The organism is Bradyrhizobium sp. 604_D8_N2_3, assembly GCF_051810765.1.
Taxonomy (GTDB): Bacteria; Pseudomonadota; Alphaproteobacteria; order Rhizobiales; family Xanthobacteraceae; genus Bradyrhizobium; species Bradyrhizobium barranii.
The window spans coordinates 3,096,021-3,557,393 of sequence record NZ_JBPWPM010000001.1 but is presented as its reverse complement, the minus strand read 5'-3'; the positions used below and the strand labels follow the sequence as shown (position 1 = coordinate 3,557,393).

Annotated in this window: 418 protein-coding genes, 3 pseudogenes and 4 riboswitches (2 of these 425 running past the window's edge); of the genes and pseudogenes, 177 read left to right on the top strand and 244 right to left on the bottom strand. The window is 64.6% G+C overall.

Annotated elements, in window-relative coordinates; all coding sequences use genetic code 11:
* From AB7245_RS16775 to AB7245_RS16715, 13 genes are all read left to right on the top strand, one after another.
* Positions 1–129, top strand: the final stretch of a protein-coding gene (locus AB7245_RS16775) for a class I adenylate-forming enzyme family protein (protein ID WP_439034442.1). 1,434 nt of this gene lie to the left of the window's left edge; 129 of the gene's 1,563 nt are visible here — the last part of the coding sequence; its start codon lies off the left edge, out of view; its stop codon occupies positions 127–129.
* Positions 130–179: 50 nt separating this feature from the next.
* On the top strand, positions 180–458 hold the full coding sequence (locus AB7245_RS16770) for an acyl carrier protein (RefSeq protein ID WP_014496395.1): 279 nt from the start codon (positions 180–182) through the stop codon (positions 456–458).
* A 340-nt stretch (positions 459–798) separates the two neighbouring features.
* The gene (locus tag AB7245_RS16765) at positions 799–1,515 is read left to right on the top strand and encodes a nucleotidyltransferase family protein (RefSeq protein WP_063986521.1); all 717 of its coding nucleotides are present in this window, start codon (positions 799–801) and stop codon (positions 1,513–1,515) included.
* Positions 1,516–1,533: 18 nt separating this feature from the next.
* Positions 1,534–2,700, top strand: a complete 1,167-nt coding sequence (locus AB7245_RS16760; RefSeq protein ID WP_354133548.1) for a DegT/DnrJ/EryC1/StrS family aminotransferase — start codon at positions 1,534–1,536, stop codon at positions 2,698–2,700.
* Complete coding sequence (locus tag AB7245_RS16755) at positions 2,697–3,434, top strand: sugar transferase (RefSeq protein ID WP_063984322.1); 738 nt, start codon at positions 2,697–2,699, stop codon at positions 3,432–3,434. Before AB7245_RS16760 ends, AB7245_RS16755 begins: the two co-directional genes overlap by 4 nt.
* A 12-nt stretch (positions 3,435–3,446) precedes the next feature.
* A complete protein-coding gene (locus AB7245_RS16750; RefSeq protein ID WP_085401008.1) occupies positions 3,447–4,487 on the top strand; it encodes an NAD-dependent epimerase/dehydratase family protein in 1,041 nt (346 codons plus the stop codon).
* A 65-nt stretch (positions 4,488–4,552) separates the two neighbouring features.
* Complete coding sequence (locus tag AB7245_RS16745) at positions 4,553–5,824, top strand: polysaccharide biosynthesis/export family protein (RefSeq protein WP_085401006.1); 1,272 nt, start codon at positions 4,553–4,555, stop codon at positions 5,822–5,824.
* A 289-nt stretch (positions 5,825–6,113) separates the two neighbouring features.
* Positions 6,114–6,776 (top strand): helix-turn-helix transcriptional regulator, encoded by a 663-nt coding sequence (locus AB7245_RS16740; RefSeq protein WP_144030703.1) that lies wholly within the window; start codon positions 6,114–6,116, stop codon positions 6,774–6,776.
* A gap of 239 nt (positions 6,777–7,015) precedes the next feature.
* Positions 7,016–8,239, top strand: coding sequence for a glycosyltransferase (locus tag AB7245_RS16735; protein WP_224517114.1), 1,224 nt, complete (start codon positions 7,016–7,018; stop codon positions 8,237–8,239).
* Positions 8,236–9,492 carry an O-antigen ligase family protein gene (locus AB7245_RS16730; RefSeq protein WP_085401003.1) on the top strand — a complete coding sequence of 419 codons (1,257 nt, stop codon included), beginning with the start codon at positions 8,236–8,238 and terminating at the stop codon, positions 9,490–9,492. Before AB7245_RS16735 ends, AB7245_RS16730 begins: the two co-directional genes overlap by 4 nt.
* 3 nt (positions 9,493–9,495) lie before the next feature.
* Positions 9,496–11,484, top strand: coding sequence for an asparagine synthase (glutamine-hydrolyzing) (gene asnB, locus AB7245_RS16725; protein WP_085401001.1), 1,989 nt, complete (start codon positions 9,496–9,498; stop codon positions 11,482–11,484).
* 11 nt (positions 11,485–11,495) lie between these two features.
* Complete coding sequence (locus tag AB7245_RS16720; RefSeq protein WP_085400999.1) at positions 11,496–13,373, top strand: hypothetical protein; 1,878 nt, start codon at positions 11,496–11,498, stop codon at positions 13,371–13,373.
* A 138-nt stretch (positions 13,374–13,511) separates the two neighbouring features.
* Positions 13,512–16,244 carry a non-ribosomal peptide synthetase gene (locus AB7245_RS16715; protein WP_085400998.1) on the top strand — a complete coding sequence of 911 codons (2,733 nt, stop codon included), beginning with the start codon at positions 13,512–13,514 and terminating at the stop codon, positions 16,242–16,244.
* 131 nt (positions 16,245–16,375) lie between these two features.
* Here the strand turns inward: AB7245_RS16715 and AB7245_RS16710 are convergent, their stop codons facing one another.
* Positions 16,376–16,912: a DsrE family protein gene (locus AB7245_RS16710; RefSeq protein ID WP_085400996.1), complete on the bottom strand. Its 537-nt coding sequence runs from the start codon at positions 16,910–16,912 to the stop codon at positions 16,376–16,378.
* A 372-nt stretch (positions 16,913–17,284) separates the two neighbouring features.
* Between AB7245_RS16710 and AB7245_RS16705 the strand changes: the two genes are divergently transcribed.
* From AB7245_RS16705 to AB7245_RS16690, 4 genes are all read left to right on the top strand, one after another.
* Complete coding sequence (locus AB7245_RS16705; protein ID WP_144030702.1) at positions 17,285–19,402, top strand: hypothetical protein; 2,118 nt, start codon at positions 17,285–17,287, stop codon at positions 19,400–19,402.
* Positions 19,403–19,449: 47 nt separating this feature from the next.
* Entirely contained in the window at positions 19,450–20,472 is a 1,023-nt protein-coding gene (locus tag AB7245_RS16700; protein WP_085400993.1) for a TAXI family TRAP transporter solute-binding subunit, read from the top strand.
* A gap of 119 nt (positions 20,473–20,591) precedes the next feature.
* Positions 20,592–21,089: a hypothetical protein gene (locus tag AB7245_RS16695; RefSeq protein WP_144030701.1), complete on the top strand. Its 498-nt coding sequence runs from the start codon at positions 20,592–20,594 to the stop codon at positions 21,087–21,089.
* A 61-nt stretch (positions 21,090–21,150) separates the two neighbouring features.
* Positions 21,151–21,837 (top strand): N5-glutamine methyltransferase family protein, encoded by a 687-nt coding sequence (locus AB7245_RS16690; protein WP_354074997.1) that lies wholly within the window; start codon positions 21,151–21,153, stop codon positions 21,835–21,837.
* Between the two features lie 89 nt (positions 21,838–21,926).
* Here the strand turns inward: AB7245_RS16690 and AB7245_RS16685 are convergent, their stop codons facing one another.
* The 3 genes from AB7245_RS16685 to AB7245_RS16675 form a co-directional block, all read right to left on the bottom strand.
* Entirely contained in the window at positions 21,927–23,330 is a 1,404-nt protein-coding gene (locus AB7245_RS16685) for an HlyD family type I secretion periplasmic adaptor subunit (RefSeq protein ID WP_231144505.1), read from the bottom strand.
* A gap of 134 nt (positions 23,331–23,464) precedes the next feature.
* Positions 23,465–25,306, bottom strand: coding sequence for a type I secretion system permease/ATPase (locus AB7245_RS16680; protein ID WP_063984335.1), 1,842 nt, complete (start codon positions 25,304–25,306; stop codon positions 23,465–23,467).
* 207 nt (positions 25,307–25,513) lie between these two features.
* Positions 25,514–26,884, bottom strand: a complete 1,371-nt coding sequence (locus AB7245_RS16675; RefSeq protein ID WP_201266170.1) for a calcium-binding protein — start codon at positions 26,882–26,884, stop codon at positions 25,514–25,516.
* A gap of 1,052 nt (positions 26,885–27,936) precedes the next feature.
* Between AB7245_RS16675 and AB7245_RS16670 the strand changes: the two genes are divergently transcribed.
* On the top strand, positions 27,937–28,488 hold the full coding sequence (locus AB7245_RS16670) for a hypothetical protein (RefSeq protein ID WP_063984337.1): 552 nt from the start codon (positions 27,937–27,939) through the stop codon (positions 28,486–28,488).
* Positions 28,489–28,693: 205 nt separating this feature from the next.
* Here AB7245_RS16670 and AB7245_RS16665 read toward each other — a convergent pair whose 3' ends face one another.
* On the bottom strand, positions 28,694–30,964 hold the full coding sequence (locus AB7245_RS16665) for an MHYT domain-containing protein (RefSeq protein WP_354075435.1): 2,271 nt from the start codon (positions 30,962–30,964) through the stop codon (positions 28,694–28,696).
* A 452-nt stretch (positions 30,965–31,416) separates the two neighbouring features.
* Between AB7245_RS16665 and AB7245_RS16660 the strand changes: the two genes are divergently transcribed.
* The 20 genes from AB7245_RS16660 to AB7245_RS16565 all read left to right on the top strand — a co-directional run bounded on the left by AB7245_RS16660 (position 31,417) and on the right by AB7245_RS16565 (position 53,572).
* Positions 31,417–32,667: an ABC transporter substrate-binding protein gene (locus AB7245_RS16660; RefSeq protein ID WP_071915369.1), complete on the top strand. Its 1,251-nt coding sequence runs from the start codon at positions 31,417–31,419 to the stop codon at positions 32,665–32,667.
* A gap of 136 nt (positions 32,668–32,803) precedes the next feature.
* Entirely contained in the window at positions 32,804–33,631 is an 828-nt protein-coding gene (locus tag AB7245_RS16655) for a helix-turn-helix domain-containing protein (protein ID WP_071915370.1), read from the top strand.
* 239 nt (positions 33,632–33,870) lie between these two features.
* A complete protein-coding gene (locus AB7245_RS16650; RefSeq protein WP_071915371.1) occupies positions 33,871–34,881 on the top strand; it encodes a branched-chain amino acid ABC transporter permease in 1,011 nt (336 codons plus the stop codon).
* Position 34,882: 1 nt separating this feature from the next.
* Complete coding sequence (locus AB7245_RS16645; protein ID WP_071915372.1) at positions 34,883–35,992, top strand: branched-chain amino acid ABC transporter permease; 1,110 nt, start codon at positions 34,883–34,885, stop codon at positions 35,990–35,992.
* Positions 35,985–36,767 (top strand): ABC transporter ATP-binding protein, encoded by a 783-nt coding sequence (locus AB7245_RS16640; protein WP_028147232.1) that lies wholly within the window; start codon positions 35,985–35,987, stop codon positions 36,765–36,767. Before AB7245_RS16645 ends, AB7245_RS16640 begins: the two co-directional genes overlap by 8 nt.
* Positions 36,760–38,976, top strand: a complete 2,217-nt coding sequence (locus AB7245_RS16635) for an ABC transporter permease (RefSeq protein WP_085400988.1) — start codon at positions 36,760–36,762, stop codon at positions 38,974–38,976. Before AB7245_RS16640 ends, AB7245_RS16635 begins: the two co-directional genes overlap by 8 nt.
* A 3-nt stretch (positions 38,977–38,979) precedes the next feature.
* Positions 38,980–39,813: a phosphoenolpyruvate hydrolase family protein gene (locus tag AB7245_RS16630; protein ID WP_063984343.1), complete on the top strand. Its 834-nt coding sequence runs from the start codon at positions 38,980–38,982 to the stop codon at positions 39,811–39,813.
* A gap of 25 nt (positions 39,814–39,838) precedes the next feature.
* Positions 39,839–42,751: a flotillin family protein gene (locus AB7245_RS16625; RefSeq protein WP_085400986.1), complete on the top strand. Its 2,913-nt coding sequence runs from the start codon at positions 39,839–39,841 to the stop codon at positions 42,749–42,751.
* Positions 42,752–42,760: 9 nt separating this feature from the next.
* Positions 42,761–43,198 (top strand): SRPBCC family protein, encoded by a 438-nt coding sequence (locus AB7245_RS16620; protein ID WP_014496426.1) that lies wholly within the window; start codon positions 42,761–42,763, stop codon positions 43,196–43,198.
* A gap of 5 nt (positions 43,199–43,203) precedes the next feature.
* Positions 43,204–43,647, top strand: a complete 444-nt coding sequence (locus AB7245_RS16615; RefSeq protein ID WP_063986523.1) for an SRPBCC family protein — start codon at positions 43,204–43,206, stop codon at positions 43,645–43,647.
* Between the two features lie 2 nt (positions 43,648–43,649).
* Positions 43,650–44,468 (top strand): FAD binding domain-containing protein, encoded by an 819-nt coding sequence (locus AB7245_RS16610; protein ID WP_085400985.1) that lies wholly within the window; start codon positions 43,650–43,652, stop codon positions 44,466–44,468.
* A gap of 6 nt (positions 44,469–44,474) precedes the next feature.
* Positions 44,475–44,951: a (2Fe-2S)-binding protein gene (locus tag AB7245_RS16605; protein WP_038941740.1), complete on the top strand. Its 477-nt coding sequence runs from the start codon at positions 44,475–44,477 to the stop codon at positions 44,949–44,951.
* Between the two features lie 11 nt (positions 44,952–44,962).
* Complete coding sequence (locus AB7245_RS16600) at positions 44,963–46,555, top strand: xanthine dehydrogenase family protein molybdopterin-binding subunit (RefSeq protein WP_354075006.1); 1,593 nt, start codon at positions 44,963–44,965, stop codon at positions 46,553–46,555.
* Positions 46,555–47,577 (top strand): xanthine dehydrogenase family protein molybdopterin-binding subunit, encoded by a 1,023-nt coding sequence (locus AB7245_RS16595; protein ID WP_014496431.1) that lies wholly within the window; start codon positions 46,555–46,557, stop codon positions 47,575–47,577. The genes AB7245_RS16600 and AB7245_RS16595 overlap by 1 nt, the downstream gene beginning before the upstream one ends.
* Positions 47,578–47,585: 8 nt before the next feature.
* Positions 47,586–48,467, top strand: a complete 882-nt coding sequence (locus AB7245_RS16590) for an AAA family ATPase (protein ID WP_085403207.1) — start codon at positions 47,586–47,588, stop codon at positions 48,465–48,467.
* Positions 48,464–49,585: a vWA domain-containing protein gene (locus AB7245_RS16585; protein WP_085403206.1), complete on the top strand. Its 1,122-nt coding sequence runs from the start codon at positions 48,464–48,466 to the stop codon at positions 49,583–49,585. The genes AB7245_RS16590 and AB7245_RS16585 overlap by 4 nt, the downstream gene beginning before the upstream one ends.
* Positions 49,582–50,466 (top strand): amidohydrolase family protein, encoded by an 885-nt coding sequence (locus tag AB7245_RS16580; protein ID WP_439034441.1) that lies wholly within the window; start codon positions 49,582–49,584, stop codon positions 50,464–50,466. Before AB7245_RS16585 ends, AB7245_RS16580 begins: the two co-directional genes overlap by 4 nt.
* A 30-nt stretch (positions 50,467–50,496) precedes the next feature.
* Entirely contained in the window at positions 50,497–51,345 is an 849-nt protein-coding gene (locus AB7245_RS16575) for an N-acyl homoserine lactonase family protein (RefSeq protein WP_028147221.1), read from the top strand.
* Positions 51,346–51,367: 22 nt separating this feature from the next.
* The gene (locus AB7245_RS16570; RefSeq protein WP_085403204.1) at positions 51,368–52,942 is read left to right on the top strand and encodes an isochorismatase family protein; all 1,575 of its coding nucleotides are present in this window, start codon (positions 51,368–51,370) and stop codon (positions 52,940–52,942) included.
* Between the two features lie 3 nt (positions 52,943–52,945).
* Positions 52,946–53,572, top strand: coding sequence for an FMN-dependent NADH-azoreductase (locus AB7245_RS16565; RefSeq protein WP_439035731.1), 627 nt, complete (start codon positions 52,946–52,948; stop codon positions 53,570–53,572).
* Positions 53,573–53,643: 71 nt separating this feature from the next.
* Here the strand turns inward: AB7245_RS16565 and AB7245_RS16560 are convergent, their stop codons facing one another.
* The 6 genes from AB7245_RS16560 to AB7245_RS16535 are packed head-to-tail and all read right to left on the bottom strand — an operon-like array spanning position 53,644 to position 59,506.
* Positions 53,644–54,693 carry a LacI family DNA-binding transcriptional regulator gene (locus tag AB7245_RS16560; protein WP_085403217.1) on the bottom strand — a complete coding sequence of 350 codons (1,050 nt, stop codon included), beginning with the start codon at positions 54,691–54,693 and terminating at the stop codon, positions 53,644–53,646.
* Positions 54,690–55,334 (bottom strand): ThuA domain-containing protein, encoded by a 645-nt coding sequence (locus tag AB7245_RS16555; protein ID WP_014496439.1) that lies wholly within the window; start codon positions 55,332–55,334, stop codon positions 54,690–54,692. Before AB7245_RS16555 ends, AB7245_RS16560 begins: the two co-directional genes overlap by 4 nt.
* A 10-nt stretch (positions 55,335–55,344) precedes the next feature.
* Positions 55,345–56,442 (bottom strand): Gfo/Idh/MocA family protein, encoded by a 1,098-nt coding sequence (locus tag AB7245_RS16550; protein WP_439034440.1) that lies wholly within the window; start codon positions 56,440–56,442, stop codon positions 55,345–55,347.
* A 22-nt stretch (positions 56,443–56,464) separates the two neighbouring features.
* Positions 56,465–57,313, bottom strand: a complete 849-nt coding sequence (locus AB7245_RS16545) for a carbohydrate ABC transporter permease (RefSeq protein ID WP_085403202.1) — start codon at positions 57,311–57,313, stop codon at positions 56,465–56,467.
* Positions 57,306–58,244, bottom strand: a complete 939-nt coding sequence (locus tag AB7245_RS16540; RefSeq protein ID WP_085403201.1) for a carbohydrate ABC transporter permease — start codon at positions 58,242–58,244, stop codon at positions 57,306–57,308. The genes AB7245_RS16545 and AB7245_RS16540 overlap by 8 nt, the downstream gene beginning before the upstream one ends.
* A 2-nt stretch (positions 58,245–58,246) precedes the next feature.
* Entirely contained in the window at positions 58,247–59,506 is a 1,260-nt protein-coding gene (locus tag AB7245_RS16535; protein ID WP_028155765.1) for an extracellular solute-binding protein, read from the bottom strand.
* Between the two features lie 167 nt (positions 59,507–59,673).
* Here AB7245_RS16535 and AB7245_RS16530 point away from each other — a divergent pair, with 167 nt between their 5' ends.
* Positions 59,674–60,432, top strand: a complete 759-nt coding sequence (locus AB7245_RS16530) for an SDR family NAD(P)-dependent oxidoreductase (protein ID WP_439034439.1) — start codon at positions 59,674–59,676, stop codon at positions 60,430–60,432.
* 165 nt (positions 60,433–60,597) lie between these two features.
* Here AB7245_RS16530 and AB7245_RS16525 read toward each other — a convergent pair whose 3' ends face one another.
* Positions 60,598–61,461 (bottom strand): alpha/beta fold hydrolase, encoded by an 864-nt coding sequence (locus tag AB7245_RS16525; protein ID WP_085403200.1) that lies wholly within the window; start codon positions 61,459–61,461, stop codon positions 60,598–60,600.
* 294 nt (positions 61,462–61,755) lie between these two features.
* Between AB7245_RS16525 and AB7245_RS16520 the strand changes: the two genes are divergently transcribed.
* The gene (locus AB7245_RS16520; RefSeq protein ID WP_085403199.1) at positions 61,756–62,763 is read left to right on the top strand and encodes an alpha/beta fold hydrolase; all 1,008 of its coding nucleotides are present in this window, start codon (positions 61,756–61,758) and stop codon (positions 62,761–62,763) included.
* Positions 62,764–62,854: 91 nt separating this feature from the next.
* Here the strand turns inward: AB7245_RS16520 and AB7245_RS16515 are convergent, their stop codons facing one another.
* From AB7245_RS16515 to AB7245_RS16465, 11 genes are all read right to left on the bottom strand, one after another.
* Complete coding sequence (locus tag AB7245_RS16515) at positions 62,855–63,898, bottom strand: 5-methyltetrahydropteroyltriglutamate--homocysteine methyltransferase (RefSeq protein WP_201266222.1); 1,044 nt, start codon at positions 63,896–63,898, stop codon at positions 62,855–62,857.
* Between the two features lie 36 nt (positions 63,899–63,934).
* Positions 63,935–64,789 carry a fumarylacetoacetate hydrolase family protein gene (locus tag AB7245_RS16510; protein ID WP_085403198.1) on the bottom strand — a complete coding sequence of 285 codons (855 nt, stop codon included), beginning with the start codon at positions 64,787–64,789 and terminating at the stop codon, positions 63,935–63,937.
* Positions 64,790–64,792: 3 nt separating this feature from the next.
* Complete coding sequence (locus AB7245_RS16505) at positions 64,793–65,452, bottom strand: polysaccharide deacetylase family protein (protein WP_085403197.1); 660 nt, start codon at positions 65,450–65,452, stop codon at positions 64,793–64,795.
* A gap of 9 nt (positions 65,453–65,461) precedes the next feature.
* On the bottom strand, positions 65,462–66,259 hold the full coding sequence (locus AB7245_RS16500) for an ABC transporter permease (RefSeq protein ID WP_085403196.1): 798 nt from the start codon (positions 66,257–66,259) through the stop codon (positions 65,462–65,464).
* Positions 66,260–66,266: 7 nt separating this feature from the next.
* Positions 66,267–67,073 (bottom strand): ABC transporter ATP-binding protein, encoded by an 807-nt coding sequence (locus tag AB7245_RS16495; RefSeq protein ID WP_041956016.1) that lies wholly within the window; start codon positions 67,071–67,073, stop codon positions 66,267–66,269.
* Positions 67,052–67,807 (bottom strand): ABC transporter permease, encoded by a 756-nt coding sequence (locus AB7245_RS16490; protein ID WP_085403195.1) that lies wholly within the window; start codon positions 67,805–67,807, stop codon positions 67,052–67,054. Before AB7245_RS16490 ends, AB7245_RS16495 begins: the two co-directional genes overlap by 22 nt.
* Positions 67,808–67,809: 2 nt before the next feature.
* On the bottom strand, positions 67,810–68,769 hold the full coding sequence (locus tag AB7245_RS16485) for an ABC transporter substrate-binding protein (protein ID WP_085403194.1): 960 nt from the start codon (positions 68,767–68,769) through the stop codon (positions 67,810–67,812).
* A 52-nt stretch (positions 68,770–68,821) separates the two neighbouring features.
* Entirely contained in the window at positions 68,822–69,550 is a 729-nt protein-coding gene (locus AB7245_RS16480) for a GntR family transcriptional regulator (RefSeq protein ID WP_071915391.1), read from the bottom strand.
* Positions 69,551–69,619: 69 nt separating this feature from the next.
* Positions 69,620–70,453: an N-acyl homoserine lactonase family protein gene (locus AB7245_RS16475; RefSeq protein WP_439034438.1), complete on the bottom strand. Its 834-nt coding sequence runs from the start codon at positions 70,451–70,453 to the stop codon at positions 69,620–69,622.
* Positions 70,454–70,474: 21 nt separating this feature from the next.
* A complete protein-coding gene (locus AB7245_RS16470; RefSeq protein WP_027575101.1) occupies positions 70,475–70,861 on the bottom strand; it encodes a carboxymuconolactone decarboxylase family protein in 387 nt (128 codons plus the stop codon).
* A gap of 28 nt (positions 70,862–70,889) precedes the next feature.
* Positions 70,890–72,242, bottom strand: coding sequence for an MmgE/PrpD family protein (locus AB7245_RS16465; protein ID WP_245344194.1), 1,353 nt, complete (start codon positions 72,240–72,242; stop codon positions 70,890–70,892).
* 251 nt (positions 72,243–72,493) lie between these two features.
* Between AB7245_RS16465 and AB7245_RS16460 the strand changes: the two genes are divergently transcribed.
* The 12 genes from AB7245_RS16460 (at position 72,494) to AB7245_RS16405 (ending at position 84,600) form a co-directional block, all read left to right on the top strand.
* Complete coding sequence (locus AB7245_RS16460) at positions 72,494–73,387, top strand: NAD(P)-dependent oxidoreductase (protein WP_085403191.1); 894 nt, start codon at positions 72,494–72,496, stop codon at positions 73,385–73,387.
* 30 nt (positions 73,388–73,417) lie between these two features.
* Positions 73,418–74,812: an MmgE/PrpD family protein gene (locus AB7245_RS16455; protein ID WP_085403190.1), complete on the top strand. Its 1,395-nt coding sequence runs from the start codon at positions 73,418–73,420 to the stop codon at positions 74,810–74,812.
* 112 nt (positions 74,813–74,924) lie between these two features.
* On the top strand, positions 74,925–75,860 hold the full coding sequence (locus AB7245_RS16450; protein ID WP_028147199.1) for a branched-chain amino acid ABC transporter permease: 936 nt from the start codon (positions 74,925–74,927) through the stop codon (positions 75,858–75,860).
* 2 nt (positions 75,861–75,862) lie between these two features.
* Complete coding sequence (locus AB7245_RS16445) at positions 75,863–77,635, top strand: branched-chain amino acid ABC transporter ATP-binding protein/permease (protein WP_201266221.1); 1,773 nt, start codon at positions 75,863–75,865, stop codon at positions 77,633–77,635.
* A complete protein-coding gene (locus AB7245_RS16440; RefSeq protein WP_085403188.1) occupies positions 77,622–78,329 on the top strand; it encodes an ABC transporter ATP-binding protein in 708 nt (235 codons plus the stop codon). The genes AB7245_RS16445 and AB7245_RS16440 overlap by 14 nt, the downstream gene beginning before the upstream one ends.
* A gap of 33 nt (positions 78,330–78,362) precedes the next feature.
* Positions 78,363–79,613 carry an ABC transporter substrate-binding protein gene (locus AB7245_RS16435; RefSeq protein WP_085403187.1) on the top strand — a complete coding sequence of 417 codons (1,251 nt, stop codon included), beginning with the start codon at positions 78,363–78,365 and terminating at the stop codon, positions 79,611–79,613.
* Between the two features lie 33 nt (positions 79,614–79,646).
* Positions 79,647–80,882, top strand: a complete 1,236-nt coding sequence (locus AB7245_RS16430; RefSeq protein ID WP_085403186.1) for an ABC transporter substrate-binding protein — start codon at positions 79,647–79,649, stop codon at positions 80,880–80,882.
* Between the two features lie 53 nt (positions 80,883–80,935).
* A complete protein-coding gene (locus AB7245_RS16425; RefSeq protein ID WP_014496467.1) occupies positions 80,936–81,316 on the top strand; it encodes a carboxymuconolactone decarboxylase family protein in 381 nt (126 codons plus the stop codon).
* 15 nt (positions 81,317–81,331) lie between these two features.
* On the top strand, positions 81,332–82,102 hold the full coding sequence (locus AB7245_RS16420) for an SDR family oxidoreductase (protein WP_085403185.1): 771 nt from the start codon (positions 81,332–81,334) through the stop codon (positions 82,100–82,102).
* A 19-nt stretch (positions 82,103–82,121) separates the two neighbouring features.
* The gene (locus AB7245_RS16415) at positions 82,122–82,862 is read left to right on the top strand and encodes an SDR family oxidoreductase (protein ID WP_085403184.1); all 741 of its coding nucleotides are present in this window, start codon (positions 82,122–82,124) and stop codon (positions 82,860–82,862) included.
* Between the two features lie 23 nt (positions 82,863–82,885).
* Positions 82,886–83,599, top strand: coding sequence for a GntR family transcriptional regulator (locus AB7245_RS16410; RefSeq protein ID WP_085403183.1), 714 nt, complete (start codon positions 82,886–82,888; stop codon positions 83,597–83,599).
* A gap of 26 nt (positions 83,600–83,625) precedes the next feature.
* Positions 83,626–84,600: a tripartite tricarboxylate transporter substrate-binding protein gene (locus AB7245_RS16405; protein ID WP_085403182.1), complete on the top strand. Its 975-nt coding sequence runs from the start codon at positions 83,626–83,628 to the stop codon at positions 84,598–84,600.
* 7 nt (positions 84,601–84,607) lie between these two features.
* Here AB7245_RS16405 and AB7245_RS16400 read toward each other — a convergent pair whose 3' ends face one another.
* Complete coding sequence (locus AB7245_RS16400; protein WP_085403181.1) at positions 84,608–87,712, bottom strand: DEAD/DEAH box helicase; 3,105 nt, start codon at positions 87,710–87,712, stop codon at positions 84,608–84,610.
* 371 nt (positions 87,713–88,083) lie between these two features.
* Complete coding sequence (locus AB7245_RS16395) at positions 88,084–88,344, bottom strand: hypothetical protein (protein WP_071917581.1); 261 nt, start codon at positions 88,342–88,344, stop codon at positions 88,084–88,086.
* A gap of 121 nt (positions 88,345–88,465) precedes the next feature.
* Here AB7245_RS16395 and AB7245_RS16390 point away from each other — a divergent pair, with 121 nt between their 5' ends.
* Positions 88,466–89,197 carry a DUF3750 domain-containing protein gene (locus AB7245_RS16390; RefSeq protein WP_439034437.1) on the top strand — a complete coding sequence of 244 codons (732 nt, stop codon included), beginning with the start codon at positions 88,466–88,468 and terminating at the stop codon, positions 89,195–89,197.
* A 308-nt stretch (positions 89,198–89,505) separates the two neighbouring features.
* Here AB7245_RS16390 and AB7245_RS16385 read toward each other — a convergent pair whose 3' ends face one another.
* Entirely contained in the window at positions 89,506–90,561 is a 1,056-nt protein-coding gene (locus AB7245_RS16385; RefSeq protein WP_071915404.1) for a LacI family DNA-binding transcriptional regulator, read from the bottom strand.
* A 136-nt stretch (positions 90,562–90,697) separates the two neighbouring features.
* On the opposite strand from AB7245_RS16385, the gene AB7245_RS16380 reads away from it, so the two are divergent.
* Genes AB7245_RS16380 through AB7245_RS16360 form a run of 5 tightly spaced genes read left to right on the top strand, consistent with a single transcriptional unit; the run spans position 90,698 to position 96,774 of the window.
* Positions 90,698–91,714: a TRAP transporter substrate-binding protein gene (locus AB7245_RS16380; protein WP_085403215.1), complete on the top strand. Its 1,017-nt coding sequence runs from the start codon at positions 90,698–90,700 to the stop codon at positions 91,712–91,714.
* 5 nt (positions 91,715–91,719) lie between these two features.
* The gene (locus tag AB7245_RS16375; protein WP_094184275.1) at positions 91,720–93,630 is read left to right on the top strand and encodes a TRAP transporter large permease; all 1,911 of its coding nucleotides are present in this window, start codon (positions 91,720–91,722) and stop codon (positions 93,628–93,630) included.
* 19 nt (positions 93,631–93,649) lie between these two features.
* Positions 93,650–94,189, top strand: a complete 540-nt coding sequence (locus AB7245_RS16370) for a VOC family protein (protein WP_014496479.1) — start codon at positions 93,650–93,652, stop codon at positions 94,187–94,189.
* Between the two features lie 15 nt (positions 94,190–94,204).
* Entirely contained in the window at positions 94,205–95,413 is a 1,209-nt protein-coding gene (locus AB7245_RS16365) for a ribulose-bisphosphate carboxylase large subunit family protein (protein WP_085403178.1), read from the top strand.
* The gene (locus AB7245_RS16360) at positions 95,410–96,774 is read left to right on the top strand and encodes a four-carbon acid sugar kinase family protein (RefSeq protein WP_245344193.1); all 1,365 of its coding nucleotides are present in this window, start codon (positions 95,410–95,412) and stop codon (positions 96,772–96,774) included. The genes AB7245_RS16365 and AB7245_RS16360 overlap by 4 nt, the downstream gene beginning before the upstream one ends.
* 53 nt (positions 96,775–96,827) lie before the next feature.
* Here AB7245_RS16360 and AB7245_RS16355 read toward each other — a convergent pair whose 3' ends face one another.
* Together AB7245_RS16355 and AB7245_RS16350 are read right to left on the bottom strand one after the other, a co-directional pair.
* Positions 96,828–97,853 (bottom strand): glycoside hydrolase family 5 protein, encoded by a 1,026-nt coding sequence (locus AB7245_RS16355; protein ID WP_085403176.1) that lies wholly within the window; start codon positions 97,851–97,853, stop codon positions 96,828–96,830.
* A 21-nt stretch (positions 97,854–97,874) separates the two neighbouring features.
* Positions 97,875–99,161 carry an O-antigen ligase family protein gene (locus AB7245_RS16350; RefSeq protein WP_085403175.1) on the bottom strand — a complete coding sequence of 429 codons (1,287 nt, stop codon included), beginning with the start codon at positions 99,159–99,161 and terminating at the stop codon, positions 97,875–97,877.
* Between the two features lie 230 nt (positions 99,162–99,391).
* Between AB7245_RS16350 and AB7245_RS16345 the strand changes: the two genes are divergently transcribed.
* Positions 99,392–100,528 carry a GNAT family N-acetyltransferase gene (locus tag AB7245_RS16345; protein WP_085403174.1) on the top strand — a complete coding sequence of 379 codons (1,137 nt, stop codon included), beginning with the start codon at positions 99,392–99,394 and terminating at the stop codon, positions 100,526–100,528.
* Between the two features lie 28 nt (positions 100,529–100,556).
* On the opposite strand, the gene AB7245_RS16340 is transcribed toward AB7245_RS16345, so the two are convergent.
* A complete protein-coding gene (locus AB7245_RS16340; RefSeq protein WP_085403173.1) occupies positions 100,557–101,780 on the bottom strand; it encodes an FAD-dependent oxidoreductase in 1,224 nt (407 codons plus the stop codon).
* A 472-nt stretch (positions 101,781–102,252) separates the two neighbouring features.
* On the opposite strand from AB7245_RS16340, the gene AB7245_RS16335 reads away from it, so the two are divergent.
* The 3 genes from AB7245_RS16335 to AB7245_RS16325 all read left to right on the top strand — a co-directional run bounded on the left by AB7245_RS16335 (position 102,253) and on the right by AB7245_RS16325 (position 106,567).
* Positions 102,253–103,599 (top strand): lipopolysaccharide biosynthesis protein, encoded by a 1,347-nt coding sequence (locus AB7245_RS16335; protein WP_085403172.1) that lies wholly within the window; start codon positions 102,253–102,255, stop codon positions 103,597–103,599.
* A gap of 227 nt (positions 103,600–103,826) precedes the next feature.
* Entirely contained in the window at positions 103,827–105,002 is a 1,176-nt protein-coding gene (locus AB7245_RS16330; protein ID WP_085403171.1) for a glycosyltransferase family 4 protein, read from the top strand.
* 29 nt (positions 105,003–105,031) lie between these two features.
* Positions 105,032–106,567 carry a glucosamine inositolphosphorylceramide transferase family protein gene (locus tag AB7245_RS16325; protein WP_085403170.1) on the top strand — a complete coding sequence of 512 codons (1,536 nt, stop codon included), beginning with the start codon at positions 105,032–105,034 and terminating at the stop codon, positions 106,565–106,567.
* Between the two features lie 79 nt (positions 106,568–106,646).
* On the opposite strand, the gene AB7245_RS16320 is transcribed toward AB7245_RS16325, so the two are convergent.
* From AB7245_RS16320 to AB7245_RS16300, 5 genes are all read right to left on the bottom strand, one after another.
* Positions 106,647–107,594, bottom strand: a complete 948-nt coding sequence (locus AB7245_RS16320) for an ABC transporter substrate-binding protein (protein ID WP_085403169.1) — start codon at positions 107,592–107,594, stop codon at positions 106,647–106,649.
* A gap of 102 nt (positions 107,595–107,696) precedes the next feature.
* Positions 107,697–108,734 carry an ABC transporter permease subunit gene (locus AB7245_RS16315; protein ID WP_085403168.1) on the bottom strand — a complete coding sequence of 346 codons (1,038 nt, stop codon included), beginning with the start codon at positions 108,732–108,734 and terminating at the stop codon, positions 107,697–107,699.
* On the bottom strand, positions 108,727–110,250 hold the full coding sequence (locus tag AB7245_RS16310) for a sugar ABC transporter ATP-binding protein (protein WP_085403167.1): 1,524 nt from the start codon (positions 110,248–110,250) through the stop codon (positions 108,727–108,729). Before AB7245_RS16310 ends, AB7245_RS16315 begins: the two co-directional genes overlap by 8 nt.
* Positions 110,251–110,380: 130 nt before the next feature.
* Positions 110,381–111,826, bottom strand: coding sequence for a xylulokinase (gene xylB, locus AB7245_RS16305; RefSeq protein WP_085403166.1), 1,446 nt, complete (start codon positions 111,824–111,826; stop codon positions 110,381–110,383).
* A gap of 13 nt (positions 111,827–111,839) precedes the next feature.
* Positions 111,840–112,763, bottom strand: coding sequence for a LysR family transcriptional regulator (locus AB7245_RS16300; RefSeq protein WP_028147172.1), 924 nt, complete (start codon positions 112,761–112,763; stop codon positions 111,840–111,842).
* Between the two features lie 108 nt (positions 112,764–112,871).
* Between AB7245_RS16300 and AB7245_RS16295 the strand changes: the two genes are divergently transcribed.
* The 11 genes from AB7245_RS16295 to AB7245_RS16245 all read left to right on the top strand — a co-directional run bounded on the left by AB7245_RS16295 (position 112,872) and on the right by AB7245_RS16245 (position 123,759).
* Positions 112,872–113,195 (top strand): Dabb family protein, encoded by a 324-nt coding sequence (locus AB7245_RS16295; protein WP_085403165.1) that lies wholly within the window; start codon positions 112,872–112,874, stop codon positions 113,193–113,195.
* The gene (locus AB7245_RS16290) at positions 113,192–114,271 is read left to right on the top strand and encodes a maleylacetate reductase (protein ID WP_085403164.1); all 1,080 of its coding nucleotides are present in this window, start codon (positions 113,192–113,194) and stop codon (positions 114,269–114,271) included. The genes AB7245_RS16295 and AB7245_RS16290 overlap by 4 nt, the downstream gene beginning before the upstream one ends.
* A gap of 4 nt (positions 114,272–114,275) precedes the next feature.
* Positions 114,276–115,649, top strand: a complete 1,374-nt coding sequence (locus AB7245_RS16285) for an amidohydrolase family protein (RefSeq protein WP_085403163.1) — start codon at positions 114,276–114,278, stop codon at positions 115,647–115,649.
* 21 nt (positions 115,650–115,670) lie between these two features.
* On the top strand, positions 115,671–116,573 hold the full coding sequence (locus AB7245_RS16280) for an NAD(P)-dependent oxidoreductase (protein ID WP_085403162.1): 903 nt from the start codon (positions 115,671–115,673) through the stop codon (positions 116,571–116,573).
* A 14-nt stretch (positions 116,574–116,587) separates the two neighbouring features.
* Entirely contained in the window at positions 116,588–117,472 is an 885-nt protein-coding gene (locus AB7245_RS16275) for an intradiol ring-cleavage dioxygenase (protein WP_028155718.1), read from the top strand.
* 59 nt (positions 117,473–117,531) lie between these two features.
* Positions 117,532–118,926: an FAD-linked oxidase C-terminal domain-containing protein gene (locus AB7245_RS16270; protein WP_085403161.1), complete on the top strand. Its 1,395-nt coding sequence runs from the start codon at positions 117,532–117,534 to the stop codon at positions 118,924–118,926.
* A complete protein-coding gene (locus AB7245_RS16265) occupies positions 118,923–120,449 on the top strand; it encodes a sugar ABC transporter ATP-binding protein (RefSeq protein ID WP_085403160.1) in 1,527 nt (508 codons plus the stop codon). The genes AB7245_RS16270 and AB7245_RS16265 overlap by 4 nt, the downstream gene beginning before the upstream one ends.
* A complete protein-coding gene (locus AB7245_RS16260; RefSeq protein WP_071915425.1) occupies positions 120,442–121,392 on the top strand; it encodes an ABC transporter permease in 951 nt (316 codons plus the stop codon). The genes AB7245_RS16265 and AB7245_RS16260 overlap by 8 nt, the downstream gene beginning before the upstream one ends.
* Complete coding sequence (locus tag AB7245_RS16255; protein WP_014496503.1) at positions 121,389–122,366, top strand: ABC transporter permease; 978 nt, start codon at positions 121,389–121,391, stop codon at positions 122,364–122,366. The genes AB7245_RS16260 and AB7245_RS16255 overlap by 4 nt, the downstream gene beginning before the upstream one ends.
* A 42-nt stretch (positions 122,367–122,408) precedes the next feature.
* Complete coding sequence (locus tag AB7245_RS16250) at positions 122,409–123,383, top strand: sugar ABC transporter substrate-binding protein (protein ID WP_071915426.1); 975 nt, start codon at positions 122,409–122,411, stop codon at positions 123,381–123,383.
* 88 nt (positions 123,384–123,471) lie between these two features.
* Positions 123,472–123,759: a YciI family protein gene (locus tag AB7245_RS16245; protein WP_085403158.1), complete on the top strand. Its 288-nt coding sequence runs from the start codon at positions 123,472–123,474 to the stop codon at positions 123,757–123,759.
* 5 nt (positions 123,760–123,764) lie between these two features.
* Here the strand turns inward: AB7245_RS16245 and AB7245_RS16240 are convergent, their stop codons facing one another.
* From AB7245_RS16240 to hydA (AB7245_RS16180), 13 genes are all read right to left on the bottom strand, one after another.
* Positions 123,765–124,742 carry an ABC transporter ATP-binding protein gene (locus tag AB7245_RS16240; protein WP_014496506.1) on the bottom strand — a complete coding sequence of 326 codons (978 nt, stop codon included), beginning with the start codon at positions 124,740–124,742 and terminating at the stop codon, positions 123,765–123,767.
* Positions 124,739–125,728 carry an ABC transporter ATP-binding protein gene (locus tag AB7245_RS16235; RefSeq protein ID WP_085403157.1) on the bottom strand — a complete coding sequence of 330 codons (990 nt, stop codon included), beginning with the start codon at positions 125,726–125,728 and terminating at the stop codon, positions 124,739–124,741. The genes AB7245_RS16240 and AB7245_RS16235 overlap by 4 nt, the downstream gene beginning before the upstream one ends.
* Positions 125,729–125,747: 19 nt before the next feature.
* Positions 125,748–126,671: an ABC transporter permease gene (locus AB7245_RS16230; protein WP_085403156.1), complete on the bottom strand. Its 924-nt coding sequence runs from the start codon at positions 126,669–126,671 to the stop codon at positions 125,748–125,750.
* A complete protein-coding gene (locus AB7245_RS16225) occupies positions 126,668–127,609 on the bottom strand; it encodes an ABC transporter permease (protein WP_063984403.1) in 942 nt (313 codons plus the stop codon). Before AB7245_RS16225 ends, AB7245_RS16230 begins: the two co-directional genes overlap by 4 nt.
* A 17-nt stretch (positions 127,610–127,626) precedes the next feature.
* Positions 127,627–129,228 (bottom strand): ABC transporter substrate-binding protein, encoded by a 1,602-nt coding sequence (locus AB7245_RS16220; RefSeq protein WP_439034436.1) that lies wholly within the window; start codon positions 129,226–129,228, stop codon positions 127,627–127,629.
* Positions 129,229–129,369: 141 nt separating this feature from the next.
* Positions 129,370–131,040, bottom strand: a complete 1,671-nt coding sequence (nikE, locus tag AB7245_RS16215) for a nickel ABC transporter ATP-binding protein NikE (RefSeq protein ID WP_439034435.1) — start codon at positions 131,038–131,040, stop codon at positions 129,370–129,372.
* A complete protein-coding gene (locus tag AB7245_RS16210; RefSeq protein WP_008131147.1) occupies positions 131,037–131,885 on the bottom strand; it encodes an ABC transporter permease in 849 nt (282 codons plus the stop codon). The genes nikE and AB7245_RS16210 overlap by 4 nt, the downstream gene beginning before the upstream one ends.
* Complete coding sequence (locus AB7245_RS16205; protein WP_085403153.1) at positions 131,882–132,916, bottom strand: ABC transporter permease; 1,035 nt, start codon at positions 132,914–132,916, stop codon at positions 131,882–131,884. Before AB7245_RS16205 ends, AB7245_RS16210 begins: the two co-directional genes overlap by 4 nt.
* Positions 132,917–132,944: 28 nt before the next feature.
* Positions 132,945–134,564 (bottom strand): ABC transporter substrate-binding protein, encoded by a 1,620-nt coding sequence (locus AB7245_RS16200; protein ID WP_085403152.1) that lies wholly within the window; start codon positions 134,562–134,564, stop codon positions 132,945–132,947.
* A 107-nt stretch (positions 134,565–134,671) separates the two neighbouring features.
* A complete protein-coding gene (locus tag AB7245_RS16195) occupies positions 134,672–136,108 on the bottom strand; it encodes an NAD(P)-binding domain-containing protein (RefSeq protein WP_085403151.1) in 1,437 nt (478 codons plus the stop codon).
* Complete coding sequence (locus AB7245_RS16190) at positions 136,105–136,854, bottom strand: SDR family oxidoreductase (protein WP_085403150.1); 750 nt, start codon at positions 136,852–136,854, stop codon at positions 136,105–136,107. Before AB7245_RS16190 ends, AB7245_RS16195 begins: the two co-directional genes overlap by 4 nt.
* A gap of 1 nt (position 136,855) precedes the next feature.
* On the bottom strand, positions 136,856–137,830 hold the full coding sequence (locus AB7245_RS16185; RefSeq protein WP_085403149.1) for an NAD-dependent epimerase/dehydratase family protein: 975 nt from the start codon (positions 137,828–137,830) through the stop codon (positions 136,856–136,858).
* Between the two features lie 16 nt (positions 137,831–137,846).
* Positions 137,847–139,316, bottom strand: a complete 1,470-nt coding sequence (gene hydA / locus AB7245_RS16180; protein ID WP_085403213.1) for a dihydropyrimidinase — start codon at positions 139,314–139,316, stop codon at positions 137,847–137,849.
* A 56-nt stretch (positions 139,317–139,372) separates the two neighbouring features.
* Between hydA (AB7245_RS16180) and AB7245_RS16175 the strand changes: the two genes are divergently transcribed.
* Positions 139,373–140,035 (top strand): aspartate/glutamate racemase family protein, encoded by a 663-nt coding sequence (locus tag AB7245_RS16175; RefSeq protein ID WP_085403148.1) that lies wholly within the window; start codon positions 139,373–139,375, stop codon positions 140,033–140,035.
* On the opposite strand, the gene AB7245_RS16170 is transcribed toward AB7245_RS16175, so the two are convergent.
* From AB7245_RS16170 to AB7245_RS16115, 12 genes and pseudogenes are all read right to left on the bottom strand, one after another.
* Entirely contained in the window at positions 140,032–140,700 is a 669-nt protein-coding gene (locus AB7245_RS16170) for a flavin reductase family protein (RefSeq protein WP_201266220.1), read from the bottom strand. The genes AB7245_RS16175 and AB7245_RS16170 overlap by 4 nt on opposite strands.
* A 5-nt stretch (positions 140,701–140,705) precedes the next feature.
* Positions 140,706–141,638 (bottom strand): N-carbamoyl-D-amino-acid hydrolase, encoded by a 933-nt coding sequence (locus AB7245_RS16165; protein ID WP_028148445.1) that lies wholly within the window; start codon positions 141,636–141,638, stop codon positions 140,706–140,708.
* Between the two features lie 106 nt (positions 141,639–141,744).
* Positions 141,745–143,427 carry a long-chain-fatty-acid--CoA ligase gene (locus AB7245_RS16160; protein WP_354075049.1) on the bottom strand — a complete coding sequence of 561 codons (1,683 nt, stop codon included), beginning with the start codon at positions 143,425–143,427 and terminating at the stop codon, positions 141,745–141,747.
* Complete coding sequence (locus AB7245_RS16155; RefSeq protein ID WP_085403212.1) at positions 143,424–144,719, bottom strand: class-III pyridoxal-phosphate-dependent aminotransferase; 1,296 nt, start codon at positions 144,717–144,719, stop codon at positions 143,424–143,426. Before AB7245_RS16155 ends, AB7245_RS16160 begins: the two co-directional genes overlap by 4 nt.
* A gap of 10 nt (positions 144,720–144,729) precedes the next feature.
* Positions 144,730–146,310, bottom strand: a complete 1,581-nt coding sequence (locus AB7245_RS16150; protein WP_085403146.1) for a hydantoinase B/oxoprolinase family protein — start codon at positions 146,308–146,310, stop codon at positions 144,730–144,732.
* On the bottom strand, positions 146,307–148,316 hold the full coding sequence (locus AB7245_RS16145; protein ID WP_085403145.1) for a hydantoinase/oxoprolinase family protein: 2,010 nt from the start codon (positions 148,314–148,316) through the stop codon (positions 146,307–146,309). Before AB7245_RS16145 ends, AB7245_RS16150 begins: the two co-directional genes overlap by 4 nt.
* Positions 148,317–148,741: 425 nt before the next feature.
* Positions 148,742–150,289, bottom strand: coding sequence for a PLP-dependent aminotransferase family protein (locus AB7245_RS16140; RefSeq protein ID WP_085403144.1), 1,548 nt, complete (start codon positions 150,287–150,289; stop codon positions 148,742–148,744).
* Between the two features lie 153 nt (positions 150,290–150,442).
* The gene (locus AB7245_RS16135) at positions 150,443–151,876 is read right to left on the bottom strand and encodes an NAD-dependent succinate-semialdehyde dehydrogenase (protein WP_085403211.1); all 1,434 of its coding nucleotides are present in this window, start codon (positions 151,874–151,876) and stop codon (positions 150,443–150,445) included.
* Between the two features lie 179 nt (positions 151,877–152,055).
* On the bottom strand, positions 152,056–153,465 hold the full coding sequence (gene hydA / locus AB7245_RS16130) for a dihydropyrimidinase (RefSeq protein ID WP_085403210.1): 1,410 nt from the start codon (positions 153,463–153,465) through the stop codon (positions 152,056–152,058).
* 11 nt (positions 153,466–153,476) lie between these two features.
* Entirely contained in the window at positions 153,477–154,217 is a 741-nt protein-coding gene (locus AB7245_RS16125; protein WP_085403143.1) for a maleate cis-trans isomerase family protein, read from the bottom strand.
* 121 nt (positions 154,218–154,338) lie between these two features.
* Positions 154,339–155,760 (bottom strand): PepSY domain-containing protein, encoded by a 1,422-nt coding sequence (locus AB7245_RS16120; protein ID WP_085403142.1) that lies wholly within the window; start codon positions 155,758–155,760, stop codon positions 154,339–154,341.
* Between the two features lie 12 nt (positions 155,761–155,772).
* Positions 155,773–158,144 (bottom strand): annotated as a pseudogene (locus tag AB7245_RS16115) (TonB-dependent receptor).
* 115 nt (positions 158,145–158,259) lie between these two features.
* Positions 158,260–158,461: riboswitch (cobalamin riboswitch) on the bottom strand.
* A 71-nt stretch (positions 158,462–158,532) separates the two neighbouring features.
* On the opposite strand from AB7245_RS16115, the gene AB7245_RS16110 reads away from it, so the two are divergent.
* Positions 158,533–159,105, top strand: a complete 573-nt coding sequence (locus AB7245_RS16110; RefSeq protein ID WP_085403140.1) for a histidine phosphatase family protein — start codon at positions 158,533–158,535, stop codon at positions 159,103–159,105.
* 6 nt (positions 159,106–159,111) lie between these two features.
* Here the strand turns inward: AB7245_RS16110 and cobT are convergent, their stop codons facing one another.
* The 8 genes from cobT to cbiT form a co-directional block, all read right to left on the bottom strand.
* Positions 159,112–160,164 (bottom strand): nicotinate-nucleotide--dimethylbenzimidazole phosphoribosyltransferase, encoded by a 1,053-nt coding sequence (gene cobT / locus AB7245_RS16105; RefSeq protein ID WP_085403139.1) that lies wholly within the window; start codon positions 160,162–160,164, stop codon positions 159,112–159,114.
* 10 nt (positions 160,165–160,174) lie between these two features.
* On the bottom strand, positions 160,175–160,924 hold the full coding sequence (gene cobF / locus AB7245_RS16100; RefSeq protein ID WP_085403138.1) for a precorrin-6A synthase (deacetylating): 750 nt from the start codon (positions 160,922–160,924) through the stop codon (positions 160,175–160,177).
* Between the two features lie 46 nt (positions 160,925–160,970).
* A complete protein-coding gene (locus tag AB7245_RS16095; RefSeq protein WP_439034434.1) occupies positions 160,971–161,648 on the bottom strand; it encodes an energy-coupling factor ABC transporter permease in 678 nt (225 codons plus the stop codon).
* A 37-nt stretch (positions 161,649–161,685) separates the two neighbouring features.
* Positions 161,686–161,903: riboswitch (cobalamin riboswitch) on the bottom strand.
* Positions 161,904–161,921: 18 nt separating this feature from the next.
* On the bottom strand, positions 161,922–162,680 hold the full coding sequence (gene cobA, locus AB7245_RS16090; protein WP_085403137.1) for a uroporphyrinogen-III C-methyltransferase: 759 nt from the start codon (positions 162,678–162,680) through the stop codon (positions 161,922–161,924).
* Positions 162,677–163,987 carry a cobyrinate a,c-diamide synthase gene (locus AB7245_RS16085; protein ID WP_085403136.1) on the bottom strand — a complete coding sequence of 437 codons (1,311 nt, stop codon included), beginning with the start codon at positions 163,985–163,987 and terminating at the stop codon, positions 162,677–162,679. The genes cobA and AB7245_RS16085 overlap by 4 nt, the downstream gene beginning before the upstream one ends.
* Entirely contained in the window at positions 163,987–164,769 is a 783-nt protein-coding gene (gene cobM, locus AB7245_RS16080) for a precorrin-4 C(11)-methyltransferase (protein ID WP_085403135.1), read from the bottom strand. The genes AB7245_RS16085 and cobM overlap by 1 nt, the downstream gene beginning before the upstream one ends.
* Positions 164,766–165,134, bottom strand: a complete 369-nt coding sequence (locus AB7245_RS16075; RefSeq protein ID WP_085403134.1) for a cobalamin biosynthesis protein — start codon at positions 165,132–165,134, stop codon at positions 164,766–164,768. Before AB7245_RS16075 ends, cobM begins: the two co-directional genes overlap by 4 nt.
* Positions 165,131–166,312, bottom strand: coding sequence for a precorrin-6Y C5,15-methyltransferase (decarboxylating) subunit CbiT (gene cbiT / locus AB7245_RS16070; RefSeq protein ID WP_085403133.1), 1,182 nt, complete (start codon positions 166,310–166,312; stop codon positions 165,131–165,133). The genes AB7245_RS16075 and cbiT overlap by 4 nt, the downstream gene beginning before the upstream one ends.
* On the opposite strand from cbiT, the gene AB7245_RS16065 reads away from it, so the two are divergent.
* Positions 166,311–167,057 carry a cobalt-precorrin-6A reductase gene (locus tag AB7245_RS16065; RefSeq protein WP_085403132.1) on the top strand — a complete coding sequence of 249 codons (747 nt, stop codon included), beginning with the start codon at positions 166,311–166,313 and terminating at the stop codon, positions 167,055–167,057. The two genes, cbiT and AB7245_RS16065, sit on opposite strands and share 2 nt — an antisense overlap.
* Here the strand turns inward: AB7245_RS16065 and cobJ are convergent.
* From cobJ to AB7245_RS16030, 7 genes are read right to left on the bottom strand one after another with little or no spacing between them, the layout of a single operon-like run.
* Positions 167,033–167,767, bottom strand: a complete 735-nt coding sequence (cobJ, locus tag AB7245_RS16060; RefSeq protein WP_085403131.1) for a precorrin-3B C(17)-methyltransferase — start codon at positions 167,765–167,767, stop codon at positions 167,033–167,035. The two genes, AB7245_RS16065 and cobJ, sit on opposite strands and share 25 nt — an antisense overlap.
* The gene (locus AB7245_RS16055) at positions 167,764–168,495 is read right to left on the bottom strand and encodes a precorrin-2 C(20)-methyltransferase (protein WP_085403130.1); all 732 of its coding nucleotides are present in this window, start codon (positions 168,493–168,495) and stop codon (positions 167,764–167,766) included. The genes cobJ and AB7245_RS16055 overlap by 4 nt, the downstream gene beginning before the upstream one ends.
* 2 nt (positions 168,496–168,497) lie before the next feature.
* Positions 168,498–169,127, bottom strand: coding sequence for a precorrin-8X methylmutase (locus AB7245_RS16050; protein WP_085403129.1), 630 nt, complete (start codon positions 169,125–169,127; stop codon positions 168,498–168,500).
* A complete protein-coding gene (gene cobG / locus AB7245_RS16045) occupies positions 169,127–170,290 on the bottom strand; it encodes a precorrin-3B synthase (protein ID WP_439034433.1) in 1,164 nt (387 codons plus the stop codon). The genes AB7245_RS16050 and cobG overlap by 1 nt, the downstream gene beginning before the upstream one ends.
* The gene (gene cobN, locus AB7245_RS16040) at positions 170,287–173,535 is read right to left on the bottom strand and encodes a cobaltochelatase subunit CobN (protein ID WP_085403127.1); all 3,249 of its coding nucleotides are present in this window, start codon (positions 173,533–173,535) and stop codon (positions 170,287–170,289) included. The genes cobG and cobN overlap by 4 nt, the downstream gene beginning before the upstream one ends.
* On the bottom strand, positions 173,535–174,584 hold the full coding sequence (gene cobW, locus AB7245_RS16035; RefSeq protein WP_085403126.1) for a cobalamin biosynthesis protein CobW: 1,050 nt from the start codon (positions 174,582–174,584) through the stop codon (positions 173,535–173,537). The genes cobN and cobW overlap by 1 nt, the downstream gene beginning before the upstream one ends.
* Complete coding sequence (locus AB7245_RS16030) at positions 174,581–174,955, bottom strand: DUF1636 family protein (RefSeq protein WP_028148471.1); 375 nt, start codon at positions 174,953–174,955, stop codon at positions 174,581–174,583. The genes cobW and AB7245_RS16030 overlap by 4 nt, the downstream gene beginning before the upstream one ends.
* A 96-nt stretch (positions 174,956–175,051) precedes the next feature.
* Positions 175,052–175,273, bottom strand: a riboswitch (cobalamin riboswitch).
* Between the two features lie 40 nt (positions 175,274–175,313).
* Here AB7245_RS16030 and cobO point away from each other — a divergent pair.
* Together cobO and AB7245_RS16020 are read left to right on the top strand one after the other, a co-directional pair.
* Positions 175,314–175,949: a cob(I)yrinic acid a,c-diamide adenosyltransferase gene (gene cobO / locus AB7245_RS16025; protein ID WP_354075063.1), complete on the top strand. Its 636-nt coding sequence runs from the start codon at positions 175,314–175,316 to the stop codon at positions 175,947–175,949.
* A gap of 23 nt (positions 175,950–175,972) precedes the next feature.
* A complete protein-coding gene (locus AB7245_RS16020) occupies positions 175,973–177,421 on the top strand; it encodes a cobyric acid synthase (protein WP_085403124.1) in 1,449 nt (482 codons plus the stop codon).
* Here the strand turns inward: AB7245_RS16020 and cobD are convergent.
* Positions 177,410–178,375 (bottom strand): threonine-phosphate decarboxylase CobD, encoded by a 966-nt coding sequence (gene cobD, locus AB7245_RS16015; protein WP_085403123.1) that lies wholly within the window; start codon positions 178,373–178,375, stop codon positions 177,410–177,412. The genes AB7245_RS16020 and cobD overlap by 12 nt on opposite strands.
* An 11-nt stretch (positions 178,376–178,386) precedes the next feature.
* Positions 178,387–179,328: an adenosylcobinamide-phosphate synthase CbiB gene (cbiB, locus tag AB7245_RS16010; protein WP_085403122.1), complete on the bottom strand. Its 942-nt coding sequence runs from the start codon at positions 179,326–179,328 to the stop codon at positions 178,387–178,389.
* Positions 179,329–179,449: 121 nt separating this feature from the next.
* On the opposite strand from cbiB, the gene cobU reads away from it, so the two are divergent.
* Genes cobU through bluB form a run of 3 tightly spaced genes read left to right on the top strand, consistent with a single transcriptional unit; the run spans position 179,450 to position 181,372 of the window.
* Positions 179,450–179,956: a bifunctional adenosylcobinamide kinase/adenosylcobinamide-phosphate guanylyltransferase gene (gene cobU / locus AB7245_RS16005; protein ID WP_063984439.1), complete on the top strand. Its 507-nt coding sequence runs from the start codon at positions 179,450–179,452 to the stop codon at positions 179,954–179,956.
* Positions 179,953–180,735, top strand: coding sequence for an adenosylcobinamide-GDP ribazoletransferase (gene cobS, locus AB7245_RS16000; RefSeq protein WP_085403121.1), 783 nt, complete (start codon positions 179,953–179,955; stop codon positions 180,733–180,735). Before cobU ends, cobS begins: the two co-directional genes overlap by 4 nt.
* A gap of 4 nt (positions 180,736–180,739) precedes the next feature.
* Positions 180,740–181,372: a 5,6-dimethylbenzimidazole synthase gene (bluB, locus tag AB7245_RS15995; protein WP_085403120.1), complete on the top strand. Its 633-nt coding sequence runs from the start codon at positions 180,740–180,742 to the stop codon at positions 181,370–181,372.
* Between the two features lie 164 nt (positions 181,373–181,536).
* Here bluB and AB7245_RS15990 read toward each other — a convergent pair whose 3' ends face one another.
* The 3 genes from AB7245_RS15990 to AB7245_RS15980 all read right to left on the bottom strand — a co-directional run bounded on the left by AB7245_RS15990 (position 181,537) and on the right by AB7245_RS15980 (position 201,103).
* Positions 181,537–183,231 carry a ShlB/FhaC/HecB family hemolysin secretion/activation protein gene (locus AB7245_RS15990; protein WP_085403119.1) on the bottom strand — a complete coding sequence of 565 codons (1,695 nt, stop codon included), beginning with the start codon at positions 183,229–183,231 and terminating at the stop codon, positions 181,537–181,539.
* An 11-nt stretch (positions 183,232–183,242) separates the two neighbouring features.
* Positions 183,243–200,276, bottom strand: coding sequence for a leukotoxin LktA family filamentous adhesin (locus tag AB7245_RS15985; protein ID WP_354075068.1), 17,034 nt, complete (start codon positions 200,274–200,276; stop codon positions 183,243–183,245).
* Positions 200,277–200,347: 71 nt separating this feature from the next.
* Entirely contained in the window at positions 200,348–201,103 is a 756-nt protein-coding gene (locus AB7245_RS15980; RefSeq protein WP_085403209.1) for a hypothetical protein, read from the bottom strand.
* A gap of 296 nt (positions 201,104–201,399) precedes the next feature.
* Here AB7245_RS15980 and AB7245_RS15975 point away from each other — a divergent pair, with 296 nt between their 5' ends.
* Both AB7245_RS15975 and AB7245_RS15970 read left to right on the top strand, forming a co-directional pair.
* Complete coding sequence (locus AB7245_RS15975; protein ID WP_085403118.1) at positions 201,400–202,431, top strand: ABC transporter substrate-binding protein; 1,032 nt, start codon at positions 201,400–201,402, stop codon at positions 202,429–202,431.
* Positions 202,428–205,118, top strand: a complete 2,691-nt coding sequence (locus AB7245_RS15970) for a hybrid sensor histidine kinase/response regulator (RefSeq protein WP_085403117.1) — start codon at positions 202,428–202,430, stop codon at positions 205,116–205,118. The genes AB7245_RS15975 and AB7245_RS15970 overlap by 4 nt, the downstream gene beginning before the upstream one ends.
* A 105-nt stretch (positions 205,119–205,223) precedes the next feature.
* Here the strand turns inward: AB7245_RS15970 and AB7245_RS15965 are convergent, their stop codons facing one another.
* Both AB7245_RS15965 and AB7245_RS15960 read right to left on the bottom strand, forming a co-directional pair.
* Positions 205,224–207,371 (bottom strand): adenylate/guanylate cyclase domain-containing protein, encoded by a 2,148-nt coding sequence (locus tag AB7245_RS15965; protein WP_439034432.1) that lies wholly within the window; start codon positions 207,369–207,371, stop codon positions 205,224–205,226.
* Between the two features lie 158 nt (positions 207,372–207,529).
* Positions 207,530–208,441: a LysR family transcriptional regulator gene (locus AB7245_RS15960; protein WP_085403115.1), complete on the bottom strand. Its 912-nt coding sequence runs from the start codon at positions 208,439–208,441 to the stop codon at positions 207,530–207,532.
* 129 nt (positions 208,442–208,570) lie between these two features.
* On the opposite strand from AB7245_RS15960, the gene AB7245_RS15955 reads away from it, so the two are divergent.
* Together AB7245_RS15955 and AB7245_RS15950 are read left to right on the top strand one after the other, a co-directional pair.
* Positions 208,571–209,509 carry a ring-cleaving dioxygenase gene (locus AB7245_RS15955; protein WP_085403113.1) on the top strand — a complete coding sequence of 313 codons (939 nt, stop codon included), beginning with the start codon at positions 208,571–208,573 and terminating at the stop codon, positions 209,507–209,509.
* Positions 209,506–210,132, top strand: coding sequence for an alpha/beta hydrolase (locus tag AB7245_RS15950; protein ID WP_439034431.1), 627 nt, complete (start codon positions 209,506–209,508; stop codon positions 210,130–210,132). The genes AB7245_RS15955 and AB7245_RS15950 overlap by 4 nt, the downstream gene beginning before the upstream one ends.
* Before the next feature lie 57 nt (positions 210,133–210,189).
* On the opposite strand, the gene AB7245_RS15945 is transcribed toward AB7245_RS15950, so the two are convergent.
* Complete coding sequence (locus AB7245_RS15945) at positions 210,190–211,368, bottom strand: glycosyltransferase (protein ID WP_349642910.1); 1,179 nt, start codon at positions 211,366–211,368, stop codon at positions 210,190–210,192.
* A 479-nt stretch (positions 211,369–211,847) separates the two neighbouring features.
* Here AB7245_RS15945 and AB7245_RS15940 point away from each other — a divergent pair, with 479 nt between their 5' ends.
* Positions 211,848–212,816: a glycosyltransferase family 2 protein gene (locus AB7245_RS15940; protein ID WP_085403208.1), complete on the top strand. Its 969-nt coding sequence runs from the start codon at positions 211,848–211,850 to the stop codon at positions 212,814–212,816.
* A 245-nt stretch (positions 212,817–213,061) separates the two neighbouring features.
* On the opposite strand, the gene AB7245_RS15935 is transcribed toward AB7245_RS15940, so the two are convergent.
* On the bottom strand, positions 213,062–214,636 hold the full coding sequence (locus AB7245_RS15935) for a winged helix-turn-helix domain-containing tetratricopeptide repeat protein (protein ID WP_085399438.1): 1,575 nt from the start codon (positions 214,634–214,636) through the stop codon (positions 213,062–213,064).
* Between the two features lie 158 nt (positions 214,637–214,794).
* Here AB7245_RS15935 and AB7245_RS15930 point away from each other — a divergent pair, with 158 nt between their 5' ends.
* Positions 214,795–215,037 (top strand): DUF1127 domain-containing protein, encoded by a 243-nt coding sequence (locus AB7245_RS15930; RefSeq protein WP_085399443.1) that lies wholly within the window; start codon positions 214,795–214,797, stop codon positions 215,035–215,037.
* A gap of 222 nt (positions 215,038–215,259) precedes the next feature.
* On the opposite strand, the gene AB7245_RS15925 is transcribed toward AB7245_RS15930, so the two are convergent.
* A complete protein-coding gene (locus AB7245_RS15925; protein ID WP_063984452.1) occupies positions 215,260–216,687 on the bottom strand; it encodes a DUF1254 domain-containing protein in 1,428 nt (475 codons plus the stop codon).
* 387 nt (positions 216,688–217,074) lie between these two features.
* Positions 217,075–217,776 (bottom strand): alpha/beta fold hydrolase, encoded by a 702-nt coding sequence (locus AB7245_RS15920; RefSeq protein WP_085399436.1) that lies wholly within the window; start codon positions 217,774–217,776, stop codon positions 217,075–217,077.
* A 153-nt stretch (positions 217,777–217,929) separates the two neighbouring features.
* On the opposite strand from AB7245_RS15920, the gene AB7245_RS15915 reads away from it, so the two are divergent.
* Complete coding sequence (locus tag AB7245_RS15915; RefSeq protein ID WP_063984453.1) at positions 217,930–218,832, top strand: LysR family transcriptional regulator; 903 nt, start codon at positions 217,930–217,932, stop codon at positions 218,830–218,832.
* A gap of 74 nt (positions 218,833–218,906) precedes the next feature.
* On the opposite strand, the gene AB7245_RS15910 is transcribed toward AB7245_RS15915, so the two are convergent.
* From AB7245_RS15910 to AB7245_RS15880, 7 genes are all read right to left on the bottom strand, one after another.
* The gene (locus AB7245_RS15910) at positions 218,907–220,547 is read right to left on the bottom strand and encodes an amidase family protein (protein WP_439034430.1); all 1,641 of its coding nucleotides are present in this window, start codon (positions 220,545–220,547) and stop codon (positions 218,907–218,909) included.
* Positions 220,548–220,809: 262 nt separating this feature from the next.
* Entirely contained in the window at positions 220,810–222,306 is a 1,497-nt protein-coding gene (locus AB7245_RS15905) for an ABC transporter substrate-binding protein (RefSeq protein WP_085399435.1), read from the bottom strand.
* Between the two features lie 54 nt (positions 222,307–222,360).
* On the bottom strand, positions 222,361–223,365 hold the full coding sequence (locus AB7245_RS15900) for an ABC transporter ATP-binding protein (protein ID WP_085399434.1): 1,005 nt from the start codon (positions 223,363–223,365) through the stop codon (positions 222,361–222,363).
* Positions 223,362–224,375, bottom strand: coding sequence for an ABC transporter ATP-binding protein (locus AB7245_RS15895; protein WP_167768070.1), 1,014 nt, complete (start codon positions 224,373–224,375; stop codon positions 223,362–223,364). Before AB7245_RS15895 ends, AB7245_RS15900 begins: the two co-directional genes overlap by 4 nt.
* Before the next feature lie 2 nt (positions 224,376–224,377).
* Complete coding sequence (locus AB7245_RS15890) at positions 224,378–225,271, bottom strand: ABC transporter permease (protein ID WP_085399432.1); 894 nt, start codon at positions 225,269–225,271, stop codon at positions 224,378–224,380.
* Positions 225,268–226,218, bottom strand: a complete 951-nt coding sequence (locus AB7245_RS15885) for an ABC transporter permease (RefSeq protein WP_085399431.1) — start codon at positions 226,216–226,218, stop codon at positions 225,268–225,270. The genes AB7245_RS15890 and AB7245_RS15885 overlap by 4 nt, the downstream gene beginning before the upstream one ends.
* A gap of 84 nt (positions 226,219–226,302) precedes the next feature.
* Positions 226,303–227,724 (bottom strand): amidase, encoded by a 1,422-nt coding sequence (locus tag AB7245_RS15880; protein WP_085399430.1) that lies wholly within the window; start codon positions 227,722–227,724, stop codon positions 226,303–226,305.
* Between the two features lie 134 nt (positions 227,725–227,858).
* Here AB7245_RS15880 and AB7245_RS15875 point away from each other — a divergent pair, with 134 nt between their 5' ends.
* Entirely contained in the window at positions 227,859–228,746 is an 888-nt protein-coding gene (locus AB7245_RS15875; RefSeq protein WP_063984460.1) for a LysR family transcriptional regulator, read from the top strand.
* A 12-nt stretch (positions 228,747–228,758) separates the two neighbouring features.
* On the opposite strand, the gene AB7245_RS15870 is transcribed toward AB7245_RS15875, so the two are convergent.
* From AB7245_RS15870 to AB7245_RS15800, 15 genes are all read right to left on the bottom strand, one after another.
* Positions 228,759–229,694, bottom strand: a complete 936-nt coding sequence (locus AB7245_RS15870) for a carbohydrate kinase family protein (RefSeq protein ID WP_085399429.1) — start codon at positions 229,692–229,694, stop codon at positions 228,759–228,761.
* 5 nt (positions 229,695–229,699) lie between these two features.
* Complete coding sequence (locus AB7245_RS15865; RefSeq protein ID WP_135214994.1) at positions 229,700–231,346, bottom strand: FGGY-family carbohydrate kinase; 1,647 nt, start codon at positions 231,344–231,346, stop codon at positions 229,700–229,702.
* Positions 231,347–231,384: 38 nt separating this feature from the next.
* Positions 231,385–232,158, bottom strand: a complete 774-nt coding sequence (locus tag AB7245_RS15860) for an SDR family NAD(P)-dependent oxidoreductase (RefSeq protein WP_085399427.1) — start codon at positions 232,156–232,158, stop codon at positions 231,385–231,387.
* A 40-nt stretch (positions 232,159–232,198) separates the two neighbouring features.
* A complete protein-coding gene (locus tag AB7245_RS15855; protein WP_085399426.1) occupies positions 232,199–233,206 on the bottom strand; it encodes an ABC transporter ATP-binding protein in 1,008 nt (335 codons plus the stop codon).
* Between the two features lie 15 nt (positions 233,207–233,221).
* Positions 233,222–234,052 carry a carbohydrate ABC transporter permease gene (locus tag AB7245_RS15850; protein WP_085399425.1) on the bottom strand — a complete coding sequence of 277 codons (831 nt, stop codon included), beginning with the start codon at positions 234,050–234,052 and terminating at the stop codon, positions 233,222–233,224.
* Positions 234,053–234,055: 3 nt separating this feature from the next.
* A complete protein-coding gene (locus tag AB7245_RS15845) occupies positions 234,056–234,928 on the bottom strand; it encodes a carbohydrate ABC transporter permease (RefSeq protein WP_085399441.1) in 873 nt (290 codons plus the stop codon).
* Between the two features lie 95 nt (positions 234,929–235,023).
* The gene (locus tag AB7245_RS15840) at positions 235,024–236,337 is read right to left on the bottom strand and encodes an ABC transporter substrate-binding protein (protein ID WP_085399424.1); all 1,314 of its coding nucleotides are present in this window, start codon (positions 236,335–236,337) and stop codon (positions 235,024–235,026) included.
* Positions 236,338–236,624: 287 nt separating this feature from the next.
* Entirely contained in the window at positions 236,625–237,575 is a 951-nt protein-coding gene (locus AB7245_RS15835) for a sugar-binding transcriptional regulator (RefSeq protein ID WP_085399423.1), read from the bottom strand.
* A 6-nt stretch (positions 237,576–237,581) separates the two neighbouring features.
* Positions 237,582–238,244 (bottom strand): HAD family hydrolase, encoded by a 663-nt coding sequence (locus AB7245_RS15830; protein ID WP_085399422.1) that lies wholly within the window; start codon positions 238,242–238,244, stop codon positions 237,582–237,584.
* Positions 238,245–238,318: 74 nt separating this feature from the next.
* Positions 238,319–240,238: a nitric oxide reductase activation protein NorD gene (locus tag AB7245_RS15825; RefSeq protein ID WP_354112457.1), complete on the bottom strand. Its 1,920-nt coding sequence runs from the start codon at positions 240,236–240,238 to the stop codon at positions 238,319–238,321.
* Between the two features lie 10 nt (positions 240,239–240,248).
* Positions 240,249–241,061: a CbbQ/NirQ/NorQ/GpvN family protein gene (locus AB7245_RS15820; protein WP_085399420.1), complete on the bottom strand. Its 813-nt coding sequence runs from the start codon at positions 241,059–241,061 to the stop codon at positions 240,249–240,251.
* Positions 241,062–241,120: 59 nt separating this feature from the next.
* The gene (locus AB7245_RS15815; RefSeq protein WP_085399419.1) at positions 241,121–242,467 is read right to left on the bottom strand and encodes a cbb3-type cytochrome c oxidase subunit I; all 1,347 of its coding nucleotides are present in this window, start codon (positions 242,465–242,467) and stop codon (positions 241,121–241,123) included.
* A gap of 67 nt (positions 242,468–242,534) precedes the next feature.
* Positions 242,535–242,987: a c-type cytochrome gene (locus AB7245_RS15810; protein WP_085399418.1), complete on the bottom strand. Its 453-nt coding sequence runs from the start codon at positions 242,985–242,987 to the stop codon at positions 242,535–242,537.
* Between the two features lie 110 nt (positions 242,988–243,097).
* Positions 243,098–243,358 carry a cytochrome C oxidase subunit IV family protein gene (locus AB7245_RS15805; protein ID WP_085399417.1) on the bottom strand — a complete coding sequence of 87 codons (261 nt, stop codon included), beginning with the start codon at positions 243,356–243,358 and terminating at the stop codon, positions 243,098–243,100.
* A 2-nt stretch (positions 243,359–243,360) separates the two neighbouring features.
* Positions 243,361–243,936, bottom strand: coding sequence for a cytochrome c oxidase subunit 3 family protein (locus AB7245_RS15800; RefSeq protein ID WP_135214996.1), 576 nt, complete (start codon positions 243,934–243,936; stop codon positions 243,361–243,363).
* Positions 243,937–244,108: 172 nt separating this feature from the next.
* Here AB7245_RS15800 and AB7245_RS15795 point away from each other — a divergent pair, with 172 nt between their 5' ends.
* Positions 244,109–244,264, top strand: a complete 156-nt coding sequence (locus AB7245_RS15795) for a hypothetical protein (RefSeq protein WP_085965373.1) — start codon at positions 244,109–244,111, stop codon at positions 244,262–244,264.
* Positions 244,265–244,293: 29 nt separating this feature from the next.
* Here AB7245_RS15795 and AB7245_RS15790 read toward each other — a convergent pair whose 3' ends face one another.
* The 17 genes from AB7245_RS15790 to AB7245_RS15710 all read right to left on the bottom strand — a co-directional run bounded on the left by AB7245_RS15790 (position 244,294) and on the right by AB7245_RS15710 (position 263,832).
* Positions 244,294–245,499, bottom strand: a complete 1,206-nt coding sequence (locus AB7245_RS15790) for a sensor histidine kinase (protein WP_085399415.1) — start codon at positions 245,497–245,499, stop codon at positions 244,294–244,296.
* 472 nt (positions 245,500–245,971) lie between these two features.
* Complete coding sequence (gene mmsB / locus AB7245_RS15785; protein WP_085399414.1) at positions 245,972–247,162, bottom strand: multiple monosaccharide ABC transporter permease; 1,191 nt, start codon at positions 247,160–247,162, stop codon at positions 245,972–245,974.
* The gene (mmsA, locus tag AB7245_RS15780) at positions 247,159–248,736 is read right to left on the bottom strand and encodes a multiple monosaccharide ABC transporter ATP-binding protein (protein WP_085399413.1); all 1,578 of its coding nucleotides are present in this window, start codon (positions 248,734–248,736) and stop codon (positions 247,159–247,161) included. Before mmsA ends, mmsB begins: the two co-directional genes overlap by 4 nt.
* 101 nt (positions 248,737–248,837) lie before the next feature.
* Complete coding sequence (gene chvE / locus AB7245_RS15775) at positions 248,838–249,911, bottom strand: multiple monosaccharide ABC transporter substrate-binding protein (protein WP_063984479.1); 1,074 nt, start codon at positions 249,909–249,911, stop codon at positions 248,838–248,840.
* 73 nt (positions 249,912–249,984) lie between these two features.
* Positions 249,985–250,863, bottom strand: coding sequence for an SMP-30/gluconolactonase/LRE family protein (locus tag AB7245_RS15770; RefSeq protein ID WP_085399412.1), 879 nt, complete (start codon positions 250,861–250,863; stop codon positions 249,985–249,987).
* Positions 250,863–251,939, bottom strand: coding sequence for an aldose epimerase family protein (locus AB7245_RS15765; protein WP_085399411.1), 1,077 nt, complete (start codon positions 251,937–251,939; stop codon positions 250,863–250,865). Before AB7245_RS15765 ends, AB7245_RS15770 begins: the two co-directional genes overlap by 1 nt.
* A gap of 2 nt (positions 251,940–251,941) precedes the next feature.
* Positions 251,942–252,868 (bottom strand): Gfo/Idh/MocA family protein, encoded by a 927-nt coding sequence (locus AB7245_RS15760; protein ID WP_085399410.1) that lies wholly within the window; start codon positions 252,866–252,868, stop codon positions 251,942–251,944.
* The gene (locus tag AB7245_RS15755) at positions 252,865–253,617 is read right to left on the bottom strand and encodes a FadR/GntR family transcriptional regulator (RefSeq protein ID WP_028150313.1); all 753 of its coding nucleotides are present in this window, start codon (positions 253,615–253,617) and stop codon (positions 252,865–252,867) included. Before AB7245_RS15755 ends, AB7245_RS15760 begins: the two co-directional genes overlap by 4 nt.
* Complete coding sequence (yjfF, locus tag AB7245_RS15750; protein ID WP_071915510.1) at positions 253,614–254,594, bottom strand: galactofuranose ABC transporter, permease protein YjfF; 981 nt, start codon at positions 254,592–254,594, stop codon at positions 253,614–253,616. Before yjfF ends, AB7245_RS15755 begins: the two co-directional genes overlap by 4 nt.
* Positions 254,591–255,583: an ABC transporter permease gene (locus tag AB7245_RS15745; protein ID WP_439034429.1), complete on the bottom strand. Its 993-nt coding sequence runs from the start codon at positions 255,581–255,583 to the stop codon at positions 254,591–254,593. Before AB7245_RS15745 ends, yjfF begins: the two co-directional genes overlap by 4 nt.
* Positions 255,580–257,124 (bottom strand): sugar ABC transporter ATP-binding protein, encoded by a 1,545-nt coding sequence (locus AB7245_RS15740; RefSeq protein ID WP_439034428.1) that lies wholly within the window; start codon positions 257,122–257,124, stop codon positions 255,580–255,582. The genes AB7245_RS15745 and AB7245_RS15740 overlap by 4 nt, the downstream gene beginning before the upstream one ends.
* Positions 257,125–257,243: 119 nt before the next feature.
* Positions 257,244–258,209 (bottom strand): galactofuranose ABC transporter, galactofuranose-binding protein YtfQ, encoded by a 966-nt coding sequence (gene ytfQ / locus AB7245_RS15735; RefSeq protein WP_063984486.1) that lies wholly within the window; start codon positions 258,207–258,209, stop codon positions 257,244–257,246.
* A gap of 458 nt (positions 258,210–258,667) precedes the next feature.
* A complete protein-coding gene (locus AB7245_RS15730) occupies positions 258,668–259,840 on the bottom strand; it encodes a fumarylacetoacetate hydrolase family protein (RefSeq protein ID WP_085399440.1) in 1,173 nt (390 codons plus the stop codon).
* A gap of 130 nt (positions 259,841–259,970) precedes the next feature.
* Entirely contained in the window at positions 259,971–260,948 is a 978-nt protein-coding gene (locus tag AB7245_RS15725; RefSeq protein WP_071915514.1) for a HEAT repeat domain-containing protein, read from the bottom strand.
* 2 nt (positions 260,949–260,950) lie between these two features.
* Positions 260,951–261,184 carry a 4Fe-4S dicluster domain-containing protein gene (locus AB7245_RS15720; protein ID WP_008141081.1) on the bottom strand — a complete coding sequence of 78 codons (234 nt, stop codon included), beginning with the start codon at positions 261,182–261,184 and terminating at the stop codon, positions 260,951–260,953.
* Between the two features lie 31 nt (positions 261,185–261,215).
* Positions 261,216–262,958 carry a fumarate reductase/succinate dehydrogenase flavoprotein subunit gene (locus AB7245_RS15715; protein ID WP_085399406.1) on the bottom strand — a complete coding sequence of 581 codons (1,743 nt, stop codon included), beginning with the start codon at positions 262,956–262,958 and terminating at the stop codon, positions 261,216–261,218.
* Positions 262,959–263,058: 100 nt separating this feature from the next.
* On the bottom strand, positions 263,059–263,832 hold the full coding sequence (locus tag AB7245_RS15710; RefSeq protein ID WP_085399405.1) for a ferredoxin--NADP reductase: 774 nt from the start codon (positions 263,830–263,832) through the stop codon (positions 263,059–263,061).
* Between the two features lie 207 nt (positions 263,833–264,039).
* Here AB7245_RS15710 and AB7245_RS15705 point away from each other — a divergent pair, with 207 nt between their 5' ends.
* The 5 genes from AB7245_RS15705 to AB7245_RS15685 all read left to right on the top strand — a co-directional run bounded on the left by AB7245_RS15705 (position 264,040) and on the right by AB7245_RS15685 (position 268,697).
* Positions 264,040–264,336: a gamma-butyrobetaine hydroxylase-like domain-containing protein gene (locus AB7245_RS15705; RefSeq protein WP_085399439.1), complete on the top strand. Its 297-nt coding sequence runs from the start codon at positions 264,040–264,042 to the stop codon at positions 264,334–264,336.
* Positions 264,337–264,559: 223 nt separating this feature from the next.
* Positions 264,560–265,333 carry a Crp/Fnr family transcriptional regulator gene (locus AB7245_RS15700; protein ID WP_085399404.1) on the top strand — a complete coding sequence of 258 codons (774 nt, stop codon included), beginning with the start codon at positions 264,560–264,562 and terminating at the stop codon, positions 265,331–265,333.
* A 165-nt stretch (positions 265,334–265,498) separates the two neighbouring features.
* Entirely contained in the window at positions 265,499–266,920 is a 1,422-nt protein-coding gene (locus AB7245_RS15695; protein ID WP_085399403.1) for an ABC transporter substrate-binding protein, read from the top strand.
* Positions 266,917–267,828, top strand: a complete 912-nt coding sequence (locus AB7245_RS15690) for an ABC transporter permease (RefSeq protein WP_187387763.1) — start codon at positions 266,917–266,919, stop codon at positions 267,826–267,828. Before AB7245_RS15695 ends, AB7245_RS15690 begins: the two co-directional genes overlap by 4 nt.
* Positions 267,825–268,697 (top strand): ABC transporter ATP-binding protein, encoded by an 873-nt coding sequence (locus tag AB7245_RS15685; RefSeq protein ID WP_085400672.1) that lies wholly within the window; start codon positions 267,825–267,827, stop codon positions 268,695–268,697. Before AB7245_RS15690 ends, AB7245_RS15685 begins: the two co-directional genes overlap by 4 nt.
* Before the next feature lie 205 nt (positions 268,698–268,902).
* Here AB7245_RS15685 and AB7245_RS15680 read toward each other — a convergent pair whose 3' ends face one another.
* From AB7245_RS15680 to AB7245_RS15650, 7 genes are all read right to left on the bottom strand, one after another.
* A complete protein-coding gene (locus AB7245_RS15680; RefSeq protein WP_038941923.1) occupies positions 268,903–269,961 on the bottom strand; it encodes a YeiH family protein in 1,059 nt (352 codons plus the stop codon).
* Positions 269,962–270,071: 110 nt separating this feature from the next.
* Positions 270,072–270,290, bottom strand: a complete 219-nt coding sequence (locus AB7245_RS15675) for a hypothetical protein (RefSeq protein WP_063984492.1) — start codon at positions 270,288–270,290, stop codon at positions 270,072–270,074.
* Between the two features lie 165 nt (positions 270,291–270,455).
* Entirely contained in the window at positions 270,456–271,169 is a 714-nt protein-coding gene (locus AB7245_RS15670; protein WP_085400670.1) for an ABC transporter ATP-binding protein, read from the bottom strand.
* The gene (locus tag AB7245_RS15665; RefSeq protein ID WP_085400669.1) at positions 271,166–271,921 is read right to left on the bottom strand and encodes an ABC transporter ATP-binding protein; all 756 of its coding nucleotides are present in this window, start codon (positions 271,919–271,921) and stop codon (positions 271,166–271,168) included. Before AB7245_RS15665 ends, AB7245_RS15670 begins: the two co-directional genes overlap by 4 nt.
* A gap of 2 nt (positions 271,922–271,923) precedes the next feature.
* A complete protein-coding gene (locus tag AB7245_RS15660; RefSeq protein ID WP_085400667.1) occupies positions 271,924–272,943 on the bottom strand; it encodes a branched-chain amino acid ABC transporter permease in 1,020 nt (339 codons plus the stop codon).
* On the bottom strand, positions 272,940–273,842 hold the full coding sequence (locus AB7245_RS15655; RefSeq protein WP_085400665.1) for a branched-chain amino acid ABC transporter permease: 903 nt from the start codon (positions 273,840–273,842) through the stop codon (positions 272,940–272,942). The genes AB7245_RS15660 and AB7245_RS15655 overlap by 4 nt, the downstream gene beginning before the upstream one ends.
* Positions 273,843–273,932: 90 nt before the next feature.
* Positions 273,933–275,192 carry an ABC transporter substrate-binding protein gene (locus tag AB7245_RS15650; protein ID WP_085400663.1) on the bottom strand — a complete coding sequence of 420 codons (1,260 nt, stop codon included), beginning with the start codon at positions 275,190–275,192 and terminating at the stop codon, positions 273,933–273,935.
* A 173-nt stretch (positions 275,193–275,365) separates the two neighbouring features.
* Here AB7245_RS15650 and AB7245_RS15645 point away from each other — a divergent pair, with 173 nt between their 5' ends.
* The 4 genes from AB7245_RS15645 to AB7245_RS15630 all read left to right on the top strand — a co-directional run bounded on the left by AB7245_RS15645 (position 275,366) and on the right by AB7245_RS15630 (position 280,191).
* Positions 275,366–276,859 carry an AMP-binding protein gene (locus AB7245_RS15645; RefSeq protein ID WP_085400661.1) on the top strand — a complete coding sequence of 498 codons (1,494 nt, stop codon included), beginning with the start codon at positions 275,366–275,368 and terminating at the stop codon, positions 276,857–276,859.
* Positions 276,856–277,497 (top strand): TetR/AcrR family transcriptional regulator, encoded by a 642-nt coding sequence (locus AB7245_RS15640; RefSeq protein WP_071915527.1) that lies wholly within the window; start codon positions 276,856–276,858, stop codon positions 277,495–277,497. The genes AB7245_RS15645 and AB7245_RS15640 overlap by 4 nt, the downstream gene beginning before the upstream one ends.
* Complete coding sequence (locus AB7245_RS15635) at positions 277,494–279,404, top strand: flavin-containing monooxygenase (protein WP_439034427.1); 1,911 nt, start codon at positions 277,494–277,496, stop codon at positions 279,402–279,404. Before AB7245_RS15640 ends, AB7245_RS15635 begins: the two co-directional genes overlap by 4 nt.
* Positions 279,405–279,555: 151 nt before the next feature.
* Positions 279,556–280,191, top strand: a complete 636-nt coding sequence (locus tag AB7245_RS15630) for a 2-hydroxychromene-2-carboxylate isomerase (RefSeq protein WP_085400657.1) — start codon at positions 279,556–279,558, stop codon at positions 280,189–280,191.
* A 3-nt stretch (positions 280,192–280,194) separates the two neighbouring features.
* On the opposite strand, the gene ald is transcribed toward AB7245_RS15630, so the two are convergent.
* Positions 280,195–281,310: an alanine dehydrogenase gene (gene ald, locus AB7245_RS15625; protein ID WP_085400655.1), complete on the bottom strand. Its 1,116-nt coding sequence runs from the start codon at positions 281,308–281,310 to the stop codon at positions 280,195–280,197.
* Positions 281,311–281,451: 141 nt separating this feature from the next.
* Here ald and AB7245_RS15620 point away from each other — a divergent pair, with 141 nt between their 5' ends.
* The 6 genes from AB7245_RS15620 to AB7245_RS15595 all read left to right on the top strand — a co-directional run bounded on the left by AB7245_RS15620 (position 281,452) and on the right by AB7245_RS15595 (position 288,831).
* Positions 281,452–281,931 (top strand): Lrp/AsnC family transcriptional regulator, encoded by a 480-nt coding sequence (locus AB7245_RS15620; RefSeq protein ID WP_028150288.1) that lies wholly within the window; start codon positions 281,452–281,454, stop codon positions 281,929–281,931.
* A 143-nt stretch (positions 281,932–282,074) separates the two neighbouring features.
* Positions 282,075–282,566: a (2Fe-2S)-binding protein gene (locus tag AB7245_RS15615; protein ID WP_085400654.1), complete on the top strand. Its 492-nt coding sequence runs from the start codon at positions 282,075–282,077 to the stop codon at positions 282,564–282,566.
* Entirely contained in the window at positions 282,563–283,579 is a 1,017-nt protein-coding gene (locus tag AB7245_RS15610) for an FAD binding domain-containing protein (RefSeq protein WP_085400652.1), read from the top strand. The genes AB7245_RS15615 and AB7245_RS15610 overlap by 4 nt, the downstream gene beginning before the upstream one ends.
* Before the next feature lie 7 nt (positions 283,580–283,586).
* The gene (locus AB7245_RS15605) at positions 283,587–285,791 is read left to right on the top strand and encodes a xanthine dehydrogenase family protein molybdopterin-binding subunit (RefSeq protein WP_439034426.1); all 2,205 of its coding nucleotides are present in this window, start codon (positions 283,587–283,589) and stop codon (positions 285,789–285,791) included.
* Positions 285,792–285,888: 97 nt separating this feature from the next.
* Complete coding sequence (locus AB7245_RS15600; RefSeq protein ID WP_085400649.1) at positions 285,889–288,246, top strand: Orn/Lys/Arg decarboxylase N-terminal domain-containing protein; 2,358 nt, start codon at positions 285,889–285,891, stop codon at positions 288,244–288,246.
* A gap of 6 nt (positions 288,247–288,252) precedes the next feature.
* Complete coding sequence (locus tag AB7245_RS15595) at positions 288,253–288,831, top strand: GNAT family N-acetyltransferase (RefSeq protein WP_085400679.1); 579 nt, start codon at positions 288,253–288,255, stop codon at positions 288,829–288,831.
* Positions 288,832–288,834: 3 nt separating this feature from the next.
* Here the strand turns inward: AB7245_RS15595 and AB7245_RS15590 are convergent, their stop codons facing one another.
* From AB7245_RS15590 to AB7245_RS15580, 3 genes are all read right to left on the bottom strand, one after another.
* A complete protein-coding gene (locus AB7245_RS15590) occupies positions 288,835–289,047 on the bottom strand; it encodes a hypothetical protein (RefSeq protein WP_028150282.1) in 213 nt (70 codons plus the stop codon).
* 140 nt (positions 289,048–289,187) lie between these two features.
* On the bottom strand, positions 289,188–289,637 hold the full coding sequence (locus AB7245_RS15585; RefSeq protein ID WP_135215001.1) for a flagellar basal body rod protein FlgC: 450 nt from the start codon (positions 289,635–289,637) through the stop codon (positions 289,188–289,190).
* A 116-nt stretch (positions 289,638–289,753) separates the two neighbouring features.
* Positions 289,754–290,803 carry a hydroxyacid dehydrogenase gene (locus tag AB7245_RS15580; protein WP_063984507.1) on the bottom strand — a complete coding sequence of 350 codons (1,050 nt, stop codon included), beginning with the start codon at positions 290,801–290,803 and terminating at the stop codon, positions 289,754–289,756.
* A gap of 244 nt (positions 290,804–291,047) precedes the next feature.
* Between AB7245_RS15580 and AB7245_RS15575 the strand changes: the two genes are divergently transcribed.
* The 3 genes from AB7245_RS15575 (at position 291,048) to AB7245_RS15565 (ending at position 292,659) form a co-directional block, all read left to right on the top strand.
* A complete protein-coding gene (locus AB7245_RS15575; RefSeq protein WP_085400646.1) occupies positions 291,048–291,614 on the top strand; it encodes a thiamine pyrophosphate-binding protein in 567 nt (188 codons plus the stop codon).
* Positions 291,615–291,622: 8 nt separating this feature from the next.
* Entirely contained in the window at positions 291,623–292,219 is a 597-nt protein-coding gene (locus AB7245_RS15570; RefSeq protein WP_085400644.1) for a thiamine pyrophosphate-dependent enzyme, read from the top strand.
* 77 nt (positions 292,220–292,296) lie between these two features.
* A complete protein-coding gene (locus AB7245_RS15565) occupies positions 292,297–292,659 on the top strand; it encodes a VanZ family protein (RefSeq protein ID WP_085400642.1) in 363 nt (120 codons plus the stop codon).
* 60 nt (positions 292,660–292,719) lie between these two features.
* On the opposite strand, the gene AB7245_RS15560 is transcribed toward AB7245_RS15565, so the two are convergent.
* The 11 genes from AB7245_RS15560 to AB7245_RS15510 all read right to left on the bottom strand — a co-directional run bounded on the left by AB7245_RS15560 (position 292,720) and on the right by AB7245_RS15510 (position 305,851).
* On the bottom strand, positions 292,720–293,103 hold the full coding sequence (locus AB7245_RS15560) for a DUF1236 domain-containing protein (RefSeq protein WP_014496647.1): 384 nt from the start codon (positions 293,101–293,103) through the stop codon (positions 292,720–292,722).
* Positions 293,104–293,215: 112 nt separating this feature from the next.
* Complete coding sequence (locus AB7245_RS15555) at positions 293,216–294,103, bottom strand: 2-hydroxy-3-oxopropionate reductase (protein ID WP_085400641.1); 888 nt, start codon at positions 294,101–294,103, stop codon at positions 293,216–293,218.
* Between the two features lie 12 nt (positions 294,104–294,115).
* Positions 294,116–294,901, bottom strand: a complete 786-nt coding sequence (gene hyi, locus AB7245_RS15550) for a hydroxypyruvate isomerase (protein ID WP_085400639.1) — start codon at positions 294,899–294,901, stop codon at positions 294,116–294,118.
* 13 nt (positions 294,902–294,914) lie between these two features.
* Positions 294,915–296,705 (bottom strand): glyoxylate carboligase, encoded by a 1,791-nt coding sequence (gene gcl, locus AB7245_RS15545; RefSeq protein ID WP_085400638.1) that lies wholly within the window; start codon positions 296,703–296,705, stop codon positions 294,915–294,917.
* Positions 296,706–296,857: 152 nt separating this feature from the next.
* Positions 296,858–298,660, bottom strand: coding sequence for an adenine deaminase C-terminal domain-containing protein (locus AB7245_RS15540; protein ID WP_085400636.1), 1,803 nt, complete (start codon positions 298,658–298,660; stop codon positions 296,858–296,860).
* An 85-nt stretch (positions 298,661–298,745) separates the two neighbouring features.
* Positions 298,746–299,546, bottom strand: coding sequence for an NYN domain-containing protein (locus tag AB7245_RS15535; RefSeq protein ID WP_038931674.1), 801 nt, complete (start codon positions 299,544–299,546; stop codon positions 298,746–298,748).
* A 54-nt stretch (positions 299,547–299,600) separates the two neighbouring features.
* Entirely contained in the window at positions 299,601–301,100 is a 1,500-nt protein-coding gene (locus AB7245_RS15530) for a tripartite tricarboxylate transporter permease (protein ID WP_085400634.1), read from the bottom strand.
* Entirely contained in the window at positions 301,100–301,582 is a 483-nt protein-coding gene (locus AB7245_RS15525) for a tripartite tricarboxylate transporter TctB family protein (protein WP_085400632.1), read from the bottom strand. Before AB7245_RS15525 ends, AB7245_RS15530 begins: the two co-directional genes overlap by 1 nt.
* Positions 301,579–302,547: a Bug family tripartite tricarboxylate transporter substrate binding protein gene (locus tag AB7245_RS15520; RefSeq protein WP_085400631.1), complete on the bottom strand. Its 969-nt coding sequence runs from the start codon at positions 302,545–302,547 to the stop codon at positions 301,579–301,581. Before AB7245_RS15520 ends, AB7245_RS15525 begins: the two co-directional genes overlap by 4 nt.
* A gap of 115 nt (positions 302,548–302,662) precedes the next feature.
* Complete coding sequence (locus AB7245_RS15515; protein ID WP_063984517.1) at positions 302,663–303,505, bottom strand: IclR family transcriptional regulator; 843 nt, start codon at positions 303,503–303,505, stop codon at positions 302,663–302,665.
* Between the two features lie 216 nt (positions 303,506–303,721).
* On the bottom strand, positions 303,722–305,851 hold the full coding sequence (locus AB7245_RS15510) for an acetate--CoA ligase family protein (RefSeq protein WP_028150267.1): 2,130 nt from the start codon (positions 305,849–305,851) through the stop codon (positions 303,722–303,724).
* 347 nt (positions 305,852–306,198) lie between these two features.
* Between AB7245_RS15510 and AB7245_RS15505 the strand changes: the two genes are divergently transcribed.
* The 4 genes from AB7245_RS15505 (at position 306,199) to AB7245_RS15490 (ending at position 311,674) form a co-directional block, all read left to right on the top strand.
* Complete coding sequence (locus AB7245_RS15505) at positions 306,199–306,894, top strand: GntR family transcriptional regulator (protein ID WP_166105920.1); 696 nt, start codon at positions 306,199–306,201, stop codon at positions 306,892–306,894.
* Between the two features lie 74 nt (positions 306,895–306,968).
* The gene (gene oxc / locus AB7245_RS15500) at positions 306,969–308,702 is read left to right on the top strand and encodes an oxalyl-CoA decarboxylase (RefSeq protein ID WP_085400629.1); all 1,734 of its coding nucleotides are present in this window, start codon (positions 306,969–306,971) and stop codon (positions 308,700–308,702) included.
* Between the two features lie 66 nt (positions 308,703–308,768).
* A complete protein-coding gene (gene frc / locus AB7245_RS15495; RefSeq protein WP_439034425.1) occupies positions 308,769–310,046 on the top strand; it encodes a formyl-CoA transferase in 1,278 nt (425 codons plus the stop codon).
* Between the two features lie 350 nt (positions 310,047–310,396).
* On the top strand, positions 310,397–311,674 hold the full coding sequence (locus AB7245_RS15490) for an MFS transporter (protein WP_201266164.1): 1,278 nt from the start codon (positions 310,397–310,399) through the stop codon (positions 311,672–311,674).
* 250 nt (positions 311,675–311,924) lie between these two features.
* Here AB7245_RS15490 and bioB read toward each other — a convergent pair whose 3' ends face one another.
* Positions 311,925–312,911, bottom strand: a complete 987-nt coding sequence (bioB, locus tag AB7245_RS15485; RefSeq protein ID WP_439034424.1) for a biotin synthase BioB — start codon at positions 312,909–312,911, stop codon at positions 311,925–311,927.
* Between the two features lie 304 nt (positions 312,912–313,215).
* Between bioB and AB7245_RS15480 the strand changes: the two genes are divergently transcribed.
* Entirely contained in the window at positions 313,216–313,398 is a 183-nt protein-coding gene (locus AB7245_RS15480; RefSeq protein ID WP_063984522.1) for a hypothetical protein, read from the top strand.
* A 206-nt stretch (positions 313,399–313,604) separates the two neighbouring features.
* Here AB7245_RS15480 and AB7245_RS15475 read toward each other — a convergent pair whose 3' ends face one another.
* The 3 genes from AB7245_RS15475 to AB7245_RS15465 form a co-directional block, all read right to left on the bottom strand.
* Entirely contained in the window at positions 313,605–313,829 is a 225-nt protein-coding gene (locus AB7245_RS15475; RefSeq protein WP_028151477.1) for a hypothetical protein, read from the bottom strand.
* Between the two features lie 54 nt (positions 313,830–313,883).
* On the bottom strand, positions 313,884–314,126 hold the full coding sequence (locus tag AB7245_RS15470) for a hypothetical protein (protein WP_063984523.1): 243 nt from the start codon (positions 314,124–314,126) through the stop codon (positions 313,884–313,886).
* A 97-nt stretch (positions 314,127–314,223) separates the two neighbouring features.
* On the bottom strand, positions 314,224–314,433 hold the full coding sequence (locus AB7245_RS15465) for a cold-shock protein (protein ID WP_028151479.1): 210 nt from the start codon (positions 314,431–314,433) through the stop codon (positions 314,224–314,226).
* 554 nt (positions 314,434–314,987) lie between these two features.
* Between AB7245_RS15465 and AB7245_RS15460 the strand changes: the two genes are divergently transcribed.
* Positions 314,988–315,677, top strand: coding sequence for a hypothetical protein (locus tag AB7245_RS15460; protein WP_085400676.1), 690 nt, complete (start codon positions 314,988–314,990; stop codon positions 315,675–315,677).
* A gap of 152 nt (positions 315,678–315,829) precedes the next feature.
* Here the strand turns inward: AB7245_RS15460 and AB7245_RS15455 are convergent, their stop codons facing one another.
* Both AB7245_RS15455 and AB7245_RS15450 read right to left on the bottom strand, forming a co-directional pair.
* Positions 315,830–316,072, bottom strand: coding sequence for a helix-turn-helix domain-containing protein (locus AB7245_RS15455; RefSeq protein WP_071917595.1), 243 nt, complete (start codon positions 316,070–316,072; stop codon positions 315,830–315,832).
* A gap of 11 nt (positions 316,073–316,083) precedes the next feature.
* Positions 316,084–316,650 carry a DUF2975 domain-containing protein gene (locus AB7245_RS15450; RefSeq protein WP_063984524.1) on the bottom strand — a complete coding sequence of 189 codons (567 nt, stop codon included), beginning with the start codon at positions 316,648–316,650 and terminating at the stop codon, positions 316,084–316,086.
* Positions 316,651–316,787: 137 nt separating this feature from the next.
* Between AB7245_RS15450 and AB7245_RS15445 the strand changes: the two genes are divergently transcribed.
* Positions 316,788–317,225 (top strand): DUF2147 domain-containing protein, encoded by a 438-nt coding sequence (locus AB7245_RS15445; protein ID WP_071915551.1) that lies wholly within the window; start codon positions 316,788–316,790, stop codon positions 317,223–317,225.
* 196 nt (positions 317,226–317,421) lie between these two features.
* Positions 317,422–317,865 carry an SRPBCC family protein gene (locus AB7245_RS15440; protein ID WP_085400624.1) on the top strand — a complete coding sequence of 148 codons (444 nt, stop codon included), beginning with the start codon at positions 317,422–317,424 and terminating at the stop codon, positions 317,863–317,865.
* A 169-nt stretch (positions 317,866–318,034) separates the two neighbouring features.
* Here the strand turns inward: AB7245_RS15440 and AB7245_RS15435 are convergent, their stop codons facing one another.
* Positions 318,035–319,366 (bottom strand): Hsp70 family protein, encoded by a 1,332-nt coding sequence (locus AB7245_RS15435; RefSeq protein ID WP_135215005.1) that lies wholly within the window; start codon positions 319,364–319,366, stop codon positions 318,035–318,037.
* A 347-nt stretch (positions 319,367–319,713) separates the two neighbouring features.
* Here AB7245_RS15435 and AB7245_RS15430 point away from each other — a divergent pair, with 347 nt between their 5' ends.
* From AB7245_RS15430 to AB7245_RS15370, 13 genes are all read left to right on the top strand, one after another.
* Entirely contained in the window at positions 319,714–319,851 is a 138-nt protein-coding gene (locus tag AB7245_RS15430; RefSeq protein WP_166098301.1) for a hypothetical protein, read from the top strand.
* A gap of 245 nt (positions 319,852–320,096) precedes the next feature.
* Positions 320,097–321,389 (top strand): oxalate/formate MFS antiporter, encoded by a 1,293-nt coding sequence (oxlT, locus tag AB7245_RS15425; protein ID WP_071915554.1) that lies wholly within the window; start codon positions 320,097–320,099, stop codon positions 321,387–321,389.
* 260 nt (positions 321,390–321,649) lie between these two features.
* Positions 321,650–322,987, top strand: a complete 1,338-nt coding sequence (gene oxlT / locus AB7245_RS15420; protein WP_085400621.1) for an oxalate/formate MFS antiporter — start codon at positions 321,650–321,652, stop codon at positions 322,985–322,987.
* A 179-nt stretch (positions 322,988–323,166) separates the two neighbouring features.
* A complete protein-coding gene (locus tag AB7245_RS15415; protein ID WP_063984529.1) occupies positions 323,167–323,595 on the top strand; it encodes a CBS domain-containing protein in 429 nt (142 codons plus the stop codon).
* A gap of 98 nt (positions 323,596–323,693) precedes the next feature.
* Positions 323,694–324,713 carry a 2-dehydropantoate 2-reductase gene (locus AB7245_RS15410; protein WP_085400619.1) on the top strand — a complete coding sequence of 340 codons (1,020 nt, stop codon included), beginning with the start codon at positions 323,694–323,696 and terminating at the stop codon, positions 324,711–324,713.
* Positions 324,713–325,498, top strand: a complete 786-nt coding sequence (locus AB7245_RS15405) for a fumarylacetoacetate hydrolase family protein (protein ID WP_085400618.1) — start codon at positions 324,713–324,715, stop codon at positions 325,496–325,498. Before AB7245_RS15410 ends, AB7245_RS15405 begins: the two co-directional genes overlap by 1 nt.
* Before the next feature lie 615 nt (positions 325,499–326,113).
* Entirely contained in the window at positions 326,114–327,520 is a 1,407-nt protein-coding gene (locus AB7245_RS15400; protein ID WP_439034423.1) for a hypothetical protein, read from the top strand.
* 272 nt (positions 327,521–327,792) lie between these two features.
* Positions 327,793–327,996 carry a hypothetical protein gene (locus AB7245_RS15395; protein ID WP_063984531.1) on the top strand — a complete coding sequence of 68 codons (204 nt, stop codon included), beginning with the start codon at positions 327,793–327,795 and terminating at the stop codon, positions 327,994–327,996.
* A 60-nt stretch (positions 327,997–328,056) separates the two neighbouring features.
* Positions 328,057–328,707: a hypothetical protein gene (locus tag AB7245_RS15390; protein ID WP_071915558.1), complete on the top strand. Its 651-nt coding sequence runs from the start codon at positions 328,057–328,059 to the stop codon at positions 328,705–328,707.
* A gap of 287 nt (positions 328,708–328,994) precedes the next feature.
* Complete coding sequence (locus tag AB7245_RS15385; protein ID WP_063984534.1) at positions 328,995–329,990, top strand: NAD(P)H-dependent flavin oxidoreductase; 996 nt, start codon at positions 328,995–328,997, stop codon at positions 329,988–329,990.
* Between the two features lie 25 nt (positions 329,991–330,015).
* Positions 330,016–330,984, top strand: coding sequence for a quinone oxidoreductase family protein (locus AB7245_RS15380; RefSeq protein WP_085400614.1), 969 nt, complete (start codon positions 330,016–330,018; stop codon positions 330,982–330,984).
* Positions 330,985–331,240: 256 nt separating this feature from the next.
* On the top strand, positions 331,241–332,614 hold the full coding sequence (locus tag AB7245_RS15375) for a cation-efflux pump (protein ID WP_085400612.1): 1,374 nt from the start codon (positions 331,241–331,243) through the stop codon (positions 332,612–332,614).
* 219 nt (positions 332,615–332,833) lie between these two features.
* Positions 332,834–335,164, top strand: coding sequence for a PAS domain-containing sensor histidine kinase (locus tag AB7245_RS15370; protein WP_085400611.1), 2,331 nt, complete (start codon positions 332,834–332,836; stop codon positions 335,162–335,164).
* A 215-nt stretch (positions 335,165–335,379) separates the two neighbouring features.
* Here AB7245_RS15370 and AB7245_RS15365 read toward each other — a convergent pair whose 3' ends face one another.
* Entirely contained in the window at positions 335,380–336,273 is an 894-nt protein-coding gene (locus tag AB7245_RS15365) for a LysR family transcriptional regulator (RefSeq protein ID WP_014496684.1), read from the bottom strand.
* 224 nt (positions 336,274–336,497) lie between these two features.
* On the opposite strand from AB7245_RS15365, the gene AB7245_RS15360 reads away from it, so the two are divergent.
* From AB7245_RS15360 to AB7245_RS15340, 5 genes are read left to right on the top strand one after another with little or no spacing between them, the layout of a single operon-like run.
* On the top strand, positions 336,498–336,974 hold the full coding sequence (locus tag AB7245_RS15360) for a formate dehydrogenase subunit gamma (protein ID WP_354112452.1): 477 nt from the start codon (positions 336,498–336,500) through the stop codon (positions 336,972–336,974).
* The gene (locus AB7245_RS15355; RefSeq protein WP_354075125.1) at positions 336,971–338,527 is read left to right on the top strand and encodes a formate dehydrogenase beta subunit; all 1,557 of its coding nucleotides are present in this window, start codon (positions 336,971–336,973) and stop codon (positions 338,525–338,527) included. The genes AB7245_RS15360 and AB7245_RS15355 overlap by 4 nt, the downstream gene beginning before the upstream one ends.
* Before the next feature lie 10 nt (positions 338,528–338,537).
* Positions 338,538–341,411, top strand: coding sequence for a formate dehydrogenase subunit alpha (fdhF, locus tag AB7245_RS15350; RefSeq protein ID WP_028155556.1), 2,874 nt, complete (start codon positions 338,538–338,540; stop codon positions 341,409–341,411).
* 4 nt (positions 341,412–341,415) lie between these two features.
* Complete coding sequence (fdhD, locus tag AB7245_RS15345; RefSeq protein ID WP_085400606.1) at positions 341,416–342,246, top strand: formate dehydrogenase accessory sulfurtransferase FdhD; 831 nt, start codon at positions 341,416–341,418, stop codon at positions 342,244–342,246.
* Positions 342,233–342,469 carry a formate dehydrogenase subunit delta gene (locus AB7245_RS15340; protein ID WP_028151503.1) on the top strand — a complete coding sequence of 79 codons (237 nt, stop codon included), beginning with the start codon at positions 342,233–342,235 and terminating at the stop codon, positions 342,467–342,469. Before fdhD ends, AB7245_RS15340 begins: the two co-directional genes overlap by 14 nt.
* Here the strand turns inward: AB7245_RS15340 and AB7245_RS15335 are convergent.
* Entirely contained in the window at positions 342,426–345,413 is a 2,988-nt protein-coding gene (locus AB7245_RS15335) for a bifunctional [glutamine synthetase] adenylyltransferase/[glutamine synthetase]-adenylyl-L-tyrosine phosphorylase (protein ID WP_439034422.1), read from the bottom strand. The genes AB7245_RS15340 and AB7245_RS15335 overlap by 44 nt on opposite strands.
* Positions 345,410–346,864 (bottom strand): sensor histidine kinase, encoded by a 1,455-nt coding sequence (locus tag AB7245_RS15330; protein WP_085400602.1) that lies wholly within the window; start codon positions 346,862–346,864, stop codon positions 345,410–345,412. Before AB7245_RS15330 ends, AB7245_RS15335 begins: the two co-directional genes overlap by 4 nt.
* A gap of 215 nt (positions 346,865–347,079) precedes the next feature.
* On the opposite strand from AB7245_RS15330, the gene AB7245_RS15325 reads away from it, so the two are divergent.
* Positions 347,080–348,321 (top strand): tyrosine-type recombinase/integrase, encoded by a 1,242-nt coding sequence (locus tag AB7245_RS15325; protein ID WP_439034421.1) that lies wholly within the window; start codon positions 347,080–347,082, stop codon positions 348,319–348,321.
* A gap of 219 nt (positions 348,322–348,540) precedes the next feature.
* Here the strand turns inward: AB7245_RS15325 and AB7245_RS15320 are convergent, their stop codons facing one another.
* Positions 348,541–348,933, bottom strand: coding sequence for a hypothetical protein (locus AB7245_RS15320; protein ID WP_439034420.1), 393 nt, complete (start codon positions 348,931–348,933; stop codon positions 348,541–348,543).
* 585 nt (positions 348,934–349,518) lie between these two features.
* Here AB7245_RS15320 and AB7245_RS15315 point away from each other — a divergent pair.
* The 3 genes from AB7245_RS15315 (at position 349,519) to AB7245_RS15305 (ending at position 350,872) form a co-directional block, all read left to right on the top strand.
* Positions 349,519–349,686, top strand: coding sequence for a hypothetical protein (locus AB7245_RS15315; protein ID WP_439034419.1), 168 nt, complete (start codon positions 349,519–349,521; stop codon positions 349,684–349,686).
* 235 nt (positions 349,687–349,921) lie between these two features.
* Positions 349,922–350,386 (top strand): hypothetical protein, encoded by a 465-nt coding sequence (locus tag AB7245_RS15310; protein ID WP_439034418.1) that lies wholly within the window; start codon positions 349,922–349,924, stop codon positions 350,384–350,386.
* A gap of 108 nt (positions 350,387–350,494) precedes the next feature.
* On the top strand, positions 350,495–350,872 hold the full coding sequence (locus AB7245_RS15305; RefSeq protein ID WP_135217209.1) for an NUDIX hydrolase: 378 nt from the start codon (positions 350,495–350,497) through the stop codon (positions 350,870–350,872).
* A gap of 36 nt (positions 350,873–350,908) precedes the next feature.
* Here the strand turns inward: AB7245_RS15305 and AB7245_RS15300 are convergent, their stop codons facing one another.
* The 7 genes from AB7245_RS15300 to AB7245_RS15270 all read right to left on the bottom strand — a co-directional run bounded on the left by AB7245_RS15300 (position 350,909) and on the right by AB7245_RS15270 (position 354,322).
* Complete coding sequence (locus AB7245_RS15300; protein ID WP_135217200.1) at positions 350,909–351,106, bottom strand: hypothetical protein; 198 nt, start codon at positions 351,104–351,106, stop codon at positions 350,909–350,911.
* A 119-nt stretch (positions 351,107–351,225) separates the two neighbouring features.
* Positions 351,226–351,480: a PepSY domain-containing protein gene (locus AB7245_RS15295; RefSeq protein WP_439034417.1), complete on the bottom strand. Its 255-nt coding sequence runs from the start codon at positions 351,478–351,480 to the stop codon at positions 351,226–351,228.
* A gap of 396 nt (positions 351,481–351,876) precedes the next feature.
* A complete protein-coding gene (locus tag AB7245_RS15290) occupies positions 351,877–352,116 on the bottom strand; it encodes a hypothetical protein (RefSeq protein ID WP_439034416.1) in 240 nt (79 codons plus the stop codon).
* Positions 352,113–352,475: a hypothetical protein gene (locus AB7245_RS15285; protein ID WP_439034415.1), complete on the bottom strand. Its 363-nt coding sequence runs from the start codon at positions 352,473–352,475 to the stop codon at positions 352,113–352,115. The genes AB7245_RS15290 and AB7245_RS15285 overlap by 4 nt, the downstream gene beginning before the upstream one ends.
* The gene (locus AB7245_RS15280) at positions 352,472–352,621 is read right to left on the bottom strand and encodes a hypothetical protein (RefSeq protein WP_439034414.1); all 150 of its coding nucleotides are present in this window, start codon (positions 352,619–352,621) and stop codon (positions 352,472–352,474) included. Before AB7245_RS15280 ends, AB7245_RS15285 begins: the two co-directional genes overlap by 4 nt.
* Entirely contained in the window at positions 352,593–353,102 is a 510-nt protein-coding gene (locus AB7245_RS15275) for a protease IV (RefSeq protein ID WP_439034413.1), read from the bottom strand. Before AB7245_RS15275 ends, AB7245_RS15280 begins: the two co-directional genes overlap by 29 nt.
* Positions 353,099–354,322 (bottom strand): peptidoglycan-binding protein, encoded by a 1,224-nt coding sequence (locus tag AB7245_RS15270; RefSeq protein WP_439034412.1) that lies wholly within the window; start codon positions 354,320–354,322, stop codon positions 353,099–353,101. Before AB7245_RS15270 ends, AB7245_RS15275 begins: the two co-directional genes overlap by 4 nt.
* Positions 354,323–354,476: 154 nt before the next feature.
* Here AB7245_RS15270 and AB7245_RS15265 point away from each other — a divergent pair, with 154 nt between their 5' ends.
* Positions 354,477–355,475: a fatty acid desaturase family protein gene (locus AB7245_RS15265; protein ID WP_439034411.1), complete on the top strand. Its 999-nt coding sequence runs from the start codon at positions 354,477–354,479 to the stop codon at positions 355,473–355,475.
* The gene (locus tag AB7245_RS15260; RefSeq protein WP_439034410.1) at positions 355,472–356,251 is read left to right on the top strand and encodes a class I SAM-dependent methyltransferase; all 780 of its coding nucleotides are present in this window, start codon (positions 355,472–355,474) and stop codon (positions 356,249–356,251) included. Before AB7245_RS15265 ends, AB7245_RS15260 begins: the two co-directional genes overlap by 4 nt.
* Here AB7245_RS15260 and AB7245_RS15255 read toward each other — a convergent pair.
* The 41 genes from AB7245_RS15255 to AB7245_RS15055 all read right to left on the bottom strand — a co-directional run bounded on the left by AB7245_RS15255 (position 356,248) and on the right by AB7245_RS15055 (position 386,255).
* Complete coding sequence (locus AB7245_RS15255) at positions 356,248–358,131, bottom strand: hypothetical protein (RefSeq protein ID WP_439034409.1); 1,884 nt, start codon at positions 358,129–358,131, stop codon at positions 356,248–356,250. The genes AB7245_RS15260 and AB7245_RS15255 overlap by 4 nt on opposite strands.
* Positions 358,132–358,162: 31 nt before the next feature.
* Positions 358,163–358,609 (bottom strand): hypothetical protein, encoded by a 447-nt coding sequence (locus tag AB7245_RS15250; protein ID WP_439034408.1) that lies wholly within the window; start codon positions 358,607–358,609, stop codon positions 358,163–358,165.
* Positions 358,606–362,490 carry a host specificity factor TipJ family phage tail protein gene (locus AB7245_RS15245; RefSeq protein ID WP_439034407.1) on the bottom strand — a complete coding sequence of 1,295 codons (3,885 nt, stop codon included), beginning with the start codon at positions 362,488–362,490 and terminating at the stop codon, positions 358,606–358,608. Before AB7245_RS15245 ends, AB7245_RS15250 begins: the two co-directional genes overlap by 4 nt.
* On the bottom strand, positions 362,490–362,903 hold the full coding sequence (locus AB7245_RS15240; RefSeq protein WP_439034406.1) for a hypothetical protein: 414 nt from the start codon (positions 362,901–362,903) through the stop codon (positions 362,490–362,492). The genes AB7245_RS15245 and AB7245_RS15240 overlap by 1 nt, the downstream gene beginning before the upstream one ends.
* The gene (locus tag AB7245_RS15235) at positions 362,900–363,427 is read right to left on the bottom strand and encodes a DUF1833 family protein (RefSeq protein WP_439034405.1); all 528 of its coding nucleotides are present in this window, start codon (positions 363,425–363,427) and stop codon (positions 362,900–362,902) included. The genes AB7245_RS15240 and AB7245_RS15235 overlap by 4 nt, the downstream gene beginning before the upstream one ends.
* Entirely contained in the window at positions 363,427–363,798 is a 372-nt protein-coding gene (locus AB7245_RS15230) for a hypothetical protein (protein WP_439034404.1), read from the bottom strand. Before AB7245_RS15230 ends, AB7245_RS15235 begins: the two co-directional genes overlap by 1 nt.
* 2 nt (positions 363,799–363,800) lie before the next feature.
* On the bottom strand, positions 363,801–365,903 hold the full coding sequence (locus tag AB7245_RS15225; RefSeq protein WP_439034403.1) for a phage tail tape measure protein: 2,103 nt from the start codon (positions 365,901–365,903) through the stop codon (positions 363,801–363,803).
* Positions 365,903–366,187, bottom strand: coding sequence for a phage tail assembly chaperone (locus tag AB7245_RS15220; RefSeq protein WP_439034402.1), 285 nt, complete (start codon positions 366,185–366,187; stop codon positions 365,903–365,905). The genes AB7245_RS15225 and AB7245_RS15220 overlap by 1 nt, the downstream gene beginning before the upstream one ends.
* Positions 366,188–366,252: 65 nt before the next feature.
* A complete protein-coding gene (locus AB7245_RS15215; RefSeq protein WP_439034401.1) occupies positions 366,253–366,696 on the bottom strand; it encodes a branched-chain amino acid ABC transporter in 444 nt (147 codons plus the stop codon).
* Between the two features lie 33 nt (positions 366,697–366,729).
* A complete protein-coding gene (locus tag AB7245_RS15210; RefSeq protein ID WP_439034400.1) occupies positions 366,730–367,953 on the bottom strand; it encodes a phage tail tube protein in 1,224 nt (407 codons plus the stop codon).
* A 12-nt stretch (positions 367,954–367,965) separates the two neighbouring features.
* The gene (locus AB7245_RS15205; protein WP_439034399.1) at positions 367,966–368,424 is read right to left on the bottom strand and encodes a hypothetical protein; all 459 of its coding nucleotides are present in this window, start codon (positions 368,422–368,424) and stop codon (positions 367,966–367,968) included.
* A gap of 7 nt (positions 368,425–368,431) precedes the next feature.
* Positions 368,432–368,902 carry a hypothetical protein gene (locus AB7245_RS15200; RefSeq protein ID WP_439034398.1) on the bottom strand — a complete coding sequence of 157 codons (471 nt, stop codon included), beginning with the start codon at positions 368,900–368,902 and terminating at the stop codon, positions 368,432–368,434.
* A 6-nt stretch (positions 368,903–368,908) separates the two neighbouring features.
* Positions 368,909–369,211, bottom strand: a complete 303-nt coding sequence (locus AB7245_RS15195) for a hypothetical protein (RefSeq protein ID WP_439034397.1) — start codon at positions 369,209–369,211, stop codon at positions 368,909–368,911.
* The gene (locus AB7245_RS15190) at positions 369,211–369,585 is read right to left on the bottom strand and encodes a hypothetical protein (RefSeq protein ID WP_439034396.1); all 375 of its coding nucleotides are present in this window, start codon (positions 369,583–369,585) and stop codon (positions 369,211–369,213) included. Before AB7245_RS15190 ends, AB7245_RS15195 begins: the two co-directional genes overlap by 1 nt.
* The gene (locus AB7245_RS15185) at positions 369,582–370,019 is read right to left on the bottom strand and encodes a hypothetical protein (RefSeq protein ID WP_439034395.1); all 438 of its coding nucleotides are present in this window, start codon (positions 370,017–370,019) and stop codon (positions 369,582–369,584) included. Before AB7245_RS15185 ends, AB7245_RS15190 begins: the two co-directional genes overlap by 4 nt.
* 1 nt (position 370,020) lies before the next feature.
* Positions 370,021–370,332 carry a phage fiber-tail adaptor protein gene (locus AB7245_RS15180; RefSeq protein ID WP_439034394.1) on the bottom strand — a complete coding sequence of 104 codons (312 nt, stop codon included), beginning with the start codon at positions 370,330–370,332 and terminating at the stop codon, positions 370,021–370,023.
* Positions 370,332–371,036, bottom strand: a complete 705-nt coding sequence (locus AB7245_RS15175; RefSeq protein ID WP_439034393.1) for a head-tail connector protein — start codon at positions 371,034–371,036, stop codon at positions 370,332–370,334. Before AB7245_RS15175 ends, AB7245_RS15180 begins: the two co-directional genes overlap by 1 nt.
* Before the next feature lie 29 nt (positions 371,037–371,065).
* Positions 371,066–371,407 carry a hypothetical protein gene (locus AB7245_RS15170; RefSeq protein WP_439034392.1) on the bottom strand — a complete coding sequence of 114 codons (342 nt, stop codon included), beginning with the start codon at positions 371,405–371,407 and terminating at the stop codon, positions 371,066–371,068.
* 105 nt (positions 371,408–371,512) lie between these two features.
* The gene (locus tag AB7245_RS15165; protein ID WP_439034391.1) at positions 371,513–372,760 is read right to left on the bottom strand and encodes a phage major capsid protein; all 1,248 of its coding nucleotides are present in this window, start codon (positions 372,758–372,760) and stop codon (positions 371,513–371,515) included.
* A gap of 78 nt (positions 372,761–372,838) precedes the next feature.
* Positions 372,839–373,648: a head maturation protease, ClpP-related gene (locus AB7245_RS15160; RefSeq protein ID WP_439034390.1), complete on the bottom strand. Its 810-nt coding sequence runs from the start codon at positions 373,646–373,648 to the stop codon at positions 372,839–372,841.
* Complete coding sequence (locus AB7245_RS15155) at positions 373,645–374,982, bottom strand: phage portal protein (protein WP_439034389.1); 1,338 nt, start codon at positions 374,980–374,982, stop codon at positions 373,645–373,647. The genes AB7245_RS15160 and AB7245_RS15155 overlap by 4 nt, the downstream gene beginning before the upstream one ends.
* A complete protein-coding gene (locus AB7245_RS15150) occupies positions 374,979–376,745 on the bottom strand; it encodes a terminase TerL endonuclease subunit (RefSeq protein ID WP_439034388.1) in 1,767 nt (588 codons plus the stop codon). Before AB7245_RS15150 ends, AB7245_RS15155 begins: the two co-directional genes overlap by 4 nt.
* A gap of 6 nt (positions 376,746–376,751) precedes the next feature.
* Positions 376,752–377,423: a P27 family phage terminase small subunit gene (locus AB7245_RS15145; RefSeq protein ID WP_439034387.1), complete on the bottom strand. Its 672-nt coding sequence runs from the start codon at positions 377,421–377,423 to the stop codon at positions 376,752–376,754.
* 42 nt (positions 377,424–377,465) lie between these two features.
* Positions 377,466–377,744 carry a hypothetical protein gene (locus AB7245_RS15140; RefSeq protein WP_439034386.1) on the bottom strand — a complete coding sequence of 93 codons (279 nt, stop codon included), beginning with the start codon at positions 377,742–377,744 and terminating at the stop codon, positions 377,466–377,468.
* Positions 377,745–377,923: 179 nt separating this feature from the next.
* Positions 377,924–378,064, bottom strand: a complete 141-nt coding sequence (locus tag AB7245_RS15135; RefSeq protein WP_439034385.1) for a hypothetical protein — start codon at positions 378,062–378,064, stop codon at positions 377,924–377,926.
* A gap of 210 nt (positions 378,065–378,274) precedes the next feature.
* Positions 378,275–378,931: a transcription termination/antitermination protein NusG gene (gene nusG / locus AB7245_RS15130; protein ID WP_439034384.1), complete on the bottom strand. Its 657-nt coding sequence runs from the start codon at positions 378,929–378,931 to the stop codon at positions 378,275–378,277.
* Positions 378,928–380,049, bottom strand: a complete 1,122-nt coding sequence (locus AB7245_RS15125) for a hypothetical protein (RefSeq protein WP_439034383.1) — start codon at positions 380,047–380,049, stop codon at positions 378,928–378,930. The genes nusG and AB7245_RS15125 overlap by 4 nt, the downstream gene beginning before the upstream one ends.
* A gap of 109 nt (positions 380,050–380,158) precedes the next feature.
* Entirely contained in the window at positions 380,159–380,437 is a 279-nt protein-coding gene (locus tag AB7245_RS15120) for an ABC transporter substrate-binding protein (RefSeq protein ID WP_439034382.1), read from the bottom strand.
* Positions 380,430–380,909: an SANT/Myb-like DNA-binding domain-containing protein gene (locus AB7245_RS15115; RefSeq protein WP_439034381.1), complete on the bottom strand. Its 480-nt coding sequence runs from the start codon at positions 380,907–380,909 to the stop codon at positions 380,430–380,432. Before AB7245_RS15115 ends, AB7245_RS15120 begins: the two co-directional genes overlap by 8 nt.
* Positions 380,906–381,121 (bottom strand): cytochrome C, encoded by a 216-nt coding sequence (locus AB7245_RS15110; RefSeq protein WP_439034380.1) that lies wholly within the window; start codon positions 381,119–381,121, stop codon positions 380,906–380,908. Before AB7245_RS15110 ends, AB7245_RS15115 begins: the two co-directional genes overlap by 4 nt.
* Positions 381,118–381,315 (bottom strand): hypothetical protein, encoded by a 198-nt coding sequence (locus AB7245_RS15105; protein WP_439034379.1) that lies wholly within the window; start codon positions 381,313–381,315, stop codon positions 381,118–381,120. The genes AB7245_RS15110 and AB7245_RS15105 overlap by 4 nt, the downstream gene beginning before the upstream one ends.
* Positions 381,312–381,620, bottom strand: coding sequence for a hypothetical protein (locus AB7245_RS15100; protein ID WP_439034378.1), 309 nt, complete (start codon positions 381,618–381,620; stop codon positions 381,312–381,314). The genes AB7245_RS15105 and AB7245_RS15100 overlap by 4 nt, the downstream gene beginning before the upstream one ends.
* The gene (locus tag AB7245_RS15095; protein ID WP_439034377.1) at positions 381,617–382,054 is read right to left on the bottom strand and encodes a hypothetical protein; all 438 of its coding nucleotides are present in this window, start codon (positions 382,052–382,054) and stop codon (positions 381,617–381,619) included. Before AB7245_RS15095 ends, AB7245_RS15100 begins: the two co-directional genes overlap by 4 nt.
* A complete protein-coding gene (locus AB7245_RS15090) occupies positions 382,047–384,233 on the bottom strand; it encodes a hypothetical protein (protein WP_439034376.1) in 2,187 nt (728 codons plus the stop codon). The genes AB7245_RS15095 and AB7245_RS15090 overlap by 8 nt, the downstream gene beginning before the upstream one ends.
* Entirely contained in the window at positions 384,226–384,735 is a 510-nt protein-coding gene (locus tag AB7245_RS15085) for an HNH endonuclease (RefSeq protein WP_439034375.1), read from the bottom strand. The genes AB7245_RS15090 and AB7245_RS15085 overlap by 8 nt, the downstream gene beginning before the upstream one ends.
* A complete protein-coding gene (locus tag AB7245_RS15080; RefSeq protein WP_439034374.1) occupies positions 384,735–385,004 on the bottom strand; it encodes a DUF2312 domain-containing protein in 270 nt (89 codons plus the stop codon). The genes AB7245_RS15085 and AB7245_RS15080 overlap by 1 nt, the downstream gene beginning before the upstream one ends.
* Positions 385,001–385,201, bottom strand: coding sequence for a hypothetical protein (locus AB7245_RS15075; protein ID WP_439034373.1), 201 nt, complete (start codon positions 385,199–385,201; stop codon positions 385,001–385,003). Before AB7245_RS15075 ends, AB7245_RS15080 begins: the two co-directional genes overlap by 4 nt.
* A 3-nt stretch (positions 385,202–385,204) precedes the next feature.
* Positions 385,205–385,396, bottom strand: coding sequence for a hypothetical protein (locus AB7245_RS15070; protein ID WP_439034372.1), 192 nt, complete (start codon positions 385,394–385,396; stop codon positions 385,205–385,207).
* Positions 385,396–385,686, bottom strand: coding sequence for a hypothetical protein (locus AB7245_RS15065; protein ID WP_439034371.1), 291 nt, complete (start codon positions 385,684–385,686; stop codon positions 385,396–385,398). Before AB7245_RS15065 ends, AB7245_RS15070 begins: the two co-directional genes overlap by 1 nt.
* Complete coding sequence (locus tag AB7245_RS15060) at positions 385,683–385,847, bottom strand: hypothetical protein (protein WP_439034370.1); 165 nt, start codon at positions 385,845–385,847, stop codon at positions 385,683–385,685. The genes AB7245_RS15065 and AB7245_RS15060 overlap by 4 nt, the downstream gene beginning before the upstream one ends.
* Before the next feature lie 165 nt (positions 385,848–386,012).
* Complete coding sequence (locus AB7245_RS15055) at positions 386,013–386,255, bottom strand: hypothetical protein (RefSeq protein ID WP_439034369.1); 243 nt, start codon at positions 386,253–386,255, stop codon at positions 386,013–386,015.
* Positions 386,256–386,351: 96 nt separating this feature from the next.
* On the opposite strand from AB7245_RS15055, the gene AB7245_RS15050 reads away from it, so the two are divergent.
* From AB7245_RS15050 to AB7245_RS15035, 4 genes are all read left to right on the top strand, one after another.
* The gene (locus AB7245_RS15050; protein ID WP_439034368.1) at positions 386,352–386,978 is read left to right on the top strand and encodes a S24 family peptidase; all 627 of its coding nucleotides are present in this window, start codon (positions 386,352–386,354) and stop codon (positions 386,976–386,978) included.
* A 94-nt stretch (positions 386,979–387,072) separates the two neighbouring features.
* On the top strand, positions 387,073–387,546 hold the full coding sequence (locus tag AB7245_RS15045; RefSeq protein WP_439034367.1) for a phospholipase: 474 nt from the start codon (positions 387,073–387,075) through the stop codon (positions 387,544–387,546).
* Between the two features lie 205 nt (positions 387,547–387,751).
* Positions 387,752–388,021 carry a hypothetical protein gene (locus AB7245_RS15040; RefSeq protein ID WP_439034366.1) on the top strand — a complete coding sequence of 90 codons (270 nt, stop codon included), beginning with the start codon at positions 387,752–387,754 and terminating at the stop codon, positions 388,019–388,021.
* Between the two features lie 37 nt (positions 388,022–388,058).
* Entirely contained in the window at positions 388,059–388,286 is a 228-nt protein-coding gene (locus AB7245_RS15035) for a helix-turn-helix domain-containing protein (RefSeq protein ID WP_439034365.1), read from the top strand.
* Positions 388,287–388,321: 35 nt separating this feature from the next.
* Here the strand turns inward: AB7245_RS15035 and AB7245_RS15030 are convergent, their stop codons facing one another.
* The 13 genes from AB7245_RS15030 to AB7245_RS14970 form a co-directional block, all read right to left on the bottom strand.
* On the bottom strand, positions 388,322–388,660 hold the full coding sequence (locus AB7245_RS15030; protein WP_439034364.1) for a helix-turn-helix domain-containing protein: 339 nt from the start codon (positions 388,658–388,660) through the stop codon (positions 388,322–388,324).
* Positions 388,661–388,804: 144 nt separating this feature from the next.
* The gene (locus tag AB7245_RS15025; RefSeq protein WP_063986547.1) at positions 388,805–389,485 is read right to left on the bottom strand and encodes a response regulator transcription factor; all 681 of its coding nucleotides are present in this window, start codon (positions 389,483–389,485) and stop codon (positions 388,805–388,807) included.
* A 274-nt stretch (positions 389,486–389,759) separates the two neighbouring features.
* On the bottom strand, positions 389,760–391,337 hold the full coding sequence (locus AB7245_RS15020; RefSeq protein WP_028149896.1) for a Do family serine endopeptidase: 1,578 nt from the start codon (positions 391,335–391,337) through the stop codon (positions 389,760–389,762).
* Between the two features lie 219 nt (positions 391,338–391,556).
* A complete protein-coding gene (locus tag AB7245_RS15015) occupies positions 391,557–392,900 on the bottom strand; it encodes a methyl-accepting chemotaxis protein (protein WP_085402744.1) in 1,344 nt (447 codons plus the stop codon).
* A 108-nt stretch (positions 392,901–393,008) separates the two neighbouring features.
* Complete coding sequence (locus tag AB7245_RS15010) at positions 393,009–393,491, bottom strand: cytochrome c-type biogenesis protein (RefSeq protein ID WP_135214846.1); 483 nt, start codon at positions 393,489–393,491, stop codon at positions 393,009–393,011.
* 4 nt (positions 393,492–393,495) lie between these two features.
* Positions 393,496–395,475 carry a heme lyase CcmF/NrfE family subunit gene (locus AB7245_RS15005; protein WP_439034363.1) on the bottom strand — a complete coding sequence of 660 codons (1,980 nt, stop codon included), beginning with the start codon at positions 395,473–395,475 and terminating at the stop codon, positions 393,496–393,498.
* On the bottom strand, positions 395,472–395,981 hold the full coding sequence (gene ccmE / locus AB7245_RS15000; protein ID WP_085402741.1) for a cytochrome c maturation protein CcmE: 510 nt from the start codon (positions 395,979–395,981) through the stop codon (positions 395,472–395,474). Before ccmE ends, AB7245_RS15005 begins: the two co-directional genes overlap by 4 nt.
* Positions 395,982–396,018: 37 nt before the next feature.
* On the bottom strand, positions 396,019–397,128 hold the full coding sequence (ccmI, locus tag AB7245_RS14995; RefSeq protein WP_085402787.1) for a c-type cytochrome biogenesis protein CcmI: 1,110 nt from the start codon (positions 397,126–397,128) through the stop codon (positions 396,019–396,021).
* A gap of 131 nt (positions 397,129–397,259) precedes the next feature.
* Positions 397,260–397,529, bottom strand: coding sequence for a hypothetical protein (locus AB7245_RS14990; RefSeq protein ID WP_085402740.1), 270 nt, complete (start codon positions 397,527–397,529; stop codon positions 397,260–397,262).
* A gap of 99 nt (positions 397,530–397,628) precedes the next feature.
* Positions 397,629–399,032: a hypothetical protein gene (locus AB7245_RS14985; protein ID WP_085402739.1), complete on the bottom strand. Its 1,404-nt coding sequence runs from the start codon at positions 399,030–399,032 to the stop codon at positions 397,629–397,631.
* A 161-nt stretch (positions 399,033–399,193) separates the two neighbouring features.
* A complete protein-coding gene (locus AB7245_RS14980) occupies positions 399,194–400,570 on the bottom strand; it encodes a sensor histidine kinase (RefSeq protein WP_085402738.1) in 1,377 nt (458 codons plus the stop codon).
* A 92-nt stretch (positions 400,571–400,662) separates the two neighbouring features.
* The gene (locus tag AB7245_RS14975) at positions 400,663–401,337 is read right to left on the bottom strand and encodes a response regulator transcription factor (RefSeq protein ID WP_014496705.1); all 675 of its coding nucleotides are present in this window, start codon (positions 401,335–401,337) and stop codon (positions 400,663–400,665) included.
* A gap of 235 nt (positions 401,338–401,572) precedes the next feature.
* The gene (locus AB7245_RS14970; RefSeq protein ID WP_166351390.1) at positions 401,573–401,728 is read right to left on the bottom strand and encodes a hypothetical protein; all 156 of its coding nucleotides are present in this window, start codon (positions 401,726–401,728) and stop codon (positions 401,573–401,575) included.
* 235 nt (positions 401,729–401,963) lie between these two features.
* Between AB7245_RS14970 and AB7245_RS14965 the strand changes: the two genes are divergently transcribed.
* From AB7245_RS14965 to AB7245_RS14930, 8 genes and pseudogenes are all read left to right on the top strand, one after another.
* A complete protein-coding gene (locus AB7245_RS14965; protein WP_085402737.1) occupies positions 401,964–402,950 on the top strand; it encodes a non-homologous end joining protein Ku in 987 nt (328 codons plus the stop codon).
* Between the two features lie 60 nt (positions 402,951–403,010).
* Positions 403,011–403,247, top strand: a complete 237-nt coding sequence (locus AB7245_RS14960; RefSeq protein ID WP_085402736.1) for a hypothetical protein — start codon at positions 403,011–403,013, stop codon at positions 403,245–403,247.
* A 198-nt stretch (positions 403,248–403,445) separates the two neighbouring features.
* The gene (locus AB7245_RS14955) at positions 403,446–403,631 is read left to right on the top strand and encodes a hypothetical protein (protein ID WP_085402735.1); all 186 of its coding nucleotides are present in this window, start codon (positions 403,446–403,448) and stop codon (positions 403,629–403,631) included.
* A gap of 217 nt (positions 403,632–403,848) precedes the next feature.
* The gene (locus tag AB7245_RS14950) at positions 403,849–404,013 is read left to right on the top strand and encodes a Flp family type IVb pilin (RefSeq protein WP_014496710.1); all 165 of its coding nucleotides are present in this window, start codon (positions 403,849–403,851) and stop codon (positions 404,011–404,013) included.
* 350 nt (positions 404,014–404,363) lie between these two features.
* The gene (locus AB7245_RS14945) at positions 404,364–404,798 is read left to right on the top strand and encodes a hypothetical protein (protein WP_085402734.1); all 435 of its coding nucleotides are present in this window, start codon (positions 404,364–404,366) and stop codon (positions 404,796–404,798) included.
* Between the two features lie 191 nt (positions 404,799–404,989).
* Positions 404,990–406,633: pseudogene (locus tag AB7245_RS14940) on the top strand (thiamine pyrophosphate-requiring protein); the annotation flags it as partial.
* Between the two features lie 102 nt (positions 406,634–406,735).
* The gene (locus AB7245_RS14935; RefSeq protein ID WP_085402732.1) at positions 406,736–409,252 is read left to right on the top strand and encodes a GAF domain-containing protein; all 2,517 of its coding nucleotides are present in this window, start codon (positions 406,736–406,738) and stop codon (positions 409,250–409,252) included.
* 21 nt (positions 409,253–409,273) lie between these two features.
* Entirely contained in the window at positions 409,274–410,974 is a 1,701-nt protein-coding gene (locus tag AB7245_RS14930; protein WP_085402731.1) for an alpha/beta hydrolase, read from the top strand.
* Between the two features lie 3 nt (positions 410,975–410,977).
* Here the strand turns inward: AB7245_RS14930 and AB7245_RS14925 are convergent, their stop codons facing one another.
* Both AB7245_RS14925 and AB7245_RS14920 read right to left on the bottom strand, forming a co-directional pair.
* Positions 410,978–412,561 (bottom strand): MDR family MFS transporter, encoded by a 1,584-nt coding sequence (locus AB7245_RS14925; RefSeq protein ID WP_085402730.1) that lies wholly within the window; start codon positions 412,559–412,561, stop codon positions 410,978–410,980.
* A 156-nt stretch (positions 412,562–412,717) separates the two neighbouring features.
* Positions 412,718–413,233 carry a YcgN family cysteine cluster protein gene (locus AB7245_RS14920; RefSeq protein ID WP_085402729.1) on the bottom strand — a complete coding sequence of 172 codons (516 nt, stop codon included), beginning with the start codon at positions 413,231–413,233 and terminating at the stop codon, positions 412,718–412,720.
* A 292-nt stretch (positions 413,234–413,525) separates the two neighbouring features.
* On the opposite strand from AB7245_RS14920, the gene AB7245_RS14915 reads away from it, so the two are divergent.
* Genes AB7245_RS14915 through AB7245_RS14905 form a run of 3 tightly spaced genes read left to right on the top strand, consistent with a single transcriptional unit; the run spans position 413,526 to position 416,980 of the window.
* On the top strand, positions 413,526–415,811 hold the full coding sequence (locus AB7245_RS14915; protein ID WP_135214850.1) for a transglycosylase domain-containing protein: 2,286 nt from the start codon (positions 413,526–413,528) through the stop codon (positions 415,809–415,811).
* A 9-nt stretch (positions 415,812–415,820) separates the two neighbouring features.
* Positions 415,821–416,399 carry a DUF1214 domain-containing protein gene (locus AB7245_RS14910; protein WP_028149914.1) on the top strand — a complete coding sequence of 193 codons (579 nt, stop codon included), beginning with the start codon at positions 415,821–415,823 and terminating at the stop codon, positions 416,397–416,399.
* Entirely contained in the window at positions 416,396–416,980 is a 585-nt protein-coding gene (locus AB7245_RS14905; RefSeq protein ID WP_063984559.1) for a DUF1254 domain-containing protein, read from the top strand. The genes AB7245_RS14910 and AB7245_RS14905 overlap by 4 nt, the downstream gene beginning before the upstream one ends.
* A gap of 347 nt (positions 416,981–417,327) precedes the next feature.
* Here AB7245_RS14905 and AB7245_RS14900 read toward each other — a convergent pair whose 3' ends face one another.
* On the bottom strand, positions 417,328–418,020 hold the full coding sequence (locus AB7245_RS14900; protein ID WP_085402727.1) for a glutathione S-transferase family protein: 693 nt from the start codon (positions 418,018–418,020) through the stop codon (positions 417,328–417,330).
* On the opposite strand from AB7245_RS14900, the gene AB7245_RS14895 reads away from it, so the two are divergent.
* The gene (locus AB7245_RS14895; protein WP_161495875.1) at positions 418,007–418,219 is read left to right on the top strand and encodes a hypothetical protein; all 213 of its coding nucleotides are present in this window, start codon (positions 418,007–418,009) and stop codon (positions 418,217–418,219) included. The genes AB7245_RS14900 and AB7245_RS14895 overlap by 14 nt on opposite strands.
* Before the next feature lie 207 nt (positions 418,220–418,426).
* The gene (locus AB7245_RS14890; RefSeq protein WP_085402726.1) at positions 418,427–419,365 is read left to right on the top strand and encodes a transcriptional regulator GcvA; all 939 of its coding nucleotides are present in this window, start codon (positions 418,427–418,429) and stop codon (positions 419,363–419,365) included.
* A gap of 73 nt (positions 419,366–419,438) precedes the next feature.
* Here AB7245_RS14890 and AB7245_RS14885 read toward each other — a convergent pair whose 3' ends face one another.
* The 3 genes from AB7245_RS14885 to AB7245_RS14875 form a co-directional block, all read right to left on the bottom strand.
* Complete coding sequence (locus AB7245_RS14885; RefSeq protein WP_085402725.1) at positions 419,439–420,185, bottom strand: sulfite exporter TauE/SafE family protein; 747 nt, start codon at positions 420,183–420,185, stop codon at positions 419,439–419,441.
* A gap of 129 nt (positions 420,186–420,314) precedes the next feature.
* On the bottom strand, positions 420,315–420,911 hold the full coding sequence (locus AB7245_RS14880) for a superoxide dismutase (protein WP_085402724.1): 597 nt from the start codon (positions 420,909–420,911) through the stop codon (positions 420,315–420,317).
* A gap of 27 nt (positions 420,912–420,938) precedes the next feature.
* A complete protein-coding gene (locus AB7245_RS14875) occupies positions 420,939–421,835 on the bottom strand; it encodes a DUF1259 domain-containing protein (protein WP_085402723.1) in 897 nt (298 codons plus the stop codon).
* A gap of 712 nt (positions 421,836–422,547) precedes the next feature.
* On the opposite strand from AB7245_RS14875, the gene AB7245_RS14870 reads away from it, so the two are divergent.
* Positions 422,548–423,330, top strand: coding sequence for a sulfite exporter TauE/SafE family protein (locus AB7245_RS14870; protein ID WP_049831723.1), 783 nt, complete (start codon positions 422,548–422,550; stop codon positions 423,328–423,330).
* A gap of 7 nt (positions 423,331–423,337) precedes the next feature.
* On the opposite strand, the pseudogene AB7245_RS14865 reads toward AB7245_RS14870, so the two are convergent.
* The 5 genes and pseudogenes from AB7245_RS14865 to AB7245_RS14845 all read right to left on the bottom strand — a co-directional run bounded on the left by AB7245_RS14865 (position 423,338) and on the right by AB7245_RS14845 (position 427,786).
* Positions 423,338–424,511: pseudogene (locus AB7245_RS14865) on the bottom strand (MFS transporter).
* Between the two features lie 28 nt (positions 424,512–424,539).
* Positions 424,540–425,760, bottom strand: coding sequence for an MFS transporter (locus AB7245_RS14860; protein ID WP_167768055.1), 1,221 nt, complete (start codon positions 425,758–425,760; stop codon positions 424,540–424,542).
* Positions 425,757–427,127 carry an NAD(P)-binding domain-containing protein gene (locus AB7245_RS14855; protein WP_085402722.1) on the bottom strand — a complete coding sequence of 457 codons (1,371 nt, stop codon included), beginning with the start codon at positions 427,125–427,127 and terminating at the stop codon, positions 425,757–425,759. Before AB7245_RS14855 ends, AB7245_RS14860 begins: the two co-directional genes overlap by 4 nt.
* Positions 427,128–427,177: 50 nt before the next feature.
* Positions 427,178–427,495, bottom strand: a complete 318-nt coding sequence (locus AB7245_RS14850; RefSeq protein ID WP_085402786.1) for an ArsR/SmtB family transcription factor — start codon at positions 427,493–427,495, stop codon at positions 427,178–427,180.
* A gap of 90 nt (positions 427,496–427,585) precedes the next feature.
* Positions 427,586–427,786, bottom strand: a complete 201-nt coding sequence (locus tag AB7245_RS14845; protein WP_080586512.1) for a GDCCVxC domain-containing (seleno)protein — start codon at positions 427,784–427,786, stop codon at positions 427,586–427,588.
* Positions 427,787–427,884: 98 nt separating this feature from the next.
* Between AB7245_RS14845 and AB7245_RS14840 the strand changes: the two genes are divergently transcribed.
* The 4 genes from AB7245_RS14840 to arsC are packed head-to-tail and all read left to right on the top strand — an operon-like array spanning position 427,885 to position 429,884.
* Entirely contained in the window at positions 427,885–428,247 is a 363-nt protein-coding gene (locus tag AB7245_RS14840; protein WP_063984569.1) for an ArsR/SmtB family transcription factor, read from the top strand.
* On the top strand, positions 428,240–428,767 hold the full coding sequence (locus AB7245_RS14835; protein WP_085402721.1) for an arsenate reductase ArsC: 528 nt from the start codon (positions 428,240–428,242) through the stop codon (positions 428,765–428,767). The genes AB7245_RS14840 and AB7245_RS14835 overlap by 8 nt, the downstream gene beginning before the upstream one ends.
* A complete protein-coding gene (locus AB7245_RS14830) occupies positions 428,767–429,468 on the top strand; it encodes an aquaporin (protein WP_085402720.1) in 702 nt (233 codons plus the stop codon). Before AB7245_RS14835 ends, AB7245_RS14830 begins: the two co-directional genes overlap by 1 nt.
* The gene (arsC, locus tag AB7245_RS14825; protein ID WP_071915639.1) at positions 429,465–429,884 is read left to right on the top strand and encodes an arsenate reductase (glutaredoxin); all 420 of its coding nucleotides are present in this window, start codon (positions 429,465–429,467) and stop codon (positions 429,882–429,884) included. The genes AB7245_RS14830 and arsC overlap by 4 nt, the downstream gene beginning before the upstream one ends.
* Before the next feature lie 80 nt (positions 429,885–429,964).
* Here the strand turns inward: arsC and AB7245_RS14820 are convergent, their stop codons facing one another.
* The 4 genes from AB7245_RS14820 to AB7245_RS14805 form a co-directional block, all read right to left on the bottom strand.
* On the bottom strand, positions 429,965–433,135 hold the full coding sequence (locus AB7245_RS14820; RefSeq protein WP_085402719.1) for an efflux RND transporter permease subunit: 3,171 nt from the start codon (positions 433,133–433,135) through the stop codon (positions 429,965–429,967).
* Positions 433,132–434,565, bottom strand: a complete 1,434-nt coding sequence (locus AB7245_RS14815; RefSeq protein ID WP_085402718.1) for an efflux RND transporter periplasmic adaptor subunit — start codon at positions 434,563–434,565, stop codon at positions 433,132–433,134. Before AB7245_RS14815 ends, AB7245_RS14820 begins: the two co-directional genes overlap by 4 nt.
* A gap of 84 nt (positions 434,566–434,649) precedes the next feature.
* Positions 434,650–435,042 carry a FixH family protein gene (locus AB7245_RS14810; RefSeq protein ID WP_085402717.1) on the bottom strand — a complete coding sequence of 131 codons (393 nt, stop codon included), beginning with the start codon at positions 435,040–435,042 and terminating at the stop codon, positions 434,650–434,652.
* A gap of 102 nt (positions 435,043–435,144) precedes the next feature.
* Entirely contained in the window at positions 435,145–435,510 is a 366-nt protein-coding gene (locus tag AB7245_RS14805; RefSeq protein ID WP_085402716.1) for a hypothetical protein, read from the bottom strand.
* A gap of 230 nt (positions 435,511–435,740) precedes the next feature.
* A riboswitch (cobalamin riboswitch) is annotated at positions 435,741–435,948 on the top strand.
* Between the two features lie 200 nt (positions 435,949–436,148).
* Here AB7245_RS14805 and AB7245_RS14800 point away from each other — a divergent pair.
* The 3 genes from AB7245_RS14800 (at position 436,149) to AB7245_RS14790 (ending at position 440,283) form a co-directional block, all read left to right on the top strand.
* Entirely contained in the window at positions 436,149–438,497 is a 2,349-nt protein-coding gene (locus AB7245_RS14800; RefSeq protein WP_244623169.1) for a TonB-dependent receptor, read from the top strand.
* A 138-nt stretch (positions 438,498–438,635) separates the two neighbouring features.
* Complete coding sequence (locus AB7245_RS14795; protein ID WP_085402715.1) at positions 438,636–439,043, top strand: GFA family protein; 408 nt, start codon at positions 438,636–438,638, stop codon at positions 439,041–439,043.
* 160 nt (positions 439,044–439,203) lie between these two features.
* The gene (locus AB7245_RS14790; RefSeq protein ID WP_085402714.1) at positions 439,204–440,283 is read left to right on the top strand and encodes a Cj0069 family protein; all 1,080 of its coding nucleotides are present in this window, start codon (positions 439,204–439,206) and stop codon (positions 440,281–440,283) included.
* Positions 440,284–440,305: 22 nt separating this feature from the next.
* Here the strand turns inward: AB7245_RS14790 and AB7245_RS14785 are convergent, their stop codons facing one another.
* Positions 440,306–441,133: an MBL fold metallo-hydrolase gene (locus AB7245_RS14785; protein ID WP_135214853.1), complete on the bottom strand. Its 828-nt coding sequence runs from the start codon at positions 441,131–441,133 to the stop codon at positions 440,306–440,308.
* Between the two features lie 95 nt (positions 441,134–441,228).
* Here AB7245_RS14785 and AB7245_RS14780 point away from each other — a divergent pair, with 95 nt between their 5' ends.
* Positions 441,229–442,092 carry a LysR family transcriptional regulator gene (locus AB7245_RS14780; RefSeq protein WP_085402712.1) on the top strand — a complete coding sequence of 288 codons (864 nt, stop codon included), beginning with the start codon at positions 441,229–441,231 and terminating at the stop codon, positions 442,090–442,092.
* Here AB7245_RS14780 and AB7245_RS14775 read toward each other — a convergent pair.
* Complete coding sequence (locus AB7245_RS14775; protein ID WP_085402711.1) at positions 442,089–442,850, bottom strand: hypothetical protein; 762 nt, start codon at positions 442,848–442,850, stop codon at positions 442,089–442,091. The genes AB7245_RS14780 and AB7245_RS14775 overlap by 4 nt on opposite strands.
* Before the next feature lie 15 nt (positions 442,851–442,865).
* Positions 442,866–443,054 (bottom strand): hypothetical protein, encoded by a 189-nt coding sequence (locus tag AB7245_RS14770; RefSeq protein ID WP_014496746.1) that lies wholly within the window; start codon positions 443,052–443,054, stop codon positions 442,866–442,868.
* Positions 443,055–443,309: 255 nt separating this feature from the next.
* Between AB7245_RS14770 and AB7245_RS14765 the strand changes: the two genes are divergently transcribed.
* Positions 443,310–444,284, top strand: coding sequence for a DUF2336 domain-containing protein (locus tag AB7245_RS14765; protein WP_085402710.1), 975 nt, complete (start codon positions 443,310–443,312; stop codon positions 444,282–444,284).
* Here AB7245_RS14765 and AB7245_RS14760 read toward each other — a convergent pair.
* Genes AB7245_RS14760 through AB7245_RS14750 form a run of 3 tightly spaced genes read right to left on the bottom strand, consistent with a single transcriptional unit; the run spans position 444,281 to position 447,263 of the window.
* Positions 444,281–444,625 (bottom strand): DUF1491 family protein, encoded by a 345-nt coding sequence (locus AB7245_RS14760; protein WP_063986550.1) that lies wholly within the window; start codon positions 444,623–444,625, stop codon positions 444,281–444,283. The genes AB7245_RS14765 and AB7245_RS14760 overlap by 4 nt on opposite strands.
* Before the next feature lie 57 nt (positions 444,626–444,682).
* Positions 444,683–445,399 carry a peptidoglycan-binding domain-containing protein gene (locus AB7245_RS14755; RefSeq protein ID WP_085402709.1) on the bottom strand — a complete coding sequence of 239 codons (717 nt, stop codon included), beginning with the start codon at positions 445,397–445,399 and terminating at the stop codon, positions 444,683–444,685.
* Positions 445,392–447,263, bottom strand: a complete 1,872-nt coding sequence (locus AB7245_RS14750) for a PAS domain-containing sensor histidine kinase (protein WP_439034362.1) — start codon at positions 447,261–447,263, stop codon at positions 445,392–445,394. Before AB7245_RS14750 ends, AB7245_RS14755 begins: the two co-directional genes overlap by 8 nt.
* Before the next feature lie 409 nt (positions 447,264–447,672).
* Between AB7245_RS14750 and AB7245_RS14745 the strand changes: the two genes are divergently transcribed.
* Both AB7245_RS14745 and AB7245_RS14740 read left to right on the top strand, forming a co-directional pair.
* Positions 447,673–448,098, top strand: a complete 426-nt coding sequence (locus AB7245_RS14745; protein WP_063984586.1) for a DUF5330 domain-containing protein — start codon at positions 447,673–447,675, stop codon at positions 448,096–448,098.
* A 68-nt stretch (positions 448,099–448,166) separates the two neighbouring features.
* Positions 448,167–448,595: a SufE family protein gene (locus AB7245_RS14740; protein ID WP_028149946.1), complete on the top strand. Its 429-nt coding sequence runs from the start codon at positions 448,167–448,169 to the stop codon at positions 448,593–448,595.
* A gap of 5 nt (positions 448,596–448,600) precedes the next feature.
* On the opposite strand, the gene AB7245_RS14735 is transcribed toward AB7245_RS14740, so the two are convergent.
* Both AB7245_RS14735 and AB7245_RS14730 read right to left on the bottom strand, forming a co-directional pair.
* Positions 448,601–449,017: a MucR family transcriptional regulator gene (locus tag AB7245_RS14735; RefSeq protein WP_063984587.1), complete on the bottom strand. Its 417-nt coding sequence runs from the start codon at positions 449,015–449,017 to the stop codon at positions 448,601–448,603.
* Positions 449,018–449,175: 158 nt separating this feature from the next.
* Positions 449,176–450,033, bottom strand: coding sequence for a hypothetical protein (locus AB7245_RS14730; RefSeq protein WP_085402707.1), 858 nt, complete (start codon positions 450,031–450,033; stop codon positions 449,176–449,178).
* 312 nt (positions 450,034–450,345) lie between these two features.
* Between AB7245_RS14730 and AB7245_RS14725 the strand changes: the two genes are divergently transcribed.
* Both AB7245_RS14725 and AB7245_RS14720 read left to right on the top strand, forming a co-directional pair.
* Complete coding sequence (locus AB7245_RS14725) at positions 450,346–451,995, top strand: glycosyltransferase family 39 protein (protein WP_085402706.1); 1,650 nt, start codon at positions 450,346–450,348, stop codon at positions 451,993–451,995.
* 176 nt (positions 451,996–452,171) lie between these two features.
* Positions 452,172–452,951: a class II aldolase/adducin family protein gene (locus AB7245_RS14720; protein WP_028153549.1), complete on the top strand. Its 780-nt coding sequence runs from the start codon at positions 452,172–452,174 to the stop codon at positions 452,949–452,951.
* A 323-nt stretch (positions 452,952–453,274) separates the two neighbouring features.
* Here the strand turns inward: AB7245_RS14720 and AB7245_RS14715 are convergent, their stop codons facing one another.
* From AB7245_RS14715 to AB7245_RS14705, 3 genes are all read right to left on the bottom strand, one after another.
* Positions 453,275–454,669, bottom strand: coding sequence for a M20/M25/M40 family metallo-hydrolase (locus tag AB7245_RS14715; protein ID WP_085402705.1), 1,395 nt, complete (start codon positions 454,667–454,669; stop codon positions 453,275–453,277).
* Positions 454,670–454,693: 24 nt separating this feature from the next.
* Positions 454,694–456,022 (bottom strand): glycosyltransferase family 87 protein, encoded by a 1,329-nt coding sequence (locus AB7245_RS14710; RefSeq protein ID WP_167768053.1) that lies wholly within the window; start codon positions 456,020–456,022, stop codon positions 454,694–454,696.
* Between the two features lie 189 nt (positions 456,023–456,211).
* On the bottom strand, positions 456,212–457,837 hold the full coding sequence (locus tag AB7245_RS14705; protein WP_085402703.1) for a helicase HerA-like domain-containing protein: 1,626 nt from the start codon (positions 457,835–457,837) through the stop codon (positions 456,212–456,214).
* Between the two features lie 348 nt (positions 457,838–458,185).
* On the opposite strand from AB7245_RS14705, the gene AB7245_RS14700 reads away from it, so the two are divergent.
* The 6 genes from AB7245_RS14700 to AB7245_RS14675 all read left to right on the top strand — a co-directional run.
* The gene (locus tag AB7245_RS14700) at positions 458,186–458,551 is read left to right on the top strand and encodes a hypothetical protein (RefSeq protein ID WP_063984593.1); all 366 of its coding nucleotides are present in this window, start codon (positions 458,186–458,188) and stop codon (positions 458,549–458,551) included.
* A 24-nt stretch (positions 458,552–458,575) separates the two neighbouring features.
* Positions 458,576–458,983: a DUF4332 domain-containing protein gene (locus AB7245_RS14695; protein WP_071915663.1), complete on the top strand. Its 408-nt coding sequence runs from the start codon at positions 458,576–458,578 to the stop codon at positions 458,981–458,983.
* 231 nt (positions 458,984–459,214) lie between these two features.
* Positions 459,215–460,075, top strand: coding sequence for a dihydropteroate synthase (folP, locus tag AB7245_RS14690; protein WP_135214856.1), 861 nt, complete (start codon positions 459,215–459,217; stop codon positions 460,073–460,075).
* A complete protein-coding gene (gene folB, locus AB7245_RS14685; protein ID WP_008553485.1) occupies positions 460,072–460,440 on the top strand; it encodes a dihydroneopterin aldolase in 369 nt (122 codons plus the stop codon). Before folP ends, folB begins: the two co-directional genes overlap by 4 nt.
* A 1-nt stretch (position 460,441) precedes the next feature.
* Positions 460,442–460,933 carry a 2-amino-4-hydroxy-6-hydroxymethyldihydropteridine diphosphokinase gene (gene folK, locus AB7245_RS14680; protein WP_085402701.1) on the top strand — a complete coding sequence of 164 codons (492 nt, stop codon included), beginning with the start codon at positions 460,442–460,444 and terminating at the stop codon, positions 460,931–460,933.
* Positions 460,934–461,014: 81 nt separating this feature from the next.
* Positions 461,015–461,373, top strand: partial view of a methylmalonyl-CoA mutase family protein gene (locus tag AB7245_RS14675; protein WP_085402700.1) — the beginning only. The gene runs 1,513 nt beyond the window's last position; only the first 359 of its 1,872 coding nucleotides appear in the window; it begins with the start codon at positions 461,015–461,017; its stop codon lies off the right edge, out of view.

The window sequence follows — 461,373 nt, the reverse complement described above, 5'->3', positions numbered from 1 at the left end:
AAGCAGATCCAGCGGGAGTGTCACAAGCGCCTCGAGAGTTTCATGGTCCCCAAGTACGTCGTTATCGTGCCGGAACTGGCGCGCACGGATACGGGCAAGATCAACAAGAGAGAGCTCATCACAGGATAGCTTGTGGACGACCAATCGACGCACCCGCTTTCATATGGAGCACCAACGCAATGACACTGGTCTTGGCACCCGACCGCTGCAAGGAGCAAATCCGCGCTTTTCTGACATCGAATTTCTACATCAGCGACATCGCGGCGCTGAACGACGACGCTTCCCTGCTCGACCAGGGGATCATCGATTCGACCGGAGTGCTCGAGGTGGTCGGGTTCATCGAGACGACCTTCGGCATCGCCGTCGACGACAATGAGATCCTGCCCGAAAATCTCGATTCAATTCGGGGCATGGCACGTTACATCGCCAGCAAGGTTAACTTGGCCGCCGATACCTGACCGACCGGCACGTTCGGCAAGCGGAGGAAACGAGCTGTCCTGTGACTCGATCGCGGCTTGGCGCCCCGGGGCTTCACCCGGCCGCCGAGTGCGGCGTTTTTTTGCCCTTCGCGAAGCCTTCCGCATGAGGCCCTTGGTCAAGGCGAATCCCGTGTCTTCCGGAAAGGTACGCCTCCGCTGCACGACTGCGTGGACAACCCGCCGGCATTCCTCCGCCGTCCGATTCCAACGCTCTCATGCAAACGAACGAAGACGCAGGCATGGTTTGCTCCTACCTTTTTCCTTGAGAAGCATATCTCGTTTTTTTGAAGCGTATTTTTTTGAGTACATGGAGGTTCAGATGAAAGCGGTAGTTCAGTGCGGCGGCAGAGGAACTCGACTTCGTCCACATACGTCCATTTTGCCAAAACCCCTCATGCCAATCGGCGCCCGTCCCGTCCTCGAGCTCGTTCTCAAATGGTTGAGACGGAACGGGATCGGAGAGGTCTTCGTCACCACCGGTTATCTGGGCCATCTGATCCGCAGCGTCTGTGGTGACGGCAGCCAGTGGAACATGCAGATCACGTATACGCAGGAGCTCGAGCCGCTCGGCACGATCGGCCCGCTGTCGTTGCTGCGAGAACAGCTCAACGAGCCGTTCCTGGTCCTCAACGGTGACGTCCTGACAGACCTGAACCTGAACCAGCTGATCCACAATCACCGAAAATCCGACGCCAACATCACCATCGGAACCTCCGTTCGGAGCACGAAGATGGACTTCGGCGTGATTGATGAAATCGATGGACGCGTGACCGGATTTCGCGAGAAGCCGGAGCTGACGAACCTCGTCAGCATGGGAATCTACTGCATGAATCCGGTCGTCCTCGAGCGCATTCCGTCGGGCGTCCCCTTCGGATTCGACGACCTGATGTTCCAGATGCTCGAGGAAGAAGCCCGCGTCAACGTCTTCAAGCACACTGGCCTGTGGCTCGACATTGGCCGGGTCGAGGACTTCCTGAAAGCCCAGGACATTGCGTGGGACGAGCAATCGACTGCATTCGCAACTGCGGCTGCGTGACGCAGCGTCACCCTTCGCATGAGGAATGAACGGGAAGAGGAACACATGCTGTTGGTATCAGAACCGGCCCTGGGAATTGACGAAAAGGAAGCTCTTGTTGCCGCGATCGATAGCGGCTGGATCACCATGGGGGATCGCGTACGGGAGTTCGAGCAGACGTTTGCGCGCATGCATGGCGCCGAGGACTCAATTGCAGTCGGGTCATGCACGGCCGCACTTCACCTCATCCTGCATGCGCTCGGAGTCGGCCCCGGCGATGAAGTCCTCGTTCCATCTCTCACGTTCGTTGCCACGGCCAATGCCGTGCTCTACGTCGGAGCGCGGCCCGTGTTCGTCGATGTCCAATCCGGGGCAATTCCCCTGATGTCCGCGGCCGACGCGCTCCGCAAATGCACCTCGCGGACGAAAGCGGTGATCCTCATGCATTTTGGGGGCTACCTCGCTGATCGAGAGGAGTGGCAGGCCTTCGCTCGCAGCAAGGGTCTGCTCCTGATCGAAGACGCCGCGCATGCCCCCGGCGTCAAGGGGGTCGGCACGTTTGGCGATGCAGCCGCGTTCTCCTTCTACGGCAACAAGAACATGACGACTGCTGAAGGCGGCGCAATCATAACGCGTCACCGGATCTTGAACGACATGATCAAGCGCGCCAGGTCGCATGGCATGACCACCAACACGCGCCAGCGTCTCGTCAGCCGCAGCCCCGAATACGACGTGACGCTTCTAGGATTCAACTACCGCATGGACGAGTTGCGCGCCGCGGTCGGCCTGGTGCAGCTGCGTAAGTTGGCAGGTTGGAACGACGCCAGGCGGCATCTGTCGCTGCACTATCGGCGGCGGCTCGCCGAGCGTTGCCCTTCGGTCCTGGTGCCATTCAACGCGTCGTGGGTATCGGCCCACCATCTCATGCCGGTCGTTCTCCCCGCGGCAAGCGCGCGGCAGCCCCTGATCGAGCAGCTCAGCAAGCGCGGCGTTCAGACGACCATTCACTATCCCCCGGTGCATCGGTTGACGTTCTACCAGGATCAGTATCCGGGCATCAGCCTCCCCAACACTGAGGATTTTTGCGGACGTGAGCTCACCTTGCCGCTCCATCCCGCGATGACTCCCGCGGACGTCGATCACGTGGCAGACAGCCTCGCGGATGGACTTCGGGTAACCTGTCCCGCGGAGGTCGAACAGGCATGAGCGAAACGGTCAATGCGGGATGCGCTGGGCCGGCAGCTCCGGCCGTGCGTTTGCGGCGCGTCATCGATGTCCTCGGTGCCGGGACGGCCATATTCGTCTCGCTGCCGATCCTGTTGGTCATTGCGCTTGCAGTCTGGATCGAAGGCGGGCGACCGATACTGTATTCGCAACTCCGTCTCGGGCTGAACGGGGCGCCGTTCCGCATGTACAAGTTCCGGAAGTTCAGAGCCGATTGCGACGATCGCGGAAGTCCGCTCACGATGGTGAACGACAACCGCATGACGACGATCGGCGGGCTGCTGGCTGCATTCAAGCTGGATGAGCTACCGCAGCTCTGGAACATCCTGCGGGGTGACATGTCTTTCGTCGGCCCGCGACCCGAGACGCTCGTATTTGCCGACTGTTTCAGGAACGGATTCGAAAAGATCCTGGAACACCGGCCAGGCCTCGTCGGGCCGTGCCAGGTTCTCTTCCGGCATGAAAATGAGCTGTTCCCGCCGGACGGCAATGTGGCGGATTTCTATCGGGAGGTTCTGTTTCCCGCGAAGGCGAAGATCGACCTGGCATATTATTCCAATCGAACCGTCACGTCCGATCTCCGGTGGATCGTTCAGGCCGGCTGGATCGCCGTGGGGGAGCCGCTTCTCAACCGCATGCGAAGACCCCGACCGGAGAGCCAGAGCGGCATAGCGCCAACTGGCGGATCTGTCGGTGCGAACTTATTTCAAAAGTAGACGGGTGATCAAATGGCGACTGAAAAGCGAACTGTGCTTCTGGTAGGTGGTGCTGGTTACGTGGGCTCAGTGATCACGGGCCATCTTCTGAGAAAGGGTTGGCACGTCCGTTGCCTGGATCAGCTCATCTACAAGAACGAGAGCTGTGCTTGGCCTTATCTGAGCGTTCCGCAATACGAGTTCATGCAAGGCGATATTCGCGATCCCCGTTTCGCCAATCAAGCATTGAAGGGTGTGGATGACGTCGTTATCCTCGCCGGGCTCGTCGGCGATCCGATCACGAGCAAGTACCCCGATGAAAGTCACGCCATCAATCGCAATGGCGTCGCGTCCTTCATCGACGCGATGCAACACCATCCGGTCGATCGGCTGATCTTCGTGTCCACCTGCTCGAACTATGGGCTAGTGGAAGTAGACACGGCCGTCGACGAGAATTACCCGCTCGCACCACTCTCCCTTTACGCCAAGCACAAGGTGGAGATGGAGCAGAAGATCCTGGGTCTCAAGGGAAAGGCTGGATTCCATCCAACGGTTCTCCGCTTTGCGACGGCCTTTGGTCTTTCCTCGCGAATGCGCTTCGATCTCACGGTGAACGAATTTGTGCGTGAACTGCACCTGGGAAAAGAACTGCTGGTATTCGATCCCAACACCTGGCGTCCTTACTGCCATGTTCGTGATTTTGCCCGCGCGATCGAGGAAGTGCTCCGCGCGCCCACCAGCAAGGTCGCCTTCGAAGTCTTCAATGTGGGCTGCGAGGAAAACAACTTCACCAAGCTGATGGTCGTTGACGAGATCATGCGGCACATTCCGCGATCGAAGGTGACCTATCAGGAGCGCGGCGCCGATCCCCGGAATTACCGCGTGAATTTCGACAAGATCCGTCGGGTATTGAATTTCACGCCCGAGATCAGCGTTCAGCAAGGGATCAGCGAAATCCTCGCTGCCTTGAGCCAGGGCTTGTTCGACCACGTCGAGGAGCAGAGGCACTTCTTCGGAAACTACGAGATCTTCCTTCCGACCGCCCTCATCCCGGATTTGAAGAGAGCCGGCTGAAGGATCCGATATCGGTGTCCCTAAATCGCGAGCGGCGAAGGCTCGGTTCCATCGGGAGTTCGTCCATGAAGTGCAAGAAGCAAGGCAGACCCTCTTCCACCCTCCTGCTGGGCTCATGCGCGGCAGTTCTGTTTTTCGCGACAAGCGGGCTGTCCCTTGCCGCGCCATACAAGCTCGGACCGGGTGATACCATCGAGATTTCGATCGGTGGCCTCCCCGATCAACGCAACCGCACGCAGATCCAGATCGACGGCACCATCCCGCTTCCGGGCGGGGGGACGGTTGAAGTTGCCGGCCTGACCCCGGCGCAGATGCAGAACCGCATCGAGACGCTGCTGCAGGCACGGATACTGCGTCAACGCCTGACCGACGGTCGCGACCAGGCATTCGTGGTCAAGCCCGGCGACGTCATAGCAAGCGTCGTGGAATATCGGCCGGTCTATGTTTCCGGCGATGTGCTCACGCCCGGACAGCAGACGTATCGGGCTTCAATGACCGTGCGCCAGGCCGTGGCAGTGGCCGGCGGCTTCAGCCTGTTGCGGTCGCGTGGCATGCAGCCCGGCGCCACCGACCCTGCGGATCTTGTGCGGGACTACCAGTCCCTCGCCACCGAATACACCAAGGAATACTTCCATATCGTCCGAACCGGCGCGGAGCTTGATGGCCGCGACACGTTCGACGCCACGCCTCCAAGCGACATTTCGCTGCCCGCGGGTGTGATCGGTTCGGTCGTTCAAGCCGAGAAGGACTCTCTGAAGACCTCACAAAGCGACTACCGCACGGAACAACGCTTCCTGGACGACGCCGTAAAGCAAACGGACGCGCAGTTCGCTACGCTCAAGAAGCAACAGGAAGGTGAAGAGAAGGGCGTGCAGGCCGACGAAGAGGAGCTCGAACGGGTCATGAAGGCGTTCGGCTCCGGATTGCTTGCAAGTCCTCGTGTCAGCGAAAGCCGGCGCGCGCTGTTGCTGTCCTCGACCCGACGCCTGCAGACCAGCGTCGAACTCATGCGGCTCCAGCGCCAGCGTGAGGACTTCCTGCGGCAAGCGGGACGTGTCACCAGCCAGCGCACGATCAATCTGCTCAGGGAGCAGAAAGACTCGAACGTTCGATTGGCGGACTTGCGCGTGAGAATGCAGGCGCTCAGCCAGAAACTGCAGCCCATCGGCGGCTCGGGTGCCATCCCCGTCAATTCAGGCGAGCTCAATCCCGACGTGGTCGTCGTGCGGCGGCTCGGTCAACAGTGGGACAGGATAACCGCATCCGTCGACTTCGACGTGGAGCCAGGCGATGTGATCGAAGTCACATTGCGCCCTGCGCCGGCCTTCTCGAACTGAGCACGAACAGAGGTACTCCCTTAAGAGTAAGCAGGCCGCTCCTTCCGGAGTAGCTTCCGCATACCTCCATGGCTGCTCCCGCGAGGCTTAAACCCGCCTTGCTACCCCTTCAACCCGCGTTGCTACCTCTTCGTTGATCACAACCGGGTCGATGCCCGGAAGATCGGCAACTTTCACCCCCTCCGACGGCCGCGGGGTTACCCCCCATTCAACGTTGCCAGGCGTGGCAGAAGTTGGGAATCTTTGTGGCACGTTCACTCCATCGGGTCAGCGCGGCCGGGGGAATAAAATGTTGAACTTAAGCCAAGCATTGCCAAGGTCTACCATTGCTCTACAGCGTCATTCTTCTGAATCGATATTCAATATTTCCAGTCCCGTTTCATCTGCTCACTCTGACGCCCAGAACCCCAAGCAGGACGGCTTGCGCGGGGTGCTCGCGCGGATCGGCTGCGGACAGGTCTTGCTCAGACGCGGCAAGGTCATCGAACTCAGTCCGGCCGGCCGTGCAATATTGGAACGCGAAGCGCGCGTGGATGCGAGCCACGAAACGCTCTATGGCGCCGTCAAGCAACTGGTCCACCGCGCCGGCGCACAGTTTCCGGCAGGCTCGACTTCCTGGTTGGCAACATCCACCAAGGAAGGATTTACCGCGCTGATCAACCAGGTCGCGAATGCGTGGTCCGACGAGACCATCGCATTGATCCTGCTGGATCTCGACGCGCATCCGGAGCCTTCGCCGCGGACGCTGCAGCGATTGTTTGGATTCACCGCTGCCGAAACCCAGCTTGCTCTCGAGTTGGCGCGAGGCAACAACCTGATCGACATTGCTCGTTCGCGACGATTGAGTCGAACGACAGTACGCTCCCAGTTGGCTTCCCTGTTTGTCAAAACACAGACACGCCGGCAAGCAGACCTGATCGCGTTACTGGGCCGCCTCGCCGTCCTGCCCTAGCGTGGACGCGGAATACGGTGTCGCGTTGTCTCGACTAGTCGAACATCGACGTGCTTCGCGGCGCGTTCGGCAAACATGCACTCGCGCCGCGTCGTCTTTTCAGCCCTGTTCGAGCACGTCCGCCAACCGCTCACTTCCGCTGTCATGCGAATGAATGAAGACAGGCCGCGGCCACGTCCTAACCTGATCCTGTCAAACTTTCGCCGGGAAAACCGGGGGTCTCCGCAAAGACTAACATCTTGGCGGAATTGCTCAAAGGGCTGGAAGGAACCAACATGGCGCTGCACTTGCTTTGCGTAGGAGGCGAGGATCACGCTTTGCGTATCCCGTTCCTGGCGGCTTTGCAGAACCGCGGCCTGCGCGTGAGCGCGGCCGGCACTGGTGCAGCATCTGCATTCGCGAAGACCGGAATCCCGTATCATCAATATCAGTTCGACAGATTTGGCGTCGGCTTTGCCGATCGCGCGGCCATGGGTCAACTGGCGCGGCTCGTGAAGAGCGCTCGGCCCGACGTGATCCAGACGTTTGATACCAAGCCCAACCTGTTTGCGCCGCTGGCGCTTCGCGGCTCCGTACCGGTTGTGCGCACGATCAACGGAATGGGATGGGTATTCTCATCGACAGAACTGAGAGCCTTGGCCTTCCGCCCCGTCTATCTGGCGATGCAACGCCTGGCTGCTTGCTGGACCGCGGCGACGGTTTTCCAGAACAAGGCCGACAGCAGCTTCTTTCAACGACACCGCCTGCTTGGAAAGAGCTCATCTGTCATCATCGGAAGCTCGGGGATCGATGTCGGCGCGTTCGAAGCGGCGCAAGCGCGAACGGCCTCGCCTGCCGAGCTGCGCGCCGAACTCGGGCTCGGCGATGCCGAGATTGTCCTGACAGTAAGCCGATTAACCGTCCAAAAAGGAATCACAACGCTCCTCGAAGCGGCGAAGCTCGTGCATGAGGTGCGCCCGAACGTCCGCTTTCTGCTCGTCGGTCCGCGCGAAAGCGAGGGTCCATTCGCCGTAGGTCAGGAGCTGATCGAGGCGCACGCACCATATGTGATTGCGACCGGCGCCAGATCGGATATTCCCGCGCTTCTGGGTATCGCCGACCTCTTTGCCTTTCCGACTGAATATCGTGAAGGCATTCCCCGTGTTCTTTTGGAAGCCGGATTGGCTGGCGTGCCAATCGTCGCCTCCCGCATGCCGGGGTGCGACGACGTGGTCCGCGAGGACTGGAACGGCAAACTCGTAGCGCCGCGCGACCCGCGCGCGCTCGCGGCCTCAATTCTCGACCTTCTTCAGGATTCCGCGCGTGCCAAGACGATGGGTCAACGCTCGATCAACGTGGTGCGCAAAGAGTTCGACCTCAACGTCGTCGCCGATCGCTATGCCGAGCTTTACACGCAGCTGCTTTCCCGCAGCTATTCCAGTGGCTGGCGGGCTGCGGCGCACAGCAGCAGTGAAGTACAATGATCGGCAGTGCCCTTCTTGCGCTTGGCCTCGTGCTTGGGACAGCCTCGCAGCTGCGTCTTCCCAGCTTCCCCCTGGGCATCGGGGAAGCTTGCCTCGTCCTCTGGCTCGGTCTCGCATCCCTGCATCTCTTGGTCAGTTCAAGAATTTACAACCCCCAAGCCCTGCTCTGGCTCGTTGCATTCTGGGGCTGCTTTGTCTTGATTCAGAGTTTCGGGGGCTTCCTTGCATTGCTGCGCCCGGAGATCGTCGACCCAGAGCTCGTCGTGCACGACATCTTCGCATATCTCCTCGTGGCGGCCCTCACTTGCCTGGTTGCTGCAACGTTGAGACCCGAGGATACCCTACGCCAATCGCTGTGGTTCCTGATCGGATTCTGGATCGTCGCCGTGGCGGTGCAACTTGCATTGGGCTGGGGCTACCTCAGCATCTCGTCGGTCGATCCATGGTATTGGGACCGGTTCCGCGGGTGGTCGGAGAATCCAAACCAGCTTGCAATCTACTGTGCGGTTTTGACACCACTCTCGCTTCACATGGCTCTGACGGCCAAGCGGTTTGGCCGGATCGTCGCAGTGTTTAGCTGCATCGCAACATTCGTCGTCGGCCGGCTGACGAAGAGCGATACCTTTCTCATCTCGATGTCGCTGTCGATACCGCTGCTCATTGCGCTACGCTTGCGAAGCTGGCTGACATCCCCCGAACATCGATGGAGTCTGCGTTTCGCAGCTGCAGCGATCGTCGTTGTGGCCATAATTCCCCTTTCGCTCTCACTGCTTCCCTACGGGGTGGCAACGGCGAATGATGTCGAGGGGCTGGCCGCCGGCATGATGAAGGATCGTGGCGGCGAGGCAACGAAGGCAACCGCCAATCTGCGGCTAAGTCTTTGGCAAGACGCCTTGCATGCCGGACTGGAGTCCGGGTCGCTTGGCCTTGGGCCCGGGCCGCATCTGGAGAAGCCAAGCGGAATCACGGACAAGGGCGTAGCACTCCCGGTGGAAGCTCACAGCACCCTCCTGGACGTGTTCACCCAAGGCGGACTGCCTGGCGTGATCGCCATTGTCAGCCTGTTTGCCGGCACGTTTGCGCTCCTGCTTCGCGCACGGCTCGACGCCTTGGCTGTCCTGATCTTCGCACTCGCCGTCTTCAGCATCAGCCATTTCATTCTGCGGCACCCGACCGTGTGGTTTGCCGTCACGCTGGGCCTCATCCTGGGCTCGGATCGGCGCTCATTGGCGCATGCGCGAGTTGGAAGTTAAGCAATGTGTGGAATTACAGGAATACTTCAGACGCCGCATGCTTCTCGATCCGCCGACCTGGCGGCGATCGGGCCGATGACGGCTCGCCTGCGCCATCGCGGTCCTGATGCGGACGGGTTCTGGAGCGATCGTGACGCCGGCGTTGCGTTCGGGCATCGCAGGCTGTCCATCATCGATCTCTCCGATGCGGGCCGGCAGCCAATGCTTTCGAGCGACGGCCGCTTCGTGATTACGTTCAACGGCGAGATCTACAACTACAAGCCATTGCGGCAAGAGCTCGAGTGCGCAGGCAAGCGTTTCATCGGCAATAGCGATACGGAGGTCTTGCTGGGCCTGATCGAGAAATGGGGCCTGGAGAAGGCCCTCCAGCGCTGCAATGGTATGTTCGCAATCGGCCTGTGGGATCGCAGGAACCGCACCCTGCACCTGGCCCGCGATCGAATGGGAAAAAAGCCGCTCTACGTCGCGCGGACGTCTAGTGCGGTCGTGTTCGCGTCGGAGTTGAAGGCCATCGCGGCATTCCCCGACTTTCACCAGGAGATCGACCCAGGCGCGGTTGCGGAGTTTCTATCGCGCGGATGGTTGCCGGAAGACCAGTGTATATGGCGAGGTGTCTTCAAGATTCCACCCGGGGGCGCCCTATCGATCCGTGCCGAGGACCTCTCGGTCTGCCGGGATGCCGCAGCGCTACAAGAACGCGCGCGCTGCTGGTGGTCGTTGGCCGATGTCGCGCACACGGGCCGCGCAGCGCTGGCCACTGCGGATGACCAGCAGCTCGTCTCCCAGGCTTGCGATCTGCTCAAGGCCGCGGTCGCCGACCGAATGGTTGCCGACGTTCCGGTCGGGCTGTTCCTGTCGGGCGGAATAGACAGTTCGACCGTCGTGGCCCTGATGCAGGCCCAATCGGCGCGCCCGGTACGGACCTTCACGATCGGATTCGGTGAGCGCGCCTTTGATGAAACGGCTAACGCTGCGGCCGTGGCGCAGCACCTCGGCACCAGCCATACCGAGCTACGCCTCACCTCCGCGGACGCCAGAGCGGTCATCCCCGAACTTCCAACCATCTGGGACGAGCCGTTTGCCGATGAATCGCAGATCCCGACACTGCTTCTATCTCGACTTGCACGGCAGGACGTCACCGTTGCGCTTTCGGGCGACGGAGGTGACGAGTGCTTCGCAGGGTATTCCAGGCACGTACTTTCCGCCCGTTTAGCGCCTCTGCTGAACTCCAACCGATCGATCCGGACCATGGCCGCGGGCGGTGTGGCGCTGCTCGGGCGCGGCATGCGCGAAAGCGTCGTCGAAACACTTCGTCTCCCAGGTTGGGTGCAGCGGATGACACACGGCGACCGGATCAACCGCCTGGCAGACCTTATTGGCAGCAACGACGTCGGCGAGATGTACCGTCGGTCGACGCGGCTCTCCGAACTGCAGTTGACGCGAACCCAGGCAGGCGCGGCGCCGGACTCGATCCCGCCGCTCAACGATCTGCTGTCTGATTTTATCGTTCGGGATATGCTTGGATATCTCCCGAGCGATATTCTCGTGAAACTCGATCGCGCGAGCATGGCCACGAGCCTGGAGGCTCGTTGCCCGCTTCTGGATCATCGCGTTGTCGAGTTCAGCTGGGCGCTGCCGAACTCGGCGAAAGTGCGTCATGGTCAGGGAAAATGGCTCCTGCGCCAGGTCCTCGGCCGTTACCTGCCACGCCACCTCTTCGAGCGACCGAAACAGGGCTTTGACGTGCCGATCGGCTCCTGGCTGAAGGGACCGCTTCGTTCGTGGGCGTCGGACCTCCTTTCGGAGTCGCGTCTTCGCAACCAGCATCTCCTGGACGTTTCCCGCGTGCAGGAGTGCTGGCTTCAACATCTTAGCGGTCGCCGCGATTTCTCGCGACCGCTGTGGGCTGTCTTGATGCTGCAGTCCTGGCTCGACTCAGCAGTTACCTCCGGGCCTTCGCGAACAGCAGGCGTGATGGAACCGGCGCAGTAAAGGAGCAGGCGATGGAAGCGTTCACAAATAAACGGATTCTGCCGGTGACTGTCCTGACCCAGGGCCGGTCAAAGGGCGACGAGTCACCTCCCGATGACGCCATCGCGGCATTCAAGCATGTCTTCGAGAGCATCAGGCGATACAAGCTCTTCATCGTCAAAATGATCGGCGCGGGCGCGCTGCTCGCGGTGCTCGGTAGTATTTTTATGTCGCCCACCTATCTCGCAACGGCACAGCTTGTCGTGAGCGCTCGAAGCGGAGCGGCCGACAATGCCGGTGCATCCGGCAATTCCTCGTCGACTGGCGGTTCGGACGACCCGACGATCGATACGCACGTAACGGTCATGTCATCCGATGCGTATCTGCGGCGGCTCCTGCCGGCACTGAGGATGCTCGACAACCCGGCCAACGAGAACGGTTCGGTGCTCCGCACTGCCTTGTCAAAGATAAAGGGGTTCCTCTCCTTCCGGAAAGACCCGAGCGACGGCGCGGCGGTGGCAGCATTGAAAGGGCGCCTGAAGGTCAGCCAGGAGCGCCGGTCCAGAGTTATCAGCGTAATTGCCAGCGACCCCAATCCACAACGGGCCGCAGACGTCGCAAACCTGGTCGCCCGATCCTACGCTGACGAGCTTGTCCGGCAAAAGCGGGCTGTCGAGCTGCAGGCTCTGGACGCCATCGCAGCACAATCGGCGAATGTTCAGCGCGAATTGTCAACGGCGAAGGCGGAATGGGACGCCAGTCACTCAGGTCAGATCTCGTCATCACCGGCAGCCGCACAGGCCGCCGCCGCGTTGGAGTGGAAAATAACCACGCTGGCGCAGCAATATGAAACACTGATACGAAAGCGGCAGGATCTCACCACGAAGGGCGTGGTCGCCGAGCCAGACGTGACCGTCATCGCGGACGCCTCACCACCCGACTTTCCGAGCTCGTTGAACCCGTTCCTCCTTGTTCCACCGATCACGATTATCTTCGCGCTCCTGGCATCTCTCGTCGCGATCATCCTGAAGTACTTCGATCGAAGTCTGCACACCGAGGCGGAAGCTGCAGAGGCATTGGACATCCCGTGCGTCGGGTTGATCCCCTCGATCCCGCCGGAGCTGAGCATCTCGCCGCAGCGCTTCGTAGAGCAATCGGCTGTCTCGCATAACAGGGCCGTTCGCTCGACCGTCGTATCCCTCATGGCCGCCGATCCGGTCTCGCCACAGACGCCGCATGTCATCCTGGTGACATCCAGCTTGCACGGTGAAGGCAAGAGCGCGATCGCCTGGAGTTTCGGCTTTTGTGCGGCGCAACTCGGACAGCGCGTTCTGTTCCTGGATTTCTCTCAATTGCCCCGGCGCGTCGGCGGTGAGGCTGCAGATCTGTTCAAGCTGTTGGCGCACGACGGAGCGGCCGCCAAGGCCGTCCAGCACATCCCGGAGCTCGGACTCGACTACATATCGTCAAGATTGTCCGAGGGCAGTCGCCTGGGGCCGTTGGCGGGTCCGAAAGTCGCCTCGCTGTTCGAGCACTTCAGGAACACCTACGATCTCGTCGTCATCAACGCACCATCGCTGGATGATGCGCCGGAAGTGCGCCTCCTCGCCTCCTGGGCGGATCACGTTCTACTTGCCGTCCGCGCCGGAAGCACGAGCCGCGACGTCGTGCGAAGCACTTTGACCCGGTTTGCCGGGACGTCGGATCTCGATTCTCGTGTCAAGCTCTGGTGTGTCCTGACGCACGGAGTACCGTCCGAGCTCGCGCCTTCGGATCTGGAGCCGTCATCAACATCGACTTTGATGCATTACTATCGCCGCTTCAAAACAACGGCGGTACGGTGGACAAGCATCGAACCTGCAATCAATGTTTCCGACCACGCTGCATCTGGCCTGAGACCACGGCAATGACACCCAGGCGGCCTGGGTTAATCACCCGGGTCTTTCGATATGGCAGCCAGCCGATCGACCAGACGGTGGCTGCGAAACCGGCATCCTTCGTTTGAAGTATGCGTGCCCAGGCCTGATTAAGTACGTTGGGACAGCAAAATGACGGGTACGGTGATGCGGCTTCAGATATCTGGCGATCCGTCGGGTGATCCATGCGACGCCCTTGACGCGCACCTGCCCTCGACCGTTCAGCAAGCTCCAGCGACGCCGAGCTGGCTGAGCCCCGTGGGAGTCCCTCTCGATCTGAACGGTCCGGTCGATCGATCATTCGATCCCCTAAAAGCCGGCTTTGCGTGCGTCCCCGCCATCGAACACCTGATTGCGGTGACGGCGAAGTTCGCCGACAGGGTCGCAATCAGCGACGGCAATCATAGCTTCACCTACGCGCAGCTGTTGTCCCGCGTCTTGACCTTGGCCCAGGCGATCAGCGCGTTGATCCCGGAGCAGGAAGCCGTCGGATGGCTATTGCGCAGCTCGGCCTGGCAGCCGATCGCTATGCTGGCCTGCATGGCGGCCGGACGAGTCCTCGTCCCACTCAATCCCCGCGATCCAGTTCAGCGGCTCACGGCTATCGCCGCGGCCGCCCGGATTTCCGTGCTGATCGGGCAAGACGGCGACAGCTCCGCCGGGTGGATCCAACAGCACGGCCTGCGCTGGCTCGACGTCGCCGGCGCCAGCGACCCTTCCGCAGCAACTTCAACACTCCCCAAGGTTTCGGTCGATGCGCCTGCCGTAGTGCTCTATACCTCCGGCAGCACCGGAGCTCCGAAGGGGGTCGTGAACAGCCAACGCAACCTGCTCCAGCGCGTCCAGCAATATGTGGACGCCTGCCACATAGGTGCGGCAGACGTCTTCATGCCTCTGAGCGGCCCCACCACGATCGCTGGTTGCCGGGAGATGCTGTCGGCTTTGTTGACGGGGGCAAGACTGCACATCGTCGACGTCGAGGCGCTCGGATTGCGCGGCGTTCTTCGCCAGATCACCACGCAACAGGTCACGATTACATACGTTGTACCAGCCCTGGTGCGTGCACTGATCAACGCGAGCCGGTCAGGCGATCTCGACTCGCTTCGCATGATCCGCATCGGCGGGGAGAAGGTCCTGTGGACCGATATCGCGCTCGTTCGGCGAGCGATACCACCCGGTTGCTTCATCCAGGTCAGCTATCTGTCGACGGAAACCACCGGCACCCAGTGGTTTCTTCCCAAGCAATGGCGAGAGGACGGCGTCAGCGTTCCTGTTGGCTACCTGCTTCCCGGCATATCGTACGCCGTGGTCGACGAAAGCGGGAAGCCCGTCCCGCACGGTGAAGTCGGCGAACTGGTGATCAAGAGCAGGTACGTCATGCTCGGATACTGGGAAGACGGTCGGCTTTCTCCGGCATCGCCCTCCCCGGATGACCCAAAGTCTCGCATCTATCAGACCGGCGACCTCGTCACCGTGGATACGCACGGACTGATGCGGATCGTTGGACGGAAGGGACGCCAGCTCAAGATCAATGGCCAGCGTGTCGAGCCGGCCGAGCTCGAGAGTGCGTTGCGCAAGCTCACCTATGTGAAGGACGCTGTCGCCGTCGTGACGGATGCGAACGAGCTGGTCCTGTTTGCATCGCCGGCCGATCCACCAAAAGCGCACTTCCGGACCGACGTTCGCAACAGCATCCGGCAGGCTGTTCCTGCGGCTTTGCATCCGACCAGGCTGCACGAGATACCGGAGATGCCGCGCCTTCCAGGAGGTAAGATCGATCACGCCAAGCTGAAACTGCTCGATCTCGAGAGCAAAACGACCTCGCCCGCGCCCGTGCCGACGATGCAAGGAATGGCCGAGGCCAACAGGATCGTGCAGCAGGTGTGGAGCAGCATCCTCGGCGTGCCGGAAGCTGCCGGACGCTGGGATGAGGCCGGCGGTGATTCCCTGAAGCTCCTGCGCTGCGTCATGGATATCGAAGACCTCATCGGCCGCGAAGTCAGCATGGAAGCGTTCACGGTCGATATGAGCGCTGAAGACATGATCCGGGCTATCGCGACGGTGGAGCCACCGGTGCGGCAGCGTCTAAACGACCAGATTCTCCCAGGTCTTGTCATACTGCCCGGCTCCATGGGGTATGGCCCGAGCATGGCCGCATTTGGCGCTCAGCTCGGCAAGGTGGCGCGGGTGATTCCGATTCGCTATCCAGATCTGAGCTGGAGCCTCGCGGGACGCGATTCCGTGCAGGAGATGGCCGCGATGGCCGTCGAACAGATCAATGCAGTCCAACCACGCGGCGACGTCCGAATGATCGGCTATTCCCTGGGCGGCGGCGTCGCCTTCGAAGTCGCAAGCCGGTTGATCGAACAAGGTCGTGCCGTCAAATTCCTGGGCATCCTCGACACCAATGTCGGCCCTCGCAGAGCAAATCACCGAGAAGCCCTCTCTCGCACGCTACAGCGGATTCGATCCCATCGAGTGACGATCTACCGCATGTTCTGTCGCTCGGTGGCGAAGTTCGCCGCTCGCTTGGGCCAGGAGGCTCGATTCTGCAGGCTCATCGACACCATTACATGGCCTCGCCTGGCAAATACGCGCTTCATGCTCAAGCTCGAGCTCGAGGAGATTCTCCGGATGCGCGCGTTCGGACGCTGGGTCGAGGATGCCAAGCCTCGTCTAGCCATCAAGGGGACTGTCTTTGCCTGTCATCGGCCTGGCGTGACGCCGCGCCTCGGATGGGACTCCCTGTTTGAAGAACTGGACGTGATTCCGATCGCCGGCGGACATCTTGATCTGGTGGTCGAGCCCCACCTCTCGATCAATCGACCCGTCATCGAGCGCGCGATCGGGGCGTCCTGCTCCTGATCCACAACACAATGCTTTTTGGGGGGCCGGTCCTGCCCACCACAGGCCAGCACGGAGAGATCACGCGGGTTCGGCTCAAACCTGGCTCAAACCCGCCGTCCCGCGCTTGGGGATGCCGCGTAGTACGATCATCAGGGCCGCAGGTAGCTCCAGCCCTGCTCCTGAAGCTCCATCAGGCGAACAACCCCGGATTTGGTGACCTTCGCTTGCGTGATGAGAGGCACTTCTTTGCCCTCATTCTTGGTCATGTTCTCTCGTGTATTTCCGCAGGCCGAGAACGTAAGCTCGGGCGTTGTTTCGCTCATCATTTTGATGCGCCCCTTCACAGGCGAGGTATCGTCTCGCAGCATGTGCAGTCCTGGCCCGTAAGCGACGACTTCGACCTCGACCTTTTGACTGAGGTCGCCGTAGTGCTGAACGACGTTGCTGACGTTGTTGAGAGCGAGATTCATGACGGCCGGATCGTTGACGTCGACATGGATGACAAGTCGATGCGGCGGCTGCTTCCGAGGTGTCGCAACACCCATCTTGGCATTTGCGTTCCTGGCGGTAGTGCCGGGATTCTTGGTGGAGAGGGTGGATTGCGCAGAACCGCGGGTTTCGATGCCGCTAATGAGAACCAGTCCGACAGCCGCCACGCCGGCAAAAACGGCAAATGATCTGCTCATGACTGTGCTTCCTGCGTGTGTGATGAAGCGTGCACGTCGCAAGCTATTTAAGCGCAACCGTGGGGGCAAGCAGCTTTGGCCAAAGCCCCGCCCGATCTACTTAATTCCCATTGTCGGCGCACTACTCCGTTTTGGCTACCGCAACTGCGACATCGACATCGCGTCGATGAAAGCGCCGTCATAAACGACATGCCATGATCGCTACCAAGCATCATGATCCCTACCAAGCTACCAAGCATCATGGTCCCTACCAAGCAGTTGGGCGTCGCAATGGGGGTACACGGATTCGACTTGTCGAAAGGAACAGCCGTCGCGCTGAGCAAAGCTACGCGCCGGCCCAGGCACCGGCAATTTGCGTTCCGCGAACTCGGATTGTTCGACATCGCTGACGGCGCGCGCGCATGCGACAGAGCCGGCCGGCTCATGGTGGTTCTGATCACCTGCTTTCTGCCGGTTCTGACTGGAACTGCCGATGCCAAATCCCAGGACGACGGCGACCGGGGTGCCTCCTACATCACACCGGCGATGCTCGATCTGTGCAGATGTACGCACGGACCAGAGCAGATCGACGGGAATAAACAAAGGCTGAAGCTCGTCCAACGCGCGGACGAGGCGCGCCCCGCCGCGACACAGCCCGCTGGAAGCAGGCCCGCCGCGACCGGACCGCGCGGAGCGAGGACCGCGACCGAGCAGCCCCGCGCGGCTGCCGATGCCCCTGCGCAGGACATGACGTCTACGCCGCCCCCGGTGTCAAATGCGGCTCAAGCAGCTTCCGAGACGGAGCGGCTCAACCAGAACCTGTTGCTGGATCAGGAGCGGCAACGAGCGAACAAGCTTGCGCGCGAATTGGCTGCGGCTCGAGTGGAGCTCGACGCGGCGCGGCAGACCCAGACGCACACTGTCCGCGCCATGGAGATTGGTATTCAGCAAACGCAGGCGCTCGAACAGGAGCGGGAAAAGACCGATCATCTGTCACGTGAGATCTCCTTCCTGAAGGCGGAGCTCGATGTCGCAAGGGTTGCGGCTTCAAAGGCTATGCAGGCGCCCGAACCCGAACCGAAGCAGGAGCGTCCGGTCGACCGACGGAATGGGGCCAAACGCTTTGCCCTCCAGCTTGCCTCGCTTCGCTCGGAGCTTGAGGCCTCGCGCAACGCAGCATCCGAAGCCACGAAGTCTGCCGCGGCGGAGGCCGCACAAAGGCAGGCTCTCGAGCGCGAACTAAAGCAGGAGCAGGACAAGACAGAAGCCCTGATCAGCGAACTCGGCCCCCTTCGGATCGCGGCCTCCGAGACCGCGAAGGTCGGCGCTGCAGATGTCGATCAACAGTTGACGCTGACGCGCGAGCTCGAGAAGCAGCGGGGCAGAGCTGAGAGCGCGGACCGTCAGCTGCAGTCCCTTCAGGCTGAACTCCGTGCAGCGCAAACCGCGAGCTCTGAGTTGGGTGCGGCCCGAGCTGCAGACGCCGAGCAAAAACTGGCACTGAAACGAGAGGTCGAGAAGCAGCGGGACAGAGCTGAGAACGCGGACCGCCAGCTGCAGCCCCTTCAGGCTGAACTCCGCGCAGCGAAAACCGCGAGCTCTGAGTTGGCTGCGGCCCGAGCTGCAGACGCCGAGCAAAAACTGGCACTGAAACGAGAGGTCGAGAAGCAGCGCGACCGAGCTGAAAGCGCGGACCGCCAGCTGCAGCCCCTTCAGGCTGAACTCCGTACAGCGCAAACCGCGAGCTCCGAGTTGGCTGCGGCCCGAGCTGCAGACGCCGAGCAAAAACTGGCACTGAAACGCGAGGTCGAACAGCAGCGCGGTCGCGCGGACGCTCTCGCGCGCGAGGCGGCGTCGCTGAAGGATCAACGCGACCTGGCGCGGGCTGAAACGTCGGAGACTGCACGAGCTGCCGAGGCCGCCGCAAAGGCCGCACCCAAGCGCGAAAAGGAGCAACCGGGCAGCGGCGCGGCAACGCTCCCAACGTCCGCATCCGTCCGGGATCATCTGGCCGCATGGAATGCTTCCACGGTTGTAGCGGCGCCCTCGCGTGAGCCCGCCGGCCGCGCACCGAGCCAGAGCAGCCTCCAGCCCGCTGCTTCGCCTCCGCCCGCACCGTCAGCCTCCGCGCCGATGCCACCGAGCGCGCAGATCACAAAGGGGACCGCCCTGCCCGGCGCCGACTCGAAGGCCAAGGCTTCGGTGGAGCGACAGGTCGCCGCGAGCGGAGTACCGCGCCCGCTTGCGAACGAGGAGCGACTGCTCGCGCGCGCCAGCGCATTGTTGCGGCAGTCCGACATCAACGGTGCCCGCGGCTTGCTGGAATACGTGCTTGGACATGGCAGCGCGCAGGCAGCCTTTATGCTGGCCGAAACTTACGATCCTCACGTACTGCAATCTTGGGACGCTCGCGGCGTCGCCGGCGATTCCGCTAAGGCGCGCGAGCTGTATGAACGAGCCCAGGCCGGCGGCATTCGAGATGCAGAAGGACGGATCAAGGGGCTCAAATAGCTGCTGGAGCGAGCCCCGGAAGCCAGACCAGAGAATGGAGAGGCCCCATGTCATTGAGTAAGCTCGCGTTCACGGTCGCATTGGCACTGGTCGGCCTGCAGCTTGCTGCCAATGCCCAATCTCGCTCGCCGCGCGACCCGCCGGCGCCGACCGCGCCGCGGAATGCCGATACGGCCGCAAAGGAACGTATCAATGCATGGACGGTGGGACTCGCCGGAGGACTTATCGAGGGCGCACCGCTTCGGCTCGCCGCAGAGATCGCACGCGTCGCCAACGAGGAGGACAAGCTTCACGTCATTCCGATCGTGACGACCGGTGCGACCGAGAACGTCAATTCGCTGCTCTATCTCAAGGGCGTTGATGCCGCGATCATCAACATGGATGCCCTTGACGAGTACAAGGCGCAGGTTCCGTCGATCGAAAAGCGCATCGTCTATGTTCTCAACCTCTTTCCGGCGGAGCTGCACGTCTTCGTGCGTCCCGAGATCAAGTCGCTCGACGACCTCAAGGGAAAGAAGGTCAATTTCAACACCCAGGGTACGGCAGCCGCATATTCTGGTCCGCTGATCTTCAGCCGGCTGGGACTGAACGTCGAAAAGATGTTCATTCCCCACCAGGTCGCATTGCAGCAGATGAAGAGCGGCGAAATCGCAGCGGTCGTCTTCATCACATCAAAGCCGGTCGACGCCTTCTTGAAAGGACGCTGGGATGATGGCTTCAAGTTCCTGCCGATCGAATACGACCCCAGATTTGAAGACTATTATCTTCCGTCGTCCCTCGATTCAAAGGACTATCCAAACCTCGTGCCGGCGGGCAAGCGGATCGCGACCATTGCCGTCCCGACGATTCTTGCCGCCTACAACTGGCAGCCGCAGACCGATCGCTATCGGCGCATGGTGCGCTTTGTTGACCACCTGTTCGGACGGCTCGACCGGCTGCAATCCGCTGGCTTCGATACAAAATGGAAGGACGTGAATCTCCGCGCCAGCGTCCCCACTCTTGCCCGGTTTGGTCCGGCGCAGGAATGGCTCGATCGCTCGCCCAGCGCGACAGTCGGATTATCGCGATGAAGCGAGCCGGTACCCTTGCGGCCTCCTTGCTCGCGGGTATCGGTCATCTAAGCTGCGCGCAAGCCGGCGACACGCCAGATCGTTCGAGGGCATGTTCGCAGTTTCAGGGAATGGAGCACATGACATGCGTCGACGAGCAGATTGGGGAAGCACCTGAGCAGTCCTTCCAAGCTCCGCCGCCAAGTCCGAACTGGATCTTGAGCGAAACGACATCACCGGTGGACCACAAGCCGCAGATCGCCGCCCGGACCACCGCACGAGCCGGCGCGAAGGATGGGCCCTCGTCGCTCGCCATTCATTGTCGCGCCAATCGGACCGAGGTGTTGCTCTCCGCGGCGAGTTCCTGGACCACAACTCCGGGCACCGACATGAGGGTCGTATTCCAGATCAATGATCAACCGCCCGTCGATCAGCGCTGGAGGGTTACTGATGGCGGTCGAAGTCTCGCCTTTCCGGGTGACGCCGCTCGCTTCATCAACTCCATGCCAGGGGTGGGCCGGCTTCTGACCAAAGTGTATGCTGGAACGGCTGCGCCCTACGAGGAAACATTTGAACTGACAGGTCTGGACGCCGTTCGCCGGCGGTTTGCAAAGGTCTGCACCTGGCCGCCCAGCTGAATAGCCGCAAGTCGGGCTGAACGGCTGACAGGGAAGACGTCACGCGTGAGGTGTGAATGCGATGAGCGAGACGATCAATGTAGCCGAGGCTTACGAGCGAGGACGTACGCAGTTCATGGGAATCGAACTGCAGGTTGCTCCCGGCGCGCTGGTGCCCAGGCCGGAGACGGAGTTGCTTGGCAGGACCGCGGTTGAAGCACTGCGCCGAGCACACCTCCCCTCGCCGCGGATCGTCGACATGTGCTGCGGCGCCGGCAATCTTGCATGCGCGATCGCGCTCAATATTCCCGACGCTCGCGTCTGGGCGAGCGATCTGACTGACGGATGTGTCGAGCTCGCGCGACGCAATGCCGCGAGCCAGGGCGCCGAGACCCGCATCACCGTGCTCCAGGGCGATCTGTTCGAAGCTCTCGCAGGCCTGCAACTCGAGCAAACCATCGATATGATCGTCTGCAACCCACCCTATATCTCGGAATCCCGGCTCAAAGGCGATCGCGCCTCTCTACTCATGAACGAGCCGCGCGAGGCATTCGCCGCCGGGCCCTACGGACTGAGCATCCATATGCGCGTTACAAAAGACGCACCTCGCTACTTGCGGCCGGGAGGACTGCTGTTGTTCGAGGTGGGCCGCGACCAGGATCGACAGGTGGCAACCCTGCTCGAACGCAACGACGCTTACGAGAATGTCAGCGTGGTCTTGGACGACGCGGGCGCCGGTCGCGTCGTCATGGCGTACGCGAAGGGATAGCCGGGTTCGAGCACTTCCTCCACAATGATCGTTGGCATTGCAGCGTAGCACCCTGAACCCAGCGGCCCTTGCACGGGCCGGTCAGCCAATCAGCTCTCCCGCATCCCGCGCCGGATCGCGTCCGTGATCGGCTGGGTCAGATAAGCAAGAATTGTGCGTTCTCCGGTTGCGATCAGGACGTCGGCCATCATGCCCGGCTTGAGCTTCTCGCGGACTTTGTCGGGGAATTGCGTCACCTGGACCGAGACTTTCACCTCGTAATAGGGCTGATGGGTGACATCGTCGCGCGTGGCGTCGGCCGAAATCGAAAGAACCTCGCCGACAGCGATCGGGGTGGAGCGCGCCTTGAACGAGGGAAGCCGCACCTCGGTCGGAAGGCCGAGCTGGACGTGGTTGATATCAAGTGCCGACACCCTTGCGGCCACCACGAGAACGTCGTTGTCCGGAACGATCTCCATCAGCACGTCGCCCGCCTTGATCACGGCACCGATCGTGTGAAGCTTGAGGTTCACGATCCGCCCCGATCGCGGTGCACGTACTTCCATCCGCGCCAGAACATCGACCGCGACGCGCAGCTTCTCACGCGCATCAGCAAGCTGGGCGCGCGTGTCGGTGAGCTTCCCGGTCGCTTCCTCCAGCACCTTCTGCCCGACCTGATCGATCTGGAGCCGCGACTCGTCGATGATGCGGCCATAGCGAGCGATATCCGCTTCATATGCGCCGATCTTGCCCTCGAGATCGGCTCTGGAGCGCTCCAGCGTGGCGACGCGCGCGAACGGTACGATGCCCTGATCAACGAGCGGCTTGAGCTTGGTGTATTCCTGACTGACACTGTCGAACTGCGCGCGCGCGCCCTTGTTCTGCGCGGTATTCCCCTGGATCTGCCGCTGTGCCTGCGCGATACGTTCCTCGAGGATCGAGATCTCGATCTTTCGTGCAGCGCGACGTTCATCGAAGCGCCGCTTCTGATCACCCATTGCGCGTATCGCGTTCGGATCGGACGTCTTCTGGAGCAGCTCGGTCGGAAACGTGATGCTGTCCTTGCCTTCGGATTCCGCCTGCAGGCGCGCCTCCTCGGCAACCGCCGAGTACACCGCCGAGCGTGCGATCTCTTCCTTGGCCCGCTCCTGGGTCGGATCGAGCCGCAACAGGACCTGACCTTCCGCGACATGAGAATCGCCTGTGACCAACAGGTTCTGGACGATGCCACCCTCGAGATGCTGCACCACCTTACGGTCGCTCTCGACAACGACGGAGCCGGGGGCCACCACGGCACCGTCGATCGATGCGAGGGCGGTCCAGCCGCCAAATACGCCGAAGGTCAGGAAGACGACCAGGAAGCCTCGCCGCGCGGGTGTCTGCCAATCGCCCGATGGATCCTCATCGTTGCCCATTGCCCCCCGGGGCCACAAGGTCGGCAGTTTCGCCTTGGCAAGATCGACCAGCTTGGCAAGATCTACCAGCTTGGCAAGATCGACCAGCGACCTTGTCATGGTCTCCGTCTTCGCAAGGAGTTTGCTCGGAGGTAGCGGCTCCTGCGCCACTTTATCTGCTTTGTTGAACTGCTTCAAAAGCTCCGCCAGTTCGTCGTGAAGAGCGTCCGGTCCCCGCCGCAATAGATTATCCATTATTGCCTCGTCGCGTGCGCCTGACGCACTTGATTTGAAAGCTGTGCCGGACGGTGAGCGCCATCGGTTCGATGGTTGCCGTCAGCATGGTGATGACGATCGGCGCGATGATGTTCGGCGGGCTCGCGCACGTCGCGCCGCATCGGCGCAACCGTCTTGCCGAGCAGTGCAGGCAGCATTTCCTCGCGCGTGCCGATTTGCCCAAGCCGTCCCTCGTGCATGAACACGATCTTGTCGACCGCAGCGAGCAGGTTCGGGCGGTGATTGATGATCACGATGGTCACCTTGCTCTGCCTCAGCCGCTGGATCGCATCGGCGAGCGCGCGATCGCCGTCGCCATCGAGATTTGCGTTCGGCTCGTCGAGCACCACCAGCACCGGCTTGCCGAACAGTGCGCGCGCGAGCCCGATGCGCTGCCGCTGACCGCCCGAAAGACCTGCGCCATTATCCCCGATGACGGTGTCATAGCCCTTGGGAAGACGCTGGATCATCATGTGCGCCGACGCCAGCTGCGCTGCCTCGACGACCGCCTCGTCGGAGGCGTCGTCGCGGAAACGTGCAATGTTGTCACGCACGGTACCGGCGAACAGTTCGACGTCCTGCGGAAGGTAGCCGAGGTTCTGTCCAAGGAAATTGGGATCGAAATGCCTGACGTCGTTGCCGTCGATGCGCACGCAGCCGTGCACCAGCGGCCAGGCGCCGACCAGGGCCCGCGCCAACGACGATTTTCCGGAGCCGGACTGGCCGACCACGGCGACGACTTCGCCAGGGGCCAGCCGGAACGAGACGTCGGCGATGGCCGGCAGTTGCGATCCGGGGACGAGCACCGTCGCCGCCTCGACGGAGATTTCGCCGACCAGGGCCGGCAGCCGTGTCGGCTGTCGCTCAGTCGCGCGGTTCGCAAGCGCGCGATCCAGCCGGGCATATGATGTGCGCGCGGCAACCAGCGCCTTCCATTGCGACACCGCAGCCTCGACGGGCGCGAGCGCGCGTCCCATGATCAGCGAAGCCGCGAACAGAACGCCCCCGGAAATCTCCTGCTGGATCGCGAGATACGCGCCCACTCCCATGATGGCGACCTGAATCGCCATGCGCAGGAATTTGGAGATGGCGAGCAAGGTCCCGCCCCGCTCTCCGGCCGTAGCGCTTTCCAGCAACGCCTGACCATGAGTTACCGCCCAGGCGGCGCGGACCGCGGGTCCCATTCCAAGCGCGCGGATCGCTTCTGCGTTGCGCAGCGAGGACGTCAACCGGTCCAGTGCGTGAAGGTTCTTCGATGCGGCCGCATTCAGCGGCGCCTTCGTAACCCGCTCGTTAAGGAAGGCGAGCGTCAGGATGATGATCGCGCCGATCAGGGCGACCAGGCCGATCAGCGGATGGAGCAGGAAACACATCGCGAGGAAGATCGGCGTCCACGGCACATCCATCAGCGACGTGATGACGCCCCCCGACAGCACCTCGCGCAAGGTGTCGACATCGCGCAGCAGCTGAACATGATGCGAGCTGCTCGTGCTCAGCGCCTGCCCGAGCGCGGTTTCGAACGTCTCGCCCGAGACGAACCGGTCGAAGCGCAATCCGGTCTGCACGAGAACCCGGCTGCGAAAATGCTCGAGCGTCGCGTAGCTGATGAAGAGCACGAGCGCGATGAGCGAGAGCAGTAGCAGCGTCATCCCGTTTCGGCTCGTGAGCACCCGATCGTAGATCTGCATGGTGTAGATCGGCGACACGAACACCAGCAGATTGATGAAGATGGATAGTCCACCCGCCGCGAGCAGGCCGGGACGTATCCGACGGAAGACATCCGCGAGCGCAGACTGTTTTGCCGAAGCGTGCATGTGCATATCCGGGCCGCCCTTGGCCGGGCGGCGGTAAACGGTTGAAAAATTGCATGCGATCGAGCGTCAAGACGCCCGCATTTCAACATTCCGCCGTGCGCGGAATGGTACCCCGCCTCTCGACCGCCCCGATGGTCGCGAGGAACTCCCCAGAGTGGACATGCGCGCAGCGCACCGCGCGCATGTCCTTGTCGATGTAGACGACCTACGAGCTTACGAGTGCCACCCGTGATGATCGTTGTTGTGGTGAGACATCCAATCAGCCAGATGCGCTACGAACGAGCCTGTGTCCGGCGTATCCGTCTGCCCAGAATCGGCATCCGCAGTCGTGTTCGACGTCGCAGTGTGACCCCGCCACCAGGAATGATCTCCGGATGCGGACGACGTGCTGGCATTATTGAGCCACTGCGAGAAATCGAGCCCACCACCGTTGTGGTTGTGCCCGCCACCGCCGTTGCCGGCCTGCCAGGACGAACCGCCCGACCAGCCGCCGCCGTGGTGATGACCACCCCAGCCGCCAGTATCCGTCGAACCGCCGGTTGACGGATCCGTCGTTCCGTCCGAGCCCGACACGGGAGGGGTGCCTCCGGTGCTACCGCCAGCATCGGCAACCGGCGGCGTGGAGCCGTCCGTGCCGGTGCTACCGCCACCGTCCGCAACCGGCGGCGTGTTGCCGCCCGTGCCGGTGCTACCGCCAGCGTTGTCAACCGGCGGCGTGCTGCCGTCCGTGCCGGTGCTACCGCCAGCGTCCACCGGCGGCGGCGTGTCGGTCACCGGATCGGTAACGGGATCGGTAACAGGCGGAGCGGTCGCGCCCCCCGTGCCATGGCTCGTATTGTGCGCAAGGAACACCTGCTGCAGTGCCGGCAAATTCTCGAGCGCAGTGTCGCCATTCTGCGATCCCCACGCGTAAGCATAGTCAAAGGCCGGATTGGGAACGAGGTCCGCCCAATGATCGATCATTGCCTGCGCTTGCGCGGCAGTCGGCACAGCGACCTGGCTGCCGGTTTCGGTGGACCAGCCGCCGCCCCCGAACGCCTGATACACCGGAACGATGGAGTCGAGCGGGATTCCGGCTTGCTCAGCGGCAGAGACGTACTTGTCGATCGTGCTGAGGTCGACGTTCGGACGGTCCGTCCACACCGGATACCAATCGAGACCGAAGTAGTCGATGTGGGTGTTCGCCTGGTTGTAGCTGTTCATGTAGTTCGGATCGTCCGATGATCCCGTGTTCATCAGGACGGTGAACGTCTTGGCCCCGGGATCGTGCTGATGAATCCAGTCGGATTCAGCTTTCAGATCCGCGGGGTTGGCTTGCGGTCCCCACTGACCGGTCAGATCGGGCTCATCCACAAGGTAGAAGCCGAACACTTTCGGATTGTTGAGGAACGGCGTCACCTGGTCGATAAATTCCTGAGTCACGCCGTGGTACTGATCGAGCCAGACCAGACCCTGCACGCCGCTGGGCAGTGCATTCACCTGGTCGACATACTGGACATCTGCGAGATTAAAGCCAGCTTCAGCTGGTGCGAAATTACCTTGCGAGTCCAGACCCCCGCCCGCAGCGTAGTGTAATGTTGCCAATGATATTCCCCTGTCAGTGTTGAAAGCCCCCAGTGACCTGTAGGTCCGAGCGCCCGACAACCGATCGTGCGTCCCACCGAGGTGAACGTATGTTTACGTTTGAGGCAGGAATCTCCGTTCCATTGGGCGTAACCAAGGGATTATTGTGCTGAAAGTTTGCACAACAACGCGCCAACGCTGATCGCCGGATCTGCGGGAAAACTTGTTTTGAAAGACGATTCAACGATATGCGGCCAATCGAGGCCGAGAAGATCAATGCTGAATCTGGCACAACGCCGACGAAATTGTTCAATGCCGGTAGCGGGCAGCAAACCGGATTGATGTCCGTGGATTACCTCCGATGACGGATGTTCTCATCGAAGCGTTTCCGTTGTTCAGTAAAGGGCGTGGCGCAAATAGAGAGAAAATCCATGCGGATCAGCGCTCCTGTGAGCCGGTATTTTAGCACCAAAGGCGAGCTCGTTTGCGGGGGCAATTGCGAATCGCGGAAGTATTAGGCGCTGGGTTGCCTTGCCGCTCTGCTGGGTTGCCTTGCCGCTCTTTAGCACCGTGGCTGGAGAGCTCTTTTTGATAGCGCACGCGAAGCGAATTTGTCCCACCCGTTCGCTGTGCCGCGCGCTGGCGATTTTTCGAGTAGAATCAGCTCATTTGCTGCCGAGGACGTCATGTCAGGGTCGGCCCAAACGAACGTCAAGTTTCCGCCGGGTTCACGAATTCAGGTAAAGCCGGCAGCCGGTCCTCGCTTATCTGGAAAGACCGGGACCGTGGTTGGGGCCGGATACTATCCGAAGAGCCTCCGCGTCATTCTGGACGGATCGAAGGGACCAATTACTCTTCACGTGGACTACGTGGCCATGATCGACACGTGAAGCGGGCGCAGCGTTCACGGCCCCACTTGCGGCAGAAGGCGCTCTTCAACGACGCGTTTTGAGTTACTCCAGAAGTATAGCCGGCCCCTGATCCAGCATTGGGCCGCTCTTTTGACCCATTTCAGCCAATCTTTGTTAGTTGCTCGTTGCTCGGGGCAGGATCCATCAATCCCGGAGCCTGCGATGTTCAAGCAAGTTATTTCTGCGTGCTGCCTCGTTGTGATCACCTCGCTCAATTCCGATGCACGACCCTATCGCATGCAGCACGCCTCTGAATGCAACGTCACCATGCCATGCGACTTCTCGAACTACGCGCAAATCCCGAACCAGCGAAGAGAGGTGCGAGACTCATTGCAGATACACCGAACCAAACAACTCTCCGTCGTCGCCAATACAAATATTGCGGCGTCTGATAGTCCCGTCAGCACTCGGATCGTTGGCGGCCGCCCCGCGGGCTGCCCCTCCTCATTCTGCGGTTGTGCCGCAGCCCTGCGCCTGTTTGGTCGCATCGTTCCGGAATTGAATCTCGCGGCAAACTGGCTGAGATTTCCGCGTACGTCGCCAGCACCAGGAATGGTCGCGGCAAGACGCGGGCACGTTTTCGTCCTCGAGCAGCACATCGGGGGCGACGTTTGGATGGCGTACGACGGCAACTCAGGTGGACGCGCAACGAGAATACATGCGCGTTCTTTGAGGGGGTACACGGTTGTGAATCCGCGCGCGACGCTGACTTGAATTTAGCCCTTTATCGAATCGGCAACACGGTTGCCAAGCACCGGCATTCTTTCACTGGGACAGCGGCAATCTCTCGTCGCTGAGGCGCCGTTATTCTCTCCGGTCGAAACACGACCTGGTGGCTCCACGCGATCATATTGGTTCGCCAGGGAGCTGGAGGCAAATGTGCTGGCGGCGCCGATCGGCGGCCGTCAGCCCGACACCGTCAGGCGACGACAGATCTCGCGCTCTCCCGCTCTCGCATCGCTCCCTCGATAGCCTTCTCAAGGGCAGCCTGATCGAACGGCTTCGACAGGCGGCGCAGATTGGAACGCGCGTCGATGGGAAGCTCCGCATACCCGGTGCTCAGGAGGATGACCGTACCGGGACGCTCCACGACCACGGCTTCAGCAAGCTGCAGGCCGGTCATGACCGGCATCGCATAGTCGGTGACGACGAGTTCGATGGCCTGCGTGCGGCGGAGTAGATCCAGTGCCTCTTCGCCCGAGCGTGCCTCGACCACCGCATGCCCGAGATCCTCCAGCATTGCCGCCGTATTCTCCAGCACGAGAGGATCGTCGTCGACCAGAAGCACAGAAAGCCGGCGGTCGGCGCGAAGCATGGGTGCCGGGGACTCCGCGCGCGGCGCTGGCAACGCGGCCTTCTCCTCTGCTACCGGCAGCCAGATCTCGGCCGTCGTGCCCACCCCAAGGCGGCTCTTCAGGACGAGCCTGCCGCCGGACTGCTCGGCGAGACCGTGAACCATCGATAGTCCGAGCCCGGTGCCTTTGCCGATACCCTTCGTCGTAAAGAACGGCTCCTGAGCGTGCTTCAGCGTTTCCTCGTCCATGCCGCAGCCCGTGTCGCTCACCGAGAGCGCCACGTAGCGGGGAGCGCCAGCTTCGTGTTGCTCGTCTCTGGCGGAGATGGTTATCAGGCCACCGGCCGGCATCGCATCACGCGCGTTTACGGCGAGATTGAGGACGGCCAGTTCGAGCTGGTTGGCGTCAATCTTTACGTTTGGCAGGTCCAGCGGAAAGAGTGTGTCGATACGGACGCCTGCCTCGAATTTCAGCAGTGACGCCATGCCCCGCACCAGTGCGGCGATATCGACGACAGCCGGCTTGAGATCCTGTTTGCGAGCGAAGGCGAGCAAGCGCTGGGTTAGCAGTGCGCCCCGCTGCGCGCCTTGCATCGCGTTGTCCACGAGACGCTGTATCTTCGGATCGTCTGTTTGCAGGCGTTTTTTCAGAAGCTCGAGGCTACCCAGAACGGCGGCGAGCAGGTTGTTAAAATCGTGGGCGACGCCGCCGGTAAGTTGACCGATGGTCTCCATTTTCTGCGACAGCGTCAGCGCTTCGCGTGCCCGATCCAGCGCTTCCTGTGCCCGCCTCCTCTCGCTGATGTCGCGCACGATCTTGGCAAACCCAGTGATCAAGCCGCTTTCGTTCCGTACCGCGACCAGGGTTGCCTCTGCCCAGAAGCGGCTGCCATCCCGGCGCACGCGCCAGGCTTCCACTGCTGACTTGCCGTACCGCTCCGCCTCCAGGAGAGCACATGCTGGCGCCCCGGAAGCGCGGTCTTCGTCGGTATGAAGGATCGCGTAGCTGGTCCCTACGATGTCGTCGCCGTAACCCATCAGCCGGCGCGCCCCGAGATTCCAGTTTCCGACGGACCCATTCGGCTCGATCATGAACATGGCGTGATCGGCGATGCCCTCCACCAGGAGCCGAAAGCGTTCTTCACTTCGCCTCAGCGCGCTGGCCTCGCGTTCGGCGCGCTCCGCCGAGGCCCGATCATAGACGGCAGCGGCAATCCCAATGCTCAGGATCAGGATGGTGGCGCCGGCGAGCAGAAATGCCAGCGGCGCCCGACCCACGAAATGTCCTGCGTGTCCCGCCATGGTGTTCGCAGGCTCGAACGAGGCACCTTCCATAGCCGCGTAATGCATGCCGGAGATCGCGAGACCCATGACAAGTCCTGCGAACAGTCGCTGCGTCGCATTCGTCTTGCGAAAGGCAAGCCAGAGCGCCACGACCGAAGCGCACATCGCGATCACGACCGAGAGCACGACCCACCGAGGATCGTACGCGACGGATGCCGCCATTCTCATCGCGCCCATGCCCGTATAGTGCATGCCGGATATGCCAAGCCCCATCGCCAGGCCGGACACCAGGAGCGCCTGCGGGCGTCTTCCGACCACGGCAAAGGCCGCGGCCGCGACAACAATGGGGACGACAAGCGATAGAAAGGTGAGGAATGGATCGTAGGAGATCTCGACCCCCGGCAGCCTGAAAGCCAGCATGCCGACGAAATGCATGGACCAAATGCCGCCCCCCATGGCGGTGGCCGCGGCTGCAAGCCAAGCCGGACGAGCCCGCCCGGACGCGGCACGCATCCGGGTCGCGAGGTCGAGCGCTGTGTAGGAGGCGAGCGCGGCGATCAGGATCGACAGCGCCACAAGTACGGGATCGTGAGAGGCCGTATGGTGATTCATTTCCACCAGATGGTAATGGAAATCCGGGGCAAATTCACCCTAGGTTGAATAGCGGCGCCGGGATCGAGGCCCGGCCGGCCGCGATCCGTGGCACCCTGTCGGCAAATTCAAGCTGGATCCAGCCGTCGGGGGGCTGTTTCCACCCTACCTTCCCTTGGGGATTTTGAACCGGACCAGGCCTGTGCTGGATCAGGCTCCGTGCACGGATCAACCGGAGGGGATCGTGCCGCTCACGCACCGCACTGCAAATTGGGCAAGCCGGCCGCCTATTGCACCGCGAAGCCAATTGCGCCGCAACATTCAAAATGAGACTGCCCGTCAAGCGGCACGATGCGCCCATACGTGCACTGCATCCGACTTCGGTTAGCCTTCGTTCAACAGCCGGGCGCCTTTCGGGAGCCACGGCGCCGCGCCAATTCAGCGAAAAATTTGGCCATAGAGGGAGGAATGAAATGTTGAAATGCAGTGTGGGACTGATCGCGCTAAGCACCCTTTTCCTTTCAGGCGCGGCAATCGCCCAGGAAAAGATCAAGGTCGGCGTCACGGCAACGCTGGAAGGCACCTACACGGTGCTAGGCGAGGACGGCATGCGCGGCCACCAGACGGCGCTCAATGTGCTTGGCAAGAAGGTCGGCGACAAAGAGCTTGAATTCATCGTTGCTTCGACCGACGCGACGCCGGATTCCGCGGTGCGCGCTGTACGCAAGCTGATCGAGCAGGACAAGGTGCAGATCCTGCTGTCGCCGCTCTCCGGTGACGAGGGCATTGCGGTCAAGAACTTCGCCAAGACCCATCCCGAGTTGACCTTCATCAATGCGGCATCCGGCGCGCAAGAAACCACCTATGTCGATCCCGCCCCGAACTTCTTCCGCTACAACATGGACGGCGCGCAGTGGCAGGTCGGCCTCGGCAAATACGCCTATGAGGACAAGAAGTATCGCAAGATCGCGACCGTCGGCGAAGACTATTCCTTCATCTATACGCAGGTGTTCGGCCTTGTACTCGAATTCTGCGGCGCCGGCGGCCAGGTCACCAACCGGCAATGGGTGCCGCTCGGCACCAAGGATTTTGCTTCCGTCATCGCCGCGCTGCCCGATGATGTCGATGCCATCTATCTCGGCCTCGGTGGTGCGGATGCCGTCAACTTCCTGAACCAGTACCAGCAGGCGGGCGGCAAGGCGCATCTGATGGGTGGCTCCATCATGATCGACCAGACCATCCTGTCCTCGAAAGGCAACGCCAAGAATGCGCTGGTCGGCACCATCGCGGCGAGCGGCCAAGCCGACACTTGGGAGGATCCGGGCTGGCAGAAGTTCGTGAAGGCGTATCAGGACGCGTTTCCGCCCAACAAGCGCTTCCCGAGCCCGTCGCTTCTTGCGACCAACTACTACGGCTCGACTATGGCGCTGATCCTCGCGCTGCGCGAGGTCAATGGCGATCTTTCCAACAACCAGGCCAAATACAAGGAGGCGCTGGCCAAGATCGAGATCGACGCACCGAACGGCAAGATCAAGCTTGACGCCAACCGCCAGGCGATCGGCACCAACTTCGTCACCGAGGTCGTCGATGACGGCAAGGGCGCGCTGTTCAGCAAGGTCGTGAAGGTGATCCCGAACGTGAACCAGACGCTCGGTTACGATCCGGCGGTGTTCGCCAAGATCGGACTGCCGAGCCGCACGGTCCCGGAATGTAAGAAGTACTGACGCATTCACCGGTCCTCGTTTCGCATGCTCTCCGGCAACCGGGAGCGATTTGCAGGCGCGATATCTTGCGCTCTTGCAATCTCGCCCCGGTTGTTGAACGCTGACTGAAAAGACAAGAACATTCAGGAGGGAAGGCATGAGCCGGGCGCTTGCCGTCTTTCACGGCCGGTTCGGTCGGGCGACGGTCTATCAGTTGAACCGCCCCTTCAACGTGCACGCACATCGCGAAGGTCATCTGATCTTCCATGTTGGCGGCCAGTCCGCATGCATCGACGTCTGTAACGGGCACTACGACCTTACGGAAAGCTCCATCGTTGCGGTCAATCCCTGGGAGCCTCACAATTTCCTGCCGTCCGATCTCGACGGTGGCGCGATCTTCTTCGTGCTCTACGTCAATCCGGAGTGGTTCGCGCCCGACGCGCCCGGCGCCGACCGCCTGCGTTTCGGCCGCACCCAGTTCAAGCGCACGGTCGCACTCGACAAGCACATCAGACGAACCGCCGCGCTTGTGTGCGGCGCACCGTCCCTCTCCAGCCTCGATGCCGAGCTGCGGCGACTGATCGACATCTGCTACGACGAAAGCTGGCAGCAGGCCGAGATCGCGCGCGACGCGCGCACGGCCGGCGCCGTCACCGACTTCCGCGTGCGCAAATGCATCAAGCTGATGTCTGAAAGTCCGGGCGCCGAAATGGAGCTCGACACGATCGCGCGCGAATCCGGCTTGTCGCGACCGCATTTCTACCGGCTGTTCCGCACCCAGACCGGCGTCACGCCGCATCTCTACCTCAACACCCTGATCATGGAACAGGCGCTGGAAGCCCTTGTCGCCGGCGAAGCACCGATCGCCGACATCGGCTTCGACCTCGGCTTCTCCTCGCAAAGCGGCTTCACACGCTTCTTCACCGCCAATGTCGGGATGGCGCCGACCGATTACCGCCGCGCCGCCAAGGTTTTGCGGGCCTGACCGCGCGCGAAAAGATACTGACGATCAAACGCTCCCCTTGTGCCCTCGCTAAGATGGTCGGAACGCGATCCCGAAAAGAGGATCGCAAGTCCGGGAGGACGCACGTCCATGGCGAGGTACGCAGCCTACGCAAGGCTGTTCGACCAACGTTCAAAACATGAGGCAGGGCGAGGTCGAAGCGGCCTGATCGCGCCCTCTTCCCGTTTGCGGGGGCGCGAGGCGGGGATGAGGCAGTTGACATGACGCGCTTCGTCGAACGTCATCCGGCCTGGGCCCTGATCGTGATCGTCGCGATCGCGCTCGCACTGTGGCTGACCTTGGCGGTGTGGCCGCCCGGACTTGAAGAGGCGATCGGCCGCAAGCGGGTCTTCCTGAACGCCGTGTTCAACGGCATCACGCTCGGCGGCCTCTACTTCCTTGTCGCCAGCGGTTTCACCCTGATCTTCGGCCTGATGCGCAACGTCAACCTCGCGCACGGCTCGCTGTATTTGTTCGGCGGCTATGTCGGCTACGCCATCAGCGCCTCGACCGGCTCCTGGCTCCTCAGCTTCATCGTCGCCTTCATCCTGACGGCGCTGGTCGGCGTCCTGCTTCAGCTCATCGTCTTCCGCCGCATGGAGGGCCAGGACTTGCGGCAGACCATGGTGACGATCGGTCTCTCGATCGTTTTCGCCGATCTCATGCTGTGGGCTTGCGGCGGCGACTTCTATCAGATCCAGACACCGAACTGGCTGATCGGCCCGATCGAGCTGCCGCTGGTAACTGCGGTGAAATCCTCGGGCGAACCGGTCTATCTCCGCTATCCCCTGGTCCGGCTGGTGATCTTCGCCGCGTCCGTCGTGATCGGCCTGGCGATGTGGCTGGCGCTCAACCGCACACGCATCGGCATGATCATCCGCGCCGGTGTCGACGATCGCGACATCCTGGCCGCGACCGGAGTGCGGATCCAGCTCGTCTTCGTGCTGGTCTTTGCGCTCGGCGCCGGGCTTGCCGGCATCGCCGGCGTCGTCGGGGGCACCTTCCAGTCACTCTCGCCCGGCGAAGACATCCGCTTCCTGCTTGCCTCGCTCGTCGTCGTCATCGTCGGCGGCATGGGCTCGATCCCCGGTGCCGCGCTCGGCGCGCTGATCATCGGCCTCGCCGAACAGCTCGGTTCGGTCTACATCCCGACCTACGCCATCGTCGTGACCTTCCTGATCATGGTGCTGGTCCTGGCAGTCCGGCCGCAAGGCCTGTTGGCGAGGCGCTGAGATGTCGCTCGCCCACGACGCCCGCGTCACCGTTCGTCCTGCCGCAGCGGCGCAGCGCCCCACCTTGCGCGGATGGCCGGAGATCAACAATCCTGCAGCCTGGATCGTCGCGGCCATTCTCCTGATCATGCCGCTGATCGCCAACGGCTTCTTCCTGATCGAGATCTTTGCGACCACGCTGATCCTCGGCATCATGGCGCTGAGCCTGATGTTCCTCGCCGGCTACGGCGGCATGGTCAGCCTGATGCAGCTCACCATCGCGGGCTTCTCCGCCTATATGGTCGCGGTGTTCGGCGTCAGCGGCAACGCCAATATCAGCCTGGGTTGGCCGTGGTGGCTCGCGGTCCCGATGGCGCTCGCACTCGCGACCCTGTTCGGCACGCTTGGCGGCGCGCTGGCGGTGCGCACCGAGGGCATCTACACCATCATGATCACGCTCGCGATCGGCGCGGCGTTCTATTACTTCACCAATCAGAACTGGGCGATCTTCAACGGCCATACCGGCATCAACACCGTCGCCACGCCGCATTTCTGGGGCGTCAACTGGCGCGCCGACATTCCCTTCTACTATATCGTGCTCGCGGTTGCCGCGCTGTGCTACTTCGCCGTTGAATACATCTCCCGCGCGCCATTCGGCCTGGCGCTGCAAGGTGTACGCGACAATCCCCGCCGCATGGCGGCGCTCGGCTTCAACGTCAATGCGCACCGCGTCGCCGCCTACGCCTTCGCGTCCTTTGTCGCGGCACTGGCTGGCGTGCTCCAGGTCTGGAACTACCGGCAGATCTCGCCGGGATCCGTCAGCGTCGGCGCCTGCATCGATATCCTCATCATCGCCGTGGTCGGTGGCATCACGCGTCCCATCGGTCCGTTCATCGGCGCGCTGATCTTCGTGCTGTTACGCACCTTCGCGCTCGACTTCCTGGTCAAGCTCGGGCTCGACGGCAACCGGTTCCGGCTGCTGATCGGCCTCGGTTTCCTCGCCATCGTCTTCTGGTCCTCGGACGGCGTGATCGGGCTCTGGCAGAGCTGGCGACAGCGCCAGCGATCCGGCGCGGCCCGTTCAAGCGAACGTCACGGCCGAGGATCTGGTCAAGGATCCGGTCATGGATAGCGTCGCGCAACGCCTCTCAGCCGTCGGCGCCGGCGCGGCGCTGGAGCTTCGCGGCGTGACGCGCCTGTTCGGCGCGCTGGCCGCGCTCACCGACGTCACCATTACCGTGCGCCCCGGCGAGCGGCGCGCCGTGCTCGGCTCGAACGGTGCCGGAAAAACCACCCTGTTCAACTGCATCACCGGCGATTTCCCGCCCTCCTCCGGCACCATCCGCTTCTTCGGCGAGGACGTCACCCACTTCCCGCCCTACGAGCGCATCCGCCGCGGCCTGCGCCGGACCTACCAGATCTCAGCGCTCTTTCCCGGTCTCACCGTCCAGGACAACGTCTACCTCGCCTGCCGCGGCGTCTCGCGCGGACGCTTCTCGTTCCTGCGCCCCGGACAGAACGACGCGCTGATGAGCGCGGCCGATAATCTCGTGCAGGCCGTCCATCTCACAGGCGTGAAGGACCAGCGCGTCGCGGAGCTTGCGCATGGCCAGCAGCGCCAGCTCGAGATCGCACTGGCGCTCGCCGGCGCGCCGCGCTTCGTGTTGTTCGACGAGCCGGCCGCGGGCCTGTCTCCGACCGAGCGTGCCGAGCTGGTCGAGATCCTAACCTCGCTGCCGGCGCATATCGGCTACATCATCATCGAGCACGACATGGACGTGGCGCTACGCGTCGTCGAGAGCGTCACGATGATGCACAACGGGCGCATCTTCAAGGAAGGCCTGCCGCAGGAGATCGAGTCCGATCCCGAGGTGCAGGAGCTTTACCTCGGAGGCGGCCATGAATGAGGTCCGCCGCTCGGCCGCCGCCGCCCTCGAAGTCCGCGGCCTCGACGTCTACTACGGGCATTCGCATGCGCTGCAGGGCGTGGACCTGACGCTCGAAGCCGGCGTATTCTCGGTGGTCGGTCGCAACGGCATGGGCAAGACCACGCTGTGCAAGGCGATCATGGGGCTGGTGCCGGTCAGCGGCGGCTCGATCCGCGTCCGCGGCGACGACATCACCCGGCGGCCGCCCGCCCACATAGCCCGGCTCGGCGTCGGCTACGTGCCGCAGGGCCGGCGGCTATGGCGCTCGCTCAGCGTCGACGAGCATCTGCAGCTTGCCGCGGGCCTGCGGCGCGGGGCTTGGACGGTCGAGCGCATCTACGAGACCTTTCCGCGATTGGCCGAGCGCAAGGACCATGGCGGCGGCCAGCTCTCCGGCGGCGAGCAGCAGATGCTGGCGATCTCCCGCGCGCTGCTCACCAATCCGCAGCTCCTGATCATGGACGAGCCGACCGAGGGGCTTGCGCCCGTCATCGTCGCCCAGGTCGAGGAGATGCTGGTACGGCTTGGCGAGGACGGCGACATGTCCGTGCTCGTGATCGAGCAGAACATCGGTGTGGCCACGGCCGTCTCGCGCAACGTCGCGATCATGGTCAACGGCCGCATCAACCGCATCATCGATTCCGCGCGCCTTGCCGCGGACCGGGGGTTGCAGCAGCGCCTGCTCGGCGTCGGCCTCCACGCCGAGCTCGAGCCCGCCGTCGACATGCCGGCGGCAGGCACCGGGGCGAAGGCCGCACCGCAGCCGCCCCGTCCAGGCGGCCCGATCCGTGTCTACATCTCCAACCCGACACCGCCCACCCGCTGGTCGCAGCCGGTCCCGATCGCCCGCATCGAGGCCGCCGCCCGCACGCTCTCGACACAGGTGGCGCGTCTCGACGAGACCGCCCGGCGCCGGCGCGAGCCGGTCGCGGCGCAAACGCAGGGACCCCCGGTCGTGCTCGTCGTCGGCACGCTCGACACCAAGGGCACGGAGCTTCGCTTCATCCGCGACATCATCGCCGGGAGCGGCCTGCGCACACGGCTGGTCGATGTCTCCACCAGCGGCCGGCACGCAACCAGCGACGTCTCCGCCCAGGAGATCGCCTTGAACCATGGGCGCGGCGGATCGGCGGTGTTCGGACCCGACCGCGGCGCTGCCGTCACTGCGATGGCCGATGCCTTCGCCAGTTGGCTGCGACGCCAGAGCAATGTGGCCGGCGTGATTTCGGCGGGCGGCTCGGGCGCAGCGTCACTGGTCGCGCCGGGGATGCGGACCCTCCCCGTCGGGGTGCCCAAGCTGATCATCTCCTCCGTCGCCTCCGGCGACGTCGGGCCCTATGTCGGCCCGGCCGACATCACCATGATGCATTCGGTCACTGACGTGCAGGGCCTCAACTCGATCTCGCGTGCCGTGCTCGCCAATGGCGCCCATGCGCTGGCCGGCATGGTCAGGGCGCGGCTCGATCAGCACGCGCGGAAGGATGGCGGCGACGGCGCATTGCCGTCGGTCGGCATCACCATGTTCGGCGTCACCACGCCGGCGGTCCAGAAGATCGCGGCCGACCTGCGCGAGGATTTCGAATGCCTCGTCTTCCACGCCACCGGCGTCGGCGGCCGCTCAATGGAGAAGCTCGTCGATTCCGGACAGATCGCCGGCGTCATCGATCTCACCACCACGGAAATCTGCGATCTCCTGATGGGTGGCGTGTTCCCGGCAACCGACGACCGCTTCGGCGCCATCATCCGCAGCCGCCTGCCTTACGTCGGCTCGGTGGGCGCGCTCGACATGGTGAATTTCGGCGCCCCGGACACCATTGCCGAGCGCTACCGCGGCCGCAAATTCCACGTCCACAACCCCCAGGTCACCCTGATGCGGACCACGGCCGAGGAAAACGAACGCATGGGCCGCTGGATCGCCGATCGGCTCAACCAGATGGACGGCCCGGTGCGCTTCTTCCTGCCCGAGGGCGGCGTCTCCGCGCTCGATACACGAGGACAGCCGTTCTGGGATCCCGATGCCGATGCGGCGCTGTTCCGTGCGCTGGAGCGGAACGTGCGGCAGACCGCCAGCCGTCAGCTCATCCGCGTCCCCAAGAACATCAACGATCCCGAGTTCGCCTCCATCATTGTCAGCGCGTTCCGGACCTTGTTCGGCCGCACCGGGGCGCGCCGGAGACTAGCGAGGTGACCGATGGCCCGGTTTGAACGCGCAGAACTGTTGAAACGCTTCCGCGACATGGCAAAGCGCGGCGAGCCCATCATCGGCGGCGGCGCCGGCACCGGCCTGTCGGCCAAGTGCGAGGAAGCCGGTGGCGTCGATCTCATCGTCATCTACAATTCCGGCCGCTATCGCATGGCCGGCCGCGGCTCGCTTGCGGGATTGATGGCTTATGGCGACGCCAACGCCATCGTGCTGGAGATGGCCGGCGAAGTGCTGCCCGTCGTGACCAAAACGCCAGTGCTCGCTGGCGTCAATGGCACGGATCCGTTCCGCGACATGGACGTTTTCCTGGACCAGTTGAAGGCCCTCGGTTTCGCCGGCGTGCAGAACTTTCCGACCGTCGGCCTGATCGACGGAGTGTTCCGCGCCAATCTCGAAGAGACCGGCATGTCCTACGCGCTCGAGATCGACATGATTGCGAAGGCACGCGAGAAGGACCTGCTGACGACGCCCTACGTCTTTACCGAGAAGGAAGCCGCCGCGATGGCGATCGCGGGCGCGGATATCATCGTCTGTCACCTCGGCCTGACGACCGGGGGCACCATCGGCGCGCAGACCGCGCCCAAACTCAAGGATTGCCCGGCGCGCATCGACACCTGGGCCTCCGCCGCGCTCAGCGTCAATCCGGACATTCTGGTGCTCGCCCACGGCGGACCGATCGCCGATCCGGACGACGCCGATTTCATCATGAAGAACACCCGCTACTGCCACGGCTTTTACGGCGCCTCCTCGATGGAGCGGCTGCCGGTCGAGCGGGCACTGACGGATCAGGTGCGCAAATTCAAGGCGATCGGCGCGCGATAACGCCGGAAGGTCGAGGGAGGGAAATATGTCAGGGACTCTGGTCGGTGAATTGATCCTCTGGCTGATCGTCGCCATCGTGGTGATCGTGGTCGGCGTCTACATCGTGAACTGGCTCTACCATCGCTCGTCCAAGGAGACCTCATTCGTCCGGACCGGCCTGCTTGGCGAGCGCGTCGTGATCAACGGCGGCGCGTTCGTGCTGCCCTTCATCCACGACTACACGCCGGTCAACATGAACGTGCAGCCGATGGGCATCGTGCGCTCCCGGCAGGACGCCGTGATCACCCGGGACCGCATGCGCGTCGACATCGAGGCCGACTTCTATGTCCGCGTTCAGGCGACCCGCGAAGCCGTGTCCATCGCCGCCGCCACGCTCGGCCGCCGCACCATGGAGCCCGAGAAGCTCCACGCCCTCCTCGCCGGCAAATTCATCTCCGCGATCCGTTCGATTGCCTCGGAAATGACCCTGGAGCAGATGCACGAGCAGCGCGGCGAGTATGTGGCCCGCGTCAAGGCGAACGCGGCTGAGGCCCTCGCTCAGAACGGACTCGAGCTGGAATCCGTCGCGATCACCGATCTCGACCAGACCGATCTCGAATTCTTCAACCCTTCGAACCGCTTCGACGCCGAAGGTCTGACACGCCTGATGGAGGACATCGAGGCCAAGCGCAAGCTGCGCAACGACATCGAGCAGGATTCGATGATCAAGATCCGCTCCCGCAATCTGGAGGCCGAGCGACAGGCCCTCGAGATCGAGCGCGAAAGCGAGACGGCCCGCCTCGAGCAGGAGCGTGACATCGAGATGCGCCGCGCCCTGCAACGCACCGAGGTCGCGCGTGAGCGGGCCCTGCGCGAGACCGAGGCCGAGCAGGCGCAGATTTCCGCACGGGAGACCATCGAGAAGGCACGCATCGCAAACGACCAGGCGATCGCGGAAGCCCGTATCGCCTCGGAGCGCGAGACACGCCAGCGGGAGATCGAACGCACCCGCACCATCGAGGAGAAGGAACTGCTCGCCCGCGAGGAGGTCGAGAAGACCCGGATCGCCAACCAGCGCTCGATCGACACCAGCCGCATCGCCTCTGAGCGCGAGGTGCGCCAGCGCGAAATCGAGCGGATGCGCACTATCGAGGAAGCCGAGATCGCCGCCCGCGAGGCGATCGAGAAGGCGCGTATCCAGCAGGACCGGGTAGTGACCGACGCTCGTATTGCCAATGAAGAAGAGACGCGGCGCCGCGAGATCGAGCGGACCCGCGCCGTGGACGAGGCCGAGATCGCCGCCCGCGAAGCGACCGAAAAGGCCCGCATCGCCCAGACCATGATTGTCAATGTCGAGCGCATCGCGTCAGACGAGCGCACCCGCGCGCTTGAGATCCAGCAGGTGCGCACGATCCAGGAAGCCGAGATCGAGGCCCAGCGCGCGGTCGAGGCCGCGCGCATCGCCCGCGAGCGGACGCTTGCCGCCGAACGCATCGCCGCCGAGCAGAATACGCGGCAATTGGAGATCGAGCGCAACCAGGCACTCGACGTCGCGGGAATCGCGGCACGCGAGGCCACCGAAGCCTCCCGTATCGCCCAGGAGGAGCGAGTTCGTTCGCTCGAGATCGCCCGCAACCGCGCCGTCGAGGAAGCCGATATCGCCTCCCGCGAAGCGATCGAGGCCGCGCGCATCGCGCAGGAGAAGGCCATCGCGGCCGAGCGGATCCAGGCCGACAGGGAGACCAAGGCGCTCGAGATCGAGCGGACCGCCGCAGTCGAGGCGGCTGACCTCAAGCGGCGCGACGTGATCGAGCGCCAGCGCATCGGCGTCGATCTCGCGCTGGAGTCCGAGCGGATCAATTCGTCCAAGAAGCGCGAAGTGCTCAATATCGAGCAGAAGAAGGCGATCGAGATCGCGGACGAGGACCGCGTCATCGCGCTCTCCACCAAGCGCTCCGAACGCATCGACGCCGACCGCCAGGTCAAGCAGGCCGAGATCGTCGCACGCAAGGACGTCGAGACCACCGACGTCTCGCGCGAGCAGGCGCTGGAGGCGGCGCGGATCGAACGCCGCCGCTCGATCGAGCAACTCGAGGTCGCCCGCGTCCAGTCGCTCCAGGAAGCCGAGATTGCCGCGCGCGAGGAGGTCGAGCGCGCCCGCATTGCCTCCGACCGCGGCCTGGATGAGGCCCGCATCGGCCGTGAGCGCGAGTTGCGGAAGCTCGAAGTCAATCGCGAGAAGGAGGTCGAGACCGTTCTGATGGAGAAGGCGATCGCGATCCACCTGAAGTCGCTGGAAGAATCCGCCGCCCGGGCCTCGGCCGAGGAAGCGCGGATACATGCGACGGAGGCCACCGAGCGCGTCATCACCGCACGTGAAAACGAGATCGCCAGGCGTCGCAAGAGCGTGGAAATCGTGATCGCCGAGAAGCAGGCCGAGGAGACCCGAATTGCAGCCGAAGCCGAGCGCGTTCGCGCGGCCGTGGAGGCCGAGGCGCAGCGGCTGCTCAACGAGGCCGAGAACGTGCTGACCGACCAGGCCCGCTACTCGCTGTTCCGCAGAAAGCTGCTTGACCGCATCGAAGGCATCGTGCGCGAGAGCGTCAAGCCAATGGAGAAGATCGAGGGCATCCGCATCCTCCAGGTCGACGGCCTCAACGGCAACGGCCATGGTGGCAATGGCGGCCGCAGCGCCACCGACGAGGTGATCGACTCGGCGCTGCGCTACCGCGTCCAGGCGCCTCTCATCGATTCGCTTCTGGCGGATATCGGCGTCGAGGGCGGCAGCCTCGCCAAGATGCCGGGCCTGATCCGCGAGGCCCGCGACATGCAAGGCATCAAGGAGTCCGCCCGCAAGGGCGGCGGTGGAGGCGGAGGCGGCGAGAAGCCGGCTGCAGCTCCCTCGCCTTCCACCGAGGGCGAGCCGCCCGCGGAGCGCAGCCCCCGGAAGAAGAGCTGAGGTCACATCATGGCCCGCGTCTATGTCTCAACCGTCGTCAATGCGCGCAACGATCGCGTCTGGGCGCGGGTGCGCGATTTCAATGGCATGCCGAACTGGCATCCCGCGATCGCGGAAAGCCGGATCGAGGGCGGCGAGCCCTCGGACAAGATCGGCTGTGTCAGGGATTTTCGCCTGCGCAACGGCGACCGCATCCGCGAGAAGCTGCTCGGCCTTTCCGACTACGACATGTTCTGCACCTATTCGATCCTGGAATCCCCCATGGGCGTCGAGAACTACGTCGCGACGTTGCGGCTGACGCCGGTCACCGACGGCGACCAGACCTTCATGGAATGGACCGCCGAGTTCGACTGCGCACCCGAACGGGAAGCGGAGCTCGTCGGCAATATCGGCGGCGGCGTGTTCCAGGGCGGCTTCGACGCCCTCAAGCGCCAGTTCGGAGGGTGAGCTCCGTGCCGCATATCGTCAAGAGCACGATCCTGGATGCGCCGACCGATGCGGTGTGGGACGTGCTGCGCGATTTCAACGGACACGATCGCTGGCATCCGGCGGTCGCGACCTCCACGATCGAGCGCGCGCACTCCCCTGACAAAATTGGCTGTGTCAGGCGCTTCAAGCTGCAGGACGGATCGGAGCTGCGCGAGCAATTGCTGGCGCTCTCCGATCTCGAGCAGACCTTCAGCTATTGCCTGCTCGATACGCCGGTGCCGATGTTCAACTACGTGGCGCATGTCCGCCTGCTGCCGGTGACCGACGGCGATCGCACCTTCTGGCACTGGGAGTCGCGCTTCAGCACCAGGCCGGAGGACCGCGATCGCATCGTCCACATGGTCGCGGAAGACATCTATCAAGCCGGCTTCGAGGCGATCCGCCGGCACCTGAAGGAGGCGGCATAGCAATGGCCGTGACAGTGAAGACTTTTGCCAGCACCAGCGAAGCGGCCGGCGCGCTGTCGGCAGATCGCGGCGCACGCTATCTTGGCGGCGGCACGCTGGTGATGCGGGCGCTGAACGAGGGTGACGTCTCTGTCTCGACCGTCATCCGCGCCAGCGACCAGGCCCTGACCCGGATCGACGCGTCGGGCCCGCGTGTGACGCTGGGGGCCGGCATCACCTTCGCAAAAATCCTCGCCGAGCGCGACCTCGGCTTCCTGCACGCCCCTGCCCGCTCGATCGGCGGACCTGCGGTGCGCAACATGGGCACGGTCGGGGGCAACCTGTTCGCGCCAAGTCCCTATGGCGACTTCACGGTGGCGCTGCTTGCGCTCGATGCCACCGTCGCCGTGCAGGGCGGCTTTGGCACGCGCGACATCGCCATCGAAGAGTTCTTGCAGTCGCGCGAGCGGCAAGCCGGCACGCTGGTGCTCTCGGTGTCCTGCGCACGGCCGGCGAGCGCGGACGCCTTCCGCTACCACAAGGTCGCCCGTATCAAGCCAAAGGGCGGCTCCGTCATTACGCTCGCAGCCCATCTGCCGATCAGTGGCGGACGGATCGCCGGGGCACGGATCGCGCTGGGCTCGATGGCGCCGACCCAGATTCGGGCACGCGCCGCCGAGCGTGTGCTCGAGGGACGTTCGCTGGATGCCGCGACCATCGCTGCTGCGGCGTCCGCCGTCACCGAGGGCACCTCCCCCTTCGACAACGCGCTCGGCAGCGCCTGGTATCGCCGCGAGATCGCCGGCGTCCATCTGCGCCGTCTCCTCTCGGGTCAGGAATAGCTCGTCATGGCCAAGACCGCCCTGCAATTTCGTCATAACGGCCGCGACGTCGCGATCTTCGTCGATGGCGGCACCAACCTGCTGGTCGCTCTGCGCGAACTGATCGGCGATATGACGCCGAAATTCGGCTGCGGCCAGGGCGGCTGCGGCACCTGCAGTGTGCTGATCGACGGCGAGTTGCACCTGTCATGCCTGACGCTGGCGGAAACCGTCGCCGGCCGATCGGTGGAGACGCTCGACGGCCTCAAGCAGGGCCCGAACCTGCATCCGCTCCAGCGTGCCTTCGCCGACAATTTTGCCGCCCAATGCGGCTATTGCACGCCGGGCATGCTGATGGCGGCAAAGGCGCTGCTCGATCGCAATCCGCAGCCTAGCCGCGCCGAGGTCGTCGAGGCGATCTCCGGCAACATCTGCCGCTGCACCGGCTACGAACCCATCATCGATGCCATCCTCGCCGCTTCGGGCGGCCGGGCCAGTGCCTAAAGGATCTTGTCATGCTGGAACTGCGCAAGGACATTTTCGCCGACGAGCGCGACGACAATCTCAATGAGATCGGCAAGGGCACGCAGCGCCAGGACATGCTCGGCCATGTCACGGGCACGTCGAGCTATTTCAACGACCACAAGCTTCAGGGCATGCTGCATCTGAAGGTGGTCCGCTCGACGCAGGCCCACGCGCGGTTGCGCCATATCGACACCACGGAAGCCGAACGCTCGTCCGGCGTACGCCGGATCATCCGCGGCGCCGACGTGCCGCGCAATCTCAACACGCTTCTCAGCCTCATCAACTTCGGCAAGGACGACGAGCCTACGCTGGCGGCGGACAAGGTCCGCTACAAGGGCGAACCGGTCGTCGCCATCGTCGCGGACAGCGAGCGCGAGGCGTTCGAGGCGATCGCAAAGGTGCGGATCGACTACGAGCCGCTGCCGGTCGTGCTCGACGTCGAGGACGCGCTCAAGGCCGGGGCGCCTGTCGTCAACGAGACCTATCCGAAGAACGCCTTCATCTATCACGACGTCCATGATCACCAGAAGCTGCGCTTCGGCGATGCCGACGCCGCGCTCGCGACCGCCGACCACGTGCTCGAACAGCGCTACCAGATGTCTCCGATCGAGCACGCGCCGACCGAAACCAATGGCGCGATCGCCGCGCCCGACACCAACGGCCGCTACGTCGTCTACACCTCGACGCAGGCACTGTTCTTCTCGGTCGACACCTGCGCCAAGATCCTGGACCTGCCTTCCAACACCTTTCACTTCATCGGCGGCACGGTCGGCGGCGGCTTTGGCGGCAAGGTGGATACGTTGACCGAGCCGCTCGCGATCCTGGGCGCGATGCTGACCGGGCGGCCCGTCCGCTACGTGTTCGGACGCGAGGAGGAGATGCAATACGGCCCGCCCCGCGGGGCCGAGCGCATCTACATCAAGGACGGCGTGATGCGGGATGGCCGTGTCATCGCGCGAAAAATCCGCGCCTATTTCGACAGCGGCGCCTATACGAGGCTTTCCAGCTACGCCGCCGTGAAATGTGCCGCGCATCTGCCCGGGCCATACACTATCCCCAATGTCTATGGCGACGTCTATTGCGTCTTCACCAACCGGACGCCCGCGACGGCGATGCGCGGTTTCGGCGTCACCGCGATGGATTTTGCGATCGAGTGCCAGATGGACAAGCTGGCAAACCTCGTCGGCATGGACCCGATGGAGTTCCGGATCCTCAATGCCTATCGCGACGGCGACATGAAGGCGCATCGGCGCGAAGCCAAGAACACCGCGCTGATCGAATGCGTCCAGGTCGCCGCCGAGAAGGCGAAATGGCCCATCCGCGAGGAGTTCAAGCGAGCTTCGTCGCGCAAGGACGGCGGCGGCAGCCGCGCCGTGATCCCGCCGACCCCGACGGATTCGCGCAGCCGGCCGGCCGCGCCAGTCCAGCAGCGCACCAGCTATGACCGGCTCCCGCCCGCCGTCACCCGCGAACCACCGCGCGAGCCGCCGCCCCCTGCGCCGCCGCCCCCTCCACCGCGGCCGGCCGCGCCCTCGCACGGCGCGCCCCGCTTCTCCTCCGTGTTCGGCACCAGGAGGCGCTGATGACCCGGCATCGCGGACGCGGCATGGCGTCGATCAACTATCCCATCGGCATGAATCTCGGCGGCGATCCCAGCCAGGCGTTGGTTCATTCCAACCCGAGCGGCAAGTTCACGGTGGCGCTGTCGTCGATCGACCTCGGCCAGGGCATGAAGTCGGTGACGCGGCAGATCTGCGCGGAGACGCTGGGCGTTCCCGTCGAGGACGTCTATGTCGATACCGCGGATTCCGACACCGGTCCGCATTGCATGGGCTCCTTCGCCTCGCGCGGCACCCATCGCGTCGGCAATGCCGTGATGGCCGCGGCGCGCGAGGCACGCGGCGTGATGATGGAGGCGGCCGCCGAGGAGCTCGAGGTCAACGCCGCCGATCTCGAAACCGACGGACGCGGCAACATCCACGTCAAGGGTGCGCCGCATCGCTCGATCTCGACCAAGGACGTCGCCATCGCCGCCCAGTTCAAGCAGGGCAAGACCATCTCCGGCCGCGGCATATTCCTCGTGCCCCTGTCCAACGTCGACCCCGAAACCGGCGAGATGTCGCCGGCGACCTGCTACGCCCATGCCTGTCTCGTGGCGGAAGTCGAGGTCGACGACGAGACCGGTGAAGTCGCGATGGTCCGCATGGACTCCGCCTATGAGCTCGGCCGCGCGCTCAATCCGCGCCTGGTCGAGCAGCAGCTCGTCGGCGGCGCCTGGATGGGCATCAGCCACGCGCTCTACGAGACGACGGAGCCTCACTATCCCGACCCTGTTCACGGCCCCCGCGACTTCGTCGAATATCTGATGCCGGGCCCGGGCGACATTTGCCCGCACGATATCGCCGTGCTGGAGCGCCCCGCGCCAGATGGCCCGTTCGGCGCCAAAGGACCGGGCGAAATGTGCGCCAATCCCGTGCTGCCGGCTGTCGCGAATGCGATTTTCAACGCCGTCGGCGTACGCATCGACGATCTGCCGATTACGCCGGAAAAGGTGCTGCGCGCGATCAAGACCCAGGGCGGCGCGCGGCCACAGGCGCGACGCTGAGACTGGCCATGGCAGTCCGCAGCAACATCGTCGGCATCGACACCCCCGAAGCGCTGGAGAAGGCGCTTCGGGCAGCCTATTACCTCGCCGATGAAGGGCTCGCGACCGCGGCCTATCTCGGCCTTGCCCTCGGCAAACCGCTCCTGCTCGAAGGCGCCCCCGGCGTCGGCAAGACCGAGGCCGCGAAAGCCATCGCCGCCGTCCTCGGCCGTCGCCTCATCCGCCTGCAATGCTACGAGGGCATCGACGCCTCGGCCGCGCTCTACGAGTGGAACTATCCACGCCAGATGCTCGCGATCCGCCAGGCTGGCGACGAGAGCATCGACATCTATGGCGAAACGTTTCTGATTGAGCGGCCGATGCTGGCGACGCTTCGCGCACCCGACTCCACCGTGCTGCTGATCGATGAGATCGACCGCGCCGACCAGGAGTTTGAGGCGTTCCTGCTCGAGTTTCTCTCGGACTTCCAGATCTCGATCCCGGAACGCGGCACGGTGCGCGCGGCCGAACGTCCTGTCGTCGTGCTGACATCGAACCGGACGCGCGACCTGCACGAAGCCCTGCGCCGCCGCTGTGTCTATCACTGGATCGACTATCCCACTGAAGAGCGGGAGGCGCGTATCGTGATGCTGCGGGCCTCCAGCGTCGCCGAGGCGACAGCGCGGGCCGTCGTCGCGGCCGTCGGCAAATTGCGCCGCGAGCCGCTCAGCAAGGCACCAGGCATCGCGGAAGCCGTCGACTGGGCTGAAGCGGCGACGCTCCTTCACAAGGGCGGTGCGCGCTGGCCCGACGCCTTCAAACGCTCGATCGGCGTGGCGCTGAAAGACGAGGAAGACCTGCATTTCATCTCACCCCGGCTCGACGTCATGCTCGCGGAGGCAACCGCATGAGCACCGAGCCGGAGCTTCCGCGCGCCGCCCGCATCTTCGTCTCCTTCGCCGCGCTGCTGCGCGCCAACGGCTTTGCCGTCGCGCCCGAGCAGACCACCTCCTATCTCGCCGCGATCGAGCTGCTCGGGCCGCGCGACCTCAACGACATCAGGCAAGCGGCGCTGGCCACGCTCGCCCCGCCACCCGAGCGCCGCACGACCTTCGACCGGCTGTTCGACCTGCACTTCCGCGGCAGCGAAGCCATCGAGCATGTCGATGACGGCGACGACGACGAAACTGTCCGGCTCCAGGAAGAGGGCCGCGGCGAACAGGCCCCCCTGTTCTCCGACGAAGCCAACGAATCCGGCCTCGCTGCGACGCGCTCCGAGGCGCTGGTGGAGCGCCGCTTCGCCCAGCTCTCCACCACCGACGCGCTCCGCCGCCTGGCGCGCGAGGCCCCGCGGCGCCTGCCGCAGCGGCGCGGCCACCGGCGCATGCGCGCCCGCCGCGGGCCGTTTGCCGACCTTCGCCGAACCTTGCGCGACAGCGTGCGGAGCGACGGTGAGATCCTGCGGCTCGGGCACCTGAAGCGGCGCCAGCGCCGGCGAAAGCTCCTGCTGCTGATCGACGTCTCCGGCTCGATGAAGACGCGCACCGAGGAGAACATGAAGCTCGCGCATACGCTGGTGCAGGCCGCGCCAAATGTCGAGGTCTTCACCTTCGGCACGCGGCTGACCCGCGTCACCCGCCCATTGCGCCTCAAGCGTCGCGAGCAAGCGCTGAGCGCGGCGGCGCACCTCGTCAGCGACTGGGATGGCGGCACCCGCATCGGCGACGCGCTGCAAGCCTTCCTCGCGGTACCGCGGTTCGGCGGTTACGCGCGAGGCGCGGCCGTCGTCATCGTGTCGGACGGGCTGGAACGCGGCGAACCCGACGCGTTGCGCGACGCTGTCGCAAAGCTGTCGCGGCGCGCCTGGCGCGTGAGCTGGCTGACGCCGCTCGCGACGGGCCCGGATTTCCGCCCGCAGACCGAGGCGCTGGTGGCCATCCAGCGCTTCGTCGATGATCTCGTGGATGGCGGTTCAAGCGCGTCGATTGTCGCGCACATTCTGACGTTGGGACGGAGGAAAGCGGCGTGAGCGACATTGTCGACGGCCATCATCACATCTGGCGACAGGCCGACCTGCCCTGGCTGACCGGCCCGATGCAGCCGCGCATCTTTGGACCCTACGAGCCGATCCGTCGCGATTATCCGATCCGGGAATATCTCGACGACCTCAAGGGCACCGGCGTCACCCGTTCGGTCTATGTCCAGACCAACTGGGCCAACGACCGCTTCGAGGATGAAACCGCCTGGGTCCAGCAGACCGCCGACGAGCACGGCTGGCCGCATGCCATCGTCGCCTACGCAGATTTCGCCGTCGACGACGTTCGCCCGCAACTCGATCGCCTGAAGCGCTATCCGCTCGTGCGCGGCGTGCGGATGCAGCTGCACTGGCACGACAATCCGCTCTATCGCTTCGCGGCCAAGCCCGATCTCTGCGTCGATCCCATGGTCCGCCGCAACATCGCGCACCTGGCCGACTACGGCTGGAGCTTTGATCTCCAGGTCTTCACGCCGCAGATGCCGGATGCAGCGCAACTCGCCGAGTCCTGCCCCCGGGTGACCTTCATCCTCCAGCATGCCGGCATGCTGGAAGACCTCTCGCCGGCGGGCCGGGCCGCCTGGCGCGTCGGGATGGCCCGGCTCGCGGTCTGTCCGAACGTGGTCTCAAAACTCTCCGGGCTCGGCACCTTCATCCACCGCAACGATCCCGCGCATATCGCGGCCGTCCTTACCGATACCGTCGCGATTTTCGGCGCGGAGCGCTGCCTGTTTGGCTCCAATTTTCCGATCGAGAAATTGTGGACCAGCTATCGGGAGCTCGTCGACGCCTTTCGTGCCGCGGCCGCGAAGCTGACGACCCAGCAGCAGGACGCAATTTTCAGGACGACGGCAACGCGCGTCTACCGGCTTTGACAGACAAGAACAGAACAGGGAGGGAAACGAATGGCGCTGGAGATCAAGATCCTGGACTATGGCGATATCGAGCTGGAATCGAGCTTTCTAGTCCTCGGCCGCGACTGCGGCCGCACTCGCCGCGTCCTCACCCTCGGCTTTCTGATCCTCGGCGGCAAATATCCGGTCGTGGTCGATACCGGTTACCGTTCCAACCAGATCATGGAAACGCTCGGGATGCGCGGCCTGCAATACCACGAGCACATGATCGAGAACCAGCTCGCCCGCCACGGCGTGCGCATGGGCGACGTCCGCTTCGTCTGCCACACCCATCTGCACATCGACCACGCCGGCAAGGACGATCTGTTTCCGATGAACACGACCGTCGTCCTCAATCGGAAAGAACTCGAATATTCCGTCTCCGGCTTGATGCATCCGCAATATCCGGCGCCCGACATCAAGCATCTCATCGACCGACTGCACACCAAGAGTGCGCTGCGCTTCCTCGACCTCGAGATCACAGGTCCTATCGAGCTGATGCCCGGCGTCTATTGCGATGCGGCCAATGCACATACCGAGGGATCGATGAACGTCATCGTCGAGACTGCCGACGGGATCGCGACGATCTGCGGCGACGTGATCTACGACTTCAACGACCAGATCGTCACGCCCTTCAACGAGATTCACGACTGGGAGCCGCGGACGACGGGAAACCACGGCACCAGTAAGCGGGCCGAGAAGGCGTCGATCAAGAAGCTCCTGAGCAATTCGCGCTATCTGCTGCCGGTGCACGACAGGCCGGCCAAGATCGAGGGCGGCATGGTCGTCGGACGCCTGCACGACCAGGTCCCCGGCCCGATCGTGCAGTCGCTGCCCGCGCGGAACTGGTTCCCTGCCTGACGTGACCTGAGGATATCGACCGATGACGCATGTCACCTTGCGCTCCGAATTCGAGAGCCTGATCGACCCCTACGCGCCGGTCGCGCAGGTTGGAACAGGTTTTGACTTCACGGAAGGGCCGATCTGGCATCCGGTCGATCATTATCTCCTGTTCTCGGACATGCCGGGCGACGTGCGGCGGCGCTGGGATTCGCGGCGCGGCGTCGCGGAGGTCAAGCGCCCGTCGAACAAATGCAATGGCATGACCTATGATGCCGAGCTCAATCTGGTCGTCTGCGAGCACGCGACCTCGTCGCTGATCCGTGAGCGACCGGACGGGCGCCGCGAAGTGCTGGCCTCGCACTTCCAGGGACAGGAGCTCAACAGCCCCAACGACGTCTGCGTGCACTCCTCCGGTGCCATCTATTTCTCCGATCCCTGGTATGGCCGCATGCCGGTCTATGGTGTCGAGCGGCCGCGCCAGCTCGGCTTCCAGGGCGTCTATCGCGTCATGCCCGGCGGCGAGCCAACGCTCGTGGTGGACCGCAATTTGTTCGACCAGCCGAACGGGCTGTGCTTCTCGCCTGACGAGAAACTGCTCTATGTCAACGACACCGTGCAGGCGCTGATCCGCGTATTCGACGTCAACGGCGACGGCTCGCTGTCGAACGCACGCGCGTTTGCAAGCGGCATCCGCTCCGAGCTGGAGCCGGGCCTGCCCGACGGCATGAAGTGCGACCAGCATGGCAATGTCTGGGTCACCGCGCCCGGCGGCGTCTGGGTCTATTCACCGCGCGGTGAGCTGCTCGGAAAAGTCCGCGTGCCCGAGCTCGTCGCCAACCTTGCCTGGGGTGGCCCGGATTTCCGCACGCTCTATCTGACGTCGACGCATTCGGTCTATGCGATCCCGACCAAGGCCGGGCCGCGCCACGAGCCCTATATGAGCGGCAAACGCGGCAGCGGCGGCGCAAGCGCCGGCCCCGCGGCTGCGGCGCCCATCCTCGCCGACGGCGAGATGCGGCTCGATCCGAGCCGCTGCGCCATGATCATCCAGGATCTTCAGAACGATGTCATCATGGATGGCGGCGCATTCGCCGAGTCAGGCGCACCGGGTCATGCGAAGCAACAGCATGTGGTCGAGAACGTCCGGCGCTTGGCGGAGACAGCTCGCGCGCGCGGCGTCGCCATCATCCATGTCTGGTTCGTGGTCGAGCCCGGCGCGCCCGGCGTGACGCTGAACGCACCGCTGTTCGAGGGCCTCGTCGACAGCAAGGCGATGGTGCGCGGCAGCTGGGGCGCCGCCCCGGTCTCCGGCCTCGAGCCACGGCCCGGCGATTTCGTCGTCGAGAAGATGCGGATGAGCGCCTGGGAGGGCACCCGGCTGGAGACGATCCTGAAAGCCACCGGCCGCGATATGATCATCAACACCGGCGCATGGACCAACATGTCGGTCGAGCACACCGCACGCACCGGCGCCGACAAGGGCTATTTCATGATCGTGCCGGAAGATTGCTGCTCGACCATGAATGCCGACTGGCACTCCGCCTCGATCAACTTTGCCATGCAGAACGTCGCCGTCGTCACCCGGGCGGATGCCGTCATCAAAGCGCTGGGATGAGTGGTGGCAAAGCTTTTGCACCTCTCCTGCTCGCCCCGTGCCGACTCCGAGTCGAGCGCCGGCGCGCGCGTGTTTCTTGACGGGTTTCGGCAGGCCCGTCCGGACTGGGATATTGACGTCGTGGATCTCTGGCGCGAGCGGCTGCCGGAATTCGCAGGTCCCATCGTCGAGGCCAAATATGCGCGCATGAAGGCGCAGGCCTTCAACGACGCGCAACGCGACAGCTTTGCGGAGGCCGAGCGGATGGCGCTGCGCGTTTCACTGGCCGATCGGGTGCTGATCTCGACGCCCATGTGGAACTTCAGCATTCCCTACAAGCTCAAGCAATGGTTCGATATCATCGTCCAGCCCGGGCTCACCTTTCGGTTCGATCCCTCCCTGGGATATGTCCCGCTGCTGACGGACCGGCCAACCACGGTGATCCTCGCCAGTGGCAGCGATTTCGCCACCGGAATGAACCGCGGGCGCATCGACATGGCAACGCCTTACCTGCGGGAAATTTTGCGCTTTATCGGTATCAGCAATGTCCGTTTCGTACCGATCGGGCCAACCACCGGACCGCAACAGCCCATCGAGGCTGCCCGCGAAAGAGCCCATCAGCACCTCGCCGCAATGGCAGCGAACTTCTGAGCATTGTTGAGGACGCTCCGGCGCTTCGCGACACCTATCGAAGCAAGCTGCGCATCACCCGCGTACGCGAATCACGGCAGGTTGTCCCGCAGAAAAATATCGATGCGGATGCGCTCCTGGTCGGGGCTGATCGGCTCACCCGAACAATGCGCGAGCAGAACTCGCGCCGCAGACCGCGCCTCGTGACCGGGATCCTGGTTGATGATGGCATCGAGCGTGCCGCGGACCAGGAAACGCCGCGTGTACTGGGTCAGCTCGTGCGCGATCCAGACCACTTCGCGCGCGCGGCCCGAGGCCTCCAGCGCATTGGCGATGCCGCGGTTCCCGGCGCCGCAGCAGTAGATGCCGCGGAGATCGGCGTGGCGCGCCAGCAGTGCGACCGTGAGCTCCCGGGTGCGCTCGCTGTCGTCGCGGCCTTCGATCACCGGCAGCGCGAGCAGGTTCGGATACTCGCTGGACAGGATCTGGTGGAAGCCGAACTGCCGCTCGGTGTGATCGCGCAGCGACAACGAACCCGCGATCACGGCAACCTTTCCCTCGCGGCCGGCGAGGAAACGCCCCATCAGCGTTGCCGCAGTTCGCCCCGCGGCCGGGTTGTCGATACCGACATAATGCAGCCGCCGCGAGCTCGGCGCGTCCGACACAAGGGTCACCACGGCGACCCCGCGCGCGGCGAGCTCGTCAATCGCGGCGCGCACCCTGGGATGGTCGAGCGCGATGACGGCGACGCCCTGATAGGCCGGCGACAGGTTTTCCAGCGCACCGGCGAGCACATCCGGATCGAACACGTCGACATGGAGGATATCGATGAAGCCGCGGTGGCCGGCGAGCCAGTCCGCGGTGCGTTGGACCTGCTCGGCCAGGTTGGTCATGAAGCTGTTGCTGCCGCTCGGTAGCACGAAGGCGAAGCGGAACGTCTGCCCGCGGGCGAGCCGCGCGGCCGCGACGTCGCCCCGATAGCCGAGTTTTGCCACCGCGGCCTCGACACGTGCGACGGTCTTGGCGCGCACGCCCTCGCGCCGGTTGACGACGCGGTCGACGGTGGCGAGCGAAACGCCCGCCGCACGCGCGACGTCCTCCAGCGTGGCGCGAACCGCCGGCTGCGTCGCACCGGCTGTCATTCCCGCGCGGCCCACAGCATGCCACGGGTCATCAACGTTCGAATCTCCGGTACGTCGAGCTCGTAAGCGCGGTGACCGAGCGAGGAGTAGAACACCCTGCCCGCGCCGTATCGCTTCTTCCAGACCACAGGCATCACCACGCCGTCGATCCAGGGCGCGTGCTCGCCCGTGAAGGTCGTCGTCGCCAGCACCTCGTTGGCGGGGTCGACATGCATGTAGTACTGCTCGGAACGATGCTCGAAACTCTTCAGCCCCTTCATGATGGGGTCATCCGGCTTCGTCAAGTCGACCTTGTAGTCGATGATGTTGCCGGGATGCGCGACCCACTGCCCGCCGCACAGGAACTGGTAGTCGACGGACTCGCGGAACGCATCGCACATGCCGCCATGATGCCCGGCCAGCCCGACACCGCCACGCACGGCCGCGCAGAGATTGAGCGCTTCCGCCTTCTCGATCTTCGACATGGTATAGATCGGGATGATCAGCGACAGATCGTGGATCGCGGGATCGGCGAACGCCGCCGTCGTGGTCTCGACCCGGACCTCAAAGCCTTCCGCCTTCAGCCAGCCGCGGATCATCGAGGCGCAGAGATCGGGATCGTGTCCCGGCCAGCCGCCCCATACAATCATTGCCTTGCGCATGGTCATTCCCTCAGTCGATCTGTCCGGTTTCACGTCCGGCCGGCAGCATTGCCGGCCGCTCGACGCAGCTCCCGATCTTGACGCGGCGTCCTTCGTCGGCGGAGGTCTGGAACGCCTCCATCACCTCGAGCACATGGAAAGCGAGCGCGCCGCTGGCGCGATGCGGACGGTTGTTCAGGATCGCGGAGGCCATGTCGGCGACACCGATGGAACGAAACTCGCCATCGACATGACCGTGGGTCAGCGGCACCGGCTCCCATTCACCGCCAGTCTTCGCGACCTGCACCTCGCCGCCGAACCGGTTCGGGTCCGGCACCAACATGCTGCCCTTGTCGCCATAGATCTCGATCGGCGCGTGCCGGTGCTTCGGCACGTCGAAGCTCATCGCGATCGAGACGACCGCCCCGCACTCGAATTCGAGCGTGCCGGCGACATGGGTCGAAACCTCGACCGGGATAAGGGTGCCTTTCATCGGCTGGCTGGTGACCAACCGCTCGGATTTCGGACGCGCGGTCGAGCCCATCACGCTCGCGACCGGGCCAAGCAGCTGCACGAGATCCGTGATGTAATACGGCCCCATGTCGAGCATCGGCCCTCCGCCGCGAAGGTAATAGAAGCCCGGCGATGGGTGCCAGCGCTCATGGCCAGGGCAGCCGAAGAAGACGCTGCCCGCGACCGGCGTGCCTATCGCGCCATCGTCGATCAGCTTGCGCGCGGTCTGGTGCCCACCGCCAAGGAACGTATCGGGCGCGCAGCCGACGCGAAGGTCCTTCTGCGCGGCGAGATCCATCACCTTGCGGGCTTCTGCGACGTCGATGCCGAGCGGTTTCTCGGAATGAACGTGCTTGCCGGCATTCAGCACCGCGAGGCTGACGTCGGTGTGGGCGAGCGGCACCGTGAGATTGATGACGATCTCGACATCCTCTCGCTTGAGCAGTTGATCGACCCGCATCGCCGGCAGCCCGAAGGCGGCGCCCTGCCGCTCTGCAGCATCGCTGCGCATATCGGCGAGCGCCTTGATTTCCATGACTGGAAAGCGCTGGGCCGCCTTCAGATAGGCGGTGCTGATATTGCCGCAGCCGATGATTCCGATGCCGACTTTTCTCATTGTGATCTCCGTAAGGTATCGTTCATCCCTTGACCGCGCCTGCGGTGAGGCCGGCGACGATGTGCTTCTGCGCCAGAAGAAACAGAATGATGGTGGGCAGGATGGTCAGCGTGATGAAGGCCAGGATCAGGTGCCACTCGGACGAATACTCGCCCTGATAAACCATGATGCCGAGCGGCCAGGGATAGAGCGCATCGGTGTTGAGCATCACCAGCGGCAACAGATAGGCGTTCCAGCTGTTGACGAAAGTGATGGTCCCGACGGTCGCCAGGATCGGCCGCGACAACGGCAGCGTCACATAGCGGAAGAATTTGATATAGCTACAGCCGTCGACCAGCGCGGCCTCGAGCAGTTCATAGGGGATATCCTTGAAGAAACGCCGCAGCAGCAGCACGCTCATCGCGAGGCTGAAGGCCACCTGCGGCAGTGCCACGCCAAAATAGGTATCGAGCAGCCCGAGATCGCGCACCTTGATGAACAGCGGCAGCACCGCGGTCGCGGCCGGAAACAGCAGGCCGAGCGTCAGGTAGCTCAGCAGCATCGATGAGCCGTAGAACCTGACATGGGCGAAGGTGAACGCCGCCATCGAGGCGACGATCAGGGTCAGGGTCACCGTGAGCGTCGAGATGATCAGCGAGTTGCGCAAGAGCTGCCAGTAGCGCGCGGAGAACAGGATGTCGGCATAGTTCTGCCACTCCCAGTGACGTGGCAGGCCGAACGGATTGACGCGCAGTTCGCCGAGCGATTTGAAGCCGCCGAGCAAGGTCGCGAGCAGCGGCACCAGCACGAAGACGGCAACGACGGCGAGGAACACCGCCTTGAACAGCACGGCAGGATCGAACGGCGTACGATTGGTCTCGGTGCTACTCATCACGCATGAACCATCGCTTGTAGGTGAAGGCAAAGGTCACGCAGATCGTGAACAGAATGACACCGATGGCGCTGCCATATCCGACCCGCATGCGGGAGATGCCGTTGTTGTAGAGGAAGCTCACCAGCGTGTTCGAGGAGTCCGCAGGCCCCCCGCGCGTCAGCGGCATGACGAGGTCGAACAGCTGCAACGAGCCGACGATGGCGAAGAACACCGAGAGCCGAATCGTCGGATAGAGCAAGGGGATGACCACGTGTCGCAGGGCTTGCGAACGCGTCGCGCCATCGATGCGCGCGGCCTCGATCAGGCTCTTGTCGAGGCCCTGGAGCGCCGCGATGAACAGCATCATGTGGAAACCGAAGTACTTCCAGACGACGACGATCAGCACGGCCAGCATTGCCGTATCGGTCGAGGCCAGCAGATGCGGGGGCTCGGCGCCGAAGCTGCGCCAGATCGAGGCGACAAGGCCGTAATCGCCGTCATAGACGAAGCTGAAGATCAGTCCGGTCGCGATCTCGGCCAGGATATAAGGCATGAAGAACAGCATGCGCAGCGCCACCGCCCCGCGAAAGCGTTCGGCGAGCATCAAGGCCAGCGTGAGCGCAAGCGGCAGCTGGATGGCGAGCGAAACAGCGATGATCAGCCCGTTGTTGCGCAGCGCGAGCCAGAAGGCGCGTGTCTCCAACACGAAGCGGTAATTGTCGAAGCCGATCCAGTTGGTCGGCCTGCCGAACCCGTTCCAGTTGAAGGTCGAGTACCAGGCCGCCTCGCCGATCGGCAGCACCACGAACAGCGTGAACAACAGCAGCGCCGGCGGCAGGAACAGGATCAGGACCGTCAGCCTGCCGTCCCAGCTCGGGCCGCGCTCGGCGACCTGCGGGAGCTCACCGGCAACGTCCATCGCCGACACGCTCGCGGCCCGGCGTGCCACCGTCAGTTACCCTGCTTCCACGCCGCCTCGATCGCCTTGGCCGCGTCTTGCGGGCTCATGCTGCCGCCGGCGATCTCGGCGGTGACGTCGTTGACGACGCGGCCAACCGAGGGGCCGAGGCTCTGGTCATAGAAGTTCTGGTGGTAGTTCGACTTCGCCAGATTGGCCGCGATCAGCTTCATGAAGGCGTTGTTGAGACCGGCATCCGCGCCCTGCACCACCGGGATGATGAAGTTGCCCGCAGCAAGCCGCGTCTGCACATCCCTGGAGACGAAGTATTTCAGGAAATCGACGGCCTCCTTCGGCGAGCCCTTGGTGATCAGCCAGCCGGTGATGCCGCCGAGCGTATCGGTTGGCGCGCCCTTGCCGCCCGCCACGACCGGGAAGTCGAACCAGCAGATCTTGTCTTCGCTCAATCCGACCTTGTCGGCGGCAAGTGCGCGCTGCAAATGATAGACCGTGCTGATGGCGAGCGTCATCGCCGCCTTGCCATCGCCGAAATAGCCGACCGCCTGCGGATTCTTGAAGCCGAGGAAGCCATTCTGGAACGGCTGGAGATCGACGAGTTGCTTGAACAGCTCGCCGGATTTCTGGAAGGTTTCGCCGGCGAAGCCGCCGTTCTCGCCGCGCAGCGCCGCGTCGAAGGCCGGCTTGCCGCCGACGCGCACTGCAAGATGCGTCCAATAGAAGTGCAGCGGCCATTTGTCGGCCCCGCCGACCACGATCGGGGTCACGCCGGCGGCTTTCAACGTTTTCACCGCTGCAAGCAGGTCGTCCCAGCTCTTGATCCCTGCGGGATCGACCTTCGCCTTCGCCATCAGCTCCTTGTTGCAGAGGAAGCCGACCTGCGACAGCGCGGTCGGAAGACCGTAAACGCGGCCGTTGGCCGTGAAGGCGGCGAGCGCTGCCGGCGTAAGGCTGTCGCTGTACCCCTTCACCTGATCGGTGATGTCGTCGAGGACGCCGGCCTCGATCTGCGTCTTCAGGACGCCGCCGGCCCAGCTGTAGATGATGTTCGGCCGGTCCTTGGATTGCAGGATGGTCGGCAGCTTGGCCTTGTAGGCCTCGTTCTCGAGGAACTGCATCTCGATCTTGGTGCCGGGATGCGACGCCTCATAGGCGCGCGCAACCTCCTCCCAGATCTTCACCTGGGCCGGATTGGCTTCGATGTGCAACCACTTGACCGTCGTGTCGGCCGCGGCGGAGTTGGCCCAAAGCAGGCATGCGGCGGCGGCGAGTCCCAGCTTCCCGAGCAGTCTCATCACATTCCTCCCAACCGGCTCTTATTCTTTGGCTGCAATCCTGCCTTCGATTTTTGAGGTACGCAACTAAAATTCTGATCTATACACCTCACGCGGGGAATGGCTAAGGTTGGCGGGACAACTGGGCGGCGCCTCGCACCGCCCGCAACGCAACTTGAGAGGTGCCCATGGCCGCCGTTTATTCCGACCTTGCCGGCAAGGTCGTTCTCGTCACCGGTGGCGCATCGGGGATTGGGGCTGCGATCGTGCGGCGCTTCGCGCAGCAGAAATCCAATGTCGTGTTCTTCGACATCAAGGCCGACGAGGGCGAACGCCTCGCACGCGAGCTGTCGGATCAGGGTCTGGCTGCGCATTTCCAGCGCGTCGACCTGACTGACATCGCCGCGTTGCGCGCCGGCGTCGCCGAGGCGCGCAAAGCACACGGCGCGATCAATATCCTCGTCAACAATGCCGCACATGACGGACGGCACAAAACCGAGGAGATGACGCCGGAATACTGGGACGACCGCATCGCGGTGAACCTGAAGCACCAGTTCTTCGCCGCCCAAGCCGTGCTGCCGGACATGAAGGCGGCGAATGCCGGCGCCATCATCAATTTCGGCTCGGTGTCGTGGATGGCCGGTCAAGGCGGCATGGCCGCGTACACGGCCAGCAAGTCGGGCGTGGTCGGCCTGACGCGCTCCCTCGCGCGCGATTACGGTCCCTACAACATCCGCGTGAACGCGATCGCGCCGGGCTGGATCATGACCGAGCGCCAGCTCGAGAAATGGATGACGCCGGCGGGCGAGATCGAACTGCAGCAGCGACAGTGCCTGAAGCGTCGGCTGGTACCGGACGAGGTCGCGAAATTCACCCTGTTCCTCGCGTCCGACGAGGCCTCCGCCTGCACCGCTCAGCACTACGTCGTGGATGGCGGCTGGGTGTGAGATGCTTTGTGGGTCGTGGGCGGGACCAGAGCTCGAACCTGGTCCCCCCGCTGACTAAGATTCAGCTGGTGACTCCGTCCAGTTGTTTGCACAAGCCGAGGTCGCGAAGCCTATTGGAAAAGATGCCAATGGCACTTTCAACCATATCGCACCGATAGCGATAGTTCAGCCGTGTTGCTGCGTGGCGTTCGGACCTGCGTTGGCGACGGCCTCGCGTATCATTCCGGCGACCAGCTTCGGCGCGGTGATCGGCGATGCATGATCGACTTTCTCGGAGCGAACCTGCGCACCCATCCGTCGTGCCAGGAATAGCTGTGTCGCCGGATTGATCATTCGATCCTCCTCGGCGACCAGGTACCACGACGGCTTTGCCTTCCATGCAGCTTTCAGAGCCTTTTCCTGGATTGCCGCGACGGCAATGGGACGCTGGATCGCAGCAAGGAGCGCAGCCTGCTCAGGTCGGGCATGCTGGCACCAGGCCGCGCCAAACCGGTCGTTCGGCATCCAGAGGAAACCATGACTGTCGGGGGTGAGTTTCGGCGCCTCCGGCGACGGCTTGTCGCGATAGAATATTTGCGCGACTGTTTCGCCTTCGTCGGGAGAGAGAGCCGAAATGAAGACCAGCGACCGCACTCTCTCCTGCGTGACCGCACCAATCACGGCGCCGGCATAGGCATGTGCGACAAGGACAACCGGCCCGTCGGTCCGCTCCAACGCTCGCTCAAGCGCCGCAACATCATCCGATAGCGATGTGAGCGGGATCGGCGCCGCCATCGTCTTCAGTCCCTCGGACTGCAGTAGCGTAATGACGTGCGCCCAGCTTGAACCGTCGGCCCAGGCGCCATGGACGAGAACGACGGTGGCGTCCGTCCCCGCTGCTTCCGATCTTCTGCTGACGTCGCGGGCGACCTTCTTGCTCGCTCGGGGATCTGCAACCGCCGGCGCGATTACGCCGAATTGTGCTGCAGCTACTGTCGTTGCCGCAGCACCAACGAAACGCCGGCGATCGTGGTTGATTTCGTCGGACATGGATCCTCCATTGCTCTGGCGGCTTGCGTTGACGCACCTCCGCTTACCCTCTCGCTATTCGGCGACGCGACCACATTGGTTACAGGCGGAGGATCATTCCAACGATCACTTCCCGACTGCTCCCGCCTCTGCCCCATCGCGCCAGCGGGATGACCGAAATCATCAGCACGAACGGTTCAGTGACGCTAATCCTGCGAAAGCGCGCTTCCACGGAGGTGCTAACATGTCTTACCGCGTCGTCATTGAGGGGGGCGTTTGCCAGGAGCGTCGCGCGAACCTCGAAGGACCTCAGGGATGACAGAAAAGACAAAGATCGAGCGCCGCACCTTCGTCCAGGTGATGACCGCTGCATCGAGCGCCGCTCTATCACCGGCGCTTCTACCGCGACGCGCGGCCGGCCAATCCCCAAACAATTCCACCTCGAACGCTTCCGATCTCTTCGAGACAAAGGAGATCAAGACCGACGACAACACCATTTTCATCAGGCGCTACGGGAGCGGATCCCCACTGCTCATGGTCCATGGATTTCCGCGAACCAGCCTGATGTGGCGTCATGTCGCGCCGCATCTCGCCGGTAATCGCACGGTCATCTGCGTCGATCTTCGTGGATATGGCCGCAGCGGCGTTCCCGCCTCTGCGGAGGATCACTATCCCTATACAAAGCGGGCGATGGCGAATGAGCTCGTCGCCGTGATGGATAAGCTTGGCTTTTCCAAATTCGATCTGGTTGGACACGATCGCGGCGGTCGCGTTTCCTACCGCCTTGCGCTCGATCACCCGGAGAAGGTGCAGCGTCTCGCAGTGTTTGACGTGCTGCCGATCTCGGAAGCCTGGGGCCACGCCGACGCAAAGTTCGCCATGACCTACTGGCCATGGAGCCTCCTCTCGCAGAAGGCACCGCTTCCCGAAAAATACCTGATCGGTGCGCCGGACGCGGTATTCGACAATCCCTTCGGCCAGGGCTCATTCGGCCCCGAAGTGGAAGCGGAATACATCGAAACCTACCGCGATCCGGCTCGGGTGCATGCGATCTGCGAAGAGTACCGCGCGGCCGCAACCCTGGATATCGAGCACGACAAGGCGGACCAGAAGGAAGGCCGGCGCATTAAGTGCCCTATGCTGCACCTGTGGGCTTCTGGCGGGCCACTCGATACATTCTACGAGCAGAATGGCGGCGCATTGGGAATTTGGAAGAAGTGGGCCGACAACGTACAAGGTCGGGCCGTCAAGGGCGGTCACTTCTTTCCTGAGGAAAACCCTACCGACACAACGGAGCTTCTAACCAAATTCCTGTCAGCTTGAACGGCAGCTGACGCCCGCGCAGATTTCGACCAGGCTGGCCACAGCCAGGCGATGGCCGGCGAACGAACCATCCTCGCCGGCCCAGCTTTGTTCAGCCGATCTCTCGCCGGACCATGGCCGCCGCATCGCACATCGCCTTCAGCTTTCCGAACGCGGTTGCGCGCGGCATGTACTTCATGCCGCAATCGGGCGCCGGGACCAGGCGGTCCGGCGAGACGTATTTCAAACCGTTGCGGATACGGGCGGCAACAGTGTCGACGCTCTCGATCGCGGGATCCGCGAGGTCGAGCACGCCGAGCATGATCTTCTTCGACGACAGGTCCTTGAGCACGCCGAGGTCGAGCTTCGGCTGCGCGGCCTCGATCGAGATCTGGTCGGCAATGGTGTCGTCGAGCTCGGCGAGGAAGGAATAGCCGGCCGGCTTGTTCGAGCCCGGCACGACCGCCGCATAGCCGAAGCAGAGGTGCACGACGGTCGGCACCGTGATGCCCTGCAATGCGCGGTTGATCGCCTTGACGGCGTAGCGCTTGGCAAGATCCGGATTGTTGCGCACCCAGGGCTCGTCGAGCTGGATCACGTCGGCGCCAGCCTCCTGCAGATCGAGCGCCTCGGCGTTGACGGCCTCGGCCAGCGCCATCGCGAGCTCCTCCTCGTCCTTGTAGAACTCGTTCCTGGCCTGCTGGCTCATGGTGAACGGGCCCGGCAACGTGATCTTGGCAGCACGGTCGGTGTTCTTGCGCAGGAACTGCATGTCGTGCAGCTCGACCGGTCCCTTGCGCTTCACGGGACCCACGACGCGCGGCACCGGGGTCTGGGTGTTGCCAGTGCGCGCCACGATCATCGCGGGATTGTCGCCGTCGATGCCGTCGAGCGCGGTGGCGAAGCGGTTGGAGTAGCTCTCGCGGCGGATTTCGCCATCGGTCACGATGTCGATGCCGGCGCGCTCCATGTCGCGGATCGCGACGATGGTCGCATCGTCCTGCGCCTCTTCCAGATGCTCCGCCGGCAACCGCCACATGTCGTGCAACCGCGTGCGCGGCACCACCTTCGACAGCATCGCGCGATTCACCAGCCATTCCGGCTGCGGGTAGCTGCCGACCACCGTGGTCGGCAGGATATGCGTTGGCATGGGCATGGGATTCTCCTTCTTTTTGTTGTTGAGTGCAGCCGATCAGGCCGCGCGTCCCTCGTCCTCGACGGGATTGCGCAGGATGCCGATGCCGGAGATCTCGATCTCCACGACGTCGCCGCCCTTCATCCACAGCGGCGGCGTGCGATAGGCGCCGACGCCGCCGGTCGTGCCTGTGACGATGACATCGCCGGGCGCAAGCTCGGTGAACGTCGAGCAGTAAGCAATCAAGGCCTGCACGTCGAAAACGAGATCAGAGATCGGGGCCTTCTGCACCTCGACGCCATTGAGGCGCGTGATGAGCGTCTGCTTGGTCACGTCGGTCAATTCGTCGGTCGTCACCATCCAGGGCCCGAAGCCGCCGGTGCCGGCAAAGTTCTTGCCGGGCGCGAATTGCGAGGTGTGGCGCTGCCAGTCGCGGATGCTGCCGTCATTGTAGCAGGCATAGCCGGCGACATGGCTGAGCGCGGCTTCGCGCGAGATGCGGCGACCGGCCTTGCCGATGATGACGGCCATCTCGCCTTCGTAATCGAAACGCTCGGACTCCAGCGGCCGGATCATCGGCTGGCCATGACCGACCTGGCTGTTGGCGAAGCGGGTGAAGATCATCGGATGCGCCGGCGTCGGGTGGCCGCTCTCGGCCAGATGCGTGGCATAGTTGACGCCGATGCAGAAGATCTTGTCGGGATCGGGTACCGTCGGCAGCAGCGCGACATCCTGCAGCGCGTAATCGGGCTTCTCGACGGTCAACTTCTTCAATTCGTCGAGCGATCCCTTCGCAAGCAGCGCCTTCAGCGTCGGATATGCCTTCAGGCGCTTGCCGGCATCGATGACGCCCTTGTCGGTGACGATGCCATAGCTCGCGGTGCCGGCGTTCGTGAAGCTCGCAACTTTCATCAGTCAAACACTCTCTTCGATGGAGGAAACATAGTCGTTGATCGGAAGCGCGATCTCGCCGTTGCGGATCGGAACACATTGCGGCGGGAAGTCCTGGCGGAAGCGGGCGCCGGCCGCCTCGGCAGCGTCAAGGAAACGCTCGAGATGGTCCATCGCGCCGGTCGGAAGATCGTGCAGCACCATCAGCGTCCAGGACTGCCGGCTGCACTGGTCGAGCGCGCGCCCGGTCCAGCCCTCGGGGTCGTCCCAATCCCGCGGAATCGCATTCCAGAGCACGCAGCTGTGCTTGTTGCGGGCGAGATAGTCCACGACGGAGGATTTCAACAGCCGCGCATCAAGATTGCCGCCGCCGCCGAACGGCCGGAACCAGCGCTGGGGATGCGCGAGATCGGAGATCGCTTTTTGAGTTCGGCCGATTTCGTTCTCTGCCGTCTCGCGATCCGCCTGCTCACCGAGCGGAATGCTGTGCGTAAACGTGTGATTGCCGATCCAGTGCCCCTCCCCGTGCGCACGCACCGCAAGCCCGCGCCGCTCGGGGTCAGCGAGCTTCTCGCCGATGACGAAGAAGGTGGTCTTGATGCCGCGCCCGGCGAGAACATCGAGCACGCGCGGCGTCACATCGGGATCGGGGCCGTTGTCGAATGTCAGGGTCAAATCGTACACGCTGGTACCTCAGGTCGCCGGCTGCATCGCGCGCGACGCGATCTCGTCATTGGCCTGACCGGCCCGCGTACCGGTCTGCCAGATCGCCGCCTTGCGCTCGATCCACCGGATCGCGGCATTGAAAGCGATGGCGAGGAACAGCACGAGCAGCACGCCCGCGAACACGTGCGGACTATCGAGAATTGTGCGGTAGCGCGAGATCAGATAGCCGATGCCGGCCGATGAGATCAGCATCTCCGAGACGACGACGCCGACGATGACCAGCGCACCGCCGACACGCAGGCCCGACAGCACCGTCGGAATCGCCGCCGGGATGATGACGCGAACCAACCGTTGGCTCAGCGTCGCGCCCATGCTGCGTGCCGCGAGCAGGAGCTGCGGATCGATGGTCTGGATGCCGGCGGCGGTGGCGAGCATCGTCGGCAGGAAGCCATAGATCGAGGCGAACGCGATCTTGGACTCCGAGCCGATGCCGAGCCATACCGTGAAGACGGGATAGAGGATCACGAGCGGCACCGCGTACAGGCTCGATACCATCGGCATGATCAGGACGCGCGGACGCGGCAGGCTGCCGACGATCGCGCCGAGCAGGATGCCGCCGCCGCAGGCGAATGCCATGGAGACCACGACCTCGTAGAGCGTCACTGCGAGCGCGTGACCGTATTCGGCAGCATCGGTCCATCCAGCGATCAGCGTCGACGACAGCGACGGCAGGAACAGCTCGGGAATGAGCCCGGCGCGCGGCAGCAGCTCCCACAGCGCAATCAGCCCGATCACGATCAGATATCGCAGCGTTTTGGCGCTCATCTCTGCCTCACGCCGATTTGCGGATGTGCCGCCAGATGCGGTCGCGCAGCGCACCGAAGGCGTCGCCGCTCAGCATCTCGTAGGTGCGGGGCCGCGGCAGCTGGACCTGGAGATGGTCGACGATGCGGCCGGGCCGCGCCGACATCACGATCACCTCGTCGGCGAGATAGACGGCTTCGGTGAGGCTGTGCGTGACGAAAACGACCGTCTTTCCGGTCGCGGCCCAGATCCGCAGCAGCTCGTCGCCCATGGTCATGCGCGTCTGCTCGTCGAGGGCAGCGAACGGCTCGTCCATCAGCAGCACCGGCGGGTCCTGCACCAGCCCGCGCGCGATCGAGACACGCTGCTTCATGCCGCCCGAGAGCTCATGCGGATGGCGCCTGCCGAAGCCGTCGAGGCCGACCAGTTTGAGCGCATCCTGGGCCTTGGCACGGCGCTCGGCCTTGGGCACGCCCCGCAGCGCCAGCGGAAACTCGACATTGTCCTCCGCCGTCAGCCACGGGAACAAGCTCGCCTCCTGGAACACCACGCCGACCCTGTCGGGGTCGGGCTGAAGGATCGGCGCGCCGCTGATGGTGATCGTGCCTGAGGTCTGCTGGCGCAGCCCCGCCATCATCATCAGAAGGGTCGACTTGCCGCAGCCGCTCGGGCCGACCAGCACGACGAAGCGGCCAGGCTTGACCTCGAGCGAGACGTCCTCCAGCGCGACGACGTCCTGCGACCTTGTCTTGAAGACCTGGCCGACATTCTTCACCTCGATCGCGCCGGCCCGCGCGGCGGGCTTCAACGGGGTCACGTTCGCCAATGGCTGCATCGCGTTTCCACCCATCTGACAAGTTCGTTGAAGGTCATGGCGATCGCGGCGACCATCACGACGCCGGCGAGGAGCTGCTTCATCTGGAAGTTCTCGCCCCAGGTCGCGATCTGGTGACCGATGCCATCACGCGAGGCGTACATTTCGGCCAAAATCACGCCGGTGAGGTTGAAGATCATGGAGATCCGCAACGCCTCCAGCAGGACCGGCAGCATGCTCGGCAGATAAACCCGGAACGCCGTCTGCCATGGCGTTGCGCCATAGGAGCGCGCCACCGTCAGATGCTCGACCTTGACCGATTCCACCGCCGTCGTGGTCGACATGATCACGATGAAGATCGTCGAGAAGAAGCCGAATCCCACCTTCTGGGCAAAGCCGACGCCGAACACCAGGATGAACATCGGCAGGAAGATCGACTTCGGGATGCTGAAGGCGAAGAACAAGAGCGGCTTGGCCACGTCCGCAAAGTAACGGTTCTCCGCGACCAGAAAGCCGATCACCGCACCGAAGGGCACGGCCAGCGCGAACGCGGCAAGCACCTCGGTCGCGGTCACCATCAGATCCTTCTGCACGGCCGCGCGCTGCAGCAGATCGCCGAGCGTTGCAAACGTGTCGGACGCCGACGGCAGCAGGCGCGGATTGACGATGCCGGTGCGCGACAGCACCTCCCACAGCGCCAGGACCGCGATGATGATCGCGATCCGCGCAAGGTTGATGACGAACGTGCTTTGCATCGTTACGGCTTGGTCGGGACGGGCTTGAACTTGGCCGAGATCACGTCCTCGACCGGCACGATGTCCTTGAGTCCGCCGAGCTTGGCGAGGTCGAGCGAGAGCTGCACGGCCGCATTGACGTCGGCCGCGCCCATGTCGCCGCTGGTCTCGAGCTTCATGATCGTGTTGTCGTACTCAAGGCCCGCGATCTCCGGCGGCATTTCATAGAGCTCAGCGATCAGCTTGACGGTGACGTCGCGGTTGGCGCGCATGAACGCGACCGCACCATAGAGGGCGTTCACCGCCTTCTGCACCATCTGGGGCTTGGCCTCGGCGAATTTGTCGAGCACGATCCAGCCCGCAGTGAGGTTCGGCGGGACCGCGGTCGCGTAATCGAGGATGGGCTTGGCCTCGCCTGACTTCGAGATCTGGAAGCTCAGTGGCGAATAGACCACGGCGGCCTCGACATTGCCGGCAAGCAGGTTCGGCACCAAGCCGCCGCCGCCGACGGGAACGCGCGTAAAATCGATCTTCTTGTCCTGGATGGTCCACAGCGCGAGCAGGTCGGAGCCGGAGCCGGCCGCGGTGATCGCCACCTTCTTGCCGTTGAGGTCCTTGACGTCGAGCGTCGACTTGGTCGGGACCATCAATTGCCAGCCGAAATTGCCCATCGCGGCATTGGCGACGATCCGCGACATGACGCCCTTCTTGCGTCCGGCGGAGACCAGCGACGGCGGATCGAGAATGATGTCGGCCGCGCCCGCAGCCATGCCCTCGAACGTCTCCGCGCCGCTGCGGTAGATCGTGAGCTCAGCCTGGATGCCTTCCTTCTCGAACAGTTTCTGCCGCACCGCCGTCTCGGCGATCGTGGTCGGCCAATAGGTTTTCGTCGGCAGGCCGACGCGGATGGTGTCGGCGGCGCTCGCAGGGCCCACCAGAATAGCGGCGGCGATCAGCGACATCAGCGCGTGATTGATCTTCATTATTGGCTTCCTCCCGGTCTCTGTTTTTTGTGTGCCGGATTTTTCCGGATCGTCAGGTCGTACGGCTCACCTCCGCAATGCGAGAGGCGGCGAGCTCGACGAATTCTTTGGTGGTGCCGAAGTGCTTTGACAAGGCGCGAACTGCCGCATCCGCATCGCGCCTGATCACGGCGGCGACGATCGCCTTGTGTTCGGCTTCGACGTTACGCGGCTTGCCACCGGCCTCTCGGCGGATCGAGAGGCGGCGATATCGCTCGCTCTGCTCGTGCAGCACGTCGCGGAAGCCGAGCAGCCATGGCGAGCCGCACGCGTTGACCAGCGCACGATGGAAGATGCGGTGACGGATCACCCACTCCTCGTAGTGCACGGTCGGATCGTCGGGATAACGATGGGGAACGGCCTTCAAATCCGCCCAGGCGGATTTCACCGATGCGAGCCAGGCCTCATCGCCCCGCTCGATCGAGCGACGGAGCGCAAGCCCCTCGATGTCGATCCGGGTCTGCGTCACGTCGGCAAGATCGGCGAGCGACACCGGGCTCACGCGAAAGCCACGCTGGTCCGACGCCTGCACGAGCCCATCCGCGACAAGTCGCGACAGCGCCTCGCGCACGGCGGCGAGGCTCACGGAAAACTGTTTGGCGAGCCCCGCGATATGCAGCTTCTGGCCCGGCGGCAGCCGCGTCGCCAGGATATCGGCGCGCAGACGTTCGTGCAGCGCCGACGTCAGGCTGCGCGGACCATCCCCGGGGCTTCCGGACAACTGGAACTGAAGCGGACCCATGGTCGGATGATTGCAAGGCGGCGGCCGCCGGTCAACAGAAAATCGAAAATCGATTTTTTCTAGCTTAGGTTACGCTACGCCTTGCCCAACGTCCTGGGAATGCGCGGCCCTGGACGGCGCGACGTCGAGACGAACAGCTACGCCACTCAGATCCGGGCTTGGCGCCGGGTAGAGCTTCATGACGAGCGGATCGTGGCCGGGAACGATGTGGTCCGTGTCCGGCGCTGCGGCTCGCAGCTTGTCGAAGCCCACCAGCATGTCACCGACATGAAAGGCCGTCGTGAACGGACGCTCGCTCGTCATGTTCTCGTAGAAATGACTGACGTCGGAGGCGAGCACGACCGGGCCGCGGCGCGTGTTGACGCGGACGAACTGAAGACCGGCGGAATGCCCGCCGGCCGCGCGGACCGTCAGTCCGGGCGCGATCTCGGCGTCGCCGTCGTAGAACAGCACCCGGCGCGCATAGTTCAGCCGCACGATCCCGCAGACGTCCTCGACCTCGAAGGAATGCGACAGCCTCGGATACTGCATATAGCGCCCGGTGGCGTATGCGAGCTCGCGCTCCTGAAGATGAAACCGCGCGTTCGGAAACCGGTCGAAATTGCCGGCGTGATCGTAGTGCAGATGCGTGAGGATCACATCCTTGACGTCGGCCACGTCGACATCGAACGCGGCAAGCGTCTCCACCGGGCAGCGCAGGAATGTTCGCCTGCGCTGCCTTGCGATTTCGGCGTTGAACCCGGTGTCGATGACGAAGGTGCGACCGCCTCCCCTCGCCAGCCACATGAAATAGTCCATCGGCATCGGCCCGTCATGCGGATCGCCGCCGATGAAGTGCTCGCTCCGCTGGGCATCCCGCGTTGCATAGCGGATGGCGAAGAGCTCGTATTCCGGGTCAGCCATGAGAGCTTCCATCAAACGGGCTCAGGACCCCGCATCGACCTCGTTGAAGGCCTCGCGCGCGTTGCGGAAGGCGTCGATGCCGGCGGGCACGCCGCAATAGACCGCGACCTGGAGCAGGATCTCCTTGATCTCCTCCTTGGTCAGCCCGTTCTTCAGGGCGCCCTTGACGTGCAGCTTCAGTTCGTGGGGGCGGTTCAGCGCGCCCAGCATCGCCAGATTGACGATCGAGCGCGTGCGGCGGTCGACGCCGGGCCGCGTCCACAGCGCGCCCCAGCAGAACTCGGTCGACCACTCCGCCATCGTGCGCGTGAACTCGTCGGCACCGGCGATCGACTTGTTGACGTAGTCCTCGCCGAGCACCTCTTTACGAACTTTGAGGCCCTTTTCGAACAGTTCGGTCTTGCTCATGATCGTCCCTTTCCGGTCTTGAGAGATTCTAGTTGGAAATTGTTTGGCGCGACGCCGATGGTGGCCGCAGTGACTGCAGCAGCGTGGCGACGTCGTCCGCCGCATCAAGCCGCCAGACTGCATCGATAACTCGGTCCGCGTCCCAGTCACTTCGACCGGTCCGCACGCCTTCGCGCAGCTTCTCTTCGATCTCGCGGTCTGAAAGCGGCGCAGCCTGGCTGCCGCGCGGCGAAGTCACGGTCTCTGTAAGAATTTCACCAGACGACAGGCGCAAGGTGACGCGCGCAGCGCCATCGGGCATCTGCGCATCAAGCTCCGCCCTCACCTTCTGCCGCAGTCGCGCGATATCGGGCCGGACCACGGTCTCCTGCGCGAACTCGGCCACACCGGCCGCGCCGAGCAACAGTCCGCAAGCCGCGCAATGATGGATGCTGACGCGCGCATCGCGCTCGTTGTTCACGGGGCGATCACCGCGCGCGAGCAGCAGTGCCGAGCCCTGCACTGTCACCGACTCGACCTGGTCAACGCGCCGGCCAATCCGTTCGCGCAACAGCAGGCAGGCGTCGATGACCGAATGGAACACGATGCCGGCGGGATAGGGCTTGTAGGTGTTCTTCGCGATCTCCCAGGTCTTGCCGAGGCCATCGAGCATGCGGGCGAGATCCGGCTCATCCCCCATGGTACGCGCCCAGCCGAGCGGACCTTCGATGGCGCGGGGCGCAGCCTCATAGCCCTGCTGCGCGAGCAGCGCGGCGAACAACCCGTTACGTGCGGCATTGCCGACGCTGACATTCTTGGCGGCGCTTGGCAGATTCTCGACATTGCCGGCCGACTGGCTCGCCGCAAGTCCGATCGCGTTCGTAATCCCTTCCGCTGGCAGCCCCAACAGCTTCGCGCACGCCGTCGCAGCGCCGAAAATCCCGCAGGTCGAAGTGATGTGCCAGCCACGGGCGTAATGGCGCGGCGAGACTGCGTTGCCGATGCGGCACTCCACATCCACGCCAAGGATGAACGCGGTCAGCACCGCGCGCCCCGTCAGCTTGCGCGTCTCTGCCAGCGCCAATATCGGCGCGGCGACCGGCGCGGCCGGATGGATGATCGTTTCAGGGTGCGTGTCGTCGAAGTCGAGCAGATTCGCCGAGATGGCATTGAGAAACGACGCGCACAGCGCGTCCATGGACTCCGAATGGCCGATGATTGTCGATGTCGCGGCGCCGCTGAACGGCGACAGCGTGCGCATCGCGGCCGTGACCACCGGATCGCGTGCGGAGCCGAGCGCGGTCGCAAAGAAATTGAGGATCGATCGCTTCGCCTCAGGGCTCTGCGCCTCCACGTCCGCCCACGACGAGGACGCGACGAAATCGGCGAGCGTCTTGCTCACACTCGGAATTGAAGCTTGCGGCACGCGGGGCGTCTTCCTCGTTTTCCCGGACCATATGACGATCCGCGGCAAACTGTCGACCCCAAATGTTATGCTTGACAGCTTGTCTGACAATCATAACAATCCGGCCCGTTGGCGCGGGATCCCGCTGCCACGACGACGGCGGCCGAGAAGGCCGGCCGGCGAAAGCGTTTGACCAACGAGATCAAGAAGGCGCGCCCGTCACGGGATCGCGCGACAGGGAGTAGACGATGGCGGGAGAGATTCTCGGCGTAATCGGTACGGGCCGCATGGGCGGCCCCATGGCGGGGCGATTGATCGACGCGGGCTATTCGCTCGTCATCTATGACACGCAGGCTGAAGCAACGCAGCCGCTGGTCAAGCGCGGCGCCCAGCTCGGCAAGTCGCCGGCCGATGTCGCCTCGCGCGCCGACATCGTGCTCGCCAGCCTGCCGACGCCCGACATCGTCAAGGCGGTCACGCTCGGACAGGACGGCATCAGCAGCGGCAGCCGCGCCAAGATTGTCATCGATCTCTCGACCTCGGGTCCCGGCGCCGCGAAGATCGTTGCGGAAGGCCTGAAGGCCAAAGGAATGACGCTGGTCGATGCGCCCGTGAGCGGCGGCATCAAGGGCGCCGTCAACGGCACGCTGGCCGTGATGGTGTCCTGCCCGCAGGCGACCTACGAGACCGTGCAGCCGATCCTGAAGAATTTCGGCAAGCTGTTCTACACCGGCGACAAGCCCGGCGTGGCACAGACGGCCAAGCTCGCCAACAATCTGATGGCGGCCGCGGCGCTGGTGATCACGTCCGAAGCGGTCGCGATGGGCGTCAAGGGTGGCGTCAATGCCAAGGTGCTGATCGACATCATCAACGCCAGCAGCGGCCGCAACAGCGCGTCCGAAGACAAATTCCCCCGCGCGGTGCTGCCCGGCACCTTCGATTTCGGCTTCGCCACCGGCCTCTCCTACAAGGACGTCCGGCTCTGCGTCGACGAGGCCGAGGCCATGGGCGTGCCGATGGTCTGCGGCGCAGTGGTGCGGCAGATGCTCGCGATCACCAACGCCAAGTATGGCGCGTCGTCCGACTTCACCTCGATCGCCAAGGTGCTCGAGGAATGGGCCGGGGTCGAGATGCGCGGCTGATCACGCAAGCCTTCAGGGAGAGCGATTGCGATGACGATCGGCCCGACCGGATCAGGCAAGGTCTCGCTCACGCGCCAGATGGCGCGGAGCGTGCTTGCGCTCGATCTCGGCGATTTCGGGCCGGAGGTCGTCGCGAAGGCAAAGCTCTCTCTGCTGGACTTTTTGTCCTGCGCCTTCGAGGCGGGCCAGCATCCCTGGAGCCGTCAGGCGGTCGCGATCGCACAAGCCGGCGGCACTGCAACGATCATCGGGACGTCACAACTCTCCTCGTCGGCCGATGCCGCCTTTGCCAATGCTGTGATGGGGCACGGCCTCGTCCGCGAGGACATGCATGCGGCCAGCATCGCGCACCACGGCGTCGTGATCTGGCCGACGCTGCTCGCGCTGTCGGAACAGACGCCGCTGCACGGAGCCAGGCTGCTCTCGGCCGCCATCATCGGCTATGAGACCGGCGCGCGGATCGGCCGCGCGCTCCTGACCTCCGACCTCGCACGGCTCTATCGCCCGACGGGGCTCGTGGCGCCGCCAGGCGCGGCGCTGGCTGGAAGCTTTGCGCTCGGTCTGTCCGAGGACCAGGCAACCAGCGCCGTCGCGATCGCGGCCAATACGTCCAGCGGGCTGAACGAGTGGCCGCATGCCGGCGGCTCCGACATGTATTTTCATCCCGGCTTTGCGGCCAGCAACGCGATCAAGGCGATCGGTCTTGCGGCAGCCGGCGCTTTCGGCTCGGAAACCATATTAGAGGGTGAAGCCGGCCTGTTCGCCGCCTATCGCCGCCAGGCCGCGCCCGACAGCATCACGCTCTTCCCCGATGGCGAGAGCGAGATCATGGCCGTCTACAACAAGCCGGTCCCGGCCTGCAATTTCGCGCAGACCGCGGCCCAAGCAGCGCTTCGCGTCTCGCACGAGCTCGCCAGCACTGAGGAGATCGACCGCGTCATCATTCGCGCACCCGATGCCGCCGTTCGCTATCCCGGCTGCGACTCCATGGGGCCCTATCGCAACGCGCTCCAGGCCAAGATGAGCATTCCCTTCAGCGTCGCCGCCACGCTGGCGCGGGGCGAGATCGAGGAAGAGAACTATTCCGAACTCGATGATGCCGACATCATTCGCCTGGTCGCGGTCACCGATCTCGGGGCAGATCCAGGCTTCACCGCCGCCTTCCCCGGCAAGCAGGGCGCGGAGGTGACCGTGCATCTGCGCAGCGGCCGGACCATCCGGCACGCTTTGCCCGACGTCATCGCCGCAACGCCTTCAGAGATTCGTGCGCGCTTCCGCGCCGCCGCCATTCGCGCCCTCGGCGAGGACCGCGCGCACCGGCTCGAGCAACTCATCGACGGCTGCGAGCAGCTCGGCAATGCCGGCGACATCGCAGCGCAGTGTCGTCTGGATGCGCCAGAACGAGTTTTACGATCGGCATCATAAGAAATGCCAAACAATACGGGGGAAACATGGTCGACCGGGAGACCAGCCTAGCAGTGCCGACGACGCACAATCGCCAGCAAGCCGGCGCTCGCGCCGCGCGGAGGCGGGGCTGATGGAAGGCTTCTTTCAAGCGCTCGCTGCGGGCCTTTTGATCGGCGCCGTCTATGGCCTGATGTGCGTCGGGCTCGGCCTGATCTTCGGCGTCATGCGCGTCATCAACTTCGCCCATGGCGATTTCATGATGCTCGGCATGTATGCCGCCTTCTATCTCTTCACCGCCGCCGGCATCCAGGCGCTGTTCGGCAACACAGTGGGGCCGTTCGTCGCCATCCTGCTGGCTGGTCCCGTGCTCGCCGTGTTCGGCTATTTCGTCCATCTGGCCCTGATCTCGCGCGTCTCGGGCACGCGCACCGCCTCGCTTGAAGGCGAAGGCCATTACGCCCAGCTCATCCTCACGCTCGGCATCGCGCTGATCCTGCAGAATGGCGGCCTCATCGTTTTCGGATCGGTGCTGGCCTCGATCCGCACGCCGCTGTCGAGCTCGGCCTGGGAGTTCGTTCCCTTCTTCGACATCAGCATCTTCCTCAACAAGGCGCGCAGCATTGACGCGATCGTTTCGCTCGCGATCATGATTCTGCTCTCGCTGTTGATCACACGGACCCGGATCGGCAAGTCGCTCCGCGCCGCCGCCGACAATCCGACCGCCGCGACCTATATGGGCATCGACGTCGACCGTGCGCACCGCACCGCTTTCGCGCTCGGCTGCGGCATCACCGCGATTGCCGGCGGCCTGCTCGCGACCAACTATCCGTTCCACCCCTTCGTCGGCCTCGAATACGTGATCGTCATGTATGCCGGCGTCGTGCTCGGCGGCATGGGCAGCATCATCGGTGCCTTCTGGGGCGGCATGACGATCGGCCTCGTGCAGCAGATGTCGACGCTGATCCTGCCGACGCAGTTGCAGAATGCCGCGATCTTCGCCGTCTTCCTCCTCATCATCTTCTTCCGTCCGCAAGGTTTCTTCGGGCGCATGGTCGAGAGGACGTGACCATGCTCCGGATGCGTTCACTGCTGCCTCCCCTGCTCTTCACGCTCGCTTACGCCGGGATCTCACTCGGCGTCACCAACTCCTACTACCAGCTCATCCTGACGCTGGTGCCGGTGTGGGCGGTGTTCGGCCTGTCCTGGAATCTGCTCAGCGGCTACACCGGGCTGATCTCGTTCGGCCACGCAGCCTTCTTCGGCATCGGCGCCTATGCGACCGCGCTCGGGCAGATCTATTTTGATATCTCCCCCTGGCTGCTAATCCCGGTCGCCGCCATGCTCGGCGGCATTGCCGGGCTTCTGATCGGATTTCCGACCTTCCGCCTCCAGGGCCACTACTTTGCGCTCGCGATGCTCGCCTACCCGCTCGCGATTCTCTACGTGTTCGAGTGGCTCGGCTTCCAGGAGGTGACGCTTCCGATCAAGCGCGACGCGCCGATCGCCTATATGCAGTTCTCTGATCCCCACATCTACACGCTGCTGGGGCTGGCCATCATGCTTGCCACCATCGTGCTGACGCAGGTGATCGAGCGATCCCGCTTCGGCATGGCGCTGCTCGCGATCAAGCAGAACGAGGCTGCGGCAGAAGCGGCCGGAATCAACACGCTGGCTTGGAAGCTGCGCGCGATCACGTTGAGCGGCGCGATCGCCGCCGCCATCGGCGGATTCTATGTGCAGGTGCTGCTGGTCGTAACCCCGCAATCGGTGTTCGGCATGCTGGTGTCGGCGCAGGCGCTCACGGTCGCGATGTTCGGCGGCGTCGGCACGGTCTGGGGGCCGGTCATCGGCTCCGTGATCCTGATCCCACTCGCCGAGATCCTGCACGCAGAGGCCGGTGCACGGATCCCCGGCATTCAGGGCGTCATCTTCGGCCTTGCTATCGTCTGCGTCATCCTGCTCGCGCCGGAAGGCCTGTTCTGGAAACTGCGCGATCTCCTGCGCAAGCGAAATGCATCCAAGGCCACGGCGAGCGACACTCCGGAAACGGCCGTCGCCAACGTCACGGCGCTGAAGCCCGCCGCGCGGCAGCGTGCGGCCACCGGCGAGGTGATGCTCGAGGTTCGCAATCTCTCGCGCTCCTTCGGCGGACTCAAAGCCGTTCAGGACGTCAGTTTCAAGCTGCACAAGAACGAGATCCTCGGCATCATCGGCCCGAACGGCGCCGGCAAGACCACGCTGTTCAACCTCCTCAACGGTTTTCTGAAGCCGAGCGAGGGCGAGGTGCTGATCGACGGCCGCAACATGTCCGGCCAACGGCCGCACGTGATCTGCGAGGCCGGCATCGGCCGCACCTTCCAGGTGATGCGGCCATTCCTGCGCATGTCGATCCTCGACAATGTCGTGGTGGGGGCCTATGTGCGCGCCCGCTCCGATGCGGAGGCACGCAAGCTTGCCGCCGACGCAGTCGCCCGCGTCGGGCTCTCCGCCGTAGCCAACCATGTCGCCGGCGAACTCTCGACCAAGGAGCTGCGGCTGATGGAGCTCGCCCGCGCGATCGCCGGCCAGCCGCGCATTCTGCTGCTCGACGAAACGCTTGCGGGCCTCGGCCACGGCGAAGCGGACGAGGTCGTCGCCGTGATCCAGCAGCTCGCACGCGACGGCATGACCATCGCCATCATCGAGCACACCATGCAGGCGATGGTCCGCCTGGTGGACAGATTCCTCGTGCTCGACCATGGCGCCGTCATCACCGAGGGCCTGCCCGAAGTGGTGACGCGCGACAACCGGGTGATCGAGGCCTATCTCGGCAAGAAGTGGGCGGGCCATGCTGCGAATTGAGGGATTAAGCGCGGGCTATTCGGCCAAGCCCGTCCTGAACGACGTGTCGATCAATGTCGGCGCGGGCCAGTTCGTCGCGATCGTCGGGCCCAACGGCGCCGGCAAGACGACGCTATTCAAGACAATCTCCGGCATCGTGAAGCCGAGCGGCGGGAGAATTACGTTCGACGGCGTCGATCTCCTCGCGGTGCCGCCGCCGCAGCGCGCCCATCTCGGCATCGCCCATGTCCCCGAGGGCCGCCAGGTGTTCCCGTCGCTGACGGTGATGGAGAACCTCGAAATGGGTGCAATGACCGAAAGCGGCCGGCGCGACTGGCAAACCAACATCGAGCGCATCTTCGAATGGCTGCCGGTGCTGAAGGAACGCCGCAACCAGTTCGCTGGCACGATGTCCGGCGGCCAGCAGCAGATGCTAGCGATCGGCCGCGGCCTCGCCTCCTCGCCGAAGCTGTTGATGCTGGACGAGCCCTCGATGGGGCTCGCACCGTCGACCGCGGACTTCATCTTCGAGCGGCTGATCGATATCCGGCGTCAGTCCGGGCTGACCATGCTGCTGGTCGAGCAGCGCGTGGCGGAAGCACTGGAGTCCGCCGACCACGGCTACGTCCTCGAAGCCGGACACGTCGTGCTCGAAGGCAACAACGACACGCTGCGCGCCGATGATCGCGTGCGCAAAGCCTATCTCGGCATGTGACGAACAAAAAACAAAGAGCAGGGAGACAACAAGGTGAACAAGACATCGAAGGGCAGCATATCAAAAGGACTGACGCGCCGGACCGTGCTGTCGGGCGCCGCCGCCGTCGGCCTCGCCGGCGTGGCACGGGCGCAGGCGCCGGCCGAGGTCAAGGTCGGACTGATCGTCCCGCTGTCGGGCATCTACACCCGCCCCGGCCAGGTGATGAAAATGGGCGCCGAGATGGGCATCGAGCACATCAACGCGCAGGGCGGCATCAAGGCGCTCGGCGGCGCCAAGCTGAAGCTGGTGGTGATCGACTGCGGCGACACCACCGAGAAGGCCAAGAACGCGGCGCAGCGCATGGTGGCACAGGAGCCCGATCTGGTCGCCGCCACCGGCTCTTATCTCTCGTCCTTCACCCTCGCCGTCACCGAGGTGACCGAGCGCGCCGAACTTCCGGTGCTGACACTGTCCTATTCGGACCTGCTGACCGACCGCGGCTTCAAATACATCTTCCAGACCGCCGCGACCGCGAGCCGTCAGTCCGAGCTGGGCCTGCCGACGCTGATGAAGCTCGCCGAGAACGCGTCGGGCAAGAAGCCCAAGACCGTGGCGATGCTGATGGACAACACCGCGACATCCGTCGCCACCGCCAAGGCACTCAAGGAAAAGCTGCTCGCACAGGAAGGCCTCCAGCTTGTCGTCGAGGAAGTCTGGACCCCGCCGCTGTCGGATGCCACCCCGCTGATCCAGAAGGTCCGCTCGGCCAAGCCAGACCTGCTGCTGTTCATGCCGAATGCAGTGTCGGACGCCAAGCTCGGGCTGGAGAAGATCAGCGAGTTCGGCCTCGGCCAAGGCAAGATCCCGACGGTGTCCTTCAGCATCACCATCGCCGAACCCGACATGCTCCAGAGCGTGAGCCCGGAGACCGTGCAGGGCATCATGACCATCGTCGCCAACTGGGGCTCGAAGGGCCACGAAGCGCTGATCGCCGAGCTCAAGGCCAAATACAAGGAGCCCTGGATGACGCAGAACGTCATCTCGACCTACGGCGACATGTGGCTGATGAAGGAAGCGCTGGAGAAGGCCGGCAAGGCCGACCGCAACTCGGTCGCGCAGGCGTTCCGCACCATGGATGCCGGCCCGTCGAAATACTATCCGGGCGGCCAGCTCAAATTCGACGAGAAGGGCCGTCGCGTCGGCGCCGGCGTCGTCATCGTGCAATGGCAATCGGGCGTGCCTGTCACCGTCTATCCGCCCGATCTCGCGCAAGCAGAGCCGTTCTGGCCGAAGAAATCCTAAGCGCCGCGCAATTTTTCAGGGAGGAGAATTGTCATGACTGCAAGAAGCAAGTTCACGATCTCGCGGCGAGCGCTATTGGCCGGCGCGTCCGGCACGCTGATCGCATCTCGCGCCTGGGCGCAGCAACCTTCAGAGGTGAAGGTCGGCCTGCTGGTGCCGATCTCCGGTCTCTACGCCCGCCCGGGAACGGTGATGCGTGAGGGCGCCGAGATGGCGGTCGACCACATCAACGCGCAAGGCGGCATCAAGGCGCTCGGCGGCGCCAAGCTGAAGCTGGTCGTGCTCGATTCCGGCGACACCACGGAGAAGGCCAAGAACGCCGCCCAGCGCATGGTCGCCCAGGAGACCGATCTGGTCGCGGCCAGCGGCGCCTATCTGTCCTCGTTCACGCTCGCGGTGACCGAAGTCACCGAGCGCGCCAGCCTGCCCGTCCTCACCCTCTCCTATTCCGACCTGATCACCGATCGCGGCTTCAAATACGTGTTCCAGACCGCGGCCACTGCAGGTTCGCAGGCACGGCAAGCGTTGCCCCAGATCATCAAGCTGGCGGAGACGGCCTCCGGCAAGCGGCCGAAGACTGTCGCGATCCTGACCGACAACACGGGGGCCTCGATCGCCTCCGCAAAGGCGATGCGCGAGGGCCTGCTGGCGGAGAATCAGTTGCAGCTGATCGTGGACGAGACGTTCACGCCGCCGCTGGCGGATGCGACCTCGCTGGTGCAGAAGATCCGCTCGGCGAAACCCGATCTGCTCTTCTTCCTGCCGACGGTGATCTCGGACGCGAAGCTGCTGCTCGAGAAGATGAACGAGTTCGGCCTTGGCCAGGGCAAGGTGCCGACGATCTCGTTTGGCATCGCGATCGCCGAGCCGGACATGCTGCAAACCGTCAGCCCCGAACTGCTCCAGGGCGTGCTGACCTGCGTCGCAAGCTGGGGCGCCAAGGGCCACGAAGCGCTGATCGCCGAGTTGAAGACCCGCTACAAGGAGCCGTGGATGACGCAGAACGCGATCTCCACCTATGGCGACATGTGGGTGATCAAGGACGCGCTCGAGAAGGCCGGCAAGGCCGACCGCGTTGCCGTCGGCGAGGCGCTGCGCACCATGGATGCCGGCCCCTCGAAATACTATCCGCTGGGCGAGATCAAGTTCGACGAGAAGGGCCGCCGCGTCGGCGCCGGCATGACCATCGTGCAGTGGCAGTCCGGCGTGCCGGTGACGGTGTTCCCGCCCCAGCTCGCGCTGGCGCAGCCGTTCTGGCCCAAAAACTGAACTGAGAACTGACCTGAGAACTGACAACGCCCGAAAGAGAAACGGAGAACAACATGGACAAGGCGACTTACGACCGCGGGCTCGAAATCCGCAAGAGCGTGCTCGGCAACGAGTTCGTGGACAAGGCGATCGCATCCGCGGACGAGTTCAACCGTCCGATGCAGGACCTCACCACGGAGTATTGCTGGGGCTACGTCTGGGGCCGCGACGGCCTCACGCGCAAGACGCGCAGCTTCCTCAATCTGGCGATGCTCTGCGCGCTCAACCGCCCACACGAGCTGAAAACCCATGTCCGCGGCGCGCTCGCCAACGGCGCCACCAAGGAGGAGATCCGCGAGGTGTTCATGCAGGTCGCGATCTATTGCGGCGTTCCGGCCGGCGTGGATGCGTTCCGGAACGCGAAGGAAGTCTTCGCCGAGCTCGACAAGAAATAACGGAGCGTGACGACGATGAAGGGCAAATGGGCACTCGTGACCGGTGCGACCGCGGGCCTTGGCCTCGCGGTCGCGGAAGGCCTTGCCGGCGCGGGCGCCAACATCGTCCTTCATGATCTCGTCGCGCCGAAGCAGGCCGCGGATGACCTCCGCGCCCGCTTCGGCGTCGAGGTCGTCGCGGCCGGCGCCGATCTCGCCCAGCGCGAGGCGATCGAGGCCATGATGGCCGATCTGCTCGACTGCTGCGGCGCCATCGACATCCTCGTCAACAACGCTGTGATCAGGCATTTCTCCGCCATCGAGCAATTTCCGCCCGATTGCTGGGAGCAGGCGCTGGCGGTCAACCTGTCGGCGCCGTTCCATTTGATCCGCCTGGCGCTGCCGGCGATGAAGCAGCGCGGCTGGGGCCGGATCATCAACATGGGCTCGATCTATTCGAGCCGCGCGGTCGAGGATCGCATCGACTACGTCACCACCAAGACTGCGATCCTCGGTATCACCCGTGCGGTGGCGATCGAGACGGCGCGGAGCGGCATCACCTGCAACACGCTGTGCCCGGGCACGCTGCCAACGCCCGCGATCCTGAACAAGATCGCAACGATCGCGTCGAACAGCGGCCGTCCGGTCGACGACGTGACCAAGGAATATCTCGGCGAGCGCCAGCCGACGCAGCGTTTCGTCGAAATGAATGCGGTCGCCGCCATGGTCGTCTTTCTCTGTGGGCCCGCGGCAAACGATATCACCGGCGCCAGCCTGCCGATCGACGGCGGCTGGTCGGTCGCATGAAAGCATTGGGAGTGTTACGATGACTGAACAATCGAGCCAGAGCGTCGTGCTGACGGGCGCCGCCGGCGGCATGGGACGCGCCATCACCAAGGCCTTGCTGGAAAGCGGCCGCCGCGTCGTGCTGGTCGATCGCGACGCCAAGGCGCTTGAGGAACTCGCGTCCACGGCGGGCAACGCGGTGTTTCCGATCCAGCTCGACATTAGCAATGGGCAGGCCGTAGATCGCCTGCCGGACGCCATTCCCGCGCAGTTCAAGCCGGTCGACGTCCTCATCAACAACGCCGGACACGATATCGGCGGGCGGACGCGGTTCGATGCCGGCTCCGCCGACGACTGGTCCAACATCATCCAGACCAATCTGATCGGCCTGATGCGCGTCACCCGCGCGATCCTGCCCGACATGGTCAGGCGCAACGCCGGCCATGTCGTCAACATCAGCTCCATCAACGCGGTCCGGATCGTCCCCGATATGGCCGCCTACAGCACCAGCAAGGCGGGCGTCCACATGTTCACCGAGACGCTGCGGGGCGAGCTGGCGGAAACCGCGATCCGGGTCACCGAACTCCAGCCAGGCCTGACCCGGACCAACATCATCCTGACCCGCTACCGCGGCGACAGGCAGAAGGAAAAGGACTATTTCGACCAGTTCAGGATGGCGCTCGAGCCTGCCGATATTGCCCGTTCGATCGTCTTCGCCCTGGACCAGCCCGCGCACGTTCAAATTGCCGAAATGATGATTCTGCCTGTAAACCGGTACTGACTTTTCCCAACCAGGGTCCGGACATGGAAAGACGTAGCGAATTGCAGTCGACACTCCGCATCGAGGACGTCCCGACCGTCCGGGCGATGGTCGCGCAAAAGCTGCGCGAGGCGATCATGTCCGGAACACTCAAACCGGGCCAGCGCCTGGTCGAGCGCGAGCTCTGCGAGATGATGGGCGTCAGCCGGCCTTCGATCCGCGAAGCCCTGCGAGCCCTCGAAGCCGACGGCCTCGTCAACATCGTCCCCCACCGCGGCCCCGTGGTCTCCACGATCAGCCTCGAAGAAGCCCGGCAGCTCTACGCGGCCCGCGCGGTGCTCGAAGGTTTCGCCGGCCGCGAATGCGCCAGACTCCACGATCCGGAAGTGGCTCGACGGATCGGGGAAGCCCTGGCCCGGCTGAAGGCGGCCGCAGCCAAGCAGGACCTCGTCGGGAGCCTCGAAGCCAAGACCGACTTCTACGCCGCGCTGATCGGCGGCTGCCGCAACGCCTTCATCGAGCGCATGCTCAAGCCGCTGCACGACCGGATCCAACTGTTGCGGATCACGTCGATGTCGCAGCCGAAACGGATCAACAAGAGCCTGCGCGAGGTCACCGCGATCTGGCGTGCGATCCAGAACGGCGATCCGGATCTCGCCGAGCGCTGCTGCGTCGATCACATCAATGCGGCTGCGGTGGCCGCGCTCGACATGATTGAACGAAACGCCGCCAAGGAGGCGGCGCCTTCCGACGACTAGAAAAACAAGAATTCAGGGAGTGTTCGATGTTGTCTCTGGTACGATCGCTGATCCTGTGTCTCCTGCTCTTGCCCTGTGGCGCGGCAATCGCAGACGACTACCCCACCCGCCCGGTCACGATGATCGTGCCGTTCTCCGCCGGCGGCCCCGGCGACGTCATCGCGCGAATTCTCGGCAACGCCATGAGCGCGACGCTGAAGCAGTCCATCGTCATCGAGAATGTCGTCGGTGCCGGCGGCACACTCGGCACCAACCGCGTCGCCAAGGCCGCGCCTGATGGCTACACGCTGCTCCTGATGCATGTCGGCCAGGCCACCGCGCCCGCGCTCTATGCCAAGCTGCCGTTCGATCCCGTCGGCGACTTCGCCATGATCGGGCTCGTCACTGATGTCCCGATGATCCTGGTGGCCCGGCCGAATTTCCCGGCCAAGGATCTCGGCGAGATGATCGCCCGCATCCGCAGCGAGGGCGACAAGATGACTTTCGGCAATGTCGGTCTCGGCTCAGCCTCGCAGCTCTGCGGCCTGATGTTCATGAGCACCACCGATACGAAACTCTCGCAGATCTACTACAAGGGCGGCGGGCCCGCGCTGAACGATGTCATAGCCGGCCATATCGACGTCTATTGCGATCCCGCGACGGGACCGACGCCCTATATCCAGTCGAACACGATCAAGGGCTACGCGATCACCAGCAAGACGCGCGTCGCGACACTGCCTGGCGTGCCGACCTCGGCCGAGGCCGGCGTTCCCGAATTCGATGTGACGACCTGGTATGGCCTCTACGCGCCGCGCGGCACGCCGAAGCCCGTGGTCGACCAGCTCGTCGGCGCACTCCAGACGGCGCTCAAGGACCCTGCGTTGATCAGCCGCTTTGCCGAGCTCAGCATGGCTCCGGTTGAAGCCGAGCGCGCGACGCCGGCTGCGCTCGAAGCCTTCCTGAAGGCGGAGATCGCCAAATGGGGGCGGATCATCAAGGCAGCCGGAATCGAGCCGCAGTAGGCCTGCTTCACTCGTCCAGAAGCTCCAGGAATTCCTCGATCCGGCCGAACGGGTCCGCGTGCCCGCGGGCGGCGCAGACGACGCGATCGCCGTCTCGCTGGAGCGATCGCGCCCTGGATTTCCGCAGCCGCCCGGGGAGGAAAGTGGCAGCGACGGCCTCGGGCCCGACATCGAGCCTGACGATGCCACGCCGCTTGCAATCGATCCGGAGCCTCGCGGCCGCAAAGAAATCACGCGCCTCCGGCGGCAGCCTGCCGAAACGCCGCGAAGTCTCCTCCTCCAGGTCTTCCAGATCGTCGTCGCTCCGACATCTGGCGGCGCGGCCATAGATCTCGAGCCGCATTGCTTCCGATTGCACATAACCTTCAGGCAACATGTCGCCGACAGGCAGATTCAGATCCGGCACCCACAGAAAGGCGCCCGAGTCGTTCACTCTTTCCGAGGCGAGCTTCAGGAGATGACTGTAGAGCACCGGCCCGAACACCTGCACGTGCCCGGACTGCTGTTCGGAAAACAGATCGCCGGCGCCCCTGAGGTCCAGGTCGCGCTCGCTGATGGCAAAGCCGGCGCCGGGCTTGCTGAACTCCTCGAGGACGGCCAAACGCTTCTCGGACTGTTCCGAGGTCGACTCCGTCAGCAGATAAGCGAAGGCGCGCGTTCCGCCGCGTCCCACCCGCCCCCTGAGCTGATGGAGCTGTGCGAGGCCGAACTTTTCGGGCCAGCACACCACGATGGTATTCGCGCGCGGGATATCGAGACCGCTTTCCACGATGTTGGTCGCCAGGAGGACGTCCGCTTCGCCATCGACGAAACTCATCATGCGGTCGTCGAGGTCGTCGACGGGCATCTTGCCATGAAGGCAGACGATGCGGAGGTCGGGCGCCAATGATTGCACGCGCGCCAGCATCGGCTCCAGATCCTGGATGCGCGGGCAGATCAGAAAACTCTGTCCATGCCGCCGCCGTTCGCGGAGCAATGCTCCGGCAATGGCCGCATCCGACAGCGGAGCGATCTTGGTCACGATCGGAAGCCGGTGAACCGGCGGCGTTGCGATCACGCTGAGATCCCGGAAGCCCGCAAGACCAGCAGCGAGCGTGCGCGGGATCGGCGTCGCGCTCATCCAGAGCGTATGGGCATTCTTTGCCAGGCCTGAAAGCTTCGCCTTCTCCGCCGCTCCGAAGTGCTGCTCTTCGTCGATGATGACGAGGCCAAGATCGGCGAACTTCACATCCTTTGCAGAGAGCGCCTGCGTGCCGACAACGACTTTCAGCCTGCCGCTTCGCAGGCCCTCCTTGATCCCTCGCGTCTCCGGGCCGGAGGTCGCTCGCGACAGGCTTCCGACGTCGATACCGAGAGGACCGAAGCGCTTGCGGAAGGTTTCGACATGCTGCCGCGCCAGGACCGTGGTCGGCACCGCGATCGCCACCTGTTTCCCGGACAGCGCCACAGCAGCTGCCGCGCGCAACGCGACCTCGGTCTTTCCAAATCCGACGTCGCCGCACACCACCCGGTCCATGGGATGACCTGCCGCGAGATCATCGAGCACGTCCTGAATGGCCTTCGCCTGATCGACGGTCGGGAAATACGGAAAACGCGCAACGAACCTTTCATAGAGCGGCCCGGGTGCGACCAGTTTCGGCGCGCGGCGGCGGTGGCGCTGGCTGATGTGCTTTGCGAGCGCCTTGGCGGCGACCTGAATCTCCGCCTCGGCCTCGGTCCGCCGCGCCCACCATGTGCTTCCGTCCGCCTTGTCCCGCGCCAGCTTGCCGGGCTCGGCCGCATAGGGCCAGATCAAGGCAAGGTCGGCCGGCGGCACGAGAACGGCATTGTCTCCCGCGAACGCAAGCCTGACCATCTCGCGCCGCGATCCCGTCCCCATGGCGAGGGTCTGCAAGCCGTCGAGCAGAGCAAGCCCACGCTGCAAATGGACCACCGCCGCGCCGCGTTCCGGAACGTCAGGATGGTCGAACGCGGCCGTCCAGGCTCTCGCCATCGGCTGCGGATGATGGGCTCTGCTGCCGAGCACGTCGGACGCGGTGACGATGACGAGAGGCTTGCGGCCGGCCCCGACGAAGCCGGCATCGAAGTCGGCCAGGAACGCCGTTTCGCGCTCCCGTCCCTCCGTCGCCTCGCTCCAATCGGCACAGCGCTCCGCCTTGATGCCGCTCATCCGCTCCATCGCGCGAAGGTCATCCTCGACGGCCGCGACGAACAGCACCCGCGACCCGGCGCGTTGCATGTCGTCAATAAATGCGCGGAGGATCTTTCTTGGCGAAGAGGCCTTCGAGAAATCGGGCGTCGGCGTGAAGGCCGATTTTTGCGGAAGTACGCTGATGCTCTTCTTCAGCCGCTTCCAATCCGCCCGTCCGAGATACTCGCGCTCCGCATCCCTGCGGCCAGCGGCCTCCTCGATGGTGCCCAGCCAGATATCGGCGTGGCCCGGTACGCCGGCATCCACGATCCACCGCGCGCGAGCGCAATAATCCGGCAGCGTCGCCCGCTGCCCGCGCTTGCCTCCGAGCGCAATCTGTTCGGACATCGGATCGATCAGCAATTCCCTGGTCTCGTAGACGACCTCATGCTCGACCGGATCGACGGCAACGATCTTACGGATAACACCGTCGGAATGTTCGATCCTGAAAGGACCAAGTCCGCCCGCGGGAAACACCTCGAACGTCTTGCCGTGGAACAGGACGCCGCCCGGATATTCCGCCTCTTCGTCGAGGTCGTAGCCGAGAGCTTCCAGGCGGCGCTCCAGCTCGGCTTCCGAATAGGCCGCGCCCACTTTCAGGCTGAGGCTGGTCTTTGACCAGCTCGCCGGCAGTGGCAGCCGCTCCATGATGGCTTCTGCGGTCGATACGAGGAAGACCGGCTTCCTTGCCTTGGCGAGGCGCCGCAACACCGAGCTCCGCCTGCCCGCGATCTCGCGCGACGGCTCCAGACCATCGAATGGCAGATTGTTCAGTCGCGGGAACACCAGCACGTCGACCGAAGGGTCGAGCGCGTGGATCACGCCACCCAGCCGCTCCGCCCTGTTCTCATTGTCGCAGAGGAACACGAGGCCGTCGCGGCCAGACTTCTCCCACTGCTCGCGCAGATGCAGCGCCAGCATGCCGAGCGGCGATGAGGACGAGACCGTAGAACGCGACGCGCTCTTGCCTTTCGAGCCTTTGCTCTCTGTGCTCTTCGAACCCTTGCTCTTTGAACCCTTGCTCTTCGAGCTCTTGGTCTTCGGGCTCTCGCCTTTCGAGCTTTTGGCCTTGGTCTTTTTCGCGCCGGTCGCGGCCCGGGCTTTTTTGGTGGACGCCAATGTGTATCCAACTTTGTTTCAGAAATAGAGTCGCGCGCCGACGAGCCCTGCCGTAGAGCTCGGTCGACAACGCGGACTGGGCCTAAGCGCCCAAGCACGTCATTACAATTTCACGATTGCGTTGGAAAGCATGGATGCAAGCCCGGGAGGCCGCTTGCACGGCAAAATAAGGCCTACTGCAGGACCTTCGGCAGCACCACGACCACGTCGACGCTCTGCCCGAGGACTTGAGTCGCAACCACCGCGAGGTGATGCGAGAACTCGTCCTCGATCTCGCTCGCGCAGTCTTCGTCCCTGGCAATGGCGAACAGCAGATTGCCGTCGATCTCGTCGAATCGGATGCCGGCGAAGATGCGATCGAACGTCTCGGCGCCCGCGATGCCCGCGATTCGCGCCTGGATGGCCTGGTCTTCGATGAGGGACAGTTTCATCATAATCGGGAACATGGGGGCGCACCTCCCAAATGCAAGAGCAGAAGCGTGCTGGCGCGACCCGCCGGGCGAACTATATTAATCGTGTCGTCCCGCCTGCCCCCGTCTGCCCTTGAGGAAACTCTTGATTCTCTTCCTGCTGCTGGTCTCCGTGCCGATAGGACTGTCGGCCGGACGCTATTATCTGTTCGGCGATGGCCGGGGCAATTGGCAGACGGCGGATCGCTCGAGCGCCGGCCTGTTGCCGCCGGCATCGGCCAATCCGGACGCGCTGATCCGGGTCTTTGCCGCGCGCACGGTGCAGTGGCGCAGCATTTTCGCCGTCCACAGCTGGATCGTCGTCAAGGAGAAAGGTGCCAGCACCTACAGCCGATACGACTACACGGCGTGGGGCGACCCGATCCGGAGCAACGGATTTGCACCCGACGGCCGCTGGTTCGGCGCCATGCCCGAAACCGTCGTGGCGGTCGACGGCGCGCGGGCCGAAGCGCTGATCCCCAAGATCCGCCACGTCGTCGAGACCTACAAGTTCCGCGCCTACGGCGATTACAGCGCCTGGCCCGGACCGAATTCCAACACCTTCGTGCAGGCGGCGCTGGACGCCGTTCCCGAGCTTCGTGCCGTCCTTCCACCCACCGCGGTCGGCAAGGACTATCCGTACAGCGGACGCTGGGCCGGCATCACCCCTTCCCGCACCGGTCTCTACGCCTCGCTGTCGGGTTACCTCGGCATGACGGTCGGCTGGGTCGAAGGGTTCGAGATCAATTTCTTCGGCGCGGTGCTGGGCATCGACATCCGGCGGCCGGCGCTCAAGCTCCCCGGCATCGGCCGCCTGGGCGTCGCCGCCGGCCTGTAGAGCGCCTGCCGACGCCTCGCCAAACAAAAAACTGAAAAACAACCCCATGCACAGTAGAACCGCCCCTGGCCGGTTGGTCGCGGTGGCGCGGCTTAAGTCGAGATGAGGCTTGGGTGAATTGCCTTGCGCGCGCAGAACGAGAGGCATCTCTCCTGCAACGCACGTTGAGCTGCTCGACGAGCCCGATGTCTTCAGACGCCGGTCATTTGACTCGTCGGGCAAAACACCGGCAAAATTGCATCGTGCCCAATCAGGCCATGGATGCGCTCGACCAGGCCGGCCATGGGTCCAGCAAGCCGCCTTGGATCCTAGCCCCCAAGCGCCGGAATATTTTCGCGAAAGATGATCTCGCTGCGCGGCGCCTCGATGCCGTGCATGGCGCTGCGGCCGGCGCGCAGATTGTCGAAGATGCCGACACAGCTCATCATCGTGTTGAGCTGATTTTGAGTGATGACGGCATCCATCGTCCCATCGAGCAGAAAGCTGCGCGTATCCGAGGTCAGACCATGGCCAATGAAGACCACGTCACGCGCCCGGTTCATTTCGTTCAGGGCGCGAGCGACACCATCGGCGGCGCCGCCGATGTTGTAGATTCCGGCAAGATCCGGATGCTGGCCCAGCAGCATGCGCGTCTGGCGATAGTTGCGGTCGGCGTCATCATGGCCTTCGCGCAGGCCCACGACCTTGATGGCCGGGAATAGTTCTTCGAAGACGTGCAGAAAGCCCATTTCGCGTTCTTCGTGCGCGCGGTAGCTGCGGCTGCCCGCGATCATCGCGACCTTGGCCGGACGCTCGCCCAGAAAGCGCGCGATCAGATAGCCGGCGGTGCGTCCGATCGAGCGATTGTCCAGTCCGATATAGGCCGCGCGGCGCGCATTCAGGATATCCGAGATCAGCGTCACCGTCGGCACGCCGTGCTCCGCCAATCGGTCGACGGCTTCCCTCACGACGGGATGCTCGAGCGCCATGAAAGCGATGCCGTCGGCCTTGTCGCGGGCCCGCCAGAGCTGACGTGCCAGCAGGTCGGGATTGAAGCCCTTGATGGTGTCGACCTGACAATGGACGTTGAAGGGCGCGAGCCGGCCGTCGGAATGCGCGATCAGCTGCCCGAGCGTGGACAGGAAGCGGTTGGTGCCGGCCGGCAGCAGGAACAGCAGCCGCATCGGCTTGGGCCGCATCGCCGCCAGGATGTTCTCGGCCGGCATGTAGTCGAGCTCGGACGCGGCGGCGAGCACCCGCTGCTGCGTAATCGCCCGCACACCGGGCCGACGATTCAGCACGCGGTCGACCGTCGCCGTGGAGACGCCGGCCCGGCGCGCCACGTCAACGATGCGGCTCAGCGAAGGAGCCACTGGTTTATTCATTCCGGGGCCCAATCGTCGAATACATCAAAAACCATCATCTTTATCGTTTGACATGCTAGCTCAAAGTCGCAATTTTCGCATCAACATTGTCGCAGAAACATCAAATAACATCAAATCGCTGTTGGAGGAGAAGCCCATGTCCCTGACCCGTCGGCGCGCCTTGCAAGCCCTGTCCGTCCTCCCCGCCGCGGGCTTGATGGGCGGTCTCTCGCGCCCGGCCCGGGCGGCCGAGTTCTCGCTGAAATACGGCAACAACCTGCCGCTGACGCATCCCCTCAACATCCGCGCCCAGGAAGCCGCCGACCGCGTCGCCAAGGAGAGCAATGGCCGGGTCGAGATCGCCATCTTCCCGAACAACCAGCTCGGCGGCGACACCGACATGCTCGCCCAGGTGCGCAACGGCGCGCTGAACTTCTTCACGCCCTCCGCGCTCGTGGTCGCGACCCTGGTGCCGATCGCCGCGATCAATGCGGTCGGCTTTGCCTTTGCCGATTACGATCAGGTCTGGAAAGCAATGGACGGCGGGCTCGGCGCGCATATCCGTGCCGCCATGGCCAAGGTCGGCCTCCATACGTTCGAGAAGATGTGGGACAACGGCTTCCGCCAGATCACCAGCGGCGCCAAGCCGATCGAGAGCGCCAAGGACATGGACGGCCTCAAGATCCGCGTGCCCGTGTCTCCGCTCAGCATCTCCATGTTCAAGGCGCTATCGTCGTCGCCGACCAGCCTGCAATTCAGCGAGGTCTATTCGTCGCTCCAGACACGCATTGTCGACGCGCAGGAAAATCCGCTGCCGATCATCCAGGTGGCGAAGCTCTACGAGGTGCAGAAGTACTGCGCGATCAGCAACCACATCTGGGACGGCTTCTGGTTCATCGCCAACGCCCGCGCCTTCAACGCCCTTCCCGCCGATCTCAGGACCATCGTCAGCAACGCCATCAACGATGCCGGCTTGAAGCAGCGCGAGGACATCAAGACCTTCAATGCGACCGTGCAGGCCGATCTCCAGAGCAATGGAATGAAATTCACCACGCCTTCACCGGACTCGTTCCGCGCAAAACTGCGCGACTCCGGCTTCTACGGCGAATGGAAGGGCCGCTTCGGCGACGAAGCCTGGGCGCTGCTCGAAGGCGCCGTCGGCAAGCTGGCCTGAGCGCGATGACGATCGCAGAGCATCAGATGACGGACTATCTGGCGGCGGCCGGCCACCCTGCTTCCGCTGCGGGCACGCGCAAGCTTGCGAGCGCCTTTGGCACCGTCGACCGCTGGCTCGGTGCGGTGGTCGAGACCGCCGCGGCCGCTGTCGTGCTGGTCGAGATCGGCATCATGCTCGCCGGCGTCATCATGCGATACGTCTTCCACAGCCCGCTGATCTGGTCGGACGAACTGGCCTCGATCCTGTTTCTCTGGCTCTCGATGCTGGGCGCGGTGATCGCGCTGCGCCGGGGCGAGCACATGCGCATGACAGGGCTCGTCAGCCATGTCGGCCCGGGCGCAAGCGCCTTTCTCGACACGATCGCGGCGGTGGCGCCGCTAGCCCTGCTGGCGCTGATCCTGCATCCCGCCTTCGATTATGCGAGCGAGGAACAGGTCATCGTCACCCCGGCGCTGGAGATCAGCAATGCCTGGCGCGCAGCCGCAATTCCCGTCGGGATGACCCTGATGGCCGTCGTCGCCGCGATCCGGCTCGCGACGCATCACCGCCCCGCGCTGATCGTCGCGGCCTTCATCACCATCGCCGTCCTGATCGCCGTATTCTGGCTTGCCGGACCGCTGCTCGCCCCGCTCGGACGCTACAACCTCATCATTTTCTTCGTCGGCGTGGTCGCAGCCAACGTGTTCGCCGGCGTACCGATCGCCTTCTCCTTTGCGCTCGCGACCTTCGGTTATCTGGCGCTGACAACCAGCGTACCGATGATGGTGATGGTCGGCCGTCTCGATGAAGGCATGTCGCACCTGATCCTGCTCGCGGTGCCGCTGTTCATTTTCCTCGGCGCGTTGATCGAGATGACCGGCATGGCGCGGGCCATGATCCAGTTTCTGGCAAGCCTGCTCGGACATGTCAGGGGCGGACTGTCCTATGTGCTGATCGGGGCCATGTATCTGGTCTCCGGCATCTCCGGCTCGAAGATCGCCGACATGGCCGCGATCGCGCCGGTGCTGCTGCCGGAAATGCAGCGGCGTGGCGCCAAGCCTGGCGACCTCGTCGCGCTGCTGTCGGCCACCGGCGCGCAGACCGAGACCATTCCGCCGAGCATCGTGCTGATCACCATCGGCTCGGTGACCGGCGTCTCGATCGCGGCGCTGTTCACGGGCGGGCTGCTGCCGGCCCTGGTCGTGGGCACCGCGCTTTGCGTGGTGGTATGGCGGCGCTACCGGAACGAGGATCTGAGCCATGTGCGGCGTGCCTCGAAGCGCGAGATCGCAAAGCTCACAATGATCGCTCTGCCCGCCATCCTGCTGCCCTTCGTGATCCGCACTGCCGTGGTCGAAGGTGTTGCCACTGCCACGGAGGTCTCGACCATCGGCATCGCCTACGCCGTGCTGATGGGCCTTGTGGTCTACCGCCAGTTTCCCTGGCGGCGGCTGAAATCCATGCTGGTCGAGACGGCCTCGCTGACGGGCGCGATCATCTTTATCATCGGCTGCGCCACGGCGATGGCCTGGGGACTGACGCAATCGGGCTTCTCGCAACAGCTGGCGAAGGCGATGGCGGCGATCCCCGGCGGCGCCTACGGCTTCCTCGCGATCTCGATTGTGGCCTTCGTCGTGCTCGGCAGCGTGCTCGAAGGCATTCCGGCCATCGTGCTGTTCGGCCCATTGCTGTTTCCGATTGCCAAGCAGGCCGGCGTGCATGAAGTGCACTATGCGATGGTCGTGATCCTCGCGATGGGCATCGGCCTGTTCGCGCCGCCGTTCGGCGTCGGCTATTACGGCGCCTGCGCGATCAGCAAGATATCGCCGGACGAAGGCCTCAAGCACATCTGGGGCTATGTCGCGGCGCTCTTCATCGGCCTCGCCATCGTCGCGGCCGTGCCGTGGCTGTCGATCGGCTTCCTCAAATTCTGAAGATCATGGGAATCATGCAATGAGCCGTTTTTTTGGTGAGATCCGGCAAGCCGGCTACGTCGTTGACGACATCGAGAAGGCCATGGATTATTGGAGCCGCGAGCTCGGCATCGGGCCGTGGTTCTATAATCCGCGGGTTCCAATCGTGAACTACCACTATCGCGGCAAGGCCTATGAGCCGCACAATTCGGTGGCGCTGGCCAATTCCGGGCCACTGCAGATGGAGCTGATCCAGATCCGCAACGATGCGCCGTCGATGTATGCCGACTTCCTGAAAGCCGGGCATAAGGGTCTGCAGCACGTCGCCTACTGGACCGAAGACTACGACGCCGATCTCTCCCGTCTCGAAGCCGAGGGTTTCAAGCCGGTCATGAGCGGCGAAGTCGGCGCGCGCGGTCGTTTCGTCTATTTCGACACGGAGTATCATCCGGGAACGGTGATCGAACTGTCTGAAGTCTCCGGACCCAAGGGCAAGATGTTCGACCTCATCCGCGCAGCCGCCAAAGGCTGGGACGGACGCGACCCCGTGCGGCCGTTCCCCGATCTTACCAAGCTCTAGATTGTCTGCACTCCCGTGACGCAAAATCCCGTTCGCATCGAAGCCGACTATCTCATCGAAACGCCGGAAGATCCGCGTCTTGCCGCGGAAACCATGGCGGGCGAGCAGTCGAGCGGCACGTTCGTTGCGGTGCCCGGCGAAACGCCGGAGCTGAAGGCGCGTGCGGCCGCCCGAGTCGAGAGCATCGAGTTGCTTGATGCAATCTCCGCGCCGTCGCTCCCGGTCGCCCGCCCGATCAACCCCGATGGCCCCTGGAATCGCGCGCGCGTGACGTTGTCATGGCCGCTCGACAATATCGGCGCATCACTGCCCAATCTCGTCACGGCGATCGCCGGCAATCTCTGGGAGTTGCGCCAGCTGACCGGCCTGCGGCTGCTCGACCTGCGCCTGCCGCTCGCGTTTGCCGCCGCCTATCCCGGACCGAAGTTCGGCGTCGCCGGCACGCGCGAGCTGACCGGTGTCAGCGGTCGCCCGCTGATCGGCACCATCATCAAGCCGAGCATCGGACTCAGTCCGGCCGAGACGGCCTCTCTCGTCGCCACGCTGTGCGAGGCCGGCATCGACTTCATCAAGGATGACGAGCTGCAATCGGACGGCGCCTATTGTCCGTTCGACGCGCGCGTGCGCGCCGTGATGCGCGTCGTCAACGACCACGCCGATCAAACCGGCAAGAAGGTCATGATCGCCTTCAACCTCACCGGCGAGATCGACCAGATGCGCCGCCGGCATGATCTGGTGCTCCGCGAAGGCGGCACCTGCGTGATGGCGAGCATCAACTCGGTCGGACTCACAGGCATGGTCGAGATCGGCCGCCACACGCAGCTTCCCGTTCATGCGCATCGCAACGGCTGGGGCGCGCTGAACCGTCATCCGGCACTGGGCTGGGACTATACGGCCTGGCACAAGATCTGGCGGCTGGCCGGCGCCGACCACATGCACGTCAACGGCATCGGGAACAAGTTCAGCGAGACCGATGACAGCGTGGTCACATCCGCAAAGGCGGCGCTGACCCCGATGTTCGCGCACAAGCCGTGCATCGCGATGCCCGTGTTCTCCTCGGGCCAGACGCCGGCGCAGGCTGCACCGACCTGGCGCGCACTCGGCTCGACAGATCTGATCTTCGCAGCAGGCGGCGGCATTCTCGCCCATCCCGACGGACCGGCCGCCGGCGTTGCCGATTTGCGCGCAGCATGGGATGCCGCGATGGCGAGTCCGCAGCCGTGAGCGGCGCGTCCGCCCTGCCCGACGGTCCACTCGTTGCCTTCTATGGCGACGATTACACCGGCTCGTCCGCGGCGATGGAGGCCCTCACCTTCGCGGGCCTGCCGACCATCCTGTTCCTCGAACCTCCGACGCCCGAACGTCTCGCTTCTATCGGGCAGTACCGCGGCATCGGCATCGCCGGCACGGCGCGCGCGAAGGATCCGGCCTGGATGGAGCAAAACCTGCCGCCGGCTTTCGCGGTGCTCGCAGGTATCGGCGCGCCGATCGCACACTACAAGGTGTGCTCGACCTTCGACTCCTCGCCGCAGATCGGCTCGATCGGGCGTGCGATCGATCTCGCCGTGCCGCAGCTCGGCGGAAGCTGGCATCCACTGCTCGTGGGATCGCCGGCGATGGGCCGCTATCAGATGTTCGGCCATCTGTTCGCGGCCGTGAATGGCGTCGGCCATCGTCTCGACCGGCACCCGACCATGTCGCGTCATCCAGTGACGCCGATGGACGAGTCCGATCTCGGCCGGCATCTTGCAAAACAGACGGCGCGATCGATCGGACTGATCGACTTCGTCACCATGGCCAATGGCGGCGCGGATCTGGCGCTGATGCGCGCGAGGGGCGCTGGCACCGAGATCATCTCGCTCGACGTGCTCGACCAGGCATCGCTGATCGAAGCCGGCCGCCTGATCTGGGAATATCGCGGCGAACGTCTCTTTGTCGCCGGCTCGCAAGGTGTCGAGCAGGCCCTGGTCGCCTATTGGCGGTCGGCGGGCCTGATTCCCGACAGCAAGCCCGATCTGCGCCTTGCCGGCGTCGAGCGCATCGCCTGCGTCTCCGGCTCCTGCTCGCCCGTCACCGCCGCGCAGATCGCGCATGCCGCGGACAACGGCTACGACGTCGAGCGGCTCGATGCGACGCGCGCCGTCGACGCGGCGGAATGGACCAGGGAGATCGGCCGCGCTGTCGCGCGTGCGCTCGCAGCACTCGCGTCGGGGCGCGATGCGCTCCTGATCACCGCAAGCGGACCGGACGATCCCGCCATCGGCGCACTCAACGCGGCCATCGAGGCGAGCGGCGCAACGGCGAGTGCAGTAAACGAGCGCATCGGCGCGGGGCTCGGCCAGGCGCTGGACTCCATTCTGAAAACCGCGCGGCTCCCGCGCGCCGTGGTCGCCGGCGGCGACACGTCCGGCCATGCGCTGCAGGCAATGGGCATCTATGCGCTGACCGCGATCGCCCCTCTCGCGGAAGGCGCGCCACTCAACCGCGCATCATCGGATCGCGCGCATGCGAACATCGAGATCGCGCTCAAGGGCGGACAGGTCGGCGGGATCGATCTGTTCTGCCGTGCCAGAGACGGCGGTTAGCCGTCACTGCAAGGCGATCGCGATCTGGCCGATATTGGCCGTGAACCGCGGCTTCATCGGGCCGGCGGGATCAGGGCGCGCAGGATGTCGGGCTTCCAGGCCTGACGCGCGCTGTCAAAGGCCGCGAAATCATGGTCGAACTGCCAATAGGCCCATGCCCAGCCACGTCTGTCGGCGCTTCGCGCCACGAACGACAGGTATCTCTGGCGACTCTCGGATGGAGCCCGTTCGTAGACCCCGAACTCGCCGAGATAAACCGGGCGTTTCTCTCGCTCCGACCACCGGCTGACCTTCTCGAAATCAGCGGCCGCCTTGGCTTCATCGTCCGGACTGCCCCAATCCAGCGGCCCGATGCGCGCGAACGTCTCGGACCATGGCGCACCCTGATGCGTGAAGCGTATCGGCGCGTAATAATGAAAGGCGACGATGAGATTCCTGTCGCCGGCGGGGAGAGCCAGATCGTCGATGGGAATCTCGTCCGTGTTGAGAACGGCAGCAATGACCCGCCGCTCGGGGTTGGTGCGGCGGATGATGCCGATACATTCGTTGAGGAGCGAATTCCAGCTGGCGGACGTCATCTGTCCCCCCGGCTCGTTCAAGACCTCGAAGACGAGCCCGGGATATCTTCCGGCATAGCGCTCCGCGATCTGCCGCCAGAATGCCCTGAGCTTCTCGCCGCATTCGGATACATCACGCTGACAGACATGCGTGTCGTGCTCGTCGACGATGGGAACGAGGTTCCTGGCGAGGATTTCCTCGATGACGGCATCAAGCCTTCTCAGCACGGCCTCATCCAGCACATTCCCGCGATCCATGAACTTGAAGCCGAAGAAATTGATCCTGACGTGCGAGAATCCGGCCTTTCTGATCGCCGTCAAATTGTCCAGACGGAACGGCGCGTTCTGACCGCCCTCCCAGATTCCGTCGTAACCGAGAATGTTGATCCCGCGTCCCAACTTTGCCGCATCACGAGGCACGGCCGGCCCGGCGCCATGGGCGTCGGAGCAGAGCGATGCGAAGACGAAAGCCGCTGCGGCAAGATTGAAGCTTCTCGACCAGCGAGCGCGGGGGGCGGTCATCCTGCTTCCATTCCGTAAGGGTTAGAAATCGGTCTCCGGCACCGGCCTGCACGTTGCAAGGAGGAACGCCACGAGGAGCACCGACGTGAACATGGTCGAGCGAAGGAACGTCGTCTCGGTGAAATTGGTCTGAAAGCTGAGGGCGACAAATCCGATGATGAGGGCACAGTGCGCCCGATGGATCGATCGTGCGGAAATCAAATAGAGCACCTTGTTCGAGAACAGAAGAACACTCGCGGCGAAAAGCACGTAGCCCAGAAACCCTGTTTCCATCAGAATCGCGATATAGCCGCTATGATAGTTGTCGAGCACCCAACCGTGGTTCTGCTCGAAATAATCGTAGATCGACGGGATCGTCCAGAAGCCGTTGATTCCGAAGCCGAGCAGCGGCGCATCGTCGAAATGGCTTATCGCGTAGTGCCAGATGAAGGTCCGCTCGGTAAAGTTGACGGTCGCATCGCCAATGTGGATGGCGTCGTATCCGGTCGCATAAAAATAGACGATCAGGAAGCCGGCCATAACGCACATGACGAACGGCAGGATCGCATAGAGCCTCATGCAGCCGACCGACCACATCGAGGTCACGAGCAGCGCACAAGCCGCCAGGGCGACAGCACCGGCGCCGCGCGATTCCGACGCGAGGACGCAGGTCGACGCCAGCAGGAACGCGACGAGGAACGCCAGCCACCCCTGCCCCGTCATCTTCCGGTAGCAGGAGAAAAACATCAGATATGCGCCGACAAAGCCCAGCGTCTGCTTCGATTCATAGACGCCCTGCCATTGACCATTGTGCATCCAGCTATGGTCTACCCCGATATCGGGCACGGCGAGCGCGCAAAGCGCCGATGCGGCGACCAGTATGAAAAGCCCGGAGGATGTCGCCTTCACGACATCGTCGATATCGATCCGCGTGATCATACAGAACGCGCCAAACGTCGTCATTGCAAGAGCGGCGCTCTTCATGATGGCTGCGGCATTCAGAGTGGTCCACAACACCGAGACGACCGCCAGCGTGTAGAATGCGAGGAGCGCGATCAGATCCGGGTTGAACGCCAGCTGCAGACGCGGGCGCACGAACGCGCTTGCGTAGATCAGCACGCTCCACATCAGCAGAGCGACCGCCTGTTGCAGATAAGTCAGTCCAGCCGGCAGTATCGCCGTATTGAATGTCCCCATCGACGCGACGACATTGACGGTGATCGATACGCAGATGACGAGCCTGGCGATCTTCTCGACGCCGGCACTGCGCGTCTTCCAGATCGCGCTCGTGAGTGCCCCGGAGTCTCTCTCGGTCTGCAGGATGGTCATGCGGTGACTTTCCCTTAAGCTTGGTTAATTATCTGCTACTGCGGGTTGATCTGCCGGGCCCCGGCACCACGAAATCTCGAAGCTTCGGGCATTGATAACGATACGGCCCCTGCTCGATGCGTTAATGCAAATCGCACCCCGCTGGTGCCTCGGCCGTCACGACCCTGCTATACAAGCGCGGGATCCGGCTCGATCGACTTCTCCGGACTATCTGGTTTCCGTGGTCACGCATGAATAAGCCGAGCAATACATTCGATATCGCCATCGAGCAGGCGTTCGACTTCCTGTCTCCGGAATACGCGGCGCTGTTCGACAGCTCTGCCGCGACCGCGTTTCAGCATCCGCTCTGGCTGGACAGCCTCTACGCCAGGCTCGCATCCCATGCAGGCGCGACGCCGCTGGTCGTCGTGGTCCGCCGTCGTACGACGGGGGCACTGGCGATGGTGCTGCCGCTACTTCGAATCCGCCGCGGCCCGATCCGCACCATCGAATTCGCCGATCTGCGCGTATCCGACTATCTGGCGCCGGTCTGCAGTCCCGAGGTGTTTGCCAGCCTGCTGGAGGACGAAGCGGCCTGCGCGGAGATCCGGCGCCTCGTCCGCCCGTTCGACCTGCTCCGCATGACCAAGCTGCCCGACGGACGGCTTCCGATCGAGAGCTTACTCGGCGCGCCACGCCGCGTCTCGATGGAGACGAACGCCTACGCGACCGTTCTCGTCGTCCCGTTCGAGCAATGGCGTGCCAGCGCGCTGGATCGCTCCTATCAGAAGGAGCTCGCCAAGAAATATCGCCAGCTCCAGAAGAAGGGAGCATTGAGCTTCTCATGCTGCGACGACAGCGCCTCGATCTCCGAGGCGATGGACGCGATGAAGCAATATCGCGGCCCGCGCTTTCACGCCCAGGGCGACGGCGACCTGCTCCAGCGCCCCGAATATTACAGCTTCTATTCCGACGTGGCGGCCCGCGGTCTCGGCTCGTTCGTCCGACTCTACGCCATGAAGATGGACGGCGGCGTGATCGCCGCCGTGCTCGGACTGCGCCATCGCGGCAGCTTCCTCGTCATCATGAGCGCCTTCGATATCGACGGGTACAAGAGCCAATCCCTGGGCTCTCTGATGTTCGAGCAAGTGGCGAGGGATTGCATCGAGCGCGGCGATCAGATGCTCGACTTCACGATTGGCGACGAGCCGTACAAGAAATTGTTCGGCGGCCAGCCTTCGCCGATGTGGATGGTCACGCAGGCCGGCAGCACCGCGGGCGCCATCAGCCTGTTCGCGCTGAAGCAGGCTCCCTGGCTCAAACTGGCGGCCAAGCGGCTGTCGGATTTCAGGCTCCTGCCGGCCCGCACCCCGACGCCCACGCGCTAACCGAAACGCAAGCGAGCGGGCGCAGAGCTCACGCGCGGAGCGCGCCGCGGACGCGTCCGAGCCAGCCCGGATGCATCTGATCGACACGATGCGTGAGACTGCGCCGCAGGAAGTGCAACCGGCGTCGCACATCCCATTCGATATCGTTGCGGGACGTCAGGGCCTGACGGAAGCGCGCCATTTTCAGCGACCGCTGGTCTGCCGCGAGCTTGTCGGGATCGGAATAGAACTGCGAGATCTTCTCCGTGCCCATGCCGGCGCTTGCGAGCCAGCGCGGTGCGTACTCCGTGCAAAGGCGATCGACGTCCACCAACAGGCGGGCGACGCCCGTGCCGGCGGCGGGACAATTGGTCTGGAACGCATCGCCGATGAGGACGATTCCGGGCTGAAGGTGTCCCTCCACCACGGTCAGATCCATCACCCAGTTCTGCACCTTGTCGGTCACGTGGAAATCGCCGAGGTAAGGCCGCAGTCCCGGCAGCAGCCGCAGGACGGTTGCTTCCGGTTCGCGGCGCAGCTCGCGCATGATCGGATCGGTCGGGTCGCGGAACATGAACAGATTGGCCCGCATGCCTGATGGCACCGGGAACAGGCTGAGATAGTCGATGCCGTCAGCGGTACGCTCGCCGTAACAGGTCAGCGCCTCGAAATCGAACGGCGTGCCATCGCGGCGCGCGATCGTGAAGCCGAACGACACCGAATGGCGCTCGGCCAGCACGCGCCGCTTGATGCCGAGCTTGTAGCCGAGAGCTCCCGCCATGCCTGTGGCGAGCACGACGAGCCGCGCGTCCAGGCGTCGTCCCGACGCAAGCTCGATATGCTGGACATCGTCGCTGGGGCTGATTGCGGTGACTTCGTCGACGATCAGATTGGGCGGATCGGGCAGCTGGCTGCGCGCCATGGCAACGAGGCCGGCATAGGAAAACCCGTAAGCCTGGCCGACGCTGACATCGACGACCTTGCCTTCCCGGATATTGAGCACCCGGTCATACCGGCAGGCGACGTTCGCGAGCGCATGGAGGAAACCCAGCTTGCGGAACATCTCGAGCTGCTGGCCACCGAGCTTCTCGACCCGGAATTCGTCCGGATGCACCGCGCGCTTGTCGACGAGTGCGACGCGATGCCCCGCCCGCGCAAGCACGGACGCGGCGAGCGACCCCGCAAGGCCGCCACCGACGATCGCGATGTCTGCGACGATGGCCGCAGTCGCAGCTGCATCGCTCGGCTCGGTCACGGGTCTATCCGTCGTCATGGTTTAGGGCTCCACGGTTAACGGTGGTTCCATGTGCAATTCCCTCGCCTGATGTCGTATCGCAGAGCCAAACGCGATCATTTCCGGCGATTGAGGTTAACGGGTCGCCGGACACATCCGTCCCGGCACGCGCCTTGCTCAGAACGACCTCGAAATACTGCTGTCTCGTCAGACCAAGCGTCCGAATTCGTTCCAGAGAGGCCATTCCAATGCTCGAACAGCCGCAGGCCGGCCGGCTTCGCCCCGCATCTTGCACCGGCACGACATCGCGCCGCTTTTCGATCGAGCCGGTGCCCGGTCAATCTGGCACATCGGGGACGCGGCTGTTCCGCAGTGAAGCAGCGGCGTACGACCTTCGTCGACGACAGACGACGGGACCTCAAGACCGCGCATTAACACTCGCATTTTTCCGGCATGCTAGGCTCTCGCCGTCCTTGCAACGCCCATCTTCGGGGAACGCTCCGCATCTTCGATGATCGATTCCATTGTTCAATTTCTGCGGCGTGACGTCACGCGCGGTGTCGTCGGGACCATCCTTCTGAAGGTTGGCAGCGGCGCGCTCGCGTTTGCGTTGTTCTCGCTGGCAGCGCGAACGATGACGCCCGATGGATTCGGTATCTTTGCGACCTGGCTTTCGGTTGCCCAGATCGCCGCAGTCGTAGGACTGGTCGGTCAGGAAGCATTGCTGGTGCGATTCCTGAACGAGTATGAGGTCGGCGACAGGCCAGACCTCACCAAGGGCCTCCTGCTCTCCAGCTTCAGGATTTCCGCCGTCGCGATGCTGATCGCGATCGCCGCGGTTGCGTTGGTTGCGCACTTCAGAGGGGATTTGTGGCTGCTGATCCTCGCCGTCTCGGCCTACACCGCCGTGAGCGCCGGATTGATGCTCGGCAGCCAGATCGCGCGCTCGCTGGTCAGCATTATCATGGGCGAAGGCAACCGCGAGTTCTTCTGGCGGGTTTTCGTCGTGCTGTTTCTGCTCGCCATGCTGTTCGGGCATCGGCAGCTCGATCCCGCCGAGCTGATCGCCGCAATGACGATTGCGATGTCGGTGGGCCTCGTCGCACAGATCATTGCGATCGTGCGGGCGCTGCCGGATTTGCGCGCGACCGCAGCGAATTCCGAAGCAACGCGCTGGCGATCGAGCGCGCTGCATTTCTGGCTTGCGTCCATCCTTGAAGTCGCGAACCAGTATTTCGACGTCATTCTGGTCTACTGGATGCTGGATCCGGCGACCGCCGGCATCTACTTCGCGGCGTCACGCCTCGCCAACATCTTCGCCATGCTTTCCGCCGCGCTGTACTCGTTCGGCGCGCGCCGGCTTCCTTCGCTCTACTTCAGCAAAAATCACCACGAATTCGAGCGGACGCTGCAGCTCATGGCGGAAGTGACCGCGCTTTGCGTGGTCGCAGGCCTCGCGATGATCTGGATCGGCGGCCCCTATCTCCTCAACCTGTTCGGGCCTCATTTCACCGAGCAGCACTCGGTGCTGATCGTGCTGGCGATCGGAACGGCCATCCAGGCCGCGGGCGGTCCGTCGGCGGCGATCCTGCAGTTGACCGGCCATGAACGCATCTACGTCCCCGTCGTCGCCGCAAATGTCGCATTGAGACTGGCCGGATTCCTCGTCCTGATCCCCTGGCTCGGCGTGCTTGGCGCGGCGATTGCGGCCACCGTGTCGCTGGCGCTCACGACCATCGCGCTCAATATCTTGTGTCGCCGGCGAACCGGGGTCGATCCCTCGGTTCTCGTGCTGTTGCGCTTCTCGGCGTGGCGACGCGGCCGCTATGCGGTGCGCAGCGCCGACTCCGCCGAATAGGCGTCAACCGTACGATCGGCCTGGTTGATCCGCGACGGCGCGCAGGTCCCGTTGGTTAACGCGCTCGCTGCGCACCACCCGGGAACCAGCAGAATTCCCGCGAGAACGCGGCAATCGGCGGCTCGCGCATTAACTCCGTTTGTTGCTAGTCGGTGTCTGCCCGATGCCTGCATGATAGGTACGGGGTTAAGAAGGTGAAGATTTCGTTTCTTTAGCGGTCGGGATCCGTGCTCCACTACCAGCCGAACAAGGAATTGGGCGAGACGACCGCGACAGAACTGGCGCGGCTGAACGGCAGCGAACGAAAGCTGCACGTCCTTCTCGTACAGACCCAGGCCGAGAACGCGGGTGCGCAGGAGATCTCCAGGCTTCTCGGCGCCGGCCTCTCCGCGCGCGGCCATCGCGTCTCCAACCTGTTTTTCTTCCGCAAATCGGATTCGTTCGACGAGCCGCCCGAGACGTTCTATTGCGCATCGAGCCGGCCGGGCAATCCGGTTGCGCTGCTGCGGATGCTGTGGACGCTTGGCGGTCATATCAGAGCCACGCGCCCCGACGCCGTCCTGACCTTCCAGCATTTCGGCAACGTCATCGGCGCGGGCGTGACGCGCCTCGTCAGCCGCGCCCCTGTCGTCGCCAATCAGGTTTCATCCGCGCTGTCGATGAGCTGGCCGATCCGCACGGCCGACATCGTCATGGGCAGCGTCGGCTTCTTCGACCGCATCACGCTGAACTCAAAGGACATGGAGCGCGAGTATTCGCGCTACCCGCAGGCCTACCGGTCGCGCATGGTGCATGTCCCGCACGGCTTCGAGGACAAGGCTCTCATCCTGCCGAAGGGCGCCGCGCGACAGAAATTCAACCTGCCGCCGGACCGCGTGTTGCTCGGCTGCGCGGCGAGGCTGCATCCGCACAAGCGGCTCGATGCGGCGATACGCCTCCTGCCGGACGAACCGTCGTGGCACCTTGCACTCGCCGGCCAGGGCGCCGACGAGGCACGACTGCGGCAGCTCGCAGACGATTTGAAGGTCTCGGACCGATTGCATCTGCTCGGCGAAATCGCGCCACGCCAGATCGCGGATTTTCTCGCCTGTCTCGACATATTCGTGTTTCCTACGCAGGCCGAGACCTTTGGCCTCGCCGCCGTCGAAGCCGCCAACGCCGGCGTTCCCTCGGTCGTCACGGATCTTCCCGTGCTGCGCGAGGTGCTGTCCTTCGAAGGAAAGCCCACTGCCCTCTTTGTCGATGCTTCAGATCAAGCGAAGCTGTCGGCTGCCGTCTCCAGACTTCTGACCGACCAAGCACTGAGCGACGAACTGCAAAAGAACGCCAAAGGCCTGAGGTTGCGCTATTCGGTCGATGCGATGGTTGAGGAATACGTTCAAATCCTCAACCGGGTCGTCTGAGCCGATGCGTTGGAATAGGTTAGCTCGACATGATCATCGAGTTTCGCTGCGAACGTGACCATGCGCGGCGGTGGATGCACCGCCAGACGCTGTCGATCGACGGCCGGGACGTTCCGGTTCAAATCGCGTTGACTGCAACGGCGGAGCCACGGCCCGCGGGGCTCGACGCCCTGTTCGAGCTCGAGCGCGTGGTGCTGCGTAAAGGCAGGCATAGCGGCGCCGACGGGCTGAAGATCGATCCGGAACAGACGCAGGCCCGCACCGGCACGGCCGATGTAATCGTCGATTTCACGAGCGCCGCGCGCGATCCGGACTGTTCGGCCCGGCTGTATCTCCGCCCGTTGTTCAACGGAACTGCGGGTGAAAACGCGGCACTCGCGGCGATTCTCGCCGGCGACCTGCCCGTCATCGAGATCGTCAACGAGGTCGACGGCGCGGTGCTCGATCGCGGCCATCCCTCCGCAGAGATCGCGGCCGGTTTGAGCGGTGGGCTCGAAACGGTCATGGCGCGAACCCTGACCATGGTGGCGGCCATCCTGTCGGGACGGCCGCGTATCGTGCCGCAGCTGGCACGCCAGGCCCGAGCCGGCAACGGCCGGCCGCCGGCGGCCTATGTCGTGCGCGGCCTCGCCGTATCGATCGCCAAGGAGATCTACCGCCTCTGCTGCTATGCGCCGCATTGGCATGTCGGATGGCGCTTCAATGATGGCGCGGGTGTCTGGCAGACGGGAGATCTCTCCGGGCCTCGCTGGAACGTTCTCGCCGATCCCGGAAATCATTTCTACGCCGATCCCTTCCCGATCACCTGGCAGGGACGAACATTCGTCTACTTCGAAGATCTCGATCATCGGGTTGGAAAAGGCATCATTTCGGCCGTCGAGTTCGGCGACGCCGGCCCGGTCGGCGACGTCGTGCCCGTGCTGGAGGAGCCCTGGCACCTGTCCTATCCGTTCCTGATCGAGGACGATGGCGAGTTGTGGATGATCCCGGAGAGCTCGCTCCACGGGGACGTCGCGCTCTACAAATGCATTCGGTTTCCGGACAAATGGGAGCGACACGCTACGCTGCTCTCGGGCCTCGAACTGGCCGATGTGACCATCACGCAGCACAACGGTCTGAACTACCTGTTCGGAGCCTGGCGAGACGGAACCGGCGGCTATTCGGATTCGCTTGCGATCTATCACGCCGAGCACCTGCTCGGCCCCTGGTTGCCCCATGCCAGCAACCCCGTCCTGATCGATCGCGCAAGTGCGCGACCCGCGGGGAATTTCGTCACCATCGATGGCAAATTGTGGCGGCCGGTGCAGGATTGCGCCGACGGATATGGCGCCGCGCTCGGCCTCGCGGAAGTGGTCGAACTGTCTCCGTCGACGTTCAAGCAGGTCGTGCGCCACTCCCTCAGGCCCGGACCGGCATGGCCCGGCAGAAAGCTGCACACGCTGAACCGCTGCGGCCGGCTCGAGGTGATCGACGGATCGCGCGTTCAACCCAAGACCCGGGCCTTCGCAAGCAAATTTCCATCGCTCGTCTTGTCCCCGCGAACCAGTCCCCACACCGCCTGTTAGCGCGTGGCACGACGGACGGCGTGGATCACAACGCCGCCCGTCATCTCGCGTTTCGACCGCTCCCGCGGGAGGCGACGTTCTACTGAGAACGATCCGAGGTCCAGCCCTTGTAGTCGGCGACGTTGTCCCGGGTCACGAGCTTCGAGGGCAGGAGTTCGACGGTCGAGGCCGGCTTCTGGCCATTGAGAATGCCGACGCCCACCTGCACCGCGCGCCGCGCCATGAAGAACGGGTCCTGCGAAGCGGAAGCCTGGACCTGCGGCGCTGCCGGATCCTTCAGTGCCGCCTCGATGTCGGGCGCGCCATCGACCGCGGTGATGACGATGCCGCTGCGGCCTTGCTGGCGCGCCGCGAGATCGGTGCCGATCGCCTGCGGATCGTTGATGGCGAAGATGGCGTCGATCTTGGAAAAGCGCGTCAGATAGCCCTGCGCGATGGTGAGACCGCCTTCACGCGAGCCTTTGCCGTCCTGGTCGCTGGACAACACCTTGATCCCGGGATTCTTCGAGAGAACGTTCTTGCAGCCGACGACGCGGTCGATCACGGCCGAGACCTGCGGCCCGTTCTCGATGATGACGTCGCCCTTGCCCCCCAGCTTGTCGACGATGTACTGGCATGAGATCTCGCCGGCCTGCACGTTGTTCGTGGTTATGGTGGCGTCGGCGCCTTCGGCCGCGGTGTCGACCGCGACGACCACGATGCCCGCCGCCTGCGCCTTCTTGATCGCCGGCCCGATCGCCTTGGGATCGCCGGGGTTCAACAGGATCAGGTCGACGCCGGCGGCAATGAAATTGTCGATCTGGGTGACCTGCTTGCCGAGGTCGTATTCGAAGCCGACTGTCGTGATCTTCACATTGGGGTTGGTCTTCCTGGCCTCGAACTCGGCGCCCTTCGACAGCGCGACGAAGAACGGATTACCCATCGAACCCAGCGAGACGCCAATCGACTTGAGTTCCTTGGCGAAGGATGGCGCGGTGCTTAGGGCAAGCGCCATCGCGGCGCCGGCGAGCGTGATCGTCTTCAACATTGGCTTCCTCCCTGGTCTGTATTCTTATCCGGCACGGCAGACCAGTTGCCGCAGCGGAACCTCGCATCACACCATGCGCACTCAGGTGCGCGCCGAACCCTTTCAGGTTCTGGCGGAGCCTTGCAGCCGATAGCGGTCCAGCGCCACGGCGCCGATGATCACCAGGCCCTTGATCACATATTGCCAGATGTCCGAGACGCCGACGAGGATCAGGCCGTTCGACAGGACGGCGATGATCAGCGCGCCGACCAGCGTGCCCCAGATCGAGCCGATGCCGCCGACGAACGACGTGCCGCCCAGGATCACGGCGGTGATCGCATCGAGCTCGTAGGACTGACCGAGCTGGAGACCGTTGGCCGCATAGAGCCGCGCTGCCTGCATGGCGCCGCCGAGCCCGGCGAAGAGTCCCGAGATGCCGTAGACGAAGATCAGCACGGCCCAGACCTTGATGCCGGCAAGCCGCGCCGCGCTTTCATTGCCGCCCACCGCATAGATGTGCACGCCGAGCACGGTCCGGCGCAGCACCAGCCACGAGACGAGGATGACGAGCAAGGCGATCACCGAGAGCCACGGGATCGACGCGACGCCGGGAACGAGCGTCAGCGAGCCGTTGCCAATGAAGGCATAGGGAATGGAAGGATTGAAGACGGTGGTGTCGGCCCCGAGCAGTCGCGCCAGGCCGCGTACGGCGGTGAGAGAGCCGAGCGTGACGATGAAAGGCGGCAGGCGAAGGAGTGCAATCAGCGCGCCGTTGATGACGCCGAAGCCGAGGCCCGTGAGCAGCGCGGCCGGCAGCCACAGCATCCCGAGCTCCGGCAGCTTGGAGAGCGTCAACCCGGCCATCGCGGACGCCGCCAGGATCGAGCCGACCGAGAGGTCGATGCCGCCGGTGAGGATGACGAAGGTCATGCCTGCGGCGAGCACGGTGTTCACTGCGGCCTGCTGCAACACGATGCCGAGATTTTGTCCGGTGAAGAAGCGGCCCTCCGACAGAAAATGGAAGCCGCCGCACAAGATCAACAACACCGGCAGCATGCCGGCGGCGCGGATCAGAAGCCTTATGCGCTGACGCTTCGTCTCTTGTGCGGCCGCGAGGCCCGCGGCGGCGGCGGTGTCCGTTTTTGGAGAGCCGTCATGCATCGAGTTGCTCCATCCCCGTGGCGAGCGCCATGATGTCTTCCTGGTTCAGGGGCGACGTCGCGCCACGCTCGATTTCACCGGCGATATGCCCTGCCCGCATAACGACGACGCGGTCGCAGATGCCGATGATCTCGGGCAGATCGGACGAGATCACGAGGATCGCGGTGCCGGATTTGGCAAGATTGTCGATGATCGAATAGATCTCGGACTTGGCGCCGACATCCACGCCGCGCGTCGGCTCATCGAGGATCAGGACCTTTGGCGTGGTCGCAAGCAGGCGCGACAGCAGCACCTTCTGCTGGTTGCCGCCGGACAGCGCGCCGACGGTAACGTTGATATCGGCGGCACGAATGCCGAGCGCGGCGAACGCCCTGTTGGCGCGGTCGCGGGCCTTGTCGCGGTCGAGGATGTAACCGATCCGGGCATCCCGGCCGAGCACCGCGAGGTTGATGTTGTCCAGGCATGACATGTCCAGGAACAGGCCGAGCGCCTTGCGGTCCTCGGTCAGATAGGCGACGCCGATGTCGAGCGCCTCACCCGGCGTGCGGATATCGACCAGGCGTCCTTCCAGCTCGACACGGCCGGAGGTCCTGGGCGCTGCGCCAATGATGAGATGCGCAAGCTCGGTGCGACCCGCGCCGATCAGGCCGGCGAGGCCGACCACCTCGCCCGCATGCACGGTCAGCGAGCAGCCCTTGACGCGCCGGCCATCGGCCATGTCGATCGCTGCGAGCACGGGATGCCCCCGCCCCGCCTCCGGATCATGATCCTTCTTGTAGAACGAGGAGACGTCACGCCCGACCATTAGCCGAACGATGGTGTCGGCGCGGATGTCCTGCTTGTCGAGCGCCCCGACCAGCCGGCCGTCGCGCAGCACGGTGACGCGGTCGCCGAGCGCGTAGACCTCGTCCATGCGATGCGAGATGTAGATGATGGCAAGCCCCTCGGCGCGAAGCTGGCGGATCAGCGCGAACAGCCGCGCGCTCTCGCCGGCCGACAACGCCGTGGTCGGCTCATCCATGATCAGGATTTTTGATCTGACGTGCAGCGCACGCGCGATCTCGACCAGTTGCCGCTGGCCCATGGAGAGGTGCGCCACCAGCGTCGACGGCAGGAAGTCTGCGCCCAGCCGTTTCAGGATGGGGCCGACGCCCTCGCGCATGGCGCCGCGTGCCAGCAAACCTGCTCGCGATAGCTCCCGGCCGAGATAGATATTCTCGGCAACAGTGAGATTGGGAGCCAACGACAGCTCCTGGTAGATGATGGAGATGCCCGCCGCGCGGCCGCCGAGCGGACCTTCGATCCGTACCGGGCTTCCTTCGATCCGGATCTCGCCGCCGGGATCGGGCCTGTAGGCGCCGGACAAGATCTTCATCAGCGTCGACTTTCCGGCGCCGTTCTCACCCATCAGGGCATGAATTTCGCCGGCATAGACGGTGAGATCGACGGAACGCAGCGCCTTGATGCCAAAGAAGGATTTTGAGACCCCACGCATCTCGAGGATCGGATCGTTCATCGTGCCTCCCGACGCACAATGCGTTTCCTACCCGCGTCTCAATCATTTTGTCAGCGCGGTTCACGCATTAAACAAAAGGCCGCGGCACAGAGCAATACCGAACACACGGGAATGCAACGTCGAGGCGATGCTAGTGGCGCGGCCGATACAGTTCGCGCCAGGCGGGAAGCCGCTCGGCATAGGCATCGACCAGTCTTGCGTCGGGTTCGAACGTCTCGATGCGCTGCGGCCGCGTGCACACGGCGGCGATCGCCTCACCGGTGACAGCAAGCCGCCCCAATCTCGCCGCACCGAACGCCGCGCCGGTCTCGCCTCCGGCAAAGCGATGGACCGGAACATTCAGCACGTTTGCCAGCACCGAGAGCCAGAACCCGGACCGTGAACCACCGCCAATGGCGTCGGCTTCCGTCATGGCGATGCCGGCATCCGCGAGCGCGTCGCGGCAATCGGCAAGCGCGAAGGCAACGCCCTCGAGCACCGCCTGCACGATCGACCCGCGATCGGTGCCATGGCTCAAACCATCCAGCATGCCGCGCACGGCGGGATCATCGTGCGGTGTCCGCTCACCCGCCAGATAAGGCAGGAAGCTCACAGGCGACGGCGCCTGCGGGCGCAATCCAAGCGGCGCCAGCAACTCGGCCTCGGTGGCGCCGAACAGGCGCGCGATCCAGGCCAGGCAGGAGGCGGCCGAGAGGATCGCGCCGGCCTGAATCCACATGCCGGGAATGGCGTGGCAGAACGTATGCACCGCGCGGTCCGGGTTGGCAGCGATTCTGCTGGTCGGTGCCAGCAAGGCACCCGAGGTTCCCAGAGACACGAACGCGGTTCCCGGCCGGATCGCGCCGATGCCGACGGCGCCTGCCGGATTGTCGCCGGCACCGCCCGCGATCACCGGCTGTCCGGTCATGCCCCAACGCCGCGCCAGCTCGCCGCGCAGCGTGGTCGCGGGCGCGCATCCCTCGACCAGACGCGGCATGTGATCGCGCGACAGGCCGGTCGCTGCGAGTGCTGCGTCCGACCAGTCCCGGCGCGCGGCGTCGAGCCACAGCGATCCCGATGCATCCGAGACGTCCTCGATGGCCTCGCCGCTCAGCACCAGGCGCAGATAGGCCTTTGGCAGCAGAACGAGTTTCGTCGCCGCAAAGATTTCGGGCTCGTGCGTCGCGATCCAGAGCAGCTTCGGCGCGGTGAATCCCGGCATCGCCTTGTTGCCCGATGTCGCGCGCAAGGCGGGCCAGCGTCGCTCCAGGACACGACACTCGGCGGCGGAGCGTCCGTCGTTCCAGAGGATGCAGGGCCGCAACGGTCTTGAGCTCGCATCGAGCAGCGTGGCGCCATGCATCTGGCCGGACAGTCCAATGCCCTCGACGGCCGCCAACTCGCCGGCATGCGTCGCCTTCAAGGCATCCAGCGTGGCGAAGGTTGCATCGATCCACTGCGCGGGGTCCTGCTCGAAATAGCCTGATAGCGGCGACGCCGTCGTCAACGGCCGGCTCTCGCTCGCAATCACACGCTGGGCGCCGTCGACGAGAACGGTCTTGACCGCCGAGGTGCCGAGATCGATGCCGAGATACATGGCTGCTACCCGCTCACTTCGTCGCGTCCATCCAGATGCCCGGCTCCGAATGCTCGCGGATGTGGGTGACGAGGAAGTCGGAAAAGGCCCTGATCTTGGCGGGCAGCCCGGCGCGGTTCTGGTATGCGATGTTCATGGTGAGCAGTGGCAGCTCCCAATCCACCAGCACCGGGACGAGACGGCCCGCCGCGATGTCGCTTTGAACGATGTAGAGCGGCTGGATGAGGATGCCGAGCCCTGCCAGCGCCGCGCCGCGAATGACCTGGCCGTCATTGCTGTCGAGCGTCGGCGTGATGCGGACGGTCTGCGCGCCATGGCTTTTGCGCAGGCGCAGCGAATAGGGATCGTTCGCGAGATTGTAGACCAGCATGTTGTGACGCGCGAGATCGGCGGGCTGCTCCGGCTCGCCGGCGCTTGCGAGATAGGAGGGCGCGGCGGCAAGCACGCGCCTCATCTGGCCGATGCGGCGGACGATGATGTTCGAATCCGGCTCCTGCTCGCGCGTCCGGATCGCCACATCGATGCCGGCCTCGATGAAATCGGGATAGCGGTTGGCGGTCGTGATCTGCATGTTGAGCTTCGGATAGCGCGCGCGGAAGGCCGGCAGCATCGGCGCCAGATAGATCACCGCAAAGGACAGCGAGCTCGTGACCCGCAGCGTGCCCTGCGGCGACAGCGCACGATCGCTGACGATGTCCTCAGCCTCCGCCAGTTCGCTCAGCACCCGGCTGGAGCGCTCCAGCAGCTCCTGCCCCGCCTCCGTCAACCACAGCCTGCGTGTGTTGCGCTCGATCAGCCTGACCGCAAGGCGTTCCTCGAGCGCGCTGAGATGGCGGCTCGCCGCCGCATTCGACATGCGCAAGGCCTCGGCGGCTTTTGACAGGCTGCCGAGCTCGGCCGTCTTGGAGAACACCTCCAATTGCAGCAGGCGATCCATTTTTCCACTTTTAGAAAAAGAGACTTACAAATATTGACCTTTATTTCCACATCCCGCAAGTCAAAATGGCCAGAACACAAGCAAGATAGCAGGCGAGGAAACAGGGAAATGTCGGGCCCGATCAGGCACATCGTGATGTGGCGGCTGCGCGGGGAGACCCCCCAAGAGCGGTCTGCCGCCCGGGTGAAGGTCAAGACCCTGTTCGAGGGCCTGCGCGGCCGGATCGACGGCCTCACCCACATCGAGGTCGGCGTTGACGTCAGCGATGTCGATTACGCCTGCGACGTGGTGCTGTTCTCCGAATTCACCGACCAGGCCGCACTCGCCGCCTATGCCACCCACCCCGAACATTTGCGCGTCCGCGAGGCGCTGGGCGACTTGCGGATCGGACGCTTCCAGGTCGATTATCCCATCAAAGAGACCGGCGCATGATCGGTTCGTTCACCTTTGAAAACCTGCCCTGCCGCGTCGTGTTCGGCAGCGGAACGCTGGCCTCCGCCAGGGCCGAGGTCGAGCGGCTCGGCGGCAAGCGCGCGCTGGTGCTGACGACGCCGCAGCAGGAGGCGCAAGGCAAGAGCCTGGGGGCCGCACTCGGTTCGCTTTTTGCCGGCATCTTTCCCGGCGCGACCATGCATACGCCGGTCGAGGTCACGGAGCGCGCGCTCGCGGCGATGAAGGCATGCGAGGCCGATTGCGTCGTCTCGCTCGGCGGCGGCTCGACCACCGGCCTTGGCAAGGCGCTGGCCTTGCGCACCGGCGTCAACCAGCTCTGCATTCCCACCACCTATGCCGGCTCGGAGATGACGCCGATCGTCGGCCAGACCGAGAACGGCCTGAAGACCACGGTACGCGACGCAGCCGTGCTGCCCGAGACCGTGATCTACGACGTCGATCTCACCCTGACGCTGCCGGCGAGCCTCGCTGCAACATCCGGCATCAACGCGATCGCGCATGCGGTGGAAGCGCTCTATGCGCGCGACACCAATCCCGTGACATCGCTGATGGCGGAAGAAGGCATCCGCGCGCTGGCCCGCGCCCTGCCCGCGATTGCGGCCAAAAGCGATGACCGCGAGGCTCGCACCGAGGCACTCTACGGCGCCTGGCTGTGCGGCGTCTGCCTCGGCACCGTCGGCATGGCGCTGCATCACAAGCTCTGCCACACGCTCGGCGGCACCTTCGATCTGCCGCATGCCGAAACCCACACCATCGTGCTTTCGCATGCGGTGGCCTACAACGCACCGGCGGTGCCCGATGCCATGGCGCGGATCTCGCGCGCGATCGGCGCGGCCGACGCGCCCCAGGGGCTCTACGACCTCGCGAAGCGGCTGGGTGCGAAGCTGGCGTTGCGCGACATCGGCATGCCCGAAAGCGGCATCGACAAGGCGGCTGATCTCGCCGTCACCAACGCCTACTGGAATCCGCGCCCGCTCGAGCGCAACGCGATCCGCGAGCTGATCGCCCGCGCCTGGGCCGGCGAGCCGCCTGTTACCACCAAAGCGGCGGCCTGAAGCGATGCGGCGCACGCTGATCAAATCCGCGGTCATCATCAGCATGGATGATGCGATTGGCGATCTCAACACCGGCGATTTGCTGGTCGAGGGCGGCCGCATCGTCGATGTGCGCCCATCGATCGAGCTCGGCAGCGGCGCTTCCGAAACCGAGATCGTGGACGGCAACGGCCGGATCGTCATCCCCGGCCTGATCAACGCGCATATGCACACCTGGCAGACGGCATTGCGCGGCTATGCCGCGAACTGGACGCTGCTGGAATATTTCCGTCGCATGCATGCCGGGCTCGCGACCGTGTTCCGGCCCAGCGACATCTACATTGCGACCCTCGTCGGTGCGCTGAACCAGATCAATTGCGGCACCACCACGCTGGTCGATTGGTGCCACAACAATCCGACCCCCGCTCATACCGACGCCGCCGTGCGCGGCCTGATCGAGAGCGGCATCCGTGCCGCCTTCTTCCACGGCTCGCCAAAACCCGAGCCGAAGCCCGGCGAGCCGCATTTCTCCGAGATTCCGCATCCGCGCCGCGAAGTCGAGCGGCTGCTGGCAGGTCCCCTCGCCGACCGCGACGGCCTCGTTACGCTCGGGCTTGCCATTCTCGGCCCGCATTATTCGACGCTCGACGTCGCGATGCACGACTTCCGCCTGGCGCGCGAGCTCAACCTGATCGCATCCATGCATCAAGGCGGCGGTCCGGCCAAGACACCCGGCGGCTGGGAGAAGCTGATCGAGGCCGGCCTCGTCGGCGCCGGCATCAACATCGTTCATGGCAACGATCTGCCCGACGATCTCCTCGACAAGATGGTCGACCTCGGCGTCTCCTTCTCGGTGACGCCGGAGAACGAGATGATCCAGGGCCACGGTTTTCCGATCACCGGCCGGCTGCTCAAGCGCGGCGTGCGCCCGACCATCGGGATCGACCTGGAATCCGTGCTGGCCGGCGATCTCTTCTCCGTCGCCCGCGTCGCGCTGTCGATGCAGCGAGCGCTCGACAATGCGGAGTCGCGTCAAGTGAGCGGCACCATTCCGGCGACGACCACGATCCCCGTCCGCGAAGCGCTGCGCTGGATCACGACCGAAGGCGCCCGCATGCTCGGCCGCGAAGGCCAGATCGGCTCGCTGACGCCGGGCAAGCTCGCTGACCTCGTCATCATCAACGCATCCGATCTCAACCTTGTCCCGGTGCACGATCCCGTCGCGACGGTCGTGATGCAGACGAGCCTCGCCAATATCGAGGCAGTCATGATCGGCGGCACCTGGAAGAAGCGGCACGGCCAGCTGCTGATCGAGGGGCTGGAGACGAAGAAGGACCTGCTGGCCCAATCCGGCCGGCGGCTGGTGCAGGACATCGAACGACAGGGACGCGCCGCCTGAAGGCGCCAATGGATGAGATCAATGACCGACGCTTCAAGGAATGTCACTTTCATCGGGATCGGCAAGATGGGCCTGCCGATGTCGGCGCTCGTCGCCAAGGCCGGCTACGCCGTGACCGCATTCGATCAGAGCGCAGCCCGGGTCAACGAGGCGCGTGCGCAAGGCATTTCGATTGCCGCTTCGCCGGCCGAGGCCGTGAGCGGCAAGGCCGCGATCATCACGTCCCTGCCCGATGACGCAGCCTTGCGCGGCGCGTTGCTCGACCCAGCCGGCCTGATCGCCGCGATGGCTGCTGGATCTGTTCTGATCGAGACCAGCACCGTGAGCGTCGAGGCCTCCACCGAAGTTGCGGCCGCTGCACAGGCGCGCGGCATTGCATATCTGCGTTCGCCGGTCTCGGGCAATGCCAGCATCGTTCATACCGGTGCCCTGACCTGCTTCGTCTCCGGGCCGAAGGATGCCTTCGAGAACGCCAAGACGCTGTTCGCCGCCTTCACCCGCGCCCAGACCTATCTCGGGCCGGCCGAGGAAGCCCGCTACGCAAAGCTCTCGGTCAATCTGATGATCGCGGTCTCGGCGGCGATGATGGCCGAGAGCCTGGCGCTGGCGCGCAAGGGCGGCATCGCCTGGCAGGACATCTTGAAGGTGCTCGACGATAGCGCGGTGGCCTCGCCGATGGTGAAGTACAAGACCGAGCCGCTGCGGACACGCGACTTCGAGTCGACTTTCTCATGCAAGCAGATGGCCAAGGACCTCGATCTCATCCTCGGCGCCGGCCATGCCGTAGGCGTACCCTTGCAGCTCGCAGCGCAGGTGCGCGAGACCTATGGCTCGCTGGTCGCGCAGGGCGACGGCGACACCGACTTCATCGCGACCGTCAAGCACCTGGAACGTCTGTCCGGGCTTGGCGAACCCAAACTCTGATCGCGGAGACACCTATGCGCAACTTCAACGAGACTACGATAACGGACGCGGTGCTGGAGCGGATCAAGGACGCGACCGATCCGCGCATCAAGGAGGTCAGCGAAGCGCTAGTGCGCCACCTTCATGCCTTCGTCCGCGAGGTCCGGCCGACCCAGAAGGAATGGGAATACGGCATCGATTTCCTGACCCGCACCGGGCACATGTGCGACGACAAGCGCCAGGAGTTCATCCTGCTATCCGACACGCTCGGCGTCTCCATGCTGGTCGACGCGATCAACCATCCGGTGCCGGAAGGCGCGACCGAGACGACGGTGCTCGGCCCATTCTTCGTCCAGGCCGCGCCGGAGAAGGACAGCGGCGCCGATATCTCCGGCCCGATGGAAGGCGATCCGATGCTGGTCACAGGCTCGGTCTCGACCGTCGACGGACAACCGCTTGCGGGCGCCATCGTGGATGTCTGGCATTCCGACGATGACGGCTATTACGACGTGCAGCAGCTCGACGACATCGGCGATCTCGCGATGCGCGCGCGCTTCCATACCGACGCCAACGGCCGTTTCCATTTCTGGTCGATCAAGCCGGCGGCGTATCCGATCCCGCATGACGGCCCTGTCGGCGAGATGCTGGAGGTCCAGGGCCGCCATCCCTGGCGTCCCGCGCATGTCCATTTCATGATCTCGGCGCCCGGTTTCGAGCAGCTCGTGACCCATGTGTTCGTCGCCGGTGACAAATACCTCGACAGCGATGTGGTGTTCGGCGTCAAGGACAGCCTGATCCGCGAATTCACAGGCCATCCTGCCGGCCGTGCGCCGGATGGTCGCATGGTGGAGCGCGACTATTTCCACCTCAATTACGATTTCGGCCTGAAGCAGGTCGCGAGCAACGCGAGAGCCGCCTAAGCTTGAGCGACGGCGGACCGAACAAGAGTCCGACGACAGGGAGCAGACGGGAGCTGAGGATGGGACCGCGGGTCAGCACGAGCATATTGGCCGATCGCCTCACCGGCATGATCGGCCCGCGCGCGAGCGTTGCGCGCGGCGTGCTCGATCAGCACGGGCAGAGCGAATCGCATTATCGCAATTTGCCGCCTGATATCGTGGTCTTCCCTGAAACGACGCAGGAGGTCGCCGAGATCGTGAAGCTCTGCGCCAGCGCGGGCATGCCGATCGTTCCGTTCGGCGCGGGCACCTCGCTCGAAGGCAATGCGGCCGCAGTCGCCGGCGGCGTCTGCTTCGACTTCGCGCGCATGAACAAGGTGCTGACGGTGCATGACAGCGACATGGACGTCGTGGTGCAGCCGGGCATCACCCGAAAACAGCTCAATGCAGAGCTGCGCGGCACCGGACTTTTCTTTCCGATCGACCCCGGCGCCGACGCCTCGATCGGCGGCATGACGTCCACGCGCGCGTCCGGCACCATGGCGGTGCGCTACGGCACCATGAAGGACAACGTCATGGCGCTCGAGGTAGTGCTGGCCGACGGCCGCGTGATCCGCACCGCCAGGCGAGCACGCAAGTCGGCCGCCGGTTATGACCTGACGCGGATGTTCGTCGGCGCGGAGGGCACCCTTGGCATCATCACCGAGATCACCCTGAAGGTGCATCCCGTTCCGCAGGCGATCTCGGCCGCGGTCTGCAGCTTCGACACCCTGCACGATGCCGTGAACACCGCGATCTCCGTGATCCAGTCCGCGATCCCCGTGGCACGCATCGAGTTGCTCGACGACGTCATGATGCGCGGCATCAACGCCTACGCAAAGCTCGGCTATCGCGAAGCCCCCACTTTGTTCTTCGAATTCCACGGCTCCGAGACCTCAGTTGCCGAGCAGGCCGAAGCCGCGCAGGCGATCGCGGCCGACCATGGCGGCCATGGTTTTGCCTGGGCGAAGGCGCAGGAAGACCGCAGCCGGCTCTGGCATGCCCGCGACAACACGCTTTATGCGGGCCTGGGCTTGCGGCCCGGCGCGCGCGCCGTGATCACCGATGTCTGCGTGCCGATCTCGCGGCTGGCGGAGTGCCTGACCGAGACCAGACGCGACGCCGACGAGCACGGTTTTACCGCCCCGATCGTCGGCCATGTCGGCGACGGCAATTTCCATATGCTGATCCTGATCGACCCGGCCAAGCCGGATGAGGCCGAGGGCGCCAAGGCGCTTCAGGCCCGCATGGTCGCCCGGGCCATCGCGATGGACGGCACCTGCACCGGCGAGCATGGTATCGGGCTCGGCAAGATCGATTATCTCACCGACGAGCTCGGCGAAGCCGTCGATGTGATGCGATCGATCAAGACCGCGCTCGATCCTGATGGACTGATGAATCCCGGAAAGATCTTCGCGAGCGGAGTGCACGCATGAGCAGCGCCGCATTGGCTATCGAGCCCGCCTCACCCGCGCCTCTGCTGGAGCTGCGCGGCATCAGCAAGGAGTTTCCCGGCGTCAAGGCGCTGGATGATGTTTCCTTTGCCGTCTTCCCCGGCGAAGTCCATATGCTGTTGGGGGAGAACGGCGCCGGCAAGTCGAGCCTGATGAAGGTGCTGTGCGGCGCCTACCGCGCCGATGCCGGCGAGTTCTACTACAAGGGCGACAAGGTCGCGATCTCTTCGACCGCGGATGCGCAGAAGCTCGGCATTGCCGTGATCTTCCAGGAATTCTCGCTGGTCCCCCATCTCGATATCGCCCAGAACATCTTCCTCGGCCGCGAGCCGAAGGGCCGCATTCCCGGCACCATCGACCGCCGCAAGATCCTGGCCGACGCCAGGCGCGTGCTCGGCACGATCGGGTTCGACATCGATCCCTCCACCACCGTCGACAAGTTAGGGGTGGCGCAGCAGCAGATGGTCGAGATCGCGAAGGCGATCAGCCAGGACGCGCGCATCCTGGTCATGGACGAGCCGACGGCGGCGCTGTCCGACCGCGAGACCGAGCTGCTGTTTGCTCTGATCGCGCGGCTGAAGGCCGACGGCGTATCGATCGTCTATATCTCGCACCGCATGGCGGAGGTGTTCGCGCTCGGCGACCGCATCACGGTGATGCGCGACGGCCGCCGCATCGACGGCGTTCGCCCTGCCGACGTCACGCCGGACCAGCTCGTCCGCATGATGGTCGGCCGCAACGTAGACATGACTTACCCGCGCAATTTTGCCGACAAGCCCGGCGAGCTGCTACTCGAGGTCAAGGGCTTGAGCTCGTCGACCGGCATTTCCGACATCAACATCGAGGTGCGCCGGGGCGAGATCGTCGGCCTGTGCGGCCTGGTCGGTTCCGGCCGCAGCGAGGTCGCCCGTGCCATCTTCGGCGCCGATGCCGTGACGTCAGGCGAGATCATTTTCGACGGCAAGGCCATCTCCGGCGAGCCTGATCTTGCCGCCCGCCGCGGCATCGCGCTGATCCCGGAGAGCCGCAAGAGCGAGGGCCTCGCCCTGCTGCGGTCGGTGAGCGACAATCTGGTGGTGTCCGCGCTGCGAAAACTGTTCCCGAGCGGCCTGTTCGACCAGCGCAGCGCGCAGCGCACCTCCGACGGCCTGATCCGGCAGCTCCGCATCGCAACGCCAAGCGCGCGCCAGATTGTCGGCCTGCTCTCGGGCGGCAACCAGCAGAAGGTCGTGATCGGCAAATGGCTGGCGGCCGGCTCAAAGCTCTTCATCTTCGACGAGCCGACGCGCGGCATCGACATCGGCGCCAAGTCCGAGATCTTTGCGCTGATCGACCGGCTGGTCGCCGAAGGCGCGGCGGCCTTGATGATCTCGTCCGAGCAGGTCGAGATCTGCCATGTCTGCGACCGTGCCTATGTGATGCGGGAGGGTCGCATCGCCGGACACCTGACCCGCAGCGAACTGACCGAGGAGAACATCGTGCGACTGGGGATGCATCATGCGTGAAGCCGCGGTCGTCTCTCAACCCAATCCGCTGCAACGCATTCCCGGCGTTGCCATCGTCTTGGTGCTGCTGATCGCCCTGTTCAGCGCGATCGCGCCCGGATTCCTGTCGGTCGCCAACCTCTCCAACGTACTGGTGCAGTCGACCATCCTGACCATGCTGGCGCTGCCGATGACCTTGATCATCATGACCGAGGGGCTGGACCTGTCGATGGGCGCGGTGCTGACGCTGACCTCGCTCTGCGTCGCCATCGTGTCGCTCGCGACCAAGTCGATGCTGCTGGGCCTCGGCGCCGGGCTTCTCGTCGGCGCGGCCTTCGGCGTGGCCAACGGCTGGCTGGTTGCGATCCTTGGCATCCCGCCCTTCGTCGCGACGCTCGGCACGCTCGGCATGGCACAAGGCCTGTCGCTGATCGTCAGCGACGGCCAGAGCGTGGTCGGCATTCCCCACAGCGTGCGCGACATCTATTCGGCGACGCTTCTGGGCGTGCCAGTGCCCATCGTGATGGCGCTGGTGACCTATGCTGCCTTCCACGGACTGCTCTACCATACCCGCTTCGGCACCTACATCTTCGCGCTTGGCGGCAACCGCGAGGCGCTGCGCTATGCCGGCCTCTCGCCGAACAAGCTGCTGATCGCGGTCTACGCGATCGGCGGCGCCATGGCCGGCATTGCCGGCCTGCTGATGACCGCGCGCATGAATTCCGGCCATCCGACCGCCGGCCTCGGTCTCGAATTCGACGCCATCGCCGCGGTCGCGGTCGGCGGTACCTCGTTCGAGCGCGGCAATGGCTGGCTGCTCGGCACGTTGCTCGGCGTGATCGCGGTCGGCGTGCTTCGCAATGGGCTCAACCTGATCTCGATGCCCTCCTCGGTGCAGGTCGCAAGCGTCGGCGTCCTCGTCATCGTCGCTCTCTTCCTCGACGGCCTCCGGAGCCGCGCATGACCGACATCTCCAAAGAGGCCCTCTCGCCGCCCCGCTCGTTCCTGTCGCAGGACGCAATCCAGGTGTTCTACCGCCTGCTCGCAGCGCTGCTGATCTGCGCGGTGCTTGCCGTGCTCAGCGACTCGTTCCTGAGCCTCGGCAACATCCTCAACGTGCTGAGACAAGCGAGCCTGACCTTCTTCATCGCCTCAGGCCTGACGCTGGTGGTGCTCACCGCCGGCCTCGATCTCTCCGTCGGCGCCAATGTCGCGCTGTCGGCCTGCATCGCCGGCACCGTGATCCACAAGACCGGTTCGCCGGCGCTCGGCATCCTCACCGGGCTCGCCTGCGGCGGCATCGTTGGCCTGCTCAACGGCATCATGGTCACCGCTCTGCGCATCCCCTCCTTCATCGCCACCTATGGCATGCTCTGGGTGCTGAACGGCCTCACCTACTGGTACATGGCGGGCGAAACCCTGCACGGCTTCCCGGCAGGCTTCCGCCAGATCGGCAGCGGCTATCTGTTCGGCCTGCCGATCCCGGTCTACCTGCTGCTGGTGTTCCTTGGAATCGGGACGCTGTTTGCGCAGCGAACGATCTGGGGCCAGGAGATCTATGCGATCGGCGCCAATCCGGTCGCCGCCCGCCTCTCCGGCATCCCGGTCGCGCGCCGCCTGCTGCTGGTCTATGCGGTATCCGGCACCATGGCAGGACTGGCCTCGATCATCTTCCTGTCGCGGCTCAATTCCGCCGAAGCCGACATCGGCGAAAGCCTGACGCTGCCCGCGATCGCAGCCGTGCTGATCGGCGGCACCTCGCTGTTCGGCGGTGTCGGCACCGTGTTCGGAACCTTCATCGGCGCGCTGATCCTGACGCTGGTGCTGAACGGCATGAACCTGTTGTCGGTCAGCGCCAACTGGCAGCCGCTCGTCACCGGCATCATCGTCATTCTCGCGGTCTGGCTCGACATGAAGACCCGCCGCCGCGCGCAATGAGCTCTTAGAAATCCAACAAGCAAAATGAGGGATGGAGGCTACATGAAACAGAAAATGGGTTATTTGGCGCTGCCGCTGCTGATGGCGGCCGCGTTCACGACACAGGCGCGCGCCGACGGCGAGACCATCGCCGTGTTCACCAAGAACCAGACCAATCCGTTCTTTCAGACGGTGCGGGTCGGTGCCGACAACATGGCGAAAGCGCTGAACGCGAAGACGCTGCAGTACATCCCGACCAAGCCGGACTCGATCCCCGAGCAGCTCAGCCAGATCGAGGACGTCGTGGTGAAGAAGCCGAGCGCGATCGTGTTCACGCCGGTCGACTACAAGGCGATGGTGCCGGGCGTCGAGAAGATCAACGAGGCGAAAATCCCCGTCGTCAACATCACCGACCGCTCCGCCGGCGGCAAGTTCCTCTCCTTCGTCGGCGCCGACGATTACAGCCTCGGACTCGAAACCGCGCGCTTCCTGCTCAAGACGCTGGGCGGCAAGGGCAACATCGTCATCATCGAGGGCGTCAAGGGCTCGCTGACCAATGTCGATCGCGTCCGCGGCTTCAACGACGCGCTGAAGGAGAATTCGGGCGCCAAGCTGCTGGCCTCGCAGCCCGGCAACTACCAGCGGCTGCAGGCGCTCCAGGTCATGGAGAACCTGATGCAGTCGAACCCGCAGATCGACGGCGTGCTGGCGGCCAACGACGCCATGGCGGTCGGCGCGATCGAGGCGCTCGACGGCGCGAACCGCAAGGCCCAGGTGATCGGCATCAACGGCACCAAGGAGGCGATCGACGCGATCAAGTCCGGCAAGCTGCTCGCCAGCGGCGACTACAACGGATTTGCGCAAGGGTGTCTCGGCACCATGATGGCGATCCGCAGCTTGCGCAACCAGCCTGTCATTTCCGAGATCGTGCTGAAGCCGACCGTCATCACCAAGGACAATTACCAGCCGTTCGACGTACCGCTGGAGCAACGGACCTGCCCGACCTTCGAGGACGCCGGCAAGCTCGGCGCCAAATAGCCCAACCGCTCATCACAAGCACGGACGGCCGCCTTCGCGGCCGTCCCAAGAATCGTCACAAGAAAACCGACACGTCAACGGAGACATCATGCTGTTCGCCATTCACGCCCTCGACCGCGCCGGCGCGCTGCCGACCCGGCTCGCCAATTACGACGCCCACAAGGCCTTTCTGAGCGACACATCGCGCTTCGGCGTCAAGATCGTGATGTCTGGGCCGCTGGTCTCCGACGACGGCGCGACCATGATCGGCAGCCTGTTCCTAATCGAAGCGCCCGGCCGCGCCGAGGTCGAAGCCTTCAACCGCGCCGATCCCTTCGCCGCAGCCGGCATCTGGGAGAAAGTCACGATCACAGGCTTCCTGCGCCGCCAGGGCTGAAGGGCCTACGGCGCCTCTTCGAGGTGACAGGCCACCCATTGCTCGGGTCCGGTCGAACGCAGCGTCGGCTCCTCCGTGCGGCAGCGATCGAAGACGTATGGGCAACGGGTGTGGAAGCGGCACCCGCTCGGCGGGTTGATCGGGCTCGGCACGTCCCCCTTGAGGATGATGGGATTGCGCTGGGCGCCGGGCTCGGGCAGCGGGACCGCGGAGAGCAGCGCCTTGGTATAGGGATGCCTTGGCGCGGCAAAGATCTCGCGGCGCGGCGCCACCTCGACGATCTTGCCGAGATACATCACCGCGACACGATGGGTCATGTGCTCGACGATTGCGAGGTCATGGCTGATGAACAGCAGCGCCAGGCCGAACTCGCGCTGAAGATCCTGCAAGAGATTGACGATCTGCGCCTTGACCGAGACGTCGAGCGCCGAGACCGCCTCGTCGCAGACGATCAGCTCGGGCTCGGCTGCGAGCGCCCGCGCGATACCGATGCGCTGACGCTGGCCGCCGGAGAATTCGTGCGGCCTGCGGTTGAGCGCCTCGCGCGGCAGCCGCACGGTGTCCATCAGCGCCGTCACACGGGTTTCGAGATCGGCGGCGGATTTGGCGAGGCCAAAATTGCGGATCGGCTCGGCCAGGATGTCGCGCACCCGCATGCGCGGATTGAGGCTCGAGAACGGATCCTGGAACACCACCTGCACGCGGCGGCGCATCTGGCGCATCGTGCTCGGATGTGCGTCGTCGATGCGCTGGCCGTCGAGGATCACCTGACCCGCGGTGATGTCGAACAGCCGCAGGATGGCGCGGCCGACCGTCGACTTGCCGCAACCGGACTCGCCGACCAGCGACAGCGTTTCGCCCTTCGCGATCTCGAAGGACACACCGTCGACGGCATAGACATATTCGGACTTGCGGCCGAACAGGCCCTTTTTGACCGGAAAATGCTTCTTGAGGTCGTTGACCTGGAGCAGCGGAGGACTCATGCCGCGATGGCCCCCTTGGCGGAATAGTGGCAGGCGGCGACGTGGCGAGGCGCCTTCTCTTCAAGTCCAGGCGCATATTGGCGGCAGAGATCGGTCGCGAGCGCGCAGCGGCCGGCGAAGACGCAGCCAATGATGGGCTTGCGCAGATCAGGCACCTGCCCCGGGATTTCGGCCAGACGCCGCGCGGTGCCTGTTAGCGAGGAGCCGAGCCGCGGCACGGCGCCGAGCAGGCCCTGCGTGTAGGGATGGCGCGGCGAGCGGAACAGCTCGGCCACGGGCGCCTCCTCGACCTTGCGGCCGGCATACATCACCATGACGCGCTCGGCGATCTCGGCGACGACGCCGAGATCGTGGGTGATCAGGATGATCGCCGCACCGACCCGGCGCTTGAGATCAAGCATCAGCTTCAGGATCTGCGCCTGGATGGTCACGTCGAGCGCCGTGGTCGGCTCGTCCGCGATCAGGAGTTTTGGATTGCAGGCCAGCGCGATCGCGATCATCACGCGCTGGCGCATGCCGCCGGAAAGCTGATGCGGATATTCGCGCACCCGCCGCTTCGGCTCGGGAATGCCGACCAGCGTCAGCATCTCGATCGCATGCGCCTCGGCCGCCTGCTTGTCCAGGCCCTGATGGATCATCAGCGTTTCGCGGATCTGGCGGCCGACCGTCAGAACCGGGTTGAGGCTCGTCATCGGCTCCTGAAAGATCATCGAGATGTCGTTGCCGCGGATGGCGCGCATCTCGCGGTCGGACAGTTGCAGCAGGTCCCTTCCCGCGAAGCGGATCGAGCCGGCGATCCTGCCTGGCGGCTCGGGGATCAGCCGCATCAGCGACATCGAGGTCACCGACTTGCCGCAGCCGGACTCGCCGACGATGGCGAGCGTCTCGCCTTCGTTGACATGGAAGGACACGCCATCGACCGCGCGGTTGATGCCGCTGGGCGTCCGGAAATGGGTCTGAAGGTTCTCGACCTCGAGCAGCGGCATAGCGATCACCCCCTCGACATCAGAGGCTCTTGGCCATGCGCGGATCGAGCGCATCGCGAAGGCCGTCGCCGAGCAGGTTCACGGCGAGAACGGTGACGGAGAGGAACGCCGCCGGGAAGAACACGATGTAGGGCTTGACCTGCCACAGCGCGCGGCCCTCGGCCATGATGTTGCCCCAGGACGGAATGGTGGGCGGCGTGCCCGCACCGATAAAGGACAGGATCGCCTCCGTGATCATGGCGCTGGCGCAGATGTAGGTCGCCTGCACCAGCATCGGCGCCAGCGTGTTGGGCAGGATGTGGCGCAGGATGATCATCGGCGTGCGCGTGCCGCAGGCGACCGCAGCGTCCACATAGGGCTGCTCGCGCAGCGACAGCACTACACTCCGGACAAGACGGGAAACCCGCGGGATCTCGGCGATGGTGATGGCCAGGATGACGTTGCCGACGCTGCCGCGCGTCAGCGCCATCAGCGCGATCGCGAGCAGAATTGGCGGGATCGACATCAAACCGTCCATGAAGCGCATCAAAATGCCGTCGGCCCAGCGGACGAAACCGGAGACCATGCCGATGGCGAGCCCCGCCACGGAGGCGAAGATCGCGACTGACAGGCCGACCGTGAGCGAGACCCGCGCACCGAACAGCACGCGCGAATAGATGTCGCGGCCAAGCACGTCGGTGCCGAACCAGTAGAGTGCCGACGGAGCCCGCGTGCGCTTGGCGGGCGCGAGCGCAGTCGGGTCAACTGTCCAGAGGTACGGCGCGAAGATCGCGATGAAGACGAGTGCCAGCAGCAGTGCGCCGCCGATCGCGACGGTGGGATGGCCGCGCAAGAATCCCAGGAAACCGTGCCTGATCGTGACCGGCCGAAGGATTTCAGGCAGTTGCGGCGCGAGAACGAAGCCGGCCGGCAGCGCTTGCGGATTGACGGTCGTATCGGTCAATAGCGGATCCTCGGGTCAACGAGCGTATAGATGACGTCGATCATCAGATTGACGAGGACGTAGACGAAGCTGAAGAGAAGCACGATGCCCTGGATGACGGGATAGTCGCGGCGCAGGATCGCGTCGATCGTGAGTCGGCCGAGGCCGGGAATCGCGAACACGCTTTCCGTGACGACCGCCCCGCCGATCAGGAGCGCGATGCCGATCCCGATCACGGTCACGATCGGGACCGCGGCATTCTTCAGCGCATGAACGAAGAGGATGCCGCCCTGCCCGAGGCCCTTGGCTCGCGCGGTGCGGATATAGTCCTGCTGCAAGACTTCGAGCATGGTGGCACGCGTGATGCGCGCGATCAGCGCGATGTAGACGCAGCCGAGCGCGATCGACGGCAGGATCAGGTTTTGCAGCCACGGCCAGAAGCCCTCCGTGAGCGGCGTGTAGCCCTGCACCGGAAGCCATTCGAGCTCGAGTGCGAAGACATAGGCGAGGATATAGCCGACGACGAAGACGGGCAGCGAGAAGCCGAACACGGCGAATGCCATGATGACGCGGTCGATCAGGCTCCCCGCCTTCCATGCCGCCACGACGCCAAGCGGCACCGCGACCACGATGGTGAGTAGCAGCGTGACCATCATCAGCGACAGTGTCGGCCCGAGACGCTGTCCGATCATCGTCGAGACCGGAAGGTTGGTGAAGATCGAGGTGCCGAGATCGCCGTGCAGAATGCGCCAGACCCAGCTTCCGAACTGGATCAGGAAAGGACGGTCGAGACCCAGACTCTGGCGAATGCGCTCCACATCCTCCGGGCTCGCCTGATCGCCCGCGATCACCACGGCGGGATCACCCGGCGCGATGTAGAGCAGGCTGAACACGAACAGCGCGACGATCGCCATCACCGGCAAGGTCGAGACGATGCGACGGAGGATGTAAGAGAGCATCTGGCTTCAGCGTACGATCATGCGGATTTCGACACGCCCCAGAAGAACGGTAGCGGCCCCTTGGTGATGCCGGAGACGTTCGTGCGCCATGCCGTGTAGGTCAGGAAGAAGCCGGTCGGCGCGTAGACGACATCCTCGAGCGCCGCCTTGTTGACCTGCCCGATCGCGGCCTTCTCCTCCTCGAGATTCTTGGCGTCGAACCAGGCCGTGATCTCCTTCTCGGTGTTCGGGCTGTTGGGCCAGCCGAACCAGGCCTTGTCGCCATTGGCGCGGATGGCGGTGTAGGCGGCCGGATTGATGCAATCGGCGCCGGCGTGCCAGCTGTGGAACATATTCCAGCCGCCCTGCCCCGGCGGTGTCTTCATCGCGCGGCGCGCGCCCACCGTGCCCCAATCGGTCGCGACGAAATCGACATTCATGCCGAGCTTCTTGAGCAGATCCGCGGTGACGTCGCCCTGCGCCTTCGTGATCGGCTGGTCCTGCGCGACCACGCATGTGACCGGCTGGCCGGAATAGCCGCTCTCGGCGAGCAGCTTCTTGGCCGCATCGAGATCGCGCTTGCCCTTGAGAATCTCTCCGCCCAACTCGGTGTAGAGCGGCGTGTCCGGCGTGAAAAAGCCGGGCAGCGGCTTCCACAGCGTATCGTCGTCGCCGACCAGCGCACGCATATAGTCTTCCTGGCTCAACGCCATCAGTACCGCGCGCCTCGCCTTCACATTGTTGAAGGGTGGGTGCAGATGGTTCATGCGGAAGGAGCCGATATTGCCGAGGGGATCGCCGATATCGACGCTGATGTTCTTGTTCTTCCTCAGCACGGGCACGAGATCGGAGATCGGGTTCTCCCACCAGTCGACCTCACCGTTCTGCAAGGCGGCGGCAGCCGTGGCCGGATCCGGCATCACCAGCCACTCGACGCGATCGACCAAGATGTTCTTGCCGCCGGCAAGCCACGACGCCTTCTCCTGTCGCGGCACGTAATCGGTGAACTTCTCGAACACCGACTTGGCGCCGGGCACCCATTCGCTCTTGGCGAACTTCATCGGACCCGAGCCGACATATTCGGTGATCTGCTTGAACGGATCGGTCTTCGAGATGCGCTCGGGCATGATGAAGGAGCACGGCGCGTTGTTCTTGGCCAACGCGTACAGCATTTTCGGGAAAGGCTGCTTCAGGACCCATTTGAAGGTGCGGTCGTCGACCGCAGTCAATTCCTGCTGGATAGCGAGGATCATCAGACCCATTGGATCGCGCGCGGCCCAGCGCGACAGGCTCGCGACGACATCCTTGCTCAGCACCGGCTCGCCGTCATGGAACTTGAGACCCGGGCGCAGCTTGAAGGTCCAGGTCTTGCCGTCGTCGGTGGTCTCCTCGGACTCGACCATCTGACGCTGCGGCTGGAGCTTGGCATCGACGCCGTAGAGCGTGTCCCAGACCAGCGCCGCCGCGTTGCGCACGACATATTGCGTGCCCCAGATGGGATCGAAATTGGCGAGGTTGGCTTGCGGCACGAAGCGCAGGGTGCGCGCAGAGGCGCCTTGTGCGATCGCCGGGGCCGAGAGGCCGGTCAATGCCAGACCGCCCGCGCCGGCCAGTCCCTTCAAAACGGTCCTGCGATCCATGAAATCCTCCCAGTAGTGCCGTGATGCCGGCCATCGTTGGCCAAAGGCAGGTGAAACCAGAACCCATTGGCGTGCAAATGGTATGCCACTAACCGGGCCTTCGCCAGCGGGATCTCATCGGGATTTCGACCGGTTCAGGTGTCAAAGCGCGGCCGCCAGCACCGGTCCGGTCTCGATATGCGGAATCGCCTCGACCAGCTTGCGCGTGTAGTCGGTCTTGGGATTATCGAACAGCGCCCGGCTCTCCCCCTGCTCCACGATGCCGCCGTTGCGCAGCACGATGGTGCGGTCGCAGAGCATGCGCACGACATTGAGATCGTGGCTGACGAACAGCAGCGCGATGTCGTTCTCGCGGCGCAAGCGGTCGAGCAATTGCAGCACCACCGCCTGCACCGAGACGTCGAGCGCAGCGGTCGGCTCGTCCAGCACCAGCAGCCGCGGCCGGCAGGCGATGGCGCGGGCAATGCCGACGCGCGCCTTCTGGCCGCCGGAGAGCTGGTGCGGAAAACGCGGCAGCAGATCGAGCGGCAAGCCCACCCGCTCCGCACACTCTTCCACCCGCTTGCGCAGCGCATCGCCCACCCGCATGCCATCGAGCCGCATCAGGGGATGGGCGATGCAGTCAAAGGCCGTGAAGCGCGGGTTGAGGCTCTCGTTCGGGTCCTGGAAGACCATCTGGATGTCTTTGCGCAAGGGCGAACGGTGAAAGTCGCGCGAGGCGACGTGGCCGATCGACTGCCCGTCGAACACGATATCGCCTTCGCTCGGATCGATAAGACGGCAGATCATCCGCGACGTCGTGCTCTTGCCGGAGCCGGACTCGCCAACGAGCCCGACGCTCTCGCCGCCGGCCATCGTCATCGAGAAATCCGCGACCGCAGCGGAGCCCTGGTCAAAACGCTTGGCGAGCTTGCGCACCTCGAGGAGCGGCGGCGTCCCGTGCGGGAGCTGTTGCCTCGGCCTGCTGACGATCGTCGCGTGCCGCTCCCGCTCCTCCTCCGTCACGAGGTCCTCGATCCGCGACGTCGCGGTCGGCGATGCCGCCACCAGGCGGCGGGTATAGGCGTGCTGCGGTGCGCTGAAGAGCTTCTTAGGGCTCGCTTCCTCGACGATGCGGCCGCGCTCCATCACGGCGATGCGGCGGCAATAGCGCGCCGCGAGACCGAGGTCGTGCGTGATCAGGATCGTCGCCATGCCACGCGCGGCGGCAATGTCTGCGAGCAGATCCATCACCACCTTCTGGGTGGTGACGTCGAGCCCGGTGGTCGGCTCGTCGGCGATCAGCAGCGCAGGATTGCAGGAAATCGCGATCGCGATCATGACACGCTGGCACATGCCGCCGGACAGCTCGTGCGGATAGGCGTTCATCCGTGTCTCGGGGTCGCGGATCTGAACCGCGCGCAGCAGCTCGAGCGCCTCGGCGCGCGCGGCGTCCTTCGATATCTTCTTATGCGTGAGGATCGCATCCGCGATCTGCAGGCCGATCGCGCGGATCGGGTTGAGCGCCGCCCGCGGATTCTGGAAGATCATCGACATCGCGGCGCCCTGGAGCTGACGGAGGTCATCGCCCCTGAGTTTTGTGACGTCCTGCCCGCGAAACAGGATCTTGCCGCCGGTGACGCGCCCGGCCGCATCGAGCAGCCGCGTCGTTGCAAAGCCGGTGACCGACTTGCCCGAGCCGCTCTCGCCGACGAGGCCGAGCATCTCGCCCTTCTCGACCGAGAGCGTCACGCCGCGCACGGCCTCGACCATGCCACGCCGCGTCGAGAACGAGACGTGGAGGTCGTTGATCCCTAGCAGCTCCTCGCTCATGTGCGCATCCGCGGGTCGAGAATGTCCCGCATCCCGTCACCGAGGAGATTGAAGCACAGCACCGCCATCATCAGCGCAAGACCCGGAAAGGCCACCAGCCACCACCGCCCGGTCGAGATGAAGCGCGCCCCTTCCGCGACCATGATGCCCCATTCCGGCGTCGGCGGCTTGACGCCGAGACCGATGAAGGACAGGCCGGCCGCGTTGAGAATGGCCCAGCCGAGATTGAGCGAGATCTGCACCGCCATCGCCGGCAGGATATTCGGCAGCAGGAAGCGCAGCACCACCGAGAAATGGCTCTCGCCGCAGGCGCGCGCGGCTTCAACCCAGCCGACATTGCGGCGGACGTTGACCTCGGCGCGCGCGAAGCGGATGTAGAACGGAAGATTGATGATCGCGGTCGCGATCACGATGTTCTCGATCCGGTTGCCCAGGGCGGCAACCATCGCCATCGCCAGCACGAACAGCGGAAAGGCCATCATCACATCGACGAAACGGCCGACACCGCGATCGAGCTTGCCGCCGGCATAGCCGCAGAACGCGCCGACGACGGCGCCGATCACGAAGGAGATGCCGACCGCGGAAACCGCAATGGCAAGATCGAGGCGCGCGGCGATGATGAGGCGGCTGAAGACGTCGCGCCCGAGCTGATCGGTGCCGGCGAGATGCGCCGCGCTCGGCGGCAAAAGAGCCTCCGAGACATTGGAGACCACGGGATCATAGGGCACGATCCACGGCCCGAAGATCGCAATCAGGACGAACAGCGCAACGCCGGCCGCGGCAACGGCGGTGAGCGGGTTGCCGCGCAGGATCCAGACCGAATGGCGGAGAGTTGCGCTGGTCATTCGATCGACACCCTGGGATCGGCGATGCCGTAGCAGATGTCGACCACGAGATTGACCAGCACGAACAAGCTGGCCATCAGCAGCACGAAACCCTGCACCGGCGCATAGTCGGAGGATAAGAGCGCATCGAGCGCATAGGACGCGACGCCCGGCCAGGAGAACACTTTCTCCACCAGGACATTGGCGCCCAGCATGGTCGAGAACACGATGCCGGCGATGGTGATGACGGGCAGGATCGCGTTCCGCAGCGCATAAGTGACGACCACCTTGTGCCAGGACAATCCGACTGAGCGCGCAGTGCGCACGAAATCGCTGCCGAGCGAAACCAGCATCGAGGCCCGCGTGATCCGCGCCAGCGGCGCGATCACGAACAGGGCCATGCTCACCGCCGGCAGAATCAACTGCTTGCAGGCCGCCCACCAGCCCTCGACATCTCCGGCGAGCAGGAAATCGATCGACAGGAACCCGGTCCGTTGCGGCGGCAGCGAAGTGAACACGTCGATCCGCCCGGTCGGATCAGGCGCCAGCCCGAGGAGATAGTAGAACACATAGATCAGCAGCAGGCCCGAGACGAAAGTCGGCACGCAGACGCCGAGCGCGCAGAACAGCCGCACGCCGTGATCGACCACCGAGCCGGGCTTCAAGGCTGCGACCACGCCGAGCGGTACCGCCGCGATCAGCGCGATCAGGAGCGCCGTGAAGGTGAGCTCCAGCGAAGCCGGCAGCCGTTCGCGCAGGTCCTTCAGCACCGGCTGTCCCGTCATCATGGAGCGGCCGAGATTGCCGTGGCCGATGTCAGAGAGATAGAACACGAGCTGCTCCGGCACCGACCTGTCGAGCCCCATCTGCTTGCGGATCTGCTCGATCTCCTCCTTGCCGGCATTAGGCCCCGAGGCGAAGAACACCGCGGGGTCGCCGGGCAGCACGCGCATCAGAAGAAAGGTGAACACCAGCACACCGAACAGCGCCGGCAGCGACGACAGAAGCCGCCTGCCCGCCCGCACCATGGTTGCACCAAGACCGGTCGTCACCTTTCGGAGCCTCTCTTGTTTGCCGCCATCACTTGCGGCTGACGTCGCGATAGTCGACCTGGCGGTGGAACTCGTAGGTGTAGCCTTCGACCGACGACGCCATCACCGCATCCTGGTTCGGCTGCCACAGCATGATCTGCGGCATCAGATCGACATGCATCGCGTTGAGCTTGCGGCCCGCTTCCTCATACTTCGCCTTGTCCGGCTCGAAACGCGCCTCCTGCGCGATCGCGGCAAGATCCGGGTTGTTGATCGAGCTGTAATTCCAGCGCTGATTACCGGTGTAGAAGTTGCGGTAGAAGTAATCGGTCGACGGCAGCCAGGCTACGATGCCCTCGGTGTAGAAGGGAAGCTTCTTCTCGTTGATCTGCGTCGACATCTGTGCATCCGGCAGCTTCTGGATGTCGACCTTGATCCCGATCTTGCCGAGCGATTCCTTCACCAGCGCGGCCATCGGCTCCGCGGTCGAGGACTGGCCGACGTTGAAGCTGAAGGTGGTCGAGAAACCCTCGGGGAGCCCGGCCGCCTTGAGATATTCCCTTGCCTTGTCGAGGTCGAGCTTCACCGGCTGCTGGAACGGATAGATGCCATTCAGCGGCTTGCCGTCCGGCCAGGTCGCGCCGAACAGCGGCGCGCCGCGGCCGAACAGCGCGGCCTTGAACATGTCGTCATAGGGCAGCGCGTAAGCGATGGCGCGGCGGACATTGACGTTGTCGAATGGCGGCATCTGGTTGTTCATCGAGACATAGGTGATCGCATTGTACTGCGGGGTCGAGACCACCTTGAGCTTGCCCTTGGCTTCGAGCGACTGCACGTCGCTGGCCTGGAGATCGACGACGAGGTCGGCATCGCCGCGCTCGACGAGATTGGCGCGGGTCGCCGGCTCCGGCACGGACTGAATAATCACGCGCTTGAAGAATGCGGGCTTGTTGGCCGAACCGCGGTTCCAGGTCTCGTCGCGCTTGAGGATGACCTGCTCGCCCGGCTTGAAGGTCTCGACCACATAAGCACCACTGCCGGCGGTATGCTCCTTCAGCCATGCGGTGGCCCAGGGATCATCCGGCGTCGCGTGCTCTTTTGCCACCTTCGAGTTGATGACCAGGGGATAGACGGTGGCGAGATTGGGCAGCGCGAGCTTGTCGGGTTTCGGCAGCGTCACCTCGATGGTGAGGGGATCGATCACCTTGAACTGGTCGGCCGACGTCAATGATCCCGTCAGGAGCTGGGCCTTGCCGAGGATCGGCGCGGTGACGCAGCGATCGAGCGACCATTTCACGTCCTCCGCCGTGACAGGCGAACCATCCTGGAACTTGGCGTCCTTGCGCAGACGGAAGGTCAGCTTCAGGCCATCGGGGCTGACGTCGTAGGATTCAGCGAGCTCGCCGGTGATCGTGTCGAGGTCGAACACCCATTTGCCGTTGAGCTGCTTGCGGCCGAACGCCACCAGCCGATCGTAGGTGCTCATGCTCAGCGCGAAGGATTCGCGCGTCGATCCGGGGATGTTGGGATCGAGCGTGTTGACCGCTGATCCCGTGACGTAGCGCAACGTCTCCGCCCTGGTCTGTGCCTGCGACGGCGCGGTGGCAATGAGCAACAGCGCAGTGGTGGCGAGGACTGAGGCCGCGGGCCTGAAAGACACAAAACGCATTCGTTTTCCCCAAAATTTCGGCAAGAACGCCAGCAAGGCAGGTCAAGAAAGAAGCAAGTTGCGCGCCAATCCCGCAGAGGCGCTTCGTCGCGGCGGTGCATGGATGATCATCGCGATTCTCCTATGTTTCGCGCGGGCCGCGCAACCACGGCCTGCGGCACGTCGTAGGCGCTGAGCGAAGCCCAGTGGCGTTCAACATCGGCGCGAAACAAGCCGCGCGTCAGGCCATTGACCAGCTTGGGAATGGCCGTCGTCATGGCATTGATCGACGATCCCGACGGACCAAAACTCATGGTGGAGGCAATGGCGAACAGATGGATGTCTGAGATCCACGACGTCTCGCCCGGCACACGTTCGGTGAAGGCGTAATCGTCGGCGAGATAGGGAAAGCGGCCGAGCCGCGCGTTGTGCTCGCTCGAAGGCGGCTGATAGCGATCGGCCCAGGTCGCGATATTGCCGGCAAAGCGGCGCAGCTCGCCGCGGCCAGCAAAGTTCATGTCGATGCCGGTGCCGCAAATGACGAAATCCGCCGTGATCGTGCCGCGTGGCGTGTGCAATTCGACACCGCCATCGGTCTGCCTGGTGCCCTCGACCGGCGCACCCTCGTGCAGCGTGAAATTGGCGTGACGCGCGCAGCGATCATAAGTCGGCTGCGGAAAGCCTTCGCGCATCTCGAGGATCTTGCGCATGAAGCGCCAGCGCCAGGCATCGTCGAGATCGCTGAGGTGGCGCAGGAAGCCGCGAAAGGTCAGCCAGCGATAGGGCTGGATCACCTGGATCTGAGCGCGGCGGCAGAGCAGATGCACCTCCGCCGCGCCTGCCTCCAGCGCGGTCGCCGCATTGTCGAAGGCGGACGCGCCGGCGCCGATCACCGCGACGCGCTTGCCGCGCAGGCTTTCGAAGTCGATGTCGTCGGCAACAGTTGCGACCGAACCTGCCAGCAGATCGCGCAGGGGCTCGGGAATCATCCAGTCGCCCATGCCCTCCTGCCCCGTCGCCAGCACGATCTTGCGTGCGTAGAGCGTCTCGATGGCATCGGCCCGTTTCACGCGTGCGGCGAGCAGACCGTCTGACGCAGGCGCGATCTCCAGAAGCTCGCAGCCGTTGCGCACGGGCAGACCGATCGTGCGTCGCAGCCAGAGCAGATATTCGGCCCAATGCTCTCTCAGGATCAGGTTCAGCTCCTGCCAGCTCTCCTTGCCGAGGCGGGCTTCGTGCCAGGACTGATAGGTCAGGCTGGGGATATCGAGGTCAGGTCCCGTATAGTCCTTCGGGCTGCGCAGCGTTGGCATGCGGGCGTAAGTGAGCCACGGGCCCTCCTTCCCCTCCTCGGCCTTGTCCAGCAGCAGGATGCTGCTGACGCGCGAGCGCATCAGGCCGAAGCCGATGGCGATGCCGGACTGGCCGGCACCGACGATCAGCACGTCGAGCGCGGGCTTGCCGTCCGGTCCCGTCTTCGGCTCGAGCCAGGCGGCGCCGGGATGCGCGATCATCGCGAGATCGGCGCGCACGGTCGCTTTAAGCTTTGCCAGCGCGTCGCTCATGCCGCGAGCCAGCCTCCGTCGACCACCATCACGGTGCCGGTCGTGAACGAAGACGCATCACTGGCGAGATGCAGCGCGGTCTGCGCGATTTCTTCCGCCTGACCGAAGCGCTTCATGGCGTGGCGGTTGCGGGAGGCTTCGCGCACCTCGTCCGAATTGGCGTGGCGGGCAAAGCTGCGGCGAAGCATCGGCGTGTCGATTGCGCCGGGCGCAATCGCGTTGACACGAATGCCGTCGGTCGCGAAATCGACCGCCATGGTGCGCGTCAGGCTGACGATCGCGCCCTTGGCGGCGATATAGGCACTGTTGCCCTTGCCGCCGGCGATCGCAAGCTGCGACGCCAGCGTGATGATCGAGCCGCTCTTCTGCTGCTGCATCTGCGGCACTGCAGCCCGCGCCCACAGCCAAGTGCCACCGACATTGGCGCGGAACACCGCGTCCCAGTCTTCCGGGCTCGTCGTCAGCACCGTGCCGCCACAGGAAAAGCCGGCGGCAGTCATGAGGACATCGAGCCGGCCGTGCCGCGCGATCACCTCGCCTACAACTGTTTCGGCGAAACCGGCATCGCCGACGTCCCCGACATGCGTCGTGGCGTTGCCCACAAGGCTCAGCGTTTCCTGAAGGCCCGCGGCATCGCGATCGACCAAAGCTAGATGCGCGCCCTCCTCCGCAAACAGCTTCGCGCTTGCACGACCGATGCCCGAAGCTGCTCCTGTGATGATGGCCGTGCGCCCCTGCAGCCGCATCTCAGATCCACTCCTTGTGCTGGGTCAACCAGGCGCTCATCGCGGCGGCGGATTCAGCGCAGCCGAGCTGCGCGCGCCAGCCGAACTCATCCGCCATCCGCGTCACCGACAGCGGCGCGCGATAGGATCCATGCAGCTTGATGGCCGTCTGCTCGCCGGGCGCCGCAAGCCGGCATTGCAGGCCGGGATGCAGCGCCGCAAAGGCCTCGCCCCATTGCAGCGCTGGCCATAGCCCACCGCGGGAGATGTTGTAGAGCCGATGGCGCGGCCGCTCCGCTTCGATGAGCAGTGCGACGGCTTCGGCCGCATCCGGCGCGTAGATCCAGTCTCTCATGCCTGCTTCAGGCATGACCGCCGGCTCGCCGCGCGCAAACGCAGCCAGGATCTGGTACTGGAGACTTGGCGTGTCGCGTACCGAGCCGGGCCGCTCCCATGGACCGAACACGGCGCTCAGACGCACGCTCAGGAAATCGCCGCCAAAGAGTTCGGCATGGCGAGCGACAGAGCGCTCCGAGGTGAACTTGCTGATCGCATAGAACGAGATGGGATCGCAGGGCGTCTCCTCGTCCAGAATGTCCACCCGCCCACCGGATGCGCCATAGGCCGATGCCGACGACAGATTGACGACACGGCGAACGCCATGACGGATCGCCGCGAGCAGGATGGGGATTTGCGCCATCACGTTAATTTCGAGAACGCGCGAGGTCGACGCTCGCTCGAGTTTATCGCCGGCCGTCACCGCCGCGCCCAGCGCGATCGCATCGCAGCCCGCGGCAATGAGGGCGTCGATGGCGTCTGCGTCGGTGATATCCCCCTGCACGGCTTTGAGCCGTGCACCGTAGTCAGCAAGCGATCGCCGCGCGGATGGCGGCAACTCCGCGCGGTCATACAGCGTGACGTCATGCCCGCGCGCGAGCAGTACCTCGGCAAGATTGAGGCCGACAAAGCCGGTGCCGCCGAAGATGACGATCTTCATCGCGCGCGATCTGCCGTCACAGCAGCTTTGCCCCAAAATTCCGCTCCGGATCCATGTCGGCGACGAGCCGCCCCGTCGGCTTTGCCGCCTCGCCGCCGCCGCGCGCCAGGAATTTGCCGCTGCCGGCCTCCGCGAGGCACTTGTTGCCGTCGATGATCACCCGGCCGCGCGAGAGAACGCTAACCGGCCAGCCCTTCAGCTTGCGGCCCGCGAACGGCGTGTAGCCGGCGAGGTCGTGCATCATCTCGTCGGCGATCACAGTCTCGCGATTGGGATCCCAGATCGCGATATCGGCATCGGCGCCGACCGCGATCGAGCCCTTGCGCGGATGCAGATTGTAGATTTTTGCCGGCGCGGTCGAAGTCAATTCGACGAACTTTTCCAGCCCGAGCCGGCCCTTCGACACCATCGCGTCGAACAGCAGCGGCAGCCGCAGCTCCAGCCCCGGCAGGCCGTTGGCCACCTGCTTGAAGTTCGGATTGGGACCGGCGCGCAGCTTGCCGGTCTCGTCGTAGCGATACGGCGCATGGTCCGACGAGATGGTCTGGAGATCGCCGAGCGACAGCGCCTGCCACAGCGCCTCCTGATCCGCATGCGTGCGCGGCGGCGGGCTGCACATCCACTTGGCGCCCTCGGCACCCGGCTTGTCGAGATCGTTTGCGGTGAGGAACAGATATTGCGGACAGGTCTCGGCGAAGACCTTCAACCCCTGCCCGCGCGAATCGCGGATGACCTTGGCGCCTTCGGCCGTGGACACATGGAAGATCATGATGGGCTGGTCGATCAGCGCCGCCATGCCGATCAGCCGGGTAAAGGCTTCCGCCTCCGACACGCGGGCATGGCTGACGGCGTGGTATTTCGGCATGGTGTAGCCGCGCGCAAGCAGGCGCTTCACCATCCAGGCGATGATGCCGTGATTTTCGGCATGGGCGCACAACATCGCGCCGGACTGGCGTGCGGCCAAGAGAATGTCGAGCAGCGGCTCATCGTCGACCTTGAGCCGGTCATAGGTCATGAAGATCTTGATCGAGCCATGGCCCTGCTTCACCAGCGCCGGAATGTGCTCCTCGACCGTCTCCTTGGTCGCATCCGCAATGATCATGTGGAAGGCGTAGTCGATCACGGCGCCCTTCTTGGCCAGCGCGTGATAATCCTCCACCACCTGCGGCAGCTTCATGCCGACATGCTGGGCAGCGAACGGGATCACCGTGGTGGTGCCGCCGAAAGCGGCAGAGACGGTCGCGCTCTCGAAGGTGTCGGCATTCATGATGCCGGCCGCGGACAACTGCTCGATATGGGCGTGGCTGTCGACGCCGCCGGGCAGCACCAGCTTGCCGCGCGCGTCGATCTCGCGCTTCGCCGCAGGCAGCCCGCGGCCGACGGCAACGATCGTCTCGCCGGAAATGGCGACATCGGCCTCGAACACGTCGGTCGTGGTGGCAACGCGGCCGCCGCGGATGATCAGGTCGTAGGTGGGTTCAGTCATGAGGCACTCCATGATATGCCTGAGCTACGTGATCGCCATTTCAAGGGAAGACCAACATGCCCCGGCCGCGCATTCTCGTCATCAATCCGAACTCCAACCCTGCGGTCACGCAAGGGCTGGAGGATGCGTTGAAGCCGCTCGGCTTCGAGGGCGGGCCGGAACTGGTCTGCCAGTCGCTGGCCGAAGGTCCGTTCGGCATTGAAAGCCAGGCCGACGTCGACGGCGTCGCGATGCAGCTGCGAAAACTGGTCGAAGGCGACAACAGCTCGGCCGCGTTCGTCATCGCCTGCTACAGCGATCCCGGGCTTCAGGTCTGCCGCGAAGGCACCGACCGGCCCGTGTTCGGCATCGCCGAGTGTGGCGTGCTGACGGCGCTGGCGCGTGCCGAAACCTTCGGCGTCATCGCGATTGCCCAGCGCTCGATCCCGCGTCACATGCGCTATCTCAGGCAGATGGGACTGACCGAGCGCCTTGCAGGCGAACGGCCGCTCAACATGAGCGTCGCCGAAACCGCCTCGGGCGAAGGCACGCTGGCGAAGATGATCGAGGTCGGCCGCGTGCTGCGCGACGAGGACGGCGCCCACGCCATCGTGATGGGCTGCGCCGGCATGGCGCGCCATCGCCGTCCGCTGGAAGAAGCGCTTGGAATTCCCGTGATCGACCCGACACAGGCGGCCGTCACCATGGCACTGGGTACGGTGCAGTTCTCGGCTCACTAGGCGTCCTTCAGCTCGTTGGCGTCCTGCCGCGCGAGCCATTGCGCGTGGCTCTCGCGCACAAGCGCAAACGTATCCCGCTGCGTCGTGTAGAGATTGCCGAACATGCGCCCGATCGGCCGGTAGGCGTCGAGATCGACATACATGTTGGTCTCGTCGACGAGGCCCTCCCGGGCATGAACCCGGAGCACCTCGCCGACCAGCAGTTCGCGATCGGGCGAGAAATTCAGTACGACGTGACGGCGGCATTCGAGAGCAAATGGTGCAGCCGCAAGGCGCGGCACCTTCACGTCAACTGAGGGAAACGTCGCAAGCCCGGTCGCCGCGACCTCGCTGTCACCAGAGGGAAAATCGACCGCGCAATCATTCATCGCGGCAGACAGCGCCTCATCCACCATGTGAACCACGAACTCGCCGTCGCGATGGATGTTGCGGGTGGTGTCCTTCGGGCCGTGATCCGGCTTGTGCTGGAGCCCGAGCACGATCAGTGCAGGGCTTTCGGAGAAGACATTGAAGAAGCTGAAGGGCGCGGCATTCACCGCTCCGTTCGCGTCCAGCGTCGTCACCAGCGCGATCGGCCGCGGCACGACCACGCCGCAGAGCAGCTTGTAGCGGTCGCGCGGATCGAGCTCGCGCAAGGAAATGCCGGATGTGCCCTTGTCCGCCATCGGCGTCACTTCTCCGGCGGCGGCACCGCGCCGGTCTGGCTGGTGATCAGGCCGTAATGCTCGATGCGGCGATGCTGGGCAAAATTGAAGATCGTGGTCTTGCCGAACGTCGTGGCGTCGAGATCGCAGGCGTGAACCAGGACTTCGTCGCCCTCCGTCTTGGCCTCGGCGACGATCTCGCCATCGGGATCGACGATCAGGCTGCCGCCGAACAGCGGATGGCCGTCCTCGACACCCGCCTTGGCCACCGCGACCACCCAGGTCGCGTTCTGATAGGCGCCGGCCTGCACCGAGAGACGGTTGTGGAACAGCCGCTTCTCGACGCCCTCCTCGCTCTTCTCCGCATTCACCGACGGCGTGTTGTAGCCGATCAGCACCATCTCCACGCCCTGCAAGCCCATGACGCGATAGGTCTCGGGCCAGCGCCGGTCGTTGCAGATGGCCATGCCGATGATGCCGCCCAGCTCGCGCCAGACATTGAAGCCGAGATCGCCCGGCTCGAAATAACGCTTCTCCAGATGCTGGTGCGACCGCTTGGTGTCGTAGTCCACATGCCCTGGCAGATGGACCTTGCGATATTTGCCGACGATCTTGCCGGACTTGTCGGTCAGGATCGCGGTGTTGAAATGGTGGCCGTCCGGCGTCAGCTCGGCATAGCCGAAATTCATCGCCATCTGATGCTGCGCCGCACGCTCGAACAACGGCTTGGTCGCTGCGTTCGGCATCTCGCGCTCGAACCAGATGTCGGCCTCCGCCCGGTCCTCCGAATACCAGCGCGGGAAGAACGTCGTCAGTGCCAGTTCCGGGTAGACGATCAGGTCGGCGCCTTTGGCTTTCGCCTCGTCCATCAGCGCGATCATGCGCCTGACCACGGCCTCGCGGCTGTCGGCCTTCTGGATCGGGCCCATCTGGGCGGCGGCAACAGTGACGATACGCATCAGCGAGTTCCTGATTTCTTGGTGAGGCTGGGGATCGCAGCTTGAGGGGCGTGCCGGCGCGCGCAGCATAACGCGGTCCTGCGCCGTTTTTCCAGCCAAGCAGCTTTCATGCCGTCCGCCCCCATTCGGCATCCTGCAAAAGCCGCCAGTTGATCTTGTTGCTGGCGGTGCGCGGCAGCTCATCGACGAAGACGACGGCGCGCGGCGCCTTGTAGCTGGCCATCGCGCCGCGAGCCCAACCGACGATGTCGTCCGCCGAAATCGTCGCGCGCGCGGCTTCATCGAGCACCACCAGCGCCTTGACGGTCTCACCGCGGTAGTCGTCGGGGGTCGAGACGATGCAGCATTCCCGGATGGCGCGGTTCTGGTACATCGCGGCTTCCACTTCGGCCGGCCACACCTTGAAGCCGCTGACATTGATCATCCGTTTGAGGCGATCCACCGCGAAGAAATAGCCTTGGGCATCGCGATAGCCGAGATCGCCGGTGCGCAGGAACCGCTTTCCCGAGCGCTCGATGAAGGACTCAGCGTCGGCCTGCGGCCTGTTCCAGTAGCCTTGCAGCACCTGCGGCCCGTGCACGACGATCTCGCCGACGACATTGTCGTCGAGCTCGATCAAGGTCTCGGGATCGACGATCCTCGCATCGGTCTCCTGCACGGCAATGCCGAGACACTGCCGCTTCGGGGCCGCCATCGGATTGAGATGGGTCGGCGACATCGTCTCGGTCATGCCGTAGCCCTCGACGAAATCGAGGCCGAAGCGGCCTTTGAGCCGTTCGGCTACCGCGGTCGGCATTGCCGCACCACCTCCGGTCAGCACCTTGAGTTTCGCAAAGCACCGATCGCGGAACCGGACGCTTGCGAGCACGTCGACGATCATGGTCGGCGCGGCGTTCCAGAACGTGACGCCGTAGGTCTCGAACAGATCCGGCAGCAGATCCTTGTCCCAGCGCGCCATCAACAGCAGCGTGGCGCCTGTTACCACCGCGGCGTTCATCGAGCCCTGCATGCCCGCGACATGGAACAGCGGCATGAAGCCGGTCATCACGTCGCTGCCGTCGAGTCCATACCAGCGTGCCTGCAGGACTGCGGTGAACAGCGCGCTGCGATGGGTATGCATGCAGGCCTTGGGCTTGCCTGTTGTCCCCGACGTATAGGGCAGGATCATGAGATCGTCCGGCCCCGCGCTCATTGCGCCTGGCTGCAAACCTTGCGCGATCGCAGATGACCAGGAATGCCAGCCTGGCGACGGCGGTATCTTCGACGGCGCCTCGGTGATGCATGAAGGCAGCGTATAGGGCGTGGCGGCCGGCACTTCGTCGCGATATTGTGCGACGATCGTATGGGAGATGGCTTCGCCCACCAGCGGCACGAATATTTCGCTCAGTTCGCTTCCAATGATCGCGACCCTGGCGCCGCTGTCTTCGGCAAGATACGCGATCTCAGCCGTCTTGTTCATCGGATTGACCGGCACGATCACGGCGTCCGCCCGCATCACCGCGTAGTAGGCGATGACATATTGCGGCGAGTTTTGCAGCGCGATCATGACGCGATCGCCGCGCTTCACGCCGCAAGCGTTCTGCAGGAAGCCGGCCAAGGCATCGACCCGTGCGCGTAGCTCGGCATAGCTCAGGCTCGCACCATAAAACACCGTCGCCGGGTGCGACGGCCGATCCTTCGCCGCGCGTGCCAGCGCGTCGTACAGCGTCCCCTCCGGCATCGCGAGATGCCAGGGCTCGTCCGCCGGCCAGGCCGGCGAGCGGTAGGACGCTGCGGGGTCTGCGCTCACCCGTGCTCCTCGTCTGCGATGTCGAGGCCGTGGTCGAGCGCATCCAGCAGCCGCTCGGCTTCCTGCTCCGAGATCACCAGCGGCGGCGCCAGGAACAGCGAAGTCTGCTCACCGCTGGTTCCAATCACGGCGCCCGCCTCCAGTGCGCGCTCCGCCACGCGCGAGGCGATCGGGACCTCCGTGGTGTCGGCATGCCAGGAGCGCCAATCCGGACCGTGCAGCTCCACCGTCCAGTGCAGCCCCTGCCCCGCCACGCGCTGCACACTCGGATGTTTTTGCGCGATCGCGAGCAGCCGGCGAGTGAACAACTTTTCCAGGCTCGCCACGCGCTCGAGGATTTTCTCTTCGCTGACGACCTTCAGGTATGCGCTGACGGCGGCCATGCTGATGGGATGGCCGCGCAGCGTGCCGTAATTCTGCCAGCTCGTGCCCTTGAGCCGCTCGATGATGTCTTTCGACACCACGACCGCCGCGACCGCAGCCGCTCCGCCGCCGAGCGATTTTCCGAGCGTCACGATATCGGGGCGGCTTTCAGCGCCCTGGAACGCGAACCAGCGGCCTGCGCGGCCCGCGCCGGTGACGACCTCATCCGCGATCCAGTACGATCCCGCTTGCCGGGCGTGGCGCGCCACCTCGTCCTGATAGGCGCCGTCGTAGTAGATGCCGCCCTGGGTGTAGTCGATGATCGTCGCCGCGGTGTCCGACAGCAGCCGCGTGGCATCCGTCAGATATTCGCTGGGCGGCGTGTTGTTGGCCGGCGCGCCATAGATCGCGCCATCCGGCGCCGGGAGAATCCGCACCGGTGCCATCGGCGCCGGTAGCTTCGAGCCGCCCGCGTGCACCGCGAGGCCGCCGTGCCATTGCGGCTGCACCGTCATGCTGCGCGACAGGCCGGTGATGCCGTGATAGGCGCGCTCGCGCGTCGCCAGCGCAGACCGCTGCGTCAGCGCCTGGCAGAGCGACAGCGCCATGTCGTTGGCCTCACTGCCGCTGATGCAGAAGCGCACCGCGCCGACCCAGTCGTCTTCGCCTTTGAATGCGGTGATCATCAGGTCGTCGGCGGCCTGTTCGCGGCCGACCCAGGTCCAGCCTTCGTTCACGACGGGCGTATCGGCCGCGCGGCGGATCGCCTCCACCATCGCGGGGTGACGATGGCCGAGGCCGCCGCCGGTGTTGCTGCCGTCAATCAGCTTGCGGCCATCGGACAGGTGAAAGTAGACGCCCTCGCCGCCGACGACGGCCATGGGCGCGCTGTCGCCCGCGTTCAGCCCGGTTCGCAACAATCTGCTCATCGCAATCCCCTCACTCCGCGGCCGCGGCGCCATAGCCGCCGCCGCCGCACATCTCGATCGTGACGAGATCGTCTTGCTGCAACACCAGGTTCGATTTGCCGTCGATGGCGACGTTCGCGCCCTGCCTGATCAGCGAGATGCGGCAGGCCTTGCCGGCTTCGCCGCCCTGCATGCCGAATGGCGGGATCACCATGCGCTCGATGCAGGTGGTCAGGTGCATCGAAGGCGCGAGGATGCGATAGGTGCGAACCGAGCCGTCACCGCCGCGATGCGCGCCCGCGCCGCCGGACTGCCGGCGAATGGCCTGCTGCTCCAGGCGGATCGCGTAGCTCGCCTCGATCACCTCGACCGGCGTGTTCGACGTATTGGAGAGATGCACGCGCGTCGCCGACATGCCGGCCCGATCATGCCGCGCGCCCTCACCACCGCCGTGAACCTCGTAGAGCATCTTCCACGAGCCGTTCTGACGCGGCTCGGCAAAGAACAAGACGCCCGCGGTGGTCGCGCCACCGGCTGACAAGCGCTCCGGAATAGTGTCCTGCATCGCGCGAAAAATCGCATCGACGATGCGCATGGACGTCTCGTGGTTGCCGGCGGCAACGGACGCCATCCAGCCCGGCTCCAGGATCGAGCCCGGGCGTGTGATGATGGTCAAAGGCCGGAGCGCGCCCGCATTCTGGTGCATGTCGCGGCCGCTCATGATGCGTGCGGCATAGGCGACAGCTGAGCGCGCCATGAACGGCGTCGTGTTGCAGAAATTGGAGACGCGATCGCAACTGCCGGAGAGGTCGAAGGTCGCCTCGTCGCCGCGAATGGTGATTTTCACATGGATGCGCGCAGGTGCATTGTTGACGCTGCCGTCGTCGAGATAATCTTCGCCCTCGTAGACGCCATCGGGCAGGTCGCGGAGCGCCTCCCGCATCTCGATTTCGGAGAGATCGTGCAGGCGCGATTGCGTCGCCGTGAACACCGCCTTGCCGTGCTCGCGGCAGAGTTCGACGATGCGCCGCTCGCCGGCCTTGGTCGCGGCGATCTGCGCGAGCAGGTCGCCCTCACAGGATTCGGGATCCCGGACGTTGGCCTTGAGCAGCTGCACGATCGGCGTATTGACGCCAGCTGACGTGGCGATCAGCACCGGCGGAATCCGCATCGCCTCCTGGAAAGTGTCGATCGCCTTGGCAAAATAGCTGCCGGGCCAGGTGCCGCCGATGTCGGGCCAATGCGCGAGGCTCACCGCGAACGCCACGATCTCGCCGTCGACAAAGACGGGACGCACGACCTTGACGTCGTTGAGGTGATTGCCGCCGAGCGCGCCGACATTGTAGATCAGCACGTCGCCGTCGTTCAGGCTCTCGACCGGAACGACCTTCAAGAGTTCGGGGATCGTGTAAGCCATCGCGCCGAGATGGATCGGGATGTCGCGGCCCTGCCCGACCAGGCCGCCGCGGCCATCCGTGATTGCTGATGAGAGATCGCCGGCCTCGCGCAGCAGCGGCGAGCGCGCCGAGCGCGTCATCACCAGGCTCATTTCCTCGGCCGCGGCCGAGAGCCCGTGCCTGATAACCTCGACGACGAACGGATCGAGCTTCATGCCGCCCTCCGCGTCAGGAACAGATTGCCTGATACATCGGGTTTAGCTTGCCAGCCCGGCGGGACCACCACCGTTGACCATGCGTCTTCGATGATCGCGGGGCCGCTGACGACATCGGCCAATTTGGCGCGATCGATGATGGCGGTCGGGATATCGTGGAGGCCGTCGAATGAGCAGGCTCGCTTGCCTGATGACACCGCCCTCACCGCAGTCGCCGGCCGGCTCACCACCGTCGTCGACGGGCGCCGCGCCTGCATGCGCACGGATTCGATGACGCAGGGCTCGCTGGTCGCATAGCCGAACAGTTCGTGATGCCGCGCCAGAAAGTCCTTCTTCAGCTTGGTCACGTCGAGCGGCAACGTGAACGGCACCGGAATGGCATCGTTCTGCGCCGCGTAGCGCATCAGCGCCACCAGCTCGACCTGGATCTCCGCCTGCGCAACGCCGTTGGCGATCAGCGGCGCCGACGCATCGTCCATCAGCGTCCCGATCCGCTCCGACACCCGGGCGAGATCGATACCGTCGAGGGCGGCGCGTAGCGTCTGCTGCTGGAGGAAGCTGAAATCGGCGGTGAGACAGCCCAGCGCCGAGAATGCGCTCGAAGCGCTCGGCACGACAACCTCTGCAATCCCGTAGAGATCGGCAAGGCCCGCGGCATGCATCGGACCGCCACCGCCGAAGGCGAGCAGCGTGCAGTCGCGTCCGTCGATACCACGTTCGACCGTGACGCGGCGAAGCGCACGGGCCATCGTCGCATTGGCGACCTTGATGATGCCGAGCGCGGTTTCGGTCAGACTCAGCCCCAGGGCGCGCGCGATCGGGTCGATGACGCGTTCCGCGGCCTTGATGTCGATGCCGATGCGGTCGCCAAGCTTGGTCTCGGGATTGAGATAGCCGAGCACGGCATTGGCATCGGTGATGGTCGGCTCAGTGCCGCCGCGGCCGTAGCAGGCCGGCCCCGGCTCGGAGCCGGCGCTCTCCGGCCCGACCGTCAGGCCGCCGGGACCGTTTCGCACGATCGATCCGCCGCCGGCCCCGATGGAATGGACCGCAAGCATCGGCTGACGCAGCGGCTTGTCGCCGAGCATGCGGCCGTCGGTCATCTCGGCCTGACCGTCGACGATCAGGCAGACGTCCGTCGTGGTACCGCCCATGTCGAAGGTGAGCATGCGCGATGTGCCGAGCTGGCGCGCGATGCTGACCGATGCGGAGACACCGGCGGCCGGCCCCGACATCGCCATCACCAGCGGCCGCCGCTTCACGGCCGAGATCGGGACCATGGCTCCGGCCGAATGAAACACCTGCAAGCCGGCGCCGATCGGCAGCCGCTGCTCCAGCTCGCTGAGATATTCCACCGCGATCGGCATCGCGGCCGCGTTGAACACGGTCGCGGACGTCCGTTCGTATTCGCGCGCCTCGGGATTGACCTCATGCGACAGCGAGACGTGGGCGACGACGCCCTTGAGGCGCTCGCCCAGCATCTTTTCGTGCACGGGATTGGCGTAGGCGTGAAGCAGTGCGACCGCGACGCTCTGCACGCCGGTCTGCTTCAGCCAGGCCACCAGACGCTCGATCTCGGTCTCATCCAGCGCCTTCAGCACCCGGCCCTCGTGATCGAGGCGCTCGGCGAGCCCAAAGCATCGTTCGGGCGGCACCAAAGGCGGTGATTTCGGCGGAATGTCGAGACGATAGAGATCGCGGCGGCGATAGCGCGCAATCTCCAGCACATCGGCGAACCCTTCGGTCGCGACCAGCGCCACCTTCGGCAGCCGGTTCTCGACGATGGCGTTAGTCACGCGCGTGGTGCCGTGCACGAAGCGCCTGACCTCGCTCTTGCGCAGGCCCACCGCCTCGATCGCCTCCAGCATCGCCTGAACCGGCGCGTCGGGGCGCGACGGCACCTTTGCGATCCGCGCCTCCGCGGAGTCACGCCTGATGGCGATGATGTCGGTGAAGGTGCCGCCGATATCGGTGCCGACTTCCCAGTGATTTTCGGAGGAACTCATGTGCGGGGTCAGTTACGGATGACGTCCGAACCGGACGCCGGGTGCTTGCCGTCCATCGCAACGTCCAATGCCAAACCGAGAGCGCTCATCATCATCCCCTGTCATGCCACCGCCTGCGAGCGTGCGACAGAGCGATGGGCTCGGGATAGGGCCAGAGTTGTCGCAAACCACTAGACCAGCGCAGGACCGACATCATGCAGCGCAACACCGGCTGCACGTTTTGGTGCAGCCATGCCCGCGCAGAGAGCACACGAACGCGAACCGTTCCACGCGACAAACGTGCAGCGCACCACGGATTTCTCCGCGCAAATCGAGACGCCCGCTGCACTGCAATCGGAGCACTCAAAAACGTCTGTCTAATTTCCAGGCGATTGAACGGCGTTGCGGGATAGCCGCATGCCTACGAGCTATGCACGACGGTCGGCTCAGCTTCTCTTTATTGTACGAACAGTAAGAGAGGATATTGCCGGGTCGGATGGTGCGTCGCGGCGACCGCTGCCGATGCAAGCCGCGATTCTCGCAAGCAGCGGCGCGGCATCCTCGACCCGCAGCCGCCCGTAGCCGAACACCAGGCCCTGCCGCGTCGGCTGCTCCAGAAAGTTTTGCGAGAGCGGCTGGACGTGGATGCCGGCCTGCTTCAGGACCGCGGCCGCTTCTCGGTCGCTCCTCCGTGCCTGCATCGCGTCAGTGAACAGCGCCACCAGATGCAATCCGGTGACGGCGGAGGATACGGTGAGATCGTCAGGCATCAGCGCTGTGATCGCATCGATCAGTGCCTTCCGGCGCGCGGCGTAGATCCGCCGCATCCCGCGCAGATGCCGCAGCAGGTGCCCTTCCCGCATGAACTCGGCCAGAGCGAGCTGTCCGATGCCGGAGGTATGCACATCGATGCGCGCGCGGCCCCTGGAAAAGCCCTCGATGAAATGCCTGTTGGCGACGATGTAGCCGAGCCGCAAATTCGGCATCATGATCTTCGAGAAGGTACCGAAATAGATCACCCGCCCCTCGCGATCGAGCGAGCGCAGCGAGGCGATCATGCTGTCCTGGTGCCTGAACTCCGAATTGTAATCGTCCTCGATCACCCAGACGTCGTTCTTGTTGGCCCAGTCGAGCAGTTCGAGCCGCCGCTCCAGCCCCATACTGACGCCGAGCGGATATTGATGCGACGGCGTGACCACGATCAGCTTCGCGCCCGGTGCGCGCCGGATTCCTTCTGAGACGACGAGGCCCTTGTCATCGACCGGAATTGGAACGAGCTTCGCGCCGGCGGCCGTGAGCGCCCACCGGGCCTCGACGAAGCCGGGCTCCTCGACCCAGACCTCGTCGCCGGGATCGAGGATCATCCGGCTGCAGAAATCAAGCGCGCCCGATGTGCCTGAGGTGACGACGACCTCTTCCGGCGAGCAGACGAGCCCGCGCACCGAGCCGAGGAAGTTCGCGATCTCGCTCCGCAAGCGCGGATGGCCCTCCGAGGGAAGATCGAGACACTCCTGCTCTCTTGGATTTTGCCAGGACTGGCGCAACAGGCGCGACCAGTCCTTGAATGGGAAGGTCGAGATGTCAGGCGCGCCCGGGCTGAATTCCGACGGCCAGTTGGTCTCGTAGTCGAAGGCAAGCAGCGAGCGCCAGCGCTCCGACATGTGGGCGGGCTTGGCCGCAGGCGACGTCGCGGACGAAGGCGCGGCATGTGGGGTCGCCACTGACGCCACCATGACACTGCCGCGCGGCATCGATGCAAGATAGCCCTCGGCGTAGAGCAGATCCCAGGCGGTCAACACCACCGTGCGCGAGCAGCCCAATTCGCGCGCGATCTCCCGGGATCCCAGAAATTGCGTTCCAGCCGGAAAGACGCCGCGCAAAATGCCGTCGCGGATGTGCGCCGCGATCTGCAGATGCAGCGGCACGGCCGAATTCCGGTCGATATGCATCCCGGCAAGGGACACGCGCTTGCTCGGGTGACGGCTGTTGTCCATGTCTCGCCCGTCAGGCAACGCAGGTCCTATCCACCGTCATTCCGGGGCGCGCCACTTGGCGCGAGCCCGGAATCCATTTTCCCTCTTTACGTGCGGCGCGATGGATTCCGGGTTCGCGCTTCGCGCGCCCCGGAATGACAACGCGACTCTTCCTTACGCGCTCGCCTGGGTCACGAACTTCGTGTTCAGGTAACCCTCGATCGCCTCGAGGCCGCCCTCGGAGCCGTAGCCGGAATCCTTGATGCCGCCGAACGGCACTTCCGGCAGCGCGAGGCCATGGTGGTTGATCGAGACCATGCCGCTCTCGATATCGGAGCCGATCGCCTGCATCGTCTTGGTCGAGGTCGTGTAGGCATAGGCCGCAAGGCCGTACGGCAGGCGGTTCGCCTCGGCCACCACCTCGTCATAGCTGCGGAACGATGTGATCGGGGCAAGCGGTCCGAACGGCTCCTCGTTCATGATGCGGGCATCGCGCGGCACGTCGGTGATCACAGTCGGCTCGAAGAAGAAGCCTTCGTTGCCGATGCGCTTGCCGCCGGCCTGCACCTTGGCGCCGCGCTGCACAGCGTCGGAGACCAGACCTTCCATGGCGTCGACGCGTCGCGGGTTTGCCAGCGGGCCCATGCGGGTGTCCTTGTCGAGGCCGTTGCCGACCTTCAGGTTCTTGGCCGCGGCGACGAACTTGTCGACGAAGGGCTGATACACGCTCTCATGCACCAGGAAGCGCGTCGGCGAGACGCAGACCTGGCCGGCATTGCGGAACTTGTTGGCCGAGAGGATCTTGGCGGCGTTGTCGAGATCAGCGTCCGCGAACACGATTGCCGGCGCGTGGCCGCCGAGCTCCATGGTGACACGCTTCATGTGCAGGCCCGCGAGTGCGGCCAGATGCTTGCCGACCGCGGTCGAGCCCGTGAAACTGATCTTGCGGATGATCGGGTGCGGAATGAGATATTCCGACACTTCCGACGGCACGCCGAACACCAGCTGGACGACGCCGGCCGGAATGCCCGCGTCGGCGTAGGCGCGCACCAGCTCCATGCAGCTTGCCGGGGTTTCTTCCGAGCCCTTGACGATGATCGAGCAGCCGGCGGCGAGCGCGGCCGAGATCTTGCGGACCGCCTGGTTGATCGGGAAATTCCAGGGCGTGAACGCGGCGACCGGGCCGACCGGCTCCTTGGTCACGAGCTGGGAGACATTGCCCATCCGCGGCGGCACGATGCGGCCATAGGCGCGGCGGGCCTCCTCGGAGAACCAGTCGATGAGGTCGCCGGCAAGCATGGTCTCGCCTTGGGCTTCCACGACCGGCTTGCCCTGCTCCATGGTCATCACGGGTGCGATCTCGGCGGCGCGCGAGCGGATAATGTCGGCGGCCTTGCGCATCAGCTTGTAGCGGTCGAACGGCGAGGTCTTGCGCCAGATCTCGAAGCCGGCCTTGGCGGCCTCCAGCGCGCGGTCAAGGTCCTGGCGCGAGGCGTGCGGGGTCTTGCCGATCGGCTGGCCGGTGGCGGGGTTGAGGATGTCCTCCGACTTGCCGGAGGTGCCGTCGGTCCACTCGCCGGCGATGAACATCTGAACTTTCGGGTACATCCCTGGTGTCTCCTGCATGATTTCGGCGGCGATCAGCATTGGCGCCCGGCCGCCTCATAAGTGAGCGCAGAGCTACACCGAAAGGCGGCCGGCGAAAAGAGATCAATGATGCCGCAGCAGCGCGAGGATGGTATGCGCAACAGACGACATGGCGTCGTCCCGATACGATTATTTTTCCGTCACACCAGGCTCGACTTGCCGCGGCTCAGCACCTCGCCCGCGCCCTTGTCGCCGACGATCCTGCCCTGCTCGTACACCACGCGGCCCCGCGCGATGGTGGTGACAGGCCAGCCGGTGACGTCAAAGCCCTCCCACGGCGTATAGTCCGCGCCGTGGTGCAGGTCGGCCTGCTGAATCGTCTTTGTCAGCTTCGGGTCCCACAGCGCGATGTCGGCGTCGAAGCCGACGCCGATCGAGCCCTTGCGCGGATAGAGCCCGTAGATCCGCGCATGATTGGTCGCAGTCAGCTCGACGAATTTCTGCAAGCTGATCCGCCCCTTCGAGACGCCTTCGGAGAACAGGATCGGCAACCGGGTCTCGACGCCCGGGATGCCGTTCGGCACCCAGCGGAACGAGGTGCGTGCATTCGGCGTCAGCTTGCCCTTGGGGTCGTCGTAGCGGAACGGGCAGTGATCGGACGAGAAGGTCTGGAACACACCGGTGGTGATGCCTTCCCAGATCGCCTGCTGGCTTTCGGCATCGCGCGGCGGCGGCGAGCAGACATACTTTGCGCCTGACATGTCCATGTTCAGGCCCTTCATGTCGTCGGCCGTCAGCGTGATGTATTGCGGACAGGTCTCGGCATGCACCGGCAGTCCGCGCTGCTGGGCCCAGCGCACCTGCTCCATCGCCTCGCGGCCGGAGACGTGGACGATCATGATGGGGACGCCGATCACCTCGGCATGGCTGATGGCGCGATGCGTCGCCTCGCGCTCGACGGCCTCCGGCCGCGACACGCCGTGATAATAGGGCGCGATATGGCCCTCGCGTTCGAGCTTGGCGGTGAGGAAACGGATCGCGTCGTAACCCTCGCAATGGACCATGACCAGCGCCTCCTCGCGGCGCGCGACGTCGAACACTTCCAGCAGCTGCTTGTCGCTGAGCACGAGGTCGTCATAGGTCATGAACACCTTGAACGAGGTGTAGCCATCCTTGACGAGAGCCGGCAGCTCCTGCCCGAGCACGACTGCGGTGGGGTCGGAGATGATGAGGTGGAAGGCGGTGTCGATGTAGCACTCGCCCTCGGCGAGCTTGCGGTAGTTCTCGACGCAGGTGCGCAGCGACGTCCCCTTCTCCTGGAGCGCGAAGGGTAACACCATGGTGTTGCCGCCGGCCGCCGCCGCGCGCGTTGCCGAAGCAAAATCGTCGGCCATCACGACGTCGGGGCCAGAGGCCTGGGAGATGTGGACGTGACTGTCGATCCCGCCCGGCAGCGCCAGCAGCCCCGTCGCGTCGATCTCGCGCGCCGCGCCTTCAATGCGGTCGGCGATGCTGACGATGCGTCCGTCGCGAATGCCGATATCGGCGCGAAATTCGTCGCTGGCCGTCACGATGGTGCCGCCGCGAATGGCGAGATCTAGCTGCGTCACAGGTGTCTCCGTCACTTGATGATCGCTGATGTCTGGAAGATCCGGCCCCACGCCGTAAGGGCCGCGATGTCGCCACCGGCGAGTTCGAGCGTCCGCCACAGCGTGACCGCGACCGAGTCCAGCACGGCGATGCCCAACTCCCGTTCGAGTGCTGCAGCCAGCGCGGCGCCGTCGAGATTGGTGCAGAGAATGACGACGGCATCGGCGCCGTCCGCCGCGACCGCGCGGATCATGTCGGCGATCGTCGCGGGCGTGACCTCACCGAAGGAAAAGTTATCGCGCAGGCCGAGATGCCGCTCGGCGTGAGGGGCGATCCCCTCCTCGGCCCAGACATCGCCGATACGCCGTTGCACGTCGTCCGTATAGGGTGAGACCAGGCCGACGCGTCCGGCGCCGAGCGCCCGGACGGCGTCGATGCAGGCGAGCGTGGAGGTCGTCGCCGGGATATCGGTCCGCGCCGCGATCGCTTCGCACAGGCTCCGGTCGCGGCCGGTACCGAGCCAGCTTGCCGACGTGCCGTTCCAGGCAATGGCATCGACCTTGGCGTCCGCCAGCAGATCCGCCGCCGGCAGCATCACCGAGGCATCGAACTGGTTCAGCGCCGCGGCATCGAGCGCGATCTCGGTGACGCGGAAGCGCGAGAAATGAACGGTGACTCCGGCCACGCCATGCAGCATGGAATTGGTGACGGGCTCCAGCACCGAGTTGGACGACGGGGTAATCATGCCGAGGCGCTTGCGCTGAATTGACATCGATCACGATCGCCCCATTGAGAGAGCGCACCGCTGCGCCCCCTCGGAGGATCATCCGCGCCTGCCATCGCCCGCGCAACCCGCAATTTGCATGGCGCATATGATTTGTTCGATACGCAGCTCAAGCCGCGAAGGTCGACCGCAAGCGCCGCCAGCCGATGACGATGCCGGTGACGGAAAATGCCAGCCCCAGCAAGCAGAGCCCGACGACCAGGATATCGCGCAGACGCGGATGCGCCATGAGAACGGGAAAATCGAGCGTGTGAAGCGCGCTATAGAACCAGCGATAGGCGCGCCGCGAGGCATCCAGTCTTTGCAGCACGCGGCCGTCGGCACCGTCGATGTCGAACCAGAGGTCGCCGCATCGGGAGCGATAGACGGGCGCTCCGGGGACAACGGAGTGCGCGGGATAATCGTCATTGTCGGCTAGAACGGACGGGGCGCCACAGCCCGGCGCAAGGCGCGTCGTCAGGTCATGGACATCCCTCTCGCCGAGGAATGCCACCTGGCGGCTGCGGATCGCCTCCCCCGTTTTGGTCAAGGCCTGACTGGCGAGGCCGGTACGGTCGCGCCGGTAGACAACACCGTTGACGGCGAACCATTCGACTTCGCGAGCCGACGGCTGACCGACCGGTGGGGCCGTCGTCCAGTCAGGCGCGGCATACACCACGCCCGCTTCGGTCGGGGTCAGTTCCCCGCGCGAGAACAGCCGGCCGTGATCCATCGAGAGCCAGCCACTGAAACTCCAGGTCAGCACGAAAACGGTCGCGACGAGACCAATGATGTGATGCAGGGCGTGCCAGCCGCGATAAGGCGACGAAACCCCGCGCCCTCGAATCCTGATCCTGATAGTTCCAAGCACCGCGCCGAGCGTCGCGGCGATAAAAGCCACCAGCGACAATGTCGAGACCACCCGATCCCAAAGGGACCAGTTGCTCCTCAGGACCGTCGGATAGATCCAGTGCAGGACGCTGCCGGCCCAATTCCAGCCGCGTTCGCTGCGGGTCGTATCCAGCACGACTTCGCCGGTGCGCGAGGAGACATAGACCTCGGTTCCGGCCGCATCGCCAAGAGCGACGCGCAACAGAGGCCGGTGTCGATCAAAGCCGTTGGGTACGCTCCATTGATCATAATCCGCGCCCGAAATCATCGACGCCCGCGCGGCATCGAGCCCGCGTTGCCGGGCATGATCCCGCGCGATACCGACCGCGACGTCGGCGGACGTCACCGATGCATCCCGTCCGTCGGAGGCATGGACCGCACGCACACGCGACGGGTTCGACACGACATAGACCGGCCCGTCGCTCCGCTGGACCAGGCGAACGCGCGTGGCGTCCGCGATCCCGCTCGCGGCGACGGCCTCCGCGACCGCAATCCTCACCGCTCCGCCAGCCACCGGCGCGAGCCCGGCAAAACGTTCCGCTTCCGCCAATGACGGAAACGGGACGAAGTGCATCACGATTCCGCTCGCGAACCACATCGCGAACAGCAGGCAGAACGCGATCCCGAGCCAGCGATGCAGCAGCACGATCGCGTTCATCATGTGGTCAGCGCCCTACCATTTGAACGCGGCCGAGAGCTCATAGGTCCTGGGCGCACCGAGCAGGATCTGGTCGGGATAGAACGGATCGCCCCAGATCGCGTAGCGCTTGTTGGTGATGTTGCGCACGCGGAAGCCCAGACGGGCCTGGTCGACCGCGTTGAACACCGTCTTCGGGATGTCGACGAAGGCGTAGACGTCGGCGACGGTGTAGGCCTTCATCGTCACGACGTTGGCATCGGTGTTGTAGCGGTCGCCGACATAGCGGCCCGTGATGCCGAGCTCCACCGGCCAGGGCGTGAAGAACCGGTACGACGCACCGGCATTGGCCACGACACGCGGCACGTTCGGCGGCGTGTTGCCGGAGAACGAACCACCGGCAAAATTGTAGTCGGCATAGCGTGCATCGACATAGGCGATGTTGCCCCAGAGCCGCAGGGGATCGATCGGGCGTACGGCCGCGGCGAGCTCGACGCCCTTCGACTCCTGCCGTCCCGCGATGTTGAGCTGCATGCCGCCAGCCGCCGCATAGACGTTCTTGCGCTCGATATCGTAGGCCGAGAACGACCATTCCGCCCTGTTGTTCCACAACAGATGCTTGACGCCCGTCTCATAGGTGCGCGAGGTCGTCAGGTCGAGCGGCTGGGCTGGCCCAAGCAGGAAGATGTTGTTGGCTGAGACGTCAGCACCGGTCGCGTACTGACTGAAGAAGGTCAGGCCGGGAACGGCGTCCCAGGTATAGCCAATGCGACCCGTCGTCGGGACCCAGGACTTCGAGAACGGGAAGTTCGCCTTTTCCAGCCCGGCGGCGTCGGTCGAGTTGCGGTCAAGCCCGATATGCTCGACGCGGAGGCCGCCGACCAGCGCGAAGGTTCGCGTGAGCTTCACCCGGTCCTCGAACGACAGCGCCTCGTTGTCGATGCGCGCGGTCTGCTGCTGCGTCGTGAGCAGGCCGTAAAGGCCACGGTCGGGATTGACGAGCGAGACGTAATCGTCCGGGAAGTTGGCCGCGCCTGGCCTGACGAAATCGAGATAGCTGGACGAAAGTGTCGTGACCAGGCGGTTGTCGAAGCCTGCGATATTAGCGTCCCAAATCAGGTCGGTAATGTTGCCGACAAGGCGTTGGCTATGTGCAACATAGAAGCGCTCGCGATCGACCATGTTCGAGTTGGGCAGGCCCGTACTGGCATTGAAAGCCTCGATCTCGTTGTTGAACCAGGTACGCTCCGCGCCATAGGCATAGGCTTGGCTCTTCAGCGTCAGGTCAGGCGCCAGCTTCAGTTCGAAGCCGCCGCGCAGCCACACCTCTTGTGCCACGTTGCGGTTGTCGAGAACGTTGTAATTGGTGTTGAAGGTACGATCGTCGATCGTGATCGCACCGAGATTCGTTTTGTTGAAGTTCGAGACGTAATTGCCCGAAACAATCCCGCTCGTCGCATGCGAACTGCTGAAGGCGACCGGTACCAGCGGTGCGCCCCAATAGGCCTTCGAGCGATCTTCCCGGTACTCGATCGCGCCCCAGATCTTGAGGCTGTCGGAGATGCGGTAATTGAGCTGGCCAGACACATCCAGCGTCTTGGTATTGGTGTCGTCGGCAAAGCCATTGAGCGAGGCGCGGCTGATGTCGAAGCGGTAGTCGAGCCCCTGCAAATTGGTGCTGCCGCCCGAGCCGTAATGGACGCCGAACGAGTTGAGCGAATCCCAGGAGAAGTCAGCGTCATTCCGGATCGGCCCGGTGTGTGGCTGCTTCGTGATCAAGTTGATTGCGCCACCGGCGGCACCTTCGCCCGACATTAGCGAGGCCGGACCTTTCAAAAATTCCACGGCTGCGAGATTGGCCGTATCCGTGATCCGCGAGGTCATGTTCTGCGGACCGATCTTGATGCCGTTGTAGAGCATGTTGATCTGGCTGTTGGTGAAGCCACGCATGGAGAAAGCCGCGGGCTCGGCCGGATTGTCGCCGGAGGTGACACCGACCGCGCCCTGCGCAACCTCCGACACGGTGCGATAGCCCTGCTCCCGCATGGTCTCGGCCGAGATGACCTCGACGGTCGCGGGGTCTCCTGCACGGTCAGGCCGAGGCGCGAGGCGCTCTCGGCAACCACATTGGTGTTGAGCGGCGTCTGCGCCGCCGCGGTCGGCACGACGGGCTTGGCCGCGGCCGATGCGGCCGCTGGCCTGCGCGATGCTGCGCGGCGTGGGCTCTGCGCGTCCCGGGCCGCCGGCTTTGCCGGTTTGCGGGATTGGGCGGGCGACACCTCGACCGGCGGCAGCGGCTCGCGGGCCTGCTGCGCCAGCGCTGCGGGCAGATCGGCGACTGCAAATGAAGTAAGCGCGGCGGAAGCGAGCAGGAAGCAACGCGGTCGTACAAGACGAATGGAAGACACAGTTCGGGACCTCGGTATGACGTCAGTGGCACGTCACAGCGAACCAGGTCCCACCTCCGGCCTTTGAGCCTTCCGATGAAGCCGAATGTCTGTACTCCCCGACCGACATCTTCGCGTGTGACCACGGCTGACGGCAGGTCTCCTGGCTCGCGGGTCAGTACCTTGCATCGCCTTCCCGGGACCGAGATACCCAGTGGCTCGTGACGCAAGATTCGCCGCTTACAGTTGCGGGGGCAGCCGCGGCATTGGGGACAAAATCCCCGCACCGCATTCCCTTTTCATCCCCACTCGGGGAAACCGTCAAAGCCATCTAGGATTACCGACAAGACAGAGTCAATGTGCCGGTGCGACGTTATTACCACCGCGACCAACTTCCTTGGAGATAGGTATGGAAGGCGAGACCTTCCTCTGGCTGATACGGCATGCGCCCGTCGACGGCGTCAAAGGGACGATCCATGCGGCCGACGCGCCCGCCGATCTCGGCGATCGCGTGCAACTGGAGGCGTTGCGGCAGAGGCTTCCGCCAGATGCTGCGAGCTTGGCGAGCCCGGCGCGACGTACGGTTGAGACGGCGCGCGCGCTGGGACTCGAACCCGCGTTGGTGCCCGAATTAAGTGAGCAGGATTTTGGCGACTGGACCGGCCGGCGGCATGACGAGCTCGCGGCGACCGGCGGCGAGACCTATGCGCAGTTCTGGAGCGATCCGGCGCACGGGCGGCCGCCGGGCGGCGAAAGTTTTGAGGATCAGGTCGTGCGCGTCCGGCTGGGTCTCTCGCAAATCGGCGCCGGCTCGGCAACGCTCGTCGTTCACTCCGGCACCATCCGCGCCGCGCTCTGCATTGCGCTGGATCTGACACCACAAGCGGCCCTGCGCTTCGTGATCGATCCGTTGTCACTGACCCGGATCGACCGGCTCGCCACCGGCTGGCGCGTCGTCGCGGTCAATCAGCGCGCGGCTTGAGCCGGGTCAGGCCGGGCGATCCGGCACATTGGCCTGCGCGAAGGTCGCCATGCCGTTGTGAAGGCTGCACGCGAGCCGCACCAGCGGCAGCGCGATGGCCGCACCCGATCCTTCGCCGAGCCTGAGATCGAGGCTGATCAACGGCTGCACGTTCAGCGCACGCAACACCAGCCGATGCCCCTGCTCCGCCGATTGATGCGACGGCAGCAGGAATGGCTGGCACGACGGGTTCAGCCGTACCGCCGCCAGCGCCGCCACCGATACGATGAAGCCATCGATCAACACGGGAACGCGGGCTTGCGCAGCCGCAATGATGGCGCCGCAAATCGCCGCGATTTCGAGGCCGCCGACGGCGCACAGGATTTTTTCCGGCGAAGCGCCCGCAATGCCGTGATGCGCAATCGCCGCATCGATCACACCCGCCTTGTGCGCGCGGCCGGCCGCGTCGACGCCGGTACCGCTGCCCGCGATCTCCTCGGCACTGATGCCGAGCAGGCTCGCCGCAATCGCCGCCGACGTCGTGGTATTGCCGATGCCCATCTCGCCGAAGATCAGGAGATCGGGCCTGCCGGCTGCCGCGCGCGCGACTGCGCGCTGACCGGCTTCGAAGGCGAATGCCAGCTCCGTGGGGGTGAGCGCTGCTTCCACGCTGAAGTCGCGCGTGCCGCTGCGCGGCTTGTCGGTGACGATTCCTGCCATCTCCTCCTGTGCCAGCGTGCCGGCGTCGACGACCTCCAGGCCTGAGCCAAGCTCACGCGCCAGCACCGAGATCGCGGCACCGCCCGAGGCAAAATTCGCCATCATCGCGATGGTCACTCCTTGCGGATAGGCCGACACGCCCTGCGCGACGATGCCGTGATCGCCGGCGAAGACGATGATCGGCACTCGCGCAGCGCGCGGTTGCTCGGTCGCCTGCAGGCCCGCAAGCTCGACCGCAAGCTGCTCCAGCCGGCCGAGCGCGCCGGCCGGTTTTGTGAGTTGCGCCTGACGCGCGAGCGCCGCCTCGCGATGGACAGCGGAGACCTCGGGGCATTTCCGGGTGACCCATTCGGGGAGCATGCTGCCTCGCTTACGGCCTGCGCTTGAGAATGTAGCTGTCCATGATCCATCCGTGCCGCTCGCGCGCATCCTGTCGCGCGGCGACGATGCGCGGGCCGATCTCGGCCAGAACGCCCGACATGACGATCTGATCGTGCATACCGAGATAGGCGCCCCACCAGATGTGCAGCCCGGCTGGATCGAGCGACTGGAAAGCCGTGCCGCCGTCGAGCATCACCACCACGGTATCGACGCCCTGCGGCCAGCCGCCTTCGCGCAAGCGGCGCCCCGTCGTGACCAGGAAGGGCTCGCCGATGTCGTTGAGCGGCAGCGCATGCGCCGCGCACAGCGCCTGGATCGAGGTGATGCCCGGCACGACCTCGATATCAGGCAAGGGATCGAGCCGCCGCGCAATGCGCAGCGAGGAATCGTACAGCGAGGGATCGCCCCAGATCAGCAGCGCGACCTTGCCTTTACCTTCGAGATGGCTGGCGATCGTCCGCGACCACGCCGCGGCCACGGCATCGTGCCAGTCGTCCACGCCCTTGTGATAGTCCGCTTCACCGGCATCGCGCACAGGAAGATCGAACTCGGCAATGCGCGTCGTTGGATTGGTGAGTACATCCGCGCAGATCGTCCGCCTGAGATCTGCGAGATCGGACTTCGCCGTCCCCTTGCGCGGGATCAGGATGAGATCGGCCGCGTTGATGGCTTGAACGGCGGCGCGCGTGAGCTGCTCGGGATCGCCGCAACCGATGCCTATCAGGGAGAGTGTCAGCATCGTGAGTGCGAAGGGCGGCCATCACGGCCGCCCGTTCGCTTGTCTCTCAAGCCGCGTTATGCAAACGCGGGGTAACGAGGCCGGGCGCGGTGACGCCGCGCAGCGACTTCGCCAGCGCCAGCACACCGAGGTCGGCCAGCGGCTCGATCACGATGACGAGCGCGTAGGAGGCCGCGAAGGTCGCGATGTTGACGAGGTTGGTCGCACCGAAGCCCGAGCCATAGAGCGCCCAGAACGCAACCCAGGCGATGACGCCGGCCTGATACGTGGTCGACAGCGCCAGCGCCTGGCGATACCTGAGATCGACATAGGCGGTGTTGCGGGCAATGATCCGCGCGGCGATCGCCTGGATCCCGAACAGCGGCACCAGCAGCGTGGTGACGTTCATGCCGAATTGCGGCAGATCGGGCGGCTCGAAGAAGATGCCCTGGAACAACAGTCCGAACGCAAGGCCGAAGGCCGCGGGCGCTGCCCCAAACAGCAGCAACAGGGTCGAGCCGAGGATGAAGTGCACCTCGGAGACGCCCACCGGGAAGTGCGGCAGGATCTCGAAGAAGACGAAAACGAGGCCCGTGGTGGCGAGCGTCCGCGCCGCGAACGACGTGATGCCCTGCTCGCGCACGGTCTCGACCGCGAGCTTCAGCGCAACGCCGCCGACTGCGATGCCGGTTGCGTAACTCAACACGAGCTTGGCGCCCGATACGACTCCGGGTTCGATATGCATGGTTCAGTTCCTTCCTGCCGTCACACCCGACGGCCTTGGCCACAAGACATGCACGGCCGGTCTCCTGGCTCGCGGTTCACTGGGGTTCTCCGGCCTTCCCGGGCCTTGCGGCCCAGTGGCTGATCGGAGTCCCTCACCGCTTACAGTCGCGGGGGCGGCTGGGGTTTTGGGCGGCGCAACTGTCCGCCCACCCCCATTCCCGATTATGCTCCGGCGGTTTGCGCCGCCTCGAGCACCATGCGTCTCCTGTGTGCCCCTTTCGCCAGCCGGGCGTCAAGGGGCGAAGGGCGGCCGGGACGGTCCTGACGGATAATCGCCCGCCAGCGCGCCAAACAGGATCACCGCCGCCGTCGAGGCCGCGCCGCCCCGCGCAAGCTGTTCCGCCAGCTCGGCAATGGTGGTGCGGACCAGCCGCTCGTCGGGACGACCGAGGGATTCGGCGAACAGCGCCGGGGTATCAGGGGCGAGGCCGTGCTCGATCAATTTTGCGACAAGCGCCGGAAAGGTGCGCCGGCCCATATAGACGACGGTGGTCGCTTCGGGATCCGCCAGCGCCGCCCAGTTCAAATTCTGCGGCAGCTCGCCGGTGACATCGGCCCCGGTCACGAACTGCACCCGGCGCGAGGTGTGGCGCCGGGTCAGGGGAATGCCGGCTTGCGCGGCGGCGACACAGGCCGAGGTGATTCCGGGAATGATCTCGTAGCCGATGCCGGCTTCGCGCAGAGCCTCCAGCTCCTCCTCGAGCCGGCCAAAGATACCGGCATCGCCCGATTTCAGCCGCACCACACGGACGCCGGCCGCGGCGTAATCGATCAGCAGGCGGTTGACGTGGTGCTGCTTGGTCGAGGGCCGCCCTGCCCGCTTCCCGACCGCGACGAGATTGGCGCCGGGCCGGGCCAGATCGAGGATCGCGCCCGAGGCGAGGTCGTCATAGAGCACGACGTCGGCATCGCGCAGCCGCGCGGCGCCTTTGAGCGTGAGGAGCTCGGGGTCGCCGGGGCCGGCCGAGATGAAAGTGACAAAACCGCTCACCGATCCTCCGCGATCAGATGGAAGAACGTGCCGGTGGCTTGTCCCCGCCGCGAGCCGGTCTCGGCGATGATCGCGCCTGTTGCATCGTGCACGACCGCCAGCGGCGTATCCGGCTGCGCGACAATCGTCGAATAGTGGAACTCGTGACCGCGCAGGCGCGCGCCGACCTGATGGCCCGGCATCGGCGCGGCGAGCGCAGCGAGACGATAGCCGAGATGCATGCGGCGCTTGGCAAAGCTCGTCTCCAGTCCGAGCAGGCCCGTCATCTCATGACGGACGCCGTCGGCGTCGGTCAGAGCGGTTCCCAGCACCATATAGCCTCCGCATTCGCCGTGCACCGGCCGTGTGTCAGCGAAGGCGCGCAAGCCGCTGCGAAAGCGCGCATTGGCCGCGATCGTGCCGGCATGCAGTTCGGGATAGCCGCCGGGCAGCCAGCAGACATCGGCGCTCGCGTCAGGCGCTTCATCGGCAAGCGGCGAGAATGTCGAGATCTCGGCGCCGGCCGCGCGCCAGGCCTCCAGCATGTGCGGATAGATGAAGGAGAACGCGGCATCGCGGGCCAACGCAATGCGCTGCCCGGGCGGCGTCACGTTCATGCCGTTTGCCGCCGGTTGCGGCGAACAGCTTGCTGCCGCCCGCAGCACCGCATCGAGATCGACATGCTCGGCGACGAAGCGCGCGGCTTCGTCGATCAGCTTGCCGATCTCGGCCTGCTCTTCGGCCTGCACCAGGCCGAGATGCCGTTTCGGCAGGCTGATTTCTGCATGACGCGGCAGCGCGCCGAACACGGCGATGCCGGCGTCGTTCAGTGCACGCCGCACGAGATCTTCATGTCGCGGGCTGGCGACGCGATTGAGCACCACGCCGGCAAGGCGCACGCCGGCACGATAGTCGCGAAGGCCTGCGGCGATCGCCGCCGCCGTCTGCGCCTGTCCGGAAGGATCGATCACCAGCAGCACCGGCCAGCCCAGCATCTCCGCAATGTCGGCGGTGGCGCCGGTGCCGGAGACGCCGCGCGCGGCGACGCCGTCGAACAGGCCCATCGAACCCTCCGCGAGCACGACATCGGCATCAGTGCCGCGACCCACGAGATGAGCAATCGTCCCGCGATCCATCGCCCAGCTATCGACGTTGACGGAAGCGCGCCCCGTCGCAGCGGCATGGAAGGCGGGATCGATATAGTCGGGCCCGCTCTTGAAGCACTGCACGTTCAATCCGCGATTGCGCCAGGCGCGCGCCAGCGCCAGCGTCAGCGTGGTTTTGCCGACGCCGGAGGCCGGCGCCGAGATGACAAGCCCTGCCGGCATCACGATGCCTCCGGAAAGCGCGGATCGGCGCCGACCGGCCGATAGCGCCGATCGTAATCGGCGGCATAGAGGCGGCTCTCGTCAAAATCCGCCGCTCCAAGCGTCTTGCCAACCAGGATCAGCGCGGTGCGCTCCATCTCGGTGCCGACGGCGGCATCGAGCGTCGCCAGCGTGGCGCGAACGATGCGCTGGTCCGGCCAGCTCGCGCGCCAGACGATCGCGACGGGGCAATCCGCGCCGTAATGCGGCGTGAGCTCGGCGACGACCTTGTCGAGCAGATGGATCGACAGATGGATCGCGAGCACCGCACCGGTGGCGGCGAACGCCGCGAGCTTTTCGCCCTCAGGCATCGCGCTGGCGCGGCCCGGCGTGCGCGTCAGCACGACTGACTGGGCAAGACCGGGCAGCGTCAGCTCAATCTCTAGTGCAGCTGCTGCAGCCGAAAACGACGGAACACCTGGCGTGACCGTGTAGGGAATACCGAGCGCGCGCAGGCGACGAAGCTGCTCGCCCATCGCCGACCAGATCGAGAGATCGCCGGAATGCAGGCGGGCAACATCCTTGCCGGCGGCATGCGCGGCGGCGATCTCCGCGATGATCTCGTCAAGCGACAGCGGCGCGGTGTTGACGATCCGTGCACCGGGCGGGCAATGCGCCAGCACGCCCTCGGGCACCAGCGAGCCCGCATAGAGGCAGACCGGACAGGCCGCGATCAGGTCGCGTCCGCGCAACGTCAGCAAATCCGGAGCGCCCGGCCCTGCACCGATGAAGTGCACCGTCATGCGCCGTCTCCTTCCGCGATCGCGGCGGTCGCGGTGCGATCCCGCGAGACCGCCCGCGTCGCAATCAATCGCGCGCGAGGACCAGCGGCAACGAGCGCCGCGGCTTCGGCGACCGAGCCCGTGCCGAACTTCTCCGCGACGAGCTCCGATTGCGTCGGCGTCTCGATGCCGGCCAGCATGTCCGCCGGAACCGGCTTGATCGGCACGCCGCATTCACGCGCGAGCTGTTTGAGCGGCTCCGCGTCGGCCTTGTCGCTGACAGTCGCGACCGCCGCAAGGCCCTCGGGACCACCCGCCGCCAGCAGCGCCTCGCGCAGCGAAGCCAGCGTGACATCCTTTTTGAATCCGAGTCCGGCGACTTTCATCGAACCGCACTCCATTGCACCACGGGCCGCGACGCTTCCCAGGACCGGTAGCGGCCGAGCGGCGCGGCATGGGCAATCTCGACCCGCATCAATTCGCCGCCGTGGCGCTGGTGCAGTTCGCCGAGCAGCGCCTCCGTCTCCAGCGTCACCGCATGCGCGACGAGCCGCGCACCCGGCGCAAGCCGCGGCCAGATGGCATCGAACATCGCGATATCGAGACCGCCACCGATGAAGACGGCATCCGGCGCTTCCAACGCAGCAAAAGCTTTCGGCGCGCTCCCCGTGATGACAGTGATCCGATGCGCCAATCCGAACGCTGTTGCATTGCTGCGGATATTCGCGGCACGATCCTCGCGCGCCTCGATGGCGGTCGCCGTCCCGCCGCACAGCGCCCATTCCACAGAGATCGAGCCAGAACCCGCGCCGATATCCCACAGCCGCTCGCCGGGTCGCGGCGCCAGCGCCGAGAGCGCCAGCGCACGCACCGGCCGCTTGGTGATCTGGCCATCATGCATGAAGAGATCGTCGGTCAGGCCGGAGCTGCGGGGAATGCCTTGCCCGCCCCTCGCCTCGACGGCCACTGCGACCAGGTTTTCGGCGAGATCGCCCGCAAAGCTGTCGGCACGATGCTCAGCGATGCTTTCGCGCGGCCCGCCGAGCGCGGCGAGAGTCCAGAACGCCGAGGCGCCACAACCGCGCTCGCTCAGCCATTTCGCGAGATCACCGGCGGCCTTGCCGTCACGCACGAGGCAAATGATGCGCGCACCTTGCACGAGATGCGGTACGAGACGCTCGAACGGCGCGGCATGAAGCCCGAGACAGGCGATGGCTTCGAGGCGCCAGCCGAGCCGCGCGGCGGCGAGCGAGAAGGTCGATGGCGCCGAATGCGCGATCCACTCGTTGGCATCGAGCTTCTCGGCGACACTTGCACCCGCGCCGTGCCAGAACGGATCGCCGGAGGCGAGTACCACCGTCGGCCGGCCGCGGCAGCTCAGCACGATGTCTGCGTCGAACGGCACCGGCCACGGACGACCGCGCCCCTCCACGTCAGCAAACGCGAGATGACGCTCGCCACCAAAAACAGTTTCTGCCTTGGCAAGCGCCTTTCGGCTTGCCTCGGACAGCCCGGCAAGGCCATCTTCGCCGATACCGATGATGGTCAGCCAGGGATCAGCCATGACGCGCGCCCTCATTCTGGGCGGAACCGCCGATGCGAGCTTGCTCGCCGCGGAAGTCGCACGCGCGCGCATCGACGCCGTGTATTCCTATGGCGGCCGAACCCGCGCGCCCGCCGATCAGCCGCTGCCGACCCGCATCGGCGGCTTCGGCGGCGTGAGCGGGCTTGCCGACTATATTCGCCGTGAGCGCATCACGCATGCGATCGACGCCACGCATCCCTTCGCTGCCGAGATGAGCCGCCACGCGGTCCAGGCGTGCGCGCAAACGGGAACGCCGCTGATCGCGCTCGAGCGCGCGCCTTGGACGAAGGCGCCCGGCGACACCTGGATCGAAGTCGCCGACGTCACCGCCGCGCTCGCTGCGCTGCCCGAGACGCCGGCAAAAATGTTCCTCGCCATCGGCCGGCAGCACATCGCGCCCTTCGCGAGCAAGCCACAGCACACCTACACGCTGCGGTTCGTCGATCCGCCCGAAGCACCGCTGCCCTTCGCTGCGGACGTGATCGTGTCGCGCGGGCCATTCACGTTCGACGGCGAGCTCGAAATGATGCGCACGCGCGGCATCGCATGGATTGTCGCCCGCAATTCCGGCGGCGACGGCGCACGCGCCAAGATCGACGCGGCCCGCATGCTCGGCCTGCCCGTGATCATGATCGCGCGGCCAAAACTGCCCGAACGGTTGCGGGTTGAGAGCGTGGCCGAGATCATGCAGTGGCTCGGTCATCGCGCCTGCCTCGGGGCATAGACCCAGCGGCCGACGCGGCGCGTCTGCGAGTTGCCGACGATCACAAGCGTGCGCATGTCGGCCATCTCAGGCGTCGCTTCGTTCAGCGTGACGGTCTCGATCCTTTCATCAGCGGCGCTGATCGCGCGCGCGAAGATCACGAGGCGCTCGCCGCAGCCGGTGTCCTTCAACACCGCAAGCGCGCGGCCAAAACCCTCCGGCCGGCTTGCCGAGCGCGGATTGTACATCGCAATGGCAAAATCGGCTTCCGCGGCCAGCCGCAGGCGCTTCTCGATCACCGCCCACGGCTTGAGATTGTCGGAGAGATTGATCGCGCAGAAATCATGGCCGAGCGGCGCGCCGGCGCGCGCGGCCGCCGCCAGCATCGCTGTGATACCGGGCAAAACGCGAATGGGAAGCTCGCGCCATTGCGGCGCCTGTTCGAGCGCCTCGAACACGGCCGACGCCATCGCGAAGACACCGGGATCGCCGGAGGAGACGACGACGACCTGCCCGCCTTCGGCCGCAAGCCGCAGGGCCTCGCTCGCGCGCTGCAGCTCTTCGCGATTGTCGGAGGGGTGCAAGGTGAGCCCTGCCCGCGGCGGCACGCGCGCAACATAGGGCGCATAGCCCAGAATGTCGGTTGCGGCGGCAAGGGCGGCGGAGACCTCGGGCGTCACCAGCGCATCGCTGCCCGGCCCGAGGCCCGCGATGATCAGCGTGCCCGTCATTCGGCGGCGTCCAGATGCCGGCCCTTGCCGTGCACGAGCACAATCGCAAAATAGGGACAGTCGGCGGCATCGATATCGGCGAGCCGCACCACGCGCTCGCCCGGCATGGTGCCGCGCTCGACCAGCCAGGCATCGTCCAGCCGGCCGGCGGACGCCAGCGCGCGACGCACCTTTGCGAGATTGCGGCCGGTCTTCATGATGACCAGCGCATCGGAATCGCGCATGCGCCGCTCGAGTTCGTCTTCGGCGAGCGTCCCCATCAGCACCGTCGTCACGTCGTCGCCAAGCGCGATCGGCTGTCCGACGCCGTTCCAGCAGCCGACCATGCCGGGAATGCCGGCGATCACCTCGATCTCGACACGGCCTTGCAGGCGCGTGTGCAGATGCATGAAGGAGCCGTAAAAGTAAGGATCGCCCTCGCAGAGCACGACGACGTCCACCGCACGCGAAAGCCGCGCCAGCCGTTCCGCCCATTCGTCGTAGAAGCCGGCCAGCAGCTGCACATATTCCGGGCTATCGAAGGCGAGCTCCGTCGTAACAGGATATTCCATTGCGTATTCGGTGACGTCGGAGGCCAACATGCCTTCGACGATGCGGCGCGCCTGGCCGGGCCGGCCCTTCTTGCGAAAATAGGCGACATGCTTCGCAGCCCGCACCGTCCGGTCAGCGCGCACGCTCATCATATCAGGATCGCCGGGGCCGAGACCGCAGCAGATGATGCGTCCCATGGCTATTCGCTCCGGCTCGCCAGTGCATTCACGGCGGCGACCGTGATCGCGGAGCCGCCGAGGCGGCCCTCGACTGTCAGCGCCGGCACCGGCGGATCGGCCATCAGCGCGGCCTTGGATTCGGCCGCGCCGACGAAGCCGACCGGGCAGCCGATGATCGCTGCGGGCCGCGGGCAGCCCGGGTCCTCGAGCATGTTGAGGAGATGAAACAGCGCGGTCGGCGCGTTACCGATCGCAACGATTGCGCCGTCGAGATGCGGTCGCCACAACTCCAGCGCCGCAGCCGAGCGCGTATTGCGCATGGACTGCGCGAGCGCGGGAACGGCCTCGTCGCCGAGCGTGCAGATCACGGCGTTGGCCGCCGGCAGTCTCGCGCGCGTAATTCCTTCCGAGACCATGCGCGCGTCGCACAGGATCGGGGCGCCTCTCTGCAAGGCCGCGCGCGCAGCAGTCGCCATGCCTGATGTGAAGCGGATATGCGCCTCGAGGCCAACCATGCCGGCGGCGTGGATCATCCGCACCACCACCTGCTCCTCGTCCGGCGAGAAGCGCGCAAGATCCGCCTCGGCCCGGATGGTCGCGAAGGATTGCCGGTAGATCGCCGCGCCGTCGGTCTCGTAGGTGTGCGGCATCAGTGGCCTCCGACCAGGATGGAGGGATCGCTGACGATGTCGGCACCGTTGAGGCCGCGCAGAACCGGCTCGTCGCGGGTCGAGCCGTCGCGGACGAGATCGAATCCGGCGCTGGTCGCAACCAGCGTCACCGCGGACGCGCCGGAACGCGCGCAGCCCTTGGCGCAGCCGGAGACGTGAAGGCGCGTATCGAGGGCGATGCGCGGCGCAAGGGCGGAAGCGAGTGCGCGGGTGTCGGCATGCGCCTCGCGGCAACGCGGGGCGCCGCTACAAGCAATCACGCGCAACGCCGGATCGTAAGGCTCGGTGATGAGGCCTGCCCCGCTCGGCATCTCGCGCTTGCCCTCGCTCAACACCATCCGCCATGGCGTCATGCGCAGCGCATGTCCGCAGCCGGAAAATTGATGGAGCGTCGTGTGCAGCATCTGCCCGAACGCCACGCCGACCAGGGCGCCATGCGGATAATGCCCGGGTCGTGACGCGGCCATGACCGGAGCAGGCTCGGTTTCGCCGCTCAAAGACTCAGGCAATACCGAGCCTACCGCGATATGAGCTGCCATGCGCCCTCGCCCGTCCTTCGCGCCGCCGGACGAGATGAACCAGTTCGCGAGCGCGAGGGCCGTGCTTACGGTCTCACCGCGCGCGACCGAGCGGCCCAGCCTTGCGCCATCGGCCCGCACCAGGAGCCGGCCGCCGTGATCGCGCTCGATGCGCACGTCGGCGGAATCGCCGGCGAGTACGCGCGACTTTCCATCGTCGATGGCGAAGCCGAACTTTGTGGGGAGATCGAGCGTGCTGTCGGCGAGCGCTTCCTCAAGCTCCGCGGCGAGCGCCTGTGTCTCATCACCGCTGTTCCAGAACGGCGTCACCAAAATGTTGCGCCGGGCTTCGATGTCGGTATCGGGGTCGAGCAGCCGCAGCAACGCGAGTCCATCGAGCAGCCGGCGATGGCCTTGCTCGCTGACGCCTCTGATCTGGAGGTTGGCGCGGCTCGTCACATCGATGAGACCATTGCCGTAGCGTTCGGCGAGCTCAGCAAGCCCGGCGACCTGTGCAGCTTCGAGGCGCCCGCCGAACGGGCGCACGCGAACCACCAGCCCGTCGCCCGATTGCATCGGGCGCAACGCGCCGGGACACCAGCCCTTGATCGCGGCCGCACTCATGAAGCCTCCTTCAGCGCAGCCGCGATCGAATTGCGGCGCGTTCGCCAGAGCGAGGCTTCGTGCAGGCGTGTGAAGCAGGTCTCCATCGCGGCGAGCGCCGCCGGATTCTCGCGGGCCATGAAGGTGCGGACATCGGCGTCGCCGAGCGTCGCATCGTAGTAGAGATCGAACAGATGCGGCGGCACGGCGCCGGCCAGATGCGCGAAGGCGGCCATGTGCTCCAGCGTCGCGGTGATCTCGGCGGCACCGCGAAAACCGTGCCGCATCATGCCGGCGATCCAGGCCGGATTGGCCGCGCGTGCGCGGACGACGCGGGAGATTTCCTCGGTCAGCGTCCGCGCGTGCGGCTGCTCGGGCCGCGTCGTATCGAGGTGATAGAGCGATGGTCCTGCCGCACCGAGATGCGCTGCGGCCGCCGCGATGCCTGCTTCATGCGCGGCGTAATCCGCGGCGAGCAGAAGATCGGTCTCCGGCAAGTCCTGGACGTGCACGAAAGCATCGGCGGATGCGAGCCGCGTCTCGATGCCGGCCCGATCCGGCTGCATCGCACCGTCCGCGGAGAACGCCCAGGACGATGCCGACAGCCAGGCTTCGCCGGCGGCATCACGCGTCTCGGCCGTAAAGGCATCGGGGATCGCGGACAGACCCACGCCGTATTGGCCGGGGCGCGGCGCGAACACACGCGAGGCGCGGTGACGATAGGGATTCTCGTCGCCCTCCTCCTCGCGCGTTGCGAGCGCCTCGGCGGCGGCCTCGAACAATTGCGCAAGGCCGGAGAAGACATCGCGGAACAGGCCCGACACGCGCAGCGTGACGTCGATACGGGGGCGCCCGAGCTCCGTCGGTGCGATGATGTCATAGCCGGTGACGCGGCCGGAGGCGTGATCCCAGCGCGGCGCAAGGCCGGCGAGATGCAGCGCCATGGCAAACTCCTCGCCGGCGGTCCGCATCGTCGCGGAGCCCCAGAGATCGACCACGAGGCCTTTCGGCCAGTCGCCGTGATCCTGCAAATGGCGACGCAGCAGCTCTTCCGCGAGCCTGATGCCTTGCGCATGCGCCGACGGCGTCGGCACCGCGCGCGGATCAACGGCAAAGAGATTGCGTCCGGTCGGCACCACGTCCTGGCGTCCGCGATACGGCGAGCCCGATGGCCCCGGCGCAACGCGCTGTCCCGCTAGCGCGGCACGCAACGCATCGCGCTCCGCGTCGGCGCAGGTGCCGCGGCCGAACACGTGCAACCCGTCGCCGAACTGGCTCTCCTTGAGATCGCAGACGAAGCGATCGATCCGCGGGATCGCTTCCGCCGGTGCAGCCGATGCATCGAGACCGAGATCGTCTTCGAGCCCTGCCGCACGCGCTTCGTCGCGAATCGCGGCGATCAGACGCTGACGTCGGGCGGGGTCGAGACCATCGGCGGTCGAATATTCGTCCAGCAAACGTTCGAGCCGGCGCAGGCCGTCCGGCACCGCGGATTGTTCCAGCGGCGGCGGCAGATGGCCGATGGTGACGGCACCCAAGCGCCGCTTGGCCTGCGCGGCCTCGCCGGGATCGTTGACGATGAAGGGATAGATGACCGGCAGATCGCCGATCAGGGCTTCCGGCCAGCAATGTGAGGACAGCGCCACGGATCTTCCGGGCAGCCATTCCAGCGTGCCATGCGCGCCCATGTGCACGACGGCGTCAAAACCCTGCTGCCGGAGCCAGAGATAGAACGCGACATAGGCGTGGCGTGGCGTGCGGGCGAGATCGTGATAGTCGGCATCGCGCGTGGTCGCATCGCCGCGCTCGGGCTGAACCGCGATGATCGATTGGCCACTTGCGATGGCCGCGAACTGAAATGCACCGTCGCGACAGCTCGGGTCATCCTCCGGCGCGCCCCAGGCCTGCGCGAGATCATCCTGCAAGGCTTGCGGCAAGCGCGAGAGCGCCGCGCGGTAGTCGGCGACGCTCCAGGTCAAGTTCTGCTTGAGCAGCGTCTCGCCGAGCGCCTGAACCGGCGCAACATCGATGCCGGACTCGGTCAGGTCAGACAGCAATGCCTCGACCGACGCCAGCGCATCGAGACCAACCGCATGCGCGATCTGATGCGGACGGCCCGGGTAGTTCGAGAGCACGAGCGCCACCCGTTTCTCGGCGGCTGGCGTCTCCGCGAGGCGCCGCCAGGCCGCAACGCGCGCGGCGACGGCGTTCACGCGCTCCTCGTCAGGGCGGTGCGCCAGATGCGAAAATTGCAGATCGGGATCGCGCTCCGCCGCCGATTTGAAACTCACCACGCCCGCGAACAGGCGGCCGTCGACCTCCGGCAGCACCACATGCATCGCGAGATCGCCGGGCGACAGGCCGCGCAGCGACTCCGCCCAGTCTTCGCGCCGTGCCGATGAGAGCGCGACCTGGAAGACGGGACATGATGCAGCATCGAACGGTGTCGTGCCGTCGTCGCCCATCGCCGAGAACGCCGTCGCGTTGACGATCGCGGCCGGAGGATTCGTCGCGAAATAGGTCCGCAGCCAGTCCGCAACGCCCGGAGCCTTCAGCGAGGTGACGAACGCGCCGTACGCGTCAAAGCCGCGCTCGCGCAGCGCCGCGATCAGGGCGTCGACCGGCCCGGTATCCGCGGCGGTGAGATAGGAACGATAGAAGGTCACGAACGCGAGCGGCTTTCCCTCGCCTGCCATCGGCGCAGCAATGACGCCACGCGCGGGATCGTAAAAGCCCATCTCAGGCAGGTTCATCTCGCCGACGACCGGGCCTGCGTAAAGGCCCGAGGCCAACGCGAGCTGCGCGATCGCGGCCTGGGCTGCAACAGGACCGCCGGTGTCGCAGAGCACCTTGAGCCGGCGCAGCGTCGAAACCGGCAGGGTCGAGTAGGCATCGAGCCGCGTGTCGTCGCGGCCGTCGGCCGGCAGCACGGCCAGCACGATGTTGCGGTTCTTCGCAAGCTGCTGCAGGGCCGCGAGCCCGTACGGCCAATAGGACTCACCGCCGATCAGGCGCACCAGGATGCCGCGCGCCTGCGACAGCGTGCGCTCGATATAGGTGTCGACCGACAACGGATGACGCAGCTCCGCGAGATTGGCGAGCCGCAGCGACGGCAGGCTGTTACGGCCGCGCCGCCAGCCGGCCGCGAACGCGGCAAGGTCGGAATCCGAGTACGAGAGCACCACGAGATCGGCCGGGTCCTGGCCGATGTCCCTTGGCGTCGCGGTCTCCTCGAGACCGCGGCTCTCGCGGAAGACGACGTGCATCAGATACCAGATCCTGAAAGCCCAAGTCCGACCTTGATCGCGGCCTCGTCGATATCGCCGTGCTCGCCGATCACGACAAGCTTCGACTGCCTGAGAGCTGCGCCCCAGGGCTTGTCGAACTGGTGGCGCACGCGCTCGCCGACCGCTTGCAGCAACAGGCGCATCGGCTTGCCCGCGACCGCGATATAGCCCTTGACGCGCAGCACGTTCTGCTCGCGCGAAAGACGCTGCACCGACGCGACCAGTGCGTCGATGTCGCTGATTTCAGGAAGATCGATCACAACGGAGGCGAAATCGTCGTGCTCGTGATCCTCCTCGCCGTCGTGATGCGAGGGGCGCGCGGCGAGATCGTTCTCTGCGGCGGCGCCAAGGCCGAGGATGACACGCGCATCGATCGCGCCATCGGTGACGGATAGCATCGGCACGCGGCGCGGCATCTCGGCGGTAATGGCGGCCTTGGCGGCTTCGATCCCTGCGGCCCCCGCAAGATCGGCCTTGGTCAGCAGCACGATGTCGGCGCAGGCGATCTGGTCCTCGAACACTTCCGACAGCGGCGTCTCGTGATCGAGATTTCCATCCGCTGCGCGCTGCGCTTCCACGGCAGCCGGGTCCGGCGCAAAACGGCCGGCGGCAACAGCCTCGGCATCGGCCAGCGCGATCACGCCGTCGACCGTGATCCGCGAGCGGATCTCCGGCCAGTCGAACGCCTTCAGCAGCGGCTTCGGCAGCGCCAGGCCCGAGGTCTCGATCAGGATGTGATCGGGCCGCACCGGCCGCGCCAAGAGCTTTTCCATGGTCGGAATGAAATCGTCCGCAACGGTGCAGCAGATGCAGCCATTGGCGAGCTCGACGATGTTCTCCTCCGGGCAATTCGCATCGGCGCAGGATTTCAGGATCTCGCCGTCGACACCCTCGCTGCCGAACTCGTTGACCAGCACGGCGAGCTTCTTGCCGTCAGGGTTTGCGAGCAGATGCTGGATCAGCGTGGTCTTGCCGGAGCCGAGAAAACCCGTGACCACCGTCACAGGGACTTTTGCGAGCGAGTTCATTCGGCGGCCTCCGGCAACACGGCAATGGGGGGAATGCGGGCAAGCGACTGCTTGCGGAAGATTTCGGGACGGCTGCGCCAGGGCACGAGGCCGTCGGGCGCGGCGGCATAGGCCGCAGCACCCGCGACCACGTCGCTCGCATGGGCCTCTGACAGACGGCCATAGACATAGGACCAGCGGCCGGGCGCGCTGAGCGCAACCGAGCAACCCTGGCTGCATGCCGACAGGCATTCGACGGGAACCACATTGACGCCCTCGGGCACGCCGGCGTCGAGGATCGCACCATGCAGGCGCTTGCCGGGCGTCGTCTCACCCTCGTCGAGCGTCTGGCCGGCACGGCAGGTAATACAGACGTGAAGTGTGACGGTCATCGCCTCTTCCAGGATAAACAGCGGGAGGCGAAGAGGCACACGGACCATTCCCCCGAAGGTCCGTTTCCCCGTCGCGGAACACCCCGTCCGCCGGTCCAAAACTCGTCCGCGCTGGCAGGTCTCCCGGCTTGCGGAGCAGGGCTTTTGGCCCTTCGATCCCCGCCTTCCCGATCCCCTGGGGGATCAGTGGCTTCGGGCATCTCTCCGGTCACGGTCGCGGGGGCGGCTGCAGTTTGGAGCCGAATCTTGTCGATTCGGACCCTATCGCATTCCCTCTTCGCCTGTCATAGGACAGGAACCAACGCCGGGCCACCATTTGCCCCCGGCCGCCTCTTGTCAAGCCGAAGGACCCTGTCAGATGACGCCTGAACCGGATACCCAAACGGCCGAGGAAACCGACGCCCGCCACGCCGCGAAAATGGCGAAAATCAAGGTCGCCCGCGACAAGATCATGGCGACCAAGAGCGGCGAAAAGGGCCTCATCATCGTCCACACCGGCGCCGGCAAGGGCAAGTCCACCTCCGCCTTCGGCATGATCGTCCGCTGTGTCGCCCATGGCTTCCCCTGCGCGGTCGTGCAGTTCATCAAGGGCGCCTGGGACACCGGCGAACGGCGCCTGCTCACCGGCCATTTCGGCGAGCTCTGCCAGTTCCATGCGATGGGCGAAGGTTTCACCTGGGAGACGCAGGACCGCGCCCGCGACATCGCCGCAGCACAGGCCGGCTGGGCGAAGGCCAAGGAGCTGATCTCAGATTCCAATCTGCGCATGGTCGTGCTCGACGAGATCAACATCGCGCTGCGCTACGACTATCTCGACATCGCCGAGGTCGTCGACTTTCTGAAAACGCACAAACCGCCGATGACGCATGTCGTGCTCACCGGGCGCAACGCCAAGGACGAGCTGATCGAGATCGCCGATCTCGTCACCGAGATGACGCTGGTCAAGCACCCCTTCCGCTCCGGCATCAAGGCGCAAGCCGGCGTCGAGTTCTGACGACGCCAGATTCTGAAAACACCATGGCGCGCGCATTGATGATCCAGGGGGCCGGCTCGGACGTGGGCAAGTCGCTCATCGTCGCCGGCCTCGCGCGCGCCTTCACGCGGCGCGGCCTGCGCGTGCTGCCCTTCAAGCCGCAGAACATGTCGAACAACGCGGCCGTCACCGTCGACGGCGGCGAGATCGGTCGCGCCCAGGCGCTGCAGGCGCTGGCCGCCGGCGTCGAGCCGCACACCGACATGAACCCGGTGCTGCTGAAGCCGGAGACCGATGTCGGCGCACAAATCATCGTCCAGGGAAAGCGCATCGCGACCGCGCGGGCGCGTGAATATGCGGCGATGAAACCGTCGCTGATGGGCGCGGTGCTGGAAAGCTTCGAGCGGCTGAAAGCGCGCGCCGATCTGGTGCTGGTCGAAGGCGCCGGCAGCCCGGCCGAGGTCAACCTGCGCAAGGCCGACATCGCCAATATGGGCTTTGCACGCAAGGCCGACGTGCCGGTCGTGCTGGTCGGCGACATCGACCGCGGCGGCGTCATCGCCCAGCTCGTCGGCATCAAGACGGTGATCAACCCCGACGATGCCGCGATGATCGAGGGTTTCGTCATCAACAAGTTCCGCGGCGACCCCTCGCTGTTCGACGACGGCTACAAGCTGATCGAGCAGAAGACCGCGTGGCGCGGCCTTGGCGTGCTGCCCTGGTTCGCGCGCGCCGGCGAGCTGCCAGCCGAGGATGCGCTGGGGCTGAGCGACGCGCGCAAGCCGGGCCAGTGCAAGATCGCCTGCCTCGCGCTGTCGCGGATCGCCAATTTCGATGATCTCGATCCGTTGAAGCTCGAGCCTGGCGTCGATCTCGTGATGGTGCGGCCGGGCGAAGCCATCCCCGGCGACGTCCGCCTCGTCATCATCCCCGGCTCGAAGTCCACCCGCGGCGATCTCGCCTTCCTGCGCGCGCAGGGCTGGGACATCGATCTCCTGGCGCATCACCGCCGCGGCGGCCATGTGCTTGGCCTCTGCGGCGGCTATCAGATGCTCGGGCGCAACGTCGCCGACCCCGATGGCATCGAAGGCCCTGCCGGCGACACGTCGGGTCTCGGACTTCTGGACGTCGCGACCATGATGAGCCCGCAGAAGACACTGACGCGCGTCGCGGCCGTGCATGCCGCCACGGACCAGCCGATCGACGCCTACGAAATCCACATCGGCCGCACCGACGGACCGGATCGCGCCCGCCCGTTTGCGAAACTGAACGGCGAGCCCGAAGGCGCGATCTCACGCGATGGCCGCGTGCAAGGCAGCTATCTGCACGGCCTGTTCACGTCGGATGATTTCCGCAAGGCGTATCTCGCAAAGCTCGACATTCCGGCAGGCGACGAGCCTTATCACAGCAGGGTCGAGAGCGCGCTCGACGCCCTCGCCGATCACATCGAACAGCATCTCGACGTCGGCGGCCTGCTCGCGCTAGCGCGCTAGCGCCTCGGCAAGGCGCGTCCATTCGGCTTCGCTGCCGGGAAGCCCGAGGCGCAGCCATGCCGGCTCTTTCGCGAATACGCGCGACCAGATTTGGCTACGCGCCAGTTTCTCCTGCGCAGCAAGCGCATCAGGCGTCTCGTAGAGACGAAACAGCGGCGCACCACCGACGAGCCGCCAGCCTTGCGACTGCACGATGTCGTCGAGGCGGGCACAGTCGCGTGCGAGCCGCGCGGACGTGGCCTCGGCCCAGGCGTCGTCGCGCAAGGCGCGGCAGCCGATCGCGATCGCAGCTCCCGACACCGGCCATGGCCCCGACATCGCCGCGAGCTTGGCGATGTCGGCCGCATGGCCGAGCGCAAACCCAAGCCGCAGGCCGGCAAGACCATAGAACTTGCCGAAGGAGCGCAGGACCAGCAGTCCAGGCCGATCCGCCTCGGATGCGAGCGACAGCTGCGGGGCGGCATCGGCAAAACTCCCGTCGATGACGAGACGGCCGACGCGCGGCAGCAGCGCCAGCAAATCCTCTGGCGCAAAACGCCGGCCATCGGGATTGTTGGGATTGACGACGACGGCGAGATCTGTGCCCGCCAGCGCGTCGAGCTCGCCGACCTCCTGGACATCCCAGCCTGCAGCCGACAAGACCCCGGAATATTCGTTGTAAGTCGGCCCGAGGATGCGCGCGCGGCCGACTGGCGCGAGTTGCGGCAGCAATTGAATGGCGGCCTGCGCACCGCCCATTGCGACGATCGGCGCGCTTGTGCCGTAGGCATGCTGTGCCGCCTGATGCAGGCTCTCGATCTCAGCGCGCGACGGCAGCGCGTTCCATGCGCGCGGGCTCACCTCACCCACGGGATAAGGCAGGCGGTTGATCCCGGTCGACAGATCGATCCAGTCCTCCGCGCGCCCGCCAAAACGCTGCTGGGCCAGATCGAGATTTCCACCGTGCTCGCGCATGCCCCGTTCTTTCACGCGAAGGCCAGGATCGCAAGGAGGCCGGCGAGCAGCAGCATGGCGCGGCGGTAGATCGTTAACCCCTGGCTGATGTCCGCGGCAAGCGGATCGCGCGCGCCTTCGTTGAGCCAGGGCTCATCGGTCGCGCTGCCGCGATAGATGCGGGGGCCGCTGAGCCGCACGCCGAGCGCGCCCGCCATCGCCGCTTCCGGCCAGCCGGCATTGGGCGAGCGGTGACGGCGGGCATCGCGCGTCATGCACGACAGCGCCTCCGAGCGCCGCGACGCCAACAGGACGAACAGAAAGCCGGTCAGCCGCGCCGGAATGAAGTTTGCGACGTCGTCGATGCGTGCCGCGGCCCAGCCAAAAGCTTCGTGGCGTTCGCTGCGATGACCGATCATGGAGTCCAGCGTGTTGATCGCCTTGTAGCCCAAAATGCCGGGCAGTCCGAACAGCGCGCCCCAGAACACCGGCGCCACGATGCCGTCGGAGGCGTTCTCGGCGAGGCTCTCGATCGCCGCGCGCGCGATGCCGGCTTCGTCGAGCGTCGCGGGATCGCGTCCGACGATGCGCGACACCGCTGCGCGCGCAGCGGCGATGTCGCCCGCCTGTAAGGGCTTCGCGACGGCAGCGACATGATCATGAAGCGAGCGCAAGGCGACCAGCGGCCAGGCCAGCACACCCACGAGTATGATCTCTATCCATCCCCAGGGGAGCAAGGACTGAAGTACCCAGCCGATTGCGACCGAGATCGCAATCACCAGAAGCGCTCCAGCCACGCCCGCAGCACGGCGAAATGCCGGCGGATCGGACGCGCGATTCCAGGCGGCGTCGATGGCAGAGATCAGCCGGCCCAGCCAGGTCACGGGATGACCGATCCGCGCGAACAGCCACGACGGCCAGCCCAGCAGGGCATCCACCGCCATCGCCACCGCCATCGCCCCCGCAAAACCCACGCACGCCTCCTGTCCCGCCCCTGTTGCGCAAAGCGAAGGCGGAGCGCAAGCCCCCGGCCGCCTGATTTCGGCTTTGTCTTTGGCCGCGATTGGTGATTAGTCAGGCCCACAGGAGAACTTTATGGCCGTCATCTTGATCACGGGCGGAGCACGATCGGGCAAGAGCGCCCACGCGGAAAAGCGCGCGCGCAGCTTTCCGGGCCAGCCCATCTACATCGCGACGGCCGAGGCGCTCGATGCCGAAATGGAGGTGCGCATCGCCAAGCATCGAGCCAAGCGCGCGGCCGTCGACTGGATCGAGCGAGAGGTACCACTCGATCTCCTGCAAGCTCTGATCGAGACCGATGGCGCCGGCCCAAGGCTGGTGGATTGCCTGACCTTGTGGCTCTCCAATATCATGCATGCGGGGCGTGACTGGGAACACGAACTCATGAAGCTCGCCGCTTTCATGGGCGGCCAGAAGAGCCCCGTCATTTTCGTCACCAACGAGGTCGGCCTCGGTATCGTGCCCGACAACGCGCTGGCGCGCAGCTATCGCGACGCCGCCGGAATCATGAACCAGGTCATCGCGGCGGTTTCCGACGAAGTCGAGTTCGTCGTGGCCGGCCTGCCGATGAAACTGAAATGATGCCGCGCGCCGAGCTTTTCAAAGAGATTATCGCCGATCTCAGGATGGCGGCATCGTTCGTCACGATTCTGCCGGTGGCATCGTCGAAGCCCGCAGGCGAAGGCGCCATCGCGCGCGCGACCTGGGCACTCCCCGTCGCGGGACTGCTGGTCGGCCTCGCGGGTGCCTTGGTCTACAAGGTTTCCAGCCGGTTCGGACTGACACCGAACCTCGCCGCCCTGCTCACGCTGGCCGCGACCGCGCTCATCACCGGCGCGCTGCATGAGGACGGCCTTGCCGATACCGCCGACGGGCTCGGCGGCGGCCGGACGCGCGAGCGCAAGCTCGAGATCATGCGCGACAGCCGGATCGGCACCTATGGCGTCTGCGCGCTGATCCTGTCGTTCGGTCTGCGCTGGAGCGCGCTCGCGGCGATCGCCAATCCCTGGGCCGTCGCGCTCGCGCTGTGCGCCGCGCACACTGCCGCCCGCGCGGGCGTGCCGGCTTTCATGTCGCTGGTCCCGCCGGCACGATCTGATGGACTGTCGGCAAGCGCGGGATCGCCGCCGGGCCGCAGCGTCGCCATCGCTTTCGCTGCTGGAACGCTCGCCCTCGCCCTCGCGCTCGGGCCTGGCAAGGCGCTGGTCAGCCTGATCCTGCTGTCGCTCGCCGGCTTGATGCTGGCGCGGCTTGCCATCCGCCAGATCGGCGGGCAGACCGGCGACATCCTCGGCGCATTCGAGCAGACCGGCGAGATCCTCATTCTGCTGGTGGCGGCATCCTTCCGGATGGGAGGCTGATCTCATGGTCGAGTTCGACGACACCTTCCGTCAGCACTTGCGCGAGCTGTTCGTGTGGCGCCGCGACGTGCGCCGCTTCCGCGCCGATCCGCTGCCGGCCGGCGCCATCGATCGCCTGATCGAGACCGCCTGTCTCTCACCCTCGGTCGGCCTGAGCCAGCCCTGGCGCTTCGTTGTCGTTGAAGATGCCGCACGACGCCGCGACGTGATCGACGACTTCAGGGCATGCAACGCCGATGCGCTGAACTGTTACTCCGGCGAACGCGCCGCGCGCTATGCCACACTAAAACTGTCCGGTCTCGAACAGGCGCCCGGTCACCTCGCCGTGTTCGCGGACAAGGCGAGCGACATCGGCCACGGCCTCGGCCGCGCGACCATGCCGGAGACGACGGAATATTCCGTGGTCGCCGCGATCACCGCGATGTGGCTCGCCGCGCGCGCCGACGGCATCGGCATCGGCTGGGTGTCGATCCTCAATCCGGAGCGCGTTCGCACCACTCTCGACGTGCCCAGCTCCTGGAAGTTCATCGCCTATCTCTGCATCGGCTATCCGGAAGTCGAATGCGACCAGCCGGAGCTGGAGCAGGCGAAATGGGAACACCGGCGCGGCGCGGAGGAATTCACGCTGCGGCGTTAATCGCCGCGCCCCCGCTCCATCCTCCGTCATTGCGAGCGTGGCGAAGCAATCCAGGCTGCATCCGCGGAGGGATTCTGGATTGCTTCGTCGCACCAGCGCAAAATTGCTTTGCAATTTTGTCGCGGGCTCCTCGCAATGACGACGGAGAGAGCGGCGGCTTGTCGCTACGACCTGCTCTTGCCGGCGGCAGCCGCCACCGGCGCGGGGCTCTCCGGCTTCTGGAACATCAACAACGGCCGGAAGATGACGCGGCCATAGGCCTCGTAATGGTTCTGGGTCGAGACGGCCATCTTCAACGGCGTCGCGTAATTCGCCTCGAACGTCATGAACGACGCATAGGTCCATGAGAAGCCGACGCCGACCGAAGCGAGCTCGGTGATCCCCGGGAATGTCGAATAGACCGCACCCCAGTCGGTGAAGATGTAGGTGTCGAACCCCTTGAGCCACGACGACCAATTGTAGTGCAGCTCGGCGTTGAAATAATAGCCGCTGTCGCCGGATGCGGAGTTGGAGGGATAGCCGCGCACGGTGGTGGGACCGCCGATCGAGAAGATCTGGTCGCCCGGCAGCAGCTTCTCCTGCGTGTACTGCCAGCTCGCCAGCACGTTGGCGCTGAAATTCTGCGGCCCCGCCGCGCTGGTCGCGATCAGCGAGCCGGTATAGGTGTTGAACGCGCGGTTGTTGCCGAGCACATAATCATGCCAGGTGATGTAGTTCACCGCCGGCGAGACCGTGATCGAATAGGTGTTGCCGGAATTGGTCACCGAGAGCCCGGCGGTGGCCTTGTCGTAGTGGTCGTCGGTCACGGAGACCGTGGCGAAGCGGCTGACCGTCTTGCCCTCGGTCTCGGCGGCGTTGAGCAATATCAGCCAGTTCTGCGTCACCCAGACCGGCTGGCTGAAATTGACCGCGGCCTGGCTCGAGCGTCCGGTGACGTCGAGCGCGACGAACGGTCCCTGGATGATCTTGATCTTGCCTTCGGTATAGCTGACGCCGACGCGGCCACCCCAGGGATTGACCGGAATGCTGTAGGCGGCGTTGCCGTTGAGATTGCCGTCGGCGCGGACGCCGTAGAAGGTCAGGCGGTCGTCGACGCCGAACAGGCCGTGGCGCTTGTAGAAGGCTCCGCCCTCCCAGCGCCCGGTGTTCTCCGCGCCCTGGTTGTCGGTGAAGAGTTGCAAGGTGTCGACCGGCGGCTCGATCACGGCGAACTGGAGATCGGTCAGGCCAAAACTCGTGCCAGGCTGGAGCAGCGCCTTGATCTGCACGTCGTTGGTCCGGTTGAACCAGATCACGTCGCGATTGAGTTTTGGAACGTCGAGGACCTCGCCTTCGGGCTCCTTCACGCGCTGAAGGATGTAATCGGTGCGGGTCTGCTTGTTGCCCTCGATGGTCGTCTTCTGGAGCCGGCCCTCGGTCAGCTTGATCTTGACCACACCACCTTTGGCGTCTTGATCGGGCAGCGTCGCGATGCCCGTGACGATGCCGCGCTCGGTGTAGATGGCGTTGATGTCGGCAACGAGCTGCAATAGCGCGGCGATGTCGACGTTCTTGCCGACATATTTCTTCGCGATCTCGTCCAGCTCTGCCGGCGTGATGAACTTGGATGCGTCGAACTCGACCTTGCGCAGGCGGAATTTCGGCCCCCCCGGCTTCAGCAGCTGGGACTTTTCCCGCTCACCGCCGATCACCGCGGGACCGGTGAGCTTGGGCGGCGCGCTCTGCCGTTCGAGCTGGCGGCGCTGCCGGTCGACGTCGTTCTGGATCACGCCGGGATTGATCGAGGGCACTTGCGCGCGCGAAGGGGCGATGCAGCAAGCTGCAAGCCCCACCCCCAACGCTGCCCCCCAAATCCGCATCCCGAATCTCGTTACCATGCCTGTGCGAGACGGCCAACGGACGGCTTCGCCGTCTCGACCGCCGCATCCTTCCAGCCCGGGCGACCCACGCGCTGCCCCTGACGGCGCAGCTTGCGCAGGTCGCTCAGTCCCTCGATGTTGACGGCGGGACCGGAGCCGATGGTCTCGACCGGACGCGGCGTCAGCAGCGCATCGAGCCGCGCCTGGCCGGAGAGACCGAGCAAATAGAACGTCCCGCCATCCTTCTTCGCGAGCCAGGTCTCGATGCTCTCCTTGCCCTCGCCGTCGACCGGGATGTTGCGCACCATGCTGGCGCCGGTGAAGTCGTAGCAGCAGGTGTGCGTCGGCCCGTAATTGGTGACGCTCGCCGAGACGTCGCCGGTGTAGAACACCACGTAGGCGTTGCTGACATTGGCGTTGCCGATCTGGCTCATCGTGAACACGCCGCCCGGCTGGTAGAGCTGGAGCGTCGGCCCGTTGGTCGGCACCAGCGTCCGGTTGTTCAGGAACACCTGCTGGGTGGCGGTGGTGAGCATGAGCTGGCCCGGGACATAGCCGTTCAGGATCGTGACCGCATGCGCGTCGGTCCAGAAGTTCGCGTCCACCACCCTGAACTGGTTGACGATGATGCTGTCCGGGTCGATCGAGATGTTGGCGGACTTCGCGACGCCGCCGTTATAGCCGGTGATGTTCATGATCAGCGGGATCGCCGGATTCGAACGGATCTGCTCGCCCCTGACGTTGATCGTGTCTGCCGCCAGGTCGAGCTCCCGGACGACGCTGACCCAGTTGATCGTCAGGTCACCCGACGACGTCATCTTGACGATGTCGCCACTGATCCGGTCGAACGAGACCGATCCGGCCACATCGAAACGCGTCTCGCCGTTGGCGGTGATCGATCCGCCGCGGAGCGAGCCCGTGTCGGACTTGACGTAGAGGTCGCCGGCATCGCCCGGGATACCGGTCGTGGTGAGCTGGCTGAAGACGATATCGTTGACGGCATGCAGGGTCTGCGTGCCGCCGCTGATGGCGGTGCCAACGGTGATCCCTCCGGCCGTCGCGGTGACGTCGAGCGTGCCGCCCGCGCTAAGATTATCCCAACGAACGACGGTGCCGCTCAGGACTGCGTTGCCGGTCGTGGCCGTGAGGTTATGACCGGTGTTGGTCCCCGCCGCGATCAGCCTCGCCGAGCCATTGGCGGAGACCGAGCCCAGCGTTGGCACGCCGCCCGACATCACCGTTTGCGCCAGGATGAAACCGTTATCCGCATTGACGTTGACGCTGCCGGCGTCGCCGTTGATGCCCGTCGCCGTCAGCGCGTTGAAGGTGACGTTGTCGTGGGCGTGAATGGTCTGCGTGCCGCCGCTCTGCGCCGTCTGGAACGTGATGCTGCCCTGGCTTGAAGTCACGCCCAGCGTCGTGCCGACATTGAGGACATTCCAGTTGACCGGACCGCTCGCGGTCAGCAGGCCCGAGCCGGTCGTGGCGGCGAGCGTGTTGCCGGTGATGGTCGTGGCCGCAAGCAGCGTCGCCGAGCCGTTGGCTGAGACCGAACCCTGGCTCGTCACGCCGCCAGCCGTCACCGTCTGCGCGAGGATGAAGCCGTTGTCGGCGGTGACGTTGATGCTGCCGGCATCGCCCGTGATGCCGGTCGTCGTCAGCGCATTGAACGTCACATTGTCATGGGCGCGGAGGGTCTGCGTGCCGCCGCTCTGCGCGGTCTTGAAGGTGATGCTGCCCTGGCTTGCCGTCGCGCCCAGCGTCGTGCCGACGTTGAGCGTGTTCCAGTCGATCGGGCCGGTCGCGGTCAGCACGGCCGAGCCGGTCGTGGTGGCGAGCGTGTTGCCGGTGATGGTCGTCGCCGCGAGCAGCGTCGCCGAGCCGTGGGCCGAGACCGACCCCAGCGTGGTCACGCCGCCCGACGTCACCGTCTGCGCCAGGATGAAGCCGTTGTCGGCGGTGACGTCAATGTTGCCGGCATCGCCGGCATTTCCGGTCGTCGTCAGCGACTTGAACGTCACGTTCTGGCTGGCGTGGACCGTCTGCGAGCCGCTGCTGTCGGCGGTCCCGATGACGATGCTGCCGTTGTTCGCGACGGCACTGAAGCTGCCGCTCGCGCCGGTCGCCGTGCCCGCCAGCACCTGGTCGAGCGTCAGCGCGCCGGTGCCGATGATGTCCACGTTGCCCTTCACCGCGGAGAGCAAGCTCGCCTCGGTGTCGGTCAGCGCCTTCAGGTAGATGCCCCCGGCGCTCGCGCTCGCCGACAATTGTACGGCGTTGAAGGCGAGCCGGCTCGTGGCACTTCCGATACCGTTCGATGCACTCAGCGACAGCTCGGCGCCCGCGCCGGACGCGACGAACCTGGTCTGGCCGTCGCCATTGTCGAGGATCGCGCCAAGCGAGGCGACGCCACCGGCGGTGACAATGATCGAGGGCGCGTTCGAGGCCGCCGCATAGGACAGCGATGAATTCAGCTGGCCGATCGTCGCATCGCCCGTGGTGGTCACCGAGATCAGGCCGCCCGCGTTGATGGCCGAATAGGCGCCCATCGTCAGCGTCGCGGCAACCAGGGTGACGCCGTCCGAACTGCTGGTCGCAACCACCGGCGCAGCGCTGGTGCCGGCAGCGAAATTCATGCCGCGGTTGGCAAGCAGCTGCATCAGGCCGCCGCTGGTGATGTCGGCATTGACGGTGAGTCCGCCGCGCGCAGCGTTCAGCGTCAGCGCACCGCCGGCCGTCAGCGTCCCATAGGTGCCGCTCGTGCCGACTATGAGATCGCCGGTGACGGCGAGGATGCTGAGGTCGCCGACCGCCGAGCCGGTCACCGCGCCGGAGATATTCACCTGCAGCGGCTGGAAGGTCGAGCCGTTGAAGCCGATGTTGCCGCCGGCGCGCAGATCGAGGTCGGCGCCGAGGATATGGATCGCCGAACGGTCGGTGAAGCCGGCTTCGGCATAGATGCTGCCGGTCGCAGCGAGCTGGATCGCATTGCCGGCGGCAATGTTGCCGAGAATGAGATCGCCGGTGGTCTGCTTCAGGTAGATGCCCTGCGCCGACGAAACCTGGTCGAGCTGGTCGTTGGACGGATCCGCGAACGCGATCTGGAGCGCGTTCGTATTGTTCGCGGGGTTGCTTCCGGCGGTTCCCGAGGGGGCACCGACATTGCCGTGCTCGGCGATCAGGGTCAGGTTGCCGATATCACCTGATATCACGGCCCCGCTTGCGTTGGCGGAGATGCTGTTGACGGCGTCGAGCTTGACGTCGCCGCGGCCGGTCACCTCGATGCCGTTGGCCTGCGCGGCCGCGATCGGGCCGTAGTTCGCAGTGACGCCGCCGAGCGCGAGGCTGTTCTTGCTGCCGAGATAGATATTCGACAGCGCCTTGGCCGAGATCGCGATCGGGTTGTCGACGACGACGAGGTTCTGCTGCGACAGGCTGACCGTATAGGTCGTGACATGGGTCGTCGGGTCCGTGACCGCGCCGACGGTGAGCTGGCCGGGACCGGCCGTGGCGAGCAATCCCCTCTGCTCCGGCGTCAGCGACGAGGAATCGACGCTGGTGAAGGTGAACGTCTGGGGCGCGGCCGAATTGCCGACCGAGCCGCGCGGCGCGTACAGCATGATCTGGTTGGCGTTGACATTGGCCACGACGTTCTCGTCGATCGGCGGCGGCGCCGCGCCGACGGCCGACGACGACACCGTGTAGGCGAGCTGGCTCTGCGTCCACTGCGAGCCCGCGGTGATGATGCTATAGACCCGCTCGGTCGACGCCAGCGTATAGCTGTAGCTCGCATTGTAGGTATTGAGCGCCGTTTGCAGCGCCGTGTTGCTGGGCATTCGCTGATTGGCGGTTGCCACGCCGTCGAACAGTTTCGTGAACAGCGTCGTCGAAAGCGAAGTGCCGAACACCGTCCCCAGCGGATCCGCCGGCGCGGTGCCGAGCAATGTCGTCAGCGAGCTCTTGAGCTGGTCGGTGGTGATCTTGCCGAGCAGAAACTGGTCCCGCAGGAACCGCGTCGTGGCCTCGACCTGCATCTGCGTGGTCGTGACATTGGCGGGATCGATGATGCCGAGCTTGGCAGCCACCTGCGCCCGCAGCACCGTCAGCCCCACCGAGGTCGGATTGTAGGTGCTGCCGTCCTGGAACGCGATGTTCTTGAGCTGGAAGTAGTCGTTGTAGGCCGACGTCACCATCGACTGGTAGCTGTTGACGGCATTGGTGGCGGCGTTGCCGCTCAGCAGGTCGAGGCTCGCCCAGACGTCCTGCAGATGCTGGCTCTGCGCCTGGGTCAGACCAACCGCCGCGCGTCCGTTCAGGATGTTGGCTTGGTTGCCGTCGGAGCCTGCCGCCTCGAGGAACACCGGACCGCCGGTCGACTGGACCGTGCCGAGGCGCAGATCGCCCTTGGACTGGATGATGTAGGTGCCGGTGGCCGAGGCGCTGTCGAGAACGCCGCCATCGACAGTGCTGTTGGCCTGGACCGTGCCGGTCGCCTGGATCACCAGCGGATTGATGTTGGTCAGGGTGGACGCGCCGTTGACGACGGCGCTCTTCGCGCCGATCGCGCCGGAGGTGGAGTTGATCTCGATGTTCTTGCCGATCACGACGGGATTGGCGATGTTGTAGGCGGACGCCGAGTTGATGTCGCCGGTCGCCGAGAGGAAGACGCTGCCTTGCGGCGTGGTGCCTGCCGAATTCACCTTCACTTGATTGATCGACAGCGCGCCGATCGCCGAGATCGCGATGTCGCGGTCGATCGAGCTCGCGGTCAGGCTGCCGCCATAGAGTTGCACCTGGACGGGCGCCTTGGTGGTGCCGAGCGTGCCGATACCGCCGTCACCCCGAAGCGTCACGCTCGTCCCCGAGATCACCGGGTTGTTGGCATTGGCGGCGACCGTGATGGACGAGTTGGCGCCGGTGGCGGCAAGCGTCGTCGTGCCCTGCTGGTTGTTGATCGACCCGTTGATGACGATGCCCGAGGTCGAATTGACCACGACGTCGCTGCTACTGCCGCCGATGAACTTGATGTTGATCGGGTTCGACGCCTTGACCGTGTTGGTCAGCGTGAGCGTCAGGTGATCATAGATCGCCTGGTACCAGTTGTACTGGGCGTCCGCGCCGCAGCACGCGTTGGAATGGGTGTTGAGTCCAACGGGGCTCCCATCCGGGTTCACGCCTCCCGCCCAGTGATAGCTGCCTGTGGCGGTGGTGACTTTCTGATAGTTGCTGCTCTGCGTGCCTGAAACCAGGTTGGTCGAGCGGGTCCAGTTCTCGCCGGTGACCTGATTGGGCGTGAAGCTCCAGCCGTAGTCGAACTGCGTGCTGGTGGGTAGACGATCCAGCGTCGCGGTGTCGACCCATTGATAGAGCATGTTCTCCTGCGTCCGGTACTGGACGCCCGCCGTACCGGTCCTGGCCGTAAGCATCGACGGGTCGATCGCGGCCGCAGTGACACTGTTGGTCTCGTACCGCGACACCTGCTGACTGCTTGCAGCCTTGGGATCGTAAACCCACCACGTCGTCTTCCCCTTGAGCTGGTCGACGATCTCGACCACGCTCTGGGCAGTGACGCTGGTATTGATGGTGTTGGTGACCAGCTGGAGCCCGCTGGTGTTGTTGACGGTGACCGTGCCGGCGCCGCCTTTGATCTCGATGTTACCCTGGGTCTGGGTGCTGTCGGTCGAGGTCGAGATGATCTTGCCGTTGAGGTAGACGTAGCCGCCGGCGCCCTGCGCCACGCCATTCAGGATGAGCTGGTCGGTGAGAGCGTTGTACCTGACCCCGATCTTGGCGTCGCCGCTGGCCGACGCCGTCACGGAGCCCGAGATGTCGTAATAGACGCCGTTCCGCGCATTGGCCTGGGCCGCGGCAAAATCCGCGCCGCCGTTGCGGTTCTTGAGGCCGTTGCTGCCGTAGATGGCATCGTACGCCGCGGCGCCGATGTCGACCGAGTAATTGCTGCTCGAGCCGGCCTGGATGGTGCCGTTGATGTTGATCACCGACGCCGAGATGATGACCGCCTGGCCGCTGATGGTCCGGGTGGCAGTCGCGGTGGCCGGCGCGTCCGCGGTCTTCGGCGTGATCGCATCCGGCTGGATGTTGATCACCTGGAAGAAGCCCGAGCTGTCGCAGGCTGACGCACAGTTGAACGGCGTCTTGTACGGACCGCTATCGGTGTAGACGTTGCGGCCGTCATAAGTCGTTTTCTTCCACTGCGCGAGCACGACATTGGACGAGTCTTGCGACTGCCCCTCGATGATCTTGAGGGTCGCGATGTCAGGCACGCTGCCGGCATCGGGAGTGCTGGTGTTCCCAGGCGTACCCCTGCCCACCGGCAGGAAGATCGATGAATAGAGCGAGGTGCCGTCGTAATACGTCATCAGCATGCGCGCGGTGAAGATCGTGCTGGCGTCGGCGTTGCCGACGGGTTGATACACGCCGTGGCTGCCGTCGGTGCAGCAGTAATAGAAATAGGGGTGATCGGTTCCCGAAGCGATATGCGGAGCGGTATAGTAGTCGCCGTAGGCGCCGAGATAGGTCGCCGCCGTCATCACCGCGGTCAGCGTGTCTTCCGGCCTGTTTTCAGTGGTGGCCCATTGCGAGGTGACCGCGCTGCCGCTGTCGTAGAAGCTCCCGATACCGCCGAGGAAGGTGAAGGTGCCTTTGGGCACCACGATCTGGACGGTCGCGGCACTGAGCGACTGCGATGCGACGACGCTGCCGAGATTGTTGATGATCTTGAGCAGGCCGTTCGCGTTGTTGACGGCGCCGTTGAAATAGATGTCGGGCGTGCGGGTCAGCACGTTGCCGTTCTGGTCGATGCCCTGGCCGCTATCGGGATCCAGGCGGTTGTAGGTGGCCGAGACGTCGATGACCGGCGTCGCGCTCGGCATCGCGGTGAAGGTCACATTGGAGTGCGAATCCGGGTCGACATGGTCGATCTGGCGGTAGGTGATGTTGCCTCCGGTCACATCGGTGACCGTGAGGTTGGCCAGGCTCATGAAGTCGAGACCCTTGTTCTCGATCTTGATCAACGGCGAGCTGCGCGCGATGACCGCCGGTGCCGCGGGATTCGATCCGCTGTTGCCGGTGAGCTTCTGGGCCAGGATTGAGACGTTGCCGGCGGACACCATGATGTCGCCGAACGCGAAGGCGTTGCCGGGCGCGTCGGAGGTAAACGGCGCCTGCTTGATCAACGTGTCGATCTGGCGCTGCTTGTCGCCGGTCGGATCGGTGCCGGACGGCAACATGCTGGCAGGCGACGTGGGCGTCGCCGCCGCGAGCTGGGAGCGGACCTGCGACTCGGTCAGTCCGGTCAGCGACGCCAGCTGGTTGACCACCAGCTGGTAGGGATTGAAGTTGCCGACGACGGCGTACTGGACCGTCTGGTGGTTCCAGCTCATCACCGGGCTCAAGTGATTGACGTCGGAGACGAGCTCAAGGACCGATGAAGAGCCGTTTGTCAGCAGGGAATAGGGACTGGTCGTGCTCAGTGTCGGCGCGGTCGCACCGAGTTCGATCGTGATCGTCAAATCGTTATTGACGCCCGCCACCACCTGGCCGTTGAGCGCGACATCGCCGGTTCCGCTGGTGTGGCTGTGGTTGTCGCTGTTCTTGGCGCTGAAGATGTCCAGATACGGATTGTAGTTGCTGCCGTTGCCGGCCGCCGTGACCTGCCCTTGCGTTGCGCCGAGATAGATGTCACGCGCGCCGAGGATGCTCGAGGTGGGGGCCAGCGTCAGGCTCGTGGTGTCGTCGGCATTGGCCGTGCCGCGATAAAGCGTGGAGATCGGAACGGCGGTGTTGTTGTAGACGACCGTCGTCGCCGTCGCCTGCACGCTGCTGAAGACGGTGCCGTCGCCAGCGAGGCCCGCGTAGATGGTGATGTCGCGCCAGGCCGCGATCTTCGCGTTGTCGCCGACATTGACGGACTGGTTGGCGTGGACCCAGCTGTTGGTGCTGGCACCGACGCCGGCGATCGCGCCGTAGAGGCTGGCATTGGCGTTGTTCGCCGCCGCCATCTTCGCGGCCGTGCCGATATAGATCTTGCCCACGCTGAACAGCTCGCGGGCATTGATGTTGACCGCGAGCGTGGCATTCGCCGTCATGTTGGATTCGGCGCCGCCGCCGGCGAAGAAGCTGGCCGTGGCGAGGCTCGCCGTATCGTTGGTGTTCAGCGTGTTGTAGGCCTCGATATTGATGAACGCCGCCGACGTCCGCGGATCGCCGTTGAGGCTCAGGACCGTGCCGGCCCCGATATTTGTGTTGACGTGCTGGGTGACGGTCGACGTGCTGAGTGCGGCTGCACCCGAGAACGAGCCGCCGGAGCCCGACCGCGCGCCGCCGCCCCCCTGGTTGACGATGTCGTTGGCGATGACGACCATGTTGCCGCCCGCCGAATTGATGATCAGGTGCGTTCCGATCTCGGCAGTGGTGGTGGAGTCGACGTCGTTCTGCGCCTTGCCGGCGGAGACACCGGCCGTCGAGGCCTGATAGGCGTCGCCGCTGGCGGCGTAATTCGTGGTGTGCTTGGCATTGATGCGGAGGCCGCCGAAATAGAGCGTGTCGTCCGTCGCGCCACCGTCGAACCGTGCGTTGGTCACGGCGGTCGAGCTGGTGGTGGCGACCGCTGCCGCGCCGGCATAGGTGCCGCCTGCGCCGACCGTCGCGTTGGACACGTTGGTATCCGTGCCGGTGGCCGTGATCCGGAGAATGCCCGTGCAATTGCCGTGATTGAGATTATCCATATCGGCGGGCGCACCCAGATAGGCATAGGTGTGCGCGTTCGACGACGTTTGCGCGACCGTCGCACCGAGCGCCAGGAAGCCGCTCGAAAGGCCCGTCCCCTCGGCGTATTGGGCGCTGTCGTTCTCGGCCGCGATGGTGACGTCGGCGTTGGGAAGCCGGATCCCCATCCCGCCATAGGCGCTCACCGTCGCGTTCTCGGACGCCACGGCAAGGCTGCCCTGTGCGCCGATCAGCGAGCCGCCGCCGCCAGCGAGCGCCTTGGCCCACGTCGTGGTGCCGACGGTCGGAACCAGCGCCATGGCGGTTACCGCGAGCGCACCGCCCGAGAAGCTGACGTTGTCGCCGACATCGGCCGTCACCGTGGCGCCGACCGTGGACTTGGCGATGGCGACGCCGACGGCACCGCCACCGACCGAGACGCCGATTGCCTCGCTCGACAGGTTGGGCGCGATCGACGCCGACACCAGCGTGCCGACGCCGGCCGCCGACGTCGTGATCGAGGCACTGCTGCCGATCTCCGCCAACACGGACGAGTTCTCGTGGGCCTCCGCATCCGCACCGACGCCCGCGACGATGCCGCCACCAAGTGCTGTGGACGTCGTGGTCAAGGTGCCGGCGCCGCTTGCTCCAACTGCCAGAGTCGTGACGTTGACGGTGGAGCCGTTCAGAACCCTCGCAGCGACCGAGCTCGTTCGGCTTGCCGTTGCGACCGAAGCGCCGACAGCCACGGCGCCGCCGGTGACGCCGCCGGTGAAGACCACCTGGGTCGTCGAATCCTGCGCCATGACCGCGGCGCCAGTGCCGGTGCCGCCCGTGCCGGTGATCTGGCCGCCAAGCATCGCCACCACGGAGTTGCTGACATTGCCGACCGCGACAGCCGCATCGGCGCCGAAGTAAAGCGCCGCACCGCCGGCGATCGCCTCGGTGTCGATGGTCTTGCCGGCATAAGGTCCGGTGGTCGCGTCCTTGACCACCGCCGCAACGGTGACAATCGGTGCCGAGACGGCCAAAGGCGTATCTGCGGCCACCAGCACGCCGGAGCCGTTGCGTCCGTAGTCACTCAGATTGGCGAGCACGGTGCTGTTGACGCTGGTGTAGCCAATGCCGGCCCCGATGCCGACATTTTTCGCAAAGCCTGCGCCGAGCAGATACATCTTGGCCGCATTGGCGCTGGTGGCAGTGACATTGACCTGCGTGCCCGTGACGTTGCCGCCAGCGATCTGCGCGACGACGGCGTCGTTGCCGCCGCTCAGCACGCTGCTGACGTCGTAGGTCGAGCTGACGTTGGCGCTGTTCGGATTGCCGGCCGTGCCGCTGGCGACCGCGTTGCTGCCTTGCGTATGGTTGGTGCCGTTGTTCACGGACGCGATGGTGCCGTTGTTGCCCTGATTGAGCTGGCCGGTCTGCTGGCCCTGGGTGTCGGCATCGGCGGTGTTGGTGCCGATGATGATGACGCCGACCGTCGCGCCGATACCGACGCTGCCGCCGATGCCCGCGGTGACCGCGTAGGACAGCACCTCCTTGGTGCTGAGCGCATTGACGTTGATCGCGCCAGCCGAGTTCAGATTGCTGTTGCGGCTTTCCGCAATGGTCTGGCTCTTGAAGCTGATGACGTTGGCGGCGGCGCCGATGCCGACCCCTGCCCCGCTGGCGCCAACCGCGAGCGCCCCCGCGATCTCCTTGATCGCCACGTCCTCGGTCGCGTTGATGGTGACCGCGCCAGCCGCACCACCCGTCACCGATTGCAATGTGGTGTCGTAGACACCGGCGATGGTGGTGTTGTTGGCGATCTCGATGTTCGCCATGCCGGCGATCGCCGCCGTGCCGGTCGAGAGCGCACCGCCGATCGCATAGGCCTCGAAGCGGTTCTTGGTGGTGGCCTCGACGTCGAGCGCGCCGCTCAGATTGAGCGCGGTCGTGTGTGCAGCGCCATTGCCCTGATAGTGGAATTCGTCGCCGACATAGGCCTCGGTCCGGTTCGAGGAGACCTGGACCAGGAACGCCGCGCCGATCGCGGCCTGGCTGCCATAGGCGCCGGAGCCGTTCGCGGAGAAGATGCCGGTGTTGTTGGTGGCGTTCACCGTCAGCGATGCGGCCGTCAGCGCGCCACCGTCGACATAGGCTTCAGTCGTCGCCTGGAAGACGTTCAACCCGACCGAGCCGGTGTTGAAGCCGATCGCGATCGAGGATGCATCCTGCTCGGCATTGGCCTTCACGGTGACGGCGCCGACCGTCGGGCTCGACGACTGCGCGCCGCCGACAGTCGAATTGGTGATGTAGGCAAACGTACCGCGCTGCATCGTGGTGCTGATGATGGTAGCGCCGCCGCCGCCGTTGCCGGTCGGAGCCACGATGCCGGCACCGAACGCGCCGGAATAGGAGAAGCTCGACGCGGCGACCTCGATCTGCGGCGCCAGCGTCGACGAGGTCAGGCGCGTGTCGATGGAAGCGCTGTCGATATAGGCCCGGGTCTGCCCGCTCATCACATTGGTGATCGGGTTGATCATGATGGCGATGCCGCTGCTCGCGGCAACCGACGCGACGTTGGTCACGACCGCCTGGTGCGAGCTCGCGACCACGGTAAGGCCGCGCACGGTGTCCTGGGTCTCGGTGAGGTCGGGCGTGGTGTCGGTCGGGGCATGCGCGGTGCCGAGATCGAAGGCATGGACGAGCGAGCCGCTGTTGACCGACAGCGTGTCGGTGGTGCTGGTCCCGAGCGCATCGACCTTGGTGTTGGCGCCGCTGATATAGGCCGCGGTGGTTCCCGTGATCTGGTTGGTGACCAGCGAGCCGGCACCGCCGGCAGCGCCCTTGCTGATCGACACGGCACCCGCAAACACGGCCGCCTTGTCGTTGTTGCCGGCGATCACGGCGACGTTGTTGGTCGCGGTGACGTCGGCGCCGTTGATCCCGTTGGTGCCGGCGGCGGTGATGCTGGCGGTGACGTTGGTCCCCATCAGATTGGTGGCGACCGAACCGGCCAGCCCGACCTGCGAGGACATCGCGATACCGACGGCGACGGTCGAGATGCTGGCGTTCGAGTTCGCACCGACCGCGACGCTGCCCGAGGCGGTCAGCTTGGACCCGGTCACGCCAGCGCTGACATTGTTGGCGATGCTGCTGTAGACGAGTGCCAGGCCCGCGGCGCTGCCTTGCGTCGAGGCTCCCGCGACGGCGGCGGTTCCGGTGATGCTGGAATTGTCGGTCGCGTTGACGGAAATGTTCTTGGCCGTGACGGACGATTGCGTCGCGCTGGACTGGCCGTTGCCGATGGCCGCCGTAACGGTATTGGAGATGCTGCTGATCGTGGTACCGCCGACGCCCGCAAACTGTCCGGTCGCCAGACCAAAGCCGATCGTGACCGCCTGGATCTTGGAGGAGTCGACCGCGCTCACACTGACATTGCCGTTGCTGCCGGCGGTCATCAGGACGTTGGCGATATAGGCCGAATGCGTGGTTGCGATGGTGTTGTAGACGATCGAGGCGCCGACATTGTTCTTGCCCGCCTGGATGAGACCCGCAACGGAGACGATGCTGGCTCCCGGACCGTTGCCCGTGCCGCCGTTGAGCGCAGCCGCGCTGAAGTCGATGCAGTTCTGCCCGCCCGTGCCACCGGCGACCGTGCAGGTATCCGACGCGAGAAGATTGTTGTTCGACTTCTTGACGAGGTTGCCGAGCGCAGTGTCGAGCGCCGACACCGCGCCGCTGTCCGCCAGCACCGTCACGCGGCCGACATTGATGCTCACCGTCGAGCCGCTGTTGATATAGGCTGTCGTGGTCGGCGTGATCTCGCTGACGACGATCGCGCCGGCAAGTCCGTTGGCGCTGGCCCCGCCCCCGCCTGAGGCCGCACCGGCCGCAATCACGCTGGCGCTGTCGGCCATCACCAACAGGGTGTCGTAATTCGAGATCGCCGTGCTGCGGATATGCGCGTCGGTCGCGTTTCCGCCCGTGGGATCGGCGATCGAGGCATAGGTCAGCCCGATGCCGACTCCGGCCTGGCCGCCCGATATATAGAGAGAGCCGCCGCCGATCGCGATGTTCGTGGTCTGGTAGGCATCGACCTCGAGCGCCCGGTTGACGCCGGACGCCTGCCCCGTGATCGTCGAGCTCTCGATATAGGCGTTGGCGCTGTCAGTGATGATGCCGACGGAGGCCGACAGCGACGCTGAATTGGATTTCGATCCCGCCACGCCGATGGCAACGACGGTCTCCGAGCCGCCATTGAGCGCCTGCACCGTCACCGAACTCTGGTTGTTCATGGTGGTGCCGTAGATATAGGCGAGCGTCGCATTGTTCGACATCGCCGCCGCGATCGCGCCGCCGATCGCAGCCCCCGTGGCAGACCCTCCGGCCAGATTGAGCGCCGCGGAGCCGGAACCATTGTTGAGCATAGTGTCGTTCAGCGCCTGAACGATCGTGTTGGTCAGCACGGCGCCGGTCGTGGTGTACTTGTTGACCGTCGTGTTCCTGATATAGGCGCTGGTGCCGAGCGAGACGTCGCTCACCGACGAGCTGCCGGCGAGATCGAGGCTGAAGCCGCTTGTGCTCGATCCCGAGGTCGAACCAATCTTGCCCGCCGCCGTCGTCACGCCGGCGGTGCCTCCGGTCGAGGCGGCGCCGGCAGCGCCTGCCTTGTCGGAGAAACTCGACGACGCCGGGTCGGAGACGGCTGCCGCGACGGCGGCCGCCGTGATGCGTCCCGAAGTGGTCGCGCTGAGTGTCAGATTGTCGACATTGACCGCCCCGCTTCCGCCGCTGGTGCCGGCGAACGGATCGTTGGCGCTGAACACGCCGGGCCGGATGTCGGAATGGTTGTCGCCGATATAGGCGGAGGTGTCGGTATTTGCGCCGAGATAGGCGACCGACAAGCCGACCGCCGAACCGCCGCTCCCGTTATAGCTCATCGCGCCGGACAGCGTCACGACCGACAGATCCTGCTGCGCCAGAATGCCGACGGTCGGGGCATAGACGGTGGCCTGGCTCGAGATCGACGCGTGCGTCGTGTTGTTCAGGAAACCGAGCGAAGTGATGCCGTTCAGCGCCAGCGTGCCGGCAGCCTTGCCGGACGACGGTGCGACAGCGACGAACCGGTCGGAAGTGATCGCGTTGACGGCGATGTCGTCCGCAGCACGCAGCGTCGCACGGTCCGAAACGCCGGCGATGGTATTGGTGTTGAACTGGACGAGATTGAGCGCGCCGCCGACGGAGGAGCCGCCCGAGGTGTTGCCGAACAGGAAGCCGAGCGTGCCGACATTGCCGGCGGCGTCGATCGACGCCGTGGTCGTGGTGGCCGCGATCTGGAGGCTGGCGTTGTAGGTATGGACGTCGCCATTGTCCATCCCGACCGACCAGCCGGTGCCACTGCCGCAGGCCGCGGTCGCGCAGGTTGCCGTCAGGCTCGCGCTGCCGGCCACCCACGCCGTCGTGTTGTTGTTCACGACGAAATGGTTCAGCGAACCGGCGATGCCGATCGTGTCGCCAGCGTCCGCGGTGGCATTGGCGTAGCTGGTCAGGATGTTGCCGCCGACGCCGAGATTGCCGTTGAGGTGGCTCAGCACCGCGCCCAAACCATCCCACTTCAGCCAGGTGTTGGTGATCGGCAATTCGGTGGTGGCATCGACGGCGATATTCGCCGCGTTGACCAGGGTTCCGCCGCCGATATAGGCGTTCGAATTGTGGGTGAAATTGCCCCAGGCGACGGCCGCGCTGATCGCGGTGCTCTCGCCGGACACCGGGTCCTTCGTGATCGCGCTGGACGTCGCATTGCTGCGAACGCCGCGATCGATGACGTTGCTGGCGACGGCGACGTTGCCGCTGGCATAGATGCTCGGCGCGCCGCCGCTCGGATTCTGCGCGATCGCAGCGGTTGCGCTCTGCGTGCTGTTGGCCAGCGAGAGCGCGCCTGCGACTTTGAAATCGAAGCTCAACGGCATCAGCGAGCCCATATGGTCCCTGATGATCGACGTCGGCGCGGTGACGGCACGCAGTCCTCTTTCGATTGCCGCGATCAGTGCCGGGAGGCCGGCGATGGACGAAGCCATCGTGGAATTGAGCGTGGTATCGGACGTCGCTTCGACCAGAACGGACCCGTTCATCCGGTTGGCGGTATCGGTTCCGAGCGATGCGCCGAGCGTCGCGGTCGCGGACGTCGTGATGTCGCTGATGGCGAACGCGCCGCCGACAGCACCGCTCGCCCCCGTTCCGGGCGCCGCAACCGACGTTGCGCTGGTCGAGAACGAGTTGTTGTTGATCGCGCGCACCTTCAGGGTGCTGCCGCTCGTGTTCACCGTGCCGGCAGCAATATGCGCGCCGGTCGCGACGTTGGCGGTCGTCGTCACCGATCCCGTGGAATAGGCCACCGTCGGGACAATCTGCGCGCTCGTCGACGCCGCGAGGGCCGAGATGGCGATGGTCGCATCGTTGAGCGCCTTGATCTCGAGGTTGCCGCCGGCGTTGACCGTCGCGCCCGAGGCCACGTTGGTCGTGGCAGTGCCGTCGATCTTGCCGACGACCACGCCGGCCGCGACCGGCGTGAGGCTGCCGAGCAAGGTGGAGGCGACCGCCGGATCCGACGCGGTCTCCGTGGCATGCGCGGAAATGGTGACGTCGCCACGGCCGTTGATGTCGGCATGGCTGTTGATGTTGATGGTCGCAGTCGCGCTTGCCGCGACATAGCCGCCATTGAGCCCGAGCAGCGAGGCGGCAAGCGTCGAGCCGACAAGCGCGAAATCACCGGCCACCGAACCGTTCAGGAAGCTCGACACGGCCGTCGAGGTTGCGGTGATCGAGACGATGCCGCCGGTAATCTTGCCGTCGACCGTGATCGCCGTCGCGGCGGTGGCCTGGCCGGACAGCTTGATGTCGCTCGCCGTTGCCCTCAGCGTCACGTTGCCGTCGGCGTAGGTGGTCCCGCCGAAGTTGACCGACTGGGCCAGGATCTGCGCGCCATTCATGATCTCGATGTTCGGCGCGTCTATGATGACGTTGTTGGCGTTGCCGGTCGAATGGCCGGAGCCATCGAGACGGCGGGCATCGATCATCGCATGCGCGGCGAGCGTGATGGAATGATCGGCCTGGATGAGGTAGTCGGCACCGGCGCTGAGCCCGGCGAGCGCATTCACGATGGAGCTGTTCGACAGCGTCACGCCGGTGTCGCCCTGAGCGGCATCACCCACGACCACGTCGGTCGGGTCGATCAGCAGCGTGCCGGCCTTGCCGTTGTCCGCACTGAGATCGACCTTGATGCCTTTCCCAATGTCGATGATCCCGTTCGCGCTGAAGTCGACGAGACCGGCATTGCCCGTCTTCGCACTGGCATCGAACCTGGCGCCGCCCGCGACGGTCAGGTTCTGCGCCGCCTTCAGGCGGATCTCTCCGGCATTGCCGTTTGCGCTTGCGATGTTGAGATTGGCCTTCTTGCCGACATCGATGTTGTTGCCGGCCTGAACCGTGATGTTGCTCGGCGTCGCGCTCTTGCTCTGCGCAGTGAGGCGTCCGTTGATCCTGGCGTTGTTGACGGCGCCGATATGGATCGAGCCGTTGCTCACGGTGATCGCGCTGGCGCTGCGCAGGCCCTTGGAGTTGACGGAGGCTGCGAACTTCGCGGCGTGGTCGAGATTGGCGATGTCGCGCTGGCTGGCGCCGCCGACAAAGACGTTCTGCCCGGTCAGGCGCACACCGTCGATCGCGTTGATGCGGCCATAGATACGGATGTTGCCGTCGGGCGAGACAGGGAACGAGCCCGCCATCAGATTGCCGACCGCCGACTGGTTGATCTGCCCGCCTGCGCCGATCAGGCTGTCGGTGAACTCGCGTGTCGGCGTCGAGACGTTGAGGCTGCCGACATTCACCGTGCCGCTGCGGCCGACCACGAACCCCTTGGGGTCGGCGAAATAGACGTTACCGCCGATCGCGCCGTTCATGTAGGAGTTCAGCGTGCCGTTGACGTAGACCGGGGCGTCGCGAACGATGTTGACGAGGTTCTGCGTGCCGGTCGGCAGCTGCAGATTGACGGTGTTGCCCTGCCCGACGCTGAACTGCGAGAACGAGTTGAAGGCGTTGTTGCCCGAAATCGTCGACGTCGTGACGTTGGTCACGCTGCCTGATGTCTGAAGGCTCGTCCCGGTGCGGCCGTCCGGGGTGATCACGTTCGCCGTCTGCGCCTGCAGGCGGACGCTGAACACCGGCAGGAAGACCATCTGCATCGCGCAGAGCAGCGACATCGAGCGGAAGCGTGCCAGCCTCCGCAGCGTCGTCAGCTCGTCATTGTGTCGCGTCGCAGATGGTCCGCGCATTTCATATCCTCTTCATCGGCATTCGCGCCGATCCACAACCGGGTGGGAGAATGTCGTGAGGTCGTCCGGCATCAGAACTGGCCGGGCGGCAGCTTGAAGATGTCGGGGCTCTTGGCGTCCGCGACGTAGAACAGCAGCAGGCTGGTCGGGGTCAGCACACGCTGGTTGTTCTCCTTGTTCTCGAACGTGCCCTGCAGAAGCAGGATCACCGAGCGATCCTTGGCGTCGCTGCCACGGAACATCACGATGCCGCCGGCGACGGGCATGTTCATCGCGATCGAATCGGGCTTGAAGCCTTCGCCCATGAAATGGGCGCGCAGGATGTTGGCGTTGGAGAACAGCTTCTCCGGCGTCATCGCCGTGTCGGTCCCCTTCGACCAGACCGAGCCGACCTGGATCAGCGACTTGGACTTGTAGCCGAACACATAGGAGAGCTCGGCGGTGCCGCCGTTCGGCAGCAGCTCGGGAACGGAGAGCAGCAGACTGTGCGTCAGCTCGGACGCGTTGTCCTGCGCCCTGATCGCGTCGGGCTTGGCGCTGAAGTCCTTGGTCATCGCCGCGCGCACGTCGGATTCGTTCATGCCGAATTTGGCGGAGCGGAAGCCGTCGATCGCCTTGGTCGTCTTGTCGTCCGCACCGGCGGCCGGCGTCTCGGTCGCAGCAGCGACCGGCGCACCGGCGGCGGCAGCTGGCGCCGCACCGGCAGCGGCGGCTCTGGGTGCCGGCGCAGCCTTCTGCTTCGGCACCACTCCCTGAGCCGCGAGCGGCCCGGCTGCAACAGAGGTCAGCAGGCCCACGAGGGCCGGAAGAAGATAGATTTTGCGCATCGACAACCTTCGAAACAAACCTGAAACAACGCTTCAAAAAATCAGCCGCTCAGAAATCGACTTCTCCGAACCGTCGTCTCAACGAGACGGGAAATGTTGCAACGCCACAATGCGTTGCAGATCGTCACGGAGCAGACAAAGCTCGAAACAGCGACTCTTTGGCCGGGTAGGAATACGGTATCGGACTGCCGAATGCTGCGAATGAACATTCATAAGCGCATTTTTTCATCAATTGTGGACACCGCCCTTTCGCGTTAAGCATCCGGCTTGGGACAGACCATCGTGCAAAGAATTCCATGACCGAACGGCCTTCCGCGTTCGCGCTCGATCGCCGCGGCTTCATTCGCCTCGCGGGCACAACCGCTGCAGGATGGATTGCGATCGGCGCAACGTCAGATCGCATGCGGATCGTTGCCTCGCTGACGGGATTGCCGCTCGACGACGAACTGACCAGACGGAGCATGACCGACAGCCCGACCTCCCGCCTGGGTGGTCTCATCGTCGGCTTGAGGCAGCGAGGCTGGGTCGAAGGCGTCAACTTCCGCCTCGAACTTCGTTCGACCTTCGGCGGACCGGACAAGCTCAAGACCGCGGTCCAGGAGTTGCTCGAGCTCAAGCCGGACGTGATCCTGACCGGCTCGACCATCGAAACCGCCGCAGTCTTTGCCGCCACCAAAACCATCCCGATCGTTTTCGCGACCGCCAACGATCCCGTCGGCAACGGCTTCGTCGAAAGCCTCGCGCATCCGGGCGGCAACGTCACCGGCTTCACCAACAGCACCGCCGAAATGGGCGGCAAATGGCTTCAGCTCATCAGGGAGGCGGTGCCGGGTCTCGCGCGCGTCGGCGTCCTTTTCAACCCGGCGACCACGCCCCGCGCCGGGCGCTTCTTCCTCGAATCGATCGAGCAGGAAGCTGCGACATCAGGGGTGTCCGTGGCCCCCGCGCCCGTTAACGCGCCAACGGACATCGACGAAACCATCAGGCGCTTTTCCGAACCGCCCAAGGCGGCGCTGGTTGCGCTGGTCGACAGCTTCCTCGTGGTCCACCGTCAGGCGGTCGTGGCGGCGGCGGCCAAGCATCGCGTCCCCACGATCTATCCGTTCCATTACTTCATGGATGCGGGCGGACTGATGAGCTACGGGCCGACGCTGGAGGTGCGCTCGGCCGATTACGTCGATCTCATCCTGCGCGGCACCAAGGCCGGAGATCTGCCGGTGCAATCGCCGCGGAAATACGAGCTCCTGATCAACCGCACTGTCGCCCGCTCGCTCGGATTGAACATTCCATTCACGCTGCTGGCGCGCGCCGACGAGATCCGCGAGTGAACGAGGCGATCGACCAGGGACATTTGCGGACGCCCCCGGGCCGGTTGTTCCGAAAATATCTCTACTCGATCGTCGCCCTCGCCTTTGCCGCACTCGCCATCAACACCGGCTTCGACGTCTGGTTCTCCTATCGCGAGCAGAAGCAGCTTCTCGCGGCGACCCAGCGCGAGCAGGCAGCAAGCGCGGCCATCCAGATCGGCCAGTTCATCGGCCAGATCGAAAGCCAGATCAGATGGCTCTCGCGGCTGCCTCCGGAGCTGTCGAGCAACGAAGACGACCGCCTGAACGCCATCCGGCTCCTGCGCCTCTCGCCCGCGATCGCGGAAATTGCCGAGCTCGATTCGCAGGGCCGCGAGCAGGTGCGCGTGTCGCGCCGTGTCGCGGACAGAGTCGGCAGCAAGGCCGATCTCTCGGCCTCGCCGGCCTTCCGCGGTGCCAATGAAAGCCGGGCCTATTACGGGCCGGTCTACTTCCTCGGCGACACCGAGCCGTTCATGACGCTCGCCACGCGCGGGACCGGACGGAATCCCAATGTGATCGTAGCCGACGTCAATCTGCGCTTCATCTGGGACCTCGTCGCCGGGATCAGGGTCGGCAACACCGGCAAGGCCTATGTGGTCGACCGCATGGGAGTCCTGATCGCGCATCCCGATCTGTGGCCGGCGCTGCAACGGACCGATCTCTCCGGGCATGCCGACGTGCGCGCCGCACTCGATGGCGTGGGGCCGCCTTCGGGCGGCCTGGTCAAGGGGGATCTAACAGGCCTGCGCGTGCTCTCGACCTATGCGACGGTCCCCTCGCTCGGCTGGCTGGTGTTCGTCGAGCTTCCGCTCAGCGAAGCCTACGCCCCGATCTATGCATCGATCGGACGCGCGACGTTTCTCCTGGTCGTCCTGCTCGCCTGCGCGGTCCTGGTGTCCCTCTGGCTCAGCCGGCGCATGACCGTGCCGATCCAGATCCTGACGCAGGGCGCGCGGCGGATCGGCAGCGGCGATCTCGGCTTGCGGCTCGCGATCAAGACCGGCGACGAGCTGGAAGCGCTCGGCGACCAGTTCAACCGGATGGCCGCTCACTTGCGCGACTCCTATGCGACGCTCGAGCGCAAGGTCGTCGAGCGGACCGCCGAACTCGAAAAGACCCGCGATCAGGCCCTGGCCGAGCATGACGCGGCCGAGCGCGCGCGCAGGGCCGCCGTGCTGGCCAACGAGACCAAGTCGCGCTTCCTCGCCGTCGTCAGCCACGAGCTGCGCACGCCGCTGAACGGCGTCATGGGCGTGCTGCAGCTGCTCGACGACGGCAGCCTCGGCGAGGCCCAGCGCCGCCACCTCGCGACTGCGGAGGCATCGGGCGAAACGCTGATCGCGCTGGTCGATGCCATCCTGGAATATGCCCGCCTGGAGGCCAGCACCGAAACGCTGGAGACGCGCGACTTCCGCCTCCACCAGCTGATCGAGACCGCGGCGGAGCTGATGTGTCCGCAAGCCTTCGGCAAGGGCCTGACCTTCGACCTCGCCTGCGATGCGACGGTCGACACATCGGTGCACGGCGATCCGGTCAGGCTCAACCGCATCCTGCTCAATCTGATCGGCAATGCCATCAAGTTCACCCCGCACGGCGGAATTGCGCTCGCGGCGGCCGCCGAGCAACGCGACGATCATGTCCTGCTGCGCATCACCGTTCGCGATACCGGCATCGGCATCGCGCCCGACATGCACGAGCGCATCTTCGACGATTTCGTCCAGGCCGACGACAGCATCGCGCGGCGGTTCGGCGGCACCGGCCTCGGACTCGCGATCGCGCGCCGGCTCACGCGCCTGATGCGCGGCGAGCTGACGGTGGAGAGCACGCCGGGCGCGGGCAGCACGTTCACGCTTCAGGTGCCGCTCGGCCTCGCCGCAAGCGGCGTCGCGCAAGGCGCGGTCCCGCCGCCGTCGCGGCAGCTCCGGGTGCTGCTGGTCGACGACGATCCCGTCAATTGCGAGGTCGGCGAGGCGATCCTGAACCGGCTCGGCCATCGCGCGACGATCGCGAGAGACGGCGCGTCGGCCATCGCGCTCGCCCGCGATCAGGCATTCGACATCATCCTGATGGATCTGCACATGCCCGACATGGACGGCGTCGAGGCGGCATCGCGAATCGGCAAGCTCGGTCTGCCGAAAATGCCGCGCATCATCGCCGTGACCGCCGACGTGTCCACCAGTGCCCGCGAGCGACTCGCAAGCGCCGGCATCGCCAAGGTCGTCAGCAAGCCGATCCTGATCAACGCGCTGCGCGAGGCGATCGAGGACGCCCCGGATGAGCCGGCCGCACCACAACTCGCCGCGGGCGCATTGATCGACCTGCATTTCCTCGACGACCAGCGCGAGCTGCTCGGCCCCGCGCAAATCGAAAAGCTCCATCATTTGCTGGGGGAGACCAGCGGCAAGCTGATCGCAGACATCGCCAAGGCGGCAGCGATTGGCGATCACAAGCAGCTTGCGCGGCTCACGCACCAGCTCGGCAGCGCCGCCGGCGCGCTCGGCCTCGTCCGCTTGTTCGAGCGCAGCCGTGAGATCGAACTGGCGGCGCCCTCGATGTCCCCATCCGAATGCCAGAGCGCCGCGCGCGATCTCACCGCACTTCGTGATGCCTCGATGAGTGCGCTGGACGATCTGCTCCGGCCGGCCGAGCAGCGTTCAGTCAGTTAGGGATGCTCAGACCAGTTTGCCGAGCCCGGATTTGGCCTGGCGGACCATCTGATCGCTAGCGCCTTCCGCTTGCGACCCGAAGCCGAACTCCGCGGTGGACCGTTGTCATTCCTCAGGTAGCCCGGCTTTACGCAACGCGCTCGCCATTTTTTCGCGGAACGAAGGTTCGAGGCAGTACGTCCGAAAGAAGCTGTTTGCCTCGCGTATGGAGAACTCAGGCTCAAGTTTCAATAGCTTGGTAACATGGGCTTTTGCTTCGTCGAGCCTGTCGAGGGATGCGAGCGCGTAAGCCATGTTGAGATGACTAAGCCAAAGACCCTCGACGTAACCACGGCGAAATGTTTCGTAAGCTTCCTGATGTTCACCTCTAGACCAATGTCGCTTTGCGGGCGCATACCACCACAAGCTCGGTGCACTCGCTCCCATTAAGCCAAGCGCTTTTTCGGCCATGGCCGCGCCAGCATCCCAATGTCCCGAAAACGCCAGGCTAAGCCCCAACGAACCTATCGCGTAGGCATCATATGGATTGAGTGCAATCGCCCTTTCAGCTTCGTACTGCAGCAAGTCGGTCTGACAATTGGCGAAGTATCCAATGGCCAGGCGAAAGCGAACGAAGCTATCATCCGGCGCTAGCTCGGCCGCACGCAGTGATGCCTTCAAGATCGCTTCGTTGAGATAGAGCCGCTTGTCGATGCTTCTCGCTTCGTCTTGAGGCAATCCGAACCCAAACGACCGCTGATTGAGCATAACGCCAGCCAATACTGCCCAGGCAGTGGCGTTGGCGGACTCCTCGCGGGTGACGCGATCGAGACATTCGCGCGCTCTGATCACCGCTGCGGGTGTGCCGACCGTTCCTGCAAGTACGCCTTGGATAATGCACTCATAAGAGCTGAGCTCGCCGGTCGGCTTCGCCTGCACCCGCTTGTACTCGGCGGTCGCAATAGCACCCGGATAGGCAGCGATTAACGTTGCAGCTTGACCAGCGAGTTCGTCTTGAAGCGATGTCGACGAGATAATTTCGGAGCCAACCTCAAAGTTCCTTGACCATACCGAACTCGCCGCGAGCGCATCACTCAGTTGAATACTGATAGCCATGCCTTTGGCCGAACCTCTCAGGCTGCCACCAATGACATACTGGGCGCTCGTTTTTCGTGCTAGTTGCCCGTATTCGGTCGTCGTCATTGGTTCAGCGAGGGAGCGCTCGATGACACGCAAGGAAGAGAACTTGCCAATCGAGGCGCCAATATGCTCGGTCAAGATCGAGGCAACTGCATCATATCTTGGGTCTCCAGTATTATTGATGAGAGGGAGGATCAGAACTATCGGCCCCTGAGAGTGGGTCGGCTTGATCACTGAGCCCGTCGGCGTGCGCGGTGCAGTACTCGCGTGCACAAGCTCGGTGCGAGCCGGTTTCCAGGTCGTCCAATAGCCAATCAATCCAACGGCCAAAGCGCCTACCGCTGCCAGTAAGAACATCATGCCGAGTACGGTATTGGGACCAGATTTGATGTTGGCCAGTAGATGCATTGCTCGGCGAGCAGCGGTTTCTTTTACCGCGCTGTGGCCGATCAGGCCCGTTTCCTCGTGGCTTCTCACAATCCTGAACGGACCAAACGGGTACTTCCTTTGGCGAACATGCGAGACTGGCTCGCTACCGCGGCCAAGTATCGTGGGCGACGTGGACGCAGTTGAGGCCCGTGTCGCTTGGCTAGGCGTCTCCCAGACCACGGCGTAGGATCTGATGGGACAAGCAATGTTCTTGAGGTTTTGCTCGCCCAAATCAGCGAACTGTACCCCGACCTTGCCTCGGATTTGATCGTAGGCAGAAGACGCGATGCATATGCCGCCCGGCTCCGCGATGCCCTCAAGCCGAGCCGCGATGTTAACGCCATCCCCAAAGATGTCGTGGGGTTCGACGATTACGTCGCCGATATTGATACCCACGCGCAAAGCAATGCGCGTGTCTCCTAATTCGTCGATCGTTACCTCCTTGATACGGGTCTGGAACTGCACGGCCCCGCGGACCGCTTCGACCGCGCTTGGAAACTCTGCCAGGAATCCGTCGCCGGTATTCTTGACGATGCGGCCGCGGTGTTCGGCGATCGCCGGGTGGACAGCCTCCGTTAAAAGGGAAGTCAGTCTAGCGTGTGTGTCCTCTTCGTCGCGATGCATGAGTCGCGAATAGCCAACCACGTCGGCGGCCAAGATAGCCGCTAACCTGCGCTCAACCCGGACTGGCCGCTCCTGCGCCATGGTACGCAATTCCAAGCCGCCCCTATTCTACAATGGGTTGCAAGGATTGCCCATCCGTTTGTGCCGCCTTCTGGCCCAAAGGCAAAATACCCCGCTTCTCGGCCGCTGTTCGGGGCCAAGCAGACATCGGCCGGCCGCTTGATGAGCCCGCGCCTACCTCAGCGCGTCCGCACACCCGCCTCCTCCTCGCGCCCAAACCGCTCAACCAGAAAATCGATGAACAGCCGCACCTTCACCGACAAATGCCGGGTCGGCGGATAGACCGCATAGAGCGCCAGTGGCGGCGCGGAATATTTGTCCAGCACCGTCCGCAGCTCGCCCTTCTTCAACGCATCGGCGGCAATGAACTCCGGCAGCAGCGCGAGCCCCCTGCCCTTGATCGCGACGTCGCGCAGCACTTCGGCATTGTTGACGCAGAGCGACCAGGCCGGCTGGATCCAGTGATCGCCGTCGCTGCCCGTGAGCTTCCACTGATTGCCTGTCAGCAGGAAGCCGTAGGTCAACGAGACATGCTCGCGCAGGTCCTGCGGATGCTTTGGCGTGCCGTGACGCGCGAGATAATCGGGCGAAGCGCAGATCATGCGCGCCACCGGCATGATTTTTCGCGCGATCAAACTCGAGGATTCCAATTCCGCAATCCGCAGCGTCACGTCAAAGCCGTCCTGGACGGGATCGAGCAGATCGTCGCTGAGCACGATCTGGAGCTGAAGCTCGCCATAGCGCGCCATGAAATCGGCCAGCACAGGACCGAGCCGCATCGTGCCGAACGACATCGGCGCGTTGACCCGTAGCAGGCCGCGCGGCGCCGACTGGGCCTGCGCCACCGCCTGATCGGCGGCCTCGATCTCCGAGAGGATCACGACCGCGCGCTCGAAGTAGCGCTGGCCGTTCTCGGTCGGGCTTGCGTGGCGCGTCGTCCGGTTCAGAAGCTGGACGCCGAGGCTCTCCTCGAGGTCGGCGATGTATTTGCTGATCGCCGAGCGCGACAGCCGCAGCTGCCGGCCCGCCTCGGCAAAACTGCCGCTTTCGACCACCTTCACGAAGGCCCGGAGGCTGGCGACCTTATCCAAGGGCCGGCCCCGGCGATTGTTTCCAAATCGTAGACATAGATGTCATATTTGCATGGATTGTCTCCAATCCAAAGCGGAACGATATTTCCACCCAGAGCAAGACCGCTCCCCGAATTCTGGAGGACGACAATGTCTGGACTGCACCACGTCACCGCGATCGCCGGCGATCCCATCCGCAATTTCGGCTTCTACACCCGGGATCTCGGCCTGCGCTTCGTCAAGAAGACGGTCAATTTCGACGATCCCGGCACTTACCACTTCTATTACGGCGACGAGACCGGCCGCCCCGGCACCATCCTGACCTTCTTCCCCTGGGCCGGCGTGCCCGCCGGTCGCCGCGGCGTCGGCGAGACCCATCAGACCGCCTTCCGTGTGCCGCAGCGCTCGCTCGGCTACTGGACGCAGCGCTTCACCGAGAAGGACATCGCCTACGAGGCGCTGGAGAAGCGTTTTGGCGAGTCCGTGCTGCCGTTCACCGACCCTGACGGCATGGCGCTCGCGCTTGTGGGTGTCCCCGGTGCCGAGAACGAGCCCGGCTGGAGCAATGGCGACGTCCCGGCCGAGCACGCGATCCGCGGCTTCCATGGCGTGACCTTGCTGCTCGACAGCGCGGCGAAGACGGCTTCCGTGCTCACCGACGTGTTCGGCTTCAAGGAGACCGGACGCGAGGGCTCGGTGATCCGCTTCAAGGCGCCGGGCGATGCCGAAGGCAGCGTCGTCGACATCTACGAGGCCAAGGGCTTTTTGCGCGGACATCAGGGCGGCGGCTCCGTCCATCACATCGCCTTCCGCGCGGCCGACGACGCCGAGCAGGGCCGGATGGCGCAAAAGCTCGTGAGCAATCACGGCCTGCATCCAACCGAGCAGAGGGACCGCAACTACTTCCGCTCGATCTACTTCCGCGAACCCGGCGGCGTGCTGTTCGAAATCGCGACCGATATCCCCGGCTTCGCCGTCGACGAACCGGTCGCAACGCTGGGACGTGATCTGAAGCTGCCGAGTTTCCTCGAAGCGCAGCGCAAGCAGATCGAAAATGTTCTGCCGAGCCTGGAAGAAAGCGCGTCATGACCGAGAGCACATTCATCCATCGTTTCGAGCCCGCGACCAGCGCGGGCTCCCCTCCGATGCTGCTGCTGCACGGCACCGGCGGTGACGAGAACGACCTGCTTGGGCTCGGCAAGATGATCTCGCCCGGCTCCGCGCTGCTCTCGCCGCGTGGCCGCGTGCTCGAGCACGGCATGCCGCGCTTCTTCCGCCGTCTCGCCGAGGGCGTGTTCGACGAGGACGACGTGCGCCGGCGCGCGCTGGAGCTCGGCCACTTCGTCGCGGATGCGCGGAAGCAATACGGCATCGCCGCGCCGGTTGCGGTCGGCTTCTCCAACGGCGCCAACATCGCAGCCGCGCTGTTGCTGCTGAAGCCGGACGTCCTGGCAGGCGCAATCCTGCTGCGTGCCATGGTGCCGCTGTCGGATCCGCCGAAGGCAGAGCTTGGCGGCAAGCCGATTCTGCTGCTGTCCGGGCAGGCCGATCCGATCGTGCCGGCGAGCAATTCGGCAACGCTTGCGGCGCTGTTGTCGGAAGCCGGCGCGCGTGTCGACCACAAGGTCCTGCCGGCAGGCCATCAATTGTCGCAGGCCGACGTCACGCTGGCCCGCAACTGGATCGGCAGCGTCGACGCCAAAGCGGCATGAACCAACGAGCGGCGCATCGTTCACGAACGGTGCGCCGCTCATTCGCCTTGCGATCCGTCAGGCAGATTTTCGAAGCGATTGTTTCTTCGGTTGCGGTCTCGCCGCGCGGCCAATGGCGGCGATCGCCTCCATCTCGTCGACGAGGCCGGACCGATCGATATCGACTTTCATGGCCTCGCCGAGCAGACAGGCCGCCTTCCTGAATTGCGGCTCTGCAATCAATCGGTTCACCGCCGCGGCAATTTCCGCTTCGGAGGCGGTTGGAGGCAATTGAAGCCCTGCCCCCTTCGCTTCGACGCGCGCGGCGTTGGCAGCCTGGTCTCGCCCCATTGGCAGGATGAGCTGCGGCAGTCCGTTGATGAGTGAACGCGTGGTCGTTCCGTGGCCGCCTTGCGAGATCACCACGGAAACATCCTTCATGACGAGGTCATGGGGAGCGCCCCGGACCAAATGCACGTTCTTCGGAGCCCGGAGATCGGCGACGTCGACATTGGGACCGGCTGTTGCAAGGGCATCGATCTCGACCGCCTCCATCGCGTTGATAATGCGCTGAAACAGCTCGCGCTGACCCTGCGCGCCCGTGCTGCATGCGATCAGCCCGCGAGGACGATCCGACTGAGCCGACCATGGCGCTCGCCACGCCTCCGTCTGCCGAGATTTTGACCAGTTCGGTACATCGAGCAGCGGTCCGACATAGCGGAAATTGTCGGGCAGCGCGTCCGCTTGAAAGTCGAACGCTCGACTGGTCGCGAGCAAAAGCCGGTTGGCCCGATCGAACAGATCGTAGACATCTGCCAGAAGCGGAAGACCCAGATCGGCACGCGCGCGGTTGAGACTTGGCAGAAACACATTGAGTGTTTCGGTAAGCCTGGCATTGGCGGCGTCGACTTCGGCGCGCTCTTCCGGCGTTTTCGGTTGCCTCAACCCGCTGGTGGCCGGCGGCATTCCCGGCAGGGGCCGAATGCTGACATGAGGGGACAGCAGAGCGAAAGGCACGCCTGACGCCTCCGCCCCGAGCGCAGCTCCAAACAGCACGTCAAGCACGAGAACGGCATCCGTCGGCATACGGCCGATCTCATCCCGTACATCGGCCGCATAGAGCGCAGCAGGATCAAAGACGGCCTGGCGTAGAAAGTCTTTCACATCCGAGACGTCCACCGGATCCGCAGCCTTTCCGGTCGGGGCGCGGCGCCATGCGACAAATGCAAAGCCGGAGGCCTCGACTTCCGAGCGCATCGCCGGATCCGCCATCACCCGGATATGATGTCCATTCCGGTGCAATCTCCGCGCCGCAGTCAGCAGCGGGCTCAAATTCCCGAGGGTCCCCCACGACGCCAGCAGAAAATTATAAGACATCGTAGAACCCTTTCGTCACGGTTGCGAATGCGCTGTCGCAATCCATCCTGCGCAACCCAATGCAGGCTTCCGGACGGACGCGTGGCTGCGCTTGTGTTCGCGCGGGCCACGCCAAGAATGGAGCGGCGCGCGCTACCGAACGATGTCTCCCCGGAGGGAGATGGTTACAGCCGTAAGGAGAGGAAGGCCGCTTATGGGCCAACGCGGACATTGGAGCTGATGGCCAGGTCCGCTAAGCGGCAAGAGCGGTCCAACTGTTCAGGACGCGGATTTGTCCGCTAAGGGCCACATCCGGACATCTAGGATGTTGCCGCTCCCCGAGAACTGTTATTGTTGAGCGGTCTTGCGTCTAGGGGATGATGATTGTGTCTCCAGCAGAACTGTCGAACAGCGAGGCGGAACTCCGGTCGTTCATTTCGGTCGCGATCCCAACCTTTCGACGTCCTTTTGGGCTGCAACGCGCGATCGAAAGCGTGCTGCAGCAGGACTTCTCCGATTGGGAAATGGTGATCAGCGACGACGAAGGGTTAGTGGGCGAGAGTTGTCGCCTCTTGTCCGAATATGTCAGCACAGAACCGCGCATCCGAGTCGTCGAGAACCGCAGAGGCCGTGGTCAGGTCGAGAACACGAACAATGCGATGCTTGCGTGTCGCGGTCCCTGGATCAAATTGTTGCATGACGACGACTGGCTCGCGCCAGGGGCGCTTACGTCTTTCGCGAGACTTGCGTTGGCCTACCCCGCCGCGGCAGTCATCACCTCCACAAGCCATCTGGTGCAAGACAAAGGCATAAAGTACCGGCAAGGGGGTGAGATTTACGTGTATTCGGGCCAACAGTGCCTGACTGATCTCTATTTGGTGGGCAAAACGCGGTCGCTCGGAATTGTCCCATCGACGCTGTTGGTCAATAGCAACGTCGTCAAAGCCGGCTGCCTGATGCGAAACTACAAGTCGATAAGTTGGGGGGTCGACCAACTGTTCTTCATTGATCTGGCCTGCCATGGTGACATGGTAGCGATAGACGATGGTCTTATCTTTTACGACATGACCAACCACCCCTGCATCACGGCAGACGGGTCGTTCACTCACATTGACCAAGAGACAGTCGATCTCAAACGCCTCACTTGGAGCCTTTTGGAAGATAAAGGAGAACTTCCCGATCCTGAAACGGTCGTGCGTGCGTTGCGGGTTGCTCGACTACGCGGACGGATCGGCCGGCAGCCACTCGGCGCAACGATCCGTGACGCAATCCAAATCCTGCGCCCCTCGGTCCTGATGGCTCTCAACAAGATCATCCGTGCTCGGGCGCGCGCGCCGGGTGCAATTTAATTCATCCTTTCTGCGGGAACGCTCTGATCTGATAGCGCAGCTAACTGACCGCCGCTCGAAATGGCAAGGTCCCCTATGGGTCAAAAGCCGACACCGCGCCAACGCCCAAACACGTCAGCTTAGGGTCACAAGCCGAAATCAGCATTGAGCAACGCCACGTCTGCGAAGGGCCACAAGCCGACATTGCATACTGCGCCGTTGATGGGAATTGGAATGAGACCAGTATTTCCCGGCAACCGCAGCACTCATGGGGGGAGACCCATGATGGGGCAAGCTCGCGCTATCCTTTCGAGGTGTTCCGGCCTGTAAAATCGAGCGAGCTTTGGAACGAGTGTGGAGACGCGCAGAGCCGGCCTCGCTTCCACCAGGCGTGCACCGATCATCCGGGCTTCCTCGACCCTTCCAGACATCGCGTGGCATGCCGCCAGAATAAATTGTGCGTTGAGATAGTTGGGCCGGTGCAGCACAGCCGACTTGGCCCATGATGACCCGTCCTCGTATCGATCCGTCAAGAAATGCGCAAACGCTATGCCGGTCTGCAGCAGAAAAAGAAACGGATCCATGGGGCTTAAACGCCCCCCGGCGTGGAACTGCTTGAGCGCCGCCTCTATGTCACCGCGCCGTATGTGTTCCCAGCCGATCGTATACCGTGCGACAGCCAAGTTCGGGTTAAGCTCATGCGCTCGGGAGACGAGGGCCACGCCATCGTCCATCTCGTATAATACGGCGCCAATTGCCTGCCCGGCTCTCACGAGTACGGTTGGATCATCCTTATCGAGCTCGATCGCACGCCTTGCCAACCGTCGGGTGTCGTTCAGTTCCTGATCCGCGTCGATCGTCCAGCCGAAGATCTTTCGTTGCAGATAGCAATAAGCACCAAGCGCGTATGCTGAGGCCAATCCGGGATCGATCTCGACAGCAAGCCGGATCAGTCTGAGGGCTTCAATGTTTTGTTCGCGGGTGAATTCATAGAAGCTCGAGAGTGCACGCAGATAGTAGTCGTAGGCCTGAAGATTTTCAGTTGGCTTGCGTTTTGCGCGCTCTATCTCGGCGCGCTCCAATTGAGGAAAGAGCGCGCTAATCACGCTACTCGTCACTTGGTCCTGCAGATCGAAGATATCTTTGAGCTGGCTGTCGAACCGGTCCGCCCAAAGATGAGCACCCGTCGTGGCCTCGATCAACTGCCCGGCAATGCGAACTCGATCGCCGGATTTGCGCACACTGCCTTCGAGCACATACCGAACGCCCAGCTCGCGCCCGACCTGCCTGATGTCGATAGCCTTGCCTTTGTAGGTAAAAGTGGACTGTCGCGCGATGACGAACAGCGATTTGGACCGTGAAAGGCCGGTGATGATGTCCTCGACCATGCCGTCGGCGAAATACTCCTGCTCTGGATCGGAGCTCAGGTTGGTGAATGGCAGAACGGCCAGCGACGGTTTATCGGGAAGTGGGAGGGCGGGTTTAGCCGTCTCCCTCTGGATTTCTGTGACCGCCACAGTGGGGGCGCCGTCAGCCTCCTGCACCTTACCGATAAAGCGATAGCCCTTCCTTGGCAGCGTCTTGATCAACCGCTGTTTCTCCCCGGAATCGCCAATTGCGGACCGAGCGGCATTCAGGCGGGTCGTCAGCGCGGCATCCGACACGCACCGCCCCTTCCAAATGGCTGTGATGAGCTCATCCTTGCAAACCACGCGCTCGCGGTTGCGGATGAGGTAGTCCAGAAAGTCAAAGGTCTGTGGCGCCAGGGCAACGACGCTTGTGTCGCGGTACAGCTCGCGGCGGCCGGAATCCAGTTCGTAGTCTTCGAAGAGATAGCGCAAGACGCGAAATCCCTTGGACGGTCTCCGGTCAGGCCCGGCAACACTTGGAAAACAAAGAATAAGCTGTCCGTAAGGAAAATGTAAGCAGCAGATCAAGCGTGCCGGGCCGGATTTTGGCAGCATGCCAGGGTGGAAACACGGTGCCCGAGGATACTGCGATGAGCATGATTTATCAGACAACGGGCTTGGTCCAGACGGCAGACTCCCAGCGACGCAATGTCAGCGTTTTCAAGAATTGCTGGAACGCTTTTCAAGAGTGGCGGAAATGGGAGCGGCTGCGGCGCGATCTTTGCCACCTAAGTGATCAGGAGCTGAAGGATATCGGGATTACGTATGGCGAGATCGACTACGTGGCCTCGAACCGACATACTGACCCGCGAGGCATACGATCGGTCGGATGACGTCGACCTCCGGGAGCGGTGGACGGTCCGTTGGAAATTGGTCGACGCGAGCCGCTTGGCGGCCCAGATACCGGCTTGCGCTTAGGGTCAAAGGCCGACACCGCGCCAACGCCCCAACACGCCAGCTTGGGGTCACAAGCCGAAATCAGCATCGAGCAACGCCACGTCTGCGAAGGGCCACAAGCGGACCTTGGCCAGCATCACTCGATCACCTCAGATTGCTTAGTTGGCTGCGCGCACAACGGCCGGTGGCTGCCATGAGCCCCCACCGGCCGGCAGGATCGAAGGCGCCGTTGTCTTCGGCCAATATAAACGCATCACGAGGTAGATTTCGTCATTCGGCGCCGGCAACCAATTGGATTCCTTGTCGACGCCGGGCGAATCTTTTTGGATATACAACGTGAGAGAGCCGTCGGCATTCTTCTTCATGTCCGGCAGCATCGGCGAGTTGATCAGGTAGCGGTTGATCGGATTCTCGATCAGCAATTGGCTCTTGCCATCATACATCGTCACCGACCAGAAAGCCTCTACCGGCGGGAATTGTCCGGCGGAAAAAGTGATTGTGTACTTGTACTTGGAACCATCGAGCACCTCGCCATCAGCAAGCGCCTTCGTCATTGGATAGACGGCCTCGATTGCGTCGTTGCCATAGATGCCGCCCTTGGCTGCGGCAGCGCGCTTCAGCCAGTCGCCGCTGTAGAATTGCCGGTCTCCGAACAGCGATCCGATTTTCCAGCCATTTACGTCTTTCTGTCCACTAGCAAGATACTTTTCAACTTTCTCTTCGCCGTCCTTCATCCCCAGCCCGATTTCAATCTTGTGGGTCAGCGGAAGATCCTTGAAGTCGAAGGTCTTTCCGGGGCCGACGCCGATGCGCGTGAGCTTGGCGCGGATTTCCTTTTCCTCCGGCCCGGCCGGCGCAAATTGGAGAGCGAAGTCGAGATACTCGAAGAAGTTCTTCTTCACCAACTCCGCATTAGCCTTGGGAAAGTCGACGGCCGCTGCGGCGGGGGGCGCGGGCTGCTTGAGATAGGCCGACAGGGGCTGCACCTTATAGCCGGCCTGGACCTTCTCAACGTTCGGCATATCTGCCGGATGGAAGAGCTGGGTGCGGTAGGCGGCGGCGGAAAATTGTGTCGAGGAGCGAAACATCTTCTTGATGCCAGGCGGAGTGGCACCCTGCCAGTTCGGCCCAACCACCATATAATCTCCGGCCTCGCTTCCGGTCGCGCGGCTACCGATATAGCCGTAATTGAACGTGTTGCCGTCGCAAAGCATCACTGAATAGTAGCGACTCTTGTCAACAGCCGGCACGGAAAGAACGATCGGCTCGGCGCGCAGATCGAGCCATAACAGCGAATAGGGCGTGTCGCTATTGGGAGTTATTACGGCCGTGTCTTTGTATGTATAGACACGCGCCTCGTTTTTGATCTGGTTGAACGGCGCCTTGAATTGCCCAGAGTTCCTGTCGACGGCATATTCGTACATGACGGCGTAGTTCATCACGATCGGCAGCCCGTAGATGAAGCCTTCCTCGGCGATGGCCTTGGCCTCGCGGATGTCAGGCCATTCCGCCTGCGACACACTTGGCGTCAGTGCGAATATCGAGCCCGTCAGAGCGGCGGCCAATACACTTGATCGAATGTTCATGTGAACCACCCACGCGCGAAAGGGCGCCAAATAGACACCCGGGAAGCTGGGTCATCATTTCACGAAATAGTCTCAGCGGACTACGGAAAAACGAACAGCTTGCAGCTGTCAGGCCAAATCGCGCTGAACTACAATCGAAATCCGATTTCATGAGCATTTTCCAATACGTTGATGCTCATTCGTTCGGAAAATGTCCGCTTCGGGTCAAAAGCCGACACCGCGCCAATGCCCCAGCACGCCAGCTTGGGGTCACAAGCCGAAATCTGCATCGAGCAACGCCACGTCTGCGAAGGGCCAAGAGCGGCCGTCGCACGCCAGCCCATGAATAAGAGAGGTCGCCTCGCGAACGACCTCTCCTTCGTGTCCGGCAATGTATCTTATTTGCGATCAGCTTTTTTGAACGGCGGCCGCGGCTTTGCGTATCACGTCGATAACCACATTTGGCTGGGAGAGCATCGGCACGTGGCTGCTCGCCACTTCGGTGACCGTCGCTCCCATGCGCTTCGACACCCAGCGTTGCAGATCCGGATGCACGGTATGGTCTTGCGTGGCCAGAATGTACCAGCTCGGCTTCGACCGCCACGCGATCTTGTCGGCGCTGAGCTTCTGTTGCTGGAACAGATTGTAGACGGGCGCATATTGGGTGGCCCAAACCAGCTTCTGGTCTTCCGCGGAGAGGTCTCCTGCGAAGAACTCGGTGCCGCTCGGAAGCATCCAGGCACGCCCATCGGCGACCTCGACGCGTGAGAAGATATCCGACGGATACTTGTCGAGCCGGTCCTGTACGGTCTCGCCGGCATCCGGAGCGACCGCTGCAATGTAGACGAGACCGACCACGCGTTCATCGGTGCCCGAGCCCGTGATGGTGGCGCCGCCATACGAATGGCCGACGAGAAGGACCGGGCTGCCAACACGATTGAGTGTGCGCCTCACCGTCGCCAGGTCCTCCTCAAAGGAGTCCAGGCCATATTGAACGGCGATCACTTCGTACCCGTCGGCCTGCAATGCTGGAATGACTTTGCTGAAACAGGAGCCATCGGCCCAAATGCCGTGACAGAAAACGATCGTTGGCTTGATTTGCGCAGACATACTGCTTTTCCTTTTTTGCACGAGCTTCAGCGATGAAGGGCATTGGAAGACCAACTCGGTTGTCGGGGCCTCCATTGCGAAAGTCAGACTATTCGTTCATAAATGGCCGATTAGCCGTCTTTCGTTCGGTTCTTTCGCGATCCAAAGTCCTGAATGACAACGATTCTAGAAAGAACGGCCGGTCTGCTGGCCTTCGTGCGGACGGTTGACGCGGGTTCTTTCGCCGGCGCCGCGCGATCGATCGGCGCCAGCCCCTCGGCGGTATCGAAAAGCGTTTCGCGCCTCGAACAACGCCTCGGCGTGCGCTTGCTGCAGCGCTCAACGCGCACACTCAGCCCAACGTCCGAAGGCGCCGCTTACTACGAGCACGTCGCTCCCCATCTGCGCGCGATAGAGGAAGCCGACGACGTCGTGCAGGTTCCGGGAAACGTCCGTGGCGTGCTTCGGGTCACTGTGCCGAGTACATTTGGACGCCCGTTGATTTCCGCATGGGCGGGCTCGTTCCTGGAGCGCTATCCGGACATCAAGCTTGATCTCAGCGTCACGGACCGCCGTGTCGATCTCATCCGCGAGGGTTTCGACCTCGCTGTCAGAATTGGCGAATTGGAAGACACAAACCTGATCGGCCGCTCGTTAGGTGTCCTGCAATATGTTCTGGGCGCATCGCCGGAATACCTTCAGCGACGAGGAATCCCGCAGTCGATCGACGATCTCACTCAGCATGCCTGCCTTCGCCATCTGCTTGGTGGCCGGCCGCAAGCATTTACTTTTGCGGACGGCACACGGGTCATCCCCAATGGCCCCTTCGATAGCGACGATGCCCAGTCGTTGATTGAGGCGGTCATAAAAGGCGTTGGCATCACGCAGTTCATGCGCATCGCTATCGAGGACGAGCTTGCCGCCGGACGATTGAATGTCGTGCTGCCGGGCATACCGATGTTCACCACACCGGTCTACGTCCTGCACGCATTCGGACGACAACTCCCCCTGCGAGCCCGCCTGTTCATCGATTTTCTTGTCGACGCCTTGGGCGTGTCGCGCAATTTGTCACTCTGAACTTTAGGAACTGGCCAGAAACGGGTCCGACGCGCGAGCAGGGATTTCCGCCTGATCCTCTCGGCCAGTGACATCTAAAGCGCGGGCAAGCCGGGCGGCGGCTTGCGCATGTCGGTCGCCTGCTCATAGGCGTAGGCCAGACGCAGCAGCTTGTGCTCGCTCCAGGCACGGCCTGCGAAGGTTACGCCGAGCGGATAGTCAGGCGTGTCCTTGTCGTCTGCTCCCGAAATGAAACCGCCCGGCACCATGACGCTGGGATAGCCCGCCTTCGCTGATATCACGCAGCCGGCGGCGCCGGGAAACAGCACCGCGTCGAGCTTGTACTGGTTCATGTAGGCGTCCATGCCGCGCGTCTTGGCGGAGAGCAGGTCCATGGCCCGCGCCGATTTGTACTCGCGCTCGCTGAGATCGCCTCTGGTCATGTTGGCGGCGAGGAACAGGTCCTGGCCGAACCGCAGCGCCGTCTCAGCGTTCGCCTCGTTGAAGGCCACGATGTCGGCCATGGTCTTCATCTCTGTGTTCGTCGCCCAATCGCTGAGGTAGAGATTGAGATCGTGCTTCAGCTCGTAGAGGAAGACGATCGGCGGCGTCGCCAGATTACCCTTGTTGCGACTCAGGGGATTGCGATTGAGCACGTTCATGCTCGTACCCGGCCCGCCGATCGAGCCAGATGTTGGCATGTTGGCACGCACGATGATGGCGCCCAGATCCTCCAGCACCTTGATCGCGTCGACCATCACCTTGGCCGACCTGGGCGGCAGCTTGCCGTAATAGCGATCGTTGAGCGGGTCGGTCGAGTCGCTCGGCACGCCGATGCGCGCGCCCTTCATCGCGTCGGTCGCGAGGTCGGCGGTGTAGTCGACCGGCCGCCGCTGCCGCTCGGTCGCGGGGTCGAGTGGGTCTTCGGCCGCGAACACGTTCAACAGCATCGCCGCGTCGCGCACCGTGCGCGTCATCGGCCCTGCAGTGTCCTGGCTGTGCGCGATCGGCAGGATGCCGGCGCAACTGACCAGCCCAACGGTCGGCTTCACGGTGACGAGGCCGTTTTGGCTTGCGGGATACAGCAGCGAGCCCGACGTCTCGGTGCCGATCGAGGCCGAGCACAGGCCGGCCGCCACCGCGACCGCCGAACCCGCGCTTGATCCGCCTGGCTGCACGACCGGAATGCCGTGATCGCCCATCAGCGCCGGCGCGTAAGGGTTTTTCACTTGGCCGCCGAGCGACGAATAGCCCGAGGGCATGTCGGCCGCGAGAATGTTGGCGAACTCCGTCAGGTTCGCCTTGCCCAGGATCACCGCACCGGCCTTTCGCAGCAGCTTGACGATTGTCGCGTCTCTCCTGGCGCGCGCGCCCTCCAGTGCCAGCGAGCCCGCCGTCGTCGGCTGCTTGTCGCCGGTCGCGATGTTGTCCTTCACCAGGATCGGGATGCCCGCCAACGGCCGCTTGGCCGATGGTTTTGTGTCGTCGAGCTCGCCAGCGATCCCGAGCGCGTCGGGATTGATCGCGCGCACGGAGTTGAGCGCGGGCCCGTTGCGGTCATAAGCTTCGATGCGCGCGAGGTAAGCTTTGGTCAGCGCCGTGGCAGTGACCTGTCCGCTGGCCAGCGCATGAGCGATATCGCTCATCGGCGCATTGTCGAGCTTCAGAGTGATCGGTGCTTCAGCGCTGACGGCAGCCGCGGCGATGCCGGCATCGCGGCGGGATGGCTTCTTCATGGCGTGCCTCGCCTGACGGCGCGTCCCGAACCATGACGCCGCGATGATCGTATATTGCCGGTGTTTTGCCCGACGGGTCAACCGCATCGCATGGCTCAGCAAGCCATCGAGCGGACCGTGCAAGCCATTGAAATATCTAACCCCGGCTACTGTGCATGGGGTTGTTTTTCAGGTTTTTGTTTTGGGTTGCCCAAAAAGATTGACCTCTCCTCCGATGGGGGGAGGTCAACGTTGCAGCAGGTTCGACTTGATCGAACGGCCCCTACTCCCAGGACCAGGTCGAGAAATCGTTCTCGTATTGCGGGACGTCCTTCCAGACGCCCTTCAGCTTCTTGTTGGTGATGGTGATGAGCTGGGGCTGGTACAGGAAGCCGGCGACCGCGTCGGTGGCCAGCATGCGCTGGGCATCGCCGAGCAGCTTTGCGCGGCCGGCCTCGTCAGGCGTCGACACGATCTGCTTGTAGAGCGCGTTGAAGGCCTCGTTGTTGTAGCCGAGGTAGTAGTCCGGCTCGGTGATCTTGACGAGGTCGAACGGCTCGACATGGCTGACGATGGTGAGGTCGAAATTGTGCGGGCCGTTGCCGGCGAACACCTGCGACAGCCACTGCGCCCATTCGACATTCTCGATCTTGGCGATGATGCCGACCTTGGCGAGCTGGGCCGCGAGGATCTCGCCGCCCTGCCGCGCATAGGACGGCGGCGGCAGCTTCAGCGACAGTTCGAGCGGCGTGGTGACGCCGGCTTCCGCCAGCAGCTTCTTGGCCTTCTCGGGATCGTAGGGGTTGATGCCGGTGGTGTCGACGAAGCCGAGCGCGCCGGGCACGTAGAAGCTGCCGATCGGCGTGCCGAAACCATCAGCCGCGCCGTCGACCATCGCCTTGCGGTCGATCGCGGCGAGGATGGCACGGCGCACGCGGACGTCGTCGAGCGGCTTCTTGCGCTCGTTGATGCCGACGATGGTCTTGGCACGGGAGCCGCCGACCATGACGTTGAAGCGCGGATCGGCCTTGAACTGTCCGATGGCGCGCGCTGCCGCAACGCGCGGGAACGCATCGACGTCGCCAGAGAGCAGCGCCGCGGTCTGCGCGGCCGGGTCGGAGATGAAGCGGATCGTCACCTTCGACAGCTTGATCGCGGCGGCGTTGCGATAGTCGGCCCATTTGGTCAGGGTGATCGAGGAGCCCTTGGCCCAGGCCCCGAGCTGATAGGGCCCGGTCCCGACCGGCTGCGTGCCGTTGGTGGCTGCACTCTTCGGCTCGACGATCGAACCGCTCGCCTGTCCGAGCAGGAACGGCAGGTTCGGCTCGGAATACTTCACCGTGATCACGACGGTGTCGGCGTCGGGCGCGTCGACCTTCTCGAAAGCCTGGAACAGGCTCTTGTCCTTGTTGGTGCTGGTCGCGATCGCGTTGCGCTCGAACGAGAACTTCACCGCCGCGGAATCGAACGGCTCGCCGTTCTGGAATTTGACGCCCTTGCGCAGCTTGAACGTGTAGGTCTTCAGGTCGGGCGAGGCGGTCCAGCTCTCCGCCAGCAAGGGCGAGACGGAGCCGTCCTCGTTGATCTTGGTCAGCGTCTCATAGATGTTGTAGAGCGTTACTTCGGCGATCGCGGCCGCGGCGGCGATGGTGGGATCGAGCCCTGGCGGCTCTAGCGCCATCGCCATGACGACGCTGTCCTTCTTGCCCTGCGCCAGCACCGGCAGCGGTGCTGCGACAAGCGCGGCGGCAAATGCGACGATCGATAATTTCCTGAACATGCGTAACTCCCCGGCCTTCTCTTGTCTCAGCCTACGCCAATTCCATGGGGGACACTAACCTTCCATGACCGCGTGCGGCAATGCCATCACGGCCTCCGCCTTGTGGCAGGCGGCGAGATGGGCTTCGCCGACCTTGCGTAGCAAGGGCGGAACCTCGCGGCAATGCTGGTCGGCGAGCGGACAGCGCGCGACATAGGGGCATCCGGCAGCAGTCACCGATTGCGAGGCGATCGCCTGGGCCCCGCGCCGCCGTCGGCCGCCGCCGGCGCGCGCCCGCGGCACGGCATCCAATAGCGCCCGCGTATAGGGATGGGCACAGCGCTCGAACAGGTCCTCCGGCCTGCCCTGCTCGACGATCCGGCCGAGATACATCACCGCGACCTCGTCGCAGAGATAGTCGACCACGGCGAGGTCGTGGCTGATCAGGATGTAGCTCAGGCCGAACTGCTCCTGGAGGTCCTGCATCAAATTGAGCACCTGCGCCTGCACGGAGACGTCGAGCGCGGAAACCGGCTCGTCGGCGACGATGAGCTTCGGCTGGGTGATCAGCGCGCGCGCGATCGCGATGCGCTGGCGCTGTCCGCCGGAAAATTCGTGCGGATATTTGTCCATGTCGGCATCGCGCAGGCCGACCTGCCGCAGCACCGCAGAGACGCGGGCGCGAAAAGTGGTGCGGTCGGCATCTTCCAGCACGGTGAGCGGCTCGGCGACGATGCGCGCGATGGTCTGGCGCGGATCGAGCGATCCGTAAGGATCCTGGAACACCATCTGGAAATCGCGGCGCGCGCGGCGCAGCTCGTCGGGCGAGATGCGGTTGAGATCGCGCCCGAGCAGCGCGACCTGCCCCGACATCGGCCGCTCCAGCGCCATCACCACCCGCGCGAAGGTCGACTTGCCCGAACCAGACTCGCCGACGACGCCGAGGCTCTTGCTGGCATCGACCCGCACGCTGACGCCGTTGAGCGCGCGCACCTGGCCCGGCGGGCGGAACAGGCTTTCGCGCGGCAGCGTGTAACGCTGCTCAAGATTCTTGACGTCGAGAAGCGGCGCTGCGGTCATGCGGGCAGCGCTCCGACATTCGCGGCCATGGAGACATCGGTGCGCACACAGCGCACGCCGTGACCGGGACCGACTTCGATCATCGGCGGCAGCGCCACGCGGCACTTGTCCTCGACCAGCGGACAGCGGTCGCCGAACGTGCAGCCGGCAGGCAATTCCGCAAGTTCGGGCACCGTCCCCGAGATCGTCGTCAGCCGCGTCCCCTTGCGCGCGCCGAGCTTCGGCCGGGCGCGGAACAGGCCCTGCGTGTAGGGATGGCCCATCCGGCGGAACACCTCGTCGGTCGGCCCGCTCTCGACGACCGTGCCGCCATACATCACCATCATGCGTTGCACGTTCTCGGCGATAACGCCGAGATCGTGCGAGATCAGGATCATCGACATGCCGCGCTCCTCGACGAGATCGGCGATGAGGTCGAGGATCTGGCCCTGGATAGTGACGTCGAGCGCCGTGGTCGGCTCATCCGCGATCAGGAGGTCGGGCTCACAGGCCAGCGCCATGGCGATGGTGACGCGCTGGCGCTGACCGCCGGAGAACTGGTGCGGATAGGCGTCGATCCGCCTTGCGGGGTCGGGCAATCCGACGCGGTCGAGCAAGGCGATCGCTTCACGCCGCGCCTGCGCCGCCGAATATTTCTTGTGACGCCGCAGCGGCTCGGCAACCTGATGGCCGATCGTGTGCATCGGGTTGAGCGCGGTCATCGGCTCCTGGAAGATCATGCTGATACGGTTGCCGCGCAGCTTGCAATAATCCGCATCCGACAGACCGGCGAGCTCGCTGCCGTCAAGCCTGATGCTGCCGGTCACGACAGCACTGTCTGGCAAGAGGCCCATCAGCGACAGCGCCGTCACCGACTTGCCGCAGCCGGATTCGCCGACGAGACCCAGCGTCTCGCCGCGCTTGAGGGTGAAGCTGACGCCGCGCACGGCCTGCGCGGGTCCGCGGCTGGTGTTGAGGCGAACGCCGAGATTGGCGACCTCGATCAGCGGCAGGGTTGAGCGCTCCCCCATCGTCATCGCTCCCGCGCCAGTCGCGGATCGAGCAGATCGCGCAGTCCGTCGCCGAGCAGATTGAGCCCGAGCACCGCGATGGCGATCGCCGCGCCCGGATAGACCGCAAGCATCGGCGACTGGAACAGCAGCGTCTGTGCGTCGTTCAGCATCCGTCCCCAGGACGGCTGCGGCGGCTGCGTGCCGAGACCGAGATAGGACAGCGCGGCTTCGGCAAGGATGGCGAGCGCGAACTGGATCGTGACCTGCACGATCAGGATCGACAGGATGTTGGGCAGCACATGCTCGATGGTGATGCGGAATTTGCCCTTGCCCGACGCGCGCGCGGCCAACACGAATTCGCGCGCCCAGATCGCGTTGGCCGAGCCGCGCGTCAGCCGGGTCAGCGTCGGGATCTGGAAGATGCCGATCGCGATGATCGAGGTCACCATGCCCGGCCCGACGACCGCGGCTAGCATGATTGCGGAGAGCACCGCCGGAAAGGCGAAGGTGAAATCGGAGAAGCGCATGATGATCTCTTCGGTCCAGCCGCGCTTGGCCGACGCGACCAGGCCGAGGCAGACGCCGAAGGTGAGACCGATGCTCACGGCGATGATGCCGACCAGAATGGTCGAGCGCGCGCCTGCGAGCAGCAGCGAGACGATGTCGCGGCCGAAGGAATCGGTGCCGAGCCAGTGCGCCGCCGACGGCGGCCGGAGCTTCGAGGCGATGTCGATCTCATAGGGCGACCACGGCGTCCACACCAGCGACAGCAGCGCCGAGGCGAGCACCAGCAGGCTCAGCGCTCCGCCGAGCACAAAGCTGCGGTGACGCAGCGCGCGGGTCCAGAAGGTGCGGGCCGGCAGCGGACGCGTTGCGACCGGGGCGTCAACCGAAGTGGCCAGGGGCGCGCTCACAAATCGTGGACCTTGATGCGGGGATCGATGAAGGCGTAGAGCACATCGACCACGAAATTCACGATGACGACCATGGCCGCAAGCAGCATCACGCAATTACGCACCACGATCAGGTCGCGGTTGGCGATCGACTGGAAGATCAGGCGGCCGAGGCCCGGCAGGTAGAACACGTTCTCGATCACGATGGTGCCGGCGAGCAGATTGGCGAATTGCAGCCCCATCACCGTCATCACGGGGATCATGGCGTTGCGCAGCACGTGGCTCCACAGCACCTCGCGCTTGCCGAGACCCTTCGCGCGCGCCGTGCGGACGAAATCTTCGCGCAGCACTTCGAGCACGGCCGAGCGCGTGACGCGCGCGAGGATCGCGGCCTGCACCACGGCGAGCGAGATCGCCGGCAGCAGCAGCGACTTGATGCCGAGCCAGATGCCATCCTCCCAGCCGGGAAAGCCGCCCGCCGAGAGCCATTGCAGCCGCACCGAGAACAGCAGGACCAGCAGGATCGCGAACCAGAAATTCGGCAGCGCGATGCCCACTTGCGTCAACGACATTACGCCGACGTCGCCGAGCTTGTTGTGGTTGGCCGCGGTGTAGATGCCGGCCGAGAGCGCCAGCGTCACCGTGATCAGCATCGACATGATCGCGAGCGGAACGGTCAGCACCAGCCGCTCCGCGATCAGGCTCGCGACCGGCGTGCCATAGACATAGCTGTTGCCGAGATCGCCGACGAGGAGGCCCTTGATCCATTGCAGATAGCGAACCGCCAGCGGCTGGTCGAGCCCGAGCTTGACGGTGAGCGCACGCACCGCGTCGGCCGAGGCATCGGCGCCCATCAGCATCTGCGCCGCGTTGCCCGGAAGAGCGTCCAGCACCAGGAAAATGATCACGGATGCGCCGACCAGCGTCGCCAGCAAGGTAAACAGACGTCGAAGAAAGAATACGCTCATGCGCGCTCGGCTTCAGGGCTCATCCGCCGCACGATCAACATGTCCGGGCGCCGGAGGCAAGTCCTTTGCGGCATGTACCTCACCTCAGCCGGGCCGGCGGGACAGAAGATCGTGCGAGGCCTCGAACAGCGCGCTCACCCGCAGCAATTCGGCATCGGCACGGAAGCGCCCGACGAGTTGGAGCCCGATCGGCAGGCCGTCGCCGCCGAAGCCGCTGGGAAGACTGATCGCGGGGTGTCCGGTCATGTTGAACGGCATGGTCCAGGGGAACCAGTGCGGCCGGACGCTGTCGAAGTGCTTGCCGTCGATCTCGATGGTGCCGAACAGGTCCTGGTCGATCGGCAGCGCGGTGCGGGTAAGGGTCGGCATCGCCAAAAGATGCCCGCGCGCAAGCAGGGATTGCACACGGCGGAACAGCGCGGTGCGCGCGAACATCGCCTCCTGATAGGCGATGCCGCTGACATTGGTCGCGAGCGCGACCTGCTTGACGAAGGCTTCGCTGAGGACGGCGCCGTGCTCGGCCACCAGCTTGGCGAAACGCGTGCGCCAGACGGTGTGGTTGATGGCGCGCCAGATCGGCTCGATGTCAAACCCCTCGCCGGAGAACTCCTCGAGCTCGGCACCGAGACCGGCCAGCCGGTCGAGGCTCGCCTTGAAGCTGGCCGCGACATCTGACGACACCGGGCGGCCGGGCGGCGACGCACAGAACAGGATCCTTTGCCCGCGCAGATCGCCGCGCGGCGCGGCGGTGCCGATGAAATCGGGCACGGGCACGCCGATCGACCAGGGATCGCAGGAATCCTCACCGGCCATCGCCTGCATCATCAGCGCGGTGTCGGCGACCGTGCGCGTGGTCGGCGTGACATAGGTCTGGTTGCCGAAGGCGTCGAGCGCCTGGCTGTGCGCGATCACGCCGTTGCTCTGCTTCAGCCCGACCACGCCATTGCAGGCTGCGGGAATTCGCGTCGATCCGCCGCCATCGGTCGCAATCGCAAGGGGCGCGATGCCGCTCGCCACCGCCACCGCAGCGCCGCCGCTGGAGCCGCCGGAGGAGCGCTCAGCGCTCCACGCGTTGCGGGTGCGGCCGAACAGCGGCGAGTCGGTCAGGCATTTGCTGCCGAATTCCGGCGTGGTCGTTTTGCCGATCAGAATCGCGCCTTCCGCGCGCAGCTTTGCGACTGCGACGGCGTCCTCGGTGGGCACATTGTCCTTGTAGGGAACGGCGCCAAAGGTGGTCCTCACACCCTTGGTGTTGACGATGTCCTTGACGGTGACCGGAAGCCCATGCAGCAGGCCGAGCGGCTCGCCGGCCATCGCCTTGCGCTCAGCCGCACGCGCCTGCGCCATCGCCTCGTCGCCGCAGAGCGTGATGAAACAGTTCAGCTCGGGCTGAAGCGCCTCGGCGCGCGCGAGCACGGCGCGGGTGACTTCGACAGGCGAAATCTTCTTCGTGGAAATGAGGCCGCGCAACTCGGTTGCGGACAGCAGGCAGGGATCGCCGTTCATCGTCAAATCATCGCTCCGAAGCCGGCCCTCGTTGGCCCAAGCATTGACAAGGCATTGACAGCGAGAATGACACTTCTGTTAACTCAGCGTCCAATACCATTTTGGTGGTCAACCCATACGTTTTCGGTATGCCAATGGATCTTCACCGGCTTCGCTACTTCGTCGCCGTGGCCGAGGCGCGCAGCGTCGGCAAGGCCGCCGAACGGCTGCGGATGGCGCAGCCGCCGCTGTCGGTCCAGATCCGCAAGTTAGAGGCCGAGGTTGGCGCGCCGCTGTTCCGCCGCGGCACGCGCGGCATGGACCTGACGGAAGCCGGCCAGGCCCTGCTGGTGCGCGCCGGCGAGGCGCTGGCGCTTGCGGCCGACGGGGTCGAAGCCGCGCGGGCGGTCGCGGCCGGCAGCCGCGGGCGGATTTCGGTCGGATACATGTTCGTGCTGGCGAACGCCATGCTGCCGCGCCTGATCCCCGAGCTGCGGCGATCCATTCCCGGCGTCGACCTCGACTTCGCCGAGCTCAGCGCCTCGACGCGCGAGGCGCGGCTGCTCGACCGCAGCGTCACCGTCGCGCTGTGCATGCCGGCGATCCACCATCCCGAGATCCAGGTGGCGCGGATTGGCGCACAACCGTTCATGCTGGCGATGCCGAAGCGCTCGCCGCTTGCGCGCCTGAGCGCGGTGCCGATGGCTCGACTCCAGGGCCGCCCGCTGATCGCGCTGCCGCCGCCGGAGCAAGACCCCGCCTCCTCCGCGGTCGCAGCCTTGCTGCGGCGGCATCAGATCGTGATGCCGATCGCGAGCCGGGTGGAGACGGTGCATTCGGCGATGAGCCTCGTTCTCGCCGGCGAGGGGCTTGCGATCCTGCCGGCCTGCGCGAAGCTTGGCGCGCCGCAGGGCATCGTGTTCAGGCCGCTGCGGGATGCCGCCGACTCCATCGATATCGCCGTGTGCTGGCGGCGGGATTCGCAGAGCCCGCTGATCCGCACCTTCCTCAAATGCGCCGAGAAGGTCGTGGCACGGCTGTGATGCGGACCCGGGCTAGACATTCCAGGTGACTTCATGGCTCCACGGCGGATCGGCGCCCGGGCGGGTACAGGTCAGGCCGGCGCAATTGGCGGCAAAGGACAGCGCGCGGCGAAGCTCGTCCGCGCCGATGTCTTTCAGCTGCTGCCGGCTGATGCGGCCCTGCTTGTGCAGGGCGAACAGGAGCGCAGCCTGAAAACTGTCGCCGGCGCCGATGGTGTCGGCGATCTCGACCTTCGGCGCCTGAACTTCGACCTGCCCTGCGCTCGCGTGCCAGGCAATGGCCCCGTTGTTGCCGCGGGTGATGACGACGAGGCTCGTGCCCTGCCCCAGCAACGCGTTCGCGCGTTGCTGATATTGCTCCTCGCCGAAGAGATACGCGAAATCGACATCCGACATCTTGATGAGATCGGCTTGGCCTGCGAACTCGGCCATGCGCGCGAGATAGGCCGGCTTGTTCTTGACCAGATTGGGGCGGCAGTTCGGATCGAAGGAGATCGTCGACGACGCGCGCGCGTCCGCGATCAGGGCTTTCGTCTCGGCGGCGCCCTGGTCGTTCACCAGCGTGGTCGAGCCGACATGAACGGCCTCGATATTCGCGAACGGAATCGCGCCGCGCCGGTAGGTCCAGTTCCGTGTCGCGGTTTCGGCATCGTAGAAGGCGTAGTGCGACTCGCCCGCGACGATGCGCACGAAGGCGAGCGTCGTCTGGCGGTCGCTGCGGGTGGCAAGCCCCAGCTCGACGTTCGACGCGGTGGCGTGGTCGACGATCATGCGCCCGAACATATCGGTCGAGACGCCGCCGACAAATCCTGTCGGCGCGCCCAGCCGCGCCATGCCGATCGCGACGTTGAGGCAGGAGCCGCCGACCGCAGGCATCACCGCCTCTCGCCCCTCGGTGTTTCGCGTCGGGACGAAATCGATCAGCGCATCGCCGCAGGCAATCAACATCCGTTTCAACCTCCGGCACCCTCGCGCATCGCTTCACGGCTGCTGCGATCGACCTCGCGCAGCAGCTTGTAGACCTCGCGCTTGCGGGCATGAAACGCGGCCATGCCGAGCGCGGTCGGTTCGCTCTTCCGTCCCAGCGCCGACATCTTCGCCATGGTCTCGCCGATCGAGGCATAGGCACCGCCGGCCACCGCGCCGAGCATCGCGGCGCCCAGCAGCACGGGTTCTTTCGTTTGCGGCAGCGCGACGGTGAGCCCGGTGGTATCCGCCATGATCTGCCGCACCAGCGGACTGCGGCTCGCGCCGCCGCCCATGATCATGATGCTGGAATGGACGCCATGCGCGGCAAAGGCCTCGATCACCTCGGCGAGGCCATAAGCCAGACCGCAGAGGCCGGCGACGAACAGCCGCTCCATCGCACCAACGTCGCTGTCGAGATCGAGGCCCGCGATCACCGCGCGGGTGTCGGGGTCGGCGTAGGGAGAGCGGTTGCCGATGAATTCGGGAAGCACATGGACGTCGCGGGCGAGCAGCGCGGCGCGGCTGGCGTCACCGGCGCGCGCGATGATGCGCCGCTCGAGGTACTCGATGAGGTCGACACCCTCGTTGCGCGCCGCCGCGCCCGCCTCGGCATGGCCGGGATGCGACTTGAGGAGATGGTCGATCGCCGCACCCGCAGCCGACTGGCCGCCCTCGTTGAGCCAGAAGTCCGGCACCATGCCGGAATAATAAGGGCCCCATACGCCGGGCACGAAGCACGGCTCCTTCGTCGTCGCCATGATGCAGGCCGACGTCCCCATGATGTAGGCGAGACGGTCGCTGACATCGCTCGTTCCGCCCGATCCGTCGCGTCCGCCGATCGCGCCGATGCCGCCGGCATGGGCATCGATCAGCGAGGCGCCGACCGGCGTGCCCGGCGACAGGCCGAGCTCCGCAGCCGCAGCTCGGGTGAGGCCTTCGCCGAGCCGCGTGCCGGGCGCGACGATCTCGGTGCCGATGCGGGCGTATTTCTCGCTGACGAAATCGGAGAGGCCGATGCGCTTGAAGAACGGCGCGCTCCAGCCGCCGCCGTCGTGTGCGAGGTAGTTCCACTTGCAGGTGACCGTGCAGGTCGAGCGCTGCAGCGACCCGGTCGCGCGCCAGGTCAGATAATCTGCCAGATCGAAGAAATGACCGGCGGCATCGAAGCTCGCGCGCATGTGCCGCTTCAGCCACAGCAACTTCGGCATCTCCATCTCGGGCGAGATCGAACCGCCGACATAGCGCAGCACCGCGTCCCCGGTCTCGTTGATCAGCCGTGCCTCGGCCGTAGCGCGATGATCCATCCAGACGATGACATTGCGCTGGCGGTCGCCGGAGGCACTGACGGTGACCGGCTCGCCTTGCCGATCGAGGACGACCAGCGAACAGGTGGCGTCGAAACCGATGCCGCCGACGCTGTCGGGCGCGATGGCAGCTTCCGCCATCGCCGCTCGCACCGACTTGGCGCAGGCCTCCCAGATGTCGGACGACGATTGCTCGACGATGTCGCCGGCCTCGTGCCAGATCCGGATCGGATGCTTGGCGGTGGCAAGGAGGGTGCCCGCCTCGTCAAACACCCCTGCCCGCGTGCTCGTGGTCCCCACGTCGACGCCGATATACGCTCGCGGCATTGTCGCTCCCGGTCGCTCTCGTCAGTTTTGACGCAAGCCTACCAGCAAGTGTAGCCGCCATCCACCAGCACGATGCTGCCGGTCATCAGGCTCGCGGCCTCCGAGGCCAGGAACAGCACGACGGAGGCGATCTCCTCGACCTGCCCCATCCGCGCCATCGGGGTTCCGCCGATCCAGGCGTCATACATTTTCGGGGTGCTTTTCACGAAAGCATTGAGCGGCGTGTCGATATAGGTCGGCGCCACCGCGTTGACGCGGACGCCGCGCGCGCCCCATTCGGCGGCCAGCGACTTGGTCAAATGGTGCACGCCGGCCTTGGAGGCGTTGTAGAAGCACTGCTCCTGCGGCTTGTTGACGATGAAGCCCGACATCGAGCCGACATTGACGATGGCGCCGCTCTTGGCCTTCAGCATGTGCTTGCCGAATTCGCGGCAGCACCAGAAGGTGCCGTTGAGATTGACGTCGATGACGTTGAGCCAGTGCTCGTCGGTGACGGTCTCGGCCGGCGTCTCGCTGCGGGCGATGCCGGCATTGTTGACGAGGATGTCGACCTTGCCGTGGCGGGCGACGAGGTCGGCCGCGACCTCCGCCACGCGCTTCGTGTCGGTGACATCCATGATCGCCGTCTCGACGTCAAAACCCTTCGCCTTCAGGGTTGCCTTCGCGCTGTCAGCAACCTTGCTGTCGCGATCGCCGATGATGACCTTCGCGCCGGCCTCGGCCAGCGCTTCCGCGCAGGCAAGGCCAATGCCTTGCCCGCCGCCGGTGATGAACGCGGTCTTGCCGCTCAGCTTGAATTTTTCGAGGTACATGGTGGTCTTTCCGTTTCTTGCCGTCTCTTGCCGTTTCTTGTCAGCCCCGAAGCGCGTTGCCGCTCTCGTCGAAGCGATGGATGCGCGCGGGATCCGGCACCAGCGACACGTGGTCGCCGGCATGCAGGCTCAATTCACCGATGTAGCGCGCCGTCAGCATGCCGAGCGGTCCGGCATCGACATAAAGGAAGGTGTCGCTGCCTAGATGCTCGGCGACCGCGATCGTTCCCTGCCAGCCGCCGGCACCATCGCGCTCGATCTTGAGATGCTCCGGCCGCACGCCGATCGTCGCCGCCCCCTTCTGCAAGGCGTGCTCGCCAGTGACGAAGTTCATCTTCGGCGAGCCGATGAAGCCGGCGACGAAGAGATTGGCGGGCCGCTCATAGAGCTCCAGCGGCGAGCCATATTGCTCGATCTTGCCACCATTGAGCACGACGATCTTGTCGGCCATGGTCATGGCCTCGACCTGATCGTGGGTGACGTAGATCGCGGTGGTACCAAGCTGCTTCTGGAGCCGTGTGACTTCTATCCGCATCTGCACGCGCAAGGCCGCGTCCAAGTTGGACAGCGGCTCGTCGAACAGGAACGCCTTGGGCTCGCGAACGATGGCCCGTCCGATCGCGACGCGCTGGCGCTGGCCGCCGGAGAGCTCGCGCGGCTTGCGATCGAGATAGGGCGTGAGGTTCAGTGTCGCGGCCGCCGCCTCGACCTTGCGGTTGGTCTCGTCCTTGGAAAGCCCAGCCATCTTCAGGCCGAAGCCGATATTGCCGCGCACGCTCATGTGCGGATAGAGCGCGTAGGACTGGAACACCATCGACAGCCCGCGCTTGGCGGGCGGCGTGTCGACGACGTTCTTGCCGTCGATCAGGATCTTGCCGCCAGACACGTCCTCGAGCCCGGCGATCAGGCGCAGCAGCGTGGTCTTGCCGCAGCCGGACGGTCCCACGAACACCACGAAGGAGCCGTCCGCGATCTCGAGATCGGCGCCCTTGATGATGTGAACGGGGCCGAAGGATTTCTGTACGTCCTGAAGTGTGATCTGACCCATGATCCGCCAGCCCCTTTACTTCACCGCGCCGAAGGTGAGCCCGCGCACGAGCTGCTTCTGGCTGAACCAACCGAGGACGAGAATGGGCGCGATCGCCAGCGTCGAGGCCGCCGACAGCTTTGCCCAGAACAGCCCTTCCGGGCTCGAATAGGAGGCGATGAACGTGGTGAGCGGCGCGGCGTTCGAGGTCGTCAGGTTGAGCGTCCAGAACGCCTCGTTCCAGGCCAGGATCAGATTGAGCAGCATGGTCGACGCCAGCCCCGGGATCGCCATTGGCGTCAAGACGTAGATGAGCTCGCGGCCGATGGTGGCGCCGTCCATGCGCGCGGCTTCGAGGATGTCGCGCGGGATCTCCTTGAAATAGGTGAAGAGCATCCAGATCACGATCGGCAAATTTCCGAGGCACAGGATGAAGACGAGGCCGATGCGGGAATCGAGCAGGCCGAAGGTCTTGAAGATGAGATAGATCGGCACCAGCACACCGACCGGCGGCATCATCTTGGTCGAGAGCATCCAGAGCAGGATGTCCTTGGTGCGCTTGGTCGGTGCGAACGCCATCGACCAGGCCGCGGGGATTGCGATCAGCAGCGCGATCAAGGTCGAGCCGCCGGCGATGATGATCGAGTTCATCGCGTGGTGGAAATAATCGCTGCGCTCCTGCACGGTCGCGTAGTTTTCCGTGGTCCAGTGGAAGAACAGGAAGGACGGTGGAATGGCGAAGGCCTCTAACTCGGTCTTGAAGCTCGCCAGCACCATCCAGAGGATCGGGAAGAAGATCAGGAAGCCGAAGAACCACGCTCCGATCGTCGAGACCACCACCCGCTGCGTCGTCGCCATCCGCGCCATGTTTCAAGCCTCCAGATTGCGGCCGACGATGCGGACGAGGAAGAAAGCGACAACATTGGCGATCACGACCGCAACGAGGCCGCCTGCGGAGGCGCTGCCGACGTCGAACTGGATCAGCGCCTGCGAATAGATCAGGAAGGCGATGTTGGTGGTTTGCAGGCCCGGTCCGCCACCGGTGGTGACGAAGATCTCCGCGAACACCGTGAGCAGGAAGATAGTCTCGATCAGGATCACCACGGTGATGGGACGCGCCAGGTGCGGCAGCGTGATGTAGATGAAGGCGGAGACCGCGCTGGCGCCGTCCATCTCGGCGGCCTCCTTCTGCTCCTCGTCGAGCGATTGCAGTGCGGTCAGCAAAATGAGCGTCGCGAAGGGCAGCCATTGCCAGGCGACGATCAGGATCACCGCGAACAGCGGCGCGTCGGTGAACCAGTCGATCGGTGTCAATCCGACCAGCTTGGCGAGCCAGGCGAACAGGCCGGAGACCGGGTGCATCAACAGGTTCTTCCAGACCAGCGCGCTCACGGTCGGCATCACGAAGAACGGCGCGATCACCATCAGCCGCACGATGTTGCGGCCAATCACGGGCTGATCCATCAGCAGCGCCAGGGGGATGCCGAGCAGGATCGTCAGCGCCAGCACCGAGCCGACCAGCACCAGCGTGTTCTGGAGCGAGGCGAGGAAGGCGGGATCGGTGAGGAAGTAGCGGAAATTCTCCAGCCCGACGAACGCCTCGGAGCCGGGATCGAGCAGGCTGTAATGCAGGGTCGAGAAATAGATCGTCAGCGCCAGCGGAACGATCATCCAGATGAACAGCAGCCCGACCGCAGGCGTCAGGAGCGAGCGCGCAAGAAACTGCGTCTGCCGGGTTGCCATCCTTGGCGTCTCCGCTGGGAGGAAGAAGGCGGCCATCCATTCGGGGCTGGCTGGTGGATGGCCGCCAGTTTGAGCTCAGGAGGGAGAGCTCGGGTTCACTTGATGTAGCCGGCGCGCTTCATCTCGCGCTCGGTGGCGGACTGCGCCGCGGCAAGCGCGGCATCGACCGTCATCGATCCCGCGAGCGCGGCGGAGAATTGCTGGCCCACCTGCGTGCCGATGCCCTGGAATTCGGGGATCGCCGCGTATTGCACGCCGACGTAAGGCACCGGCTTCACGGTGGGCTTGTTCGGGTCGGCAGCATCAATCGAGGCCAGCGTCAGCTTCGCGAACGGCGCGACTTTCAGATAGTCCTCGTTCTGGTAGAGCGAGGTGCGCGTGCCCGGCGGCACGTTGGCCCAGCCGTCTTTCGACGCCACGAGCTTGGTGTAATCCTTGCTGGTGGCCCAGGCGATGAACTTTTCGGCGGCTTCCGTCTTCTTGGAGCCGGCGGGGATCGCGAGGCTCCAGGCCCACAGCCAGTTGGCGTTCTTGCCGAGCCCAGTGTTCGGCGCCAGCGCAAAGCCGACCTTGTCGGCGACCTTGGACTCCTTCGGATTGGTGACGAAGGACGCCGCCACTGTCGCGTCGATCCACATCGCGCACTTGCCGGCGTTGAACAGCGCCAGATTCTCGTTGAAGCCGTTCGAGCTCGCGCCGGGAGGGCCGGCCTCCTTCATCAGATTGACATAGGTCGTGAGCGTCGTCTTCCATTCCGGCGTGTTGAACTGCGGCTCCCACTTCTCGTCGAACCAGCGCGCGCCGTAGGAATTGGCCATGGCCGACAGGAACGCCATGTTCTCGCCCCACCCGGCCTTGCCGCGGAGACAGATGCCGTAGGTGCCGGCGCTCTTGTCGGTGAGCTTCTTGGCGGCGTCGATAACGAAATCCCAGGTCGGCTTTTCCGGCATCTTCAGGCCGGCCTTCTCGAACAGGTCGGTGCGATACATCACCATCGAGCTCTCGCCATAAAACGGCGCGGCGTAGAGCTTGCCGTCGACGGAGACCGCGTCCCTGATCTTCGGCAGCAGGTCGGCGATGTCGTAATCGGCGCCGAGATTGGCGAGCGGCACCAGCCAGCCCTTCTTGGCCCAGATCGGCACCTCATAGGTGCCGATGGTCAAAACGTCGAACTGGCCGCCCTTGGTGGCGATATCCGTGGTGACGCGCTGGCGCAGCACGTTCTCCTCCAGCGTCACCCATTTGACGGTGATGTCTGGATTTTTCTTGGTGAATTCGCTGGTCAGCCCCTGCATTCGGATCATGTCGCCATTGTTGACGGTGGCGATGGTCAGGGTCGTTTCGGCCATCACAGGGACGGCCAGCAACAGGCAAGACGCGCCGCAGACGGCGCCGAGGACGTGTTTCACGGTGACCTCCCTAGGATCGCGCTTCTGAGCATATGCCCACGCGTTGGGCGTATGTTCGGCCGAGGTACATCGCTTGTCAAGCAGGCGCGCGGGCGTTCCCGCAACTTATGAGTGCTGCGGTGCGGGAGGGCCGGAGCTTTTCCTCCGCCTTCGCTGTCATGCCCCGCGAAAGCGGGGCATCCAGTACGCCGTGTCGTGGGTTGGTTTTGCTCCGGATAGGCCGCGGCGTACTGGATCATCCGCATTCGCGGATGATGACATTGGCGCAAGTGGCTGTAGCGCCCGCCCTACCGCTCCAAAATCGCCCTTGCCGTCGCCTCGTCCGTGATCAGGCCGTTGATCAGGTGCCCGTTCAGCGCGGCCGAGATCGCCGGCACCTTGGCCGCACCGACCGCGGCGCCGATCGTCGTGGTCTTGGCCGGCACCTCCGGCGGAATGCTGGTGAGGCGCTTGTTGGTACCGGCCTTGAGCAGGCGGCCCTTGGAATCATATGCCCAGCCGGTGATTTCGCCGATCGCCCCCTGCCGCATCATCTCGAACAGTTCGTCGCGGGTGACGAAGCCGTCGATGTGGATTTGCGCTCTCTGGTCCATCTGGCCGATACCGACGAGGCGCAAGTCCGCCTTGGCCGCGACCGCCTTGACCTTCGCGATCGGCTCGATCCGCACCATCTTGTTGCGCTCGTCTTCCGACGACATCAGGAACGGCAGCGGCATCGGATAGTGCCGCGCACCGGTGCGGTCGGCGAGCCGGCCGACAGTGTCGTAGAAGCTCGCCGAACCGTCCGCGGAGATGTTGCCGACCAGCGAGACGATCTGGTGGTTGGGCCGGTCGATCGGCGTCACGCGCTCGACCGCGGCGCGCACCGCCCGCCCCGTGCCGAGCGCGACGATGACGGGCGTTTCCGACCGCAACGTCGAATCCAGCAGATTGGCGCAGCGTTCGGCGATGCCCGCCGTGGCCTGCGGCGCGGCAGGGTCAGCCGGCACCACCTCGCAATGGCTGAGGTCGAAGCGCGCCTTCAGGCGTGCCGCCAGTTCCATGCAGGCGGCGATGGGATGTTCGAGACGGAATGTGATGAGACGCTCGGCGAGGCACAGCGAGACCAGCCGCTGCGCGGAGGCCCGCGAGACCTGGAGCATCTTTGCGATCTCGTCCTGGGTGTGACCGGCAATGAAATAGAGCCAGCCGGCACGCGCGGCATCGTCGAGCCTGGACTTTTCGTTCTCGACGGCCATGGCGGCCTATGCCTCCCAGAATTCGCTCATGTGCGCGAAGACCCGATCGGCCCCGGCGCCGGACAATATAACCTGGCCGTCGCGCCCGCGATAATGGCTGCCGCCGACAAATCCCCAGACGGTCATGCCGGCAGCCTTCGCGGCCAGCACGCCACTGACGCTGTCCTCGATCACCAGTGCGCGCGCAGGGAGCGCGCCCATTTTCTCCGCCGCGTGGAGAAAGAGATCCGGCGCGGGCTTGCCGTGCGTGACCATCTGCGCCGTGTAGATCCGGTCGCCGAAATGGGGCGCGAGACCGGTCACCCTCAGCGACAGCGCGACGCGGTCGAGATCACTCGACGAGGCCACGCAACTCGGCACGCGCAGTCCGGACAGGACGGTATCCGCATCGGGAATCGGATGGAGCGCCTTCTCGAAGGCGGTCAGTACGCGCGACTTCAGCCGGACGGGAAAATCGGCCGGCATCGCCTGGCCGAGTTCGCGATAATGTTGCGTGACCGCGCTCGTGCTTCGTCCGAGGAACAGCTCGAGCGCCTGCGCGAGTGTCAGCGAAATCCCAAATCCGGACAGCTCGTCTACCAAGCACTGGCAGCTCAAGAGTTCGCTGTCGACGAGCACGCCGTCGCAGTCGAAGATGACGAGATCGGGCCTTTGCCGGCTTCGGTCCATCCGGCCATTCGATCATATACCCATGCTTTGAGCAATAGTTCACCCGGTGGAGGACATATGCGGATTCTCCGGGGTCAATGGGCGACCTGTCGATAGATCGCCGGCAACGCCGCAGGCAGTCGACGGATGTTGCCGACGATGGCGTAGCCGCTGCGGCCGAACAGCGTCGGGACGTAGGATTGCGCCGTCGCATCGACCGTCACGCCGAAGACCGCGATGCCGAGCCGCCGCGCCTCCTGCACGGATTTGCGGGTGTCCTCGACCGCGAAGCGGCCCTCATAATGATCGACGTCATTCGGCTTGCCGTCGGTGAGGACGAGCAGTAGCTTCTTGCGCTGCGGCTGGCGCGCCAGCTCGGCCGAGGCGTGACGTACCGCGGCACCGATCCGTGTGTAATAGCCCGGCTTCAGCGCGCCGATCCGGCGCTCGATCGCGCCACTCATCGGCTCGCCGAAGGCCTTGACCGTTTCGAGCCGCACCCAGGAACGCCGGCGCGAGGTGAAGGTGAGGATGCTGTGGTGATCGCCGCAGGCCGACAGGCCGTGCGCAAGCACCAGCAGCGCCTCCTTCTCGACGTCGAGCACCCGATAACCATCGACCCAGGCATCCGTCGAGAGCGAGACATCCACAAGCAGCGTGACGGCAAGATCGTCCCCTCGCGGTCGCATCGCCACATGGACGCGATCGAGACCGCCCCCGCCACTTCCGGCGCGGAGATCGCACCGCGCACGCACGAGCGCGTCAAGGTCGAGGTCGTGCCCATCGGCTTGGGCGCGCATCAATTCATGACGCGGCCGCAACACCTCGAAGCGGCGGCGCACCTGGCGGATGTGCCGACGCATGGCGTCATCGGGCATCCAGCCCTCACCCAGCTCGGAGGCCGCACCCGCGAGCACGCGGCAATGATCGGGCAGATAGGAGCCGCTGCGATAATCCCATTCGGGATAGCTCAGGTCCGCGTTCAATCGCGATACATCGAGGGCTTCCGGCGGCAGGTCGAGATCGAATTTGAGCCGGCTCGCCGGCTTGCCGCTACGGCGGCTGAGCGTGATCTCCTCGAGGTCGTCGGCTGCCTTCCGCGCGTCCTCGTCCTCACTGTCGTCAGCCGGGCGGTCGACATTGATCATCTCGGCCATCGCGAGAATCTTTTCAAAGCGATTGAGTACGAAAGGATCGCGGCGATTGGTACCGTCCTCGCGCTCGCGGACGGCGAAACGCTTGCGATCGTCTGATGGCGCTGGCGCAGCGGTCGACGCCCAATCGTCGTCGCCTTCATGTGCGGGCGACAGCTCGCGCGTCCAGCAATCGCCCCAGAGCGGGCATGGCAGGATCGAACGGTAACCCGGCGGCGCCTTGTCCGGCAGTGGCCCCGTCCCCATCATCGCCGGCCACAGCTTTCCCACCGGCGGCGTATCGGCGCCGAGCAGAGTAAGCACGATCTGCTCCATGTCCTGCTCGATGCGCGGCAATGGCCGGTGCGGCCGCGCCATGGCCGTGGCCGCGGCCAGCCGGGCGTAGTCCTCGGCAAGGCCGGGACATTCCGTCAGCACAAGCACCGCGACTTCGCTGGTCCGGCGCAGCGTCAGCAGATCGCGCCGCAGCGGATCGGCCTCCGCGATCACTTCGACCGGTGCAAAGGCAAACCACGCGGCCAGCCACCGGTACAGCGCAGCATTCAGCCCGCGATCGGCGAAGATCGCGATGTTGTCGGGCAGGAAGATCGTCGCGGCATCACGCCCGGGTTGCGCGAGCCGCTCGTCGCCAAGCCCGATGCGCTGCCGCCATCCGAGCCGATGCCCAGTCCGGCGGGCACTCGCGCTCGCGATCTGCACGCCCGTCTCCCCGCCAAGCGCGCGGAACATGATCGCGATCCGGCCGCGCACCTCCGCGAGCGATACCGCGTGTTCGGCATGGACCGGATAGCTCGCGGTGCCGCCGACCAGGCGATGCCAGGCGCGGCCGACGGTTTCTTCAAGCTCGAGGAAATCGAGCATCGCATCACCCTCAGGAGATCACGGCGCGTGCGACGTAGAGCAGCGCCGCCTTGACGTCTGCATCATCGGTGAGCGGTTCGATCATGCCGGCCAGCACCGCATCCGTAATTGAGGCTCCGGCCGCAATCAGGGTGGCGCAATAGACCACGAGACGGGTCGAAACGCCCTCCTCCAGGTCGTGCCCCTTCAGCGCGCGCAGCCGGCCGGCCAGCAGGACCAGCGGCCGCACATAGTCGGGCGCGAGCCCGCTCTCGGCCGCCACCACCGCGATCTCCTGCTCCGGCGGCAGGAAGCCGAACTCGATGGCAACGAAGCGCTGACGCGTCGACGGCTTCAACGCCTTCAGCAGCGTCTGGTAACCGGGATTGTAGGAGACCACCAGCATGAAGCTCTTCGGCGCGACCAGCTCCTCGCAGGTCCGCTCCAGCGGCAGGATACGGCGGTCGTCGGTGAGCGGATGCAGCACCACCGTGACGTCCTTGCGCGCCTCCACGACCTCGTCGAGATAGCAGATGCCGCCTTCCCGCACCGCCCGTGTCAGCGGACCGTCGGTCCATACGGTGTCGCCGCCCCTCAGCAGGTAGCGGCCGGTAAGATCGGCGGCGGTGAGATCGTCGTGGCAGGCGACGGTATGAAGCGGCAATCCCAGCCGCGCCGCCATGTGAGCGACGAAGCGCGTTTTGCCGCAGCCGGTCGGTCCCTTCAACAAGACCGGGAGCTGATGCCGCCAGGCGTGCTCGAACAGCGCGCATTCGTTGCCGCTCGGAACGTAAGCCGGGAGCACGAGCGCGGGTGCCGACAAGGCGTGAAGTGCTGCTGTCATGGTTTTTCTCCGGAAATCATTCGGGAAAGGCGGCCGCGACTTGCGCGGCCGCCTTGTGTTTATTCGGCCGGTTGCAGGGCGCCTGGGATAGTCGCCTGCTTCTCGCGGCCGGGCACCAGCACCGCCCAGACGAACATCAATGCTGAGATCGCGACGAACACGCCGGAGCCGAGCCGCACCCAGTAGAAGAAGGCAAGCTGGTCCTGCACGTCCATGTAACTCTGGCCAAGTACGCGCTGGAGATGGACCTGAATCACGCCGGCAAAGGTCAGCGCGAAGGTCATGGTCATCATCGCCGTGCACATGATCCAGAAGCTGGTCATGCTGAGCCACTGGTTATAGGGCGCACGTCCCTTGATTTGCGGGATCGCATAAGCCATCACCGACAGGTTCAGCATCACATAGGCGCCGAAGAAGGCGAGATGGCCATGTGCGGCGGTGACCTGCGTGCCGTGGGTGTAGTAGTTCACCGACGACAACGTGTGCAGGAAGCCCCAGACGCCGGCGCCGAGGAACGCCATCACCGAGCAGCCGACCGACCACAGCAGCGCGGCGCGGTTCGGATGCTTGCGGCCGGCCTTCCAGGTCATTTGCACCGTGAAGATCACCATGGTGAAGAAGGGTGCGACCTCGAGCGTGGAGAACAGCGAGCCGATCCACTGCCAGTAACCGGGCGCGCCGATCCAGTAGAAGTGGTGGCCGGTGCCGAGAATCCCTGAGAACAGCGCAAGGCCGATGATGACGTAGAGCCACTTCTCGACCACCTCGCGGTCGATGCCGTTGAGCTTGATCATCAGATAGGCGAGCACGGACGCCATGATCAGCTCCCAGACGCCCTCGACCCAGAGATGAACGACATACCACCAGTACATCTTGTCGACCGCGAGATTGGCGGGATTGTAGAAGGCGAACAGGAAGAAGATCGCGACGCCCCACAAACCGAACAGCAGGATGTTGGTGACCGTGGTCTTGCGCCCCTTCAGCGCCGTCATCGTCACGTTGAACAGGAACATCAGGCAGACGACCACGATGCCGACCTTGATTATGAAGGGCTGCTCGAGGAATTCGCGGCCCTCATGGTAATGGAAGAGATAGCCGACCACGGCCACCCCCGCCGCGCCAAAAAACATCCAGAACTGGATCTTTGCGAGCAGCGGGCTGTACAGCTCGGTCTCGGTTTCCTCCGGTAACAGGAAGTAGGTCGCGCCCATGAAGCCGATCAGCGACCACACGATCAGCGCGTTGGTGTGGATCATCCTGACGATGTTGAACGGCAGCAGCACCGACAGCGTGTTGGGCAGAACGTAGATGGTCCCGGCGAGGAGGCCGAACAGGACCTGCGCCAGGAACAGGGTCAGCGCGCCGTAGAAATACAGCATCGCGACTTTCTGGGTCTGATATTTCATTTCGGGTTCTCTCTGTCTTGAAAGAGGCAAGGCCTTGAAGGAGGCAAGGCCCTGAAAGAGGAAGGCGTCAGCCGGCCTTGTTCGGCGGCCACTCCTGGCGCTTGATCTTGCTGGTCCATTGCAGGAAGTCGGCGAGATCGTTGAGCTCCTGGTCGGTGAGATTGAACTGCGGCATCTGGCGCCGGCCCTCCGCGCCCGAGGGCTGTGACTGCATCCAGGCCTTCAGTGTCTCGCGCGCCGCGGCCGGATCCTCATTGCCGCCCCAGCGATCCCAGACATTGCCGACTTCAGGGGCGAAATACGCGCCCTCGCCCAGCAAGGTGTGGCAATTGATGCAGGAGTTCTTCTCCCAGACATGCTTGCCGCGCGCGACCGACGATGTCAGCGTCGTCGCGTCCGTCGAGGTCGTCGCCATATAGTAGTGGCTGTGCGCCGTCAGCCCGATGAAGATGGCGAAGAAGAAAGCCGAGCCGCCGTAGAAGACGTTTCGCGCCGCCGACTTGGTCAGGCGTTCAGCCATTGCCAGTCCTTTCCGTTGTGAGTCCAGTAATGAGGAGCAGTGATGCTGTATCTTGCCGATCGGTGCCGACGGGTCTTTGTTCGGGCGCAATGAGCGCTGCGTTGGCGGCGTCAGATCAATGCGACGACGGCGGAGGCGAGCCAGGCGAACAGCACGACGATGAAGATCCATGCGCTGACGAGGCCGCGCCAGAGCGCCGGCACCGCCCGAAGGTCCATGAAATCGAGCGCGATTCGGCGGCCCTTGATGGCGGCAAGGACCAGGAGAAGTGCATTGGCGAGCAGCGGACGCGGCATCAGTGGCGGAAGCAGGATCGTCGCGAGCGCGAGGCCGATCAGCACGAGCCAGGTGATGTCGAGACGGCCGGGCATGATCAGCGCACCAGATAGAGGATCGGGAACATGACGATCCAGACCAGATCGACCATGTGCCAGAAGGCGGCGCCGGTCTCGACGCCCGAGATCTCGGCGCGGCGGCAGACCACGGCAAGGATGATGATGCCGAGGCCAACATGCAGGAGATGGAAGCCGGTCAGGAGGAAGTAGAGCGTGAAGAACGGGCTGGTCTCCAGGCCGATCCCGCGACCGATCTCTTCGGCATATTCGGTCAGCTTGATCGCGATGAAGAGGCCGCCGAGCGCCATGGCAATCAGTAGCCAGCGGCGCGAGGCCTGCTTTTCATTGGCGCGCGCAGATCTGGTCGCCCTCGCCGCGGCCCAGCCGCTGGTCACCAGCACGATTGTGTTGAGGCCGGCGAGATTCGCGTTGAGCGCCGCCTGCCCCGCCGCGAACACAACGGGATGGATCGCCCGGGCAACGACGAAGGCGCCGAGGAACAGGCCGAAGGCGACGAGCTCGCTGAAGATCAGCACCCAGATCATGGGATCGCCGGGGAGATCTTCCAAGATTCCCCAGCCGGTTCCCTGTTGTTCGCAATCGGCCGCAGACATCGTCTTTCCGGATCAGGACACCGGCCAGACCTAGCTCAACCGTCCAGTTCGGAATTTGTCGCAGGACAAACTGGGGGGCCACCGGCGGAGATGTTTGCGCCGACGCAACGTCTCGCTCGCCGGAGCGCGGTACGAACAGACTCAGGGTTCGCAAAGAGCGGTGAGCAATGACATGAGCGATGCACAGATCGGGCTAATGACCGCGACACCCATCATCATCGCCTTCGCCATCGCGCTCCGGCGCATGGGCGTGCTGTCGACGGTGGCGACGGTATCGGCGGTGAGCCTCTCCGTCGCGATCGCGACGGTGCTGTTCACGACGCAGTAGCCGGGCACTACCGATGAGGAGACGATCAGCTATCGCCGGTCGGGCGCTATTCTCGGCAGGATGAGCTGAAACCGCGTCCCCGCGCCGGGCAGGCTCTCGAGCCGGAGCTGCCCACCCAGCCGGTCGACGACGATGCTGTGCACGATATGCAGACCGAGTCCGCTGGCGCCGTCGTGTCGGCGCGTGGTGAAGAACGGGTCGAAGGCCCGCCGTTCCACATCGGGAGCCATGCCGCAGCCGTCATCAGCAAACAGCAGCTCAACGTGGTCATCATTGACCGCACGGAGCGAGACGTTGATCGTCCCGGTCTCACCATCGGAGAACGCGTGCGTCATCGCATTGACTGCGAGGTTGGTGAGCACTTGGCCGAAAGGCCCGGGATAGCTGTCCATGGCGAGATTCGTTTCGCAGTGGAGGCTGAACGCGATGTCGCGCACCCGTAACTGCCGCTCGAACTGCGACAGAACCTGGCCGGTCAGCTCGCCTGCGTCGAAGCTGCGCCGAAGTGACTCGGTCTGGTCAGCCGCCACCTGCTTGAAGGATTGCACCCGCTCGGCGGCGCGACCGAGATTCGTGACCAGCTGCGCCGACGCATCGCTGACCAGTTCCAGAAACCCTGTCAGTGTCGAGCGCTTGAGATTACCCCGCGCGACCTCCGCCGCGAACTGCTCCGCCTTGCGCTGGAGCGTCGATGCCACCGTCAGACTGCTGCCGAGCGGCGTGTTGATCTCGTGCGCGACACCGGCAACCATGCGCCCGAGCGCCGCCAGCTTTTCCGCCTCGATCAAGGTGTCCTGGATATCGCGCAGATGGCGAAGCGCGGTCTCAGCGGCGTCCCTGGCGCTGCGAATCTCCCGCTCGGCGCGCTTGCGTTCGGTGATCTCCTCCGCTGCCACGTTGACCGCGACAATCTCGCCGTCCGGCATTCGCAGCGGGTGCCAATAAGTAACCCAGGAACGCTCCTCGACCTGATCAGCCCGTTGCCCCGCCACCTCGATACCGATCACGGGCTCGCCCGTCGCGACGATCGAGCGCACAATCTGCTCGACGGAACCCGCCAGGGCCGGCACGCAGTCCCTGACCGTATGTCCAAGATGGCCTTCGATGGATATGCCGCAGATCTCGGTCAGACGCTGGTTGATCAGCAAATAGCGGCAGTCCGGCGACAGACAGGCCAACCCGATCGGGGCGGTGTCGTAGATCAGCTGCAACGCCGGCAAAGTCGAGACCAGCATCACTTCCGAAGCCGGCGATGACCTCACTGTACTCGTCACTCAGGTTCCCCGTGGTCCCTTGCGTCGACCACATGAGATTAGCACGGAATTGGCGATCGGTTGATCTAGATCAAGAAGACGCGCCGGCGCCTCTCGTTCCGAGGCTCTGGCGTGAATCGCCTCGTTCAAAACAGAACAAAGGCCCCGATCAATAAACCTGCAGCAAAGGAGCCTAGCCCGAGGGTGCAGACGGAAACGATGCGCAAGAGGATGCGAAGCCGGCCCTCAAATTCATCGTCTGTCATCTCGTGGATATGAGCCGCCACTGGTGCTGCCCTGCCCGTGCCCTGCTCGGCACCCCCCGGATCTAGTCCCCAAATCATGGTCATCGCGAGGCATCGGTTCCGGTCGCGATGCCGTGATCGAAATTGACGAAAATGGTAGTCGCCTGGCGGGGCGGCGCCAGAGCCTCCCCCGCGACGTGATTTTGCGCCTACCGCCGCTGGTTATACACGTCGATGCACACGGCCCCGAGCAGCACCAGGCCCTTGATGACCTGCTGATAGTCGATGCCGATGCCGAGGATGGACATGCCGTTGTTCATCACGCCCATGATCATGGCACCGACCACGGCGCCGCCGACGCGCCCGACGCCACCATAGGCCGAGGCGCCGCCGATGAAGCAGGCGGCGATGACGTCGAGCTCGAAGCCGAGGCCCGCTTTCGGCGTCGCGGTGTTGAGACGCGCGGCAAAGACGAGGCCGGCAAGGGCTGCGAGCACGCCCATGTTGACGAAGGTGAGGAAGGTCAGCCGCTCGGTCTTGATGCCCGACAGGCTTGCCGCCTTGGCGTTGCCGCCGACGGCATAGATCTGCCGGCCGATCACGGTGCGGCGTGTGACGAAGCCGTAGAGCGCGATCAAGGCGCTCATGATCACCAGCACGTTCGGCAAGCCGCGATAGGTCGCGATCAGGTAGGTGAAGTAGAGCACGGCGCAGGCCAGCACCACGCTCTTGCCAAGGAAGAACGCGTAAGGCTCGACCTCGATGCCGTGCGACTGCTCCCGCGCGCGGCTCTTGGCGCTGGCATAGACCAGCCCCAGCGCCAGCACCGCGCCGATCAGCATCGAGGTCGGATGCAGCGTGCCCGCTTCGGGCAGGAACTCCGGAATGAAGCCCGACGACAATTTCTGGAAGGTCGGCGGAAACGGCCCGAGCGACTGCCCCTGCAACACCGCGAGCGCAAGTCCCTTGAATACGAGCATGCCGGCCAGGGTCACGATGAAAGACGGTATCTTGAAATAGGCGACCCAATAGCCCTGCGCCGCGCCGATCGCAGCGCCGACCACGAGGCAGGCGATGAAGGCGAGTGTATAGTCGACCTTGTACGTCACCATCAGCAGAGCGGCGACCGCGCCGACGAAGCCCGCGACCGACCCCACCGAGAGGTCGATATGGCCGGTGACGATCACGAGCAGCATGCCGAGCGCCATGATGACGATGTAGCTGTTCTGGAGCACCAGATTGGTCAGGTTGAGCGGCTGGAGCAGCGTGCCGCCGGTCATGACCTGGAAGAACAGCATGATCGCGATCAGCGACATCAGCATGCCGTAATTGCGCAAATTGTTCTTGATGAAGCTGCCGTGCCGGCGCTCCTCGGGCAGCGACACCGTCTTGTCGGTCATGGCTGCGATCCTCCCATCTCCGCGGCCTCAGGCACGCTGTTTCCGTTGCTTCGTTCGTTGCGCATGATGGCGCGCATGATCTTCTCCTGCGTCGCCTCTGCGCCCTTGAATTCCCCGACGAAGGCGCCGTCGTTCATGACGCAGATGCGGTCGCAGATGCCGAGCAGCTCGGGCATCTCCGAGGAGATCACCACGACGCCGCGCCCGGCCTCCGCAAGCTCGTTGATGATACAGTAAATCTCGTATTTGGCACCGACGTCGATGCCCCGTGTCGGCTCGTCCAGGATCAGGACCTTGGGATCGGTCATCAGCCATTTCGACAGCACCACTTTCTGCTGGTTGCCGCCGGAGAGCTGGCCGGTCTCCTGGTACACGTCGGAGCAGCGGATGCGCATGCGGCTCCGGTAGTCGCTGGCAACCTTCAGCTCGGCGATGTCGTCGATCACCCGGCCGGGTGCGACCTGGTCGAGGCTGGCGAGCGTGATGTTCTTGCGGACGTCATCTGCCAGGATCAAGCCGAGCTGCTTCCGGTCCTCGGTGACATAGGCAAGGCCGGCGTCGATCGCGGCCGCAACGCTCGGCAGCACGATCTCATGGCCCTCGAGCTTGATGCGGCCGCTGATAGTGGTGCCCCAGGAGCGGCCGAACAGGCTCATGGCAAACTCGGTGCGACCGGCGCCCATCAGCCCGGCAATGCCGACGACCTCGCCGCGCTTCACGCCGAAATTGACGTTCTTGATCACCTGCCGCTCGGGATGAATGGGGTGATAGACCGACCAGTTCTCGACGGTCAGGACAGGCCCGCCGATTTTCGCGCTGCGCTCGGGAAAGCGATGGGCGAGATCGCGGTTGACCATGCTGCGGATGATGCGGTCTTCCTGGATCGGCTCGCTGCGGCAGTCGATGCTGTCGACGGTGCGGCCGTCGCGCAGCACGGTGATGTGGTCGGCGACCTTGGCCACCTCGTTAAGCTTGTGCGAGATCAGGATCGAGCCGATGCCCTGCTCGCGGAAAGCCATCAGGCGTTCGAGCAGCGCGGCGCTGTCGGCCTCGTTGAGGCTCGCGGTCGGCTCGTCCAGGATCAGCATCCGCACCCGCTTGGACAGCGCCTTCGCGATCTCTACCAGCTGCTGCTTGCCGACGCCGAGGTCGGTGATCAGCGTATCCGGCGATTCCTTCAGGCCGACCTGCGCCAGCAGCTCGCGCGTGCGCCGGTAGACCTCGTCGCGATCGATGACGCCGAATTTTGACGGCGGATGCGACAGGAAGATGTTCTCCGCGATCGACATCAGCGGGATCAGCGCCAACTCCTGGTGGATGATGATGATGCCGAGCGCCTCAGAATCGTTGATGTCGCGGAAGCGGCGCTCCTCACCCTCGAAAACGATGGTACCCTCGTAGCTGCCGGCCGGGTAGACGCCGCTGAGCACTTTCATCAGTGTGGATTTGCCGGCACCGTTCTCGCCGACAAGCGCGTGGATCTGCCCGGCCTCGACCGAGAAGTTCACGTCACGCAGAGCCTGCACGCCTGAAAAGCTCTTGCTGACGTTGCGCATCTCCAGCATGGCGGTCATGATTTCACATCCCTCGATCGCTGCTAGTTCACCTCTCCCCGCTTGCGGGGAGAGGGAGAAGAGGCTCTCCCCGCAAGCGGGGAGAGGGGAAAGAAAGAAGCTTACTGGAACTGCGACTTCTTGTAGTAGCCGCTGTCGACCAGAGTCTTCTCCCAATTGTCCTTGTAGACCACGACCGGCTTCAAGAGATAGGACGGCACCGTCTTGGCGCCGTTCTCGTAGGTCTTGGTGTCGTTGACGGTGACCTGCTTGCCGGCGAGTGCGGCGTCGACCATGTCGGCGGTCACCTTGGCGAGGTCGCGGGTGTCCTTGAAGATGGTCGAGTACTGATCGCCGCGCAGCATCGCCTTGATCGAGGGCACCTCGGCATCCTGACCCGAGATAACAGGCATCGGCTGGCCGGCGCTGCCATAGCCCACGCCCTTCAGCGATGAGATGATGCCGATCGAGAGGCCGTCATAGGGCGACAGCACCGCGTTGACCTTCTTGTTGCCGTAGTAGGCGCTGAGCAGATTGTCCATGCGCGCCTGTGCGGTGGCGCCGTCCCAGCGGAGCGTCGCGACCTTGTCCATGCCCATCTGGCCGGAGACGACGACGAGCTTGCCGCTGTCGATGTACGGCTTCAGCACGCTCATCGCGCCGTTGTAGAAGAAGTAGGCGTTGTTGTCGTCGGGCGAGCCGCCGAACAGCTCGATGTTGAACGGGCCCTTGCCGTCCTTGAGGCCGAGCCCCTGCACAAGCGACTCCGCCTGCAGCACGCCGACCTGGAAATTGTCGAAGGTCGCGTAATAGTCGACGTTCGGCGTGCCGCGGATCAGGCGATCATAGGCGATCACGGTGATGCCTTTTGCTTTCGCCTGCTTGAGCACGTCGGACAGCGTGGTGCCGTCGATCGCCGCGATCACCAGCGCTTTCGCACCCTTGGTCACCATGTTCTCGACCTGCGAGAGCTGGTTCGGGATGTCGTCCTCGGCATATTGCAAGTCGGTGTTGTAGCCGCGCTCCTTCAGCACCTTGACCATGTTGTTGCCGTCGTCGATCCAGCGCGCCGACGATTTGGTCGGCATGGCAATGCCAACCGTCGCCTTGTCCTGGGCGGAGGCAGTGACGCCTGAGGCCATCGTCGCTGCGCCGGCCAGCGCCAGCGCGAGGAATGTCGTCTTCAGTTTCAGCATGTTTTACTCCCTTGGGTGTCAGACTGTTTCTTCGTTTCGTCGAGAACGTTGGTCGTGTGCGGCTTCGAGCCTCCTATGCGAGCTTGACGTCAGGCTCCGCGCGGCCACGCGCAGATGCCTGCAACAGGAAAGTACAGCCGGCTTGCGGATCGGCAGCGCGCGCCGCCGCGTCCATATCCTGCCAGGCCGAGGTGACGAGGAGGCGTGACAGATCAGGGCCGACGAAGGCCGGGCAGCTCGATTGCCTTGCCGGCACGCGCAGCGAGCGCAGGCGCTCGCCTTGCGGAGAGTAGACATCGATCCGGCCCGCACCCCAGCAGGCGTTCCAGATCCGCCCGTCGGCGTCGCACACCGAGCCGTCGAGCCCCCCGATGCCGGTGTGGCGCAACAGAACGTCCGGCTCGCCTCGCGGCAAGCCGGTCGCCGGATCAAGCGGAACGGCGTAGAGCACGGCGCGCGCGGTGTCGGCGAAGTAGCCGGTCGCACCGTCCGGTGAAAAGCAGATCGAATTGGGAATGGTGATGCGGGGGAACAGCATCGATATCTTGCCGCGATGGAACGCGTAGATCGCGCCCGCTCCTGCCTCCGCATTGCGGCCCATGGTGCCGATCCAGAACGTGCCGGACTGATGCACACGGGCATCGTTGGAGCGCGTCGCGGGATTGTCGGCTTCAAGCGGACAGACCAGCGTCAACGCGCCGTCGGCGAGCTTGCGGATGTAGAGGCCGTCTTCGGCGACGATCAACTGGCGCTCGGCGTCGATGCGCCCGAGACCGCTCGCCATCCGGCCGAGCGCGTGGACGCGAATGCTGCCGCTGCCGAGATTCGCCTCGAACAGCCGCTCCTCGCGGATATCGAACCACCAGGCCGTGTCGGTGCTCAAATCATAGGTCGGCCCCTCGCCGAGGTGGCACGGATCGTCCGAGAGAACCGAGGTCGGCACCTCTTCCATCATGGCGTCCTCACTCCAAAGCGATAGACCGTGTGATGACGGTAGACCTCGCCGGGATTGAGGCGCGGGCTCGGGAAATCCGGCCGGTTCGGCGCATCCGGCCAGATGTGCGGCTCGAGACACATGGCATCCGACTGCCGGATGAGCTTGCCGCCCTTGCCCGAAATCGTGCCGTCGAGATAGTTGCCGGAATAGACCTGAAGGCCGGGCTGATTGGTCAGGAGCTCCATGATGCGCCCTGAACGCGGCGCCTCCAGCCGGGCCGCGAAAGCAAGCTTGCCATCGCGCCCGAGACAGTAGGTATGGTCGTAGCCCTTGCCGTTCCGCAATTGCTGATCGCTCTCGCGGATGCGCGCGCCGACGGCTTCGCCGTCGCGGAAGTCGAACGGCGTTCCGGCCACCGCGCGCGGCGGCTCAGCCAACGGAATGGCGGTGGGATCGATGGCAAGGAAATGCTCGGCGGCGACCGTCAGCTTGTGGTCGATAATGGGCGTGCCTGAGGTCGCGCCTTCCAGATTGAAGAAGCTGTGATTGGTCAGGTTGACGATGGTCGGCCGGTCGGTTCGCGCCTCCATCGTCAACGACAGCTCGGCCGGGCCGGTGACGCGATAGGTCAGGCGCACGTCGAGCCGGCCGGGATAGTTTTCTTCGCCATGCGGGCTCGAATAGGTGAGCGTGACGCCCGGCTCCGCGCCGTCGTCGATGGCGGCGATCTCCCAGAGCTTGCGATCGAACCCGTCGAGGCCACCATGCAGCGCATTCGGACCGTTGTTGACCGGAAGCTGCACCGTTTCGCCGTCCAGCGAAAATCGTCCGTTGGCAATGCGGTTGGCGTAGCGGCCGACGGTGGCACCGAAGAACTTTCGTTCGGCGCGATAACCGGCGAACGCGTCATGGCCGAGCACGACGTCGTCGTAACCGCCTTTGGCGTCCGGTGCGATGAGCGCCTGGATCACCGCGCCATGGGTGATGATGCGGGCTTCGAACCCGCCCTCCCCGCGCAGCACGATGCGCTCGACGTTGCGGCCGTCCGGCAGCGTTCCGAAGATGTCTTTTGTTATTCTTGAGCCAGCCATGTTCAGTCCACAAACGGTTCGACGATGTTACGCTTGCCGAGCAGGAAGGCATCGGCAACGAGACGCAGCGGCGCCAGGTCGACGTCGCGCGCGCCGGTCGCGGTGAGCTTGACGAAGCGCCCGTACAGCTCGCGATATTCCTGATCGGGCGCCTCGGCAATGGTCTCGCCGTCGATCGCCATGCGCCGGCCGCCGCCCGACAACGTCATTCGGCCCTCGTCCGTTTCGACGAGGATATCCCAACTCTGCGGTCCGGTCTGGCGGAAATCGAACTCGGCGGTCACAGGCAGGCCGCCGATGTCGGTCAGCGTCAGGTTCGCGGCGATCGGGGCCTGGCAATTGGCTGGAAAGGCCAACTCGGCCGCGGTGACGAACACCGGCCGCGGCAGAATACGGGTCAGGATCGAGAGCGCGTTGATGCCGGGATCGAACACGCCGAGCCCGCCCGGCTCCCAGATCCAGCCCTGCCCGGGATGCCAGACGCGAACGTCTTCCTTCCAGTTGATGTGCACAGACTTGATCTGCCGCGTGAGAAGCCACTCGCGCGCCGGCTCGACCGCGGGCGCATAGCGCGAATGCCAGGTCGCAAACAGCGTTCGCTTGGCTTCCTCCGCCATCGCGATCAGCGGGTCGAGCTCGGCGACGCCGGTGCCGGGCGGCTTCTCCAGCATCACGTGCTTGCCGGCAGCGAGCGCCGTGGCGGCCTGGGCACGCCGTACCTGCGGCGGCGTGCAGAGCGAGACGGCATCGATCGGCGGTCCCTTTTCCAGCAATTCCTCGATGGTCGCAAAATTCGGCACGCCCGGCAGCGATGCGTTGCGGCTCGCGACGGCCGCGAGCGTCGCGCCCGCCGTCGCGGCAATCGCACCGACATGCTGGTCGCGCGCGATCTTGCCGAAGCCGACGATGGCAATGCGAAGTTCGGTCACGCTTTTTCTCCAATATCCGCGGACGGCAGCGCCTCGGCCTCGTGGCGGCGCATACCGTTGTGAATGACATAAACCATCGCTTCCGAGGCGGTCTGGGCGTCGCCGGCGGCGATGCCATCGACGATCTTCTGGTGCCAGAGCAGCACGGTGTCACGGTCCTCCGGCTCGACCGGTGCGCTGAGCAGGAAGGAGGCGCGCAGGGCGGCCTCGATGACGTGGCCGATCGAGCGCATGAACAGATTGCCCGAAGCGCGCGCCACCGCAACATGGAGCGCGAGGTCGGCGTCGGCAAAGCCGACGGAATCGGAAGCCTCAAACCGCATGCGGTCCATGCAACGACGGAGCTCGGCGAGGTCGTCCTCGGACCGCTGCGCCGCCGCCAGCATGGCCGCGCGCGGCTCGACCGCGAGGCGAATCTCGGCGAGGTCGTTGAGGAAGCGCTTGTCGATGCCGGCGTCGAGATGCCAGGCCAGCACGTCAGCGTCGAACATGTTCCAGGCGGCGCGCTCGCGTACGACGGTGCCGACGCGGGCCTTGGTGGTGAGCAGACCCTTGGCGACCAGGGTCTTCACGCTCTCGCGCAGCACCGGTCGCGACACGCCGAACATTGCAATCATCTCGGCATCGCCAGGCAGGCGCGTTCCCTCGGCGTAGCGGCCGGCGATGATGTCGACGCCGATCGAGCGGGCCACTTCCGCATGGTTGGAGTGAGCCCGGCGCGTCGGGATGACGACGATGCGCGACGTCATGTGGCTGCTCCTGCGCGCTTCGCCGCCGGCCGCCGCGCGAGCGCGACCAGCCCCTGCTGCAAGGCGATGAAGGCGAACAGTAGCACGCCGGTCGCGATCTTGGTCCACCAGCTCGACAGCGTTCCGTCGAAATTGATGTAGGTCTGGATCAAGCCCTGGATCAGCACGCCGAGGAAGGTGCCGATCACCGAGCCCTGCCCGCCCGTGAGCAGCGTACCGCCGATCACGACAGCCGCGATGGTGTCGAGCTCGACGCCGACCGCGGAGAGCGAGTAGCCGGCGCTCGTGTAGAAGGAGAACACGATGCCGGCGATGCCCGCGAGCAGGCTCGACAGCATGTAGATCCTCACCGTCATCTTGCCGACGGCAACGCCCATCAGGCTCGCGGTCGCCCGGCTGCCGCCGAGCGCGTAGACATTGGCGCCGAACCGGGTGAGATGCAGCAGCAAGGCGCCGCCGATCACGATCACGAGCATGATGATCGCGATCGCCGTCAATCGCCCTCCACCGGGCATCCGCAGCGCGAAGTCCGACACGGTGGAATAGACCGGCGCGGTGATCGGCACCGATTCCGTCGAGAGCAGGAAGCTCGCGCCACGGGCCAGGAACATCCCCGCCAGCGTCACGATGAACGGCGGCAGGTCGAAGACATGGATCACCGCGCCCATCGCAGCTCCGAAGGCCGCCGAGAGCGCGAGGATCGCGACGAAGGCAAGCAGCGGCGGCACGCCCCAGCGCTCGATCGCAAGCGCGACGAACACCGTGGTGAAACCAATCACCGAGCCGACCGAGAGGTCGATGCCGCCGGAGATGATGACGAAGGTCATGCCGGTCGCGACGATGCCGAGAAAGGCGTTGTCGGTGAGGAGATTGCCGACCACGCGGGTGGAGGCGATGTTGGGGAATTGCACGGCGCAGAGCGCAAAGCCGGCAACCAGCACGATAGCGGTGATGAGGACGGGCGGCAGGCCTTTCATGCTTTGGACCTCCGCAGCCGCGCGGCGAACCCGGCAATCCCCGAAAATTTCGGCGATTGCAGCAGCAGCACCGTCATCACCACCACCGCCTTGACCAGCAAATTGAACTCCGGTGGATAGCCCGACAGCAGAATGCCGGTGTTCATGGTCTGGATGATCAACGCACCGAGCACGGCCAGCACGAGGCTGAAACGGCCGCCGAACAGGGAGGTGCCGCCGATCACCACCGCGAGGATGGCGTCGAGCTCGAGCCAGAGGCCGGCATTGTTGGCATCCGCGCCCATGATGTCGGCCGCCGCGATCACGCCGGCGAGCGCGGCGCAGATGCCGCACCAGACGTAGACAGCCAGGATCATCGCACGCGTGCCGACGCCGGCAAGCTCGCTCGCCCGCGCGTTGCCGCCGGTTGCCTCGATCAGCAATCCGAGCGCCGAACCGCGCACCACCGCTCCGGTGAGAATCAGCATGCCCAGGGCGATCACGACCGGCATCGGCACGCCGAGCACCGCGCCATTGCCAAGCCAGACCAGATCCGGCGAGGAGAAGGTCACGATACGCCCCTCGGTAATGAGCTGCGCGATGCCGCGTCCCGCCACCATCAGGATCAGCGTCGCCACGATCGGCTGCATGCCGAGCACCGCGACGAGAAATCCGTTCCACAATCCGCAGACCAGGCCAGCGCCGAGCGCGGCCGCAAGGACCACAGGCAGACTGTGCGTGTCGGCAAGGCTCGCCGCGATCGCGCCCGAGATGGCCATGACCGCACCGACCGACAGATCGATGCCGCGCGTCGCGATCACCAGCACCATGCCGAGCGAGAGCAGCGCCACCGGCGTGCCGCGGTTGAGCACGTCGATCAGGCTGCCGAACAGCCGGCCGTCCTGGAGACGCAGATCGAAGAATTGCGGCGACACGATGCGATCGGCCGCCAGGATGACGATCAACGCGAGGATCTGGGCAAGGCCGCGGCGCGGCAACAGCGCTGTCATGCCCGACCCTCATGCGCGACAGCGGCGCCATCGGCGGCGATGGCCGCGAGAATGTTGCCGACGTCGATCGTCTCTCCCGCGAGCTCCTCGACATGGGCACGGTCGCGCAACACGACCACGCGGTCGGAATAGGTCACGATCTCATCCAACTCGGAGGAGATCACGAGCAGCGCCAGCCCGTCGTCGCAGAGCTCGCGGATCAGGCGGATGATCTCGGCATGCGCGCCGACGTCGATCCCGCGGGTCGGCTCGTCCAGCACCAGGAGGCGCGGCGAGGTCGCGAGCCAGCGCGCCAGCAGCACCTTCTGCTGATTGCCGCCGGACAGCAGCCCCACGGCGCGCTCCGGATCGGGCGGGCGGATGTCGAGCATCTTGACGTAGCGGCCTGCGATCTCGTCCTGCTCGCGGCGCGACAGCGGCCGGTGCAGGCCGCGCTTGGCCTGGAGCGCGAGCACGATGTTCTCGCGCACGGTGAGCTCGGCGACGATGCCGTCGGTCTTGCGTTCCTCCGGGCAATAGCCAAAGCCGTGGCGCACGCCGTCGCGCGGCGACTGCAGCCGCACGGGCGCCCCCTCCACCCTCGCCTGCCCGCCATCGGCGCGCTCGGCACCGAACACCAGCCGCGCTGTTTCGGTCCGGCCCGAGCCGAGCAGGCCGGCGAGACCCACGACCTCGCCATGGCGCAGCTCGAGATTGAACGGCGCGACATAGCCGGCCTTGCCGTAGTTCTCGAAACTCGCGCAGACCTCGCGCGCCCGATGCTCTCCCGCCGACGCGCGGGCGCTGGTGGTCTCGGCCAGCTCGCGGCCGAGCATCATCCGGATCAGCTCGAGCCGCGGCAGCGAGGCGGTCTCGCGCTCGCCGACCAAGCGGCCGTTGCGCAACACCGTGATGCGGTCGGAGATCTCGTAGACCTGATCGAGGAAGTGACTGACGAATACGATGCCGATGCCGCGCTTGGCGAGCTGGCGCATGATGCCGAAGAGGATCTCGACCTCGTGGCGGTCGAGGCTCGCCGTGGGCTCGTCCAGGATCAGCACGCGCGCGGAGAGATCGACGGCCCGCGCAATCGCGGTGACGTGCTGGATGGCGACGGAATAGCTGCCGAGCGGCGCGGCGACGTCGATATCGAGGCCGAAGTCCGTGAGAAGCGCCTTGGCGCGACGCCGCATCTCGCCTTCACGTACGATGCCGAAGCGCATCGGCTGTCGGTCGAGGAACAGGTTCTGCGCGACCGAGAGATTCGGTAGCAGATTGACCTCCTGGTAGACCGTGGCGATGCCGGCCTGGAGTGCGGCCTTGGCCGAGCGCGGCGCGACCTCTTCACCGCCAAGTCGGACGATGCCGGAATCGCGCGGGAATACGCCGGTGATCACCTTGATCATCGTGGATTTGCCTGCGCCGTTCTCGCCAAGCAACGCATGAATCTCGCCGGCACGAAGCGTGAAGTCGACCTCCTGCAACGCACGCACAGCACCGAAGCTTTTGCTGATCCCGCGCACCTCCAGCAGGGAAGGAGCAGGATCGGGGCTGTTCTCCATAACGACGTCACTCCCACCGGCGTCCGCTTATGCTGCGGACACCCAGCCTATTCGTTCGCGCAACGGTTTCGAAGGGGGATGCGCCGGACCACGGGGGAGCGGTCCGGCGCTGCGCCGCCTCAGTAACCGAGGCCCTTCTTGCTGTCGTAGATCTTCTGCGGATCGTCAGCCGCTGTATAGAGCTTGGAGTCGGTCTGGATCCACTTGGGCGGAACGGTGCCCTTGTCCTTGAAGGCCGCGACGGCATCGAGCGCGGGGCCGGCCATGTTCGGCGTCAGCTCGACGGTGGCATTGGCCTCGCCGGCGGCCATGGCCTTGAAGATGTCGGGGACTGCGTCGATCGAGACGGTGAGGATCTCCTTGCCCGGCTTGAGGCCGGCTTCCTTCATCGCCTGGATCGCGCCGACCATCATGTCGTCATTGTGCGCGTAGACCGCGCAAATCGACTTGCCGCCGCCTTCGGCCTTGATGAAGCTCTCCATCACCTCCTTGCCCTTGGCACGGGTGAAGTCGCCGGTCTGGCTGCGCACCACCTTGAGGTTCGCATGCTTGGCGATGGCGGTGTCAAAGCCCTTCTTGCGGTTGGCGGCGACGCTGGCGCCGACCGTGCCCTGCAATTCGACGACGTTGCAGGCCTTGCCGCCGACGGTCTTGGCCAGCCAGTCGCCGGCAACCTCGCCTTCGTGCACGCTGTCGGAGGTCACGGCGGTGAGATAGAGCTCCTTGCCGGAGGGATCGATGTCGCGGTCGAGCAGCACGACCGGGATCTTGGCCTCCTTGGCCTCCTTCAGCACCGAGTCCCAACCGGTCGAGACTACGGGTGCAAGGAAGATCGCATCGACGTTCTGCGCGATGAAGGAGCGGATCGCCTTGATCTGGTTCTCCTGCTTCTGCTGCGCGTCGGCGATCTTGAGATTGACCTTTCGCTTGGCAGCCTCCTGCTTGGAGACCGACGTCTCGGCCGCGCGCCAGCCGGATTCCGATCCGATCTGCGAGAAGCCGATGGTGAGCTCGGCGGCGCTGGCCGGCAGCGCGAGCAGCAACGCGGCCGTGGCGCTGGCCGCAAAGAGGGCTTTGAGGGTCATCAGGCGTATCTCCCAAGAAGTCATCTTGTGTTATCTCGAGTGCCGATCGGTAGCATGGCACCCGCAGGCCGGCCTTTGAGGCGGCGGGAGGGACTATTTCACGGAAGATGAGTTCCGACTAGTCATATTATTTGACTATTCGCGCGAAACTTCGATTTGGCGGGAAGGACGGTTCAATGACACGCCCAGCGCGATTTTGTTCCGTGGATGCAACGGGGAGATGAAGGAATATGTGCGGCCCGCAATCTCTCCTCCGCGTCATTGCGAGCGCAGCGAAGCAATCCAGAAACTGTCCACGCAGGGACTCTGGATTGCTTCGCTGCGCTCGCAATGACGGTGTGGATAGAGTTCGGCGTAGGTCGACCAAATCGACTCGCGGAGAGTCCGCGTCACCCGGATTGCATCTTCGATGCAATCCGGCTCTCCCCGCGTGCGGGGAGAGGCGAAGGGTAGCGGAGCTAAATCAGCTTCCGTTGCGCGAGGTTCTTCATCAGCGCGCCGATTCCAAACGTCCAGGGCTCGCACTCGTCGCTGGTGCGCATGCGGTTGATGAGCTTGCCGAGCTGGGGTGCTGCGATCGTGACGATGTCGTCGCGCTTGTGGGTGAACCCCTGCCCCGGCGCATCGCGATCCTTGACGGGTGCGAACATCGTGCCGAGGAACAGCACGAAGCCATCGGGATATTGATGCACCTTGCCGATCGTCTGCTCGACGAGGTCCGTGGGATCGCGACTGATCATGCTGATCGAGGAATGGCCGTCGAGAACGAAACCGTCCGCGCCCTTCACGTTCAGGCTGATGTCGAGCTTGCGGGCGTCGTCGAGTGTGAAGCTGTCGTCGAACAGACGCAGCAACGGGCCGATCGCGCAGGAGGCGTTGTTGTCCTTGGCCTTCGACAACAGCAGCGCCGAACGCCCCTCGAAGTCGCGCAGATTGACGTCGTTGCCGAGTGCGCCGCCGACGATCTTGCCGCGGCTCGAGACGAACAGCACCAGCTCGGGCTCGGGATTGTTCCAGGTCGATTTCGGATGCAGCCCGGCATCCATGCCGGTGCCGACCGAGGACAAGGTCGGAGCCTTCGTGAAGACCTCGGCATCCGGACCGATGCCGACTTCGAGATATTGGCTCCAGGCGTTCTGATCGATCAGCACCTGCTTCAAATGCATCGCCTGGTCGGAGCCCGGCTTGAGCTTCGACAGATCGTCGCCGATCAGCCGCGTCACTTCTTTCCGGATCGCTTCGGCCGATGCCGGATTGCCCTTGGCCCGCTCTTCGATGACGCGCTCCAGCATCGAGATGGCAAAGGTGACGCCGGCGGCCTTCAGGGTCTGGAGATCGAGGGGCGCAAGCAGCCACGGCTTTTTCGGATCGCGCCCATCCGGCGCCGTGTTGGCCACGATCGCTTCGAGATCGCCGATGCGCTCGCCCTTGACCGAGGCGAGCGCCTTGGCCGGATTGTCTTCCTCGCAGAGCGCGCTGACGGTCGGAAACTTGGCGGTGACGTCGAAGACGCCGTCTCCACGGACGGCGACAACGGCCGGGCCGTTCGCCTGCGGCAGCCAGACGCGGCCGACCAGCGTCCCCTTCGTTCCATCCTCGGGGAGAAGATCTCTAACAGACAGTGTCGTCATGGCCGCGTCCTCGCTCTTTCTCGGATCGGCCGCGTTCACAGCAGCCGATCCCATTGGCGAAGACCAATAAACGTCTGGCAGGGGAAGTCCAGACCGGCAGCGAAGAGCCGCTATGCCCCTGCCCGGGCCTTTATGCGCCTGCTCGCGCTTTGCGCGCCGCGATCTGCTGGAGCGCCCAGCGCGCGTTCTTGCGAACGTCGGGGTCGGCATCGTCGGCGATGACCGCCAGGAACGCCTCGCCGTCGGGATGGGCGATCTCGCCGAGCGCGGCCGCCGCCTCCTTCCGCAAATTGGCCTGGTCGTGGTTGATGCAATTGCCGATCGGGCGTACCGCGCGCTCGATCTTCATCTTGCCGAGGCTGCGGATCGCCTTCAGCCGCACCTGCCAGAATTCATCGGCGAGCGAGCCGACAAGCTGATCGGCCGCGAGCGAACCGTTGACGTTGAGGCCCAGCGTTTCCGCGGCCATCTCGCGCACCATCCAGTCCGAGTCCTTCAGCCCGCGTGTGATCGTCTCGGCCGCGGGCTTCAGCTGCGAGAAGGCCAGCGCGCTCACCGCGGCGCGGCGCACATGGGCGTCGGGATCATTGATCAGCGCGGTCAGCGCGGGGATGGATTCCTCCAGCTTGAGGAAACCGATCACGCCGATCGCCTGCACGCGAACGGCCGCATCTTGATCCAGGAGCGCTTCCAGCGCCGGCTTCAGCGTGTCCTTGCAGCGCAGCTCCTTCAGCGCGCGCAGCGCGCCCATGCGGACGAAGGCATGGGCGTGCTTGACCAGCGGCAGGATGATCTCGGCGCAGGCCGGATCCTTGAACTCGGCCATGCTGTCGGCCGCGGCCGCCGCCACGATTCTTTCGGGATCGACCAGCAGTTTGACCAGCCCATGCGCGGCCTCCGGCCCGTCGAACTCGCCGAGCGCCATCGCGACCTGCTGGCGCACACCGGCGTCGGGATCGGCGACCATGTTGGCGAGATGCGCGACGGCTGCGGGATCGCCGGAGTGACCGAGCGCGATGATGGCGACGCGGCGCTCGGCGGGATCGGCGGCTTGCAACCGCTCATCGGCGTCTTCGAGGTCGTCATAGGACTCGAACGGGCTCGACATGATCACCTCAACAGATAGGGAATATTGACGGTGACGGCGCCGGTCGGGCAATCGGCCTCGCAAGGCATGCAGTACCAGCACTCGTCATAGGCCATGTAGGCCTTGCCGGTCATGTCGCTGATGCGGAGCACATCGAGCGGACAGACGTCGACGCATACGGTGCAGCCCTTGTCGGCGATGCATTTGGCGTCGTCGACGACCACCGGAACCGATGTCTGATAGGACGCGAGAGGCATTTTATGTCTCCTGTTGCGATGTTGCGGTGGATCAGGCGGAGGCGCGGATGCGCTGCTTGTCGTAGAGGTCCTTCTCGTCGTCGGCGATCGGCACGACATAGGGCTCCACGGCGCGCTTCTCGCTGGTCATCTTGCCGTTCTGCTTGGAGAGCAGCGTGTGGCAGAACCAGTTCTCGTTGTCCTTCTCCGGGAAATCCGTGCGCCAGTGATAGAGGCCCCAGCGGCTCTCCTCGCGGTACAACGAGGCGTGCACCGCCATGTCGGCGCAGTCCATGATCGACTGCACTTCGAGCGCACGAAGCAGCTCGTGCGCATTGCGCGCGATCATGTGTTCCTGCATGTCCTGCCGCGTCTCGGCGAGGCGGCGCATGCCGAGCTCGTATTTGCGCGTGACCTTCGGCGGCTGGAGATAGTCGTTGACGAGGCGGCGGGTCTTGTACTCGACCTGGTTCGGCGGAATGCCGTCCTCGCGCTTCGTTGGCGCCAGCACGCGATCGCGCTCCCTGGCGACATCGGCGGCGTCGAATTCCGCGAAGTCGTGGCTGTCGGCGAACTCCATCGCGTCGATGCCGGCGACCGATCCGTTGGTGAAGGCGCCCAGCATGTAATTATGCGGCACGCTCGCCATGTCGCCGGCGGCGTAAAGGCCGGGCACGGTGGTGCGGGCATTGTCGTCGACGAACACGCCGGAGGCGCTGTGGCCGGAGCAGAACCCGATCTCGGAGATATGCATCTCGATCGACTCGCTACGATAGTCGACCCCGCGCCCCTGCTGGAACAGGCCGCGCGTGGGACGCTCGACCTTGTGCAGCGTGGATTCGATCTCCGAGATCGTATCAGGATGGAGATGCTTGAGCTGGAGGAACACCGGGCCCTTGCCTGACAGCAGCTCGTTGTAGAACTCCAGCATCATCTGGCCGGACCAGTAGTCGCATTCGATGAAGCGCGATCCCTCGTTGTTCGCGGTAAAGGCGCCGAAGGGACCGGCGACATAGGCGCAGGCCGGGCCGTTATAGTCCTTGATCAGCGGATTGATCTGGTAGCATTCGAGGTTCGCGAGCGCGGCGCCGGCGTGATAGGCCATCGCATAGCCGTCACCGGAATTGGCGGCGTTCTCGTAGGTGCCGAACATGTAGCCGGAGGTCGGCAGGCCCAGGCGGCCGGCGGCGCCCATGCAGAGGATCACGGCCTTGGCTTTGATCACCAGGATTTCGGCGGTGCGAGTGTTGACTGAGATCGCGCCGGCGATGCGCCCGTCCGACGACTTCAGCAGCCGCGTCGCCATGTAGCGGTTGGAGATCAGGATGCGGGCGCGGCGGAGCTGGCGGTACAGCGCCTTCTTCACGGTCTCGCCGTTCGGCATCGGAAGCACATAGGTGCCGATGTGGTGCACCTTCTTGACGGCGTAATCGCCGTTCTCGTTCTTCAGGAAGCGGATGCCGAAGCTGTCGAGCTCCTCGATAATCTTGTAGCAATTTTGCGCGTATTTATAGACCGCCTTCTGATCGACGATGCCGTCGTTGGCGATGGTGATTTCCTTGGTGTACTGCTCCGGCGTCGCGTAGCCGGGGATGACGGCGTTGTTGAGCCCGTCCATGCCCATCGAGATCGCGCCGGAGCGCTTGACGTTGGCCTTCTCGAGCAGGACGACATTGGCCTTCGGGTTCTTCAGTTTTGCCTTCAGCGCCGCCATCGGGCCGGCCGTACCGCCGCCGATGACGAGCACGTCGCAGGAAACCTCCGAAAGTCCGTCGACGATCTCATCTAGTGCCATCACTTGCTCCTGGTTCGCCGGTCCGGCGCCTTTGCATCAGATTTGTTCAGGTGGTTGTCCGGCGATAGCAATTAGTTGTCGCCGGGACGCGATTTGCGCCTCAGCGCTCGACGAAGGCCTTTTCAACGACGAAATGGCCGGGCTGGCTGTGGTTACCCTCGACAAAGCCGCGCGCGGCAAACATCGCGGGGAGTTCCTCGAGCATCGCCGGGCTGCCGCACAGCATGATGCGGTCGGTCTCGATATCGAGACCTGTTAGCCCGATGTCGTCGAACAGCTGATTGGAGGCGATCAGGTCGGTGATACGGCCGCGGTTTTTGAACGGCTCGCGGGTGACGGTCGGGTAGTAGACGAGCTTGTCGCGGATCAGGGGGCCGAAGAATTCGTGATTGCGCAGGCCGTCGACGAGGTGCTCACCATAGGCGAGCTCCGAAACCTGGCGGCAGCCATGGGCGAGCACGATGGTCTCGTAATTCTCATAGACGTCGGGGTCCTTGATCAGGCTGGCGAAGGGCGCGAGGCCCGTGCCGGTCGAGAGCAGCAGCAGGCGCTTTCCAGGGATGAGGTTGCCGGTGATCAGCGTGCCCGTCGCCTTGCGGCCGACCAGGATGATGTCGCCCTCCCGGATCTTCTGGAGGCGCGAGGTCAGCTGGCCGTCCTGCACCTTGATCGAAAAAAATTCGAGCGCCTCCTCGTGATTGGCGCTCGCCATGCTGTAGGCCCGCATCAACGGCTTGCCCTCGACTTCGAGCCCGATCATCGCGAACTGGCCGTTCAGGAAACGGAAGCCCGGATCGCGCGTCGCCGTGAAGCTGAACAGGCTATCGGTCCAGTGCCGGACCGACAAAACCGTTTCCTTCTGAAATGCGCTCATGCTCTCTCCTCAGCCGTCGTTGGCGCACAAGGTTTCGGAGAGAGCAGAGCCCGGCAATTCGGAAGTGAAATTCCCGGTCGATTAGTTTCACATTTAGTGGGCGGTGACTGAAGAGGAGGCCGACGGCCACGCGTTCGCGCTGGCAATTAGTTGCTATTCGTGCGCGCCCGCGCCGACATAGAAGGAAGCTGGAGGTTCGTCATGACCATGACCTTGGTGGCGCCGACTGTGGCGGCCTATGAAGCCAGCGCCGATCTCGCGACGCTCGTCGTGCGCACCACGCAGGACGACGTGGTCGGGATCGCTGCCGAGCAGCTCCGACTCTCCTGCAAATGCGCCCATTGCACCCGTGCCCGCTTCGACGATCGCTTCCCCGAACGCTTTCCCGGCATCGCCATCACCGAGATCGGCGATCTCGGCTACGGGCTGAACATCTCGTTTTCGGATGGGCATAACAGGGGGATTTATCCGAAGCCGTATCTGCTGAGCTTGGCGGGGCGGTAAGCCTCGATCCCGCTACACGCACACCGCTGTCATTCCCCGCGAAAGCGGGGAATCCAGTACGCCGCGGCCCCTCCGTATGTCACTGAAGTCTCTGGAATACTGGATCGCCCGCCTTCGCGGGCGATGACAGCGGAGTGAATGGCGGCGGCCTGCCACGAGCTCCCCCCATCTGGCACGGACATTGCTCCTCTTTAGAACGATTTGAACGTTCCGGAGGCAGACGATGTTGCAGGCGGCGAATGCGGTTCGCGGGACGGTTCCCGCAACGGTCCGGCCTGCCGGCGGCTCCTCGCTGCTGCTGACCGAGAACCAACAATGGATCGGCGGACCGCCGCCGCTGATGGACAAGCTGTCACCGCGCGAGCGGGAGCTGGTGCTGAAGCAGGGCCGGCGAAAGGTGCTCAACCGCGGCCAGACGCTGTTCAGCCAGGGCGGCAAGCATGACGGCATCTGGCTGATCGAGAGCGGCCGCATCCGCGTGTTCTACACTTCGCCGCTCGGACGCGAGATCACGCTGGCCTATTGGCACGTCGGCAATTTCGTCGGTGGGCCCGAAGTGTTCGAGGGCACCGTGCATCAATGGTCCGGCGTCGCATCCAGCAATTGCAGCGTCGTGCACCTGCCCGGAAAGGAACTGCGGTCCCTTGCCGTGGAGATCCCGAACCTCGCCATCGGCCTCATTGAAGGCCTTACCTTCAAGGGCAAATGCTATTCGGCGCTGGCGCAAATGCTGGGAACACGTTCGATCACCCAGCGCCTCGCGCATCTTCTGCTGCATCTGGTCGAGCTCTACGGCGTCGAGGATGCCGACGGCCGGGTGATCGCGGCGGCCTTCACCCATGCCGACATCGCCCACATGGTCGGCGCGACCAGGCAATGGGTCACGATCAGCCTGAAACGGATGCAGGAGAAGGGAATCGTCGTCACCAAGCGCTCGCAGATCGTGGTGTGCCGGGCCGACGCTCTCGAGGAGATGCGCGGCCAGAGCGGCGACTAGGGTCGATGCACAGGCAAGTGGCTTTATAGTGCAGGACTGCCCAAGGAGTATGCAATCAGCTTTTCCCGGCAACTAATCGACTGCGGCGGTCACTCCGGATTTGCCCTGCCCGCGGCCTCACCCAATCATGGCAACCACAGCACATCCAACCGAATGAGGATGAGAATGGTCCGCCATCTTCCCACGCTCTCGATCGCGATGTCGGTGACCTCGCTGGCGCTTCTGATCGCGCAGCCGGCCCTGGCGGAAACCGTCACCCTCGGCATCGGAACGCAGGACACCACGACCAACACGGTGACCGCCGGCGTCGTCATCCGGCAGCTGCATCTCCTCGAGAAATATCTGCCGAAGGACGGCAAATACGCCAATATCAAGTTCGAGCTGGAGTGGCAGAACTTCACCTCAGGCCCGCCCGTCACCAATGCGATGATGGCGAACAAGCTCCAGATCGGCATGATGGGCGACTATCCGCTGATCGTGAACGGCTTCACCTTCGAGAGCAATCCGGAGAGCAAGAGCCGCCTGATCGGCGTGGCCGCCTACAGCCTGTCTGGCTCCGGCAACGGGCTCGTGGTCCACAAGGACTCGCCCTATTACGATCTCGCCGATCTCAAGGGCAAGCTCGTCAGCGTGCCGTTCGGCTCGGCCGCGCACGGCATGGTGCTGAAGGCGATGCAGGACCGCGGTTACGCCTCCGACTTCTTCCAGCTCGTCAGCCAGAGCCCGGAGGTCGGCTCGACCAATCTCCAGGAGAAGAAGATCGACGCGCACGCCGACTTCGTCCCCTTCGCCGAGCTGCTGCCGTTCCGCGGCTTTGCGCGAAAAATCTTTGACGGCGTTGAGACCAACCTGCCGACCTTCCACGGCATCGTGGTCCGCACCGATTTCGCCGAGAAATACCCCGAGGTCATCGTTGCCTACTTCAAGGCGCTGATCGCCGCCAACCAGTGGCTGCGCGACGATCCGAAGCTCGCGGCCGAAAAGATCCAGGAGTGGACCGGCATCAACAAGGAAGTCGTCTATATCTTCCTCGGTCCCAGCGGCAACATGACCACCGATCCCACGGTGAAGCCGGCGCTGATCGATGCAGCCGCGACCGACGTCAAGGTTTTGCAGAATCTCGGCCGCATGAAGGAGTTCGATCCGAAGAAGTGGGTGGATGATTCCTACATCCGCAAGGCCTATGCCGAGATGAAGCTCGACTATGACACCCAGCTTGCGAGCACCAGAAATTACGAGATCGCGGGCGAAGATTCCTTCTGCAAGAAGCCGATCACCGACCCGCGCAAGGCCGGCGAGGTCTGGGTCGACGAAGCCGGCATCCTGCCGTTTGCGTCCGCAGCGTGCACGTTAGGGGCCTATGCCGACTACAAGGCCAAGGGCAAGAAGATCAACGTCGCCTACGTCTTCGACACCACCCGTGGAATCAAGCTGTTCGCCGACCAGGCCTTCTTCGCGGTCGGCAACGGCGAGGTCGCGCCGTTCCTGCTGAAGAAGGACGCCGAAGCCCATGCCGCCAAGATCAATGGCAAGGTGCTCGGCTTCGACGACGCGGTGAAGGCGGCGGTCGGCGGAGGCAAGACGTGAGCAGTCCCGCCCTCGCCAGACATCCCGAGGACAGCATGCCGGCAGCAACTGCAATCGCCGAGGCGGGCCCCGTGCCCGCCCCCTTCCCGCCCGCGACACCGCCTTCCTTCGGCACGCTTGCGCTGCGCTGGTACCGGCTCAATCGAGCGGGGCTACGCGCGACGGCGATCGGCATCATATCGCTGCTCGCCTTCCTGCTGGTCTGGCACCTGCTCACGACCTATCGCGTCGTGTTCTTCGTGCGCTTCACCAACGTGCCCTCGCCGCTCGCGGTCTATGCGAGCTTCACCAAGGCGATCCACGATCCGAAATTCCTGCTGCACATCCTCTTGAGCTGCCGGCGCATCTTGTTCGGCTTCTCGCTCGCGGCGGTGGTCGGCGTGCCGCTCGGCCTGATCATGGGCCGCTTCAAGCTGGTGCACGAAATCATCTTCCCGGTCGCCGAGGTGCTACGGCCGATCCCGGCAATCGCCTGGGTGCCGATGGCAATCATGCTTTGGCCGACCAACGAGCAGAGCATCGTCTTCATCACCTTCCTCGGCGCATTCTTCCCGATCCTGGTCAACACGCTGCATGGCATGTCGCTCGTCGACCCCGTGCTGGTGCGCGCCGCGCAATGTCTCGGCGCGCGCGAGCGCTCGATCTTCCGCGAGGTGTATTTTCCGGCTTCGATGCCGCACATCTTCACCGGCCTCACCGTCGGTATGGGCGTGGCCTGGGTGTCGCTGATCGCCGCCGAGATGATCTCGGGCCAGTACGGCATCGGCTACTTCACCTGGGAGGCCTATTCCCTTGTCCAATATGCCGACATCGCGCTCGGCATGATCGCGATCGGCGTGCTTGGCCTTGGATCGAGCCTGCTTATCAGGGGCGCCGGGCAGTTGGTGATGCCGTGGAGGCTAAAATGAACGAAATCCTGACCAAAGCACCGCAAGGCCATATCGAGGTCAGGAATTTCTCCCTCAGCTATGAGAGCATCGAGGGACCTGTGCAGGCCGTCACCGATACGCAGATTCATGTGAAGCCCGGCGAGTTCGTCTCGATCGTCGGGCCCTCCGGCTGTGGAAAGTCGACGCTGCTCAATGCTGTCGCCGGCTTCCTCAAGCCGACCACCGGTGTAGTCACGGTCGACGGCGAGCGGGTCAACGGCCCCAGCGCCGAGCGCGGCATGGTATTTCAGCAATATTCGCTGTTTCCGTGGAAGACGGTGCGGGAGAACGTCGAGTTCGGCCTGAAGATGCGCGGCATGGCGCGCTCCCAGCGCGAGCGCGCCGCGCGCACGCTGCTCGGGCTCGCGGGGCTCGAAGCGTTCGAAAAGCATTATCCGGAAAAACTCTCCGGCGGCATGAAGCAGCGCGTCGGCATCGTCCGCGCGCTCGCGACGGGACCGAAGGTGCTGCTGCTCGACGAGCCGTTCGGCGCGCTCGACGCGCAGACGCGCGTGATCATGCAGCAGATCCTCACCAACATGTGGCAACGGCTGAAGATCTCGGTGCTGTTCGTCACCCACGACATCGACGAAGCCATCTTCCTCTCCGACCGCGTCTACTGCATGACCGCCCGCCCCGGCTCGATCAAGGCGGAGATCCCGATCCCGCTGGAGCGGCCGCGGCAGCAATCGATGATGATGTCGTCGGAGTTCCTGGCGCTCCGCCGCGGCCTGATGTCACTGATCCGCGAGGAGAGCCTGAAGGCGATGGGCGGCGAGATCAGCGACATGGGCATGCAAGGGCTTAACATCGAGCTGCATGGGCATTCGCTGGCGGATGTGATCTAGCGCCCCATCTCGACGATTGCGCTCTTACTTCCCTTCTCCCCTTGTGGGAGAAGGTGCCTTGCCGAAGGCAAGGCGGATGAGGGGTCTGCTTCGGCAAACTCCCCTCTCATTTCGGACTCGCGGATAGAACCCCTCATCCGGCGCTTCGCGCCACCTTCTCCCACAAGGGGAGAAGGAAGAGGAGTTCGCAGTCGCTGTGCTCCCCTCACTTGAACCAGTGCACCAGCGCGATGCTGATGCCGAGGAGCAGCATCAGCGACAGTGTCACGGCAGCCGTCACCCGGCCCCCGACATTCGCCAGCACCTTCACGTCGACGCCGAGGCCGAGCGCGGCCATCGAGACCACCGTCAGGAAGCTCGTGATCTTCGTCACCGGCCCGACCACCGTGCCCGGCACGATCTCCAGCGAGCGCAGGGTCGCCAGCGCAAGAAAGCCGAGGATGAACCAGGGGACCAGGCGGAAGAAGCCGACATTGGATTTCTTGGCGCCGGTCTGCCAGCGCGAGGCGACCAGGGAGAGACCGACGACGACGGGCCCGAGCATCAACACGCGCATCAGCTTCACGAGCGTGCCGATCTGCGTCGAGACGAGCCCGGCCGGGACCGTTGCCGCAAGCACCTGCGGCACGGCGTAGACGGTGAGGCCTGCGAGGATGCCATATTGCGTGGCCGACAATTGCAGCAGCGGAATCAGCAGCGGCAGGCCCAGCACCATCATCACGCCGAGGATCGCCGTAAAGGAAATCGAGGACGCGATCTCGTCGTTGTTGGCGCCGATGATCGGCGCCACGGCGGCGATCGCGGAATTGCCGCAGATGGAATTGCCGCAGGCGATCAGGATCGAGAGCCGCGTCGACAGGCCCAGCATGCGACTGAGGCCGAAGGAGACGCAGAGCGCGATCACGACGACCGCGGCGATCGATGCCAGCAGCGCCACGCCGGAAGCCGCGATGGCGGCGAAGCTGATCGAGGCCCCCAGCAGCATGACCGCAACTTCGAGCAGCTGCTTGGCGCTGAAGGCGATGCCGGCCTGCCAGCGCGGCGCCGGTTTCCAGAAGCTGCGCAGCGCCATCCCGAGCAGGATCGCCATCACCAGCGCTTCGACATAGGGGTGCTCGAAGACACCCAGCTCGGCCCGTTCGAGCAAGGCCGAGATACCGGCCACGGCGATGCACAGGAGGATTCCCGGAATCAGCGCCGCAATACGGCTCACGACAGTGGTAGGCTTGGCGTCGGCCGGGTTGGATGCTTGATTCTGCGACACAAATCTCTCCCAGAGGAGAAATATTTATACGCAGTGCTGGCCGATTGGGGAATAAGTTTTCAGCATATCAGGGCCGAGGGAAGTTCTATCCTCAGCCCGGAATAATCGGCTCAGAAGATCAGGCTTTTGGCGAGCGAGGCGACGCGGCTGAAGCTGTCATAGACGCCCGGCTCAAAGAAGGCCGCACGCGCGAGCACGATCCCCGCGACCAGCGACCAGAACACCGTGGTGCCGGCCCGCAACAGGAGCTTTGACGCGCGCGATCGCGGCTGGGTGTCCGTTGCGGACACCAGCTGCTCGCCGAAGGGCTCAAATCCAGTGCGTTCCATGGCTACGCCGATCCATCAAATTCTGAATGGAATGTCGTCGTTTCGGCCCCAAACGGCAATGGAAGCGATTGGCGTTTTTGGCCCTCGATGGGGAAACTCCTTCCGTCTGGCGAACCCGAGGCAATAGTTTTCTTCTTTGGGCCGGTTTGGCGGTCCGGAACCCGGTTAAAGCGCCAGATAGCGGCGACGGATCGCGTCGTTGGCCTTCAGCTCGTCGATTCCGGCGGCATAGACGATCTGGCCCTTGTCGATGACAGTGGCGTGGCTCGCAAGCCCCAGGCAGAAATGCATGTTCTGCTCGGCGATCAGCACGGTCGATCCGAGCTGTCGGAGCTGCCGCAACAGCTCGCCGATCCGCTGCACGATGATCGGCGCGAGGCCCTCGCTCGGCTCATCGAGCAGCAACAGCGCCGGGTTGCCCATCAGCGTGCGCGCGATGGCGAGCATCTGTTGCTCCCCGCCCGAGAGACGTCCGGCGATGCGATGGCGCAGCGGCTCCAGCAGCGGGAAGACGTCGTAGATCCGCTTGATCGGCCACTCGTCCTGGCCTTCCGGCCCCTTCTTGCGACCGATGACGAGATTGTCCTCGACCGTGTGCTCCGGAAAGATCTGGCGATCCTCCGGCACGAAGCCGAGACCGGCGCGCGCGATATGGTGCGGCCTCTGGCCCGAGATCACCGCGCCGCGCAGGCTGATCCTGCCCCGCCGCGGCGGCGCCAGCCCCATGATCGCCTTCATGGTCGTCGATTTGCCCGCGCCATTGCGGCCCAAAAGCGCCATGGTCTCGCCCTGCCGCACCGAGAGGCCGACGCCGAACAGTATCTGGCTGGTGCCGTAGTAGACGTCGAGATCGGCGACTTCGATAATGGTCGCGCTCATGCGGCGGCCCCCGCATGTTCAGTGCCGAGATAGGCCTCGATCACGGCGCTGTTGCTTCGGATTTCGTCGGGCGTGCCGGTCGCGAGGATGCGGCCGTAGCAGAGCACGACGATCTTTGGGGCGATCTTGAACACGATGTCCATGTCGTGCTCGATGAAGACGACGGTGATTTTCTGCGTCTCCCAGAGCTCGCGCACCTTGTCGATCATGCGCCAGCGCTCTTCCGGGCCCATGCCGGCAGTCGGCTCGTCCAGCAGCAGAACCTTTGGTTCGAGCACCAGAGCGAGCGCAATGTCGAGCAGCTTCTGGTCGCCATGCGACAGCGTTGCGGCCGTGCGATTGCGCTTTCCCGCGAGGCCCAGCAGCTCCATCACGTGCTCGGCGCGGTCGCGCGTCTCGGGCAAGGGAAAGCGCTTGTGCAGCACCGCGGACGAGCGCTGGTCGGCGCTGACGGCGGCAAGCATGGTCTCCTGCACCGTCAGCGATTTGAAGATGCTCGCGACCTGGAAGGCGCGGCCGATGCCGTGCCGCACGATCTCCGGCGGCGAGCGGCCGGCGAGATCGATGCCGTCGAGCAGCACCTGGCCGGAATCCGGCCTCAAGGCGCCGGTGATCAGGTTGAAGAACGTGCTCTTGCCGGCGCCGTTCGGGCCGATCACCGCCGTGAGCGAACCGTCGGGGAAGTCGAGCGTGACGTCGTTGGTCGCCTTCACGCCGCCGAAGGATTTTGCGAGGTTGCGGATCTCGAGCATCGCTAGCGCCCCTCGCCTGCGTCACGCCGGTGCGCGAACCAGTCGGCAACGAAATCCAGCAGGCCTTTGCGCAGGCCCAGCGCGAAGAACAGGATGACCACGCCGAGCACGATGCCGTGGTATTCGGTGAAGCGCGTGACGGTGTCGTTGAGCAGAAGCAGCAGCACGGTGCCGACCATCGGCCCCAGGAAGGTCGAGACGCCGCCGAGCATGTTGATGAAGATGCCCTCGCCCGAGATCGTCCAATAGGCGAATTCCGGATAGGCACCGGAGACGAACAGCGCCATCACCATGCCCCCCATCGACGCAAACAATGCCGCCAGCACGAAGACTGTCAGCTTGGCCCGCCAGACGTCGATGCCGAGGAAGCTTGCGCGCGCGGCATTGTCGCGGATCATGCGCAACGTGTAACCGAACGGCGATTGCGCGATCTGGCGCATCGCGAGCAGGCCGAGGATGAGAAGCGCGCAGCTCGCGACATAGAGATGGATGTGGTTCGCAAGATTGATGCCGAGGAATGTGGGGCGCGGAATGCCGCCACGCAGGCCCTGGTCGCCGCCGGTGAAGGAGGCCCAGGACAGGATGGTCGAGTGGATCAGCATCTGAAACGCGAGCGTGACGAAGGCGAAATAGATATCCTTCAGCCGCACGCAGATCGCGCCGATGACGGCGGCGATTACCGCCGTGATCGCCAGCGTCGCGACGAAGGCCACGGGAATCGGCACGCCCAGCTTCTGCATGATCAGGCCAAAACTGTAGGCGCCAAGGCCGAAGAACATGCCGTGGCCGAACGAAGTCAGGCCGGTGTAGCCGACCAGCAGGTTCAGCGAGGTCGCGAACAGGCCGTAAGCCGAGCAGCGGATGACGAAATCGAGCAGCGCCTTGCTGCCGGTGAACAGCGGCAGGCTCGCCAGCACGGCAAAGGCGACGAGCGCAATCAGGACGTCGCGATAGCGTTGCAGCGCCACACCGCTACGCACCGGCGCCAGCGTCTCGGCGCGTCCGGCCTCGAGCTCGGTCATGCCGCCTCCTTGCCGAACAGGCCGGTGGGCTTGGAGACCAGCACGATCACCATGAACAGGTACATCAGGCCTTCCGTGAACAGGGGAAAGCCGAGCGAGCCGAAGGAGCGGATCAGACCGATTAGCAGCGCTCCGATCAGAGCGCCCAGGATCGAACCCATCCCCCCGATCACGGTGACGATGAAGGATTCGATCAGTACCGAAAATCCCATGCCGGGTGTGAGCGAACGCACGGGCGCCGCGAGCGCGCCGGCAAGGCCCGCCAGCATGCCGCCGAGCGCGAACACGCCCCCATAGATCAGACCGGTATTGATGCCGAGCGCCGAGACCATGCCGGGATTATGTGCCGCCGCCCGGATCACCTTGCCGATACGGCTGCGCGACAATCCGATGCCGAGCACGATCGCTGCGACGAGCGCGACGCCGATCAGCAGCAGGTAATAAGGCGGCACTACGCCGCCGGCGATGAACAGCGGCATCACCTGGAATGCCGCGGGCATGCCCATCGACCTGAATTCCGGCCCCCAGATGATGCGCACGACATCGTCGAAGATCAGCACGAAGGCGTAGCAGACGAGCAGCTGCATCAGCACGTCGGCGCCATAGACGCGGCTCATGAAGACGCGCTCGAAGATCATACCGAGAATCGCGGTCCCAGCCGCGCCCGCGAACATCGCCAGCGCGAAGCTCCCGGTGAGCTGATAGGCCGTCATCGCGAAATAGGCGCCGAACATGTAGAAGGCGCCGTGGCTGAAATTGACGACCTTGAGCACGCCGAAGATCAGCGTCAGCCCGACTGCGACCAGGAACAGGAGCATGCCGATGATGAGGCCGCTGGTGGTTTGCGTCACCAGGCAGGCGGAACTGGAGAGGCAGCCGGCGAGCGCGTCGAGATCCACGGGAGCACTTTCATTGCGACGCGCCGGACTTGGCGCGGAGAACCAAATAAAAACGGCGGAGACGGTCGCCCGTCTCCGCCGCGCGTCACATCAGGTGTAGCCCTTGCTCTTCTTCCACTCGGCCTCGAGCTCGAAGATGGTCTTCCAGTCGCCGGCCTTGACCTCGGGCACGTAGGGCTCCTGCGGGATCGTGGTGCCCCAGCCGATCGCGTAGCCGACCAGCGTGTGGTCGTCGCCGCGCATTGTCACGGTGCCGTCGGCGCCGAACGGGCACTTGATGGTGAGGCCCTTCAGCACCTCCGCGATCTTCTTGCCGTCGGTGGTGTTGGCCTTCTTCGCGGCCTCGGCGAGGAACATCACGGCCGTCGCGTTCTGCCACGACCAGTTGGTCGGATATTCGTTGTACTTCGCCTTGTAGGCATCGCCCCAGGCCGCGTTCTCCGGCGTGGTCGGGAAGGTCTTGATGTAGCGGTTGCCGGAGTGGATACCCTTGGGCAGGTTCTTCACCACGGTGAGCGCGGTGTAGTCGGCCATGTTGACCGCGAACACCTCCATCTGGCCGAACATCGCATAGATGTTGGCCTGGTCGATATAGGAGGTGAGATCGCCGCCCCACAGGCAGGAGTACAGCGCCTGCGGCTTGGCCTGGAGGATCTTGGTCACGACTTCGGTGTAGTCGGGCTGGAACAGCTTTGGCCAGGACTCGCTGATGATTTCGACGTCGGGCGCAAAGCGCTTCAGGTACAGCGTGAACTCGCCGGTGGTGTCGCGGCCATAGGCATAGTCCGGCGAGCAGGTCGCCCATTTCTTCAGGCCCTTGGCTTTCGCGATCGAGGCGGCATAGCTGCCGCCGACGATGGAATCGTGGATGCCCTGGCGCACGCAACGGAACGCGTTCGGGATGTGCTGCTTCGGATCGGCCGTGAGCGAGGACGCTTCCGAACAGGTGTGGACGCAGAGCACACCGAGATCGCGCGCCACTTCGTGAACCGCAAACGATCCGGACGACGCCTCGCCGTCGATCAGCCACTCGCAACCATCGGTGTTGACGAGCTCGCGCGCGACGCGGGCGGCTTCCTGCGGCTGGCCCTTGGAGTCACGGATCACCATCTCGATCTGGCGGCCGGCAAGTCCGCCGGCGGCGTTGACCTTGTCGACCTCGAGCATCACCGCATTGCGCGACGACGTGCCGAGCTGCGCAACGCGGCCCGACAGAATCGTCGGCATGCCGATCTTGATCGTCTTGGCTTGCGCGCGCGCCACCCACGGTGCGGCAACACTCATCGCACCGGCGCCCATCAGCGCCAGCGTTGAACGGCGGCTGATGCCCGGCATGCGGGTTCTCGTCATTTTCCCCTCCCTCTTTCGGGTCGGCGTTTCCTGGTCCCTTGCCGGAGATCGTCTCGTCTCCGTGTTCCCAACAATTTCAGAGGCAGGGGGGTGACGTCAAGCCAAAGATGAATTACGAGTCATAATTCATCAAAGGAGGAAACGAGGCCGGTAATCGGCCCAAAACCCGCAAAATGATCAATCTTTCGAGCTTCATCACCTTTCATGCCCGGCGCACGCCGGACCGGCCCGCGCTGAAATATCGCGGCGAGGAGATCTCCTACGCCGATTTCGATGCGCGCATCCGGCAAGCGGCCGGCTGGCTCGCCGCGCAGGGCATCGGCGCGGGCGACGTCGTGGCCGTGCTGATGAAGAACAGCGCGGCGTTCCTGGAGCTCGTCTTCGCCACCAGTCATCTCGGCGCGGTGTTCTTGCCGATCAATTTTCGACTGTCGCGCGACGAGGTCGGCTACATCGCGGGCAATGCCGGCGCGCGGTTGTTGATCGTCGATGAGGAACTCGCCGCGAATGCAGCGGGCGCGAAGGTTGTCGTGCTGAACGAAGTTGCGCAGCAAAGCATCACGCACCTCGCGGGCGAGGCCGTGCCCGCGCCGATGCACGTCCGCGCACCGTCCGACCTGATGCGGTTGATGTACACCTCGGGTACGACCGACCGCCCCAAAGGCGTGATGCTCACTTACGATAATTTTTACTGGAAGTCCGCCGACCAGACGATCGCGCTCGGCATCGGTGCCGAGACGCGACTGCTCGTTGTCGGCCCGCTCTATCACGTCGGCGCGCTCGACCTGCCCGGCATCGCCGTGCTCTGGCACGGCGGCTTCATCCGCATCGAGCGCAATTTCGAGCCGGAGACCGCGCTTGCGGCGATCGCGGAGGACAAGCTGAACGCGGCATGGTTCGCGCCTGTGATGACCACCGCGATGCTCACCTGCCCCACCCGCGATCGCTACGACGTCTCCAGCCTGAGATGGGCGATCGGCGGCGGCGAGAAGACGCCGGAGGTGCGCATCCGCGCGTTCTCGGAGTTCTTCCGCAATGCGCGCTACATCGATGCCTATGGCCTCACCGAGACCGTCGGCGGCGACACTTTCATGGAAGCCGGCCGCGAGATCGAGAAGATCGGCTCGACCGGCCGCGCCATCGCCCATGTCGAGATCGAGATCCGTGACGAGGACGGCAAGACGCTGCCGCCGAACGTCAATGGCGAGATCTGTCTGCGCGGACCGAAAATCACGCGCGGCTATTGGAAGGATCCGGAGAAGACGGCGGCGGCCTTCTTCGGCGACTGGTTCCGCAGCGGCGATGTCGGCTATCTCGACGAGGAAGGCTTCCTGTACCTGACCGACCGCAAGAAGGACATGATCATCTCGGGCGGCGAGAACATCGCTTCCTCCGAAGTCGAGCGCGTCATCTACGACTTGCCCGAGGTGCGCGAAGTCGCGGTGATCGGCCTGCGCGATGCGCGCTGGGGCGAGCGGCCGGTCGCGATCGTCGTGCTGGCCGAAGGCGCGAGCCTTGCGCTCCCTGCCCTCACCGAGCACTGCCGTACGCGCCTGGCGAGCTTCAAGGTACCGAAACAGCTCGTTATCCGCGACGGCCTGCCGCGCAACCCGAGCGGAAAAATCCTCAAGCGCGTGCTGCGCGCCGAGCTGGAGACCTCTGAATGACGCAAGCGAATGCCAAGGTCACAAAGCTTAACCGCGTCGAGCGCAACGCCTGGACCAAGCAGAAGATCTTTGACGCCGCGACCAAGGTCGTCGGCAAGCATGGCTATGCCGAAGCCTCCGTCGCCCGCATCACGGAAGAAGCCGGCGTCGCGCAAGGCACCTTCTATAATCATTTCGAGAACCGCCAGGAACTGCTCGACCAGTTGCTGCCGAAGATCGGCCTCGACATGGTCGAGTTCATCCGCGCACGCACCGGCACCGCCGATGCCGCGCGGCAGGAGATCGCCCGCTTCTCCGCCTTCTTCGACTTTATCCGTGAGGTGCCGGAGTTCCTGCGCATCCTCAACGAGGCCGAATTCTTCGCGCCCATCGGCTACCAGAAACATCTCGACAACATTTCGGTCGCCTATGTCCGCATTTTGCGCCGCGCACGAGCGGCAGGCGCGATCGAGGATTACAGCGACGAGGAATTCGAGGCCATCGTCCACATGCTGATGGGCGCGCGCGGCTATCTCAGCCGCCGCTACTCCTATTCGGCCGGCGGCGTCACCGCCGTCCCCGACCACGTCATCTCCGCCTATCGCAAGCTGATGACGCGCGGCCTCTTCAGTGCATCCGGAGATCAGGACACGCCATGAACATCGCATCTCCACAAAAGCCGCTCGATCTCGTCTCCGCGATCGCCGAAGGCGATATCCGCTGTTTGCTGATGGTGCTGGTGCACATGACCGGCGATGAGCGCTGGCTCGAGCCGCCGTACTTGCCCAAGCGCGACATCCGCCTCATTCCCGATCCAGAAGCCGGCGTGCCCCGGGAGGTCCAGGACGAAATCCGTGCCGCAGTGGTCAAGCTGTTTGCCGGCGGCACGCCAAAACCCGTCATCACCGATCCCGGCGAAGAGCTGCTGCTCAAGATGATGCGCGCCTGCCTCGGCGAGAACGTCGCACCGGAATATGCACCGCTGATGCGCGAGGAGATGGGATTTGTAGCGCGCGAGCCGCAATGGACGAAGCGCCCCTCCGCCGAGAAGCTTGCCGGCCAGCACGTGCTGATCGTCGGCGCCGGCGTCTGCGCCATCGCGCTCGGCGTCGCACTCGGCCATCTCGGCATCCCCTACGCCATCGTCGAGAAGAACGCCGAGCTCGGGGGCACCTGGTGGATCAACCGCTATCCCGGCTGCGGCGTCGATACGCCGAACCATTCCTATTCCTACTCGTTCGGCTCGGGCAATGCATGGACGCGCTATTTCTGCCAGCGCGAGGAGCTGCTTGCCTATCTGCTGAAGGTCGCCGAGGAATACGGCATCCGCGAGCATCTGCGGGTCAATACCGAGCTGACAGCGTCGCGCTGGGACGAAGGCAAGCGACGCTGGATCTCAACGCTGAAGACGAAGAGCGGCGAAGAAACCTTTGAATCCACCGCGCTGGTCTCGGCCATCGGCCAGCTCAACGATCCCTCTCGCGCCCGCTTCAAGGGCGAGGAAGACTTCAAGGGCACGATCCTGCATTCGGCCCTGTGGTCGGACGACATCAATCTCGACGGCAAGCATGTCGCCGTGATCGGGACCGGCGCGACATCGATGCAGCTGGTGCCGTCGATCGCCGGCCGCGTCGCGCCCGTCACGGTCTATCAACGCAGCGCGCAATGGGCGCGGCCCGTTAAGGGCTATTCCGATCCGATCAGCGACGGCGCGCGCTGGCTGCTCGCGCATCTGCCGTTCTATGTGCAGTGGTACCGCTTCAACATGTTCTGGCGCTATGGCGACGGCCTGTTGCCGTTCCTGCGCAAGGACCCGGCCTGGCCGCATCCGGAGCGCGCCGTCAACAAGGGCAATGACCGGCATCGCCAGGAGCTGACCGATTTCATCCTCACCGAGCTGAAGGATCGGCCCGACCTGATCGCCAAATGCGTGCCGACCTATCCGCCCTATGGCAAGCGCATCCTGCTTGACAACAACTGGTTCAGGACGCTCACGCGGGACAATGTCGAGCTCGTCACCGACACGATCGATCATTTCGATCGCGACGGCATCGTCACCGCAGACGGCGAGCACCGCCCCGCCGACATCGTCGTGGTCGCCACCGGCTTCAAGGTCACGGAGATGGCGGCGCGCCTCAACATCAGCGGCCGCGGCGGCAAGGATCTGCGCGAGGCCTGGGCCAACGACAACCCGACGGCGTTCCTCGGCCTCACCGTCCCGGACTTTCCGAACTTCTTCTGCATGCTCGGTCCGAACTCCGGCCCCGCCCATGGCGGCAGCGTCATCTTCCAGTCGGAATGCCAGAGCCGCTATATCTCCGCCTGCCTCGCCGACATGATTGAGCACGACGTCGCCGCCATCGACGTCCGCAGGGAGGTGCTGGACGACTACGTCCAGAAGGTCGATGCCGAGCACGAGGCGATGATCTGGACCCATACCGGCATGAGCACCTATTATCGCAATTCGAGCGGCCGCGTGTTTTCGGCGATGCCCTGGCGGTTCGTGGACTACTGGCGCATGACGCATGATCCGGATCTGGGGCAGTACAGGTTGACGAAGGCGTAAACCTCACCTCGTCGTCATTGCGAGCGCAGCGAAGCAACCCAGAATCTTTCCGCGGAGATACTCTGGATTGCTTCGCTGCGCTCGCAATGACGGAATTCGCGGGTTAATCTCCCGCACAACCGGGAGCGCCGTACGCCGAGGGAAGCCGCCAATGCCCAAGCCGCTTGTCCGCGTCTACACCGACTACAAGAGCCCTTACGCGTTCGTGGCCAACAAGCGGCTATTTTCGCTCGAGGAGGCGCACGGCGTCGAGCTCGAATGGCTGCCCTATACGCTGCGCGTCGCCGAATTCATGGGGACGGTCGAGGAGCGCACGCCGCATTTCTGGCGCAAGGTGCGTTACGCCTATATGGACGCGCGGCGCTATGCCAATGCGCAAGGGCTCGTCATGAAGGGGCCGCGTCGGATCTACGACGCCTTCTATTCCAGCGTTGGAATGCTGTTCGCACAGCGGCACGGCTTCTTCCGCCCTTATCACGACACGGTGTTCCGCAAATTCTGGAGCCATGAGCTCGAGATCGACGATCTCGCCGCAATCACGGACGTCATCACCGCGTGCGGCGGCTCGGCGAGCGAGTTCGAAGCCTACGTCAACGGCCCTGCCCGCACCGAGCACGACCGCATCATCGACGAAGCCGAAGCACTCGGCGTGTTCGGCGTGCCGACCATGGTGTTCAACGGCGAGCTGTTCTGGGGCGGTGATCGCATCGACATGCTGATCGAACGGATCGAGCGTCCGGAAACGATCGAGGCCGCGCTCGACAGCCGCCACCGCAAATCAGTGTAGCCGTCAAGCGGCGAGGCCGCTCTCGACCGGAGCAAATTCCAGCCCGAGGCTCTCGGCAACCGCCTTGTTGGTTATGCGGCCACGATGCACGTTCAGTCCGTTGCGCAAATGCGGATTTTCCAGGACTGCAGCAAAGCCCTTGTTGGCGAGCATCAGGCCGAATGGCAGCGTTGCGTTGTTCAGCCCCTGGCTCGACGTCACCGGCACCGCGCCCGGCATGTTGGCGACGCAATAATGCACGATGCCGTCGACCTGATAGGTCGGATCGGCGTGCGTGGTCGGATGCGATGTCTCGAAGCAGCCGCCCTGGTCGATCGCGACGTCGACCAGCACGGCGCCCGGCCGCATCGACTTGAGCATCGCGCGCGTGACGAGCTTTGGAGCGCTGGCGCCCGGCACCAGCACCGCCCCGATCACGACGTCGGCGGCGAACACCTCGTCCTCGACCGCTTCGATGGTCGAGAAGCGGGTGCGCACGCGCCCGAGAAACACATCGTCCAGCTCGCGTAGACGGGGAATCGAGCGGTCGATCACAGTGACTTCCGCACCGAGGCCCGCCGCCATGCGCGCGGCCTGCGTTCCCACCACGCCGCCGCCGAGCACGACGACGCGCGCCGGCTGCACGCCGGGCACACCGCCGAGCAGCACCCCGCGGCCGCCGGCCGATCGCTTGAGCGCGGCGCCGGCGGCTTCGACGGCGAGGCGGCCGGCGACTTCGCTCATCGGCGCAAGCAGGGGGAGGTGACCGGCCGCGTCGGTGACGGTCTCATAGGCGACCGCAGTGCAACCGGAAGCGAGCAGACCCTTGGCCTGTTCGGGATCCGGCGCGAGATGGAGGTAGGTAAAGAGGATCTGGCTTTCGCGAAGCTGGGCCCATTCGCTTTTCTGTGGCTCCTTCACCTTCACGATCATGTCGGAGCTGGCGAAGATGTCGCGGGCGTTCTCCGCGATCGCGGCCCCTGCCCGCTGGTACACCTCGTCGGACGCGCCGATGCCGCTGCCGGCGCCGGTCTCGACCGTCACCTGGTGCCCGGCCGCGACATATTCGCGGACCGCGCCCGGGGTGAGCCCGACGCGATATTCCTGCACCTTGATCTCCTTGGGCACACCGACGCGCATTTTGGGCTCCTTCCAACGTCCTGATTCACCCCGCCATCGTAGCGATCGGGCCAGTTTGGTTTCGTGCAAATATCCGCTAGCTTCGACCTCCCCGCGCCGGTTTCCGGCGTGCAAACGCCCTTTCACGCTGGAAACGAAACCTTGGCCCTCGACCGGAAAGATCTCGCCATCCTCGCGGAACTCACCACCAATGCGCGGGCCAGCCACACCGAGCTCGCCACCAAGGTCGGGCTATCAAGCACGGCGCTGGCGCGGCGGCAGAAGGCGCTGGAGGACGACGGCTACATCCAGGCATACCAAGCCGCGCTTGATTTGGCGCAGTTCGGCCTCACCACGACCGTGCTGGTGCGCATTGCGCTGGAGAGCCAGAGCGACGAGGCGCTGAAGGCGTTCGAGGCCGAGGTGGTGAAATGTCCGTCCGTCGTGCGCTGCTTCCTGATGTCGGGCACCGACGACTACATCCTGATCGTGCTCGCCCGCGACATCCAGGATTTCGAGCGCATCCACCGTACCGAGTTGTCGCGCCTGCCGCGCGTGGCGCGGGTCCAATCGAGCTTCGCGCTGCGCGAGATCGTCAACCGCGCGGTGCCGACGGTGGTCTTCGGCGAAGCCAAGCGCTGACACTGTGTCGCGGGCGCCATAATTCCCGGCAGGGAACCAAGCGGCCGATTGTAAGTTGGAGGCCATTGGCAAGCGGAGGCAACGGTGCCTCCGCGTCAGCTCGGCTGACGTCTCGGCTCAGTCGCCGTCGCAGGGAGCAGGACATGAGCGATGTCACGCACGAGATTCCCGAACGCATTCCAGTTCATATCGTCGTCAATGGCGTCGGCCACACGCTCGATCTCGTGCCCTGGACCACGCTTCTGGATGCCCTGCGTGACCATCTTGCGCTGACCGGCACCAAGAAAGGCTGCGATCACGGCCAGTGCGGCGCCTGCACCGTGCTGATCGACGGACGGCGCGTCAATTCCTGCCTGACGCTCGCCGTCATGAAGGACGGCGCCGAGATCACGACGATCGAAGGGCTTGCCAAGGACGGAACGCTTCATCCCGTGCAACAGGCGTTCATCGACCACGACGCCTTTCAGTGCGGCTATTGCACGCCGGGACAGATTTGCTCGGCGGCGGGCCTTTTGGCCGAAGGCCGCGCCCGGGATGCCGACGAGATCAGAGAGCTGATGAGCGGAAATCTCTGCCGCTGCGGCGCCTATCCGAACATCGTCGCCGCGATCCAGCAGGCAATGGGCCGGCCATGAACAACTTCCAATATTCCCGCGCCACCGACGTCGCCGATGCGATCCGCCTGCTGGCCGCCGATCCCGACGCCAAGCTGATTGCCGGCGGGACCAATCTGATCGACCTGATGAAGGAAAATGTCGAGCGGCCCTCCCGGCTGATCGACATCTCCCGCCTGCCGCTCCGCGACATCGAGGAGACGTCCGACGGAGGGCTGCGCATCGGCGCCTTGGTACCGAATTCGGACCTCGCCTACCATCCGCTTGTCGAGCAGCGCTACCCCCTGCTCGCCGGCGCCATCCTCGCCGGCGCTTCCGCGCAATTGCGCAATATGGCCTCCGTTGGCGGCAACCTGATGCAGCGCACGCGCTGCGCCTACTTTTATGACACGGCGACGCCCTGCAACAAGCGAGAGCCCGGCAGCGGCTGCTCGGCAATCGACGGCCTCAACCGCAACCACGCAATCCTCGGCACGAGCGCGTCCTGCATCGCGACCAACCCGTCCGACATGAGCGTCGCACTTGCCGCGCTCGGTGCGCTCGTGCACGTCGCAGGTCCCTCCGGCCAGCGCACGATCGCATTGGCCGATTTCCATCGACTCCCGGAGGACAAACCTCATGTCGATACAAATCTCGGCATCGGCGAGATCATCGCGGCCGTCGAACTTCCCAAGCATGGCTTTGCCCGTAACTACAGCTATCTGAAAATCCGCGACCGGCTGTCCTATGCTTTTGCTTTGGTCTCGGTCGCGGCCGCGCTCGAACTGGATGGCAACGCGATCAGCGAAGCCCGCCTGGCGCTCGGCGGCGTGGCTCACAAGCCCTGGCGCAGCCTTGAGGCCGAAGCGGCGTTGCGCGGCCAGGCAGCGACGCCGGACCACTTCTCGCGCGCGGCCGATCTGCTGCTGCACGGGGCAACGGCGCGCGCACATAACCGCTTCAAGATCGAGCTCGCACGCCGCACCATCGTGCGTACGCTGATACAGGCCGCGATCGCCACGCCACAATCACAGGCTCACAAGAAAATCGCGTGAGGGACCGATGAACGCCTATGTCGGAACGCCAACGTCCCGCGTCGATGGCCGCGCCAAGGTCACCGGAGCCGCCAAATATGCCGGCGAATTCCCGGCAGACGGCCTCCTCCATGGCTTCGTCGTCGAGGCCACGATTCCGCGCGGACGTCTCGCTCGCCTCGACGCCAGCGACGCGCTGCAAGTGAAGGGCGTGGTCGACGTGCTTACGCATGCGCATCGTCCGCCCCTCGCCGACAATGACGATGCCTGGAAGGACGAGGTGGCGCCGGAGAAGGGCTCGCCTTTCCGCCCGCTCTATGACGACAGGATCTGGTTCAACGGCCAGCCGATCGCGCTCGTCGTGGCGGATGACTGGGAAACCGCCAAATTCGCCGCGACCCGCGTGCGCGTTGAATACGACCGGGAGGCATTTGCGACCGACCTCGAATCCGAACATGGCAAAGCCGGCAAAGTGGATCGGCCGCACAAGCCGCGCGGCAACGCCGCCGCAGCGCTGGCTGGGGCCGCTGTGCGGCACCAGGCGGATTACGTCCTGCCGACCGAGCACCACAACCCGATGGAGCTCTATGCGACCACGGTGGTCCGCGACGGCAGCGGCAGGCTTACCGTCTATGACAAGACGCAAGGTGTCCAGAACGTCCACAAATATCTATGCAGTGTGTTCAACAAGAAGCACGATGACCTCCGCGTGGTCTCGCCCTATGTCGGCGGTGCCTTCGGCTCCGGATTGCGGCCGCAATACCAGGTGGTGCTGGCGACGCTTGCCGCGCTCGAACTCAAGCGATCCGTTCGTGTCGTCCTGACACGGCAGCAGATGTACGGGCTCGGCTATCGGCCGATGACCATCGAGCGCGTCGCGCTCGGCGCAAGGCCCGACGGCACGCTCGATGCCGTCGCGCACGAAGCCACTGCTATGACCTCGCGCTACGAGGATTTTTCGCGCAATGACAGCGGCTGGGCGGAACAGCTGTACAAGAGCCCGAACAGCCTCTTCTCCCACAAGCTCGTCGATCTCGACGTCTCCACACCCTGCGACATGCGCGCGCCCGGCGCCGCCTCCGGCGTCTGCGCGCTCGAATGCGCCATGGACGAGCTGGCCGTCGCGCTCAAGCTCGACCCGATCGAGCTGCGATTGAAGTGCTATTCGGACCGCGACCAGAGTGAAGACCTGCCCTACACCAGCAAGCAGCTGCGCGAATGCTACGCCCGCGGCGCGGAAGCGTTCGGCTGGAGCCGGCGCAATCCTGCTCCGCGCTCCATGCGTGATGGCAAGGACCTGGTCGGTTGGGGCATGGCGACGGGGGTATGGGAGGCGCTTCAGATGCCGGTCGCCGTCCGCATCGTGTTGACGTCGAACGGCCATGCCGAGGTATCCTGCGCCGCGTCCGATATCGGCACCGGCACCTACACCATCGTGGCCCAGGTGGCCGCCGACGCCCTCGGGCTGCCGATCGAGAATATCGACGTGAGGCTTGCCGATTCGACCTTGCCGCAGGCCCCCGTCGAAGGCGGTTCCTGGATGGCGGCGTCGGCCGCGCACGCCGTGCTGGGCGCGGCCGAAGACATTCGCCAGGAGCTCGCACGGCTCGCCAAGGCGATGCCCGCCTCGCCCCTCGGCGGCGTCGATGCGCCCGATGTGATCCTGGTCGACGGCACGATCGCCAAGGCCGGCGACAAGGCCCGTGCCGTCTCGATCGCGGACGCGATGCGTCACGGCAAGCTCGAGCGGATCGAGAAGCAGAAGCTCAATCATTTCGCGGAGGACAAGTCGCACGCGCGCAACACCCATTCGGCGGTCTTCGCCGAGGTCAAGGTCGACGAAGACCTGGGCGTCATCCGCGTCACGCGCGTCGTGAGCGCGGTCGCAGCCGGACGGATCCTCAATACCAAGACCGGCCGCAGCCAGATCATGGGCGGCGTGGTCTGGGGCATCGGAATGGCGCTGCACGAGGAGACGGTGATGGATCACCGCTTCGGCAGGATCATGAACGCGAACATCGCCGAGTACCACATTCCCGTGAATGCCGACGTTCACGACATCGACGTCATCTTCGTCGACGAACCCGACGACCGGATCAACAAGCTGGGCGTCAAGGGCATTGGCGAAATCGGCATCGTCGGCGTACCTGCGGCGATCGCGAACGCAGTCTATCACGCCACCGGCAAGCGCATCCGGCGCTTCCCGATCACGCTGGACAAGTTGCTGGATTGATCGCCCGTCACACGATCCCCGCTGGATCGGGCGATTGTCATAGAACTGTCATCGAAAGTGCAGAGACCTGCCAGTCTCTGTAGATTCGGGACACACCATGGATTATTTCAAGCGCTTCAACTTCCTGTTCGCCGCACCTGTGTTCGACGCCGACGATCTGGAAGGCATCCGCTTCAACCAGATTATCGAGGAGATCCAGCGCTCCGGCTTCGAGGTCGTGAGGGCCCGCAGGTTGGAGGACGCGGAGATCGCGGTGCAGACCGACGCCGCGATCGGCTGCATGGTGGTGGACTGGGGCAAGAAGGGCCTCGAGGGGAAGACCTCGGCGCTGATCAACCTGATGCGGCGCCGCGGCCTCGACTTCCCGATCATCCTCCTGATCCGGCGCAAGCGCTTCGAGGATTTGCCGGTCGAGGTGCTCGACTTCATCGACGGCTATGTCTTCCTGTCCGAGGAGACGCCGACCTTCATCGCCAAGAATTTGATCAGCCGGCTCAAGCAATATGCCGAGACGCTGAAGACGCCGTTCTTCGGCGCACTGGTCGATTATGCCGAGGAAGGCAACCAGCTCTGGACCTGTCCGGGTCACAATGGCGGCGTGTTCTACAACCGCAGCCCGATCGGCCGGGTCTTCGTCGAGCATCTCGGCGAATCCGTGTTCCGCGACGACCTCGACAATTCCGTGCTCGACCTCGGCGACCTCCTCACCCACGAGGGTCCCGCGCTGAGGGCGCAGAAGGAAGCTGCCCAGATTTTCGGCGCGGAGAAGACCTATTTCGTGCTCAACGGCACCTCGACCTCGAACAAGGTCGCGCTCGGCGCCCTCGTCACCGACGGCGACCTCGTGCTGTTCGACCGCAACAACCACAAGGCCGCCCATCACGGCGCGCTGATGATCAATGGCGGCGTCCCGGTCTACGTCCCGACCATCCGCAATGCCTGGGGCCTGATCGGCCCGATGCGCTGGGACATGCTCGACGAAAAGGCCCTGCGCGAGGCGATCCGGAACCATCCGCTGGTGACGGACAAGGACGCCTGGCGCAAGGCGCGGCCGTTCCGCGTCGCCGTCGTCGAGCAGTGCACCTATGACGGCTCGATCCACAGCGCCGAGATGATCCTGAAGCGCATCGGCCATCTCTGCGAATACATCCTGTTCGACGAGGCCTGGGCCGGCTTCATGAAATTCCACCCGCTCTATGCCGGCCGCTTCGCCATGGGGCTGGCGAACCTTCCCCCCGAAGCACCCGGCATCATCGCGACGCAGTCTACCCACAAGCAGCTCGCGAGCTTCTCACAGGCCTCCCAGATCCACATCAAGGACCGCCATATCCGCGGCCAGAAGCGGCGCGTCGAACACCGCCGCTTCAACGAGAGCTTCATGCAGCACGCCTCGACCTCGCCGTTCTACCCGCTGTTCGCCTCCCTCGACGTCGGCGCGCAGATGATGAAGGGCCGCTCGGGCGAGGTGCTGTGGGACGACACGATCCGGCTCGGCATCGAGCTGCGCAAGAAGATCCGCGCCATGCGCCGGGAGTTCGAGGAGAAGGAGCAAAATCCGGATCGCCGCTGGTTCTTCGAGCCCTTCGTGCCCGATCGCGTCGCCATTCCCGACGTCAGCCGCCCCGGCGCCGCGCACAACGTCGCCTGGGAGACCCTCTCCACCGACGAGCTCGCCACCAATCCGGCGCTGTGGCAGCTCTCGCCAGATACCAACTGGCACGGCTTTCCCGATCTCGCGGAGGGCTTTGCCATGACCGACCCGAACAAGCTGACGCTGCTGACGCCCGGCTTCGATCGCACCACCGGCGCCTATGCCGAGCACGGCATTCCCGCGCCCGTGGTCGCGCAGTATCTGCGCGAAAACCGCATCGTCCCTGAGAAGAACGACCTCAACTCCCTGCTCTTCCTGCTCACTCCCGGCGTCGAGGCGAGCAAGGCCGGCACGCTGATCTCCGGGCTTGTCGCATTCAAAAGGCTGCATGACGACAACGCGTTGCTGGCCGACGTCATCCCTGAATTCTACCAGCGGCGGCAGGCGCGCTATGCCGGCGTGCGGCTGCGCGATCTCTGCGGCGACATGCACCGCTTCTTCCGCGCCGCCGATGTCAGCGCCCTCCAGGCCCGGCAGTTCATGCCCGAGCACATGCCCGAGATCGCGATGTCGCCGCGCGATGCCGCGCGCTATCTGTTCAAGAACGACGTCGACTATTTGCCGATCGAGGCGATCGCGGGCCGCATCGCCACCACGCCGTTCGTGGTCTACCCGCCCGGCATCGCCACCATCGTCCCCGGCGAGCGGCTGACGGAGCGGGCCAAGCCCATGGTGGATTATCTCAAAATGTTCGAAACCTGCTTCAACACGTTCCCGGGGTTCGATGTGGAAATCCAGGGCGTCTACAAGGAGATCGATGCACAGGGCCGCATCGGCCTCTATACTTACGTCGTTGCCGAGTAGGTGCCGATGAACGAAACAGCGATTGCGCGTACAGATGACGAACCGGTTCTGGTCCGCCCCTCACGGGAGAGCGATGTCGAGGCGATGCTGGCGATCTACCGCCATCACGTCCGCAATGGCGTGCCGCGCGACGTCGAGGGAACCGGCGCGCCCGAACCGGACGATCTGCGCGACCGCCGCAAGAACCTGAAGCAGACCCGCCTGCCGCATCTGGTCGCGACCTATCGCGGCGAGGTGGTCGGCTATGCCTATGCGGTGCTGTTCCGCAAGCGCCCGGCCTACCGCTACACGGCCAAGCACTCGATCTACGTCCACCACGAGCATCTCGGTCGCGGCGTCGGACGGCTGCTGCTCCAGGGAATGATCGATGCGTGCGCGGCGGCCGGCTTCCGCCAGATGATCGGCTATATCGATGCCGACAACGCGCCCTCGCTGGCGCTGCACGAAAAGTTCGGCTTCGCGCGCGCCGGCGTGCTCTGCGGCGTCGCCTATCGCCACGGCCGCTGGTCGGACACGGTCATGGTGCAGCGATCGCTCGGCGCGGGCATCACCGCGCCGCCGACGCTAACGGCACCGGGCCGTTAAACCTTACGAGGGAAAGTCAGCCGGCTTGACCTGGATCCGGTCGGCATGCAGCGACCAGTGATGCAACGCCTGGTCCTTGCAAAACCTCGCCTTCGCCCGCTCCCTGGCTTCGTCCTCGTCGGTGGCGTCGATTTCGAGCGTGCCCTGGCAAACCTCGATCTGCCGGCCGTACTGGCCGAGCACGTCCTTCATGAACCTGACGACATAAGTTGACATGGGACCTCCTGCCTGCGCCAGCGTGCCCCGGCGGCACTTTAATCCCATTTAGCCTGAACCGGGAAAGGAGATTTTGACGCGGATCAAGATCGGTGACGGTTCCCGCCGCCAACGCAGGCGTCGATACAATCCGTCAGCGATCACGTCTTGATATCGAGGAGGGTCTGTTCTGTCTCGGCGTAGGCTTGAATGACCTTCGCATTGGCAATGAAGCTGTACTTGGCGGCCGCCATTTGAACGAACTCGCTGGCGAGATCGACGTTCGGCGCGGCGACAAGGCCGTCCTCGTTTGCGAAGGCAGCGCCGGGGTCGGATTGTGCGGTATAGCTCGGCGAAACCGTCGACACGGTCGCGACCGTACCGCCTGGCGTCGAGCCGCTCGATTGGGAGACCTGATCGATGCGCAACGGCACATAGGCCGCTGGAAATGTCGGGCCAATGCTCGAGCTGCCCGCACCGGCCGATGTGCTCGATCCGCTTGAGGCGGGTAGCGGGCCGGTCGTGCGGACATTGGCGATGTTGCTCGCGGCCACGTTCACGCGCAAACTCGCCGCGGAAAGTCCGGATGTCGCAATCGAAAATATGCTCATGGACTTCAACTACAGGACAAGTGATACGCGTTCATTCACGCCATCAGTAAAATCCGCCGCTTTCTGTTTTCATCCGCGTAACCAACGATCGGAGCGCGATCAGGCTTCGCACGCCCCTACCCCGGCGTCACGCCGAACGCCTGCTTGAAGCGCTCGGCGTAGCGCGGCCAGACCTCGGGATTGATGATGCGCGGCGGGCGTTTGCCGTCGAGCGTGTCCAGCACCTGCTCGGCGGCGATGCGGCCCATGTTCTGGCGCGCCTCGATCGTCACGCCTGCGGTGTGCGGGCTCGCCAGCACGTTGTCGAACTGGAGCAGCGGATGCTCGGGCGGCGGCGGCTCCTTCGACCAGACGTCGAGGCCGGCACCGGCAATGCGCTTGTCGCGGAGCGCCTGGAGCAGCGCATCCTCGTCGTGGATGAAGCCGCGCGCCGTGGTGATGAAATAGGCGTGCGGCTGCATCAGCGCGAATTCGCGCGTGCTGATCATGTTGCGGCTTTTCTTGTCGAGCGGACAGGAGATCGAGACGAAATCGGCGCGGCGCAGCAGCTCGTCGAGCTCGACCTTCTCCCCGCCCCGCTCGGCCATCACCTCGGCCGACAAATACGGGTCATAGGCCAGCACCGTCATGCCGAGCAGGCCCTTGCACAGCGCGGCAATGCGGCGGCCGACATTGCCGAGGCCGATGATGCCCACGGTCTTGTGCTCGACCTCGTTGCCGACGAGCTCGTTGCGGTTGACGTTGGCCTCCCTGCGGAGCTTGCGGTCGGACTGGATGATGCGCTTGGACAGCGTCAGCATCATCGCCAGCGCATGCTCGGCGACGGAATGCGCGTTGCCACCGGACTGGTTGACGACCAGCACGCCCGCATCGGTGCAGGCCTCGACATCGACGGGATCGAAGCCCGCGCCATTGCTGGAGACCAGCAACAGGTTCGGCGTGCGCTTCAGGAAGGCGGCATCGACATGGAAATGCGGGGCAAGTTCGTCGCGGGCGGCTCCGATCTGGTAAACATGCGCCGCGTTCAGGATCGGGGCATAGAAATCTTCCGGGCTCTCGTTCTCGATGCGATCGAGCCGGACGTCGGACCGCGCCTTCAGGATGTCGATATAGATCGGATTGGCCAGGTATTTGACGTAGAAGACACGCTTGCTGTTGACGGACATCAGGACCCTTCCGGCTCTCTCAAGGAGACCCGCAAGGCCAGCGCACCCCGCGCTCCGTCCATGCGTTCCTCCCGTTTTTGCATTATCGCCGCTTATGACATGGCGGTGCCGGCCACGACAGGCCGTCTGGCGCAGATCACGGTGCTGGCCCGGACATGTTGACAATCCCGCTGCCTGCGTCAAGTTCGGCAGACCGCCGCGACGACCAGAACCAAGAAGCATGCGCGGCTCAAGGGAGAACGCAATGGCGCTTGCGGAACAGCAGACCTCGCCCCAGGCGGCACAAGGCGCCGGCGACAGGAGCTGGCACGGCATCGTCCTGCAGACCCTGAAGCGGAACGAGATCAGCCTGATCCCTTACGTGCCCGACCGCGTGCTGACGCCGCTGATCAAGAACCTGCACGCCGACCCCTTCTTCACCACCTTTGCCACCGCCCGCGAGGAGGAGGCCGTCGGCATCGTCTCCGGCGCCTGGATGGGCGGACGTCGCGGCGCGGTGCTGATGCAGACCTCCGGCTTCGCCACGCTCGCCAACGTGCTGGCCTCGCTCGCGGTGCCCTACCAGATCCCGCTGATCATGTTCGTCTCCGAGCGCGGCACGCTTGGCGAGTTCAATTACGGGCAATCGCTGGTCTGCCGGACCATGCGCCCGGTGCTGGATTCGCTCGCGCTGGAGCACCACACCATCACCCGGCTCGACGAACTCGAATTCATCGCCGACCGCTCGATCAAGCAGGCCGTCACCACGCAAGCGCCGGTGGCGTTAATCCTCAACCCGCTGCTCACCGGCGGCAAGACGTTCGACAAGTGAGGTCGGCGATGAACACGCGCAATACCAAGGTCATGAACCGCTTCGACGTTACCTCGCGCCTGATCGGAAAGCTCAAGCACGAGGAAGCCGTGGTCGGCGGCATCGGCAACACCAATTTCGATCTCTGGGCCGCCGGCCATCGCCCGCAGAACTTCTACATGCTCGGCAGCATGGGGCTGGCTTTCCCGATCGCATTGGGCGTCGCGCTGGCCCAGCCCGATCGCCGCGTCTTCGCGCTCGAAGGCGACGGCTCGCTGCTGATGCAGCTCGGCGCGCTCTCGACGATTGCGGCGTTGAAGCCGAAGAACCTCATCATGATCGTGATGGACAACGGCATCTACCAGATCACCGGTGCGCAGCCGACGCCGGCCGCTGGCGTCGCCGACATCGTCGCCATAGCCACAGGCTCGGGACTTGCCAACAGCGCCTGGGCCGCGGACGAGGAGGATTTCGAGCGGCTGGTCGACGAGGCCATGTCCGCCTCCGAGCCGAGCCTGATCGCGGTCCGCATCGACGACAAGCCGGGCGTGGGTACCACCCGCAGGGATCCCGTCCAGATCCGGGAACGCTTCATGCACGGCCTCGGCGTACGCGAGCCACTTTAACGTTTCGTCATTAACTACACGGCGATCTGATCCCTGCCCCGCAACAGGCCGTTGCAAATCCGTGCTATCGGCACCGGATGCCCATTTTTATTCGCTTTTTTGCCTGGCTGCTCGCGGCCGCCGTCACTTTCGCAACCCTCGGCCCGCCCGGCCTGCGGCCCCATTCCGACCTCGGCCAGGACGGTGAGCACGCCCTCGCCTTCATCCTGGTGGGACTGGCCTTCGGCCTCGCCTACCGGAATCGCCGCTGGGCCATCGCCGCCATCGCGGTGGTCCTGATCGGCGTGCTCGAGCTGATGCAGTTCTGGGCACCGGGACGGCATGCACGGCTGGACGATTTTCTGGTCGATGCCGGCACCGCCTGTATCGGCTTTGCGCTCGCCGCCGTCGCCGATTGGATCATGGCACGCCTCCGCGCCAATTCGGCCCTGACGAACTAGGGCCCCGCGGAGTGACGCTCCGCGGGGCCCGGCTCTTCAAAGCCTTCACGCTCTGACCGATCAGTCGATGATCTTGACGACGCGGCGCGTGCGCGGTTCGACGATGACGCGGCGATCGTTCACGACCGCGTAGCGATACTCGGTATAGTTCGGCACGGGGCGCAGCACCACGGTCGGGGGCAGCGGCTCGCCGACGACGACGCGCTCGTGGATCACGACGGAATCGTCGCGCGGGATTCCGCCGAGCACGGCATTCGGAATTTCGAGGCCCGCGCCGACGGCCGCACCGACGGTGCCGCCGACCATCGCGCCGATCGGTCCGCCGATGTCGCCACCCGCACGTGCGCCGTCCCTGGCGCCCTGTTCGGTCGTCGACTGGGCAAAGGCTGCACTCGACGCCAGCAGCGACACGGCAGCCAGCGAAATCGCAAGACGGGTCTTCATGTCCACACTCTCCAGTGATTGTTCTGCGCCTTCAACCGCGGGGGCGGACCATTGTTCCGGTTCCCGCACGACGAAAGACAGACCAGATCTGGAGAGTGTTACCGCGTAACACTTACGCTGCGGCGATCTCGTGTCCCGCCATCAGTTCCAGTGCCCGCACCATCGCGGAATGATCCCAGGCCTTGCCGCCATGCGCGGCGCAGGACGAGAACAATTGCTGCGCCAATGCCGTGCTCGGCAACGACAGGCCGAGCGCGCGCGCACCTTCGAGCGCGAGGTTGAGGTCCTTCTGGTGCAGCTCGATGCGGAAGCCCGGCTCGAAATTGCGCTTCACCATGCGCTCGCCATGCACTTCGAGAATCCGCGACGATGCAAAACCGCCCATCAGCGCCTTGCGCACGAGAGCGGGATTGGCCCCCGCCTTGGATGCGAACAGCAGCGCTTCGCTCACCGCCTCGATCGTCAGTGCGACGATGATCTGGTTGGCCACCTTCGTCGTCTGACCATCGCCATTGGCGCCGACATGCGTGACGTTCTTGCCCATCTTGTCGAAGATCGGCTTCATGGTGCCAAAGGCCCGCTCCGGCCCGCCGACCATGATGGTGAGGGTCGCGGCCTTGGCCCCGACCTCGCCGCCCGACACCGGCGCGTCGAGATAGTCCGCGCCTAGCGCCTCGATCTTCTTCGCGAATTCTTTGGTCGCCAGCGGCGAGATCGAGCTCATGTCGACGACGATCTTGCCCTTGGAGATCCCGTTAGCAACGCCGTCCTTACCGAACAGCACCGCCTCCACATGCGGGGTATCAGGCACCATGATGATGACGGCATCCGCCTCCTCCGCGACCTCCTTGGCTGACTTGCAGGCGATGCCACCCGCGGAAATCAGCTCAGGCGCGACCGGCGCGACGTCATGTAGGAGCACGCGATGGCCTGCGGCCAGAAGGTGGCCGGCCATCGGCCGTCCCATGGTGCCAAGTCCGATGAAGCCGATATCGATCATGTCTACGTTTCCTCAGGTCTCAAATGTCTGCGCGGCGTGCCAGGACAGGCCTTCCAGCGTCGTGGTGCGCGGCTTGTATTCGCAGCCGATCCAGCCGCGATAGCCGATCGCGTCGAGGTGGCGGAACAGGAAGGGGTAGTTGATCTCACCGGTGCCGGGCTCATGGCGACCGGGATTGTCGGCGAGCTGGATATGGGCGATCTGCGGGAGATATTCCTGCATGGTCCGGGCGAGATCGCCCTCCATGATCTGCATGTGGTAGATGTCGTACTGGATGAACAGATTGTTCGACCGCACCTCGGAGATCAGCTGAACCGCCTGCTCGGTGCCGTTGAGGTAGAAGCCGGGAATGTCGAGCGTGTTGATCGGCTCGACCAGGAGCTTGATGTTCTCGCGCGCCAGCGTCGAGGCGGCAAAGCGAAGATTGCCGACCAGCGTTTCGTTGAGCTCGCGCGGGTCGGCATCGGCAGGCGCGATGCCGACGAGGCAATTGAGCTGCTCGCAATCGAGCGCCTTGGCATAGTCGATGGCACGGAACACGCCGTCGCGAAATTCACTGACGCGATCGGGCAGGATCGCGATGCCGCGCTCGCCCGCCGCCCAGTTGCCCGCTGGAAGATTGTGCAGCACCTGCGTCAGCCCGTGAGCTTCGAGCTGCTCGCGCAGCAACGCCTTGTCGAAATCATACGGGAAGAGATACTCGACCCCGGAGAAGCCCGCCGCTTTCGCCGCGGCGAAACGGTCGATGAACGGCATCTCGTTGAAGAGCATGGTGAGGTTGGCGGCAAATTTCGGCATGATGCTGTTCCCCCTATTCCGCCGGCTGAAGCACGCCGGGCCGCGCGGTCGAGACCTCGTCGAGCGGCAGATCCAGCACCTCCTCGAACTCGACGATGTTGTCGATCTCCGTGCCCATCGCGATGTTGGTGACGCGTTCGAGAATGAACTCGACCACGACGGGCACGCGGTGCTTCGCCATCAATTCACGCGCGGTCGCAAACGCCGCCTGCGTATCCTTGGGATCGGTGACGCGGATCGCCTTGCAGCCCAGGCCTTCGGCGACCGCGACATGGTCGACGCCGTAGCCACCGAGCTCCGGTGCGTTGACGTTCTCGAAGGAGAGCTGGACGTGGTAATCCATGTCGAAGCCGCGCTGGGCCTGGCGGATCAGGCCGAGATAGGAATTGTTCACGACGACGTGGATGTAGGGCAGATTGAACTGCGCGCCGACCGCGAGCTCCTCGATCAGGAACTGGAAGTCGTAATCGCCGGACAGCGCGACGATCTCGCGATCCGGGCATGCCGCACGCACTCCGAGCGCGGCAGGCAGCGTCCAGCCGAGCGGGCCGGCTTGCCCGGCATTGATCCAGTTGCGCGGCTTGTAGACGCCCAGGAACTGCGCGCCGGCGATCTGCGACAAGCCGATCACGGTGACATAGGTGGTGTCGCGGCCGAAGGCCTTGTTCATCTCCTCATAGACGCGCTGCGGCTTGATCGGGACGTTGTCGAAATGGCTCTTGCGCAGCATCGTCTTCTTGCGATCGCGGCAGGCCGCGGCCCACGCCTGGCGCTCGCGGAGCCTGCCTGACCGGCGCCACTCCCTGGCGACGGTGACGAAGAGCTCGAGCGCGGCCTTGGCGTCCGAGACGATGCCGAGATCCGGATTGAACACGCGCCCGATCTGGGTCGGCTCGATGTCGACATGCACGAAGGTGCGACCCTTGGTGTAGGTCTCGACCGAGCCGGTGTGACGGTTGGCCCAGCGGTTGCCGATGCCGAGCACGAAGTCGGATTCCAGCATGGTCACATTGCCATAGCGGTGGCTGGTCTGCAGGCCGACCATGCCGGCCATCAGCACGTGGTCGTCGGGGATCGCACCCCACGCCATCAGCGTCGGCACGACCGGCACGTTGGCGATCTCGGCGAATTCCACCAGCAGGTCCGAGGCGTCGGCGTTGATGATACCGCCACCGGCGACGATCAGCGGCCGCTCGGCGGCGTTGAGCATCTCCAGCGCCTTCTCGACCTGCTTGCGCGTCGCGGTGGGCTTGTAGACTGACAGCGGCTCATAGGTCTCGTCGTCGAACTCGATCTCGGCGAGCTGCACGTCGAGCGGCATGTCGATCAGCACCGGACCCGGCCGGCCCGAGCGCATGATGTGAAAGGCCTGGCTGAACACACGCGGCACCAGCGCCGGCTCGCGCACGGTCACAGCCCATTTGGTGACGGGCTTTGCGATCGACTCGATGTCGACGGCCTGAAAATCTTCCTTGTAGAGCCGTGCGCGCGGCGCCTGCCCGGTGATGCAGAGGATCGGAATGGAATCGGCGATCGCCGAATAGAGCCCGGTGATCATGTCGGTGCCGGCCGGCCCCGACGTGCCGATGCAGACGCCGATATTGCCGGCCTTCGCCCGCGTATAGCCCTCGGCCATATGCGAGGCGCCCTCGACATGGCGCGCGAGAATGTGGCGGATCGACCCGCGCTTCTTCAGCGCCGAGTACAGCGGATTGATCGCGGCCCCGGGAACGCCGAAGGCAGTCGAGATGCCTTCCTTCTCCAGAATTCGCACGGCAGCATCGACGGCTCGCATCTTCGCCATATCGGACCTCGCTTGAGTTGCGTCAGCGAGCGCGATCATCGGGCGTGCAAGATGCGATCTCAACGAGATCGATTTTATTTTCCACGATGCGGCAGCCGTGGAAAAACCGCGGCGGTCTCAAGCGGTTAGATCGACATCGGCGTGAAAGCCGCTCACTCGAACAGTGGCGCGAGCTCCATCTGCGGCACCAGCACGAGGCCCTTGTCGGTGATACGAATTTCCGGAATGACCGACAGCGGAATCAAATTGAAGCCCATGTAGGGGATGGTGCAGCCGGCTTCGGCCCATTCCTTCTTCAGTACCTTGACCGCTTCGGCGACCTCGGTGACCCGTTTGTCGGAGAGCAGGCCTGCGATCGGCAGCGGAACCAGCGCCCTCACCTTGCCGTCGGCGACGACGCAAACGCCGCCCTGCTCCGCCTTGATGGCCGATATCGCCGCCTGCATGTCGCCCTCGTTGGTGCCGGCGACGATGATGTTGTGGCTGTCGTGCCCGACGCTGGAGGCGACCGCCCCGCGCTTCAGGCCGAAATCCTTCAGCAGGCCGTAAGCCACATTGCCGGCCGACTTGCCGTGGCGCTCGACCACCGTGACGAAGCACAGGCCGTAGCGCTCAAACAGCGACGGCCAATCCTTGGCCGGCTCGATCGCGACCTTCTCATGAATCAGCGTAATGCCCGGCAACGCGGTCTTGATAGCGTTGACGGTACACGCCTTCGCCGGCAATTCCGGCGTCAGCTTGACCTTCTCCGGCAGCTTCACCGTCGCATAGGCCGCCTTCGGATATTGATAGCGCTGCGACAGCGCCTGATCGAGCCGCGGCGTAATCTTGCCATGCTCGACCACCAGCTCGCCGCCATACCAGGTGCATTGCGGCTTGAGCTGATCGTCCATCAGCACGAGATCGGCGCGGCGGCCGCCGCCGAGCCCGCCGATATCGCCCTCCATGCCGAAGCGTATGGCGCCATGCAGCGAGCCCATCGACCAGGCCTGTTCGGGCGACATGCCGGCCTTTACGGCCTCGCGCACCACCCAGTCGAGACCGAACAGCAGAAGATCGTCGGCATCACGGTCGTCGGTGCACACGGCCGTGCGTTTGTGCGACGCCCCGAGTTCGGTGATGGTGCGGATCGCCTGCGGCAGCGAATGCCAGGGCGTGGTCGGCGGACCGCCGCGCAGGAACACCCAGACGCCGGCGTCGAGCAGATCGTCGGCGATATCGCGATCGATCGCCTCATGGGTGTCGGTGACACCGGACGCCGCATAGGCCGCGACGAATTCACGGCCGTAAACGTGTCCGGACACCGGCCGCCCCCGCTTCAAGGCAGCGGCAAGAATGGCATGGCTGCGCTCGTCGCCCATCGTGACAGGCACGAAATCCATCTTCTCGCCGAGCGCGACCGCTTCGGGCCAGCGGTCGAACAGGCCGGCGATCTTGTCTGGCGTGAGGTCGCCGCCCGCGGTCTCCAGTTCCGCCGACGTGGCCGGCACCGTGCTCGGCACCGTCAAAAAGATCGAGAGCGGCGCCTCGCGCGCGTCCTCCAGCATCGCCTCGACACCGGCGACATCCATGACGTTGCCGATCTCGTGGCTGTCGCAGAAGATCGTGGTGGTGCCGTTGAGGAGCGCAGCCTCGGCATAGGCGCAGGCCGTCACCATGGAGGATTCGATGTGGATGTGCGGATCGACCAGCCCCGGCGCGATGATGCCGCCGGCGGCGTCGTAAAGCGGCACCCCGCCCCAGACCTTCTTCGCCGCCCCGGCCGGTTTCACCGCTGCGACGCGGCCACCGGTGATCCAGACCTCCCGACCGGGATGGATACGTTCCGAATAGGTCGAAAGCACCCGGGCACCCGTGACCACGAGATCCGGTGCGACGCGCGCGGAGGCGACATCGGCCAGACGCCGGGTCATCGAATGCAGCGGTGCGACGGCGAAGCGGCTAAGTCTGGTCATCGGGACCCTCGCGTGGCGTTACGGCCCGGCGATGGTTACGCCCTGCGCTATAGCGGGCAAGCGCAAATATAACGGCAGGCCCTGCTTACGCCTTAGGCGCCGAACTGCCCGTCGCCCCCGCCCTTGCGGGCCTGCGCGGGTTCCGCCTTCTCGGCGGTGCTGCAGCAGCGGGCTTGACCCGAATTCGCATCGACCGGCCCTTTGGCTCATCGATCTCGAACGAATTCGTCTTGCGTACGAGGTCACTCAGCTTGCGGAACCCGAACGTTCTCGGATCGAAATCGGAGGCCAGATTGGCGAGCTGCCGGCCGACTTCGCCGAGCGCGACCCAGCCGTCCTCGCTCTCCATCTGGGTGATGACCTTCTTGATGATGGGCGTGGCGGCATCGGGCGGCTGAAGCGACGTCGATCTTGAGGCGGCATCCTGGGTGGTCGCCGGGACGGAGACCAGGTTCTCGGTGTAGACGAACCTTCGGCAGGCCTGCCTGAAGCTCTCCGGCGTCTTCTGCTCGCCGAACCCGAACACGTCGACGCCCTGCTCGCGGATGCGGGCGGCCAGACGGGTAAAGTCGCTGTCGGAGGAGACCAGGCAGAAGCCGTCGAACCGGCCGCTGTGAAGCAGGTCCATGGCGTCGATCACCAGGGTTATGTCGGAGGCATTCTTTCCCGTCGTATAGGCGAATTGCTGCTGCGGGATGATGGCGTGCTTCGACAGAATGTCGGCCCAGCCCCTGGACCGTGCATTGGAGAAGTCGCCATAGATGCGGCGGACGCTGGCCTCGCCGATCTTGGCAATCTCCTCGAACAGCCCATCCGCGATCTTCGCAGAGGCGTTGTCGGCATCGATCAGGACGGCGAGACGGGGCGAGCGAAGTTCCGACGGCATGGCGTTTCCTCAACGAGCTGGACGCAGCATTAGAGGACGCGCGCGCCGGGACGGCTAGTCCTCGTTCGCCTTGAAGCGCCCCATCCCCTTCAGCACGAACGGGGCCAGCAGCGCAACCAGCGCAATGCCGAGCAGCGTCGCCGAGATCGGGCTCTGGAGCAGCGTCATGGGATCGCCGAGGCTGATCGCGAGCGCGCGGCGCAGCTGGCTCTCGGCGATCGGACCGAGGATCAGGCCGACGACGACCGGCGCGATCGGAAAGTCGAACCGGCGCATCAGGAAACCGAGCACGCCGAAGCCGGCGAGCATCGACAATTCGACCACCGACGGCTTTGCGGCGATGGTGCCCATGGTCGCGAACACGAGAATGCCGGCATAGAGCCAGGGCTGCGGGATCGCGAGCAGCCGCACCCACAGGCCGACCAGCGGCAGATTGAGCACCAGCAACATGCAATTGGCGATGAAGAGACTGGCGATCAGGCCCCAGACAAGGTCAGGCCGCTCGGCAAACAGCAGCGGCCCCGGGTTGAGGCCGTACTGCTGGAACCCCGCCAGCATCATCGCGGCCGTCGCCGAGGTCGGCAATCCCAGCGTCAGCAGCGGCACCAGCGTGCCGGCGGCGGAGGCGTTGTTGGCGGCCTCCGGTCCCGCGACGCCTTCGATCGCGCCCTTGCCGAATTCTTCCGGATGTTTTGTCAGCCGCTTCTCAGTGGAATAGGACAGGAAGGTCGGGATCTCCGCGCCGCCAGCGGGCAGCGCACCGATCGGGAAGCCGAACATGGTGCCGCGCAGCCACGGCTTCCACGAACGCTTCCAGTCTTCTTTCGTCATCCACAGCGAGCCCCGCACCGGCTCGAGCTTTTCCTCAGTGTGGTGGCGGCGCGATGCGACGTAGAGCGCCTCGCCCACCGCAAACAGGCCGACAGCAAGTGTGGTCACCTCGACGCCGTCGAGCAGCTCGGGGACGCCGAACGCAAGCCGCGCCTGACCCGTCAGCTTGTCGATGCCGACGAGGCCCAGCGTCAGGCCGATGAAGAGGCTGGTCAGGCCGCGGACCGGGGAATCGCCGAAGGTTGCCGACACCGTGACGAAGGCGACGCACATCAGCGCGAAGTAATCCTCGGGGCCAAAGCGCACGGCGAAATCGACCAGCCACGGCGCGAGAAACGCAAGGCCGATGGTGGCGATGGTGCCGGCGACGAAGGAGCCGATCGCGGAGGTCGCAAGCGCCGGCCCGCCGCGGCCGGCCTTGGCCATCTTGTTGCCTTCGAGCGCAGTCGCCATCGAGGCACTCTCGCCGGGCGTGTTGATCAGGATCGCCGTGGTCGATCCGCCATACATGCCGCCGTAATAGATGCCCGCGAACATGATCAGCGAGCCGCCGGGGTCGAGCTTGTAGGTCACCGGCAGCAGCAGCGCGACCGTCAGCGCCGGGCCGATGCCCGGCAGCACGCCCACTGCCGTGCCAAGAAACACGCCGATCAGCGCGTAAAGCAGGTTCATCGGCTGGACGGCGACCGCCATGCCGTGGGCCAGCGCCGCAAAAGTGTCCATCACAGCAGTCGCTCCAGCGGGCCGGTCGGAAGGCTCAGCGTCAGCAGCCGGTCGAACGCGAGATAGATGAGAGTCGACATCACGAGGGCGATGATGCTGTCGACGAGGATGGCACGGCGCCCGAAAGCTGCCGACGTCGTCACGAACAGCGCCGACGTCGCCAGGATGAAGCCGCCGCCGAAGCCGATGATGGCAATGAGGAGCGCAAGGCCAACGAGGATCAGAACCACAGGCACGGGATCGGCGCTCTCGCGCGCCGGCAGATTGCCGCGCAGCGCGTCGATGAAATTGCCGATCGCGAGCAGCGCAAGGCCGGTGGCGACCACGACCGGCATTGCCTCCGGTCCCATCCCGTACATCGAAGTGGATTGTAGCCCGCGCGCGTCCCAGACCAGCACCGCGGCGAGACCTGCGAGCAATACAGCGATGACGATGCCGGCGCGATCGACGCGCCGCGGCTGGGCGGGATCGCCTGAGGTCATGACTTGACCAGGCCGACCGATTTCAGCACGTCGGTGACGCGCACGGTTTCCTTCTTCAGGAAGTCGACGAAGGCGTCGCCGCCGAGATAGGCATCCTCCCAGCCCTTCTGCTTGAGGATCTCCTTCCAGGCGTCCGACTTCACCATCTTCTCGACCGCATTGCTCAGCGTCTTGCGCTGCTCCGGCGTGATGCCGGGAGGCGCGACCACCGAACGCCAGTTGGCGATCACGAGGTCGATGCCTTGCTCCCTAAAGGTCGGGATGTCGCTGCCGGCGATGCGCTTCTCCGAGGTCACGCCGATCGCGCGCAGTTTGCCGGATTTGATCTGCCCTTCATATTCGCTCAGCCCCGAAATGCCCGCGGTGACCTTGCCGCCGAGGATTGCCGCCAGCGATTCGCCGCCGCCGGAGAACGGGATGTAGTTGATCTTCTTCGCGTCGGCGCCGACGGCGCCCGCGAACAACGCGGCCATGACGTGGTCGACGCCGCCGGCCGAGCCGCCGGCGAAGGTCACCTTGGCGATGTCGGCTTTCACCGCGGCGGCGAGATCCTGCGCGGTCTTGATCGGCGAATTCGCCGGCACCACGATCACCTGGATTTCCTCGGTGAGGCGCGCGATCGGCGTCACCTGCTCGAGCGTGACAGGCGATTTGTTCATGGCGAGCGCACCCACCATGACGAAGCCGTTGACCATCAACTGGTTGCCGTCGCCCTTGGCGCCGTTGACGAACTGCGCGATGCCGACGCTGCCGCCGGCGCCGGGAACGTTGACGACCTGCACGCTGCGCGCGACGCCCGAAGCGACCAGCGCCTGCTGCATCGAGCGCGCGGTCTGGTCCCAGCCACCGCCCGGGGCCGCCGGCGCCATCAGCTTGAGCTCGAGCTGCTGGGCGAAAGCGGGCGCAGCTGCCGCAAGGGTCAGCGCGACGGCTGCGCCGACAAGGCGCGCGGGAAATTTGAACATGGGGGGCATTCTCCAGGGCTCGTGCGGACGTCGTTGATCGGTTGCCGCATTGTGTCGTTTGGTCGCATATCAGCCAAAACGGCCGATGCTGTCCAGCGACAGGCCCGGTTCCTTGTTAGCCAGATTTCGGCATCACCCCGCCGAGCGCGACGGTCAACTCGCCGGCGACTTCGCGCACGATTTGGCCGATTTCCGGCAATCTGTCGTCGGTCAGGCGGCTGGTCATGCCCGAGACGGAAATCGCCGCGAGCGGCTCGGCGCAGTCGTTATAGACCACTGCGGCAATACAGCGCAGGCCCATACAGGCTTCTTCATCGTCGAGCGCAAAACCCTGCTTGCGTATCTTCTCGAGCTCCTTGAACAGGTCGCCCGGCCGCACGATCGACTTCTCGGTCAGGCGGGGCATGCCGTGATGGCGGATGACCGCGCCGACGTCCTCGTCCGAATAAGTCGCGAGCACTGCCTTGCCGACGCCTGACGTCACCATAGCGACGCGGCCGCCGACCTGGGTCAGCGAGCGCATGATCTCGCGGCTCTCCATGCGGGTCAGCACGATGATGAACTCGTCGTCGACGACAGCGAGATTGGCGGTCTCGCGAGTGAGATCGCGCAGCTTGCGCAAGTAAGGAATCGCCTGCGTGGAGAAATTACGCCGCCGGGCAAAGCTCGCGCCGACCGTGAAGCTGCGCACGCCGACATGCCATTTGGACTGGGCACGGTCGAACTGCACGAAGCGGCGGCTCTCCAGCGTCGCCAGCAGGCGGTGCACGGTCGAGGCCGACAGGCCGGTGCGCACGGCGAGGTCGCTGAGGCGATAGCCTTCGTCGTCTTCGGCCAGCGTTTCGAGGATCGATAGCGCGCGGTCGACGGACTGCACGCCGCCATCGCGCGCGTCGTGGTCGGCCTCCGATGGCGATCGAGGCTCGAGCGATTTGCGCCGGATCACGTTCTTGCTCATCGCGACCTGACCGTTCTCCCTCGCCCTATTCTTATTTCCCTCTCCCCGCTTGCGGGGAGAGGGTCAGGGTGAGGGGGAGTCTCCGCAAGGACGGTGACAGTTAGACTCGTGGAGAGTCCCCCTCACCCGAATTGCTTCGCAATTCGACCTCTCCCCGCGCGCGGGGAGAGGTGAATAACCACCCGCTCCGGATCATACCGAAGCGTCTTCGTCGTCTCAGAGCAGCCCCGCGCCGCGCGCCCACTTGTACTTGGCGCCGAGCACCTCGACCGGCAGCTCGGTGGAGTACGCGTAGGCCGGGATGCCGTTCTGGTAGAGATATTCGGCGGCTTCCTCGACCTCGACGTCGCCGGCGAGCGAGGCGACGATCGGCTTCACGAAGCCCTTGGCCTCCATCTCCTTCTTCACCTCGACCATGTTGCGGGCGAACACCATCGGGGGCGTGACGATGGTGTGCCAGTAGCCGAGGATCAGCGAATGGATCCGCTCGTCCGACAGGCCGAGCTTCACCGTGTTGACGTAGGTGATCGGCGGCTCGCCGCCGGTGATATCCACAGGATTTCCGGCCGCACCGAACGGAGGGATGAACTTGCGGAAGGCCGCATCCAGATCCGGCGGCATCGACATCAGCGACAGGCCGTTGTCGACGCAGGAGTCCGACAGCAGCACGCCCGAGCCGCCCGCACCGGTGATGATCAGCACGTTCTCGCCCTTCGGCGTCGGCAGCACCGGCACGCCACGGGCGAATTCGAGCAGCTGCCGCAGCGAGCGGGCCCGGATCACGCCGGACTGCGCCAGGACGTCCTCGTAGATCTTGTCGTTACCGGCGAGCGCGCCGGTATGCGACGAGGCCGCCTTTGCGCCGGCCGAGGTGCGGCCGGCCTTGAGCACGATGACCGGCTTCTTCTTGGAGACGCGCTTGGCGGCTTCCGCGAAGGCGCGGCCGTCCTTGAGGTCTTCGCAGTGCTGCGCGATCAGGTTCGTGTTCGGATCCTGCTCGAAAAAGGCGAGCAGATCGTCCTCGTCGATATCGGACTTGTTGCCGAGGCCGACGATCGCCGAGACGCCCATCTTGGCCGAGCGCGAGAAGCCGATGATGGCCATGCCGATGCCGCCCGACTGCGACGACAGCGCGGCGTGGCCCTTGACGTCATAGGCCGTACAGAAGGTCGCGCAGAGATTGGCCGGCGTATAATAGAAGCCGTAGATATTCGGCCCCATCAGGCGGATGTCGTACTTCTTGCCGACCTCGACGATCTCGGCCTGAAGCTCCGGCGCGCCGGCTTCGGCGAAGCCCGACGGAATCAGAACCGCACCCGGGATTTTCTTCTCGCCGCATTCGGTGAGCGCCGCCGCGACGAACTTCGCGGGGATCGCGAACACGGCCGTGTCGATCACGCCCGGCACGTCCTTCACGCTCTTGTAGGCCTTGTAGCCGAGGATCTCGGCGGCCTTGGGGTGGATCGGATAGATGTCGCCCTTGTAGCCGCCGTTGATGAGGTTCTTCATCACGGAGTTGCCGATCTTGCCGTCCTCGGCGGAGGCGCCGACCACGGCGACCGCCTTCGGCTGCATGATGCGGCTCATGGCCGCGACGATCTCTTCGGTCGGGCGCGGCTTCGGCTTGGGCACATAGGCGAAGTCGACGACGATGCGCACGTCGGCGGCGATCGCGTCCTTGGCCGTCGCGAACACCGGGTTGAGATCGAGCTCGACGATCTCGGGGAAATCGGTGACGAGCTGCGAGACCTTGACGATGACGTCGGCGAGCGCCGTACGATTCACCGCCTCGCCGCCGCGAACGCCCTTCAAAATCTCATGCGCCTGGATGCCGTCGAGCATCGACAGCGCGTCTTCCTTGGTCGCGGGCGCGAGGCGGAAGGTAATGTCCTTCAAGACTTCGACCAGCACGCCGCCGAGGCCGAAAGCGACCAGCTTGCCGAACGAGCCGTCGGTGATCGAGCCGACGATGACCTCGGTGCCGCCGGCCAGCATCTGCTGCACCTGGACGCCCTCGATCTTGGCATCGGACTTGTACTTCTTGGCGTTGGAGAGAATGGTCTCGTAGGCCTTCTCGGCATCCTCGGCCGTCTTGAGGCCGACGATGACGCCGCCAGCTTCGGTCTTGTGGAGAATGTCCGGCGAGACGATCTTCATCACCACTGGGAAGCCCATCGAGGAGGCCATTTTGCCGGCCTCACCCGCCGACCTGGCCACGCCCTCCTTCGGCACCGGAATGCCGTAGGCGTCGCAGACCAGCTTGCCTTCCGGCGCGGTCAGGCTGGTGCGGTTGTCCGCCTTGACCTGGTCGAGCACTTTGCGGACGGCATCTTTGGAATTGGACATATGGCTTCTCCCTTGACCTCAGTTCGTTCTTTCAAAGCGCGCGCGTGTAGCGGCTGCCCGTGATGCTTGCCATTCGCCGCGCTCTGTTCCATGTCGCGGAACGGAGTGGCATAAAGCCCACATTACTCCGCCGCTTTGGATCAAAAATGGCTGGCGATGGCATTTGGTATGCCAGAAGCCAACTTGTCAAGCTGCTGCATGACTTAGAACGCCGCAAAAAATAGCCAGCTTGACATTCTGGCATGTGGTATGCCAAAAACTTTCCAGTTAATAATCCTGTAAAAGACGACTCCCACTGGAGGAGATTCGTCGTGTCACTGCGGAAACCAACCAAGGCGTTGCCGAACATGACCGAGGCAGATATCGCAATCGTTCGTATTGCCCCGGAGAGCAGCTTCAAGAACAAGGCGTATGACGCCTTGAAGGAAGCCATCCTCAAGATGGACATCTACTCGACGCCCGAGCCGGTGATGCTCGACGAGCGCGCGCTGTCCGAACGCCTGGGTGTCAGCCGCACCCCGATCCGCGAAGCCATCGCGATGCTCGAGCAGGACGGCTTCGTGAAGACGGTTCCGCGCCGCGGCATCATGGTGGTGCGCAGAACCAAGAGCGAGATCGTCGACATGATCCGCGCCTGGGCGGCGCTGGAGAGCATGGCGGCCCGCCTGATCACCACCACCGCACGCAAGAAAGACATCACGGCGCTGCGCGACTACTTCAAGGATTTCGGCAAGGACCGCCTGCCCGAGGATCACGTCGAGGAATATTCGCGCGCCAACATCGCCTTTCATCAGGCGCTGATCTCGCTGTCGGAATCGCCGGTGCTGGTCGATCTCACCAACGACCTGCTGCTGCACGTGCGCGGCTACCGCCAGCTCACCATCGGACGCAAGGATCGCACCGCCACTTCGCTGCCCGAGCATCTCAGCATGATCGAAGCACTGGAAGCGCGCGACACCGAGCTCGCCGAGAAGCGCGCCCGCGACCACACCCTTGGCCTTGCCGCTTACGTCGAAGCGCACGGTCAAGAACTGTTCACCTAGCAACGTTCACCAGAAGGGCGAGCCATTCGCCCACAAAGCCTAAAACGGCATATGAGACCAGGGAGACAAGGCCCATGCTGAATACCGCGACCAAGTCCGAAGCACCGGGCACCGAGCAGGAATTGACGGATGGCTTTCATCTCGTCATCGACGCGCTCAAGCTGAACGGCATCAACACCATCTATAATGTGCCGGGCATCCCGATCACGGATTTGGGCCGCATGGCGCAGGCCGAAGGCATTCGTATGATCTCCTTCCGCCACGAGCAGAACGCCGGTTACGCCGCAGGCATCGCCGGTTACCTCACCAAGAAGCCGGGCATCTGCCTCACGGTGTCGGCGCCCGGCTTCCTCAACGGTCTCACCGCGCTCGCGCACGCCACCACCAACTGCTACCCGATGATCCTGATCTCGGGCTCCTCCGAGCGCGAGATCGTCGACCTCCAGCAGGGCGACTACGAAGAGATGGACCAGCTCGCGATCGCCAAGCCGCTGTGCAAGGCGGCCTATCGCGTGCTGCACGCCCAGGACATCGGCATCGGTCTCGCCCGCGCCATCCGCGCCGCGGTCTCGGGCCGTCCGGGCGGCGTCTATCTCGACCTGCCGGCAAAACTGTTCGGCCAGGTGATGAACGCCGATGCCGGCCAGAAGTCGCTGGTCAAGGTGATCGACGCCGCGCCCGCACAGATCCCCTCGCCCGCTTCGATCAAGCGCGCGCTCGACGTGCTCAAGGCGGCGAAGCGTCCGCTCATCATCCTCGGCAAGGGCGCGGCCTACGCGCAGGCCGATGAAGAGATCAAGTCGTTCGTCGAGAAGAGCGGCGTGCCGTTCCTGCCGATGAGCATGGCCAAGGGCCTCCTCCCCGACACGCATCCGCAATGCGCTGGCGCCGCGCGCTCCACGGTGCTGAAAGAATCCGACGTCGTGCTGCTGATCGGCGCCCGGCTGAACTGGCTGCTCTCGCACGGCAAGGGCAAGAGCTGGGGCGAGACCCCGAAGAAGTTCATCCAGGTCGACATCGAGCCGCGCGAGATGGACTCCAACGTCGAGATCGTCGCGCCCGTGGTCGGCGACATCGGCTCGGTCGTCTCCGCCTTCAATCAGGCGATCAGCACGGGTTGGACCGCGCCGCCGGCCGAATGGACCAAGGCCATCGTGTCCAAGCGTGACGAGAACGTCGCCAAGATGGCGCCGAAGCTCATGAACAACAAGTCGCCGATGGACTATCACGGTGCGCTCGGCGTGCTGAAGAACGTGATCAAGGACCATCCCGAGGCGATCCTCGTCAACGAGGGTGCCAACACGCTCGACCTCGCCCGCGGCGTCATCGACATGTACAGGCCGCGCAAGCGCCTCGACGTCGGCACCTGGGGCGTGATGGGCATCGGCATGGGCCAGGCGATCGCGGCTGCGCTCGAGACCGGCCATCCCGTGCTCGCGGTGGAAGGCGACTCGGCCTTCGGCTTCTCCGGCATGGAGGTCGAGACCATCTGCCGCTACAACCTGCCGATCTGCGTCGTCATCTTCAACAATGACGGCATCTATCGCGGCACCGACATCAACAGCGTCAATGCCGATCCGGCGACGACCGTGTTCGTCAAGGGCGCGCGCTACGACAAGATGATGGAAGCCTTCGGCGGCGTCGGCGTGAATGCCACCTCGCCCGACGAGCTCAAGCGCGCCGTCAACGAGGCGATGGCCTCGGGCAAGCCGACGCTCATCAACGCGGTGATCGATCCGGCCGCGGGCTCGGAGAGCGGCCGCATCGGCAACCTCAATCCGCAGAGCGTTCTGCAGAAGAAAAAGTAAGTCCTCCCCTTCAACCCTTAATTCCCTGCGGTTTGCGGGGGCAGACAGAGTATACGGAGCAACACGATGACCAAAGCGCTCAAGGGCGTTCGCGTTCTCGACTTCACCCACGTCCAGTCCGGACCGACCTGCACGCAGCTGCTGGCATGGTTCGGCGCCGACGTGATCAAGGTGGAACGTCCGGGCGTGGGCGACATCACCCGCGGCCAGCTGCAGGACATCCCGAACGTGGACAGCCTGTATTTCACCATGCTCAACCACAACAAGCGCTCGATCACGCTCGACACCAAGAACCCCAAGGGCAAGGAAGTCCTCACCGAGCTGATCAAGAAGTGCGACGTGCTGGTCGAAAACTTCGGCCCCGGCGTGCTCGACCGCATGGGCTTCCCCTGGGAGAAGATCCAGGCGATCAACCCGAAGATGATCGTCGCCTCGATCAAGGGCTTTGGCCCTGGCCCCTACGAAGACTGCAAGGTCTATGAGAACGTCGCGCAGTGCACCGGCGGCGCCGCCTCGACCACCGGCTTCCGCGACGGCCTGCCGCTCGTCACCGGCGCGCAGATCGGCGACAGCGGCACCGGCCTGCACCTGGCGCTCGGCATCGTCACCGCGCTCTATCAGCGCACGCATTCGGGCAAGGGCCAGAAGGTCACCGCCGCGATGCAGGACGGCGTGCTCAACCTCGCCCGCGTCAAGCTGCGCGACCAGCAGCGCCTCGCGCATGGTCCGCTCAAGGAATACAGCCAGTTCGGCGAAGGCATTCCGTTCGGCGACGCCGTGCCGCGCGCCGGCAACGATTCCGGCGGTGGCCAGCCCGGCCGCATCCTGAAGTGCAAGGGCTGGGAGACCGATCCTAACGCCTACATCTACTTCATCACCCAGGCCCCGGTCTGGGAGAAGATCTGCGACGTGATCGGCGAGCCCACCTGGAAGACCGATCCGAACTACTCCAAGCCGGCCGTCCGCCTGCCGCGCCTCAACGAGATCTTCGCCCGCATCGAACAGTGGACGATGACCAAGACCAAGTTCGAGGCGATGGAAATCCTCAACAAGGACGACATCCCCTGCGGCCCGATCCTGTCGATGAAGGAGATCGCCGAGGACCAGTCGCTGCGCGCCACCGGCACCGTGGTCGAGGTCGATCACCCGACCCGCGGCAAGTACATCTCGGTCGGCAATCCGATCAAGCTGTCGGATAGCCCGAGCGAGGTGGAGCGCTCCCCGCTGCTCGGCGAGCACACCGACGAGATCCTGCGCAGCGTGCTCGGCTTCAGCGATCACCAGGTCGCCGACATCCACAAGTCCGGCGCGCTCGAGCCGCCGCAGAAGCAGGCCGCTGAGTAAGCCGCACCACGTTGAACGAGACGAAAGGGCCGCCCGAAGGGGCGGCCCTTTTTGCTTCAGAAGACCGTGCGGTCGCGGCTGTGACTAAAAAATGGAAAAACAACCCCATGCACAGTAGCTAACCTGTTGGCTTTAAACGATTTCGTATTTCACGAAACCTCTTTTGACACGTCGGGCAAAACAGGGGTATTATGCCATCATCCGAAAAGTGAATGTTTTGCGCGGCGACGAGCACTTCGCAGCACGATCGAGGTGATTATCTCGAGACAAAAGGCCGCCGGTTTCGTCGGCGAGCTCCGGCATAGCCTTCGGCTTTTTCAGAAAATTCATTTCATCGAAGGGATTTGGCCATGCTTGCTGAATTCATCGCACGGCATGCGGCAGCGCGAAACATCCATTACGGCTGGGTGATGGCTGCACTGGGATTTCTCTATTCGCTATTTGCAAGCTCGGCGCTCGGCGTGCCCAGCGTCCTGATGCGGGAGATCGCTTCTGACATCGGCGTCAGCATGAGCGAGTTGTCTGCATCGCAAGGACTTCGCTTCGCGCTGTTCGGACTGGCGGCGCCGTTCGCCGGCGGCTTGATGCTCCGCTACGGTCCGCGGATGATGCTGTCGATCGCCGGAACGCTGGCGCTGGCCGGACCGCTGCTGACGATCGTCATGACGAACCGGTTCGAAATGTGGCTCGGCCTCGGGCTTATTCTCGGCATCGCGCCGGGGCTCACGGCCCTGCAACTTGCCGCGGTCATCTCGGTACGCTGGTTCACGACCCATCGGGGATTGGTGGTCGGCCTCCCGAACGGATCAATCGCAACCGGCACTTTGATCTTCATGCCGCTGGGCGCGTGGATCGCCGAGAATTGGGGCTGGCGCGTCGCGCTTGTTCCGTCCGGATTCGGTCTTCTCGTCTCGCTCGTCCTCTTTCTGCTGCTCGGGAAGGACCGCCCCCAGGAATTGGGGCTGGCGCCACTCGGAGAGACGGCGATGCCGCCGGTGCCCGCAATTCCCGCGCAGAACTTTGCGGCAATCAGTTTCCGGGGCCTGCGCCTGGCATCAACCCGTCTGGTGTTCTGGGTGCTGGCGCTGACGTTCCTCATCTGCGGTGTATCCAGCTACGGGCTGACATCGACACACTTCGTGCCATTCTGCGGCGATCTCGGCTTGCCGGTCGTGACATCAGCAGGTTTGCTCGCCATGATCGGGGTGTTCGATCTGATCGGTACGATCGGATCGGGATTGCTGTCCGACCGCTACGACAACCGATGGCTGCTGGCGATCTATTACGGCTTTCGCGGACTTGCGTTGATCTGGCTCGTGGAGTCCAACGCAACGTTGGGAGCGATGAGCGCGTTCGCGATACTCTACGGCCTGGATTTCATCGCGACTGTTCCGCCTACGGTGAAGTTGACGGTCGGTACGTTTGGGCGGGAGATGGGGCCGGTGGTCTTCGGCTGGATTTTTGCCGCCCACCAGCTCGGCGTTGGCCTGATGGCATTTGCCGCGGGCGTCAGCAGAGATACGCTAGGGACTTATGTGCCGGCGTTTCTTCTCGCCGGGCTCCTCTGCCTTTTGGCCGCTGCAGCCTTTGCGCTGGTGAAGGATCCGGCGGTTCCGGCTCCCGCATAACGGACCTCTCTCGCCCCGCCGCAGAAGCAGGCTGCTGAGTAAGCGGGACCATCAGAGAAGACGAAGGGCCGCCGATTTCGGCGGCCTTTCTTTGTCTGGCGTTGGCTAGAGTCTTTCCCGTTCCGATGGAATCGGAACGGGGCTCTAGATTCTTGTTTTGATGCGTTTTCTTGACGCGAACCGGCATCCACTTCGCTCGAAAACGCTCTAATCCGGAAAGCGCACAGTGGCTTTCCAGAGGGATCACGCTTCAGAGCGCCTCCAGTCCGAGCCGGCGGAACAACTTTCGATCGGCTTCGTCCTGCGGATTGCCCGCCGTCAGCAGCGTGTCGCCGACAAAGATCGAGTTTGCGCCGGCAAAGAAGCACAGCGCCTGCATCTCGTCGGTCATCGCCGACCGCCCCGCCGAGAGTCGCACGAATGAGGCCGGCATCATGATACGCGCCAGCGCGACAATGCGCACGAACTCGATCGGACCTATCGGCGTCGCCTTCGCCATCGGCGTTCCCGGAATCGGGATCAGCATGTTGATCGGCACGCTCTCCGGCGCTTCCGGGAGGTTGGCGAGCGTGACCAGCATGTCGACGCGGTCCTGTTCGCTCTCACCCATGCCGAGAATTCCGCCGCAGCACACTTTCGTGCCGGCCTCGCGGACATGCTCCAGCGTATCGAGACGATCGGCGAACGTGCGGGTGGAGGTAACGCTCGGATAGAAGCGCTCCGAGGTATCGATATTGTGATTGTAGTAATCAAGCCCGGCAGCACTCAGCCGGTCGGCCTGATCCCGGTCGAGCATGCCGAGCGTCATACAGGTCTCGAGCCCGAGCTCCTTCACGGCTCCGACGACCTCGACAATGGCATCCATGTCGCGCGGCTTCGGATTGCGCCAGGCCGCGCCCATGCAATAACGCGTCGCGCCGCTGTCTTTTGCCTTGCGTGCCTCGGCAACGATCTTCCCGACCTCCATCAACTTGGAGGCTGCAAGAGCGGTCGCATGATGCGACGACTGGCTGCAGTAGCCGCAGTCTTCCGGACAACCACCTGTCTTGATGTTCAGCAGCCGGCTCAACTGCACGCGATTTGGGTCAAAATGCTCCCGATGTACGGATTGTGAACGGAAGAGCAGATCGTTGAAGGGAAGCTGGTAAGCCGCCCATGCATCTTCACCGGTCCATCTTTGAGACCTTTGCGGCCTTTCCTTCGCGGGGATTGTCTCCCCGTCGTTCACACCGAGCATTACACATCTCCTGACATTGCGGCGGGACAATCGCACTATCGCAAACCTGGCGCCAGTCCGCAGGGTCCTTGGAACAAAAGCGGCGGCGTGCCATTGTTGTCTAAGCCGGCGTGCTATCCCGACGTACGAGCAACGCAGCCGCCAAGGCGAGTGACTGAAACACATCGCAAAAGCATCTGCGCAACGCTGCAGAATTGGCCTTCTTCTCGCCCCGAAAGGTAGCAAGCCTACGCACAGCGTTTGCGGTGGGAGGCGTCGGCCAGCACCTGTCCTGTCACAGCTTGTTGATCAAAACGAGGTCGAAATGTTGAGAGATCAATCCTCGGATCGGGCCAAGCGTGAAGCCAACAAGGCGTTCAAGCCTGTCAAAACGCAGAAGCCGATCAATGACTATGCGAAGGACCAGCACTCCTTCAACGAGAATCGCGAGCGGCTGAAAGCGGAGCGACTGGCCCGCGAGGCCGAGCCGAAGGACCGCTCTGAATAGGACGCGTTCCCTGCCGGGTCACGATGTTGCATCCGCGCGATGAAGGCTGGCGCTGAGCGCGTCGCGTCGAAATCGACGCCTGACCGAAAGCGCGATGAGATCGGAATGAATCGTCAACGCGCTTTAGGTTATTGTTTGAGCATGATCTTTTCGGAAAACCGCTTCGCACTTTGCGCTAACGCGGCCCTTCGGGTCCGGGTCATGCTTTAGAGCATCGAAAGCACGACGATCCCGTCTTCGAGCTCCCCGGAGGCCAATCGGCTCCGCGCGATGCGCTCGAATTCCGTCCGGTATTTCTGAAGATAGCTGAAGGCCTGCTTCTGCGTCTGGAACGTGGTCGCAAGGCGGCACATCTGCCGGCCTGCGCCAAGCGCGAGAAAGAAGGTGATTGTGCCGCCGCTGTCCGACTTGATCCTAGGCACGATCCGCACTCTTTGGCATGTGACCGGCCCTCTCCAGATTTTCGTCGACGCAGTTGAATTCGACTATCGCGTCAGCTTTCTCTTGCGCTTCGTCAGGGTTGGTGCCGGCAGCGATGCTTGAAGAGTTGCGTCGGCCGCTTCCTTGGCTTCGCGCAGTTCGCGAAGCCGCGCCATGTTCTTGCGAACATCGACGGCCTGTCTCTCGACGTCCGCCATTGCCCGCGTTCCCTCCTCGGCAGCCAAACGCTGACGGTTGGTACGCGCAATGCTTTGGGGTGACGGTTCAGCCGACTTCTTGCCGCTCATGCTTCACCCACTCCCGCAACGGACAAAACCCGCTCAATCCCTGGGATCGAGCGGGCAGCGTGGCCGTTTCAGTACATCCGTGAAACGGCGCAGGATCTTAGGCCAGCGATAGATTCTCTGCGCTGACCTTGCCTCGCATCTTGTCGGTCTTGGCCTCGAAGTTGACCTTCTGGCCCTCGGCGAGACCTGAGAGACCAGCCCGCTCGACTGCGCTGATGTGAACGAACACATCGTTGCCGCCGTCGTCGGGCTGAATGAATCCAAAGCCCTTTTGGCCGTTGAACCACTTCACGGTACCTGTCGTCATTATTCTTCTCCAAAGCGCATACGCGCACATTCCGCGTGACACTCACGCAGAACCAGATTCAATTCGTCGATGTCTCTGGAAAAGGAGCCCGCGGGCGCATTCAACAAGGCACAGCGGCTGAACGAACAGCACCAACGTATACCTCATCGGCGCCAGTTGCAAGGCTTGGCGGGATTTAATGCCTCATGGGCTTCGGCGGAACAATTCGGACTTTGCGAATTCAGGCCCGAAAGGCGCCTGAGGCAAGGTGAGTTGCGCGTTCGCAGCCGCGATTTAGTCTCGGCTAACTGTGCTGGCCCGAGAGCGTCGATGCGATGCCGCGCTATCGAGCGCACACCGTACGCCGCCGGCAAGTTGCTCGCGGAAGACCCGCACCACTCTCCCTCCAGCCAATCGACTGTGTGCACCGAAAGACTGCCAAGCTCCACACGTGCCGGCTCCGCCCCGAAGGGATAGCAGATCACACCTGACAGTACGGGGTCGGATTGGAAGCGTGAACGACTTGCTTCCTCCGTTGGCGTCAAGGCAAAGTGCTGGAAAACAGGGAGGTCAGCATGTCACTGCTTGGCAAGGCCGCCGTCGCGATGTGGTGGAGCGTCCGCCCCGAGCAGCGCGCGGAGTTCGGCGACTGGCATTCCCACGAACATTTTCCCGAGCGGATGAGCATTCCCGGCTTCCGGCGCGGATCGCGCTGGACCAGCACGACGGACACTGACGGCTTCTTCGTGCTGTACGAGCTGGAGCGGTACGAGGTGCTCACGTCGAAGGGATATCTCGACCGGCTCAACGCGCCGACGCCGTGGTCGACCAAGATGATGCCGCACCATCTCGGCATGGTGCGCAGCCAGTGCCGCGTCGCCGCCAGCTTTGGCGGTGGCGTCGCGACCTCGCTCGCCACCGTCCGGCTTTCGCCGGAGGCCGGGCGCGAGGTGGAGTTGCAGACACATCTCTCGGAGACGCTCGGCACATTGGCGCAGATGCGGGGACTGACGGGCGCGCACCTCCTCCTGACCGACACGCCCCGGACCAGCTCGCCCACCACCGAGCAGCAGATCCGCGGCAAGGACGGCGCCGCCGACTGGATCATGCTGCTGTCGGGTTACGATGCCGACGCGATCGAGCAGGTGACCGCCGACCGACTTTCGCCGGCGGCGCTTGGCGCTCTGGGCGCGCAGGACAATCCGACGATCGGCCGCTACCGGCTCGCCTTCACGATGACGCCGCAGGATGTGGCAACGATCTGACGGATCGGTCGTCCGGCCGGCCGCGAGGTAGATCTCGCACCAGGCGAGCTCGATTCAATTGAGCGCGCAAACGGCCAACCGTTGCACATGGGGGATGTGTTTCAGGTTCTCGCGTGCAGCACGAAGGCGGACAAGGCTCGCCAGGTGTGAGCTCAGCTCCCCTCGCCTGCATCCTCATCGCTGCCCTCCTCGCCTGCGACATATTCGAGGATGTCTCCGGGCTGACAATCGAGCTCGCGGCAGATCGCGGCCAGGGTCGAGAAGCGCATCGCCCTCGCCTTGCCCGTTTTCAGGACCGACAGGTTCTGGATGGAAATGCCGATTGCGTCGGCGAGGTCCCCGAGGCGGCGCTTCCGCTTCGCAAGCATGACATCGAGGTTCACGACGATCGGCACAAGCATTCACCTCAGATCGTCAGCTCGTTTTCGGACTGCAGCAGGATGGCGTGCTCGATGACGAATTTCAGCGCCATCAGGAACATCCCGCCCGCGATCGTGCCGATGTCGACGTTGTAGGACGGCAGGAAGAACTTGACGTCGCCGATCTCGTGCAAGGCATAAGCCACCGCGTTGCTGGTGATCAGGTCGATGAACGGCCAGATCACCAGAATGATCCCCATCCACCACACGCCCTGAAGCGTCTCGGACGCGAAGATCCGGCCGCGTGCGAATCGGTGCACCATACGGTGCAGGATGCCGATCAACACGGCGAAGAACGAGAGCTGAAGCGCAAATAGCGTCCAGAACAACAGCTGTCCCGGGCGCGACATCTCGAGTGGATTGGCGACAAGGCCTGCGCATTTCACCTGGTCGGGCCCAAGGCTCGCCGCGATCGAGGCGGAGGCGGTCGTGCTCCGGAGATAGGCGAGCCACACCACCACCGGCAGTGCCGCCCAGATCGCCCAGAACGCAAGATCGAGACGCCGGAACCAGCTCTGCCGGGCCTCACGTACCGATATCTCCACCACACCCATCTACAAGCACTCCGCAATTTCCAGGCAACCACCCACCCCCAATATGCATGTTCCGCGCGATTGACTCAACCTTAAGCGCGATATATTGATCGTTTATCATGAAATATTCATGACAATTGATCCAATATGGAGCCCCCATGCGTTCCACCCTCGTCCGGCACCTGCTCGCAGCGCTGTTGTCCATCTCCCCGCTTGGAAACGCCGAAGCCGCAACGGCCAGCGGTCCCGCCGGCGTCTGGCTGACACAGTCGGGCGACGCGAGGATCAAGGTGAGCCGTTGCGGCAATGCGCTATGCGGCCGGGTCGTCTGGCTGAAGGAGCCGATCGATAAGAAGACGGGCAAGGCGCAGCTCGACGACCATAACGCCGATCCTGCATTGCGCGCCCGGAAGATCGTCGGCATCTCCCTGTTCATCGACATGCAGGCGGCCGGCGCCAATCAATGGTCGGGCAGGATCTACAATGCCGACGACGGAAAGACCTATGCGAGCACCGTCACCTTGCTGCCATCCGGCAGTCTCAACGTCCGGGGCTGCATGGGAACGTTGTGCGCGGGTGAAGACTGGACGCGGTGAGCGGCAAACCGATCCAAAACAACGTCCAAGATAAGTTCCAAGACGACAACAAAAACAGCATCAAGGGCCGCCGGTTTCGGCGGCCCCCGTTTATCTGCAACGCCATGTCGGATCGGCGGCATCCCGGTCGTCCTTGAGACATGAATGGGCCGTAGACGCCAAGGTCGGACCCATCGATGCAAGAGGATGAAGGAACATGCCCAGCACTGTACGTCTGCACCGCGTTCTCTCGACCAGTCCGGAGAAAGTCTATCGCGCCTTCCTCGAGGCGGATGCGCTGGCGAAATGGCTTCCGCCGAACGGCTTTACCTGCACCGTCCATCACCTCGAGCCCAAGGTCGGGGGCACGTTCAAGATGTCGTTCCGGAATTTCACGACGGGCAACAGCCACGCCTTCGGCGGCGAATATCTCGAGCTCGTCCCCGGCGAACGTCTCCGCTACACCGACAAGTTCGACGACCCAAATCTACCCGGCGAAATCCAGGTGACCGTGATGCTGAAGAAGGTCTCGGTCGGCACCGAGGTCGACATCACCCAGGCCGGCATCCCTGACGTCATCCCGCCCGAGGCCTGCTATCTCGGCTGGCAGGAATCGCTGCGAAGCCTCGCAAGGCTCGTGGAGCCGGAGATCAATCAGTAGCGGCGAAATCAGTATCGTAGGGTGGGCAAAGCGCAGCGTGCCCACCGATGCTCTCTCAACCTCGGAAAGATGGTGGGCACGGCGCTCCGCGCCATTGCCCACCCTACGGCACTGATGACAGCTCTCCGTCGTCATTGCGAGCAGCCAAGCAATGGCGGCTGTTGCTGGGCTACGCGCCCGCCTTCGGCGTAATCCCACCGCTTGCGGTCCATCGATCGGGGTCGGGGCTGTGTCCGATCAGCGCAAGGCCGTAGGCGATCGACTCGAACTGGTCGCCCGACATCAGCCGTTCGTTACCGAACCGCTCGGCAAACAGCTTTCTGACGGCCGGAACGAAGGAAGTCCCGCCGGTCAAGAACACCTTCTCCACCTCGCGCGCGGTGATGCCCGCTTCGCTTAGCACCTTGTCGACGGTGGCACCCAGCCGGGCGATGTCGTCGGCAATCCAGGATTCAAAATTCTTCCGTGTGATGGTCGCACCGATGTCGACGCCGCCCCCCTTGAAGCGGAAGTCCACCTCGTCCCGCGCCGACAGCGCGACCTTGGCGTCGGATACCGCGCGGTAGAGCGAAAAGCCGAGGTCGAGATCGACGATGGTGATGAAATCTTCAAGGAGCTTCGGCTTCAGCGCGCTGCGCGCAAGCTCCCGAAGCTCGCGCAGATCGCCATTGCTCTTCATCATCGCGAGCTGATGCCAGCGCGCGAGGTTGGTGTAGTGGCCGGTGGGGACCGGCAGCACCTTGTCGAACGAGCGGAAGCTGGAGCCTTTTCCCAGCCGCGGCGAGACGACGTGGTCGACGATGCGGTAATCGAAGGTGTCGCCGGCAATGCCGATGCCGGCGTGTCCAAGCGGCTCGGCGCGCAAGGCTCCTCCCGCGCGCGAAAAGCGCATCACCGAGAAATCGCTGGTGCCGCCGCCGAAATCCGCAACCAGCAGGGTGGCATCACGCTCCAGCCGTCGGGCGAAGGAGAACGCCGCGCCCACGGGCTCGTAGACATAGCGCGCGTGGCCGGCGCCGAGGCGTTCGAACGCGGCCCGATAGCGCTGCATCGCCAGCGCTTCGTCGGGATTGCCGCCGGCGAACCGCACCGGGCGGCCGACTGTGATGTTGGACGTCTCGAAGCCGAACTTTTCGCCGCCATGGCGCGCCAGCGTGCGCAGGAACGCCGCCAGAATGTCCTCGAACTTGAAGCGCTGCCGAAACACTTGCGTGGTGTTGAAGCTGGAGCTCGCCGCAAACGTCTTGAACGACTGCAGGAAGCGGTAGACGTGGCGGCCTTCGAGGAACGTCTCGATGGCCCATGGACCGCCTTCGGCCTGGGCGCCGGCGCCCGGCCGATCCTCCCAGAAGCACAGCGCCGAGACGTAGACGCTGTGGCGCTGGCCGCCGTGATCGAAGCGGATGGCCTCGACCCGGCGATCGTCCGCCGCGATCGCGACGACCGTGTTGCTGGTCCCAAAATCGATGCCGATCGAGACGGCGGGCGAGGCGCTCGACATGAACCACTCTGACAGTTGATTGGAAAAGGGGGCAGACCACTAACGGCTTTGGCTGGGCCTGCCAAGACCTTGAATGTTGCGGTGCGGTTGGATTTGGAACCCGCGCGCCGCTCTGTCCGCGCTCTTTTGCCTCCGTAATGGGGGCCTTTTGGGGCCGATCTCGCAATTCCAGCAGCCCGGCTGGCAATTTTGAGCTCGGTTCGGTCCCTTTAACGGATCACTATGCTGCAATGCGGGAGCATGCATGCTGCTATGCAATGGCATGCATGGACACTGGCATCTGGTATACGTAGATTGCCCTTCGAAATGAGACAGCATCACTGACCGTCTCGAGAAAGGGAATTCAGATGTCCAAGACCGCTTCCGTCGCGCTCGCCCCCTCCGCCTCGCTGTTCACCCGCTTCCTGGCCGCAGTCGATCGCTTCCTGATGGCGAGCGCCGAGATTTCGAATCACAACGGCGACCTGCCCCGCTTCGGCCTGTAAGCAGCGCCTCCCGCGCGGCAAGCGCGACGCGCCGGTTTCAGAACCGTCCACATACTACTTTTGATGAATGGCCCCGCAGGACGGGGCCATTTCTATTTGCGTTGTCCCGAGTCACAGCCGCAACCGATGAAGGTCCTGCGGCATTTGCGCACGGTGATCGGACCAGCGCTTGAACCTTGGCATAATGAATACAAGAATGCCCCTCCAGCGCTCGTAGAAAAATTAGAGGCGCCACGGGAGGCTTTATGACGGACATGGTGCAGGCAACGGTTCCAACCGCCGCGCGGGTTAGCGACACGTATCGCTGGACGCAATTGGCGGTCGGTGTAGCGGCGATGGTGATGATCGCCAATTATCAATACGGCTGGACGTTCTTCGTCCCCGACATCCAGAAAAAGTTCGGCTGGGATCGCGCCTCGATCCAATGGGCCTTTACGCTCTTCGTACTGTTCGAGACATGGCTGGTGCCGGTCGAAGGATGGTTCGTCGACAAATACGGCCCGCGCATCGTCGTGCTCGTCGGCGGCGTGCTCTGCGCCATCGGTTGGGCGATCAATGCGCAAGCCACCACGCTCAACGGCTTCTATCTCGGCATGATCATCGCGGGCATCGGCGCCGGCGGCGTCTACGGCACCTGCGTCGGCAATGCGCTGAAATGGTTTCCCGACAAGCGCGGTCTTGCTGCCGGCATCACGGCGGCCGGTTTCGGCGCGGGCTCCGCGCTCACGGTTGCGCCGATTCAGGCCATGATCAAGGACAGCGGATTCCAGACCACCTTCCTGTATTTCGGGCTCGGCCAGGGCATCATCATCTGCATCCTCGCCTTCTTCCTCTACGCGCCGAAGGCCGGACAGGTGCCTCCCGTTGTGCAGAACGCTGCGTTGCAACAGACCCGCCGCAACTATCAGCCGACCGAAGTGCTGCGCCAGCCGATCTTCTGGCTGATGTACTTCATGTTCGTGATCGTCGGCGCCGGCGGCCTGATGGTGACGGCGAACCTGAAGCCGATCGCAGTCGACTGGAAGGTCGACAGCGTTCCGGTGACGCTGATGGCGGTGACGATGACCGCGGTGACGTTCGCAGCCACGATCGACCGCGTGCTCAACGGTCTGACGCGTCCGTTCTTCGGCTGGATCTCCGACATGATCGGCCGCGAGAACACGATGTTCATCGCCTTCGGCATGGAAGGCTTCGGCATCTGGATGCTCTACCTCTGGGGACACGACCCGCTCTGGTTCGTGTTGCTGTCGGGCTTCGTGTTCTTCGCCTGGGGTGAGATCTACTCGCTGTTCCCCTCGACCTGCACCGACACGTTCGGCGCCAAGTTCGCGACCACCAATGCGGGCCTGCTCTACACCGCAAAGGGCACCGCCGCGCTGCTTGTCCCGATCGCCAACTACATGCAGCAATCGTCGGGCACGTGGGACAGCGTGTTCATCATCGCGGCCGGCGCCAACATCCTGGCTTCGCTGCTGGCGATCATGGTGCTCAAGCCCTGGCGCAAGGTCGTGGTCGCGAAATCGACCGCCGCCGCCTGACGCACTCCACCACTCCTTCAAGCACGACGCCCGGCCTCACGGCCGGGCGTTTTCGTTTTTGCAGAACCCGCCTTGGCTACCGCTGACGTGAAGGGAACCGCGCACTTTTCTTGCGCTGCGTCACAAGATTGGGCTTGCCTTCTGGAATATGGTATACCAATGTCCCCGCCGCGCTTGCGACGATAAGCCACAATATTTGCGACACTGGGTCATCTTGCAATCCCAGGTCGCATTCAATCAGGCGCGTTGGGAGGTTATTGATGATTTCCAGCACGGACGGCGCCGTCACAGCTGCGCCTCTTCGCACCGGTTTCCGTTGGTTCCAGCTCGCCATGGGCATCGTCTGCATGGCGATGATCGCCAATCTGCAATACGGCTGGACGTTGTTCGTCGATCCGATTGACGCCAAGTATCATTGGGGCCGCGCGGCGATCCAGCTCGCTTTCACCATCTTCGTCGTCACCGAGACCTGGCTGGTGCCGATCGAGGCCTGGTTCGTCGACAAATACGGTCCGCGCATCGTCGTCATGTTCGGCGGCGTCATGATCGCGCTGTCCTGGGTGCTCAACTCCTACGCTGACTCGCTCGCCCTGCTTTACGCCGCCGCGGTCGTCGGCGGCATGGGCGCCGGCGCGGTGTACGGCACCTGCGTCGGCAACGCGCTGAAATGGTTTCCCGATCGCCGCGGCCTCGCCGCCGGTGCGACCGCCGCCGGCTTCGGCGCGGGCGCCGCGCTCACCATTGTGCCGATCGCGACCATGATCGTAACGAGCGGCTACCAGCACGCGTTCCTCACCTTCGGCATCGGCCAGGGCCTGATCGTGTTCGTGCTCGCCTTCTTCATCCAGCCGCCGCGGATCTCCATCCCGCCGAAGAAGAAGCAGCTCAATCTGCCGCAGACCAAGATCGACTTCACCCCGCCGCAGGTGCTGCGCACCCCTATTTTCTGGGTGATGTATCTCGTTTTCGTCATGGTCGCCTCCGGCGGCCTGATGACCGCGGCACAGATCGGCCCGATCGCGCACGACTTCAAGATCGCCGACACGCCGGTGACGCTCGCGGGCTTCCAGATGGCGGCATTGACGTTCGCGATCTCGCTCGACCGCATCTTCGACGGTTTCGGACGTCCCTTCTTCGGCTGGGTCTCCGACACGATCGGCCGCGAGCACACCATGTTCATCGCGTTCGGCACCGCGGCGGTGATGCTGCTGACGCTGTCGGCCTATGGAAACATCCCGATCGTGTTCGTGCTCGCGACCGCGGTGTACTTCGGCGTGTTCGGCGAAATCTACTCGCTGTTCCCCGCCACCTGCGGCGACACGTTCGGCTCGAAATACGCAACCACCAACAACGGCATGCTCTACACCGCGAAAGGCACGGCATCCCTGCTCGTCCCGCTCGCCAGCGTGATCTCGGCAACGTACGGCTGGAAGGCCGTGTTCGTGGTCGCAGTGGCGCTGAACGCGACGGCGGCGCTGACGGCGCTGTTCGTGATCAAGCCGCTGCGCCGCTCCTTCATCCTCGGCAAGGAAGCCGAGAGCGCCAACGCCGCGACCGACACCGCCAAGACCGGCAACGCCAAGACCGAGACAGCGTAGCGACCACACGCCTTTCAATCGGTCGAAAGGGGCGCAGCGATGCGCCCCTTTTCCTTTTTGGCACGATGACAAACGTCAGTATTGCTGCCGCAAGAATTTTCGGATCAGCCAAATCGAATGCTTGACGATTGGCATTATGTATACCACACTTCCCCTGTCATTCACCTAGGGAGGTTGCAATGCTGGTCGGAGACATTCTGCGCAAGAAGACACCGCGCGTTGTCACGGTGCGAATGAACGAAACGGTGGGTATCGCCGCCAAGCTGATGCGCGCCAACAATATCAGCGCGCTGGTGGTCAAGGACGTGGTCCGCTCCGAAGGCAACACCGCGGTCGGCATGTTCACCGAGCGCGACGTGGTGCGCGCCGTCGCCGAGCATGGTGCCAACGCCATCAACGTCAAGGTCTCGCAGCTCGTGTCGGTGCAGCAGCTGGTGTCCTGCAGCTCCTCAGACACGATCGAGCACGTCCGGCATCTGATGAACCGCAATCACATCCGTCACCTGCCGGTCATCGACGATTACAGCCTCGTCTCCGTCATCAGCATGCGCGACATTGCTGCTGCCGTTGACGAAGCGATCAACGGCTCGCCGCAAGCAGCAGCTTAAAGCGTCACACTTCCCCTGCGACTACCGGCCCCGGCTCGGACCTCTCCGAGCCGGACCGGATCTTTCGTCCCAAAATTCCGGACACCCGCGAGGATTTCATGAAGATCTGCATCTACGGCGCCGGCGCGATCGGCGGATATCTCGGGGTTCAGCTCGCACGCGCTGGCGCCGACGTCAGCCTGGTCGCGCGCGGCGCCCACCTTGCCGCGATGCGTGAGCGCGGGCTGACCCTGCTCGCGGGCGAGGAGAAGCACACCGTGCATCCGCGCTGCACCGACGATCCCGCCGAACTCGGCGTGCAGGACTACATCATCATCACGCTGAAGGCGCATTCGATCACCGGCGTGATCGAGAAGATGCAGCCGCTGCTCGGGCAGCACACCCGCATCGTCACCGCAGTCAACGGCATCCCCTATTGGTATTTCTACAAGCACGGCGGCCAATACGAGAATTCGACGCTGGAGAGCATCGACCCCGGCGGACGGCAGTGGCGCGAGATCGGCGCCGAGCGCGCCATCGGCTGCATCGTCTATCCCGCCACCGAGATCGAAGCGCCCGGCGTGATCCGCCACGTCTACGGCAACAATTTTCCGCTCGGCGAGCCCTCCGGCGAAATCACCTCGGACGTGCAGCGCCTCGCCGATCTCTTCGTCACCGCCGGGCTGAAAGCGCCGGTGCTCGACCGCATCCGCGACGAGATCTGGCTGAAACTCTGGGGCAATGTCTGCTTCAACCCGATCAGCGCACTGACCCATGCAACGCTCGACGTGATCTGCACCGATCCCTCCACGCGTGCGCTGTCGCGCGCGATCATGGTGGAGACGCAAGGCATCGCCGAGACGTTTGGCGTCAAATTCCGCGTCGACGTCGAGCGCCGTATCGAGGGCGCCCGCAAGGTCGGCGCGCACAAGACCTCGATGCTCCAGGATCTCGAGCGCGGCCGTCCGATGGAGATCGACCCGCTCGTCACCGTGGTGCAGGAGATGGGCCGCCTCACCGGCATCGCCACGCCCGCGCTCGACTCGGTGCTGGCGATGGTGACCCAGCGTGCTCGCATCGCCGGCCTCTATGACGGCGTCTCCGCGCCCGCCGATCCCCGTGCACTGGCGGTGGCGTGATGGCGGGCGAGATGAAGCAATGGCTGCGCTTCCGCCATGCCGGTGCGACCGGCTTCGGCACCCTGACGCCATCAGGCATCAGCGTGTATGAGGGTGAGATGTTCGGCCGCCATGCAGCCACCGGCAAGGTGCTGGCGCTGTCGGAGGTCGAGCTGCTCGCGCCCTGCGCGCCCAGCAAGATCGTCGCGCTCTGGAATAATTTCCACGCGCTCGCCGCCAAGCTGAACCAGCCCGAGCCGCCGGAGCCGCTCTATCTGCTGAAGGCGACCACCACCATCACGACGCCGGGCGCCGTGATCCGCCGCCCCTCTTACTACGACGGCAAGACCACCTATGAGGGCGAGCTCGGCATCGTCATCGGCCGGACCTGCGCCCGCGTCTCGCCGGCGGAAGCGGACAGCTTCATCTTCGGCTACACCTGCGTCAACGACATCACCGCCAACGACATCCTGACCAGCGATCCCACTTTCCCGCAATGGGCCCGCGCCAAGGGCATCGATGATTACGGCCCGTTCGGCCCCGTCATCGCAACCGGCCTCGATCCGGCCAAGCTTGTTGTGCGCACCATCCTCAACGGCGCGGAGCGGCAGAACTATCCGATCTCGGACATGATCTTCACCGCGCAGGAGCTGGTCAGCAAAATCTCCCACGACATGACCCTGCTTCCCGGCGACCTCATCGCCGTCGGCACCTCGGTCGGCGTCGGGGTGATGAAGGAGCCGGTGAATTCCGTGACCGTCGCGATCGACGGCATCGGCGAGCTGACCAACGAGTTTCGGCTGTAACTCGCTGCGTCATTCCTAGGCCGCAAATCCATCGTGGGCCCGGAATGAAGGCTCGCCGGCCATTTGCGCCGCAGCCCGGCAAAAATTGATCCTGCGCAAATCGGCGGTCGCGGCTGCCGCTATCCTTCCCGGCAACAGATCGATTTCTGATGCAAGGGAGGATGTCATGTCGAACGCCAGTAATGCACTTCTCTGGGCGGCTCTGTACTTCGCTCTTTCGTTCGCTGCGATCTTCGTGGTCTGGTTCGCCGACAAGATGCGCACGAACTTCCTCGGGAAATGATAGCCCGAGGCTCGCCGGCTCGCGCCGACGCCTGCTGCTAGCCTCCCCGAAAGGGGCCCACGCAGTGCCGTAGCCCGGATGGAGCGAAGCCTAATCCGGGACGGGCGTTTCTGCGCGCGCAGACCCCGGATTGCGCTTTGCTCCATCCGGGCTTACAGGCCTTGCCCCGCTCCCCGGGAAAACCTGGCACCCTGCTCTCCGCCAATCGACTGACGCAACCGGCAGTGGATCGCGCGACCGGAAACATCTGGCAACCCCGCCCGCCCCTTGATCTCGGTTCCGCTCTCCAATAGCAACTATGGCGAGAATGTGTCCCGGGTGGGGAAGTCACGATGTGGCTGTTTTTCGTGGTTGCCTGGTTTGTCCTGCTAGCCGCCATCGCGATCCTCGCCCAACAGGCGTTTGGTTATGACGTCGCGCACTTGCCTGCCCTGTTTGCGGACCTGCCTATGCCGCAGCGTATCGCAACCGGCGCGATCGTGACGCTCGGGCTGGCGCTGATCGGCGCCCCCGCCTGGCGGCTCTCGCGTCAGGATCGCCGCCTCAATACCCTGCGCGACCGCCTCAAGAAGACCCGCGAGGATGTCGTCGTCGCCCACGCCCTGCAAAACCACCTCGACGCCACCGTCCAGCACCTGATCGAAAGCGATCCCCGCGAGGCCGTCTCCGCCCTCCACGACAAGCTGGGCCAGACTGAGCAGCGCGCCCTACTCCAGCAGGGCCGAAACGAATCCACCGACATGCACGACCAGCTCGCCGAGATCCGCCGGCGCCAGCAGGGGGTGCGAGAGATGGTCGGCAAGGTCGCCGACCAGCGGCGCGCGGTCGAGCCTGTTTTCACCGAGATCCGCGACCGCCAGAACCAGCTCGAACGCTCCCTGCTCGACCTCGAGACCGACGACCGCAAGAATAACCTCGCCGACCGCCTGAAGGACGTGGCGCGCGACGTATCGGCGCTGCTGTCACGGGTGAACGCGGTCCAGGACACTTTCGTGACCCTCAACCAGTACAAGGAAGATCTGGCGAAATCCCATGCCGAACTGGTCCCGCTGCGCTCATCGGACGCCGGCATCAATGCCCTGATCGGCGAGCTCGGCCTCAGCCATGACCGTCTGGCCAAGAGCATCGACGAGCTCGAGACCGGCGGCGAGGCGCCGCTCGACACTCGCGTCGAGACGCTCTCGAAGAACAAGATCGAGATCGCGCAGCGCCTCGCCCGCATCGACGACAGCTTCAATATCCTGAAAGCGATCCGGCTCGATTTCGAGGAACTCGGCCAGCGCCAGGCCCAGCTCGAACGCTCGCTCGCCGACGTCGAAACCGACCCCGAGGGCAAGACCCTCGTCGACCGCCAGAACGCGCTGAACGATTTCGTCCTCCAGTCGCGCCAGCGGCTCGGCGCGTTGCAGGAGACGCTGGCGACGCTGAACGCCTTCAAGACGGAGTTGTCGAAGTCGCAGGCCGACCTCGTTCCGCTGAAGGCGCCGGTGTTCGGCATCGAGGCCATGATCGCCGAGGTCGGCGCCACCCGCGATCTCCTTGCGAACACCGTCGGCGAGATCGAGGCGAACGGCGACGTCACCCTCGCCTCGCGCGTCGATGCCCTCGCCAGGAGCAAGCGCGAGGTCGAAGACCGCCTCGCCCGCATCTTCGACAATTTCAACGCGCTCGATGCCTTGCGCAAAGACATCGGCGGCATCTTCTCGACGATCAGGAACAGCCTGAACCGAATCGGGTGAGAAGCCCGAGCTGCGTAGGATGGGTAGAGCGCAGCGAAACCCATAACCACGATCACCGTGGAAAGGGTGCGATGGGTTTCGCTTCGCTCTACCCATCCTACAGCCCGCAATCACGCCGCGCCGAAACATCCAGACACATCATATCTCCGCGCACCCGATCAATGCCGCCAACATGTCCCGCGGGTGCCGCAACTTGGACGCATTCGGCCGCCTTCTATGAGGCGTGTCTGGGGGCACGGCCGTGCCGTGTTTGGACCAAACCTTCTAGGGGTATGACTGTGAAGAAAATTGTAATTGCTCTGGGTGCGACGCTTGCTCTGGTGACGGCTGCGAACGCTGCGGATCTGCCGCGTCGCCAGCCCGTTCCCGTCTATCCTGCGGAGCAGGCGCCGATCGGCAAGATGCCGATTGGCAAGAGCCCGATTGGAAAGGCCCCGATCGGCAAGGCGCCCGGCCCGGTCGCTGCGCGCTACTGACGCGCAACGGAAATACGCGCAAGAAATCTGCGTAAGCGGCCGGTAGTCGAGGGGCACAACGTGACGAACACATCTGATCGATCGGGATCCTGCATCCTCGCGGGATTCGCTCTCGCGGCGATGCTCGCCTGCACCACCCCCTCGGCCTCGGCCCACGAAGCGAACAAGCGCGTTGCCGACGCCAATGCGCTTGCTACGACCGACGCCGCATCACGACCGGCGCCGCAATCGACGCGGCGCTCCGTCGCACGCGCAGAGAAAGGTCCCTACTACGTCGACTTCCGCGCGCGGACGGCGGCGAGCTGGGGCCATGCGTTCGTCTGGTACGGCAAGACCAGCGAGCGCGCCGTCGAAGTCGCGGGCCTCACGCCCGCCGGCGACACTTGGGCCTATGTGCTCGGTCACCTCACCTGGGTGCCAGCCGAAACCGGCGCGAGCTACGGCGATCTCGATCCGGACTATCTGACCGCGAACTACCGCGTCTATCTGAGCGAAGCCGACGCCAAGCGCGTCTTCGCCTATATCAAGAAATTGCAGGCGAGCTCGCCGGTCTGGAACGCTGAGACCACCAACTGCACCGGCTTCATCGGCGACATCGCCGAGTTCATGGGCCTGCAGGTCCCCTACCGCTGGCAGCGCCCGGAAAAATTCGTCAACAGCCTCAAGGAAATGAACGGCGGCCGCCAGATGGTGCGGCTGTCGGCGGAGTAGTTCTACCGTCATTGCGAGCGCAGCGAAGCAATCCAGAGTCCCTCCGCGGAGACAGTCTGGATTGCTTCGCTGCGCTCGCAATGACGGTGTTGAAGCAGCGGGGCTAAGAACCGACTCAGCGGTGCCGGCCTGACGGAAACCGGCGTCCAATTATCCGCCCTGCGGAATCACCCTCATCGCTCGCATGACGCCCCGCACGCCCGGCTGATAGACTTTTCCTACCCCCGGCGGCATCCTGCCGCCATCAACCGATAACAGAGCGCCACGCGAGGCGGGGGAAACAGATCATGCTGCAGACACGGTTCACAAAGCTCGTCGGCGTCGAGCACCCGATCGTCCAGGGCGGCATGCAATGGGTCGGACGCGCCGAGCTGGTCGCCGCGGTCGCGAACGCTGGCGCGCTCGGCTTCATCACGGCGCTGACCCAGCCGACCCCGGAAGACCTGACCAAGGAGATCGCGCGCTGCCGCGACCTCACCGACAAGCCCTTTGGCGTCAACCTCACCATCCTGCCCGCGATCAAGCCGCCGCCCTACGCCGAATACCGCGCCGCCATCATCGAGGCCGGCATCACCGTGGTCGAGACCGCCGGCAACAAGCCGCAGGAGCATGTCGATGAGTTCAGGAGGCATGGCGTCAAGATCGTGCACAAATGCACCAGCGTCCGCCACGCGCTCTCGGCCGAGCGCATGGGCGTCGACGCCATCTCGATCGACGGGTTCGAATGCGCCGGCCACCCCGGCGAGGACGACACCCCCGGCCTGATCCTGATCCCGGCCGCCGCCAACAAGATCAAGATCCCGATGATCGCCTCGGGCGGCTTTGCCGATGCCCGCGGCCTCGTCGCCGCCCTGGCGCTCGGCGCCGAGGGCATCAACATGGGCACCCGCTTCATGGCCACCAAGGAAAGCCCGATCCACCAGCTCATCAAGGAGAAGATCGTCGCCAATGACGAGCGCGAGACCGAGCTGATCTTCCGTACCATGCGCAACACCTCGCGCGTTGCCAAAAACGACATCTCGACCAAGGTCGTCGCCATGGAGAAGGAAGGCGCGAAGTTCGAGGACATCCGCGAGCTGGTTGCGGGCGCCCGTGGTAAGATGGTCTATGCGACCGGCAATTCGGACGAAGGCATCTGGTCGGCGGGCCAGGTGCAGGGCCTGATCCAGGACATCCCGAGCTGCGCCGAGCTGATCTCCCGCATCGTGCGCGAGGCCGAAGCCATCATTCGCAGCCGGCTCGAAGGCATGATCGCTCATCCGAGCGCACAAGCCGCTGAATAATCACTGCAAGAAGCGAGAGTAATTCATGAAGGCTTATGTCTACGGCCCTGACGGCGCTCAGATTTCCGACGTCGCTCAACCAAAGCCTAAGGGCACGCAGGTGCTGGTCCGCGTCCGCGCCTGCGGGCTGAACCGCGCCGACACCGGCATGCGCAAGGGCCACGCCCATGGCGCCGCCGGCGGTGCCGGCACCGTGCTCGGCATGGAATGGGCCGGCGAGGTCGCCGAGCTCGGACCGGATGCCAAGGGCGTGAAGGTCGGCGACCGCATCATGGGCTCGGGCGGCGCGGCGTTCGCCGAATACACCCTGGCCGATCACGGCCGGCTGTTCCGCGCGCCATCGAACATGAACTTCGAGGAAGCCGCCACCCTGCCCGTCGCGCTCGCGACCATGCACAACGCGGTCGTCACCGTCGGCGGCATTCAGCCCGGCCAAGCCGTGCTGATCCAGGGGGCGAGCTCCGGCGTCGGTCTGATGGCGATGCAGATTGCGAGGCTCAAGGGCGCCAAGCTCGTGATCGGCTCGTCGACCGATCCCTATCGCCGCGGCCGGCTTAGGGAGTATGGCGCCGACCTCGCCGTCGACTCCTCCGACCCCAAATGGGTGGACGAGGTGCTGAAGGCGACGAACGGCGAAGGCGTCGACCTCATCGTCGACCAGGTCTCGGGCAAGGTCGCGAGCCAGAACCTCGCCGCCACCAAGGTCAAGGGCCGCATCGTCAATGTCGGCCGGCTCGGCGGCACCCATGCCGATTTCAACTTCGACCTGCATGCCGCACGCCGGATCGACTATGTCGGCGTCACCTTCCGCACCCGCACCATCGAGGAGGTCCGCGAGATCTTCGACGAGGTCCGCAAGGACATCTGGGGCGCGGTCGAGTCACGCAAGCTGCAGCTGCCGATCGACAAGGTCTATGCCTTCGCCGACATCGACAAGGCGTTCGAGCACATGGAGGCGAACAAGCATCTGGGGAAGATCGTCGTGACGCTGTGATGCCTGGCCGGGCGACGAGCGCGCGGTCTCGTAGGGTGGGCAAAGCGAAGCGTGCCCACCACAGCGGTTGATCAGGAGACACTTGTTGGTGGGCACGGCGCTACGCGCCTTTGCCCACCCTACGAGACTGAGCCAGTGGCATAAGCGAGCATTCAATTCGGAAGCATTCGCAATAGTTTCGCTCCTGCAACTCACTCGCGACTACAGCTGTGGATCGTCGCTTGATGTTCAGCCCTAGGCTGCTAAATCCCCGGCCATGAGCGCACAGCACAACAAGACCTCGGTCGCCGCAATCTCGATCTTCGCCAGCGGCGGCATGGCAGCGGCCAAGTTTGCGGTCGGGATCGCGATCGGCTCGCTGGCGCTGATTTCGGAGGCCCTGCATTCCTCGATCGACCTGGTCGCGACCATCATCACCTGGGCGGTGGTGCGGGTGTCCGACAAGCCGGCCGACGAAGAGCACCATTACGGCCACGGCAAGCTGGAGAGCATCTCCGCGCTCGGTGTCACCGCCCTGCTCTACGTGCTGGCCGGGGGCATCCTGGTCGAATCCTACAGCCGCCTGCGCGAGGGAACTCCGCCGCCGACCATCTCGGCCGTACCGTTCGTGGTGCTGGTGATCGACATCGTCGTGAACTTGTGGCGTGCCCGCGCCCTGCACCGCGCCGCACGGGAAACGCGCAGCCAGGCGCTCGCGGCGGACGCGCTGCATTTCGCCTCCGACGTACTCGGCTCGTTCGCCGTGATCATCGGCCTGATCCTGGCCGCCCTCGGCTTCTGGTGGGGCGACGCCGCGGCCGCTGCCGCCGTCGCCGTGATGATCGCCCTGCTCGGCCTGCGCATGGCCGGCTCGACCGTGCAGACGCTGGTCGATCGCGCCCCCGAGGGCGCGCAGGAGAAGGCCACGGCCGCGATCCTTGGCGTGCCCGGCGTGATCGACGTCGAGCGGTTGCGGCTGCGCATGGTGGGCGCGACCATGTTCATCGACACCATCGCGAAGGTGCCGCGAACCTATCCGATCGACCGCGTCGAGGAGATCAAGCGCAAGGCGCAGGCGGCGGTCGACAAGGCATTCGGCGACGCCGACCTTACCTTCACCGCCGTCCCCGTCGCGCGCGACAACGAGACCGTGCGCGACCGGATCATGGTCATCGCACACAATTCCGGCCTCGCCATCCACCACGTCACGGTGCACGACCTCGGCGCCAAGCTCATCGTCGGCATCGACCTCGAGGTCGACGCCGGGATGCAGCTCGACGCCGCCCATGACATCGCCAACACGCTGGAGCGCAGCATCCAGGAGGAGTTCGGCGCCGACGTCGAGGTGGACGTCCATATCGAACCATTGGAACCGGAACTGCCGTTCGGGGTCGATGCCGTGCCGGAACGGGTGCGGGCCATCGCCTCCGCCCTGACGGAATATGCCGCCGGCGGCGAGATCTACGACATCCACAATGTGCGTGTCCGCAACACCGACGCCGGCGAGATCGTCAATTTCCACTGCCGTGCCACGCCCTCGATGAGCGTGATCAAGGTGCACGAGCATGTCGACGCGATCGAGCGCGCGCTCCGCCGCGCGTTCCCGAGCGTGAAGCGCGTGATCAGTCACGCCGAGCCGCCGCGGGCGTGACGCGAAATGTGCGGGGAGTCACATGTTCTCGTTTCGGACTCGCCACGCACGTAAGTTTGCGGACGCAAAGTGCGCGTTGGATAAGAATAAATTCGCGTTAACGATTCGTTGACTCTCGACAGCCTGCGAAAACTGGATTCAAATCGGTCATGATTCGGAAGCGATGTGGGGCTGCTTCCGAACTTAAGTTGCAAGCAGGTTTTCCAGGGGGCAGAAGGCATGTCGCGTGCAGACGCCGCGAACGTGCGCGTCCAATCCGATTCGATCAAGGGATTGGCGCAATCGATCGCGAAACCTGCCTATCATCGGCTCCTGATCGCGGAGCCGGCGCTGCGCCGCGCCGTGCCGACGCTGATCATCGCGTTCCTGGTCACGATCTGTCTCGGCGCGTTCGTGCAGGTCGTCGATCAGACGCGCCAGAAGCGGCAGGTGCTCCGCCACGACATCTCGGCGCTGGCCGACCTGCTCGCAGAGCGGATCGATCGCCTGACCTCGTCGCGGCAGGAGCGGCTCAAGAACATCGAGAACCTGCCGACGCTGCTGCCCGATCTGATCCCGTCCTGGGGCACGGCCTCCGGCCGCCACGTCGTCGTCACCTCGGCCGGCGTCGACCGCCGCATCCTCGCCCGCATTCCGATCGACCGCGACCCCTCAGGCAACGACCGCCTGCTCGATGCGATCACCACGGCGCAACTGGTCGCGGCGCCGCCGCGCGACAACAACGTCTCCGACATGACGCTGCCGAACGGCAACGCCGCGATGGTGACCTCGCGGCAGATCAAGTCGCTGCCGGGCCTCGTCACCGTGATCCAGGAGCGCAACGAGCCGATCTGGGGCTCGGACGCCGCGCTCTCGGTGACGCTGTCGGCGACCACCGGCTTCGTGGTCCTGATCCTCGGCTTCGCCTTCCACTGGCAGTCGACCCGCGCCCGCGAGGGCGACCTCATCAACGACGCCGTGCGCGGCCGCATCGACACCGCGCTCAACCGCGGCCGCTGCGGCCTGTGGGACTGGGATCTGTCGCGCGGCCGGATCTTCTGGTCGCAGTCGATGTTTTCGATGCTCGGCCTCGACGGTCGTAACGAGCTCCTCACCTTCGGCGAGGTCAACGCGCTGGTGAAGTCCGACGACATCGACCTGTTCGAGATCGCCGACCAGCTCATCTCCGGGAAGATCGACCATATCGACCAGACCTTCCGCATGCAGCACGTCGACGGTCACTGGATCTGGCTCCGCGTCCGCTGCGAGAAGACGCACGGGGCGACCGATTCCAGCGTGCACCTGATCGGGATCGCCGTCGACATCACCGAGCAGAAGAGCCTCGCCGAACGCACCGTCGAAGCCGACCTCCGCCTGCGCGACGCCATCGAGACCATTCCGGAGGCCTTCGTGCTGTGGGACGCGAGCGACCGCCTCGTGCTCTGCAACTCGCACTTCCAGCGCCTGCACAAGCTGCCCGACAGCGCCGTCATCCCCGGCACCTCCTACGAGACCGTGCTCGAAGTCGGCCGCATGCCGGAGGTGCGCACCCGCCACAACGAGACGGCCAGCCAGGGTCCGGGCGCACGCACCTTCGAGGCGCAGCTCGACGACGGCAGCTGGCTGCACATCAGCGAGCGCCGCACCAAGGACGGCGGCTACGTCTCGGTCGGCACCGACATCACCCGCATCAAGGAGCACGAGCAGAAGCTGGTCGACAACGATCTGCGCCTGCGCGCCACCGTCATCGACCTGAAGCGCTCCCAGGCGGCGCTGGAGCGCCAGACCAACGAGCTCGCCGACCTCGCCGAGAAGTATCAGCGCGAGAAGACCCGCGCCGAGGAAGCCAACCAGACCAAGTCGAAATTCCTCGCCAATATGAGCCACGAGCTGCGCACGCCGCTCAACGCCATCATCGGCTTCTCCGAGATCATGGGCTCGGGCATGTTCGGCGAGCTCGGCTCGGAGAAGTACCAGGAATACTGCCAGGACATCCTGACCAGCGGCCATTACCTGCTCGAAGTCATCAACGACATCCTCGACATGTCCAAGATCGAAGCCGGCCGCATGAAGCTCGACATGGAAGAGCTCGACCTCGGACAGACGCTCGCGGAGTCCCTCCGCGTCGTCTCCGGCCGCGCGCAGGACAAGCATCTGACGCTCGACGCCGGGATCGAGAAATCGATCTCGGTCGTTGCCGACCGCCGCGCGACCAAGCAGATCATCGTCAACCTGCTCTCCAATGCGGTGAAATTCACGCCCGACGGCGGACGCATCGTGGTGCGCAGCCGGCAGCTCGACGACAAGATCGTGCTGTTGATCGCCGACACCGGCATCGGGATCGCGCCGCATTCGCTGGCACGGCTCGGCCGCCCGTTCGAGCAGGTCGAGAGCCAGCTCACCAAGACCTACCACGGCTCCGGACTTGGACTTGCGATCGCGCGCTCGCTGGCGCAGCTCCACGGCGGCTCGATGCGGCTGCGCTCGAAGATCGAGGTGGGCACCGTCGTCCGCGTGACCCTGCCGCGCGATGCGATCAAGGCGGCGTCCGGGATGTCGGCTGCGGCCTAGAGCATGGCGGGAAGCTCGCCTGCGGCCATCCTTCGAGACGCCCGCCTCCGGCGGGCCCTCAGGATGAGGGCAGAGTGCGCAGCAGCAGTTTCAGCGAACACCGATACAACGGAGCCTCATCCTGAGGAGACCGCGAAGCGGTCGTCTCGAAGGACGAGGCGCTTGCTCGGGCCCTGCCGAACCGGTATCCACTTCGCTCGAAAACGCTGTAGACCCTACAATTGCAGCGACGGCGCCACTTCGCGCGCGACGTTGACCAGCGCCGCGATCAGCGGCGTCATCGGATCGCGCTGCGGGATCACCATGCCGATGCTGTAATTGACATCAGGATCGGTGATCGGGATCGAACGCACCGTATCGGACAGGCCGAGCGTCTCGGCAAGCTTGGCCGGCATCACGCTCGCCCAGCGCCCCGTCTTCACATGCGTGAACAGCACGAGCAGCGAGTTCGAGGTCAGGGTTGGCGTCGCCTCCGCGCCGACCGAGCGGAGCGCGCGGTCGATGATGCGGCGGTTCTGCATGTCGGGCGTCAGCAGGCACAGCGGCACCTGCCCGACCTCCTTCCACGTCACCGTCTCGCGATCGCCGAACATTCCATCCGGCGCGGTCAGCAGGCGATAGCTCTCGTTGTAGAGCGGAATGGTGCGCACCTTGCCGATCGGCTCGTTCTCGATATAGGTCAGCCCCGCATCGACCTCGAGATTTTCGAGCAGCCCCAGCACCTCGGATGAGGTGGTGGACTGGATGCGAAATCGCACCTCGGGATGCTTGGCGCGGAACGGCGTCGTCAGCTGGGCGACCATGCCGAGCACGGTCGGGATCGCCGCGATGCGGATTTCGCCGGAGAGCTGATGCTTCAGCCCGTTGATCTCGTCACGCATGGCGCGGGCATCGCCCACGATCCGCCGCGCCCAATCCAGCGCGCGCTCGCCCTCGGGGGTAAAACCCTGGAAGCGGGAGCCGCGCTGGACCAGCATCACGCCGAGGATCTCCTCGAGCTGCTTGAGCCCGGTCGACATCGTCGGTTGCGTCACGCCGCAGACTTCTGCAGCGCGTCCGAAATGCCGCTCCTTCGCCAGCGCCAGCAGCAGTTCAAGCTTGTCGATCAACCGGTCGTCCCCTCGGATGCCATCGTGGCATGCAAGCTAGCACGGCAGGTCATTACCAACACGGAAAAACCGGCAAGCGGAACGCGATTAATTGCATTTCCGTATCGCCCGATTGCGCTTCCAGATCGATCAGAATTCGCAATCGCAGCATGAGACAGCTTTATTGATCTTCGAACGATTCCAAATAGTTTGCGATCAAGGGACGCTCAATCTGAGAACAAAGAATGACAGCGGTTTACGAGCCTTGGGACGAGACGCGCGGCGCAGAGATCATCGCCGAACATGCGAAGCAAGAGGGCGCGACGCTGGTCATCCTGCACGCCCTTCAGAAGGCGTTCGGCTATGTGCCGGAGGCGGCGATCCCCATGGTGGCGCAGGCGCTGAATCTGTCGCGCGCCGAGGTGCATGGCGTGTTCACCTTCTACCATGATTTCCGGCACAAGCCGGCCGGACGTCATGTCCTGAAGCTTTGTCGCGCGGAAGCGTGTCAGGCTGCGGGCGGCGATGCTCTCGCTGCGCGCGCCGAGGCGAAGCTTGGCGTGCCCCTCGGCAACACGACCGCCGATGATCGCGTCACGCTGGAGCCGATCTACTGCCTCGGGCTGTGCGCGACCGCACCGTCCGCCATGCTCGACGGCCGCCTCATTGGCCGGCTCGATGAGAAGCGCCTCGATGCACTGGTCGCGGAGGCACAGCGATGAGCATGCGTCTATTCGTCTCACGCGATGCGGGTGCGATTGCGGTTGGCGCCGACGAGGTTGCGCTGGCGCTGGAGCAGGATGCGGCCAAGCGCGGCGTTGCAGTCGAGATCGTCAGGACCGGCTCGCGCGGCATGTACTGGCTGGAGCCGCTGGTCGAGGTTGCGACGCCGCAGGGCCGGATCGCGTTCGGCCCGGTCACCGAGGCCGATGTGCCCTCCCTGCTCGACGCCCTCGCCAGCAACACGCCGCATCTGCTGCGGCTGGGCGCAACCGACGAGATCCCCTGGCTGAAGCGCCAGACCCGTCTCACCTTCGCCCGCTGCGGCGTGATCGATCCGCGCTCGCTTGACGACTACCGCGCCCATGGCGGCTACAAGGGCCTCGAGCGCGCGCTGTCGCTCGGCTCGGATGCGATCCTCGCCGAGGTCACCGCATCCGGCCTGCGTGGCCGCGGCGGTGCGGGCTTCCCCACCGGCATCAAGTGGAAGACCGTCGCGCAAGCGAAGGCCGACCGCAAATTCATCGTCTGCAACGCCGACGAAGGCGACAGCGGCACCTTCGCCGACCGCATGATCATGGAAGGCGACCCCTTCCTGGTGATCGAGGGCATGACGACCGCCGGCATCACCGTCGGCGCGACCAAGGGCTACATCTACATCCGCAGCGAATACCCGCACGCAGTCGAAGCGATGAACGCGGCCATCAAGGCAGCAAAGCGCGGCGGCTATCTCGGCGACAAGATCGGCGGCTCCACCTACAGCTTCGATCTCGAAGTGCGGGTCGGCGCCGGCGCTTACGTTTGCGGCGAAGAGACCTCGCTGCTGGAAAGCCTCGAAGGCCGCCGTGGCCTGGTCCGCGCCAAGCCGCCGCTGCCCGCGCATCACGGCCTGTTCGGCGAGCCGACCGTCATCAACAACGTGCTGTCATTCGCCGCCATCCCCTTCATCCTCGCCGAAGGTGCCAAGGCCTACGCTGATTTCGGCATGGGCCGCTCGCGCGGCACGATGCCGATCCAGCTCGCCGGCAACATCCGCCATGGCGGGCTGTTCGAGACGGCGTTCGGCGTGACGCTCGGCGAGCTCGTCGACGACATCGGCGGCGGCACGTTCACGGGCCGTCCGGTTCGCGCGGTGCAGGTCGGCGGCCCTCTCGGCGCCTACTTCCCGCGCGCGCTGTTCGACACCCCGTTCGACTACGAAGCCTTCGCCGCACGCGACGGCCTGATCGGCCATGGCGGCATCGTCGTGTTCGACGACAGCGTCGACATGCGCAGGCAGGCGCGCTTCGCCATGGAATTCTGCGCCATCGAATCCTGCGGCAAGTGCACGCCCTGCCGGATCGGCTCGACCCGTGGCGTCGAGACCGTCGAAAAGATCATCCGCGGCGAGCGCGTGAGCGAAAATCTCGCGCTCGTCGAAGACCTCTGCAACACCATGAAATTCGGCTCGCTCTGCGCACTCGGGGGCTTCACGCCCTACCCCGTGCTCAGCGCGTTGAAGCATTTCCGGGAAGATTTCATCCCGGCCCCGACCACGCTTCAGGCCGCGGAATAGGAGAACGACGATGTCTCTGATCGAAGAAATCGACTACGGCACACCGCGCTCCAAATCGACGACGATGGTGACGCTGACCATCGACGGCAACCAGGTCACGGTGCCCGAGGGCACCTCGATCATGCGGGCCGCGATGGATGCAGGCCACCAGATCCCAAAACTCTGCGCGACCGACATGGTCGACGCGTTCGGCTCCTGCCGTCTCTGCGTCGTCGAGATCGAGGGCCGCGCCGGCACGCCGGCCTCCTGCACGACGCCTGCCATGAACGGCCTCGTCGTGCACACCCAGAGCGAACGGCTGAAGAAGCTGCGCAAGGGCGTGATGGAGCTCTACATCTCCGACCATCCGCTTGACTGCCTCACCTGCGGCGCCAATGGCGATTGCGAATTGCAGGACATGGCCGGCGCCGTGGGCCTCCGCGACGTGCGCTACGGCTATGAGGGCGAGAACCACGTCTTCGCAAAATCCCATGGCGAGATCAACGCCGCCTGGATGCCGAAGGACGAGTCCAATCCTTACTTCACCTACGATCCCTCCAAGTGCATCGTCTGCTCGCGCTGCGTCCGCGCCTGCGAGGAAGTGCAAGGCACCTTCGCACTGACCATCTCGGGCCGCGGCTTCGACAGCCGCGTTTCGCCCGGCATGAGCGAGAGCTTCCTCGGCTCCGAATGCGTCTCCTGCGGCGCCTGCGTGCAGGCTTGCCCGACCGCGACGCTGACGGAAAAGTCGGTGATCGAGATCGGCCAGCCCGAGCACTCCGTCGTCACCACCTGCGCCTATTGCGGCGTCGGCTGCGCCTTCAAGGCCGAGATGCGCGGCGAGGAAGTCGTGCGCATGGTGCCGTACAAGGACGGCAAGGCCAATCGCGGCCATTCCTGCGTCAAGGGCCGCTTCGCCTGGGGCTACACCAACCACAAGGAGCGCATCCTCAACCCGATGATCCGCGAGCGGATCGAGGATCCCTGGCGCGAAGTGTCCTGGGATGAGGCGTTCTCGTTTGCCGCTGCCAAGATGCGCGGCATCCAGAAGAAATACGGCCGTGACGCCATCGGCGGCATCACCTCGTCCCGTTGCACCAACGAAGAAACCTATCTGGTGCAGAAGCTGATCCGCGGCGGCTTCGGCAACAACAATGTCGACACCTGCGCCCGCGTCTGCCATTCGCCGACCGGTTATGGTCTGTCGCAGACCTTCGGCACGTCGGCCGGCACGCAGGACTTCGACTCGGTGGAAGATACCGACGTCGCGGTCATCATTGGTGCAAATCCCGCCTCCGCTCACCCGGTGTTCGCTTCGCGCCTGAAGAAGCGGCTGCGCCAGGGCGCAAAGCTGATCGTGATCGATCCGCGCCGCACCGAAATGGTGGAATCGCCGCACGTAAAGGCGTTGCACCTGCCGCTGATGCCCGGCACCAACGTTGCCGTCGTGACGGCGCTGGCGCATGTCATCGTCACCGAGGGCCTCGCCAACGAAGCCTTCGTGCGCGAGCGCTGCGACTGGGCCGAGTTCGAGGAATGGGCCGCCTTCGTCGCCCAGCCGAAACACAGCCCGGAAGCCACCGCGATCCTCACCGGCGTCGATCCGCAGGTGTTGCGTGAAGCCGCGCGCATCTACGCCACCGGCGGCAATGGCGCGATCTATTACGGCCTCGGCGTCACCGAGCACAGCCAGGGTTCGACCACCGTGATCGCGATCGCCAACCTCGCGATGGCGACCGGCAATATCGGCCGCCCCGGCGTCGGCGTGAACCCGCTGCGCGGCCAGAACAACGTGCAGGGTTCCTGCGACATGGGCTCGTTCCCGCACGAGCTGCCCGGCTATCGCCACATCTCGGGCGACGCCGTGCGCGACCAGTTCGAAGCGCTGTGGAACGTCAAGCTCAACCCGGAGCCGGGCCTGCGCATTCCCAATATGTTCGACGCCGCGATCGAAGGCACGTTCATGGGCATCTACGTGCAGGGCGAGGACATCCTCCAGTCCGATCCCAACACCAAGCACGTCGTGGCGGCGCTGTCGTCGATGGAATGCGTCATCGTTCACGACCTCTTCCTGAACGAGACCGCAAACTACGCCCATGTCTTCCTGCCCGGCTCGAGCTTCCTCGAGAAGGACGGCACCTTCACCAACGCCGAGCGCCGCATCCAGCGCGTCCGCAAGGTGATGACGCCGAAGAACGGCATGGCCGACTGGGAGGTCACCATCGCCCTCGCCAAGGCCATGGGTTTCGAGATGAACTACAGCCATCCGTCCGAGATCATGGACGAGATCGCGGCACTGACGCCGACGTTTACCGGCGTCTCCTACGCCAAGCTCGACGAACTCGGCTCGGTGCAGTGGCCCTGCAACGAGAAAGCGCCGGAGGGCACCCCGGTGATGCATATCGGCGGCTTCGTCCGCGGCAAGGGCAAGTTCATCGTCACCGAATATGTCGCGACCGACGAGCGTACCGGCCCCCGCTTCCCGCTGCTGCTCACCACGGGCCGCATCCTCAGCCAGTACAATGTCGGCGCGCAGACAAGGCGCACCGAGAACGTGGTCTGGCATGCCGAGGACCGGCTCGAGATTCATCCGCACGACGCCGAGCAGCGCGGTGTGCGTGACGGCGACTGGGTGCGGCTCGCGAGCCGTGCGGGCGAAACCACGCTGCGCGCGGAGATCACCGACCGCGTCTCACCGGGCGTCGTCTACACCACCTTCCATCACCCGGACACGCAGGCCAACGTCATCACCACCGACTATTCGGATTGGGCCACCAACTGCCCCGAATACAAGGTCACCGCGGTGCAGATCTCGCCGTCGAACGGCCCGTCCGACTGGCAGAAGGCCTATGACGCGCAGGCGCAGCACTCCCGCCGCATCGCGCCGGCCGAGGCAGCGGAGTAACGGCATGCACGTGCCGGTCCAGGCCATCGACCGCGAGATCTGGCGCGACGGAGTCGCGTCCGAAGGCGCGCGCCTGATCCCGGAGGAGACGCCGCTGGCGCTGACCTATAACGGCGGCAGCTATGCCGTCATGATGGGGACTCCACAGAACCTCGAGGATTTTGCGGTCGGCTTCAGCCTGGACGAAGGCATCATCAGGTCGGTCGACGACATCAAGTCGCTCGAAGTGGTCCGCCTCGACGACGGCATCGAGCTGCGCATGTGGCTGGCGTCGGAAGATGCCGCGCGCATCAGCGAGCGGCGGCGGCACATTGCCGGCCCGACCGGCTGCGGCATTTGCGGCATCGATTCAATCGCCGAGGCCGTGCGGCCCGCGGCCGTCGTCCCACCAGGGTCCAGCTTCACGCCGCAACAGATCATGACGGCGATGCAGGCGATCGCGCCCCTGCAATCGATCAACATGCAGACGCGCGCGGTCCACGCTGCAGCCTTCTGGTCGCCATCGAATGGCATTGTGGCCCTGCGCGAGGACGTCGGCCGCCATAACGCGCTAGACAAGCTCGCAGGTTCGCTGGCGCGCAGCCGGACGGACGCTAGCGTGGGCATGGTGCTGCTGACGAGCCGTGTCTCGGTCGAGATGGTGCAGAAGACGGCCGCAATCGGCGCCCCGGTGCTGGTCGCCGTCTCGGCGCCCACCGCGCTCGCGGTTCGCACCGCGGAGGCCGCCGGCATCACGTTGATCGCGATTGCCCGCAGCGATGGGTTTGAAGTATTCACGCACCAGAGTCGCGTTACGGCTCATCGTGCTCAGGAGATTATCGATGTCGTCGCCTGACCGCCTCGTCTACATGGCCAACCAGATCGGTACCTTCTTCAAGAGCCAGGGCCACGACAAGGCCGTGCCGGGGATCGCCGACCACATCAAGAAGTTCTGGGATCCCCGGATGAAGCGCGCGATCTTCGCCCATCTCGACGCGGGCGGCGCCGGCCTGGAGCCGAACGTGCGCGAGGCTCTCACCTCGCTGAAGCAGACGACGTCCCTTCCAGCAGCGCCGTAAATACGCGCCTCACCTCGCTCTGCGTTTCCTTCACGCGCGCCTCCAGCGACGAGAAGTCGGGCGCATCGCCGGCGCGCGCCATCACGCGCTGAAGGTCGGTGCCGGCGGTCTCGGGCTTGAAGCCGTCGCTGACGCAGAGACGCAGGATCTGCGTCAGGTCGTGATAGAGCCGCGCCGCCGCGCGAAGGATCTCCGCCTCCGATTGCGGGAGCACGTTGAGCTTGGCGGCGTTGTCCAGAACCTGAAGGGTGCTGACGTCGAGAATTTCAGGCTTGTCATGGGCGTGCACGAGCTGGAGATATTGCGCGATGAAGTCGATATCGACCATGCCGCCTGCGGCGTATTTGAGATCCCAATGGTCGCTTTCGCCCTTCTCCTGCGCGATGGCGCGCCGCATGTCGGCGACGTCGTTGGCGATGGTCGCCCGATCGCGGCGGCGGGTCAGGACATCGCGGATGATACGCTCGATCCGCTCACGGAATTCATCCGAGGCCGATACCACGCGGGCGCGGGTCAGGGCCATGTGCTCCCAGGTCCAGGCCTCGTTGGCCTGGTAGTCCGCGAATGAGACGAGGCTCGACGCCACCGGACCGGCGCGTCCCGACGGGCGCAGCCGCATGTCGATCTCGTACAGCACACCGTAATTGGTGCGTGTGGTGAAGGCACTGATCAGGCGCTGGGTGAAGCGCGCGAAGTAGTGGGCGCCCTGAAGCGATTTGGCCCCGTCGGAGTCCGGATTGTCGCCGTCGAAATCGTACAGCAGGATCAGGTCGAGATCGGACGATGCCGTCATCTCGCGGCTGCCGAGCCGGCCCATCGCGATGATCGCGGTCTCCTGATCCTTGATACGTCCGTGTTGGGCGGCGAAGCGTTCGGCGACAAGATCGTGCACGGTGTGGACGATGCCTTCGGCGACATCGGCGAAAGCCGTGCCGGCCTGCTGCGCCGAGACCGTACCGGAGAGAATGCGCGTGCCGATCAGGAACAGGCTCTCCTGCCCGAACAGGCGGAGACGGTCGAGAAACTCCTCATAGGAGTCGGCGTCGCGCACCGTCGCGGCCAATCGCGCCGACAATTCCTGCTTGTCCGGCATCGCGCCGAAGAATCTGGGATCGATCAGGCCATCCATGAGCTGCGGCTTCCGCGCCAGCATCTCGCCGAGCCGCGGCGCCGCGCCGAGCACCAGCGCCACGAGCGCGACGAGATCGCGGTTCTGGCCGAGCAGCGTGATCAGCCGCCCGCCAAGCTGGAGTGCCTGGAGGAACTGATCGAACGCCACGACGGCGCGATCCGGCTCCTCGGCCCGCGCGAGGCCGTCGATCAGGGCCGGCACGAACTCGACGAAAGCGCTTCGCGTCTGGTCGTTGCGGAACACGCGGTAGTCGCCGGTGATCCAGTCACGTATGGTCTGCGCGAGCGCGGCCGGCTTCTTGAAGCCGAGCGTCGTCAAATATTGCAGCAGGCGCGGATCGTCAGGACCTGCACTGTAGTCGAGCGCCGGCAGCTTTGCTGTGCCGGTCGGGTCATCGCCCTCGAACAGTTTTTCGTAGTGTCCTTGCACGATCTGGAGCTGCCGCAACAGGTCGCGCGCAAAGGCTTCGCGATCCGGATAGCCGAAGAAGCGCGCAAAGCGCTCGACCGCCTCCTTGTCGTCGGGCAACGCATGGGTCTGCTCGTCGGCGATCATCTGGAGGCGGTGCTCGACACGGCGCAGGAATTCATACGCAATGGTCAGCTCGTCACGCGCGGCAAAGGTGATCCAGTTGCTGGTGGCGAGAATATCGAGCGCGGCGAGCGTCGGCCGCACCCGCAACTCCGGATGGCGACCGCCGGCGATCAGCTGCTGCGTTTGCGCGAAAAATTCGATCTCGCGAATGCCGCCGCGGCCGACCTTGACGTTGTGCCCCTCGACCGCGATCTCGCTCTGGCCGCGATAGGTCTGCATCTGCCGCTTCATGTCGTGGACGTCGGCAAGCGCGGCGAAGTCGAGATGCTTGCGCCAGACGAAGGGCGCGATTTCGGCGAGCAGCGCCTCGCCCGCTTTGGCATCGCCGGCGCAGGCACGCGCCTTGATCATCGCAGCACGCTCCCAGGTGCGCCCTTCCCGCTCGTAATAGTTCAGCGCGGCGTCTCGCGAAATCGCCACTTGCGTCGAGGACGGATCGGGACGCAGGCGCAGGTCGACGCGGAAGACGTAGCCGTCATAGGTACGCTGCTGGAGAATGCGCGCCACGCCCTGCGTCACCCGCACGAAGAACGGCTGCGGCTCGATGTCGGGCGCGAGCGTCGTGGCATCGGGATCGAAGAACACGATGAGGTCGATGTCGCTGGAATAGTTCAGCTCGCCCGCCCCCATCTTGCCCATCGCGAGCACGATCAGGCCGCAGCCCTCTTCCGGAGCTTCGGGATTGGGCGGCAGGATCTTTCCACGTGCGGCTTCCTGCCGCAGCTGGTACTGGAGCGCCGCCTGCACCGAGGATACCGCGACATCGGTCAGCGCCGCCGTCACCCGCATCACCGGCCAGACGCCACCGATATCGCACAGCGCAGTGAGAAGCGCCGCTTCGGCCTTCATCCTGCGAAGCAGCCGCATCACCTCGGCTTCGTCGCCTGCCGCGAGCACCGCGTCCCTCGCCTCCGCGATCAGCAGGGCGAGATGCGCATCCGGATCGCATTCCAGCAACCGGATCAGCCGCAGCGGGTCAGTGCGCACCAGATCGAACAAATAGAGCGAGAATTCTGCGATGCCGGCCAGAATATCCCGCGCGAAGGGATGAGCCAGCGACACGCCAAGACGGGCCGATTGCGCCGGCTCGAGCTCGGCCAGCCAGCTTTCAAGACGTCGTTCGTCGGTGGTGGAAGCGGCAATATGGGGAGCCTCCGCAAAGCGCGCGGCGAGGCTCTCACCAGTCTTGTCCGCGTTTCCCGGCGCGGAGTGGTTCATGCCACCTTCTGTGGCACATCCTGCATTGGCGGAGCAACCCTGTCGCCGGCGCGCGCCGGGAGCACCAGCGTGGCGACGAGGCCGGGCTGGGCATCACCCAGCCGCAATTCTCCGCCATGCAACGTCGCAACCGCGGCGGCAAGGCTGAGACCGAGGCCGGAGCCCGGCAGCGTGCGGCTGGCTTCAAGCCGCACGAATCGCTCGACGACATGCTTGCGGTCGGCTTCGGGGATACCAGGGCCGCGATCGGTGACGCTGAGCAGCACCTGGTCGCCCTCGCGCTTCGCCTCGATGATGATCTGCCTGGAGTCCATGCTGACCACGGTTCCACCGGTCTGCGCGACCGGCTTGCCGTACTTGATCGCGTTCTCGACCAGGTTGGCGAGCGCCTGGCTGATCAATTCGCGGTTGGCGTGAACCGGCGTCGGCTCGGCCTTGACCTTCAAGGTCATGCCATCGTCCTCGGCCAGCGGCTCGTAGAGCTCGTGGATGCCGCCCGCGACTTCGGCGGCGTCGAAATCATCCATGTTGCCGCGCGCCTGGCCGGACTCGGCGCGCGCGATCATCAAGAGCGCATTGAAGGTGCGGATCAAGCCGTCGGATTCCTCGATGGTCCGCTCCAGCGCCGCTCGGTAATCGGTCTCGCTGCCCGATTTCGCCAGCGCCTCCTCGGCGCGGTTGCGCAGACGCGTCAGTGGCGTCTTGAGGTCGTGGGCGATGTTGTCGGAGACTTCCTTCAGCCCCGCCATCAGCGCCTCGATCCGCTCCAGCATCGCATTGAGGTTTTCCGCAAGACGATCGAGCTCGTCGCCGCTGCGCCCCACCGGCAGGCGCCCGCTGAGATCGCCGGTCATGATGCGCTGCGCGGTGCCGGTCATCGCATCGATGCGCGTGAGCACGCGGCGCGCGACGAAGATGCCGCCGCCGAGGCCCAGCACGACCACGATCAGGATCGACCATTGCGCGGCCTTGGCGACGATCCCGAACAGGCGCCGCCGCTCGTCGAGGTCGCGGCCGATCAGGAGGCGGAAACCGTTTTCGAGCTCGGTGACGCGCACCAGCGCGCGATGGTCGCGCTCGTCGGCGTCCTCGATCCGCTTGTAGGCCGTCTCCGACCAGCCGCGCGTCGCCATTACGCCCGGCGCCAGCGAGCCGACATTGCCGGCGATCGCCTGCCCGGTCGGCGTGGTCACGAGATAGAGGTTGGCGCCCGGCCGCAGCGCCCGGTACTCGATCGCGAGCACGAGGCCGCGCAGGCCGCGACGGCCGTAGATCTCGTTGATCTCCGAGGTCTCGGCATTGACCGTCTGCGTGATTTCCTCGGTGATCAGCCGCCGCGTATTCCAGGCGAAATAGCCGAGCAGCGAGGCCGCGAAAATCGCAAACAGGAACAGGTAGACCAGCGTCAGCCGGAATGCCGTGGTGCGGACGAGTTTACCGAATGCCGTCACGGATCCGGTACCCAATCTGAGTGTATCGCGGGGTATCGCTGAGCATCGTCTACCACCAGATTTGCATTTACCTTCAAACCGTTGCAAGTATCAGCCACCGCCTGATATCACCCGCTATCGCCTAGCGCGGTAGAGCATCGGTCAAAAAGAGGTAAGCGATTGTCTTTCTCCCGCCAAGTGATCCGTGACGGAGGTGGTACCGTAAGGAACCTAAAATGGCGCTGAACTCCAGCCAAGTTAAATCCAAGCAACCTGGAGCGTATGCCGACGGCGGCGGGCTCTATCTGATTGTCCGAGAGAGCGGAGAGCGCGCCTGGGCCTTCCGCTTTACCGCACCGGACGGCAAGCGCGCCCTGATGGAATTTGCCTCTGTCGGCGACAAGCCCGGTGAGCTGTCCCTCACCGAGGCGCGCGACCAGGCACGCGAGTATCGGCTGGCATTGAAAAAAGACAGCATCGATCCACGTCACAAGAAGCAGCTCGCCGCGAAAGGCGACATGGCCTTCCATGAATATTGGAGAGCAAAGACGGCAGAATGGTTGCGCGGCCGCACCGAGCAGGACGAGGAGGTTCAGGCTTGGGCGCGATCGCTACGCGACCTTTCCAAGCTCCATCAGAAGAAGCTCCACGAGATCGACACCACGCACGTTGTCGAGGCCCTCAAGACGATCTGGTGGGAGAAGCCGGTAAGCGCCGGTCGCACGCGCGAGCGCTTGGAGAGGGTTCTCAGCGCCGCCAAGGTCGAGAAATATCGTACCGGTGAAAACCCGGCAGCGTGGCGAGACAATCTCAAACACCTTCTGCCGTCTCCCAGGAAGCTGAACCGCAAGAAGGGCCACCCATCGCTGAAATACGAGAGCGCGCCGGCGCTGATGGCAGCGCTGGCTTACGATCCCTATCCCGTCGCGCGGTGCGTCGAGGTCGGCATCCTCTGCTGCTCTCGCAGCCAGGAGATCCGCTGGATGGAATGGGAGGAGCTCGACTTCGTGAAGCGGACGTGGCTGATCCCCGCGCAGAAAATGAAGGTCAAGGGTGAATTGGGTAAGCCACACCTTGTGCCCCTCACCGACCAGGCCATCGCCATCATTCAGTCGATGCCGCGCGTCGGGCGCTATGTATTCCCCTCTGACCATGCTGCTGATCACAAGGCCTTCCGCGCGAACGCGCTGGTCGGCGCAATCAAGCGCGCAGGCTTCAATGCAACCATGCACGGAATGCGAACCACGTTCCGCAACTGGGGCGCCGACAATCGCGAGCACAACTTCCGCCGCGAGGTGCTGGAGTTCTGTCTCTCCCACCGCATCGGCGACGAGGCCGAGCTGTCCTATTGGACGAGCGAGATGCTGGATCGCCGACGCGAAGTGCTCGAAGCCTGGGTAAGTTATTTACTTCCGCGGAAAAAGACATTCGGCGAAACGTCCTCTGCTAAGCGGCCAAGGCTTCGTCTCGTCGGCTAGGTTCACCCGGCCAAAGCGGCGCTCGAGGGCAGCTTGAAGGACGCGGGTGCCAAGCTGAGAAGTGGATCACAGGACGGGATTTGAATCTCCGGCCCTAGTCTCCCAAGCATGCGCCCATCGTTGTTCTTGTACGAGTTTTTTGGCAACGGGTGGATTATCCCCCGACTGAATTTATTATGTTTTCCATCTCGATTGGCAACGCTTCTTCCTTCGAGATCATCAGGATTGCGCCCTAGTCAGTTCCCACGCCCCGTCTCTTGGATTGGCTACGATGCCGCGAGCTTTCATGCGGTGGAGGGTCGATCTGAAGGTGCTCGGATTCATTTGAGGGTCGACAATCTGCATCTCTCTGAGCAACTCGTGCGTCTTTCGCGAGCCGCTCTTCGAATTTCTCAAATTCTCGACGACAACGCTTTCAACCAGTACTCGCCGGACACTGTTCTTCCTAGTCACGTCCGTGCGCATCGTGAGCGGGTTTCTTCGTCGCACCGTCAGCAGAAGACGCTCCAACGCCGCCTTTTCCTGCGTCAGCAGACCAATTTTGGTCTCAATCTCTTTTAGTTCGAGCAGCAATCTGCGCTCGAGCACGTTGTCGGAGTCGGTTGAGCTCATGTTGCACTTACCTTTTTTGCAACACCGGATTTCTGTTCATACAATATTGGAGCTAGGTATTTCAAGGGGTTGCATTCTTGACATGTCGCTCAACCCCAGTTAGCAACGTGTTGCATTAGCAACACGTTGCTAACTGGGGTTGAATGGTGGCAACGCGTCCCCATTGCTAATTCCGTTGACGTCGCTAATATCTCGCTTGGGATCGTGTGCCATCTTGCGATGGCGATTGCGGATCAAATAAATAAGGGCAGCACGAATGGTTCGTGCTGCCCTTTTGTCTTGGTGCTTTCCGGCCAGCGGCGCCGCGAAGCGCGAAGACCGCTAAGCACCCGTCCGCAAATGGTTGATAGCGCCAAAGGGCCTAATTCTCAAGTCCGCGAGAAAGGTCCAGTAATGTCGAAAGTCTTCAAGCCAGGCGAAACAGCTCCCCGATCCGGGCAATATGAGATCGTAGGAGTCCGCGGCGGCGAGAGCGGCCAAGAGCGAACTGTAACTCGAGGGGAACCGCTCCCGCCAACTCCGAAGCCCGGAATGGGATACAAGCTGGTCGATCCGACGAAGCACAAGAGCGGTCGTTGAGCGACAATGACAACGCTTGGTGAACTGACCGAAGAGCAAGTCGCTATAATAAAAAAGCGCATCAACGACGGCGAAAAATACTCGGAAATCGCCGCCGATTACCGCCTTAACCAAGGCCGCATTGCCGACATAAAGTTTGGGCGCGCATATCCGCACGTTCCAGCGGCGAAGTAGCGTTTCGGCTTCAAAGAAGACCATCCTGGGGAGCGCAAGCCTCCCAGGATGATAGCGCACCCCCCAATTTCTTCCCGTTGGCAGCACGGCGCCGCTAGGAAGCGCCACCGCGCCAAGTGCGCCAAAATCCATCCACAAAATCAGTCTCTAACTGACGGCCTAAAAGGCTGTTACACACTCTGATACACAGTTTTGAAGAGCATTTGCTCGCTACGTTCGCTTACATAATTCGGCCATGACCGCCCTCACCCGCCGCCGCTCCGACAATCCGCACGAGGAGATTTGGCACATCTATTCCGGCGACGTCCGCATCGGGACCATCGGTGCGCGCGCCGGCGTACCTGTGCACGCCGATCACTGGGGTTGGTCAATCGGCTTCTATCCCGGCATGGAGCCAGGCACATGGCGGAGTGGGATAGCCGCCACCTTCCAAGCCGCGCGCGAGGCTTTCGAAACCGTATGGTCGGAGCTACGGCCTAGCATCCCTGACAATGCCTTCGCCGAATGGCGCCGCGATCACGACTGGCGGGCCGAGGTTGCGGCCAAGCGGGCTCGGGGCGAGAAGCTCGACAGCGAGATCCGGAGCCCCCTGATGCGCTGCGTCTGCGGGACCACATTCGACAGTTGGAAACCGGCCGAGAGCTACCAGCACCGCGCACACATCACCGCCGCCCGAGGCGGCATGGGGACACGCCGATGAATTGGACGTAAACCGATTGCTCCGTAATAATGGGGGAACCATGCTCTTCACTGCGGGAGGAACTCCGCTGTAAACTGATGCCGGATTGTAAAATCGATTCGCAGGAAGATGGCTAAATCCTCGAAACTTGTCGCCGCGAAGAATGGGCGAGTACTTCTGGTCCGACGACGGCGCGATAAGCGCTGGGCGTTCCCGGGCGGCCGTAAGCGTGCGGGTGAAAGTGAGAGGAAGTGTCTTCGCCGCGAGATCACCGAAGAACTGCCGAAGCTAAAACTTGGGCCGGTGAAGCTCTGGAAAGAGGTAAAGGGAAAAAACCGTCAATCCGGACGACAGATGAGCGACGCGATCTTTGTGGCCAAGAAGGCGTCCGGTCCCCTGAGGATCGGCGATAAGAACGAGATCGACAAAGCGGCTTGGCGCAAGCCGCGCGGCATCAGACTCACGCCCACGTCGCGCTACATCCGGGACAAGTTGTTTCCGAAGTAGATCACGCGCTCGCAACTGCGGCCTCGAACCCAGCGGTCAACCGCGCAACCGTTTAGCGCGGGTCCAGACCTTCTTCAGATATCGTTTTCGGGCTCCCGGTGCACCAACCTTCCCGCCCCAAATGCGAATGAGTTGCCGTGATCGACCGGAAAGCTCGGCGACTTCCTTATAGCTCGCAAGACCATTCTTGAGCATGTAGAGCGCGGCGGCCTTGGTGACATCCTTGGTGCGCATTTTCAGTGCGATCCCGATCGTCGTTTCGGGCCAGATGCTGATGCGTCAATGACTCCACCCCCAAGAGGCGGCTCAGAATGCGAAGCACAACTGGCAACCCACCTTGCATCTTCTCAAGGCTAGTGGTCTGGCTTTTCGCGCACGATCACGCCGGTCTTAGGGTCGGCATGGAATTCCATCTTCTGTCCGTTCTTGATGCCTTCGCCCTCCCATCGGCCGTCGTCGGCTTCAAGCTTAGTGACCTGCGAATAGCCCGACTCCATGACCTTAGCCTTCACTTGCTCCATCGGCATCCAGTCAGGTCCGGGCTGGTCTGCTCTCGCTGCTGAGCCAATGGCGAGGGAACCGAGAACCAGAAATGTGGCAAGCTTCATTTTGGCCTCCTCGTTAGAGCGTTAGAGGCGGTAACGAGAGCGCCGAGATGGTGTTCCCCTGCCACTCTCGAAATTTCTCGCAAACACAATCATGAGCTGGCGGTCTTGAGCACTAAGAGCGTGGTGGCCCCTCGTTTGCTGGCGGAAAAATATCCCGCCTCCAAGGAAGAACCAAAGAGACGGGATCTAAGGTTAAGAGGGAGGTACTCGCTGGCCAGCGCGTACCCCCGGGCCAAAGCTAGCACAACAAGGGCACACGCCATAGGCAGTTTTGATAGGTCCGTGGCGTCTGCCCTTGTGGGGTCCGGCGTATTATACCGTGGGCACCTCAGAAAACCGTCAGCCGGCCACCGTCGTCCGCGGGAGGAAGCTGCGGACGAATTCAATCGTCGATCTCTAGGCGTAGGTCGGCGTCACGCTACCGACCAGGATGGCCGCCACGATCGCCGCCACGAGCGCAACGCCGGCGAGCCAGCCCGCGGCCGAGGTCGAGCGCTGCCGGCGCACCTCGGCGATCGCTGCGAATAGCGACAGCAGCGCGATGACGATGGCGAGCGAGACCAGCAGCTTGATCGAGGCGACGCCAAACACGGCCTGGTCGAGGCCGTGGCGCAGGATCTGCGGTTCGATTTTCATGACCGTGGCCCCATGTGGTCGATCTTGTCGGACATCTTGTCGAGCCGGTTCGAGATCTCGGTCTTGAGATCGGCGAAGCCGCGCTCCACGCGCGCCACGACGGTTTCAAAGCTCGACTTGCGGACGAATTCGTCGCGCGCCCAGATCTCGATCTGGTAGAGCTTGGCAGAGAGCGCATCAGCCTTCGCGCTGGCCGCTGCAGCGTCTTTCGCTGCTTCGTCAGCTTCCTTGATCGCCTGGTCGGCCTTTCCCCGCGCCGCGGTCAGCCGATCGGAGTAACGCGTCCAGAACGTAACGATCGAGATGACGGAGCCGATCGCAACTGCGACCGCCCCCCATGTGACAACATCGCGGCTCACTTCGCGCCCTCGCCGTAGGACTGCCGCACGCCCTCGTACCAGGCGCGCCCCTGCTCGAGCCGCTCGTTCGCTTCCTTCAGCGCATCGCGCGTGCGCGCCAGGCGCTCGCGCGCGTCGCTATTGAGGCTTGCGGAGGGATCGCGCACGGGCGCGAAGATCTGCGCCGATGCCGCCGGCAGATCCCGGTGGAGCGGGGCAAGCTGCGGATTTGATGCGCATCCCACGCAGATCGTCGCAAGTGAGACCGCAAGCGTTCGGCTTGCCGGTCGCCGCCAGCGCAGCATTCCGTTTCTCCAGCTCGTCGACATAGGCATCGGTTCCCACCTTTTCCTGCTCTGCCTGTTGCTCGATGGCCCTCGCCCGCAGCGCGGCGTCGCCGGCTGCGCGGTTGGCCTCGAGAAGATCCTTGCGCGCCGCGGCGAGCTGCGCGTCGAGCGCCTTCTCGCGCCAGGCGCCGTCCGCCGCCGCATAGCCGGCGCTGTAGAGGTGAACGCCGGCGACCATGGCCGCGCAGCCGACGATCAGCGCGAGAGCGCCAGCGAGCGCCGCGCCGGCCCAGAACGGCGACAGCTTGATGCCGGCAAGCCCGGCGAGCCGCACGATCGCGGCGATGATGGCGCCGTTCATGTGTTCTTGCCCGCGCGATAGTCGACGACGCGCTTGACCTCGACCTTGTGCGCCACAAACCAGATCAGCACGCCGAGGCCGGCGACGATGGCGAGCACCACGACGGCCGCCAGCAGCCAGGCGATCGCCGCCGGCGGGATGCCGAGGCCGCCAACCGCGTCCTTGGCGCCGGAGAAGGCCGTCGCCTTGTCGGTGATCCAGGCGAGCAGTCCGCCGACGCCGAGCGTCGAGGAGCCGCCGAACAGCTTGCCGGCCCAGCCCTTGACCTGGTCGGTGATGGCGATCGTCTCTGAGCCCTGCTCGCGCAAATCGGTTGTGGTCGCATTGCTGCGGATCTCCGAGACCTGCCGCGGCTCAGCCCGCGCCATCGCGGCGAGCAGATCGTCGTCGATGCCGGGGACGAGAGGCAGATCATGCTCGTGGCGAAACGCGAGAATGGCCGCCTCGGTCCGCCCCTTCGGCACCAGCTGGCCGTCGACGGCGCCGGTGTCGTAATAGCCAAGCTCGCGCAGCCGCGTCTGGACCTGCACGACCAGGTCCGGGTCCGGCGCCGGCGGTGTCACCTCGAGTCGTGCGTGCTGCTCCGGATGATGCTCGGCGAGCCCGCGCTCGAACAGCACGGCCTCATGCTCGCGCCGCTTGTAGACGCCGTTGGTCGGCGGCCACAGCCGCTTCATCGAGCGGATCAGGCCGGGGATGCGCGCGAGATCCCTGCTCGCCACGCAGGCGCGGATCTCGCGCATCTCGGCATAGCGCGCCCCGGCCCTGACGAAGCCCGCGGCGTCACGGTTCTGCGCGATCGAGAACAGCGCGCCCCGGCAGTCCGGGCCGAGCCGGTCCGCGCCCGGGCAGTAATGATCCAGGATGCCGAGATAACGCGGCAGGTCATGATTGCTGAAGACATCGAGCGCGACGTCCCAGGGGATGTCGACCTGCCCCTGCGTCTGGCGCGAATAGGCCCTCGCCGCCTCGCCGCGCACACCGGACGCAGCCAGCATGATCCGGAGCATGCCGGCGTCGACCTTGTCGCCCCAGTCGGCCCGGATCTGCGCCTTGGTCTGCGTGCCGAAATCGTAGCCGATGCCGCCGGTCGGGCCGGACTGCTGGCCGGGGCACTCCAGCACGTGGCGGTACTTCTTTTCGTACCACTCCCGGCTCGTCACCTCCTCGGCGACGACGAGATCGAACGCGGCACGCGAAATGCCATGCAGGTCAAGCATGTGGGAAGCCTCCAAATTGTCTGATCGGGCACGGGTTAGGGAATCTTGAACATTCCGCGACCGTGCTGGTGTTGTGCGCGGCGCAAATTCCGGCCTTGCACGGGGTGGTTGTGCCGCAGTAGGGTCCGCCACAACGTTACGAGAGTTCCTGTAAATGCCAGCTGCGCCAATACCTTCCCGCTTCTCGGAGCGTTCTGACGTCCGAGCAGCAGTACTACTCGCCTGCAATCTGGCGATCGTCCTCGGCTCAGGCGTCGCGGCCTGGCACATCGGCGCGTGGTGGGCCTACGTGCTCGCGTTTGTCCTTGTCGGCGCCAGGGGGCAGGCTTGCTACATCCTGCAGCATGAGATGATGCACAACCTGTTGTTCACGAGCCCGGCGTTGAACCAACGGCTTGGCGTCATCACCTCGGCCGTGCTGGGAACGCGGTTCTACATTGGCCGTCAATTGCACTGGGATCACCATCGCCACGTCGGCGCGCCGCACGACCCGAACGAAGCTTTTCACAATGTCGAGGAGCGGCCGCCGGGCATGGCTGTCGTCAAATTCTTCCTGTTCCACTTGCTCGGCGGCCGCCTGCTGATGATGGCGGAAAACCTGATCGCGGCGATACGCCCGCCGTCGGGCCAAAATGGCAAGGTCGCATTGCCGGCGATCCCCGCGGCCAAAACCAAGATCGACCTTGCCGCCCTCATGGCCGTGCAACTGACGGCCCTGATCGTGATGACCTGGACCAGCTCGCTGCTGGTCTACGTCTGCCTTTATGTTCTGCCACTCGCCACCCTGACGGCGTTCTTTGAGGCGATCAGGTCGTTTTCCGAGCATGTTCTGCCCGGCGATGCGACCTGCGAAGCGGAGGAAAACCGGCGGTTCCTAATGGACGCCGGGCCACTGGAAACGTTTTTCATCAGCCAGTTCGATTTCCACTACCATCACGTTCACCACCTCTATCCCAACGTCGTGACCTTCAAGGTGCGTGAACTTCACCACTGGCTTTGCAGCAACGATCCGGATTACACCCAGCGCTTCATCACCCGCCCCGGCTATGTCGGAACCGCGGTCCGTTACCTCAGAGGCCTGCCATTTCCAGGTGCAGGCTCCGAATACCCACCCGGCATTGCCCGCCGAAAGCAGCAGGAAGACGCCGCATGAAATTCGTCAAGATCGAGCCGCCCGGAAGTTTCTGCACCTATGAAGCGCTTCGCGACGCCCTGAAGGCCTGCGGCGGCAAGACGTTCCTCGACGTCGGCTGCGGCGGCGGCATCATTTCCAAGATCCTGTGCGAAGAGGGCCTGTCCGGCGTCGGCGTCGACTTCTCCGCTCGCGCGGTCGCCATTGCAGAGGCCAACATGGCCGCCGAGATTGCGAGCGGGAAATATCGCCTCCAACTCGGCGATGTCCACGATTTGCCGGCCGATTTTGCCAAGGTCGACCTGGCCGTGAGTTACATGGTGATGGAGCACGTCGAGGACGACATCGGATTTATCAAGACGATCGCGCAATTTGTGAAGCCGGGCGGTAGCATCATCCTCGGCGTGCCGGGGCGGAAGGACCGCTGGTCGATCGAGGACGAAACGGTTGGCCACCTCCGGCGCTACGATCGCGGCGACCTCGATGCGGTGATGCGTAACGCCGGCCTCGCCGAAACTGAGGTCTGGTCGATCGCCGTCCCGACCGCCAACCTGCTCTTTCATATCGGCGCCTGGTTAGTTGGCAGAAGCGGCGAAGCCGCTAAGGTAGGGCAGAGTCAACGCGAGCAGACCGAAACCAGCGGCATCCGCGACATCCCATGGAAAACCGTGTTCCCCGCGGGTTTCAAGCTGATCCTGAATAGAACAACGCTTTGGCCGCTGTTCGCAATCCAGCGCGCGTTCTATCGTACCGGCCTCGGCGTGACGATGATGGGCATGGGACGACTCCCGCCTTAGCTGAACCTTCCTCGGCTGTCGATCCAGCCCTTGGTGATGACATAGAGCGAGTTACCCGACCCGCTTCCACCAACAGCATTAACTTGTGCGGACGTGTTGGTTAGGACCGTCATGGCGTTGGTGGCGAACTGAGAAGCGACCGCGTTGCTGAGAGACCAATTTCCGGTTGGAGTTCCCGCAGCCTGCGCAGAGCCTGTGGCGGAATAGATTAGAGCAACCGAGCCGGCGCCTCCGCTATTGGTGAAGTCCGCCTGAATGTTCGCGCTAACCATCACACCGGTCGGGACGGTCAGGGTAATGGTCGAAACCGACGTCGTGATAGCAAGCGCCGAGGCATCCGCGATCGGCGCATCCCATATGAATTCGTCGCCGTTCTGGAAGAATTTAGCCAATTGCCCCAATCCCGCACCATTCATTTTCAACGATCCGATGCGGCGAAACAGCGTGTAATTAGACGGCAGATTCGGCGAGGTTGCGTTTTGCGATAAGAGAATATCGGTTACGCCGGTATCAGGCCGCTTTATCAAAAAGACATGATACCAAGAGGCGTTCCCGCCGCTTAGTGGATTTGTGCCGCCACCGTCCCACGCTCCATTTCCGGTGCCGACCGCCCAAGCGCTCGTAGTTTTGGTGTAGGCACTTGCCAGCGTCAGTGTGTCGGCGCTCGTGCTATCAGTGGCAACGCCTGCGGCGATGCCGAATGTTGTCGATGATCCAGCCGTCGAAAGAGTCAAGCCGCCAATATGGCCGCGCAGGCAACCCGGAATTCCGAGGTTCTGCCGGGCCTTCGACGCATTCGCCACATCGGACAGATTGTTTGCGCTCGACAGATCGCCCGCGCCAGGCTGCCCAACGACGTTAAAATTCCAATCGGCAAGCGCACCGCTGCCGTTGGTCCTATCGACAGCGATTGTCAGCGTCGTGCCGCTATAGGTGACGAGACCTTCCATCCAATTCGACGTGCTCGCCGCCGAGCTGGCGCGCACGCGCGCGCCGTTGGTATAGGCAAGTCCAGCTTGCGTGGTGAAGGCTTGCGAACCCGTGCCGATCGTCCGCGACGTCGTCGACGTGCCGCCATAGCCGGCGCCGTCCGTTCCCTTCTGCGAAACGAGGCCCCATTTCCCCGCAGCGAGATCGGTGGCAAACGTTCCGGAGGTGTGAGACACCAAGCACATATAGGACGAACCGCCATTCGTGACATAGCTTGCCGGCGGCCCCACAACATATGCTGTTGCCGTAACCCATGCGGAAACCGGCAACAACGGCGTTGCTCCCGTAGTCCCTGCGGACGCCAGCAATTGCCAATAGGTCACGTTCGGCGGGGTGTGATTGGTGTGGTCGAGAACGCAAACGTAGCTCGACCCGCTCAGCGTCACGACGTCGCCGGCCGCGTAAGCGGTCGCGCCGCTCCACGCGCCTTTGAGCTGGAACGCTTTATAAATTCCGAGATAGGCCCAGACGCCGGCCGACTTCGCCCATGTCTTGCCGGTCGTCGGCTGGAACGCGAACTGTCCATCGTCGCCAAGGGACGGATCCGGATCGGTTGCATCAATGTCGACGAACACGAAGAACCCAGATGTATTGAACGCCGCGACGAGCTTATTCACCGTCGCCAATGACTCAGAGCCAGCGAACCGCTGCGGCGAGACCTGCCAGATCTTGTATGCGACGCCGGCCTGCGCACCGCCACCCCATGGCGGAATGACAAGGTGCGTCGTATCCGTTTTATCGGAAATGACCGACTGGAAATTGCCGATCTGGAAGATATCGCCGGGCCGCGCGTTGGTGTCCGACCAGATAGCGCCGCCAACGCCCGTGACGATCGTACCGCCGGCCGCCACGGAAACCGTGCCGGTCGAGTAGCTGACAAGAGCTGTCATCGCTTCACCAATTTCGAGAGCTGGAAATTAATCAGATTCCTGGCGCGGAAGGCTGCGATCGCAGCCATTCAAACCTGTCGACACCATCGGGCCTCGCCGGGATCGCGGCGAGCATCGTGGCAGCGGTGTCATTGCCCTTCGATGCGTCTCTGAGCGCCTTGCGGTAGACGATCCACGCCGGAAGGTCGGCGTCCGATATCGGCGCATGCGGCAGAAGGAGATAGTCTGTATCAATCAACTCTTGACGCACCGCGGCTTTGATTTGCCAGATCGCGAACGGGTCAGGGTCCGGAATCTCCTTGTCGACGACTTTCCACGTTGCGACGTCAAATCTCTGCGTCCTGGCATCGATCGGTTGATCTGGAATGATCGCAACTTTGCAGCCGGGAAAATGACTGTCTTCAAACCCATCGCTGTGATCTGCCCCGGAACCATAGGACATGATTTGGCAGGTCGTCTCGTTGTAATGAATGTTCATCGCTTCGCTCCCATGGCGAAGACATTTGCGCCTGCAGTAATTGCGCAAGAAGTTGGCGAGGCCAATTGAGCTTGAACATTAATGCTCATGACGCCACCAGAAGCAAAAAATGAGAGGGCTCCAGATAATGGGGCAAGAGCACTAGCACCGCTAGGCAACGTAATCGCGTAGCCACCGAACAGTGAACCGCCGATCACCAAACGGAATGTCCCTGTTTCAGTTGCAACCGAGCCACTGGCGAACATAGCATTCACGACCACATAGACCGTAACAAGTTTACCTGCGAGTCCTGCAGTGTTTATGCTCATGTTGAAGTTGAAGTACGAGTTGAACGTACCTGCACCGACTCCGAACACGTTTGAGCCGAGAGTCTGCACAATAGGTACAGTGACCGCATTGTCTGCGATGCTCAGGCTATCCACGCCGAGGTTCCTGATAACGCCCGATGCGGAGTCGATCGAGTTTGCCTTGAGATAGATGACGTCGATCGCGCCTGCCGCGATGGCCTTCACGTTGAAGGTGCCATCGAGGTACACGATGCCACTCATCCCGATTGCGGGAACCCCGTTGAGAGTTCCGACCGTGAATGGCAGCAGCGGTGCGTCACCATTGTAGCCAGTCAGCTGGAGCTGGAATTTGTCGGCCTTGATGGTGACGGCCGACCAGGCCGCGCCGCCATCAATTCGGATGCTTCCCGTAATGACGCCGTCGACCCCGACAGCCACGCCCCACGATGCCGCGGCGTAACCGTCGAGCGTCGCGATTGCGGTAGCGCTGTTCTCGACGAACGCGGTCGTCGACCCCCACGTCGCGCTCGCAGTGGTGGAGAACGACGCAAACGCGGCTTCGGTGGTCACGGCGACTATGCGAACGTCATCGATCTGTGCCAAGGCGTCGTCCGAGCGCGCCGAGAGCTGAGAGCGCAGCTCCTGCTTATCCAGCGGCGCGCGCGCAGCGATGTCAGACGTAACAGACGCGATGCGGTTCAAGGCTTCATTGACCTCATCCCGCAGCGAGTCCTGAAGCGTCGTGATCTGGTATTTGATGCCCTCGATCAGCGACTCGAGCGCCACCGTGTTGTTGGCGATTGTGATCGTCGGCGCCGCGACATCAGCGGTCGCATAGGGTCCGCGCAGCTTGCCCGGCGTCACCGCCTGGACGCGCACCCGCAGCGCCGCCAGCGTGACCACCTGGTCGAACCGGTTATCCGCGCCCTCATACACCCGCGCCCAGGTCTCGCCGGCGTCATAGGAGATGTCGGCGACGTAGTACTCGGCGCCGGCGGACGGAAACCAGCTCGCCGAGAGTTTCGGCTCGGCGATGCCCTGCCCGAAACTGGCATTGATGCCGACAACCAGCGGCACCTTGCTATCTGACGGGAACTGCGGCGACGGCAGCAGCGGCGGCGTGCCGAGGTCAGTCGTATGCACACGCTCGTCGTCGACCACCAATGACAGTGTGCACAGTTCCCCGTTGGGCACGCCCCCGAGCACGACACAGAGGCGGGACTCGCTGACGCCGCTGCCCAACTCAAACGAGGGATATTCGCCACCAGCCTCGCGCGCCAACACGGCCGACAATGTGGTGGCCTGCGCTGTTTCCGCAGCCGACAGGCTCCCCGCATTCAGCACGGCGAGCGAGGGATCGGTGCCCTCTGTGCACAGCACCGGGCCGAACGATTGCCCGTTCGGCTGGCGCAGGCGGATGTAGAACGGCCCCGTATCCCATGCCGGCGCAGGGTCGAGGGTCAGGGTACGGCCGACGACATCGACCACCGCGCCGCCATAGCCGTAATTCTGCGGCAGCTCGGACTGGACGCGCAGCACCTGGCCGAAGGTGATCGCGCGCCCCTCATACTCGACGCCGATCTGGACATTCTCGCGTCGATAGATCGACTGAAGGTAATAGAACGCGCACTCGCGAAACGCCTGCTCCCGATTGACGATGCCGTCGACGCGCTTGGTCTCGGCATTTGCCGCGACAAAGCCGTCACCGTTCGGTGGATACTGCACTTGCGCCGGCAGCCAGGTCTCCTCGTCGATATATTCGACGATGACAGCGTCGGGGTCCTCGTCGCCGAGCATGGTGAACCCGACCTGCGTCGAATCCCGCACGATCTCGCGATCGGTCAGCAGCATGGTCGGCACGTCGCGCCACTCGTCGCGCACGATCGAGACGGTGTCGCCTAGCCAGAAATGCCGCGCGCGCGACGCGGTCAGGATCTTGTCGAGCGCCTCCGGCACCGCGATCGCGGTCGAGAACCGATAATCGAAGGTATCGCCGCGGGACGCACAGCCGGCGGCATGGTTGACCACCGCGTTAAAATCGGCCTTCGCGATCGACAGGCCGGAGCCGTATTGCGCGTTGGTCGCTGCATCCAGGAACGCCCATGCGTTGTTGCGCGTGGCCTGCAGCTCGAACATGGAGCCGGTCCAGACCAGCAGCTTGCGGGTGCCGAGCACGCCGAACTTGTAGGAGCCCTGCGTCGACTGCGACGCCTTGAGCCGGATCGCGACCGTCGAGACGTCGGGGAAGGAATTGCTGCCCTTCAGGAACGAGCGCAGGCCCGCCCACAGCACGGTGTCGACACCGTACTTCGACTGCGAATTGATGCCCTTGCGGCTGAGCCGCACCAGGTAACGACCGGGCGCGACGTCCACCTTGGTGGTGTCCCGCACCGGCGAATTCGAATTGAACTGCTTGGTGATCTCGAACAGCGTCGAGAACGGCCCGGTCTGGACACCCGCATCGTCGCAAGGCGCGTACTCGGCTTTGAGCGTGCACCTCGAATACCCGTAGTTGTTGTTCTCCTGGTCGATCGTGAAGCATCCCGCCGGGAACACGATGTCGATCGCGATCGCCTGCGTCTGCGTGCCAGCCGGGTTAGACACGAACGGCCCCAGCGGCGAACCATAGGTGAGAGGCCCAAAGCCGGCATCATACTGGCCGCCCTCGTCGCCCCCGCCATCGGGCAACTGCTGGCCGGAGACCTCGACGGACTGGTCGACGTTGGTCGGAAACAGCGTGACGGTCTCGCCAGGCTCATAGAACGCCACCTGCGCGCCAGGGAAAGACGCGGAGATGCCGCCGCCGGGTGTCCAGAACACGGTGTCGTCGAGATACAGCGCCTCATAGGCCATGCTGCCCATCGTCGGCGCCAGCAGCACGTTGAGATATTGATCGTTGCCGACGAACTCGCCCCAGGGCGTCGCAGCGAAATCCGGATAGGCCTTCAGGCGCCCGTACCAGACCGGCAACGGCTGGCCGAGCCTGGCCGTGTTGCCCTGCGCCTGGACCGAATAGATCTGGTCCTGCGTTGCGTCAGGCGTGTTGGTCGCTCCGGCCTTCGGCATGACCAGGGCATTGACGAGAAGCGAGCCGCCGACCGCGATCGCGGCGCCGAGCGCCGCCGCGCCGAAGGTGCCAGCGCCGAACGCCGCCCCCAGCAGTCCGGCCGCAGCGCCACCCGTCACGACAGTTGCAAACGCGGCGACAGCGATCAGCGCGACCAGGCCGATGACCTGCTTGGCGCCCCCGCCGCCTCCGCCGAGCGGATAGGAGACGAACCGCACATTGTCGTTGGCCGCGATACGCCGGCGCGACCAGCTCTTACGCAGCACCGCCTCGCCGTTGATCTCGAGGACGGTCGGCAGGCCCTTGCGGAACTGCCAGCCATAGACCCGATCCCGCTTCGCCCAGCCCGTGCGGCGCAGGAAGGCCGTCACGGTCTCGCGCGGCCGCGGCTCGGCCTGCGCGACCTCGAGGCCGGGCATGACCAGGTGCAGCACCGGGCTTCGCGTGCGCTTCGCGCGGCGCTGCCGGCGCGAGCCGGCGGCCTCGGCCGCGTGCGGCGTCGGCAGTTTTTTGGCTGTCCCGTGCATCAGGTTCTCGGCTCGAGGAACGTTAATTGCTTCCAGCCCATCTGACGCAGGGCGAGCGGTGTCTCGCAGGCAACGCCGGTCTTGTCGTCGCAATGGATCACGCGGGCCTCTGGCCGCAGCCAGACGCCGATATGAGCGGGAAAGCGCGCATGGGCCATCAGCACTAGGGCGCCGTCCGTGGCCGTCACCAGGCCGCCAGGACCGTCAGGAACGGCCTGCCAATTGGCACGCTCCGGATGCTGGCCGAACTCGGCCAGCACCCAGCGCCGCGAGAAGTCCGAGGGCACGGCCACGCCGGGCAGCTCGCGGCCGAACAGCTCGCGTTGCACGTGGCAGGCAAAGTCCCAGCAGTTGCGCGACTGCCAGGCCCACGGCTCGCCGACCAGTGGCGTCAGAAACTCGGAGCGGGTCACGTCGGCAACAAGCTCGGAAACTGGACGTAGTCGTAATTTTTGGCGATGCGCGGAAACCGCTTGTTCTGCAGGTTCTTGACCATCACCGTCCCCGACAGCGATGTCCCCACCATCTGGACGCCGCGCAGCTCGAACTCGACGGGACCATAAGCCGGCTCGGTCAGATCGCTGCCGAGATATTCGCGGTACAGCACCGAGATGTATTCGCGCACGCCTTGCGCGGCGCGGATTTTCGGCACCAGCTCGCGGCCGACATTGTCGATCTTGATCGTGGTCGACGGCGGCTGCCCCTCGCGCTGCTCCGGATATTTCGCCTCGAACGGGCAGGCAATGAAGGTGACGGTCTCGCCGCCATTGCGCGGTGCGCCGACCTCGATCCCGAACGCCATGTCGTCGCCGACGTTGGCAACGATGCGCGCCGGCTGATCGAACGACGATTGCCACACCTCCAGCGTGAAGTAGATCCGCGCGCTCGGTGGGCAGGAAGCATAGGCTTCCAGCATGGCTTCGGAATGTGTCGGCATCAGACGTCGTAGACCTGTAGCGTCATGGTGACATCAACGAGGCCCGGCCCCGGCCAGCTGGCTACAAGGTTGGTTCCGGGCTTGACGAACTGACACACCTTGTTAGCGAGCCCGGTTCCGAGCCAGACATCGATCGTGAACCGCGCCGTACCGAGATTGAGCGTCGTCTTCACCCACTCGACAAAGGCGTCGTAATCAGCCGCATCGAACCGCACGGTTTGCTTGACCGTCCCGACGTTGTCGCCGGGCCGCGGCCGCTGGCGTATGTTGCCGCCCTCCATATCCGTCGCGAGGGGATCGCGCATGCGTTGCAGGCCAAAGCCATTCTGCAGCACCACGGTGTTGGCAATCGGCCAGGACGGCAGCGACATCTCTAAGACCCCGTGAACTGCTTGACGCCGTATTGCGAGCCCAGCACGCGGCGACCGGTCCCGGTCGAGAGGGAATCGCCGACCATGTCGTCGACGGCCTTGCGCAAGGTGATGGTCACGTCACCATTCGACGACCGCTCGACGTTCGGCCGCGCGTCCGTGTAATTGTTGATGGTGACGCTGGACCCGCCACTGGCGCCCGCTGCCGTTACACCAAGACGACCATCCGAACCGCGCCGCAGCGGCATGATACCTTCGTCGCCGGCCTCGCCGAACATTGCCATCGGCGCGATCGTCGGTGACGACACAATATCGGGCACGCCGCCCATGGCAAAAGGCACGACCTGGCCGGCCGAGAACACATTGCCCATCGCGCTCGGTGCAACAGGCCCGTAATAGGGGCTGCCCGCCGTTCCAGGGAGGGCCGAGCCGCCGCCAAAGATGCCGCCGGCCACGCCCTGCAGGCTGCGCATGAGCGGCTCGACGATCAGCAGCTTGATGATCATCTGCTCGATCGAGCGGATGATCGATGCGGCCATGTCCTGAAAGCCCTGGCTGACCGACTTGGTGCCCGTCGTGATGTCCGTCAGCCCACTCACGAGACCGTTTTCGATGCCGGACGACAAATCGCGCAGCGTCGAATTGAACCGGATCTGCGAGGCCTGTGCGCTATTGAGCGCCTCGGCTACGCTGCCATAGGAACCGCGCAGCTGCTGCGCGATCGCGACGTCGCCCGGCGAGAGAAACGCGGTATCGCGATTGAACTTGATATCGGCGTCGACCTTGGCCCGCGCCAGCGCCTGCGCAGCGGCGCCGGCGCGCTCGGCCAGGTTATAGAATTGATCGGCATAGTCCTCGAGGTTCTTGATGCCGGCCTTTTGCGCGGCGTCATAGAGCAGCGCCTCGGCGCGCGCGTGCTCGAGGGCGCCAGCGCCCTCGCCGACTGCCTCGGCGTCGGCCTTCATCTTGGCGATGTGGCGCTCGATCGACTCGGTCTGCTTGTCGAGGGCATTGCCGCCCGACATATCCGGCAGCACGGTCGACGTCGGGTTTGGTGTGACCCTGAGACGGTCCGGCTGCTGGTCGTACTGCTTTTGCAGCTTGTCGAGCAACTGCGAGACCTGGTCGAGGCTTGCATCTTCAGGCAGGCCGACGAGACCCGCCAGTGTGCGCGCCTTGAAGCCGAGCGTGCTCTGCTGACTGATATCGCCGCCGAGCTTCTCGACCATTTCGGTCAGGCGATAAACGTCATTGATCTGATCGGCGAGCTGTCCCTTGCTCATCTGGTCGGTCGGCGTCAGCCAGCGGCCGACGCTGCCCGAGACCGAGCCGATACCGCTCAGGACCTGGTTCGCGAGCGTCGCGAGCTGCGTGAGCAGCGGCAAGATCGACGCCATTGAGGCCTTGAACTGCAGGTCCCAGGTCGCAACCGCTTCCTTCCACTGCGCATTGAACTCGCGCGCCTTGGCGATCGTGCCGTCGTCGATGACAACGCCAAGATCCTGCGCCCGCTGCTTGAGACGCTCGAACTCGTCCTCGCCGGCTTTGAGAAACGGAATCCATGACGCCGACAGACCGACGATCTGCGCGATGCGCTGCTGGACCGCCGGCGCGGCACCTTCCATCAGGCCCATGATCTCCTTCAGGGCGGTCCCGGCCGTGATCAACTCACCGTTCGTCTGCTTGATCGAAAGGCCGTTCTGACGGAACAGCTCGCCGAACTCGGTGGTTTTCTGGCTGGCCTGCGTGATGTCAGAGGACAGCTTGTCGAAACCGGAAAAGAAATCCTTGTCCGAGACGCCACTCGCACGCGCCGCGAACAGACTCTCCTGGAATTCCTTGAGACTGACGCCGGCGAGCGCGGCCTTGTCCGCGAGGTCGACCAGCTCCTGCGTTTGCCGGCCGACATAGTCATAGAACGACCGCAGGCCCTGCACGGCCGCGATGACCGCGACGCCGACGCCGGCGAGCGCCAGCGTCATCTGCGCGACCGAGGCCTGCGCCGACCGTGACGACGTGCCGGCGCGATCCATCGCCGACGAGAACTGGTCGGCGCCGGACGTATCGCTGTCGATCACAAGCTCGGTGACGACCTGTTGAGACATCAATCAACCTTTTCCGAATTGATCTGGCGCTGGAGATCGTCCAGCTCCTCGATCAGGCGCACCTCGAGCGGCAGCAACCGAAAGCCGGTCACCCGCTGGAACGCGTCGATCTCGAGGAAACTGATCGGGTTGCCGGAGAAGCCCGCCGAGCGGCGCGCGGCCAGCCGCGCAAACGCGTTCCAGACGTGGCCCAGCGCCGGCGGACAAGGCGGACAGGCCAGCTCGGCCTCATACTCCGCCTTGCGACTGGGATCTCGCGCGCGGGCCGCGAGCCCCTCGAGCACCTGGCGCCAGGTCGCCCCATCCTGCTCGGGGCGGCCCAGCTCGAAGACTTTCTGCGCGTATGCCCTCAGCTCGTCGCGGAGGGCGGCATAAAATTTTGCTCGTCTCGCAGGAAAGCCATCACCTGCACGAGCAACCAGGCCTTGCGCGGATCGAGCAGCAACTCGCGCGCCTTCTCCCGCGAGAACGACAGCTCCTCGCCATTGAGCCGCACAGGAGAAAACGTCCTGGTGCGCGCCACGATCGCGTCGACATTCTCGGCGCGCAGTCGTTCCGGCGACTGCTCCTCCTCATGCCACTTCTTGCCGTTGACCTGCGCCTGGCGGACGGACGCCGCCCTGCGCAGCGCGTCGCGCGAGAACCGATCGGCCAGCTCGAGGGTGACCTGATGGGCCGGGCCATAGAAGGTCCAGGTCCAGCCGGTCGGTACGTCCTTGGTGGGATGGCGGATCGCCAGCACCGCCTCGTCGAGGGCGTCGAGTGACGCCAGATCCAGAACGTCGTCTTGCACTTCTGCCTCCCCTACTTGTCCGCCGGCGCCGGCTTAGGCCGCCGTCGTCTGAAACGAGATCATCGAGCCGTTGCCGGTCGCCGACGAGTCGAGCCCGACCAGCGCCGCCGGAACGGCGATCGTCTGCGTGCGACCGCCGCCCTGCTTTGACAGAGCAGACGGATCGACACCGCCGAGCGTGAAATTAGGCACGGTGATCGACATGAAATCCTTGGGCTCGCTCATGTTGTCGACCGCAAGGATGTTGAGCGAATAGGGCGTCTCGGCCAGGAAGTCGGAGAAGATCGCCAGCGACTTGCGCAGCATGGTGAGGTTCATGTTGACCTTGAGCGGTCCGGTGAACACGTCGGGCGAATATTTCTGGCTGCCCGAACCGAACGTCACCGGCGCATTCGGCTGGATGTCGAGCGACAGATCGAAGCTGGTCAGCTCGACCAGGTCGGCGCCGTTGAGCCGGATCGTGGCATCGACAACCGAGAACGGCACATCGACCGGCCCGGTCGGCGCGGTGAAATAGGGCGAGGTGCCCGTGGTCAGCGCCTGCGCCTGGCCGGTCCCGATGCCACCCGGATCGAACCGGATCAGGCCATCGGTCGCCATCGAGAGCTTGCCCGTGCCCCACACGAAGTCGGTCAGCACGGTCGACTGATCGATATCGGATTCGTATTCCTCGATCGTGAAGTAGCGTTTGACCAACGGCACGGTGTTGATCAACTGCTTACCAGGCCTCGTCAGCGAGCAAGTCGTGTCCGGGACAGCATTGGCGATGAGCGTCTCTGCCACCGTGATCTTGGTCGACGAAAGCGCCGTAATCCGACAATTCTTGCCATTGTTGGCAGCGTCAGGAAGGCCAGCGGCGCGGATGATGTTGCCGACCTTGAAGCCCATCGCGATGGGACTACCCGACGCAAACACGAAACCATCCGTCACCGTTGTCAGCGACGTAAAATCGGTCTGCGTTTTGGTGAATGCGGTCGAGTCCCAGGTCGAGCGCATGATCGCTTCGATAATCGGATCATGCGAGCCGAGCGACATTTCGCCGTTATAGCCGCTCGACGCCTTCTGCGAGCCGTGCCGGCCGCGCGTCGACAGGCCGTCATTGCGCACCTCGGCCGATTCCGTCGCGGCCTTACTGACGCGGATTCCATTGCCGCCCGCGATGCGCAGCAGGTTGGCGCTTACGGCCGAGGCCTGCGTACCGAGGCCGGACTGCACCTTGTAGGCAACGAGGCCAGCCGATTGAGACTGATAGACCATCTGCGTCCGCTCCTATTTGACGTAAAAAAGCTGAAAGGGAATGACGACAGCCGCGCCGAACCAGTTGCCGTCGTCGCTCTTGCTGTCGCCGCCCTGGATGCTCGGCCCCTGCCCCTGCTCGCTCCAGAACCGCAGGCAAACGCCGGGCTCGGCGTTGTAGATCGTCTTTGAGCGAAACAGCGTGTCGATCAGCCCGGCGAGCGCCAGGTGATCGGCCAGGCCGTAGCCCTTCGGCACGAACACGTTCACGGCGATGTTGCCGGTCGCGAGCCAGACCTGGTTGCCCGGCAAGCCGACGCCGCGCAGGCGGTCGTCCAGCTGCACCATCTCGAAATAGCACCAGGGCGACGGCGGCGACGGCGGCCAGGGCCGCTGCGGAGGGTCCTCGTTCTGAAACTGGACCGGCGCGGCCGAAAAGCCCGCCTCGAGGTAGGCGCGCGCCGCCGCGACGGCGCCGGGATAGTCACCCATGGATTGCTTACCTTGCCCGGATTTCAAGCGCCGGCTGGCGCGACAGCCAATCCTGCCGCGCCTTCTCCGACATGCGCCGGCCAGGCCGCAGCTGCTTTGAGAACGCCGCAAAGTCCGCGATGCCGCCGAACCGCACCGGCATGAAGGTGAACTTGACGACCGCGCGATTGCCATAGCGGCCGGCAACCATCACCGCGGTGTCCTCGTAAATATGCGGCGGCACGGACATGGTCAGGCGGCCGATCTCGATCTTGCGCGCATAAGGCACGGGATTGGAGATGTTGATCTGGTCGCCAGGCCGGAACGCCGCGACGTCGCCGCGCTGGACTACCTGACCGTTGAGAAACACGGTATGGCTGTCGCGATAGAGGCCGGGATGCTCGTCATCACCGGAGCCGACCGGCGACCGCTCGCGCAGCGTGGCGAGCGCGAAGTCGACGATGTCCTGCATCGCCAAGTAACGGAAAATCAGCCGCACGGCCGCTCACTTGCCGACGCCGCCATCGATCTTGACCAGCTCGTCGGACGGACCGGTGACGATTTCCTCGACCGATTCCGGCAAGAACCCATTGAGGGCCCGGTCGGCCTGCTCCTTGTCGATCGCGCGCAGCATTTGCTTGCGGGCTTGCCGCAGCGCATTGATCTTTGCATCCCGATGAGCCTGCTCAGCCCTCAGCCCCTGCAGATCGCCCCTCGCGATGAATTTCAGCTCCGTCGCGCTACCGATCTCGTTCTCGGCTGCCTTGAGCCGGCCGCGATAATCCGCCTCATCGAACACGCGACCCATCAGCCGCGCACCTGGATCTCGAGGGCGACCAGAACGCCGGCGATGCGACGGGTGGAATCGTCTACGCCCTGAATGGCGACCTCGGCGCCGCGCACCACCAGCCTGTCGTCGCTGTCGAGCGGGAGGAGTGTCGACAACGCGACCTTGCCGGAGGGAACGGCGGCCGCGGGATCATTGAGCAGGATAACCCTGCGGTCGCCCTGCTGGACGGCGCCGACGATCTCTTTCGGCAAATAGCCCATGACGCGCCCCTGCGCGACCGCCTCCGTCGCGGTGCGGCCGGCGCCCGTTCCAGCATAGCGCCGCACGGTGACGGCCTCACCGACCTGCAACAGCATCCTGCGATGGCTGGCAAGCGCCTGGGCGGGTGTCATTTGCCGCCGGCCCCTTCGGTCGTCGACGTGATGACCTGGCCGACGTCACCCTCGCCGGTCGAGCCGCGCGAGGAGTCCCCACCATCGTTTGGGCCGCCGTTGCTCCCGGCGGTCATCCGGTCGATCACCTTGTCGAGCGCGGAACGGGTTTGCTCGAGCGAGCCGACATGGTCGCGCAGCGCCGCGTGCTGCTCGTCGATGTCATTGAGCACGGTGTCGTAGCGCTGACCCGTAACGGTCAGCTCGCCCTCGACCTTCTCCGCCCGCATCAAGCGCGAAGCAAAGCCGGCCAGCTCGATCGGCCGGCCGATGGAACGTTTCGTCATATCGATAGCCTCCAGGATTGACGGATCGCGCTCGACTGCGACCAGAAGCCGCCGCAGCAGCAGGCGACGATGGGCAACCAGGACGAGCGCGGCGACGTCGACGACCACATCACTTGCTCTTGACCTTGAGGCGGATGGTTTGCTCCAGCGCAGCGCCGGCCCTGGTCTTGATCCGGTTGCGAACGTCATAGCCCTCGCCGGCCTCGCCGCCGGAGATCCAGACAGTCGCGACCTTGTCGGTATTGCCAGCCTTCGGCGAAACCAACCCGTGCGGCAGCTCGAAGGTCGAGGCCTCGATCGCATCGCCTTCGGCCAGGCGAGCAGACCAATCGAGCCCGCAATCTGCGGTCTCGTCGGCCGATTTGGCCGGCCAGATGGCGCGAGCGAGACCTTGCGGCAAGACGAAGGTGCGGACCGGCATCAGTAGAGCGACAGGTTGGAGAGCAGCCCGGCGATCGCTTTACGCGTCACCGCGGCGAACTCGGGGTTGTTCTGGTAGCGCTGGGAGCCGACACCCTCGACGCGGTCCTCGAGCAGCATCTGATCCCGCGTCATCAGCGGGAGCAGGTCGCGCACGGCCAGGCAAACGGCCTGCGTCAACTGGCGCGGCATGATGTTCTGGATCTCGTCATAACCGCACGAGAAGCGGACGCGCACAGAGGCATCGTCGACGCGCGCAACCGGCCAGTTGCCCTGGTAGACGGGCGCGATCGCCTGGCGCTCCAGCGGTGCCCCAAGGCCGAGAATTCGGTAATCCGACCCGAGCACCAGCGTGCGGTCGACGCCGGCGACGTCGAAATATTTGACCGAGACGATCGAGAGCAGCGGCGCATAGGGCAGCGGGATCGCCAACGGGTTGTTGTAGGGCGCGACCTTGCGGCGGCGGTCATTGAAGGAGCGCAGCTGCAGCTCCCATGTCTGCTCGCGCAGGGCGCGGCCAAGCCAGCCGGCGGCGGCGTCGAGATTGTCGACCGCGGCATAGATCGCCGCCTGGATGCTCAGATCCTGATCCGCGCCTGAGATGCCGAGCATCGCCTTGCAATCGGCGAGCGTGACCACATCGTCGGTCGGCGGCTCGATCAGAACCGCCCGGCCGCCATCGCTGATGTCGTTATTGCGAAACATGACGATATCCCCGATGGCGGCCGACGTGGTTACTTCTGAGCCGTCTGCGCCGCGATGGCTTCCGCTTCGCGCTCGTCCATCCAGGCAACGATCGCCGCGATGATCTCGGCTTTCTTGGTCGCGCCCTTCAGGTCGATGCCGCGCTGTTCTGCGCCCGCCTTCAGCTCGTCGTTGGTCGAGGACTCGAGCTGCATCCGGACGTCGGCCTTCGCCTGCTCGCGCGCATGCGCCTCGAGCCGCGCTTCGTCGCCCTTGGTCGGAAACCGAGCGCCGCCGACGCCGACCAGGCGCCGCGCCTCGGCTTCATCGTGATCGTGCGGATCGCCCGGCTTCAGTTCCGTGCCATCGGCAAGCGTGTGGTAAGACGTCATGATCACTCGCATCGCTCTCAACCTCCTTGGGAGAAAATGGGGCTTACATAAAAAGGGCCGGGAAACTGTCCCGGCCCTTCTCCCCCACTGCGTCCCGGCTTGCGATCAGGACGCCGCGTTAACGAACAGCTTCACCGCGCCGCCGACGTCGATCAGGTTGCCGCCGGAGCGCAGCCAGGCAAGGAAACCGACCTGGCCGAGCTTGGTGTAAGCGGAGTCCGTGAAGCGGAACATGGTCACATCCATCACGTCGCGGATGTTGTATTCGTTGAGTTTGCCGTAGGCGATCGACTTGGCGCTCGCGGCCATCACCGCCATGTCCTGGTTGACCTGGATGGGATCGCCGAGCAGCGAGTCAGGGATCTTGCCGGCCTTGCCACCGGTCGGGATGGCAAAATCCCAGCCCGGCACAAAGATCGGGCGCAGCTGGCTGTCCTTGATCTTGCGGATCACCTTGACGCTGGAGTCGTGCATCATCCACTTGCACTCGCCGGTCTCGCGATAGGCCGGATCAACCGAATGCTGCATGTCGATCAGGCTGTCGTAGATGATCGCCGTGACCTGGCTGGTGCCGTTGCCAGCAGTCACACCGGCCGAAGCCGCCGTGACAAGGCCGTTCGGCTCGTTCGAGCCATCGCCAAGCCCGATCGTGAACTTGGTGTTGGTGATGCGGCCGAGGCGGGTGGTCGATCGCTTGATCACGAACCCCTCGACGTCGACCTCGCTATCCTGCAACAACTCGAACGGGACAGCGATGATCTTGGACGAGAACTTGTAGACGTTCAGCGGGACGAAACCGAACGTAGGATCAGCCCCGGTCGCGGTCGTGTTCTGGCCGATGATCTCGCCGGTCTCGGATGTGCCGTCCGAGGTCGGGTAGTTCATCGGGTTGCCCTGAGAGGTCTGGAACACGGTCGCAACGGCGCGCATGCCGCCATAGGCCTTGAGCGCGTCGAGAACCGTCTTCTGCACCTCGGTCTGGACCGTGTAGCCGCCCTGGCTGCCCGTCGTGGTCGACATCGTGGCCCGGATCTTGGTCCAGTCCTCGGCCGACAGACCATTCGGGTCGCGAACCCACTTGGCGAACAGCGTCGAGGCTTCCGACTTCTGGTCCTGGCCGACACGCAGCGCGGCATCGACGACCAGGTCGCGCTGCAGATTGTCGGCAGCCGCCTGGATCACGCGCTCATTGCGCTTGATGTTGGCCTGGATCTCGACGAGTTGCGCATCGAGCTTGTCCCATTCCGGGCCGTCGACCGCGGCATTCCACTTGTCGGCGGGCTTGTCCGCCATCGCCTGCATCGCGACCACGATGGCCGCGCCCTGCGCTCTCAGTTCCTGAAGTGAAGCCATTCTCTGTCCTTTCATGACATGGCTGGAGACCGCCTCGGCCAGACGGCCGCGGCGCTTTTCCTGCTCGGCGCGGCGCGCTTAGGCAGTTCTTGCGAGCAGGTGCGCGCGACGCTGGCGCTGCCCCCGCTCATGTTCAGCGGCCGCGATCGTCGCGGCCTTCTCGCTGTCGCGGCGATCGCGCTCAGCGAGAGCCGCCTCGACCGCGGCGCGAATCTTGTCATCCGTCTGCGCCGCCATCGGCGGCGACGGCGCCCGCTCGAACGCCGAGACGTCCCAGCGCGCCCGCGCATTGGTTGCGGCCTTGTCCTTATCGCCGGCGAGCTCATCGGCGAGCCCGCAATCGATCGCCTCTTGCGGCGTCAGCCAGGTCTCGGCAGCCATCAGGCTCATGAAGGTCGCGGCATCCTTGCTGCCGCGCGCGGCGTAGGTGTCGGCGAGCTGGCCGTCGATCTTTTCGAGCAGCTCGGCGGTCGCCATCAGGTCGTCGGCATTACCGATGCCCCACGTCCAGGCCTTGTGGATCATCATCATCGACGCCGGCGCCATGATCACCTTGCTCGCGGCGATCGCAACGACCGATGCGGCCGACGCCGCGTAACCGTCGACATGCGCAATGATCTCGCCGTCATATTCGCGCATGATCTGCGCGATGCCGACGCCGGCGAAGACGTCGCCGCCCGGCGAATTGATGCGCAGATGCACGGTGCCGGACATGCCGCGCAGCGTCTTGGCAAAACCCTGCAGTGAGACGCCGCCATACCACTCGGCCTCGATCTCGCTCGACACGATCAAGTCATATAGCTCGATCGTGTTGCTGGCCGCATCTGCGCGGAACGTGCCGCGCTTGGTGTTGGCGGCGAGCAGATTGAACAGGCGACGGTCTTTCATGCTGCAGCGTCCTTCGGTTCGGTTGAGCCCTGATCACTCGCCGCCGGCGGCGTCGCGCCGGCGTTGACGCCGAGCTTGTCGGCATCCGCATCCTTGTCCCGCGGCAGCCGCAGCTTGGCGCGCGCCTCGTTCGGCTTCATGAAGCGCGGCTCGCCGGCACGGCCGACCGCAACACGCAAGGATTCGTATAGTGTCTTGGTGTCGGCCTGCTCGAGGTCGGAGGTGTCAAACACCGTCACCCGCGAGCGCGTCCGGAACAGCTTGCGGTCCAGCTCGCGTTCGATCTTGTTGAGGTACGGCCGCAGCGTGTAGCGCACGAAGCCGATCGACATCGCCTCGACGCCTGAGCCCCAGGACGTCGTCTTTTCGTTGTGGCCGATCATGAAGGGCGGCACGCCATAGGCGCGCGCGATCTCCTCGATCTGAAATTGCCGCTGGCCGAGCAGCTGCATGTCATTGGCCGATATCTGCAGGCTGGTCATTTTGAGGCCAGAGTGCAGAAGCATCGGCTTGTGCGCGTTCTCGACGGACCGGTGACGCTCGTCGACCAGCTCCTGGATTTCCTCAATCTTCGGCTTGGCGAGCTGCTGGTCGGTCGACAGCGCGTAGTCCGGTCGGGCGCCGTTGGTGAAGAACCGCGCCGCGTACTCCTGCGCGGCGATCGCGACGCCGCCGGCGTTGCGCAGCGAGTAGCGCAGCGGCGTCATGCCGCGCAGGCCATCGAAGCCGAATCCGGGGACGTGGATGATGTCATCCTGGTCGAAGTCGCGGGTCTGGCCGATCACCTGCCCGTTGGCGAGGTATTCAGGCGCGATCCGGTACACCATGCGGCCAGTTTCCGGCACGATCCCGTTGAGGACGCGCAGCGGGTGAACCGGCTCGAGCCCCACCGGCTTGAACATCCGGTCGCGGCGGATGATCGCGAAAGCATCACCCTCGGCCATGATCGACTTGACAAGGAATTCCCAGCCGATCGGCGCCGGCCAGCGCGCCGACATCTCCTCGTTAAGCACCCACAGCAGCGGATCGTCGAAGATCCGCTCGCGCTCGCCAGTCGGAATGTCGACGTTCATCATGTTGACGGGCAACGTCTGGATTGCGCCCGAGATCAACGACCAGCAGGCGTAGATCGCCGTCACCGTCGCCGCGGAATACTCGGTCAGGGCCGGAAGCCCACCGCCCCAATTCGGGCCGAACAGGTCCGCCCAGGACTGCGAGCCGCGTACGATCTCGGTCAGCGGCACCATCTGCGTCGCGTTTTTCGGCGGCTCGAAATCCTCCGGCACGCGGACCGCGGGTGCCGAGGTGCCGAGGGCGTCGGAAAGCCAGCTCATAGCAGCACCAGGCCGGCGGTCGGCGCTTCCGGCGCCGTGGCGAGCGCCTCGGTCATCACCGCCGCGACGACGCCGTCGATCGAGTCCTCGCTGCGCTTTTTCGCAGGCACATAATTCATGTTTTCGTCAAAGCGCACGTTGCAGTGCCCCACCATCCAGCGGGCGACAGGATTGCCGCCGTGATCCATTTCCGAGCCGAAAACCTTGCGCTCGAATTCCCGCGTGCCGAGGCCGAGCGACTTGGTGCCGAACCGCATCTCGGCGAAGAGATCCTCGGGCTGACCGGCCTTCACCATGCGATTGTAGAACTCCAGGGCGTTCCAGCTGTCCCAGCCGATCTTGGTGACGCGGTAGTCGGCGCAGGCCTTGAGCGCGGCATTGACGGCATAGTCGAGTTCAAACACGCCGCCGGGAATCGACACGATCGCACCTTCGCGCACCCATTGATCGAACGGCGTGCGCTCGGCCGCGACGCGTTTCTCGATCGTTTCGCTCGGGAGCCAGAAATGCCAGATGAACTTGGTGCGCTCGCCCTTGGCGATTGGCGGAAAGCGCAGGCACATCGCCGCCAGGTCGAAACTCTTGGTCGAGTCGAAGCTGAGGACGCACTCGCGACCCTTCAACTCGTCGCCGAAGCGCTTCCACGCCTCGCGATCCGGGCTCGCAGCGTCCCACTTGCGCACCGAGATCCAGCGCGCGAAATCCTCGACCCACTGATTGAGATGGTAGCGCCGGAACGCAGCCTCGCCCGCCGGCGTCACCGCCTTGGAAATCTCGCGCGCGAGAAACGCCTTGGTCGGCGATAGGCCAAGCGATGGATTTGCTGCAGCGTGCGCTTTCGGATCGCGCCAGTCGGCGTCCTCGTCCGCCGCAAAGATCACGACCAGCGTGGTCGGGTCGTCGATCCGGCCGTCGAGGATCTTCTGCGACTCCTCCCACAGCTTGAAGCCTGTCTTTTGCGACTTCAGGCCGGCGGTCGAGGCATAGAGCCGGATCGGCTGCAGCGAGGCGCCCTCGCCTTGGCGCAGCGTGTCGGCCAGCTCGGTCGACACCCATTCGTGCATCTCGTCGCCGACCGTGACGAACGGCGCGCGCCCGTGCTTGCCCTTCGCCTTGCCCGGCATCAGCCGGAACGCCGAGCGCAGCTCCGCATTCCAGAGCTGCTTGGCAAAAACCTTGATCGACTCGCCGGTTGTCGGCGAGCGGAACACGCCCGGCGCATAGCCGATCATGTCGCCCATCTTGTCGAAGACTTCGCGCGCCTGACTTTCGTCGTGCGCAAAGCAAAAGCCAGCGCCGCGGCGCTGGCCCTCGATCGCCCAAAACAACAGCGCCAGCGCGGCGAGGAACTCGCTCTTGCCGTTTTTGCGCGGCACCCACAGCCGCAACTCGCAGAACAGCCGGACGTGAACCTGCGTCGGCTGCATGGTCTCCGGATCGAGGATCTCGGTCGGAGCCTTCCAGCCAATCAGCAGCCGGACGATGATCTCTTGCCACGGCGACAACCGGAACGGCAGGCCCGCGAAGCGGCCAACCGTCAGCTTGAACCAGGTCGGCCAGCGGTCGACCACGGCCTGCGCCTTGGTCGCATCGTACCAGGCGCCCGGCACCGCGGCCGCGCGCTGCCACGCTATCCGCGCCCACGAATAGCCCAGTTCCTCGACGGCATGCGTCAGCCATTCCGGCTCCGGATGGAGCTGCGGCCCCGCGATCACCGCGATCGCGAGCGCGGACGCTTCCGTCTGCAGCTTTGAGTCCTGCATGCATCGTCAGTTCGGCTTTGTGCCTGGCGGGACCGAGTCAAACGCTGAGAGCGAGCCGATCGCGGACCCTTCCGCGACCGGCGCCGGGATGGGCTCCGCGGCCGGCGCGCTCTCGCTGGCATCGTCTTCCGGCGTGGCCGGCGCCGCGGCCGGACGCTGCACGGCGCGGCCGAACAGCGTGTCGTCGTCGAAATGCATCGCGCCGGCGGCGAGCAGCCGGTGACGATCCTGCGGCGAAAGGCCGAACTTGCTCGACAGGTCGATCGTCATCTTTGCGGCGTGATCGCGGCGCCCGACCGCGGGATTTTCGCGGGGCATCTTGTCGCCGGAGATGGTTTTGACCATGACCGAATAGCCCTTGGTCAGGATCTCCTCGTTCGCGGCGACGAATTCGGCGGCGTAGATGCAAAACATCGCGAACAGGTGCAGGTCGAGCTGCGAAAGCAGGTGCAGCCGGTCGAGCCGCGGTGCGTAATCGTCCCACATGACGCTCGCACCCTTCAGCCGCAAGTCCTGCAGATAGCCGGGCTTGTTCTCCGACGGCGTCTGCGTCCGCACCGCGACCAGCATGCCCGCAAGGCGCTCGGCCTCGAGGATCGCTTTCTCGGTCTTCGTCTTTCGCTTGCCAGGATACCCCTTGGCAGCCTGATCGAGCGGATTGTCGGGATGACGGCCCATAAAAAATAAAATCTCAGGAATTTCGCGGCAAAAAATGCGGTTCTAGAGTGCCGGTCCCGGAGAAGGGCCTCTAGACTTTTGGCCACCCCCCACCCCTACGTCGACCGGCAGCTCGGCGAGAGTGAGACGCACAGCGACCGGGCTGTCGAGCCAGAGATCAGCGACGACGATCTCGCCCCTGGCGAACATCGCCTCGAGCTTCTGCTTGATCACGTCATGGTGCCATGCGCAGGCAGGCTGCCACATGGCACGATCCCAGAAGCGATCGCGATCACCCTTGTGCGGCTCGACGTGGTCGGTCACCTCGGTCGGCCTCACCATCCCTACAGCCTCACACCCCTTGCAGACGGGATGGTGCAGACGGAACAGCCGCGAAGCGCTGTCCCACTGCGTCGTATACCCACGCTCACGTGACGAACCACGCTCAACGTCAACCGCAGCATTCTGCTCGGCGCGCGTTGGCGCAGGCCGAGCGCGAAACTGTTGAGGACGTGACGGCACTAGCGTGAGGAACGAACAACACGACGACGCGAAGCAGGCTTTCGCTTGCTCGTCTCGCGCTTGCGCCGAGCGATGTCGAGCAGCATAGCCACGGCGCCCGCGAGATAGCTTGCCTTGTGAAGTTTGACCTTGGTCGACATGAACGCGCCTCCGTTTGAGATGGCCTCACAAAAGGAAGGGCCGCTTGCGGTGTCACAAGCGGCCCTAGTCTAGGGAGGAAACGCCCAAGGAGGGCAGCGGTGACGCACAGGCGCGCTACCGCACACCCTACGCATGCAAAAGCCCGGCGCGATGGCCGGGCTTGTTTCATGTGAAACGGTTTTTCCGAATGCTTCGCACCCTGACCGGAGTCAGGGGCGCTCAGAGCGTTTCCGCTTCCGACGGCCCGCCGTGCTACAGGACTGACCTGCAGGAACCGGCTCGACCTGCGTCTCGGACAACTGGACCGAGGCGCCGCGCAGTGCGTCGACAAAGACGGTGAGTCGGCTATGGGAGTCAAGCCGCCTGACCTGCGCCACGAAGCCGGCGAGCGGCCCCTCGACGATCTGCACCATCTGATCGAGAGCATAGTCGCGCATGCCGAAGGGCGCATTCTCGGCAGCCACAAGGCCACGCACGACAGCCATGTCGGCAGATTTGAGCGAGGCAAAGCGCGGCCCTTCATCCTCGTCGATCGTCAGCCACTCGCCGACGTCGTCGATCCGCTTGATCGCCGGATTGCGCACATCGAAGTCGGGCACGAACACCATGCCGGCGAGGAACGGACGCTCGACGCGCTTGCCAAGATGCGGCTTGCGGCTCTCGACCTTGGTGCGCCGATCGATGTAACGCACGATGATCGGCGAATAGGCGCAGATGCCCCGATCCAGCAGGCGCCTCACGACACGCGCGTCACGGCCAGGCGTGACACTCAGCATGCACCAACGCTCTGGCGTGACCGGCACAGCGACGGGCTCGGCGATCGTCTCATAACCGACGAACTGCCCGATTTCGTAATGCATGTTCATTCGTCTCCCCCTGCCTGTGATGCGTCGTCGTGTGATGCTGACAGCGTGCCGTCGATGCGCGGCGGCCAGCCGAACGGCACGAAGAAACCGGACTTGTCGCCGCGCTGCTGCAATAGCGCGGGCCTGCCCCCGAACACGTGCCTTGCGAGGAACGCCTGCCAGGCGCCGAGCTGCTGCCGGTCATCGATCCAGAGCCAGGCGTCGCGCGGCGGCGCCTGCGCGAAGGCGAGGAGCTGCGGCGTCATCGTGCCGGAGTAGATCACCCGCCCCTTGCTCTCGAGCGGCCGCATCCGGGCGACCGCGTAGAGCACCTCGAGCGCGCGATGCTCGACGCTGCCCAGCTCGATCGGTGGCCTCACGGCAGGGCCTCCCTCGGCAGCCCCTTCGCCCTGCTTCAACAACGTCCAGCGTTTCTCCTCGAGGTAGCGCCAGCCCGCCGGGACGCCCTTGCGCCCTTGGCGTTTCAGCTCCTCGAGAAACGGCTCGACGCCGGCGATCGCCGCTTTCTCCTCGTCAGCCGTCAGCGCATCGGCGGCATAGTCGGTGCGGTTGCGATCGTCGACGGCAGCGGTCGGCCATCGCTTGCGGAACTCGGCCTTGAAGCGATCCTTGCGATCCCGCGCACGCGCGCCCGCGTCTCTCTCAATCGTTTTAAGGGGACGTTCTAAGGGGTCGTTATTGGTGCCCGCGTATGGATGGGCACCCGTGCCCACGCATGGATGGGCACCCGTGCCCGCTGGCGGGCACCCCTGCCCACCAGCGGGCACCCCCTCCCCATTTTCCGGCACTTCCGCGTTTTCTGCATGGCTCTCGTCGAGATCGTCTTCGGCATCGCGCGAGAGGCTTTTCAGATCGAAATCGTCGCGGTCGAGCTTCACGCGATACGCATAGCTCGACGACGGCGTCGAATCTTCCGGCCGCCAATGGTCGCGGCGCCGCTTCTCCACCCAGCCGGCCTCATACAGCCGCTCGAGCGAGCGCTGCAGCGTGGCGCGGCCGCATCCGATCTCGGCCGCCATGCGCACCTGGCTGCGCGTGCACCAGCCGGCGCGATCGATATGCCGGCCGAGCAGACACAGCGTCTGCAGGTCGCGAGCGTCGAGCGAGCGATCAGTCACCGCCCCCGCGGGGATGATCGACAGACGAGGATTTGACACGTGATGCCTTGAGAGTTGGATTCAACTGGACGCGGTAAGCAACAGAACGCTAGGGACAATCGCGGCTTGCCTACGGCCGGTCGTGGTCGATCATCACGTCGACGATCGCTTGCGCGGAGAGACGCTCGAACGCGCCGGTCTCGAGCGCCTTGGTCAGGCGCGGCCACCAGCGATCCGGGAAGCGCGCGCCGTTAACGGTGCGGCCGAAACTCACGACCTGATACTTTTCGAGCCCGTCGACCTCGCGGTCGGCGACCTTGACGACCAGCCTGGTGATGACCGTTGCCAGCTTGAGGGCCTGCGGGCCGCCAGACCCGAGTGTCTGCAGGATGAGGCTAGTGTCAGCCATCGGACACCGCGATGCTGAAAGGCCGCTCCACGGCCGCCGGAGCGCCCTTGGCGCGCTGATCGAGCGCGGAGCGGCCGGGCTCCGGGTCGCCGAAATAGCCGCGCGTGAGGTCACCGCAGGTCTCGATCCGCGCCTGCAACAACGCAGCATCGCGCAGCGCCTCTGTCGTCGCCACGCGGCCGCGCGGCACGAACGGCGGCGGGGGCAGCTTCGCGGGCTTGGCGGCCAGCGGCACATTGACGACGACCGGACGGCGCCAATAGCCGCGCGGACCGGGCTTAGGAGCCGGGCCAGTCGGCCGCGGCGCCCGATTACGCGCGCCCTGCAGCTTGCCGTAATATCGCTGCTCGCAGGCCGCCGCGCTGCGGCCCGGCACCTTGGCAGCAATCGCCTTCCAATTTAGTTGCGAGACGTCGCGCAGACGCAGGATGGTTTCATCCTCGTGGGTCGACCACCATCTGCCCCTGCTCATGCCGGCACCTCGACGGCTTCACAAACCGGCGTTGCGCCGCCGACCTGGATCTTCTCGCTACCGCGCCACCATTCTTTCCAATGGTCCTGTCGGCCGTGCTTATCGACGCCGTGGCACGACACGCAGACGATCTCGCAGCCCTCGCGCGTGCAGATCTTGCGGGAGTCGCCATTCGACTGGCGCGTCTTTTCGCTCCACTTGTGGCGCGTCACGCCTGCGATCTCCGGAAACGCGTCTCGAGGTCGCCGATGACGAGCGTGGTCGGCTCCGGCTTGGTCGCCTCCTCGAGGGCCTGCGCGACGTAGCGGCCGCGCTGGCGCCAGGCGATGGCATAACCGAGCATGAACCCGGCGAACGCGATGATGGAGCCCGCGCCGACCACGACGTTGACGCTGATGGTGATCATTCCCCCTCCTGCCCGGCAAAAAAATCGCCCTGCTGTTCCTTTTCGCCTGCGCCGGCGTAGTTCATCGCGATCAAGGCGCGCGCGACGAGGTGCCAGACGTGGATGCGCAGCCGCGGATAACTCTCGACGGCGCCGCCGCGCTGGCAGACGCCGCGATCGAGCTGCTCGCGCGAGCGGCCGCCTAGCGTCTCAACCGAGTAGTTGCCGAGATCCGCGGTGCCGCCGGCATTGCGGATGCGCATGCGCGCGATCTCGGTGACCTTGCGGGTGATGGCCGAATGCAGCTCGACGCGAACGACGATCAAGCCGGCCTCCGCAGCGTCGTGAGCACCTCGTCGATCGACACGCAAATGTCCGTCGCGAGCAGCGCCATCAATTCGGGCTCCTCGCCGTCCTGCGTCAGGATGATGCAGCGCTTTCCCTGCCCGCAGAACCAGCCGGCCTCGAGATGCGCCGAGCGACCACAAGGCAAGATCAGCACGCAGGTGTCGGCCCACTGCATGCCACGCAGGTCGCTCACGAAGCCGCGCGCAGCGATCGGGGACGTCGTCAAAAGCTCACGATAGCGAGCAGCGGACCACGCCTGCCAGTGCGGGTCGATCTCAGACCAGGCGAATCCAGGAACGCCATTGAATGGATTGCGGAAGTCGTAAACCTCATGCCCTTCGCCGCGCAGCGCTTCGACGATCGAAGGCTGTTTCTTGTTTCGCCACGACGACGCGGCGTAGATCCTAGCCATGAGATACCCCCTGCTGTTGAACGGATGCTGGCCCGACAAGCTGAGCCAGGAAGGCGCGGCCGGTCTCGGTGATCTTGAGCGCCTTGGTCGTGGCGAACAGGAAGTCCTTGCCGACGAGATGCCGCACCATGTCACCGTCGATCGGGCCGCCCGCATCGACGGCGAGCAGCGCGAGCTGCTCGGCGAGCTCGTCGGCATCGACCGGCAGCCGCGTCTGCAGGGCGCCGTCAACGACCTCGGCCGGCGGCGCGTCTTCCAGCTGGCGCGCGGCGTCGAACAGGCTCATTTGCGGCGCGCGGAAGGGCTCGGTCAGCTCGGCGCGCGGACCTGGCGGCGTCGCCTCGGCCTGCAGCTCGCGCAGACGGTCCCAGCCCTTGCCGGTCAGCGACCATTCCGTGGCGCCGAGATAGGAATAGCCCCGCGCACGGTAGAACTCGCCGAGATCCGGCGCGATGTCGCGACGGAGGTGGCAGAAGTCGGAGAGGATCGTCAGCGCCTCGCGCTCGCCGAGTGACGCAGGGTCGAACGTCGCCGGCGCGAGCCATTCGGAGCCCGCCAGCTGGTCGATGGTGATGGTGTCGACATCGTCATAAGGCGCGCGATCGTCCGTGGCGGACACAGCGGGGCTGGCCCTTTCAGACGAGGTGTCCGCCACGGCGACCCCGCCCCCGACCGCAGGCAACTCTGCAGCGAGGCCGGATTGATGCTGCGCGATGACATCGCGCCAGTGTGTGTCGACGGCGTCCTGACGAAGCTGAGCCCCGTCCGCGAAGGTATCGGCCCGGAACGACCAGCCGCATTGGCAAGTCGCAACGCTGAGGATCTGGTCTCCAGGATATTCGCGCGTCATGCTGACGGTGTGGACGCCGGTGATCGCTGGATGCCCCCAGAGCATTTCGATGTGCGCCGCGGGTGAGCCGTCGTCGTTATCTCGAGCCCCAGCGTCAGCATCAGGTTGCGGGCTCGGTGCCGACGACGGCTCGCCGGCGGCGGATGTCTGTAGCGCGATGTTCACGCCGGCCTGGTTGCCCCATGCGTCCCAATTCTGTGGCAGCGGGTGCTCGGCATCGACGCGGGCAAACAGCTCGAGCACGGGCAGCGGCGCGCCGTCGCTATCCTTGCCGACCATGGTCGCGATCATGCGGCGGTAATGGTCGGGCTTGCGCGAGTGCTCGCGCTTCCGCTCGCGATGATTGGAGCCGAATTTTTCGTCGCTGGCGGGTTTGGGCAGGCCGCGGCCGCGCTTGAACTGCAGCAGCAGCTCGTCCTGGTCCCACACCAGCAAGCCGGTGCCGCTTTCGTCCGGATGCTCCTCGTCGGTCTTGGTCCAGACGTAGCAGGTCGAGTAACTGTCCATGCCGAGCGCGAGCTGACAGGCATAGGCGAGCGGCAGGTCAGCCGTCGCCATCACGACCTCGCCATCGGCGAGCGTCACCTCGATCGTGTACGGCACCTTGGCGAGCAGATGCGCGCGCGGAATCCACATCCAGTGCCAGGCGTCAGGCTGCATCGCCTCGCCGACCCGCTCCAGATATTTGAGGATCTCCGGCCACGGCATGGTCGCGTAGTGGTTTTCATAGGCGCGATTGCCGACGCCGGCCTTTCGCACCCACGGCGGATCGCTGTAGCTCGCCGGATACTTCTTGCCGGACGGCGTCAGCGCCGAGGCCGAGGCCAGCGCCGAGGACAGATCGCGCCGGTGAACACGCCCCTTCTCCTCGGCATCGATCTTGAGCAGATCCATCGCGACGCGGCCGGCGCCGGATTCCATTTCCTCTTTGTGCCGGGCGAGCGCGCGCTCGAATTCGGCGAGATCCATCGCCGCCAGTTTCTGCGCCTTCGACGACAGCTTGCGGTCGATTCCGATATCGGCAAGACGCGGGCGCTCGTCTTCTGGCTGTTCCACAACGGCACCGCCAGAATCGCTCTTGCCCGCCAGCTGACCCCGCGATCCGGCGTTGAGCCCGACCGTCTCCTTTTGCGCCACGATCAGCTCGCCGAGCCGCCGCTCGGCCCGGAAACGGATCTGCGCGGCCTGGATCTCGAGCCCCTTGTCGCTGGCCTGGCGCGCGTAGACCCGCATCGCCTCGGCCTTGCTGCGAATGTCGACGACCTCGTCGACCGCGACCGCCTCGGCCAGCGCCTTGCGCGCCGCCTCATATCGAACCAGCTCAGTCAAAGGGGATCTCCTCCAGCTGGCGGGCGCCTGCGAGCGCATCGGCCATGATCTGGCCCACGATGGCGTCGAGCGTCGGCGCGGCGCCGCGCGTGCGGCGGCTAATCGCATTGTCGCGCTTGGTGGCCCAGCGCAGATTGCAACGGCGGTTATCGAGCGTCTGGCCGTTGATATGGTCGACGACATGGGCGGCCAAGAACGCCTCATCGCGGCCGGGATCAGCCGCGATCATGATCTCGCGATGCATCCGCACGGTCGACCGCGACGGCCCGACATTGCGCTTGGCGTAGTGCATCCAGCTGTCGCCGCGGCCGTTACCGGCATGCCAGACATTCCACATGTTGTCCGACAGCCAGGCGAAGTCGACGGCATCGACCAGCGTCCAGATCGGCTCGCGCTGCGACAGCCAGATCCGGCGGCACGGCGTCGCCGACAGGTCGGGCAGATCAGGCAAATCGAACGCGACCGCGCGAGCTTCCGTGATGTTGACCGGAGCCTGCATCATCACAGCATCCCCAGCGCTTGCATGTAGGTTTCGAGGACGGTCTCGAATGCCTCACGCTCGATCGGCTCGATCTTGCGCATGCGCACGATGGTGCGCAGCGCCTTGACGTCATAGCCGTTGCCCTTGCTCTCGGCGTAAACGTCGCGAATGTCGTCGGAGATCGCCTTTTTCTCCTCCTCCAGCCGCTCGATCCGCTCGATGATCGATTTCAGCTGATCCTTGGCGATCTGCTCGGCGCGCTTCGACGCGATGTCAGCGACCTTGCTCATGCAGCAAACCCCTTCCGCCAGAGCTGCGCGACCGAGACCAGCTGTGTGTAATCGCAACCCTCGAAATCGGCGTCGTACCGCATCAGGTCATGCGCGATGCGGTGCGCCTTCCAGGTCTTGAGATCGTGGCCGTTGGCGAGCGCGCGCACTGCTGCGGACTCAATCATCTTGACGGTTGCGAAGGCGCGGCCGGTCATCGCTCAGCCCCTCACCAGCTCGCGAAAATTGGCGACCCAGCCCGCGACCAGGCTTTCCGGCAGGTTCACCTCTAGGGAAATTTCCCAGGTGTCGCGCTTGTGCAGCCATAGCGTGATGACCTCGCGATAGCGCTTGAGCTGCTGCCGCGAGACGTCCGCCGCATTCGGCGACCGGTGACGAATGAGCGCCCCCATCACACGCCCTCCAAGAGGCCCGCGTCGACGCGGTAGGGCTTGACCTGGAGATAGAGCGGCGATCGCCCCTGCTCGACGGCGACGCCGCAGAACTCCGCACGCACGAACGGCTCGCCGTCGATCATCAGGATCTCAGGCGACACCTCGTCGATGGTCAGCGTCGCGAAGCTTTTCGCGCCGTCGAGCCAGCGCACCTCGACCCGTTCGGCACGGATGCGGCCCCGTTTGCCCGGCGACTTGTCCGCCGAAGCATTGGCGAAGGCGGAAGCCTTTTGGCGACGACGGCTCATGGGCGCCTCGCCCAGCGAAAGCCGAAACCGCCATCGGCGTCCCGCGGCAGCATCTGCATGCCGGCAGCGACCGCCAGCACGCCGATGACCAGTACAGCCGCCAGCATGACGAGAAAGCGCAGATCGTCAGGATCTGCGATGCGCGCAAGCGTGTCCGCCATGTCCCCCACCCCTTGTGAAAACCCCATGAAATGCAGTACCGGAGCGTGTTTTCCACACGCGTCCACAGGGCGCGCCGAGCCCGATGTGTGACCTTCCACAGAGATAAAAATCGGCCGTTTCAGCGCAGCCCGCGCTCGACCTCCAGTTTGGGAACCGGCATGCATTCATGGCTCGACCTCTTCGGGTCGGGCCACATCGTCAGGCCACACCGCCGCTGCCGGCCAGTTGGCCGAGAACCAGGCGATCACCTGGTCGTACTTACGAGCCGTGAACGTCTTGGAGCCGAGATGATCGAAGAAGCGCCAATCGCCCGCCGCGAGCCGCCCCAGAGTGCCAAGCGCGAGAGGCCGCGCGACGCGGAAGGCATCAGCCACGGCCTTCATATTGCGAATCAGCTCCTGCTCCATGATTCGACGGATAGTCGGAAATTTCCGATTCGTCGATATTCATACGTCGGAAAGATCCCATTCGCCTTTGGACAAGGCGCGTCGGATAAATCCGCCATGGAGAAAAACGAACTGCGCCAAAGGATTAAGACGCGGCTTGCCGAGCTTGACCTCAGCCCGATCGAGGCTGCGAAAGCCATTCCGGGCCTTGAGCGGAATTTCATCCGGGACTTTTTGGAAGGTAAGAAGCAATCATTCAGTGCTGGCAGGCAGCCTCTGGTGGCCGCGGCATTGCAATGGACTGTGGCCGACCTAGTGGGGCCGCCCCCTCGGCGCACCAGCCCCGGCGCGCCCAAACTTGCGATGGTCCCCCTCCTCGATCGTGTGACAGCCGGAAGATTGCGAAGCCCGGCGAGCCAAATTCCAATCGATGACGTCCCCCTCTTGGCATTTGCCGATCTAGGCCGCGGCGAGTTCTTTGCCCTGACGGTCGACGGCGATTCAATGGATCGCTATTCGCCGGAAGGCTCGATCATCGTCGTCAACCGCGCCGAGCGCAGCCTGGTCAACGGCCGCTGTTATGTCTTTTCGATCAAGGGCGAGACGACCTACAAGATGTGGCAAGGCGGCACCAATCCGCACCTCGCCCCGTTTTCGACCAATCCCCTCAATAAGCCCCTGTTTTTCAAGCCGCGCGACCTCGAGGTGATCGGCCGGGTTAAGCGGACGATTTTGGACCTCTAGGGACAAAAGTCGGACGTTTCCGACTTTTGGTGTTGACGGTAGGAAATTTCCGACGATATGTTTCCCGTGAAACAGATCACGGGAGATCGCCGCCGTGCAACACCTAACGGACCTCACCGCCGCCGCCTTTGACCAGCAGCTGAAGCTGCACGGCTTTTTCTATATCCGCACCGAGAATCGCTTCGCCGACGTCCGCGCCAAGGGCTGCCCCCGCACGGACGCCGTGATGCGTGGTAAGCGCGTCAATCGTCAGGCCACGCTCGACGCCCTGCTCGCCGCACGCAAGGTGCGCCAGGATGCGGCCGCCGCCGCCGAAGCCGTCCAGATGGAGCGCGAGCGTACCGCCGCGCTGATTGCCCCGCCGGTCCTGCCGGCGGCCCGCACCACGCTGGAGGGCGCCCCGGCCATCGCGCAGCTTGCAACCGACCTCATCGACATCACCACGACCAGCGAAGGCGTCGCGCTCGTCGACCTGGTCCGCAAGGGCTGGCGCCGCTCTCAGGTGTTCGAGCACATCGACGCCGCGCGAACGCTGGCCTATGCGCGCCAGGACGGGGCGCGAGCCTGATGTGCATCTATTTCCCCGGTCTCCTATCCGTCTGCGGCTGCCCTGATTGTCGGGCCTGCATCGACGGCGAACCGCCCTTGCCACTGCCCGCCGCGACCACGCCGCGTGCAGCACGCTGGCGTGATCTGCTCGCTTGCCGGCATTTCGTTGCCGTCGCGATCGAGGCGCCACTCGCCGCAACGCCCGTCATCCGGAGCGCGTGACGATGGGCACGCGCGCCAACACCCACACCCAAACCTATTTCCTTCGCCTGCTCGAATTCAGCCCCTTTGAGCGGGCGCCGCGCGGCGGCTGGCGGTTCGGCACGCGACGCATTGGTGAGAGCGTCGTCGCCAGGCTGATCGCCAGCGGCCGCGCGGAGATCCGCGGTGAGCAACTACACGCGACGGAGGGCGACCTGAGGGCGCATCTCGTCACGCGCCATGCGTCTGCGAGCGCAAACCCTTCCGTCTCGCGGCCAGCAGTGGTCTCATAATTCAGCCGAAGCCGATCAATCAGGAGATCAAAGGTAGATGAACGCTTTTGGACAAAGGGATAAAGTGCCGCTTGCAGAGCGGTTATCCCTCTCTCCCGAGGAAACCAGCGCTCTAACGGGCATCGGTCTTACATCGGTGCGCGAGGCGATCAGCGGTGGCGTGTTAAAGGCCAAGAAGCACGGCCGGCGCGTCGTAGTGCTGCCCGCTGAGATCAAGGCCTGGCTTGATAGCTTGCCCGATGCAAAGCATGAGGACGCGGCATAAGACAGGCCCGCGCGAATGGGCTTGGCGATGCAAATTCAGGAAGTCTGGCGCGCCCGAAGCTCCTCTTCGTATTTCAGCTTTTCCAGCAGCATGTCGGTCACGAGACGTCGCAATTGCGCGTTCTCTAGCTCTAACCGCTTGATTGTCTCCATGGTGCTGGCCTCATTGAGACCGGATGGCCGGCGTTCGGCCTCCCCGCGCCGGCCATCAACCGGCACCGACGAACCGGGCATCTTCTTCCAGCGATGGTAGGTCATGATGCTGACACCAAGCGCCTTCGATATCTCGCGCTGGGTCTTTCCCTTGGCTACAAGTTCTTTGGCTTGGGCCAGCTTGGCCGAAATCTCCTCCGAGGCATGCCTCTTGCCACCCATGATGGTCCTCTCCGGCCAGAATCTCGCCTGCCCGAAGTAAGCGCGAGTCGTGAACGTTTGATATCTGGCACACCCTTGCGGGCCGGTAAGAAAACGGTAAGCCACAAGCGGGCCTTGGAGCGAAGCGATTGATGTTTCTTCGCTTTATCTAATCCCGTCACGGATCATGTATCCGGCGCCGCGGATCGTGTGCAGCAGCGGCCGCTCAAAACCCTTGTCGATCTTGGAGCGCAGCCGCGAAATGTGCACGTCGATCACGTTGGTCTGCGGATCGAAATGGTAGTCCCAGACGTTCTCCAGCAGCATGGTGCGCGTCACCACCTGGCCGGCATGCTTCATGAGGTATTCGAGCAGGCGGAATTCGCGCGGCTGGAGCGTCAGCTCGTCCTTGCCGCGGGCGACGCGATGGGACAGCCGGTCGAGCTCGAGATCGCCGACGCGGTAGAGCGTGTCCTCGGCCGGACCGCCGCGGCGCCGTGACAGCACTTCGACCCGGGCCAGCAGCTCGGCAAAGGAATAAGGCTTCGGCAGATAGTCGTCGCCGCCGGCGCGCAGACCCTTGATGCGATCGTCGACCTGCCCGAGCGCGGAGAGAATCAGCACCGGCGACGAGTCGCCCTTGTCGCGCAACGCGCCGATCAGGGACAGGCCGTCACGCTTGGGCAGCATGCGGTCGACCACCAGCACGTCGTAATCGCCGCTCTCGGCCATGGCGAGGCCTTCCTCACCGTCGGCGGCGTGGTCGGCAATGTGTCCGACTTCACGAAACGCCTTCACGAGATAGTCGGCGGATTCGCGGTCGTCTTCGATGATGAGGAGGCGCATCGTGCGTTCGGCGGCGGTCAAGGGGGTCAACCTTCTCTGAACATGGCGCGAGCGGCAATCGCATGCAAGCCAAGCAAACGGGACTTGGGTAGGCAAAAAGGCGGGCGGTGAAGCTGGGGGGACCTCACCGCCCTAGGCCTTCCGACGGAGGGGGGCGTAATTCCACCGGAAGGTAGGCTGGGGGAGCGGGCCTTACGCTGCTCCCCCGAAGGGCGTCGGCGGCGGGGGCGACTGATGCCGGCGACACCCCTCATCTCGTAGACCTCCTGAAGGCTTAGCCCTTGGCGATGGGCACGGCGACGAAGCGCGACTGGCCGCCGCTCTTCACGCGCATCAGGACGCTGTTCTTGTTGTCGGTCCGCGCCGTGTTGATGGCGTCGCGGACTTCGCCGGCGGTGCTCACGCTCTTGCCGCCGACTTCGAGAATGACGTCGCCTTCCTTGAAGCCGCGTTCGGCCGCGGCGCTCTTCGGATCGACTTCGGTGACCACGACACCTTCCTTGCCGGCGCCAGCCACTGAGTCGGCGGGCGCGACGGTCATGCCGAGCTTGGGCACGTCGGTGCCACGGCTCGCACCCTTGCCGCTATCCTTGTCGGTGTCGGCCTTGGCCTCGATCGTGTTCGGCAGCTGGCCGAGGGTGAGGTTCACGACCTTGTCCTGGCCCTTGTGCAGCACGTTGAGCTTCACGGTCGCGCCGGGCGCCATGCCGCCGATGGTGCGGGCAAGCTCACGGGCATCCTTGACGGATTCACCGTTGACCGAGGTGATCACGTCACCGGACTCGATGCCGGCCTTGGCCGCCGGACCGTTCGCCTGCGGCTCAGCAACCAGCGCGCCTTCGGCCTTCTTCATGCCGAGGCTGTCGGCGATGTCGGAGGTGACAGGCTGGATCTGGACGCCGATCCAGCCGCGGCTGACCGAGCCCTTGTCCTTGAGCTGGGCCACCACGCTCTTCACGGTGCTCGCGGGAATCGAGAACGCGATGCCGACGCTGCCGCCGGAGGGCGAGTAGATCGCGGTATTGACGCCCATCACCTCGCCGTTGGTGTCGAAAGCGGGACCACCGGAATTGCCCTTGTTCACGGGCGCATCGATCTGGATGAAATCGTCATAGGGACCGTTGCCGATGTCGCGGCCGCTGGCCGACACGATGCCCGCAGTCACGGTACCGCCGAGGCCGAAGGGATTGCCGACCGCGAGCACCCAGTCGCCGATCCGCGGCTTGCTGTCGGCGAGCTTGGCGAACGGGAAGTTCGAGCTGCCCTCGACCTTGATGAGGGCGAGGTCAGTGCGCTGGTCGGTGCCGATCACCTTGGCTGTATAGGTCTTGCCGTCGTCGGTCGTGACCTCGACCTTGTCGGCGCCGTCGACCACGTGGTTGTTGGTCACGGCAAAACCGTCGGCGGAGATGAAGAAGCCGGAGCCCTGGCCCTGCACAACGCGGCCGCGGCCACCCTTCTGGCCCGGGAAACCATCCGGACCGCCGAAGCGGCGGAAGAAGCGCTCCATCGGCGAGCCCGGCTGGAACGGCGAGGAGGAATCATCGCCATCGTCGTTGCTCGCGGTCTTCTCCTTGATATTGACCTTCACCGAGATCACCGACGGTTTCACGCGCTCGACGATGTCGGCGAATCCGACCGGACGCTCAACCTTCCGGACCTCGTTGTTGACCTGCGCATGCGCCGGGCTGGAGAACAGCTCGCTCGGCGAGGTCGACGGGCTGAAGCCGTGGACGGCAATCCCGAGGCCAGCGACGACCGAAGCCATCAGCGCGATCCTGCGCGCGGAGAAAACCGACCGGCGGGGCGGCCGGTAGGACGGAAGGTTCGTGAGGTCGGGACGGTCGGTCATGCAGGAATCTCCAAGGCCTTGAATTCTTTCGGTGCCGGATGGCAGCACGTTACGGACATGAAGATGGGGGCTCCCGCCTTACCGTGCGCTGGCGGCGGGGTTAAACTTTTGTAATGAAGGGTCGCGCCGTTGCGGCAGTTTATCGCACGCCGAAAGTCGTGGCCTTACAGGAACTTAATCGAGTTCCCCTGACGAGCGTAGACCACGCCTTTGGCGAGATCAGCTCGCCCTCACGCTGACGATGAATTCGTCGACTTCACGCTTCAGGGTTTCGGCCTGCTGCGACAGATCGACGGCGGAATCGCGCGCTTCGGCCGCCATGCGGCCGGTCTCCGCCGACGTCGAGGTGATCTGGACGATGTGGTTGGAGACGTCCAGCGTTCCATGCGCGGCATCCTGCGCGCTGCGGGTGATGTCCTGCGTGGCGTTGCGCTGCTGGGCGGTGTCGACCTCGATGCCCGACATGATCGACGAGATCTCCGACAGCGTCTTCGAGATGCCGTCGATCGCGCCGCGCGTCTCCGCGGTGATGCCCTGGATGCTGGCGACGTGCGAGGTGATCTCCTCCGTCGCCTTGCTGGTCTGGTGCGCGAGGCTCTTCACTTCGGAGGCAACCACGGCAAAACCCTTGCCGGCGTCCCCTGCCCGCGCCGCCTCGATGGTGGCGTTGAGCGCCAGCAGGTTGGTCTGCGAGGCGATCGCCTGCACGAGCTGCACGACCTCGCCGATCTTGTCGGCGGCATCCGACAGCGTGTGGATGGTGTCGCGGCTCTTCTCGGCCTGCGTCGCCGCGCCTTCGGCACGCTGCGTCGCGTCGGTGACGCGGCGGCTGATCGTGCCGATCGAGTTCGTCATCTCCTCGGCCGAGCCCGCGACGATCTGCACGCTGGCGCTGGCGTGGTTCGCCGCGCTCGCGACCGCATTGGCCTTGGAGCTGGTGTCGTTGGCCGTCCGTGACAGCGTTTCGGCATTGCTCTTCAGGTGCGCGGCCGAGGACGCCACGCTGTCGACCACGCTGGCAACGAGATCGTTGAAGCGCTTGATCCGGGCGTCCAGGAATTTCGACCGCTCGGCCTGATGCTGCGCTTCGTGTAATTGCTGCTCGGTGAGGCGCCGCCGCTCCAAGCCGTTTGTCTTGAACACTTCCAGTGCACCGGCGAGCAGGCCGATCTCGTTGGTAACGCCGAGGCCCGGAACAGGCGTCTCGAATTTCTGATCGGCGACCTCACGCATGGCGTGCACAATCGCCGCCAGCGGATTGAGGATGCCGTTGCGCACAGCGAACCAGGTAGTGAGGCAGATCGCGACAGCGACCACCGTGATCACGCCGCAGGCGATCAGGAAATAGGAGAATGCCGCCTGCGCCTGCTGGTAGATCAGCATTGCATGCTCGCGCGCGGGGCCGCTCAGCGCGGCGAAATCCGACGACAGGCTGGTGATCTCGTTGTTGAGGTAGAGCACCGCGACGAAGCCGGTGCCGCCGCCGATGCCCAGCAGGAACAATAATGCAGCGACGACGGCGCCGATCAGGAAGCGGATCGTCAGATTGCTGTTCGTGAACATCGCTGAGGACTCAAAAATCTGGAATTGAATTTCGCGACAAGCTTCCAGACAAAGGTCAACAGAGCATGAAACACGCTGTGGCAGACGGCCTACGTATCATTACGTAGCCTAGGACGACTTCGTCTCGTCCGACATCAAGGCGGCGAGCTGCGACTCTTCATCCGCAGTGAGCGGCGGAGCTGGTAGGTCTGCACCGCTTCGCGCGCGCCGGCGGATTTGCAGCCAGAGCGCCAGGCCGCCGCTGATCAGCAGCAGCGGCGCGAGCAGCCACAACAGCATGGTCTGCCGCTCGAAGCGCGGCTTGAGCAGCACGAACTCGCCATAGCGCGCGACCAGGAAGTCGAGCACCTGCGAATTGCTGTCGCCGGCAGCGATCCGCTCGCGCACCAGCAGCCGCAAATCGCGCGCCAGCGGCGCGTCGGAATCGTCGATCGACTGGTTCTGGCAGACCATGCAGCGCAGCTCGCGCGACAAGTCGCGGGCGCGTGCCTCCTTCACGGGATCCGACATGATCTCGTCGGGCTGCACGGCGTGGGCGGCGGGCAAAGCCAGCAGCATGAGCGCAACGATCGTGACCATCATCCGCCGCATCGGATCACTCCGCCGGCTGAAGGCGCTGCTTGGCCCGCGCCGGCTTCGGTGCGCCGACCCGCAGGCGCCGGTCGGACAGCGACAGCATGCCGCCAAAGGCCATGAGCACCGGTCCCCACCAAATCAGCAGCACCAGCGGCTTGTGATAGATGCGCACCGCAATGGCGCCATCGGCAGTCGCGTCGCCGAGGGAAACGTAGAGCTGGCTCGCGCCGCGCGTCAGCAATGCGGCCTCGGTGGTCGAGGACCCGCGCGTCGTGAAGTTGCGCTTGGACGGCGTCATGACGCTGATCTTCTCACCGTCGCGGCTGACGTTGAACTCGGCGATCATCTCGCGGAAGTTCGGCCCCTGACGCTGGGACAGGCCGTCGAGCTTGAGATCATAGCCGGCGACGTGTGCAACGTCGTTCTGCTTCATGGTCGCGATATACTCGCTGTTCCAGGTGGTCTCGCATATGATCCCGATCAGCGCGACGCCGAGGCCCGCATGGGCAAACACAGAACCCCAGGCCGAACGCGGCAGGCCGCGGGCCCGGTGCAGCGTCGTTGCGAACGGCAGGCGGAACAAACCGGTCCGTTCGGACAGATCGGTCACGGCACCGGCGATGACGAAGACTCCAAGCCCAATTGCCAATGGTGCCAGCGCACTGCCACCACGGGTCCAGGCCCAGACGATGGCGATCACAACGAGCGCGGCAACGCCCGCCGCAAGCAGCCGCTGGGTGACGCCGAGCAGATCGCCGCGCTTCCACGCCAGCATCGGCCCGAACGGCACCGCGAGCAGCAGCAACGCGAATAGCGGGGCGAAGGTGAGATTGTAGAAGGGCGCGCCGACCGATATCTTGAAGTCGAGCGCTTCCGTCGCCAGCGGATAGAGCGTGCCGAACAGCACGACCGCGCAGGCCACGCTGAGCAGAAGATTGTTCAACACCAGCGCGCCCTCGCGCGAGATCGGCGCGAACAGGCCGCCCTGCTTCAACGAGGTCGCGCGCGCTGCAAACAGCGAGAGGCTGCCGCCGATGAACAGGCAGAGGATCAGCAGAATGAACACGCCGCGCGTCGGATCGGTGGCAAAAGCGTGCACGGAGGTGATGACGCCCGAACGCACCAGGAAGGTGCCGAGCAGCGACAGCGAGAAGGTCAGGATCGACAGCAGGATGGTCCAGACCTTCAGCGCGTTGCGCTTCTCCATCACCAGCGCCGAGTGCAGCAGCGCCGTGCCGGCGAGCCACGGCATCAGCGAGGCGTTCTCGACCGGATCCCAGAACCACCAGCCGCCCCAGCCGAGCTCGTAATAGGCCCAGTACGACCCCATCGCGATGCCGAGGGTCAGGAAGATCCAGGCCACCAGCGTCCACGGCCGCACCCAGCGCGCCCAGGCCGCGTCGATCCGCCCCTCCATCAGCGCCGCGATGGCGAAGGAGAACGAGATCGAGAAGCCGACATAGCCGAGATAGAGCATCGGCGGATGCACGGCGAGGCCGATGTCCTGGAGCACCGGATTGAGATCGCGTCCCTCGATCGGCGGATTGGCGATGCGCAGGAACGGGTTCGATGTCACCAGGATGAAGAGATAGAAGGCGCTGGCGATCCAGGCCTGCACGGCCAGCACATGCGCGCGCAGCGACAGCGGCAGATTGTTACCGAAGGCGGCGACCATTCCGCCGAACAGCGCCAGGATCGACACCCACAGCAGCATCGAGCCTTCATGGTTCCCCCACACGCCGGTGATCTTGTAGATCAGCGGCTTCATCGAATGGGAGTTCTCGTAGACGTTGGCGACGGAGAAATCCGAGTTCACGTGAAGCATCACGAGCGCGATGAACGACGCACCGACGAACAGGAGTTGCGCCAGCGCGGCGGAGCGCGCCACGTTCATCAGCGCGGCATCGCGCAGACGCGCACCGATCAGCGGCACGATGGACTGGATCAGCGCCAGGCCGAGGGCCAGCACCAGCGCGTAGTGTCCGGATTCCGCGATCAACGCACTGCTCCCTGCGAGTTGCCCTGCGCGGTCGTCGCCGCGGGTTTGACGCTATCAGAAGCCTTGGCGCCGTAATCGTCCTTCCAATGCCCCTGCTTCTTCAGGGCATCGGCGACTTCCTTGGGCATGTAGGTCTCGTCGTGCTTGGCAAGCACGGTGTCGGCCTTGAACACGCCATTGGCGTCGAGCGCGCCTTCGGCCACCACGCCCTGCCCTTCACGGAACAGGTCGGGCAGGATGCCCTTGTAGGCGACCGGCAGCTTGGCGCCGCCATCGGCAACCTCGAAGGTCACGGCGAGATTATCGCCGCGCTGGAGCGAGCCGGGCTGCACTAGGCCGCCGAGACGAAACCGCTTGCCGGGCTCGACGTGCTTTTCGGCGACCATCGTCGGCGTCGAGAAGAACACGATGGAGTCGCGCAGAGCGTTGAGCACCAGCGCGGCTGCAAGCGCGAGCACCGCGAGGGAGCCGCCGATGATGGTCATACGTCGCTGCTTGCGCGTCATCGCGTATCCGTTCTCCGCTCGCCTCGTCCCGACATCGTCATCCGTCGAGCCCGAGAGTCTTGAGGCCTTCGTTGAGCTGGCGCAGCCGCGCGGCATCGTTGGCGACAGCCTGTCGGGCGTCGGTCGAAGCGCCCATTGCCCTGTCACGATCGCCCATCACGAGATAGGCGCGCACCAGGCGCAGCCAACCCTCGACATCATCGCCGTTCTGCTTCAGCCGGGTGGCCAGGCGTTCGACCATGCCGCGCACCATCGCGTTGCGATCGCCCTCGTTCATGTCCTTGGAGGCTGCGATCGTCTCGTCAGACAGCGCCGGCATCGTAGCGCCACCGCCGCCGACCCGCGCCAGCGAGGTCTGCACCAGAGGGCGCCACGGCGCATCCGCCGGCGCTTTCGCCAGCAGTGCGCGCCAGATGTTGGCGGCATCGTCCTTGCGGCCATCCTGCTCGGCGGCAAGCCCGAGGAAATAGTTCGCCTTGGGATCGTCCGCGTTCAGGCCATGCGCGCGCTCGAATTCGGTCTTGGCCTCGGCAGTCACCACGCCGCCGGCAGCAGCCGCGATCGCCTCGCCTAGATCGGCCCGGCGCTCCGAACTCTCGCCATTGTAGGTAAGCGAGTTGCGATAGGCGCGCACCGCATCGTCGAAGCGGCCGAGCCGCACCAGCACCGGCGCGAGCACGTTCCAGCCGCGCCCGTCGGTCGGATTCTTTTCCAGATGCTGCTCGACCTGCACGACGAGATTCTCGAGCGCCATGCCGGACCCGGCCCCGCGCTCCCGCTGCGCCAGGGGAAAGTCCTGGAGCCTGGGCGAGCCGAGCGGCATGTAGACGCCGATCGCAATGAGCGGCAGGCCGGCAAGCGCCAGCACAGCCGCCGCGCGGCGCCATTTGAGGCTCGATGTCGGTTCCGATACAGGCTCGCTCCCGGCCGCGGCAAGCAGCCTGCGGCTGATCTCGACACGTGCGGCCTCGGCTTCCGGCGCGGCGATCAGTCCTGCGGCGAGATCACGCTCGATCTCGGCCAGCTGGTCCTTGTAAACCGCGACCTCGCTCCCCTGATTTTGCGCGCGTCCGCTGCGGCCGAGCGGCAGAAGCACGGCGAAAATCGCCGCGACCGTCATCAGCGCGAACACGAACCATAGCGTCATCAGGCAAGCTTCCGGCGGCGCGCGAACCGCGCCCATAGGTGGCTTTACACCACGGCCGGACGATGCGGCAATTGACAATTGTCAATTCGGCGCGACCGCACACAGTCCCGAAACTGTGAAAATCCAACGGCTTAACGGATCTCGAAGTCCGCGCTTTGAGCGGCGTCCTCGCCGTGCCCGTTGAAGGCCCTCAGGAAGTATGTTCCCGGCTCGATTGCTTCAGGCAATCTGATGCGCAACGCCCCGACGGGAACGGTCGATGCGACCCTGGTGACGGTCTCAGGCAGTTGGCGGCCGCTTGCCTTCTCGATCAGCACCACCTTCGCGCCAACCATCAGCCTTTGGTATTTGGCGACAATGACGCGGTTTTCAATTTCGATGGAGCTGATAAGGGGTTTCATGCGCCCACAGATAGAAATTCCAAAATCTTGCACGGCGACCGTAGGGCCCGCCACCGGCACCGTCAACCACAAATTGTGATCACAAAAAAATGCGCTTGATCAGCTTGCCCGCGACGATTTGCGCTCGCCCGTGGCCGCGTTCTCTGCGGCGCGGCTCATCAGCGACGCGTAATCATCGCCGAACAGCACCTGGCAGAAGCGGATCGCGGCCTGCACCTGCTGCTGCCGATAGGTGCGGACCTTGTGATCGGCCGCTCGCAGCGACTGCACCAACTGCTCGGTCGAGCGTTCGACATATTGCTGGAGATCGGAATAGGTGCGCAACGTCACCTCGTTGATCGCAAGCTCGCTCGCGTAGTTGCGGCAGGTCGCGACGAAATCGATCAGCGCCGCGGTTTCCTCGACCTCGGTGCTGTCGATCCGCGCCCCCGGCGGAATGTCCTTCTCGGCGCGCTGGCGCAGGATGCGGCGAACGCGGCCGGGAACGCTGTCGATCTCCGATTGCAGCGCATTGGAGATGTCGGCCCGGATCGAGGTCAGCTGCTTGCCCCAGACGGAATCGTTGCGCAGATCGAGCTCCGTGCGAAGACCGCGCACGCCGTCATGCAGCGCCTTGAGATTGTCGGCGACGTTCTCGAAATGGCCGCGCTTGATGTCCATGCGCAGGATCGCGGCAACGCAGGACAAATCATGCAGGGCGATCGTGACGGCCACACCGTAGGGCGTGGCCGCGACGCGGATCTCGTCGTCGGACGCGGCAATCTTGATGGCGAGGCGGATGATCTGCCACGGCGCGGTCATCCGCTGCACGACCATCGACAGCGCGAAGGCCAGCATCTGCGGCGTCTGGAGCGCGGGGATGTTGAGTGTGGACGTCACAGATGCGATCTGGGCTTCGCCGAAGGTACGCAGGAAGCGCGGCAGCTTCTCGTTCAGCGTAGCGATGGCTTCCCGGACCTGAAGCACCGCTCCGATCGAATAGAGGTCCTCGATCACGTTGGGCGGGCCGACACGGGCGAGCGCGCGCGACTTGTCGCCGCCGCCGGGACCCGTCAACCCGAAGATGGCATCCGCGGCCACGGCCTGGAGCCTCGCCGCGAGGGCTTCGACCTGCCCTGCACTGTCTGAAGCCGGCATGCGCGCCAGCGCCGCCTCGAATTCGTTGACCTTGTCGGGGGCGCCATCGCGGCCGAGCCATTGCCAGATCGGATGCAATGAGGAGCGACGGATCTGGCCGACCCTGACAGGGGCGCCCGTCTCGACCAGGAACGGTTCCAGCACCTGGAACAACAGCCGCGACAGATCGTCCGTGCGCGGCGGCGCAGCCTCGTCGACTTCGGTCTTGCGGACGATCTTGCGCAGCTGCTCTAGCACGAGCGTCGCCACCGCCGTGTCCTGGCCGCGCTCGAGCGCGCGCTCGAACTCCCGCATCAGCAGCGCCTGCGACTGCGGCGGGAGCTGCGCGAGATATTCCCTCAGCCGCTCGATCGATGTCTGGCTCATGCGCCCGGGTGATGCACGATAAAATGGCAGACGTGGGATGCGTCCTGCGCGATCATAGATGGGGCCCACTTAAGAAGCCGTTTAGGAAGTCGCTCCGAAATAGCTCCGGTTTGGTCCGGATCGGTACCGGACCAGCCAAATAGTCGTGCCGGAACAAAGGATTATATTCCGGGGAGGACCAGCTCCGCCCGCAGGCCACCGGTCGGGGCGCCCGCGAGCGAGAGGCTGCCGCCATAGAGCGCGGCGAGGTCGGTCACGATGGACAGGCCGAGCCCCGAGCCGGGCTTGGACTCGTCGAGCCGCTGGCCGCGCCGGGAGACCTGGGCGCGCTCGGCCTCCGACAGGCCGCGGCCATCGTCGTCGACGATGATCCGCAGGCGCGGGCCGGCGCCCGTCTGGTGCGGCGCTTCCACCAGAACCTCGATGAAGACCTGCGAGGCCGCCCATTTGCAGGCATTGTCGACGAGATTGCCGACCATCTCCTCCAGATCTTGCCGCTCGCCGCGAAATTTTGCGGACGGATCGGCCTTGGCCTCGACCACGATGTCGCGATCGCGATGGATCTTCTCCATGGTCCGCCGCAGCGCCTCGATGACGGGCGCGACCTCCGTCACGGTCGCCACCACCGAGACGCGCGCCGCGATGCGCGCGCGCTCCAGATGATGGGCGAGCTGGTCGCGCATCACGTCCGCCTGCTCCATCACCTTGGCTGCGAACGGCTCGGTGGCGTGCGTGCCGGCCTCATTCACGATCACCGAGAGCGGCGTCTTGATCGCATGGGCGAGATTGCCGACATGGGTGCGCGCGCGCTCGACGATCTCGCGATTGGCATCGATCAGCGCGTTGGTCTCGCGCGCCAACGGCGCGATCTCGACCGGGAATTCACCTTCGAGCCGCTCCGCCCGCCCCGAGCGGATGTCGGCGATAGATTCCGAGATGCGCTTGAGCGGCGCAAGACCGAACCTCACCTGGAACACCGTGGTCAGCAGCAGCACGATGCCGAGCGCGGTGAAGGTGCCGCCGAGGTAGTAGTCGAAGCTCCGCGTCTCGTCGAAAATCTCGGTGTCGTCGCCGGCGACGCTGACCAGATATTTGCCGTCCGCGCCGAGATCGACCGGCCGCTCCACCATGCGGAGATTCTGTCCCTCCGGCCCGTCGACATAGGCGAGGCGAATGCCGGCGGCGGTGAGCTCGGTGCCCTGCTCCTCCAGCTTCGGCAGCTTCTTGTCCCAGAGCGAGCGCGACGAGCGCACCTCCGGCTTCTCGGTATCGGTCCGCGTGATCTGCCAGTACCAGCCCGACAGCGGCAGCTCGAACAGGGGCTCGCCGAGCGACTGGAACTGACGATCCGGCGGCTCGTCGGGGGTTGCGACCTCGGCGATGAGGGTGCGCAGATAGAGATTGAGCCGGCGGTCGAAGGCGCGCTCGGTGGCGCTCTTGTAGACCGACGACAGCACCACCCCGGTGATGGCCAGGATCACCACGAGCCACGCCGTCGCCGACAGGAACAGGCGATTGGCAAGCGAGCTAGCGGCCATCGGAAGGATCCCGGCAGGCGCAGGGGGGCGGGGCGTCGGACGTCATGACCGGACCAAGGCCCCTGTTCGGCCGGCCGTCAAGTCCTGACGCCTCAAGCGCCGGGAGCAGGCGGCGGGGTCAGGAGATAGCCGAGGCCGCGGACGGTCTGGATGATGTCGACGTCGAGCTTCTTGCGGATGCGGCCGACGAAAACCTCGATGGTGTTGGAGTCGCGGTCGAAGTCCTGGTCGTAGAGGTGCTCGACCAGCTCGGTGCGGGACACGACGCGCCCCGAATGGTGCATCAGGTAGGCCAGAAGCCGATATTCGTGCGAGGTCATCTTGACGGGATTGCCGGAGACGCTGACCCGCCCGGTCCTGGTGTCGAGCGTGACGGGGCCGCAACTCAATTCGCTCTGGGCATGGCCGGTGGAGCGGCGCAGCAGCGCGCGGATGCGCGCCAGCACCTCCTCCAGATGGAACGGCTTCGGCACGTAATCGTCGGCGCCGGCATCGAACCCCTGGACCTTGTCGCTCCAGCGGTCACGCGCGGTGAGGATCAGGACCGGCATGGTGCGGCCGTTGCGGCGCCAGGCTTCCAGCACCGAGATGCCGTCCTTCTTCGGCAGGCCGATGTCGAGCACAACGGCATCGTAGGGCTCATTATCGCCGAGATAATGCCCCTCCTCGCCGTCGAAGGCACGGTCGACGACGTAGCCGGCGTCGGTCAGCGCCTTGGTGAGCTGCCGATTGAGATCGGGGTCGTCCTCAACAACAAGCAGGCGCACGCTTCTCTCCAGAAATAGACTGCACAATCGATCGCCAGAGATGAGCAATTCCGGCGTGAACTGAATATGAACACGGGGAACCGGCCGCGTTACTTTTTGGTCATATAGAGCTTCTCAAGCGCCGACGCGACGGCGCCCGCCAGGCAGCCACCGGACGAGCCGGCGGGCGTGGCGGGCGCAATGTGCCGCGTTACGCGGCGAGTCGGAAGGTCCGAACCGTCCCGTCGATCGGCCGTCAGGTCCGGAAGAACACGAACCAGATGACGGCAAGGATCAGGATCGCGAGCCCGGTCGAGATGGTAAGCAGCGCCGCCACTGACGGCCCGGGTTCGCCCTGACGCGCCTCGGTGGCGGTTTCGACGATCTGATCGTGCTCTCGCGTGGCTGCCATAATGCCCTCAATCTCTGGATGTCGGCTGCGGTGGTCGCGACCTCCTCGCGGCCTGATGTCTTGAGCCAACGCGTGATTGGATATGATGTTCCGGTTTTTGCCGCTGCATCGGGCTGCAACCGCGCGCCGGGCGGCCGGTTAACGCAGTTGCAAGATTCCGCAATCCGCCTTGCTATGATTCGTTGTTCCCCGATGGTATCCTCGTCCTCTGTCCCCGTTGCGTTTGGAGTAGCCCATGGCCCCCCGCGCCAATTGGAAGGGTTTTCTGCGTCTGTCGCTCGTGACCTGCCCGGTCGCGCTGTATCCGGCCACTTCGGATACCGAGAAGGTCTCGTTCAACCAGATCAACCGCAAGACCGGCCACCGGATCAAGTACCTCAAGGTCGACGCCGAGACCGGCGACGAGGTGACCTCCGAGGACATCGTCAAGGGCTACAAGGTCGACACCGACACCTATATCGAGGTCACCAAGGACGAACTCGACGACATCGCGCTGGACTCCACGCACACGATCGAGATCGACGAGTTCGTGCCGAAGACCGATATCGACAGCCGCTATTTGATCCGCCCTTACTATCTCGTGCCTGACGGCAAGGTCGGCCACGACGCCTTCGCGGTGATCCGCGAGACCATCCGCAGCATGGACAAGGTCGCGATCGGCCGCGTCGTGCTGACCAACCGCGAGCACATCATCGCGCTGGAGCCGCTCGAGAGCGGCCTGATGGGCACGCTGCTCCGCTATCCCTACGAGGTCCGCAGCGAGAAGGAATATTTCGACGACATCCAGGACGTGAAGCTGACCAGGGACATGCTCGACCTTGCCAAGCACATCGTCGAAAAGAAATCCGGCGCGTTCGAGCCCGAGCTGTTCGAGGACCATTACGAGACGGCGCTGATCGACCTCATCAACAAGAAGCGCAGCGGTGCACCGATCGCGGCGAAGGCCGCGCCGAAGACCGGCGGCAACGTCATCAACCTGATGGACGCGCTGAAGAAGAGCATCGCCAGCGAGAAGGACATGGCGCCCGCGGCCAAGGCCGCCAAGGAGCCCGTCAGGGAGACCGTCAAGGGCAAGAAGCCGAAGAAGCGCGTCGAGGGCCAGCGCGAGATGCTGCTGCCGATCACCGGCAAGGGCGGCAAGACTGCAGCAGCCAAGGAAGCGCCGCCCAAGAAGGCCGACAAGCCGGTGCGCGCGCCGGCGCGGGCGAAGAAGGCCGGTTAGACGCAATCCGCGTCTGCCATCGCGCCGTGATGTCTCCCCTCGCCGATCGGCCGGCCTGACATGCCCTGGTCGACGGCGTTCGACGATCCTGTTCGCGTAAGCCACAAGCGCAAGCTGCTGACGCTGCAAGACGCGGCGGACTACATCATGCAGCTGCCTGAAGACTTGCAGCACGAGACGCACTGGCAGACCGCCATCGAGACCTTGATCAACGCAGCCGAGACAGGCGGCGGCTGGGTAATGTTCGCCCGCATCGCGATGTTGCGGGCGCTGAATGCGGACGGCCGCGGCCGATGAGCGCCTTGGTTGTCGTCCCTGGTAGTCATCCCGGGCAGGCATCCGTGCCGACCGTGACGAACAGGCTCAACAAACCGTTAATCGGCGCCCTCGTGTCCAGCACGACAGGGTATTCCTACGGGCGACAAAATTAACCGTTGGTTCCCCTTATGCGCAGCATGGTTCCGGCTCCGATCGAGCCAAGGTTCGCGTGCCCCCGTGCAGCAGGACGTCAGAAAGAACTACATCAGCATCGTGAACGACGCGCCTGATCACGAGCAGGCGGCGAGCACCGCGCCGCGGCCGCAGCCGCAGCCGGGCACGATGAAGGACTTCGTCGGCCGTCTCGCGACCGTGCTGAAGCGCCGCCTCCCCGCCGCACCGGGCCCGACCATCACGCCCTGACAGACACCGCGGCTTCCGCGCGTCCTTGCGGAGGGCGGTCGATTTGAATCCATTTGGATGGATCGATGGAACCTTAATTTAATGGATGCCATCGTATGTGACGGAGGCGCGGCCGCCCGGGCTTCATTCTTCCGTCGCGCAGAAAAATCTATTCGATCTATTTACCAGTCCGAAAACGACGCTGCCACACATTGGATCGGATGAAGAGGAGTTGGCAATGACTTTGCTTAGGTCTTTCCTTGCCGATGAGACTGGCGCAACCGCCATCGAATACGGCCTGATTGCCGCCGGCATTGCGCTGGCGATCGTGACCGTCGTGAACAACACGGGCAGCCAGCTCCTCAACAACAAGTTCAACTCGATCAGCTCGTCGCTGAAGTAACGGCCGCCTCGTAACGGCCGCCCTGGCCTGAGGCGACGTCCCTGCACGCGCCGGCTCGGGTGCGGCCGTCAGCGCATGCTCCTTCCGCGATCTCGTCATTGCGAGCGCAGCGAAGCAATCCAGAGTCCTCCCGCGGAGGAATTCTGGATTACCTCGCTGCGCTCGCAATGACGGTGGGTGGCCCGTAAAGCACTCAAAATCGTGTCCCGGACGCTACGCAACGTCCTTCAAGCAACCACATCCTCGCGCTCCCGCGCTTTGACGGCCTTTTGAGTCCTGATAGTCTTCGGCCCGGCGTGGTTCGACGGGCCATGCTCAATCATTGGGCCAGAGCGATTTGAAGGATTCGGATGAGAAGCGCGACGGTCTTGGCTCTCAGCCTCATGTTTGTCGGCGCCTGGTCGCACGACAGCGCGAGAGGACAGACTTCGGTCGCGCCTCCGGTTTCGCTTGCCCCGCCCAATGCATCGCCACCGCGCGCGAGCGCCAAAACTTCCAGAATTCCGCCGGCGACATCCGGCAGGGAGGCTTCGCCCCCTGTGATCGGCGGGCCTCCGCCGATGCCTAATCCGGCCGCCGACTACGATGGCTTCAGCGTAGGCACCGTCGACGACAATGACGCCTCAAGCCAGGTGACGCCGCCCGTGAGGTCACGCGCAGCAAAGGGCGCCAAGTCCAATTCCACGTCCAATCCCGATACAAATGGCCTCGGCGGCCAGTCATCGGTCGATCAGGAAGACGAGGCGCTGAAACGAAAGCTGACGATCTGCAAAAACTGCAAGTAGGACGTTTGTAGCCCGGATTGCGCTTCCGCCTTCGCTCTTCGAGCTACGGCGGACAAGTCGCCCTATCCAGGCTACGGCAGCTCGCTGCATGGCTGACCTACCGCGCCCGTCGCCCACCCGTGCTTTACCCTCCTGCAAATTCCTGATCCTCTCTCCCCAATCGGCCGGAGCAACCGGCCAAGCCTGAGGAGAGAGACGCCATGAAGCTCGGCACCGCCATTGCGGAAATCATGAAGCGCGAGGGGATCGAGATCCTCTGCGGCTATCCGGTCAACCATCTGATCGAGCACGCGGCCAAGGCCGAGATCCGGCCGGTGATGGTGCGGCAGGAGCGCGTCGGGGTGCACATGGCGGACGCGATCTCGCGGGTGACGTCGGGGCGATCGATCGGCGCGTTCTGCATGCAGCACGGGCCGGGCGCCGAAAACGCGATGGGCGGCGTTGCGCAATGCTACGGCGAATCCGTGCCCGTGCTGGTGCTGCCGATGGGCTATCAGCGCAGGCTTGCGCATATCGAGCCGAACTTCAATTCCAGCGAGGCGATGAAGGCGTTTTCGAAATCGTCCGAGCCGATCATCCTGGCTGCGGAGGTCACCAACATTTTTCGCCGTGCCTTCACCAAGCTCAAGAACGGCCGCGGCGGGCCCGTCATCGTCGAGATCCCCGCCGACATGTGGAACGAGGAGGTGCCGGAGCCGCTGAACTACACGCCGGTGCTGCGCACGCGCTACGGCGCCGATCCTGTTCATGTGAAGGAGGCAGCAGCTCTGCTCGTCAACGCGAAGCGTCCCGTGATCTATGCCGGCCAGGGCGTGCACTACGCGCAGGCCTGGCCGCAATTGAAGCGGCTCGCCGAGCGGCTCGCCATTCCCGTCACCACCAGTTTAGGGGGCAAATCATCGTTCCCGGAAACGCATCCGCTATCGCTCGGCTCGGGCGGCCTCGCGGTGCCGCGCGCGGTCCCCAAATTCCTCGCTGAGGCCGACGTCATCTTCGGCATCGGCTGCTCGTTCACGGAAACCAGTTTCGGCGTCGCGATGCCGAAGGGCAAGACCATCATCCACTCCACGCTCGATCCGAACCATCTCAACAAGGATGTGGAAGCCAAGGTCGGCCTCGTCGGCGATGCCGGCCTCGTGCTCGATGCGCTGCTGGAGGAGATCGGCAAGACCGTCACGAAGGATCGCGATGCATCAGCGGTCGCGGCCGAGATCGCCGCTTCGCACAAGGAGTGGCTGGCGAAATGGATGCCAAAACTCACCAGCAATGACGCGCCGCTCAGCCCCTATCGCGTGCTCTGGGACCTCCAGCACACCGTCGATATCAAGAACACCATCATCACCCACGATGCCGGCAGTCCGCGCGACCAGCTCTCGCCGTTCTGGAAGGCGGTCGAGCCCCTCACCTATCTCGGCTGGGGCAAGACGACGCAGCTCGGCTACGGCCTTGGGCTCGCGATGGGCGCAAAACTCGCAAAGCCCGACAAGCTCTGCATCAATGTCTGGGGCGACGCGGCCATCGGTTTCACCGGCATGGATTTCGAGACCGCGGTGCGCGAGCGCATCCCGATCATGTCGATCCTGCTGAACAATTTCTCGATGGCGATCGAACTGAAGGTGATGCCGATCTCGACCGAGAAATATCGCTCGACCGACATCTCCGGCGACTATGCCGCAATGGCGCGCGCCTTTGGCGGCCATGGCGAGCGGGTGACGCGGCCGGAGGACATCATCCCCGCGATCAAGCGCGGCATCCAGAAGACGAAGGAAGGCGTGCCGGTGCTGCTGGAGTTCATCACCAGCAAGGAGACCGAGGTGTCGCGGCCGGGCACGTGAGCCGTTTGCACCAAGGCGGGGGCACGGCGCTGGCTCCGGCCGCAGGAGATGTGATAATCGGGCTTGGTACCGCGTACGTCGCGGCGCTTAGCCGGATTATCAATGACCGCGCCTCCCCAGGACAAGGCCGCCGAGCTCGAACGGCAATTGCGATCCCAAGCGGGCGAGAATGCCCGCCTGCGAGCCGAGCTTGCCATTGCGCGCGACCGCCAGAACGCCAGCATGGAGATCCTGCGCACCATCGCCAACTCCTCGGGCGATGCGGAGAGCTCGCTGCAACAGATCGCGGAAGCGACCATGCATCTGTTCGGCGCGCCGAGCGCCACCATTCACATTGCGGAAGGCGACGGGTGGTCCAGGGTGATCCGGGTCGGCGACAGCTCCATGCGCGTCGGCGCCGGCGTGCCGCTCGCCCAGCTCAAGATCGGCGGCCGCAACATGCCCGGCACCATCGTGGCCGAGAACCGGCAGGTTCATGTTCCCGATCTCGACAATGTCGATCCGGCCATCGCCGACTGGCCCGGCATGCCTCACGCTCGCGCCGCCGGCACGCGTTCGATGTCCGGCTCGCCGCTGCGGCTTGAAGGCAAGGCGATCGGCGCGTTAATCGTCTACCGCGACCGCCTCGCGCCCTTCACCGATGATGAGATGGCGCTGCAACAGAGCTTTGCCGACCAGGCCGCGATCGCGATCGAGAACGCGCGCCTGTTCAACGAGACGCGGGAATCACTGGAACGGCAGACCGCGACCGCCGACATTCTGAAAGTGCTGGCGAGTTCGCCCTCCGACGTGCAGCCGGTGTTCGACGCCGTCGCCGCCAACGCCAACCGGCTGATCGGCGGCTTCTCCACCGCGGTGCTGCGCTATGTCGACGGCGCCGCGCACCTCGTGGCATTCACGCCGGGCGATCCGGCCGGCGACCGCGTGCTCCAGGCCTCGTTTCCGGTGCCGTTCGCGCAGTTCCCGGCGTACCAGCTCACGGCCCATGGTGAATCGGCGCAGCTGCCGGATACCGAGCTCGAGCCGGCGGCACGCGACATCGCGCGCGCCCGCGGCTTTCGCAGCATGCTGTTCACGCCGCTGATGAGCGAGGGCGAGGCCAAAGGCGTCATCATCGCCACGCGGCGGACGACCGGCGCATTCGCCGAGCATCATGTGCGGCTGCTGCAGACTTTCGCCGACCAGGCGGTGATCGCGGTCAAGAATGTCAGCCTGTTCAACGCCACCCGGGAAGCGCTGGAGCGGCAGACCGCGACCGCGGACATCCTCAAGGTGATCGCGGCCTCGCCCGCCGACGTCACGCCGGTGTTCCAGGCCATCTCCGACAGTGCCAAGGCGCTGGTCGGCGGACATTCCTCCACCGTCACCCGCGTCATCAACGGCATGCTGCATCTGGCCGCCTTCACCACCGACAACGAGGCCGGCAACGCGGAGCTGCGTAGCTCGTTCCCGGCGCCGCTTGCGGCATCCGGCATTCACAGCCGGGTGGCGACGAGTGGTGACTACGCCTTCCGTAGCGACATGCAGAACGAGCCCGACCTCACGGAGGCCATGCGGGAGCTGGCGCGGACGCGCGGCTATCGCAGCATCCTCGTGATTCCGATGTTGCGCGATGGCATTGCGATCGGAACCATCGGCGTGACGCGCCGCGAGGCCGGCCCTTTCCCGGACAAGGCGATCAGCCTGCTCAAGACCTTTGCCGACCAGGCCGTGATCGCGGTCGAGAACACCCGCCTGTTCAACGAAGTGCAGGACCGCACGCGGGAGCTCGCCAGATCGCTCGACGATTTGCGCGCGGCGCAAGACCGTCTGGTCCAGACCGAAAAGCTGGCCTCGCTCGGCCAGCTCACCGCCGGCATCGCGCACGAGATCAAGAACCCGCTCAACTTCGTCAACAATTTCGCCTCGCTCTCGGCCGAGCTGACCGACGAGCTGAACGAGGTGCTTGCGCCCGTCCCGCTCGCCGACGATCTGCGCGCGGAGGTGGACGAGCTGACCGGGCTGCTGAGGGACAATCTTGGAAAGGTCGTGCAGCACGGAAGGCGCGCCGATTCCATCGTCAAGAACATGCTGCTGCATTCGCGCGAGGGCGGCGGCGAGCATCGGCTCAGCGACATCAACGCGCTGGTCGAGGAGAGTCTCAACCTCGCCTATCACGGCGCGCGTGCCGAGAAGCCGCTCTTCGACGTGACGCTGAAGAGCGAGCTCGACCCGGCGGCAGGTTCGGCGGAGGTGTTTCCGCAGGAGATTTCCCGGGTGCTCTTGAACCTGATCTCGAACGGGTTCTATGCGGTGACCAGGCGCCAGATGGGCAGCGGCGCCGCCGGTTACGAGCCGGTGGTGATCGCCGCGACCCGCGACCGCGGCGACAGCATCGAGATCCGCATCCGCGACAACGGCACCGGCATTCCGGAAGACGTGAAGGCGAAGATGTTTAATCCGTTCTTCACCACCAAGCCGGCCGGCGAAGGTACCGGTCTCGGGCTGTCGATGAGCCACGACATCATCGTGAAGCAGCACGGCGGCACGATCGACGTCACGACAGAGCCCGGCGCGTTCACGGAGTTCACGATCCTGTTGCCGCGAAAGAGCAGCTTTCCGGACACGACCGGAGGATAGCGTGGCTCGGGAGGTGCTTTCATGAATCCAGCTCGGTTCATTCGGCGACAATTGCTGTCGCTGTCCGGCGTCGGCCTCATGCTGGGTGCGCTGTTCTTCGCTGCCGCGCTGACGCCGACGCTGATCCCGCGCAGCTATCTCACGCAAGGCGCCCTCGCCGGCGGTTGCTTTGCGATCGGCTATTTCGCCGGAATCCTGTGGCGCCGGCTGTGGCACTATCTCGAACTGCCCGAGCCTTCGGCGCGCGCAAGATCAGTTGCGAATGCGCTTGTCGCAGTCGGGTGCTTGCTCGTCGTCATCCTCGCCCTCGCGCGCACCGCCGAATGGCAGAACTCGATCCGCACCGTGATGAAGATGGCGCCGGTGGAGACCGCCCATCCGCTCAAGGTCTGCGCCATCGCCCTGATCACGTTCGTCGTGCTATTGGCGCTGGGGCGGCTGTTCGCGCTTGTCGCCCGCTTTCTCGCCGCGCGCACACGACGCCTCGTTCCGCGGAAGGTCGCGAACGTGATCGGCGTGCTCGTCGCAGCCCTGCTGTTCTGGTCGATCGCCAGCAATGTCCTGATCCGCACGGCGTTCAACGCACTCGATTCCTCCTTCCGCGAACTCGATGTTCTGTTCGAGCCGGAGCGGCCGCAGCCAACCGCAGCCGACCGGACGGGAAGCCCGGCATCGCTGGTGAAGTGGACGGAGCTCGGGCGCATGGGGCGCCGGTTCATCGCCTCAAGCCCGACCGCAGCCGAGATCAGCGCCGTCACGGAAAGGCCCGCGCAGAATCCCGTGCGCGTCTATGTGGGGCTCGGCAGCCGCAACACCGCGCAAGCGCGCGCCAGGCTCGCGCTCGAGGAGCTCAAGCGCCAGCACGGCTTCGACCGCAAAATCCTGATCGTCATCACGCCGACCGGCACTGGCTGGATCGATCCGGCCGCGATGGATACGGTCGAATATCTCCACCATGGCGATGTCGCGAGCGTCGCGATGCAGTACTCCTATCTCAACAGCCCGCTGTCGCTGCTGTTTCAGCCCGAATACGGCGCAGAGGCGTCGCGCGCGTTGTTCGCGGAGATCTACGGCTACTGGACGACGCTGCCGAAGGACAAGCGGCCGATGCTGTATTTGCACGGACTGAGCCTCGGCGCCATGAACTCGGAGAAATCCGCGGAGCTGTTCGAGACGATCGGGGATCCCATTGGCGGCGCGCTGTGGAGCGGGGCGCCATTCGAGAGCCGCATCTGGCGCTCGGTCACTGCGAACCGCAATCCGGGATCGCCGGCCTGGCTCCCGGAATTCCGCGACGGCCGCCTCGTCCGCTTCATGAACCAGAATGGACCGACGGTGCCGCCGGATACGCCCTGGGGGCCGATGCGCGTCGTCTATCTGCAATATGCCAGCGACGCGATCACCTTCTTCGCCTACCGCGACGCCTATCAGGCGCCGGACTGGATGAATGCACCGCGCGGGCCGGACGTGTCGCCGGAGCTGCGATGGTATCCTGTCGTGACGATGCTGCAGCTCGCCCTCGACATGGCGGTCGCGACCGCGACGCCGATGGGCTTTGGCCATGTCTACGCGCCCGAGCATTACGTCGATGCCTGGGTTGCGGTGACAGATGTGAATGATTGGTCCGCCGAAGCACTCGCGAAGCTCAAGGAACAGCTCGCGGCGAAGGCGCGAAAGACGAGCGCAGGTGATGCCGACGACGATCCCGATCGCGGCGGCTAACCCCTACTCCGCCATCTCCACCTGCTGCGTGACGGAGGGGCCGGCGAGTGGCCGCTCCTCCATCATGATCAGGCAGAGCGCGGCGGTGGTCATCAGCGCGGTGGCGGCGCCGAAGACGTAGCGGAAGGCGTGGCGCATGTCGTCGGCGGGAATTGCGATGGCACCCGCGGCGTGATGCTCGCCGGCCAGCGGAACGTCGGTGCCGAGCGCGATCAGCAGGATCGCCGCGAACGCTGCGACCGTGAACGAGGACATCAGCGAGCGGAAGAAGTTCATCGCGCCGGTGATGGTGCCGACTTGCGGGCGCGCGACCGAATTCTGCAGCGAGACCACGCAGACCGGAAAGGTCGTGCCGAGGCCGAGCGCAAACGCGGCCATCAGCATCAGCAAGCCCCACAGCGGCAAGGTGGTGACCGTGAGCGCGAGGCCACACAGCGCGGCCCAGGACGTGCCGATGATGGCAACGCGCTTGTAGTGTTTTGCGCGCGCCATGGTGCGGCCGGCAATCGCCGCGCCGCAGGTCGAGACCGCCGCGAGCGGAATCAATGCGAGCCCCGCCTCGCTGGCGCTGAGATGGTAGACCGACTCGTAATAGAGCGGCAGCTGCACGGTGAGGCCCGTGATCGCACCGAGCCCGCAGCCACCGGCCGTCATGGCGAAAGGCGCCACCGAACCCGTCAATAGCTTCAACGGCAGGAACGGCTCGTCGGCCCGCCGCGCGTGCCACACGAAGGTGACCGCGAGCGCGACAGCGCCGCCCACCATCGCAAGCACCGTCGGCGAGAGCCACGGATAACGCGTGCCGCCCCAGGTCAGCACCAGCATGAAGACGACCGCAGAGGCCATCAGCAGCACGCCGCCGAGCCAGTCGACCTTGCGCTTGCGGTGGAACACCGGGATCTTCTTCATCTTCGGCAGCAGCATCGCGATGGCGGCGGCCGCGAGCGGGAGATTGATCCAGAAGATCATCGACCAGTGCAGATGCTCGGCGAACACGCCGCCGATGACCGGGCCCAAAATGCCGCCGACCATCCAGACGCTGGAGAAATAGGCCTGGTACTGGCCGCGCTCGCGCGGGGAGACGACGTCGGAGATCACGGTCTGCACGACCGGCATGATGCCGCCGCCGCCGAGGCCCTGAAGGCCGCGCGCCAGGATCAGCATCGGCATGTTCGGCGCGATCGCGCACAGCACGGAGCCGGCGACGAACAGGCTGAGCGAAATGATGATCATCACGCGGCGGCCGTAGATATCGCTCAGCGTCCCGAACACCGGTGCGACCGCGGTCGAGGCGAGCAGATAGGCGGTGATGACCCAGGAGAGGTTGGAGACGTCGTTAAACTGGCGCCCGATGGTCGGCAGCGCGGTCGCGACGATGGTCTGGTCGAGCGCAGCCAGGAACATCGTCAGCATCAGGCTGATCACGATGGTCCGGACCTCGTCCTGCGACAACGGCGCCGGCGGCGCGAGCGAAGGCGCGTCGTCGACGCTCAAGACCTCGCTGGGAAGGCGGGACAGCTCTTCGGCAATGTCGTCAGGCAAAGCCTGAATGTCGGCAGAACTGCTCTGCCGGTCGAACTTGTTCATCTCGATCGGAAGCCGTGAGGAGGCGCAAACGCCGCGGAGGATTCGTTCTATGCAGGCAATGTAGAGAGGAAAGTTCTTCTCAGGCAGGCACCGCGGCGCATGGGTGCATCCCGCCGCGGGGTCATCGCGATGACGTGATTCGACGTCGCAGGCGGGTCAGTCCTTCGGACGTCGCTTCAGGCGTGCCCGTTTCGGCAGCTGCGCCGGCCATTGCACGATGTGGTCCTCGAGCTCCTCGTCCGGGATCTCCTCCTCGCTGCCCTCGACCCGGCCGCGGACGGAGACGCCGGCTTCATGAACGGTGTTGGGATCGCCCGAGACCAGCGGATGCCACCAATAGAGGTCGCGCCCTTCGGCGACCAGCTTGTAGCCGCAGCTCGGCGGCAGCCAGTTCAGGGTGCGGACATTGGCCGGGGTCAGGCGGACGCAATCGGGAACCTTGGCGGAGCGATTCCGATAGTCCTTGCAGCCGCAGGTCCCGGCATCGAGCAGCTTGCAGCCGACATGGGTGAAATAGATATCGCCGGTATCCTCGTCCTCGAGCTTGTTCAGGCAGCAGCGGCCGCAACCGTCGCACAGGCTCTCCCATTCGGCCGTCGACAGCTCTTCCAACGTCTTGGTTTTCCAGAAGAATCCTTCCTGGCCTGAAGGTCGTTTGGGAGCTGCGGTCATGCGCCTCAACAAGGGTTCGAAAGAGCTACGGCTCGTTCATCTACGGCGTGCGGCCGGGACGCTGCAAGCAACGCCCAATTGAGGCCCGTAATGAACCGGGGTCAATTAGGCCTGTTGTTCAAAATCGCGAGCCTGACCATTGGTTTATGGGCCCTGCTCGGCTAGAAGGAACAGCAAGTCCCCTCGGACGCGAAACCGGCGCCTTGGGTTTGCCGTAACATTCCCTCAAGACGTCTCGGTGCCGCCCGGCCGGGTGCCTGAACGCTGTCGAACCGAGCCTCAAGGGTTCTAGGTGGTCCAGAACACACCATCCAACTGGAAGAGCCGCATCCGGAATTTCTTTCTGGACCTCGACGCGCGCATCGATTCCTCGCTGTTCTCCTCCGCCAAGGGCATCCGCGAGCTCTACGAGCGCTACTCGACCTTCATGGACCGCTTCTATGTCGGGCGGTGGAAGCGCTGGGTGTTCATCGAGCCGCTGTCGGAGGCCGCGACACTGGGCCTCGGCGGCCTGGTGGTGATGCTCACCCTGGCCATCCCCGCCTTCCGCGAGACCGCGGACGAGGACTGGCTGAAGAAGTCCGACCTCGCGGTGTCGTTCCTCGATCGCTACGGCAACCCGATCGGCAGCCGCGGCATCAAGCACAACGACTCGATCCCGCTGGAAGACTTTCCGGACGTGCTGATCAAGGCGACGCTCGCCACCGAAGACCGCCGCTTCTACGAGCATTTCGGCATCGACATCGCCGGCACCGCGCGCGCGCTCGTCACCAACGCCCAGGCCGGCGGCGTCCGCCAGGGCGGCTCCTCGATCACCCAGCAGCTCGCCAAGAACCTGTTCTTGAGCAACGAGCGCACCATCGAGCGCAAGGTCAACGAGGCCTTCCTCGCGGTCTGGCTGGAATGGCGCCTGACCAAGAACGAGATTCTCAAGCTCTATCTCGACCGCGCCTATATGGGCGGCGGCACCTTCGGCGTCGACGGCGCAGCCCACTTCTACTTCAACAAATCCGCGCGCGACGTGACGCTGGCAGAAGCCGCGATGCTCGCCGGCCTGTTCAAGGCGCCGACCAAATACGCACCCCACATCAACCTGCCCGCGGCGCGTGCCCGCGCCAACGTCGTGCTCGACAATCTCGTCGATGCCGGCTTCATGACCGAGGGCCAGGTGTTCGGCGCCCGCCGCAACCCGGCCTTCGCGGTCGATCGCCGCGACGAGGCCTCGCCGAACTACTATCTCGACTACGCCTTCGACGAGATGCGCAAGCTGGTCGACACCTTCCCGAAGTCGTACACCGAGCGCGTCTTCGTGGTGCGCCTCGCGATCGACACCAACGTGCAGAAGGCCGCGGAAGACGCCATCGAGAACCAGCTGCGCCAGTTTGGCCGCGATTATCACGCGACCCAGGCCGCGACCGTCGTCTCCGACCTCGACGGCGGCATCCGCGCCATGGTCGGCGGCCGCGACTACGGCGCGAGCCAGTTCAACCGCGCCACCGACGCCTATCGCCAGCCAGGCTCGTCGTTCAAGCCTTACGTCTACACCACCGCGCTCCTCAACGGCTTCACGCCGAACTCGATCGTGGTCGACGGTCCGGTCTGCATCGGCAATTGGTGTCCGCAGAACTATGGCCATTCCTATTCCGGCTCGGTGACGCTGACGCAGGCGATCACGCGCTCGATCAACGTCGTGCCCGTCAAGCTGTCCATTGCCATCGGCCAGAAGGAACAGCCGAAGGCGCCGAACCCGGCCAAGCTCGGCCGCGCCAAGATCGTCGAGGTCGCCCGCCGCTTCGGCCTCAAGGCACCGCTGCCCGACACGCCGTCGCTGCCGATCGGCTCGGACGAAGTCACCGTGATCGAGCACGCCGTCGCCTACGCCACCTTCCCCAACCGCGGCAAGGCGGTGACGCCGCATTCGGTGCTGGAAGTGCGCACCGGTGCCGGTGATCCGGTCTGGCGCTGGGACCGCGACGGTCCGAAGCCGCGACAGGCGATCCCGGCCTCCGTTGCCGCCGACATGGCCGGCATGATGAGCCACGTCGTCAGCGAAGGCACCGCGCGCCGCGCCGCGCTCGACGGCATTCCGACCGCCGGCAAGACCGGCACGACCAATGCGTATCGCGACGCCTGGTTCGTCGGATACACCGGCAATTTCACCTGCGCGGTGTGGTACGGCAATGACGACTATTCGCCGACCAACCGCATGACCGGCGGCTCGCTGCCGGCGCAGACCTGGCACGACATCATGGTCACCGCGCATCAGGGCGTCGAGGTCCGGGAAATCCCCGGCATCGGCATGGGCCAGAAGCTGCCGCCGCAGCCGATGGCAGCGCAGGCCAATGCGGCACCGAAGGTGCTGGAGACCAAGCCCGGCCCGCCGCCCGTGCTGACCAAGCGCGGCGCCGACGTGCTGGTGCGCGTCGAGAAGCTGCTCGATGACGCCGCCAGGACCGCGACCAAGGCGGCTGCCGACGACGACAAGCTGGCCAAGCCGGCCTCGTCGACGAGCGCGCTCGCCTTCCCGCAGAACTATGCGGAAGAGAATGCGAATGCATCCGTCCCGCGCAAGAACTGATCGAAACCCGTGCGGCTGATCCTGATCACATTGACGGCCCTTCTGCTCGCGAGCGTGGTCGGCGTCGGCGCGACCTGGATGACGACGACGCGCGGCACCGAGATCGGCGCGCTGACCATCGGCCCCTGGACCGCCCGCCCGCGCACCGGCACCGCCGACGTCGATCCCTATTCGCGCGCCACCATCGTGCGCAATGGCGAGCTGCCGATCGGCACCGGTGACGGCGTCGCCTTCACGGCGACCGCCGACGAGAAGAAGAAGGCGCTCGACGGCCGCTGCGACGTCGTCGTCTCCGGCGTGACGCCGCCGGCGCGGTTCTGGACGCTGACGCTGTACGACCGCAAGGGCCACCTCGTCGCCAATTCGCTGCAGCGCTATGGCTTCACCAGCCAGGAGATCGTGCGGCAGTCCGACGGGACGTTCGAGATCCGCATCGCCTCGCGCTCGCGCGCCGGCAACTGGCTGCCGACCGGCGGCATCGAGCGTTACGCGCTGATGCTGCGCCTCTACGACACCCCTGTCGGCGTTGCGACGCGCACCCAGCGCGATGCGCCGATGCCCACGATCAAGACGGTGGGCTGCTCATGATCCGCCTGATGTTCACCATCGTCGCGGGCGTGGTGCTGGGCCTCGTGGTCCATCTCGTCAGCGTGCTGGCGCTGCCGCGGATCGCGACACAGGACGCCTATTCGCGGCTGACGCCGATGACGAAGCTCAACGCCGTGACGCAGCTTCCCCTCGCCGATCCCAACAATTCGCCGATGCCGTTCATGGACCCGGCCTTCGCGATCGCGATCTGCCGCTATGATCTCACCGGCGGGCCGCTCAAGCTTACGGTGCCGGTGAGCCAGGCCTACACCTCGGTGTCGTTCTACACCCGCAACGAGATCGCCTATTACGCCATCAACGACCGCTCCGCCGGCAAGAAGGTGATCGAGCTCGACCTCATGACCGAGCCGCAGCATAACGAGCTGCCCGAGGACGAAGAGATCACCGCGGCCGATCGCCTGATCATCGATTCCCCTGCTACCACCGGCCTGATCGTGATGAAGGCGCTCGCCGCCGAGCCCGGCCTGATGCAGCAGGCGCAAAACTCGCTTCAGGCTGCGACCTGCGCGCCGCAGACAGAAGCGCCGGCCAAGGCGGAAGCGCCGCGCGGGCGGCGCTGAAACGCGGCCATTTCGGCGCCCTCAAAACAAGAACTGAAAAACAACCCCATGCACAGTAGCGGGGGCGTTGAAACTGTTAGCTAATCTGAACGACCGATCAGCAGCAGCGCGACCTCAGCGGCGAGACCATTTTGGCCGCCTTTGACACGTCGGGCAAAACACTGGCATGATGGCAACATCGAAAGTTCGTAACACCCGCGGCGGAGCAATCCGCCGCGTTTTTTTCATGTCGTAGCACAGGTTGCCGTGATCTAAGGATCACCGTCGTCCCCCGCCGCTCGAAAACGCAATCCACTGCGTCGGGTACCTGGCGGAAAGTCCCTGCCCCCAGTGTCAGTCCACCTAGCTCAATATCTCGGGCGGTGCGAGTGCGCCCACTCGCGGGCATGCGCAATGGGCGCGCGCGGCGGCAGGATCGCGCGCAGCTTCTGCGTCGTCGGCAGGCTCTCCATGCGCTCCCGCCATAGACAGAACGCCGGATATTTCGGGTACATGGCCTTGCCTTCCTCCGTCAGGCTGAACGCAAAGGTGCTTGGCAACAGGTAGAAATCCGCGATCGAGAGTTCTGGACCGAGGAGGTAGTCCCGACCATCGGCGAGCTCGCGCTCGATGGCCACGAGTGCGTTCTCGACCTTCGGCAGTGCGTGCGCCACCACCTTCTCGTCGGATGCAATCCCGAGCTCGGGAAACACCAGCCGCTCGTGGGTCACATGGTAGATCATGTAGGGATAGACGTAGGAATCGACGACACCGATCCATTGATTCATGCGAGCCCGCGCGTGCGGGTTCTGCGGCGTCAGCCGTGCTCCCGCGAACACCTCGTCGATGTAGCCGACGATGGCGCGCGTCTCGTAGACGGTGAAGTCGCCGTGCCGGAAGATCGGAACGCGGTTGAACGGATGGAGCGCGAGATGCTCGCTCCTGCCCATCACGGGCTCGAGGTCCTCGAAGCGGTAGGCCACGTCCTTGTGGGTGAGGACGAGCCGCACGATGTTGACGAACGTGCTGCGGGGAAAGCCGTAAACGATGGTCTCGGACATCTTTTCTCCTCCCGGTTCGCTTGCCGTCGATCGGGCTCGATCAGCGCCAGAACGGCTTGTTCGCTTGCTCCAAGGCCTCTTCCCGAGTGAGCCCGAGATCGGCAAGGAGATGGGGATTGTCGGCAATCGCGCGAAGATCGTCGCGCTGATTTACCCGCTCGATGCGGGCAAGCCATCCGCCGATCAACGCCTGCCATGAATTTTGCTTATGATCCGCAGCCGTCGCGCTGCGTCGAACTCGCGCCGGAAAACCGCGATCGGCAATAGGTATTGACATTTATTGCCTCCAAATCCCATGATTTCGTGTCGTGGCCGCCTGCATAGGGCCGGCAGGGCAAAGTCCGCAAAGCATCGTTTCTCGGGCCAGCCCCAATTTTTCTCATGAAGTCCCTCAGGAAGGTGCGTCATGCGCCCGCGTTTGCCACCGCTGAACGCACTAAAGGCCTTCGAAGCCGCAGCCCGCCACGAGAGCTTCACGCGGGCCGCCGAAGAGCTGTGCGTCACGCAAGGTGCGGTGAGCCATCAGGTCAAGGCGTTGGAAACGGAGCTCGCCATCAAGCTGTTCAGCCGCGAGCGCCAGCGCCTGATCATCACGGAAGCGGGCCGCGACTATCTCGCGGTGATACGCGATGCGCTGGATCGAATTGCCACCGGAACGGAGCGGCTGTTGCAGCGACAGAACGCAGGCGTGCTCACGGTCAGCACGTCCCCGGATTTTGCCGCCAAATGGCTGGTGCATCGCCTCGGCCATTTCGCGGAAGCGCATTCGGGAATCGATCTCCGCGTCTCGGCAACGATGCATCACGTCGATTTTGCGCGTGAGGAGGTCGATCTTGCGGTCCGCCATGGCGATGGAAACTGGCCGGGCCTCGATGCCACAAGGCTCTGCACGGAACGGCTCTTCGCCGTATGCAGTCCCAAGCTGCTGTCGGGACGCCGCCGCATCGGCGGGGTCGCGGATATCCTGAGATTTCCCCTGATCCACCTCGACAGCAGATCCGACTGGGCAGATTGGCTACGTGGCGTCGGCATTGACGACGCCGATGTCACGCATGGTCCGGTGCTCAATCGCGCCAGCATGGTCATCGATGCCGCAATCAACGGCCAGGGCATCGCCCTGGCCCGCACGACATTAGGCGCCTGGGACCTGATCAATGGACGGCTGGCGCTGCCCTTCCCGGAGTCGGTGCCATTGTCGAAGAGCTATTGGATCGTCTGCCCCAAGGCGACCGCGTCACTTCCGAAGATTGCGACATTTCGTGACTGGCTGCTCGCGGAGGCGTCGAGCGACCTGCGCCTGCTTAAATCCGTCACCGGAACACCAAAGGCAGCGAGGCGGCGATAAGGCCTCTTTCCGGCGATTTTCTCGTCCGCGGAGAATAGTCCGAGGTGGTAAGCCGCCGGGGATTCGGCTGATATCAACGCAGTCCGAACGACAGCACCGATGCGATCAGCGACAATCCCGCGAGCAGCAGAAGCGCCAGCACGGTCCTGCGGAAGTTCTCATCGTTGATCTTGCCGAACAATTTGAAACCGGACCAAAGGCCGGCGACCATGAAGGGAACGCCGAGCGCATAGAGCACCAGCGTCTCCCTGGTAATGGTACCGGCTACGGCCTGAGAGCTCGAGATGACAACGAACGCCACGAACAACACCGGCTGAAATACCGCGCGCTGCACGTCCTTGGGCCAGCCACGCCATTGGCAGGAAATCGTCGAGATGACGCCGCCGAGCCCTGTCAGGCCGCCAAGCAAGCCGTTGGAGACGCCAATGGCGATATCGGCCCCGACTCCGATCTTTACCGGAGCGAATACGGGCTTCGTCAGGCCGTAGATTGCGTAGAGCACCAGCAGGACCCCCACACCAAATCGGAGGTAGCTGGGGTTCAGGTAAGCGAGAATGCTGACGCCGATCGGGATGCCGATGACAGTTCCGAGCGCGAGCGGCCAAGCCTTCCGAAGGTCGAGGAGACGTCGCAGCTTGAAGATGCCGTAGCCCTGCGTGAGCAAGCCGTAGCCCGCGATCAAGGTAGCGGTCTGCATCGGCGTGATGATGTGCAGCCATACGCCCGACACCACGAGGCCCATGGCGAATCCGGAAAAGCCGCTGACGAAGCCGCCAGCGAGCGCGGCAAGAGCGAAGAGAGCGAAGACAGGTCCTTCCATAGCTCGTCTCCCCAAGAACAATGCAGGCGAGCACTTGGATGGATATCCATCTGATGGGGAGGTCGCGGGTCCCCGCAGTCGATCGCTCGTTTGGCAATACCTCGGCGTCCTATCCCCCTCCCGCCTCTTTCAGGATTCCCCGGCGTATCGATCGTACAATTTGGCGGCGTTCTCCCAGCGAATGGCCTCCATGTAGACGTCGACATAGCGGGCGGCGGCAGCGCCGAAATCCATGTGATAGGCGTGCTCATACATGTCGAGCACCAGCACCGGCCGACCGCCGGCGAGCGTTGTGGTATGATCTGCGGCCCATTGATTGATGAGCCACCCGTCACGGGGTGAATAGGCAAGGATCACCCACCCCGAGCCGCCGCCTTCGGCCTTGCCCATGGCTGCGAATTCCGTACGCCAGCGCTCGATGCTGCCAAAGTCGCGCGCAATCGCATCGGCGAGAGCGCCGCTCGGCCTCTCGGATCCACCAAGACCGTCGAAGTAGATCTCGTGCAGGATCATCGAGTTCGTTGCGATCAACTCCTCGCGCTTCAGGCCGTTGATGAGAAAGTTCGGCGCCTTGGCGAAATCGAGCTCTGCGAGCTGAGCGCCAATCGCGTTGAGCCGCTTCACGGCTCCGCCGTAGTTGTTCTCGTAGTGGCTGACGAGCACCTTTTCGGAGATGCCGCTGATCGACTTTGGATCGAACGGCATCGGCTTGGGTTCGTAACGCATCGGGCGTCTCCTCCCTCGATCTTTGGCTCAACTCTTCGTGCTGGCAGTCTTGTCCAAGGCCGCGCGCAAGCCTTCGGCGAGCTTCACAGCATCGTCGTTCGCCCAGAAGTGCATGAAGAAAAGCCGCGGCTGCTCATCCAGCATGTGGCTATGCAGCGCGGTCACCTCGATGCCGTGCGCGCGCAGCGCCAGAATGACAGGGTTGACCTCGTTGCCCGTCAGTACGAAGTCGCCCGTGATGGCCGCCTTCCCGCCCTCGGTCGGCTGGAAGTTGATACCGATCGCAACGCCCATTGGAGCGACGGGGGTCAATGGCATGCCGTCTTGCGTGATCGGATCACGTCGCTTCACGTTGAATTGGTAGACGCCTCCGTTGGCCTGTCCCTTGCTGCCGATAATCTGGTCGAGCTTCGCGGTGTCGAGGTCCACGGCCGGCGGCGGGCTCGCCGGCGCTGCGACGGTCAATGGAGTCTTGCTTTCGGCGAGTGCATCGTGGATCGCAGCGGCGAGCTTGACCGGGTCCCCGTGCCCGGCAACATGCATGTAGAACGTCGCCGGACTCGCGCGCAGCAGATGATTGTGGATGGCCGTGATCTCGAGGCCGTTCGCGATCATCTTCGCCATCACAGGATTGATCTCGGTTTCGAGCAGCACGAGGTCGCCCATGACCATGGCGCCGCCGTGCCCAGGCTTGAACGCAACCCAGCCGCCGAGCGCCAGCGCCGGCTTGATCGTCACCCCGTCCAGCGTCACGGAGAGATCGCTGCGGGGAAAGCCGTAGCGGTGGACGTCGTCCGAAACGGCGGGCTTGCGGCCCAGCGTCTCGTCAACCTTCTGCCAGTCGATGTTCTGCGCTTGAGCCGTCGAGACCGAGCCAAGGAGGCAGGCGCCGAGACCGATGAACGCGAAGAGTGTGTTTCTCATTGATGTGCTCCTAGGTCTTGAAGCAGCTGCGGCTAATCACGCCCCGAGATCGATCGCATCGGTCCATCAAGCGGGAGGCCCAATCCTGGACGTCGCGCGAGCGTCGCCCGGCGCCGGGTATCAGGCGGGGGTCGGCTGAGACGTCCCCGTCAATGCGCGCATCGATAAGCGCCGGCGTATTCGCCGTGCCGATCAGTCTAGATAATCTGCCGGAAGAAATGGGGATGTATGATGCTGACATGCTGCGCCCTTGGTGATTAAGGACGCGATACTTGGGCATGTCGCCTCACGGGGAGATCGCACATCCCCGTAGCGGCGAATTAAAACCCGGATGGCCGAACTGTCAACCTGCTTAAGTCGGGGAATGCAGAAGTCATCGGAGGCACGTCACGAGGATTGCGCCGACGGTTTGGAACCTTTGGCACGTCGAGCAAAAGACCGGCATACCGGCAGCATCTAAAGTTCGTAACACCCGCGCGGAGCAATCCGTCGCGGTTTTTTTCATGTCGGAGCAAAGCGAGCCATGATCGAAGGATCGTCATCGTCTCCTGCCGCTCGAAGCCGATTGGACGTAAGTTTGCAACGCCCAAGATTCTAGACTAGCCTGTTCTTCAGCCCCACGCCCTGCCGTAAGCAGGTGTGAAGCTCCCCGCCACGACGGATTACGGGCAAGTCTAGTTTCGCGCACCAGCGCATTTTTTCCGTCGTGACCATGCGAAACAATTCCGCCGCGTTCGGCTCGGGCGCAATCATCGGTACCTTGGGCGGCCTCATCGGCCTCGGGGGCGCCGAATTTCGTCTGCCGCTACTCATCAGCTTGTTCAGGTTTCGCGGTCTTGAAGCCGTGGTCCTCAACAAGGCGACGAGCCTGATCGTGGTGGCCAGCGCGCTGCCATTTCGTGCCCGCGCCGTTCCCTTTGCCGAAATATATGCGCATTGGCCGGTCATCCTGAATCTGCTGGCGGGCAGCCTTGTTGGCGCCTATGCCGGAGCATCCTGGGCGACGCGCCTCAAGTCCGAAACGCTCTACAAGGTCATAGCCGTCTTGTTGCTGCTGATCGCAGGTGTGCTTCTGTTCGCACACAGCACTGCGGCAGCACCCGCCCCGGCGCTGACTGGCATGTACCTGATTATCGCGGGCGTAGCGGCAGGCTTCGTGATTGGCATCGTGGCGTCGTTGCTCGGCGTTGCCGGTGGAGAGTTCCTGATCCCCACCCTGATCCTGCTGTTCGGCGCGGACGTCAAGCTGGCAGGCAGCCTCTCACTCGCGGTAAGCCTTCCGACGATGCTGGTGGGCTTCGCGCGCTATAGCCGCGATCAGAATTTTTCAGTGCTCCGCGCCAACTGGCAGTTCATGCTTGCAATGGCGATCGGATCGATCGTCGGTACATTCATCGGCGGCTTGCTGCTCGGCGTTGTCCCGAATTCGATTCTTTTGCCGGGATTGGCTGCGATCCTGGTCATCTCAGCCGTGGAGATATGGCGGCACGAGTAGAGCTGGCTCAGCCGTGATGCGTTCGATCCATCCGCGCCCAGAGCAGCGCGAACGGACCGAGCGCAATGCCGGCCGCAAGAACGACGAACGCCAGCAGCCAGGCCGGTCGCGCTCTGTGGGCCGCCGGCGGCGTCGAGCGCGGCGCCGGTTCCCCAGGCTCCGACCGCCGACAGACCGAAGCCGACCGTCGAATGCAAGGCCAGGGTCGCGCCGCGATGTTCGGAAATCGCAGCGGCAGACATGCCGGCAGTCAACGCACCTGAATCGGCGGGCACGGTCAGGCCATAGGCGAGCAGCAGCAGTGCGAGCACCCATGCCGGCGCCGTCGCGCTGAGCCCGATGATAAGTGCGACACAGGCCGATGCGATCATGACGACCGTGATCGCCCGATGGCGGCCGAATTTCAGCGCGGCCTCGTTGCCGAGGATGCTTGCGGGCATCGAGATCACCGCGAAGCAGAAGCTCAGCACGACGGGACTCAACCAAGACGGCGCGCCCTGGTGCGCAACGACGAACGTCCAGAACCCGACCAGCCAGGTGCGGATGCCGTAAAGCTCGAAGCAGTGCGCGCCGTAGCCGAGGATGTAACCGAGCGCCTCGCGGTTGGCGAAGACGGGCGCGAAGTTGAGCAGACGCCCCGCCTTCGGCGCGGGCCGCTGCTCCCGCATCAGAAGGCACGCGATGACCATGGCGACGGGGCCGAAGCCAGTGACGAGGAAGGCGATCCGCCAACCCCAGCGGTCGGCGATCAGTTGCGCGACCAGGAACGAGAGGCCGACGCCGACGGAGAAGCTCGACGTATAGAGAGTAACGGCGCGCGAGGTGTCGCCGGCGGGAAGCCGGTCCGTCAGCGCCTTCAATCCCGGCATGTAGGCGCCGGCAAAACCAAGTCCTGCAAGGGACCAGATCGCGGTCGCCGACCAGAACCCTTGCGCGAAGATTCCGAACGCTGCGGTCGCGAGCCCGCTGACGATCGAGCCCCAGAGCAGGACAATCCGCGCGTCGATCCGGTCGGTCAACGTCGTCAGCACGGGCACCGCGAGCATGTAGCCGAATGCATAACCGCTTGCCATCAAGCCGCCTTCGGCCGCCGACAGTCCCCACTCAGGCATCAGGTGCTGCGCCAGATTTGCGGACAACGTCACATGCGGCAACAGGTTGCCGACCTGCCCTATGCACATCACCGCAATCAGAGACCGGCCGCCGAGCTTACGAATTTTGTTCTCCCACCTGAAGCGGCGCTGAGTTTGCCCGCTCCGTACGAAGCAGCAAGAGAGCGAAGAAGGCCGAGACCGAGACGAGCGCGCTGATCCACAGCGCACTGCTGCCGAAGTGCTCCACCATCAGCCCCAGTGCGAGCGGCGCGGCGGCACCCGTCAGTCTAGAAGGCAGCGAGATCATGCCGACCCGCTTGCCGAATCCGGCCGGCCCAAACAGCGCCAATGGAAGCGTCCCACGGGCAATGGTGATGATGCCGTTGCCCGCTCCGTACAGCACCGTGAAGGTCGACGCGAGCAAGGGTCCGCCCATCACCAGCGCAACGACGCCGATCGGATTCATCAGCATGGCCAGCCTCGCCGACAGCAGCGGGTGAAACCGGGCGAGCCATCCTGCTTCCAGCAGACGCGCGCCGACTTGTGCAGGCCCGACCAGCGCGCCCGCGAGCAGGGCCTGAGCCGGTGTCGCGCCGAACGCAACCAGCATGGTCGGCAGAATGGCCGAGATGCCCGAACTGACGAAGCTAGCTGCCGCGAACATGTAAGCCAGCAGCACCATCGCGAAGGTCTCGCTCTGGCGTCCGGATTGCTGGATTGCACCCGGCCCCGGTCGAGCCTGCTGGTCCAATGGGACGGCGCGCGGCAGCGAGAGATTGAGCGGCAACGCAACAGCGATATGGATCGCCGCCCATATCTGACAGGCGACGCGCCAGCCGTACTCCGACGCGAGCCAGGTCGTGAGGGGCCAGCCGAGCGTGCTGGCGAAACCGGCGATCAGCGTGATGCCGGTGATGGTTCGTCGTGCATTGGTACCGTAGATGCGCGCAAGCGTCGCAAAGGCCGCCTCATAGAGGCCCATCCCCATGCCGATCCCCAGCAGCGCCCAGGCCGCAATCAGCACCGCCATGCCATGGGCCACGGACAGCAGGAGCAAGCCTGCCACAAACACGAGGTTCGAGATTGCGAGCAGGCTGCGCCCGCCAAACGTATCGATGGCATGCCCCACTCGCGGGCCGAGCAGGCCAGAGATGACGAGCGCTCCCGACAGCGCGCCGAACACGTAAGTCGGCGCGAGACCGAGATCGCGCGCAATCGGCGCAGCCAGGATGGCCGGGAGATAATAGCTCGACGCCCATGCAACCGTTTGCGCGGTGCCGAGCGCGGCGACGACGCCGAGCGGGCCTCGGGCTTGGCCCGCGAGAACTCGCTTCATGAACAACCACACCCCGAACCGCCGGCCTTCTTGGCTGTTTCGTCGGCAGAACAGCAGGCGGACAAATCCTCCTTCGCCGGCCCGCCGCAACATCCCGATGCGGTCCCGGCGGCCTCGACACCGCCACGTGTGCAGACGCCGGTCTCCGGCAGCACAAGCTCCACCCTCGCCGCCGCCTCCTTGTCGCCAGCGAGATCGGCCGCAATCGAGCGAACCTGCTCATAACCCGTCATCATCAGGAAGGTCGGAGCGCGGCCGTAGGACTTCATGCCAGCCATGAAGAAGCCCGCTTCATCATGCGCGAGCTCGCGCGCGCCGTGTGGACGCACCGTCCCGCAGCTATGCTCGTTGGGATCGATCAGCGGCGCCAGAGCGACCGGTGCCTCGATGGCGGGATCGAGCCGCAGACGCAGTTCAGACAGAAAGGAGAAGTCTGGACGGAAACCCGTCGACACGATCAGTTCGTCCACGACCACGCTTCGCCCACCGCAACAGGACCCTGCCGCGATCTTGAGGCGACCTTCGGAGTCCGAGAGGTGCGTGACGCCGAATTCGGTTTCGACCTTGATCTTCCCGGAGGCCACAAGTGCGGCGAAGGCACTGCCGAGTTCGCCGCGTGCCGCGAGTTTATCGTTACGGCCGCCGCCAAAAGCCTTCGCGGGATCGGCGCCGCGCAACAGCCAGACAGGCTGCGTACCCGGCACTTCGCCGGCGAGATACACGAGATCAATGAGAGTACCAACCGCGGAGTGGCCCGCGCCCAAGACAGCAACGGTCTTGCCAGCATATCTGGAACGAGCGACACCCCGGACATCCGGCATGCCATAGGCGACACGGTCGCCGTATTCGGGCTCGCCGATCGCCGGCAAGCCATTGCGGCCGGCCGGATTGGGGGAGAACCATGTGCCTGAGGTATCGATCACGGCATCTGCACGCAGAACCTCGGGCCCCCTGCCGTTCTGGTAGCGGATTTCAAAAGGCGCCTGCTCGCGCCCCCTGGTCTTCGCCTTGTCGAAGCCGACGCGGCTGATGGCCGAGACGCGGCTGGAGGTCCGGATCACATCGCGCAGCGACGTTCGCGTCGCAAGCGGCGTCAGGTATCGATCGAGCAGTTCGCCGCCGGTCGGATAGGATTGCGGGTCCGGCGAATTCCATCCCGTCGGTGCAAGCAAGCGCGCGGCGGCCTTGTCGACATTGTACTCCCACGGCGAGAAGAGCTGGACCTGCTGCCACTGGCGGACGGCGTGTCCGGCTTCGGGTCCGGCCTCGAGCACAATGGGAGACATGCCGCGCTCGAGCACGTGCGCGGCCGCAGCCAGGCCGACCGGTCCTGCCCCGATAATGGCAACTGTCTTTCCGCCGCTCATTTCGCTACTCCGATTGTTCTAGAATCATCGAATAATTCGGCACAAAAAAATCAGGCCGCCGTCTTGGCATCCTTGCATTCGGTTTCGTCCGCACAGCACTCCGACACCAGGAAATCCACCAGGCCCCGCATCCCGTCGTAGTTCGCGTGGCAGACCAGGGTCGTGGATTCGCGGACCTGACTAATCAGCCCGACCGCAACCAGAGACTTGATGTGATGAGATAGCGTCGATGCCGGGATCTTCAGCTTGTCCTGCAAGCGGCCGACGGGCATGCCCGATCGGCCAGCGCGGACCAGGGCCCGATAGATCTGAAGCCGTGTCCGGTTACCCAGGGCTTCCAAGCGTGCTGCTGCGTCGTCGATCTTCATGACCATAAGATGCGCCGATCCGCCCTCGCCGTCAACCATATTTCTAGAATATTGGAAATATGGGAGAGACCGCCCCCCGGCGGGGCGGCTTCAGCAGCACTTTCCGTTCTGCTGGATCGGCGGACAAGGGACCGATCCGTACGAACAGAAGACGCAGCAATCGCCGCTCGTCGGCTTGAGCCGGGTCCCGCATCCCTTGCAATCGTAGAAGAACTGACAGGCGTCGGTCGGCATGGTTTCGGCTGACGCGTGATGACAGACCGGACACGTAATGACCGATTGGGTTTGCATTGCCGGCTTTCCTCGATCGCAAGACAGGATGCATTCTAAACGCGCCCAGTTCGGAAATTCAATTGACGCTTTATCATCATTTCTATAAATCTGGATATATGGAAACTGAAGAAGCAGTCCTCGCGCTCGCTGCCCTGTCACAATCGACCCGTCTGGAGGCCTTCCGGACGCTGGTCCGACACGAGCCCGATGGCCTTGCGGCCGGCGACCTCGCACGTCTGCTGGAAGTCCCCCCGAATACGCTTTCGGCTCATCTCTCGATCCTGACGCGTGCCCGCCTCGTCACCTCCGAGCGACACAGCCGTTCGATCGTCTATCGCGCCAACCTTGCGGAGTTCAGGGACGTCGCGGTTTTCCTGCTTCGGGATTGCTGCGGCGGCCGGCCCGAGGTTTGCGAACCGGTCGTCGAGAGCCTTCAAGCCTGCTGCTCGCCAAAGCGAAAGGAGCGAAGCCGTGCCTGACCAGATGTACAATGTTTTGTTCCTGTGCACCGGCAATTCGGCGCGCTCGGTCCTCGCCGAGTCGATCCTTCGCAAGGACGGAGCCGCCCGCTTTCAGTCCTTCTCCGCCGGCAGCACCCCGAAAGGGACGGTCCACCCGCTCGCGCTGCGCACGCTGGAAAGCATGGACTACCCCGCCGACGGAATGCGCTCGAAGAGCTGGCTGGAGTTCGCCGCTTCCGATGCGCCGGTGATGGATTTCGTCTTCACCGTTTGTGACGATGCGGCCGGTGAATCCTGCCCCATCTGGCCGGGACAGCCGATGACCGCACATTGGGGTATCGAGGACCCCGCCGCAGCCGAAGGTACCGATCTGGAGAAACAGGCAGCGTTCGTCACCGCATTCCGCTACCTCAAGAATCGGATCGACACCTTTGTGAGCCTGCCGCTCAGGAGCATCGACAAGCTCTCCCTCGGCACCAAGCTGCGCGAGATCGGACGCTCCCAGGGCGCAACACATTCAACGCCGAAGGCCGGCTGATGGACAATTTCGATCTTCCACGGCGCCTCGCAGCCGAAGCGCTCGGCACCGGCATTCTCGTCGCCACCGTCGTCGGCTCCGGCATCATGGCCGAGACGCTGACCAAGGACGTGGCGCTGGCGCTTCTGTGCAATACCCTGCCGACCGGAGCCATTCTGGTTGTCCTGATCACCGTGCTCGGTCCGATCTCCGGCGCGCATTTCAATCCCGCGGTGACCCTCGTCTTCGCCGGCAAGCGCGAGCTTCCGGTCAACGAAGCCGTGCTCTACGCGGTCGCGCAGATCGCCGGCGGCATCGCGGGAACGATGGCCGCGCATCTGATGTTCGGACTTCCCCTGCTCGATCTCTCGACGAAGGTTCGAACGGGCGGGCCGCAATGGTTCGCCGAAGCGGTCGCCGCCTTCGGTCTGGTCGCGACGATCCTGGCCGGCATCCGATTTCAGCGGACCGCGGTTCCCTGGCTGGTGGGCCTCTACATCACGGCAGCCTATTGGTTCACGGCCTCCACGTCGTTTGCAAATCCGGCGGTGGCCATCGCGCGGTCGCTGACGAACACGTTCTCGGGCATTCGTCCGACCGACCTGCCCGGATTCATCCTTGCGGAGCTCTGCGGAGCATTCGCCGGCATGCTGTTGATGAACTGGCTGCTCGGACAGTCGAAGTCGCGCGGCCCTGTCCCAATTGCGGAGACGACCCGATGAACGTTACGATCTACCACAACCCCGATTGCGGCACCTCGCGCAACACGCTGGCGATGATCCGGCAGAGCGGCGCGGAGCCCACTGTCATCGAATATCTCAAGACCCCGCCATCGCGCGAGACGCTCAAGCAGCTGATTGCAGCGATGGGCATTCCGGTTCGCGCATTGCTGCGCGAGAAGGGCACGCCGTACAAGGAACTCGGCCTCGCCGACCCCAAATGGACCGACGACCAGTTGATCGACCAGATGCTCGCGCATCCCATTCTCATCAACCGCCCGATCGTCGTGACCTCGAAGGGCACGCGCTTGTGCCGCCCTTCCGAAGCCGTCGTCGATCTCCTCGACAATCCGGTCGGCCGGTTCACGAAGGAAGATGGCGAGGTGGTCGAAGCGCGCCAGGCAACTCACCGCCCCTAACGCTCCTCAGTCGAAATCCGCCGCGGTTTTTTTCACGCCGGAGCGGCGGTCGCCATGAAAGACGATCTCCGCTGGCCCGCCTATTCGGCGGCTTGCGACGCGCGCACGGTCCATTCGTCGGCAGGAGCCGATCGCTCGCCCGATGGAAGCCCCCGTCCCTTCACCAAGCCGAAAATTGCGGGGATCACGACCAGCGTCAGCAGTGTCGATGACGTCATGCCGCCGATCATCGGCACCGCAATGCGCTGCATGATCTCCGATCCGGCCCCGGTGCTCCACATGATCGGCAGCAGACCGGCCATGATGGCAACCACCGTCATCATCTTGGGCCGCACGCGCTCGACCGCGCCCACCATGATGGCGTCGTGGAGATCCCGGCGCGTCAGTGGCCTCCCTTCGGCGCTGCACCTGGCTTTCACCTCGGCCAGCGCATGGTCAAGGTAGATCAGCATGACGACACCCGTCTCGGCGGCGACGCCTGCGAGCGCGATGAAGCCGACCGCGACGGCGACGGACAGGTTGAAGCCGAGCCACCACATCATCCAGATGCCGCCGACCAGCGCGAACGGCAGTGACAGCATCACGATCAGGGTCTCGGTCATCGCCCGGAAGTTCAGGTACAGCAGCAGGAAGATGATCGTGAGCGTCACGGGCACGACGATCTTCAGACGGGCGGCGGCGCGCTGCAGATATTCGTACTGGCCGCTCCACACGACGTAGGTGCCGGCGGGAAACCGGATGCTCTCCGTCACGGCGCGTTGCGCGTCAGCGACGTAGCTTCCGATGTCGCGATCCCGGATGTCGACGTAAATGTAGGTCGCAAGCTGGCCGTTCTCCGTCCGGATCGACGTCGGCCCGCGCGCGGGCTCGACCTTCGCCACCTCGCCGAGCGGCACGGCGCCGCCCGACGGCATCGGCACCAGGATGTCGCTGGCGATGGCCTTGGGGTTGTCGCGAAGGTCGCGCGGATAGCGCATGTTCACGGTGAACCGCTGCCGTCCCTCCACGGTCGTCGTGACCGTCTGACCGCCGAGCGCGGCCGCGATGGTGTCCTGGACGTCCTGGATCAGGATGCCGTAACGGGCGAGCGCCTCACGGTCGGGAACGATCTCGAGATAATAGCCGCCGATGCCGCGCTCGGCGTAGGCCGACGAGGTGCCGGGTACGGTCTTGATGACGCGTTCGATCTGCTTCGCGAGTTGGTCGATCTCGGCGAGGTCATTGCCCATGACCTTGACGCCGACCGGCGTGCGGATTCCGGTCGAGAGCATGTCGATACGTGCCTTGATCGGCATGGTCCAGGCATTGGAGACACCCGGAAACTGCAACGCCTTGTCCATCTCGGCGATGAGACTGTCGACGGTTACGCCGGAACGCCACTGCTCCTTCGGCTTCAGGTTGACGATCGTCTCAAACATCTCGGTCGGAGCGGGATCGGTCGCAGTAGCGGCTCGTCCCGCCTTGCCGTAGACCGAAGCGACCTCCGGAAACGACTTGATGATGCGGTCCTGCATCTGCATCAGCTCGGCCGCCTTGGTGACCGAAATGCCGGGCAGCGTCGTTGGCATGTAGAGCAGCGTTCCCTCGTTCAGCGCCGGCATGAACTCGGTGCCAAGCTGGCGCGCCGGCCAGATCGTCACCGCAAGCACGACGAGCGAAGCCAGGATGACCAGCGTCTTGGCGCGCAGAACCCCCTTGATCACGGGACGGTAGATCCAGATCAGGACGCGATTGATGACGTTCCTGCTCTCGGGGACGATCCTGCCGCGGACGAAGATCACCATCAGCGCCGGCACCAGGGTGACGGACAGCAACGCCGCGGCGGCCATCGAGAAGGTCTTCGTGAACGCCAGCGGGCTGAACAATCGGCCCTCCTGCGATTCCAGCGTGAAGATCGGCATGAACGACACGGTGATGATCAACAGGCTGAAGAAGAGCGCGGGGCCGACTTCGGATGCCGCGTCGATCAGAACCTGCACGCGCGACTGATCGGGCCTCGCCCGTTCCAGGTGCTTGTGTGCGTTCTCGATCATGACGATGGCGGCGTCCACCATGGCGCCGATCGCAATCGCGATACCGCCGAGGCTCATGATGTTCGACCCCAGCCCGAGCAGCTTCATGGCGCCAAACGCCATCAACACGCCGACCGGCAACATCAGGATCGCGACGAGTGCGCTGCGGACATGCAGAAGGAACACGATGCAGACGAGCCCGACGACGATGCTCTCCTCGAACAGGGTATGCTTGAGGGTATCGATGGCCGCGTAGATCAGGTTCGACCGGTCGTAGACCGGCACGATCTCGACCGATTTCGGCAGGCTGCTCGCGATCTCCCTGAAGCGCTTCTTGACGTTTTCGATGACGTCGAGGGCATTGACGCCGAACCGCTGCAGCACGATGCCGCTCGCAACCTCGCCCTCGCCATTCAATTCGGCGATGCCGCGCCGCTCGTCGGGCCCGAGCTCGACGCTGGCGACGTCCCGCAACAACACCGGCGTGCCGTTGCTCGTCTTCAGCACGATGTTGCCGAGATCGTTGATGCTCTTGATGTAGCCCTTGCCGCGGATGACGTATTCGAACTCGGAGAGCTCGACGGTGCGGCCGCCGACGTCGGCGTTGCTGGCGCGGATCGCCTCACGTATTTTCTGCATGCTGATGCCGCGGTCGCGCATCCGCTGCGGGTCGAGGACCACGTTGTACTGCTTGACGAAGCCGCCGACGCTGGCGACCTCGGCGACGCCTTCGGCCTTGGCCAGCGCGAATTTCAGATTCCAGTCCTGGATCGTGCGCGTGTCCGCCAGGTTCAATTCCTTCGATACCACGGCGTATTGGTAGACCCAGCCGACGCCGGTCGCGTCGGGTCCGATGGTCGGGGTGACGCCGGCGGGAAGCCTGGACGCCGCGCCGTTCAGGAATTCCATGACGCGCGACCTCGCCCAATAGATGTCGGTGCCGTCCTCGAAGATCACGTAGACGAAGGAAACGCCGAAGAACGAGAAGCCGCGTACGACCTTCGATTTCGGCACCGTGAGCATCGCCGTCGTCAGCGGATAGGTGACCTGATCCTCGATCACCTGCGGCGCCTGGCCGGGATACTCGGTGTAGACGATGACCTGCGTATCCGAGAGATCCGGGATCGCATCCAGCGGAAGGTGAACCAGGGCATAGAGGCCGGCGGCGGCCGCGAAGCCGGTCCCGAACAGCACGAGCAGCAGATTGCGCGCCGACCAGGCGATGATGCGGGCGATCATTTGTGATCTCCCGTTGCATTGCCAGGGCCGGCGTCGGTGGCCTGGGATGCCGCCTCGCCAAACCCCTTCAGCGCCGCCTTCAGGTTGCTTTCCGCATCGATCAGGAAGTTGGCGGAGGTCACCACCGCCTCGCCGTCCGCGAGACCATGGCGCACCTCGACATAGCCGCCGCCGCGACGGCCGAGCTTGACTTCCCGCGGTTCGAAACGCCCTTCCCCCTTGTCGACGAGGACGGCCTGCCGGCTGCCGGTGTCGAGCACCGCGCTGTCCTGTATCGCCAGGACGGGCGCGGCATCGGCCGTGTCGATATCGGCATCGACGTACATGTCGGGCAGCAGCACCGCGTCCGGATTGGCAAGCTCGATCCTGATGCGAACGGTTCGCGTGTCGCGGTTCACCTGCGGATAGACGACGGCGATTGTCCCGGTGAAGGTTCGGCCGGGGAAACTGCGCGCGCGCACCGCGACTGACTGCCCCACCGCGATGTTGCCGAGATCGCGCTCGGCCACGTCGACCAGCGCCCAGACCACCGAGGTGTCCGCGATCCGGAACAGGACGTCGCCGGGATTGGCCCGCATGCCTTCGATCGCGTTGCGTTCGAGCACGACCCCGTCGCGCGACGCAGACCAGCGTATGGCCACGGGCGCGGTGTGCGTCTTGTCCATCTCCGCGATGACGGACTCGGGAACGTCGAGATTGACCAGCCGCTGCCGCGAGCCGCGGCCGTACATCTCGACACCGCCGACCGTCCTGGAGGTGATCGTCGCGAGATATTCCGCCGCCGCGGACGCCACCGCCGAACTGTAGATTTCCATCAGCGGCTGGCCGGCCTTCACGCGCGTGCCGGTCGTCACGTCGGCGACCTTCTGCACGAAGCTCTCGGCGCGCATCGCGATCACCGACACGCGGCGTTCATCGAGCTGGATCGTGCCGGGCGCCTTCACCGAGACCCGGATCGGGCGCCGCGCGACGGGCTCGGACTTCACGCCCGCGCGCTGGATCTTGCCGGGCGACAGCTTCACCGTGCCGTCGTCGGTGTCGTCGCCTTCGTAAACGGCGACATAGTCCATCCCCATCGGATCCTTCTTTGGGACGGGCGACGTGTCGGGCAGCCCCATCGGATTGCGGTAGTAGAGGATTTTTCGCGGCGAAGCCGCTTGCGCCTTCGGTAGCGCCGGCGCGACGGCCGCTCCATCGTCGTCGTAGACCGGCACATAGTCCCGCCCGCGGTCGTCCTTCTTCTGACCCGCAGACCAGAGCGGCGCACCGCTTGGATCGCGGTAGTAAAGCGGCGTTCGCTCCGCGCCAGCCGCAGCCGATGATATGTCGGCCTCAGCGAGCCAGCCCGCACCGTTCGAATGCCAGTAGTAGCCGGCCAGGACCAGGCCACCGCCCAGCGCAAGAGCCGTCAGGAGACGCAGCGTTTTCATATGGTGTATCCGCGCGCCCGGGAGCGCGCGTCCGTGTGAAGGAAAAAGGGGAATGTCGGGCGCCGCCGGGCAGCGCCCGAACGCTCACTTGACCGCCGTGACGATCACCTTGCCGGTGACGGTCTCCGGTTCGCCCTGCACCTTCACGGACAGCGTCATCTGGTAGCGTCCAGCCATCGGCAGGTCCGTCTTGAAGGCGTACACACCCGGCTCCCTGGACGGCAGCGGCGCGACCGCCGATTCCATCTCGGCCATCCCGTCCGGGGCCATGTCGAGGCGGCTTTTGAAGATGACTGCGTCCGGTATCGGCTTGCCGGTCTGCTTGTTCGTCAGGCGAACGGCGAGCGTGACGTCTTCGCCCTTCTTCATCTGCGGAGTGACGGGCTCGAAGGCGTAGTCGCCCGCGCCCGCCATCGCGGCGGAAGCGGCAAGCGAAAGGGTGGCGGCGAGAGCCGCGGTGCTGATTTTGGAAAGCATTGTCCTGTCCTCATGAATTGATCTTTCGCCGTGGCGCGTGAAGCGCGCACGTCAGTCGTCGTCGCGAGCAGGCACGCCGCTCGCGTCTCGGGCTTTGCGAGATCAGATTCGAGGAGGTCGGAAAGGAGGACTGCCGCCGCGGAAGGAAACGACCTGATCCGGGGGAATAGCCATCGTGCTGGCCATGACGGCGAGACGTTCGAACGCCACGGGCCTGACATCACCGAGCGCGATGATCCCACCGACGCAGCAGAAGCCCATCCCGCACTTGTAGCCGCCGCTATGGGAGCCCGTTCCCTTCATGTCGGGACAACAATCGTCCATCGACATGTCGGCGTCGCCGCTCATGTGCATGGCCGTCTGCATGCCATCCGACGACATTGCGAGGTTCGCCGCGGACGCGCCAACCGGCAGCATCGCCAAGGATATGGCGATGGCGACTGCCAGGATGGTACGGACGAACTGCATCAATATCGACTTACCTTGTCGGGCCGGAACTCGGCCTCAGTAGCATACTCGGACACCAAAGGCAGTTATGATCGTGGTCAAGCGTTCGTTACCCAGGCTCGTCCGGAGGCCGGGTTGGACGTTTCGACGCGGTCCTTCGGACTATCGTGCAAAACAGCAACACAAGGCCACCATCGACCGACCGGCCCGTCCAGCAGCCCGCGCGGATGTTGACGCGCTCATCCCCTGATGCCAGTTTCGTGATCGGTAGTGTCCGCAAGGACTCTTCAAGGGAATGCGGTGCGTCCACCTCAGTGGGCAATTCCGCGGCTGCCCCCGCAACTGTAGGCGGATAGCCGACGACCAAACGAACCACTGGAGCCCCGCTTGGGCCTCTGGGAAGGTGGTCGAAGGCGATGACCCGCGAGCCAGGAAACCTGCTACCAGCCATGGTCACGCGCGAACGCATTGGGCGGGGTGCCCTGATGTCGGACAAGTAGCCGGTGCATCCGCCGCCTGGGGCGAAGGTGGATGACTAAGGCAACCGCGGTGACGGTTTGTTTGCGTCGCCGCAGAGCGTTGTCGTGCAAAATCTTCATTTCCGTGCTGGCGCAAGGCCAGCGTTATCGCGTGCTTTCCTGATTACTCTGCTCTCGTCGGTGTCCTTGTCGTCCGCGGCGCTCGCGCAAAGCGCGGCGCAGGACAACCGCTCCCGGGAGGTCGGCCCGGTGATCGTGTCGCCGCCTGCGCCGCGACAGGCTCCTGCCGTCAGCCCCGGCACTCAGAAGCAGCGCGCGGCCCGGCGCGCCGCGGGACGCAATCGTGGCGCCCCTGCTGTCGCCGTTCCGGCCGCGCAAGCTCCGAGCGGGCCGGTACAGACGCCGCTCAATACGGCAGCCGTCACCGACGTCGGCTCCCGGCTCGGCATCACGGCGCGCGAGATGCCGGCGACCGTCGAGGTCATCGGTCAACAGACGATGCAGAACCTGGGCATCCGGACCACGACCGACGTCGCCAAGGCTGCAGTCGGCGTCACCGGCGGCGATGCGCCCGGCGCGCCCGCCATCTTCTCGATGCGTGGCTTTTCCGGCGACCAGATCTCCACGCTCTACAACGGAATCCCGATCGGGCCGTCGACCATGACCGGCCGTCCCATGGACGTGGCTGGTCTCCAGCAGGTCGAGATCATCAAGGGACCGGACTCGCTGGTGGCGGGCCTCGGTGCGACCGGCGGCGCCATCAACTACGTGAACAAGGCGCCGCACACCGGACCAATCGTCAACGACGCCTTCACTTCCTACGATTCCTTCAACGGCTATCGCGCCGGTTACGGATCGGGCGGCAGCACGCTGATCAACGGCCTCGACTACCGCTTCGACATCAGCCATTTCAACAACAAGGGCTTTATCGACGACACCTATTCGAAGCTCAGCAACGTCTCGGGCCAGCTGAACTATCGCGTCAACGAGAACCTGAGGATCTGGGGCGCGACCGAATACAGGCAGGACAACGACCGCTTCTACTGGGGGACGCCGCTGGTGCCGGCGAACGCGCCGGGCATCGTGCCGACGTATGGCGTCGTCTCCGGCCTCTGGAGCAACTATTACCTCGGCGGCGGCACGCCGGTCCCGGTCACCATCGACGCGCGCACGCTGACCACGAACTACAACGTGCTCGACAATCACAGCGGCGCCAACGAGCTCTGGCTGCGCAGCGGCTTTCAATGGGACATCACCAACAACATCTCGCTGAAGAGCCTGGTCTATGGCTATGACGCCCACCGGCACTGGTTCAACAACGAGATCTCGTCGTTTGACCAGACCGTAGGCAATTTCGCAGGCGCGCAGAGCATCTACCGCGAGCGCCTGGCGCTCGATCACGCGCAGCGGCTCTACGGCAACATCACCGACCTCACCGTCAATTCCAATCTCGGCGGAATGGACAATCGCTTCGTCGCCACCGTGGCGGCGAGCAGCAACCAGTTCAACGTCTCGCAGGACACGCTGTTCTTCAATGACTACGTCGACCTCCTCAATCCGGACCGCGGCCTCTACGGCCCGCGCAGCGACGAGAAGATCTACACCCATCTCGACACCGCCTCGCTGTCGTTCGAGGACCGGCTCAAGCTGACCTCGACCTTTGCGCTGATCGGCGGCATCCGTTTTGAGAATATCGAGCTGTCGCGGACCCGCTTCGACGAGAATGGCCTCCTGAAAGCCAACTATCCTTTCTCGAAGACGTTCAATCCGGTCACCGGACGCATCGGCTACACCTGGGACATCGCGCCCGGCGTGATGCTTTACAGCCAGTACGCGACGGCAGCCGACCCGACGGTGGCGAACATCTTCATCCTCAGGCCCACGACGCCGCTGCTGCTCACGACGTCGCGGACCTACGAGACCGGCGTGAAGCTGCTGTCGGCCGACAGGCGCGCGGAGGCCACGTTCTCGGCCTTCGACATCGAGCGCAAGAACGTCTACGTCCCCGAAAGCGGCATCCTCTTCAACGTCGCCGGCAAGATGGCCTCCAAGGGCGTCGAGATCGCCGCCGCGGTCAATCCGGTCGCGGGCCTGAAACTATGGGGCAACGTCGCCTTCGTGCAGTCGCGCTTCATCGACTTCACCTATGTCGACGGCAATGGCGACTTCCAGTCCTATTCGGGCAAGACGCCGCCCAACGTTCCCAACTTCATCGCCAACGCCGGCGCCTCCTATCGCTTCGACACGAAGCTGCCGGTCGAGATCGGCGGCCTCGTCCGTCACGTCGGCGACCGCTTCAACTTCCAGGACAATCTGGTCACGATGGACGCCTACACGATCTTCGACGCATACGCGTTCGTCGATATTCCAAAAGCCTATTTCCCGGGCGTCGACCAGACCCGGATCAGCTTTCGCGTGAGGAACCTGACCAACAAGCTCTACGCGGCCTGGGGCGATCCGGGTTACACCGACCAGATCATCCTGGGCGCGCCGCGCAGCTACGAGATCGCGGCTTCGTTCAAGTGGTAGTCGCGGATCACCTCGCCCGCGCCGTGGCAGGAGTTGTCACGCGACAGTAGGACGCAATCGCAAATCGATTGCGCCGTTGAAGCCGCAGGTCTCGAGAGCTATCGATCAACGAGACCTGTCTTCCATCGGGAGGAACGCATGAGCACCATCACCGGCGGTTGTCACTGCGGCGCGATCCGCTATCAGGTCGAGGGCGAAGCGATCGTGCACGCGCTGTGTCACTGCCGCGATTGCAGGCTTCACGCGGGCGCTCCCGTCGTCGGCTGGACGATGTACGCGGACGATGCCGTCAAGGTGACCAAGGGCGAGCCCAAGGTGTATCACTCCTCGGAAAATGCCCGGCGGCACTTTTGCGGCGACTGCGGAACCGGCCTGTTTTATGTCAATGCCGACATGTTGCCCGGGGTCATCGACGTCCAGAGCGCGACCTACGACGATCCCGATGCCGTACCGGCGACGATGCACATCCAGGTCGCAGAGCGCCTTCGATGGATGGAGCGCGCGCACGAACTGCCGACATTCGACCGCTATCCTCCGCCACCGTAGCGGCGCGCGCGAAGCGTTCGCCGTCTAGATGGAACCGCACAAGCACCATCTTGCAACGACCGGACGATTTCACGTACATTCATCGGCGTGGGGACGAAGCAGACTCCCCGTGAGACCTCGGTCCAAGCTCTGCGCAGCACGCCATTCGTGGAGCTTGCGCATGGATACCGAACGCCACCCTCCTCTCCGCCATACCGTTGCCATCCTCTCCCGCGGCGATGCAGCCGCGCGCCGGGACGCGACGGCGCAAAACAGCCGCTTCGTTCGCGTTTTCGAAGCACTCGCCGCGGTCGGCATCGAAGCCCGGCCGGTGATCTACGACGAGATTTTCGCCGACGCCGCGCGCGATCAACTGCTCGCCGTCGATGGCGTGCTCGTCTGGGTCGATCCGATCCATCAAGGCAAGACGCGCGAGGCCCTCGACCCGCTGCTTCGCGACGTTGCGGCGCAAGGGCCGTGGGTAAGCGCCCATCCCGACGTGATCCTGAAGATGGGCGTCAAGGACGTGCTCTACCGAACGCGTCACCTCGGCTGGGGAGCCGACACGCACCGCTATGACACCGCCGCAAGCTTCCGCGCCGAATTTCCTTCGCGCCTTCAGGCGAATGGTCCGCGCGTGCTCAAGCAAAATCGCGGCAATGGTGGCCAGGGGGTGTGGAAGGTGGAGGCCCTGCCCAACGTGGACGCCATGGTTCGCGTGCTGCATGCCCAACGCGGCAGTCTACCCGAGGACATTCCGCTCGATGCCTTGCTCGCCCGCTGCGAACCGTATTTCGGATGGGGCGGCTGCATCATCGACCAGGCGTTCCAACCCCGCCTACCCGACGGCATGATCCGCTGCTACATGAGCGGCGCCAAGGTCGCGGGCTTCGGGCATCAATTGATCAAGGCCCTGATCCCGCCGCCGCCGGAAGGCCCCGACGCACCCGAGGCTCAGCCGGGCCCACGGATCATGCACGGACCCGCTGCTTCGCAATTCCAGGCGCTCCGAAGAGCGATGGAGGACGAATGGACGCCGCAGCTGATGGGCACGCTCGGCATCGACGAGCCGTCGCTGCCGGTGATCTGGGACGCCGACTTCCTGTACGGGCCCCGCGACGCCGCCGGCACCGACACCTACGTCCTGTGCGAAATCAACGCGAGCTCATGCTTCGCGATTCCCGACGACGCGCCGGCGGCAATCGCCCGAACGGTGAAGCACCGCCTGCTCCGGACTCAAGCAGTGCGTTCGGGCGTATAACCGGCGGCCTGGCTTCGACACCCTAATGCGCAGCGCAGCGGCAGCTTTCATAGGCGACGGGATCGTGGCTATTGACGATGCTCACGCGGTCGCCGTGGTTGAGCTTCAGCGCGCGCAGCCGCGCCTGGTTGGCGATCCGCATCTTGCGATCCATGTCGCCGCGGCGCTGGAAATAACCCAGCATCAACGGCACGCGCGGCGATGGGTCGAGCTGGGCGTGGTGGAAATAGCTGTCGCCGGCATGCAACAGCCATTTGTCACCTGATCGCACCGCGATGCCGCAATGGCCGAGCGTGTGGCCGGCGAGCGGGATCATCAGGATGTCGGCTTCCTTGTCGCCGAGCGCGCGCACGCCCTTGAAGCCGAACCAGTCCTGGCCGGCCTCGCCATAGAAGGTCCAGCCCGGCCCATGGCTCCACTGCCCCGTGACATAGCGCCCTTCGGGCGGCGCGGGCTTGCGTAGCACCGCCATGTCGTATTCGGCGCGGTGGACGTGGATCGCGGCATGGGGAAAGTCCGGCACGCCGCCGGCGTGGTCGCGGTCGAGATGCGTCAGGAGCACGTGGCGCACATCGCCGGGTGAGTAGCCGAGCGCCTTCACCTGCTCGACCGCCGTCTCCGCCGGGTCCAGCCTCGGCGCGGTCTGGCGCAGCCATCGGCCACCCAGCCGATTGGGCGTTGCGATATCGCCGAGACCGATGCCGGTGTCGACCAGAGCGAGTCCGTCCCTCGTCTCGACCAGCAGGCAATGGCAGACCAGGCGGGCGCGCTGGAACAGGCCGCCGGTGCCGTTCACAAGGCGGCGGCCCATGGGGCACATCGTGCCGGTGTTGAGGTGGTGGATCTTCATGGCGCTTCCCTGCCTGTTGTGAGCAGGGCGCTGCTTGCCACCGGGCAATCCATAAGTAAAATATTGAATATTGATACTATCTCTAGGCATAACCTATGGACATCCGCGAGCTTCGCTACTTCGCCGCCGTGTATCGCGAGCGCAAACTGACCGCGGCGGCACGCGCTTGCTTCGTGTCGCAGCCGTCGATCTCGACCGCGATCACCCATCTGGAGGCCGAACTCGGCACCACGCTGTTCATCCGGCACAAGAAGGGCGTCGCGCCGACCGCCTCGGCCGAGCAGTTTCATGCGCTGGCCCGCCGCATCATCGACGAGGCGGACGCCGCACGCAGCCTCTTCAGGAAGCCGAATACGAAGACCACCGTCACGCTGGGACTGATGCGCACGCTCGACATACCCCGAACGATCGCGCTGCTGAAGCCGCTGACGGCGCGCACCGACATCGCGCTCCGCCTCGTCGGCAGCGACGAAGGCGCCGATGCGCGGATCATCTCAAAGAGCATGCTCCGCGCCGACGAGCATTTCGTCGCGCTGTGGAGCGAGCGCTATGTCGCCGCACTTCCGCCCTCGCATCCGCTGACGCTGAAGGAGAAGCTGCGGGCTGCCGATCTCGCCGGCGTCCCCCTGATCGACCGCTGCCATTGCGAGCAAAGCGAATTCTTCGGCCGGAGTTCACAACGAAGGCAGACCGCGGCGATCGCGCAATCGGAGGATTGGGCGATGGCGCTGGTCGCGGCCGGCGTCGGCATTGCGATCGTCCCGGAAGGCGTGGCGCGCGGCAATCCCGATGTCGCGGTGCGCGAGATCGAGGTCAGGGTCAAACGCGAGGTCGGGCTTGCCTACCGCGCCTCAGAGCCGCTGGCGGATGCGCTGAAGGATTTTGTCGGGAAACTTCAGAAGCAGCGGCGCAAGCCGGATCCGACCGGCCCACGGCGCAACAAACGCAGGAAGTCCTAGCCCTTCGAGATGACTGCGCGGCCATAGGGCGGCTGGGCCGCAACCGGCGGATTGGCGGTCTGGGCTGCGAGTTCGCCGATCAGGCGGTCGGCATCGGCGGCCATGCCGTCGGGCGCCTGGATCACCAGACGCTCCAGCGCCCAGCGATAGGACGAGACGCGCTGCTCGAGGCACAGCTGCACCCACTGGATGATCAGCGAGTTCTCCCGCATGCGCGCGACCGCATCCTCCCTCTCCCTTGGCGAGAGCTCGGAGACGCGCGCCATGGTCGCATCGCGCTTCCTGTCGAGATCGATGACGCGGATCGCGGAGCCGAAGAACGGCTCGAAACGGGTGATGTCGTTGCGCACGTCCTCGATCAGCTGCGCATAGCGCGAGGAATGCGAGCGATGCGGCTCGTCGATCAGCGTGCGCCCATACATAGTGCGGTCGAACACGACCTTCTGCTGCCAGGGCGACGGCAGCGCCTTGTAGTCGCCGAATACGCTCTTCCAGGCGGGCCGCGACAGCGGCGGCTCGATCATGGGATAGGCAAGATCGCGAAGCTGGCGCTCCGCGTCGGTGAGCTGGAATTGTGACGACTTCAGGCCAACGCTGCCGGTGGCCTCGGCCCCGAGCCAGCGATGCATGTCGTCGCTGCGCATGTCAGCGCGGGTGCGGCCGAAATCGCCGCCGCTGCACGCGCCGAGCGTCGCACCGACGAGTGCGAGCAGGACGGCCGTTACGACAGGCCGAATCTGGCGGATGGCATCCGGCATTGCAAAAGCCGGACGCTAGCGGCGACGACGACGGCGCCCCGGTGCTGTGCCCTGCTCCGGCCCGCGATCGCCGCTGGTTTCTTCCGTCTGGCGCTCGATGCGGATCACGGGGAGGATCAGAATCGTTCCCGTTTCCGTACGCGGCGTGGCATCCCCCGACGAGCCTGCCCGGCGACCGGCCGGAAATTCGATAATGGTCCCCATATCAGCTCTCTATCAATTGCCGCGCGACCGAGCGCGCTGGTGCAACGTGCGTTCATTAAGATCAGTTCATGGTTAACGGGGTGTAAACGCGCCTGCCGGACCGTAACTTCACGGGCGGCCTCCCGCGTCCCGTTGCGGGACGACAACACCTGAAATGATGGGGTCGACTTCACGCCTCGTTTTCCTTAACGAGCCTTTAAAGGAACCTGCGTTAGGCTCGCGGACGAGTATCTCTTCCAGGTCGCGTATCTCTCCATGACCAAGTCGCTGTTTCCCGGATTCGACGGGCTGATGAGCCTCTCCCGTCGCGAAGGCGTTGATGTTCGCCCGACGCTGCTGCGCGTGCTGACGGACCTCTATGTCCAGGCGCCCACCCACAGCGACGACGAGCAGCGCCAGTTCATCGAGCTTGCGACGCGGCTGATCGACCAGGTCGACGATGCGACGCGCGCGGCCGTCAAGGCGAAGCTTGCGATCTATCCGCAGACGCCCGTCCCGGTCCTGCAGAAACTCGGGCTGGTCGCGACCCAGGAAGGCCGCAGGGTTCCGCTCGCGCGCGAAATTCGCAGCTCGCAGCAGGCGGCTTCGCCTGCTCGCACGCCGACCGACGCCGAGTTGCGCATGGCCGCCAACATGGCGATGCAGCCGAAGGAAGCGGCCGAGATCCACGAGATGTTCTTCCGCGCCGATGCGACCCAGCGCGCGCTGGTCCTGCACAATCTGGGGCAGACCCCGCTGAGGGCCGCGCCGCGGATTCCGACCGTGCGTGCCAAGCGCGCGATCCAGATCCTGGAGATGGCGGCAATCGCCAACGATGTCGAGAATTTCACCTACGAGCTCGGCGACAGCCTGATCCTGCCCTCGCGCGTCGCAGCGCAGATCGTCGACGATGCCGGCGGCGAAGCGCTCGCGGTCGCCGCGCGCGCGCTCGACATGCCGAGCCCGAACTTCCAGCGCATCCTCCTGTTCTTCAAGCCGGAGATCGGCACGTCGGTCGATGCGGTGTACCGGTTGTCACGGCTCTACGACCGGCTCAGCGACCGCTCCGCGCTGGTGATGCTGGCGGCCTGGCGCGGCTCGACGCTCGCAGTCACGCGCGCAAAATACCAGTCGTCGCTGCATGAGAGCGAACGCCAGCGCGCGCGTGCGGGCGCCAATCAGACCCGGCCGGGCGTGCAGCCGGGCTCCGCGCCCGCGGTGCGGACGGGCACCGACGGATCGGACCGCTAGGTCTTCGCCAATTCGAGGAAGTGACGACCTTTGCGGTCCTCGGTCTCGACGATCCAGGCGTCCGGATCGAAGCGGATTTCCTTGGTGAGGCGCTCCTCGACCGCTGGCTCAGGCATCGGCTGCGCGGCAAGTGGCACGAAGAAGCGATCGACCGGCCGGCCGTCGTCATAGACGGTCTGCGGCGCCGGTACGTACAGCATCGCGTTGCCGTCGAGCAGCGACACCTTCACGAATACCGCGCCCGCCTCCTCGGCACCGCGACGACGCACCGCCCCGAACACGCCTTCGGTCTGGCACCGGCGCAGGTAGGCGGAAACCCAAATGTTTGATTTCAAACGCATGAAGAGCACGATAGGCCAGTGCTGCAATCAGCACCAGCCTTCGCACAACAATGACGCTTATTCGACGGGGTGGCCGATCGCGGCTCCGAGCTCGCGCAGCAGGCGGTCGGAGACCTGACCCGTCACCTGCATCTTGTGCTCGCGCTCGAATTTCTGGATCGCGGACTGCGTCTCTGCGCCCATCGTGCCCGTGATCTTCAAATTGCCATAGCCGTATTCGGACAGCGCGCGCTGCACGCCGGCGATACGCCGCGCGGCCGGACTCTGCGCGACGGGAATCGGCGCCGGCGGACGCGCGATGGCGACGGATTGCGGCGGCGCCGACGTCGTTTGCTTGACCAGATTGGTCATCGGATCGCCCGCGCGCGGCGTCGATGCCGTCGCCTCGACCGGCTTCTCGGGGGCCTTCTCGGCGGCGCGCTCGACAGGCTTGGGCTCGGCGCGGAATTCCGTCGCTCTCGGCTCCAGCGGCGAGGTATCCGCGCCGACGGGGCGCGGACGCGGCAAGGGGTTCGACAGCGGCACGGACGACGGCGCGGGAAGATTGATCACGGTGCCGAACATCGGCGCCGGATGCCGGCCGGTCTGAAGGAACAGCGCATTCGCAACGATCGCGCTGACTGCGGCGACGCCGACGAGACCGGCCAGCGTGTCCTTGGGACTGTGCAGCAGGATGCGCATCGCAAGATTGCGCTCGGTCTCGACATCGATGACCGCGGCCTTGGCGCCACGGCGGCGCGGAGCGGCTTCGTCCTTGGCAGACTTCTTAGGCACTTTTCTTCACCAGAGCGGGTTGGTCGTGAGATTGGTCCTGAAGCTCCTGGCGCGGCACCGGTGTCAGCGTCGCGATCTTGCTCTCGGCCGCCATTCTATCGGACGTCTTGGCCTGCGGCGGCGTGTAGACGAGCGGCAATCTGACGGTGACGGAGGTGCCCTCGCCGAGCCTGCTTTGTACAGTCAATTCGCCGAGATGCAACGCCACCAGACTCTTGACGATCGAAAGCCCGAGACCCGTGCCTTCGTGACGGCGCTGATAAGTCTTTCCGGCCTGGAAGAACGGCGCGCCGATGCGCTTGAGATCATCCGCCGCAATGCCGACACCGGTGTCGCTGATGCGCAGCGCGAGCTGCGATCCGGACACCGCGGCCGATACGGTGACCTGACCACCGCGCTCGGTGAACTTGATGGCGTTGGCGACGAGATTGAGCACGATCTGCTTGAAGGCGCGCGGATCGCCGGTCATGACAGGCAGGTCCTGCGGCGCATCGGTGATGAGGTCGATGCCGTTCTCCCGCGCCTTCAGCGCCAGCAGATTGCAGCAATGCATCAGAGATGCGCGCGGCGCGAACGGTTCCGACGCAATCTCGAAATTGCCCGATTCCATCTTCGACATGTCGAGGATGCCGTTGACGACCGACAGCAGATGCTGGCCGGAATCGTTGATGAGCTGGGCATATTCCTTGCGCTGGGCCGCACCCAGCATCAGGGTCTGCTCCTGCGCGATCATCTCGGAGAAACCGATGATGGCGTTGAGCGGCGTGCGCAGCTCGTGGCTCATGGTGGCGAGGAAGCGCGTCTTGGCGGCATCGGCCGTTTCCGCGGCGCTGCGTGCCTGATCGAGCGCCTGCTCCGCGAGCTTGCGATCGGTAACGTCGCGCATCACGCCGACGACTTCCGCCTCGCGCGTGGCGTCACCGTCAATATCCTGGCGGCCGATATCCTGGTCGAGCGGCCGGCAGCGCATCTCGACCCAGATGAAATCGACCTGGCCACGCTCCGATCCGGCCGGCTCCCGCCGCAGTCGGAACTCGACGCTGCGCACGTCGCCGCGCGCGGCATCGGAGAGCGCGGTGAGATAGGCCGGACGATCGGCGACATGGACGCGGTCGAACAGGCCGTGGCCGAGCAGCTGCGCGACAGGCATGCCGAGCATGGCTTCCACCGCCGGCGAGATGAACTGCACCGCGCCGTTGCGCCGATGCCGCGAGATCACGTCGCTCATGTTGCGCGCCAGCAGGCGATAGCGCTCTTCCTCGCGCAACAGCAGCGCAACGCTGGTGCGCGCGAGCGATTCCGCGCCGAAGGCGAGGCCCGCGGCATAGAGCGTCGCCGAGGCGACGCCGAACGCCATCAGCACGCCGCGTTGTGCGGAGCTGGCGTCTCCGGCCGGCAGCCAGCCGAGCTGGCCGGCAAGGATCAGGACGCCGGCGCAGGACAGCGCAAGCAGGGAGGCGAAGGCCGCGACGCGGCGCGAGGCCGACAACGCGGCTTCCAGGGGAACCACGACCAGCCAGATCGCGGCGAATGATTCGATGCCGCCGGTGGTGCCGGCAACCGCCGTGATCAGGCCGGCGAGCGCCAGCGACGACAGCACATGGGCGCCTTCATAGCGGCCGGTGCGCGACAGGAACCATGACAGGAGAATGGGGGCGATCAGCCACGCGAAGGCGGCGACCTCGATCGCGCTCGGCGCACCGCGCGTGGCGAGATAGACCGGGAATGCGGCAAACGCGGCCAGGCTGCCGAGCAGCCGCGGCGCCATGAAGGCACGATGGCGCGCTCGCGTCAGCGCGTCGTAACGCGCGGAGGGATGCAGCAGTGCATCGAGACAATCGCGGATGATACTCAAAACTGTCACGGGTCTCGCGCTTCGGCCCACTCGTCGAGAAGACGTGCCGGAACGCCTCCTTATCGTTGAGCCACCGTGTCAGAGCGACCTTAAACGAGTGCTAAGGCAATGCGGCCCGCCGCCGGACACTGTGTCATCGCGGAGATTTTTAAGCGATTTGACCACGTCATCATCGGGGATGGTGAACACAGGGTTTCACCAGTCCCCGCATGGTTTCGAATTGGTGGACAAGCGGCGCCGGCGGAATCACGGGGCTCCGGCGTCAATCGAAAATTTACGACGTGGCGGTTCGGGAAGATTCTTGCGCAGATTTTCCGCGAATTAAGCGGAAGGCAATCACTTGCGATTTATCGAGAGTTGCTAGGTCCGGCGCCTCGCGGGCATCGCCGCGGCGGGATCTAACATACAGGTCGATAAGATGCGCTTTCTGCTCCGCATCACATTCTGGCTCGGGCTGGTGCTGGTGCTCCTGCCGCGGGACAAGACGCCCGAATCGGAGAAGCTGCCGCAGATCGGCGCCGCCGATGCGGTGCAGGCTGCGACCGCGGCCGTCTCCGACGTGACCCAGTTCTGCAAGCGCCAGCCGGCGGCCTGCGAGGTCGGCGGCCAGGCCGCGACCATCATCGGCCAGCGCGCCCAGGACGGCGCGAAGAAGATCTACCAGATCATCAACGACAAGAAAGAGCAGCTCGAGAAGACCGACAAGAAGGCGCCCGATCATACCGGCTCGATCGCGCTGGCCGGCGAAGGCGATGCCGCCTCGGGCGAGGCGCCGCGCGACACCCTGAGCCAGGACGACCTCGCGCTGGAATGGCGCGGCCCTGCGGCGGCGCCGGCGAATTAGCGCCCAAACCCTATCGATTTCGCCTCCTCGCATCCTTATATTGGCCTGAACGGAAACATTGGGCCAGCATGACGACGATCGACGAAATCAGGGACAATTTCGAGCTTCTGGACGAGTGGGACGACCGCTACCGGTACGTCATCGAGCTCGGCCGCACCCTGGAACCGATGCCCGAATCCGAGCATTCGGCCGAGAACAAGGTGAATGGCTGCGTCAGCCAGGTCTGGCTCCAGAAGCTGGTCGATCGCGATGGCGGCGCCCCGATCCTGAAATATCGCGGCGACAGTGACGCCCACATCGTGCGCGGGCTGGTCGCGATCGTGCTCTCGCTTTACTCCGGCCGCACGCCGCAGCAGATCCTTGCGACCGACGCGATCGCGGTGTTCAACGAGTTCGGCTTTCGCGATCATCTGACGCCGCAGCGTTCCAACGGCCTGCGCTCGATGGTCGAGCGCATCAAGACCGACGCGAAAGAGGCGCTCGCGGAAGCCACCTGAAGCGGTTACTTCCGCTTCCGCTGCTGCTGTCCCAGTCCCATCTGCTTTGCCAGTTGCGAGCGCGCCACCGCGTAGTTCGGCGCGACCATGGGATAGTCGGCCGGCAGGCCCCATTTCTCGCGATATTGCTCCGGCGTCATGTTGTACTGGGTGCGCAGATGGCGCTTCAGCGACTTGAAGCGCTTGCCGTCTTCCAGACAGACCAGATAGTCCGGCGCGATCGACTTCTTCAGCGACACCGCCGGTTTGGCCGGCTCGAGCGGCGCGGTCTCGGTGCGGCCTGACGAGACGCGCACCAAGGCGCCATGCACCTGGCTGATCAGGTTCGGGATATCGGCCGCCGGCGTCGGATTGTTGCCGACATAGGCGGACACGATGCTCGCCGTTAGCTCGATGAAATTCTTAGCCCCGTTATCCGACATGGGCCCGACCTCTCCCTGACCTTGCGTCTCGCCGGATTGACGACGCCGAAGTATTTCGTGTCAACAATACATTCGGCCGAAATAAGACGACTGACGAATATGAGCTGATTACTGACGAAGTGACAAGAACGATGGCGCTCTACTTGGACGCAGCGGCCTCAGGACCGCTGGTCGAGATGGGCGCGCAGTTCGTCGATCGAGGCGAAGCGCATCATGCCTTCCGGCATCTGCGCTTCGATCGAGCCATCGGAATAGAGCGAATAGGCCATGCCGTCGACGATACCCGATTTGAGCACGGTCACGGGCGCCTGCTCGACCGGCGTCGGTTCGGGCGGAGGCGGCGGGCCGGGCTCGGTAAAGATCGACGGCGAGCGCGGCGGCGGGCGACGCCCGGCGGCCGGCGGTTCCGGTGGCCGCATACGGTCCGGCCTCGGCCAGGCATCGTCGAAGCTCGCCGGCTGACTCTCCGGGCCGGCCGGTTCCGTGGGCTCGTCATGAGGCTGCGGCGGCAAGCTCTCTGTCGCCTTCGCCTCCGCGCGCTCGCGCTCCTTGCGGGAGGACGATGCGAACAACAGGTTGCGGCGGCGCGGCGCTTCCGGAGCCGCAGGCGGTGTCGGAGCTTCCGGCTCCGGCGGCGGTTCGGCGCGCGGACGCTCGCGCGCGGCGGCCTCGCTCTGCCACGGCGGCAGACCCGCGGCCGGTGGTGGCTCGGTTTTCGTCGCCGATGCCGGGAACGGCTCGGACACTGGCACGCCAGGCACCGCGAGGCCTGGCAGCACGGGCCTGACCCGAACCTCGCCCGGCGCGGCCGATCCGGCCAACCGGCGGGCGATGCCCTTCAGTTCCACGACCACGACGTAGAGGCCGGCCAGTAACATTCCGGAGCAGACGCCAATGGTGCCGGAGATTATGAGGGTGCTGCCGAGGCTGGCCTCCCTAACGGTGAAGCCGAACAGGATCGTAAGGAGGCCCGCCAGGACGGCGAAAATCCCCACAATCAACAATGCCAAGCTCATCGAACTCACCCCTGGTCGCGCAGCCGTGCGCGACACCCGTTGCGCCACGATACCGTCATACGGTGTTCCACGCCAACGGCGAATTAGAGCCTGCGTTCCTAAAGGGAAGGATATCAGGGACTTATTCACATTCCCTTCAGCTACGGCCCGCTACTTCTAACTTGCTCTCAACTGTCTGGATTTGCTGCGTCGCATCAGGATTTTAGCCATAATGCCCAATTACTTGGTAATGGAACTGCGCTATAGGGATTCCGGGGAAGTGGCCCGCGGGCACCAGCAGGGCCAAGAGGGGATTCCGGGTCACCAATAGCCATGACATCCATCACGACTTCGGCGATCGACACGCCTCTGCGGCGCTCGGTTGAACGGACTTGCGACGATCTCGCCATGCTGGTGCTGGCTGCGGTCGCCGTCATTGCAGGCTTGACCTTCCGCGACTACGGGCTCGGCTGGGACGATTACACCCACGCTGAATATGCCGACCTGCTGCTGCGCATGTTCGGTTCCGGCTTCAGGGACACCGCGGCGCTCTCCTTCGCGAATCTCTACATGTATGGCGGCGGCTTCGACATGGTCGCGGCTCTCCTGCACAAGGTCATTCCGCTCGAGCTGTTCGAGACGCGACGCCTGCTCGGCGCCACGGTCGGCGTGATCGGGCTTGCGGTGACGTGGCGGCTCGGCCGCCGCATCGGCGGGCCCCTTGCCGGTCTTGCCGCACTCCTGCTGCTCGCGCTCTGCCCGATCTTCTATGGCCACATGTTCATGAACCCGAAGGATGCGCCCTTCGCGGTGGCCATGATCATCCTGATGCTGGGCCTCGTCCGCCTCGCCGAGGAATATCCGCAGCCGTCGCCGCGCACGATCCTGATTGTCGGCCTGGGTGCCGGCCTCTCGCTCGGCTGCCGCGTCCTCGGCGGCCTCGCGCTGGTCTACGCCATGATCGGCTTCATGCCGCTGTTCCTGGAGGAGCTGCGCACCGAAGGCGCCCGCGAAGCAGCCCGCCGCTTCGCCCATGTCGTCTACGTGCTGCTGCCCGGCCTCGTGTTCGGCTATCTCGTGATGGGCCTGATCTGGCCGTGGTCGATCATGGAGCCCGGCAATCCCTTCGAGGCCCTGACCTATTTCTCGCATTTCTTCGAGAAGCCCTGGAAGGAGATGTTCGACGGCGCGATTGTGTCCGTGCCCGACATGCCCTGGTCCTATCTGCCGACGCTGTTCGCGCTGCAGCTTCCCGAGGTCATGCTGGTGCTGATGGGCGGCGCCGTGGTCAGCACCTTCGCGATGCTGCCGCGCCGCGAGGTTCCGGCGCGCCGCAAGACCATCCTCCTGATGCTGACGCTGGCGGCGACCCTGCCGCTCGCGATCGCGATGGTGAAGCGGCCGGCGCTGTACAACGGCATCCGCCACTTCGTCTTCGTGATCCCGCCGATGGCGGTGCTCGGCGGCGTCGCCTTTGCCTGGGCCATGGAGCGCCTGCGCACCAACCACCGCACCTGGCAGCCCGTCGTGCTCGCGACCTTCTGCTTCGGCCTCGCGCTCTCGCTGGCCGAGATGATCCGGCTGCATCCCTATCAGTACACGCACTTCAACCACATCGCCGGCACCGTGCGCGGCGCCGACGACCGCTTCATGCTGGACTATTGGGGCCTTGCGCTGAAGCAGGCCTCGGACGAATTGCGCGAGCAGATCGTCGAGCGGCAGGAAGTGGCGCCGGGCAACCGCAAATGGAAGGTCGCGGTGTGCGGTCCGCAGCGCCCGGCCCAGGTCGCGCTCGGGCCCGACTTCACCATCGGCTGGGATTCCAACGCGGCCGATTTCGCGATGACGCTCGGCGAGTTCTACTGCAAGGGCCTCACTGCGCCCGTGATGGTCGAGATCAAGCGCGACGACGTGGTGTTCGCCCGCGTCTACGACATCCGCGGCCGCAGCATTTCCAGCCTGCTGTCGATCCCGGCGCCGTAAAATTCTTCTCCCTTGTAGCCCGGATGGAGCGAAGCGAAATCCGGGGACAGCGGCCCCCGCATTACGTTGCGCTCCATGCGGGCTACGCGTGGCTGCTGCGATTTGACCGCCTTGCCGCCAGCCTCACCCGCGACTACGCTCCCTCCCCGCAACAACGATGTTCGGAGAGATAAGCCATGTCGCCAGCGGAAGCGCGCCTGAAGGAAGTGCCGTCGAACATGACGGAGGCGGAGTGGCAGCAACGGGTCAATCTCGCCGCCTGCTACCGCCTCGTCTCGCTGTATGGCTGGGACGATCTGGTCGACACCCACATTTCGGCGCGCGTGCCCGGCCCCGACCATCACTTCCTCATCAACCCCTACGGGCTGATGTTCGACGAGATCACGGCATCGAGCCTCGTCAAGGTCGACCTGCACGGCAACCAGCTCTCCGAGAGCGAGTACAGCATCAACCCGGCCGGCTTCACCATCCATTCGGCGATCCACGAGGTGCGCGAGGACGCAATCTGCGTGCTGCATCTCCACACGCTCGACGGCACCGCGGTGTCGAGCAGCGCGGAAGGGCTGCTGCCGCTCAACCAGACCGCCCAGCTCGTCACCCACGACCTCGCCTATCACGACTATGAGGGCATCGCACTCGACCACGACGAGCGGCCGCGGCTGCAGAAGGACCTCGGCGACCACAACCACATGCTGCTGCGTAACCACGGCACGCTGACGGTCGGCCGCTCGGTCGCCTCCGCGTTCGAGCGCATGTACCACCTCGAGCGCGCCTGCTCGATGCAGGTGCGCACGCGCGCGCTGGGCACGCCGGTCTATCCGGTCGAGGAGATTGCGATCGAGAAGAACACCGAGCTGCTCGCCAACCGCGACCGCGCCGAGCTGCGCGCCACCAACCTGGTCTGGCCGCCGCTGCTGCGCAAGCTCGACCGCGAGCTGCCGGGCTACCGGTCTTGAGATTTTCTGGATTTCGTGTAGGGTAGGTCTCAACACCCTCTACACGTTTCGGAATGAAACGCCGCCCAATTCCGGGCGGCGTTTTTATTTGGCCCCGCCGTCATTGCGAGGAGCGAAGCGACGAAGCAATCCAGACTGTGCCCGTGGAGGGATTCTGGGTTGCTTCGCTACGCTCGCAATGACGAGGAGAGAGTCTTCGTAGGGTCGGCAAAGCGACTTGTCCGCCGTAGCTCGAAGAGCGAAGGCGGAAGCGTGCCCACCTCTTCCATCGCGATCGCGGAGAGATGGTGGGCACCGCCTTTGCCCACCCTACGGCACCGCGCCTATTTCACGTCCGCGAGCGCCGCGAGGATCCGCGCCCAGGAGCGGATACCCTTCTGGAAACTGCGGAGGTCGTATTTCTCGTTCGGCGAATGGATGTTGTCGTCGTCCAATCCGAAGCCGACCAGCAGCGAGTCGAGCCCAAGCGTCCGCTTGAAATCGGCGACGATCGGGATCGAGGCGCCCGAGCCCATCAGCACGGTCTCCTTGCCCCACTCCTCGGTCAGCGCCTTGCTGGCGGCCGCGAGCGGTTTCATGTTCCAGTCGAGCGCCACCGCGGGCGCGGCGGAGTGATCGCCGAACTCGACCTTGCAGTCGCCGGGGATACGCGCCGTCACGTAGTCGCGAAAAGCCTTGCGGATCTTCTGGGGGTCCTGCCCTTCGACCAGGCGGAACGAGACCTTGGCCGAGGCATGCGACGGGATCACCGTCTTGGAGCCTTCGCCGATATAGCCGCCCCAGATGCCGTTGACGTCGCAGGTCGGACGCGAGGAGGCCTGCTCGATCAGCAGCCGGCCCTTCTCGCCGGCGGGGATCGACAGACCGATCGGCTTGAGGAACATCTCCGGCGTGAGGTTGAGCTTCTTCCACTGCTCCAGGATATCAGGCGGCAGATCCTTCACGCCGTCATAGAAGCCGGGGATGGTGATGCGGTTGTCGTCGTCGAACAGGCCGCCCAGGATTTTCGTCAGCACCCGGATCGGGTTCATCGCGCTGCCGCCGAACACGCCGGAATGCAGATCGCGATTGGCGGCGGTGATCTTCAGCTCTTCATAGAGCAGGCCGCGCAGCGACGTCGTGATCGCGGGCGTGTTGCGGTCCCACATGCCGGTGTCGCAGACCAGCACGTAGTCCGCTTTGAATTCGTCCTTGTTGGCCTCGATGAAAGGGACAAAGTTCTTCGAGCCGACCTCCTCCTCGCCTTCGATCAGGAAGGTGATGTCGATCGGCAGCGAGCCCGTCACTTTCTTCCAGGCGCGACAGGCCTCGACGAAGGTCATGACCTGGCCCTTGTCGTCCTCGGCGCCGCGCGCGACGATGATCTTGCGGCCGTCGGCATGGTCGGTGACGACAGGCTCGAACGGCGGACGGTGCCAGAGATCGAGCGGATCGACCGGCTGCACGTCGTAATGGCCGTAGAAAATCACATGCGGCCGTCCGCCCGCCCCGGTCTTGCCGACGATGGCGGGATGGCCGGCGGTCGGGCGGACTTCAGTGGCGACACCGAGGCTCGCGATGTCCTTGGCGAGATGCTCGGCCGCAGCCTTGCAGTCGGCGGCAAAGGCCGGATCCGCAGAGATCGACTTGATCCGCAACAGCGAGAACAGACGCTCCAGGCTGTTGTCGAAATCCTTGTCAATGTGATCGAGCACCGATTGAAGCTGCGCATTGGCCATGGTCGTATTCCTGACTTGTGAGTCTCAAGAGGTACCGGGTTTTAGCGCCGCCGCCGCCTCGGAGCCAGCCGCAACCGGCGGATGCCGGATGTGCCATGCGAGGCTACCTGCAAGAATGGCGGTCGCGACAAGGTTATTGCCCCAGGCCTGGATGACATTGGGAAACCACGGCAGCGACAGCAGCATGAGGATGCCGGCAGCGCCCAGCGCGAGCCAGGTTCCCAGCCGCACGCTCGGTCGCGCGTCGAAAGCGGCGCGATGCATCAGCACCGTCATCGGGAAGAACAGCCACATGAAGTAGTATTGCCGCGCCAGCGGCGATGCCACCGTCATCAGGCAGAACAGGATGCCGAGCTCCTCCGCATCCGAGCGCGCCGTTCGCCGCGCTTGCGACGGCATCACCGCGAGGAAGCCGAGCCCGAGCAACGCCGACAACGCCAGCACGATCAAGTTCGCCGTCTTGTAGTCGACGTCGATGACATTCATCGTGCGCGGTGACTTGCTGGGATCTTCCTGATTGTAGTTGATCGGCCGGACCAGACGGTGCGTGACGGCAATGAGGGACTGGTTGACCCACGACCAGTTCTGCTCGTCGCGCTGGCCAAAGCCCTTTTCCGAGCTCGTGCCGACCATGCCCTGGTACCAGGTCTTGAGCTCGGCCGCGTTGCGCTCGAAGCCGCGGATCGGTGCCGGCACGACATAAAGAAGGATGCCGGTGAAAGCGACCGTCGCGACGGTGGCCGCCCACTTCCTGCGCCAGATCAGATAGGGCAGCACCGCGATCGGAAACACCTTGATGGCGGTAGCGAGCGCGAACAGGAAGCCCGCGAGCCAGGACCGCTGACGCTGCAACAACCAGAAGCCCCACAGCATCATCGCCAGCAGGACGAGGTTCGGCTGGCCGAGGTCGAACATGTCGAACACGAAGGTCACGGTGACGATGGCCGGCAGCGCTTCGAGCCACGGGCCGGGCCTGCGGCCCGATCCCGTCATGGCATTGGAGAAGTTGCCCGTGTACCACCATGCCACCACGTTCAGGATCGACAGCACGACATAGAGCGGGATCTTGCCGAACCAGCTCGGGATCGCCAGCAGGATCGCCGGCAGCGGTGGATAAATGAATTCGAAATACTCGCCGATCTCGTCGGGATAGAGCGATCCACCGTGCAGCACCTGCTGCCCGGCCCAGTACCACAGCCCATAATCCTTGGTCTTGCCGTGGCCGAAGATCTCGGGAACGAGCACGTCGGCGGTCAGGAGGACGCAGCAGAACAGGAAGAGCAGATCGAGCGGCGCGCGCAGCGACAAGGCTCTGTGCGGGCCGAGTTTGTCTGATAGATTCGGTGATGTCACATTATGTCCCGTCGGAAACAAATAGCACGTAGCAGACCGACGGACGCTTGGAGAACCCCCCTCACCTGAATTTATGGTGTTCGGCCTCGCCCGGCGTGCGGGGCAATCGCATCCAAATACTCGCGAGATTTCGTCATGCCCGGGCTTGACGCAGTGGAGGCTTTAGTGCCTCAAATCCGGCTTCCCTGCCTACCTTCGCAGCAGCCCGCCGAGCGCGCCTCGCACCAGGGTGCGGCCGATCGAGCCACCGAGCTGGCCGGCGACCGACTTGCCGAGATTGGCCGCCATCCCCCCGATCACCTGGTTGGTGACCGATCGCGTCACGTCGCGCGCAATGACCTGGCCCGCCGACAGGCGGCCGCGCTTGACGTTGGTGCCGAAGATGGTGCCGACCATCGAGCCGATCTGGCCGAGGATGCCGCCGCCACCTCCGTCGGCCGCACCGGCATCGGCAGTCGCAGCCGTGCCGGCAATCCGCTTCTGGATCATCTCGTAGGCGGATTCGGCATCGACAGCGGTGTCGTATTTGCCCTTCACCGGGCTCGCATCCATGATCGCCTTGCGCTCTTCCGGCGTGATCGATCCGATGCGGGCCGATGGCGGCCGGATCATGACACGCTCGACCATCGTCGGCGTGCCGTTGCCTTCGAGGAAGGACACCAGCGCCTCGCCCTTGCCGAGCTCCATGATCACCTTGGCGGTGTCGAGCTTCGGGTTGGGCCGGAAGGTCTGGGCCGCGGCGGCGACCGCCTTCTGGTCGCGCGGGGTGAAGGCACGCAGCGCATGCTGGACACGGTTGCCCAATTGCCCGAGCACACGGTCGGGCACGTCGACGGGGTTTTGCGTCACGAAATAGACGCCGACGCCCTTGGATCGGATCAAACGCACCACCTGCTCGATCTTGTCCATCAGCGCCTTCGGCGCGTCGTTGAACAACAGATGTGCCTCGTCGAAGAAGAACACCAGCTTCGGCTTCGGCAGGTCGCCGGCCTCGGGCAGCTCCTCGAACAATTCTGACAGCATCCACAGCAGGAATGTCGCGTAAAGCCGTGGACTCTGCAGCAGCTTGTCGGCAACAAGGATGTTGACCATGCCGCGGCCGTCGCGGTCGGTCTTCAGGAAGTCCTTCAGCGTCAGCGCCGGCTCGCCGAAGAATTTGGTGCCGCCCTGGTTTTCCAGCACCAGAAGCTGGCGCTGGATGGTGCCGACGGTGGCCTTGGTGACGTTGCCAAAACCCTGAGCCTCCTTCTTGATGTCGGCAAGCGGGCCTTCCTCGGCGTCCGCCCCCTTCTTGCCGGCATCCGGCACGATGGCATCGAGCAGCGCGCGCAGATCCTTCATGTCGATGAGGGTCAGCCCGTTGTCGTCGGCGACGCGGAAGGCGACGTTGAGCACGCCTTCCTGCACGTCGTTCAGGTCGAGCATGCGCGCAAGCAGAAGCGGCCCCATCTCCGTGACGGTCGCCCGCACCGGATGGCCCTGTTCGCCGAACACGTCCCAGAACACTGTCGAGAACTGGTCGGGCTGGAACGTCAGCCCCATCTCGGTGGCACGCTTGACAATGAAATCCCTGGCCTCGCCGACCTCGGAGATGCCGGAGAGGTCGCCTTTGATGTCGGATGCGAAGACCGGAACGCCGGCGCGCGCAAATCCTTCCGCCATGACTTGCAGCGATACCGTCTTACCGGTCCCGGTTGCACCCGTGACGAGGCCGTGGCGATTGGCAAGCGCCAGCGTCAGCCATGCCTGCTCGTCTCCCTTGCCGACGAAGATCTTGTCGTCGGTGTCGCCGAGCTTGCTGTCCTGTGCGGTCATGCTTCTCTCTGATCTCTCTGCCGTGTTTCGCCTATTGAAACTCGAATGCACCTGCTCCGTAGTTTAACGCATGTCGCGTGCGGATTAAAACCGTTCAACGCGCCCCGAGCATGCGACATTGTCGGAAACATACCGCCGACATCAGCCGAAAGTAGGAATGACGCGTTCGCACCGCGGCAATTTTTCGCTGAATCCATCTCCGCTCTTGCATCGTTGCAACACTTTTCGCGCCTTCGAGAGTGAATCGGAACCTTGCGTACGTTCATCGCTTGTATTTCACATCGCTCCGGATCAAGATCATTTCGGAAGCAATACTCGGGCATGCAAACCGGCTGAGGGGCGGGCCTTATGGACGAGCTGATCGGGCGGCTGGCGTCGAACGCCAGCATAGATGGTGCTGTGGCTGAAAAGACCGTCGGCATTATCCTGGGCTTCCTCCGCAGCGAAGGTCCTTCCGAGAACGTCGAAGCGCTGATCGATCAGATTCCCGGTGCAGAAGCGGCGATAGAAGCGTCCAGGAGCGGCGGCGGACTGTCGCGGCTGATGGGCGGCGGCCTGATGGCCGTCGGCACACGCCTGATGGGCCTGGGACTTGGCATGTCCGAGATTCAGAACGTTGCCCGTGAACTTTTCCGCTACGGCCGAGACAAAATCGGAGCGGATCAGATGGGCAAGATCATCGCGGGGACGCCGGGCCTCAGCCAGTTCGCCTGAGCGACGCTTTTCATATCGAGTATCATGACATATCCGATCTCCGAGATTGAGGGCCTGCCAGCCTTTGCCGCCAACAAATTGAAGGCGCAAGGAATCCGCACGACCGACGCGCTGCTCGAGGCGGCCTCGACCGTGAAGGGTCGCAAGGCGCTCGCCGCCAAGACCGGCATCAGCGAGCAGCAGTTGCTGGAATGGGCCAACGTCTCCGACTACATGCGCATTCCCGGGATGGGCCGGGCCAAGGTCGGCCTCGTCCGCGCCGCCGGCGTCACCACCGTGCGCGAGCTCGCCTATCGGAATCCGGCACGGCTGGCCCAGAGCATGCGGGAAGCCAACGTGAAGAAGAAGCTCGTCCGCATCCTGCCCTCGGAAAAATCGGTCGGCGACATCATCGCCAAGGCGAAGAAGCTGCCGCCGAAGATTACGTATTAGGGCATCTCCCTCGGCATACGACCTGCCGCGTTAGCTCTCGGTGTCATACCCCGCGAAGGCGGGGTATCCAGTACGCAGCGGCTCCTCCATATCACCGCACGGCCTCGGAATACTGGATTGCCCGCTTTCGCGGGCGATGACAGCGGAGGCGATCGATGCTCCGCGAACACATCGACATTCGCCCCCAATCCCACCTTGAATCCCCCCTCCCCGACCGCTAAAGCGGGCCGCATGAATGCCTCGCCCTCCCCATCCGTCCCGCCGGCCGGCTCGGCCGGGCCCGACGTGCTGCGGACGCTGCTGGAGCGGCCGATTCCGGCAGTGATGGGCGTGCTCAACGTCACCCCGGATTCCTTCTCCGATGGCGGTGAGTTCATCGCGCCCGAGCTGGCGCTTGCGCGGGTGCGGGCGATGATCGAGGCCGGCGTCGACATCATCGACATCGGTGCCGAGTCCACCCGGCCCTACACGGGCGCCCGGCCGGTGACGGCGGCGGACGAGCTGGCCCGGCTGAAGCCGGTGCTGTCAGGCGTGGTGGCGTTGGGCGTTCCCGTGTCGATCGACAGCATGAAGGCTGAGGTGGTGGCCTTTGCGCTCGACCAGGGCGCTGCGATCGCCAACGACGTCTGGGGCCTGCAGCGCGACACTGGCATGGCACAGCTTATCGCCGCGCGCGGCGTCCCCGTCATCGTCATGCACAACCGCGAGGCCGTCGATTCCGCCATCGACATCGTCGCGGACATGAAAGCGTTCTTCCTGCGCTCGCTCGATATCGCCGCCAAGGCCGGCATCGCGCGCGACAAGATTGTGCTCGATCCCGGCATCGGCTTCGGCAAGACGGCCGAGCAGAGCATGACCGCGCTGGCGCGGCTGCGCGAATTCGACACGTTCGGCCTGCCGATCCTGGTCGGCGCTTCGCGCAAGCGCTTCATCGCCTCGGTGTCGCCCTCGGAGCCGAAGGAACGGCTCGCCGGCTCGATCGCCGCGCATCTGATCGCCGCACAGCGCGGCGCCAAGATCATCCGCACCCATGACGTCGCCGAGACCTTGCAGGCCCTGCGGGTCGCGAATGCAATCGAGAGCAAGCAATGACCGATACGATCTTCGTCACCGGCCTGTCGATCCACGCCCGCCACGGCGTGATGGATCACGAGACCGAAGTCGGCCAGCGCTTCGTCATCGATCTCGAGCTCTATACCGATTTGTCGGAGCCGTCGCGTAGCGACCGGCTCGCCGACACCGTGTCCTACGCCGAAGTCGTGGCGACCACGACGGCGGCGTTCAAGAATACAAATTACAAGCTGCTGGAGCGAGCGGCCGGCGCGGTCGCCGATGCCATCCTGTCGCACTTCCCGCGCATCCGCGCCGTGAAGATCACCGTGCACAAGCCGCATGCGCCGATCGCCGCAATCTTCGACGACGTCGGCATCATGCTGACGCGCTCGCGGCATCCGTAAGATGGCGAGCGTGCTGATCGCACTCGGCGGCAATGTCGGCGATGTCCGCGCGACGTTCCGGAAGGCGATCTCGCACATCTGCGGCATGGCGCAAGCTGCGCTGATCGCGCGCTCCTCGGACTATGCGACGCCGCCCTGGGGTGACGAGGACCAGGATCCCTTCATCAATGCCTGCGTCGAGATCGAAACCAGCCTCGATCCGCATGCGCTCTTGTTCGTGATGCATAAGGTCGAGCAGAAATTCGGCCGCACACGGAACAAGGAGAGGCAATGGGGCCCGCGCACGCTCGATCTCGACATGATCGCCTATGACGATGTCAGCTTGCAGAAACCCGACCTGACCTTGCCGCATCCGCGCTTGTTCGAGCGCGCCTTCGTGCTGGTGCCGCTGGCCGAAATCGCGCCCGACCGCGTGATCTCAGGCATTCGTGTGCGTGACGGGCTTGCCAGCGCCTCGACGCAAGGCATTGAGCGGCTTCCGGATACCGGTTAACCAAAAACAACCGTTTGCAGCGACGGCCGGCCGTGGCAATTTCGCCCGCGAACAACAAGATTTTTGGGAGCCCTTGGCCGTATGACCTCCGTGACTGACGACCTGCCGCTGGCGGCGGATTTCCCCAAGGCCACGGTCAACGACTGGCGCAAGCTGGTCGACGGCGTGCTGAAGGGCGCGCCGTTCGAGAAGCTGGTCGGCAAGACTTATGACGGCCTCAAGATCGACCCTCTCTATCCGCGCGCCCGGGGCGTTGCGCCCGTGGTGGGACGGCCTGCCGCCGCGCCGTGGCAGATCATGCAGCGGATCGACCATCCCGATGCGGCGCTCGCGAATGCGCAGGCGCTGACCGATCTCGAAAATGGCGCGACGGGGCTCGCGCTGGTGTTCGCCGGCGGCAGTGGCGCTCACGGGTTCGGGCTGGAACCTTCGGCCGATGC

Coding starts and splice junctions, on each gene's coding strand:
- AB7245_RS15585 (WP_135215001.1), bottom strand. CDS start 289,637: ATGAGCATATTTTCGATTGCGACATCCGGACTTTCCGCGGCGAGTTTG.
- AB7245_RS15385 (WP_063984534.1), top strand. CDS start 328,995: ATGCTGCAGACACGGTTCACAAAGCTCGTCGGCGTCGAGCACCCGATC.
- AB7245_RS15170 (WP_439034392.1), bottom strand. CDS start 371,407: ATGACGTCTTACCACACGCTTGCCGATGGCACGGAACTGAAGCCGGGC.
- AB7245_RS15050 (WP_439034368.1), top strand. CDS start 386,352: ATGGAGAAAAACGAACTGCGCCAAAGGATTAAGACGCGGCTTGCCGAG.
- AB7245_RS16210 (WP_008131147.1), bottom strand. CDS start 131,885: ATGACCAGCGCAACTCTCCGCCATTCGGTCTGGATCCTGCGCGGCAAC.
- AB7245_RS14870 (WP_049831723.1), top strand. CDS start 422,548: ATGCGAAACAATTCCGCCGCGTTCGGCTCGGGCGCAATCATCGGTACC.
- AB7245_RS16195 (WP_085403151.1), bottom strand. CDS start 136,108: ATGAGCGACGCGCTGGCAAAGCTTAAAGCGACCGTGCGCGCCGATCTC.
- cobG (WP_439034433.1), bottom strand. CDS start 170,290: ATGAGTGCGGCCGCGATCAAGGGCTGGTGTCCCGGCGCGTTGCGCCCG.
- AB7245_RS15255 (WP_439034409.1), bottom strand. CDS start 358,131: ATGACAGCTCTTGTCAGCTACTCGACCGGCACGGTTTCCGTGGCGGCC.
- AB7245_RS15450 (WP_063984524.1), bottom strand. CDS start 316,650: ATGGGTGTGGTGGAGATATCGGTACGTGAGGCCCGGCAGAGCTGGTTC.
- AB7245_RS16740 (WP_144030703.1), top strand. CDS start 6,114: ATGTTGAACTTAAGCCAAGCATTGCCAAGGTCTACCATTGCTCTACAG.
- AB7245_RS16315 (WP_085403168.1), bottom strand. CDS start 108,734: ATGCATGACGGCTCTCCAAAAACGGACACCGCCGCCGCCGCGGGCCTC.
- AB7245_RS15580 (WP_063984507.1), bottom strand. CDS start 290,803: ATGTCCGTCAACAGCAAGCGTGTCTTCTACGTCAAATACCTGGCCAAT.
- AB7245_RS16335 (WP_085403172.1), top strand. CDS start 102,253: ATGATCGATTCCATTGTTCAATTTCTGCGGCGTGACGTCACGCGCGGT.
- AB7245_RS15955 (WP_085403113.1), top strand. CDS start 208,571: ATGTCTGGACTGCACCACGTCACCGCGATCGCCGGCGATCCCATCCGC.
- xylB (WP_085403166.1), bottom strand. CDS start 111,826: ATGTATCTCGGCATCGATCTCGGCACCTCGGCGGTCAAGACCGTTCTC.
- AB7245_RS16555 (WP_014496439.1), bottom strand. CDS start 55,334: ATGCGCAAGGCAATGATTGTATGGGGCGGCTGGCCGGGACACGATCCC.
- AB7245_RS14875 (WP_085402723.1), bottom strand. CDS start 421,835: ATGAGAAACACACTCTTCGCGTTCATCGGTCTCGGCGCCTGCCTCCTT.
- AB7245_RS15440 (WP_085400624.1), top strand. CDS start 317,422: ATGCCCAGCACTGTACGTCTGCACCGCGTTCTCTCGACCAGTCCGGAG.
- AB7245_RS15910 (WP_439034430.1), bottom strand. CDS start 220,547: ATGAAGAAGCCATCCCGCCGCGATGCCGGCATCGCCGCGGCTGCCGTC.
- oxlT (WP_085400621.1), top strand. CDS start 321,650: ATGATTTCCAGCACGGACGGCGCCGTCACAGCTGCGCCTCTTCGCACC.
- AB7245_RS15260 (WP_439034410.1), top strand. CDS start 355,472: ATGAAATTCGTCAAGATCGAGCCGCCCGGAAGTTTCTGCACCTATGAA.
- AB7245_RS16755 (WP_063984322.1), top strand. CDS start 2,697: ATGAGCGAAACGGTCAATGCGGGATGCGCTGGGCCGGCAGCTCCGGCC.
- AB7245_RS16590 (WP_085403207.1), top strand. CDS start 47,586: ATGGCAGTCCGCAGCAACATCGTCGGCATCGACACCCCCGAAGCGCTG.
- frc (WP_439034425.1), top strand. CDS start 308,769: ATGACCAAAGCGCTCAAGGGCGTTCGCGTTCTCGACTTCACCCACGTC.
- AB7245_RS15985 (WP_354075068.1), bottom strand. CDS start 200,276: ATGCGCGGACCATCTGCGACGCGACACAATGACGAGCTGACGACGCTG.
- AB7245_RS15810 (WP_085399418.1), bottom strand. CDS start 242,987: ATGGCTGAACGCCTGACCAAGTCGGCGGCGCGAAACGTCTTCTACGGC.
- AB7245_RS14735 (WP_063984587.1), bottom strand. CDS start 449,017: ATGTCGGATAACGGGGCTAAGAATTTCATCGAGCTAACGGCGAGCATC.
- AB7245_RS15605 (WP_439034426.1), top strand. CDS start 283,587: ATGAACGCCTATGTCGGAACGCCAACGTCCCGCGTCGATGGCCGCGCC.
- AB7245_RS15015 (WP_085402744.1), bottom strand. CDS start 392,900: ATGTTCACGAACAGCAATCTGACGATCCGCTTCCTGATCGGCGCCGTC.
- AB7245_RS15640 (WP_071915527.1), top strand. CDS start 276,856: ATGACGCAAGCGAATGCCAAGGTCACAAAGCTTAACCGCGTCGAGCGC.
- AB7245_RS15145 (WP_439034387.1), bottom strand. CDS start 377,423: ATGGGCCGTCATCCCGACAATCCGCTCGATCAGGCTGCCAAGGGGTAT.
- AB7245_RS15410 (WP_085400619.1), top strand. CDS start 323,694: ATGAAGATCTGCATCTACGGCGCCGGCGCGATCGGCGGATATCTCGGG.
- AB7245_RS15055 (WP_439034369.1), bottom strand. CDS start 386,255: ATGGAGCAGGAGCTGATTCGCAATATGAAGGCCGTGGCTGATGCCTTC.
- AB7245_RS16490 (WP_085403195.1), bottom strand. CDS start 67,807: ATGCAAAGCACGTTCGTCATCAACCTTGCGCGGATCGCGATCATCATC.
- AB7245_RS14760 (WP_063986550.1), bottom strand. CDS start 444,625: ATGCGTTTGAAATCAAACATTTGGGTTTCCGCCTACCTGCGCCGGTGC.
- AB7245_RS16710 (WP_085400996.1), bottom strand. CDS start 16,912: ATGAGCAGATCATTTGCCGTTTTTGCCGGCGTGGCGGCTGTCGGACTG.
- AB7245_RS15815 (WP_085399419.1), bottom strand. CDS start 242,467: ATGAAATATCAGACCCAGAAAGTCGCGATGCTGTATTTCTACGGCGCG.
- AB7245_RS15515 (WP_063984517.1), bottom strand. CDS start 303,505: ATGAGCAAGAACGTGATCCGGCGCAAATCGCTCGAGCCTCGATCGCCA.
- AB7245_RS15900 (WP_085399434.1), bottom strand. CDS start 223,365: ATGACCGCAGCGCCGCTTCTCGACGTCAAGAATCTTGAGCAGCGTTAC.
- AB7245_RS16190 (WP_085403150.1), bottom strand. CDS start 136,854: ATGCGGCTGCAGGGGCGCACGGCCATCATCACAGGAGCAGCTTCGGGC.
- AB7245_RS15265 (WP_439034411.1), top strand. CDS start 354,477: ATGCCAGCTGCGCCAATACCTTCCCGCTTCTCGGAGCGTTCTGACGTC.
- cobF (WP_085403138.1), bottom strand. CDS start 160,924: ATGCTGACACTCTCCCTGATAGGCATCGGTTGCGGCGATCCCGAGCAG.
- AB7245_RS14695 (WP_071915663.1), top strand. CDS start 458,576: ATGACATATCCGATCTCCGAGATTGAGGGCCTGCCAGCCTTTGCCGCC.
- AB7245_RS14890 (WP_085402726.1), top strand. CDS start 418,427: ATGCGCCCGCGTTTGCCACCGCTGAACGCACTAAAGGCCTTCGAAGCC.
- AB7245_RS15210 (WP_439034400.1), bottom strand. CDS start 367,953: ATGGTCTATCAGTCTCAATCGGCTGGCCTCGTTGCCTACAAGGTGCAG.
- AB7245_RS14815 (WP_085402718.1), bottom strand. CDS start 434,565: ATGAAAACGCTGCGTCTCCTGACGGCTCTTGCGCTGGGCGGTGGCCTG.
- folP (WP_135214856.1), top strand. CDS start 459,215: ATGAATGCCTCGCCCTCCCCATCCGTCCCGCCGGCCGGCTCGGCCGGG.
- nikE (WP_439034435.1), bottom strand. CDS start 131,040: ATGAGCGAGGAGCTGCTAGGGATCAACGACCTCCACGTCTCGTTCTCG.
- AB7245_RS15480 (WP_063984522.1), top strand. CDS start 313,216: ATGTTGAGAGATCAATCCTCGGATCGGGCCAAGCGTGAAGCCAACAAG.
- AB7245_RS16530 (WP_439034439.1), top strand. CDS start 59,674: ATGGCCGCCGTTTATTCCGACCTTGCCGGCAAGGTCGTTCTCGTCACC.
- AB7245_RS15710 (WP_085399405.1), bottom strand. CDS start 263,832: ATGAGCGCATTTCAGAAGGAAACGGTTTTGTCGGTCCGGCACTGGACC.
- AB7245_RS15395 (WP_063984531.1), top strand. CDS start 327,793: ATGACTGTGAAGAAAATTGTAATTGCTCTGGGTGCGACGCTTGCTCTG.
- AB7245_RS15965 (WP_439034432.1), bottom strand. CDS start 207,371: ATGGCGCAGGAGCGGCCAGTCCGGGTTGAGCGCAGGTTAGCGGCTATC.
- AB7245_RS15885 (WP_085399431.1), bottom strand. CDS start 226,218: ATGAGCGTATTCTTTCTTCGACGTCTGTTTACCTTGCTGGCGACGCTG.
- AB7245_RS14970 (WP_166351390.1), bottom strand. CDS start 401,728: ATGGCAGCCACGCGAGAGCACGATCAGATCGTCGAAACCGCCACCGAG.
- AB7245_RS14830 (WP_085402720.1), top strand. CDS start 428,767: ATGGACAATTTCGATCTTCCACGGCGCCTCGCAGCCGAAGCGCTCGGC.
- AB7245_RS16140 (WP_085403144.1), bottom strand. CDS start 150,289: ATGGACAACAGCCGTCACCCGAGCAAGCGCGTGTCCCTTGCCGGGATG.
- AB7245_RS15315 (WP_439034419.1), top strand. CDS start 349,519: ATGACAACGCTTGGTGAACTGACCGAAGAGCAAGTCGCTATAATAAAA.
- AB7245_RS16645 (WP_071915372.1), top strand. CDS start 34,883: ATGTCGCTCGCCCACGACGCCCGCGTCACCGTTCGTCCTGCCGCAGCG.
- AB7245_RS15865 (WP_135214994.1), bottom strand. CDS start 231,346: ATGCCGCGAGCGTATATCGGCGTCGACGTGGGGACCACGAGCACGCGG.
- AB7245_RS15020 (WP_028149896.1), bottom strand. CDS start 391,337: ATGACCGACCGTCCCGACCTCACGAACCTTCCGTCCTACCGGCCGCCC.
- AB7245_RS15930 (WP_085399443.1), top strand. CDS start 214,795: ATGAGCATGATTTATCAGACAACGGGCTTGGTCCAGACGGCAGACTCC.
- AB7245_RS15115 (WP_439034381.1), bottom strand. CDS start 380,909: ATGAGCAGGGGCAGATGGTGGTCGACCCACGAGGATGAAACCATCCTG.
- AB7245_RS15855 (WP_085399426.1), bottom strand. CDS start 233,206: ATGGGTCAGATCACACTTCAGGACGTACAGAAATCCTTCGGCCCCGTT.
- AB7245_RS16760 (WP_354133548.1), top strand. CDS start 1,534: ATGAGGAATGAACGGGAAGAGGAACACATGCTGTTGGTATCAGAACCG.
- AB7245_RS15525 (WP_085400632.1), bottom strand. CDS start 301,582: ATGACCTCAGGCGATCCCGCCCAGCCGCGGCGCGTCGATCGCGCCGGC.
- AB7245_RS14850 (WP_085402786.1), bottom strand. CDS start 427,495: ATGAAGATCGACGACGCAGCAGCACGCTTGGAAGCCCTGGGTAACCGG.
- AB7245_RS15085 (WP_439034375.1), bottom strand. CDS start 384,735: ATGATGCAGGCTCCGGTCAACATCACGGAAGCTCGCGCGGTCGCGTTC.
- AB7245_RS15670 (WP_085400670.1), bottom strand. CDS start 271,169: ATGAGCGCGACCATTATCGAAGTCGCCGATCTCGACGTCTACTACGGC.
- AB7245_RS15695 (WP_085399403.1), top strand. CDS start 265,499: ATGGTCCGCCATCTTCCCACGCTCTCGATCGCGATGTCGGTGACCTCG.
- AB7245_RS15950 (WP_439034431.1), top strand. CDS start 209,506: ATGACCGAGAGCACATTCATCCATCGTTTCGAGCCCGCGACCAGCGCG.
- AB7245_RS16525 (WP_085403200.1), bottom strand. CDS start 61,461: ATGTCCGACGAAATCAACCACGATCGCCGGCGTTTCGTTGGTGCTGCG.
- AB7245_RS15160 (WP_439034390.1), bottom strand. CDS start 373,648: ATGAAAGACCGTCGCCTGTTCAATCTGCTCGCCGCCAACACCAAGCGC.
- AB7245_RS15195 (WP_439034397.1), bottom strand. CDS start 369,211: ATGGGTCGCGTGTTCGATGAGGCGGATTATCGCGGCCGGCTCAAGGCA.
- AB7245_RS15705 (WP_085399439.1), top strand. CDS start 264,040: ATGACCTTGGTGGCGCCGACTGTGGCGGCCTATGAAGCCAGCGCCGAT.
- AB7245_RS15650 (WP_085400663.1), bottom strand. CDS start 275,192: ATGACGAGAACCCGCATGCCGGGCATCAGCCGCCGTTCAACGCTGGCG.
- AB7245_RS15825 (WP_354112457.1), bottom strand. CDS start 240,238: ATGCTCGATTTCCTCGAGCTTGAAGAAACCGTCGGCCGCGCCTGGCAT.
- AB7245_RS15010 (WP_135214846.1), bottom strand. CDS start 393,491: ATGCGGCGGATGATGGTCACGATCGTTGCGCTCATGCTGCTGGCTTTG.
- AB7245_RS16400 (WP_085403181.1), bottom strand. CDS start 87,712: ATGCTGGCGCTGCATCTGCGCGAGCAGTGGGAGAAGTCTGGCCGCGAC.
- AB7245_RS15820 (WP_085399420.1), bottom strand. CDS start 241,061: ATGACAGCAGCACTTCACGCCTTGTCGGCACCCGCGCTCGTGCTCCCG.
- AB7245_RS16075 (WP_085403134.1), bottom strand. CDS start 165,134: ATGAAAGTCGCCGGACTCGGATTCAAAAAGGATGTCACGCTGGCTTCG.
- AB7245_RS16700 (WP_085400993.1), top strand. CDS start 19,450: ATGTCATTGAGTAAGCTCGCGTTCACGGTCGCATTGGCACTGGTCGGC.
- nusG (WP_439034384.1), bottom strand. CDS start 378,931: ATGAACATGCATTACGAAATCGGGCAGTTCGTCGGTTATGAGACGATC.
- AB7245_RS15150 (WP_439034388.1), bottom strand. CDS start 376,745: ATGCAGGACTCAAAGCTGCAGACGGAAGCGTCCGCGCTCGCGATCGCG.
- AB7245_RS16500 (WP_085403196.1), bottom strand. CDS start 66,259: ATGAGCGCCAAAACGCTGCGATATCTGATCGTGATCGGGCTGATTGCG.
- AB7245_RS16665 (WP_354075435.1), bottom strand. CDS start 30,964: ATGAATCACCATACGGCCTCTCACGATCCCGTACTTGTGGCGCTGTCG.
- AB7245_RS14895 (WP_161495875.1), top strand. CDS start 418,007: ATGGTCTCGGACATCTTTTCTCCTCCCGGTTCGCTTGCCGTCGATCGG.
- AB7245_RS15245 (WP_439034407.1), bottom strand. CDS start 362,490: ATGCACGGGACAGCCAAAAAACTGCCGACGCCGCACGCGGCCGAGGCC.
- AB7245_RS15980 (WP_085403209.1), bottom strand. CDS start 201,103: ATGCGCAAAATCTATCTTCTTCCGGCCCTCGTGGGCCTGCTGACCTCT.
- AB7245_RS15835 (WP_085399423.1), bottom strand. CDS start 237,575: ATGGCCGTCGAGAACGAAAAGTCCAGGCTCGACGATGCCGCGCGTGCC.
- AB7245_RS16410 (WP_085403183.1), top strand. CDS start 82,886: ATGGAAAGACGTAGCGAATTGCAGTCGACACTCCGCATCGAGGACGTC.
- AB7245_RS14935 (WP_085402732.1), top strand. CDS start 406,736: ATGACCGCGCCTCCCCAGGACAAGGCCGCCGAGCTCGAACGGCAATTG.
- cobW (WP_085403126.1), bottom strand. CDS start 174,584: ATGAACTCGCTCGCAAAAGTCCCTGTGACGGTGGTCACGGGTTTTCTC.
- AB7245_RS16630 (WP_063984343.1), top strand. CDS start 38,980: ATGGCCCGGTTTGAACGCGCAGAACTGTTGAAACGCTTCCGCGACATG.
- AB7245_RS15300 (WP_135217200.1), bottom strand. CDS start 351,106: ATGCGCACCAAGGATGTCACCAAGGCCGCCGCGCTCTACATGCTCAAG.
- AB7245_RS15235 (WP_439034405.1), bottom strand. CDS start 363,427: ATGCCGACACATTCCGAAGCCATGCTGGAAGCCTATGCTTCCTGCCCA.
- AB7245_RS16370 (WP_014496479.1), top strand. CDS start 93,650: ATGAGCCGTTTTTTTGGTGAGATCCGGCAAGCCGGCTACGTCGTTGAC.
- AB7245_RS16730 (WP_085401003.1), top strand. CDS start 8,236: ATGATCGGCAGTGCCCTTCTTGCGCTTGGCCTCGTGCTTGGGACAGCC.
- AB7245_RS15180 (WP_439034394.1), bottom strand. CDS start 370,332: ATGCCGGTCCGCACCTTCGTCTTGCCGCAAGGTCTCGCTCGCGCCATC.
- AB7245_RS16355 (WP_085403176.1), bottom strand. CDS start 97,853: ATGACCGCCCCCCGCGCTCGCTGGTCGAGAAGCTTCAATCTTGCCGCA.
- folK (WP_085402701.1), top strand. CDS start 460,442: ATGGCGAGCGTGCTGATCGCACTCGGCGGCAATGTCGGCGATGTCCGC.
- AB7245_RS16260 (WP_071915425.1), top strand. CDS start 120,442: ATGCGTGAAGCCGCGGTCGTCTCTCAACCCAATCCGCTGCAACGCATT.
- AB7245_RS16535 (WP_028155765.1), bottom strand. CDS start 59,506: ATGAGACTGCTCGGGAAGCTGGGACTCGCCGCCGCCGCATGCCTGCTT.
- AB7245_RS15065 (WP_439034371.1), bottom strand. CDS start 385,686: ATGAGCCGTCGTCGCCAAAAGGCTTCCGCCTTCGCCAATGCTTCGGCG.
- AB7245_RS16570 (WP_085403204.1), top strand. CDS start 51,368: ATGACGCATGTCACCTTGCGCTCCGAATTCGAGAGCCTGATCGACCCC.
- AB7245_RS16510 (WP_085403198.1), bottom strand. CDS start 64,789: ATGAAAGTTGCGAGCTTCACGAACGCCGGCACCGCGAGCTATGGCATC.
- AB7245_RS16625 (WP_085400986.1), top strand. CDS start 39,839: ATGTCAGGGACTCTGGTCGGTGAATTGATCCTCTGGCTGATCGTCGCC.
- AB7245_RS15770 (WP_085399412.1), bottom strand. CDS start 250,863: ATGGAAGAGGTGCCGACCTCGGTTCTCTCGGACGATCCGTGCCACCTC.
- AB7245_RS15720 (WP_008141081.1), bottom strand. CDS start 261,184: ATGCCTCTCGCGTCCTATCAGACATCGGTTCCGGTGGTCGTCGACGAC.
- AB7245_RS16520 (WP_085403199.1), top strand. CDS start 61,756: ATGACAGAAAAGACAAAGATCGAGCGCCGCACCTTCGTCCAGGTGATG.
- AB7245_RS16485 (WP_085403194.1), bottom strand. CDS start 68,769: ATGAAGATCAATCACGCGCTGATGTCGCTGATCGCCGCCGCTATTCTG.
- AB7245_RS15030 (WP_439034364.1), bottom strand. CDS start 388,660: ATGGGTGGCAAGAGGCATGCCTCGGAGGAGATTTCGGCCAAGCTGGCC.
- AB7245_RS15075 (WP_439034373.1), bottom strand. CDS start 385,201: ATGACCGGCCGCGCCTTCGCAACCGTCAAGATGATTGAGTCCGCAGCA.
- AB7245_RS16405 (WP_085403182.1), top strand. CDS start 83,626: ATGTTGTCTCTGGTACGATCGCTGATCCTGTGTCTCCTGCTCTTGCCC.
- AB7245_RS15490 (WP_201266164.1), top strand. CDS start 310,397: ATGCTTGCTGAATTCATCGCACGGCATGCGGCAGCGCGAAACATCCAT.
- AB7245_RS16765 (WP_063986521.1), top strand. CDS start 799: ATGAAAGCGGTAGTTCAGTGCGGCGGCAGAGGAACTCGACTTCGTCCA.
- AB7245_RS16150 (WP_085403146.1), bottom strand. CDS start 146,310: ATGAAGCTCGATCCGTTCGTCGTCGAGGTTATCAGGCACGGGCTCTCG.
- AB7245_RS16445 (WP_201266221.1), top strand. CDS start 75,863: ATGCTCCGGATGCGTTCACTGCTGCCTCCCCTGCTCTTCACGCTCGCT.
- AB7245_RS16415 (WP_085403184.1), top strand. CDS start 82,122: ATGACTGAACAATCGAGCCAGAGCGTCGTGCTGACGGGCGCCGCCGGC.
- AB7245_RS15470 (WP_063984523.1), bottom strand. CDS start 314,126: ATGAGCGGCAAGAAGTCGGCTGAACCGTCACCCCAAAGCATTGCGCGT.
- AB7245_RS15920 (WP_085399436.1), bottom strand. CDS start 217,776: ATGTCTGCGCAAATCAAGCCAACGATCGTTTTCTGTCACGGCATTTGG.
- AB7245_RS16495 (WP_041956016.1), bottom strand. CDS start 67,073: ATGCAGCCATTGGCGAACGTGACCCCGTTGAAGCCCGCCGCGCGGGCC.
- AB7245_RS15615 (WP_085400654.1), top strand. CDS start 282,075: ATGAGCGATGTCACGCACGAGATTCCCGAACGCATTCCAGTTCATATC.
- AB7245_RS14925 (WP_085402730.1), bottom strand. CDS start 412,561: ATGAACAAGTTCGACCGGCAGAGCAGTTCTGCCGACATTCAGGCTTTG.
- AB7245_RS15140 (WP_439034386.1), bottom strand. CDS start 377,744: ATGGTGAGGCCGACCGAGGTGACCGACCACGTCGAGCCGCACAAGGGT.
- cobD (WP_085403123.1), bottom strand. CDS start 178,375: ATGCGCGAGCACGGTGGAAATCTCGATCTGGCCCAGCAGCGTTTTGGC.
- AB7245_RS15465 (WP_028151479.1), bottom strand. CDS start 314,433: ATGACGACAGGTACCGTGAAGTGGTTCAACGGCCAAAAGGGCTTTGGA.
- AB7245_RS15335 (WP_439034422.1), bottom strand. CDS start 345,413: ATGAACCACTCCGCGCCGGGAAACGCGGACAAGACTGGTGAGAGCCTC.
- ald (WP_085400655.1), bottom strand. CDS start 281,310: ATGCGCGTCGGTGTGCCCAAGGAGATCAAGGTGCAGGAATATCGCGTC.
- AB7245_RS15325 (WP_439034421.1), top strand. CDS start 347,080: ATGGCGCTGAACTCCAGCCAAGTTAAATCCAAGCAACCTGGAGCGTAT.
- AB7245_RS15745 (WP_439034429.1), bottom strand. CDS start 255,583: ATGACAGCGCTGTTGCCGCGCCGCGGCCTTGCCCAGATCCTCGCGTTG.
- AB7245_RS14785 (WP_135214853.1), bottom strand. CDS start 441,133: ATGAAGATCCACCACCTCAACACCGGCACGATGTGCCCCATGGGCCGC.
- AB7245_RS16145 (WP_085403145.1), bottom strand. CDS start 148,316: ATGAGTTCCTCCGAAAATCACTGGGAAGTCGGCACCGATATCGGCGGC.
- AB7245_RS16600 (WP_354075006.1), top strand. CDS start 44,963: ATGCTGGAACTGCGCAAGGACATTTTCGCCGACGAGCGCGACGACAAT.
- AB7245_RS15105 (WP_439034379.1), bottom strand. CDS start 381,315: ATGATCACCATCAGCGTCAACGTCGTGGTCGGCGCGGGCTCCATCATC.
- AB7245_RS15415 (WP_063984529.1), top strand. CDS start 323,167: ATGCTGGTCGGAGACATTCTGCGCAAGAAGACACCGCGCGTTGTCACG.
- AB7245_RS15380 (WP_085400614.1), top strand. CDS start 330,016: ATGAAGGCTTATGTCTACGGCCCTGACGGCGCTCAGATTTCCGACGTC.
- asnB (WP_085401001.1), top strand. CDS start 9,496: ATGTGTGGAATTACAGGAATACTTCAGACGCCGCATGCTTCTCGATCC.
- AB7245_RS14790 (WP_085402714.1), top strand. CDS start 439,204: ATGGATACCGAACGCCACCCTCCTCTCCGCCATACCGTTGCCATCCTC.
- AB7245_RS15295 (WP_439034417.1), bottom strand. CDS start 351,480: ATGAAGCTTGCCACATTTCTGGTTCTCGGTTCCCTCGCCATTGGCTCA.
- AB7245_RS15190 (WP_439034396.1), bottom strand. CDS start 369,585: ATGACACCCGCCCAGGCGCTTGCCAGCCATCGCAGGATGCTGTTGCAG.
- AB7245_RS16235 (WP_085403157.1), bottom strand. CDS start 125,728: ATGCCGCTGCTCGAGGTCGAGAACCTTCAGACCCATTTCCGGACGCCC.
- AB7245_RS15870 (WP_085399429.1), bottom strand. CDS start 229,694: ATGTTGATTGCCTGCGGCGATGCGCTGATCGATTTCGTCCCGACGCGA.
- AB7245_RS16245 (WP_085403158.1), top strand. CDS start 123,472: ATGCTGTTCGCCATTCACGCCCTCGACCGCGCCGGCGCGCTGCCGACC.
- AB7245_RS14985 (WP_085402739.1), bottom strand. CDS start 399,032: ATGAGCCAGACATCGATCGAGCGGCTGAGGGAATATCTCGCGCAGCTC.
- AB7245_RS16425 (WP_014496467.1), top strand. CDS start 80,936: ATGGACAAGGCGACTTACGACCGCGGGCTCGAAATCCGCAAGAGCGTG.
- AB7245_RS14705 (WP_085402703.1), bottom strand. CDS start 457,837: ATGACCGCACAGGACAGCAAGCTCGGCGACACCGACGACAAGATCTTC.
- oxlT (WP_071915554.1), top strand. CDS start 320,097: ATGACGGACATGGTGCAGGCAACGGTTCCAACCGCCGCGCGGGTTAGC.
- ccmE (WP_085402741.1), bottom strand. CDS start 395,981: ATGACGCGCAAGCAGCGACGTATGACCATCATCGGCGGCTCCCTCGCG.
- AB7245_RS15850 (WP_085399425.1), bottom strand. CDS start 234,052: ATGGCGCGGATGGCGACGACGCAGCGGGTGGTGGTCTCGACGATCGGA.
- AB7245_RS14730 (WP_085402707.1), bottom strand. CDS start 450,033: ATGAGCTTGGCATTGTTGATTGTGGGGATTTTCGCCGTCCTGGCGGGC.
- AB7245_RS15880 (WP_085399430.1), bottom strand. CDS start 227,724: ATGAACGGCGATCCCTGCCTGCTGTCCGCAACCGAGTTGCGCGGCCTC.
- AB7245_RS15700 (WP_085399404.1), top strand. CDS start 264,560: ATGTTGCAGGCGGCGAATGCGGTTCGCGGGACGGTTCCCGCAACGGTC.
- AB7245_RS15135 (WP_439034385.1), bottom strand. CDS start 378,064: ATGTCGACCAAGGTCAAACTTCACAAGGCAAGCTATCTCGCGGGCGCC.
- AB7245_RS15790 (WP_085399415.1), bottom strand. CDS start 245,499: ATGCTGGTCTCGACTTTGCCGGCGTTGCAGCTGATCTACGACACCGCC.
- AB7245_RS16695 (WP_144030701.1), top strand. CDS start 20,592: ATGACATGCGTCGACGAGCAGATTGGGGAAGCACCTGAGCAGTCCTTC.
- AB7245_RS16745 (WP_085401006.1), top strand. CDS start 4,553: ATGAAGTGCAAGAAGCAAGGCAGACCCTCTTCCACCCTCCTGCTGGGC.
- AB7245_RS16470 (WP_027575101.1), bottom strand. CDS start 70,861: ATGAGCAAGACCGAACTGTTCGAAAAGGGCCTCAAAGTTCGTAAAGAG.
- AB7245_RS15725 (WP_071915514.1), bottom strand. CDS start 260,948: ATGTCGAGCCCGTTCGAGTCCTATGACGACCTCGAAGACGCCGATGAG.
- AB7245_RS16670 (WP_063984337.1), top strand. CDS start 27,937: ATGTTCAAGCAAGTTATTTCTGCGTGCTGCCTCGTTGTGATCACCTCG.
- AB7245_RS15685 (WP_085400672.1), top strand. CDS start 267,825: ATGAACGAAATCCTGACCAAAGCACCGCAAGGCCATATCGAGGTCAGG.
- AB7245_RS16450 (WP_028147199.1), top strand. CDS start 74,925: ATGGAAGGCTTCTTTCAAGCGCTCGCTGCGGGCCTTTTGATCGGCGCC.
- AB7245_RS16610 (WP_085400985.1), top strand. CDS start 43,650: ATGGCCGTGACAGTGAAGACTTTTGCCAGCACCAGCGAAGCGGCCGGC.
- AB7245_RS14930 (WP_085402731.1), top strand. CDS start 409,274: ATGAATCCAGCTCGGTTCATTCGGCGACAATTGCTGTCGCTGTCCGGC.
- AB7245_RS14715 (WP_085402705.1), bottom strand. CDS start 454,669: ATGGCCAATGCGCAGCTTCAATCGGTGCTCGATCACATTGACAAGGAT.
- AB7245_RS16065 (WP_085403132.1), top strand. CDS start 166,311: ATGACGCGCGCCCTCATTCTGGGCGGAACCGCCGATGCGAGCTTGCTC.
- AB7245_RS15060 (WP_439034370.1), bottom strand. CDS start 385,847: ATGGCGGACACGCTTGCGCGCATCGCAGATCCTGACGATCTGCGCTTT.
- AB7245_RS15070 (WP_439034372.1), bottom strand. CDS start 385,396: ATGGGGGCGCTCATTCGTCACCGGTCGCCGAATGCGGCGGACGTCTCG.
- AB7245_RS14720 (WP_028153549.1), top strand. CDS start 452,172: ATGTCGCCAGCGGAAGCGCGCCTGAAGGAAGTGCCGTCGAACATGACG.
- AB7245_RS16430 (WP_085403186.1), top strand. CDS start 79,647: ATGACTGCAAGAAGCAAGTTCACGATCTCGCGGCGAGCGCTATTGGCC.
- AB7245_RS16685 (WP_231144505.1), bottom strand. CDS start 23,330: ATGACAAGGTCGCTGGTCGATCTTGCCAAGCTGGTAGATCTTGCCAAG.
- AB7245_RS16605 (WP_038941740.1), top strand. CDS start 44,475: ATGGCCAAGACCGCCCTGCAATTTCGTCATAACGGCCGCGACGTCGCG.
- AB7245_RS16550 (WP_439034440.1), bottom strand. CDS start 56,442: ATGAGAAAAGTCGGCATCGGAATCATCGGCTGCGGCAATATCAGCACC.
- AB7245_RS14795 (WP_085402715.1), top strand. CDS start 438,636: ATGAGCACCATCACCGGCGGTTGTCACTGCGGCGCGATCCGCTATCAG.
- AB7245_RS16110 (WP_085403140.1), top strand. CDS start 158,533: ATGGAAGGCGAGACCTTCCTCTGGCTGATACGGCATGCGCCCGTCGAC.
- AB7245_RS15660 (WP_085400667.1), bottom strand. CDS start 272,943: ATGACCGAGCTCGAGGCCGGACGCGCCGAGACGCTGGCGCCGGTGCGT.
- AB7245_RS15040 (WP_439034366.1), top strand. CDS start 387,752: ATGGGCACGCGCGCCAACACCCACACCCAAACCTATTTCCTTCGCCTG.
- bioB (WP_439034424.1), bottom strand. CDS start 312,911: ATGCTCGGTGTGAACGACGGGGAGACAATCCCCGCGAAGGAAAGGCCG.
- AB7245_RS15895 (WP_167768070.1), bottom strand. CDS start 224,375: ATGGGGGAGCGCTCAACCCTGCCGCTGATCGAGGTCGCCAATCTCGGC.
- AB7245_RS15905 (WP_085399435.1), bottom strand. CDS start 222,306: ATGTTCAGGAAATTATCGATCGTCGCATTTGCCGCCGCGCTTGTCGCA.
- AB7245_RS15310 (WP_439034418.1), top strand. CDS start 349,922: ATGACCGCCCTCACCCGCCGCCGCTCCGACAATCCGCACGAGGAGATT.
- AB7245_RS15445 (WP_071915551.1), top strand. CDS start 316,788: ATGCGTTCCACCCTCGTCCGGCACCTGCTCGCAGCGCTGTTGTCCATC.
- AB7245_RS15565 (WP_085400642.1), top strand. CDS start 292,297: ATGCCCATTTTTATTCGCTTTTTTGCCTGGCTGCTCGCGGCCGCCGTC.
- AB7245_RS14740 (WP_028149946.1), top strand. CDS start 448,167: ATGACGACGATCGACGAAATCAGGGACAATTTCGAGCTTCTGGACGAG.
- AB7245_RS15405 (WP_085400618.1), top strand. CDS start 324,713: ATGGCGGGCGAGATGAAGCAATGGCTGCGCTTCCGCCATGCCGGTGCG.
- AB7245_RS14885 (WP_085402725.1), bottom strand. CDS start 420,185: ATGGAAGGACCTGTCTTCGCTCTCTTCGCTCTTGCCGCGCTCGCTGGC.
- AB7245_RS16300 (WP_028147172.1), bottom strand. CDS start 112,763: ATGGATCGCCTGCTGCAATTGGAGGTGTTCTCCAAGACGGCCGAGCTC.
- AB7245_RS15370 (WP_085400611.1), top strand. CDS start 332,834: ATGTCGCGTGCAGACGCCGCGAACGTGCGCGTCCAATCCGATTCGATC.
- AB7245_RS16185 (WP_085403149.1), bottom strand. CDS start 137,830: ATGAAGATCGTCATCTTCGGCGGCACCGGCTTTGTCGGCCTCAATCTT.
- AB7245_RS15645 (WP_085400661.1), top strand. CDS start 275,366: ATGATCAATCTTTCGAGCTTCATCACCTTTCATGCCCGGCGCACGCCG.
- AB7245_RS16455 (WP_085403190.1), top strand. CDS start 73,418: ATGACGATCGGCCCGACCGGATCAGGCAAGGTCTCGCTCACGCGCCAG.
- AB7245_RS15250 (WP_439034408.1), bottom strand. CDS start 358,609: ATGAACATTCATTACAACGAGACGACCTGCCAAATCATGTCCTATGGT.
- AB7245_RS15175 (WP_439034393.1), bottom strand. CDS start 371,036: ATGTTTCGCAATAACGACATCAGCGATGGCGGCCGGGCGGTTCTGATC.
- AB7245_RS15305 (WP_135217209.1), top strand. CDS start 350,495: ATGGCTAAATCCTCGAAACTTGTCGCCGCGAAGAATGGGCGAGTACTT.
- AB7245_RS16690 (WP_354074997.1), top strand. CDS start 21,151: ATGAGCGAGACGATCAATGTAGCCGAGGCTTACGAGCGAGGACGTACG.
- AB7245_RS14960 (WP_085402736.1), top strand. CDS start 403,011: ATGCCCTGGTCGACGGCGTTCGACGATCCTGTTCGCGTAAGCCACAAG.
- AB7245_RS15165 (WP_439034391.1), bottom strand. CDS start 372,760: ATGGCTTCACTTCAGGAACTGAGAGCGCAGGGCGCGGCCATCGTGGTC.
- AB7245_RS15275 (WP_439034413.1), bottom strand. CDS start 353,102: ATGAACGGCGCCATCATCGCCGCGATCGTGCGGCTCGCCGGGCTTGCC.
- AB7245_RS14860 (WP_167768055.1), bottom strand. CDS start 425,760: ATGAAGCGAGTTCTCGCGGGCCAAGCCCGAGGCCCGCTCGGCGTCGTC.
- AB7245_RS16650 (WP_071915371.1), top strand. CDS start 33,871: ATGACGCGCTTCGTCGAACGTCATCCGGCCTGGGCCCTGATCGTGATC.
- AB7245_RS14745 (WP_063984586.1), top strand. CDS start 447,673: ATGCGCTTTCTGCTCCGCATCACATTCTGGCTCGGGCTGGTGCTGGTG.
- AB7245_RS16175 (WP_085403148.1), top strand. CDS start 139,373: ATGCCCCGGCCGCGCATTCTCGTCATCAATCCGAACTCCAACCCTGCG.
- cobS (WP_085403121.1), top strand. CDS start 179,953: ATGATGCCGCGCGCCGAGCTTTTCAAAGAGATTATCGCCGATCTCAGG.
- AB7245_RS14765 (WP_085402710.1), top strand. CDS start 443,310: ATGACCAAGTCGCTGTTTCCCGGATTCGACGGGCTGATGAGCCTCTCC.
- AB7245_RS15875 (WP_063984460.1), top strand. CDS start 227,859: ATGGATCTTCACCGGCTTCGCTACTTCGTCGCCGTGGCCGAGGCGCGC.
- AB7245_RS15610 (WP_085400652.1), top strand. CDS start 282,563: ATGAACAACTTCCAATATTCCCGCGCCACCGACGTCGCCGATGCGATC.
- AB7245_RS15230 (WP_439034404.1), bottom strand. CDS start 363,798: ATGTCGCTGCCGTCCTGGCCGATTGCCAACACCGTGGTGCTGCAGAAT.
- AB7245_RS14805 (WP_085402716.1), bottom strand. CDS start 435,510: ATGCAGTTCGTCCGTACCATCCTGGCAGTCGCCATCGCCATATCCTTG.
- yjfF (WP_071915510.1), bottom strand. CDS start 254,594: ATGAAAGGCCTGCCGCCCGTCCTCATCACCGCTATCGTGCTGGTTGCC.
- AB7245_RS16720 (WP_085400999.1), top strand. CDS start 11,496: ATGGAAGCGTTCACAAATAAACGGATTCTGCCGGTGACTGTCCTGACC.
- AB7245_RS14965 (WP_085402737.1), top strand. CDS start 401,964: ATGGCCCCCCGCGCCAATTGGAAGGGTTTTCTGCGTCTGTCGCTCGTG.
- AB7245_RS15630 (WP_085400657.1), top strand. CDS start 279,556: ATGCCCAAGCCGCTTGTCCGCGTCTACACCGACTACAAGAGCCCTTAC.
- AB7245_RS15945 (WP_349642910.1), bottom strand. CDS start 211,368: ATGCGCTCGGAAGTCGAGGCCTCCGGCTTTGCATTTGTCGCATGGCGC.
- cbiT (WP_085403133.1), bottom strand. CDS start 166,312: ATGGCTGATCCCTGGCTGACCATCATCGGTATCGGCGAAGATGGCCTT.
- AB7245_RS15270 (WP_439034412.1), bottom strand. CDS start 354,322: ATGCTTGACCTGCATGGCATTTCGCGTGCCGCGTTCGATCTCGTCGTC.
- AB7245_RS15765 (WP_085399411.1), bottom strand. CDS start 251,939: ATGGCTGGCTCAAGAATAACAAAAGACATCTTCGGAACGCTGCCGGAC.
- cobU (WP_063984439.1), top strand. CDS start 179,450: ATGGCCGTCATCTTGATCACGGGCGGAGCACGATCGGGCAAGAGCGCC.
- cobJ (WP_085403131.1), bottom strand. CDS start 167,767: ATGACGGGCACGCTGATCATCGCGGGCCTCGGGCCGGGCAGCGATGCG.
- AB7245_RS16095 (WP_439034434.1), bottom strand. CDS start 161,648: ATGCATATCGAACCCGGAGTCGTATCGGGCGCCAAGCTCGTGTTGAGT.
- AB7245_RS16290 (WP_085403164.1), top strand. CDS start 113,192: ATGATCGGTTCGTTCACCTTTGAAAACCTGCCCTGCCGCGTCGTGTTC.
- bluB (WP_085403120.1), top strand. CDS start 180,740: ATGGTCGAGTTCGACGACACCTTCCGTCAGCACTTGCGCGAGCTGTTC.
- mmsA (WP_085399413.1), bottom strand. CDS start 248,736: ATGACCGCCATGCTGGAGATGCGCAACGTCAGCAAGAGCTTTTCAGGC.
- hyi (WP_085400639.1), bottom strand. CDS start 294,901: ATGCCGAAATTTGCCGCCAACCTCACCATGCTCTTCAACGAGATGCCG.
- AB7245_RS16440 (WP_085403188.1), top strand. CDS start 77,622: ATGCTGCGAATTGAGGGATTAAGCGCGGGCTATTCGGCCAAGCCCGTC.
- AB7245_RS15925 (WP_063984452.1), bottom strand. CDS start 216,687: ATGAACATTCGATCAAGTGTATTGGCCGCCGCTCTGACGGGCTCGATA.
- AB7245_RS16655 (WP_071915370.1), top strand. CDS start 32,804: ATGAGCCGGGCGCTTGCCGTCTTTCACGGCCGGTTCGGTCGGGCGACG.
- AB7245_RS15460 (WP_085400676.1), top strand. CDS start 314,988: ATGTCACTGCTTGGCAAGGCCGCCGTCGCGATGTGGTGGAGCGTCCGC.
- AB7245_RS15080 (WP_439034374.1), bottom strand. CDS start 385,004: ATGAGCAAGGTCGCTGACATCGCGTCGAAGCGCGCCGAGCAGATCGCC.
- AB7245_RS15340 (WP_028151503.1), top strand. CDS start 342,233: ATGTCGTCGCCTGACCGCCTCGTCTACATGGCCAACCAGATCGGTACC.
- AB7245_RS16050 (WP_085403129.1), bottom strand. CDS start 169,127: ATGCCGCACACCTACGAGACCGACGGCGCGGCGATCTACCGGCAATCC.
- AB7245_RS15795 (WP_085965373.1), top strand. CDS start 244,109: ATGAGCGATGCACAGATCGGGCTAATGACCGCGACACCCATCATCATC.
- AB7245_RS16325 (WP_085403170.1), top strand. CDS start 105,032: ATGATCATCGAGTTTCGCTGCGAACGTGACCATGCGCGGCGGTGGATG.
- AB7245_RS15665 (WP_085400669.1), bottom strand. CDS start 271,921: ATGCTCGAGATCCGCAACCTCGCAAAATCCTTCGGCGGCGTGAAGGCG.
- AB7245_RS16620 (WP_014496426.1), top strand. CDS start 42,761: ATGGCCCGCGTCTATGTCTCAACCGTCGTCAATGCGCGCAACGATCGC.
- AB7245_RS15915 (WP_063984453.1), top strand. CDS start 217,930: ATGACAACGATTCTAGAAAGAACGGCCGGTCTGCTGGCCTTCGTGCGG.
- AB7245_RS15675 (WP_063984492.1), bottom strand. CDS start 270,290: ATGGAACGCACTGGATTTGAGCCCTTCGGCGAGCAGCTGGTGTCCGCA.
- AB7245_RS15740 (WP_439034428.1), bottom strand. CDS start 257,124: ATGGAGAACAGCCCCGATCCTGCTCCTTCCCTGCTGGAGGTGCGCGGG.
- AB7245_RS15570 (WP_085400644.1), top strand. CDS start 291,623: ATGAACACGCGCAATACCAAGGTCATGAACCGCTTCGACGTTACCTCG.
- AB7245_RS16385 (WP_071915404.1), bottom strand. CDS start 90,561: ATGAATAAACCAGTGGCTCCTTCGCTGAGCCGCATCGTTGACGTGGCG.
- AB7245_RS15575 (WP_085400646.1), top strand. CDS start 291,048: ATGGCGCTTGCGGAACAGCAGACCTCGCCCCAGGCGGCACAAGGCGCC.
- AB7245_RS14990 (WP_085402740.1), bottom strand. CDS start 397,529: ATGAAACCCCTTATCAGCTCCATCGAAATTGAAAACCGCGTCATTGTC.
- AB7245_RS15805 (WP_085399417.1), bottom strand. CDS start 243,358: ATGCCCGGCCGTCTCGACATCACCTGGCTCGTGCTGATCGGCCTCGCG.
- AB7245_RS15845 (WP_085399441.1), bottom strand. CDS start 234,928: ATGGCAACCCGGCAGACGCAGTTTCTTGCGCGCTCGCTCCTGACGCCT.
- AB7245_RS14775 (WP_085402711.1), bottom strand. CDS start 442,850: ATGCCGGATGCCATCCGCCAGATTCGGCCTGTCGTAACGGCCGTCCTG.
- AB7245_RS14780 (WP_085402712.1), top strand. CDS start 441,229: ATGGACATCCGCGAGCTTCGCTACTTCGCCGCCGTGTATCGCGAGCGC.
- AB7245_RS16340 (WP_085403173.1), bottom strand. CDS start 101,780: ATGACGACGGATAGACCCGTGACCGAGCCGAGCGATGCAGCTGCGACT.
- AB7245_RS15435 (WP_135215005.1), bottom strand. CDS start 319,366: ATGTCGAGCGCCTCGCCCGCCGTCTCGATCGGCATCGATTTTGGGACC.
- AB7245_RS16375 (WP_094184275.1), top strand. CDS start 91,720: ATGACGATCGCAGAGCATCAGATGACGGACTATCTGGCGGCGGCCGGC.
- AB7245_RS14880 (WP_085402724.1), bottom strand. CDS start 420,911: ATGCGTTACGAACCCAAGCCGATGCCGTTCGATCCAAAGTCGATCAGC.
- fdhF (WP_028155556.1), top strand. CDS start 338,538: ATGTCTCTGATCGAAGAAATCGACTACGGCACACCGCGCTCCAAATCG.
- AB7245_RS16275 (WP_028155718.1), top strand. CDS start 116,588: ATGCGCAACTTCAACGAGACTACGATAACGGACGCGGTGCTGGAGCGG.
- AB7245_RS16240 (WP_014496506.1), bottom strand. CDS start 124,742: ATGAGTCCTCCGCTGCTCCAGGTCAACGACCTCAAGAAGCATTTTCCG.
- AB7245_RS16165 (WP_028148445.1), bottom strand. CDS start 141,638: ATGCGTATCGTCACTGTTGCCGCCGCCCAGATGGGCCCGATCCAGAAG.
- AB7245_RS16295 (WP_085403165.1), top strand. CDS start 112,872: ATGTCGGGCCCGATCAGGCACATCGTGATGTGGCGGCTGCGCGGGGAG.
- AB7245_RS15800 (WP_135214996.1), bottom strand. CDS start 243,936: ATGTCTGCGGCCGATTGCGAACAACAGGGAACCGGCTGGGGAATCTTG.
- AB7245_RS15975 (WP_085403118.1), top strand. CDS start 201,400: ATGACCGAACGGCCTTCCGCGTTCGCGCTCGATCGCCGCGGCTTCATT.
- ytfQ (WP_063984486.1), bottom strand. CDS start 258,209: ATGACCCTCAAAGCCCTCTTTGCGGCCAGCGCCACGGCCGCGTTGCTG.
- AB7245_RS15540 (WP_085400636.1), bottom strand. CDS start 298,660: ATGACCAGACTTAGCCGCTTCGCCGTCGCACCGCTGCATTCGATGACC.
- AB7245_RS16250 (WP_071915426.1), top strand. CDS start 122,409: ATGAAACAGAAAATGGGTTATTTGGCGCTGCCGCTGCTGATGGCGGCC.
- AB7245_RS16285 (WP_085403163.1), top strand. CDS start 114,276: ATGCGGCGCACGCTGATCAAATCCGCGGTCATCATCAGCATGGATGAT.
- AB7245_RS15205 (WP_439034399.1), bottom strand. CDS start 368,424: ATGGGTGACTATCCCGGCGCCGTCGCGGCGGCGCGCGCCTACCTCGAG.
- AB7245_RS14945 (WP_085402734.1), top strand. CDS start 404,364: ATGAGAAGCGCGACGGTCTTGGCTCTCAGCCTCATGTTTGTCGGCGCC.
- AB7245_RS16715 (WP_085400998.1), top strand. CDS start 13,512: ATGACGGGTACGGTGATGCGGCTTCAGATATCTGGCGATCCGTCGGGT.
- AB7245_RS15360 (WP_354112452.1), top strand. CDS start 336,498: ATGACAGCGGTTTACGAGCCTTGGGACGAGACGCGCGGCGCAGAGATC.
- AB7245_RS15860 (WP_085399427.1), bottom strand. CDS start 232,158: ATGTACCTCGAAAAATTCAAGCTGAGCGGCAAGACCGCGTTCATCACC.
- AB7245_RS16320 (WP_085403169.1), bottom strand. CDS start 107,594: ATGTTGAAGACGATCACGCTCGCCGGCGCCGCGATGGCGCTTGCCCTA.
- AB7245_RS15560 (WP_014496647.1), bottom strand. CDS start 293,103: ATGAAGACCCGTCTTGCGATTTCGCTGGCTGCCGTGTCGCTGCTGGCG.
- AB7245_RS16200 (WP_085403152.1), bottom strand. CDS start 134,564: ATGCGTTTTGTGTCTTTCAGGCCCGCGGCCTCAGTCCTCGCCACCACT.
- ccmI (WP_085402787.1), bottom strand. CDS start 397,128: ATGACGCTATGGTTCGTGTTCGCGCTGATGACGGTCGCGGCGATTTTC.
- AB7245_RS16420 (WP_085403185.1), top strand. CDS start 81,332: ATGAAGGGCAAATGGGCACTCGTGACCGGTGCGACCGCGGGCCTTGGC.
- AB7245_RS15355 (WP_354075125.1), top strand. CDS start 336,971: ATGAGCATGCGTCTATTCGTCTCACGCGATGCGGGTGCGATTGCGGTT.
- AB7245_RS15535 (WP_038931674.1), bottom strand. CDS start 299,546: ATGCCGTCGGAACTTCGCTCGCCCCGTCTCGCCGTCCTGATCGATGCC.
- AB7245_RS15400 (WP_439034423.1), top strand. CDS start 326,114: ATGTGGCTGTTTTTCGTGGTTGCCTGGTTTGTCCTGCTAGCCGCCATC.
- cobT (WP_085403139.1), bottom strand. CDS start 160,164: ATGCTCCCCGAATGGGTCACCCGGAAATGCCCCGAGGTCTCCGCTGTC.
- AB7245_RS15590 (WP_028150282.1), bottom strand. CDS start 289,047: ATGTCAACTTATGTCGTCAGGTTCATGAAGGACGTGCTCGGCCAGTAC.
- AB7245_RS16280 (WP_085403162.1), top strand. CDS start 115,671: ATGACCGACGCTTCAAGGAATGTCACTTTCATCGGGATCGGCAAGATG.
- AB7245_RS16460 (WP_085403191.1), top strand. CDS start 72,494: ATGGCGGGAGAGATTCTCGGCGTAATCGGTACGGGCCGCATGGGCGGC.
- AB7245_RS14820 (WP_085402719.1), bottom strand. CDS start 433,135: ATGATCGCCCGCATCATCGCCTGGTCGGCGCGCAATCTGCTGCTCGTG.
- AB7245_RS14810 (WP_085402717.1), bottom strand. CDS start 435,042: ATGCTTTCCAAAATCAGCACCGCGGCTCTCGCCGCCACCCTTTCGCTT.
- folB (WP_008553485.1), top strand. CDS start 460,072: ATGACCGATACGATCTTCGTCACCGGCCTGTCGATCCACGCCCGCCAC.
- AB7245_RS16085 (WP_085403136.1), bottom strand. CDS start 163,987: ATGCCGGCAGGGCTTGTCATCTCGGCGCCGGCCTCCGGCGTCGGCAAA.
- AB7245_RS16750 (WP_085401008.1), top strand. CDS start 3,447: ATGGCGACTGAAAAGCGAACTGTGCTTCTGGTAGGTGGTGCTGGTTAC.
- AB7245_RS15120 (WP_439034382.1), bottom strand. CDS start 380,437: ATGGCTGACACTAGCCTCATCCTGCAGACACTCGGGTCTGGCGGCCCG.
- AB7245_RS14900 (WP_085402727.1), bottom strand. CDS start 418,020: ATGTCCGAGACCATCGTTTACGGCTTTCCCCGCAGCACGTTCGTCAAC.
- AB7245_RS16120 (WP_085403142.1), bottom strand. CDS start 155,760: ATGATGAACGCGATCGTGCTGCTGCATCGCTGGCTCGGGATCGCGTTC.
- AB7245_RS16515 (WP_201266222.1), bottom strand. CDS start 63,898: ATGCCCATGCCAACGCATATCCTGCCGACCACGGTGGTCGGCAGCTAC.
- fdhD (WP_085400606.1), top strand. CDS start 341,416: ATGCACGTGCCGGTCCAGGCCATCGACCGCGAGATCTGGCGCGACGGA.
- AB7245_RS14920 (WP_085402729.1), bottom strand. CDS start 413,233: ATGACCGCAGCTCCCAAACGACCTTCAGGCCAGGAAGGATTCTTCTGG.
- AB7245_RS16265 (WP_085403160.1), top strand. CDS start 118,923: ATGAGCAGCGCCGCATTGGCTATCGAGCCCGCCTCACCCGCGCCTCTG.
- mmsB (WP_085399414.1), bottom strand. CDS start 247,162: ATGACCGACAAGACGGTGTCGCTGCCCGAGGAGCGCCGGCACGGCAGC.
- AB7245_RS15530 (WP_085400634.1), bottom strand. CDS start 301,100: ATGGACACTTTTGCGGCGCTGGCCCACGGCATGGCGGTCGCCGTCCAG.
- AB7245_RS16640 (WP_028147232.1), top strand. CDS start 35,985: ATGGATAGCGTCGCGCAACGCCTCTCAGCCGTCGGCGCCGGCGCGGCG.
- AB7245_RS16270 (WP_085403161.1), top strand. CDS start 117,532: ATGGGACCGCGGGTCAGCACGAGCATATTGGCCGATCGCCTCACCGGC.
- gcl (WP_085400638.1), bottom strand. CDS start 296,705: ATGGCGAAGATGCGAGCCGTCGATGCTGCCGTGCGAATTCTGGAGAAG.
- AB7245_RS16680 (WP_063984335.1), bottom strand. CDS start 25,306: ATGCACATGCACGCTTCGGCAAAACAGTCTGCGCTCGCGGATGTCTTC.
- AB7245_RS16770 (WP_014496395.1), top strand. CDS start 180: ATGACACTGGTCTTGGCACCCGACCGCTGCAAGGAGCAAATCCGCGCT.
- AB7245_RS14700 (WP_063984593.1), top strand. CDS start 458,186: ATGGACGAGCTGATCGGGCGGCTGGCGTCGAACGCCAGCATAGATGGT.
- oxc (WP_085400629.1), top strand. CDS start 306,969: ATGCTGAATACCGCGACCAAGTCCGAAGCACCGGGCACCGAGCAGGAA.
- AB7245_RS14905 (WP_063984559.1), top strand. CDS start 416,396: ATGATCCGCCTGATGTTCACCATCGTCGCGGGCGTGGTGCTGGGCCTC.
- AB7245_RS15035 (WP_439034365.1), top strand. CDS start 388,059: ATGAACGCTTTTGGACAAAGGGATAAAGTGCCGCTTGCAGAGCGGTTA.
- AB7245_RS15025 (WP_063986547.1), bottom strand. CDS start 389,485: ATGCGCCTCCTCATCATCGAAGACGACCGCGAATCCGCCGACTATCTC.
- AB7245_RS16350 (WP_085403175.1), bottom strand. CDS start 99,161: ATGACCATCCTGCAGACCGAGAGAGACTCCGGGGCACTCACGAGCGCG.
- AB7245_RS16635 (WP_085400988.1), top strand. CDS start 36,760: ATGAATGAGGTCCGCCGCTCGGCCGCCGCCGCCCTCGAAGTCCGCGGC.
- AB7245_RS15155 (WP_439034389.1), bottom strand. CDS start 374,982: ATGAGCTGGCTTTCCGACGCCCTCGGCACCTCGGCACCCGCGGTCCGC.
- AB7245_RS15520 (WP_085400631.1), bottom strand. CDS start 302,547: ATGTTCAAATTTCCCGCGCGCCTTGTCGGCGCAGCCGTCGCGCTGACC.
- AB7245_RS16585 (WP_085403206.1), top strand. CDS start 48,464: ATGAGCACCGAGCCGGAGCTTCCGCGCGCCGCCCGCATCTTCGTCTCC.
- AB7245_RS16030 (WP_028148471.1), bottom strand. CDS start 174,955: ATGACCGTCACACTTCACGTCTGTATTACCTGCCGTGCCGGCCAGACG.
- AB7245_RS14855 (WP_085402722.1), bottom strand. CDS start 427,127: ATGAGCGGCGGAAAGACAGTTGCCATTATCGGGGCAGGACCGGTCGGC.
- hydA (WP_085403213.1), bottom strand. CDS start 139,316: ATGACTGAACCCACCTACGACCTGATCATCCGCGGCGGCCGCGTTGCC.
- AB7245_RS16475 (WP_439034438.1), bottom strand. CDS start 70,453: ATGGCTGACCCGGAATACGAGCTCTTCGCCATCCGCTATGCAACGCGG.
- AB7245_RS15715 (WP_085399406.1), bottom strand. CDS start 262,958: ATGGCACTAGATGAGATCGTCGACGGACTTTCGGAGGTTTCCTGCGAC.
- cobM (WP_085403135.1), bottom strand. CDS start 164,769: ATGACGGTGCACTTCATCGGTGCAGGGCCGGGCGCTCCGGATTTGCTG.
- arsC (WP_071915639.1), top strand. CDS start 429,465: ATGAACGTTACGATCTACCACAACCCCGATTGCGGCACCTCGCGCAAC.
- AB7245_RS14725 (WP_085402706.1), top strand. CDS start 450,346: ATGACATCCATCACGACTTCGGCGATCGACACGCCTCTGCGGCGCTCG.
- AB7245_RS15595 (WP_085400679.1), top strand. CDS start 288,253: ATGAACGAAACAGCGATTGCGCGTACAGATGACGAACCGGTTCTGGTC.
- AB7245_RS14840 (WP_063984569.1), top strand. CDS start 427,885: ATGGAAACTGAAGAAGCAGTCCTCGCGCTCGCTGCCCTGTCACAATCG.
- AB7245_RS16395 (WP_071917581.1), bottom strand. CDS start 88,344: ATGATGAAACTGTCCCTCATCGAAGACCAGGCCATCCAGGCGCGAATC.
- AB7245_RS16310 (WP_085403167.1), bottom strand. CDS start 110,250: ATGAACGATCCGATCCTCGAGATGCGTGGGGTCTCAAAATCCTTCTTT.
- AB7245_RS16155 (WP_085403212.1), bottom strand. CDS start 144,719: ATGAGCAGATTGTTGCGAACCGGGCTGAACGCGGGCGACAGCGCGCCC.
- cobO (WP_354075063.1), top strand. CDS start 175,314: ATGACGCCTGAACCGGATACCCAAACGGCCGAGGAAACCGACGCCCGC.
- chvE (WP_063984479.1), bottom strand. CDS start 249,911: ATGCTGAAACTGAAGACGACATTCCTCGCGCTGGCGCTGGCCGGCGCA.
- AB7245_RS15290 (WP_439034416.1), bottom strand. CDS start 352,116: ATGAAAATCGAACCGCAGATCCTGCGCCACGGCCTCGACCAGGCCGTG.
- AB7245_RS15990 (WP_085403119.1), bottom strand. CDS start 183,231: ATGCGGATTTGGGGGGCAGCGTTGGGGGTGGGGCTTGCAGCTTGCTGC.
- AB7245_RS15830 (WP_085399422.1), bottom strand. CDS start 238,244: ATGGACCGAAGCCGGCAAAGGCCCGATCTCGTCATCTTCGACTGCGAC.
- AB7245_RS15375 (WP_085400612.1), top strand. CDS start 331,241: ATGAGCGCACAGCACAACAAGACCTCGGTCGCCGCAATCTCGATCTTC.
- AB7245_RS14770 (WP_014496746.1), bottom strand. CDS start 443,054: ATGGGGACCATTATCGAATTTCCGGCCGGTCGCCGGGCAGGCTCGTCG.
- AB7245_RS16170 (WP_201266220.1), bottom strand. CDS start 140,700: ATGGCGGACAAGGGCACATCCGGCATTTCCTTGCGCGAGCTCGATCCG.
- AB7245_RS16220 (WP_439034436.1), bottom strand. CDS start 129,228: ATGGATCGCAGGACCGTTTTGAAGGGACTGGCCGGCGCGGGCGGTCTG.
- AB7245_RS16660 (WP_071915369.1), top strand. CDS start 31,417: ATGTTGAAATGCAGTGTGGGACTGATCGCGCTAAGCACCCTTTTCCTT.
- AB7245_RS15730 (WP_085399440.1), bottom strand. CDS start 259,840: ATGACGACACTGTCTGTTAGAGATCTTCTCCCCGAGGATGGAACGAAG.
- AB7245_RS15320 (WP_439034420.1), bottom strand. CDS start 348,933: ATGAGCTCAACCGACTCCGACAACGTGCTCGAGCGCAGATTGCTGCTC.
- AB7245_RS14845 (WP_080586512.1), bottom strand. CDS start 427,786: ATGCAAACCCAATCGGTCATTACGTGTCCGGTCTGTCATCACGCGTCA.
- AB7245_RS15635 (WP_439034427.1), top strand. CDS start 277,494: ATGAACATCGCATCTCCACAAAAGCCGCTCGATCTCGTCTCCGCGATC.
- AB7245_RS16595 (WP_014496431.1), top strand. CDS start 46,555: ATGACCCGGCATCGCGGACGCGGCATGGCGTCGATCAACTATCCCATC.
- AB7245_RS16135 (WP_085403211.1), bottom strand. CDS start 151,876: ATGTACCCGAAAGTTCAGATGTTCATCGCCGGCGAGTGGACCGACGGC.
- AB7245_RS15505 (WP_166105920.1), top strand. CDS start 306,199: ATGACCGAGGCAGATATCGCAATCGTTCGTATTGCCCCGGAGAGCAGC.
- AB7245_RS15225 (WP_439034403.1), bottom strand. CDS start 365,903: ATGTCTCAACAGGTCGTCACCGAGCTTGTGATCGACAGCGATACGTCC.
- AB7245_RS16020 (WP_085403124.1), top strand. CDS start 175,973: ATGGCGCGCGCATTGATGATCCAGGGGGCCGGCTCGGACGTGGGCAAG.
- AB7245_RS15430 (WP_166098301.1), top strand. CDS start 319,714: ATGTCCAAGACCGCTTCCGTCGCGCTCGCCCCCTCCGCCTCGCTGTTC.
- AB7245_RS15600 (WP_085400649.1), top strand. CDS start 285,889: ATGGATTATTTCAAGCGCTTCAACTTCCTGTTCGCCGCACCTGTGTTC.
- AB7245_RS16125 (WP_085403143.1), bottom strand. CDS start 154,217: ATGTCAATTCAGCGCAAGCGCCTCGGCATGATTACCCCGTCGTCCAAC.
- AB7245_RS16225 (WP_063984403.1), bottom strand. CDS start 127,609: ATGCTCTCTTACATCCTCCGTCGCATCGTCTCGACCTTGCCGGTGATG.
- cobN (WP_085403127.1), bottom strand. CDS start 173,535: ATGCACGTCGTCTTCCGCGAGAGCCGCGGTCTCGAGGAGACCGCGACG.
- AB7245_RS14980 (WP_085402738.1), bottom strand. CDS start 400,570: ATGGCCGCTAGCTCGCTTGCCAATCGCCTGTTCCTGTCGGCGACGGCG.
- AB7245_RS15510 (WP_028150267.1), bottom strand. CDS start 305,851: ATGTCCAATTCCAAAGATGCCGTCCGCAAAGTGCTCGACCAGGTCAAG.
- AB7245_RS16575 (WP_028147221.1), top strand. CDS start 50,497: ATGGCGCTGGAGATCAAGATCCTGGACTATGGCGATATCGAGCTGGAA.
- AB7245_RS16055 (WP_085403130.1), bottom strand. CDS start 168,495: ATGGGACGCATCATCTGCTGCGGTCTCGGCCCCGGCGATCCTGATATG.
- AB7245_RS14950 (WP_014496710.1), top strand. CDS start 403,849: ATGACTTTGCTTAGGTCTTTCCTTGCCGATGAGACTGGCGCAACCGCC.
- AB7245_RS15940 (WP_085403208.1), top strand. CDS start 211,848: ATGATTGTGTCTCCAGCAGAACTGTCGAACAGCGAGGCGGAACTCCGG.
- AB7245_RS16255 (WP_014496503.1), top strand. CDS start 121,389: ATGACCGACATCTCCAAAGAGGCCCTCTCGCCGCCCCGCTCGTTCCTG.
- AB7245_RS16480 (WP_071915391.1), bottom strand. CDS start 69,550: ATGGGTCCGCTTCAGTTCCAGTTGTCCGGAAGCCCCGGGGATGGTCCG.
- AB7245_RS15095 (WP_439034377.1), bottom strand. CDS start 382,054: ATGGCTAGGATCTACGCCGCGTCGTCGTGGCGAAACAAGAAACAGCCT.
- AB7245_RS15555 (WP_085400641.1), bottom strand. CDS start 294,103: ATGATCGATATCGGCTTCATCGGACTTGGCACCATGGGACGGCCGATG.
- AB7245_RS16345 (WP_085403174.1), top strand. CDS start 99,392: ATGAATAAGCCGAGCAATACATTCGATATCGCCATCGAGCAGGCGTTC.
- AB7245_RS16560 (WP_085403217.1), bottom strand. CDS start 54,693: ATGACAGCCGGTGCGACGCAGCCGGCGGTTCGCGCCACGCTGGAGGAC.
- AB7245_RS16545 (WP_085403202.1), bottom strand. CDS start 57,313: ATGAGTAGCACCGAGACCAATCGTACGCCGTTCGATCCTGCCGTGCTG.
- AB7245_RS15755 (WP_028150313.1), bottom strand. CDS start 253,617: ATGACGTCGCGCATCGTCGTCATCCCGACGCGCCGGGCTCACTCCAAC.
- AB7245_RS16380 (WP_085403215.1), top strand. CDS start 90,698: ATGTCCCTGACCCGTCGGCGCGCCTTGCAAGCCCTGTCCGTCCTCCCC.